The organism is Caballeronia sp. BCC1704 (genome assembly GCF_902833455.1).
In the GTDB taxonomy this organism is placed as follows: domain Bacteria; phylum Pseudomonadota; class Gammaproteobacteria; order Burkholderiales; family Burkholderiaceae; genus Caballeronia.
On the sequence record NZ_CADFFT010000002.1, the window covers coordinates 341,476 to 802,848 of the forward strand.

At 63.0% G+C, this 461,373-nt stretch carries 397 protein-coding genes, 1 tRNA gene, 10 pseudogenes and 4 riboswitches (2 of these 412 cut by a window edge); of the genes and pseudogenes, 215 read left to right on the forward strand and 193 right to left on the reverse strand.

Features of this window, described 5'->3' with window-relative positions; genetic code table 11:
* Positions 1 to 291: 291 nt before the first annotated feature.
* From glgB to HWX53_RS11340, 5 genes are all read right to left on the reverse strand, one after another.
* Positions 292 to 2,520: a 1,4-alpha-glucan branching protein GlgB gene (gene glgB / locus HWX53_RS11320; protein ID WP_175940940.1), complete on the reverse strand. Its 2,229-nt coding sequence runs from the start codon at positions 2,518 to 2,520 to the stop codon at positions 292 to 294.
* Positions 2,513 to 5,905: a maltose alpha-D-glucosyltransferase gene (gene treS / locus HWX53_RS11325; RefSeq protein WP_241269961.1), complete on the reverse strand. Its 3,393-nt coding sequence runs from the start codon at positions 5,903 to 5,905 to the stop codon at positions 2,513 to 2,515. The genes glgB and treS overlap by 8 nt, the downstream gene beginning before the upstream one ends.
* Before the next feature lie 92 nt (positions 5,906 to 5,997).
* A complete protein-coding gene (locus tag HWX53_RS11330) occupies positions 5,998 to 9,396 on the reverse strand; it encodes a maltotransferase domain-containing protein (protein ID WP_175940941.1) in 3,399 nt (1,132 codons plus the stop codon).
* 383 nt (positions 9,397 to 9,779) lie between these two features.
* Positions 9,780 to 11,429: a glycogen synthase GlgA gene (gene glgA / locus HWX53_RS11335; RefSeq protein ID WP_175940942.1), complete on the reverse strand. Its 1,650-nt coding sequence runs from the start codon at positions 11,427 to 11,429 to the stop codon at positions 9,780 to 9,782.
* Between the two features lie 402 nt (positions 11,430 to 11,831).
* Positions 11,832 to 12,485, reverse strand: a complete 654-nt coding sequence (locus tag HWX53_RS11340) for a DUF1345 domain-containing protein (RefSeq protein WP_175940943.1) — start codon at positions 12,483 to 12,485, stop codon at positions 11,832 to 11,834.
* A 75-nt stretch (positions 12,486 to 12,560) separates the two neighbouring features.
* Here HWX53_RS11340 and HWX53_RS11345 point away from each other — a divergent pair, with 75 nt between their 5' ends.
* The 5 genes from HWX53_RS11345 to HWX53_RS11365 all read left to right on the forward strand — a co-directional run bounded on the left by HWX53_RS11345 (position 12,561) and on the right by HWX53_RS11365 (position 19,327).
* Complete coding sequence (locus HWX53_RS11345) at positions 12,561 to 13,058, forward strand: sugar dehydrogenase complex small subunit (protein ID WP_175940944.1); 498 nt, start codon at positions 12,561 to 12,563, stop codon at positions 13,056 to 13,058.
* Positions 13,059 to 13,110: 52 nt separating this feature from the next.
* Positions 13,111 to 14,706 (forward strand): GMC family oxidoreductase, encoded by a 1,596-nt coding sequence (locus HWX53_RS11350; protein ID WP_175940945.1) that lies wholly within the window; start codon positions 13,111 to 13,113, stop codon positions 14,704 to 14,706.
* Positions 14,703 to 16,679, forward strand: coding sequence for a c-type cytochrome (locus tag HWX53_RS27600; RefSeq protein WP_244140076.1), 1,977 nt, complete (start codon positions 14,703 to 14,705; stop codon positions 16,677 to 16,679). Before HWX53_RS11350 ends, HWX53_RS27600 begins: the two co-directional genes overlap by 4 nt.
* 158 nt (positions 16,680 to 16,837) lie before the next feature.
* The gene (locus HWX53_RS11360) at positions 16,838 to 17,575 is read left to right on the forward strand and encodes a metallophosphoesterase (RefSeq protein ID WP_175940946.1); all 738 of its coding nucleotides are present in this window, start codon (positions 16,838 to 16,840) and stop codon (positions 17,573 to 17,575) included.
* A 402-nt stretch (positions 17,576 to 17,977) separates the two neighbouring features.
* Positions 17,978 to 19,327, forward strand: coding sequence for a DNA topoisomerase IB (locus HWX53_RS11365; protein WP_244140077.1), 1,350 nt, complete (start codon positions 17,978 to 17,980; stop codon positions 19,325 to 19,327).
* Positions 19,328 to 19,334: 7 nt separating this feature from the next.
* On the opposite strand, the gene HWX53_RS11370 is transcribed toward HWX53_RS11365, so the two are convergent.
* From HWX53_RS11370 to HWX53_RS11380, 3 genes are all read right to left on the reverse strand, one after another.
* Positions 19,335 to 20,060 (reverse strand): RES family NAD+ phosphorylase, encoded by a 726-nt coding sequence (locus HWX53_RS11370; protein WP_175940947.1) that lies wholly within the window; start codon positions 20,058 to 20,060, stop codon positions 19,335 to 19,337.
* Positions 20,057 to 20,494, reverse strand: coding sequence for an MbcA/ParS/Xre antitoxin family protein (locus tag HWX53_RS11375; RefSeq protein WP_175940948.1), 438 nt, complete (start codon positions 20,492 to 20,494; stop codon positions 20,057 to 20,059). Before HWX53_RS11375 ends, HWX53_RS11370 begins: the two co-directional genes overlap by 4 nt.
* Before the next feature lie 92 nt (positions 20,495 to 20,586).
* Positions 20,587 to 20,856, reverse strand: coding sequence for a DUF2866 domain-containing protein (locus HWX53_RS11380; protein ID WP_175940949.1), 270 nt, complete (start codon positions 20,854 to 20,856; stop codon positions 20,587 to 20,589).
* A gap of 264 nt (positions 20,857 to 21,120) precedes the next feature.
* Between HWX53_RS11380 and HWX53_RS11385 the strand changes: the two genes are divergently transcribed.
* Together HWX53_RS11385 and HWX53_RS11390 are read left to right on the forward strand one after the other, a co-directional pair.
* Positions 21,121 to 21,351 carry a hypothetical protein gene (locus HWX53_RS11385; protein WP_175940950.1) on the forward strand — a complete coding sequence of 77 codons (231 nt, stop codon included), beginning with the start codon at positions 21,121 to 21,123 and terminating at the stop codon, positions 21,349 to 21,351.
* Positions 21,352 to 21,387: 36 nt separating this feature from the next.
* Positions 21,388 to 21,702 (forward strand): hypothetical protein, encoded by a 315-nt coding sequence (locus HWX53_RS11390; protein ID WP_244140078.1) that lies wholly within the window; start codon positions 21,388 to 21,390, stop codon positions 21,700 to 21,702.
* Positions 21,703 to 21,792: 90 nt separating this feature from the next.
* Here the strand turns inward: HWX53_RS11390 and HWX53_RS11395 are convergent, their stop codons facing one another.
* Positions 21,793 to 21,951, reverse strand: a complete 159-nt coding sequence (locus tag HWX53_RS11395; protein ID WP_040050372.1) for a DUF3309 family protein — start codon at positions 21,949 to 21,951, stop codon at positions 21,793 to 21,795.
* A 281-nt stretch (positions 21,952 to 22,232) separates the two neighbouring features.
* Positions 22,233 to 23,816: an inorganic phosphate transporter gene (locus HWX53_RS11400; RefSeq protein ID WP_175940952.1), complete on the reverse strand. Its 1,584-nt coding sequence runs from the start codon at positions 23,814 to 23,816 to the stop codon at positions 22,233 to 22,235.
* Between the two features lie 226 nt (positions 23,817 to 24,042).
* Between HWX53_RS11400 and HWX53_RS11405 the strand changes: the two genes are divergently transcribed.
* Positions 24,043 to 24,867, forward strand: coding sequence for a TOBE domain-containing protein (locus HWX53_RS11405; protein ID WP_175940953.1), 825 nt, complete (start codon positions 24,043 to 24,045; stop codon positions 24,865 to 24,867).
* Positions 24,868 to 24,883: 16 nt separating this feature from the next.
* Here HWX53_RS11405 and HWX53_RS11410 read toward each other — a convergent pair whose 3' ends face one another.
* Complete coding sequence (locus HWX53_RS11410; protein WP_175940954.1) at positions 24,884 to 25,573, reverse strand: phosphatase PAP2 family protein; 690 nt, start codon at positions 25,571 to 25,573, stop codon at positions 24,884 to 24,886.
* Between the two features lie 286 nt (positions 25,574 to 25,859).
* Between HWX53_RS11410 and HWX53_RS11415 the strand changes: the two genes are divergently transcribed.
* Together HWX53_RS11415 and HWX53_RS11420 are read left to right on the forward strand one after the other, a co-directional pair.
* Positions 25,860 to 27,020 carry a PHB depolymerase family esterase gene (locus HWX53_RS11415; RefSeq protein ID WP_175940955.1) on the forward strand — a complete coding sequence of 387 codons (1,161 nt, stop codon included), beginning with the start codon at positions 25,860 to 25,862 and terminating at the stop codon, positions 27,018 to 27,020.
* 136 nt (positions 27,021 to 27,156) lie between these two features.
* The gene (locus HWX53_RS11420) at positions 27,157 to 27,330 is read left to right on the forward strand and encodes a DUF3563 family protein (protein ID WP_175940956.1); all 174 of its coding nucleotides are present in this window, start codon (positions 27,157 to 27,159) and stop codon (positions 27,328 to 27,330) included.
* A 91-nt stretch (positions 27,331 to 27,421) separates the two neighbouring features.
* Here the strand turns inward: HWX53_RS11420 and HWX53_RS11425 are convergent, their stop codons facing one another.
* From HWX53_RS11425 to HWX53_RS11435, 3 genes are all read right to left on the reverse strand, one after another.
* Positions 27,422 to 28,243, reverse strand: coding sequence for a BPSS1780 family membrane protein (locus HWX53_RS11425; protein WP_175940957.1), 822 nt, complete (start codon positions 28,241 to 28,243; stop codon positions 27,422 to 27,424).
* A gap of 14 nt (positions 28,244 to 28,257) precedes the next feature.
* Positions 28,258 to 29,229, reverse strand: a complete 972-nt coding sequence (locus HWX53_RS11430; RefSeq protein ID WP_175940958.1) for a homoserine kinase — start codon at positions 29,227 to 29,229, stop codon at positions 28,258 to 28,260.
* A 91-nt stretch (positions 29,230 to 29,320) separates the two neighbouring features.
* Entirely contained in the window at positions 29,321 to 29,731 is a 411-nt protein-coding gene (locus tag HWX53_RS11435; protein WP_175940959.1) for a hypothetical protein, read from the reverse strand.
* A 177-nt stretch (positions 29,732 to 29,908) separates the two neighbouring features.
* On the opposite strand from HWX53_RS11435, the gene HWX53_RS11440 reads away from it, so the two are divergent.
* Complete coding sequence (locus tag HWX53_RS11440; RefSeq protein WP_175940960.1) at positions 29,909 to 31,435, forward strand: AMP nucleosidase; 1,527 nt, start codon at positions 29,909 to 29,911, stop codon at positions 31,433 to 31,435.
* Positions 31,436 to 31,457: 22 nt separating this feature from the next.
* On the opposite strand, the gene HWX53_RS11445 is transcribed toward HWX53_RS11440, so the two are convergent.
* Together HWX53_RS11445 and HWX53_RS11450 are read right to left on the reverse strand one after the other, a co-directional pair.
* Positions 31,458 to 32,525, reverse strand: coding sequence for a hypothetical protein (locus HWX53_RS11445; RefSeq protein WP_175940961.1), 1,068 nt, complete (start codon positions 32,523 to 32,525; stop codon positions 31,458 to 31,460).
* Between the two features lie 155 nt (positions 32,526 to 32,680).
* Complete coding sequence (locus tag HWX53_RS11450) at positions 32,681 to 33,430, reverse strand: TIGR00730 family Rossman fold protein (RefSeq protein ID WP_175940962.1); 750 nt, start codon at positions 33,428 to 33,430, stop codon at positions 32,681 to 32,683.
* A gap of 1 nt (position 33,431) precedes the next feature.
* On the opposite strand from HWX53_RS11450, the gene polA reads away from it, so the two are divergent.
* The 3 genes from polA (at position 33,432) to HWX53_RS11465 (ending at position 38,797) form a co-directional block, all read left to right on the forward strand.
* Positions 33,432 to 36,170, forward strand: a complete 2,739-nt coding sequence (gene polA, locus HWX53_RS11455) for a DNA polymerase I (protein ID WP_175942350.1) — start codon at positions 33,432 to 33,434, stop codon at positions 36,168 to 36,170.
* Between the two features lie 152 nt (positions 36,171 to 36,322).
* The gene (locus HWX53_RS11460; protein WP_175940963.1) at positions 36,323 to 37,702 is read left to right on the forward strand and encodes an NAD(P)/FAD-dependent oxidoreductase; all 1,380 of its coding nucleotides are present in this window, start codon (positions 36,323 to 36,325) and stop codon (positions 37,700 to 37,702) included.
* A 219-nt stretch (positions 37,703 to 37,921) separates the two neighbouring features.
* On the forward strand, positions 37,922 to 38,797 hold the full coding sequence (locus HWX53_RS11465) for a dienelactone hydrolase family protein (RefSeq protein WP_175940964.1): 876 nt from the start codon (positions 37,922 to 37,924) through the stop codon (positions 38,795 to 38,797).
* A 6-nt stretch (positions 38,798 to 38,803) separates the two neighbouring features.
* Here HWX53_RS11465 and HWX53_RS11470 read toward each other — a convergent pair whose 3' ends face one another.
* The gene (locus HWX53_RS11470; RefSeq protein WP_175940965.1) at positions 38,804 to 39,673 is read right to left on the reverse strand and encodes a sulfurtransferase; all 870 of its coding nucleotides are present in this window, start codon (positions 39,671 to 39,673) and stop codon (positions 38,804 to 38,806) included.
* 103 nt (positions 39,674 to 39,776) lie between these two features.
* Entirely contained in the window at positions 39,777 to 40,883 is a 1,107-nt protein-coding gene (locus HWX53_RS11475) for an aromatic ring-hydroxylating dioxygenase subunit alpha (protein WP_175940966.1), read from the reverse strand.
* 331 nt (positions 40,884 to 41,214) lie between these two features.
* Here HWX53_RS11475 and HWX53_RS11480 point away from each other — a divergent pair, with 331 nt between their 5' ends.
* The 4 genes from HWX53_RS11480 to folE2 all read left to right on the forward strand — a co-directional run bounded on the left by HWX53_RS11480 (position 41,215) and on the right by folE2 (position 45,363).
* Complete coding sequence (locus HWX53_RS11480) at positions 41,215 to 41,529, forward strand: exodeoxyribonuclease VII small subunit (RefSeq protein ID WP_175940967.1); 315 nt, start codon at positions 41,215 to 41,217, stop codon at positions 41,527 to 41,529.
* Entirely contained in the window at positions 41,526 to 42,413 is an 888-nt protein-coding gene (locus HWX53_RS11485; RefSeq protein ID WP_175940968.1) for a farnesyl diphosphate synthase, read from the forward strand. The genes HWX53_RS11480 and HWX53_RS11485 overlap by 4 nt, the downstream gene beginning before the upstream one ends.
* Positions 42,414 to 42,503: 90 nt before the next feature.
* The gene (gene dxs / locus HWX53_RS11490; protein ID WP_175940969.1) at positions 42,504 to 44,414 is read left to right on the forward strand and encodes a 1-deoxy-D-xylulose-5-phosphate synthase; all 1,911 of its coding nucleotides are present in this window, start codon (positions 42,504 to 42,506) and stop codon (positions 44,412 to 44,414) included.
* Positions 44,415 to 44,565: 151 nt separating this feature from the next.
* Complete coding sequence (folE2, locus tag HWX53_RS11495; RefSeq protein WP_175940970.1) at positions 44,566 to 45,363, forward strand: GTP cyclohydrolase FolE2; 798 nt, start codon at positions 44,566 to 44,568, stop codon at positions 45,361 to 45,363.
* Between the two features lie 51 nt (positions 45,364 to 45,414).
* Here folE2 and HWX53_RS11500 read toward each other — a convergent pair whose 3' ends face one another.
* Complete coding sequence (locus HWX53_RS11500; protein WP_175940971.1) at positions 45,415 to 46,311, reverse strand: LysR substrate-binding domain-containing protein; 897 nt, start codon at positions 46,309 to 46,311, stop codon at positions 45,415 to 45,417.
* Between the two features lie 105 nt (positions 46,312 to 46,416).
* On the opposite strand from HWX53_RS11500, the gene HWX53_RS11505 reads away from it, so the two are divergent.
* Positions 46,417 to 47,697 (forward strand): MFS transporter, encoded by a 1,281-nt coding sequence (locus HWX53_RS11505; protein WP_175940972.1) that lies wholly within the window; start codon positions 46,417 to 46,419, stop codon positions 47,695 to 47,697.
* Positions 47,694 to 48,320, forward strand: coding sequence for a glutathione S-transferase N-terminal domain-containing protein (locus HWX53_RS11510; protein WP_175940973.1), 627 nt, complete (start codon positions 47,694 to 47,696; stop codon positions 48,318 to 48,320). The genes HWX53_RS11505 and HWX53_RS11510 overlap by 4 nt, the downstream gene beginning before the upstream one ends.
* Before the next feature lie 4 nt (positions 48,321 to 48,324).
* Here the strand turns inward: HWX53_RS11510 and tsaD are convergent, their stop codons facing one another.
* The gene (tsaD, locus tag HWX53_RS11515; RefSeq protein ID WP_175942352.1) at positions 48,325 to 49,362 is read right to left on the reverse strand and encodes a tRNA (adenosine(37)-N6)-threonylcarbamoyltransferase complex transferase subunit TsaD; all 1,038 of its coding nucleotides are present in this window, start codon (positions 49,360 to 49,362) and stop codon (positions 48,325 to 48,327) included.
* A 93-nt stretch (positions 49,363 to 49,455) separates the two neighbouring features.
* Here tsaD and HWX53_RS11520 point away from each other — a divergent pair, with 93 nt between their 5' ends.
* The 5 genes from HWX53_RS11520 (at position 49,456) to HWX53_RS11540 (ending at position 55,953) form a co-directional block, all read left to right on the forward strand.
* On the forward strand, positions 49,456 to 50,682 hold the full coding sequence (locus HWX53_RS11520) for an NAD(P)/FAD-dependent oxidoreductase (protein WP_175940974.1): 1,227 nt from the start codon (positions 49,456 to 49,458) through the stop codon (positions 50,680 to 50,682).
* 253 nt (positions 50,683 to 50,935) lie between these two features.
* Positions 50,936 to 51,382 (forward strand): GatB/YqeY domain-containing protein, encoded by a 447-nt coding sequence (locus HWX53_RS11525; protein ID WP_175940975.1) that lies wholly within the window; start codon positions 50,936 to 50,938, stop codon positions 51,380 to 51,382.
* Positions 51,383 to 51,401: 19 nt separating this feature from the next.
* Positions 51,402 to 53,285 (forward strand): DNA primase, encoded by a 1,884-nt coding sequence (gene dnaG / locus HWX53_RS11530; RefSeq protein WP_175940976.1) that lies wholly within the window; start codon positions 51,402 to 51,404, stop codon positions 53,283 to 53,285.
* A 404-nt stretch (positions 53,286 to 53,689) separates the two neighbouring features.
* Positions 53,690 to 55,744: an RNA polymerase sigma factor RpoD gene (gene rpoD, locus HWX53_RS11535; RefSeq protein ID WP_175940977.1), complete on the forward strand. Its 2,055-nt coding sequence runs from the start codon at positions 53,690 to 53,692 to the stop codon at positions 55,742 to 55,744.
* 132 nt (positions 55,745 to 55,876) lie between these two features.
* Positions 55,877 to 55,953: transfer RNA gene (locus tag HWX53_RS11540), tRNA-Ile, on the forward strand.
* 722 nt (positions 55,954 to 56,675) lie between these two features.
* Here HWX53_RS11540 and HWX53_RS11545 read toward each other — a convergent pair.
* The 4 genes and pseudogenes from HWX53_RS11545 to HWX53_RS27605 form a co-directional block, all read right to left on the reverse strand.
* Positions 56,676 to 57,074, reverse strand: coding sequence for a hypothetical protein (locus HWX53_RS11545; protein WP_175940978.1), 399 nt, complete (start codon positions 57,072 to 57,074; stop codon positions 56,676 to 56,678).
* A 75-nt stretch (positions 57,075 to 57,149) separates the two neighbouring features.
* Complete coding sequence (locus HWX53_RS11550; protein ID WP_175940979.1) at positions 57,150 to 57,341, reverse strand: hypothetical protein; 192 nt, start codon at positions 57,339 to 57,341, stop codon at positions 57,150 to 57,152.
* A gap of 885 nt (positions 57,342 to 58,226) precedes the next feature.
* A complete protein-coding gene (locus HWX53_RS11555; protein WP_175940980.1) occupies positions 58,227 to 58,526 on the reverse strand; it encodes a helix-turn-helix domain-containing protein in 300 nt (99 codons plus the stop codon).
* 137 nt (positions 58,527 to 58,663) lie between these two features.
* Positions 58,664 to 59,126: pseudogene (locus tag HWX53_RS27605) on the reverse strand (nitroreductase family protein); the annotation flags it as partial.
* 528 nt (positions 59,127 to 59,654) lie between these two features.
* Here HWX53_RS27605 and HWX53_RS11560 point away from each other — a divergent pair.
* Together HWX53_RS11560 and HWX53_RS11565 are read left to right on the forward strand one after the other, a co-directional pair.
* Positions 59,655 to 59,999 (forward strand): hypothetical protein, encoded by a 345-nt coding sequence (locus HWX53_RS11560; protein WP_175940981.1) that lies wholly within the window; start codon positions 59,655 to 59,657, stop codon positions 59,997 to 59,999.
* A 140-nt stretch (positions 60,000 to 60,139) separates the two neighbouring features.
* Positions 60,140 to 60,589, forward strand: a complete 450-nt coding sequence (locus tag HWX53_RS11565; RefSeq protein ID WP_175940982.1) for a hypothetical protein — start codon at positions 60,140 to 60,142, stop codon at positions 60,587 to 60,589.
* Between the two features lie 885 nt (positions 60,590 to 61,474).
* Here HWX53_RS11565 and HWX53_RS11570 read toward each other — a convergent pair.
* Genes HWX53_RS11570 through HWX53_RS11580 form a run of 3 tightly spaced genes read right to left on the reverse strand, consistent with a single transcriptional unit; the run spans position 61,475 to position 66,522 of the window.
* Complete coding sequence (locus HWX53_RS11570; protein WP_241269964.1) at positions 61,475 to 62,776, reverse strand: TniQ family protein; 1,302 nt, start codon at positions 62,774 to 62,776, stop codon at positions 61,475 to 61,477.
* Between the two features lies 1 nt (position 62,777).
* A complete protein-coding gene (locus HWX53_RS11575) occupies positions 62,778 to 63,797 on the reverse strand; it encodes an AAA family ATPase (RefSeq protein WP_175942356.1) in 1,020 nt (339 codons plus the stop codon).
* A 10-nt stretch (positions 63,798 to 63,807) separates the two neighbouring features.
* Positions 63,808 to 66,522 carry a DDE-type integrase/transposase/recombinase gene (locus tag HWX53_RS11580; protein WP_175940983.1) on the reverse strand — a complete coding sequence of 905 codons (2,715 nt, stop codon included), beginning with the start codon at positions 66,520 to 66,522 and terminating at the stop codon, positions 63,808 to 63,810.
* 485 nt (positions 66,523 to 67,007) lie between these two features.
* Between HWX53_RS11580 and HWX53_RS11585 the strand changes: the two genes are divergently transcribed.
* Entirely contained in the window at positions 67,008 to 69,644 is a 2,637-nt protein-coding gene (locus tag HWX53_RS11585) for an AAA family ATPase (RefSeq protein ID WP_175940984.1), read from the forward strand.
* A 466-nt stretch (positions 69,645 to 70,110) separates the two neighbouring features.
* Here the strand turns inward: HWX53_RS11585 and HWX53_RS27610 are convergent.
* From HWX53_RS27610 to HWX53_RS11605, 4 genes and pseudogenes are all read right to left on the reverse strand, one after another.
* Positions 70,111 to 70,362, reverse strand: a pseudogene (locus HWX53_RS27610) (energy transducer TonB); the annotation flags it as partial.
* A 759-nt stretch (positions 70,363 to 71,121) separates the two neighbouring features.
* Positions 71,122 to 71,310, reverse strand: a pseudogene (locus HWX53_RS27615) (J domain-containing protein); the annotation flags it as partial.
* 391 nt (positions 71,311 to 71,701) lie between these two features.
* Complete coding sequence (locus tag HWX53_RS11600; RefSeq protein ID WP_175940985.1) at positions 71,702 to 72,055, reverse strand: hypothetical protein; 354 nt, start codon at positions 72,053 to 72,055, stop codon at positions 71,702 to 71,704.
* A 297-nt stretch (positions 72,056 to 72,352) separates the two neighbouring features.
* The gene (locus HWX53_RS11605; RefSeq protein WP_175940986.1) at positions 72,353 to 72,547 is read right to left on the reverse strand and encodes a hypothetical protein; all 195 of its coding nucleotides are present in this window, start codon (positions 72,545 to 72,547) and stop codon (positions 72,353 to 72,355) included.
* Between the two features lie 1,230 nt (positions 72,548 to 73,777).
* On the opposite strand from HWX53_RS11605, the gene HWX53_RS11610 reads away from it, so the two are divergent.
* Positions 73,778 to 74,449 carry a hypothetical protein gene (locus HWX53_RS11610; protein ID WP_241269965.1) on the forward strand — a complete coding sequence of 224 codons (672 nt, stop codon included), beginning with the start codon at positions 73,778 to 73,780 and terminating at the stop codon, positions 74,447 to 74,449.
* Between the two features lie 807 nt (positions 74,450 to 75,256).
* Here the strand turns inward: HWX53_RS11610 and HWX53_RS11615 are convergent.
* From HWX53_RS11615 to HWX53_RS11625, 3 genes are read right to left on the reverse strand one after another with little or no spacing between them, the layout of a single operon-like run.
* Positions 75,257 to 76,573 carry a TniQ family protein gene (locus HWX53_RS11615; RefSeq protein WP_175940987.1) on the reverse strand — a complete coding sequence of 439 codons (1,317 nt, stop codon included), beginning with the start codon at positions 76,571 to 76,573 and terminating at the stop codon, positions 75,257 to 75,259.
* Between the two features lie 37 nt (positions 76,574 to 76,610).
* A complete protein-coding gene (locus tag HWX53_RS11620) occupies positions 76,611 to 77,606 on the reverse strand; it encodes an AAA family ATPase (RefSeq protein WP_175940988.1) in 996 nt (331 codons plus the stop codon).
* 9 nt (positions 77,607 to 77,615) lie between these two features.
* Positions 77,616 to 80,327, reverse strand: a complete 2,712-nt coding sequence (locus HWX53_RS11625) for a Mu transposase C-terminal domain-containing protein (protein ID WP_175940989.1) — start codon at positions 80,325 to 80,327, stop codon at positions 77,616 to 77,618.
* A gap of 146 nt (positions 80,328 to 80,473) precedes the next feature.
* Between HWX53_RS11625 and HWX53_RS11630 the strand changes: the two genes are divergently transcribed.
* Positions 80,474 to 80,725 (forward strand): DUF6471 domain-containing protein, encoded by a 252-nt coding sequence (locus HWX53_RS11630; protein ID WP_175940990.1) that lies wholly within the window; start codon positions 80,474 to 80,476, stop codon positions 80,723 to 80,725.
* Between the two features lie 602 nt (positions 80,726 to 81,327).
* On the opposite strand, the gene HWX53_RS11635 is transcribed toward HWX53_RS11630, so the two are convergent.
* Positions 81,328 to 81,828, reverse strand: a complete 501-nt coding sequence (locus HWX53_RS11635) for an HAD domain-containing protein (RefSeq protein WP_175940991.1) — start codon at positions 81,826 to 81,828, stop codon at positions 81,328 to 81,330.
* A gap of 153 nt (positions 81,829 to 81,981) precedes the next feature.
* Here HWX53_RS11635 and HWX53_RS11640 point away from each other — a divergent pair, with 153 nt between their 5' ends.
* From HWX53_RS11640 to HWX53_RS27620, 5 genes are all read left to right on the forward strand, one after another.
* Complete coding sequence (locus HWX53_RS11640) at positions 81,982 to 82,527, forward strand: DUF6471 domain-containing protein (RefSeq protein ID WP_206469204.1); 546 nt, start codon at positions 81,982 to 81,984, stop codon at positions 82,525 to 82,527.
* Positions 82,528 to 83,358: 831 nt separating this feature from the next.
* The gene (locus tag HWX53_RS11645) at positions 83,359 to 83,694 is read left to right on the forward strand and encodes a hypothetical protein (protein WP_175940993.1); all 336 of its coding nucleotides are present in this window, start codon (positions 83,359 to 83,361) and stop codon (positions 83,692 to 83,694) included.
* Positions 83,681 to 83,905: a BPSL0761 family protein gene (locus tag HWX53_RS28030; protein ID WP_305870083.1), complete on the forward strand. Its 225-nt coding sequence runs from the start codon at positions 83,681 to 83,683 to the stop codon at positions 83,903 to 83,905. The genes HWX53_RS11645 and HWX53_RS28030 overlap by 14 nt, the downstream gene beginning before the upstream one ends.
* Before the next feature lie 240 nt (positions 83,906 to 84,145).
* Positions 84,146 to 84,787 carry a hypothetical protein gene (locus tag HWX53_RS11650; RefSeq protein ID WP_175940994.1) on the forward strand — a complete coding sequence of 214 codons (642 nt, stop codon included), beginning with the start codon at positions 84,146 to 84,148 and terminating at the stop codon, positions 84,785 to 84,787.
* Positions 84,788 to 84,824: 37 nt separating this feature from the next.
* Positions 84,825 to 85,211, forward strand: coding sequence for a hypothetical protein (locus HWX53_RS27620; RefSeq protein ID WP_241269966.1), 387 nt, complete (start codon positions 84,825 to 84,827; stop codon positions 85,209 to 85,211).
* 661 nt (positions 85,212 to 85,872) lie between these two features.
* On the opposite strand, the gene HWX53_RS11660 is transcribed toward HWX53_RS27620, so the two are convergent.
* Genes HWX53_RS11660 through HWX53_RS11670 form a run of 3 tightly spaced genes read right to left on the reverse strand, consistent with a single transcriptional unit; the run spans position 85,873 to position 89,295 of the window.
* Entirely contained in the window at positions 85,873 to 86,922 is a 1,050-nt protein-coding gene (locus HWX53_RS11660) for a DUF2278 family protein (RefSeq protein ID WP_175940995.1), read from the reverse strand.
* A gap of 33 nt (positions 86,923 to 86,955) precedes the next feature.
* On the reverse strand, positions 86,956 to 87,495 hold the full coding sequence (locus HWX53_RS11665; protein WP_241269967.1) for a histidine phosphatase family protein: 540 nt from the start codon (positions 87,493 to 87,495) through the stop codon (positions 86,956 to 86,958).
* Positions 87,496 to 87,543: 48 nt separating this feature from the next.
* Complete coding sequence (locus tag HWX53_RS11670; RefSeq protein ID WP_175940997.1) at positions 87,544 to 89,295, reverse strand: phospholipase D-like domain-containing protein; 1,752 nt, start codon at positions 89,293 to 89,295, stop codon at positions 87,544 to 87,546.
* Positions 89,296 to 90,054: 759 nt separating this feature from the next.
* On the opposite strand from HWX53_RS11670, the gene HWX53_RS11675 reads away from it, so the two are divergent.
* From HWX53_RS11675 to HWX53_RS11695, 5 genes and pseudogenes are all read left to right on the forward strand, one after another.
* Positions 90,055 to 91,473 (forward strand): CHASE2 domain-containing protein, encoded by a 1,419-nt coding sequence (locus tag HWX53_RS11675; protein WP_175940998.1) that lies wholly within the window; start codon positions 90,055 to 90,057, stop codon positions 91,471 to 91,473.
* Positions 91,470 to 91,988, forward strand: a complete 519-nt coding sequence (locus HWX53_RS11680) for a hypothetical protein (protein WP_175940999.1) — start codon at positions 91,470 to 91,472, stop codon at positions 91,986 to 91,988. The genes HWX53_RS11675 and HWX53_RS11680 overlap by 4 nt, the downstream gene beginning before the upstream one ends.
* Positions 91,989 to 92,244: 256 nt before the next feature.
* Positions 92,245 to 92,661, forward strand: a complete 417-nt coding sequence (locus tag HWX53_RS11685; RefSeq protein WP_208454784.1) for a transposase — start codon at positions 92,245 to 92,247, stop codon at positions 92,659 to 92,661.
* A complete protein-coding gene (gene tnpB / locus HWX53_RS11690; protein WP_241269968.1) occupies positions 92,658 to 93,029 on the forward strand; it encodes an IS66 family insertion sequence element accessory protein TnpB in 372 nt (123 codons plus the stop codon). The genes HWX53_RS11685 and tnpB (HWX53_RS11690) overlap by 4 nt, the downstream gene beginning before the upstream one ends.
* A 29-nt stretch (positions 93,030 to 93,058) precedes the next feature.
* A pseudogene (locus tag HWX53_RS11695) lies at positions 93,059 to 94,598 on the forward strand (IS66 family transposase).
* Between the two features lie 16 nt (positions 94,599 to 94,614).
* Here HWX53_RS11695 and HWX53_RS11700 read toward each other — a convergent pair.
* The gene (locus HWX53_RS11700) at positions 94,615 to 95,478 is read right to left on the reverse strand and encodes a hypothetical protein (RefSeq protein WP_175941000.1); all 864 of its coding nucleotides are present in this window, start codon (positions 95,476 to 95,478) and stop codon (positions 94,615 to 94,617) included.
* Between the two features lie 312 nt (positions 95,479 to 95,790).
* The gene (locus HWX53_RS11705) at positions 95,791 to 99,543 is read right to left on the reverse strand and encodes a CHAT domain-containing protein (protein ID WP_244140133.1); all 3,753 of its coding nucleotides are present in this window, start codon (positions 99,541 to 99,543) and stop codon (positions 95,791 to 95,793) included.
* A gap of 124 nt (positions 99,544 to 99,667) precedes the next feature.
* Here HWX53_RS11705 and HWX53_RS11710 point away from each other — a divergent pair, with 124 nt between their 5' ends.
* The 14 genes and pseudogenes from HWX53_RS11710 to HWX53_RS11770 all read left to right on the forward strand — a co-directional run.
* Complete coding sequence (locus HWX53_RS11710; protein ID WP_175941002.1) at positions 99,668 to 100,597, forward strand: hypothetical protein; 930 nt, start codon at positions 99,668 to 99,670, stop codon at positions 100,595 to 100,597.
* Positions 100,598 to 100,813: 216 nt separating this feature from the next.
* Positions 100,814 to 101,575: a hypothetical protein gene (locus tag HWX53_RS11715; protein WP_175941003.1), complete on the forward strand. Its 762-nt coding sequence runs from the start codon at positions 100,814 to 100,816 to the stop codon at positions 101,573 to 101,575.
* Between the two features lie 83 nt (positions 101,576 to 101,658).
* Positions 101,659 to 102,807 (forward strand): hypothetical protein, encoded by a 1,149-nt coding sequence (locus tag HWX53_RS11720; RefSeq protein WP_175941004.1) that lies wholly within the window; start codon positions 101,659 to 101,661, stop codon positions 102,805 to 102,807.
* Positions 102,808 to 103,283: 476 nt separating this feature from the next.
* The gene (locus tag HWX53_RS11725) at positions 103,284 to 103,976 is read left to right on the forward strand and encodes a hypothetical protein (protein WP_175941005.1); all 693 of its coding nucleotides are present in this window, start codon (positions 103,284 to 103,286) and stop codon (positions 103,974 to 103,976) included.
* 1 nt (position 103,977) lies between these two features.
* Entirely contained in the window at positions 103,978 to 105,480 is a 1,503-nt protein-coding gene (locus tag HWX53_RS11730) for a hypothetical protein (protein WP_175941006.1), read from the forward strand.
* Positions 105,481 to 105,527: 47 nt separating this feature from the next.
* Positions 105,528 to 106,976: an ATP-binding protein gene (locus HWX53_RS11735; RefSeq protein ID WP_244140079.1), complete on the forward strand. Its 1,449-nt coding sequence runs from the start codon at positions 105,528 to 105,530 to the stop codon at positions 106,974 to 106,976.
* A complete protein-coding gene (locus tag HWX53_RS27625) occupies positions 106,960 to 107,421 on the forward strand; it encodes a hypothetical protein (protein ID WP_244140080.1) in 462 nt (153 codons plus the stop codon). Before HWX53_RS11735 ends, HWX53_RS27625 begins: the two co-directional genes overlap by 17 nt.
* A gap of 175 nt (positions 107,422 to 107,596) precedes the next feature.
* The gene (locus tag HWX53_RS11740; RefSeq protein ID WP_175941007.1) at positions 107,597 to 108,508 is read left to right on the forward strand and encodes a hypothetical protein; all 912 of its coding nucleotides are present in this window, start codon (positions 107,597 to 107,599) and stop codon (positions 108,506 to 108,508) included.
* Between the two features lie 63 nt (positions 108,509 to 108,571).
* Positions 108,572 to 110,083, forward strand: a complete 1,512-nt coding sequence (locus HWX53_RS11745) for a hypothetical protein (RefSeq protein ID WP_175941008.1) — start codon at positions 108,572 to 108,574, stop codon at positions 110,081 to 110,083.
* The gene (locus HWX53_RS11750; protein ID WP_175941009.1) at positions 110,064 to 110,756 is read left to right on the forward strand and encodes a hypothetical protein; all 693 of its coding nucleotides are present in this window, start codon (positions 110,064 to 110,066) and stop codon (positions 110,754 to 110,756) included. Before HWX53_RS11745 ends, HWX53_RS11750 begins: the two co-directional genes overlap by 20 nt.
* Positions 110,757 to 111,151: 395 nt before the next feature.
* Positions 111,152 to 111,955 carry an H-NS family nucleoid-associated regulatory protein gene (locus tag HWX53_RS27900; RefSeq protein WP_175941010.1) on the forward strand — a complete coding sequence of 268 codons (804 nt, stop codon included), beginning with the start codon at positions 111,152 to 111,154 and terminating at the stop codon, positions 111,953 to 111,955.
* A gap of 1,310 nt (positions 111,956 to 113,265) precedes the next feature.
* Positions 113,266 to 113,739: a transposase gene (locus tag HWX53_RS11760; RefSeq protein ID WP_175941011.1), complete on the forward strand. Its 474-nt coding sequence runs from the start codon at positions 113,266 to 113,268 to the stop codon at positions 113,737 to 113,739.
* A gap of 78 nt (positions 113,740 to 113,817) precedes the next feature.
* Complete coding sequence (gene tnpB, locus HWX53_RS11765; protein ID WP_175941012.1) at positions 113,818 to 114,069, forward strand: IS66 family insertion sequence element accessory protein TnpB; 252 nt, start codon at positions 113,818 to 113,820, stop codon at positions 114,067 to 114,069.
* A 33-nt stretch (positions 114,070 to 114,102) separates the two neighbouring features.
* A pseudogene (locus HWX53_RS11770) lies at positions 114,103 to 114,561 on the forward strand (IS66 family transposase zinc-finger binding domain-containing protein); the annotation flags it as partial.
* 68 nt (positions 114,562 to 114,629) lie between these two features.
* Here the strand turns inward: HWX53_RS11770 and istB are convergent.
* The 12 genes and pseudogenes from istB to HWX53_RS11830 all read right to left on the reverse strand — a co-directional run bounded on the left by istB (position 114,630) and on the right by HWX53_RS11830 (position 133,333).
* Positions 114,630 to 115,379, reverse strand: coding sequence for an IS21-like element helper ATPase IstB (gene istB / locus HWX53_RS11775; protein ID WP_279612491.1), 750 nt, complete (start codon positions 115,377 to 115,379; stop codon positions 114,630 to 114,632).
* Positions 115,303 to 116,649 carry a hypothetical protein gene (locus HWX53_RS11780; RefSeq protein ID WP_175941013.1) on the reverse strand — a complete coding sequence of 449 codons (1,347 nt, stop codon included), beginning with the start codon at positions 116,647 to 116,649 and terminating at the stop codon, positions 115,303 to 115,305. Before HWX53_RS11780 ends, istB begins: the two co-directional genes overlap by 77 nt.
* Positions 116,646 to 122,951, reverse strand: coding sequence for an AAA domain-containing protein (locus tag HWX53_RS11785; RefSeq protein ID WP_175941014.1), 6,306 nt, complete (start codon positions 122,949 to 122,951; stop codon positions 116,646 to 116,648). Before HWX53_RS11785 ends, HWX53_RS11780 begins: the two co-directional genes overlap by 4 nt.
* A gap of 17 nt (positions 122,952 to 122,968) precedes the next feature.
* A complete protein-coding gene (locus HWX53_RS11790; RefSeq protein WP_175941015.1) occupies positions 122,969 to 123,613 on the reverse strand; it encodes a 4Fe-4S single cluster domain-containing protein in 645 nt (214 codons plus the stop codon).
* A gap of 3 nt (positions 123,614 to 123,616) precedes the next feature.
* Positions 123,617 to 125,440 carry an AAA family ATPase gene (locus HWX53_RS11795; RefSeq protein WP_175941016.1) on the reverse strand — a complete coding sequence of 608 codons (1,824 nt, stop codon included), beginning with the start codon at positions 125,438 to 125,440 and terminating at the stop codon, positions 123,617 to 123,619.
* Between the two features lie 182 nt (positions 125,441 to 125,622).
* Positions 125,623 to 127,344, reverse strand: coding sequence for a DUF4236 domain-containing protein (locus HWX53_RS11800; protein ID WP_175941017.1), 1,722 nt, complete (start codon positions 127,342 to 127,344; stop codon positions 125,623 to 125,625).
* A gap of 506 nt (positions 127,345 to 127,850) precedes the next feature.
* Positions 127,851 to 128,009 carry a hypothetical protein gene (locus HWX53_RS11805; RefSeq protein WP_175941018.1) on the reverse strand — a complete coding sequence of 53 codons (159 nt, stop codon included), beginning with the start codon at positions 128,007 to 128,009 and terminating at the stop codon, positions 127,851 to 127,853.
* Positions 128,010 to 128,575: 566 nt separating this feature from the next.
* Positions 128,576 to 129,058 carry a hypothetical protein gene (locus HWX53_RS27645; protein ID WP_244140081.1) on the reverse strand — a complete coding sequence of 161 codons (483 nt, stop codon included), beginning with the start codon at positions 129,056 to 129,058 and terminating at the stop codon, positions 128,576 to 128,578.
* Positions 129,059 to 129,283: 225 nt separating this feature from the next.
* Positions 129,284 to 129,970, reverse strand: coding sequence for a HEPN/Toprim-associated domain-containing protein (locus HWX53_RS11815; protein ID WP_175941019.1), 687 nt, complete (start codon positions 129,968 to 129,970; stop codon positions 129,284 to 129,286).
* A gap of 125 nt (positions 129,971 to 130,095) precedes the next feature.
* The gene (locus HWX53_RS11820) at positions 130,096 to 130,674 is read right to left on the reverse strand and encodes a HEPN/Toprim-associated domain-containing protein (RefSeq protein WP_175941020.1); all 579 of its coding nucleotides are present in this window, start codon (positions 130,672 to 130,674) and stop codon (positions 130,096 to 130,098) included.
* 1,284 nt (positions 130,675 to 131,958) lie between these two features.
* Positions 131,959 to 132,836 (reverse strand): annotated as a pseudogene (locus HWX53_RS11825) (FAD-binding protein); the annotation flags it as partial.
* Positions 132,833 to 133,333 carry a GntR family transcriptional regulator gene (locus tag HWX53_RS11830; RefSeq protein WP_175941021.1) on the reverse strand — a complete coding sequence of 167 codons (501 nt, stop codon included), beginning with the start codon at positions 133,331 to 133,333 and terminating at the stop codon, positions 132,833 to 132,835. The gene HWX53_RS11830 and the pseudogene HWX53_RS11825, both read right to left, overlap by 4 nt.
* Positions 133,334 to 133,832: 499 nt before the next feature.
* On the opposite strand from HWX53_RS11830, the gene HWX53_RS11835 reads away from it, so the two are divergent.
* The 4 genes from HWX53_RS11835 (at position 133,833) to HWX53_RS11850 (ending at position 138,898) form a co-directional block, all read left to right on the forward strand.
* Entirely contained in the window at positions 133,833 to 135,647 is a 1,815-nt protein-coding gene (locus HWX53_RS11835; RefSeq protein WP_175941022.1) for a hypothetical protein, read from the forward strand.
* 981 nt (positions 135,648 to 136,628) lie between these two features.
* Positions 136,629 to 137,369, forward strand: a complete 741-nt coding sequence (locus tag HWX53_RS11840) for a glycine zipper domain-containing protein (RefSeq protein WP_175941023.1) — start codon at positions 136,629 to 136,631, stop codon at positions 137,367 to 137,369.
* A 1-nt stretch (position 137,370) separates the two neighbouring features.
* Complete coding sequence (locus HWX53_RS11845; RefSeq protein ID WP_175941024.1) at positions 137,371 to 137,868, forward strand: hypothetical protein; 498 nt, start codon at positions 137,371 to 137,373, stop codon at positions 137,866 to 137,868.
* 22 nt (positions 137,869 to 137,890) lie between these two features.
* Entirely contained in the window at positions 137,891 to 138,898 is a 1,008-nt protein-coding gene (locus HWX53_RS11850; RefSeq protein ID WP_175941025.1) for a Calx-beta domain-containing protein, read from the forward strand.
* Here HWX53_RS11850 and HWX53_RS11855 read toward each other — a convergent pair.
* The 6 genes from HWX53_RS11855 to HWX53_RS11880 form a co-directional block, all read right to left on the reverse strand.
* Positions 138,887 to 141,016: a hypothetical protein gene (locus tag HWX53_RS11855; protein WP_175941026.1), complete on the reverse strand. Its 2,130-nt coding sequence runs from the start codon at positions 141,014 to 141,016 to the stop codon at positions 138,887 to 138,889. The genes HWX53_RS11850 and HWX53_RS11855 overlap by 12 nt on opposite strands.
* 53 nt (positions 141,017 to 141,069) lie before the next feature.
* Entirely contained in the window at positions 141,070 to 143,343 is a 2,274-nt protein-coding gene (locus tag HWX53_RS11860) for a hypothetical protein (RefSeq protein WP_175941027.1), read from the reverse strand.
* 176 nt (positions 143,344 to 143,519) lie between these two features.
* A complete protein-coding gene (locus tag HWX53_RS11865; RefSeq protein WP_175941028.1) occupies positions 143,520 to 143,921 on the reverse strand; it encodes a hypothetical protein in 402 nt (133 codons plus the stop codon).
* Between the two features lie 636 nt (positions 143,922 to 144,557).
* Positions 144,558 to 145,832, reverse strand: coding sequence for a Shedu immune nuclease family protein (locus HWX53_RS11870; RefSeq protein WP_175941029.1), 1,275 nt, complete (start codon positions 145,830 to 145,832; stop codon positions 144,558 to 144,560).
* 487 nt (positions 145,833 to 146,319) lie between these two features.
* Complete coding sequence (locus HWX53_RS11875) at positions 146,320 to 146,769, reverse strand: hypothetical protein (protein WP_175941030.1); 450 nt, start codon at positions 146,767 to 146,769, stop codon at positions 146,320 to 146,322.
* 52 nt (positions 146,770 to 146,821) lie between these two features.
* Positions 146,822 to 147,736: a hypothetical protein gene (locus tag HWX53_RS11880; protein WP_175941031.1), complete on the reverse strand. Its 915-nt coding sequence runs from the start codon at positions 147,734 to 147,736 to the stop codon at positions 146,822 to 146,824.
* A 1,387-nt stretch (positions 147,737 to 149,123) separates the two neighbouring features.
* Between HWX53_RS11880 and HWX53_RS11885 the strand changes: the two genes are divergently transcribed.
* Together HWX53_RS11885 and HWX53_RS11890 are read left to right on the forward strand one after the other, a co-directional pair.
* Positions 149,124 to 149,705, forward strand: a complete 582-nt coding sequence (locus HWX53_RS11885) for an Asp/Glu racemase (RefSeq protein WP_244140134.1) — start codon at positions 149,124 to 149,126, stop codon at positions 149,703 to 149,705.
* Positions 149,706 to 149,788: 83 nt separating this feature from the next.
* Positions 149,789 to 150,742, forward strand: a complete 954-nt coding sequence (locus HWX53_RS11890; protein WP_279612498.1) for a porin — start codon at positions 149,789 to 149,791, stop codon at positions 150,740 to 150,742.
* Between the two features lie 522 nt (positions 150,743 to 151,264).
* Here the strand turns inward: HWX53_RS11890 and HWX53_RS11895 are convergent.
* Positions 151,265 to 152,281: a lipopolysaccharide biosynthesis protein gene (locus HWX53_RS11895; RefSeq protein ID WP_244140083.1), complete on the reverse strand. Its 1,017-nt coding sequence runs from the start codon at positions 152,279 to 152,281 to the stop codon at positions 151,265 to 151,267.
* Between the two features lie 822 nt (positions 152,282 to 153,103).
* Between HWX53_RS11895 and HWX53_RS11900 the strand changes: the two genes are divergently transcribed.
* On the forward strand, positions 153,104 to 153,463 hold the full coding sequence (locus HWX53_RS11900; RefSeq protein WP_175941033.1) for an H-NS histone family protein: 360 nt from the start codon (positions 153,104 to 153,106) through the stop codon (positions 153,461 to 153,463).
* A gap of 57 nt (positions 153,464 to 153,520) precedes the next feature.
* Here the strand turns inward: HWX53_RS11900 and HWX53_RS11905 are convergent, their stop codons facing one another.
* Positions 153,521 to 153,907: an RcnB family protein gene (locus HWX53_RS11905; RefSeq protein ID WP_175941034.1), complete on the reverse strand. Its 387-nt coding sequence runs from the start codon at positions 153,905 to 153,907 to the stop codon at positions 153,521 to 153,523.
* Between the two features lie 308 nt (positions 153,908 to 154,215).
* Between HWX53_RS11905 and HWX53_RS11910 the strand changes: the two genes are divergently transcribed.
* Positions 154,216 to 155,667 carry an aldehyde dehydrogenase family protein gene (locus HWX53_RS11910; RefSeq protein ID WP_175941035.1) on the forward strand — a complete coding sequence of 484 codons (1,452 nt, stop codon included), beginning with the start codon at positions 154,216 to 154,218 and terminating at the stop codon, positions 155,665 to 155,667.
* 98 nt (positions 155,668 to 155,765) lie between these two features.
* On the opposite strand, the gene HWX53_RS11915 is transcribed toward HWX53_RS11910, so the two are convergent.
* Both HWX53_RS11915 and HWX53_RS11920 read right to left on the reverse strand, forming a co-directional pair.
* Positions 155,766 to 156,110, reverse strand: a complete 345-nt coding sequence (locus HWX53_RS11915; RefSeq protein ID WP_175941036.1) for a hypothetical protein — start codon at positions 156,108 to 156,110, stop codon at positions 155,766 to 155,768.
* Positions 156,111 to 156,208: 98 nt separating this feature from the next.
* Positions 156,209 to 157,153 carry a LysR family transcriptional regulator gene (locus HWX53_RS11920; protein WP_175942370.1) on the reverse strand — a complete coding sequence of 315 codons (945 nt, stop codon included), beginning with the start codon at positions 157,151 to 157,153 and terminating at the stop codon, positions 156,209 to 156,211.
* Positions 157,154 to 157,555: 402 nt separating this feature from the next.
* Between HWX53_RS11920 and oxlT the strand changes: the two genes are divergently transcribed.
* The 5 genes from oxlT to HWX53_RS11945 all read left to right on the forward strand — a co-directional run bounded on the left by oxlT (position 157,556) and on the right by HWX53_RS11945 (position 162,103).
* Positions 157,556 to 158,908, forward strand: coding sequence for an oxalate/formate MFS antiporter (gene oxlT, locus HWX53_RS11925; RefSeq protein WP_175941037.1), 1,353 nt, complete (start codon positions 157,556 to 157,558; stop codon positions 158,906 to 158,908).
* A gap of 22 nt (positions 158,909 to 158,930) precedes the next feature.
* Positions 158,931 to 159,875 (forward strand): LysR family transcriptional regulator, encoded by a 945-nt coding sequence (locus HWX53_RS11930; protein WP_175941038.1) that lies wholly within the window; start codon positions 158,931 to 158,933, stop codon positions 159,873 to 159,875.
* A gap of 157 nt (positions 159,876 to 160,032) precedes the next feature.
* Positions 160,033 to 161,046 carry a 2-dehydropantoate 2-reductase gene (locus tag HWX53_RS11935; protein ID WP_175941039.1) on the forward strand — a complete coding sequence of 338 codons (1,014 nt, stop codon included), beginning with the start codon at positions 160,033 to 160,035 and terminating at the stop codon, positions 161,044 to 161,046.
* A gap of 114 nt (positions 161,047 to 161,160) precedes the next feature.
* Positions 161,161 to 161,382, forward strand: a complete 222-nt coding sequence (locus tag HWX53_RS11940) for a hypothetical protein (protein ID WP_175941040.1) — start codon at positions 161,161 to 161,163, stop codon at positions 161,380 to 161,382.
* Positions 161,372 to 162,103 carry a GntR family transcriptional regulator gene (locus tag HWX53_RS11945; RefSeq protein WP_175941041.1) on the forward strand — a complete coding sequence of 244 codons (732 nt, stop codon included), beginning with the start codon at positions 161,372 to 161,374 and terminating at the stop codon, positions 162,101 to 162,103. The genes HWX53_RS11940 and HWX53_RS11945 overlap by 11 nt, the downstream gene beginning before the upstream one ends.
* 80 nt (positions 162,104 to 162,183) lie before the next feature.
* Here the strand turns inward: HWX53_RS11945 and sucD are convergent, their stop codons facing one another.
* Both sucD and sucC read right to left on the reverse strand, forming a co-directional pair.
* Complete coding sequence (gene sucD / locus HWX53_RS11950; protein ID WP_175941042.1) at positions 162,184 to 163,056, reverse strand: succinate--CoA ligase subunit alpha; 873 nt, start codon at positions 163,054 to 163,056, stop codon at positions 162,184 to 162,186.
* Between the two features lie 12 nt (positions 163,057 to 163,068).
* Entirely contained in the window at positions 163,069 to 164,259 is a 1,191-nt protein-coding gene (sucC, locus tag HWX53_RS11955) for an ADP-forming succinate--CoA ligase subunit beta (protein ID WP_175941043.1), read from the reverse strand.
* Positions 164,260 to 164,594: 335 nt separating this feature from the next.
* Between sucC and HWX53_RS11960 the strand changes: the two genes are divergently transcribed.
* The 4 genes from HWX53_RS11960 to HWX53_RS11975 all read left to right on the forward strand — a co-directional run bounded on the left by HWX53_RS11960 (position 164,595) and on the right by HWX53_RS11975 (position 170,788).
* Positions 164,595 to 166,361, forward strand: coding sequence for a thiamine pyrophosphate-binding protein (locus HWX53_RS11960; RefSeq protein ID WP_175941044.1), 1,767 nt, complete (start codon positions 164,595 to 164,597; stop codon positions 166,359 to 166,361).
* A 31-nt stretch (positions 166,362 to 166,392) separates the two neighbouring features.
* Complete coding sequence (gene frc / locus HWX53_RS11965; protein ID WP_175941045.1) at positions 166,393 to 167,649, forward strand: formyl-CoA transferase; 1,257 nt, start codon at positions 166,393 to 166,395, stop codon at positions 167,647 to 167,649.
* A 90-nt stretch (positions 167,650 to 167,739) separates the two neighbouring features.
* A complete protein-coding gene (locus HWX53_RS11970) occupies positions 167,740 to 169,947 on the forward strand; it encodes an acetate--CoA ligase family protein (RefSeq protein WP_244140084.1) in 2,208 nt (735 codons plus the stop codon).
* A 61-nt stretch (positions 169,948 to 170,008) separates the two neighbouring features.
* On the forward strand, positions 170,009 to 170,788 hold the full coding sequence (locus HWX53_RS11975) for a fumarylacetoacetate hydrolase family protein (protein WP_175941046.1): 780 nt from the start codon (positions 170,009 to 170,011) through the stop codon (positions 170,786 to 170,788).
* Between the two features lie 102 nt (positions 170,789 to 170,890).
* Here the strand turns inward: HWX53_RS11975 and HWX53_RS11980 are convergent, their stop codons facing one another.
* From HWX53_RS11980 to HWX53_RS11990, 3 genes are all read right to left on the reverse strand, one after another.
* The gene (locus tag HWX53_RS11980) at positions 170,891 to 171,145 is read right to left on the reverse strand and encodes a CsbD family protein (RefSeq protein ID WP_175941047.1); all 255 of its coding nucleotides are present in this window, start codon (positions 171,143 to 171,145) and stop codon (positions 170,891 to 170,893) included.
* Positions 171,146 to 171,263: 118 nt separating this feature from the next.
* Positions 171,264 to 171,620: a response regulator gene (locus HWX53_RS11985; protein ID WP_175941048.1), complete on the reverse strand. Its 357-nt coding sequence runs from the start codon at positions 171,618 to 171,620 to the stop codon at positions 171,264 to 171,266.
* Entirely contained in the window at positions 171,617 to 173,128 is a 1,512-nt protein-coding gene (locus HWX53_RS11990) for an ATPase domain-containing protein (protein WP_175941049.1), read from the reverse strand. The genes HWX53_RS11985 and HWX53_RS11990 overlap by 4 nt, the downstream gene beginning before the upstream one ends.
* A 357-nt stretch (positions 173,129 to 173,485) precedes the next feature.
* Between HWX53_RS11990 and HWX53_RS11995 the strand changes: the two genes are divergently transcribed.
* The 3 genes from HWX53_RS11995 (at position 173,486) to HWX53_RS12005 (ending at position 175,386) form a co-directional block, all read left to right on the forward strand.
* A complete protein-coding gene (locus HWX53_RS11995) occupies positions 173,486 to 173,764 on the forward strand; it encodes a hypothetical protein (RefSeq protein WP_175941050.1) in 279 nt (92 codons plus the stop codon).
* Positions 173,765 to 173,850: 86 nt separating this feature from the next.
* Positions 173,851 to 174,492: a DUF2968 domain-containing protein gene (locus tag HWX53_RS12000; RefSeq protein ID WP_175941051.1), complete on the forward strand. Its 642-nt coding sequence runs from the start codon at positions 173,851 to 173,853 to the stop codon at positions 174,490 to 174,492.
* Between the two features lie 354 nt (positions 174,493 to 174,846).
* Positions 174,847 to 175,386, forward strand: coding sequence for an OmpA family protein (locus HWX53_RS12005; protein ID WP_175941052.1), 540 nt, complete (start codon positions 174,847 to 174,849; stop codon positions 175,384 to 175,386).
* A 74-nt stretch (positions 175,387 to 175,460) separates the two neighbouring features.
* Here the strand turns inward: HWX53_RS12005 and HWX53_RS12010 are convergent, their stop codons facing one another.
* Genes HWX53_RS12010 through HWX53_RS12020 form a run of 3 tightly spaced genes read right to left on the reverse strand, consistent with a single transcriptional unit; the run spans position 175,461 to position 177,019 of the window.
* Positions 175,461 to 175,979, reverse strand: coding sequence for a methylated-DNA--[protein]-cysteine S-methyltransferase (locus HWX53_RS12010; protein WP_175941053.1), 519 nt, complete (start codon positions 175,977 to 175,979; stop codon positions 175,461 to 175,463).
* A gap of 28 nt (positions 175,980 to 176,007) precedes the next feature.
* On the reverse strand, positions 176,008 to 176,268 hold the full coding sequence (locus tag HWX53_RS12015) for a hypothetical protein (protein WP_175941054.1): 261 nt from the start codon (positions 176,266 to 176,268) through the stop codon (positions 176,008 to 176,010).
* Entirely contained in the window at positions 176,261 to 177,019 is a 759-nt protein-coding gene (locus HWX53_RS12020; protein ID WP_175941055.1) for a DNA/RNA non-specific endonuclease, read from the reverse strand. The genes HWX53_RS12015 and HWX53_RS12020 overlap by 8 nt, the downstream gene beginning before the upstream one ends.
* Positions 177,020 to 177,226: 207 nt before the next feature.
* Between HWX53_RS12020 and HWX53_RS12025 the strand changes: the two genes are divergently transcribed.
* The gene (locus tag HWX53_RS12025; RefSeq protein ID WP_241269971.1) at positions 177,227 to 178,204 is read left to right on the forward strand and encodes an alpha/beta hydrolase; all 978 of its coding nucleotides are present in this window, start codon (positions 177,227 to 177,229) and stop codon (positions 178,202 to 178,204) included.
* A gap of 4 nt (positions 178,205 to 178,208) precedes the next feature.
* On the opposite strand, the gene HWX53_RS12030 is transcribed toward HWX53_RS12025, so the two are convergent.
* Positions 178,209 to 179,567, reverse strand: coding sequence for an MATE family efflux transporter (locus tag HWX53_RS12030; RefSeq protein ID WP_241269972.1), 1,359 nt, complete (start codon positions 179,565 to 179,567; stop codon positions 178,209 to 178,211).
* A gap of 115 nt (positions 179,568 to 179,682) precedes the next feature.
* On the opposite strand from HWX53_RS12030, the gene HWX53_RS12035 reads away from it, so the two are divergent.
* The gene (locus HWX53_RS12035) at positions 179,683 to 180,000 is read left to right on the forward strand and encodes a YnfA family protein (RefSeq protein ID WP_175941057.1); all 318 of its coding nucleotides are present in this window, start codon (positions 179,683 to 179,685) and stop codon (positions 179,998 to 180,000) included.
* A 57-nt stretch (positions 180,001 to 180,057) separates the two neighbouring features.
* Here the strand turns inward: HWX53_RS12035 and HWX53_RS12040 are convergent, their stop codons facing one another.
* On the reverse strand, positions 180,058 to 181,080 hold the full coding sequence (locus tag HWX53_RS12040) for a DUF2891 domain-containing protein (protein WP_175941058.1): 1,023 nt from the start codon (positions 181,078 to 181,080) through the stop codon (positions 180,058 to 180,060).
* Between the two features lie 309 nt (positions 181,081 to 181,389).
* Here HWX53_RS12040 and HWX53_RS12045 point away from each other — a divergent pair, with 309 nt between their 5' ends.
* Complete coding sequence (locus HWX53_RS12045; protein WP_175941059.1) at positions 181,390 to 182,685, forward strand: MFS family transporter; 1,296 nt, start codon at positions 181,390 to 181,392, stop codon at positions 182,683 to 182,685.
* A 240-nt stretch (positions 182,686 to 182,925) separates the two neighbouring features.
* A complete protein-coding gene (locus HWX53_RS12050) occupies positions 182,926 to 183,600 on the forward strand; it encodes a hypothetical protein (protein WP_175941060.1) in 675 nt (224 codons plus the stop codon).
* Position 183,601: 1 nt separating this feature from the next.
* Here the strand turns inward: HWX53_RS12050 and HWX53_RS12055 are convergent, their stop codons facing one another.
* Positions 183,602 to 183,763: a hypothetical protein gene (locus HWX53_RS12055; protein WP_175941061.1), complete on the reverse strand. Its 162-nt coding sequence runs from the start codon at positions 183,761 to 183,763 to the stop codon at positions 183,602 to 183,604.
* A gap of 49 nt (positions 183,764 to 183,812) precedes the next feature.
* Entirely contained in the window at positions 183,813 to 184,835 is a 1,023-nt protein-coding gene (locus tag HWX53_RS12060) for an AraC family transcriptional regulator (protein WP_244140085.1), read from the reverse strand.
* Between the two features lie 145 nt (positions 184,836 to 184,980).
* On the opposite strand from HWX53_RS12060, the gene HWX53_RS12065 reads away from it, so the two are divergent.
* From HWX53_RS12065 to HWX53_RS12075, 3 genes are all read left to right on the forward strand, one after another.
* Positions 184,981 to 186,114, forward strand: a complete 1,134-nt coding sequence (locus HWX53_RS12065) for an acyl-CoA dehydrogenase family protein (protein ID WP_175942376.1) — start codon at positions 184,981 to 184,983, stop codon at positions 186,112 to 186,114.
* A 28-nt stretch (positions 186,115 to 186,142) separates the two neighbouring features.
* Positions 186,143 to 187,858 (forward strand): AMP-binding protein, encoded by a 1,716-nt coding sequence (locus HWX53_RS12070; protein ID WP_175941063.1) that lies wholly within the window; start codon positions 186,143 to 186,145, stop codon positions 187,856 to 187,858.
* Positions 187,859 to 187,995: 137 nt separating this feature from the next.
* Positions 187,996 to 188,703: a hypothetical protein gene (locus HWX53_RS12075; RefSeq protein WP_175941064.1), complete on the forward strand. Its 708-nt coding sequence runs from the start codon at positions 187,996 to 187,998 to the stop codon at positions 188,701 to 188,703.
* A gap of 73 nt (positions 188,704 to 188,776) precedes the next feature.
* Here HWX53_RS12075 and HWX53_RS12080 read toward each other — a convergent pair whose 3' ends face one another.
* The 3 genes from HWX53_RS12080 to HWX53_RS12090 form a co-directional block, all read right to left on the reverse strand.
* Positions 188,777 to 189,337, reverse strand: a complete 561-nt coding sequence (locus HWX53_RS12080; RefSeq protein ID WP_241269974.1) for a DUF6572 domain-containing protein — start codon at positions 189,335 to 189,337, stop codon at positions 188,777 to 188,779.
* 184 nt (positions 189,338 to 189,521) lie between these two features.
* Complete coding sequence (gene ydiK / locus HWX53_RS12085; protein ID WP_175941065.1) at positions 189,522 to 190,694, reverse strand: AI-2E family transporter YdiK; 1,173 nt, start codon at positions 190,692 to 190,694, stop codon at positions 189,522 to 189,524.
* 146 nt (positions 190,695 to 190,840) lie between these two features.
* Positions 190,841 to 191,692 carry a 3-hydroxybutyryl-CoA dehydrogenase gene (locus HWX53_RS12090; RefSeq protein WP_175941066.1) on the reverse strand — a complete coding sequence of 284 codons (852 nt, stop codon included), beginning with the start codon at positions 191,690 to 191,692 and terminating at the stop codon, positions 190,841 to 190,843.
* Between the two features lie 384 nt (positions 191,693 to 192,076).
* Here HWX53_RS12090 and HWX53_RS12095 point away from each other — a divergent pair.
* Positions 192,077 to 193,155 (forward strand): annotated as a pseudogene (locus tag HWX53_RS12095) (DUF2827 domain-containing protein).
* A complete protein-coding gene (locus HWX53_RS12100) occupies positions 193,152 to 194,306 on the forward strand; it encodes a DUF2827 domain-containing protein (RefSeq protein ID WP_175941067.1) in 1,155 nt (384 codons plus the stop codon). Before HWX53_RS12095 ends, HWX53_RS12100 begins: the two are co-directional and overlap by 4 nt.
* A 16-nt stretch (positions 194,307 to 194,322) precedes the next feature.
* Here HWX53_RS12100 and HWX53_RS12105 read toward each other — a convergent pair whose 3' ends face one another.
* A complete protein-coding gene (locus HWX53_RS12105) occupies positions 194,323 to 194,802 on the reverse strand; it encodes a 2,4'-dihydroxyacetophenone dioxygenase family protein (protein WP_175941068.1) in 480 nt (159 codons plus the stop codon).
* A 118-nt stretch (positions 194,803 to 194,920) separates the two neighbouring features.
* On the opposite strand from HWX53_RS12105, the gene HWX53_RS12110 reads away from it, so the two are divergent.
* The 3 genes from HWX53_RS12110 to msrB are packed head-to-tail and all read left to right on the forward strand — an operon-like array spanning position 194,921 to position 197,157.
* Positions 194,921 to 195,847 (forward strand): ABC transporter ATP-binding protein, encoded by a 927-nt coding sequence (locus HWX53_RS12110; RefSeq protein WP_175941069.1) that lies wholly within the window; start codon positions 194,921 to 194,923, stop codon positions 195,845 to 195,847.
* Positions 195,844 to 196,605 carry an ABC transporter permease gene (locus HWX53_RS12115; protein WP_175941070.1) on the forward strand — a complete coding sequence of 254 codons (762 nt, stop codon included), beginning with the start codon at positions 195,844 to 195,846 and terminating at the stop codon, positions 196,603 to 196,605. Before HWX53_RS12110 ends, HWX53_RS12115 begins: the two co-directional genes overlap by 4 nt.
* A gap of 45 nt (positions 196,606 to 196,650) precedes the next feature.
* Complete coding sequence (gene msrB, locus HWX53_RS12120) at positions 196,651 to 197,157, forward strand: peptide-methionine (R)-S-oxide reductase MsrB (RefSeq protein WP_175941071.1); 507 nt, start codon at positions 196,651 to 196,653, stop codon at positions 197,155 to 197,157.
* 292 nt (positions 197,158 to 197,449) lie between these two features.
* On the opposite strand, the gene HWX53_RS12125 is transcribed toward msrB, so the two are convergent.
* Positions 197,450 to 198,610, reverse strand: a complete 1,161-nt coding sequence (locus HWX53_RS12125) for a metallophosphoesterase (protein ID WP_175941072.1) — start codon at positions 198,608 to 198,610, stop codon at positions 197,450 to 197,452.
* A gap of 65 nt (positions 198,611 to 198,675) precedes the next feature.
* On the opposite strand from HWX53_RS12125, the gene HWX53_RS12130 reads away from it, so the two are divergent.
* The 3 genes from HWX53_RS12130 to HWX53_RS12140 all read left to right on the forward strand — a co-directional run bounded on the left by HWX53_RS12130 (position 198,676) and on the right by HWX53_RS12140 (position 201,094).
* On the forward strand, positions 198,676 to 198,891 hold the full coding sequence (locus HWX53_RS12130; protein WP_175941073.1) for a hypothetical protein: 216 nt from the start codon (positions 198,676 to 198,678) through the stop codon (positions 198,889 to 198,891).
* Between the two features lie 25 nt (positions 198,892 to 198,916).
* Positions 198,917 to 199,552, forward strand: coding sequence for a hypothetical protein (locus tag HWX53_RS12135; protein ID WP_241269975.1), 636 nt, complete (start codon positions 198,917 to 198,919; stop codon positions 199,550 to 199,552).
* A gap of 342 nt (positions 199,553 to 199,894) precedes the next feature.
* Complete coding sequence (locus HWX53_RS12140) at positions 199,895 to 201,094, forward strand: M20 aminoacylase family protein (RefSeq protein ID WP_175941074.1); 1,200 nt, start codon at positions 199,895 to 199,897, stop codon at positions 201,092 to 201,094.
* 20 nt (positions 201,095 to 201,114) lie between these two features.
* Here the strand turns inward: HWX53_RS12140 and HWX53_RS12145 are convergent, their stop codons facing one another.
* The 9 genes from HWX53_RS12145 to HWX53_RS12185 all read right to left on the reverse strand — a co-directional run bounded on the left by HWX53_RS12145 (position 201,115) and on the right by HWX53_RS12185 (position 210,615).
* Entirely contained in the window at positions 201,115 to 202,656 is a 1,542-nt protein-coding gene (locus tag HWX53_RS12145) for a methyl-accepting chemotaxis protein (protein ID WP_175942381.1), read from the reverse strand.
* Positions 202,657 to 202,804: 148 nt separating this feature from the next.
* Positions 202,805 to 202,966: a hypothetical protein gene (locus HWX53_RS12150; RefSeq protein ID WP_175941075.1), complete on the reverse strand. Its 162-nt coding sequence runs from the start codon at positions 202,964 to 202,966 to the stop codon at positions 202,805 to 202,807.
* Between the two features lie 19 nt (positions 202,967 to 202,985).
* On the reverse strand, positions 202,986 to 203,585 hold the full coding sequence (locus HWX53_RS12155) for a glycosyltransferase family 9 protein (RefSeq protein ID WP_175941076.1): 600 nt from the start codon (positions 203,583 to 203,585) through the stop codon (positions 202,986 to 202,988).
* A 163-nt stretch (positions 203,586 to 203,748) separates the two neighbouring features.
* A complete protein-coding gene (locus HWX53_RS12160; protein WP_175941077.1) occupies positions 203,749 to 204,243 on the reverse strand; it encodes a hypothetical protein in 495 nt (164 codons plus the stop codon).
* 117 nt (positions 204,244 to 204,360) lie between these two features.
* Positions 204,361 to 205,869 carry a UdgX family uracil-DNA binding protein gene (locus HWX53_RS12165; protein ID WP_175941078.1) on the reverse strand — a complete coding sequence of 503 codons (1,509 nt, stop codon included), beginning with the start codon at positions 205,867 to 205,869 and terminating at the stop codon, positions 204,361 to 204,363.
* 127 nt (positions 205,870 to 205,996) lie between these two features.
* Positions 205,997 to 206,584 carry a nucleotidyltransferase family protein gene (locus tag HWX53_RS12170; RefSeq protein WP_175941079.1) on the reverse strand — a complete coding sequence of 196 codons (588 nt, stop codon included), beginning with the start codon at positions 206,582 to 206,584 and terminating at the stop codon, positions 205,997 to 205,999.
* A 99-nt stretch (positions 206,585 to 206,683) separates the two neighbouring features.
* Positions 206,684 to 208,903 carry a xanthine dehydrogenase family protein molybdopterin-binding subunit gene (locus tag HWX53_RS12175; RefSeq protein ID WP_175941080.1) on the reverse strand — a complete coding sequence of 740 codons (2,220 nt, stop codon included), beginning with the start codon at positions 208,901 to 208,903 and terminating at the stop codon, positions 206,684 to 206,686.
* Complete coding sequence (locus HWX53_RS12180; RefSeq protein ID WP_175941081.1) at positions 208,900 to 209,901, reverse strand: xanthine dehydrogenase family protein subunit M; 1,002 nt, start codon at positions 209,899 to 209,901, stop codon at positions 208,900 to 208,902. Before HWX53_RS12180 ends, HWX53_RS12175 begins: the two co-directional genes overlap by 4 nt.
* A gap of 9 nt (positions 209,902 to 209,910) precedes the next feature.
* A complete protein-coding gene (locus tag HWX53_RS12185; protein ID WP_175941082.1) occupies positions 209,911 to 210,615 on the reverse strand; it encodes a 2Fe-2S iron-sulfur cluster-binding protein in 705 nt (234 codons plus the stop codon).
* 404 nt (positions 210,616 to 211,019) lie between these two features.
* Between HWX53_RS12185 and HWX53_RS12190 the strand changes: the two genes are divergently transcribed.
* Entirely contained in the window at positions 211,020 to 213,062 is a 2,043-nt protein-coding gene (locus HWX53_RS12190) for a tetratricopeptide repeat protein (protein WP_244140086.1), read from the forward strand.
* Here HWX53_RS12190 and HWX53_RS12195 read toward each other — a convergent pair.
* Positions 213,043 to 214,374: a GNAT family N-acetyltransferase gene (locus HWX53_RS12195; RefSeq protein ID WP_175941083.1), complete on the reverse strand. Its 1,332-nt coding sequence runs from the start codon at positions 214,372 to 214,374 to the stop codon at positions 213,043 to 213,045. The two genes, HWX53_RS12190 and HWX53_RS12195, sit on opposite strands and share 20 nt — an antisense overlap.
* Positions 214,375 to 214,486: 112 nt before the next feature.
* Here HWX53_RS12195 and HWX53_RS12200 point away from each other — a divergent pair, with 112 nt between their 5' ends.
* From HWX53_RS12200 to HWX53_RS12235, 7 genes are all read left to right on the forward strand, one after another.
* On the forward strand, positions 214,487 to 214,885 hold the full coding sequence (locus tag HWX53_RS12200) for a GFA family protein (RefSeq protein WP_175941084.1): 399 nt from the start codon (positions 214,487 to 214,489) through the stop codon (positions 214,883 to 214,885).
* Between the two features lie 40 nt (positions 214,886 to 214,925).
* Positions 214,926 to 215,840 carry a DUF72 domain-containing protein gene (locus tag HWX53_RS12205; protein ID WP_244140087.1) on the forward strand — a complete coding sequence of 305 codons (915 nt, stop codon included), beginning with the start codon at positions 214,926 to 214,928 and terminating at the stop codon, positions 215,838 to 215,840.
* Between the two features lie 256 nt (positions 215,841 to 216,096).
* The gene (locus tag HWX53_RS12210; protein WP_175941086.1) at positions 216,097 to 217,698 is read left to right on the forward strand and encodes a S53 family peptidase; all 1,602 of its coding nucleotides are present in this window, start codon (positions 216,097 to 216,099) and stop codon (positions 217,696 to 217,698) included.
* Between the two features lie 48 nt (positions 217,699 to 217,746).
* Positions 217,747 to 219,504, forward strand: coding sequence for a peptidase S1 (locus HWX53_RS12215; protein WP_244140088.1), 1,758 nt, complete (start codon positions 217,747 to 217,749; stop codon positions 219,502 to 219,504).
* A 127-nt stretch (positions 219,505 to 219,631) separates the two neighbouring features.
* Entirely contained in the window at positions 219,632 to 223,015 is a 3,384-nt protein-coding gene (locus HWX53_RS12220; RefSeq protein WP_244140089.1) for a transporter substrate-binding domain-containing protein, read from the forward strand.
* 121 nt (positions 223,016 to 223,136) lie between these two features.
* A complete protein-coding gene (locus tag HWX53_RS12225; RefSeq protein ID WP_244140090.1) occupies positions 223,137 to 223,664 on the forward strand; it encodes a hypothetical protein in 528 nt (175 codons plus the stop codon).
* Positions 223,665 to 224,709: 1,045 nt separating this feature from the next.
* Positions 224,710 to 225,993: a L,D-transpeptidase gene (locus tag HWX53_RS12235; protein WP_244140135.1), complete on the forward strand. Its 1,284-nt coding sequence runs from the start codon at positions 224,710 to 224,712 to the stop codon at positions 225,991 to 225,993.
* Between the two features lie 12 nt (positions 225,994 to 226,005).
* Here the strand turns inward: HWX53_RS12235 and HWX53_RS12240 are convergent, their stop codons facing one another.
* Positions 226,006 to 226,893 (reverse strand): DMT family transporter, encoded by an 888-nt coding sequence (locus tag HWX53_RS12240; RefSeq protein WP_175941089.1) that lies wholly within the window; start codon positions 226,891 to 226,893, stop codon positions 226,006 to 226,008.
* Positions 226,894 to 227,068: 175 nt separating this feature from the next.
* On the opposite strand from HWX53_RS12240, the gene phnS reads away from it, so the two are divergent.
* The 5 genes from phnS (at position 227,069) to HWX53_RS12265 (ending at position 233,619) form a co-directional block, all read left to right on the forward strand.
* Entirely contained in the window at positions 227,069 to 228,157 is a 1,089-nt protein-coding gene (gene phnS, locus HWX53_RS12245) for a 2-aminoethylphosphonate ABC transporter substrate-binding protein (RefSeq protein WP_175941090.1), read from the forward strand.
* Complete coding sequence (gene phnT, locus HWX53_RS12250; protein ID WP_244140091.1) at positions 228,154 to 229,230, forward strand: 2-aminoethylphosphonate ABC transport system ATP-binding subunit PhnT; 1,077 nt, start codon at positions 228,154 to 228,156, stop codon at positions 229,228 to 229,230. The genes phnS and phnT overlap by 4 nt, the downstream gene beginning before the upstream one ends.
* Complete coding sequence (gene phnU, locus HWX53_RS12255; RefSeq protein WP_175941091.1) at positions 229,208 to 230,119, forward strand: 2-aminoethylphosphonate ABC transporter permease subunit; 912 nt, start codon at positions 229,208 to 229,210, stop codon at positions 230,117 to 230,119. The genes phnT and phnU overlap by 23 nt, the downstream gene beginning before the upstream one ends.
* A 43-nt stretch (positions 230,120 to 230,162) precedes the next feature.
* The gene (gene phnV, locus HWX53_RS12260) at positions 230,163 to 230,942 is read left to right on the forward strand and encodes a 2-aminoethylphosphonate ABC transport system, membrane component PhnV (RefSeq protein WP_244140136.1); all 780 of its coding nucleotides are present in this window, start codon (positions 230,163 to 230,165) and stop codon (positions 230,940 to 230,942) included.
* A 223-nt stretch (positions 230,943 to 231,165) separates the two neighbouring features.
* Positions 231,166 to 233,619, forward strand: a complete 2,454-nt coding sequence (locus HWX53_RS12265; RefSeq protein ID WP_175941093.1) for a glycogen/starch/alpha-glucan phosphorylase — start codon at positions 231,166 to 231,168, stop codon at positions 233,617 to 233,619.
* A 42-nt stretch (positions 233,620 to 233,661) separates the two neighbouring features.
* Here the strand turns inward: HWX53_RS12265 and HWX53_RS12270 are convergent, their stop codons facing one another.
* Positions 233,662 to 234,054, reverse strand: a complete 393-nt coding sequence (locus HWX53_RS12270; protein WP_175941095.1) for a DUF6232 family protein — start codon at positions 234,052 to 234,054, stop codon at positions 233,662 to 233,664.
* 445 nt (positions 234,055 to 234,499) lie between these two features.
* Here HWX53_RS12270 and HWX53_RS12275 point away from each other — a divergent pair, with 445 nt between their 5' ends.
* Positions 234,500 to 234,964 (forward strand): glycine zipper family protein, encoded by a 465-nt coding sequence (locus HWX53_RS12275; protein ID WP_244140137.1) that lies wholly within the window; start codon positions 234,500 to 234,502, stop codon positions 234,962 to 234,964.
* Between the two features lie 53 nt (positions 234,965 to 235,017).
* Here the strand turns inward: HWX53_RS12275 and HWX53_RS12280 are convergent, their stop codons facing one another.
* From HWX53_RS12280 to HWX53_RS12305, 6 genes are read right to left on the reverse strand one after another with little or no spacing between them, the layout of a single operon-like run.
* On the reverse strand, positions 235,018 to 235,614 hold the full coding sequence (locus tag HWX53_RS12280; protein WP_175941100.1) for a PqiC family protein: 597 nt from the start codon (positions 235,612 to 235,614) through the stop codon (positions 235,018 to 235,020).
* Positions 235,614 to 237,215, reverse strand: a complete 1,602-nt coding sequence (locus tag HWX53_RS12285) for an MlaD family protein (RefSeq protein WP_175941102.1) — start codon at positions 237,213 to 237,215, stop codon at positions 235,614 to 235,616. Before HWX53_RS12285 ends, HWX53_RS12280 begins: the two co-directional genes overlap by 1 nt.
* Complete coding sequence (locus tag HWX53_RS12290) at positions 237,212 to 238,507, reverse strand: paraquat-inducible protein A (protein ID WP_175941104.1); 1,296 nt, start codon at positions 238,505 to 238,507, stop codon at positions 237,212 to 237,214. The genes HWX53_RS12285 and HWX53_RS12290 overlap by 4 nt, the downstream gene beginning before the upstream one ends.
* Positions 238,504 to 239,979, reverse strand: a complete 1,476-nt coding sequence (locus HWX53_RS12295; protein ID WP_175941106.1) for an efflux transporter outer membrane subunit — start codon at positions 239,977 to 239,979, stop codon at positions 238,504 to 238,506. The genes HWX53_RS12290 and HWX53_RS12295 overlap by 4 nt, the downstream gene beginning before the upstream one ends.
* 1 nt (position 239,980) lies before the next feature.
* The gene (locus HWX53_RS12300; RefSeq protein WP_175941108.1) at positions 239,981 to 243,199 is read right to left on the reverse strand and encodes a multidrug efflux RND transporter permease subunit; all 3,219 of its coding nucleotides are present in this window, start codon (positions 243,197 to 243,199) and stop codon (positions 239,981 to 239,983) included.
* Between the two features lie 53 nt (positions 243,200 to 243,252).
* Positions 243,253 to 244,536 (reverse strand): efflux RND transporter periplasmic adaptor subunit, encoded by a 1,284-nt coding sequence (locus tag HWX53_RS12305; protein WP_175941110.1) that lies wholly within the window; start codon positions 244,534 to 244,536, stop codon positions 243,253 to 243,255.
* Between the two features lie 603 nt (positions 244,537 to 245,139).
* Here HWX53_RS12305 and HWX53_RS12310 point away from each other — a divergent pair.
* From HWX53_RS12310 to HWX53_RS12325, 4 genes are all read left to right on the forward strand, one after another.
* Positions 245,140 to 245,433, forward strand: coding sequence for a metalloregulator ArsR/SmtB family transcription factor (locus tag HWX53_RS12310; RefSeq protein ID WP_175941112.1), 294 nt, complete (start codon positions 245,140 to 245,142; stop codon positions 245,431 to 245,433).
* A 61-nt stretch (positions 245,434 to 245,494) separates the two neighbouring features.
* Complete coding sequence (locus tag HWX53_RS12315) at positions 245,495 to 246,556, forward strand: alkene reductase (RefSeq protein ID WP_175941115.1); 1,062 nt, start codon at positions 245,495 to 245,497, stop codon at positions 246,554 to 246,556.
* A 349-nt stretch (positions 246,557 to 246,905) separates the two neighbouring features.
* The gene (gene aspT, locus HWX53_RS12320; RefSeq protein ID WP_175941117.1) at positions 246,906 to 248,597 is read left to right on the forward strand and encodes an aspartate-alanine antiporter; all 1,692 of its coding nucleotides are present in this window, start codon (positions 246,906 to 246,908) and stop codon (positions 248,595 to 248,597) included.
* 65 nt (positions 248,598 to 248,662) lie between these two features.
* Positions 248,663 to 250,303 carry a bifunctional aspartate transaminase/aspartate 4-decarboxylase gene (locus HWX53_RS12325; RefSeq protein WP_175941119.1) on the forward strand — a complete coding sequence of 547 codons (1,641 nt, stop codon included), beginning with the start codon at positions 248,663 to 248,665 and terminating at the stop codon, positions 250,301 to 250,303.
* Positions 250,304 to 250,358: 55 nt separating this feature from the next.
* Here HWX53_RS12325 and HWX53_RS12330 read toward each other — a convergent pair whose 3' ends face one another.
* A complete protein-coding gene (locus HWX53_RS12330) occupies positions 250,359 to 251,552 on the reverse strand; it encodes a porin (protein WP_175941121.1) in 1,194 nt (397 codons plus the stop codon).
* 267 nt (positions 251,553 to 251,819) lie between these two features.
* On the opposite strand from HWX53_RS12330, the gene HWX53_RS12335 reads away from it, so the two are divergent.
* Positions 251,820 to 252,188, forward strand: coding sequence for a nuclear transport factor 2 family protein (locus HWX53_RS12335; protein ID WP_175941123.1), 369 nt, complete (start codon positions 251,820 to 251,822; stop codon positions 252,186 to 252,188).
* Between the two features lie 14 nt (positions 252,189 to 252,202).
* On the opposite strand, the gene HWX53_RS12340 is transcribed toward HWX53_RS12335, so the two are convergent.
* Positions 252,203 to 253,318 carry a succinylglutamate desuccinylase/aspartoacylase family protein gene (locus HWX53_RS12340; protein WP_175941125.1) on the reverse strand — a complete coding sequence of 372 codons (1,116 nt, stop codon included), beginning with the start codon at positions 253,316 to 253,318 and terminating at the stop codon, positions 252,203 to 252,205.
* Positions 253,319 to 253,558: 240 nt separating this feature from the next.
* Entirely contained in the window at positions 253,559 to 254,350 is a 792-nt protein-coding gene (locus tag HWX53_RS12345) for an ABC transporter substrate-binding protein (RefSeq protein ID WP_175941127.1), read from the reverse strand.
* A gap of 422 nt (positions 254,351 to 254,772) precedes the next feature.
* Here HWX53_RS12345 and HWX53_RS12350 point away from each other — a divergent pair, with 422 nt between their 5' ends.
* Together HWX53_RS12350 and HWX53_RS12355 are read left to right on the forward strand one after the other, a co-directional pair.
* Complete coding sequence (locus HWX53_RS12350; protein ID WP_244140138.1) at positions 254,773 to 256,146, forward strand: MFS transporter; 1,374 nt, start codon at positions 254,773 to 254,775, stop codon at positions 256,144 to 256,146.
* Between the two features lie 87 nt (positions 256,147 to 256,233).
* Positions 256,234 to 257,127, forward strand: coding sequence for a ferritin-like domain-containing protein (locus HWX53_RS12355; RefSeq protein WP_175941131.1), 894 nt, complete (start codon positions 256,234 to 256,236; stop codon positions 257,125 to 257,127).
* Here HWX53_RS12355 and HWX53_RS12360 read toward each other — a convergent pair.
* Complete coding sequence (locus tag HWX53_RS12360; RefSeq protein WP_175941134.1) at positions 257,120 to 257,860, reverse strand: TetR/AcrR family transcriptional regulator; 741 nt, start codon at positions 257,858 to 257,860, stop codon at positions 257,120 to 257,122. The two genes, HWX53_RS12355 and HWX53_RS12360, sit on opposite strands and share 8 nt — an antisense overlap.
* 163 nt (positions 257,861 to 258,023) lie before the next feature.
* Between HWX53_RS12360 and HWX53_RS12365 the strand changes: the two genes are divergently transcribed.
* Genes HWX53_RS12365 through HWX53_RS12375 form a run of 3 tightly spaced genes read left to right on the forward strand, consistent with a single transcriptional unit; the run spans position 258,024 to position 262,834 of the window.
* Positions 258,024 to 259,205, forward strand: coding sequence for an isovaleryl-CoA dehydrogenase (locus HWX53_RS12365; RefSeq protein ID WP_175941136.1), 1,182 nt, complete (start codon positions 258,024 to 258,026; stop codon positions 259,203 to 259,205).
* 11 nt (positions 259,206 to 259,216) lie between these two features.
* A complete protein-coding gene (locus HWX53_RS12370) occupies positions 259,217 to 260,824 on the forward strand; it encodes a carboxyl transferase domain-containing protein (RefSeq protein WP_175941138.1) in 1,608 nt (535 codons plus the stop codon).
* Positions 260,825 to 260,839: 15 nt separating this feature from the next.
* Entirely contained in the window at positions 260,840 to 262,834 is a 1,995-nt protein-coding gene (locus tag HWX53_RS12375) for an acetyl/propionyl/methylcrotonyl-CoA carboxylase subunit alpha (RefSeq protein ID WP_175941140.1), read from the forward strand.
* Here HWX53_RS12375 and HWX53_RS12380 read toward each other — a convergent pair.
* Complete coding sequence (locus HWX53_RS12380; RefSeq protein WP_175941142.1) at positions 262,831 to 263,355, reverse strand: OmpA family protein; 525 nt, start codon at positions 263,353 to 263,355, stop codon at positions 262,831 to 262,833. The genes HWX53_RS12375 and HWX53_RS12380 overlap by 4 nt on opposite strands.
* Positions 263,356 to 263,525: 170 nt before the next feature.
* Between HWX53_RS12380 and HWX53_RS12385 the strand changes: the two genes are divergently transcribed.
* Entirely contained in the window at positions 263,526 to 264,617 is a 1,092-nt protein-coding gene (locus tag HWX53_RS12385) for an AI-2E family transporter (protein WP_175941144.1), read from the forward strand.
* A gap of 13 nt (positions 264,618 to 264,630) precedes the next feature.
* Here HWX53_RS12385 and HWX53_RS12390 read toward each other — a convergent pair whose 3' ends face one another.
* From HWX53_RS12390 to pcaH, 3 genes are all read right to left on the reverse strand, one after another.
* Positions 264,631 to 264,939 (reverse strand): DUF2288 domain-containing protein, encoded by a 309-nt coding sequence (locus HWX53_RS12390; RefSeq protein ID WP_175941146.1) that lies wholly within the window; start codon positions 264,937 to 264,939, stop codon positions 264,631 to 264,633.
* An 87-nt stretch (positions 264,940 to 265,026) separates the two neighbouring features.
* Positions 265,027 to 265,617 carry a protocatechuate 3,4-dioxygenase subunit alpha gene (pcaG, locus tag HWX53_RS12395; RefSeq protein ID WP_175941148.1) on the reverse strand — a complete coding sequence of 197 codons (591 nt, stop codon included), beginning with the start codon at positions 265,615 to 265,617 and terminating at the stop codon, positions 265,027 to 265,029.
* Between the two features lie 2 nt (positions 265,618 to 265,619).
* Complete coding sequence (pcaH, locus tag HWX53_RS12400; protein WP_175941150.1) at positions 265,620 to 266,321, reverse strand: protocatechuate 3,4-dioxygenase subunit beta; 702 nt, start codon at positions 266,319 to 266,321, stop codon at positions 265,620 to 265,622.
* A 112-nt stretch (positions 266,322 to 266,433) separates the two neighbouring features.
* On the opposite strand from pcaH, the gene pcaQ reads away from it, so the two are divergent.
* Together pcaQ and HWX53_RS12410 are read left to right on the forward strand one after the other, a co-directional pair.
* Complete coding sequence (gene pcaQ / locus HWX53_RS12405; RefSeq protein ID WP_175941152.1) at positions 266,434 to 267,372, forward strand: pca operon transcription factor PcaQ; 939 nt, start codon at positions 266,434 to 266,436, stop codon at positions 267,370 to 267,372.
* A 190-nt stretch (positions 267,373 to 267,562) separates the two neighbouring features.
* The gene (locus HWX53_RS12410) at positions 267,563 to 267,931 is read left to right on the forward strand and encodes a response regulator (RefSeq protein WP_175941154.1); all 369 of its coding nucleotides are present in this window, start codon (positions 267,563 to 267,565) and stop codon (positions 267,929 to 267,931) included.
* Here the strand turns inward: HWX53_RS12410 and HWX53_RS12415 are convergent.
* Positions 267,928 to 268,641, reverse strand: coding sequence for a lysophospholipid acyltransferase family protein (locus HWX53_RS12415; RefSeq protein ID WP_175941156.1), 714 nt, complete (start codon positions 268,639 to 268,641; stop codon positions 267,928 to 267,930). The genes HWX53_RS12410 and HWX53_RS12415 overlap by 4 nt on opposite strands.
* 137 nt (positions 268,642 to 268,778) lie before the next feature.
* Between HWX53_RS12415 and pip the strand changes: the two genes are divergently transcribed.
* Positions 268,779 to 269,750: a prolyl aminopeptidase gene (pip, locus tag HWX53_RS12420; RefSeq protein ID WP_175941158.1), complete on the forward strand. Its 972-nt coding sequence runs from the start codon at positions 268,779 to 268,781 to the stop codon at positions 269,748 to 269,750.
* Between the two features lie 477 nt (positions 269,751 to 270,227).
* Here the strand turns inward: pip and HWX53_RS12425 are convergent, their stop codons facing one another.
* Positions 270,228 to 271,466, reverse strand: a complete 1,239-nt coding sequence (locus HWX53_RS12425) for an EAL domain-containing protein (protein WP_175941160.1) — start codon at positions 271,464 to 271,466, stop codon at positions 270,228 to 270,230.
* A 302-nt stretch (positions 271,467 to 271,768) separates the two neighbouring features.
* Between HWX53_RS12425 and HWX53_RS12430 the strand changes: the two genes are divergently transcribed.
* From HWX53_RS12430 to HWX53_RS12440, 3 genes are all read left to right on the forward strand, one after another.
* A complete protein-coding gene (locus HWX53_RS12430; RefSeq protein WP_159834340.1) occupies positions 271,769 to 272,191 on the forward strand; it encodes a hypothetical protein in 423 nt (140 codons plus the stop codon).
* Positions 272,192 to 272,665: 474 nt separating this feature from the next.
* Positions 272,666 to 273,451 (forward strand): hypothetical protein, encoded by a 786-nt coding sequence (locus HWX53_RS12435; RefSeq protein ID WP_175941162.1) that lies wholly within the window; start codon positions 272,666 to 272,668, stop codon positions 273,449 to 273,451.
* Positions 273,452 to 273,618: 167 nt separating this feature from the next.
* On the forward strand, positions 273,619 to 276,588 hold the full coding sequence (locus HWX53_RS12440; protein WP_175941164.1) for an EAL domain-containing protein: 2,970 nt from the start codon (positions 273,619 to 273,621) through the stop codon (positions 276,586 to 276,588).
* Positions 276,589 to 276,621: 33 nt separating this feature from the next.
* Here HWX53_RS12440 and HWX53_RS12445 read toward each other — a convergent pair whose 3' ends face one another.
* Positions 276,622 to 276,831 (reverse strand): hypothetical protein, encoded by a 210-nt coding sequence (locus HWX53_RS12445; RefSeq protein ID WP_175941166.1) that lies wholly within the window; start codon positions 276,829 to 276,831, stop codon positions 276,622 to 276,624.
* Between the two features lie 230 nt (positions 276,832 to 277,061).
* Here HWX53_RS12445 and hutU point away from each other — a divergent pair, with 230 nt between their 5' ends.
* Both hutU and hutI read left to right on the forward strand, forming a co-directional pair.
* Entirely contained in the window at positions 277,062 to 278,735 is a 1,674-nt protein-coding gene (hutU, locus tag HWX53_RS12450; protein WP_175941168.1) for a urocanate hydratase, read from the forward strand.
* Entirely contained in the window at positions 278,732 to 279,952 is a 1,221-nt protein-coding gene (hutI, locus tag HWX53_RS12455; protein WP_175941170.1) for an imidazolonepropionase, read from the forward strand. Before hutU ends, hutI begins: the two co-directional genes overlap by 4 nt.
* A 60-nt stretch (positions 279,953 to 280,012) precedes the next feature.
* Here hutI and HWX53_RS12460 read toward each other — a convergent pair whose 3' ends face one another.
* Complete coding sequence (locus HWX53_RS12460) at positions 280,013 to 280,267, reverse strand: GlsB/YeaQ/YmgE family stress response membrane protein (RefSeq protein WP_175941172.1); 255 nt, start codon at positions 280,265 to 280,267, stop codon at positions 280,013 to 280,015.
* Between the two features lie 215 nt (positions 280,268 to 280,482).
* Here HWX53_RS12460 and HWX53_RS12465 point away from each other — a divergent pair, with 215 nt between their 5' ends.
* A complete protein-coding gene (locus tag HWX53_RS12465) occupies positions 280,483 to 280,971 on the forward strand; it encodes a hypothetical protein (protein WP_175941174.1) in 489 nt (162 codons plus the stop codon).
* A 78-nt stretch (positions 280,972 to 281,049) separates the two neighbouring features.
* On the opposite strand, the gene HWX53_RS12470 is transcribed toward HWX53_RS12465, so the two are convergent.
* Together HWX53_RS12470 and HWX53_RS12475 are read right to left on the reverse strand one after the other, a co-directional pair.
* Positions 281,050 to 282,879: an OmpA family protein gene (locus HWX53_RS12470; protein ID WP_175941176.1), complete on the reverse strand. Its 1,830-nt coding sequence runs from the start codon at positions 282,877 to 282,879 to the stop codon at positions 281,050 to 281,052.
* 162 nt (positions 282,880 to 283,041) lie between these two features.
* On the reverse strand, positions 283,042 to 283,278 hold the full coding sequence (locus HWX53_RS12475) for a hypothetical protein (protein WP_175941178.1): 237 nt from the start codon (positions 283,276 to 283,278) through the stop codon (positions 283,042 to 283,044).
* Between the two features lie 160 nt (positions 283,279 to 283,438).
* On the opposite strand from HWX53_RS12475, the gene HWX53_RS12480 reads away from it, so the two are divergent.
* Complete coding sequence (locus HWX53_RS12480; RefSeq protein ID WP_175941180.1) at positions 283,439 to 283,735, forward strand: YciI-like protein; 297 nt, start codon at positions 283,439 to 283,441, stop codon at positions 283,733 to 283,735.
* A gap of 16 nt (positions 283,736 to 283,751) precedes the next feature.
* On the opposite strand, the gene HWX53_RS12485 is transcribed toward HWX53_RS12480, so the two are convergent.
* A complete protein-coding gene (locus HWX53_RS12485) occupies positions 283,752 to 284,720 on the reverse strand; it encodes a LysR family transcriptional regulator (RefSeq protein WP_175941182.1) in 969 nt (322 codons plus the stop codon).
* Positions 284,721 to 284,875: 155 nt separating this feature from the next.
* The gene (locus tag HWX53_RS12490) at positions 284,876 to 286,141 is read right to left on the reverse strand and encodes a mechanosensitive ion channel domain-containing protein (RefSeq protein ID WP_175941185.1); all 1,266 of its coding nucleotides are present in this window, start codon (positions 286,139 to 286,141) and stop codon (positions 284,876 to 284,878) included.
* Positions 286,142 to 286,316: 175 nt separating this feature from the next.
* On the opposite strand from HWX53_RS12490, the gene HWX53_RS12495 reads away from it, so the two are divergent.
* The 18 genes from HWX53_RS12495 to HWX53_RS12580 all read left to right on the forward strand — a co-directional run bounded on the left by HWX53_RS12495 (position 286,317) and on the right by HWX53_RS12580 (position 303,455).
* On the forward strand, positions 286,317 to 287,321 hold the full coding sequence (locus HWX53_RS12495; protein WP_175941187.1) for a MurR/RpiR family transcriptional regulator: 1,005 nt from the start codon (positions 286,317 to 286,319) through the stop codon (positions 287,319 to 287,321).
* Positions 287,318 to 288,295, forward strand: coding sequence for an isoaspartyl peptidase/L-asparaginase (locus tag HWX53_RS12500; protein WP_175941188.1), 978 nt, complete (start codon positions 287,318 to 287,320; stop codon positions 288,293 to 288,295). The genes HWX53_RS12495 and HWX53_RS12500 overlap by 4 nt, the downstream gene beginning before the upstream one ends.
* Positions 288,292 to 290,193: a dipeptide ABC transporter ATP-binding protein gene (locus tag HWX53_RS12505; protein ID WP_175941190.1), complete on the forward strand. Its 1,902-nt coding sequence runs from the start codon at positions 288,292 to 288,294 to the stop codon at positions 290,191 to 290,193. The genes HWX53_RS12500 and HWX53_RS12505 overlap by 4 nt, the downstream gene beginning before the upstream one ends.
* A 62-nt stretch (positions 290,194 to 290,255) precedes the next feature.
* On the forward strand, positions 290,256 to 291,821 hold the full coding sequence (gene gsiB, locus HWX53_RS12510; protein ID WP_175941192.1) for a glutathione ABC transporter substrate-binding protein GsiB: 1,566 nt from the start codon (positions 290,256 to 290,258) through the stop codon (positions 291,819 to 291,821).
* A gap of 9 nt (positions 291,822 to 291,830) precedes the next feature.
* Positions 291,831 to 292,751 carry a glutathione ABC transporter permease GsiC gene (gene gsiC, locus HWX53_RS12515; RefSeq protein WP_175941194.1) on the forward strand — a complete coding sequence of 307 codons (921 nt, stop codon included), beginning with the start codon at positions 291,831 to 291,833 and terminating at the stop codon, positions 292,749 to 292,751.
* Between the two features lie 7 nt (positions 292,752 to 292,758).
* Positions 292,759 to 293,649, forward strand: coding sequence for a glutathione ABC transporter permease GsiD (gene gsiD, locus HWX53_RS12520; RefSeq protein ID WP_175941196.1), 891 nt, complete (start codon positions 292,759 to 292,761; stop codon positions 293,647 to 293,649).
* Positions 293,646 to 294,668, forward strand: a complete 1,023-nt coding sequence (locus HWX53_RS12525; RefSeq protein WP_175941198.1) for a P1 family peptidase — start codon at positions 293,646 to 293,648, stop codon at positions 294,666 to 294,668. Before gsiD ends, HWX53_RS12525 begins: the two co-directional genes overlap by 4 nt.
* The gene (locus HWX53_RS12530; protein ID WP_175941200.1) at positions 294,665 to 295,489 is read left to right on the forward strand and encodes a M55 family metallopeptidase; all 825 of its coding nucleotides are present in this window, start codon (positions 294,665 to 294,667) and stop codon (positions 295,487 to 295,489) included. The genes HWX53_RS12525 and HWX53_RS12530 overlap by 4 nt, the downstream gene beginning before the upstream one ends.
* 72 nt (positions 295,490 to 295,561) lie before the next feature.
* Positions 295,562 to 295,780, forward strand: coding sequence for a hypothetical protein (locus HWX53_RS12535; RefSeq protein WP_241269981.1), 219 nt, complete (start codon positions 295,562 to 295,564; stop codon positions 295,778 to 295,780).
* 43 nt (positions 295,781 to 295,823) lie between these two features.
* On the forward strand, positions 295,824 to 296,201 hold the full coding sequence (gene crcB, locus HWX53_RS12540) for a fluoride efflux transporter CrcB (protein WP_175941203.1): 378 nt from the start codon (positions 295,824 to 295,826) through the stop codon (positions 296,199 to 296,201).
* A gap of 134 nt (positions 296,202 to 296,335) precedes the next feature.
* Positions 296,336 to 296,809, forward strand: a complete 474-nt coding sequence (locus tag HWX53_RS12545; RefSeq protein ID WP_175941206.1) for a GNAT family N-acetyltransferase — start codon at positions 296,336 to 296,338, stop codon at positions 296,807 to 296,809.
* A 132-nt stretch (positions 296,810 to 296,941) separates the two neighbouring features.
* Positions 296,942 to 298,489 carry a histidine ammonia-lyase gene (gene hutH / locus HWX53_RS12550; protein ID WP_175941208.1) on the forward strand — a complete coding sequence of 516 codons (1,548 nt, stop codon included), beginning with the start codon at positions 296,942 to 296,944 and terminating at the stop codon, positions 298,487 to 298,489.
* Complete coding sequence (hutC, locus tag HWX53_RS12555) at positions 298,486 to 299,181, forward strand: histidine utilization repressor (RefSeq protein WP_175941210.1); 696 nt, start codon at positions 298,486 to 298,488, stop codon at positions 299,179 to 299,181. The genes hutH and hutC overlap by 4 nt, the downstream gene beginning before the upstream one ends.
* A gap of 4 nt (positions 299,182 to 299,185) precedes the next feature.
* Positions 299,186 to 299,758, forward strand: a complete 573-nt coding sequence (locus HWX53_RS12560; protein ID WP_175942390.1) for a HutD family protein — start codon at positions 299,186 to 299,188, stop codon at positions 299,756 to 299,758.
* Positions 299,755 to 301,134 carry a formimidoylglutamate deiminase gene (locus HWX53_RS12565; RefSeq protein ID WP_175941212.1) on the forward strand — a complete coding sequence of 460 codons (1,380 nt, stop codon included), beginning with the start codon at positions 299,755 to 299,757 and terminating at the stop codon, positions 301,132 to 301,134. Before HWX53_RS12560 ends, HWX53_RS12565 begins: the two co-directional genes overlap by 4 nt.
* A 24-nt stretch (positions 301,135 to 301,158) precedes the next feature.
* Positions 301,159 to 301,971: an N-formylglutamate deformylase gene (gene hutG / locus HWX53_RS12570; RefSeq protein WP_175941214.1), complete on the forward strand. Its 813-nt coding sequence runs from the start codon at positions 301,159 to 301,161 to the stop codon at positions 301,969 to 301,971.
* A 194-nt stretch (positions 301,972 to 302,165) separates the two neighbouring features.
* Positions 302,166 to 302,483: a DUF4148 domain-containing protein gene (locus tag HWX53_RS12575; protein ID WP_175942392.1), complete on the forward strand. Its 318-nt coding sequence runs from the start codon at positions 302,166 to 302,168 to the stop codon at positions 302,481 to 302,483.
* Positions 302,484 to 302,684: 201 nt separating this feature from the next.
* On the forward strand, positions 302,685 to 303,455 hold the full coding sequence (locus HWX53_RS12580) for a CDP-diacylglycerol diphosphatase (RefSeq protein WP_175941216.1): 771 nt from the start codon (positions 302,685 to 302,687) through the stop codon (positions 303,453 to 303,455).
* A gap of 199 nt (positions 303,456 to 303,654) precedes the next feature.
* Here HWX53_RS12580 and HWX53_RS12585 read toward each other — a convergent pair whose 3' ends face one another.
* Positions 303,655 to 304,074: a secondary thiamine-phosphate synthase enzyme YjbQ gene (locus HWX53_RS12585; RefSeq protein WP_175941218.1), complete on the reverse strand. Its 420-nt coding sequence runs from the start codon at positions 304,072 to 304,074 to the stop codon at positions 303,655 to 303,657.
* A gap of 100 nt (positions 304,075 to 304,174) precedes the next feature.
* On the opposite strand from HWX53_RS12585, the gene HWX53_RS12590 reads away from it, so the two are divergent.
* The 3 genes from HWX53_RS12590 to HWX53_RS12600 are packed head-to-tail and all read left to right on the forward strand — an operon-like array spanning position 304,175 to position 306,857.
* A complete protein-coding gene (locus tag HWX53_RS12590) occupies positions 304,175 to 304,705 on the forward strand; it encodes a BON domain-containing protein (RefSeq protein ID WP_244140092.1) in 531 nt (176 codons plus the stop codon).
* A complete protein-coding gene (locus HWX53_RS12595) occupies positions 304,702 to 306,072 on the forward strand; it encodes a nodulation protein NfeD (protein ID WP_175941220.1) in 1,371 nt (456 codons plus the stop codon). Before HWX53_RS12590 ends, HWX53_RS12595 begins: the two co-directional genes overlap by 4 nt.
* 14 nt (positions 306,073 to 306,086) lie before the next feature.
* Positions 306,087 to 306,857, forward strand: coding sequence for a slipin family protein (locus HWX53_RS12600; protein WP_175941221.1), 771 nt, complete (start codon positions 306,087 to 306,089; stop codon positions 306,855 to 306,857).
* On the opposite strand, the gene HWX53_RS12605 is transcribed toward HWX53_RS12600, so the two are convergent.
* Together HWX53_RS12605 and HWX53_RS12610 are read right to left on the reverse strand one after the other, a co-directional pair.
* Positions 306,854 to 307,390 (reverse strand): carboxymuconolactone decarboxylase family protein, encoded by a 537-nt coding sequence (locus HWX53_RS12605; protein WP_175941223.1) that lies wholly within the window; start codon positions 307,388 to 307,390, stop codon positions 306,854 to 306,856. The genes HWX53_RS12600 and HWX53_RS12605 overlap by 4 nt on opposite strands.
* 114 nt (positions 307,391 to 307,504) lie before the next feature.
* Positions 307,505 to 308,833: an aspartate aminotransferase family protein gene (locus HWX53_RS12610; protein WP_175941225.1), complete on the reverse strand. Its 1,329-nt coding sequence runs from the start codon at positions 308,831 to 308,833 to the stop codon at positions 307,505 to 307,507.
* A 151-nt stretch (positions 308,834 to 308,984) separates the two neighbouring features.
* On the opposite strand from HWX53_RS12610, the gene HWX53_RS12615 reads away from it, so the two are divergent.
* Positions 308,985 to 310,391, forward strand: a complete 1,407-nt coding sequence (locus tag HWX53_RS12615) for a PLP-dependent aminotransferase family protein (RefSeq protein ID WP_175941227.1) — start codon at positions 308,985 to 308,987, stop codon at positions 310,389 to 310,391.
* Positions 310,392 to 310,394: 3 nt separating this feature from the next.
* On the opposite strand, the gene HWX53_RS12620 is transcribed toward HWX53_RS12615, so the two are convergent.
* From HWX53_RS12620 to HWX53_RS12635, 4 genes are all read right to left on the reverse strand, one after another.
* Positions 310,395 to 310,703 carry a hypothetical protein gene (locus tag HWX53_RS12620; RefSeq protein WP_175941229.1) on the reverse strand — a complete coding sequence of 103 codons (309 nt, stop codon included), beginning with the start codon at positions 310,701 to 310,703 and terminating at the stop codon, positions 310,395 to 310,397.
* Between the two features lie 200 nt (positions 310,704 to 310,903).
* Positions 310,904 to 311,683 carry an ABC transporter substrate-binding protein gene (locus tag HWX53_RS12625; protein WP_175941232.1) on the reverse strand — a complete coding sequence of 260 codons (780 nt, stop codon included), beginning with the start codon at positions 311,681 to 311,683 and terminating at the stop codon, positions 310,904 to 310,906.
* A gap of 141 nt (positions 311,684 to 311,824) precedes the next feature.
* On the reverse strand, positions 311,825 to 312,229 hold the full coding sequence (locus tag HWX53_RS12630; protein ID WP_175941234.1) for an Hsp20/alpha crystallin family protein: 405 nt from the start codon (positions 312,227 to 312,229) through the stop codon (positions 311,825 to 311,827).
* A 21-nt stretch (positions 312,230 to 312,250) separates the two neighbouring features.
* The gene (locus HWX53_RS12635; RefSeq protein WP_175941236.1) at positions 312,251 to 312,685 is read right to left on the reverse strand and encodes an Hsp20/alpha crystallin family protein; all 435 of its coding nucleotides are present in this window, start codon (positions 312,683 to 312,685) and stop codon (positions 312,251 to 312,253) included.
* A 275-nt stretch (positions 312,686 to 312,960) separates the two neighbouring features.
* On the opposite strand from HWX53_RS12635, the gene HWX53_RS12640 reads away from it, so the two are divergent.
* Genes HWX53_RS12640 through HWX53_RS12650 form a run of 3 tightly spaced genes read left to right on the forward strand, consistent with a single transcriptional unit; the run spans position 312,961 to position 315,557 of the window.
* Entirely contained in the window at positions 312,961 to 313,944 is a 984-nt protein-coding gene (locus HWX53_RS12640; RefSeq protein ID WP_175942394.1) for a 2-dehydropantoate 2-reductase, read from the forward strand.
* A gap of 19 nt (positions 313,945 to 313,963) precedes the next feature.
* Entirely contained in the window at positions 313,964 to 314,329 is a 366-nt protein-coding gene (locus HWX53_RS12645) for a nucleotide pyrophosphohydrolase (RefSeq protein WP_159834379.1), read from the forward strand.
* Between the two features lie 55 nt (positions 314,330 to 314,384).
* Positions 314,385 to 315,557, forward strand: a complete 1,173-nt coding sequence (locus HWX53_RS12650) for an acyl-CoA dehydrogenase family protein (RefSeq protein WP_175941238.1) — start codon at positions 314,385 to 314,387, stop codon at positions 315,555 to 315,557.
* Between the two features lie 46 nt (positions 315,558 to 315,603).
* On the opposite strand, the gene HWX53_RS12655 is transcribed toward HWX53_RS12650, so the two are convergent.
* Entirely contained in the window at positions 315,604 to 315,849 is a 246-nt protein-coding gene (locus tag HWX53_RS12655; RefSeq protein ID WP_175941240.1) for a DUF4148 domain-containing protein, read from the reverse strand.
* 356 nt (positions 315,850 to 316,205) lie between these two features.
* Here HWX53_RS12655 and HWX53_RS12660 point away from each other — a divergent pair, with 356 nt between their 5' ends.
* Positions 316,206 to 316,445 (forward strand): hypothetical protein, encoded by a 240-nt coding sequence (locus tag HWX53_RS12660; RefSeq protein ID WP_175941241.1) that lies wholly within the window; start codon positions 316,206 to 316,208, stop codon positions 316,443 to 316,445.
* Between the two features lie 110 nt (positions 316,446 to 316,555).
* Here the strand turns inward: HWX53_RS12660 and HWX53_RS12665 are convergent, their stop codons facing one another.
* Positions 316,556 to 316,765: a DUF1059 domain-containing protein gene (locus HWX53_RS12665; RefSeq protein WP_175941243.1), complete on the reverse strand. Its 210-nt coding sequence runs from the start codon at positions 316,763 to 316,765 to the stop codon at positions 316,556 to 316,558.
* Between the two features lie 185 nt (positions 316,766 to 316,950).
* Between HWX53_RS12665 and HWX53_RS12670 the strand changes: the two genes are divergently transcribed.
* From HWX53_RS12670 to HWX53_RS12680, 3 genes are all read left to right on the forward strand, one after another.
* Positions 316,951 to 317,301, forward strand: coding sequence for a DUF3293 domain-containing protein (locus HWX53_RS12670; RefSeq protein WP_244140093.1), 351 nt, complete (start codon positions 316,951 to 316,953; stop codon positions 317,299 to 317,301).
* 1,123 nt (positions 317,302 to 318,424) lie between these two features.
* A complete protein-coding gene (locus HWX53_RS12675; RefSeq protein ID WP_175941245.1) occupies positions 318,425 to 319,192 on the forward strand; it encodes a filamentous hemagglutinin N-terminal domain-containing protein in 768 nt (255 codons plus the stop codon).
* Between the two features lie 282 nt (positions 319,193 to 319,474).
* Positions 319,475 to 321,250: an S-layer family protein gene (locus tag HWX53_RS12680; RefSeq protein ID WP_347879155.1), complete on the forward strand. Its 1,776-nt coding sequence runs from the start codon at positions 319,475 to 319,477 to the stop codon at positions 321,248 to 321,250.
* Between the two features lie 986 nt (positions 321,251 to 322,236).
* On the opposite strand, the gene HWX53_RS12685 is transcribed toward HWX53_RS12680, so the two are convergent.
* Positions 322,237 to 322,734, reverse strand: a complete 498-nt coding sequence (locus HWX53_RS12685) for a hypothetical protein (protein WP_175941247.1) — start codon at positions 322,732 to 322,734, stop codon at positions 322,237 to 322,239.
* Positions 322,735 to 323,107: 373 nt separating this feature from the next.
* The gene (locus tag HWX53_RS12690; RefSeq protein ID WP_175941249.1) at positions 323,108 to 323,536 is read right to left on the reverse strand and encodes a hypothetical protein; all 429 of its coding nucleotides are present in this window, start codon (positions 323,534 to 323,536) and stop codon (positions 323,108 to 323,110) included.
* Between HWX53_RS12690 and HWX53_RS12695 the strand changes: the two genes are divergently transcribed.
* From HWX53_RS12695 to HWX53_RS12705, 3 genes and pseudogenes are all read left to right on the forward strand, one after another.
* Positions 323,504 to 324,052 (forward strand): hypothetical protein, encoded by a 549-nt coding sequence (locus tag HWX53_RS12695; RefSeq protein ID WP_175941251.1) that lies wholly within the window; start codon positions 323,504 to 323,506, stop codon positions 324,050 to 324,052. The two genes, HWX53_RS12690 and HWX53_RS12695, sit on opposite strands and share 33 nt — an antisense overlap.
* 234 nt (positions 324,053 to 324,286) lie before the next feature.
* Positions 324,287 to 324,958: pseudogene (locus HWX53_RS12700) on the forward strand (ShlB/FhaC/HecB family hemolysin secretion/activation protein); the annotation flags it as partial.
* 717 nt (positions 324,959 to 325,675) lie between these two features.
* Positions 325,676 to 326,356, forward strand: coding sequence for a 4'-phosphopantetheinyl transferase superfamily protein (locus tag HWX53_RS12705; RefSeq protein ID WP_175941254.1), 681 nt, complete (start codon positions 325,676 to 325,678; stop codon positions 326,354 to 326,356).
* A gap of 3 nt (positions 326,357 to 326,359) precedes the next feature.
* On the opposite strand, the gene HWX53_RS12710 is transcribed toward HWX53_RS12705, so the two are convergent.
* On the reverse strand, positions 326,360 to 326,866 hold the full coding sequence (locus HWX53_RS12710; protein ID WP_175941256.1) for a M48 family metallopeptidase: 507 nt from the start codon (positions 326,864 to 326,866) through the stop codon (positions 326,360 to 326,362).
* Positions 326,867 to 327,096: 230 nt separating this feature from the next.
* Between HWX53_RS12710 and HWX53_RS12715 the strand changes: the two genes are divergently transcribed.
* Together HWX53_RS12715 and HWX53_RS12720 are read left to right on the forward strand one after the other, a co-directional pair.
* Complete coding sequence (locus tag HWX53_RS12715; RefSeq protein ID WP_175941258.1) at positions 327,097 to 327,603, forward strand: metal-dependent hydrolase; 507 nt, start codon at positions 327,097 to 327,099, stop codon at positions 327,601 to 327,603.
* Between the two features lie 54 nt (positions 327,604 to 327,657).
* Complete coding sequence (locus HWX53_RS12720) at positions 327,658 to 328,146, forward strand: LEA type 2 family protein (protein ID WP_244140139.1); 489 nt, start codon at positions 327,658 to 327,660, stop codon at positions 328,144 to 328,146.
* Between the two features lie 68 nt (positions 328,147 to 328,214).
* Here HWX53_RS12720 and HWX53_RS12725 read toward each other — a convergent pair whose 3' ends face one another.
* Positions 328,215 to 328,745 (reverse strand): hypothetical protein, encoded by a 531-nt coding sequence (locus HWX53_RS12725; protein ID WP_175941261.1) that lies wholly within the window; start codon positions 328,743 to 328,745, stop codon positions 328,215 to 328,217.
* 214 nt (positions 328,746 to 328,959) lie between these two features.
* Here HWX53_RS12725 and HWX53_RS12730 point away from each other — a divergent pair, with 214 nt between their 5' ends.
* On the forward strand, positions 328,960 to 330,345 hold the full coding sequence (locus HWX53_RS12730; protein ID WP_175941263.1) for an FAD-binding oxidoreductase: 1,386 nt from the start codon (positions 328,960 to 328,962) through the stop codon (positions 330,343 to 330,345).
* Between the two features lie 37 nt (positions 330,346 to 330,382).
* Here HWX53_RS12730 and HWX53_RS12735 read toward each other — a convergent pair whose 3' ends face one another.
* The 3 genes from HWX53_RS12735 to HWX53_RS12745 form a co-directional block, all read right to left on the reverse strand.
* Positions 330,383 to 330,769, reverse strand: coding sequence for a host attachment protein (locus HWX53_RS12735; RefSeq protein ID WP_347879156.1), 387 nt, complete (start codon positions 330,767 to 330,769; stop codon positions 330,383 to 330,385).
* A gap of 400 nt (positions 330,770 to 331,169) precedes the next feature.
* Positions 331,170 to 331,856, reverse strand: a complete 687-nt coding sequence (locus HWX53_RS12740) for a Fe2+-dependent dioxygenase (RefSeq protein ID WP_175941273.1) — start codon at positions 331,854 to 331,856, stop codon at positions 331,170 to 331,172.
* A 70-nt stretch (positions 331,857 to 331,926) separates the two neighbouring features.
* Complete coding sequence (locus HWX53_RS12745; RefSeq protein WP_175941276.1) at positions 331,927 to 334,191, reverse strand: TonB-dependent siderophore receptor; 2,265 nt, start codon at positions 334,189 to 334,191, stop codon at positions 331,927 to 331,929.
* 394 nt (positions 334,192 to 334,585) lie between these two features.
* On the opposite strand from HWX53_RS12745, the gene HWX53_RS12750 reads away from it, so the two are divergent.
* Both HWX53_RS12750 and HWX53_RS12755 read left to right on the forward strand, forming a co-directional pair.
* Positions 334,586 to 335,788, forward strand: coding sequence for an ammonium transporter (locus tag HWX53_RS12750; RefSeq protein WP_175941278.1), 1,203 nt, complete (start codon positions 334,586 to 334,588; stop codon positions 335,786 to 335,788).
* Between the two features lie 320 nt (positions 335,789 to 336,108).
* Positions 336,109 to 338,307, forward strand: coding sequence for a hybrid sensor histidine kinase/response regulator (locus HWX53_RS12755; protein ID WP_175941281.1), 2,199 nt, complete (start codon positions 336,109 to 336,111; stop codon positions 338,305 to 338,307).
* 7 nt (positions 338,308 to 338,314) lie between these two features.
* Here the strand turns inward: HWX53_RS12755 and HWX53_RS12760 are convergent, their stop codons facing one another.
* The 5 genes from HWX53_RS12760 to HWX53_RS12780 all read right to left on the reverse strand — a co-directional run bounded on the left by HWX53_RS12760 (position 338,315) and on the right by HWX53_RS12780 (position 341,423).
* A complete protein-coding gene (locus HWX53_RS12760) occupies positions 338,315 to 338,815 on the reverse strand; it encodes a hypothetical protein (RefSeq protein ID WP_175941284.1) in 501 nt (166 codons plus the stop codon).
* A 1-nt stretch (position 338,816) separates the two neighbouring features.
* Positions 338,817 to 340,094, reverse strand: a complete 1,278-nt coding sequence (locus tag HWX53_RS12765; protein WP_175942398.1) for a sorbosone dehydrogenase family protein — start codon at positions 340,092 to 340,094, stop codon at positions 338,817 to 338,819.
* A 51-nt stretch (positions 340,095 to 340,145) separates the two neighbouring features.
* Positions 340,146 to 340,313, reverse strand: a complete 168-nt coding sequence (locus tag HWX53_RS12770; RefSeq protein ID WP_175941287.1) for a hypothetical protein — start codon at positions 340,311 to 340,313, stop codon at positions 340,146 to 340,148.
* A 77-nt stretch (positions 340,314 to 340,390) separates the two neighbouring features.
* Entirely contained in the window at positions 340,391 to 340,792 is a 402-nt protein-coding gene (locus HWX53_RS12775) for a DUF3175 domain-containing protein (RefSeq protein WP_175941290.1), read from the reverse strand.
* Positions 340,793 to 340,805: 13 nt separating this feature from the next.
* Positions 340,806 to 341,423, reverse strand: coding sequence for a UdgX family uracil-DNA binding protein (locus HWX53_RS12780; protein WP_175941292.1), 618 nt, complete (start codon positions 341,421 to 341,423; stop codon positions 340,806 to 340,808).
* A 165-nt stretch (positions 341,424 to 341,588) separates the two neighbouring features.
* On the opposite strand from HWX53_RS12780, the gene HWX53_RS12785 reads away from it, so the two are divergent.
* The gene (locus tag HWX53_RS12785; RefSeq protein ID WP_175941294.1) at positions 341,589 to 341,909 is read left to right on the forward strand and encodes a hypothetical protein; all 321 of its coding nucleotides are present in this window, start codon (positions 341,589 to 341,591) and stop codon (positions 341,907 to 341,909) included.
* An 86-nt stretch (positions 341,910 to 341,995) separates the two neighbouring features.
* On the opposite strand, the gene pqqA is transcribed toward HWX53_RS12785, so the two are convergent.
* The 3 genes from pqqA to HWX53_RS12800 form a co-directional block, all read right to left on the reverse strand.
* Entirely contained in the window at positions 341,996 to 342,070 is a 75-nt protein-coding gene (pqqA, locus tag HWX53_RS27905; protein WP_008353049.1) for a pyrroloquinoline quinone precursor peptide PqqA, read from the reverse strand.
* Between the two features lie 167 nt (positions 342,071 to 342,237).
* Positions 342,238 to 342,438 (reverse strand): hypothetical protein, encoded by a 201-nt coding sequence (locus HWX53_RS12795; protein ID WP_175941296.1) that lies wholly within the window; start codon positions 342,436 to 342,438, stop codon positions 342,238 to 342,240.
* 21 nt (positions 342,439 to 342,459) lie between these two features.
* Positions 342,460 to 342,693 (reverse strand): DUF2795 domain-containing protein, encoded by a 234-nt coding sequence (locus HWX53_RS12800; protein WP_175941298.1) that lies wholly within the window; start codon positions 342,691 to 342,693, stop codon positions 342,460 to 342,462.
* A 124-nt stretch (positions 342,694 to 342,817) separates the two neighbouring features.
* Between HWX53_RS12800 and HWX53_RS12805 the strand changes: the two genes are divergently transcribed.
* On the forward strand, positions 342,818 to 343,054 hold the full coding sequence (locus tag HWX53_RS12805) for a hypothetical protein (protein ID WP_175941300.1): 237 nt from the start codon (positions 342,818 to 342,820) through the stop codon (positions 343,052 to 343,054).
* Positions 343,055 to 343,067: 13 nt separating this feature from the next.
* Here HWX53_RS12805 and HWX53_RS12810 read toward each other — a convergent pair whose 3' ends face one another.
* Positions 343,068 to 345,953 (reverse strand): EAL domain-containing protein, encoded by a 2,886-nt coding sequence (locus HWX53_RS12810; RefSeq protein WP_175941302.1) that lies wholly within the window; start codon positions 345,951 to 345,953, stop codon positions 343,068 to 343,070.
* Positions 345,954 to 346,089: 136 nt separating this feature from the next.
* On the reverse strand, positions 346,090 to 347,088 hold the full coding sequence (locus tag HWX53_RS12815; protein WP_175941304.1) for a helix-turn-helix domain-containing protein: 999 nt from the start codon (positions 347,086 to 347,088) through the stop codon (positions 346,090 to 346,092).
* Positions 347,089 to 347,180: 92 nt separating this feature from the next.
* On the opposite strand from HWX53_RS12815, the gene HWX53_RS12820 reads away from it, so the two are divergent.
* A complete protein-coding gene (locus HWX53_RS12820; protein WP_175941306.1) occupies positions 347,181 to 347,870 on the forward strand; it encodes a DJ-1/PfpI family protein in 690 nt (229 codons plus the stop codon).
* A 3-nt stretch (positions 347,871 to 347,873) separates the two neighbouring features.
* Here HWX53_RS12820 and HWX53_RS12825 read toward each other — a convergent pair whose 3' ends face one another.
* Positions 347,874 to 348,302: a GNAT family N-acetyltransferase gene (locus tag HWX53_RS12825; protein ID WP_175941307.1), complete on the reverse strand. Its 429-nt coding sequence runs from the start codon at positions 348,300 to 348,302 to the stop codon at positions 347,874 to 347,876.
* A 1-nt stretch (position 348,303) separates the two neighbouring features.
* Complete coding sequence (locus tag HWX53_RS12830) at positions 348,304 to 349,041, reverse strand: ABC transporter substrate-binding protein (RefSeq protein WP_175941309.1); 738 nt, start codon at positions 349,039 to 349,041, stop codon at positions 348,304 to 348,306.
* A 74-nt stretch (positions 349,042 to 349,115) separates the two neighbouring features.
* Here HWX53_RS12830 and HWX53_RS12835 point away from each other — a divergent pair, with 74 nt between their 5' ends.
* Positions 349,116 to 349,613 carry a cupin domain-containing protein gene (locus HWX53_RS12835; RefSeq protein ID WP_175941311.1) on the forward strand — a complete coding sequence of 166 codons (498 nt, stop codon included), beginning with the start codon at positions 349,116 to 349,118 and terminating at the stop codon, positions 349,611 to 349,613.
* On the opposite strand, the gene mobB is transcribed toward HWX53_RS12835, so the two are convergent.
* A complete protein-coding gene (gene mobB / locus HWX53_RS12840; RefSeq protein ID WP_175941313.1) occupies positions 349,610 to 350,134 on the reverse strand; it encodes a molybdopterin-guanine dinucleotide biosynthesis protein B in 525 nt (174 codons plus the stop codon). The genes HWX53_RS12835 and mobB overlap by 4 nt on opposite strands.
* Positions 350,135 to 350,311: 177 nt before the next feature.
* Here mobB and HWX53_RS12845 point away from each other — a divergent pair, with 177 nt between their 5' ends.
* The 10 genes and pseudogenes from HWX53_RS12845 to HWX53_RS12890 all read left to right on the forward strand — a co-directional run.
* Positions 350,312 to 352,837, forward strand: a complete 2,526-nt coding sequence (locus tag HWX53_RS12845; protein WP_175941315.1) for an adenosylcobalamin-dependent ribonucleoside-diphosphate reductase — start codon at positions 350,312 to 350,314, stop codon at positions 352,835 to 352,837.
* A 432-nt stretch (positions 352,838 to 353,269) separates the two neighbouring features.
* Positions 353,270 to 353,815 (forward strand): fimbrial protein, encoded by a 546-nt coding sequence (locus tag HWX53_RS12850; RefSeq protein WP_175941317.1) that lies wholly within the window; start codon positions 353,270 to 353,272, stop codon positions 353,813 to 353,815.
* Positions 353,816 to 353,943: 128 nt separating this feature from the next.
* Positions 353,944 to 354,687, forward strand: coding sequence for a fimbria/pilus periplasmic chaperone (locus tag HWX53_RS12855; protein WP_175941320.1), 744 nt, complete (start codon positions 353,944 to 353,946; stop codon positions 354,685 to 354,687).
* 140 nt (positions 354,688 to 354,827) lie between these two features.
* Positions 354,828 to 357,419 carry a fimbria/pilus outer membrane usher protein gene (locus HWX53_RS12860; protein ID WP_175941322.1) on the forward strand — a complete coding sequence of 864 codons (2,592 nt, stop codon included), beginning with the start codon at positions 354,828 to 354,830 and terminating at the stop codon, positions 357,417 to 357,419.
* Positions 357,420 to 357,453: 34 nt separating this feature from the next.
* On the forward strand, positions 357,454 to 358,536 hold the full coding sequence (locus HWX53_RS12865; protein WP_175941325.1) for a fimbrial protein: 1,083 nt from the start codon (positions 357,454 to 357,456) through the stop codon (positions 358,534 to 358,536).
* Between the two features lie 77 nt (positions 358,537 to 358,613).
* Positions 358,614 to 359,132 carry a fimbrial protein gene (locus tag HWX53_RS12870; protein ID WP_175941327.1) on the forward strand — a complete coding sequence of 173 codons (519 nt, stop codon included), beginning with the start codon at positions 358,614 to 358,616 and terminating at the stop codon, positions 359,130 to 359,132.
* A 1,014-nt stretch (positions 359,133 to 360,146) separates the two neighbouring features.
* A complete protein-coding gene (locus HWX53_RS12875; RefSeq protein ID WP_244140094.1) occupies positions 360,147 to 360,998 on the forward strand; it encodes a hypothetical protein in 852 nt (283 codons plus the stop codon).
* 41 nt (positions 360,999 to 361,039) lie between these two features.
* A complete protein-coding gene (locus HWX53_RS12880) occupies positions 361,040 to 362,269 on the forward strand; it encodes an HlyD family efflux transporter periplasmic adaptor subunit (protein ID WP_175941330.1) in 1,230 nt (409 codons plus the stop codon).
* Position 362,270: 1 nt separating this feature from the next.
* Positions 362,271 to 364,391: a peptidase domain-containing ABC transporter gene (locus tag HWX53_RS12885; RefSeq protein ID WP_175941332.1), complete on the forward strand. Its 2,121-nt coding sequence runs from the start codon at positions 362,271 to 362,273 to the stop codon at positions 364,389 to 364,391.
* Positions 364,384 to 365,655 (forward strand): annotated as a pseudogene (locus tag HWX53_RS12890) (TolC family outer membrane protein); the annotation flags it as partial. The gene HWX53_RS12885 and the pseudogene HWX53_RS12890, both read left to right, overlap by 8 nt.
* Before the next feature lie 70 nt (positions 365,656 to 365,725).
* On the opposite strand, the gene HWX53_RS12895 reads toward HWX53_RS12890, so the two are convergent.
* Positions 365,726 to 366,310, reverse strand: coding sequence for a TetR/AcrR family transcriptional regulator (locus tag HWX53_RS12895; protein WP_175941334.1), 585 nt, complete (start codon positions 366,308 to 366,310; stop codon positions 365,726 to 365,728).
* 93 nt (positions 366,311 to 366,403) lie between these two features.
* Between HWX53_RS12895 and HWX53_RS12900 the strand changes: the two genes are divergently transcribed.
* Complete coding sequence (locus tag HWX53_RS12900; RefSeq protein ID WP_175941336.1) at positions 366,404 to 366,871, forward strand: nuclear transport factor 2 family protein; 468 nt, start codon at positions 366,404 to 366,406, stop codon at positions 366,869 to 366,871.
* A 21-nt stretch (positions 366,872 to 366,892) separates the two neighbouring features.
* Here the strand turns inward: HWX53_RS12900 and HWX53_RS12905 are convergent, their stop codons facing one another.
* Positions 366,893 to 367,915, reverse strand: a complete 1,023-nt coding sequence (locus HWX53_RS12905; RefSeq protein WP_175941338.1) for a transporter — start codon at positions 367,913 to 367,915, stop codon at positions 366,893 to 366,895.
* A 233-nt stretch (positions 367,916 to 368,148) separates the two neighbouring features.
* On the opposite strand from HWX53_RS12905, the gene HWX53_RS12910 reads away from it, so the two are divergent.
* The 3 genes from HWX53_RS12910 to HWX53_RS12920 all read left to right on the forward strand — a co-directional run bounded on the left by HWX53_RS12910 (position 368,149) and on the right by HWX53_RS12920 (position 369,561).
* Positions 368,149 to 368,496 (forward strand): hypothetical protein, encoded by a 348-nt coding sequence (locus tag HWX53_RS12910; RefSeq protein ID WP_175941340.1) that lies wholly within the window; start codon positions 368,149 to 368,151, stop codon positions 368,494 to 368,496.
* Between the two features lie 62 nt (positions 368,497 to 368,558).
* Entirely contained in the window at positions 368,559 to 368,990 is a 432-nt protein-coding gene (locus HWX53_RS12915) for a response regulator (protein WP_175941343.1), read from the forward strand.
* Positions 368,991 to 369,285: 295 nt separating this feature from the next.
* On the forward strand, positions 369,286 to 369,561 hold the full coding sequence (locus tag HWX53_RS12920; protein WP_175941345.1) for a hypothetical protein: 276 nt from the start codon (positions 369,286 to 369,288) through the stop codon (positions 369,559 to 369,561).
* 122 nt (positions 369,562 to 369,683) lie between these two features.
* On the opposite strand, the gene HWX53_RS12925 is transcribed toward HWX53_RS12920, so the two are convergent.
* Positions 369,684 to 370,640 (reverse strand): chemotaxis protein, encoded by a 957-nt coding sequence (locus HWX53_RS12925; RefSeq protein WP_175941347.1) that lies wholly within the window; start codon positions 370,638 to 370,640, stop codon positions 369,684 to 369,686.
* 314 nt (positions 370,641 to 370,954) lie between these two features.
* On the opposite strand from HWX53_RS12925, the gene HWX53_RS12930 reads away from it, so the two are divergent.
* From HWX53_RS12930 to HWX53_RS12950, 5 genes are all read left to right on the forward strand, one after another.
* Complete coding sequence (locus HWX53_RS12930; protein ID WP_175941349.1) at positions 370,955 to 371,395, forward strand: CBS domain-containing protein; 441 nt, start codon at positions 370,955 to 370,957, stop codon at positions 371,393 to 371,395.
* A 117-nt stretch (positions 371,396 to 371,512) separates the two neighbouring features.
* Positions 371,513 to 372,520 (forward strand): diacylglycerol kinase family protein, encoded by a 1,008-nt coding sequence (locus HWX53_RS12935; RefSeq protein ID WP_175941351.1) that lies wholly within the window; start codon positions 371,513 to 371,515, stop codon positions 372,518 to 372,520.
* Positions 372,517 to 373,359, forward strand: a complete 843-nt coding sequence (locus HWX53_RS12940) for a metallophosphoesterase family protein (protein WP_175941353.1) — start codon at positions 372,517 to 372,519, stop codon at positions 373,357 to 373,359. Before HWX53_RS12935 ends, HWX53_RS12940 begins: the two co-directional genes overlap by 4 nt.
* A gap of 38 nt (positions 373,360 to 373,397) precedes the next feature.
* Positions 373,398 to 373,787 (forward strand): MAPEG family protein, encoded by a 390-nt coding sequence (locus tag HWX53_RS12945; RefSeq protein WP_175941355.1) that lies wholly within the window; start codon positions 373,398 to 373,400, stop codon positions 373,785 to 373,787.
* 12 nt (positions 373,788 to 373,799) lie between these two features.
* Positions 373,800 to 374,477 carry an alpha/beta hydrolase gene (locus tag HWX53_RS12950; RefSeq protein WP_175941356.1) on the forward strand — a complete coding sequence of 226 codons (678 nt, stop codon included), beginning with the start codon at positions 373,800 to 373,802 and terminating at the stop codon, positions 374,475 to 374,477.
* On the opposite strand, the gene HWX53_RS12955 is transcribed toward HWX53_RS12950, so the two are convergent.
* The 8 genes from HWX53_RS12955 to cobA form a co-directional block, all read right to left on the reverse strand.
* Positions 374,464 to 376,473 carry a hybrid sensor histidine kinase/response regulator gene (locus tag HWX53_RS12955; RefSeq protein ID WP_175941358.1) on the reverse strand — a complete coding sequence of 670 codons (2,010 nt, stop codon included), beginning with the start codon at positions 376,471 to 376,473 and terminating at the stop codon, positions 374,464 to 374,466. The two genes, HWX53_RS12950 and HWX53_RS12955, sit on opposite strands and share 14 nt — an antisense overlap.
* Before the next feature lie 243 nt (positions 376,474 to 376,716).
* Entirely contained in the window at positions 376,717 to 376,875 is a 159-nt protein-coding gene (locus HWX53_RS12960) for a hypothetical protein (protein ID WP_175941360.1), read from the reverse strand.
* Positions 376,876 to 377,014: 139 nt separating this feature from the next.
* Positions 377,015 to 379,834 carry an Hsp70 family protein gene (locus HWX53_RS12965; protein WP_175941362.1) on the reverse strand — a complete coding sequence of 940 codons (2,820 nt, stop codon included), beginning with the start codon at positions 379,832 to 379,834 and terminating at the stop codon, positions 377,015 to 377,017.
* Positions 379,835 to 381,730: an Hsp70 family protein gene (locus HWX53_RS12970; RefSeq protein ID WP_175941364.1), complete on the reverse strand. Its 1,896-nt coding sequence runs from the start codon at positions 381,728 to 381,730 to the stop codon at positions 379,835 to 379,837.
* On the reverse strand, positions 381,727 to 382,320 hold the full coding sequence (locus HWX53_RS12975) for a DUF2760 domain-containing protein (RefSeq protein ID WP_175941365.1): 594 nt from the start codon (positions 382,318 to 382,320) through the stop codon (positions 381,727 to 381,729). The genes HWX53_RS12970 and HWX53_RS12975 overlap by 4 nt, the downstream gene beginning before the upstream one ends.
* An 802-nt stretch (positions 382,321 to 383,122) precedes the next feature.
* The gene (locus tag HWX53_RS12980; RefSeq protein ID WP_175941367.1) at positions 383,123 to 384,250 is read right to left on the reverse strand and encodes a CmpA/NrtA family ABC transporter substrate-binding protein; all 1,128 of its coding nucleotides are present in this window, start codon (positions 384,248 to 384,250) and stop codon (positions 383,123 to 383,125) included.
* A 20-nt stretch (positions 384,251 to 384,270) separates the two neighbouring features.
* Complete coding sequence (locus tag HWX53_RS12985) at positions 384,271 to 384,846, reverse strand: ANTAR domain-containing protein (protein ID WP_175941369.1); 576 nt, start codon at positions 384,844 to 384,846, stop codon at positions 384,271 to 384,273.
* A gap of 106 nt (positions 384,847 to 384,952) precedes the next feature.
* Complete coding sequence (gene cobA / locus HWX53_RS12990) at positions 384,953 to 385,738, reverse strand: uroporphyrinogen-III C-methyltransferase (RefSeq protein WP_175941371.1); 786 nt, start codon at positions 385,736 to 385,738, stop codon at positions 384,953 to 384,955.
* A gap of 572 nt (positions 385,739 to 386,310) precedes the next feature.
* Here cobA and HWX53_RS12995 point away from each other — a divergent pair.
* The 5 genes from HWX53_RS12995 to HWX53_RS13015 are packed head-to-tail and all read left to right on the forward strand — an operon-like array spanning position 386,311 to position 394,555.
* Positions 386,311 to 387,636 carry an MFS transporter gene (locus tag HWX53_RS12995; protein ID WP_175941373.1) on the forward strand — a complete coding sequence of 442 codons (1,326 nt, stop codon included), beginning with the start codon at positions 386,311 to 386,313 and terminating at the stop codon, positions 387,634 to 387,636.
* A gap of 15 nt (positions 387,637 to 387,651) precedes the next feature.
* Positions 387,652 to 390,192, forward strand: a complete 2,541-nt coding sequence (gene nirB / locus HWX53_RS13000) for a nitrite reductase large subunit NirB (protein WP_175941375.1) — start codon at positions 387,652 to 387,654, stop codon at positions 390,190 to 390,192.
* A gap of 15 nt (positions 390,193 to 390,207) precedes the next feature.
* A complete protein-coding gene (nirD, locus tag HWX53_RS13005) occupies positions 390,208 to 390,552 on the forward strand; it encodes a nitrite reductase small subunit NirD (protein WP_175941377.1) in 345 nt (114 codons plus the stop codon).
* Positions 390,549 to 391,811, forward strand: coding sequence for an FAD-dependent oxidoreductase (locus HWX53_RS13010; protein ID WP_175941379.1), 1,263 nt, complete (start codon positions 390,549 to 390,551; stop codon positions 391,809 to 391,811). Before nirD ends, HWX53_RS13010 begins: the two co-directional genes overlap by 4 nt.
* Positions 391,812 to 391,816: 5 nt before the next feature.
* Positions 391,817 to 394,555, forward strand: coding sequence for a nitrate reductase (locus tag HWX53_RS13015; RefSeq protein WP_175942400.1), 2,739 nt, complete (start codon positions 391,817 to 391,819; stop codon positions 394,553 to 394,555).
* Between the two features lie 14 nt (positions 394,556 to 394,569).
* Here the strand turns inward: HWX53_RS13015 and HWX53_RS13020 are convergent, their stop codons facing one another.
* From HWX53_RS13020 to HWX53_RS13050, 7 genes are all read right to left on the reverse strand, one after another.
* On the reverse strand, positions 394,570 to 396,111 hold the full coding sequence (locus tag HWX53_RS13020) for a heavy metal sensor histidine kinase (protein ID WP_175941381.1): 1,542 nt from the start codon (positions 396,109 to 396,111) through the stop codon (positions 394,570 to 394,572).
* Positions 396,108 to 396,821 carry a heavy metal response regulator transcription factor gene (locus tag HWX53_RS13025; protein WP_175941383.1) on the reverse strand — a complete coding sequence of 238 codons (714 nt, stop codon included), beginning with the start codon at positions 396,819 to 396,821 and terminating at the stop codon, positions 396,108 to 396,110. The genes HWX53_RS13020 and HWX53_RS13025 overlap by 4 nt, the downstream gene beginning before the upstream one ends.
* A gap of 47 nt (positions 396,822 to 396,868) precedes the next feature.
* Positions 396,869 to 398,320: an efflux transporter outer membrane subunit gene (locus tag HWX53_RS13030; protein WP_175941385.1), complete on the reverse strand. Its 1,452-nt coding sequence runs from the start codon at positions 398,318 to 398,320 to the stop codon at positions 396,869 to 396,871.
* On the reverse strand, positions 398,317 to 399,591 hold the full coding sequence (locus tag HWX53_RS13035) for an efflux RND transporter periplasmic adaptor subunit (RefSeq protein WP_244140095.1): 1,275 nt from the start codon (positions 399,589 to 399,591) through the stop codon (positions 398,317 to 398,319). The genes HWX53_RS13030 and HWX53_RS13035 overlap by 4 nt, the downstream gene beginning before the upstream one ends.
* Positions 399,592 to 399,615: 24 nt before the next feature.
* Positions 399,616 to 402,792 (reverse strand): efflux RND transporter permease subunit, encoded by a 3,177-nt coding sequence (locus HWX53_RS13040; RefSeq protein WP_175941387.1) that lies wholly within the window; start codon positions 402,790 to 402,792, stop codon positions 399,616 to 399,618.
* A gap of 229 nt (positions 402,793 to 403,021) precedes the next feature.
* A complete protein-coding gene (locus tag HWX53_RS13045) occupies positions 403,022 to 403,285 on the reverse strand; it encodes a DUF4148 domain-containing protein (RefSeq protein WP_175941389.1) in 264 nt (87 codons plus the stop codon).
* A gap of 164 nt (positions 403,286 to 403,449) precedes the next feature.
* Positions 403,450 to 403,728, reverse strand: a complete 279-nt coding sequence (locus tag HWX53_RS13050; protein WP_175941391.1) for a DUF4148 domain-containing protein — start codon at positions 403,726 to 403,728, stop codon at positions 403,450 to 403,452.
* A gap of 269 nt (positions 403,729 to 403,997) precedes the next feature.
* On the opposite strand from HWX53_RS13050, the gene HWX53_RS13055 reads away from it, so the two are divergent.
* The gene (locus tag HWX53_RS13055) at positions 403,998 to 405,329 is read left to right on the forward strand and encodes an Nramp family divalent metal transporter (protein ID WP_175942402.1); all 1,332 of its coding nucleotides are present in this window, start codon (positions 403,998 to 404,000) and stop codon (positions 405,327 to 405,329) included.
* 29 nt (positions 405,330 to 405,358) lie between these two features.
* Here HWX53_RS13055 and motB read toward each other — a convergent pair whose 3' ends face one another.
* Positions 405,359 to 406,342, reverse strand: coding sequence for a flagellar motor protein MotB (motB, locus tag HWX53_RS13060; protein ID WP_175941393.1), 984 nt, complete (start codon positions 406,340 to 406,342; stop codon positions 405,359 to 405,361).
* 33 nt (positions 406,343 to 406,375) lie between these two features.
* On the reverse strand, positions 406,376 to 407,245 hold the full coding sequence (motA, locus tag HWX53_RS13065) for a flagellar motor stator protein MotA (RefSeq protein ID WP_175941395.1): 870 nt from the start codon (positions 407,243 to 407,245) through the stop codon (positions 406,376 to 406,378).
* Positions 407,246 to 407,480: 235 nt separating this feature from the next.
* Here motA and HWX53_RS13070 point away from each other — a divergent pair, with 235 nt between their 5' ends.
* On the forward strand, positions 407,481 to 408,317 hold the full coding sequence (locus HWX53_RS13070; protein WP_175941397.1) for a helix-turn-helix transcriptional regulator: 837 nt from the start codon (positions 407,481 to 407,483) through the stop codon (positions 408,315 to 408,317).
* Between the two features lie 122 nt (positions 408,318 to 408,439).
* The gene (locus HWX53_RS13075; protein WP_175941399.1) at positions 408,440 to 408,712 is read left to right on the forward strand and encodes a hypothetical protein; all 273 of its coding nucleotides are present in this window, start codon (positions 408,440 to 408,442) and stop codon (positions 408,710 to 408,712) included.
* A gap of 77 nt (positions 408,713 to 408,789) precedes the next feature.
* Here the strand turns inward: HWX53_RS13075 and HWX53_RS13080 are convergent, their stop codons facing one another.
* From HWX53_RS13080 to HWX53_RS13090, 3 genes are all read right to left on the reverse strand, one after another.
* Complete coding sequence (locus HWX53_RS13080; protein ID WP_175941401.1) at positions 408,790 to 408,957, reverse strand: hypothetical protein; 168 nt, start codon at positions 408,955 to 408,957, stop codon at positions 408,790 to 408,792.
* 65 nt (positions 408,958 to 409,022) lie between these two features.
* Positions 409,023 to 410,459, reverse strand: coding sequence for an MFS transporter (locus HWX53_RS13085; RefSeq protein ID WP_175941403.1), 1,437 nt, complete (start codon positions 410,457 to 410,459; stop codon positions 409,023 to 409,025).
* A 107-nt stretch (positions 410,460 to 410,566) separates the two neighbouring features.
* Positions 410,567 to 411,859 (reverse strand): MFS transporter, encoded by a 1,293-nt coding sequence (locus HWX53_RS13090; RefSeq protein ID WP_175941405.1) that lies wholly within the window; start codon positions 411,857 to 411,859, stop codon positions 410,567 to 410,569.
* Between the two features lie 489 nt (positions 411,860 to 412,348).
* Here HWX53_RS13090 and HWX53_RS13095 point away from each other — a divergent pair, with 489 nt between their 5' ends.
* Positions 412,349 to 413,092, forward strand: a complete 744-nt coding sequence (locus tag HWX53_RS13095; RefSeq protein WP_175941407.1) for a response regulator transcription factor — start codon at positions 412,349 to 412,351, stop codon at positions 413,090 to 413,092.
* Positions 413,093 to 413,664: 572 nt separating this feature from the next.
* Here HWX53_RS13095 and HWX53_RS13100 read toward each other — a convergent pair.
* The 7 genes from HWX53_RS13100 to HWX53_RS13125 all read right to left on the reverse strand — a co-directional run bounded on the left by HWX53_RS13100 (position 413,665) and on the right by HWX53_RS13125 (position 418,199).
* The gene (locus HWX53_RS13100; RefSeq protein ID WP_175942404.1) at positions 413,665 to 414,048 is read right to left on the reverse strand and encodes a DUF2628 domain-containing protein; all 384 of its coding nucleotides are present in this window, start codon (positions 414,046 to 414,048) and stop codon (positions 413,665 to 413,667) included.
* A gap of 3 nt (positions 414,049 to 414,051) precedes the next feature.
* On the reverse strand, positions 414,052 to 414,234 hold the full coding sequence (locus tag HWX53_RS13105; protein ID WP_175941409.1) for a hypothetical protein: 183 nt from the start codon (positions 414,232 to 414,234) through the stop codon (positions 414,052 to 414,054).
* Between the two features lie 104 nt (positions 414,235 to 414,338).
* Entirely contained in the window at positions 414,339 to 414,473 is a 135-nt protein-coding gene (locus HWX53_RS27910; RefSeq protein WP_279612492.1) for a hypothetical protein, read from the reverse strand.
* Positions 414,470 to 414,883, reverse strand: a complete 414-nt coding sequence (locus tag HWX53_RS13110; protein ID WP_347879157.1) for a DUF333 domain-containing protein — start codon at positions 414,881 to 414,883, stop codon at positions 414,470 to 414,472. Before HWX53_RS13110 ends, HWX53_RS27910 begins: the two co-directional genes overlap by 4 nt.
* A gap of 122 nt (positions 414,884 to 415,005) precedes the next feature.
* On the reverse strand, positions 415,006 to 416,040 hold the full coding sequence (locus tag HWX53_RS13115) for a trypsin-like peptidase domain-containing protein (protein ID WP_175941411.1): 1,035 nt from the start codon (positions 416,038 to 416,040) through the stop codon (positions 415,006 to 415,008).
* A gap of 67 nt (positions 416,041 to 416,107) precedes the next feature.
* Positions 416,108 to 417,004: a DUF4922 domain-containing protein gene (locus HWX53_RS13120; protein ID WP_175941413.1), complete on the reverse strand. Its 897-nt coding sequence runs from the start codon at positions 417,002 to 417,004 to the stop codon at positions 416,108 to 416,110.
* A 664-nt stretch (positions 417,005 to 417,668) separates the two neighbouring features.
* On the reverse strand, positions 417,669 to 418,199 hold the full coding sequence (locus HWX53_RS13125; protein WP_175941415.1) for an Lrp/AsnC family transcriptional regulator: 531 nt from the start codon (positions 418,197 to 418,199) through the stop codon (positions 417,669 to 417,671).
* A gap of 138 nt (positions 418,200 to 418,337) precedes the next feature.
* On the opposite strand from HWX53_RS13125, the gene mdeB reads away from it, so the two are divergent.
* Entirely contained in the window at positions 418,338 to 421,052 is a 2,715-nt protein-coding gene (gene mdeB, locus HWX53_RS13130; protein ID WP_175941417.1) for an alpha-ketoglutarate dehydrogenase, read from the forward strand.
* On the opposite strand, the gene HWX53_RS13135 is transcribed toward mdeB, so the two are convergent.
* Positions 421,049 to 421,696: a phosphoribosyltransferase gene (locus HWX53_RS13135; protein ID WP_175941419.1), complete on the reverse strand. Its 648-nt coding sequence runs from the start codon at positions 421,694 to 421,696 to the stop codon at positions 421,049 to 421,051. The two genes, mdeB and HWX53_RS13135, sit on opposite strands and share 4 nt — an antisense overlap.
* Before the next feature lie 253 nt (positions 421,697 to 421,949).
* On the reverse strand, positions 421,950 to 422,147 hold the full coding sequence (locus HWX53_RS13140; RefSeq protein ID WP_159833576.1) for a hypothetical protein: 198 nt from the start codon (positions 422,145 to 422,147) through the stop codon (positions 421,950 to 421,952).
* A gap of 436 nt (positions 422,148 to 422,583) precedes the next feature.
* On the opposite strand from HWX53_RS13140, the gene HWX53_RS13145 reads away from it, so the two are divergent.
* Positions 422,584 to 423,198, forward strand: coding sequence for an NAD(P)-dependent oxidoreductase (locus HWX53_RS13145; RefSeq protein ID WP_175941421.1), 615 nt, complete (start codon positions 422,584 to 422,586; stop codon positions 423,196 to 423,198).
* A 56-nt stretch (positions 423,199 to 423,254) separates the two neighbouring features.
* Here the strand turns inward: HWX53_RS13145 and HWX53_RS13150 are convergent, their stop codons facing one another.
* From HWX53_RS13150 to HWX53_RS13165, 4 genes and pseudogenes are all read right to left on the reverse strand, one after another.
* Positions 423,255 to 423,719: a DUF3331 domain-containing protein gene (locus HWX53_RS13150; RefSeq protein WP_175941423.1), complete on the reverse strand. Its 465-nt coding sequence runs from the start codon at positions 423,717 to 423,719 to the stop codon at positions 423,255 to 423,257.
* A 1,382-nt stretch (positions 423,720 to 425,101) separates the two neighbouring features.
* Positions 425,102 to 425,248, reverse strand: coding sequence for a hypothetical protein (locus HWX53_RS13155; RefSeq protein WP_175941425.1), 147 nt, complete (start codon positions 425,246 to 425,248; stop codon positions 425,102 to 425,104).
* A gap of 40 nt (positions 425,249 to 425,288) precedes the next feature.
* Entirely contained in the window at positions 425,289 to 425,627 is a 339-nt protein-coding gene (locus HWX53_RS13160) for a DUF4148 domain-containing protein (protein WP_175941427.1), read from the reverse strand.
* Positions 425,628 to 425,982: 355 nt separating this feature from the next.
* Positions 425,983 to 426,891, reverse strand: a pseudogene (locus tag HWX53_RS13165) (LysR family transcriptional regulator); the annotation flags it as partial.
* Positions 426,892 to 427,107: 216 nt separating this feature from the next.
* Between HWX53_RS13165 and HWX53_RS13170 the strand changes: the two are divergent.
* The 5 genes from HWX53_RS13170 (at position 427,108) to HWX53_RS13190 (ending at position 434,291) form a co-directional block, all read left to right on the forward strand.
* A complete protein-coding gene (locus HWX53_RS13170) occupies positions 427,108 to 427,926 on the forward strand; it encodes an alpha/beta hydrolase (protein WP_175941431.1) in 819 nt (272 codons plus the stop codon).
* A gap of 55 nt (positions 427,927 to 427,981) precedes the next feature.
* Positions 427,982 to 429,178 carry an efflux RND transporter periplasmic adaptor subunit gene (locus tag HWX53_RS13175; protein WP_175941433.1) on the forward strand — a complete coding sequence of 399 codons (1,197 nt, stop codon included), beginning with the start codon at positions 427,982 to 427,984 and terminating at the stop codon, positions 429,176 to 429,178.
* Between the two features lie 31 nt (positions 429,179 to 429,209).
* Positions 429,210 to 432,410, forward strand: a complete 3,201-nt coding sequence (locus HWX53_RS13180) for an efflux RND transporter permease subunit (protein WP_175941435.1) — start codon at positions 429,210 to 429,212, stop codon at positions 432,408 to 432,410.
* 8 nt (positions 432,411 to 432,418) lie between these two features.
* Positions 432,419 to 433,924 (forward strand): efflux transporter outer membrane subunit, encoded by a 1,506-nt coding sequence (locus tag HWX53_RS13185; RefSeq protein WP_279612493.1) that lies wholly within the window; start codon positions 432,419 to 432,421, stop codon positions 433,922 to 433,924.
* A 145-nt stretch (positions 433,925 to 434,069) separates the two neighbouring features.
* Complete coding sequence (locus tag HWX53_RS13190; RefSeq protein WP_175941439.1) at positions 434,070 to 434,291, forward strand: hypothetical protein; 222 nt, start codon at positions 434,070 to 434,072, stop codon at positions 434,289 to 434,291.
* Between the two features lie 6 nt (positions 434,292 to 434,297).
* On the opposite strand, the gene ppk2 is transcribed toward HWX53_RS13190, so the two are convergent.
* Complete coding sequence (gene ppk2, locus HWX53_RS13195) at positions 434,298 to 435,194, reverse strand: polyphosphate kinase 2 (protein ID WP_175941441.1); 897 nt, start codon at positions 435,192 to 435,194, stop codon at positions 434,298 to 434,300.
* Positions 435,195 to 435,427: 233 nt separating this feature from the next.
* Here ppk2 and lhpI point away from each other — a divergent pair, with 233 nt between their 5' ends.
* Both lhpI and HWX53_RS13205 read left to right on the forward strand, forming a co-directional pair.
* Entirely contained in the window at positions 435,428 to 436,369 is a 942-nt protein-coding gene (lhpI, locus tag HWX53_RS13200) for a bifunctional Delta(1)-pyrroline-2-carboxylate/Delta(1)-piperideine-2-carboxylate reductase (RefSeq protein WP_175941443.1), read from the forward strand.
* Positions 436,370 to 436,451: 82 nt separating this feature from the next.
* Positions 436,452 to 436,772 carry a hypothetical protein gene (locus HWX53_RS13205; protein WP_244140097.1) on the forward strand — a complete coding sequence of 107 codons (321 nt, stop codon included), beginning with the start codon at positions 436,452 to 436,454 and terminating at the stop codon, positions 436,770 to 436,772.
* A gap of 73 nt (positions 436,773 to 436,845) precedes the next feature.
* Here the strand turns inward: HWX53_RS13205 and HWX53_RS13210 are convergent, their stop codons facing one another.
* The 3 genes from HWX53_RS13210 to HWX53_RS13220 form a co-directional block, all read right to left on the reverse strand.
* On the reverse strand, positions 436,846 to 437,160 hold the full coding sequence (locus HWX53_RS13210; RefSeq protein ID WP_175941445.1) for an antibiotic biosynthesis monooxygenase: 315 nt from the start codon (positions 437,158 to 437,160) through the stop codon (positions 436,846 to 436,848).
* A gap of 39 nt (positions 437,161 to 437,199) precedes the next feature.
* Positions 437,200 to 437,571 carry a DUF1428 domain-containing protein gene (locus HWX53_RS13215; RefSeq protein WP_175941447.1) on the reverse strand — a complete coding sequence of 124 codons (372 nt, stop codon included), beginning with the start codon at positions 437,569 to 437,571 and terminating at the stop codon, positions 437,200 to 437,202.
* Between the two features lie 72 nt (positions 437,572 to 437,643).
* On the reverse strand, positions 437,644 to 438,210 hold the full coding sequence (locus tag HWX53_RS13220; RefSeq protein ID WP_244140098.1) for a histidine phosphatase family protein: 567 nt from the start codon (positions 438,208 to 438,210) through the stop codon (positions 437,644 to 437,646).
* Between the two features lie 36 nt (positions 438,211 to 438,246).
* Positions 438,247 to 438,370: riboswitch (cobalamin riboswitch) on the forward strand.
* 30 nt (positions 438,371 to 438,400) lie between these two features.
* On the opposite strand from HWX53_RS13220, the gene HWX53_RS13225 reads away from it, so the two are divergent.
* Both HWX53_RS13225 and HWX53_RS13230 read left to right on the forward strand, forming a co-directional pair.
* On the forward strand, positions 438,401 to 438,637 hold the full coding sequence (locus HWX53_RS13225; RefSeq protein WP_175941449.1) for a CbtB-domain containing protein: 237 nt from the start codon (positions 438,401 to 438,403) through the stop codon (positions 438,635 to 438,637).
* A gap of 9 nt (positions 438,638 to 438,646) precedes the next feature.
* Positions 438,647 to 439,411: a CbtA family protein gene (locus HWX53_RS13230; RefSeq protein ID WP_175941452.1), complete on the forward strand. Its 765-nt coding sequence runs from the start codon at positions 438,647 to 438,649 to the stop codon at positions 439,409 to 439,411.
* Here HWX53_RS13230 and HWX53_RS13235 read toward each other — a convergent pair.
* From HWX53_RS13235 to HWX53_RS13250, 4 genes are read right to left on the reverse strand one after another with little or no spacing between them, the layout of a single operon-like run.
* The gene (locus tag HWX53_RS13235; RefSeq protein WP_175941454.1) at positions 439,408 to 439,638 is read right to left on the reverse strand and encodes a DUF1289 domain-containing protein; all 231 of its coding nucleotides are present in this window, start codon (positions 439,636 to 439,638) and stop codon (positions 439,408 to 439,410) included. The two genes, HWX53_RS13230 and HWX53_RS13235, sit on opposite strands and share 4 nt — an antisense overlap.
* Positions 439,635 to 440,933, reverse strand: a complete 1,299-nt coding sequence (locus HWX53_RS13240) for a cobyrinate a,c-diamide synthase (protein WP_175941455.1) — start codon at positions 440,931 to 440,933, stop codon at positions 439,635 to 439,637. The genes HWX53_RS13235 and HWX53_RS13240 overlap by 4 nt, the downstream gene beginning before the upstream one ends.
* A gap of 4 nt (positions 440,934 to 440,937) precedes the next feature.
* Positions 440,938 to 441,540, reverse strand: a complete 603-nt coding sequence (cobO, locus tag HWX53_RS13245) for a cob(I)yrinic acid a,c-diamide adenosyltransferase (protein WP_175941457.1) — start codon at positions 441,538 to 441,540, stop codon at positions 440,938 to 440,940.
* Between the two features lie 8 nt (positions 441,541 to 441,548).
* Entirely contained in the window at positions 441,549 to 441,908 is a 360-nt protein-coding gene (locus HWX53_RS13250; protein WP_244140099.1) for a cobalamin biosynthesis protein, read from the reverse strand.
* Between the two features lie 84 nt (positions 441,909 to 441,992).
* Positions 441,993 to 442,241: riboswitch (cobalamin riboswitch) on the reverse strand.
* Between the two features lie 55 nt (positions 442,242 to 442,296).
* Positions 442,297 to 442,548: riboswitch (cobalamin riboswitch) on the forward strand.
* A gap of 125 nt (positions 442,549 to 442,673) precedes the next feature.
* Between HWX53_RS13250 and cobW the strand changes: the two genes are divergently transcribed.
* From cobW to HWX53_RS13270, 4 genes are all read left to right on the forward strand, one after another.
* Positions 442,674 to 443,753: a cobalamin biosynthesis protein CobW gene (gene cobW, locus HWX53_RS13255; protein WP_175941460.1), complete on the forward strand. Its 1,080-nt coding sequence runs from the start codon at positions 442,674 to 442,676 to the stop codon at positions 443,751 to 443,753.
* Positions 443,754 to 443,757: 4 nt separating this feature from the next.
* Positions 443,758 to 447,531 (forward strand): cobaltochelatase subunit CobN, encoded by a 3,774-nt coding sequence (cobN, locus tag HWX53_RS13260; protein ID WP_175941461.1) that lies wholly within the window; start codon positions 443,758 to 443,760, stop codon positions 447,529 to 447,531.
* On the forward strand, positions 447,528 to 448,529 hold the full coding sequence (locus tag HWX53_RS13265) for an ATP-binding protein (protein WP_175941463.1): 1,002 nt from the start codon (positions 447,528 to 447,530) through the stop codon (positions 448,527 to 448,529). The genes cobN and HWX53_RS13265 overlap by 4 nt, the downstream gene beginning before the upstream one ends.
* Positions 448,530 to 448,642: 113 nt before the next feature.
* The gene (locus tag HWX53_RS13270; RefSeq protein ID WP_175941465.1) at positions 448,643 to 449,212 is read left to right on the forward strand and encodes a VWA domain-containing protein; all 570 of its coding nucleotides are present in this window, start codon (positions 448,643 to 448,645) and stop codon (positions 449,210 to 449,212) included.
* On the opposite strand, the gene cobJ is transcribed toward HWX53_RS13270, so the two are convergent.
* The 4 genes from cobJ to cobG are packed head-to-tail and all read right to left on the reverse strand — an operon-like array spanning position 449,191 to position 453,389.
* Entirely contained in the window at positions 449,191 to 450,834 is a 1,644-nt protein-coding gene (cobJ, locus tag HWX53_RS13275) for a precorrin-3B C(17)-methyltransferase (protein WP_175941467.1), read from the reverse strand. The two genes, HWX53_RS13270 and cobJ, sit on opposite strands and share 22 nt — an antisense overlap.
* Complete coding sequence (locus HWX53_RS13280) at positions 450,831 to 451,559, reverse strand: precorrin-2 C(20)-methyltransferase (protein ID WP_175941469.1); 729 nt, start codon at positions 451,557 to 451,559, stop codon at positions 450,831 to 450,833. The genes cobJ and HWX53_RS13280 overlap by 4 nt, the downstream gene beginning before the upstream one ends.
* Positions 451,556 to 452,182, reverse strand: a complete 627-nt coding sequence (locus HWX53_RS13285) for a precorrin-8X methylmutase (protein ID WP_175941471.1) — start codon at positions 452,180 to 452,182, stop codon at positions 451,556 to 451,558. Before HWX53_RS13285 ends, HWX53_RS13280 begins: the two co-directional genes overlap by 4 nt.
* Positions 452,175 to 453,389, reverse strand: coding sequence for a precorrin-3B synthase (gene cobG / locus HWX53_RS13290; RefSeq protein ID WP_175941472.1), 1,215 nt, complete (start codon positions 453,387 to 453,389; stop codon positions 452,175 to 452,177). Before cobG ends, HWX53_RS13285 begins: the two co-directional genes overlap by 8 nt.
* A gap of 141 nt (positions 453,390 to 453,530) precedes the next feature.
* Positions 453,531 to 453,719: riboswitch (cobalamin riboswitch) on the reverse strand.
* Positions 453,720 to 453,803: 84 nt separating this feature from the next.
* Here cobG and cbiE point away from each other — a divergent pair.
* From cbiE to HWX53_RS13315, 5 genes are read left to right on the forward strand one after another with little or no spacing between them, the layout of a single operon-like run.
* Positions 453,804 to 455,012: a precorrin-6y C5,15-methyltransferase (decarboxylating) subunit CbiE gene (gene cbiE / locus HWX53_RS13295; protein WP_175941474.1), complete on the forward strand. Its 1,209-nt coding sequence runs from the start codon at positions 453,804 to 453,806 to the stop codon at positions 455,010 to 455,012.
* Between the two features lie 18 nt (positions 455,013 to 455,030).
* Positions 455,031 to 456,128, forward strand: coding sequence for a cobalt-precorrin-5B (C(1))-methyltransferase (locus HWX53_RS13300; RefSeq protein WP_175941476.1), 1,098 nt, complete (start codon positions 455,031 to 455,033; stop codon positions 456,126 to 456,128).
* The gene (locus tag HWX53_RS13305; RefSeq protein WP_175941479.1) at positions 456,125 to 456,853 is read left to right on the forward strand and encodes a cobalt-precorrin-6A reductase; all 729 of its coding nucleotides are present in this window, start codon (positions 456,125 to 456,127) and stop codon (positions 456,851 to 456,853) included. Before HWX53_RS13300 ends, HWX53_RS13305 begins: the two co-directional genes overlap by 4 nt.
* A 1-nt stretch (position 456,854) precedes the next feature.
* Positions 456,855 to 457,580, forward strand: coding sequence for a precorrin-4 C(11)-methyltransferase (gene cobM / locus HWX53_RS13310; RefSeq protein ID WP_175941492.1), 726 nt, complete (start codon positions 456,855 to 456,857; stop codon positions 457,578 to 457,580).
* Between the two features lie 6 nt (positions 457,581 to 457,586).
* On the forward strand, positions 457,587 to 457,991 hold the full coding sequence (locus HWX53_RS13315; RefSeq protein WP_175941495.1) for a DUF4186 domain-containing protein: 405 nt from the start codon (positions 457,587 to 457,589) through the stop codon (positions 457,989 to 457,991).
* A 3-nt stretch (positions 457,992 to 457,994) separates the two neighbouring features.
* On the opposite strand, the gene HWX53_RS13320 is transcribed toward HWX53_RS13315, so the two are convergent.
* Positions 457,995 to 458,762, reverse strand: a complete 768-nt coding sequence (locus HWX53_RS13320) for a TerC family protein (protein ID WP_175941497.1) — start codon at positions 458,760 to 458,762, stop codon at positions 457,995 to 457,997.
* A 283-nt stretch (positions 458,763 to 459,045) separates the two neighbouring features.
* Between HWX53_RS13320 and HWX53_RS13325 the strand changes: the two genes are divergently transcribed.
* Positions 459,046 to 460,194, forward strand: a complete 1,149-nt coding sequence (locus HWX53_RS13325; RefSeq protein WP_175941499.1) for an OpgC domain-containing protein — start codon at positions 459,046 to 459,048, stop codon at positions 460,192 to 460,194.
* A gap of 143 nt (positions 460,195 to 460,337) precedes the next feature.
* Entirely contained in the window at positions 460,338 to 460,511 is a 174-nt protein-coding gene (locus tag HWX53_RS13330) for a DUF1328 domain-containing protein (RefSeq protein ID WP_159833772.1), read from the forward strand.
* Positions 460,512 to 460,547: 36 nt separating this feature from the next.
* Here HWX53_RS13330 and eutC read toward each other — a convergent pair whose 3' ends face one another.
* Positions 460,548 to 461,373, reverse strand: partial view of an ethanolamine ammonia-lyase subunit EutC gene (gene eutC / locus HWX53_RS13335; protein WP_279612494.1) — the 3' portion only. The gene runs 74 nt beyond the window's last position; the window shows 826 of its 900 coding nt (coding positions 75-900); the start codon falls outside the window, past its right edge; its stop codon occupies positions 460,548 to 460,550.
* Positions 461,348 to 461,373, reverse strand: partial view of an ethanolamine ammonia-lyase subunit EutB gene (locus tag HWX53_RS13340; RefSeq protein ID WP_175941504.1) — the 3' end only. It continues 1,363 nt past the right edge of the window; the window shows 26 of its 1,389 coding nt (coding positions 1,364-1,389); its start codon lies beyond the right edge, outside the window; it ends in the stop codon at positions 461,348 to 461,350. Before HWX53_RS13340 ends, eutC begins: the two co-directional genes overlap by 100 nt.

The following is a 461,373-nucleotide window of genomic DNA, read 5'->3' on the forward strand; positions in this document are numbered from 1 at the left end:
GCCAAGGGGCTCGGAGGACGTGGTGCTCAGCTGGCGCGGAAGGTGATTCAACGCTGTATCCAGCTGAGTGCCACGGTCTCTCTGCGAAGTGACTACCTTTTCAGTGCTGCGGGCCCAGAAAAAAGCTGCTTTCTTTGGTTACTTTCTTTGCATGGGACCAGAGTACGGCGCTAAAGCGCCTACTCTGGTCGACAGCCAAGAAAGTGACCCCCGCCCCGGGGAGGGGCAACGCCAATAGACCGACGCGAAAACAAGTTCCCCGAAAAAGCGCAGCAGGCAAAAGCAAAAGTTCTAATCAGCCCGCAAAACGATAGCAGCCAAAGGAGGCAAAGTCAGTGCAGCAGACTGCGGCTTCCCATGACTAGGATGGTCATCGGCATGAATAACGCCCCCATTCCCCGTATTGGACCCGCCATAAATGGCCGCATCCGAATTAAGGATCTCACTCCAGCGCCCGCCGCGCGGCAACCCTACGCGATACCCATGCCGCGGCACCGGCGTCATGTTGCATATGACCACGAGTTCGCGCCCCTCGGCATCCGTGCGCCGAAACGCAAAGACGCTATTGCCATTGTCATCGCCGACAATCCACTCGAAGCCGCGCGGATCGCTATCGAGCTTATGCAGCGCAGGCTCATGCGCATAGAGCATGTTCAGATCGCGCACGAGCTTTTGCAGGCCGCCGTGCATCGCGTCATCGAGCAAATGCCAGTGCGGCGACTGGTCGTGATTGAACTCCGCGACCTGGCCGAACTCTCCGCCCATGAAGAGCAGCTTCTTGCCCGGATGCGTCCACATAAAGCTCAAATACGCGCGCAGATTCGCGAACTTCTGCCAACGGTCGCCCGGCATCTTGCCGATGAGCGATCCCTTGCCATGCACCACTTCATCGTGCGATAGCGGCAGCACGAAGCGCTCGGAATACGCGTACACCATGCCGAACGTGAACAGGTGATGGTGATACTGCCGGTACACCGGATCTTCCTGCATGTAGTGCAGCGTGTCGTGCATCCAGCCCATGTTCCACTTGAAGTCGAAACCGAGTCCGCCGCTATCGACGCTCGCCGTCACGCCCGGCCACGCCGTCGATTCTTCCGCAATCGTGATCGCGCCCGGAATGTGCCGCACTTCCTGATTCAGCCGCTTCAGAAACGCAATCGATTCGAGATTCTCGCGGCCGCCATAGATGTTCGGCACCCACTCGCCCGCTTTGCGCGAATAGTCGCGATACAGCATCGATGCAACCGCATCGACACGCAGTCCATCGACGTGATAACGCTTCAGCCACGCGAGCCCCGATGCGATCAGGAACGCGCTCACCTCGTTGCGGCCGAGGTTGTAGATCATCGTGTTCCAGTCCTGGTGATACCCCTCGCGCGGATCGGCATGCTCGTAAAGCGGCGTGCCGTCGAACTGAATGAGACCATGCGCGTCGTTCGGAAAATGCGCCGGCACCCAGTCGATAATCACGCCGAGCCCCGCCTCATGCGCACGGTTCACGAACTCCGCGAACTGCTCCGGCGTGCCAAAGCGCGCGGACGGTGCGAACTGGCCGAGCGGCTGATAGCCCCACGATCCGCCGAACGGATGCTCCGCGACCGGCATGAACTCGATATGCGTGAAGCCCATGCCTTTCGCGTACGGAATGAGGCGCTCGGCGAGTTCGTGCCAGTTCATGCCGCGATTGCCTTCTTCCGGCACGCGCAGCCACGATTCCGCATGCGCTTCGTAAATCGCGATCGGCGCCTGTGGCGTCTGCTTGCCGGCGCGCGAGTTCATCCATTCGGCGTCGGTCCATGCGTAATGGTCGATGGCATCCGCATCCGCCACCACCGATGCCGTCGAAGGCGGCTTCTCGCTTTGCATCGCGCACGGATCGGCCTTCAGCGGCAGCGTGTAGCCCTCGCGCGCGACGATCTCGTACTTGTAGCGCGTGCCCGCGCCGATGCCCGGAATGAACAACTCCCACACGCCCGCGTTATGACGCAGACGCATCGGATGGCGGCGTCCGTCCCACGTATTGAAGTCGCCGACCACCGACACGCGCCGCGCATTCGGCGCCCACACCGCGAAGCGCACGCCCGCCACGCCGCCATGCGTGATCGGCCGCGAGCCGAGACATTCGAGCACCGCGTACGGATCGGCTTGCGACAGGCGATGCAGCCATTCATCGGATAGCACGGGGCCGAACGAATAGGGATCGTGTGTCTCCTGCGGCGTGCCGTGCCAGTCGATCAGAAGCCGGTAAGCCGTGGGCCGCTCGATAAATCCCGCGAAAAGACCCGCATCGTGAATGCGCGTGAGCGTCCCGAGCGGCTCGCCGCTGCCCGCATCGAGCACGCTCACGCCGGCCGCGTTCGGCAGAAACACGCGCACGACATAGCCGTGCTCGGTCTGATGCAGGCCGAGCATCGAGAACGGATCGGGATGCCGCGCCTCGACGAGCGCATCGATGTCGAGCGGATTCAGGCCGTGGGCCGGATTCCTCGTATCCGCGCCCGGATCGCTACGGTTATTCATGGTGAGTTCCATCCGGATTGTCCTTGGTTACATCGAACACGGGCCGCGTGCCGGGCGCGGGCGGCTCGCCCGTGTCGCCGAGCAGGCGGCTCGCGAGCGACGCGAGGCCCCGCAGCGGAAGACCGATCCACGTCGGCCGGTTCGCCGCTTCATAGCGGATTTCGTAAGCGGCCTTCTCGATCAGGAAGAGATCGAGCAGCGCAGGCAACACGCTCTCGCCCGCAATCGGTTCGGGCGACGACGCAATTGCTTCGCGGTATTGCCGCATGAAGCTCTCTTCCGCGACGGCGCGCATGCGTTCGAACAGCGCGCGCTTGCGGTCGGCCGTTTGCGCGGGCGCGGCTTCGGTGGTCGGCTGCGCGGCGGCGCTCGCATACGACAGCGAACGCAAGAGACCGGCCACGTCGCGCAGCGGGCTCGTCTTCTTGCGACGCTCTTCGAGCGTGCGCGCGGGCTCGCCTTCGAAGTCGATGAGATAGGCGTCGCCCTGCGCCATCAACACCTGACCGAGGTGGAAGTCGCCGTGGATGCGAATGCACAACGCATCGGCGTCGGACGTCACCAGCTGCTTTACCGCTTCAATGAGCTTCTCGCGGCGGTCCAGCAGGCTTTGCGCGAGGAAGCGGTCGTGCTCGTTGAAGCCGCCGATCTTCTGCGCGAGGATATCGAGCGCGCTGGTGAGCAGTTGCAGCGTGCCGTCGATCCAGCCTTGCACGTCTTCGGCCGTCGCGCGACGCGGCGAGAACGCTTCGTCGTCGGTCGGCGTGGCGAGCGCGACGTGCAATTCACCCAGCCGCTTGCCGATGATCCCGATGATGTTGCCGTAGCCTTCGAAGCCGTTCAATTGAGCGCTGTGATCCGGCTTGCTCTCTTCGGTATCGACCGTGACGGCAAGCTCGTCGACCACGCGGCGCAGATAGTCGAGCGCGTAGTTCCACGCATCGCCTTGATTGTCGACGAAGCCTTGCAGAATCACGAGCGTATGCGGCACGCCTTGCGGATCGACGCGTACCACTTCGCCATACAGCGGGCCGGTGTTCGCATAGCCGAGCTTCGTCAGATAGCGGCTCATCTCCGCTTCCGGATGAATGCCGCCGACCACGCGCCGCACCAGCTTCAGCACGATCTTGTCGCCGATCACGAGCGAACTGTTGCTCTGTTCCGCCGCGAGCCAGCGAATTTCGGGCGGCGACGCGGGGTTCATGTCGAGCGTAGCGAAGCGTTCGGTCGGCAAGAAGCGGATCTCGCTCTTCTGCACGGTCGGCACCACGGCGCGCTGCGCGAGCTTCTGCAAGATGCCGTAGGTGAATTGCGGCACCGCGAACGCATCCGTGATGTGCCCGATCGTGCGGCCGCGCCGCACGCGCGCGAGCGCAAGCTGCATGTAGAGCGGCGACGTCGTTTCCGTGCCCCATGCAATGGAAAGCGGCAACACATAGCGTTCGGTGTGATCGCCGACGTCGGCTTCGATTTCGGTGAACGCGAAGCCCGCGCCTTCTATCGTCGTGAGCGCGGCGAGGCGCACCGCATGCAGCTGCTGATCTTTCGATGCAAACCAGCGGCGCTTGCTGAGATAGCTCGGCAGCACTTCCGATTCGAGCAGACGCACGTTCTCGGGCGTCGGTCCCGTTTGCCCTGCGCGAATCACCATGGTGACGAACTCCGGTAACTGCTCCGACGGTGCCTGCGACCATGCGGGGCGCATGTTGCCGGGGCAAAGCTGGAACCACAAGAAGCCGTAAGGCGGGAAGGTCAGCAGATAGGTGAGCTGACCGATGGCGGGGAAGGGCTGATCCGCCGTCATTTCGAGCGGCACGGAGCCCGCGAATTCCGACAAATCGAGCTCCACCGCTTGCGGCGCGCGCGAAAGATTCGCGACGCAGAGAATAGGCGGCTCGCCCTTCAGTTCACGCAGATACGCGAGAATCTTGCGGTTGCTCGGCTTCAGGAAGCGAATGGTGCCGCGTCCGAACGCATGCTTCGAGCGGCGCACCGCGAGCATCTTGCGCGTCCAGTTCAAAAGCGAATGCGGGTCGCGGCTTTGCGCTTCGACGTTGATCGCGTCGTAGCCGTAGAGCGAGCCCATCACCGGCGGCAGCACGAGTTGTTCGGGATCGGCGCGCGAAAAGCCGCCGTTGCGATCCGACGACCATTGCATCGGCGTGCGCACGCCGTCGCGGTCGCCCAGGTGAATGTTGTCGCCCATGCCGAGCTCGTCGCCGTAATAGATGACGGGCGTGCCCGGCATCGAAAAGAGCAGCGAATTGATGAGCTCGATACGGCGGCGGTCGCGCTCCATCAGCGGCGCGAGACGCCGGCGAATGCCGAGATTCAGGCGCGCGCGGCGGTCGCTCGCGTACGTGTTCCACAAGTAATCGCGCTCGGAATCCGTGACCATTTCCAGCGTGAGTTCGTCGTGGTTGCGCAAGAAGATCGCCCACTGATTCGTTTCGGCGAGGTCCGGCGTCTGCCGCATGATGTCGGTGATCGGGAAGCGGTCTTCGCTTGCAATCGACATGTAGATGCGCGGCATCAGCGGGAAGTGGAACGCCATGTGGCATTCGTCTTCGTCGCCGAAATACTCCTTCACGTCTTCCGGCCACTGGTTCGCTTCGGCGAGCAGCATGCGGTTCGGATACTCGGCGTCAATGGTCGCGCGAATCTGCTTCAGGATGGCGTGCGTCTCGGGCAGATTCTCGTTGTTGGTGCCTTCGCGCTCGACGAGATACGGCACCGCGTCCAGCCGCAGACCGTCGATGCCCATGTCGAGCCAGAAGCGCATGATTTGCAGCACTTCCTTCATCACGGCCGGATTGTCGAAGTTCAAATCCGGCTGGTGCGAATAGAAGCGGTGCCAGTAGTACTGACCCGCGACGGGATCATGCGTCCAGTTCGAAGGCTCGGTGTCGATGAAGATGATGCGCGTCTCTTCGTACTTCTTGTCGGTATCGGACCACACGTAGTAGTTGCGGTGATTCGATCCCGGCTTCGCGCGGCGCGCGCGCTGAAACCACGGATGCTGGTCCGACGTGTGATTGATGACCAGTTCCGTGATGACGCGAATGCCGCGCGCGTGCGCTTCCTGAATGAAGCGTTTGACATCGGCGATGGTGCCGTAATCCGGATGCACGTTCCGATAATCGGCGATGTCGTAACCGTCGTCACGGCGCGGCGAGGGATAGAACGGCAGCAGCCAGATGGCGTCGACGCCGAGCTCCGCGATGTAATCCAGCTTCGCGAGCAGGCCCGGGAAGTCGCCGATGCCGTCGTTGTTCGCATCGAAGAACGACTTGATGTGCACCTGATAGATGATCGCGTCCTTGTACCACAGCGGATCGTCGCTGAGAGTCGACGACTTCTTGCTGCGCTTCACCCTTGTATCCACGGTTTGCTCCAGTACTCTTGTAGGCGCTTCTCGCGCTGTTATCGGTTCGCTGTCGTCGCTGACGTTCGCTGCTCGTTCGTACCGTGTCGCAATTAACGTTCTCCGTCGGGCGAAGGCTTAGGCAGACCCCACGTCGGCGAGATGCGCCAGATCGCGAAAGGCAGCGAATGCGGGTTGAGCCGCACATGCTGACGCCGGCCGCGCCACTCGAAACGCTCGCCCGTCATCTGATCCTCGACCGCGATGGCGTCCCATGCCTTCACGCCCCAGCGTTCCAGCGTCTGCCACGGCAGTTCGATATCCGCGCCTTGCTCGTTGAACGGATCGAGATTGATCGCGACGAGCACGACGTTGTCGCGCGATGCATTGGCTTTCTCGAAGAACAGGATGTGATCGTTATGCGCGGGCAGGAAATTCACGCCGAGATGCGTCTGCAACGCGGGATTCGCGCGTCGAATGCGATTGAGCGCCGTCACTTCGCCGACGATATTGCCGGGCCGGTTCCAGTCCCACGCCTTCAACTGATACTTCTCGGAATCGAGATACTCCTCGCTATTCGGCAGCGCGGCGGACTCGCACAATTCAAAGCCGCTGTACACGCCCCACAGCCCGGAAAGCGTCGCGGCGAGCGCGGCGCGAATCACGAAGCCGGGACGCCCCGAGCTTTGCAGGAAGCGCGGGTTGATGTCCGGCGTGTTGACGAAGAAGTTGGGCCGGAAGTAATCCTTCGCGTCCGTCTGCGTCAGGTCGTGCATGTATTCGAGGAAATCGCGCTTGGTCTCGCGCCACGTGAAGTACGTGTACGACTGCGAGAAGCCGAGCTTCGCAAGCCGGTTCATCACGCGCGGCCGCGTGAACGCTTCGGCAAGGAAGATCACATCCGGATGACGCGCGCGCACGTCGCCGATGACCCATTCCCAGAACGGGAACGGCTTCGTATGCGGATTATCGACGCGAAAGATACGCACGCCCGCCGCGATCCAGTGCAGAAACACGTCGCGCAAGGCGATCCACAAATCGGGCTTCGCGTCCTGCGCGTAGAAGTCCGGATTCACGATGTCCTGATACTTCTTCGGCGGGTTCTCGGCATAACGCAACGTGCCGTCGGGCCGCCACGCGAACCATGTCGGATGCTCTTTGAGCCACGGATGATCCGGCGAGCACTGCACGGCGAAGTCCAGCGCGATTTCCAGCCCGTGCTCATGCGCGGCTTCGAGCATGCGCTTGAAGTCGTCGAAGTTGCCGAGCTCCGGATGCACCGCATCGTGGCCGCCTTCCTTTGCGCCGATCGCATACGGGCTGCCCACGTCGCCCGGCTCGGCCGTCAGCGAATTGTTCTTGCCCTTGCGATTGGCCATGCCGATAGGATGGATCGGCGGGAAATACAGCACGTCGAAGCCCATCTCGCGAATGCGCGGCATCTTGCCGATCACGTCGATGAACGTGCCGTGACGGTTCTCGTCGTCGCTCATCGAGCGCGGGAAGATCTCGTACCAGCTTGCGAAGCGCGCAGCCGCGCGTTCCGAGTCGATGCGATACACGACCGGATCGCGCGACAGGAACGGCCGGTGCCGCGCCGCCGCGACCGCCTTCGCCGTCGCGGCCGACAGCACCAGTTCGAGCTTGCGCTCGGACTCGGCCTTCGTGAATTCCTTGACGATGGTTTCGAGCGGCGCGCTGTCGGAGCTCTCGACGGTCTTCACTTCCGCGAGGATCAGCGCGAACAGGTGCTTGGCTTCTTCGAGTTCGAGTTCGACCGTTTGCCCGGCCTTCAGCTTCTTCTGCATGTGATCGACGAGCGACGCGAAGTCGTCGCGCCACGCCATCACCACGAATTCGTGACGTCCCACGCGTTCGAGCGGAATGCGCGCCGTCCACAAGTCGTTGCCGAGCGGAAGCACGAGCGACATCGGCGTTTCGTGCCACTCGGTTTCGTCGGCGGCGCGCCATTGCACCGCTGCCGCGATCTTGTCGTGGCCTTCCGCGAAAATCGCAGCCTGAATCTCGACCGCTTCGCCGACGATGCGTTTGGCCGGAAAGCGCCCGTGATCGACCGAAGGCGTGACGCTTTCGATCGACACGCGCGGCGCGGCGATCGCTTCATTCACGGACTTCTTGTCGGCGGTCTTCGCGCCACGCTTCACTTGCGGCTGCGCAAGCAGAATGAACGGCTCGGCTTCCGCGCGGAAGAGGCGCACTTCGCCGGCTTTCAGCGACAACGCCGCGAGGCGCTCCGCCGGGGCGCTCGCGTCGCCGAGCGGCGCGAAGCGCGTGTGGTTGCCGGGCACGCCTTCCAGCAGATGCCGCGTGTCCACCTGCACCGGCGCGACGAGATCGGGATTGACGAGCACGAGCACCGCCGAGTCGCTGTCGCGCAAGTCGCCACCGGCGGCGCGAATCAGCGCGGCGTAGGGCGTGCCGGCGCCTGTCAGAGACCGCAGTTCGCCGACATCGGAAAGCGTTGCGGTGTCGCGCTGCAATCCGTTCGCGCGCTTGATCTGCTCGCACAGGTCGATGCGCGCCTCGCTCTTCGCGCGCTGATACTCGGCTGCGACGCCGTACTGCTGCGACATCGGCAAGCCGACGCCGAATTCGAAGCCCATCGGCACGAGGATGCCCGTGCCGAGCGCGGTGGCGGTGTAGAGCGCGCGGCAATACGCGCGTTCGACGAGCGCGGTATCGCTCGTATCGCTCAGGTCCGCGATCAGGCGCGTGCCGAACGGCTCCTCGGGGAACGAGATCGGCGGCGCGATGCGCGAGAGCGCCGCGTGCTCGTCCACGAGCCAGGCGCCCTTGAAGTCCCACCAGCGCGTCGAGGCGAAGACGGCATCGAACTCGGCATCGGCGAGGGCGCGCAAATCATCGCGCGATACGCCGACGGTCCACGCGAGCCAGCGCGTCTGCGGATGCTTTTCCCGCACCGCGGCCCCGAGCCGCCGCCACACGTGCGCCGGCACCGCGTGCGGCGAGTCGAAGCGAAAGCCGCCGATGCCCGCGTCCGCGATCACGCTCAACTCGCGCGCCCACCACTGCGTCAGTTGATGCGCGGCTTCGCCATCGGCGAAATTGGCGTAGGCCACGTCGCGCTGTTGCGGCGGACGGCGCGGATCGAGCCGCGCATCCGCGCTCTCGAACGGCTGGAACCAGTGCTTGTTGTCCTGATACAGACCGCCTTCCGCGCTCACGCGATTGATCACGATATCGACGAGCAGCGTCAGGCCATGCGTTTTCGCGGCGTCGGCGAGCTGGCGCAGGCCGTCCGCGGCGCTCGTGTCGCATTCGAAGACAGGGTGCAGGCGATGATGATCGGCGACGGCCTCGCGATGCCCGTTGCTGCCGGGCACGAACGGAGAGCCGATCAGGACATGGTCGAAACCGAGCGCCGCCGCGTGTTCGAACTGGGCAGGCCAGTTGGACAGCGGGCCGACGAGCAGGGGATCGATGAAATAAATACGGGGTGCGTACGCATGATGAGCTTGATGGTTTTCCATCGTTCGTCTTTTCCAGAGTCGTCCTGCGGTGGCGGGGATGCGGGCAACCAATCGCGATCACGCTCACGGGTCAAACTGGCTGAAGAGCCGGTCCGCACGTTACGCCGCATGGCGCGCATCGCGCGTCGCGAACCGTGGGACACCGCCGCGCCGTCGAGCGGCGCAAGTCCCGGTCGCGTCTCGTGTGCACCATGCATCGAGCGCAGCTGCCGCCTGGTCGCGCTCGCCGGTGGGCGCCACGGTCCCAAAAGGGATGTCCTGCGGGCATTGCACGGGCTTGGGAGCACGTTACGTGCCGCGCCCGGCGCAACAGCGACGCATTGGCTGCATCGCTGCTGTGCGCTCAGGCGGGCGGGCGCGCGCGGCATGGGCTCACGCGGTGGTCAGGCGGTCTTCGCGACGAGCGGCTTGCCGCTCTCGTGCGTGCGGTGGCCGAGCGCGTGCGCGTCGCTTTCGGCGGCGCGGCGCGGACGGAGGGCGGTGCGGCTCGGGCGCAGGCCGGTGAGATCGCTGTAAAGCGCGACCATCTTCGCGACGGTTTCGCCCCAGCCGAAATCGCTGGACATCGCGTTGCGCTGCATCGCGCGCCAGACCGGCGGGCGCATGTAGGCGTCGATGGCGCGGCTCGCGGCGGCGATCACGTCGTCGGGTGTCTCGCCGTCGAAGAGAAAGCCCGTGGGCGCGGGCGTCGTGTCGTGCGCGTCATGCATCGCGATGGGCGCGTCATGCGTGCCGTCGCGGACATAGAGGGTCTCGCGCGAGGCCAGTTCGGCGTGGTGCCCGGCATCGACGATGGTATCGGCAAGCCCGCCCACGCGCGAGGCCACGGGCAGCGTGCCGTAGCGCATGGCGTACATCTGCGTGAGGCCGCACGGCTCGAAGCGGCTGCCGTGCAGAAGAATGTCGGCGCCCGCGTGCAGCGCGTGCGCGCGGCGCTCGTCATAGCCGATATGGACGCCGACGCGATCCGGCCATTGCTGCGCGAGCTGCCGGAAACCGCGCTCGATGTACGCCTCGCCCTGGCCGATCACGGCCAGTTGCAGACGCGGATGCTTCTCCAAGAGGCGCGGCAAGGCGTCGATCACGACGTCGGCGAGCTTCTGGCCGGTCATGCGGCTGCCGATCGCCATGAGCGGCGCGAACGGATCGGCCGGCAGCCCGAACATGCGCTGAAGACGGCGCTTGCACGCGTGCTTGCCGCGCATGTCGTCGAAGGAATAGGCGCGCTCGATCAGCGGGTCCGTAGCCGGATTCCACACTTCTTCGTCGATGCCGTTCACCACGCCCGAGAGCTTGTCCGCGCAGCTTTGCAGCACGCCTTCCATCAGGTGCCCGAAGCGCGGCGTCAGGATCTCGCGCGCATAGGTTTCGCTGACGGTCGTCACGCGGTCGCTATGGACGATGCCGGCTTTCATGAGACTCAGCGCGCCATAGAATTCGATGCTTTCCGGATTGCTGAACGCATGGACCAGCCATTTCGCCGGCACGCCGAGCGATGCGCCCAGCGACAGCGCGTAGTTGCCCTGGAACGCGAGGTTATGGATCGTGTAGACGCTTTTCGCCTGCACGCCCGCGTCTTTCATCAGAAGCGGCGTGAGGCCGGTATGCCAGTCGTGCGCATGAACGATGTCGGGCTTCTTCACGCCGCGCACGCCCTGCGCGATGCGCACGGCGGCGGCCGAAAGCGTCGCGAAACGCACGGCGTTGTCCGGATAGTCGCGGCCCTGCGCATCCTGATAGAGCCCGGTGCGCGCATAGAGTGCATCGCAGCGCAGCAAAAGAACCGGGACGCCGGTGTCCGGCATGCGGGCGCGCAAGAGCGCGGCGTCGCCGCCCGGCAGGCCGCGCAAGGTGCAGAGCTTGCTCACGCCTTCGGCCTGCGCGAGCGCTTTCGGGTAGGCGGGAAGAAGGATGGTCGCATCGACGCCTGCTGCGCGCAGGGCGGCGGCGTAGGCGCTGACCATATCGCCGAGGCCGCCCGTCTTGGCGAGCGGAACGGCCTCGGAGGCGACCAGCAGTACGTTCAAAGGCAAAATGGGCTCCTGTGCGGGCAGACGCGGACGATGACCATGCGCCTCGTTCACGTGCATCGACGTGCGTATTCGAGTGACGAGGAAAAGGCCGGGCCGCGCGATCCTGGTGCTGATTGGGGTTTATTCTTAGTGCTGGCGCAGTGCAGCAATCTACGTGCCACTGCGCTCTGCGGTATGTGCGGTTGACCACGATCATTTCGGACTGATGCTCGACGAGGGTCTGCTCGCGCGCACGCGAAAACCCGAAACGCGCGAAGCGGTCGCGCATGTAAAACTGACAGCCGCGCGCGCCGCGTTTTTACATGACGCGTTTCATCGGGCGCTTGCAGGAGAGATTAAGGACGACGTGTGACAGGCGCGTTGCGCGCCGCGTCGGAGAAGGAGCGGAGACGAAGCTCGGCGTCAGCCGCCGACGAGGCTCGCGGCAATGTTCACGGACAACCCGAGCACCGCGAGATTGAAGAAGAACGAGAGGACGGATTGCGCGAGCGCGGTGCGTCGCGCGCTCGTCGAGCAGAGCACGACGTCGGAAGTCTGAGAGGCGACCGCGATGGTGAACGAGAAGTAGAGAAAATCCCAATAGTCGGGTTTCAGATGCCGATCGGGAAACTTAAGCGCCGCATCGCCTCGCGGCGAACGATAGTAATGCCGGGCGTAGTGCAGCGTGAACATCGTGGGAATGAGGAACCAGGCGCCGAGCATCGTCGCGCCGGTCAGCAGATAGTTGGGAAACGCGCGAAAGCCGAGGCTCTTCGCTGCGGCGAGTTCGACGACGATCGCCACGAGTCTCGCGATGGCCGCGAGGCTCACGATCACGAGCACGGCGGCGGCGTTCTCGTCTTCGCGTTCGGCGAGCGCCTGCACGTTGCTCTGGCGCGCGGTGCCCATCTGTAGCCAGATCAGCGCGAGATAGAGCCAGACAGCCGAGTCCCAGCCGATCAGCGCGCGGGCAGCCGGCCGCACGTGCGCCGGAACCAAAGCCGCGATGACGAAACCAACCAGCAGGCCGATCATGGCTCGCGGACGAGTGCGCAAAACGGACGGGATAAGGTTCATCGCGTGGCAACGGCTCGGTTCGCTCGACGCCAGCGATTATCACTGACGCGCCTTACATAGACATGAGGACGACCGATGGCTGAACGTAAGCGCGTGTCCTTCGCGATGCGTCGAGGCGTGCTGGCGGGCGCGGGGGCGTCCGCTACGTTGGCGTTCGCGCCGTCGCGCGCGGCGCCCGCGGTCGCCGAAGACTTCGACACGTTCATCGCGGTGTCTATGAAGCTGACCGGCCGCACCGCCTTCGATCCGCTCGTCGCCGCGCGCGTTCACGCGGCTCTCCTTCGCGCGGATGCGAATTTCGCCGACACGATGAAGCGGCTCGATCACTGGTTATCGACGCACGGCGGCACGCCGAGCGACGTCGTGACCGCCGCGCTGCGGGCGACGCAGCCCGATCTCGCGAAGGCCGTCGGCAGCGTGGTGCGCGCGTGGTATCTGGGCGTCGTCGGCGAGGGCGAGCAGGCGGAGGTCGTTGCGTTCGAACGCGCACTGATGTTCGATCCCGTCCGCGACATGCTCACGGTTCCTTCGTACTGCCGCGGCGCGCCCGCCGACTGGGCGAAAAAGCCGTAGCCAACATCCGACTCCCCAACCACAACGACAACGACGAACAAAGGCGAAGCGCATGGCGGGATCGACAGCGGCGGACGTGGTCATCGTCGGGTCGGGGGTGGCGGGCAGTCTCGTCGCGTACCGGCTGGCGAAGGCGGGCGCGTCGGTGATCCTGCTCGAAGCGGGGCCGCGTCTCGCGCGCTGGCAGATCGTCGAGAACTTCCGGCGCGCGCCCGAGAAGCGCGATCTGTGTGCGCCGTATCCGCTCGTTCGCCACGCGCCGCGCCCCGATCCGGCGAATCCGGGCAGCTATCTCGTGAATCGCGGGGAGAAGGCGTACGAGCCGCAGTTTCTCCGGCTCGTCGGCGGCACGACGTGGCATTGGGCAGGCGCGGCGTGGCGTCTGTTGCCGGCGGACTTTCGGCTGCGCACGCTGCATGGCGTCGGCCGTGACTGGCCGTTTCCTTATGAAACGCTGGAACCGTGGTACGGACAGGCCGAACGCGAGTTGGGCGTCGCGGGGCCGGACGTCGATCTCGGCTCGCCGCGCTCGACGCCGTATCCGATGCCGCCGTTGCCGCTCTCGTATTTGGATCAGCGGTTCGCGCAGGTGCTCGCGGCGCAGTCGATGCGCGCGGTGCCCGAGCCGATGGCGCGCAACAGCCGCGCGTACGACGCCAGGCCGCCGTGCTGCGGCGCGAACAGTTGCATGCCCGTGTGCCCGATCGGCGCGCTTTATCACGGCGGCACGCATGCCGACAAGGCCGAACGCGCCGGCGCGACGCTGATTGCGCAGGCGGTCGCGTATCGCATCGAAGCGAACGACAAAGGCGAGATCATCGCCATTCACTACAAAGACCCGAACGGCGCGAGCACGCGTGTGACCGGCAGGCGCTTCGTGATCGCGGCGAACGGCATCGAAACGCCGAAGCTATTGCTGATGTCGGCGTCGGCGCGCTTTCCGAAGGGCATCGCGAATGCGTCGGATCAGGTCGGACGCAATCTCATGGACCATCCGGGCGTGGCCGTCAGCTTCCTTGCGAACGAGGCGCTCTGGCCGGGGCGCGGGCCGGTGGAAATGAGTTCGGTCGTCGATTTCCGCGACGGCCCGTTTCGCGCGCAGCAGGCGGCGAAGAAGCTGCATCTGTCGAATGCGTCGCCGACGCTCGTCGTCACGTCGAAATTGATCGAAGCCGGGCTGACCGGCGGCGAGCTCGACCGGCAAATCCGCGAGCAGTCCGCGCGACGGCTGACGCTCGGCAGCTTCCACGAACAACTGGCGTCGCCGGACAACCGCGTGACGCTGTCCGCGCAGAAAGACGCGCTCGGTTTGCCGCGCCCGGAAATTCGCTACGCGATCGACGATTACGTGCGCCGCAGCGCCGCCGATACGCGGGCGGTCTTCGAGCGCATTGCCGGATGGTTCGGCGGCGAGCAGATCGAGCACGACGACGGTCTCGAGCCGAGCAGCCACATCATGGGCACGGCGATCATGGGCCGCGACGCGAGCGATTCCGTCGTCGATGCCGATTGCCGCGCGCACGATCACCCGAATCTCTTCGTCGCGGGGAGCGCCGTGATGCCGGCGGGCGGCTCGGTCAACTGCACGCTGACGATCGCGGCGCTCGCGCTGCGGCTCGCGGGCGTCATCGAAGCGTCGCTCCGATGACGCGGCGGCGTTCGCTCGTCGTGACCGCGATGCTTGCCCTTGCGGTTGCGTTCGGCCATCTCTCGGCGCAATCGCAACACGGCGAGACCGCCGCGCCCGCGCGGGCCGAGAGCGTTACGCGCGGCGAATATCTGGTGCGCGCGGGCGGCTGCATGGCGTGCCACACGGCGGACCCGGCGCGGCCGTTCGCCGGCGGCCGCGCGATGCAAACGCGCTTCGGCACGTTCTTCACGCCGAACATCACGAGCGACCGCGCGACCGGCATCGGCGCGTGGACCGACGCGCAGTTCGTCCGCGCGATGCGCGAGGGCATCGGCAGGAACGGCGAGCATCTTTATCCCGCGTTTCCGTACACGGCGTACACGCGGCTTTCCGACGCCGACGTGCTCGCCATGCGCGCCTATCTCGCGACGGTGCCGCCCGTGCGCTGCACGCCGCCGCCGCACGCGCTGCGGTTTCCGTTCGGCTGGCGCTGGCTGATGGCCGCGTGGAACGCGTTCAACTTCACGCCGGGCCGGTTCGTGCCGGACCCGGGCAAGCGCGCGGAGTGGAATCGCGGCGCGTATCTCGTCGAAGCCCTCGCGCATTGCGGACAGTGCCACACGCCGCGCAACGTGCTGGGCGGGTTGAAGGAGAGCGAGCGGCTCGGCGGCGCGTCGGTGGCGGGGTGGCGCGCGGGCAATCTGACGCCTGATCGGGTGGCGGGCATCGGCGCATGGCGCGACGACGAGTTGCTGCGCTATCTCGCGAGCGGCGCGGCGCCGGGGCGCGCGTACGCGATCGGGCCGATGGCGGAAGTCGTCGCTAACAGCACAGAGTTTTTGACCGACGAGGATCGTCGGGCGATGGTGGCTTATCTTCGCTCGATGCCGGTTGTCGCTGGGCAGAGCGGCACGCGTTCGCGATGGAGCTTCGGCGCGGCGGGGCAGGCTGATATCACAACGCTGGATGCGGTGGGCGCGTTCGAGCGCGATGGGGCGAGAGGGCGGGCTGCGGCGATGGAAAACAAAAGTGACAACGCGAGCACCGGGAAAGCGCCGGGCACCGCGACGGATTCTGGCCGGGACAGCGCGAGCACCGCGAAGACCCCGGCCGCCGCGACTGAAATTGCTAGCGCCGGCGCGAGCACAGGGAAAACGCCGGCCGCCGCGGCTGAGAATGGTCGCGACAGCGCAAGCACCGCGAGAACGCCGGGTACCGCGACGGAACTTGGCCGCGACAGCGCGAGCATTGCAAAAGCGCCGGCCACCTCGACTGAGATCGCCCGCGACAGCGCGAGCAATGCCAGGACGCCGACTACCGCGACCAGTTCCATCCGCGACAGCGCGAGCACCGCGAGAACGCCGGTCACCGCGAGCGGATCTGGACGCGACAGCGCGAGCGCCGCGAAAACCCTAGCTACCGCGACGGAACTTGGCCGCGACAGCGCGAGCACCGAAGAAGCGCCAGCCACCGCAACGGAACTTGGCCGCGACAGCGCGAGCACCGCGAAATCGCCAGCCACAGAGACGAAAGTCGGCCACGACAGCGCAAGCACCGCGAGGACGCCGACCGCCTCGACGGATTCCACCCACGCCAGCGCGGACGCCCAAAAGAGCCCGCAACACGCCACGAAAGCCGACCCTGGCGCAGCCAACGCCACCCATCCCAAAGGTGCCCGCCTCTACGCGGCCGCCTGCGCAAGTTGCCACGACGTCTCGGGCGAAGTCGCGGGCGGCGCGTTCCCGTCGCTCGTCCACGACGCTGTGACTGCCGCGTTCGGCTCGATGGACACGAGCAACCTCGTCCTCGTGATCCTGCACGGCGTGAACCGGGAGACCCGCGATGGCCCCGCGCTGATGCCTGCGTTCGGCGCGTCCTTCTCCGACAAGGACATCGCGGCGCTCGCCAACTATGTGACCCACCAGTTCGGCGACCCTCGCGCGACGACGCAGGTTGAAGATGTCGCGCGGCTGCGCTCGATCGCGCAATAATAGGGCTCGCTCAGTTCGCTTTCTGCCCGAAGTCAACGACTAGCAACGAACCAGCATCGAACCGGCTTGCGAAACGCCGCCCCGCCGACGCTACGAAATCCGCAGCGAAAGCGACCCAACACGCACACGTTCCATTGACCCGGCGCTAAGATCGACGCATGAATGATCCGACCTATTCCGCCGTCTGCAGGCATCCCGCCAACGATATCGGCCGCGACTTCGTCGTCGGCGATCTGCATGGCTGCGTCGATGCGCTGCGCTATCTTCTGAGCGAGATCGGCTTCGACGGCTCGCGGGACCGCCTCTTTTCGGTCGGCGATCTGGTCGACCGCGGCACGGATTCGCTCGCGGCCGTCGAGCTGATCGACAAGCCGTGGTTCTATCCGGTGCTCGGCAATCACGAGGATTCGCTGATCGCGGTGGCGGCGGGCCAGATGCGTCGTCAGTCGTGGTACGCCATCGGCGGCGCGTGGGCCGAGACGCTTCCCGACGTGCAACTCGCCGCGCTCGCCACTCGGCTCTCGACGCTGCCGCTCGTGCGTGTCGTGGGCGAGGGCGCGCGGCGCTTCAACGTGCTGCACGCGGAATTCTTCGGCAGCGACGCCGATCTAGACGTGGGCGTATTCTCGGAAGACACGCGCAGCCAGATGCTGTGGGGTCGCAGCCTCGCGCTCGGCAACGCGGACCCGTCGCGCCAGCGCGGGCTTTCGCCGACGTACTGCGGCCACACGCCGATGCGCGCGGTGCGGCAAATCGGCTCGCAGATCTATGTCGATACCGGCGCGTTCGCCGCCGAAGGACGACTGACCATAGTGGAAGTGGGCAGCGACGAAATCTGGTCGGTGAAGGAACGCTGGGCGGCGTCGGAAGGGGCGCGTGAACTCGCGTTGCCTTGAGCGTCGCGCTCGGAAGATAGCGCGGCACGAGCATTTCGATACCGGCGCGTTCGCGGCGCAAGGACGGCTGACCATAGTGAGGTCGGCGGCGACTAGATCTGGTCGGTCAAGTAACGCTGGGCGGCGTCCGAATGCGCGCGCGAACTCGCGTTGCCTTGAGCGTCGCACTCCGAGAATAGCGCGCGGCACGGCCGTTTCGACACCGGCGCGTTCGCGGCGCAAGGACGGCTGACGATCGTGGAAGTCGGCAGCGTCGACATCTGGTCGATCAAGGAGCGCTGGGCGGCGTCCGAAGGGGCGCGTGAACTCGCGTTGCCTTGAGCGTCGCGCTCGGAAGATAGCGCGGCACGAGCGTTGCTCGGAATCTCGCCACGAACCAAAAGCAACGAGTCGAGGCACGCAGTGGCGAGGATCGGACGCAACGCTGGACAAAACGCCGCACGCAGCGGCGGCAACGGGGCCGCGGACGAACCGCGCAGCGCGCAGAACGTTCTTGCGCAGTCGCTCGCGGAAGAGCTTCCGCCCGGCCTGCGTTACGTGGACGATTCCCGGCGCGGCTACACGCGCGAATGGATCGACGGCGCGTTCGTCTACTTCAACACGCAAGGCAAGCGCATCGAGGATGAAGCCGAAATCCGGCGCATCAACGCGCTCGCCATTCCACCCGCTTACGTCGATGTCTGGATCTGCCCGGACTCGCGCGGCCATTTGCAGGCGACAGGCCGCGATGCGCGCGGCCGCAAGCAGTATCGCTATCACCCGCAATGGCGCGAAACGCGCGACGCCAACAAGTACGAACGCATGCTCGCGTTCGGCGCGGTGCTGCCGAAGCTGCGCGCCCGCGTGTCGCGCGATCTCGCACTCGACGGCATGCCCCGCGACAAGGTGCTCGCCACGGTCGTCCGCTTGCTCGATACGACGCTCATTCGCATCGGCAGCGAGGAATATGCGCGCGAAAACCGCTCTTACGGACTGACGACGCTGAGAAAGCGCCATCTGAAGGTGTCGTCGGGCACGCTGCGCTTCAAGTTTCGCGGCAAGAGCGGCATCGAGCACGACGTTGCCGTGAGCGATGCGCGCGTTGCCCGCATCGTCAAGCGCTGCATGGATTTGCCGGGGCAAGACCTCTTCCAGTATCTCGATGCCGATGGCGAGCGGCACTCGGTCAGTTCGTCCGACATCAACGATTATCTGCGCGAGATCACCGGCGCCGATTTCACCGCGAAGGATTACCGCACGTGGGCGGGCAGCGTGTTCGCGCTGGCGGCGCTGCGCAAGCTGCAATGGGAGACGGTGACGGAAGCGCGCAAGCATGTGGTCGGCACGATCAAGGAAGTGTCGCAACTGCTCCGCAATACGCCGGCGGTGTGCCGCAAGTGCTATGTGCATCCGGCTGTGATCGAGGCGTTCGAGGCGGGCGAACTCGCCGAGGCGCTGCCCGCGTCGCGGCGGCACGGGCTCAAGACGGACGAGGCCGCGCTCGTCATCTTTCTGGAGAAGGACGCGAAGCGCCGCGCCCGCGAGGCGGCCCGCGCGAACCGCAAGGGCGCAGCAGCGAGCGACGCGCGGCTCACAGGGCTGCTCGCGGAGTCGAGCAAGAAGGCGCGCGCAGGCGCGCTGAAGGGCAGCGCGAAGGGCGCGGCGGCGCAGGCGCTTCAGACGGTCGCGCGCAAGACGTCGCCGAAAGCCGCGCGGCCCGCGACGAAGAAGCTGTCGCGCACGCGCAGTTCGACGGCCGTCGCGATCAACTAGCCCGAAGCTAGCCCACCTGGTTCAGTTCGAACACGCAATCGATTGCGTGACCGTTCCAGTTGTATTCGAGATACGCGGCGTGATGACAGTCGCGCAAGAGCGTCGTGCGCAGCGCGGCGAGACATTCGCCTTGCGGATCGCGCACTGACGGATAGACGATGCCCGGCGCGCCCGCTGCCCGCACCGCCCGGCCGAGCGCCATGCCGGGCGCGTAATCGTCCGGCGCGAGGATCTGCGGATTCAGCCCCGCCTGCGCTATGCGATCGCCCCTCACATCCACGACTTCGCCGCGCGCCGTCACGCGGTAGAGCCGCATCTGCTGACGCAGCGGCGCTTCCTTCGTCGCGCCGAGAAAGAGGCCGGCGTGATAGCGCGTCTCCGCAATTGCGGTCTGCCGGTCGCGGGCGCAATAGAACACGCCGTAGCTGCCGTCCGAGAAACGGCTGCCGTTCGGGTTCAGATGCGTGAAGGCCGCCATGATCGGGCCGCAGCCGGGCCCGAAACAACGTTCTTCCGGCGGCACGAGATCCAGTTCGCCGACTTCGGTGCGCAGGCGGTCGTTGGTCATGGCTTCGAGCGCGTAAAGCGCGTCGAAATCTTGCGGCGATGCCACCCGGTCGAAGAGATTCACGGCGGGAAAGCGAGTCGGAATCACGCGATACGCCGGCGACCAGTCCAGCTCGGCGTGTGGCCAGCGGTCCCGCCAGTTCGATACAGCCTGAGTGCCCGTCACGCCCAGCCGCCTCGCATTGCGTCGAGATATTGCCGGACGGCGACCAGATCGCTGACATTGCCCGCGAGCATGCGTTCGAGCGCCGGCCGCCCGCCGAATGAGGGCGCGGTGTTCGGACGCTTGACCCAGGTGTCGGCGGCCTGCGGATCGGGCAAGAGGATTTGCAGCGCCTTGTAGATGCCGAGAATCAGCGACAGGCGTTCGAGCGTGTCGCGCCCGACGCGCGCGGCTTGCGGCGCATTCTTCCACTTGAAGAAGGTCGACCGCCCCGGTTTGCCGAGCAGGACGATTTGTTCGTCGGCTGAGAGTGACCACGCTTCCGCGATCTTGAAAAAGGCGCGCAGGCCGGCAGCGGACAGGTCGCCGAGATCCGGCGCGGGACGCGGCGCCGGTTGGCCGGCCGCCGACGATGCGGCGCGTGCGGCATGAGGCATGTCGTTAAGTCTCCAAAGGAACCTTTAACGCATGTTAGTCCATCTATGGATTTATACAAGATAAATCTAGCTTCGACGCGCCGTTCGTGCGGTCAGTCATCGTCGTCGGCGGGACCGTAGCAACGGCCCGGCGTGTGAGATTGAAGCGCATCCGCGATATCGGACGGCGTGCAATCGGCCCGCAACACGCGCCGCTGCACGCGCGGATCGCTCTTCAGCGTCCATTCGACGGTGCGGTACGGCTCGCCCCAGGGCGGCTCGATGGGCGCGGACAGGCGGCAGCGGCTCAACTTGAGCGCCGTATGGCGGCGCATGGCGCGGGCGAGGTTGGCGAAAGGGCGCGCGGCGGGGTTGGCGGACATGGCACATTCCTCACGTGGATGCCCGGCTGTGGGCGGCCGGGCGTGATCGCGCATCGAGTGTGTGCGCCGACAATTAAGCCCGGCTTAATCCGGATCCGCCGCGTGTGATATGCGGCAAAACGCCGCTCCTCGCGCGTTCTGCAATGCGCTGCTTCTCCGGTCAATAGTCCCTTCGGCATTTTCGCCACGCGGTGCATCGCCTGTTTGCCGGCCCGTCGCATTACTGTATATTCGTACAGCTTGTCTGCAACAAGGAGCTTGCCGATGATCTCCCGCAATGATTCGCTCGAAGCTGCCGCGCTCGAACGCTTCATGCGCGCAAGCCGCGCCGTGGACGCCGCCTTCGACGCCACGCGAGGCGAGCCGCAGTTTGAAGAGGGCACGCAGTCCGTCGCGCGGTCGCTCGCGCGCCTCGACGCCGCGCTACGCGAACTGGAAACCTCCGAACGCACGCTCGACGCAATCCTGGCGCGCAGCGCGCGTCGGGGTCACTGAGGTGCATCTAATACTCAACCGATGGAGCGCAACGAATTGAAACTCGCATTCCTGACGATGGCTTTCGTGCTCGGAACGTCGCCGGTCGTGGCGGCGCAGCGGTACACGGAAGTCTGGAATCCGCCGGAAGCGAAGTCGCAATCGGCTAAGAGCAAGGCGAAGACGCACGCCGCATCGCGGACGGTCGCGAAGAAGAAGGCCCGAAGCGTGGCGGCGGTCAAGCAGATCGCCGACAAAGCTGCCATCGAGGCACCGACGGTCGCGCCGCGCGCGAAGGCTGCGTCGCCCCGACAGACGGAGCCTGTCATTCCCCGCAAGATCGAGCCGAACGGCCAGGTCATGCAGGTTTGAACCACACTGCATCAAACGAAGAAGGGCGCTCGGTCGAGCGCCCTTCTTTTTTGCAGCGAGGCGGCGGACGCTTGCGGCGCCCGCCCGATGTCATATGCGGCCCATCAACAACAGAACGATCACGACGATCAACACGACGCCGAGAATTCCGCTGGGTCCGTAGCCCCAGCTTCGGCTGTGCGGCCAGGACGGAATGGCGCCGATCAACAGCAGAATCAGGATGATGAGCAGGATGGTTCCGATCGTCATTTGACTTCTCCTTATAAAAGACCGCGCGACCATCCGGCTCGACGTGCACCTCCCAACCCGCTACACGTCTTAGCGCAGCGGCATCCAAGCCGCTGGCCGTCCGGCGTTGCGATCGACAAGGAGCAAAAAGCAAGGCCCGTGCCGACGTCGGCGCGGGCGCGGCAGCAAGGCGCCGCACGCGTACGCAAGGCTGCGTGCGACGATGCCGATTGTCAAAATGAAAGACGGGGTATCGGCGCGCGCAAAATTTTCAAAGCGAAACGCGCGCGCCCGGCCGTGCGTCAGAACAGTCCGCGGAATGCCCAGAAGAGCGCGCCGGCTAGCGCGATCGAAACGGGCAGCGTGAGCAGCCAAGCGAGCGCCAAACTGCGGACGGTTCGCCATTGCAGGCCGGAGCCGTTGGCGGCCATCGTGCCCGCGACGCCGGACGACAGCACATGCGTCGTGCTGACGGGCAGGCCGTAGACGTCGGCGGCGCCGATGGTCAGCATCGCGACGAGTTCCGCCGACGCGCCTTGCCCATACGTCAGGTGCGTCTTGCCGATGCGTTCGCCCACCGTCACGACGATGCGCTTCCAGCCGACCATCGTCCCGAGCCCGAGCGCCACGGCGACCGCTACTTTCACCCACGTCGGAATGAACTTCGTCGCGTGATCGAGTTGATGCTTGTAGTTGTCGAGCACGGCGACGTCGGCAGGCGCGAACGCGGGCGACTTCTGCTTCTCCATCACGCGCAGGGCTTCGGACGCGATGTACATCTCGTTTCGCACGTTGCGGACGTTGCCTTGCGGCACGGAGGCGATCGTCTCGCTGGGGCGGATCTGCGATTCGATCGAACCGATCAGTGCCTTCAACGAGGCGATGGTGTCCGGCGCGAGCGTCTTCGTCTGCACGAACTTCTCGACCTGCGCGCGCGCGTCCGGCGCCGCAGACGCGCCGCCGCTGTATCGCTGGAGCGTTTCGGTCGCGCTGCGGCTCACCGCGAGGAACGTCTGCGTCTCGGCAGGCGTGACGGCCTTGTTGAGCGCGTAGGCCGTGGGCACCGTGCCGATAAGGATCAGCATGATGAGGCCCATGCCTTTCTGGCCGTCGTTGGAGCCGTGGGCGAACGACACGCCGGTACACGTCAGGATCAGCAGGCAGCGAATCCAGAACGGCGGCGGCGTGTTCTTCTTCGGCTCCTGATAGAGCTCCGGCACGCGCACGACGAGCTTCAGCACGTACAGCAGAAAGCCTGCGAGCACGAAACCGACGAGCGGCGAGAACAGCAGCGACTTTCCGACCGACACCGCCTGGCTCCAGTCGACGCCCGATGTGCCGTTGCTTCCGTGCAGCATCTGACTCATGAGGCCGACGCCGATGACCGAGCCGATCAGCGTGTGCGAACTCGACGACGGCAGCCCGAGCGCCCACGTGCCGAGATTCCAGATGATCGCCGCGATCAGCAGCGCGAAGACCATCGCAAACCCTTGCGAACTGCCGACGCCGATGATCAGTTCCACCGGCAGCAACTGAAGGATGCCGAACGCCACAGCGCCGCTCGAAATCAGCACGCCGATGAAGTTCCACGCGCCGGACCACACGACGGCCAGATTCGGCGTCAACGAGTGCGTGTAGATGACGGTCGCGACGGCGTTGGCCGTATCGTGGAATCCGTTCACGAACTCGAAGCCGAGCGCGATGACGAGCGCGATGCCGAGCAGAAGGTAGGGAAACACCGACGATTCGCGCACCGGCGCGAGATCCTCGAACAGGTGCAGGATGCAATACACGACGCCCGCTCCGATGGCGAGCAAGAACAACAGAAACGCGAAGCGTTGCCCTGGCGTGCGGCCTTGCGTTTGCGGAAAGACAACCTGGTTCATGGCGCGTCCTTGAGGCGAGGAACTCCGGCAATGTCGAAGCAATAGGCCGGCGAGGGGAAAAGGTCATGTTTCATGGCGCGTGTGTCGTTTTCATGACTCTCGGAACAATTCCTATTTCCTCTGACGTGTCGCTTCGGGAACGTCTATGGGCACCCGCTCGCGCGCCAAGGGCGTCGATATAATTCGGCGGCACGTTTCGCGCATTCCGTCACTCGAGAGGCGACCGATGACCGAGGAAACACCGCCCGCCGTCCCCGAACCGCTCGAGTTCGGCGGCTCGGTCTGGGTGAAAAGCGGTGGCGAAACGCTCGGCGGCGCGGCGCGCATCGCGCTGCTGGCCGCGATTCGCGATACCGGATCGATCACGTCGGCCGCGAAACGCGTCGGCATGAGCTACAAGGCGGCGTGGGACGCCGTGGATACGATGAACAACCTCGCGGGCGAGCCGCTCGTGGCCAGCGCGACCGGCGGCCGGGGCGGCGGCGGAACGAGGCTGACTGCGTCGGCGCTGCGGCTCATCGACACCTATCACGCGGTCGAGCGCGAGCATCGCAAGTTTCTTGAACACGTGGGCGAGGCCATCGAAGGCTTCGACCGCGATTGGCGGCTTATCGGGAGATTGGGGATGAGAACGAGTGCGCGGAACCAGCTGGCCGGCAAGATCACGAAAATCACGCGCGGCGCGGTGAATGACGAAGTGGAACTCGGCTTACCGGGCGGTCAGACCATCGTCGCGGTCGTCACGCATGAGAGCACGGAGGCGCTCGGCCTTCAGCAAGGCAGCGACGCGTTCGCGCTCATCAAGGCGTCGTGGGTGATGCTGATGGTAGACGCGCCCGCGAAGCTGTCGGCGCGCAACCAGCTGCGTGGGACCATTGCCAGCGTGACGCGCGGCGCGGTCAACGCCGAAGTGACGCTCGCGCTCGACGAGTCGACGACCGTCACTGCGATCATCACGAATCAGAGCGCGGAGGCGCTTGGGCTGGCCGAGGGCCAGAAGGCTGTCGCCGTCGTCAAGGCGTCGAGCGTCATCATCGGCGTGAACGACTGACGCGTTTTCCGTTGCATCACGCGGCAACGGGCTCGCGCGGCGCGTACAGTTCGGCGCGCCGGTCGGGCACGCGATAGATCTTCGCCTTCCAGCGCGCCCGAACGTACGGGCGCTCGTGGCCCGATAATCCGAGCGCAATCTCGGTGATCCAGTGCTGCGTCGGCACCGGCACGCCATGCAGCGCGACGACGACCGCGCCGAGGCTTGCCACGACGGGCGTGGGCGAGAGCTTCCCGGCTTCCGCTTTCCACGCGATGCTCACGAAAGCGATTGCCACCGCGGCGCCGAGCGCGCAGCCCGCGACGACTTCCGATACCGAATGCGCGTTGACCACCACGCGCGACCCGCCGATAAGCGCGCCCAGCAGCAGACCGACGCCAACGCCGCCCGCGCGCAACGGGCCGCGCGCCGGCAGCAGCGCGACGAAGAGCGCCACGGGGAGCACCGCGGTTGCCATGTAAGCGTGGCCGCTAATGCCCGTGAAGTCGATATTGCGCACGCCGATTCCCCAGCCGATGAACGCGATCTTGCTCAGCGCGACGCATGCGCTGCCCGCGCCGAGCAGCGCGAGCCATTCCAGCGTGTACTTCCAGCGATAACCCAGCGCGAGCCACGCGGCAGCGGCGAGCCCGACCGGCAGCATGACGCCGACGCTGCCGAGGGCGGTGATGCTCAACCAGAGCGAAACGGGAATTTCGACGTTCATCAGGAGCAATAGGAATAGCAGTTGCTGCGTTGCGGCAGCGGTTACGCCGGTAAGCGGGTTGGAGCAGCAGTATACCGGTTGGGAGGAAGACGAAATTTTGGCCGTCACTTAGCCAACAAATTCGCCCAATTCTCTTCAACTTCTTTCTTCTGCCGTCAAGGCCGCACATTACGACGATGCACCGAGGCGTGCGAATGAGCGCATCATCCTGATTAGTGGTATTGTGCACTGCAACACGACGCGTCAAGCGCGCGTATTTGAAACACGCTTTAGGAGAACCAGCCGAATGTCGAAGAGCCTTACCAAACTATGGTTGCGTGGCTTGAGACGCCTGGTCGCGGTTCAAGTCGAAGGCATCCGCCCGCCCAAGTCGCGCCCCGCAGCGAAGCCCGCGCGTTCGAAAACCGTACGATCGAAGCTCAAGTCGGGTGCCGCCGCGAAGGCCGCGGCTTTCGCGCCCGCTGCCCGTCGCCCCGAAACGCGCGAATCCCGCGTGCGGCCGCGTGCGTCCGCATGGGCGCGCGGCAAGTGGGATCGCTCGTATCATTCCGCCCCGCCGACCGCCGGCCGGTTCGTCAACCACCTTTCCTACGCGTTGTACGTGCCGCCGAGAACCGGCCTCGGCCGCATGCCCGTCGTGGTGATGCTCCACGGCTGCAAGCAAAGCGCCGACGACTTCGCGCAAGGCACGCGCATGAATCTCCTCGCGGACAAATACGGCTTCGCGGTGCTGTACCCGGAGCAGTCGAAGCATGACCATCCGCATCGCTGCTGGCGCTGGTACGACGATTCCGACAGCGGCGGCGGCGGTGAGGCAGCGTCGATCGTATCGCTCATTCGCGCGACGGTCGCCGAGCACGATTTCGATCCCGAACGCGTCTACCTCGCGGGCATGTCGGCGGGCGCGGGACTCGCGGCGCTGCTCGCAGTCCGCTATCCGGATTTGTTCGCGGCGGTCGGGCTGCATTCGGGCGTCGTTTTCGGCGAGGCGAACTCGGCGATCGGCGCGATGGACGTCATGCGTCGCGCAAGCCGCACCGACCCGGTGACGGTGATCGACGCGGCGCTCGACGTGCGCGACTATCCGGGCATGCCGGCAGTCATCATCCACGGCGAACTGGATTCGGTGGTGTCTGCCGAGAACGCCGAGCAACTGACGCAGCAGTTCCTTCGGCTGAACGGCTTCATCGACGCAGCGGGCAAGCCGCGCGCCGGCGAAGTGCGGGAGGAAACGCATGCCGACGGCGTCGTGCGCGACTTTTTCAAGAACGGGCGGCGCGTCGTGAAGACGTCGATCGTGCGCGGGCTCGGCCATGCGTGGGCGGGCGGCGACGACACCGTGGCCTTCCATTCGTCCAAGGGGCCGGATTCATCCGCTGTGTTGTGGGAGTTCTTCAAGCATCAGCGCCGTTCCAGCGAGGCCGCGCGGGCGGCGTTCGTCGCCTGAACGCGGCGGCTTCGTTTCAGGTGTTGCAATTTCGTCTTTAGTATCAGCGTTCTAGCGGTAAATGCTGGCGCTGGCTCAGGGATTACCCTATAATCACGCTTATAGGTAGTTACCCCAGTATCCAGCGAGGCCAATCATGTTCCTGCTTTCCCGTATTTTCCTGTTCCTGACCAAGACCGCTGAAGAGCGTGACCGCGAGCGTGATGACGCGTACCTCGCTGAAGCCACCGACATCTACGATCTCGAATATCGCATGAAGAAGTTGGACCAGCGTGCCGCAGCACGTCATCCGTCGTGGATGGCGAACTGAGTCGTCCCTCGGCGCGAGCTTGAGTCGATGTGAAAAAGCCGGCATTCAGCCGGCTTTTTTGTTGCCTTTTCGCCGCATTCGCGCGCCGCCTTCAGCGTCCCGAGGCGCCGGACGTGTTCGGCAGGTCGGGCGCGTCAGGCGTCTGCACGCCGAAGCAGCCGCGATACGTCGCGTAGAACGAGCAGTACAGCGCGGTGGTCACGAGAATCGACGCCGGCATCAGCACCGCGAACGCCATCTCCTGTCCGACGCCCAGCGCCTGCATCAGCGCGGTCAGGCCGAAGGAAATAGCGAGCGCCACCGCGATCCATAGGACGCCGTACAGGATGAACGCGCCGCGATTGCGCCAGCAGGAAACGAGGCTGAAGAAGAGCGCCTTCGCGGTCGGAACCTCGTGCCATGCAATCAGAATCGGCGAGAACCAGAAAAGCATGGCGACCGGCAGATAACACGCCATGGCCACCAGCACGGCCAGCGGACTGAAGCCGGCCGCGACGGTCTCCGGGTCGCCAGACGGCGCGTTGCCCATCATCAGATTGAGGAGCGCGCCGCCATCCACCAGGGCGGAGATGCCGAAAATGCCCGCCATCGCGACGACATACAACGCGCCCAGCACCAGCAAGCGGCGCGCGACCACGCCTCCGTACGAGCGAAATCCGTCGACGAGGATGGTCGGCCAGACGGGCTTGCCCGCGATGGTGTTCCGGCACGCGGCCATGAAACCCACGGCGACGCCAGGAATGAACAAGAGCGGCAGCAACGGACCGACGAGCGGCACGCGCGAAATCAGCGTCATCACGAACAAATAGGCGAAGAACACCGTGAGGAACGCAAACGGGTTGCGGCGGAAGAGCCAGATGCCCTGGCGAAACCACACGTAGCCGGTTTTGGCGGGAACTTCGATGAGTCGCATGAGGAGTCGCTGAATTACCGTTGGGCGGAAGAGGACGCGGCTTGGACGCGCTCGCGCAGAATGCGCTCGAAATGGCCGGGATCGTGCGCCTTCAGCATCTGCGCTTCGCGCGGACGATGAAAGTCATAGAGCCGCGACACCCAGAAACGCATGGCGCCCGCGCGGAGCATGTCGTTCCAGTGGCGTTCCTCGGCCGGCGTGAAAGGGCGCACGGTTTGATAGGCGCGCAAAAGCGCATCGACGCGGGCCGCATCGAGCGCGCCGGTCGTCAGGTCGACGCACCAGTCGTTCACGGTCACGGCCACGTCGAACAGCCACTTGTCGACGCCCGCGAAATAGAAATCGAAGAAGCCGCCGAGCCGCGCGTGCTCGCGGCCATGCGCGAACAGCACGTTGTCGCGAAAGAGGTCGCAATGGCACGGGCCGGCGGGCAGCGCCGCGTAATCGGCCGAGGCGAAAAAGGCGGTCTGATGCGCGAGTTCGGATTCGATCAGTTCGCGCTGGCTGTCGCTCAGGAAATCGATGATGGCCGGCACATTCTCCTGCCACCACGGCAGGCTGCGCAGATTCGGCTGATGCCGCGGGAAGTCGCGTCCCGCGAGATGCATGCGCGCGAGCATGTTGCCGACCTCGATGCAATGCGCGGGCGTCGGCGCCAGTTCGGGCGCGCCTTCGAGCTTGGTGACGATGGCGGCCGGCTTGCCGCGCAGCATGCCGAAGAGCGAGCCGTCGGAGCGCGGCATCGGATCGGGAACCGGCACGCGATGCGAGGCGAGATGGCGCATCAGATCCAGATAGAACGGAAGCTGCGTGGCCGTCAGATTCTCGAAGATCGTCAGCACGTATTCGCCGTGCGTGGTCGTGAGGAAGAAGTTGCTGTTTTCGATGCCCGATTGGATGCCGCGAAATTCGACGACATCGCCGAGATCGTAATGTTGCAGCCAGTCGCCGAGCTCGGCGTCAGTGACGGGAGTGAATACGGCCATGCAGGAAACGTCGGTCTGGTTGATTGGCCCGCGCGGGGCCGAATGACGAAGCCCGCTCACGGAGAGCGGGCTCGAAGCTATCTTACTTGACTCAATAACGCAGATTCACGGACGGCAGGCGCGTGCTCGCGCGGCCGTTGTCGCGCACTTGCGGCGACGTATCCGCAGGCGCGCTCATCTGATAATGCGTGCCGAAATTCGAGTGGACGTTGATCTCGACAGGCTTGCCCTTGTCGCGGTACTCGGTGATCTCGGTTCCGTTCGGGCTCAGTTCGTGAAAGCTTGGCGTGCGCGGCGGCGAAATCTCGACCTTGGAGCTGACATTGGCGGGCGGCCGGTTGATGGCCTTCAGATCCGGAAGGCCCGCGGCTTCTTCCGCCGACATGGTGTGCTGAGCCGGTTGCGCCGCCGGCGGGTTCGCGTCGGATATCGGCTGCGCGAAGGCGCCAACGCTTGCGGCGGCGAGGACTGCCGCCGTCGAGACAGAAAGAAGCGGCTTCATGATAATTCTCCAGGGATGGCCGGATTCTAACAAACCCTATCGAAGCGTAACGGCCCGCGTTGCTTCGCGCGTGTCCGGCTTATCGGAAGGCGCGCGGTAGGGGCTTCATGGTCCGCGCTTTCTTCCGTGTTAATGTCGATTCATCGACAGGGCATTGAAGCACACGCACACAAAATCATGACAAACGACCGCACTCAAACCACGCAAGGCACGCCGGCCAACGATTTCCCGACCGAATCCTTCGATGACCCGGTCGCCGCCGTCACGCGCCTTTCCGCCATTTACGAAGCGAACACCGCATTTCTGCGCGACGCCTTCGCGCGATACCGGCGCAACGAGCAATTCACGCATCGGGTGCGCGCGTGCTATCCGTTCGTGCGAGTGCGAACGGAGCTGAACACGCACATCGACTCGCGCCGCTCGTACGGCTTCGTCGCGGGGCCGGGCATCTTCGAGACGACGCTCACGCGGCCCGATCTCTTCGGCGACTACTACCGCGAGCAGTTGCGCCTGCTCACGAAGAATCATCACGTGGGCATCGAAGTGGGCGTGTCGGCGCAGCCCATTCCGATTCACTTCGCGTTTGCGGAAGGCATTCACCTCGAAGGCGATCTCGACCGCGACCGCCTGCTCGCGATGCGCAACGCGTTCGATACGCCGGATCTCGCGTTGCTCGACGACCGCATCGTCAACGGCACGTACGAGCCGGGACCGGGCGAGCCGCATCCGCTTGCGCTGTTCACGGCGGCGCGCGTGGATTTTTCGCTGCATCGGCTGCGCCATTACACGGCGACGTCGCCGACGCATTTTCAGAACTACGTGCTCTACACGAACTATCAGTTTTACATCGACGAGTTCGTGAAGCTCGGCCGCACGCTGATGTCGCGCGCCGACGACGAAGAGACGCGCGCGTATCGCAGCGAATATTCGTCGTTCGTCGAGCCGGGCGATGTCATCACGTACAACGCGAATCTCGGCGAGCAGCCCGACGAAGGCACCGCGCTGGCGCGTTTGCCGCAGATGCCCGCCTATCACCTGAAGCGCGCGGCCGGCAGCGGCATCACGATGGTCAATATCGGCGTGGGGCCGTCGAACGCCAAGACGATTACGGATCACATCGCGGTGCTGCGTCCGCATGCGTGGGTCATGCTCGGCCATTGCGCGGGCCTGCGCAACACGCAGCGTCTCGGCGACTATGTGCTCGCGCATGGCTATGTGCGCGAAGATCACGTGCTCGATGCCGATCTGCCGCTCTGGGTGCCCGTGCCGGCGCTCGCGGAAGTGCAGGTCGCGCTCGAAAAAGCGGTGGCGCAGGTGACGCAACTGGAAGGTGTCGAGCTCAAGCGCGTCATGCGAACGGGGACGGTCGCGAGTGTCGATAACCGCAATTGGGAGCTGCGCGATCATCGCGAGCCGGTGCAGCGCTTGTCGCAAAGCCGCGCGATTGCGCTCGATATGGAAAGCGCGACCATCGCCGCGAACGGATTCCGCTTTCGCGTGCCGTACGGGACGTTGCTATGTGTATCGGACAAGCCGCTGCACGGTGAACTGAAGCTGCCGGGGATGGCGGACCAGTTCTATCGCGCGCAGGTGGATCAGCACTTGCAGATCGGCGTGAAAGCGATGGAACTGTTGCGGATGAACGGCTTGTCGAGGCTGCACTCTCGCAAGTTGCGGAGTTTCGCGGAGGTGGCGTTTCAGTAATATAGGGCGCTCATCGGGGACGTTATCGAGCGTTGACGTTCCCCGTTTCCGCCACTTTGATGAGGATGTCTCGCTCGTAGGCGTACCACGCGGCGAGGCATGGCTTGTCCAAGCATCGTTGCTGCCGGTAGTTCCACTGCTTTCGAAGTCGTTCGGTAAGCGCAGCCTGATCGGTGACAATGCTTCGGACCTGCTGGACCAACTGTGCAAGAAGTAAGTCAGCGCTAGCTAACTCCGCGTCGTGGCAGACCAAATACTCCGGCGTCGAAAGAGCTTTCTTGCAGTCGAAGCTCGTTTGATAGGTGCGTGTATCAAGAAACGGAGCTTGACGCATTAATTCCTCCTCGTAGCGCTTTTCTTCGAGGAACGGAACTCCGCGTGCTGCCGCCGCATTCTTTGAAAGCTTGAACGATTCAATGACGTTTACGACTGTTTGCACGTCGCGCTTGCGATTTGCATCGGCTAGAACGTCAGCGATCGTCGACGCTCCTTCATTCCATTGCAGATAGGTCTTCCAGTCGGGATCATGGGCGATTTGATCAAGGTCAGGTTCTTGTTGCGTTAGATCGGCTACGAACTGCTGCTGAGGATCAGGCATGGCCTTGACAGGGGAGGTGTCGTCCTGCGACTTTCCTGGACCTTCCGTTGCCGTCTCGTCCGTACGACTTGGTGGCGAGTCGGTTCTCGGGACGGATGACTGCGCGGGGCTGGCAATCGGCGATATTTGTTGCGGCGTGCCGGGAAATGCGCTGCTCAATTGAACCACGGCTACGACGGCGAGAGCGACCGCGCCGAGCCCTGCGCTTGCCCACAGCACGGTCATGCGCCACAGAGAGAATCGGTCTGCTTTTCTACGTGTTGAGAAGGCCCAGACTGTGCACACGATGGGAGAGAACCTGATAATCCCTGTCGCCGCTCCGACCGCTACTGCCGTCGGCTCTCCTACATCGCCAGCTAAGACCGAGGCGACGAGGCGAGAGTTTAGGTGATGCGCGATTGCTTCCCACGCAAAAGCCCAAACTCCGGCTCCCACGAATGCGCAAATCCATAGGGCGGCGTTGAAAAGCTTGCTGTGTTTGATACTTGCCATGCTTCGCTCCGACTACAAGTGCCGGGGCAAAGCTTACATTCTGCAGAACTAATAATCGTGAAAATTGGTCAAGGGCCTGAGCCTCGACAAGCCGGAGAGGCGGACTGAAGCGCGCGGAGACACTGATTCAAAGCCTCCGCGCCCAACCTTCAGCCTTACAAATAAAACATCCGATCCTCGTCCGACTTACCCTCAGCCGGTTCTTCCACCTTCTCTTCGCGGTCTTCATAGAACCGCAGCACGGCATCGAGCACCTGATCCGGCTCGTCGATGACTTGCATCAGATCGAGGTCCTTCTCGCTAATCACGCCATTGGTCAACAGCGTTTTCTTGAACCAGTCGAGCAGCCCCGCCCAGAACTCCGCGCCGACCAGCACGATAGGCACATGACGCGACTTCTTCGTCTGGATGAGCGTGAGCACTTCGGCAAGTTCGTCGAGCGTGCCGAAGCCGCCCGGCATCACCACGACCGCATCCGAATTCTTCACGAACGTTACCTTGCGCGTGAAGAAGTGACGGAAGCGCAGCGAGATGTCCTGCCACTGATTGCCCGACTGTTCATGCGGCAATTCGATGTTCAACCCCACCGACGGCGACTTGCCCGCGTGCGCGCCCTTGTTGGCCGCTTCCATGATGCCCGGACCGCCGCCCGAAATGACGGCGAAGCCTGCATCCGAGAACTTTTGCGCGATTTCGATGGTGCGCTGATAGTACGGCGACTCCGGTTTCAGACGGGCCGAACCATAGATGCTGATGGCAGGGCGGATCTCCGAGAGGTACTCGGTCGCCTCGATAAACTCTGCCATAATCGTGAACATCTGCCACGACGCGCGGGCCTTCTTGGCTGTCGCGCGCTCTTGATCTGCGAGTGATCGCAGACTCGGAATCACTTTTCTCTTGTTCATAATGCCTGAAGAACTCAGTCTTGAAGGTAAGACCCTGCTATTGGTCGACGGTTCTAGCTACTTGTACCGGGCTTACCATGCGATGCCTGACCTGCGTGGTCCCGACGGCGGTCCCACCGGCGCACTGTATGGGATGGTGAACATGCTGCGGCGCCTTCGCCGCGAAATCAATGCAGAGTATAGCGCGTGCATCTTCGACGCCAAGGGTAAGACCTTCCGCGACGACTGGTACGCCGATTACAAAGCCAACCGTCCTTCGATGCCCGAAGACCTCAGCAAGCAGATCGAGCCCATCCATGTCGCCGTGCGCGCGCTCGGCTGGCCGCTCGTGATGATCGAAGGCGTCGAGGCCGATGACGTCATCGGCACGCTCGCCGTGCAGGCCGAAAAGCGCGGCATGAAGGTAATCGTGTCGACGGGCGACAAGGATCTGGCTCAGCTCGTGACGGATCATGTCACCCTCATCAATACGATGACCAACGAAACGCTCGATCGCGCAGGCGTCGTGAACAAGTTCGGCGTGCCTCCGGAGCGCATCGTCGACTATCTGTCGCTCATCGGCGATACGGTCGACAACGTGCCGGGCGTCGAAAAGTGCGGACCCAAGACCGCGCTCAAATGGCTTACCGCATACGAAACGCTCGATGGCATCGTCGCACACGCGAGCGAGATCAAAGGTGCGGTAGGAGACAATCTGCGCAAGGCTCTGGACTTCCTGCCGATGGCGAGAAAGCTCGTCACCGTGCACACGGAATGCGACCTCACTTCGCAGATCGACTCTATCGAAGAGACGCTGCAAACACGCCCTGAATCGCGCGACGAGTTGCGCGACGTGTTCCTGCGTCATGGCTTCAAGACCTGGCTGCGCGAAATCGAAATCGCGGATGCCGTCGAAGGCCCGACCGATACCCCACCCGCCGAAGTCACGGAGATCGTCCATCACTACGAGACCGTGCAGACGTGGGAGCAGTTCGATGCATGGCTCGCGCGCATCCAGGCCGCCGAGATCACCTCGTTCGATACGGAAACCACGTCGCTCGATCCGATGGTCGCGCAGATCGTCGGCCTGTCCGTGGCCGTCGAGCCGGGACATGCCGCGTACATTCCGGTCGCGCATCGCGGACCTGACGCGCCCGTGCAGTTGCCGCGCGATGAAGTGCTCGCGAAGCTCAAGCCCTGGCTCGAGGATGCATCGAAGAAGAAGGTCGGCCAGCATCTGAAGTACGACGAGCAAGTGCTGGCCAATCACGGCATCGAACTGAACGGCGTCGAGCACGATACGCTGCTGCAATCCTACGTGCTGGAGTCGCATCGTCCGCACGACATGGATAACCTCGCGCTGCGGCATCTGGGCGTGAAGACCATCAAGTACGAAGACGTGGCGGGCAAGGGCGCGGCGCAGATCGGCTTCGATGAAGTGGCGCTCGAGAAGGCCGCCGAATATGCAGCCGAAGACGCCGACGTGACGTTGCGCCTGCATCAGACGCTTTATCCGCAGGTCGCGGAAGAAGAAGGACTGCTGCGCGTGTATCGCGATATCGAAATGCCGACCGCGCGCGTGTTGCGCAAGATGGAGCGCAACGGAGTGCTGATCGACCGCGAGAAACTCGACGCGCAAAGCAACGAGATCGCGAAGCGCCTGATCGAATTACAGGCCGAAGCCTACGAGCATGCGGGCGGCGAATTCAATCTCGGATCGCCGAAGCAGATCGGCCAGATTTTCTTCGAGAAGCTGCAATTGCCCGTCGTGAAGAAGACGCCGAGCGGCGCGCCTTCCACGGACGAAGAAGTGCTGCAAAAGCTCGCAGAAGACTATCCGCTGCCGAAGGTGCTGCTCGAACATCGCGCGCTGTCCAAGCTCAAGTCGACGTACACGGACAAGCTGCCGCGCATGGTCAATCCGGCTACGGGCCGCGTGCACACGAACTACGCGCAGGCCGTCGCGGTGACGGGGCGCTTGTCGTCGAATGAACCGAATCTGCAAAACATCCCGGTGCGAACCGGCGAAGGCCGGCGCATTCGCGAGGCGTTCATCGCGCCGCCGGGCAGCAAGATCGTGTCGGCCGATTATTCGCAGATCGAACTTCGCATCATGGCGCACATTTCCGGCGATGCCTCGCTCATGCGCGCGTTCACGGCAGGCGAGGACGTGCACCGCGCGACGGCATCCGAAGTGTTCAGCGTGACGCCGCTCGAAGTGGACAACGACCAGCGGCGCATCGCGAAGGTCATCAACTTCGGCCTGATCTACGGCATGAGTTCGTTCGGTCTGGCGTCGAATCTCGGCATCACGCGCGACGCGGCGAAGCTCTATATCGACCGCTATTTCGCGCGCTATCCCGGCGTCGCCGCGTACATGGAAACCACGCGCGTGACGGCGAAGATGAACGGCTTCGTCGAAACCGTGTTCGGGCGGCGCCTGTGGCTGCCCGAGATCAATGGCGGCAGCGGTCCGCGCCGTCAGGCGGCCGAGCGTGCCGCGATCAACGCGCCGATGCAGGGCACCGCCGCCGACCTCATCAAGATGTCGATGATCGCGGTACAGGACTGGATCGAACAAGCGGGCATGCGCACGAAGATGATCATGCAGGTCCACGACGAACTCGTGCTCGAAGTGCCCGAGGAAGAACTGCCGGACGTGCGCAAGCGCCTGCCCGAACTAATGTGCGGCGTCGCCGAACTTAAAGTGCCGCTCGTCGCGGAAGTGGGCGTCGGCAACAACTGGGAAGAAGCACACTGAGGGCGACTGAGGGCGCGCTGAGCGGCCGGCATCGAGCATATGTCGTTCATGCGACGGCGGCGCTTGTGAATGCCGCGTCGCATCACGCACAATGAGGCAACGAGGCGAGCGGACAGCGCCGTGCAATCCATCAGGCAAAGGGAGAGCTCTTCATGCATCGCTTCATTATCGTCGGCGGCGGGGCGGGCGGTCTCGAACTCGCGACGCGTCTCGGTGACCGCTTCGGTTCGGGCGAAGGCAAGGCCGACGCGAAAACGGACGCCAAAGCGCCGCGCGCGCAGATCACGCTCGTGGACCGCAATCCTACGCACATCTGGAAGCCGTTGTTGCACGAAGTCGCGGCGGGCAGCATGGACCCGTTCACGCAGGAACTCGAATACGCGGCGCAGGCGCTGTGGCACGGCTTCGAGTTCCAGCAGGGCGAGATGATCGGCCTGAACCGCGCGGCAAAGCGCATCACAATAGGCGCGCTGCGTGACGACGAAGCCGGTGAACTGTTGCCCCAGCGCGAACTGGAATACGACACGCTCGTGATCGCGATCGGCAGCACGACGCATTTCTTCGGCGTCGAGGGCGCGCAGCAGTATTCGATCGCGCTCGATACGGTCGGTCAGGCGGAGCTTTTTCGCAAACGGCTGATCGCCGCGTGCATGCGCGCCGAGCACGTCGTGCCCGAACTGGCCGTCGAAGGGCCGGCGCAGGAGCCGGTCGTCGTCGAAGCCGCGCCGCGCATTCAGATCGCGATTGTCGGCGCGGGCGCGACGGGCGTCGAACTGTCGGCGGAACTGCGCAACACCGCGCAAGTGCTGTCGGCGTACGGCTTGCACAAGCTCGATCCGAAGAACGACATCGGCATCGTCCTGATCGAAGCGGGGCCGCGCATTCTGCCGGCGTTGCAGGAGCGCGTGTCGACCGCCACGGCGGAACTGCTCACGAAGCTGGGCGTGAAGCTGATGACGGGCGAGACCGTCGCGCAGGTCTCGCGCGACTCGATCCGCACGGCGAGCGGCAAGATCATTCGCGCGGACCTGACGGTGTGGGCGGCCGGCATCAAGGCGCCCGCGGTGCTGTCGCAACTCGACGGCCTGCCGACCAATCGCCTCGGCCAGTTGATCGTGCGCCGCACGCTGCAAACCGAAATCGACGACAACGTATTCGCGCTCGGCGATTGCGCGGCCTGTCCGTGGCCCGGCAACGAGCGCAACGTGCCGCCGCGCGCGCAGGCGGCGCATCAGCAGGCGAGCTTTCTGTTCAAGGCGTTCGCGCGGCGCATGGACGGCAAGCCGCTGCCCGAATACACCTATCGCGATTTCGGCTCGCTCGTCTCGCTCGGACATTACAGCGCGGTCGGCAATCTGATGGGCGGGCTGATCGGCGGAAACATGCTGATCGAAGGGCTCTTCGCGCGCTTCATGTACATGTCGCTATACCGGCTCCATGTGGCTGCGCTGCATGGCTACGCGCGCATGGTGCTCGATACCTTCGCGCACTGGCTGCGCCGGTCCACCGCGCCGCGCGTGAAGCTGCACTGACGGCTTAAGCGCTTGCGGAACAAAGCTGTTTAGAATGGGCGGCGCGCGCGGTGTCGTGCGCGCCCGGGCGATGCGGCTTGCCGCCCGAACAGTCGTGTAGCGCCGCGCTGCGACGTTCCAGCGCGGTTTCCGGTTCAGTGCCATCGGTGCGGCTGTGGCTCGACACGCGAGCGAGCCGCATCGGCGGCGCGTTGGCGGCGCTTGCCGCAGGAGCTTCGTATGCTGAGTCCCGAAGTCGACAGCCTCATCCCGCGCGTTCCGTTCGATCGACGCACTTTCATCAAGGCCGCTTTCGGCACCGGCTTCGCGGCTGCGGTGCTGCCGGTCTCCGCGCAGACCATCCATACCGATGCCGACGGTCTCGAAGCCGGCGCGATCGGCGTGCGCGGCGCGGACGGCACGCTGATTCCGGCGTATCGCGCGCAGCCGCTCGGCAAGACGCATCTGCCGGTCATCATCGTGATCCACGAGATTTTCGGCGTGCACGAGCATATCGCCGATGTCTGCCGCCGCTTCGCCAAGCTGGGCTATCTGGCCATCGCGCCGGATCTTTATACGCGGCAAGGCGATGCGTCGGTGTATCCGTCGATTCAGCAACTCAACGATCAGATCGTCTCCAAGGTGCCGGATTCGCAGGTGCTCTCCGATATCGACGAGACAGTCAAATGGGCCGGCGAGCACGGCGGCGATCTCAAGCGGCTCGGCATCACCGGCTTCTGCTGGGGCGGGCGCATCACGTGGCTGTACGCGGAGCACAATCCGCGCGTGAAGGCGGCGGTCGCGTGGTACGGGCGCCTCGCCGGCAACAAGACGGCGAACTCACCGAGCAATGCGATCGACAACGCTGGCGAACTGAAGGTGCCCGTGCTCGGCCTATATGGACGGCAGGATCCGAGCATTCCGCAGGACACCATCGAGCAGATGAAACAGGCCATCGCGAACGGCCCGCCGAGCGCGCGCGGCTCGCAGTTCGTGGTCTACGACGACGCGCCGCACGCGTTTTTCGCGGATTATCGCCCGAGCTACCGCAAGGCCGACGCCGAAGACGGCTGGAAGCGCGCGCTCGCGTGGTTCCACGAGCACGGCGTCAAGTAAGACGGATCAGGCCTTCGCGCCGGTCGCGACGGGGCGGCCCGGATCGGCGCTCCATTCGCTCCATGAGCCCGGATAGAGCGCGGCGCCGTGCAGCCCGGCGATTTCCATTGCGAGCGCGTTATGGCACGCCGTCACGCCGGATCCGCATTGCAGCACCACGCGATCCGCGGGCGTCTCGCCGATGAGCGAGGCGAACGTTTCGCGCAGTTCGTGTGCCGTCTTGAAGCGGCCTTCCTGCGTCAGGTTGTTCTTGAAGAAGTGGTTCAGCGCGCCGGGAATGTGGCCGCCGACCGGATCGATCGTTTCGTTCTCGCCGCGATAACGGTCGGCGGCGCGCGCATCGATCAGCAGATGATCGCGCGTGCCGATACTGCGTTCGATCGCTCGCGCATCCACGGTCACTTGCAGCGGCTGGCCAGCCTTGAACGTGCCCTGCGCTTTCGGCGGCACGGCCGTGTCGAGCGGCTTGCCCGCAGCCTCCCACGCTTGCAGGCCGCCATCCAGCAACGCGACCGAATCATGCCCGAGCCAGCGCAGCAGCCACCACAGACGCGCGGCGTACATGCCGCCTTGCGCGTCGTAAGCGACGACTTGCTGGCCTTCGTTCAAGCCGAAGCTCGCGAGCTTCTCGACGAGCGCTGCGCGCTCCGGCAACGGATGCCGGCCGTTCGTGCCGGTTTTCGCGCCGGACAGGTCGCGGTCGAGATGCAGGTAATGCGCGCCGGGAATGTGGCCGGCGGCGTAGGCCGTTTCTCCGGCTTCCGGCGCGGCCAAATCGAAGCGGCAGTCGAAGACGAGCACGCTGCCGGGCGCGTCGGCGAGCCATTGGGCGAGATTGGCCGCTGAAATGAGCGTGGTGTAGTGAGTGTGCGGCATGGCGGCTCCTGATAGCTTCGGCACGGACTTCGAAGTGGATGAACGCCTAGTGTAAACAAGAAAACGGGCCCGAAAGCCCGTCTCTTGCGATGATGCGCTGCGCTCAAATGCTGCCGAGCTGATGCCGCAGGAACTCGTGGAAGTGCTGCATGCCCGATTCCATCGGACTTTGATACGGCCCGACCTGATTCTCGCCGCGCGACATGAGCGCGCGACGGCCCGCGTCCATGCGCTCGCCGATTTCATCGTCCTCGCGCGCCGTTTCCATGTACGCGGCGCGCTCGGCCTCGATGAACTCGCGCTCGAACAGCGCGATCTCCTCGGGGTAATAGAACTCGACGATGTTCGTCGTCTTCTGCGTGCCGCGCGGAATGAGCCACGACACGACGAGCACGTGCGGATACCACTCGATCATGAGACCGGGGTAGTACACCATCCAGATGGCGCCGAACTCCGGCGGCGCGCCGTTGCGAAAGCGCAGGACCTGGTCGTGCCACTTGCGATACGTCGGGCTGCCGGGCTTTTCCAGATTCTTGTGGACGCCCACCGTCTGCACGCTGTACCAGTCGCCGAATTCCCATTCGAGGTTGTCGCACGACACGAAACTGCCGAGACCCGGATGGAAAGGCGCGACGTGGTAGTCCTCCAGATAGACCTCGATGAAGGTCTTCCAGTTGTAGTTGCACTCGTGCACTTCGACGTGATCGAACATGAAGCCCGAGAAATCGAAGTGACGCGCCGTGCCGAGTTTGGCGAGATCGGCCGCGACGTTGCGGCCCTCGGCCTCGAAGAGCAGGCCTTGCCAGTTCTGTAGCGGCGTGGCGCCGAGATTGAGGCACGGTTTGTCGGCGAAATGCGGCGCGCCGAGCAACTGGCCGCTCAGATCATAGGTCCAGCGATGCAGCGGACAGACGATGTTCTCCGCGCTGCCGCGCCCGTTTAGCATGATGGCCTGACGGTGACGGCACACGTTGGACAGCAGTTCGATGTTGTTCTGCTGATTGCGGACGAGCACGCGCCCTTCGCCTTCGCCGGGAAGCGCGAAATAGTTCCCCGCTTCGGGGACCATGAGTTCGTGCCCGATATAGCGTGGACCTTGCTTGAAAAGTACGTCGATTTCGCGCGTAAGAAGCGCTTCGTCAAAGTAAGCCGTGACTGGCAGTTGACTATGAACAGCCTTCAACTGCAATGCATTGCTCAGATTGGACATTCCCACTCCCGATGAAGACGTGAAAGCAGTGAACAACCCAACCATCGAAGATTCGATTTAGGGAGCCCGCGATTATACCGAAATCCGCCTCGCCGGGGCGCATAAGGTCTTGATTTGGGTATAAATTGTCGCGAGAGTTCCTACAAATGCGCATTTAGCTGATTTTGCGCAAGAGTCGTTCCGCGCGCATGTCGTCCGCATGCCGCGCGGCGTGGCATCGCCGTGCGCGGGGGTCGCCGTCGCGTCGCGCGCACGGGATGCGGGTCGAAAAATCGGCTTTTGCCGTAGAATGTGCGACTTGGTTCCAATTTTCACCGCACATCCACGATTCATGGCGAAGACCGCAGAAGACGCAACAAGCGAAGAAGCGCGCGCCGATGCGCCGGGCGCGGACAGCTCGCCGCTTCCGCAGAATTACGAAGCGGCGCTGGCCGAACTCGAATCGCTCGTCGCGCGCATGGAAGAGGGCGCGTTGAGCCTCGAAGAATCGCTTGCCGCCTACCGCCGAGGCGCGGCGCTTGTCGGCTTTTGCCAACAACAGCTCGAAAAAGTCGAGCAGCAGGTTCGCGTGCTCGACGGCGAGACGCTCAAGCCGCTGCCCGGCGACGCAGAACGCGCGACGAACGACAACGGGGACGATCTATGACCTTCGAACAATGGATGCGCGCCACGCTCGACCGCGTCGAAACCGCGCTCGAGCACTATCTTCCCGGCACGGACGTCGCGCCGGCGCGTCTGCATGAAGCCATGCGCTATGCCGTGCTCGGCGGCGGCAAGCGCGTTCGTCCGCTTCTGGTTCACGCGGCCGGCGAACTGACGGGCGCGAGCGCGCAGGCCGTCGAAGCCGCGAGCGCCGCGCTGGAGATGATCCACGTCTATTCGCTCGTGCACGACGACATGCCCGCGATGGACGACGACGCGCTGCGTCGCGGCAAACCCACGGTACACATTCAATATGACGAAGCGACGGCGCTGCTCGTCGGCGACGCGCTTCAGTCTCAGGCGTTCATCGCACTGACGGCCGAAGGCAATGGTCTGTCGGACCGCCAGCAGGCCGCGCTCGTGCGCGAACTGGCGGTCGCGAGCGGCTCCGTCGGCATGGCGGGCGGGCAAGCCATCGACCTCGAAAGCGTCGGGCGCAAGCTGTCGCGGCCCGAACTCGAAACCATGCATCGCAAGAAGACGGGCGCGTTGCTGCGCGCGTCAGTGCGCATGGGCGCGCTTGCAGGCGACGAGCCGGGCGCGGACGTGCTTGCCGCGCTCGATCAATACGCCGCCGCGGTCGGGCTCGCGTTTCAGGTCGTCGACGACATTCTCGACGTCACGGCCGATTCCGCGACGCTCGGCAAGACCGCCGGCAAAGACGCGCAGCATGACAAGCCGACTTACGTGTCGATCATCGGACTCGACGCGTCGCGCGAACTCGCGGCGCAGCTCGGCCGCGACGCGGACGCCGCTATCCAGCCGTTCGGCGCTCGGGCGCAGCGCCTCGCCGAACTCGCCGACCTGGTCGTGAACCGGGCGCATTAATTGTTGAACGCGTGACGAAGCCCACGGCGCGAAACGTAGAAGTCACTCGCGCTGAACGAATCACGCCAGTTTTCCTAAAATGGGACGACGATGTACGACTTGCTGAAAACCATCGACGATCCGGCCGATTTGCGTGCCCTCGATCGACGCCAACTGCAGCCGCTTGCCGACGAACTGCGGGCCTACGTGCTCGACAGCGTGTCGCAGACGGGTGGCCATCTGTCGTCCAACCTCGGCACGGTCGAGCTGACGATCGCGCTGCATTACGTGTTCGATACGCCGAACGACCGTATCGTCTGGGACGTCGGCCATCAGACGTATCCTCACAAGATTCTGACCGGACGCCGCGACCGGATGCCGACGCTGCGTCAGCTCAACGGCATTTCGGGCTTTCCGCGCCGAAGCGAATCCGAGTACGACACGTTCGGCACGGCGCATTCGAGCACGTCGATTTCGGCGGCGCTCGGCATGGCCATCGCGAACAAACTGCAGGGCGACAACCGCTATTCCATCGCCGTGATCGGCGACGGCGCGATGACCGCGGGCATGGCGTTCGAGGCGATGAACAACGCGGGCGTCGCCGACGACCTGCCGCTGCTCGTCATCCTCAACGACAACGACATGTCGATCTCGCCGCCTGTCGGCGCGCTGAATCGCCATCTGGCGCGTCTGATGTCGGGCCGCTTCTATGCCGCCGCCCGCGCGGGCGTGGAGCGCGTGCTGCGCGCCGCGCCACCGGTGCTCGACCTCGCCCGCAAGCTCGAAGAGCACGCGAAAGGCATGATCGTGCCGGCCACGCTCTTCGAAGAGTTCGGCTTCAACTACATCGGCCCGATCGACGGCCATGATCTCGATTCGCTCATCCCGACGCTGCAAAACATCAAGGAACTGCGCGGCCCGCAATTCCTGCACGTCGTCACGAAGAAAGGCCAGGGCTACAAGCTCGCGGAAGCCGATCCCGTTCTGTATCACGGCCCGGGCAAGTTCAATCCGGCCGAAGGCATCAAGCCCTCGACCGCGCCGTCGAAGAAGACCTACACGCAGGTCTTCGGCGAATGGCTCTGCGACGCCGCCGCGCAGGATTCGCGCGTGGTCGGCATCACGCCGGCCATGCGCGAAGGCTCGGGCATGGTCGAGTTCGAAAAGCGTTTCCCGGACCGTTACTTCGACGTCGGCATCGCGGAGCAGCACGCCGTCACGTTCGCGGGCGGTCTGGCCGCGGACGGCATGAAGCCGGTCGTCGCCATTTACTCGACGTTCCTGCAGCGCGCGTACGACCAGTTGATCCACGACGTCGCGTTGCAGAATCTGCCGGTGGTTTTTGCGATTGACCGCGCGGGTCTGGTCGGCGCCGACGGCGCGACGCACGCGGGCAATTACGATCTCGCATTCCTCCGCTGCATCCCGAACATGACGGTGATGGCCGCATCAGACGAAAACGAATGCCGCCAGATGCTCTACACGGCGCTCCAGCAGTCGAACCCGACGGCCGTGCGCTATCCGCGCGGCGCGGGCACGGGCGTCGCCACCGTCAAGCAGATGACCGCGATTCCGCTCGGCAAGGGCGAAATCCGCCGTCAGTCGTCGCAGAAAATGGGTTCGGGCAAGCGCATCGCGATTCTCGCGTTCGGCACGATGGTCGCGCCGTCGCTGGCCGCCGCCGAGGAACTGGACGCCACCGTGGCGAACATGCGTTTCGTGAAGCCCGTCGACGCCGACCTGCTGCGCGAACTGGCTGCAACGCACGACGCCCTTGTGACCGTCGAGGAAGGCACGATCATGGGCGGCGCGGGTTCCGCGTGCGTCGAGGCGCTTCTGGCAAGCGGCGTCGTGAAGCCGGTGCTGCAACTGGGCCTGCCGGACGTGTTCATCGACCACGGCGATCCGGCCAAGCTGCTCGCGAGCGTCGGGCTGGATGCGGCCGGCATTGCGCATTCCATCCGCGAGCGTTTCCTGTCCGCGGTCGAAGCGGCGGACAAGCTGACCAAGCGCGTCGCCTGACGCGGAATTGGCCACGGGCGCTCGGGGCGCGCCGTTCATCGGCAATGGCCGCAGTGTGTTTGCATACGGCGCGGGCTTCGTCCCGCGCCGTATGCGTTTCACCGTTAAGCGCCACGCGCGTGAAGCGTCGGCGCAGATAGGACATAACAACATGAATCAGATGAATCCCGCCTTCGTGATGCCGGACGTCCAAAGCACGCCGGATACGCGTCAGATCGCGATTCAGCGCGTGGGCGTGAAAGGCGTGCGGCATCCGTTGTCCGTGCGCACGGAAAGCGGCGTGCAGCCGAGCGTCGGCGTATGGAATCTCGACGTGCATTTGCCGGCCGAACAGAAAGGCACGCACATGTCGCGCTTCGTCGCGCTGCTGGAAGAACACCGCGAGCCGCTCGATCAGGCTGCGCTCTGCGCCATGCTGGCGTCGATGCTCGCGAAACTCGAAGCGCATTCGGGCCGTATCGAAGTGACGCTGCCGTACTTCGTGATGAAAACCGCGCCGGTGTCCGGCGTGCAGAGCCTGCTCGATTACGAGGCGACGTTTATCGCCGAGAAGCGCGACGGCCAGACGCGTCTGACGCTCAAAGTGCTCGTGCCGGTCACGAGCCTGTGCCCGTGCTCGAAGAAGATCTCGCAGTACGGCGCGCACAATCAGCGGTCGCACGTGACGATCACCGCGGAACTGGCGGGCGAGGTCGCGGTGGAAGAGCTGGTGCGCATCGCCGAAGAAGAGGCGTCGTGCGAACTGTGGGGACTGCTCAAGCGCCCCGACGAGAAGTTCGTGACCGAGCGCGCGTATGAGAATCCCAAGTTCGTCGAAGACCTCGTGCGCGATATCGCGACGCGGCTGAACGCGGACGAGCGCATCGTCGCCTACGTGCTCGAAGCAGAGAACTTCGAGTCGATCCACAATCACAGCGCGTATGCGGTGATCGAGCGCGACAAACGCTAATGGCGTGACGTGATCGAGTTGAGCGAAAGCCGGTCCGGGCGCCCGGCTTTTTCATGCGAACACCATTTGCGTCGACGCATGCGTCTCGCGCACCGAATCCACGACGAGCGAGGCCAGCCGTGCGATCGGCGGCGAGGCGCTTCCCGGCGCGCGATGCAGCGCGAGCGTGATGGCGGGCAGCGTCGGCAGGGCGTGTTCGGCCTCGTCGAGCGTGCGCACGGTGGCGGGCAGCCCGTAGCACGTGCGCACGGTCAAGCCGAGCCCTGCAGCGGCAGCGGCCCAAAGACCGGAAAGGCTCGGACTCGTGAAGGCGACGCGCCATTTGATGCCCGCGCGATCCAGCGCCGACGTCGCCGCGCTGTGAAAGAGGCAGGGACGATCGAACGCGATGAGCGGCAGCGGCTCGTTGCGGTCGTTTTGCCACGGAACGGTGGACGAGCCGATCCAGCGCATCGACGGCGACGCGAGCGGCTGCATCTGCGCCGCGCCCGTCGTGCCCCACACGAGCGCAAGGTCGAGCTGACCGGCGTCAATGCGCTCCAGCAGTTCGGTATTGCGCGCGACGCGTGCCTCGATCCGCACTTTCGGATGCGCCCGCGCAAAGCGGCCGAGCACGTCCGGCAACACGACTTCGCCGAAATCTTCCTGTAGACCGAGCCGAATCCAGCCTTCCAGATCAACGCCGCGCACCGCGACGGCCGCTTCGTCGTTCAGTTCGACGAGGCGTCGCGCGTACGCGAGCATCACTTCGCCCGCGTCCGTCAGCGCGAGCCCGCGCCCGGATTTACGAAAGAGCGTGATGCCGGCCTGTTCTTCGAGCTTGCGAATCTGCGCGCTGATCGCAGATGTCGAGCGTCCGACGCGATCCGCCGCCTTCGCGAAGCTGCCGAGATCCATGCCCGCGACAAAGCTGCGCAGCACGGCGAGATCGAACGTAACGTGACTCATCCCAACCATCCTGTTTTTCCGAACGAAGCATCCCGAACTTTGTGATTTTCAGGACGATGCTAAGCGGTCAGACTGTTCGGGGTCAAATAAAAAGCGAGGACAGCGATGGCAACCCTTCTGGCCGTAGATGCACGCGCGTTGAGCGCTGCGCATCGATGGAAAGTGCTCGGCGTCGGCGTGGCGGCGAACGCGAGCTTCTCGGCTGCGGCGACGGGCATTCCGACCACAGCGGTATGGCTGCGCAGCGGCTATCAGCTCGACAATGGCGGCTTGGGACTGGTGCTCGGCGCGCTGGGATTGGGCGTCGCGGTCTCCGAATTGCCGTGGGGCGTGCTCACGGATCGCTGGGGCGACCGGCCCGTTCTGCTGACCGGTCTTTTCGCAACGGCCGCAACGCTGCTCGCCATGAGCCTTCTCGCGACGCCGCCCGCGGCCACGCTCGGCTTCCTCGTCTTTGCGATGTGCCTGCTTGGCCTGCTCGGCGGCAGCGTCAACGGATCGAGCGGGCGCGCCGTCATGTCGTGGTTCGCGGAAAACGAGCGCGGCCTCGCGATGAGCATCCGCCAGACGGCCGTCCCGCTGGGCGGCGGAATCGGCGCGGCGCTGCTGCCGTGGCTCGCCTCGACGCATGGCTTCACAGCGGTCTTCGGCGCGCTCGCCGCGATGTGCGCGGTTTCGGGTGCGTTTGCGTGGCGCTGGCTGCGCGAGCCGCCGGTTGCCTCGCATCGCGCAGCCGAGCCTTCCTCCGCTATTGCCGATGCAGCCGATCGTGGCCCGCTTCGACGCCCGTGCATCTGGCGGATGGTGACGGGCATCGGCGTGCTGTGCGTGCCGCAGTTTGCGGTTCTGACCTTCGCGACCGTGTTTCTGCACGATGCGGGCGGCTTCGGCGTCACGGCGATCAGCGCGACGATGGGCGCCATCCAGCTCGGCGCAATGGTCATGCGCGTCGCGAGCGGCCGACACACGGACCGGCACGGTAATCGGCGCGCGTATCTGCGTGCTTCGACGCTCGTGGCGTCGGCATCGTTCATCGCGCTGGCTGCGGCCACGGCGCTCGGCGTCGAGCGCACGCCGGCGCTGCTCGCCGCGATGCTCGTTCTCGCTGGCGTGTGCGTGTCTGCATGGCACGGCGTCGCGTACACGGAACTCGCCACGCTCGCCGGCATCGCGCACGCGGGAACGGCGCTCGGCATGGCGAACACCGCGGTCTACGTTGGGTTCTTTCTGACGCCGCTCGCCATTGCGCATGTGTTGTCGTTCGGCTCGTGGACGACCGTCTGGCTCGCGGCCGGCCTGTCTGCGCTCTTCGCGCTGCCGTTGTTCCCCGGCGCACCCGGCCGTAGAATGCTTTCCCGGCAATCGCAACGAGGAAGCGCATCTTGATCCTGATCGGCCAATACGATTCTCCGTACGTGCGGCGCGTCGCCATCGCGCTGACGCTGTACGACATGGCGTTCGAGCATCGCCCGTGGTCCGTGTTCGGCGATGCCGACAAGATCGCGCCGTTCAACCCGCTGATTCGCGTGCCGACGCTCGTGCTCGATTCGGGCGACGTGCTGATCGAAAGCGCGATGATTCTCGATTATCTCGACGAACAAGCGGGCCCCGGGCGCGCGCTGATCGCATCAGCGGGCGCAGCGCGGCGCGAGGCGCTGAAGGTGTGCGCGCTCGCAACGGGCCTTGCCGACAAAGCCGTCGCGCTCGTCTACGAGCGTGTGCTGCACAAGGAGAAATCGCAGGCGTGGGTGGATCGCTGCACGGGGCAGGTCGAGCGCGTGCTGAACGTGCTCGAAGCCGACCGCGCCGCGCGCCCGACGCCTTACTGGTTCGGCGATTCGATCGGTCATGCGGACATCGCGGTGGCGTGCGCGCTGGGCTTCGCGCGCGAAGCGCATCCGCAGGTTTTCGCGCAAACGCGCTGGCCGTCGCTGATCGGTCACGCGGACCGCTGCGAGACGCTGCCGGTGTTCGCCGCCATCGTGCAGCCGTTCAATCCGCCGAAATAGGCAGTCAGGCCCGCGCGAGGGCGGTGAGATCCCAGCGCGGTTTTACCGTGAACGCGTACTCGCGCACGGCCTGCTCCGGCCAGCGCGCGAGCCTGAGCGCGCCCGCCAGCGCGATCATCGCGCCGTTGTCGGTGCAGAGCGACAAGTCCGGATAGTGAACGTCGAAGCGCCGCTTCTTCGCCGCCGCCGACAGCGCCTCGCGCAACTGCCGGTTCGCGCCTACGCCGCCCGCCACGACGAGCCGCTTGAGGCCGGTCTTCTTCAGCGCCGCCAGCGATTTCGCGACGAGGACATCGACGGCGGCATCGACGAAACCGCGCGCCAGGTCCGCCTTCGCCTGCTCGCAGACATTGCCGCCGGATGCGTCGAGCTTGCGGCTGTGCGTCAGCACGGCGGTTTTCAGGCCGCTGAAGCTGAAGTCGAGATCGCCGGAATGCAGCATCGGGCGCGGCAGCGCGACGGCGCCCGGCGTGCCGAATTCGGCCAGGCGCGAGACTTCCGGCCCGCCCGGATAGCCGAGCCCCAGCAGCTTCGCGGTCTTGTCGAACGCTTCGCCAGCGGCATCGTCCAGCGTTTCGCCGAGCGTCTCGTACACGCCCACGTCCGTCACGCGCATCAGTTGCGTATGGCCGCCCGACACCAGCAGCGCGACGAACGGAAACGGCGGCGGCGAATCGACCAAAAGCGGCGAGAGCAGATGCCCTTCCAGATGGTGAATGCCGACCGTCGGTTTGTCCCACGCCATCGCGAGCGCGTTGGCGATGCTCGCGCCGACCAGCAGCGCGCCCGCGAGCCCCGGCCCTTGCGTGAAGGCGATTGCGTCGATGCTTTCGCGCTCGACGCGCGCCTCGGTCATCACCTGTTCGAGGAGCGGCAGCGCCCGGCGAATGTGATCGCGCGACGCGAGTTCCGGCACGACGCCGCCGTACTCGCGATGCATGGCGATCTGCGAGTGAAGGGCGTGGGAGAGCAGCCCGCGCTCGGTGTCGTAGAGCGCGAGGCCGGTTTCGTCGCAGGAACTTTCGATGCCGAGAACGAGCATGGGCGTGACATCCATTGGGTGCATCAAAGCGAACCGAAAAGTATAGCAGCGGCCCGCACGGCGCGTCTCCCGGCGGCAGTTACAATGCGCGGCATGGAATCCTTCGATATCGCCGTCATCGGCGCGGGCGCGGCCGGCATGATGTGCGCGGCCGTCGCGGCTCAGACGGGCCGGCGCGTCGTGCTCATCGACCACGCCGAGCGTCTCGCCGAGAAAATCCGCATCTCCGGCGGTGGGCGCTGCAACTTCACGAACGTCAACGCGCAGCCGGCCAATTTCCTGTCCGCGAATCCGCATTTCTGCCGTTCGGCGCTCGCCCGCTACACGCCGCGCGACTTTCTGGCGCTGCTAAAGAAGCATCGCGTGAAGTGGCACGAGAAGCACAAGGGCCAGCTTTTCTGCGACGACTCCAGCGAGACGATCATCGACGTCTTGCGCAGCGAGTGCGACGCGGGCGGCGTCGCGTGGCGGCGTCCGGTGAGCGTGCACGCGATCCGTCACGACGGCGCGCGCTTCGCGCTCGATACGACCGCCGGCGCGATCGGCGCGGCTGCGCTCGTGATCGCGACGGGCGGGCTGTCGATTCCGAAGATCGGTGCGACGGACTTCGGCTACCGCATCGCGAAGCAGTTCGGCCACAAGCTCGTCGATACGCGGCCCGCGCTCGTGCCGCTCACGTTCACCTCCGCCGACTGGGCGCCGTTCGCCGCGCTGTCCGGTCTCTCGCTGCCGGTGCGCATCAGCACGGGAAGCGGCAAGACGCGCGGCGAGTTCGACGAAGACTTGCTGCTCACGCATCGCGGGCTGTCGGGTCCGGGCGTGCTGCAAATTTCGAGCTACTGGAATCCGTCCGAGCCGATTCGCGTCGATCTGCTGCCCGAACTCGACGCCACCGAAACGCTTCTGGAAGCGAAAGCCGGATCGCGCAAGCAGATCGGCAACTTTCTCGCCGAATACGTGCCGGCGCGGCTCGCGCACGCGTGGCTCGACGCGCAGCGCGTGCCGGTCGATGCGCGCCTCGCCGATCTCCCCGACCGCACGCTTAAAGGCATCGGCGCGTCGCTGTCCGCCTGGACGCTCACGCCGAGCGGCACCGAGGGCTACCGCAAGGCGGAAGTCACGCGCGGCGGCGTCGATACGCGCGAGCTTTCGTCCGCCACGATGATGAGCGAACGCGTGCCTGGCCTGTTCTTCGTCGGCGAGGCGGTGGACGTCACCGGCTGGCTCGGCGGCTACAACTTCCAGTGGGCGTGGGCGTCCGGCGTGGCGGCGGGAAAGGCGGCGTCGGAGTACGCGCACGGCGCCGCGAAGGTCGCCTGAGCCGTCCTCGCGGCAGGTGTTTCACCGGTCTCGAATCGCAGACCCGTTTGCTATACTCGGACGGTCATCGAAGGAGTTCGCGCGCCTTTTGCCGCGCTTCTTCGCTCTGGCTGACGCGACCCGCGGCGCGCATCGCTGCAAGCTCCAGAAGGCCCGCTTACAGTCCCGCTTGAGGAACGTCCCCAAGCGGGCTTTTGCTTTCGCAGCGCAGGAAGTCAGCCGAAATTCTTTTTGCAATTGCACCGGGTGAAAGATGAGCCTCAAGGACCAGATCAACGACGACATGAAGGCGGCCATGCGCGCGCGCGAAACCGAGCGCCTCGGCACCATTCGCCTGCTGCTCGCAGCCATCAAGCAGCGCGAAGTCGATGATCGCGTGACCCTCGACGACGCGGGCGTGACCGCCGTCATCGATAAAATGATCAAGCAGCGCAAGGACTCGGTGAGCCAGTTCCAGGCCGCGGGCCGCGACGATCTCGTCGCGAAGGAAAACGCCGAGCTCGCCGTGCTCGCCGCGTACATGCCCGAGCAGCTTTCCGCCGATGCCATCGCCGCCGAAGTGCAGGCCGCCGTCGCCGCGACGGGCGCGGCCGGTCCGCAGGACATGGGCAAGGTGATGGGCGTGCTCAAGCCGAAGCTCGCGGGCAAGGCAGACATGACCGCCGTTTCCGCGCAGGTGAAAGCGGCGCTCGCGAAGTAACCGACACCGATCGCCTCCGGTGATTCCTCACGCATTTCTGCAAGATTTGCTCAACCGCGTCGATATCGTCGACGTGGTGGGCCGCTACGTCCAGTTGAAGAAGGGCGGCGCGAACTTCATGGGCCTGTGCCCGTTTCACAACGAGAAGAGCCCGTCATTCACAGTCAGTCCGACGAAGCAGTTCTATCATTGCTTCGGCTGTGGCGCGCACGGCACGGCCATCGGCTTTCTGATGGAGCACACGGGACTCACGTTCCCCGAAGCCGTCAAGGATCTCGCGCAAGGGGCGGGATTGACGGTGCCGCAGGAGCCGTCGAATTCGTTCCGTGGCGGCGGTTACGGCAGCGAAAGCGCGCCGAGCAAGGCGGTGAGCGTCGCGCTCACGGAAGTCATGCAGACCGCCTGCGATTTCTACAGGAAGCAGTTGCGCGCTGCGCCGGACGCCATCGCGTATCTGAAGAAGCGCGGGCTGACCGGCGAGATCGCGGCGCGCTTCGGCCTCGGCTACGCGCCGGACGGCTGGCAGAACCTGGAAGCCGCGTTCCCCGATTACCGCAACGACAATCTCGTCGAAGCGGGTCTCGTGATCGTCAGCGAGAAGACCGACGCGCAAGGCCAGCCGCGCCGCTACGACCGCTTTCGCGAGCGCGTGATGTTCCCCATCCGCAACGTGAAGGGCAATGTCATCGGCTTCGGCGGGCGCGTGCTGGACGGCGGCGAGCCGAAGTATTTGAATTCCCCCGAAACGCCGCTATTTAGCAAAGGCAGCGAGCTTTACGGCCTGTTCGAAGCGCGTCTCGCGATTCGGGAATTGGGCTACGCGCTCGTCGTCGAAGGGTATATGGATGTCGTCGCGCTCGCGCAGCTCGGCTTTGCGAACGCGGTCGCCACGTTGGGCACGGCCTGCACGCCCGTCCATGTGCAGAAGCTCTTCCGCCAGACCGACACCGTGGTGTTCAGCTTCGACGGCGATTCGGCCGGCCGACGCGCCGCACGTCGCGCGCTCGAAGCGGCGCTGCCGCACGCGGCGGACAACCGGACCATCAAGTTTCTCTTTCTGCCGAAAGAGCATGATCCGGACAGCTACGTGCGCGAGTTCGGCACGGACGGCTTCGGCGAGCAGGTCGACCGTGCCATGCCGTTGTCGCAGTTCCTGCTGAACGAAGTGCTGAACGACAAGGAGCTGGAGCAGCCCGAAGGCCGCGCGAAGGCGCTCTTCGACGCCAAACCGCTCCTGCAGGCGCTTCCGGCCAACGCGCTGCGGGTGCAGATCCTGCATATGCTGGCAGACCGGCTCGCGACGCCGTTCACGGAAATTGCGGCGCTTTGCGATATCGATTCCCGGGCGGCGGCCGTCGCCCGCGCGTCAGTGCCGAAAAGCGAGCGGCGTCGCGTGACGGGCCAGGAACAGCGGGCGCTGCGCAATCTGGTGATGTATCCGGGCATCGCGGCATCGCTCGATGAAGAGAGCGAACGCACGCTCGTGACCATGACCGAACACGGCGAGCTTTTCAGCGAAGTGCTCGGCCACGTGCGCGAACTGGGCGGTGCGGCGGAATTTCAGATGTTGTCGGACGTTTTGAGAAATGCAGCAAATGCGCCGACCTACGAGGATATCTTCCAGGAAATTCTCGCCTATGATGAAAACGTCCGGGATTTGCTGCTACGCGACCCGTCCGACGAAGACGCCGCGCAACGCGTCGACGAGCAGAAGCGCTTGTTGACCGAAGAGTTGCTCGCGACCGTCGTCAAGCTGCGGCACGACAGCTATCGCGCGCGGCTCGATCAACTGGCGCGGCAGGCGAGCCTCTCGGCGGAAGAAGTCGCGGAGTTCTCGGATCTGTCGGCGAAAGTCGCGCAGATCAAGGCGGGACGGGCCGCAAGCCCGGATCGCGAAAAGTGAACTGCTATAATAAAAAGTTGAAAATTCGTTGCTTTTTTTCAACGATTTGTACGATTTCGCTGGCTTAGGCAGTCTGAGCGGCGAGACGTACGGAAGGTTTGAGGGAATTTGCGAGAGTTGCAAGGGCGCTGGCTGAATCGGCTGTCGCGGCGCGCGAAAGCGGCGTTTGCCTCGAGCGGGGCGCGACACACAAAACAGGCGGATAAGCACGCCGACGAACAGACGGGCGCAAGGGAAGCGGCTGCTATTGCGGGTAGGAGCGATTCGCGTTCGAGCGCATCGCTCGGACCGCGGTAGCGCCCCGGGCAGGGCACGCAGCCAGGCAGGTCGAGGCACGTGCGCATTGGGTATTCACGGTTCCATCGGTTGCCGTCCGGCAGCCGCGAGTCGAGACTAGAGCCTGTATGGCGAACTCCATGACGAAAAAGCTGAACGATGTACCCGTCGAAGACGACGCACCGCAAACTGCAGAGCCGGCCGCCGCACCCGCGGCGAAGGTCGAAAAGGCCAAGGCACGCGACCGCCGCGCCAAGGAGAAGGCGCTTCTGAAAGACGCGTTCGCGTCGAGCGCGCCCGGCACGGTCGAAGAGCTGGAAGAGCGCCGTTCGAAACTGCGCGCGCTCATCAAGCTCGGCAAGGAGCGCGGGTTCCTCACGTACGCCGAAATCAACGATCACCTTCCGGACAACTTCACCGAAACGGAGGCGATCGAAGGCATCATCAGCACGTTCAACGACATGGGCGTGGCGGTGTACGAACAGGCGCCCGACGCCGAGACGCTGCTTCTGAACGACAACGCGCCGAACGCCTCGGCCGACGACGAAGTCGAGGAAGAAGCCGAAGTCGCGCTCTCCACGGTCGATTCCGAGTTCGGCCGCACGACCGACCCCGTGCGCATGTACATGCGCGAGATGGGCACGGTCGAGCTGCTGACGCGCGAAGGCGAAATCGAGATCGCGAAGCGCATCGAGGACGGCCTCAAGCACATGGTCATGGCGATTTCCGCCTGCCCGACGACCATCGCCGACATTCTCGCGATGGCCGAGCGCGTGCAGAACGAGGAAACGCGCGTCGACGAACTTGTCGATGGCCTCATCGATCCGAACGCGGAAGACACCGACGGCTTCTCCGAACAGGAAGCCGAGGCGATCGAGTCCGAGGACGAGGAAACCGACGAGGAAAGCGACGAAGAAGAGGACGACGATGACGGCGCCGCGCAGGCGAGCGCGAACGCCGCCCAACTGGAAGCGCTGAAGCGCCAGTCGCTCGAAAAGTTCTCGCTGATCAGCGAGTGGTTCGACAAGATGCGCCGCGCTTACGAGAAGGAAGGCTACAAGTCGAAGGCGTACCTGAAGGCGCAGGAAGCGATTCAGACCGAACTCATGTCGATCCGCTTCACGGCGCGCACCGTCGAGCGCCTGTGTGACACGCTGCGCGCCCAGGTCGATGAAGTCCGCCAGGTCGAGCGTCAGATCCTGCATACGGTCGTCGACAAGTGCGGCATGCCGCGCGCCGAGTTCATCGCCCGCTTCCCGGGCAATGAGACGGACCTCGACTGGGCCGACAAGGTGGTCGCGGAAGGGCACGATTACAGCGCGGTCCTGGAGCGCAATATCCCGGCGATCCGCGAACAGCAGCAGCGTCTGCTGGACTTGCAGGCGCGCGTGGTCTTGCCGCTGAAGGACCTGAAGGAAACCAATCGCCAGATGGCGGCGGGCGAACTGAAGGCGCGTCAGGCGAAGCGCGAAATGACTGAGGCCAACCTGCGTCTCGTGATTTCGATTGCGAAGAAATACACGAACCGCGGACTGCAATTCCTCGATCTGATTCAGGAAGGCAATATCGGCCTGATGAAGGCGGTGGACAAGTTCGAATATCGTCGTGGATACAAGTTTTCGACTTACGCGACGTGGTGGATTCGCCAGGCCATTACGCGGTCGATTGCGGATCAGGCGCGCACCATTCGTATTCCGGTTCACATGATCGAGACGATCAACAAGATGAACCGTATCTCGCGGCAGATTTTGCAGGAGACCGGTCTGGAACCGGATCCGGCAACGCTTGCCGAGAAGATGGAAATGCCCGAGGACAAGATCCGCAAGATCATGAAGATCGCGAAGGAGCCGATCTCCATGGAAACGCCGATCGGCGACGACGACGACTCGCATCTCGGCGATTTCATCGAAGATACGAACACGGTGGCGCCTTCGGACGCGGCGCTGCATGCGAGCATGCGGGACGTGGTGAAGGACGTGCTCGACTCGCTGACGCCGCGTGAGGCGAAGGTGCTGCGCATGCGCTTCGGTATCGAGATGAGCACGGATCACACGCTAGAGGAAGTGGGCAAGCAGTTCGACGTGACGCGTGAGCGCATTCGCCAGATCGAGGCGAAGGCGCTGCGCAAACTGCGTCACCCGAGCCGCTCGGACAAGCTGAAGTCGTTCCTCGAGGGCAATTGATGCGCGTCTCGGGCTTGTATTGAGAGGCGTTGTAAGGCAAACTCGCAGACCTTCGAGAGTCGCCTTTGGCATCGTTCTGAAGCATCAGAAAGCGCCGCACGGCGCTTTCTTTTTGCCCTCGGTTTTCGAGAGGGGCCGGAAGCTTAACTGGTATAAGCTGTCGACTCATAATCGACCGACAGTGGGTTCGAGTCCCACCCGGCCCACCAATGCTTACTTCAAAATATCAGAGGGTTATGTGCCGTTAGGCATAAAATGGCCACTTGGACACGTTATGCTTTATTGTCCGTTGGGCCAAGTTATGCTTTATTGGCAGTCTCGCACAGCCCGCGTACGTCACAGGGCTGCCTGATCGTCCAGCGTAACGCCCCCACGTCCCCTCACGCGGTGGTGGAGCGGTCTTGCCGCCTCAAGTAGCCGAAGTTGTGTGCGGCGCGCGCCCTCCGACGCAAGGTCACCCCGGCGCGACACTCGTGAATTGACGCCTGACTCGGCGGTCTGCCGGCCGAAAAACCAAACACGGCTCGCCCGATCCGGCGCAGCGATCGTCGGCAGGACGTCTCTAGAAGCCTCCAACTCCTGCGGCGCCCTTGGGCATGCGGCACCGCCTCCCAAACCGCCTATGGTCGTGTTGACGCGCCATGTACGTGATTTGGACTGCACCGACGATGTGCGCCAATATCCGGAAGCTGAACCGGAATGCGAGCAAGATGTGCCGATGAGATGCCGAACAGCCTGTAGTTTTCGACGTTCTTATTCTCAACTCCACAGCAATTTCGCGAAGTCGCCTGCGCACACGGAAACAAGTCAAGGTCGGCGAAAAGCTTTTTCGACGATGCTCGATCCTCGACGAGCAAAGCCTCAAGCCCACAGAAGCGCGGCGCCCGGGCCCATCCTTAGTCGCCAGTGCCAACCTCTCTGCCAGCGCGTTTTAAATCAAATGGTCGTCGGCCCAATCAGTCGGACCGGTTTCTTTCGAAGCGTTGAGGAGCTGTTGAGGGAGGCGTTCTTCTTCGTTATCGAAAACGAGAAGGTCTTTAGCAGCCCCTTTCCACGAATTACGGAACTCGTATGGCACGCATTCCGTTTCTCCAACGAAACACAGAGCGCCTTGAGTGCCCTCTCCGATAAATGTTTCGGCATAACAATATTCGTCATAGAACGCATCGTCAGCGTAGCGACGCGCACGCTCATCCCAGTCCTTGAAATCGTTTTGCAATTTTCTGGCGACTTCTGACCCGAAAGGAACGGCGCGCAACCCGAATCGCAGCAGTTCGAAGAACGCGGGCGCCGTGTTCGGTGTCGCCATCCCTTGGTCGTGATCGACCATCTCGGCCAATTTCATAAGGAACGACAAATAGCCGTTTTCCGCGCAATTTACTTTGAAGTAAAACGCCTGTTCCCATTAATAGACTGCGCCGATTTCGAGCCCTGCGCTCAGTTGCGGATAGTCGGCTAGTCCTTCGAAACGGATGAGTTCTTCGCGTCGTTTACCGGATTGCGGGTCGAACAATGCTGCAACCGGTGTTCCCGCATCGGCGCGCTTCTTTAGCCCGCAATAGGTGACGTAATATCCAAAAACAAACTGGTCTGTCATGCCGCACTCCAAAAAGCGTTATTGATTGGTTGGAGATTTGGCGCTCACTGGTGATTTGTGAGCGTCGAATCAGATCTGTTGAGCGTGGCCGGTTGCAACAGCCAATCAATATCGGGACTTTACCACAAAAAGCTCTTTTGTTTCAACGAGTTGGTCAAGTTTTGACAATCACGAAATTTACCCACTAGACAAAGGTAGTTTTTTTGATATTCAGCTCTCAAGGCGTACGGGTTCTTTCAAAGAGGTCGGGCTTTTTCGCGCGTCCCATCCGCGAATACCGACGCTTCTGGCGACCGTCGGAGGCAGCCAGCGGCGGAAAAGCACCGAACGATAACTCGCCGAATTCGATCGGCGCCCTCTTTTGGCAAACAGCGCCTGAAAGACTCCTGTCTCAGGGGAACTCGCGATTTGTTCGCTGCACGAGCATGCTGGCCACGCTCATACGGGCAGCTTTTGCTGGCTCGGCGGCGCTAGAAAGGCAGCCAATTCGCCCGCCTAGAGTTTTGCCCTCGATTCGAAATTGCGGGCGTATTCACTACTCGTTTCGAATCTCGACATGTGAACGCCGGAGCTGTCGTGACTGAGCCTCTTCCGTGATTCATACGGATAGTTGCTCAGCGTTCGCAAACCGCTGCATCTCAACATCCATGCGAAGTGGCAGCGTGATTCTCCGGCAGTCCACCGACGCAGCCAAAAAGAAACTTGCCATCGCTGGCGGACAAAAAGAGGGCGGGCGCGATCCAAGCGCCCGGGGGAAGTTTCCTCTGCCCAACGGCTCGCGAAAAGCGTCGCGGTGAAACGCTGAATTTTGCGACGGACGACAATTCTCGCGTCTTGCCCCGTGCGTCGCAGTCCACCTTATTCTTCGTCGCCTGCCGAAGTTTGCTACGCCCTCATCGCCGCCTGATGGTCGGCTTGATACCCCAGCACCGATGCCTTCACCACGAAGAGGTTGCTCCCCGTTTTGTGGTGAAGCTTGAGTTTTCCCTGTTCCGCCAACTTCACGACTTGCGACCGGGAAACGAATAACAGCCTCGCCGATTCGGCAATGGACATGAAATCGTCGGCGCCTTCCAAACGCTTATGAGCGAGTGCCATGGTGTCAGCCTCGGCTGGCGTCGGAATCTTCGAGTTCGTTAACGTCGTGACCTGCCAGTGATGGGTGTCTGACTGAGTGTAGGCCATCGGCAGCGCTTCAACCCAGCTATAGGTCTCCACCCTGAGGCGCTCAGCCGCTATCGGGGATTCGGCCCGACCTCTTCGGCTTGATGAACTGCAGTTGGCCACCTGTTTTCGAAGACGCACTCGTCGATGGATCGGCGCTAGGCCCAGCGCTCTTTTTCGAGCATCGGCGCGTCGTAACCGCGTTCGACGAGTCCCAACTGGAGGATTGCAACGGGCTTGGCGCCAGCGGGCATCTCCAACGGCGCGGCGACCTCATGCGGATCGAGCAGCGAAACCCATCCTATTTTGAGATCTTCAGCCCGTGCGGCAAGTCACATGTTTTGGATCGCGCATGCCACCGAAGCAATATCCATTCGGGAAGCGGGCGCCGCGCGAACACATAATTCTCGGGCTCGTCCGTTAGCGCAGATGACGAGCACTTCCGCGCATTCGCGTCGGCCCTCGCCCCCTTGAGTTTCATGAATGACTGCCGGCGCTCGCCGAGAGCGTCGGCGGTCGGCAATCCCTCGCGCTCGACCGAGTCGTGCAACCTGCCGCGAATCTTCGGGCAGGTGTACGCACGATCCGCCATGGCTGCATGAAACCAACGCTTGGCGCATGCAGACACCTTCTAGCTACGAGCGGCACCGAAACGCGATCTTTAGAGGTATTTTTCTAACTCGAAAATCTCCTCCCGTTTTCTGCGCGTTTTTCTCCCCTCCGGTTTGCCAGCGCTTCAGCTCCGCTTCGAACGTCTTTTCACTCTCTCTTGCCCGCTTTAAAATGTGCTCATTGGCGGTGAACAAACATCACGAGTGAGCCGGGCGGCTCTCAGACTATCTGGAGCTTGCCGGTCACTCTATGCTTTTTCAGCATGCGCATTTCGGCGCGGTTACTAGTTACGCAGAAGGAAGTTGTTGTGCTCTGAATAAATTTGATCTCTTCGCACCCGCCAGCTGTCAGTGCTTGTTGGTGCATTTTCGACTTGAGCGTCGATAACTCAAACTATTCGGAGCATAACGATGAGTTTTCCAGCGTATTTTGTTGCTTGGCCGGCAATAGAGAAGGTTATCTCGAATTGTGCGAACAGCTCGTTGGGCTTGTGACCAAAGGCAGAACATCGAAAGGCGGCCCTTATCGGATGGTCGATTGGTCAATGCGCTTTCAGAGCTCGTGTACGACAAGGGTAAATATCCGGGCACCGAGGGTCGAGGGCCTTTCTGGGAGTTGCTTCGCTACGGTCTTCAAGGGATGACATTTGGCCCTGTCGCCTGCCGAAAGCTCGCCTTCGATTTTGAAACCTGGGAATCAGATGCTTGGGCGTTGGGTGATTTTGAATTCTACCGAATGTATCGTCATGTTCAGCGGTGCTTCAATCTCCCCGACGGAGCTTGCATGGTCACATATCCTGAACCTTGGTCGGAAGACGGCAAAACGTTCACGGAACCCAAGCTCGGAATCGAAACGCTCAACTTGTTGAAACAAATCAGGTGACGGTTGACAGTCAGTCCGTGTATTCGGATGACGACCGCGTTTGTGCGGATGGCATTAATGAGACGGAATCCGCCTATCCGGCCGCCGACATCTAAGTCGGATTGGAAAGCCAGAATGGCTATCAATATGGAATAAAAGAAATGATTAACATTGAAAGTGAACTCGTCGCAGTTGGTAAATTAGTCCCGCTGCAGCATTTCAAGCCCAGGCCTAAACAGACCATCGGCCTACCAAAAGAAACGCCGGTATTAACCTGCCATGTAGGGCCGTCAGAAGCGTATTGTTTTTCGAGAAAACCCGGCGACGCGAGCTTTGGCTTCGGGCATTTCGACACGGACGACGGTCCGTTAATGAGCATCCGATTCCAGCTTGACGACTTACAGGTCTATTGGGTGGCTCAATTGACCGACCCAGAAGTCTGGGCGGCAATTGACGTGTGGAAGCGGGCGGGACGCGTTCCGATTCTGTTTAATGTGCAGGAAGCAAAACGTCGTCACGAGATGGTGTGCGTTATCGATTTGCCACGGGACATGTCTCGTCACGATGTTCACCGCCTTCGCCCTGACAATGCTCCCACTGAGCGTACATGACAGAGCATGGTTTTACTTGCCGGGAGCGGGATGCTGCAGCTAGAGGCTACGAGCGACCTCCAGGGCATCTCATTGCGCCATGTGCTCGCCAACGTACTGCTCACCAAGCGATTGGAAGCGATCGCCCCAAGAGGTGATTGGCATAGCCGGCACTAACGACGGCAGCTATTCCGAGCGAGTCCGTCGGAAACCGCGCCCCATTCGCAGATGTGGGCCCGAAGCTACGGTCTCAGTTGACAACCTCTCTCATGGCATTGGCCTTGAGGCGCTCTTGACTGTCATACTAGCTGTAGCGTCGAATTTCGTGAACAGCGGCGCCAAATCGTATATCTGCCACCGGGAAAAGTCGCAAGCTCTCATTCTGAAAAAGAACGGAACCGGAATGAATCTGCCGTCAGTGAAAGATCTAGGCTCACTGCGGAGTACGATGGATGCACTCGTCGACGTTTCTCCCCGACTCGTGGTTCTGTACGGCTGGAACCTAGCCGGGCCGACGATTATTGATCGTCTATCTGTTACCAACGAGACGGTCCTTTCGACGGTACCCGATATAGTCGCGCTAGCAGCAAACTTGCTTGACATAGAGGAAGATGCGCTGCGGAGGTTAAACGAATTGCGAGAATTTCGGAACTTGGTCGCACACTCGCCAGGCTTGTCCGCGGCAGAAAATGGCCCGTCTCCCGGAGGTGGCCAAGGGGATCTATCCATTGTTGGTGCAGTTAAGGCCGAAGCTTAGTCAAAAGGCGGAGGAAGCTCCCCGGTCGATCTAATGTGGAGAGCGACAGTCCATCTTCTGAAAGAGCCTTCGGTGATAGCTGAAGCACTAACGTGTCGGCCATAAGTGAACGCAGCATTCGCTGCGTTCGGTCTTCGCCTTTGAGGTTTTCAGGATTGCTTCATCTTTTGCATCTCCCGAAGCACGGTAAAGACGTGTACCCCGACTAAATCTTCTTTGGGCACATGCGCGAGTACTTCACGAAGGTTCACCGCCTTCCCTTTAGCAGTAATCTCGGGGTAGGCGCGGGCGATGACCTCGGTAGACCTTCTCTGGCTTTCCTCGCTAAGAAGCTTCCTGTGTTGATTCCATTGCATAGCCAGTGCACGCGCTTCGTCGTTGGCGTGGATGTACAGCAGGCGCACGTCAATATCAAGGCCTCGCGCAGCTTCTCTCACACTGACGACAGTGGACGATTCACTCAATGCGGCCAGTTGCGCCCGTATTATGGGCCAATCTCGAACTTTGCGAGCCGGTCGCCTCTTCGACTCCGGAAAAACCACATCCGAATCATAAATTTCGGCGAACGAGGGTTCCCAATCGGTAAGGTCGCCGGCCACCAGCTTCGGAAGGGTCAATCCACTTCGTGAGGCGATGCGCAAAAGAGCCGGCAGTCCAGGGGTGCCTCCCTGCGCGAGCCAGTGGTGCACAGTGTTTTTCGGAAGACCAATGCGTCGAGCGAATCTCGCGCTCTTTCCTTCATCCAAACATTGCACTAACTCGCGGATGCCGTTGAGCATGGCTTCCAATGACGGCCTTGCAGCAAAGTCATGCTCAATTGCGAGCATGGCGCCGAATTGACCCGAAATCCAGACTTCTTCGTGCGTGGCTGGTTCCGAAGCACCGACCCCAAGGAAGCCTCCACATGAAGTACACCACCCTGGTACGACAAAGACGGATTTGTGCCGTGCGTTTGCGCTTCCGCAATCGGGGCACACCTGCACGAGCCGCGTTTTGTGCTTGGTACACGCGCTTACAGCGCCGACGTCCCACGACAGCCGGAAGTACGGTGTCGCGTCTGCTGCACGGTCATCGGCTAGGCAATATGGGCACCACTGTTCAGAGGCCGAACGGGCACTTCGTTCCGCGATGACACTGCGCCATGGCAAAAGTGTCAGAGAATGCAAATTGTCGACGCTGGTCAACTTCGACAGTGCGCGCGCCCAGTCATGTGCTGTGTCGGACATTCCGCTCAGACTGGTTGCGTTCCATCTCCAACCCGCCGGAAGGCTCCACTGCATGGCCCTTTCAACAGTGCGCCCTAGGTCTGCCGCTGAAATGCAGTGCGACATAGCCAGCCGGCAAAAATAGCTGACCAGGCTTTCGACATCCGGCGTTCCGACGCCGATCGGAGCGACTGGGTTAAGCGCAGAGCGCGTTAACGACAGCGCTTCGATAATGTTTGGCACCATGTCATACCGCCGAACGTTGAATTCTTGGCATGATTCGGGTGAAACTTGGCCCGATGGCGCTCTCGCCGTCAATAATTTCCTCAAGAATTCGCTTGCGCTGTGCCTCGGTGAGGAGCGCGCGTTCCAACGAATCGACCGACCATGAACCGACGGCTTCCGCTAGTTTGCCTGCGCGGATAAGCACGCTGCTCAACGTCCCAACGCATCGCAACGTGTTCCCAAGCAAGCCTTTCGAGTGTTGAGTGAGCTGCCCTCCCCAAAGGTTGGGCAGCGTTTTCTCGAACGCCAGAACGCAACGCTCGAACGCCTTCACGTCTTCGGGCCGGTCTTCACGATAGCGCTCGAAATGAAGAACGTGCGTACGTCGAGCGAGCTGCGCCGAAAGTGACACCAACTGATAGAGGTCGTAGGCCCCGACGAGGACCATCTGGGTGCCGCATTGGTTTGCCAACGACTTCAGCGTGTCGAGCTGAATCTCGAGCCTATGCTTGCCTCGGGTCTGGCGAATGATATGTGCCGCCTCATCGATGACGAGGAACTGTACCTGGCGTTCACGCAACCCTCGCTCAACGGCAGTCCGAAGCGCAGCCAGGCTGTTACCAGTAGAGCCACGCGGCCGCACGACCCTTCCGGTGTGCTCGTCGACGCCATACAGCTTCTTGGGCGCGTCAAGGTCGTCGCCGAGCTGTGTGAGAATGCGCCTGTAGAACAGTTTCCAGGAAAAGTCATTCTCGCCTGACGACGGCGCTTCGACATACACCGCCGGGATGACGCCACCATTCGCTTTCATATGTGAACGACCTCGTTCAAGTGCGGATTCAACCATGTGCCTCGATAGCGTCGTCTTGCCAGCGCCTGTCGGTCCACAAACAAGCAGGATGCTGTCCTGGCTGCTGGGGTATATGAGCGTATGGAGCTCGCTCATGACTTCGGTTACTCGTGTGTGTTTAATGCGCTTGCTCGAGAGCGCTTTTGCCAGGTCGATTCCGATCGGCGGAACGGTTTCGTTAGTTTGTGACATGTTGATGGCGTTAAAAATCTTCAAAATCAAAGTCGTCAGCCTCGATGGTGTCTTGGGACGGCGACAACGGTTGGCTAGCGGGCTGTTCCCGTTGACTGGGCGTGGCAGTTCCTTTCGGCCCTTCGGCGGTCTTCGGCGCTCCCGGCTTAAGACCAACCTTCTGATGCGCAATGACAGGCTCAACGCTCGCTAAATCAAGGTCGGTGTACAGGAGCTTGTTTTCGGACTGACGCTCGAATTCAGTCGCGAGAGCTCCGTCTGGCGTGAACACCTGCATGAAGTCGCGAAGCCGCTGTTTGTCGCGCTCGCCGTCCGAGAGCGATCCGTGCCGGCTGTTGAACTCTTCCGTGATTGCGCGCTTCTCGACTTCGGTCAGCATTGCGAGGCCATGCAGGTTGTTGCAAATCGCCCGGACCCACGTCTCTTTGACCCGCACGTAGACGGACGAGGCGTCCCACGGGTCGTATCGAACGTGTACGCTCTCGCCATCGAGCTGTGCGGAATCAAACACCTCGTTCCAATAGAGTCGCTGGTCTACTTTGACGCCTCGTTGACGGTGGACCTGACGCGTGCCCGTGCGGTCAACTGGCGGACACGTTGCAATCAGGAAGTCGCGATTAAACTGAATGTGAGTCTGCGGACGTCTGCCGTTCTCTCGCATGCCACGTACGAAGGCCTCGCGCGGTGACTCTTGTAGCGCCGGGTGAATATTTTGGTCGTAGTACTCCCATGCCCAGTGCTGAATGCCTTGGTATAGGGCGCCGATGGTCCACTCCGCGAGTTTCTGAGGCAGGTGGGAGCCGGTCACCATACGGACGTTTTTCGTCGCTTTCGTATTGCCAGCCAGGTTGTGGATGTATTCGGTGTTCAAGCGACCAAACATGCGCTCCAGCACTGCACCATGTCTTGGCTGCCCGGCCGGTCGAAAGCGCAGGTGAGTGCCCATTGCGCGAAGGAACGATTCGAATGCAGCCGACAAGAAATCACTGCCATTGTCGACAACGATGAATTCCGGAAGGCGATTAAACCGCCGCACCATGTCCCGGACCGTCATCATCACGGAGGTGTAGGAAGGCGAATCGAAAGTAAGATAAATCGCCACGATGCGTCGCGACCAAGCATCTACGGCAAGCGATAGCCACGGGCGGCCAAGCGCCTTCCCGGTCCGGCTCGAGATGACCTCAATGTCGAGCAACGTGTGGTCGATGTGCACATACTGGAACGGCCGGCTACCATGCGCGGGCGAGTCGTGATGCAGGACATCGACGAATGTGCTCCCCTGATACGCAATTCGTTTCCCATATCGTGTGCGGACGTCTCTGTTGGTTTCGCGGGCTTTGATCCGCGCAATCAGCGTGGGATATGAAGGTGGCACCTCGCCCGCCTCAGAGAACGCGACCAGCAACATGCGGTGGCAAGTCTTGTAGTTGATGGCCTTGCTGTTGAGCCATTGCTCGTCGATGACGCCGTCCATCAGTTCCATCTGTCGCGGACTCAATCGCGAAGTGCGGTTTCCCCTTGCACCTGTATTCGGCACGAGCGCAAGAACCTCGTTGGCGCCATTGGCGAGAGCAATTTCTTGGCGCGCCTTCCAGCGGCGAAGCGTGCGTCCAGAAACGTTGGCGGGCTCGGATTCGGCCTCCAACTGCGCTTGCCGGCGAAGGGCGGCCTCAAAATCCTCCTTCGAAAATCGGCTCAGGTCTTGGCTGGCTTGCTGGTCTTGCTGCGGGGACTTCAGTTGGCCTTTTTCGTGCGCGCTCTCCAGCCAATCACGCGTCAACGTTATGGTCGAGCCATCCTGTCCGTTGCAGACGACTGAGTCGCCAGCGACCATAACGATGGTGAGCTCGTTGCCTTCGAACACGAACTTGGCGCCGTTGGCGATGTTGAACGCGAAACGGTCGACACCTGGCAAGCTGCCCGAACGCGTGTCGGCAAGCATGAAGTCGCGCAATGCTTCGTCGCGGTAGAGGCGAAAGCTGCGCTTGTCGCTCAGCGATTGACCGTCGAGGTCGGTCGTCACGCGGTTCGCCGCGATCGCTCGATTCAGCATGTCGGCATCGAATTCGTGCGGGGGTCCGAGCAGCTCCATGAAGGTGAGGGAGCCATGCATTTGCAGCACGTCGTGGAGTCTCTCGCGAACGTCGTCCGGGCATGGTTCGGCAAGGTGCAGGTAGTCGGCCAGGTAGAGGAGGTTGTCTACGCGCCGGCGCGGAATCGATGCATCGCTGACTACGCGATAGCGAATGCCGAGGTCGGCGAGGTGCTTCTCGACTTGCGGCGCATACCATTCGCCGTCGCTGCCCTTCGAGTAGCGCCACGGATATTTTTCAGCGAGTCGAGCGAGCTTAGCCTCGGAAACCCAGTCTTCAAGAGTGAAGCCGTCCTCACTGATGGTGAGGAAATGCGGGATGTGAAGGATATTGCGGATTTCGCCGGTCGAGTCGTCGACGAGCTTGAGCTTCAGCTCGCACGGTGCCGTGTAGTACTCAAGCACGTTGGCTGAGTGTTCCTTCGTCACTGCCGCAGGAAACTCGATATGGCGGGTTTCGGTGCGAATATCACGGCCCATTTTCTTGCTGGCCAGGATAGAGACCACGCTGCCCGGTAGCGGGTTGACGGGGCGCACGGGCGCTTGAGCGCGAGCATCGAGAATGAGTTGCCGGCCTTTGTCGGGCGTGCCTAGTTTGTCGAAGAGTTCAGTGAGTCGAAGCTTGTCTAGCATTTACGTCGTCGAGAGTGAAGTGGCTATATAGACGTGTAAGTTCGGCGGCGGTGCATGACGTGCGAATAGGTCGCATACGACTGAAATTAGTGCGTTCGGCCGTTTCATCGGAACTCGCTTGGGATGAGGGAAGGTGAGGACGCACGACGATCGCGCTTTCGCCGGGGAAAGGTCCGGAAGGAAGTTACGAGCGTCGAGCCGCGGAGCGGTCACTTTTGGCATGCGACGTTATGCGCGCTCGCGGCCAGCCTGCATCGATCCGGGCCACCACACAGGATTGGCAAAGCGCCATCTCGCGCTAGAATGTGTCGGCTCCAAGAGTGTCGAACGCCGCAAGTCCCGCATCGCCATACCTTGGAGGATCCGGAACTCCCAATGTGCGCACTGGACAGGCGGCGTCACGTGTTCAGTCAGAGGAGGTGAGGGACCTCTCGGAGTTGAGAGAAATCAAGCTCCGCAAATAAACAAAAAGACGGAATGCGCTGATGCAAATAATTAATAAGATTGCGGCGTGGGCTGCCGAACAGCCGGCGTGGATTGACGACGCGGTGCGTCGGTTGATGGCTGGCAAGTTGACCGATAAGGATCTGCATGAGCTAGCTGCCCTGGCAAAGGCGGAGCACGGGTTGGCCGACCCGAATCACCCGGTTCCCAAGCGACTCGACCCGGAGGTAATGCCTGTCGCTGGGAACGACGGCAGAGACGTGAGCCTGAAGGCATTGCGGTCGCCGCAGCACTTGAATGCGATCGACCCCGGCCAAGCGCTGACGTTCGAAGCGGCCGGTTTGACCGTCGTTTATGGTTACAACGGTTCAGGTAAGTCAGGCTATGCGCGGGCTTTAAAGATGGCCTGCCGGGCGCGCAATGTCGAAAACATACTTCCCGATGTGTACGCCGCATCGAAAGGTCCCGCATCTTCGGGCGCTGTCTTCGATTGGAATGAAGGGCAAACCGCCCAGTCACAAGCGTGGATCGTCGGGACGGTTCCACCGGCACCCCTCTCGCAAATCTCTGTCTTCGACGCACACTGCGCTCGCGTATTCGTGGATAGCCAAGCAAAGGTTCTCTTTGTTCCAGATGGGATGGAGGTCATCCATGGACTGTCCGACGCGCTGGGTGCCATCCAGCGGCTGATAGAAATTGACAGGAAGAGCAACGTCTTCGACCACTCTCAGCTTGCCTCGCTGGCCGGAACAACCGTCGTCGGTCGAGCTCACGCGCAGCTTGGCCGAAAAAGCGATGTGGAAGCACTGAAGAAGCTCGCTGTGCTGTCGGATGAAGAGGAGGCCGAGCGACAGGTGCTCTCCAAGCTTCTGAAAGAAGCTGATCCGGTGAAACTCGCGGCCGCCATCCGTCGCACCGCGACGCGGCTTGGAAGTCTTCGCAATGAGCTCGCAGCGCTTGAGGCGCCATTGTCGGACAAGGCTACTGGTCATTTGGCCGATGCCTTTGTCGTCATGGTTGCGATGGAAGCTGCGTCGAAACTGGCGGCAGAGGCGCTTGAGGCCGATGGAGCGACGGTTGCTGGGACTGGCACCGAGCCTTGGGAGATCTTGATGCGCAGCGCTATCAAGTACGCGACGGAAGTCGCTTATCCTGGGCATGCGTTTCCGGGGCCCGAGCACGACGCCCACTGCGTTCTCTGTCAGCAGCCGCTTACCGAAGAAGCAAACGGTAGGCTGAAGTCCTTTTTTCAATTTTTGCAGGCCGACGCGCAGAAGAAGGCCATCGAGGCACGAGAGGTCTCAAAGAGGCTTTACTTGGCCATCAAGGCGCTCAATTTTGGCGCTTTCCCGGCGGACCCGGCGCTCTTCGAAGAGCTTCAGGAAAATCATCCGGCACTGGAGACCGCCATCCGCGAGTATGTGGCAGCGCTGACGCGTCGTCAGGCGAGCGTCGCAGCCATGACGCCGAACCGCAAGTTGGATCCCCTCCAAGCGTTGCCTGCGTCACCTTTCGCAATGCTGGACGAATTGATCAGCAAACAACTTCGAGAAGCTGCTCGACTCGAGAAAGCGCTGACGCCGCAAGAACGCGAACTGAAGACCAAGCTGCTTGCCGACTTCGACGCCAGGGCCAAGCTTGCGGAAATGTTGCCGAAGGTTCTTGAGGCCATAGATTGGCACAAGCGCGACAATTCGTTCGGCGAGGCCATTAAGGGATGCAGTACGCGGACGGTCACTAGCAAGATCAGCGAGTTGTATGAAGCGCACGTCACCGAAGAGCTGCGGAAAGCTTTTGCTCAGGAGCTCGCGGACCTTGGTCTCAGCAGGCTGGACGTTGCCTTGGAGATGACCGGGCAGAAGGGCGCTCGCATGCAACAGCTGAAGCTCCGAACTTCGTCCCAGTACGCCCGTGCGAAGGCGTCAGACATCCTAAGCGAGGGCGAGCAGCGGGTCATCGCCATGGCGCTGTTCTTGGCGGAGGTCGGCATTGAGCCCGGCCGGTCGGGGTTGATTTTCGATGACCCGGTATCATCCCTTGACCATATGCGTCGCGAGAGAATCGCTAAGCGCCTGGTTCTTGAGGCGAAGCGGCGCCAAATCATCGTGTTCACGCACGACCTGGCCTTTCCGTGGGCGCTGAAGGATTTCGCTGAAGACAATGGAGTTAGCGTAGCAGATCGACACATCTACGCTGCGGGCCCCAGGAAGGGCATCTGCCAAGACGGCTTGCCCTTCGAGGGAAAGAAGTTGACCGCGCGGGTTAACGACCTTCTTGAGCAAGCAAAGCGCGCGAGGAAGGTGCTGGAGGAAGAGCACAACAACGAGCTTTACAACGACATCGTGCGTAATTGCTACAGGCGAATGCGGGACACATGGGAACTGCTCATCGAGGAGCACCTTTTTGCAGGCACCGTGAAGCGATTCAGACGCGCCGTTGAAACCTCCAAGCTGCGGTATGTATCTGTTGGCGACGCGGAAGCCAGCGCAGTGTTCAATGGGATGACTCGGTGCTCTAACTTCACCCATGAAGGAGGAGCCGAGGCACCGCCGGCGCTCCCTGACCCCGATGAGTTCCTTTCTGACATCGAGGCGCTCGCGGCTGCTTTGAAGATGATCGATGAGAATAAGAAGGAAACCGAGAAGCGCCGGCTCGAAGCAGGACTGGCAACGCAGTAGCCAGGCTTGGGGAGGCCGTTCCCAAAATCGGCCGTCGGCTCCAGCGGCCGCGAGGAGCGTCGACGGTGCAGGAGCTATTGAACGAAATCTGTCAAACGCGACGAGGCCCAGCTGACTACGCTCCCGCGCTTCTAACACAGGTAGTTTGCATTGGGCCGCCCGACGAACAATAACCGCGCCAGTTCTCAATCATCGTCGAGTCAAACGAAATCTGCTCTTCGTTGGTTTCCGGCCAATAGCTCGCTATGAAGCCGCATTGCTGGCTGAGAAACATGATCACAGGTCGGTATTCGCTAGGCCTGTGCGGTGTCTGCTGGAGCAAGATCGCATCCGAACATGAAGCTTTAATTGCGGCCAGATTCCTTCTAGCCGACTCGTATGCACTGTCTGCGTCGGGATGCTGCGCCTTTATCGCGTGGACCCAGGCGATAGCCTTTTCGCGACCGGACTGACGCGCTGGGCTGTCGCCGTTCGGGCTTAACGTTATCGTGAACGAAGCAGGAGCTTCTCCCGAAACGTCAAGCGGCATCGGGTCCGACCTCTCGACGGCACGAAGCGCAGCGTCATCCCATTGCGGATTCCCGCTCGAGCGCGAAACAATCGCGGACAAAAGGGTGCCCGTCTTCCCGAGACGGACCGCGATTACTGTCTCTAGTCCGCTGGTATCGCCGGCCCAAATGATGTTCGGCCGAACTCGGCGCTTCGCTCTTTCTGCATAAAAGCTCGAGGGAGCCGCCTGGGTCGAGTCTGGAATCGGTTGTGCCGTGCCGATAAATCCGCTCTGACCGGAAGTTGTCGCATTTGCATTGACGATTGGCGGCTCCGAAGCGGTTGCCGACTCTACAGGTTGGTTCATTATTGCAACAAGGCGATCGCGCTGTTCGGTGTACCAGGTCACAAGACACGACTTGTTAAAGCAATTGGCGTTTCTCCAGTTCCATGCCTTTCGAGCGGCGTCTGCAAAGCCCTTCTTGTCGGGTGTAGTTGCCTTTGCCTGGGCGAAAACCGTTGCAAGGTCCAGATCCAGAGACGCAAGTTCGGCGTCGCTGCAAATCAGTTTCTCGGACGTTGAATGGGCTTTCTTGCAGTCGAAGCTGGTGATGACCTTCGGCTCTTCGGGGACAGGTGTAGCAGGGAGCGCAACGGGCGCCTTAGAGGATAAATCGCTGCCCCCGCTGTTTGCATATCGCGCCGGCGCTGCGGTTTCGCTGTTGCTCGAACTGTGCGACGCGCCCACCACCATGCGGATGAAGACAGCAACCAAAATGCCGACGATCCAAAACCAACCGGTGCGCTTCTTGGCACCGGTAGTCGAAGCTGAGCTCGGAGGGACTTCCGCAGCCGTCGGATGGGGCGTCGATGAATGTGCTTGTTCGTGCTTCTCACTCTCGGGCGGCTCAGCGTCGTGTTGCTGCTCTTCGCCGGAAGCCCGACGGACGGGTTCGTCCGCATCGATGAGGCTTGCGTCATATCGCTGGCGCCTGTCAGCGTCGCCCAAGACCTCATACGCCTCATTCAGAATCTTCATGATCCGCGTGGCGTCCGGACTGCTGTTCTTGTCCGGATGGTACCGCTGGCTCAACGCTTTATAAGCTGCTCGGATGACCTCGGGCGGCGCGTTGCGGGATACCTTTAAATTGTCGTAGTGAGTGTGCGGTCGAGACATACGCGCGGATCATTTCGAATTTTGTCTCTGGATTACGGCACGGTTTGCTAGAAATTTAGCGCGGCATGGGGAGAAGCGTCGGCCGGAAGGTCATTCGAATGCGTGGCCTACCGCACTGCCGGCGAGAAATTGCGCCGACCGTAGAGGTCACCGACGAGCATACCTGCCGCTGACATCGGCGCCTTTTGCAACATCGGGGACACGCCTCCACCTGCTTATGCCGTTCCAGAACGTTGTCTCTGATTGCGAAGAATCGGTCATATACGACCGAAATTGATGGCAGAATGAAACTTTGACAAGACCTGCGACCGGACGGGAAGCGGACGCGGGACTGTGCCGCCCGGTCCATCCTTCCTCGGCTTGAAAGGACTTGGTTTGCCATCCATTTCGATCAACGGCGTGTCGGCGCCTGCAGCAGATCGAGCGCACTCATTGCGTCCGGGACAGATTCCACTTCGAGGAAGCGCCCGCCCGCGGCGGTGAGTGGGACTTCTGTGTTATCGCAGTAGATGACGTCGCCGCTAGCCAGGAGCGCCAGGAGGTCCTCGACTGAAACCGAGCGGACGCCCACCTTCATCTCGAACGCCTCTTCGTCTTCTCGAGCTTGCTTTTGTGCATCCGATTCCTTCGAGAACAAGTCAAACGATGTGGCTTCGTAACCACCTGAATTGACGCACCGAATTTCGATAGGTTGTCCATCCGAGTCCACGTCACCAAACAGCGCAATCTGGCTGGTTCGTTTCACGTGCTCATGTTCGACACCACGGCCAATGGTCCGAAACCCGTTTGACCCGCGCTTCGTTAGATGTGGTGAGAGCGCAATCTCTGTCGTTGCGAGGTCGTCCAAGCGGGCGAGCGGATATAGGGCCTGCCAACGAAGACGTCGCATCCGCCGTTCTGAAACTCAGTTCGCTCCAGTCTGCGGTGCTGCCCCATTCCCTTCGGCCGGCGTGCTTGATGTATCGCTCATTCAATGAGAAGAGACCGGCTGAGCCGCGCCCTCGACTCGGGAAACGGTATTGTTACAAATCAGTTTGGAATCTCACTTTTGAAAAGGAACGATCGAATAACGGGCTTTTTCAGCGCCCGTGATTTCGAAGAACATTTCAGCGCGAATGTCGCATTGTTTTAATGGCGGCCCGATGTTATACATGTCAACAGTCACGCGTCGGCCGAGCACAAGCCGCCCGACGTTAGCCGCCTCTTCCGACTGAAGAGCTTCGGCGGTGACCTCCAAGCGTGGACGGGTTGTGACCGGTGGCGCGCTGGAGAAATTCCGCACCACGGGGATGGGGCCTGAAAAAGCGGACACGCTGGCGAAGCTAGAGGCGTGGAACCCGAGACAGTCTGGCGGAGTCGGTCATTTGAGCACCGATGGAAGGGCACCTGCGCTAACGTCAGGGGCCTCCGGCATTGCCTTTCTACTCTAAAAACACATATGCTCACTGAGGAATTTCTCCAGTGAGCGGTGTTGTCATTTCTCAGTAGAGAAATTCTCACAGAAGGATCTGCTCGGTCTTAAAGGCGATGCTTGCGTAAGCATCACTGTGTCTTTTCGCGTTGCGCGATCTAGGGCCGCTGCGCGGCTGGCAGCCAGGGCGTGCGGGGGCGGGCGCGAGATTGTCTGTCGGCCGTTGGAGGCGCGATGTTTTAGCAGCGAAGGGCGTTTCATCGCGATCCACTCAGCGCTCTCTCGAGGTTCTCTCTGAAAGGATTCTGTTTTCGGTAGCGGGGTGTAGGCCGCTGCGCGGCGGGCAGCCAGGGAGGAGGGTGACAGGGCTCGACGATCGCGAGACGCGCCCAGGCTCCGTTCCTGGCCCGCGCCTGTCTCGTCGTTCTCTCGCGAAAGAGCTTTCGCAAGCTGATGGATTTCGAAGCTCGACCGTTCCTCTTGGCTGCCGGCACATGCGCGACTCCGCCTGACGGCCGGTTCGCCGTATTCGCTCACCGCGAAAGCAATCGATACTGCGGAAGGCTACGGTGTCAAGGTGTCGCGCGCAAGGATGTCGGGTCCCGAGTGGCAGACTGCGATAGCGATTTTCATCGCGAACACGGTGCACGCCTCGCGAGAACTGGAGCGCTGAAAGAAGCCGTATAGCTGGCGAGATCCTCATCGCATCTAGAAGTTGAAAAAAATCTGCCGGACCTGGCCGGCGCAGATAGCGCAGCCAAACTCTTGCTACCAATCCCGCGCCACGATATAATCATCATACGTTTTGACTGCGCTTGCTCTTCGAGGGAATTGAGCTAGCGCGGGATTCCGAGGGCGAGTGTTGTCCCGGTGCTGAAGCAGCCGCTGCAATGGCGCTGTTTCTTTGGATCTTCGTGCCGCGCGGCGTGGATAGTTGCGCCTGCACGGGCCTGAAGCAAGTTTGCTTCAGGATGTCCCTCCGTACGCGTTGCGGAGAAGCATCGGGGCTACGGCATCTGCGCCGTAGCAGAACTCATCGGAATCAAAGGAACACCTATGTTGGACGCTGTCTTTTCTCTCAATGCCGACCCGTTCATTGCTGTCGGCAACCTTACCAAGCTCGAGCAATTCCGCGGATTCGCCACGTCGAAACTCGCAGCGGGTCTGCCCGCAGATTTCCCTATGCTTTCCTGCCCAATCGCGGACGAGGATGCACCTTTCATTCCGGCTGGCGTTATTCGGTATCGCATGAATTTCGGAGCCGCTATCGGAGTAGGTTCGCCTCTGATGACCATGCGACTGCAAATCAACGGTGCCCAAATCTACTGGCTGGCCGACCCGACGGACCCGGAGGTCTGCGCCGCATTCGCGAGGTGGAAGCGCGCCGGCCGGGTGCCGATATCGCTCAATTTCGACAAAGGAAACGAGCGCGAGTGCACGTTCTGCGTGCCGGAAATATCGAAGCGCCTGTCTGGCATGGAAGACCTCCGGGAGTACGCTGGGCAGCCGTTGACTGAGTACGTCTGGAAAAGCATGGTGACGCTATCTGCCAGCGGGAAGCTGCAGCGGCAGGCTACCTCCGACCTTCCCAACGTTCCGCTAGAACGCGTGCTCGTCAACCTTCTGGTGGCGGAGCGCCTGGCGCCTTTCGTGAGAGGGCGGCTGCACGACGTGAAACCGAAAAACGGGATTTTATCCTTCGGACTAGGAAATATGGCTTCAGCGTAGCTGGCTCGAACTCACGATGCGCGGCTAAAGATCGCCGCGCCATTACTCTCTCCTTCGAACACTCTTCGGAATAAGGAATATGCAAGCTCACATCTCTATCAATACCGCACACTGGCCCGTCGGTATTGGCGGCATCGTAGACTTGCGGTCACTCCCTGTACGCCCGAAACAAACCCATCGGAATGCGCGCCGACACTCCGGTACTGACGTGTTCGGTCGCGCCCGCAGATGCTGGTTGGCTGTCGAAGAGCAGTGGCCGGGCCTGTTTCGGCTTTGGGTACATTCCGCGCGCAGATGGCCTGCTGATGACCATCCGCGCGCAGATTGGCGGGCTGCAAATCTACTGCGTCGCAGAGATGGCCGACCCCGGAAGTATGGGCCGCCATCGACAAGTGGAAGAAGGTGCGACGCGTTCCTGTTTTGCACGAGACGCATGAAGGTGAGCGAACCGACCACGCTTTCGGTGCGTTCGACTTTCCTGTGGGAACGTTGCACAACGAGGCGCATCGGCATCAGCCTGACCCGGAGCCGACGGCTCAAGGGCTCCAGAGCATAGTATCCTTCTTGGGAAGCGGAGCTTTACAACTGTGGGCAGGAGCGGACATCGCTGGTGTTCCCTTGCAGCAGGTACTGACAAACGTGATTATCGCGGAGCGGTTCACGCCGTTTGCAGAAGCGTCGCCGGTTCCCGGTGTAAGGACTCGCCGCAAATGAATGGGAGGTGCGCGTCTTCAGAGCCGCGCGCGTTCTTGGCTGTCAGTCGCTCTCCCCGAATATGGCAGTTCGCAGACTATGCGACAGAGATTTTCATGGCAATGTTGCGGACTTCGACTCCTCGATTTTCCGTGTCCCCTCCTGGATCATCGCGAACACTCCACGAACACCGCCAAGAACCTCGCGAGGAACGAGCTGCTGCAGCTCGCGTAGATTCGGTGCTCTCCCTGTCGCGAGAATGTCCTCGACTGCCGCTTCGATCGCTTTCCCAGCTTCAAGTCGGTGTACCTCGCTACGGCCGCGCTGTTGTGCTGTCCACTTTGCCGCGATGACGCCCGCCTTCGCATTGTCGATACGGTAGAGTTGTCGCCGATGCACCTCCAGTTGCCGCGCCGCCTCTCTCACGCTGATAGGAATATCTGATTGACGCACTTTGTCCATCTGCTCCTTGATGCCGGCGCCGTCGCGCTGGCGCGGCGATGCGCGCTTCCTGTAGTCGGGGAACAGTTCTGCCAACGAAGGAGTTTCACGCAAGCACGGAACCTCGCCATCAACACATCCAGTCAGCAGCGCCAGGAGCGACACGCCCGTCTGCGATGCGATACGCAAGTGAGCCGCAAGTGTGGGGACGCCTTGCTTGAACCAGTAATGCACGGTTGACTTGTTCGAGCCGATACGCCGCGCGAACCTTGCGCTCATCCCGTCGTCGAGTTGGTCGACAAGCTTCCGAACTCGCTCCATCATGGCGCCGCGATCCGGTGCCGAGATTATCGAAGCCTGCGCGGCCAGAAGCTGCCCGACCTGCGCAGCTTTCCACGTCTCGGCAGCAGACGCTGATGCATGCGCCTCTTGAACTCTGCCGAGAGGTGCTCCGCAGTAGCAGCACCATCCAGGAACAACGCATGCAGCGTTGTTCCTCGCCCCGGTACGGCCGCAGTCTGAGCAGGCATCCGGGAGTCGGGTGCCATGCTTTGCGCAAACATCGATGTCGCCGACATCCCACGCGAGTCGGAAATAGGGCATTCCTCCTTGAACCAAGTCCTCTTCGAAGCACGCGGCGCACCATCGAGTCGTCGCCGGCGGCTTGCTGCTTTGTGCGATCACGTTGCGCCAAGGACGGAGCGTCAACAAGTCGAGACGCTCGACGCTCGTCATCGCCGACAACGCGCACGCATATCGTTCCGCGACATCCCCCATGCCGCTGAGGTTCACATCCTTCCAGAAGTTTTTTGGCGGAGCCGACCAACCGCACGACTTCGAAATTCTGTGCAACAAGTCTGTTGAAGATACGCAATGTGCCACTGCGAGGCGGCAGAAGTAGCTCGTGAGGCTCTCCACATCCGCGGTTCCGACGCCGATGGGCGGGAATGCATAAAGCGCCGAGCGTGGAGGGCAATTGTCGTCTTCCATCAGGTCGTCCGTGGCAAACTGGCCGTCTCAGATGCGGTCATGCAGCGATCAGGTTGGGGCCGATTCCCGATTCACCATCAAGAATCTCCTCGAGGATGCGATTGTGTTGAGCCTGGGACAAAAGTGCGCGCTGTAGAGAGGCGGTTGTCCACATATTCGTGATAGTCGCGAATCGGGCCGCACGGACGAGTACGCCGCTGAGGGTGCCTATGCACCCCAAGGTGTTCTCATGAAGCGCTTTCGAATATTTTGTGAGCTTTCCGCCCCACAGTTCGGGAAGCGTTTTCTCAAATCCGGAGACGCAACGCTCGAACGCCTGGACGTCCTCAGGCCGATCTTGCCGGTAGCGTTCGAAATGAACCACGTGAGTTCTGCGCGCGAGCTGCCCCGAGAGGGAAACCAAGTGATGCAGGTCATAGGAGCCGATGAGCACCATTTGCGTTCCACACAGGTTCGCCAGCGATTTCAACGTGTCGAGTTGAATCTCAAGTCTATTGCGGCCGCGAGTCTGCCGAATGATGTGTGCGGCTTCGTCGATAACTAGGAACCGCACCTGTCGCGCGCGAAGGCCGCGCTCGACTGCTGTACGCAGAGCCGCGAGCGTTGTTGCCCGGTTGGCGGCGCGAGGCTTGTTCATTCGGCCGGTTTCCGGGTCGACTCCATAAGCCAGCTTCGGAGACTCCGTATCGTCGTCAAGCTGCGAAAGGATCCGCTGATAGAAGAGACGCCAGGAGAAGTTGTTTTCCCCAGACGAGGGCGCCTCTGTGAAGAGCGCGGGAATGATCCCACGTTGTCTTTCGAGTTGACCGTGCGCTTGTTTAAGAGCATTGTTGACGATGTGCTTGGCGAGTGTCGTCTTGCCGGCGCCGCTGGGGCCGCACACCAGCAAGATACTGTCCTGGCTGCCCTCATAGATCAGTGTGTCGAGTTCAGTCATCACCTCGGTCACGCGCGTGTGTCTGATACGCTTCGCAGCCAACACTTCAATCTGTGAATCGACGTGCGACTTCTCGTTGCCATGTCCGGCGTTCATTTGAGCCTCCTATAAGTCGGCGAAGTGATCAAGGTCCGCAAGCACAGCACCACCGACGTCCAGCTCCCGAGCCAGCGGTGCGCCATCAGAGGAGCAATATTCAGATGCCAGTCTGCGCGCAGCGGGCGGCTCGCCTACCAGCACGCTGCGATGAGGGGCTGCGATGGGTTCGATGTTCGCCATATGCAGTCCGGTGTACAGGTCCTTGTTCTCCGACTGCCGCTCGAGCTCCAATGCGAGTGCTCCTTCTGGCTTGAACACCCGAAGGAACTCCCGCAGGCGCTGGGCATGTTGCTCGTCGTCAGCAGGCGCTGTGAGATGGCTGTTGTATTCGGCAGTCAGAGCACGTTTGTCCACTTCAGTCAGTTGACCAAGCCCGTAGAGGCTTCTACTGATGGCTCGAACCCATCCGTCTTTTAGCAGGACGTAGACAGATGACTTGTCCCACGGATCGTTGCGCGTTGCCAGCGACTCGCCAGCGACCTTTGGCAACTTGAAGGATGGATTCCAATAGAATCGATTGTCGACTTTCACGCCGCGCTGAGAGTTCACTGTACGGACGCCGGAGCGGTCGACGGGCGGACAGGTCGCGATCAGGAAATCCCGATTAAACACGATGTGCCGTTGAGGGCGGTGTCCGTTCTCTCGTAGGCCACGGCGAAACGCATCTCGCGGTGATTCGCCCAACGCGGGATGTGTCTGCTGGTCGTAATAATCGAAGGCCCAGTGCTGCAGCCCAAGATATAGACAGCGCAAAGTCCACTCGGCGAGCTTCTTTGGCAGATGTGAGCCTGTCACCATCCGTATGTTCTTTGTCGCCTTCGTGTTGCCCGCGAGGTTGTGAATGTATTCGGTGTTGAGCCGACCGAACATGCGCTCGAGTACCGCACCATGTCGCGGTTCTCCTTTTGGACGGAAGCGCAAATGCGTGCGCATCACACGAAGGAACGTTTGGAATGCCAGTGTCATGAAGTCGCGACCGTTGTCGACAATGAAAAATTCCGGAAGGCGATTGCACCGGCGCACCAAGTCCCGAATGACCATCATGACCGAGCGATATGAAGGCGGATCGAAAGTGAGATAGAAGGCGAGCACTCGCCTTGACCAAGCGTCAACTGCCAGCGTTAACCAAGGACGCCCCAACGGCTTGCCGGTACGACTCGAGATGAGCTCGATGTCGACCTCGGTATGATCTATATGGACGTATTGGAAGGGGCGACTGCCGTGGACAGGAGTGTCGTAGTAGAGGACATCGACGAAAAGAGCTTCCTGGTACGCAATGCGTTTTCCATGGCGAGTTCGTACGTCGCGATTCGTCTTGCGCGCTTTGATCCGTGCAATCAAGGTCGGGTATGAAGGAGCCTTCTCGCCCGTGCCATCGAAGGCGATGACCATGTGGTGGTAGCACACCGTGTAGTTGATGGCGTCGCTGGTGCGCCACTCGGTGTCGATGACCTCGTCCATGCGGGTGAACTGCGTTTCGGTGAGCCTCGGCGTCCGATTACCTTTCGCCGCGTTGTTGGGTACCAGCGCAAGCGCAGCATTATCACCGTTAGCCAGAGCAACGAGTCGTCGAGCCAACCAACGTCTAAGTGTCCGCGACGATACGTGTCCGTCGGTATTCATCGAGTCGAGGATCGTCTGTCTGCGAAGGGCGGTTTCCAGTTCCGCCTGCGAGTATCGACTAACGTCCGTACCTGATGTTGTTCCCTCGGTAGGGACTGCTGTGATTTGATTCTTTTCGTGCGCAAGTTCAATCCAATCACGCGTGAGCTCGACGTTCGTGCCATCCTGCCGACTGCACACGATCGATTCCTCTCCGACGAGGGCCATCGTCAGCTCCTGGCCATCAAACAGGAACCGGGAACCCGCGGCGATTTCGAGCGAGAAGGACTCCGCTCTGGGCAGCCACCGGAGGCCGCTATTCGCGATGAGCAGGTCGCGTAGCGCTGCGTCACGGTAGAGAAAGAACGCTCGCTTGTCTGCGAGTGGCTTCAGGTCGAGAGCTGTCGCGACGAGGTTCTCAGCGATGGCCTGATTGAGGAAGTCGGCGGAGAAACCGTATGGAGCCTCGAGCAACTCGAAGAAGGATAGGGCGCCTTGTTCAGCTAAGGCGGCGTTGAGCCGATCGACGCTCTCCGGAGAAAGCGGTTTCGCTCCCGGCAGGAAATAGTCGGCTAAGTCAAGGAGATTCTCGATGCGTCGACGTGGAATGCACTCTTCGCTAAAGACTCGGTACCGCACACCCAACTCGGCAAGCTGCTTCTCAATCTGCGGGGAGCACCATTGGCCGTCGCTCGCACGAACGTAACGGTAAGGGTATTTCTCCGCAAGACGCAGCAGCTTCGCTTCGGATTTCCACTCCTCGAGCGTGAAGCCGTCGCTGCGAATGGTGAGATAATCCGGGACGTGCTGGATCTTTTTGATTGCGCCGGTGGATTCGTCTACGAGATTGAGCTTGAGCTCGCATGGCTGCGCATAGTATTCCAGGACGTCTTTTGCGTGTTCCTTGGTCACGGCAACCGCAAACTCGATATGTCGGCTTTCGGTCCGGATGTCGCGCGCCATCTTCTCACTCGCGAGAACGGTGATGACGTTCCCACCTCGAGAGCTCACGTCGCGAACCGGTGCGTGCAACCGCGCGTGCGCGACGAGCTTCTGGCCGGCAGGCGGCGTGCCGAGGCGTTCAAAAAGCTCAGCAAGTTGAGATTTGCTCAGCATGGCGTGTGGCGGGAACGCAATCAGGATGAGATCGTGTAGGGAGGCGCGTTGTCGATGTGACCCGAGCGGCGCGCATACGATGAAATGCTATATAGCGCAAGTGCAGACAGCGAGCGTGAAGGATCAAACGAACCAAGAAGCAAGCAATGAGCAAACGACCGAATGCGGTTCCGGAAACGGATAATGTCTACGAGGAGTGGGAGGAGGAGGCGAGGGAGCTCATCGTGTCGAAGATGAACGAACTCAAACTCAGCTTTAAGGAGTTGGCGCTTCGGCTTGAGCGCCTCGGAGTCGTTGAGTCTGCGGGTCAGCTTAACCGCAAGATCAATCGCAAACGGTTCTCCGCGGCCTTCATGCTCGCATGCCTCGACGCGATGGAGGAGGAAACCTCCAGCTAGCAAAATGGATCGCTCCGTTGCACCGGTCGCTGCCGGTGCAGTGTTGGCGTTGATCTTCTCTCTCTCGGTCGACATCGCCGCCTCCGCCATCACGGCTACTCCGGTTCCGTGCGAGAAAATGGTTCGCGTTGCCACTGCATCAACAGGCGACGGAGGTGGAGCGTATGGGTCGGAACTCGCGTAGCCAGGGTGGCACGGAACAATGCGGCGGCTTGCGGGTAGCGCTGCTGCGCCGGCTTTTGTGCGTCACGTCTCGTCGCTTTGAGGTACCCCTTGAAGGTGGGACGTCGAAGGTTCGAAACGACATCTTCCAGCATATCCACGTCGAGGTCGCGTCGGCTAACACGCGATCTGAGCATCCAGAATTCCAAGGCGGGCCAGACCGTCCCGGCCCATTCTTCGCGAAGTTCTCTCTTTGAGGTTTTCATTTTCCAGGTTCCAACTGAGGTTTGCTTGGGGGCCGGTGAGTTCATCTGCGCAGCGCGTTTTACGGAGCGGATTGACGCGAGGGTTACACGCTTTAACCCGTCGCGTCGAAGGCCGGAAGTGGCACCTTTGCGTTCGAGCGTGGTCGAACGCACGATGAAAGGTAGCACTGCGACCTAATCTAAGCTCTGCGAGTCAACGAACCGACGCAAAGTGGCGACAAACTCGGCTGGACACTTGATGTCCGACTCGCTCACACAGATAGATCGATGTAGTAGCTCGGTAGGAATTGCACTTCGCGAGGCATCGACGATGATGATCTGAGTGGGCTTGCGTCTCGCCACGTCCTCACGTAGCAATTCGGCTCTTGCGCGGTACTCGACTGGACGACTGTGCAGCCGATTGCCGCTGATTGTTGCGCCAATCGCTTTTTGTGCTATACCAGCCGGTAGGAGGCGAAGGAGTCGTCGGAAACCGTAGTCGACCACCAGCCAACTGTTGAGGACGATCGCGAGCTTCGTCTCGTGCGCGACGATGGTGGACACTGGTTCGAGTAGTGATAAGGGCTCCGGGCGAGGTAGTGTGCGCGCAGTGCACTCGCCGGTATGGCTGCGTGCGTGGGTGCGAAGCAGAACTCCTTCGACACCGAGGTAGAGGATCGAGATCGGGTAGTCCATGGCGGCCATGCTCGTATGCCGCGAGTTGTCTGCAGGCGCTGGGGACCTCCTTTGTTGGATTGCGGCGGGGAGGGAGTCCTCTCGAGCAGTTTTTCTTTGTGTTGAGAGGCGGCATGGGTATTCATTGGTGAATTCAAGCACATGGCGGCGAAAATGCAAGGGGAAGAAGGGCAGACCGTCGACTCAGCCTGGGCTCATCTCGCGTCCAGAGCGGTTCGGGCCGCGTTGGTGCATAGGGGTGTGAATTATGAAGACCTCGCACGCCGGCTTGTCGAGGGCGGGGTTCAGGAGTCGGCACGTTCGATCGAAGGTAAGGTGCATCGAGGTACTTTTCGCTTCACCTTCTTTCTCCAGGTGCTCCGCGCGGCGGGGTCTGCGCTTCCGGGCACATGGTTGTGTCCGAAACAGAATAATGAGTCTTGGGAGGCACGTGCGACACGGGTCTTCAGGGCAGACCTCTCAGCTCAGCCTTGGCTGGACACGGACATGTTGAGTAGTCGGCTTGAGGAGGTCGGCGTACATGTTGACGCGGAATCGCTCGAGAGCCAGATAGAGGACGGGACGTTCAGCGCGGCGTTGTATTTCCAAAGCGCGACGGTCTGCCGCTTTGACGCCCTGTGGCTCTATTTGGACATCGCCGCCGTCAACGAAGTCGCGGCAAACAGAACGTTGCGCGAACAACGATCTGCGGATGACTAAGATTTCCTTGGATTTCTCGCACAATGGCCTAGAGGCGCGCGTGAGAATACCCACGCGGGACAAGATCGGCCTGAGGGCTGACTTCCAGTCTTGCCGCCGTCAACTGTCCGATTTGCGACGCCGGCCACCCCGGCACGAGTTCCGCCGGCGCGTACACCACCAGCCGGTTCGGGCAACGCGCCGCCTCGCACTCTAGCCAGCCGCGCATCACTGCGACCTCCTTTGCCGCCGCATTCCATACAATCCGGGCTGCTCATCGCCGGCAGTCAACATGGTCCACACTGGGCTCGCGATTGATCTCATCGAGGCCACCCGAGACTCGAAGTATGGATCCGACGATCTTGGCTGGGCGGACCTACCGCGAGGCTTGTTGGATCAGGCGACGCGCCGACGTACCAGCCTGCGGAGGACTGCATCGCGAGACCTGTACCACCGAAGAACTTCTGTGACGGTGCGCGGAAGGTCCTCTCGGCGTGTTTGCTCTTTCGCTGAGAGGGCTACATGGGTTTTCACTTAAATAGAGCAGTTCATTACCGTCTGCCACTCGGGAGACTTTGGCTCTAGTTCGACATCGCAGTTGTCAACGAACTTGCTCTGAACATGAGGTTGTGTCAGCAACCATCATCGGCAGACGGCGCGCTCTCCTTGCTTTTCTCGCCTACGAAGATCTATACTTTGAGGCACACACCGCATAAAGTTTCCCATGCGGTCGGCCGAGCCAACAAGTCAAATTCGAACCGTCTCGCCGCGACATTCGCCGCCCGGTATCTCGGGCAGTCGGCACTAAAGCTGAGCACGTGCTCGGTGCCGGCCCTCCTGTCGAGGGCAATCATGCCAATCTGGACTGTTCGCCCTATATCGAGCGAGCCGTGTATTCGCCTGCTCGAATGGCGAATCTTCCAAATTTTTCCGCAACATACTCGTCACTTTGTTGGTTTGAACGCGAGCGGTCGAACGGGGCGTGTCAGTTCGGCCATCGAGACTTTTGATTCTGAAGCGTCGCAAGGATCAACCCGGTCCGGGCGAGTCTACACGCTGGTCGGCGAGAGTGGGTATGCCGATGACGCGCAGTATGTCTGGGAGCGCTGGTGTAGGGCAAACGGCGTCGAGGAATGCATCGACGTGACGGACAAGATGGAATCGTGGGGCGAACATGAGCACCGCTGAGCAGAGGACGCGTGCCGTTGTGGGCGCGCGCGACCTGCTGGTAACTCTCGCGGATGGGCGCGGCCCGTATTGCGCGGACCTGGTGCGAACGTTAGCCATGACGCTGCTCAGACACTACCCGAGCGAAGCCGACATCGATGTATCCGCGATCGCGCTACCGAGTCTGTGGGCGGAACCGGCGAAGATTGCTAGCCGCAGGGAGCATCGATGAGTGAGGGCAGCCAGGGGTGGCGCTGTGGGCTGCGAAGACGCGAGGGTTGGTTTGCGGACCATCTGCCGAGCGATCGCCGAAGTAGGTTTGCTCATTGCTCAGGGCATAGCGTCCGATCGCTGGTCCTTGGCTGCGGTTCTGGCTGGGTGTCGTACCTCGATTCGTGTGTGGAGGCGTCAACCACACGGCTGCTCGAAGCTTTGGGAGGGGCATTACCGGTGCGAACGGTAAGGAGTGACGATGCAACGGTCTGCACGCGCGCGAAAGAGAAACCGAGCGCTCGACGACGCTCGGCTGCAGCTCGCATTTCGCCGCGCCGCCGTGGCGATGATTCTATTTGACCCGATAGCAGCCGAAGCGCTTTTGGACCTTCCGGATGCTGAACTCGGGCGACGCTTCAAAATCTCTCTCGCGCGAACCATCGGTCGGGCTACGGCGCTGAACTTGGACCTTCGTGCGATCCGCGAGGAAGGCGAGCAACTACGCGGTCGCGCCAAGCGTAGATCGCAACGCCGGATGTCGCGGGAGGCGGCCCTTGTAGCTGAGGGCAAGTTGTTGCGCGCGGAAATCGTCTGTCAGGCTTTGAGTATCTCAGAGAAGAGGCTGAGGAAAGACGTCGCCCGACGTCGTATCTTCGACGTCGATGTTGAGGGCACGCAGTACTATCCCGCGTTCTTTCTGGCAAACGAACTGAACCGCAAGCATCTCGCGAAGATCGTGCGGCGACTGGGTGGCTTGGACGGATGGAGCAAGTGGGGCTTCTTCACGGAGCCGAACGGGTCGCTTGCCGATTTCACGCCGCTCCAGGCACTGACGCGTGGTGAAGTGACGCAGGTGTTGAGGATCGCCGCAGCCCTCGTAGGACGGTCCCAGAAGCTTTAGAAGGGTAACGTACTGGGTACGCGGAAAGCGTGAAACCATGAGAGAGCTTTGGGCGTTCGCTTTGAGGTATCCAGCGCTGCTGATCGTCCCCGCGATTGGATTCGTTCTCAGCTTGGTGGTATTGCGCATCAAAACGAGGTACGTGAACGAAGGTGTCTTGTTTGGGCGCTCCCGCGGATCGCCGCCGGAAGGTCAAGGCTCGGATACCGTCGAAGAGGAGGATACGCGTGCTGAAAATCATATCGACCTGACGGTCGCGCTTCGAAAAATCCACGAATTGGCGTTGGCGGACGGGGACTTGAGATATGCCTACTGGCACGAGATTGGGCAGCTCTTGCAGAGGGCGAATCGCATGCAGGCGGAAATCGATTCGCTGAGCGAGGAGTTGGAACGGTGCCGCGCGATGCTTTCACGAGCGAAGTGAGTAAGCTGCCAGGCGTTGGCAGGTGCGCGGCGGAAAACTGAGGGTGACGTCGACAGCTCGGCGATCGGCTGTGGGCGGCGTCGGTGACGGATGTACGCTCGACTGCAATCCCTGGTTGCCCGTGTATGTAATAACCCAAATCGCGTCTGTCGATTTAGGGCAACACGTGGTGCACGTTTGGCATTCCGGGGACGTAAGTCCGCACCGGGGTTATCCACAGAATTTGTTGATAACGCTGGGGACAACGGGGCGAAGAACCGTCGCCAGGCCAAGTGCGGTCGGTAGGACCCACATGCACCTTGCGCTGTCAGCGTCCGCCGTCCCAAGCCTCTTGGTCCTCGATTGTCCTTGGCACCGCCGCGAGTGCGATGCTTATCACGAGCAGGCTGAAGATAATCGACCGAATCCCGCGTCATAGCCCGTCCATAAGATCGATTCCAGCGGACGAATGGACCTAGAATTTGTCGCCGTTGGCGTAAAAGCTGAACTATCGCTCCAAGCGGCGACCGCTTCACAGCTTCGTCTATGAGAACTTCCACCACGACCAACGCTGCCCGCAGCGACGTCGAGAGACGCTGCGGGCTAGCCTTCGCTGGTAACGAGAGCAGCAGGGCCGCGGCGCAAGGTCTCTCCGATATGCAAATGCCTCGAAGACGAGGCCTCAATCGGCAAAGCACGTGCTCCATCCTGCCGCAGGGCCGCCGGAATATGCGACTTCGTCCACCCTAAGACCGCGATCGTCGAGTAGGGAGAGAATACCGCCAGCGTCGGTAATGAGGTCATCTGTCAGAACGACTGCGAGTGGCTGGCCCGGTTCAATAGTTGTAGCGGGAAGGGGGAACGAGCTTGTCGGTGTCGTGACTGACCAGCCGGAAACATCCAACGGTTTGGAGGACATGTTTGCGACGACCAGCTTTCCTGTGCCATCCGCAAGCCGATTGAGCGAAGTGAGCTCAGCCTTAGGCGGGGGCGCCGGCATAGGATTGCCGAGACCGCCGCCAGCGAAATCGTAACGCGGCGCCTCGAACCCGGTGCTCGCATCTACCTGCTGCCCGTGCGAATCTGTCTGCCACGACTGAGTCTGGAAAGCAAGGAAGATTGCCGTGACACGATCGGTGTTCGTGCTCAAGAGGAAAATTGCGCCGTCGTGCCACGGTCCATTTTCATGGAGTCGCTCGTCGATGTCGGGCGGATCGCCTTGTGCCATGTGCGTGTTGTCGATACCAAATCGTGGCGTCTCACCGAAGACAGCATCGGTCTGGTGTGGCGAGGTGCGAAACTGGCTTCCGAATATGACAATATCGTCGTTTTGTTCGCGCGCGAGAGTAAGCAACCCCGAAAGACGGTGGACCAGATCGTCACCGCCCTGACTCTGACTCGGCAGCACCCGCATCTTGCGTGGATCGAACAAGTTTCCCTTGATATAGTCCAGCGCACCGGCGTCGTAGCTGGTGGTCTGGTCTTGAAGGCCTGGCTCCAGCTCGCGAATACGGTTGAGCACTGGATTTCGGTAATCTTCGTCGATGAAAAAGTCGAGATACGTTTCAGCAACGGGAGAACCGGGTGCGTCCTTGGACGACTGCACGTTGACCGTTGCGAAAAACGAGTCCGGGCCTGCGTCGACGAGCATCCACAGATGAGGGTTACCCGACGGTGTTGGCTTGAAGCGATCAATCTTTCCCTTCAGGTAACTATAAGCGATATGTCCCATTTCAAAGCTCCGTTGTGAGCCGCGACGTTTTGGTCAGCTGAAGTGCGTTGGCAGGTCTCCCGCCAGCAGAAGCTGCGGTACCTGAGTGAGACGCCAGGTCTCGCCGGTCCGATCGAAAACCCAGACCATGTCGAATCGATTGTCTGGCCAGTCCGGCACCGGCTCCTCCCTCGAGAGGAGCGATCGTGCGATTGACGGGATGCGCTTGTGCTCCCATGCGATAAGCACCGGACCATCCGTCGCTGTGACCTTCTGGACCAAGCTCTCAATATCGTCTTTTCCGACCGAGTCGTCGATGGAAATAGACGGGTCGAGATGCTGGGCAAGCGGTTCGATGGTCTCGTAGGGGCGCTTGCTATCGTCGTCTGACGCAGCATCGTAGAAGGCCGCGAAGAGATGTTCCGGGCGCGCGAGAGGCGCTTGTGGCTCGCCTCCGTCGCCCGGCGCGAAGAACTGGACGAGTGCGCCGGCGCGCTGCCAGCCCTGCGGCGTCAGTGATTTGTTGTCGTGCTGCCCGTTCGCGTCAACGCCGGCCGTCACATGGTTCGGCTTCTCCGCGTGGCGGATGATCATTATCTTCTCAGTCATTTTGCGTAGCCTCGATGGATTAGCGCGCCAAGGTTACCGGTTAAAAAGCAGTCGTTCTGTCTGCCGTATGTTGCCGTCTTCGTAGTAGGGCGCGTACCACTTGTCCTTGTCCTGTTTCAGGGAGAGTGGCTTCGGTGCCGCGCCGTCCGACTCCTCCCGTTTTAGCGCTGCTGCGAACGCATAGTGGTCGACAAGGCGCAGACCTTCGATCGCAAAAACCGTCGCAATGGCTCGGTCGTATATCGCGAACAGATTGTCACCATTGAGTTGTTCGCCGCCATCGGCGAGATTGGACGATCCACCGAATACCACGGGCTTAGTGCCGTTGAAATCCACAACAACGAACTTGTGATGAACTACGTGCGCTGCTGCACCGTGCACTTCGAGTTCGGTGTTGAACGGTGGGGGGAACTTTTCTGGGTTTTCCTTTGAATACACCAGTTCGCCCGCAAGTGTTCTGGGGCTGTACACCGTCGTCCCGTTGATTGTGTTGTCGCTTTCATCAACATCGTCAGAGATGCCATAAGAAAACACCTTGGGGTTTTCGTGGATCTTTCGTAAAGCTTCCAAAACGTTACCCTTCCCGCTCAATTCCATCACTGCAAAGATCACTGAGCTTTCGGCGTGGCTCACGGCATCGAGGAGAGTATTGAGTGAAAAGGTTGGCTCCTTGTGAGGAGCGAACGATAGCTTCAAAGCCGGCAAACCGACTTCTGCGACGTCGTACTCATGCTGCGAAATGTCGTCTTGCTCGAACGCCGGCCGGTGCAAATCTGCGTCGAAGGCAGCTTGGAACGCCGTACCGTATTTTTCTGCGACAGCTTCGTTGTCGAAGACGACGACATGATTAGCGTTGACGTAAAGGCCGGTGATCGAGAAGTTAGTCGATCCCGTTAGAACGCGCACGGCTTTTCGGCTCTCATCTCGTTTGATCAATACCTTGTTATGTTGGAACCGACCAAAATGTCCTCGTTTGAAGTTGCCTTCTTGTTCCGCAGCCGCGGCGCTCTTGATAGCAGCGTATGCCTGGCCAGCTGACGTATCGTCTCCGTGCTGTTTAGGATCGTTGTCTGAAAGGAGACGCAGCCGTCCCGCCTTTGCCATTAATTCAAGAGCCGTGATGAGGTCGGGCTCGTTCAAGTCATAGACCATTGCATCCAGCGTACAGGTCGTATCGGCGTGGCAGTCGTTCAGGAAATCGATGATCGCCTGGCGGCCGTGACCGCCAAGCCAGGTCCACTCTTCCTTGAACGGCGTCGTCAAAAAATTCCAGCCGCCTTCGTTTTTCTTCGGTTGGAAAGGTGCGTTGTGAAATTTATCGGCGTATGCCTGTGACGAAAGATATCCTCGGGTGAACGCGATTTCGATTTGGCCATCCTTGAAGGGGCCAACGTCAATTTCGAGGTCGACGCGCTGGTCGTCTATGAGATCGGTGGTTCCTTCGTCCTTGAAGCGCTTCACTACAACTTCGTAGCGGAACCTTCCGGAAGACCCGTCAGGTGGAAAATCGACCCACCAGAATTTCTGAAACGGTGCCTTGTCGGACGAAAAAAACTTTCCTTCCTTCGAAAGGTGCGGGTCTGGGTATGCCCCTTCGAAGTTCAGACGGTTTCCGAGCCAGGTCCAATTAACGGTTGATGCGGGCGTTCTTCGAATTGCGAACCCAGCTAGCTGATCGGTAAGATGGTCGGCAAGACTGAACGCCAGCAAGACACACCGGTCGCCCATATAAGCCTTAACCGTCAATCCTTGAGCGGACGCTGCTGCATTGAAAACTTGTGTCATCACGCCTCCTTCTTGGTTGGTCACAACTGCGGATGCGCTGCGGAGATGCCCGCTAACCGCTGTCAGCTTGCCTTGCTTTCTTGCGCGGGCATGCGACGACGATCGCGAGATAGCAGAAAGAATAGTGCGTGGAAGAATCGGCGAAGGTGACGTTTTAGTGTCAGAGCGCTATGGAATAGCTTTCAGGCCGTTGCCAAGACAGGATCAGGGCATAAACTTGTAACGGCATCTCAGTTAGCGCGCATAACTCCGAGGCTGCCGACTTGTCGCTTGGGCAAGCGCCCATTCGCCTGCGGACGCGCTTCGTTGCCTTGGTCGTATCTCGCGTAAATGACGGTTCTCTGGATGCACTAAAAAGCACGGCGAGCGGGACTTCTCGCGTTGTGGGCACATATATTTTCGTTTTGCAGATCCGCAGCCACGTGCAGCGCATACAGGCGCCGTGGAACCGCACGCCGACAAGATGCGCTCCGTTGTTTGCCCGAAGTGCGGCAGACATGCTTCCAACGCCGTGTCCGACGAACGGGATATTCGCGCTGCGCGTCGAACGAACGATCGAATGGTGATGGGAAGTAAAGGAAACCCTTCTTTACCCTCTGAGGCCGGACCTAGTCGCAATCAAATTCTATTTTTCATATGGTTCGGCAACTTGTCTCGCGTAGCGCCGCCTTCTATATTGGGTAGGACCCGGATAATTCGCGCGTAACACCTGGCGGTCGCGCCACCGTTATGTCGCCCCGCAACCGGGAAGGAGACAGCATGCCACAATATGTAGGCAAGCTATTGCATTACATGAAACGCATTGCGAGACCTCTTCTTTCAATCGTAATAATTTTTGTCTTCCTCTTTGCTCTTCAACATTGGATCGAATCTACGACGTTCGGACAACGCATTGGTGCCATCACTTTCGCTTCGCTTCAAGACTTGCTTCCCAACTTTGTGCCCGGCGAACGCTTACCTGTCGTAGTGGTTGATATCTGGCCTATCAAGGGTGGGAAAGACATTGGCAGCACCACCGACCGAAAGGCGCTGAGAGAGTTAATTGGTGCTATTGCAGCGGCTCATCCCCGGGCAATCGGAGTCGACATAGATTTTTCACCAAACACCGACGGTCCGGCAGACGATCAAGACCAAGGTTTCTTCGACTACTGCAAATCATTTGGAGAGAAAAACCCACCTGTTCCGATCTATCTCGGGGTTTACCGCGCTCGCGACGATGGTAAAGACGCCTGGCTAGGAGGGCAGATCAATGCACCACTGGCTGCAGACGTCCAGATTAAGATCGGATCGGACGCAGATAACGATATTGAATCTTCAAGGGACGGTATAACCAATCGCATGGCGACGTGGTACCTTCCTCGCGACAAGCCTAAACTGACTCCGCTGCCCACAATGAGCTTCGCTTTGGCGAACTCCTATATGCTCGCGTCGAGCAACAAATCGTGGCCTGCGCCGCCTCTGCTGCTCGGCGTAATCCCGATCGAGGCCGTTCTAGAGCACACTTCACTCAAGCCGAATGATGTCAAGGAAAACGATCGAGGCTATCTGCTCAATTTCAGTAAGATCCGGCAGTTGCATCACGAGACGCTGCTAACAACAAGTGCTCAGTCGGCGACGGAGTTTGCTCCCTACTTGACTGGGAAGGTTGTAATCTTGGGAGATGCAGCCCATGCACAGGATCATTTCACTCCGCCCGTAGGTCCCAGCAGTCCTGGAGTTTATGCGCACGCTCTCGGCGCATACACATTATTGGCCGAACCCGTCTACGAGTTGAAGCCACTTGCTCGTGTCGCGCTCGACTTCATTTTCACGATACCTCTTTTCTGGATGGTTTTAAGACGCGCAGGGAAACGCTCCGGCCCAACAGAGAACGCTCATGGAGTAGACGGAGGCGAATATAGGATGTCGCTACTGTGTGCAGTGAGCGTGTCAGTTCTGGGCATCATATTGATGAAGACGCTGCACATTATGTGGCTAGATTTTATGCTTGTTGCGCTGGCCCAGCTTCTGCATCCGCACGTCCAGCTGTGGATCGACGATCGTCACCGAAGAAGGACTGCTTATAGTCCAACGCCAAGCGAAATCGATATGTTGAAAAAACTGCGGACCGGAGCGCCGGATCCGAATTCCTGCCCTTTGTGCGGTTCGAAGGTTTCAGCAAGGGAGAACGCGCCATGACACCCGGAACTCGCGTTGCAACGCTTTTGTTGGTTCTGTCGTCAGCAGCTTCATTCGCGCAGGACGAGGTGGCGGATCCTGTGGCGAACGTTTCTATCCTTAGCGGACATTGCTGGGTTCGGAAACACGAGGAGGTACTTAAGGAACCGGCAGGTAAGGGGAGGGAACTACATCAAAATGATCCTGTGATGTCCGATGACGACATCAGGTGCGACGGAAATGGTCGAGCCAATATTAAATTCAATCGCGGAGATGGCGTGCGAGAGTTTTCCTCGAACTGGAAGACGGTTGGTAACGTCTCGGGAGCGCCGCATTACACGCCCGGCAGCGTTCCCGCCAGCCGTCTTGGCGAAAACCACAAACCGGAGCAGCAACAACGGGTGGCTACCTACGAGCCCTCCGGATCTAGTGCAGATATGGGAAACAAGTACACAGGTCATCAGGCGACCATGTCCAAGGCAGCGCAGGCAAAGACGCATAAGAAGGCCGCCGCCGGCGAGGCGTCGCCGTATTGAGCACGCGCAGCGGACACTACGAGAAAACGAGACTGTTCACGAGGGGACTCACCGCCGTCGACTATCAGCGGTTACGGCGAGCGTCTTCATCGGTCTTCTAGACCGCTATCCGGAGTCGGAGTGGTACGCTTTCCGTGCGACTACGGATTAGCGCGAGTTGCAGGGCGCACATCGATTGAGGATATGTTGCCAGCCATTTCGGAGTAAGCGCGTCTTCATTACCGTGTAGATTTCGTCGTTGAGTTTGGCTACTTTGGTGCCCACCAAGATGAATGGTGGACGCAACAGTGGACAGCTCTCCTCAATCCAAACGGCCGAAGCGCCCCAATTTTTCTGTCAGTTCAAGCGGCAGATCGTCGAGGCGACGCTCGAGCCGGGTGCGTCGGCCGCGCTCATCGCTCGCGAGCACGACATCAACGCCAATCTGCTGTTCAAATGGCGTCGTCATTATCTTGCCGGCGATTTCGGCATGCCCGACGTCACGCTGCCAGAGGCGCCTGTGCTCAACTGGCTACCAGTGGCAGTGACTGAGTCTTCACCGGAAGTACCGGCGTGCCCATCGCCGGACAGCGCGAGCATGTACGAGGTCGAATGTGGTGACGTCCGTCTACGCCTGAGCGCGGACACGCCCATCGCAACCCTGATCAAGATTATGCGGGGCCTTGCCCGATGAGCCTGCTGATGCTGCCGTCCGCCGTTGGCCTGCCGTCCGGGTCCCGCGTTTGGCTGGCCGCGGGAGTCACCGACATGCGGGCCGGGTTCAACAGTCTCGCCGCCAAGGTGCAGACCGTGCTCGAACGGGATCCGTTCTGCGGGCACATCTTCGTGTTTCGCGGCAAACGCGGCGACCTGCTCAAAGTGCTGTGGTGGAGCGGCGATGGCATGTGCCTGCTGATGAAGCGACTCGAGAAGGGGCGCTTCGTATGGCCGCAGGCCGACGGTGGCGTTATTTGCCTGAGCCCGGCGCAACTGTCGATGCTGCTGGAAGGCATCGACTGGCGGCAACCGACGAGAACGGCACGACCGACCTCGGCGTTGTAAACGTCGTTGCGGGCGCGTAAACTGCCTGCATGACGCGCGCGAGCCCACTTCCCGACGATGTCGAAACGCTGAAGGCCATGCTGCTCAGCCAGGAAGCGACGCTGCGCGAGCGCGACGCACAAGTGCTCAAACTGCAGGAAACTGTCGACTCGCAACAAGCTGCGTTGGCTTCACGCATCGCCGAAGTCGAACACCTCAAGCTGCTCATTGCCAAGCTGCGCCGCATGCAGTTCGGCCGCAAGTCGGAGAAACTGGACCATCAGATCGAGCAACTCGAACTGCGCCTCGAAGAACTTGAGGCCGACGAAGGCGCGACGCCGGTCGAAATCCAGAGGACGCCGCGCGCGGCCGTGGAACAAGCGCCGCGCAAGCCACTGCCTGAACATCTGCCGCGCGAGCTCCGGACGCACTTGCCCGAATCTGCCGGGAAGTGCTCCGAGTGCGGTGGCGAGATGAAGCTGCTGGGCGAAGATGTTGCCGAACAACTCGAGTACGTACCGGCAAGCTTCCGGGTTATCCGTCATGTGCGCCCGAAGTTTGCGTGCGTGTGTTGCGACAACATCTCACAGGCCCCCGCACCCAGTCGTCCTATCGAACGCGGTCTCGCCGGCCCAGGGCTGCTGGCACACGTGCTGGTCTCGAAGTTCGCAGACCATGTGCCGCTTTACCGGCAGTCGGTGATGTACGCGCGAGAAGGCGTCGAGCTTGATCGCTCGCTGCTTGCGAAGTGGGTCGGTCACGCTGCGACGCTGCTGCAGCCGCTCGTTGAAACGCTGCGTCGACACGTGATGTCGGCGACGAAACTCCACGCCGACGACACGCCGGTTCCAGTGCTGGCACCGGGTAACGGCAAGACGAAGACCGGTCGCTTGTGGGTGTACGTGCGCGATGATCGTACATCGGCCGATATGACGCCGCCCGCGGTGTGGTTCGCCTATACGCCAGATCGCAAGGGTATCCATCCGCGACAGCATCTCAAGTCATTCGACGGCACGCTGCAAGCCGATGCATACGGCGGCTACCAGGCCATCTACGAAACCGGGCGCGTCACAGAGGCGGCCTGTTGGGCGCACGCTCGACGTCGGTTCTATGAACTGCACGCAGCCCGCCCGAATGCGTTGAACACCGAGGCGCTTGCGCGTATCGGCGCACTATACAGGATTGAGGAAACGTTGTGAGCCACGCGTGGAATTGATCGAGTAGCGGTCGCGCATGCTCCTGGCGATGCGCACGGCGCTGGTCGGGCGGCTTGCCCCTGATGCGCTGAACCGGTGGGAAGCGCTCACACGCTATTGCGATGACGGCCAGCTCGAAATCGATAACCTGCCAGTCGAGCGCGCGCTACGCGGGGTGGCCATCGGTCGACGCAACTATCTGTTCGCTGGAGCAGACTCCGGCGGCGAACGTGCCGCCGCGATCTACAGCCTCATTGGCACCGCAAAACTCAACGGCATCGATCCAGAGGCGTATCTGCGCTTCGTGCTCGCGCGCATCGCGGGGCATGCGATCAACCGCATCGATGAACTCACACCGTGGGTCGTCGCCGATCAGATCCGCACCGCGCTCTAAAGATCTCAGTCTCCAGTCAAGACGTCGCTGGGGTCACGCTTACATTTCGGATTCGCACAGCTTCGCCGAGAATGTCGAGGTACTCTTTGTGGTCCACGCGTTCGTCCGGCGGAAGGGTGCCATTGGCGTGCCGCTCAAGCGCATCTTCCCGTTGCCTCACACTGTTAGCCATTGAAGTGATGCGGCTGTACGCCTCGCACGCGTACGCAAAGGTCTCGCGCTTGGCGTAGTCGATTCTCAAGAGAAACTCCGTCCGACGGTTTTCCTCCAGCCCGACGGTGGATCGCTTGCAATTATGAAAGACGTGCGCTGCCTCATGGACGACGAAATCGGCGAATGGGTCCGCGTCGTCGAAATATAAGGTCGAGATAAAGCAGGTGGTTTCCTCGCTGAGGCCAACGATGTGGCAGGCGTCCTGCGCGAAAGCGGGTGCGCCGACGCTTGTCAAATATAGATTGGCCAGGTTCCACGCTGTGGATGGCCAAGTTTGCTTCATGAGGACGAAGGAGATGTTCTGCGGCGTGAGGAAGACGACGCCACGAGCGAGGGCTTCTACGACGACGGAGCGTTCATGGGCGGGAAAAAGTCCGTTGAACATCGGCGAAAGCTTGTCACGAGCCCAGCCGTTCAGATTTATGGGCACGCTCACCTGGCTGCCAAGTCCCCGCGCCCGCCGCAGCGTCTCCTCCACGAGCGCTGTTCGCAAGCGTTGCATCGCCTGTTGTGCGACTTCCGCGAAGTTGTCGCCCGGCCAGCCTGTCAAGTTGCTGTCGTACTCGCCACTATCGAGATAGCGCTGCACTTCACCTTCAAGCCAATGCTCACTGCCGATTGCCGCGCGCTCGAGGTTTTGTTGTGCAGGGGCCAATGAAGCTGTCATATCTGAACCCGTTGATTTGCGAGGCTGAAGTAGAAGATACCGCGGAATCTGGGGACTTCAATTTGCGTCCTCGCATCGATCGGACGGCGTTGTAGACGCTTGTCTCCGCCTGTCTCAACGAACTTGCTACTTCGCAAAGGAGCCGCAACGAAGTGCGGCGTGGTTGAGTCGGCGCAAAAAGACCATCCGGGTCCACCGATGCACTGCTTGCTCGGGGTCCTGGTACAAACGACAAACGCTAGCAACGGACCTGTAGACCGAGAGTACGCGCGTGAACCGTCGCTCGCCACAGGTTGAGTGTCATGCCGGCATTCAATCGTATCGAATGAACGGGTTGCCGTACATGTTCATGGCGAGGGATTGCGCGAAGCGCCCAGGGAAAATCCGCTCCACGTTCTGGTTTGCTAGCATGTTCGCCTCGGCCAAATTGCATCCCCCTTTCCACGCATCGAGGAACGACGGCAGCCAGTGGTAAGTGACACGAGCATCTAGGGGCCAAGGCGATGCGATGACAGCTGAGCATCCCGCGTCGAAGAGTTGCTTTGCCATTCCTGCGGTGGTTTCTCCGACTGGATCCTTGTCGAGCCTTCCGCCGCTGCAGACGAACAGAACGACGACATCGACGTTTCGAAGGACTCTTGCGAGGGACCGGGCCGTCACGCTCAGTTCACCCTCGTCGCTGATGCGAGCAAAGTAGCTCTTTCCTCCGGGAGCGATCCCTCCGTGCGCTGTAATGATGGCAAGTTTTGCATCGACAAAATCGGGCAGCGCGCTTTCTGTGTTAAGCACGATGCCGTGGTCAGAAAGAGTTTCTTCAAGCCGGCTGGACACCATCGCGAGGGTAGCGCCGCGATCTTCACTGCCGGAGATCCATGCGTGCTTGGCACGTCCCTTCGTTGACGGTTTCGCCAGCGCCGAACGTAGCCAAGACAGCGACGGAACCGACGCTAAAGCGTGGGTTAATCCGGCGAACTCCTGGTCTATACGCCAAAGGTTGAGTGGGAGGCCCTGAAGCGTTGTACTGCCGATGACAAGCGTAGGTGACGATGGCAATGGTGAGAATTTAAGAGTTTCGGTGCTCAGATAGAAGACGTTGGCATGCGCGTTATCATCAGCGTAGCCATAAGGATATTGCTTTGCCCAAGCCGATAACGCCTTTCCCGAGAATGTTGCAAGGCCCTCTTTCTGGGCGGCGAAATCCATTTTGCCAGCGCAGTCGACTCGAACGAGTTCGCCGGATTCGTTCAGGCCCGCCATCACTACGCTCGCCCCCCGTGACAATACATCCGAGATGACCTTGCTAGCAGACGCTACGTCTTCTACGACGGCGACCGGCGAGGAATTCGATCGCCAGCCCGGAGAGGCAATGGCCCGGTCCGCAAGAAGTTCGATCGCGAACGCTACCTCGTCCGGGCGAGTCAGAACTTCGGCACTCTTCAAGAAACGAGCGGCGATCGTTGAAGAAATTCGGGCGTCGTATGCTGTATCCGCAGCATATCGGGCCCTCTCTGAAGCTCGATGCACTGCGAGCAAATCTACAAGCGTGGGCGTTTTTGCAGAAACCGCGGCAGTCACAGCATCTAGCGCTGAGTCGTCACGCAAAAGGCTTGAGTAGACTTCGCGCGTTGCTTCCGCGACAGGTAGTTCGTGACCATCAGCGAAGTTGATAAGCTGAGCAAGGAGGCTGGCGATAGGCGCGCGGCTGTCATTTCGCAAGAGTGCGAGAGAGGCGACCGACGTCGCCTCCGTAAGCAGCGTTTCAATCGCTGCAGCCATCGAATTTTGCGTACGCGAGGCCTTCTTTGTTTCAACTGTAAGGCCGAGGTACCGGTGCTGCAATGCCATCTCGTCCGATTTGCCGAGATCCTGCAACAGTTCGGCGGCAAAACGATGCGTCACCGTCGCCTGTTCGAAGAGCGCCAGATCTCGGAAAACGCGGGTCAGCATGTTCGCTTCCTGCCACGCATCCTGTGTATCGACAGGACAGTCGATGAGAAATGCGCAGTTAATGGCGATAAGACACGCCAGGGTATCTCCGCCGGCCTTATAGACGTCGGCATTGAGAGCCCACGCCAGACGCAGGCGTTGAGGATGGTCGCCGGCAAGAATTAATGTCTGGCGACAAAGATCGCGAGCCTCTTGAGCCCGACCGCCTTTCATGAAAATCCCAGCAGCGGCGTAAAGAAGACGAAGGTCCTGGAGGGAGTCCTTCGCGTAAGGCGCGATGGCAAGCCCTAAGCCGAGCCAATTTCTTACTGCAGTAACGTCAAGTTCGTCCTTGAGGCGCCCTTCATAGTACCCAATCAGATCAGTGAAATTCGCAAGCAACGTCCTTGGGTCGGCGGGAACAAGCTCTTTAGGCAAACAAGCGTGTCCGAGCACGGTTGGCCCGTTGTCGGTCAGCCACTGAAAACCTGCTTCAAATGCTGGCGTCATCGCATGCACCTTGTCGAGTGGGGCGCCATGCTCTGGGTCGTTTCCGGTAAGAACAACCGGTCGGTCCAAGTTCCGGCTGACGAGATAAATCATCGTTACTTCGCCGTATCGTCCGCTGCCCTCAACAGATACAAAGTGTCGGACGCGACTATAGACGAAGTTGTCTTCCGGCCGACCCGCAAGATACTGGAGGATAAACGTCAGAGGCGTGACGAGTCTCTCCGGGTCAATAACGAATTCGTCGTTTCCCGGGCCCCGGGCAATCGCGATCTGCTCTATGGCGTCGAGCGTCATGAGTACGGTGCGCCTGTCCGCCTCGCGACCACTGAGAACCAACTCAACGATTTCGAGCGCATGTATGACCAATCCGCGAGAGAGCGCATCCCGAACTAGCCCGTCTTGAGCGAGCGTAGACCACTTCGGCCGACGTGAAACTATGCGTCGATTTATCTCCGGATAGTTCGGTATTTCTGAACTAGGGAGCTCGCTGGCCAGGAAGTGATAAGCCTCAGCTTCGCCGTTTGCTTCCGATAGTTGCTGCGCTTCGATGGCGGCAGCGGCATAGTCTCGCTTGTCGGTGGCGGCACGTAAGCGGTTGCGGATGTTGAGTTCGCTGGAAGGAAACCGACTCTGCAACTTTGTGGCGATAGCGGAACCGAGAGAAACGTCGTTGAGGCGCCACGCGACTTGAAGCCCAACTTCGAGAGCTTCCTTGGAACGCATCCGATCCCGGGCGTGTGAGAGCAGATCCCGAGCGAGCAACAGCGAACCGCTGTCAGCGGCAATTTGTGACAACTGAACCGTTATATCCGGTTCAGCAGTGTCGAAGTTTCCCATATCCTCAATCTGCTGCACGGCCAGTGCGGTAATACCTTTGTTCAGAAAGAGCTGAGCCTTGAGGACGGTACGTTCTTGTGCCTCAAGCTCCATTAACTGGTCGATGGAGCGTGACACCTTTCCAAGAAGGCCAGCTTCATCCCATTCGTGCCAATCCGACGCCATATCGTCGATCGTGCGACTAGCGCTTGTTCTGCCGACCGTCGAGCATACGGTTGCCCCTGTTGCGTTCAACAATTGCATCAGCGACGGCCGCCGCGGCTCAGCATGCTCGATGTCGACCACAAGCCTGAGCTTACGCTCGACTGAGACCTTTATCAGCATCTCAGCAAGATGGGCAAGATGAGGGACCCAATTGTCCTCGGCGAGGCGCAAGAACGAGCTCGCCGGGTAAGCGATTTTGCCCGTTTCAGTAAATCGGACGTGACCAACGCCGACAACGACTGCCACACTGGCCTCAGGAAGCTGTGACACTTCATGCAAAAGCGATTCAGCGAGCAAATCAGGCGCAGTGACGCGTCTGATCGAATCGCCCAGAACCGTTTCGCCGGCAAGTTGCGCAATGTCTTTGCGAGAGCTAATGTGAAGGTCAGAATCTGCAAAAATTATAGTCGCCGGTCGCGAGATGTGGTCGCCGTCCGACGACTGACTCTGCAAGAGACAGGACACGTACCCATCGACGCGAAGATCAGCGGGGATCTTCGGAGCGAATAATAGGGCGACGGTGCCGACCTCAGAATGTTGTTCGTTGAGTATGGTCGCAACGACGTCTGCAAAATCAGTAGCGTTCATAGTGTTCAATCAAGATCTGCTTTTTTGCCGCCGAGGGTTAGTCCATATCTCAGCTGGCATCTCAAAGCCTCGAAGCCGCCGCACCGTCGGACGGGTTCGCGGAGCTTTCTGCAATCCAGACGACATGAGAGCGCTTCTTATGGAGTTTGCGGTTGCGACGCACTTCACGGTGCGCGGAAATCGTGTCAGGTGGCCGGAACTTGAGCCGAACGAGCCCGAGCTGAAAGATGCTACCTTCGACTTTTTGATTGAGGACCTCGGCGACAATGGGTTGGAGGTTGAGTGCAAGTCGGTGTCTCATGACAAGGGCCGATCGATTCATCGCACAACGGCGTTCTCGCTATACGAGGTGTTGAGGAGGGAGCTCAATGCGTTCGCTTATAGCCTGAAGACCGGACTCGTGGTCGTTGTGACTGTACCAGGTTCGGTCCCAGGATCACCTTCCGAGCAGGATGCACTCGCGAAGCGAGTGCACCGCCAACTAGTACTTGGGCAGTCTGAGACGTTCGACGATGGATTGCGGATCAGCATAACTGATTGTGAGGTGCAACGACTTGGAGATGTCGAGCTGCGGACAGATAGCGAAGACGCTCGTGCAATCGTCGACGACATAACTGGTACGCGGAACCGGAGCGTATTGGTTATGGGAAGACACGGCGTCGGTGCGTTGTTGCTCATCCTTCAGAACTCCAAAGACGATGGGCTACTCAGCGCAGTTTTCGATACGGCGAAGAAAGCGGCGCGAAGTCAACTTTCGGGAGCGCGACCAGCGCTTATCTTATTGGGTTTCGAGGGCGTCGAGGCTGAACAGCTAGCGTGCCTAGCGCAACAAGATGAAGATCCCACGCAAGCACCGAGTGCTGCGCGATTGGCCGTCAGTCAGTTCCTATCTGGGGATGGCCGGGAACACGTTGTGGGCGTCGGTCTTCTCAGCCGTAACCGCTTGCGAGCTCGAGGCTCTGGCTGCTTCGACAGTGGCGGAGCGACCTACTACTTTGAGAACGAGAGCAGTCCCCTCTGGCTGCCGGTGTTCAAGGGTTTGTTTCGGGCATAAGCTTCGCGTCAGCCTGGCGGAGCGCACCTGATTTATACGGGGGTGCGGTCGATGAACTCTCCCAAGATTAAAGTTCTTTCAGCGTTTGCCGTAAACGAGCGTGCTCACCATCCATCTGGGTTTCGGGCCCCACAAGAAGGCCGAACCAGATCTGGCGCGCGGATGGGACATGCGTCTCACCAAAGAACTTGCCACCAGGAAAAGGGAGCTCAGCCGATGACCACAATCGAACGTCGCTCTATCAGTGACGCGGACATATCGGAAGTGCATGAAATTGTAGTGGAGCTCACCACTCGAACGCGGCCCGCGGGAAATCGAACGCCGATGGAGCTATGGTTCGACGAGGCTGCCACGGCATTACGAGACCACTCGATCGCAATGTTAAGTGCGCTGTTTTGCTTGGTGTTTCTGAGCTGGGCGTTCGAGAAAGAATCTTTGCCAGATGCCTTTTTGGTGGTGAGCGCGTTCGTTGGATTGATACTGCTTACTGCATCGTTCATTGGGATCGGCGGCGCTGTCCCGTTTATCAACCGTCTGCGCAAGGCCCCGTATTCGCCTCTGCTTTGGTCGGTTGAAGCTTGTTCTCGCATCGATCTACCGCTTTTGCACCGGCTCCTCTGCTGCAATCGGGACGCCATAGCTTATATGCTGGTGCAATTCAGCCACGAGCGTAGCTCATTCGAAAAGCGCGGTGCGATGCTCGCCGGGGCGCTCGACAAGATTGGGCTATTTCCGGCAATCGCGGCTTTCGTCGGAGTCGCAACATCGCTGTGGTCGCACTCGGAAACATTCGTTCGTGTGCTCGTTTTCGTAGTTCCGGCTTTCTATTTCATTAACTTTTTGAATTGGATGCTCTTGCAAGAAATGGATCGGACAATCGCGATCCTAAAGTATAGCCTTGACATTCTCGAAGCGGATCACGAGGGATTGTCGTTAGCCGAAACAAGCGTGCTAACGGACATTGGAATCGCAGCGTGACACAGACCGTGCAGAAACCATCGTCGGAGAGTCTTTCGCTTCGCGCAGTCAGCTTATCGTCAACACCCCAACTCGCAACTTAAATGGATCAGAAAAGCTTTCTTGAGCATTTTGGTGTCAGCCAAGATGAGATAGACTCTATGAAGAAGCGCGCAAGGATTGAGACATTTAATAAGAAAGCACTTCTCGCTCGCTTGTCGACAGCTCGGCGGACCCCAGACGCGGGCGCCTATATTTCAGAGCAGCTGTGGGCCTGTCACCGCGTTCTTTCCGCCGCTGGCGTTCACAACCTGATGTATCTAACTAGAGATCTCGTAGAACGGGGAGTCGCTCGTCTCTGCTGGGAGGAGCTGCTGGATCGGAGGTTCGGCGATCCAATGAATGTGCAAAATCGTGCGGTGTGGCTTTTGTTCCACGTCTGTTTGCAAGCTCAACGAGACTTTGCGCTCGATGTCTGCACCGCTCGATCCCGTGAGGATCTGCTAACAGGGCGTTTTTTAGAGGGGATTAAGGGCGCATGTGCTGTTTGGGCAGAATCGTCATCTTCTTATCTCCGGAGGGTAGAGAACGTCCTGGAAGTTTGCAGCCTCGATCTGACGGTTGGCGGGGCCGAGCAGGAAACCGGCGGAGACTTCGCTTTGATCTTGGACATCAAGGGCATTCCTTCTTGCGCGGAAGACTTCGAGCATAGTGTTGTGACGCTGACAGAAGGCGGCCCACGAGGTGACCTTTTTGTTCCTCTGATATTTCAGGCAAAGCGTTATACCGGTTCTACTGCAGACATCGCGAGAATAAATAGTACCCAAGGTTATCAATTCAATAAACTGCGGCAGAGAGATTGTGCTTCTGCCTATATTTTTTATGAAAACGGAGACAACGGCATTGACTATCCTGCACTTCCGATGGTCAAACCCGCTCATAAGTGCTTACCTGTGGAGTCACACCGTAAGACTGGCGTATTTGAAGGGAGTGTCGACTTTGCGACATACATTCTTCGCGCCGCGAACGGATTCGATGATATGCCGGCTGCGCAGACCCGCGAAGATGCGTTGAACATGATTCTCGCCAACGCATCGCCTGAAGGACTTACCAAACTCGTCGTACTCGGAAATACCGCGGGGCTCAAAAGGACATACGAGGAGGCGTTAGCCGCGCTTCGTGAAGAGATTGAGAGTGGATTATCGAAGGATCCGACGCAGCACGAACGACCAAGGACGAATAGACCGCGTTGATTCGCACGCCAGGAGTAAATGAAAAGTTTGTAGAGGAAAGCTATCTTCAGACGTACCGTTCCAAATCGAACGTATAGTCGGGCTAGCAGCTGATCCTGCTCATTATTCTGTTTTCGCTACAACGGTGAGGTAAGAAAGTCGACGGGGGTCGGGGGATGATGGACCGAGCTGGTGGGACGCGGTGCATCGCTCGAGACATTTTTCTCTGCCCAGCAAGGCGAATTGGGAGGAAATACCGATTTATGCGTCGATTCGTAACAGAATCGTCGAACGATTGGCGCGATAGCATCTCTGGGCGAAAATCTCCGTAAGCTGGTGTGGGTTTGCGCCCACGCCGAGAACGACTGCACGGATTCGAAGAAATGGCATTGTCGCCGCCCTTAGGCCCGCCAGATTGCGAGAGCAGACATTCGCGGTTGTACCGGTCCCTGTCGCCTCTGCGCACGACGGAGTCTGACCTATATTGGGTGCATTCAATGGCGCCTAGCGTCTTCCGGGATGCCGCGGAATGCGGCTACGTCATCCCGTCTCACTGTCCCTTATTTAACTGCGATCTAACATATCTGTTCTACGGCCGGCCAGCTTATCGCTTTGGCTACGACGGTTCGATGCGCGCTGGTCAATGGGCACCGTGCGTCTTCGTCTTTCATCCTACAATTGAGCTTCGCGGCGTCCAGATGTACCCGTTCGATACCGGTGCGTTTTTACGTGGAAGATTCGAACAATGGATACCGCGCCAATACAGCCTCGCAGATTTCGAGTTGCCAATATCCTGCGGGGCGCCTGGCCATTTCATTCAGGCTTTTTACGGTTCGAACGTTGACTATTGGGTCGGCGACGGACGTGTGGCAGCTTCGTATCGCGGTTGCGAACTCGAGCGCGCCGTCCTCGCCGACATGATTTCTGATCGCGCGGGGAACCGCGCAGACAACAGGCGCCAGGCAATCGAAATGGCGTTAGCGGAAAAAATTCCGATCGACCGCGAGCATGTCGCGGCGCTTGTGGTTCCCGATCGTTTGAAAGACGCGCCTTTTGTTTTGCCCTATCAACTTGAGAAGAACATTCCCGTTTTTACCTACAGGCTGTATGAAACCGCAACGGTAATCGAGCATCAAGTGCATATCGAGGAAACCGTACGGCGTGTGCATCAACTGAATGGGGCGATTTGAAATGGATGCCATATTCAAGCCGCACGGTTTTACACTAATCGATCCTACTCTTCCGGGGTTCGCCCGGAGCGTTTTTGCGTCTACTCGCGATGGTCGACTTTTCATACAGGAAGTTGGAAGAGACGAAACTGTCCGGTTTGTGAACGTCGAATTTGAAGATGCGGAGATTTCAAAGTTTGACGACGCCGCAATTGGAAAGTTGACTCAAATACGGCGGATGGGAAGAGCTGTCCATGACTGGTATTCGACGCCACTCTATGTATTTTCATGGGGAGACGGAAAGATTACGGCAGGGTGCAAAGATGAGGTAGCGATAGGTCTGCTCGAAAGACTTCATGACTTGATTCAGTGGCCGCATATCTATGCATCTGCTGCGGACTTCATCTATTCCTCAAAAGCAACACTAGGCGGAGCGATCCATACTTATCGCCGCAATGATGGCGACCTTCTGTTTTTTGCGGACCAGAAGGTAGCTTCTTTGCAGATGCGAACAAATAAGATCCTCACAACGGTTCTGCCAAGTCGTGTCGTACCGCTTAATCACGACGCTGAGGCGAGGCGGTTATATCAGCGATTCAAAGAAAGACTCGACGCTAATGTGATGACACTTGCCGCTCTTTATTTGGAGACGGGGCGAAGTGAGCAAGTAATCAAGCTTATTGAGTTGAAGTCGGAAGGATCTGATCCAACACCTCCACCATGGGCGAGAGTCATAGATGAGGTTGTCGGCAGACTTCGATTTGCGGACAATGAAATTGCAAAAAGAAAGTACCGAGTAGCGACTTCAGTGTATGCAAGCGTGCGTGCGAAATATATATCTCAAATTGATGACGAAATTGTTCGGAAGCTTGCGGAGTTCTCCATCTCAAAGAGGTGCGATCTGCTGAGAACGAGTCGTGATGTATTGCGTCTTCGGGAGTGGCAGTTGCTTGACTGTCTGTTGCAAGAGCTTGGCTGCCTTGCCGGTAGTCCAAACGAGTGGATTGGATACGCTGGACGATCTCTGCTACTACTCGCCAGTCTGTTCTTGTCTGAGAAAGAGACTGGGCGAGCGCGAGATGTCTTGGCAATTGTCGCAGAGCTGGCGACTTTGGCGGCGGAGCGGAAACTGTCAATAGACTATGACCTTGCGTTGGAGTTTCTTTTAAGTCAGGCGTCCCTTGAGGTATGCGCAGGCGACCCCGATCGTGCAGAAGAGTGCTACCTGCAAGCGATCTCGCGTCTGCGAAGGGATGACGAGAACGCCAACACCATGGTGTCCTTGGCTTCAGTGCTGGCGACGTTGTCCAACTTGTACCTTGGGCAGGAACGTCTAATTGCGGCGGAAGCAACTGCGATTGAAGCAGTGGCCATGGGAAGAATCTTGACGCTCGGCGGAATCCCAAAAAGCAGAGAAAGCTTGTTTACCGCTCAAGGTGTCCTCGAGAGATTGTACGTTGGAGCCAGTCGGGACTTAGAGCTCTCTCTCCTGCGCAAGACACTGGATGCTTCGACACGGAGTTGATTGCTGTATACGACACATGAGTCGCTCGACGACTTCCCACAGGCGCCATGCGCCTGTGGGTTGCGCCGTGGCATCGGATCACTAAAGTGTTCCGTTGCGCTGCCGTTAACGACTACGGAGGGGCAGAAAAGCCAGTCGTGACAGGTGAGAATGATGCATCGCAACGAGACCGGATCCCTTTTTGGAAGATGAAAAACAACAAAGCTCGTTTTCGCGTTAATTCCCGGCTGGCACACATTCTCAGCCAAGAGTACACCTCGAGTGAGAAGGCTCTCAAAGAGCTTGTGGACAACGCTTGGGACGCCGACGCAGAGCGTGTAACCATATCATTGCCAGAGCCGATGAGCGATGCGCCGATTGTCATCTCGGACGATGGAAGCGGCATGACCACAGCGGAGCTGAATAACCACTACCTCTCGATCGCGTCGGATCGCCGCGCAAGAAGTGGCGAGCGTACCGCCCGTAAGCAGCGGTTGGTCAAAGGGCGCAAGGGGATCGGCAAGTTCGCGGGACTGATGACAGCCTCGGTGATGACGCTTGAAACCTGCGCACGAGGGACAAGGACGAGCTTCACTCTGCGACTTCAGGATTTGTTAAGTGCTGACGACCTTGACCTGTTGGACCTAGAGCTCGTTACTGCTGTCTGCGACTCGACCGCACACGGGACGACGATTACTCTCAGCGACCTTGACCAGCAGTTGGCGTTTCCTAGTCCTCAGGGACTGAGGCAACTACTGTTGCAAGACTATGGTCGCGAAACTGATTTTGGCATCATTGTTGACGGGAAACCGCTTGGCGTTGACGACGTTGTCGGGACATTCAAGGACAGTACGTTTTCCGTACCGAATGTGGGGGAAGTCAAGCTTCGGTTCGCGATCGCAGAGAAAAAGTCGGTGTCACGTCTGCCTGGAATCGTGATACGTGTCGACGGAAAGGTTGTTGGGAAACCGTCTTTCTTCGGATTGGAGGAACGCGACGATTTCCCCCCGAAGCTTTTGAAGCGTCTCTACGGTGAGATAGATGCGGATGGACTTCGAGATCATGTCACCGCTGGTTGGGACAGCCTTATTGAGAATAGCGAGCTTCTGGAGCAGGTAAGAGAAGTCGTTGCGCCACTTGTTCTTCAGGCGTTCAAGGAAACGCACGGCAAGGAGCTACAGCTCGCTCATGCTCGGCTGAAGCGTGAAATCAAAGAACGGCTAGCTGCGCTTCCAGAAAACCGACGGGAATATGCCGAAACTGCAATCAGGAAGGTGCTCGACAAATTCTACGGCGAACCGCCGGAGAAAGTGGAGCCTTTCATCCATGTTCTGCTGGAGGCAATCGAGCGATCAGACTACGGTTCCGTGGTCAGGCACTTGGCGGAAGCGCGACGTAGAGATGTAGTCGCACTTGCCGAGGCGCTGGACGAGTTTGGTCTCGCCGACATGGCTTATCTCGTTGAGCAGGCGGGAGCACGTCGAGAATTTTTAGACAATCTTGAAGCGCATCGCTAAGGATGCGAGCACCATCGAAGCGCAGATGCACAGAGCCGTCGAGCGGAATCTTTGGATATTTGGCCCCGAGTATTCTATCTTCAGCTCGAACCAGACACTGCAGCGCCAGGTGGAGGACATGCTTGGCAAGAAGTTTACGGGAACACGTTCAAAAAAACGGCCTGACCTGCTGCTCAATGAGAATCTTAGTGGAGAGTGCTTGCTCATCGAGTTCAAACGACCATCGCACGCGTTAAATCGCGGCGACTACGAGCAAGCTACTCATTATAGACACGACTTGACGAAGCACATGGGCAAGAGGATTAAAGTGTTGTTGGTCGGTGGAGACCGTTCTTCCGACTACCCGACGAACAATACAGAGCCGGACGTTGTGGCGCATACTTTCCTGGACGTCATTGCAACAGCGAGACGTCAACTGGATTGGCAACTCCGACAGCAACGCTGACGCCTGGTGAGCCTCGTTTCTGAAGCAGAGTGAAGGTGCCGATGACCAGCACAAGGGTCAGCTTACTCCCACTTTTTGTATAGCGCGGAGGCTACCATCCCAATCAAAACGCTTTGCCCGCGCGTCAGCCGCGGCGAATTTTTCTTAATTACTATCGCTCCGCGCTTAACCATACATGTCTCGTTTGGGAATCGACCGTGCAACCGGGCAAATCTTCGAGGGAAAGGATCATCCGCGCTACCTCGCCGTACCTACGCCAGTCGTGTCGCAATGCAAGCTCATAGAAACCCCCTCTGATCTGTCCCAGCTACCGCTTGGGCTCGACAGTCATCCCTTCGGTTGGGTGTTTCGCGAGGAATCCTTCGACCCTGTGTCACGTGTAAGAAGGGGGCGGCTATATCAGAAGCTCGGGAACTCCGGCTGGGAACAAATGCTGGTTGATGCCAGCACGTTCGCTATTTCCGACTATTCGAGCAAACGGAACGATGGCCGCTTGTATAAGGAACTGTGCGTCTATGCTCAATGCTCCGAGCTTTTGGGGAGACCCGACAGAGGTGAGGGGCTGCGTTTGGCGATAGGTGTGGCCGGGTCGTTTTCAACCTGGCAGATACTGCAAACGGAGTCCACGGTCAGCCAGGATGTGCTAGTCACGCTTCGAGCAGAGTCGGCACTTGGCATAATGCCGTCGCTGCACGAGGCGCGGATTCACACCGAGAGCCTCCCCGCGGTAAAACGGGCCTACCAGCGCGTGCTAAACGCGGCGTATCGAGAATTGCCAACGTCAGTAGTAGACCAGTGTCGCAACCTCTGCGTCGTGTTGATCTCGAGATGGCTTTATCAACTGTCGGGAGATGCTTCGTTACTCGGGGAAGATCTAGCTCGATGCATCGGCGCGATTCAGCGTCACTTCGGCCAGGGCAGTCACGTCTTGCTACGTTCCGCGCTCGAGGTTGTGAACATGTTGCATCCGCGCGGCAAGGAGAACGAGCGGCATCGGCGTAACCTCCGCGAAGTCACTGAGGATGATGCGAACCTCGCGGTCCACGCAACCGGCTTCGTGCTCCGCGAAATTGACTGGGCGCTTTGAGCCGTTTGTCGACTCCGACCAGACCTCCATATGTTCGAAAGATATAAACCCGTCCGAGATTTGATGCGCTGCTACAGCATTGATGAATCGCTGGTCATTATCTGGCAGTTGTCGCGGCACGTTGTGGCCGGTGGCCCGGCGCCGTCGATCGATGGGGCGCCCGGAAAGGACCTAAGGAAGATTATTTTTCCCCATCAGCTTAGCCTTGTTTGTCGTGAGGTACTGCTGCACGGAACCATCGGGCGGGGAACACGGACGCTGTCCAACTGGCATGACCTAGAGAAAGCCTTCGGGGCAGTTCAGGCGTACTTGGAATACACGTCAGCAACCACGGAAGGCAACTTCCAGCTAGAACTGCATCGCATCGGGCAGCAGCAGTTGTCCTTACAGCGAAGACCTTCGCTGGGAAGGTTCATGCGATATGTCGCCTTGTACGAGAGCAAGGACGTCGCTGCCGTCCTTGAGCGCGCGATTGGCATCTCGGCGAGAGACTATACGTTTCTTGGCTTCATGACGTACACGCAGTTCGCCAAATCGCCGCGCTTCGTTACGAGTGTCGACCTGGAGAAGGCTGGCATTGACCATGAGACGAGAGATCGATTCTTCGAGCGTATGACCGGCTCTCTCTCGGCGACACGCGCCCAACTTCGAAAAAGCCAGCGGTTCGACCATACGTGGGCATACACGTTTGACACGCTTGACGACAGGCCGCTCGTCAATCTCGACCCGTTGTACCCCGAGAGGACCTATTGCCCGATGCCCGAGAGGATGCTGACCCGATTCACGGAAGGGACGTTCTATCTCTTGTTTCAGCAAAAGGGATTTGATGCGGCATTTGGCAAAGCGTTTGAAGAATATACAGCGGACGTTCTCCGAAGGACTTGCATGCCGTCGCGGGTGACAGTGCACGAAGAGATGCCCTTCATGGTTCGGGGGAATGTGCACCACGGTGTCGATTTCGTGCTGTCGGACATACATGCGAACGTTTTCGTTGAGTGTAAGACGAAGCGACTGGATCTGCGAGGCCGCATCGCATCTTCGGCTGAGGATCTCGACGCTCAGTTGACAATTCTCGCGGAAGCGATTGCTCAAAATTATCGGAATATAGTCCTTGCGTTGGATGGGAAATCGCATTGGGTCCGCAATTCCTTGCCGTGTGCGAATCTTGTAGTGACTTTGGAAGACTGGCTTCTGGTAAGCCCTGACGCGCACGATACGCTGGTAAGCAAGGTTCAGGCGATTCTCACGAGCAGGGGGTGCAATGCGGCTCTTCTGCGGCGGATTCCATTTGCTATTCTCTGCGCTGAAAAATTTGAAGTGTTTTGCTGTGCGATAGCCAAGCACGGTATCAAGGCTGTCGTGGACCCCTTGTTCGAAGAGTACCGAGGTCCTTGGACGCTTTCTGCACACCTTGAAACCGACTTTCGGGATGTTGCAGAATCGGCCAGCTCATTGTTTGCGGACGCCTTCGCGGAGTATGGGCGAAACATGGTGACGCCGGTAGTGAATTGGAAAGAAAATATATCAAAAGTGCTACCATTAAATATAAAAAACTATGTCAGAGAAGATGCCTAGGTTTCTGGTTGAATGTGCAAACGACCACGTTGAGCAGGTCAGGACTGCGCTCAAACGAGCTGTCGAGTACTGCATCGCAGAAAAGATATGGACAATCGCGGTGATTGTGCCGGCACTTCAGCATGTAGACTCCTCGACGGTCGGCAAGGTTTTAGGGGGTGAGAATGTCAAGGCAATGTCGCAAGGCAAAGTGCTCAAGGTTTCGGACTCTCAGGAGGTTTCGATGGCACTCACGCCTGCGGCCAAGGCGGCTAACGCGGATACTGGTTCCCTCTTACTCGCAGTACATCTTGACGAGTCTGATATTGGGAAGGTAGATGATCATTCTCGAGCTTCAGCGATTGTCTACTGCCCATGGACCGAAGACGCGGGGAGACTGTGGCTCAGGACCTGGCAACCCACATTCTGGGGAACCCAGACGTGGAAGGTGCCTCCGCTGGGACTCAGTCCTGCAGTTGAGGCTGCGCTGAAAAGTATCCATACGGTCGTGAACGTGTCGAGCGGTCTGACGCACACATCTGACAAGGCATTTGCTGCGAGCCGATTCAAGGCGCTCGGGAAGCAGGGTGAACTCTTCGAGCTGGATGATCTCCGCATCTGGGCCCTTCGTCATGGTTGGAAGCAAAGCGGTGCGAAAGCATTAGTCAAGGTCGCCGCCAAGTATGCAAACTGACCGTCGACCTGACTTGATCTGTTGGCAACTTCCCGGCCCGTTGATTGTTCGAAATGAGGGCGCGGCCTTCGGGCATGAGGTGTGATGGGATAAGGAAGCGCCGACCCACGGTCGAGCCGCTTGGAGCCTCCTTCGACGGCGCAGTTGATCGAGAAAGGGTTGTGGCGTTGTCGCAAGTGCGATGTAAGTGTTTGCTGCGTCTTTCAGGTCACCCCTACGATTTCATGCTCTGATTTCTCAGTTCCTTGTCAAATGACGGGGCAGTCTAATGGTTGGTGCAATCACATGAATTCCTCGATTAAATCGAGCGCGGTCCCACAAACGCTCCTAAACGACTGACATTTCGCAGAATGGTGTGGCATAGTGCGACCATCGCATACATAAGGAGGGGTGCTATGGCAACGCTGAGCGAAATTCAGGCAAAGATACAAAAGCTACAGGAGCAGGCAGCGGAAATTGCCAAGAAGCAATCGTCCAAGGTGCTCGCAGAGATTCGAAGTCTGATGGACAAACATGGCGTGACGATTGCCCATATTGAAAGCTATGGCAAATCGGGTCGAGGTCAGAAGGCGCCGTCTTCGCAGTTGTCTGCGAAACACGCAGGAGCTGAGAAATATCGCGATCCAAAAACCGGGGCGACGTGGACTGGTCACGGCCGCGCGCCAGCGTGGATTGCGAACGCCAAGAACCGGAATCGCTTCTTGATCGATGCTGATACGACCACTCCGCCGGTCGCCGCATCGAAGCAACCGAAAGCTGGGAACTATGTGCGCGGACCGCAGGCTCCGAAGTATCGCGACCCCGAAAGTGGGGCGACCTGGAGTGGCCGTGGTAAAGCTCCAGCATGGTTAGCCAGCGCCAAAGACCGAACAAAATTTCTTATCGACAAGCTTACTGAGGCGCCTGAGGTGTCCGACGCCGCTCCGGGGAAGAAGACCGCCGCTAAGAAAGGAGCTTCGTACAAGGCCGGGGCGAAGAAGGCGGTGACAAAGAAGGTTGCCAGTAAAAAGGTAGCGACGAAGAAGCCGGCCGCAAAGAAAGCAGCCTCGAAGACGGCCACCGTGAAGAAGGTGGCAGTGAAGAAGAGTGCAGTTGCTGGCAAGAAGGTGCCGGCGAAGAAAGCGCCGACGACTGCAGAGGTCACGCCGTCGACTGCTGAGCAGGGAAGCGCTGAGGCGAATTCGACGGCGACGGCTTGAGCCGCACTTCGGAGTCGTCTGTGGCTGAACAGGGAGTGGCCGCCCTGATCATAGATATGGATCGCACGACGGTTCAGGCCGATCCAGCATCACGGCCGGTCCCGACCCAAGAGCCAGCGGATTTAGGAAATACCCATCTTTGCAGTGAACAGCAATCCATGCGATTCCCGAGCGTCTTGCTGACTGCGTGAGTCTCGTCTGTGCACGCGGCGAACGGCTCCGAAGCGATTCTAACGGGAATTCGTATTGGTACAAAATTCTTTGCCAGAAGTGTTTTAAAAAAACACTCATCGAATAAAGGAAGATTTCGTTGGAATGAAATCGCAGGGCGAATTTTGGCTCGATCTTCGATTGGCGATTAAGCAATTTTGGTGTTATACATCGATAGTCACGCGTCGGCCGAGCACCGAGCCGCCCGACGTTAATGCCGCTTCTTCCGACTGAAGAGCTTCGGCGGTGACCTCCAGCATGGACGGGTGCGACCGGTGGCGCGCTGGGGAAATCGGACTACCACGGGGGTAGGTTGAAATAGTCCGGGCGGTGGCGAATAGAGAGCCGCGACCTCAAAGTCTGTCGGAGCCATTTCAGAACGAGATGGTGGAAGGGGAACCTGCGGTGTCTGGCAGGGGCCCCGGCTATTCCTAGCTACCCTAAAGGAAGATATGCTCACTAAGGATCCGCTTCCGTGAGCGTGTGCTTCTATTCTCGATTGAGCTTGTTTCTTTTAACGTGTGCGCAATCTCAAGAGCATATGCTTGCGTAAGGATATGCTTCCCCCTGGTTGCGTGCATCATCAAAGGCCGCTGCGCGGCTGGCAGCCAGGAGAGGATGCTTGCAGCGAGCGTCCATCTCCCGTTGGCGGCAAGCGCATGCATTTGGTGACGGGGCGCGTGTGCCTCATCACCGGTCTGCTCCGAGGGCCAGTGTCGTGCATGTTTCGCCTGGGGGCACTGCGTAGCTGGCGGCCAACGAGCGGATGTCTGCGTCGCGCATGCAACTCGCGTTGCCGACTGGCATCCCGGGGAATGGCGCCGCGGTGTACGCTGTCATCGGTGCTCTCGCGTGATCTGCTGTGCGGAGTGTGATTCGGTCCTCTCGCTGCTGGCCCGGCGCTCAACTTCGCGTCGATGCCAGCCTCGTGCTCGATCGCTCTCTCGTGGCGGCATGCGCCGTCGGTGCGCTCTTGGCAATACGAGTGAGAGTTTTCCGCTACCGTAGTTCAAGGGTAAGCGCGCAGAAATGGACGTCTGGAACTGTTTGATCTGAGCGCGCAGGCTATGTCCACTGTTTCGAATCAGTGGACACCTTTCATGACAGAAGAGCACTCAGAAACGACCGGGTTGAAGGTCGTCAACGTTGGTCGGGACGGCAAGCGCAGATATGATCGGCAAACCAAACAGAAGTTGGTGGAAGCGTGTCTTGAGCCGGGCGCTTCGGTCGCCGGACTCGCACTCAAGCATGGAGTCAACGCCAACTTGCTACGCAAGTGGATCAAGCTGCATCAGCAGCGACTGGCTGGCACGTCCCTAAAGCCGGCGCCGACTGGCACCGCTTTCGTTCCGGTAGTCGAAGTCGATAGTCACGAAGCGGTGGTTGCGCCCGCATCCACGAAGGCACACCGCCACACCCCCGCAGCAAGGACGTCATCGCCCACTTCGGCGCGGTTGATGGTGCAGATGCCCAACGGCGTCACACTCCGGTTTGAATGCACCAACAATGACGCGCCGTTGCTATCGGCCATGATCGAGACGCTTGGACGGTGCGATGTTCCGCCTGGACGATGAACTGAAAGTCTATGTGCATCGTGACGCCGTGGACTTCCGCAAGAGCATCAACGGTCTCGCAGCCATCGTCGAGCGTCAATGAAGCTCGATCCATTCGCGCGTGCGGTTTATGTGTTCAGCAATCAGCGGCGCGACCGCATCAAGATGCTGCTGTGGGACCGTAACGGCTTCTGGCTTCTCATGAAACGCCTCGAGCAGGACCGCTTCGTATGGCCGCGCAAGGAAGCGGTGCTCATGCTGCGAACAGAGCAACTTCACTGGCTACTGGACGGCATCGACATCGAAGCGATGCGCGCGCATCCGAGGCGTTATTATCAGCGCGTGACCTGAAACGAGAACCGGCATCGCTGGTCTAATTCAGCGATGCCGCCATCATCCTCTTCTTCTACCGACGAACTGCAGGCGCTGCGCGCAGAACTCGCTGCCATGAAGGGCGAGTTGCGTGTGGTGACAGTCGAACGCGATTTGTTGCGCGAGAGACTTAAGGCCTATCAGCGGCAGTTGTTTGCTTCCAGGAGCGAAGTGCGCGGTGCTGAGCAACGCGACCTCTTCCTGAACGAAGCAGAAGCCCTCGCAACGGGATGCGAGCCGGCGCAACAGGCCGAAACTGAACAGAGCGTCGAAGTCGGCGCGCATGAACGCAGGAAGCGTGGGCGCAAACCGTTAGACCCGATGCTGCCTCGCGAGGTCGTGCGCCATGAGTTGCCCGAATCAGAACGCGTCTGCGCACACGATGGCCACGCACTGGTCGAGATCGGCGCCGAGATCAGCGAGCAACTCGATATCGTGCCGCAGCAGGTTCGCGTTGTTGCCTTTCGCCGTAAAGGGGCCGGGTGTTTTCGGCGTAATGGCGCCAGCGAAGGGCGCCTGATTCGGGGCTCGAACGGGGATCAAGAATCCTTGTTTTTACCTCCTTTCGCAAGTGCTGATTTGTTGGTCTCGGGCATCGGGCGTGGAACACGGTAGCTCTCGCCGTCGAGCACGACGCGGTATGCCGCGTGTCGCAAGCGATCAAGCGTTGCAGCGCCGAGCATTTTGTTTGTCGCGAACGCATCACCCCATTCCGTAAAATCAAGATTGCTGGTTAGCACGGTGGATGTACGTTCGTACCGTTCGGCGATCAGATCGTGGAAGTCTTCATCTTCGGGCGTGCGCATGGGTTTCAGCCCGAAATCGTCAATGATGAGTAGCGGTACCTTGGCAAGCGCCTGGAAGCGCCGGTCGTAGGAGCCGACGGCTTGCGCATTGCGTAGCGCGCCGAGAAGCCGGGTCTGGGTCATGAACAGGACATCGTGACCTTGCCGGGCGGCGGAGTGGCCCAGTGCCTGCGCCAGATGGCTTTTGCCCGTTCCACACGGACCGGCGATTAGCACGCTGACCTTCTCATCGATGAAGCGGCAGGTCGCCAGATCATGGACGACGGCGCGATTAAGGTTGCGCAGCCGGTCGAAGTCGAAACCTTCCAGTGTCTTCTGGCCACGTATGTCGCATGGCAGTGCGCAAGGGACGCCGTCTAATGCGCGCTTACGTTCAAGGTCGAGCAGCCAGTTTGCTTCTGTCCGATTAGCGTAGCGAGTGTTGCTTTTCGACTGATACGGTCTCGGTTCCCGAGTCTCCGATGACTTTGAGTGGGATCTCACCTACACCCATTGCGCGCTCAATGAGCAAACTATCGCCTTCGGCAACGAGGAACTCTTGGAGTCGGCCAAAATCCCCGCACCAAAGCATTTCGACGTCTTTGTCGCGGGCGACATCGCGATTTGCGGATAGCGCTACAGCGCGAACTTGTAGTCGGCTCGACTTTGCTTGTCCACCGACTTCCACACCGTAACCAGGCAAGGCTGGGTTCTTAAGGACGACGCGGCCATCGCGCGCCCACGCGGTCTCCATGCCGTCGTTGACCTCGTACCCGAGACGCGCCAAGCCCGCTAGAATTGCGTCGCGGCGTGCGTGCGCCGCTTGGCGTTGCTGCTCTTGCGCAACGAGGTTCTTGCATTGCTCGGCAAGCTGCGTAATCGCCTGCAATGATGTTGCGGGGCCGCACTGCTGAACACGGGCAAGCAGAGTTGTGGCTTCGGTGGACGCGTTTGCGCCGATCTCAGCCGCGAGCTCTTGCAGTTCTTCGATCGCTGAACGATGTGCACGAGACGTATCCACAGCGCTAGAGAGGTCGAGTATCAGACTATCGAGCAAGAGGTTACGACGCTGTTCGTTTGCCTCGGTCTCGATCGAGCGCAATTTGGCCGCAAATTTTGCGACATCAGCGTCTTCAAGGAACACTTGCGCTTCGGCAACCTGGCGGTCGACACGGTCGTAAAGAAGGTTGTTCGAGCGCGAAAGTTTCGTCGCTTTCCACTCGCCAAAGTCTTGAGCCGTATCGTCGCCCAACAGGCTACTCGCCAGCTTTTGCTGCGCCTCGCTGATAGTCTGCGATGACTCCGGTACGAGAAGGCTGAATCCCTGAGCGAGCAGCGTATCCGCGTTTGCGACATCCTCGCCCGATGCGATGAGGTCGAGCTTTGAAGCGAGTTCCTGCGGCACCACGATGCCTTTGGACTTGAGCGCGCCCATGAGGGTCGTCGCGCTATCGCGTCCCTGCCTTCTACGCTTTGCCGCCTGTTCCGCTTTCTCGATCGCAGCACGTTGCCGCCGTGTGACGTCTGCCTTCAGGAACGCGATTTCGTCTGGAACCTTCTTCTGCAGTTCCATGAAAGCATCCTTGGCAATCAATGCACCGAGTGCCTTTCGACGCTCGTGAGTAGCTACAATCTCCTCAGCCGAAAGCTCTTTAATACGCTGCCCTGATGCTGTCCATGCGGCAATCACCTCATCGAGCCGGTGAAGATGTGCTTCGCAGATAGCAAGAACCTCCTCGCGCGTGACGATTCGAACTACTTTCGGCCCACTCATGCTGCTACCTCCGTTTTCAGGGCGGCGTCAATCGCGGCCTTCAGACGAGCTTTTTCTGCCGCTGGATCGTGATACCACGCTTGCGATGAAACGCGGTGCAGTGTTGGTATGGCCCGCCGCAGAACGGACGGTCGCCAGATTTCACGTGCCCGAGCTCTTTGGAGCAGGTGGTGGCGCGGGGCGTCACATTCAATGCCGATGGCGTACAAGCCGGTTTCCAGGTCAGCGATCGCGAAGTCAAGGCCAAAGGCGTCGCCTTCCTGAGCGATAACGGGCGACAGTCCAAGCCCACGCAGATACTCGAGGACATCCGTTGCAAAGCCGTCGGTATCGCCGCTTTCCTGCAATTTCAAATGAGCGCGTTCGCTGCTCATCCGGGCAAGAAGCGCCCGGCCGGTCGGCAGTTCCCCATTGGACATTGCACGCGCATACTCCAGATAGCCTTGAAGGTAATCGCGCGGGATGGCCGGCTTGCGCTTGGTGTTGAGCATGTCGGAGATATCCCGGATGGGCATCGATGTGACAAGCACGACCTTCTGTCGAGCCCGAGTCACAGCGACGTTCAGGCGACGTTCACCGCCTTTTTGTCCAAGCACGCCGAAGAATCGCTTAAACGCGCCTTGACTGTTGCGGCCAAACGTAGTGGAAAAGACAATGACATCACGCTCATCGCCCTGGACGTTTTCTACGTTCTTGACGAACACGCCCATGTCTTCGCCACCGTCGGAGCGATCGCTCTCTTCGCGGTAGGCATTTCGGAACTCCTCGTCCTCTTCGGCACGTATCTCCAGTCGTTCCTGGATGAGGCTGGCCTGCTTAAGATTGAACGTAACGACACCGACTGAGGGACGTTGATCGTAAGGCAGCTTCCAGAGTGCCGCGAGGTACTCGACCACGCGATCCGCCTCGTCGGAATTCGTCTGCCGTTCATAGATACCGTTCACCGCAATCAATTCCAGCGGCTTGACTTCCCGGATCGTCGCTTCAGGATGCCGGACCGGCACGCTGAGCTCGTTGTCGTAGAACGCCGCGTTCGAGTAACCAATCAATTCACGATAGGCAGAGCGATAGTGAATCTGCAACGTGGTAACGGGCAGGGAACTGCGTGCCAGTTGGAGCAGGTCGGGGCAGTCCTTAATCTCCCGTCGGTTCCAGGTGTCTTCGAAGAGTTCGCGTTCTTCCTCGGTAGCGTCCTCATCAGGCTGCTCGCCGTCGTAAATCTCGGTCTCGTCGTTGTCCGTGCGCCCCGAGAAGAACTTGGCTGGCGGCATCTGCTTTTCGTCACCGCTCACCACGGAGACACCGCCCCGGAAGAGCGTCGGGATGGCGTACTCGACCGGCATCTGTGATGCCTCATCGTAGACCACTGAGTCGAACAGATTCGACTTAAGCGGCAATACGCGGCTAGCCACGTCAGGATTCATCATCCAGACCGGGCGCAATGCCATCAGGCCAAGACCGGCACCAAGTTCAATAAACTCCCGCAGGCGACGGGACCGTCGGCCGCTCAGTCGGGTGACGGCCTCCCAGTCACGCACCGATCCAAGCTTGCTGCGGTCAATCCCGTTGCGAAGCACCTCGCGATTGAGGCGACGCATTTCTTCGTCGGCGCCCGCCAAGCCTTCAACCTTTACAGCCGTCTCAGTCTGGTCGAGAAGCAGTTCTGGGTTCTCTTGCTCGAAGCGACGCTTCCAGCCTAGGCGTGCCTCGCGGTTGATGAGGCGCCGCACCTCCCAATCAAGATCTTCGGACGGAACACTCGCGAGAGCCGCCTCGTGGGTTCGCATCACTGCGAACACCTCAAGAGCTTGCGCATTGACGTGCTTTGAACGCGTGCGGAACTGCTGATATGCGGCCAGCGTCGCGAGCGCGTCATTGATACGGTTTAGGGGCGCCTGGTAGCTCACGTTCTCTGAAATCGCGCGGCGACAGGCATCAGCCAGTTCTGGCGAGACCCATTCCTCGAGTCCACTCAGCGCGTTAAAGCCGTGCTGGCGGGCGTTGTAACGAACGAAGGCTGTTTCAAAGCCGTCGAGCAGCTGTTTCACGGGAGCCTGGTCGCCCGTCATCACCGCCGAATCGAATTCGTCTCCACGCGGGGCAATCGAAATATGCTGGGCGAGCTCGCGCACCTCTTCGAGCTGGCGCAGGCGGGTACGGCATTCTTCGGTGAGTGTCGGCCCGCATGCCGGTTCTACCGTGTCCAGGTGCAACGAGCGGCTGGTGGCGTTCAACGCCTCGCGTTTCGGACGCCATTGCTGCTCAAGGCGTGCGGCGGCCAGAAGCACACGAAGCGCATCGTCAGTCGTTGGAGCACCACAGCTCGCAAGGTACTTTTTAAGCCCGCCCCGTCTGATGTAAGTTGCGGGGTTGAGTCGACTGAAAAACGTCGGCACTCTGGTTGCCAGTGCCGCCCGTGCTTCGATGTCGTTGAGCTCTGCATTGGCCAACTGCGCGAGCGCCGGCGATAGCGTCTTGTCGAAGGCGGCACCATCGATTGCCAGCAACTCCTCATGGAGTTGTTTCAGCGCGGCGTAGTGCTCATGGCCAGGTGCGTCGGCCTTGTCGGCCGGTCGGAACAAGGGCAACCATTGGGCGAGACGCTTGCGCTGCGTTTCGTCGAGGCTCACGAGGCGGCCTGCGTTCGCATCGAGCCAGGCTCGATACGGTGCGGGGTCGTCGACATCGAAGCGAGCCGGATGGGCGGCGAGGGTGTCGACACGTAACTGCTCGGCCTCGCGGAAGCTCGCGAATATGGCGTTGAATTCCTCGATTGTTGCAGGATCGGTCGCAAACGATTTCAACTGGGCAAGCGCGCTGCCTTCGAACTTGGCCGGGAGCCAATAACGCGCGAGCGGGGCGCACTGCTCCTCGAGCGTCGTCAGCGCTGAAATGTCCAGTCCGGCGAGCTTTGCTCGAAGCTGCGGCACGCTAACAGGCGCGGAGCCGGCCTCAAGCTGAATCAACTCCCCGAGTAGGGCGCGATAGCTCAGACCTGTCGAGTCGTCTACGCGATGGAGCGCTTGATGTTGTCGGTCGAGTTCGCCTTCCAGCGTTTCGATTCTCGCTGCCATGCGCTCGCGTTGACGCACCCAGGTATTGTCAAATGACGAACCCCGAATGATGGCGTCAAGCTGCTCTCGGACAGCTCTGATCGTCGGTTCCCGGTCCTTGTTCACGTCATTGACCATGACTATGCGGTCGCCGAGCCCTTCCGCAACAAGCCGCTTATGTACCACCTCCAGTGCAGCGTGCTTCTGGCACACGATCAGAAGGCTCTTACCGCGTCCAATCGCGTCCGCAACCATGTTGACAATGGTTTGGCTCTTCCCGGTTCCGGGAGGGCCTTCGACGAGCAGACCTGGGCCTTGCCGGGCCTGCATGACTGCAGATTCCTGCGACGGGTCGCTGGCGACGGTCAGAAAGCGCTCGATTTCGATGGCTGACGCTTCGGGCGCCTCGTAGGCCGACTTGTCTTTGAGACGGAGCATCGATTCGAGCGCGGTCCCGGAGGGCGACAAGACCTTCAACTGGCGTAGGTCTTCACCGATGGCCTGGCCCGCGAAGTCCACGTGGAAGAGGACGCCGGCACACGCAATCCGCAGTTCGCCCACCGGCACGTCGGCCGTGGGAGAAGGCAGGGCGCCGAGTTGGCGGCGATCTGGACTTGCCAGCAATCCGAAGGCGTCGACCACATCGGCAACCTTGAGCGCGGACCGTCCGAGCACGTCGTCTGCTGCGGCCCGCCATGCCTTGACCGAGTCCCGCCCGAGCAACCCTTCGAGCGCCGGGTTCAGCCGCACTTCCTCTCGCTCTCCGTCGAATGCCAGTGCAACCTGACCGCGAGCGCCAAGCTCCATGAGCAGCTTGACCGGCCAGAGCAAAACGGGAGCAATGCGCGGGCGTGAGCTGCTCCGACCATCCTTGTAGTGCAGGAACGGGAAACCGAGGTAGAGGCCGTCAATGCCGGTATCCCGCTTGTAGAGAGATGTTTGTCTGTACAGCGTATTCAGCCGATTCTCCAGCGTCGCATTGGCGCCCAAAACAGCAGGGTCTACCGAGACCGACTGCGCATTGCGCTGTAGCAGGTGCTCCAGCAGCGCGGCGCTCGAGTAACGCTCGCCGTTCAACTCGTGGACATCAACCCGGCCGGTCGTCTTGCCGATGGTCATTCGCACCAAGGGGCCGCGCAACACAGTGGTCGCGACTTTCTTTTCGAAGAACTCCAGGATTTGTGAGACGTACTGCTGCTTTTGGGGCTCCAGCCACTGCTCCGCAGGCACCGAGAGCAGGACAAGCACCTCGTGCAACGGCAAGCGGCGCTCAAGGCGGAAATGTTCAGCCCACTCGTCAATAGACTGATTGCCCGTCCGAGCGAAACCCGCGATCCGGTCGTCAACCTTCCGGAAGAGCTCCGTGCGGGAGAGCGCAAGCTCAGCCCGAGCCGCCTCCCGGTCGAACGCAAGAACTTGTTCCCGCTCAGCAACATCAGCGGCCTGGTTGAGAATCTCTTCGACCGACCGAAACTGCGAGATCTTTGCGCTCAAAAGAACGATGAGGTCTTCTTCGCTGACAATTCTGCGTTCCGAGAGCGACAAGAGGCCCGAATGAGTGGAGTCAGGCAGAAGGAGCCGTCGCTCTTCCCATTGCGCCGCTAGTTGAGCCCGCGAAGTGGAGAGCACCGCGATGCGCGCCATGTCTTCATCGAGCTCGATGGCGTGGTTGTGTGCTCGCGTGCGGACTTCCTCGGCCCGGCGCCGAAGGCGCGAGAGCCACGTCTCTGTGTGCAGCCGCTCAAGGAACGAGGGCACCGCGCCCGTCACGAGGTCATAGCCTTCGAGCGGGTTTCGAAGTAGCCATCCGGGCGTGACGATGTCGCCACGCAGGATAAGTGGCATTTCCGGGTTCAGAAGCTTGAGTGCGATCATCAGACGGCAGTCGTCGTCAACGCCGTCAAGTTGCGCAGCCTGACGCAGGCCGGCGAGCTCCTTAGACGGAACGCCAGCTTCTTCCGCCCAGGTGACGATTACGCCACGATTCAGGTGATCGCGGGCTTCGTCCCAGTTCTCGCGTTCCGCAGCCGCGAGTGCAAACACGGTGGGCTTGTGATACTGCCGTGAGCCGAGTGAGATGCTTGCGCCTTCAGCCGTATCAGCCTCGGAAGTCGTCGCAGATGGCGCGTCGACTTGCTTGCCTTCGAGCCAGGCCTTGACCTGCGCCCACTGCCATCGCTGATGGCGATCGCGTGCAAGCAAACCGCGTAGGAGAAGGTGAAGAGCGGGGTCGAGGTCGTCTGGTAACGTGACCCCGTTCGCCAGGACGTGAATCAGAAACGCGCGTGGGTTGATACCCTCGAAGCATTTACCCTCTGTCAGCTGCTCGAGCAGGATCATGCCGAGGCTCCACCAGTCGGACGCAGCAGCAACGCCGCCGGCGATGGCTTCGGGCGCCATGTAGCGAGTCGTCTCGAGCGGCGAGACGATGTCGAGGTCGAATTCCGACAACCGTGCCGACCCGAATCCGCTGATCACAAGATCGAGCGGCTCCCGACTGCGCACAAGCAACGTGCCCGGCCGCATGTCGCGATGCCGCAGACCAGCCTCGGAGAAAGAGTTGAGCGCCTGTCCGAGTTCGTCCACGACATGGCGAATTGTCGCCATGTCCCGCATCGCGATACCCACGTCGGCAAGCGTGCCGCCGCTGAGCTCTTCGGCGACTTCATAAGCCCGCGTATTCCAACGACCGGTCGCGATGATTTCAGGGACGTGCTCGCGCGGAAGGCGACGGACGACGTCGTATACTGATGGGTCTGGCTCCGCACCGTCGCGGTAGAGCGTCAGCACCGCCTGTCGGTTGGTATCGCAGTGCTGCACTACATAGCGCTCTCGCACGCCGTCGGTATTGGAAATTTGCCTGAGGAGCCGCCATCCCTCGATTTGCGTCTCGGTCGTCTCGGGCAACGGCGTTGTTTCGTCTCCGACATCGCGCTCGGCTTCGTCTGCGTCCCGGTCATCTGTGGCCGTCGCGGGGGCGGCCCCGCATTCAAGGCACATCAGGTCACCCTCATTCATTGGGTGCCCGTTTGTGCACAGAAGTTGCGGCCTGACCTGCGCCGGGCGGTCAGCTTCGTTGTTGTCGTTGTTTGCGTGTTCAGCTGTGACGACCTCCTGCGGTCGCCAACCCGGCGCTCGAATCGGCAGGCTGGACAAGTCCCAGTTGCACTTGGCCTCGGCGACGGTGCCTGCGCAGAACCATTCCTCTACAGACCGCTCGGTCTTGCAGTTCGGGCAAAAACGCATCATTGCTGATATTTCCTGTCTTATTTGTTTCGCGCTTTATCGGCGCTGATTTGGACTCGGTGGCCCTGATCCGTCAATAGGTCTCTCAAACGCCGAAAATCGTTCCGGTTCGGTATCCCCGCGAACCAGACGCTGCCGTCCTCGTCGAACATGACATCCAGTGACTTATCGCTCTCGCGTAGGTCGCGTTCATACTGCGAAAACATCTCCCGACCGAGCGCCGTGAGCAAATGCAAGCGCTGGTTATCGCTACCTCGCAGCGGTCGCGTATGCGAAGCATCGATTTCAAATGGGTCGGTGATGAGCGCGTCAATCCAACCTTCGGTCTGCGCAAGAACGCCTGCGAGGGATTCAATCGGATAACCGCTGTAGACGAGAATATCGCCGGAAGACATCTCGCGAAGCGCGCGAACAAGCGTTACGAGGGCATCCGGCTGGTCAAATGGCTCTCCACCCGAGATGGTGAAGCCGTCCGCGTGCGGCAGCCATGCGCGAACCTGCTCGAGCACGCGTTCGAGTGTGGTGTCTCCGCCTGTGGCTGACCAGGTATCAGCCGAGATGCATCCGGGGCAGCGAATACTGCAGCCTTGAAACCAAATACCGATACGTTGCCCCGGACCCAAAGACGTAACGGGAAAGTGCAAGCGCGACAGTTGGATGTTCATGGCCTAAAGCTTTTGTAACTGCAACTCGCCACTTGCGATACCTGTAATCAGGAACCGGTCGCCTGTCTGTGCATCCTGGTCGAACAGGCCTCGCGCGAGCGGATTGATAAGGTGAGCCTCAATCTGGTTCCGGATTCCGCGGCCACCGTTCGATAGGTCGCCAAGGCACCGCTGCTGAAGTGCCACTTTGGAAGGCTCATCGAGTTCGACTGGCATTCCTTGTGAGGCAATGTCCTCGAGCACAACCCGGACCATCTGGTCGAAAATCTCTTGCGCGACGTCCTCCCGGATGAAGTCGAAAACGATGATGTTCTCGCCAATCCGGTTAAGAATTTCGGGTCGGTTAAGCACCAGCTTGAAGTGCCGCTCGATTTCTCCGAGCACCTTTTCCTCCATCTCCGCAAAGGAATCGCTGGGAAGCACATTAGGCACGCGTTGGCCTAATTCGTCCTCGCGGTAGATACCAAGGTTGGAGGTGAAGATGATCAATGCCTCGGAGAAATACACCCTGTCACCACGACCGGACGTGAGTACGCCGTCATCGAGGATCTGAAGGAACTTGTCGAGTATCCGCGGGTGCGCCTTCTCGATTTCATCGAAAAGCACGACGCTAAACGGCCGCTCCCGAATCGCGTTCGTCAGTTCGCCGCCAACGTCATAACCGACGTACCCGGGCGGTGCGCCGATGAGTCGCTGGTCGGAATGCTCCGAACTGAATTCGGACATGTCAAAGCGAATATAGGCACTCTCGTCGCCAAACAGAAGGCCGGTGAGTGTTTTCGCGAGCTCGGTCTTGCCCACACCTGTCGGCCCAGCGAGAAACGCGACGCCGCGCGGCCGGTTGCCCTTGCGCTGCGAACCGACGCCGGTCATTGCGCGCTTGACAAGGTCAAGCATATGCGTCACCGCGTGAGCTTGGCCCTTCACACGCTTGCGTATAACCGGTTCGGCATTGCGTATCTTGTCGCGCCCGATCAGAAGCCAAGGGTCTTCCGTCACGCCGACCTTGTAGCGCCTCACGGCATCAGAGATTTTCTCGATGGAGACGGTTTCGACGCGGGCGAGGGTTGCGATCGCATTCATATCTGCAAGCAAAAGGCCCTCGCTTCCATCGACAAAAGCCGACTCGGCTTCCTCGAAGGTTGTCGGCGAAGCTTCCTGCGAGCCCGGCACACCGCGCAGAAGTGCCCTCGAAAGCGCGCGTCGGGCGGCACTGTCGGGTTTGGATACCGGGATATGTCGGATTCGAGGGTTGCCGATAAGCAGCCAGTCAGGCAAGTCGCCCTCCTTGTCGACGACCCAGATCACGGTGTTGAAAAAGGGACGTCGTTGTTCGCCGGCTGGACGAGCGCTGACCGTGTGCGCAAGCACAAGCGCCCGTGTGAAGAGGCTATGTTCTGCTGCGCTCAAAGACTCCGTTCGAACAGCGACTCGCGAGGCGAAGTCCACGACCAGCGCTAGCGGCGGGCCGGGTAGGGCGGTCAGGCGCTCAAGACAGGCTGCCAGCGCATCGATCCCACCAGGTGCTGCACCGTCGACTGGCGTCAGCCCGAGGCGTCGCAGAGTCTCATCTCCCTGCTCGACAGGAGGCACGCGGCCTTCCGAAACAGTAAAACCGGACAGAGGGTTCCAAACAACCAAATGGCTGTAACCCGTCTCCCTGAGATTGTCGGTCAGCGTGCTCACGAGAGACTGCGCCGTTACCACCCCGGGTGCGACCTCACAGGCCTGGAGGTCGCGAACGTTTCCGGACAAAACGAATTGGCTCTTTAGCGGCAGAAAGCGCAGCAAATCCCTTAACCAGCGGGGCTTCACATAGACGGACATGGCTTCGTGAAATGCTCGGAAATTGGCTAGAGCGCTATCATATCCGGTGCCCTCGGATATGCGTATTTCATGACGTCGGCGGTTTTCAATGCATCTCGATGTATGCGCGAATGTACCGGAGGTGAGGCCGACCGGGGGCGGGCAAAACGGTGGAGCAGAGTGTGCACTCGCGATTGGCCGGCTCACGGCCCGACCGCCCCAGTCGTCGCTATCTCGTTGAGCGCAATCTTCTGGTCGGCGTACCAGCGAGCGACGCATTCACGGTCGTGGCAGGTCTTCTCACGGTACATCCATTGTGCGCGGGTGCGCTCACGGAAAGCCGGCTGGTCCGTCGCGGCAGCCTTGGCTTTTACGTAGATCCCAGCCAGTTCGACGTCGGCGGCGGCAAGCTCCGCATCGCCGCAAATTAGATGCTCGGCGTCCGAATGCGCCTTGGAGCAGTCGAAGCTTGCTGCGAAGGATGGGGCAGCGTGTGAGGTTGCCATTGCTGCCGACGATGGCGCCCCCGGAATAATCGAATCCGCGAGTTGCTGCTGCTCCCAAGCGGCCAGCGGGGTCTGCCCGATGGTCAGCTGCTTCCAACGGTACGTTGTGAAAACCGGAGAGCTTCCTGGCGTCTCCATCATTATGAGTACGCCTTTGCCCGTGCTCTCGTTGATAGCGAACGCTACCTTCTCAGAGTTGCACTGGTGAGCCTTGCAACCTTCGCCTACGAGGAAGCCGTCTTTCGACTCGACGCCCGCCTGGTTCACAACTGTCAAGCGGTCGCCGATTTTTTTCCAGTCGGCGCGCGATACGCCCTGGAACGCGGCCCTGAACCGGCGATCGTTCACGAGATCGTACGGATATTTGCCGATCATCCACGAAAGGCCTGCGGTCTTCTCTTCCGCGACAGGTGCAGGGGAAGGCGCAGTGGCGGTATCTGCACTGCGGGAACCGTCTGATGCGACGGTGTCGGCCACGGCCCGAATTGGGTGCGAAAAGTGCATAACGACAGCGCACACCGTTGCGACGAGCGTCACCGCGGCAAAACCGATCGCCTTTGGACGAACAATGTCGCGGCCGATATGTAGCGAGGGTCGGGGTGTGACTTCGGCGGTAAACAATGAGTCGAAGTGATGGTCCGCGGCTTCGACGTTGGCCAACGTCGCGTTGCGCTGGCGAAGATATTTCGACGCGTTGATATAGCCGTACAATAGGGCCAGAGCGGTCAGGCCTAAGCCAGCCTCGGCACTGACCGCGTAGGTGATGAATGCGCCAACCAATCCGATGACGAGCGGGCTTACCAGAGAGGGCATCGACGGGAAGCTGCGTACTGCACTCAGCAGGGCTGACGCAGCCTGACTCAGCTCTGCTCGCTGGCCTTGATGCTCGGAGCACTGTTTCTCGATCTCATACACCGCCCGCATCGCCTTCTCCTTCTCAGCGAGGGAGATTGAGCCGATATTGACGGCGAGTCGGATGGCGTTTGTCGTGGTTTCGAACTCGCGTGATAGCGATTGAAGGAATTCTTGGTGGTCCTCCAGCGTCACTGCCTCGCTCAAGTCCTCGGCGCGCACGTAGACGCCGTGGGAGAAAAAGTAGTTGACCAGTGCGCCTGCGGTACGTCCCTGAACCTTCTGCACGAGGTCCTGAGTTGCCTGCTCGCGCTTTGACAGCTGCGCCGAGCCGTCGGCATCGAGATTTCGGCTCCCCGTTACGACCGAGCTGACAGGGCGAGACGTCCGCGCTCCTTTTAGGTTCTGCGTGAACCGTATTCCCGTGCCGGGGATGCTCGCCGTAACACGGCCTCGCGTGTTGTAGGTGAATCCCTTCCAGCCGATTGAGGTACTGACTCCGCTCTTGCTGAGATTGATGCGGATTCCCGGTGCGACCTTGATACTCTTTCGAAAGCCCCAGCCCATTATTTTTTTTGCTCCTCAAGTCCTGCGGCGTCGCGCTGTTAGTGATCGCGAGTTTGTGCAAGAATTTGGCCCAATTTTTTCGTTCTTTGCGGGTGTGATAGTACAAGAAAAGCCGGTCGGGAGACCAGCGTGTCGCGTTCAAAATGGCCGAGCAGCAGACGGTGTGGCGACAATGCGGAGCCGCAAGCTCTAAAAGAGCGCGATGCAGAGACTCTAGCAACATGGAGCGATGAGGCCGATTTTTCCCTGGTTGCCCGGACGGCAGTTTCCATTGCCGCGCGGGAGTCCGAACTGCGGAGCTACACAGGTGGCTGACGTTCGGAAGGTCTCGGGGGAAGGCTGGCCAGAGCGGACGACGCACCCAACAACGCCGGAGCCAGCAAAGAAATCGCCAAAGATGGCCGCGACTGACAAGACCGCCGCGAAGGAAGCCGCCCCCAGCTTGAGTTCGCCACGCCGTCACAGGTGCCGGCTCAACTGCTCCGTGCCGCCTGAGAGCGTTTTCCCTATTGCCACACCGCGCCGACAAAGATCACGATAGCTGTGCCGCACGCGACATGCAGGGACGCCTCGGACACGCCGGGCGCAACCGCTGGCAACAGATAGATCGCGAATCCGAACGCGCCCGTAAGCAGCGTCGTGAACGCTTGCACGCGGCCGATCATGCTGGTGTCGACGACGGTGAGCAGACAACCGTTCTTTATTGCGCCTCAGTCCTTCTGTGGCCCGTTGTTCGCGTGAACCGCGCCGTCTTGCTTCGTCCATGTCGTCGCCTGTCTCAGGCCCAAGATTGTACTGGCATCCTGCGCCAGTGATGTCGGGCGGCGCGTGGGCCTAGCACCAAACGACGGCAGCGCCGGTTGGTCCTTGCTCGACGCTGCAGGGCAAAACCGGGAGCGAGGTCGCGCGAACAAGAATTGTAAAAGCGGTGCCCAAGTCCGAGCCGAAGCATGGGATCGAAATGTCAGTCGCCTGTCTCCGATGCCGAATGCGTGATCCAGCGGCGCCAGTCAGTTCAGAACTCGCCACCGTCGGGTTGTCGCTATGCAGCGTCCCGGGTTGTAGCAAACGCATTTTTGAGCTGGCGCTAAAGATATCGCTGTCACGCAACAGAAATGTGGAGACGTAGGGCAGCCAGGCCATGTGACACGCTTGGATAACGTCGCTCACTTCGCTGACCTGGGCTCAGCCGGTGTGAGCAAATTTTGCTCATCCATGCTCACGCGTTTCTTCAACCGGCATTTTCTCGCTCAGCCAACACCCGGTTGCGCCAGGTCCGGGCGACCCTAGTTCCGATTCTTTCATACTCCAATCCCAGCGCGGCTTGCTCAAGGCAACGCACGACGTCAAGTGCAGCCTCGCCACAGGTATTGCCATCGCGACGCGCAAATATCAGCTCAGTCTCGAGGCCCCTTTTTCGAAGTTCCGCGAAAATCCATTCCGAGGCCGCTTCTCTGTCTTTCGGACGGGCCTGTGGCGGCAGAGCCATCAGCATCTCGGCGTTTGCTTCGTCCAGCGCGTGGAAATGCAAAATCTCTCGAACTTTGCGCAATACATCATCAGCGCTCCAGTCCGGTTCCTGCACGGCAGAACGCCAATTGGGAAAACGCTCTGAGATGGCTTCAACGAGCGCCGTCATGTCGAAGTCGCGCCAAACCCTTGGAAGCGGGCCGTACGCATATTCGATGGCGAGGTTCAGATTGCCTGCGTTCACGTCGACATCGCGGAGGCCTCAGTCGGTCATGAAATCTATGATGGTTCTGGCAACCTTGTTGTGAGTGTTCGCTTCAGCTTGTTGGTTGGGTTTTTTGATGCTCATGGTGTTGCGTCCGTTGTGAGAGTACCAGGCGACTTCGCTGGCGACGTCGTCAATTCTTGATGTCTCGAAGACCAATGTTCGATTGAGCACGAGCGCGACTTTAGATCGCGCACGCTGCGTTCAGTATTCGTCTCTACGGCCTAGCATGTCGTCGAACGTGATGTCGCCTCGATGCAAGATGAACGACGTTACATCCAGCTCGCATACGGCATTTCCGGCAGTGACCTCCAGCAACGCAACTGCCATGTTGTCGAACGAACTGCATGGAAATCCCAGGAGACCATGTGCCGGTTGAAGCTCCTCGAACTTGGGTTTGTCCGGTCCGGTGATGATGTCTGCGAGCGGATTACCTGTTGGCGTGAAACCGTCGGCTGCACGCCGAGCCGGGGTCACCCCAGCTTTCACCGCCTCTGCCAACGCATCAAGCCAATCATCGAGCGTGCCCGAGAAGGCGCGACTGTAAGCATCGGCGGACTCGCCGGTGAAGTGCAAGGAACCCGGGTCCGACATGAAGACAAACCTTTCGTAGTAGTCCCAAAACTCCTTGTCTAACGATGCGCGGCTGAACCCGGCGCGCCCGAGCCGTTGGCGCAGAGTATCCGTGGTGGTGGAGTATACGAATTGCATCTCGACCACGTCGGCATCCGACTTGTCGGTGGACATGATATGGGGGAGCGGATTGCGCTGGTCCCTTCGCCGGCACCGAATGATTCGGTCTTCGGGCCGGAAGCGCCAGCGGTTGTAGCTGTTGACAGTGCTTGCAATCGGATAGCCACCGATAGTGGCGTGTACGACGCATTCTTCCATAGTGTTTTCCATTATTCGGTTGTCGAATGAGTGCTTCGTCCCGAAGCACGCACTCGTGATCCACTCATTCGACGTGGGGATACATGTCCGATGCTCACCCACGATTCGCTGAAACGCCGGTTGTGTTAGATGTCTTCTTGGTCGTCGAAAATGACTTCGTTTTGCCGAGGCTTCTTCCGCAACCGCATGTCGTCGAACGACGAGTCGCCCTGATATTCAACGAACATAGAGACCTCTTGCTCGCACAATGCGTCGCCGTTTGTGACCTCCAGCAGCGCCACCGCCATGTTGTCGAGTGAGGCGCAAGGAAAACCGGATAGATTGTGGCGGGGCCAAAATTTGTCACTGGTGGGGTGGTCCCGACCAGTAATGATGTCCACAAGGAGGTCGCTGGGCGTCGTGACGTTCCTTGTGACATAAGTCACGCCGTCTTTGACGGCCTTCGCGAGAGCCACAAGCCAGTCGTCCAGCGTGGCAGCTTGATACGCTTCAGCACGAGCAAATGCTCTCCCCGAGTCGGGATAAGTGCTGAAGAACATATTTCCTGACTCCCCAGAATGCGCTCGATGGTGCGTCAGGTACTCCTGCTCCAACGTCGTGCGAGTGAACCCCGCGCGCCCCAGGCGCCGGCGCAGGTCGTCAGCGGTCACCGGATATGCGAAGTCCAGCTCGAGCCGTTGGGCGTCGAGTTCGGTCTCTGGCAAGCCTTGATGAGGGGATTGCGCTGGTCTTTCCTGCGAGACCGGATGATTCGGTCCTCGGGCCTGAAGCGCTCCACACAGTGTAGGAGCGGCGCATGGTCCGCAGCGGATAGCCGCCAATCGTAATGTCCGAACTGCATGTCATGCGTTTAGCCTCTGAAAATGAAGAATGCGACGATCGAACACATGTGACGTCCCGTGAGGTGGCATCACTCTGCGCGTACATCCTCGAGCCTCGACACCCGGCCTTGACCTGGATGCGGCGCAGGAGCGCAGCGACCGTACCGTTCAGCATGCCGGCGTCCTCAATGCGTCCCAGAATCGCACGCGCGTCGGCCGAGAAAATGCGGTTGCCGCAGCACCGGTAGCGAAGTCGTGGCTCACGAAATGGCAGACCTGCGAGCGGCAGCACGAGATCCCCGGTGTGTAGGGAAGACATGCGGCGGTAGCGGATGCCGAGACCGCGTCGACCATCCCTGCTATGCTTCGGCAGAATTCCCCCGAGAGCCAGGGGCTTTTTCGGACGCCTTCGCCTGCCAGCACGTGCCTACGCCGCCCCGGGGAGCGCGCTCAAGACTTCAACCGTTACGTCGTCTGAACGGTTGCCAGGTCGCAGATCCCGCGCTGTTTGTGCGTCGCACGGCCTCGCTTGCCTAGCCGCGCGACGCGCTCCGATCAGAACTTGTGACGGATCCCCAGGCTGACCACAGCCTGGATTAGCGCTACTCAAGTTATAGCCAAAATCGCCACGCGATGCGACGGCCGGCATCAGAACGCCAGAACTGTTGCGCTGTGTGCCGCTCGCGTGCTGCCATCCGCCAACGAGATAGACGTCTGTGCGCTTCGAAAGGCTGTAGTCACCGGCAAGTGAGACCTGGTTGTACGATGCACTGCCATTGCCATTGCCATTGCCATTGCCATTGCCATTGCCATTGCCATTGCCATTGCCATTGCCATTGCCATTGCCATTGCCATTGCCATTGCCATTGGCGTGCGTATAAATTTAGCCGAGCCCAGCTACTGCTGCGGGGGTTAGCTGGTAGTTCAGGAAGCCGGCGCCGACGTCGAACATCTCCGTTAAACCAAATGTCGAGTGTGCGTCGGGTTTGTATTGCGCATTGCTATAAGGCAGCCCCCACGTGACCGGGCCGGTGACATATTGCGCTGCTATCGAGGCGATATCGACCGACGCCGCTGTCTGATAGGCAAATTCTGGATGCCACCGTCGAACGTACCGTCTGCTGTCTCACTCCAGGCGCTGCGCAATGCCCTTGTAGTCGGCGAAGGATTGCCGCTCTGCAGTTCCTGGTAGAAGTCCCACATCATTTGCCCGCTCCAGTAGTCGCACTCGATGAACCGTTCGCCCTTGCCGTTCGCGGTGAATTCACCCAGTGGTCCGGTGACGTAAGCGCAGGCCGGGCCGTTATAGTCCTTAATGAGCGGATTGATTTGGAAGCACTCTAGGTTCGCGAGCGCGGCGCCTGCGTGGTATGCCAAGGCGTAGCCATCGCCCGCATTCGTCAGGTTCTCGTAGGTGCCCATCAGGTAGCCGGACGAGGGCAGGCCGAGACGCCCGGCGGCGCCACAGCACAGGATCACTGCCTTCGCGCGCACCACGTAAAACTACACTGTGCGGCAGTCGATGCCCAACACGCCGCTTGCGCGGCCATGCTCATCGGTCATAATTCGCGTGGCGACGATACGGTTCGTGATGTTGACACGCGCGCGTTTAAGCTGGCGATAGAGGATCTTCTTTACGTCGTGCCCCTCGGGCATCGGCAGCACGTAAGCGCCCTTGTGATGGACCTTCTTGACCGCATAGTCGCCGTTGCCGTCCTTCTCGAACTTCACGCCCCAGCGATCGAGTTCTTCGATTATAGTGAAGCTGTGGCGCGCATAGGCGCACACCGCCTCCTGGTCCACAATGCCATCGTTGGCGACGGTGATTTCTCGCGTCTACTGCTCCGGCGTCGCATGTCCAGGAATGATGGCGTTGTTCAGGCCATCCATGCCATCGAAATTGCGCCGCTGCGCTTGACGTTGGCTTTTTCGAGCAGCAACACCTTGAGCGCCGGATTTTGCTCTTTCGCCTTGATTGCGGCCATCGGTCCGGCTGTGCCGCCGCCGACTACCACGATGTCGTATTCGAGCACTTCTGTATTCATTGGTTATTCCTTCCCCGCGCACGGGTTTTCTGACTGTCTACGCGCTGCCGGTACTGAAACGCGTCCCCGCGGAAATACAGAAATTCAAAGTCGACCGGATTGCCGGATGCATCGTGCGGCAGGCGTTCGATTCTCAGCACAGGGCTGCCATCTTCGACGCGCAGGGCCCCAGCAATATCCTCGTCCGCGAGAGTCGCTTCGATCGAAACATCGGCATGACCAAGCGGCACATTCTGGAACGCCTTAGGCTTCGACACGAAGGTCCCGTTGCCACGCAGTCGGAACAGAAGTCCCTCTTTTTGCAGATCGCCCAGCGCCTGCCAGACGGTGATGCGACTGACGCCGAGCATTGCGCAAAGCTCGTGTTCGGAAGGCATGTGGCTGTGCGGCGCATAGGTGCCATCTAGAATGCGCTCGCGCAGCGTGTCCTTGATCTGGCGTAAAGCGGCTGCGGGCAATTGCCACCAAGTTTGTTCGTGACATGGCTCGCTTGTCATAACAAGATCGAACGGCAGTCTAGATTCCCGGGCGACCCGGCAGACCAACGATTTCTTATATTGATAGCTTGGAACGTCGACCCTGGAAGGACGAGGCGGCCGCAGAAGGCGACACTACGCGCTGGCAAGTGATGCGAGAACAATGTCGACTGCGAAGTTCGCTTCAGCATGTGGGGCTACGTTCCCGGTCTCGCGGCGGTTATCGTGAGTAAGGAGGTCTTAATGACGCGAAGCCACGGCGTAGGCTGCGTCTGAGCGCTTCTGACCGGTAATACAGCATTACTCCGCGTCAGTAACATTCCTCGAATCTTTGCTCTTGCATCGCAACGGAAGGTCGGTTGCGCATCGGTCGTTGACTTTTCAAGTCAAGAGGCAGAGTCTTACCAGTGTCGAAATCTCGACTTTTCCGTCCTTGCTTCGGCTCGCACGGAACAGTCCGGGATGAGACACCTCTCATCGAAGGGTCGTGCCCCCATCTTTCGAACAAGGGAGTCACTCAATGAGTACAGTTCCGAAACCAAGCAGGACATTGGCCTTGAAGGTCGCGAACACGGGTTTTATGCTCGACCGATTAGGGATGGACTGCGATGATTTGCAATTCCTCCGAGAATTGACGAAAAATTCGATCGAGGCGATTCAACGATTGCCCGACAAGATGGGAGAGATCGTGTGGGACGTCGACTGGCTAGAGCACGAATATCTCGGCGTGTATCGCTTGTCGATTACTGATACTGGTGCCGGGATGGACGGCGACGAGATGGTCAAGTATATCAACCAGTTGTCTTCCTCCAGTGGCATCCAATCGCATGTTACTAACTACGGCGTTGGCGCGAAAATCTCCGCAGCGACACGCAATCCTGCGGGGCTTCAATATGTGTCGTGGAAAAACGGCGTAGGTTACATGATCCATCTTTGGAAGGATCCGAAAACAGGTGAGTATGGTCTGAAACAGATGGTCCGGCCGGACTGCACATTCGGTCATTGGGCTTATTTAAGCGATGAAGTAAAGCCTAGTCAGATCGGCAAACATGGCACGAAAGTCGTACTGATGGGGCGGTCAGAAGAACAGAACACAATGGAAGCGCCCGCGGGTGCGCCGAGCCCGTCGAGATGGGTCACGCGCTATCTCAATACCCGGTTCTACGACATCCCGGACCGCATCACAATCAAAGCGCGCGAGGGGTGGACCTTTGACCGCAGCGACAAAGATCGCAATGTGCTGCGCACCATCACCGGTCAGAAGCGCTACCTGGATGGACACGCTACTTGTAAGGGGTCGCTTACGCTGCAGAATGCAGTGGCGCACTGGTGGATACTGAAGCAAGAATCCGCTCTAACTCAGAACTCGGGCTTCATTGCGTCCAGCGGACACACCGCCGCTCTATGGCAGGACGAGTTGTATGAGAGCACTTCAGGGCGGTCCAGTACAGCAATGCTTCAGGGGTTTGGCGTTGTGTTCGGCTATAACCGCGTCGTCATCTATGTTCAGCCGGTCGGCGACGAGATCACTACCAACACCGCCCGAACGCACCTTTTGATTGCAGGTCGAGCCTGTCCGTGGGCAGACTGGCAAGACGAATTTCGCGCGGCCATGCCGAAAGAGATCGTTGCGCTGATGGAAGACGTCGCGTCGAGCTCCGAGAAGACCGACCATTCGGACTCGATTCGGGATCGTTTGAAGCAGGTGGAAGACCTGTTCAACCTGAGCCGCTACAGGCCGACGGAGAGCGGCTCGGTGCTGGTTGACGGCGAGATCACCGCTTTATCGGCGGGGCCGGTCAATGGGTCGGCCAAACAGAGCGAAAAGACGGCCAATACGACGGGGAGGGTATTGGGGAAGGTCCCTTCGGCATATGCACTTTTCCTTTCCGACAAAGGCGTTCCTGGTCAGCCGGCGAAGCCAGACATCTTCCCTCGAATTCGCTGGATCAGCCGCGCTGAGGGAACGAGAGATCAGGGAGACCTTGAGGATCGTGCTGCGAAGTATCTTCGTAAGGACAATCTCATCCTTGTGAATTCGGACTTTCGCATCTTCAGGGATATGGTTACGCGATGGTCTGCGCAGTTTTCTTCGACGCCGGGTGCGAGCGGAACCGTTAATGAAGTCGTCCGGGAATGGTTCGAACAGTCGTTGGTCGAGGTGGTTCTTAGCGCGAATGCACTGCGTGGGTCACAGCACTGGACCGACGACAAGATCGACGAGCTCCTGTCTGAAGAGGGTCTGACTGCCGCAGTCCTGCCGCGGTATCACATTGATTTCAGCATCAAGAGAAGCTTGGGCACCAAATTGGGCGCGATCAAGAAAAGCGCTTAACCGAGGGATGAGTGCGGCCGGCTCGGAACGCTGCCGTGCCGGTCAGTTGGGTGGCGATCGACGACCTCGCGCGTTCAATCAACCGTATCTCCCTCGCGGAGTTCGAAAAGCTCCGCGTCTGCCCCGAAGGCCATTCGCTGCAGTCCCCGCTTGCCGCGGCGCTTGAGCCCCTTAGCGACTGACCGCTTGGTATGATCTCTAGCCGGTTCCATGCATGGCCGACTGCACGAGCCTCGTCCGCGGCTTCGGCTTCCGACTTGACGGGCGAACAGCGCGCACCGCACCGATTGCCGTAGGTTTTGGGACAGATATCAGGGCTCGAGTTTTCGCCGGTGTCATCGGAGCTAGGAGGCATGTCCGCAAGCAGTCCAACGTCGAAGGCGCGATGCCGACACTCCCGACAAGTATGCGCGGCTCGAGAGCAATGGCATTTGGTAGAAGGCGCCAGGTGATCGGCAAACCGATCCCGGGTGCGTCTGTCGCTAGCTGCCTCCAGGTTGTTATCCAGAACCGACATGTCCAGCGCCGGATGGTGGATGGTGTTCGTCAACAATCAGACGTGCCATTGTGAAATCAATCATCAAGCAATGGATTGCATGAACAAGTGAGATCGCACACCGTTCACGCGGATGAATTAGATGTCGCTGGCGTCATCGCAGCGCCGGCAAATTTAGGAACACGGTTTCACTGCTCGGCTCGTATCCCAACCGGTGTGAGTGTCCAGCACCTACGATTCGCGTACGCCTCGCCATTGCGCGGGAGGCTGGATCGAAATTGAGCACACGCTGCGTCCGCCTATCCCTGTATCCGCCGCCACGGTTTTACCGATTACCGAATCGGCAAGCGTTCGCACACCTCTATTTCGATTGAACTCTCGCCAGAACCCGTTATTCTCTTATTGGATTTGGCGCTCCTGTAGCATTATCGTTATGCATCAGCGCTTTCATTGACGCATATCTTCTCTCGGGGGAAGCAAGCGCAATGCCATCACGATACTCGACAACAGCGCGCCCTGTTTCGGCTGCCGGCAATGATGTCCGTAGGGGAGCGCCGGCAAAGCGTACGCCAAGCTCCGCCTTCCTCCTGTCCGGCATCGCCGTGCTCTGTCTCGCGTTCACAGGCGGATGCGCCAGTGACGCAGACACAACGCGCGCCGAGGGCGCGGGGGCCGGCGCTGTTATAGGCGGTGCGATTGGCGCGCTGATCGGCCACGGAAAGGCCGGCGGGATCGTCGCTGGCGCGGCGGCGGGCGGCCTCGCGGGCGGACTCTACGGCAATCACGTCGCCAACCAGAAGCAGGCCTATGCGACGCGTGAGGATCAGTTGCAGGCATCGATCGCGCATGCACAGCAGGTCGCCAGTCAAGCCCGCGCCTACAACCAGCAACTGCAGGCACAGATCGCGGCGCTGGAGCAGACGAGGCAGCAACTCCGACGGCAGGTTGTCAGCGCCGACACGCGGCAGCAGGCCATGCTCGACGAGCGGCGCAAGACCGCGGCCATGATCGCGAGAACGAACGCTGAGTTGACCAACGTTCGGCAGGAGATTGCGACGCAGCAAACCGTCCTGCGGACGGCATCGACCGACGCGGCGGGCAATTCGCAGCAGTCGCCGGAAATCCAGAAGGTCTCGAGCAACATTGGTGAGTTGCAGAAGCAGGCGCTCGCATTGGAGCAGGCGCAGACACAACTCCAGATGATCGATCAGCGAAGATCCTACTGACATGGCAAATCTACCGCGAATCCTGACGGCGCTGACGCTGCTGGCACTGGTATCGGCGTGCGAGACTACCGGCGATCCCCGCCAGGGCGGCCTTTTCGGCTGGAGCGCCACTCAGGCCGACGAGCGTCAGCGCGCACTCGAGCAGCAAGCGGCCCAAGCGCAGAAAGAGGCGCGCCGCGAGCAGGCAAAAGTGCAGCAGTCGTCGGCGAAGGAGGGGGACTTGCAGGCGCAGGTCGACTCGCTGCATAACCAGTTGAAAGCGCGTCTTGCGGAAAACACCCGGCTCTCCAGGCAACTCACCGATCTGACGCGCAACAAGAAGTTGGCGACGAGTGACCTTGAGCGCGTACGTCGCGAACTGAGCCAGAACCAGCAGGTGCGCCAGGCGGCCATGGTCTCGGATACCGCTCCCGCCGGCGCCATGAAAAACGCCAACAACCTGATTAACGAACAGAACAAGCGTCTGGGCGAGGAAGTGATGTTCCTGCTTCAGCCGTGACCGTGCATCGCGGAGACGATCGATGACACCTGGACTGCGCCGGCGATGGTACTGCTCGAACGTCGTGGGCTGCGCGCGGGCAAGATCCGACGAGCCGTTTTGGGAGCGCGATCTCAAGCAGGGCGTCATTTGCAGCCAGTGCGGACAGTCACTGGTCGAAGGCAAACCCATCGACGTACGCGCTCGCCGGATTGCCGTTGGCGCGGCCGTCGCAGTGACCGCGGTGCTCGTCGTGTGGGCTCTGAAGGCGATCTTCTTTCCGACGCCGCTTCAGTATGTCGATTTCGCGCAGCACGAGACCCGCGTCCAGCAGAACGGCATCACGCTGACATTGCCAGTGGTCCGTTCGCGCGACGTGAATCGTCGCGAGACGGTGCGGTTCAGCACGGTGGACGGGACAGCAAAAGCCGGCGTGAATTACGAAGCCGCGCAGGGCGAGCTCGTTTTCGAGCCGGGCGAGACGAGCCGCGACGTGCGCATCACGGTGCTGCCTGGAAGCGGCCGCCTCAAGAGCGATCTCTATTTCAACCTCATACTGGTCAACGTCGCCAACAAGCCGCACCAGGTGGTGATCATCGAAGAGCCGAAGATCATTGACACGCTTGCTGCCCAGGCTGAGCGCGTTGTGCGCGCGGCCTCGGTCGTCGCCAAGGACATCGCGGACGCTGTGGTAAGGGAGCATGTCGTCACGCGATTGCTTTCCGCGTCGAGAGCCGATCCGGCAGCTTTCGAGCGCTACCAGAACGCATTGCAGGTCATTCAGGGCAATCTCAGACGATCCCGCGAATGCTACGAGCAGTCCTTTCGCGACATGCGCGGCATTCAGCCGCGCGCGGTCATGGAGGCCATGGACCGTGTCTCCGACAACCAGAACCGCAACGGCTTCGTTCAGCAGGCCCGTGCCACGGCCATCATGAAACGTCAGTTCGACGAGTACCTCTCGGACGGCAACATGGACATGGATCGCTGGGCCAACGAGCTGAGCAGCGTCGTACCGGTGGCGCGTTCGGGCGGTGCGTCAGCCCTTTGATTTGCGCCTCCCTTCGCCAGGCAGGAGCATTTTGTCTCGCCCCCCGCTTTGCGCTCCGGGCAATTTCCCGGAGCGTAATGTCTCGCGCGGCGAAATAGCGAGATCGGTCGCGCCCCCGCCCTTTGTGCCTCGGGCGCGCTTGTCCTCGTCATAGATTTCATCGACCTTGTTGGACAGGACTTCCGGAACGATCTCGTTGTTTCTGACCGCTTCCTCGTGAGCGAGCATTTCCGCGTCATGGGCGCGTTGAAGCCGGTCCATCTTCAGCTCTTCTATTTTCCTGCGACGCTCGAGCAGGGCCTGCGCATCGGTTTGCTCGAGCCCGAGTTCGACTTCCTGCTCGGTATCCAGGAGCGTTGCTGTACGCGTTTCCGTCGCTGTGTCATGCCTCGTCAAGGCGCGCAGCGAGATCGCCAGACCGAACTCGCTGCCAATGGCCTCGCTGGCGCTCGCCTGCATGGCTTGCGAGATTTCGCCGCTCCGGCGCACGGTTTTCCATTGCCGTGCGAGCGAGGACACCTTCGAAAACTGCTCGGTCAGCACCATGACGACACGATCGCGTATATCGTCCAGTTCGAACGCGATCGCAAGCGACTGCCGCTCGGCGGAGGAAAGCGCCCCGCCCGACGAGCAGGGCAGCTTGAGTTCCTTCGCCCGGTTCCTGACGCGCTCATCCGACCAGTTCGAGTCGCTCCGAAAACCGTAGTCGCGTTTCTCAAATTCACTCCAGCGTCCCTCAAGCATGCCGGTGATCTCGATCCTTCCCTCGACGTCGATCTTGTCCTGCCGACCATCGTCCGCTTGCGCGGAAATCGTCGCCACGAACGGAAAGGGCGGTTCGCTGCATAGCGCCCGAAAGCGAGCGGATTCATCCGTGGGCGCCTGAATGATTTTGATGACATCCGTTTCCAGGCCATAGTGCGCGAGCCCCTCGGCGATGACACGCTCGAGCCGAGGCACGACGGTTTCGTCAAAGCCCAGATTGAACTCCTGCCGCCCGATCTTCTGGATTTCGTCCTGGCAAATCTGCCGAACGCGTTGCGCGATTACCAGATCGAGCTTCTGCTTGTCGTCGGGATCGATCAGACGGTGAAGCAGGTCGAGGTTGCTGGCCTTGACGCTGAGCGCAACTTCGATCTGTACATAGCCGACCGAGTCTTTGGGCCGGGATTTCAACGTCTCCGCAGCGATGTCGATCCGGATGCCGCGCAATAGCTCGAGCGCGGCGATGTCGGGAAAGCTCTGGAACATGTGCACGCGAAATCCCAGGCGCCGCGCATCGGCGGTGATGTCCGCGAGCATGCTCTTTTCGATGGAATTCTCTACTCCGGAAAACGATTTGACGACATCGTGATACTTCACCGCGAAAAGATTGCGCCGGACCGCCTCCGCGATCGAATGCCGAATCGCGTTACGGATCGCCGATTCGCTTTCCAGCGCTGCCTTCTTGTAGGTCTGGTAGTTGTCGAACTGCAAAAGCGCTTTCGTTTCGACCGTGCGCGCCTTCGTGCTGTCCGCGAGGATGAATTCGTCGCTGGACTCCACGGTAATTTGCATGGGCGGAACATGCTTCAACACGAAGCCAATGCGAAAGACGGCGCAACCCAAGGCATGCCTGACATCCTCAGACACCTCCTTGTTCAGGTCCATCGACTCTCCGATGCCGACCGCGGAGTCGCGAAAATTCGCGAGCAGGTTCGCATTCATGCCTGCGCTCGAGGACATGCGTGCGAGTGACTTGTGCAGCGCCTCCTCGATCAGATTGAAGAGTGACTGGCCCGTTGCCACCGTGTTGGAAAGCGCTCCGACGAGCAGGCATGCCTGCATCGGTTCCGTCACGTGTATGGCAAACGTCGACGTGAACTCGAGTGCGATCGCACTTGCCCCTTCCGACCAAACGAACTCCCATGACTTGACAACCAACGGCGAAGGCAGCCTTTTCACGTAGTACTGCGGGACCTCCCTCCTCGCGAAAATTCGCTTAAGGAGACCGTCTTCATGAATGACACACCGGTCCTTGTCTTCCACGTCCACGCGGTAGCCCGGACCGTGAGCCGCTTCGGAAAAGTTCTCAGGATCGATCTTGCGAACCAGCTGATCGAGTTCATTGAGGTTCATTCAAAGGTCTCCGTCATGCTTGCGCTCGGACGCGGGTGCGGGGCAAAACATCGTCAGCTCGCTAATTTCAGCGCTGCCAGAAGGTGCTGCATGGCATGCAGGCGCACCGTGGCGGCGGCGATCGCGCGCCAGTCCTGAATCGCATGTGCCGACTGACGCTCGCTGCGGGCGGTTTCTAGCATAAATCGGCAACGCCCGAGCAAATGGACCCGCAAATCTCGATGCCGGGGCGCCTTGAGCGGTGCAACGAATTCCTGAAGCTTGCGCGCGGGTTGCGCGCCGTCGTCACCTTCCGCGGTTGCTGTCAGAACCATCGCGACCGCGCGGTACGGTTCAACGGCGTAATCCAGCGCGAAGGGCGACGTGGGCCGGGCCCGCGCTCGGGGCGGCACGATGTAGAGCCGCATCGACGAGCCGGCGTGCTCCGCGGCGACGTCGGCAAGCACAATGCCGCTCGATGCCAACGTCTCGCCCAACAAGGGTTCAATCACCGGGTCGAGCAATGGCCCGGGCGTGGTGGCGTCGAGCGCCGGTGCCACGACGTCGAGGCAACACCTCAGCATGTGCATGTACGCCGTGGCGCGCCGTGCCGGTTGCGAGCCGAACAGATAGTTGCACGCGTGGGCATGTTGCGTCGGGATGCGCGCGTCTCTGTGCATGCTTGCGAGCGCGGCGCGCGCACAGGCGAGCCAGTAGCCCGAGTCGACACCGAATGCCTGGCGCAAACGCTCCTCGAAGATGGCAATCGAGGGAATGGTTACCGGATTCGCTTGAATATTCGCCCCCGCCACGCTCAGGAATTGAACGCGATAGTCCGGGCCCGCCATGCAATCGCACATGGCATCGGCCGCGCGAACCGGCGTAGCGAGTGTCATCGCTATGATGAAGTCGAAGAAGTCCTGGAGCGTGTTCCGCACTTCCTGATACGCGATCTCCAGATTCAACTGCTGGACGACGCTATTCAGGTTGTCCTGCAAGTCTTCGTGCACGGCAGCGGGATAGCCTGCTTCCAGAAGATGCCATTCCCACACTGCTTCGGCCTGTTGTGCGGACGCCGATATCCGTGAGAGCGTGTCGGCCACTAGCAGTTCGAGGTCGGAACGTTGCACCAAATACCTAAGCAAACTGACGTACTTGCGCGGCGAATAGACGGCCGGCCCGTTTCGAACCGCGGTCGTGTAAAGCTGCTCGAGCCACTCGACGCTCAAGGGGCGCAAATGCTTCACGTGCAATTCGAGCACATACCGCTGATAAGCGATCCAGAAGCGCTCGCTGGCCGCGTCGAGTAGGTAGCGGCGGGTGAGGGTCTCGAAATGCCGCACCAGTTGTTGCTGACCGCGGGTCAAGAGGAATTCGGAGCAGCGGGCTTTTTGCGCGGGGTCGCGAAAAAAATAGCCGGGAAGCGTGGCGGACTCCCGGTCGACCGACTCTTCAGGATCAATGCCGAACGCGAGTCCGCACTCCTCGATCAGCCGGTCACGCTCCCCGCGCCGCCACCGGGCGAGCGTTGTCGTTTCCGGTTCCTTCGATTCCTTTGGTTCCTTCTCCTTGTTCGTTTCAGACAGATCGGCGGGCGGCAGCATTGCGTCGACGACGTCGCGGAATTCCAGCGTCCCGAGTCCGGGAAACAGTATTGCGGTCAGGAGGATGACTGATTCCGCCGGGTCATCCATCCGCGCGGCGATTTCGCCATCGTCGTGATGGCCCGTCGCCTGATTCCTCGTGCGCGTATTCCACACGTGATAGTGCATCGCTTTGCTTGCGCCTCTTGGCGGCCGCGACGACGGGCTGACGTAGTAACCGACAATCAGAAAATAGCACTCGATGTCGCGCGCCACGTCCATCAGATGATCGACCAGGCTGTCCCCGATGCATTCGGTCGCGGGGTCCCGTCCTCTGTCGACGAGCAACACCGCGTTGCGGCACTGATCGTGCCACGTCTTCTGATTGTCGAAGTCTACGAGACGGACGGCGTTGTCGCCGCATAGTTCGAATAATTTCAGCTTCCCATGCAAGCCCGAGCGACGTTCCTGCATGTACTCGAAGATCGAAAGGCCCGCCGCGCGCGGCTCCGGATCGTCCGGCGCGGATCCACGGATAACAATAAAGCGGCTTTCTTCGAGGAGGGCAGAGTACTTTTCTACTTCGTCGACAACTGCCCGTTCGAATCGGGGCAGTTCCAGCAATTCGTGCAGCATATCCTTGAGCGTGGGCTCGCTCGAACCGTAGTGATTGTTCGTCGTGCTTCGGTCATAGACGTTTGTGTCGCCTTGAGTGAACGCCGAGCCTTTATATTCGGAATTTTCCAGATTGATCGTTGCATCCACACCAGCGCCTCTGCGGCCGGGATCAGACGGTTTCGCCGATGATGTGGACGAGGAGCTGGAAGGATTGTTCGCCGTCGCAGCGGGCCCTGATGCTTTTGGGGTCGGCTCTGCCATGTGGGTCGACTCGATTCCAGAAGTTCGCCTGTCCCTCTCTAGGTCCTGGTTGCATACGGCAGCTATCCGTTCGAGCCTTCGACACGAACATTCGTGCAGCCCTCTGTATAGACTGAACCAATGCTTTTCGAGTCCTTCAGATGAATTTCTACGCTCCGCTGATTGACATTAGCGGCCTTCGACGACTCTTCGAGTTTTCTGGCTGCTTGCGCGATCTCGTTATCTTTCTCGAGATTAAGTCTCTCAAGCGTCCTGAAAGCCTGCGAAGACGAAATTGTCGTCGGCGTCAGCGACTCGACTTCCTCGACCACCGACACCACTTCGCTTTTTGCACCAAAACGCTCTGCGATTTTTTCCTTAAGTGTGTCATAGGCCGATGCCACGGTTTTCTTGGCGGATTCTTTGATCGCCTCGTTGGCAAATGTCGCTAGAGCGGAGGAGATCGCTGCGGTCACAAGATCCATGGCCTTTTTCCTTAAACGAATCATCAGAAGATTCTCGAAATCGGCAGAGCCGCTCCCGGCCGTGAATCAAAGCATAGCCAACAATCTGCAAAAGTACAGACGACCGCCTCGCAGCCGTAAAGATGCATCACCTAATGCCGTCGCCGCGGATCAAAGATCTTGCGACGGTGCAGGCGAAGGCGATCAAGGGCCCGACCGCGTCACAGAGGGCGAGTGCGCTTAAAAGTCAGGCTGATGAGATCTAAGAGAATCAACGGTACTCGATTTGTAAGGCGGCGTCAAAGAACTGCACTTCCAAATGACGCCGGTTCAGCTTATCTAACGAAGGACGACACGTTTGCGCTTGAGTACGGCGCATCAGCGATAGTCGACCGTTCGCGTGTCGGGCGGTGCGCCCTGCTGCGGACTGTTCGCAGTTCATTCTTGAACCTTTGCATCCGCCATGACACTTCGCGTCGGAAGGAACTGCTATTGACTTTCGCTACGGCCAACGCAGATCCTCAGGCTTTGAGTTTCTCCGTGGTTCGTCGAAATGCCAGACCTGTTTGCATTCGCCGCCAGAAGAGACCCTCCAATCTGTTGACGCTTCAGACAGGACAAACAGGTCACCTTCCGCTTATGACGCGCGCGGCTACGTTAGACGCCTGCGCTTCCGGCAACGGAACTCGAGCCTCCTAGCTGGTCGCGAACGTGTCGCAGTTTCGCGAGCATTTCGTCGAAAGTTAATACTTCCACATCTTTGCAGGCGTTACGAAAAACATCAAAGCTTCGTTGTTGGTTTTCCTCGGTCGGAAGGCGCCCAGCTATGATAATGCACGAGATGGCGTCTGGACTAGCATTGCGCAAGTTGCTGGTGCTCTGGTGAGCTAGCCAGTTCGTCCGTATCGCACTCTGTTGATACAAGACCTGTATGACCGCGCCGCTCAATTCTTTCGATGGCGCAAAGACCGTCATGTTCCGGTAGGGCGTAGTCGATACCAACTGCGTCGCGGGTTTTTTGATCTCAACGATCGCCAACCCTCGTCCTGTGCGTCGAAATAGGAAATCTCCAATCTGTGCTCCGGAGCCTGTGAGCGAAGCTACTTGCGCATGAAACTGTGTGGCTACCAGTTGCACGGGGCGCGCGAACACCATCTCGAGGATGAACTGATGTGCCTCAAAGAAGGCCTGCCAGCGCGATTCGGGCAGATCTTCATTGAGTAGTCGGTCAAACTTCTCGATCATTTCTGAGAGGGTGACCTTTTCAATCTCTGCTCGAAGCTGCATGAGCACAGCCGGACTTTCGGCCGCGAGAGACGGCAGGCTGTCGCGTACGCGGGCGACAGCAGCCGCATCTGCTTGCCGTCGAAGCCTAGTTGCCTGGCGAGAGAACGCTCCGCTCGCGCTGCGTGGAGCAGAATCAGCCGGAAGATAGCCGATGCGGCCAAAGTGCGCCGGATCCAGCTTGACGAGGAGATGGTTGAAGACAAAGCTCGACTTCTCGCGGCTTATTCCCTCTCGTTTGCGTCGGTCTATTCTATTCATAGCTCTTCTGAGAGAATCCATATCATCTTCAGAAACGAATACTTCGCTCTCGGCAAGGCGTGAACTTCCGTCGCTCACGACAATCATCGCTTGGATATTTGGCAATCGTCCTATAGTGCGGACCACATGCTCGAGCTCCTTCGCGAAGCCGAGCCCTTCCTCCGGCCGCTTAAATATCCCCCACGGGAGTCGCGACGTAATTTCTTCGATCGCTTCGTCAGCAGTGGACGGAATTTCATGACCGTCGCCGTCTCGGTATTCTACGTAGCGCAAGGGATGATGCTTCGGCGTCAAGTAACGCTGTGCGTGCGGATTTGAAAAGGCGGGATACATGCGCACGTAGCCGGCCGTCAGCGTTGCAACTAGCGGCCACTTCTCTGTCGCCATTGAGGCCCACTTCGTAGGATCCACTTGAGAGTGAGTGAACGCCTCCATGAACAAAAGGCCTTCCGGTCCATCTTCAGCTAACGCTATAGAGTACTTGAATCTCGGCGCCAGAATTTGATGTGACTCAAGTAGATCTAGAAGGTCGAGTTGTGAGTCAGGTGGTAGCGTCATGAACAGTAAAAAAGCTTGAAAAGGTATCAATCTTCGAAGGCATCTCGAATGATCCGCGGTTCGCTCAGGCTATAACACTGACCGAATCCATAGCGAAGCGACAAGAGCGCTCCGATATGTCATTGGTTTTCGTGCCGCTGAACAAACGTGCACGGCATTCCTTCACGTGATCTGCAGCAGGCGGTGGTCGTCCAAGGCCGGTGTGCATGCTTTAATACAACCAGCGCCTGTGGAAGCAGTGTTCTGGTCCGGTTCGCTTCTTATGGAAGCTCCGTCAACATGGCCACGTCATCGTTGCTCGGGATTACTCTGCGCGTTACTTTAGTTTCAGCACATCGTCGAGCGCCGCGTCAGCATTTGCTTCGGGATCGTCGTGCCCGTAGATTTCGTCGATCGTCAGCCGCTCTTCTTCCTCGTCGATACCATCACCGGTTTCGTTTGCGTCGTCTTCGTTCAAGTCACTCTCTAAGGTCAATTGCGATCCGCAGGCGTTTCGTGCCGAAGCAATCATGGCCGTGGCAACAACGCGCGCAGAAGATTCCGCATCGCGACGTATGGCCTCAATTTCCATTTTTCCATGAGCGGCAGCCATGTTCAGCTTATGCCAAGCGCCGACCTCTGATGGGGTCGCCTTTACTCCATGCCTAGCGAGGCTTCCGACCGTCAGTTCGTTCGCTGTCTGCGTCGAATATGCCTCCCGAAGCTTTGCATATTCGGAAAATTGACGCACGACGTTGGAAGTGCCCTTCAAGTTGTCCTTTAACATAGCTACTCCGATTCGTGGGTAAGAGGGGAAGGTTTTTTGAAGGAGGCAACGATTACGACGACAGCAATGCGTACTGCGCAGGAAAGAAAACTCGCATCACACACTTGAGGAAGCGCTCTCGCTGAAGCCCGAAATAGTCTGCCAGCGAGAACGCCAAATCTAAAGGTAGCCTAAAGAGCCCGCTCTCCAGATCAGCCATCGCTGAAGCGTCCACCGGTGGCTCCGCATCGGCACCGTCCGCCGTGAGCTTCGCTCTAACAGCCTTTACGAACTGAGCGAATTCCGCAGGCGTCTTTACGTTCTCTACATCGATGTCGCGCACTGATGGCTTTGTCGGGACAAATCCGCGTCTGCCCGTGAGCCACCGGCGTGCCGACGCAGGGTCGAATTCAACTAGACTTCCGACCTTTTTGAACACGATGTCGCCCGCCGCCATCGCATTCCGAACCGTCCGAGCGTCAACTCCACCAAGGGCCACCAACGCCTCGACCGTGATGTGACCGAAAGGGCGCTGGAGCTCAACGCGGGCTTCCGAAAGAAAAACTAGTTCATTGAACAGCTTCGTTTTATCTGGATAGACTGCATTGAACAGTGCAGTAATCCTGCGGGCAAACTTATTGATTTCGTAGATGCTTACTCCCGTCTCATCGGGAATGCCCTTCACTCCGAAGTCATACACCGCCTTAATGCATTTCCACGCGTCCATCCTTGATAGTTGCTGCTGGACTTGCTGTTTCGTGTCCATATCGAGCCCCGCACCGAGGCGGGCCGGACGGAGATCTGGTAAGGGGAAGCCCAGGAGATGTTTGTCCAGTTGGGTCGCGCCGAAGATGCTATCTAACGTTTTCAGCAGATGCACAAGCAAGTCGCTAAACAGCCACTGCAATTGCTGCTCGTCAATTGACCGCGCATTCAGCTCCCATCGCCCAGTCGGAGATGCTTCAGTGTCAGCCGAAAGGTGACTCATGACGTTTTCCCAGTAAAGATCATGAAGCTATTATGCGCGTGACTTCACAGCTTGTCCAGCGATTTGTGAAGTTTTCTCGGAAGAAATCATTTTGCTCGGCTCGCACGATTCGGCACGGGGATGCAACGGTGTGTGCTGCATTGGCTGTCCTTTCGGGGTAGGGTCGTTTGGCTCCGGGGCGCGCGAGCCTTCTACCGAGATGATTCGATGGGCACTCGAGGCGGTCGCGCGAATTCGCCCCGACCCCCTATGGGGTCCCTTTAAGCGGATCTGGCCGCATACTTTCGGCACGTACAGACCAGTCGCAGGAATCGACGACCCTCGCTCCTTCGGCGTGTTTCGGGCGCGGCTGCAGTCCGACGCCGACTGCTTGGACTACCTTGGGTGGCTGCGCTGGCCGTCCGCTTTTGTCTGTCCGTAATGCGCCCACGCCTGCGGATGGCGGCTGAAAGACGGGCGATTCACGTGCGCGGACTGTGACGATGCAACATCCGTGATGGCGGGGACTATCTTCGACCGAACCCGTACGCCACTTACAGTATGGTTCGCCGGGAACTTCGCCAGCGGCAAGGACGGAATTTCGGCACTAAGTCCGAAGCGGACTTTGCAGAATGGCTCGTGCCAGGCGGCTTGGGCCATGCTGCATCGATTGCGATCCGCGTTGGTTCGTCCCGGTCGGGAACTGCTGCGGGGCAAGGTCGAGGTGGATGGAAACATACATCGGTGGTCCTGAGCGGAGGTTGACCGCAGGGCGCGCCCGAGGCAAGAAGGTACTGACGTGTGTCGCAGTCGAGATTTTCCAGCCCAAGAAGCGAGTGTCGATCGCAAGCGCGATATGGGCACCGGGCGGTGAAAAAGTGCTTGTGGTGCAGGCAGATGTTCGATTAGACAGCTTTTGCTTTAATTCCGTTCGATAGGCCAATTTATGCTTTACGCCGAAGTCTTAGAGGGCCACGAGAGCCCACTGAACGGACAGCTTATGCTTTAATTCGCGGAAGCCTTTTCCCTAACGGCACAGGTTAGTGGGATTTTGGTCCCTGACGGTTGCCTTCAGGGACACTCTGAGGGCAATTCGGGGACGCTGGTGGGTTGCGTGGCCCACTGGGCCTACCACGAGACCCGATGACCACAACGACGGTCTGCTGCTGCACGCGTCGTTCCTTCCTCATCGAGTCATTGCACGCTCTGAGCGGCAGGCGCATGGTTTGACACGTTTGCACACTTCAGCGCGCGTGTGGTGGGCACGCTTTCATCTAGTCCATGCCTGTCCATCTAATGAACGGAGATTCAGCATTGCCTTCCTTTGTTTCCAAGAAGGCGTCGTAGTCGCGGCCTGGAATCGGTGTGAAAGTGACATTGGGTGGTGAGCAAGACCGGTGGACGTTGCCTGCATCACCACGGATGTTCATCGACAGAACCACAGGCTGCACGCGTCGATGTCATCGGCTATGCGTGTCTTGTCGCGATCATGAGCATGGGGCGCGGATATCACCGCACGTCGGAGGCCAAGCTGCTTCGTCAAACCATCGATAACGACGCGCCGTCGCCGGTCGTGACAAGTGCAGGCGCCTTGATCGACGGTATCAAGACGTTGGGCGCGAAGAGGGTGTCGATTCTCACGCCCTACATGAAGCCGCTGACAGCGCTCGTCGTCGACTACCTCGAAGACGCAGGCATACAAGTGGTTGACAGCATCTCGCTCGAAATCCCCGACAACCTGAAAGTAGGACTTCTGGACCCGCGAGCCCCGATCGAGATAACCCGGAATCTCAATCTCAAGGGAGTCGATGCCGTCGTGGCGTCCGCCTGCGTTCAAATGCCGTCTTTGGCTTCCATTCAGCCAATTGAGGACCGGATTGGTTTGCCGGTGCTCTCGTCTTCGGTGGCGACCGCATTCGCCATGCTGAAGCGGCTTGGTCTGGAAACGTCCGTGCCCGGCTTCGGCTCGCTCTTGTCTGGCCAATATTGAAGCAGAAGCGTTGATCGTGTTGGTGTGCGGGACCAATCTTGGTAATTAGGAATACGTAGGAGGAGAAGATCAACAAGACAATCATAACAACGGTCGCGGCATTGACGTGCGGCATCTCGTGGGCTCAAACATCGGTGAGCTTGTACGGACTAGTCGACGCTGGCGTCACCTACACCAATCGCATCGATACGCCGACGCAGAAGGGCGGCCTCGTGCAATTCACGTCAGGTTCCTCGCAAGGGAGCCGATGGGGATTGAAAGGATCCGAAGATCTGGGAGCGGGATTCGAGGCGATCTTTACGCTGGAGAACGGGTTTGACGTCGGAACCGGTGCTCTCGGTCAAGGCCGACTCGAGTTCGGGCGACAGGCGTTCGTTGGTGTGTCGAGCAACTGGGGAGCGCTCACGTTGGGCCGCCAGTACGACTTCATCGGCGACATTTTCCCGGCATTTGCTGTCGCTTCTAACACGCCGGCAGGGCTTCTAGCGTGGAGCCTTCCTGCCTACGCGGCGGGCGGATATACGCTCGACAATCGCGTATGGGGCGACCAGGTGAATAATGCGGTGAAGTATCAGTCGCCGTCGATCGCGGGCTTTTCGTTCGGCGGTATGGTCGGATTTGGGAATGTCGCCGGATCAATGGGCACCAATAGTTCGAACAACTTTGTCATCAGCTATGACAATGGACCGCTGAGCGCGGCCCTTGCCTACATGTCTATTCACAATGCGGCGCCTGCTTCGAATTCAGGGGAATTCGCGGTAGGCGCAGCATACATGGTCGGCAAAGCGCGCTTGTTCGGCATGGTGTCCGACGTGCACCTCAGCAGCGGAAGCCGGCCGCGCGCGACGACCTATGAGGCCGGGCTGGCGTATCAGGTATTTCCGGCGCTCTCACTTGCTGGCGGCGCACACTATCAGCATCGCAACAACGGGGTCGGCAGCGCCAACCAATTGACCTTGAGCGGCGACTACCTTCTCTCGAAGCGCACGGACGTCTATTGGGTATCGCCGCGCGCATTCGACTTACAGGTCCATTGAGTAATCGACACGAAAATGTCTTCGGCTGAAGTGCGCTAAATAGCTATGCATGGATGCGCCTTTTTTCCCGGTATAGGCGCACTTTGTCCGGGGCAAATCGTCATCGCTATACCGTAGAAGAGTATGTTAGATCTTCATTGGGAGCCGCCAAGAACTGGCAGTTGAAGCGAAGAGAGCGGCGCGCGCGAGTGCTGGAAAACGCCCTGGTAACGAGTGGCGAGAAGAAGCTGGCTTCAGGGTCCGCAACGAACTGCTGGCGACCGTTGAAGCCAAAAGAAACTAGAGCCGGCCATCAAGACAAAAACAGCAACACGACCACGGCCCCGTGCGCTCGACAGCCCAAATGCGACCCGCACGGTCCGAAGTCTATGCGGGCCCCCAACAATCCGCGCGATCGTTCGGATGAGCAGACAGAATGCCCCTGATCGAACCATAATCGCGGCGTCGTGGCCCCTTCCGCTCATAGCTCATGAAGACACCAACGACGCCCCGCCACCCGACGCTATCTATTACCGAACAGAATCACCGCGGATGATTACGCACAAAGTCCCGAAAAGACGAATAAGCGGGCTTCTGCGTATGCCCGTCGCCCCGGATCATTCCGTACGCGCCTTCCGCATCGTCGTACAGTTCGTAGGCCTGAATCGACTGGATGTTGTACTTCGACGCGACATTTACATACTGGGACATCATGTCGCCGCCAGTGAGATACGTCGCGATCTGCAAGAGCGATCCCAGGCTCGGGCGCACGCCGAATTCGTTGATCCAGATCGGCTTGCCCATCTGATGCAGCACCGCCAGCACATCGTGGCAGCCCGTACCGCCGCAAGCGTTCGTGATGTCGCCTTCGTTCGAGTACCAGTGCCATGCCGTGATGTCCCAGCTCACGGTCGGATGGCCCCACGAGCCGTCAGGCTGCGAACCGTCGGCAAGCATCTGATAGAACGCATAGTGCAGCCACGTCCCGCCAAGAACGATCTTTCCGTCCGTATCCTCCGATCGGACGCCCGCGATCAGGCCGCGAATGATGCCTCGCGCAATCTGATACTGGTGGTTGTTGTAGTGTTGCCAGTAGACGCCGTCGACGTTTCCGTTGAGCGTCTTCGCCTCCAGTTCGTTGCCCACTTCGTAATACTTGTAGTGGTACGCACTCGCCGTTTGTTTGCCGAGCCTGTAGCCCGCGTTATACGCATCGTCCTCATTGCTATAGCCAAGGCCCAGCAACATGACGGGATAGACGGTCACGCCGCCCTGCGCCATGGTCTGTGCAATGCCCGCGAGCTTATTCGCCGAGGCCTGGTTATAGACCTCGTTCCGGTAGATCGTCGCGCCGAGATCGTGGAGTTGGGCAAGCTGCGTCTGAGGGCTGGAGATGTCGTATGCGCCGCCGCTGTTGTTATGGCCGTTCATGCCATAGAAGATCGAGCCGTTCGTGCTCGCGCTTTTCACCGTCGCTGCGAGCGTGCTGCTCTTGGCGGTGGCTGCGTCGACGGCGCTTCCGCTATCACCGCCGCAGGCTGCAAGCAACAGGCTCGTCATGATCGCGCTGACTGCCGCGCCGCGCTTAAGCGACGTGAAAGGCCGGGTAACGAATGAGCAAGGTCGAGTCGAATTCTTCATGGTGTTTAGTCGTACTAAATGGCGTGCCGTGTCGTGTGCGATGAAAGTGTGCCTTCATCGTCTTGGATGGCTCGGACGGAAAGGGAAGCAGGCCGCGCGGAAAGCATCGCGGCGCACGTCAACCCACGAAAGGATGAAACCGATGGTTGAAACGCATTGCCGGCCAATAGACCAATAGACCAATAGCAGGGCAATCGAGGGCGACCCGAAGATCGCCGATGCGTTCGTTCAAGCGCGACTCATCGCGCATTTGATGCGGATACGCGGCGCAGCATGCACGCAGCGCAGTCGATCCACGCTGTCTCCAATCCGCCGCATCAACGATGAGCAGTCAGATTTACCCGTTTCGTGCGAAGCGATGCAGCAGACAGGCAAGCGTTGCCGGGAACCGAGGCAGCGGCGAAAGATTACTTCGTTCTCGCTTCGATGTAAACCTTCAGCGCGGATTATTGCCTCTCCATCATGTGGGATTCGGCTCGAAAATACGGACTACATAATAACATTCGATGCGTACACACAACGGCGCATGCATTGAGAAACAAGACGCTCACCGCGCTCCAACATACTTCGCATGACGAAGTATCTATAACAATATGACGATTCGTGACCGCCAAGAAAAAAATGCCCATAGGAAGCGATCGGCGCCGACTGCTCGCGCCGAGTCCGATCATGTTAGCCTCTCGTTTTTGTCGCGGCGGCGGGGCATCGGCCGCTGTCCATATCCAATCGCACATCACGAACATGACGTACAGAAGTCCGCAAGTCGCCGAGTTGATGGCGCAAAGGGAGTCGCTGGAGAAAGAACTGGCCGAAGCACGGCGCAAAGAAGAACGCCTCGCGCTGATCGAGATCGTCCAGAAGATGCGTCAATACGGCATCACGTTGAACGAACTGATGGGCCGTAAGCCCGGCACGCAGCACGCGGCGCCGGACGTGGCCATCAAGTATCGCGATCCAGAAAGCGGTGCGACGTGGAGCGGGCGCGGTCGCGCGCCGCAATGGATCGCGGGCAAGGATCGAGAGGCGTTTCTGGTGGACGGATCCGCGAGCCTGTCGTCGCGGCAGGACTCGCAGGCGTCGCTTTTCGCAGACGAAGACTGAAGCGCGCAGTTGGCTGAAGGCTCTGCGTAAGCCGATTCTGCGCGCTCGCGCGTCGTATTACCGCGCCAACACGACTTGGGCGATCAGCCCCGTCGCTGCCGCGACGAGCACATAGTCCGCGCCGACGCCGACCCACTGGTATCCGCGCGGCGGCTGACGCAGGCCGTGGCCGCGCCAATCGTCGACCACATACTGGTGGTCGCGATATTCGCTCGAAAGGCGATCGCCCTTGTGCCAGTCCGGATGCCCGCGGTCGCGATCGGCATGCTCCGGCGGGCGGGGCGCGTCGTGGCTGTCGCGTGCGTCGTGGCCGTGCATCATCGGCGCGTGGTCGGCGCCAGGGCCGTGATTCTCATCCGGGCCATGCCATTGCTGCGCGAAACTCGCGCCCGCAGAAAGTCCGAGACCGGCCGACAGCAGCGCAACGATGATTCGTTTTTTCATGGAACGTTTCTCCTCATAGAGTAATGATTGATCGCCTGCCAGGGCTTTTTGCCCTTTGTGCGCGAACAGGCGGTCACTCTACGTGGCAAGGCGGCGCGATGGCGTGAGATTGTGTAAGCAACGCTTACTTCGCATTACGCGCATTACGCGCATTACCCGCGTCCGGCGGCGAACTCGAACGAGTCTTGGCGTCGCGATGTCATATCCGCCCATACATGACGCTGAATGAGAACAATAAAAATGTTTTTCTATCGTCGAGCGGCTTTCTGGCTCACCATGAAACGATTTAATAAAGCATGGAGCGAGACATGGAAAGCAAAGCGGATCTGAAGCGCTATGAGTTATTGATAGGCGGCGAATTCATCGCGCCGAGCGGCGGCGAATATTCGACCAATCTCGATCCCGCGACCGAAGAGCCCATCGCGTATGTCGCGCAGGGCACGTCGGCCGATGTAAACCGCGCCGTGCAGGCGGCGCGCGCCGCGTTGAAACCCTGGAACGCCATTCGCGCCGCCGAGCGCGGCCGCATCCTGATGCGGCTTGCCGAACTGCTCCGCGAGAATCAGGAAGAGCTCGCCGCGCTCGAAAGCCTCGATGCGGGCAAGCCCATTGCCGGCGTCCAGCGCCAGGACGTGCCCGCCGCCATCGATACGCTCGCGTACTACGCCGGCTGGTGCGACAAGATCAACGGTCAGGTCGTGCCGGCTCGGCCCGACGCACTGACCTACACGGTGCGCGAGCCGGTCGGCGTGGTCGGCGCCATCGTCCCGTGGAATTTCCCGCTGATGATCGGCATGTGGAAGATCGCGCCGGCGCTCGCCTGCGGTTGCACGCTGATCGTGAAGCCCGCCGAAATCACGCCGCTCTCCGCGCTGATGGTCGGCCGCCTCGCGCTCGAAGCGGGCGTGCCGCCGGGCGTGCTGAACATCGTCACGGGCAAGGGCTCGGTGGTCGGAGATTCGATGGTCGCGCATCCGGGCATCGACAAGATCACCTTCACGGGTTCGCCTTCGGTCGGGCGGGGGATTCTGCAAGGCGCGGCGGGAAACTTCAAGCGGGTGACGCTGGAGTTGGGCGGCAAGTCGGCCAACATCATATTCGCCGATGCGAACGTCGACAGTGCGGTGCGCGCCGCGGCATCGGGCATCTTCTTCAACGCGGGACAAGTATGCTCGGCGGGCTCGCGCGTGCTGGTGCAGCGCGCCGCCTATGACGACGTGGTCGAGCGCCTTTCGCAGCGCGCGCAAACCATCAAACTCGGCGATCCGTCGAAGCGCGAGACGAACATGGGACCGCTCATCTCCGCCAAGCAGATGAAGACCGTGCTGGATTACGTCGATATCGGCAAAGGCGAGGGCGCGTCGCTGGTGACGGGCGGGCGGCGCTCGGGCGAGCGCGGCTACTTCGTCGAGCCGACGGTGTTCGCGAACGTCGAGCACGAAATGCGCATCTCGCAGGAAGAGATCTTCGGTCCGGTGGCGAGCGTCATTCCTTTCGACGACGAAGCGGACGCGCTGCGCATCGCCAATGGCACCGCCTACAGTCTTGCCGCCGGCGTGTGGAGCGCGGACATCGGGCGGGTGCATCGCATGGCGGCAGAACTCAAGGCGGGCACTGTCTGGGTCAATACCTACGGCTATACGGACGTGCGGCTGCCGTGGGGCGGTTCGGGCGATTCGGGCTTCGGCCGCGAGCATGGCGACGTGGCTATCGAGAACTTCACGGAGCCGAAGGCGGTGTGGGTATCGCTGACGCCCTGAGCGACCGATGAGCGCCGCGCGTCGAACACGCGCGGTGCCTCTCGAACAAAGCGCAAAAGGCGGCCGAAGCCGCCCTGAGTTCATCGCCGAAGAAAGACTTAAACGCGCGCCTGCGCGCCTTCCTGGTCGCGCGCCCGCCAAAGCCGAGCGCGCTGCGTGCTGTCTTCGTACTGAACGGTGTTCTGCCGGCACGCCTCGATCGTCATGTTCTTGCGCTCGACGATCGCCTGGCAGAGAAACTCCGCGCTATACGCCTTGAGCAAATGCGGACACTGCGTTCCGATGTACTGCGCGATCTTTCCGTAGTCGCTGTCCGCCGATGCCAGCGAGCGATACATGTCCGCGTCCCAGCGGAACATCAGGTCGAGTTCTTCGAAAGCGGTATTGAACGCGCAGACTTGCGCCTGAACTTCGCGGTCGTCGTTGTGCATGGCTTGGCTCATGATCGTCTCCTCAGTGGCCGCAGGGCATAACACGCAGGATAGAAAAAGCCATTCATACAGGACAGTCAAAGTTTCTTCGGCTATCCATTTAGCTTCGGTTATGAATCGGGTTTACCCGTCTTTGCAACGATATGCGTGATCGCTTCGATCTGCGCGGCGCCTTCGTCTATCAGGAATTGCTTGAACGCGAGCGCCACCGGCGGCAAGCGCTTGTTGTTGCGATGCACGACAAACCAGTTGAGCATCACCGGAAAGCCTTCTATATCCAGCACGGCCAGTTTGCCGACCTGCAATTCCATGCTGATGGTATGCGCGGATAAAAAACTCAGTCCCATTCCGGCGATCACGGCCTGCTTAATGGTCTCCGTGCTCGTGATCTCCATCGCGACATTCAAATTCGTGAGCCTGCCGGCGAAGCCTTCTTCCATTGAATTCCACGTATCGGAGCCACGCTCGCGCACGATGAAAGGTTCATCGGCAAGCGACTCCAGCGGGATATCGCTTTGCCCGACGAGCGGATGGTCCGGCGGCGCGACGATCACATAAGGATGCGGCGCAAACGACACATTGACCGTATCCATATCGCGCGGCGGACGCACCATGACGGCGAGATCCGTCAAATTGTCGGACAGTTGATGCAGCAGTTCCTCGCGGTTATGCACGGCGAGATTGAGCCGGACATCCGTATTACGTTTAGTGAATTCGGCCAGCAGACGAGGAAAGAAGTAATCGCCCGCGCTGATCACGGCGACGTTGAGCGTACCTCCGGAAATACCCTTGAGACGCGCCATTGCGTCGTCGGCTTCGCGAAATTGCTCGAGGATCGCCCTGCTGTAATGGAGCATTTCGTTCCCGGCCGGAGTGAGATAGATTTTCTTGCCGAGCTGTTCGAAAAGAGGCAGGCCGGCGTGCTCTTCCAGCTGCTTGACCTGCGTGGACACGGCCGGCTGCGTGAGATAGAGCTCTTCCGCGGCCCGCGAAAAACTCAGGCGTCGCGCGACCGTTTCGAAGATTTTGAGTTGGCGCAGAGTGGCATTTCGCAGCACGGCAGGCCCTCATCCATTCACGATAGCTAACTTATACAATAATTTTTTTTAACTTTCCTTAATCATTTTTGTCCCCCACGATGCTTTCACGTGCCCCGCAGTTGTAAGCCAGTTTTCAGCCGACGCAAGAGCGCCGCAGAGCACGCAGCATCGAGCCCGACAGGGCTGCATCGACCATCCGGACTTCTTGGGAATCGCTCGAAATGATTCTTCGATCGCCTGACGCGGATGTTGGCCCCAAGCGCGAACCCATCGCCCTTCTGGACACGCGACGCCACGCCCGCGCCGCCTGGCCGGAGCACCTTCCCTGACCGACCGCAACGCCCGCCGGCCCCGCGCCGGTGATCTCGCTGTACACCAAGCGCCGCACGAGCGCAGAGACAGATATCGGAGACAGACATGGCAAGCGCAGACACGGTGGTGTCCGGGCAGTCGCACGGGCGTCACCACAACCGTTGGATTCAGCTGGCGATCGGCATTCTATGCATGGGCCTCGTCGCCAACCTCCAGTACGCCTGGACCCTTTTCGTCGTGCCGATGGATGCCAAGCACCATTGGGGTCAAGCGGCCATTCAGACGGCGTTCACCATCTTCATCGTCACGGAAACCTGGCTCGTGCCGGTCGAAGGCTGGCTCGTCGACAAGTTCGGGCCGCGTCCGGTCGTGATCGGCGGATCGGTGTGCGCGGCCATCGGCTGGGTGATCGACGCGCACGCGACGAGCCTCGTCCACCTCTACATCGCGGCGGTCATCGCGGGCATCGGCGCGGGATGCGTGTATGGCACGTGCGTCGGCACGGCGCTGAAGTGGTTCCCGGACAAGCGCGGTCTCGCGGCGGGTCTGACGGCGGCGGGCTTCGGCGCCGGCGCGGCGGTCACGGTCATCCCGATCTCGAACATGATCCAGTCCTCGGGCTACGAGCACGCGTTCATGTTCTTCGGCATCTTCCAGGGCGTGTGCATCTTCCTGCTCGCGCTGATGCTCGTGCGTCCGAAGCCTCCGGTGCACGTCGCGCCGGCCAAGCGGATCGTGTCCACCAAAATCGACTACACGACCGGACAGATGGTGCGCTCGCCGCTCTTCTGGGTGCTCTACCTGATGTTCGTGTTCGTCGCGGCGGGCGGCGTGATCGCCACCGCGCAGTTCGGGCCGATCGCGAAGGAATACGGCTTCGCCAAGATGCCGGTGAACCTGTTCGGCATCACGCTGCCGCTGCTCGCGATGACGCTTTCCATCGACAACCTCTGCAACGGCTTCACGCGTCCGCTGTGCGGCTTCATCTCGGACAAGATCGGCCGGGAGAACACGATGTTCATCATCTTCCTGGGCGAGGGCGTGGCGCTGCTCGGGCTGATGCAGTTCGGTCATCATCCGTATCTCTTCATGCTATTCGCCGCGATGACGTTCCTCTGCTGGGGCGAAATCTTCTCGATCTTCCCGGCCACGTGCGCGGACACCTTCGGCAGCAAGTACGCCGCCGCCAACGCGGGCACGCTGTACACGGCGAAGGGCACGGCCTCGATGCTGGTGCCGCTCGCGTCGGTGCTCGCGTCGATCGGATCGTGGAATGCGGTGTTCATCACGGCCGCGACGACGTCGATTTGCGCGGGACTGTGCGCGAAATTCGTGCTCGCGCCGATGAGAAAGCGCTGGATCGAGAACACGGTTGCCGCCACCTCGGGCGATTCGTCGATCAACGCGTCGTTTCAGGCGGGCTGGCCCGAAGCGCCGGGCAAGACGTCGGTTCAATAACGAACGCAAAGGAACGCAGCGCATGCGCGAACGCCCGGCCGCTCCCGCGCATGCGCTTTCGGTGTCACTGCATCAGTTGCGGCTTTTCGTGACGCTCGCGCGATATCGCAGCTTCACTCGCGCCGGCGACGAATTCGGCATTACACAATCGGCGGTGAGCCGCAGCATTCGAGAACTCGAAGACGAAATCGCGCTGCGGCTTTTCGACCGGACCACGCGCCAGGTCACGCTCACCGACACCGGACGCAAGCTGCTGGCGCGCATTGCTCCGCTCGTCGAGGAACTGGAAGCGACGCTGCGGCCGCGCGCCGACAGTCAAGGGCAGGGCATTGTCCACGTGGCGAGCAGTTGCGGCCTGACGGCGAGCGTGCTTCCCGCGCTGCTCGCGTCGTGCAAGGAGCGGCTGCCGGATGTATCGATCACCGTGATCGACCGGCCGCAGAGCGCCGTGCTGCAACTGGTGCGCTCGGGCGAGGCGGAAATCGGCGTCGTCATTGCGCCGGACAATCTCGACGAACTCGCATTCGAACCGCTCTTCGCCGATAGTTTCGCAGCGGTGGTCGGCGCGTCGCATCGGCTGGCGGACGCCGCGCGTCTGGAGTGGACGCAGTTGCGCGGCACGCCGCTTCTTCTACTCGACGACGACACCGGCAGCCTCGCCGCCGTCGAAGCCGCGCTCGCTCGCCACGCGGTGGCGGGCGCCGTGCGGCAGCGGCTGACGCAGCCGGTGGCGGTGGCGCGCATGGCGGAAGCCGGTCTCGGCGTCGGCGTTTTGCCGATGCACGCTCGTCTGTCTTGCGACAGCGCCCGCACGCGCTTCATTCCCCTCGCGCCCGACGCCGCGCGCGCGGTGATGATCGTGCGTCGCCGTGGCCGCGCGCTGCGCGAGGGCGCGGCGCACGTCTGGTCACACTTCATCGCATCCTCGACGCATACTCTCAACACGTCCCAGGTCATCGAGGCCTGAGCGACGCGTCCGTTCATCCCGACGACACCGCAAGGCCGCCGCCGCATGCGGGTTTTCGCTCGTCTGCCGTCGCACGAATCGCCTTGTCCTGCGTGAACGTGGAATGTAGTATCTTGTATATCAGAAGCCTGCAAGACTACGACTCTAGGAGACGAGCATGAAGATCTGCGTGTATGGCGCCGGAGCCATCGGCGGTTACATGGGCGCGCAACTCGCGCGGGCCGGAGCGGACGTCAGCTTCGTGGCGCGCGGGCCGCACCTCGCGGCGATGCAGGCGAACGGCGTGCGGCTTCGAATCGATGGGGAAGAGCACACGGTGAAAGTGCGCTGCACGAATAACCCCGCTGAACTCGGGCCGCAGGACTACGTGATCATCGCGTTGAAGGCGCATTCGGTGCCCGGCGTGGTCGACCTGGTGCCGCCGCTGCTCGGCCCGGACACGGCCATCGTCACAGCGGTCAACGGCTTGCCCTATTGGTACTTCTATCAGCACGGCGGCGCGCTCGCCGGCACGACGCTGCAAAGCATCGATCCGGGCGGCAGGCAATGGAGCGTCTTCGGGCCGGAGCGTGCCATCGGCTGCGTGCTGCTGCCTGCGGCGGAAATCGTGGAGCCGGGCGTCATCGAGCATCACTACGGCAAGAAGTTTCCCATCGGCGAGCCGAGCGGGGAGACCACGCCGCGCCTTCAGGCACTGCACGACATCATGGCCGCCGCCGACATGGAAGCGCCGATGCGCGACAACATCCGCGATGAGATCTGGCTGAAGCTCTGGGGCAACCTCTGCTTCAATCCGATCAGCGCGCTCACGCACGCGACGCTCGATGTCCTCACGAGCGACCCCGGCACGCGCGCGCTCTCGAAGGCGATGATGCTGGAAGCAAAGGCGATCGGCGACAAGATCGGCGTCAACTTTCGGGTGGACGTGGAGCGGCGCATCAACGGCGCTGGGGCGGTCGGCGCGCACAAAACGTCGATGCTGATGGACTGCGAAGCCGGCCGGCCGATGGAAATCGATCCGCTCATCACGGTCGTGCAGGAAATCGGCCGCCTGGTGCACGTCGAAACGCCGATGATCGATGCGGTCCTCGCATTGATCAAGCTGCGCGAAGCGGTGAATCAGGGAACCGCGCGGGCGCCAGCGCCGCCGCAAACGCAAAAAGCGGCCTAAACTGGATCGAAGGACGCCAGCGTTGTTTCTGATATACAAGATGCAAAATATGTTGCGTCCTGCTGCGACGCAACATATACTAGAGGCTCTTGAGTGATTTGACCGGAGCCTGAAATGAGCATCGCCTTGTTGGTAGTCGTTGGAGTCGCGCTGGTTGCCGTGGGTGTGGGCGTTACGTTTATGATTGCGTCGGCGGTGCCGCAGGACATGCTGCAGCGCGCACAGGAACACGGTCGCTTCGCCGGACTCGCGGCGGACGACCAGAACGGCGGATCGGGCAAGCGCGTCGTCGCGGACCGTCCGCAAATGGGAAACCAAGCCATCAATGCCATCTGATACTCAATCCGTAGACAGGCCGGAAGTTCGCCCGAACGGGCTGACGCTTTCGCTGGAGCCGATCAACGCCACGGTTTCGCTGCGCGATCAGGCGTACGCGAAACTGCGGCAGGCCATCGCGGAAGCGGACATCTACCGTTCGCGGGAAGAAATCCGTCTGGACGAAAAAGAGCTGACGGAAGCGTTGGGCGTCTCGCGAACGCCTATCCGCGAGGCCATGACGCTGCTGGAGCAGGAAGGCTTTCTGCGCACGGTGCCGCGCCGCGGGGTGTATATCCTGCGCAAGACCAAGCGCGAGATCGTCGAGATGATCCACATGTGGGCGGCGCTCGAAAGCATGGCGGCGCGCCTTGCCACGCAGCGCGCGACGGACGAGGAAATCGCCCAGCTTCGCCACATGTTCGACAATTTCCGCGACAGTACGCCGGCCGAGCATATCGACGAGTATTCGGAAGCGAATATCGCGTTCCACCAGGCCATCGTGCGGCTGTCGAAGTCGCAGATCATCTTCGACACGATCAAGAACATCTTCGTGCACGTGCGCGCCATCCGGAAGATGACGATCTCGCAGAGCGACCGCGCGTCGCGCTCGATCGTCGATCACATGCGCATTATCGAGGCGCTGGAGAAGCGCGACACCGAGCTCGTCGAGCGGCTCGTGAGACAGCATTCGCTGGATCTCGCGGCGTTCGTCGAGGCGAATTGCGATTTCCTGGATTGAGTTTCGAGCAGCGCGAGCAGTAAAGCAGAAGGCCGCACGGCAATCGCCGCGCGGCCTTTTTCATGCGCCCGCAAGACGCGCTAGCGCATCGCCCGCAGCATCGTTTCGCCGAGCGCGGCCGGCGAATCGGCGACGTGGATGCCCGCCGATTTCATCGCATCGATCTTCGCGCTCGCCGTGCCCGATCCGCCCGAGATGATCGCGCCCGCGTGGCCCATGCGGCGTCCCGGCGGCGCGGTCGTGCCGGCGATAAAGCCGACGACCGGCTTTTTCGTCTTCGCGTCCTTCAGGAATTGCGCCGCTTCTTCCTCCGCCGATCCGCCAATCTCGCCAATCATGATGATGCCTTCGGTCGCGTCATCGGCGAGGAACAGCGACAGGCAGTCGATGAAGTTCGTCCCGTTCACCGGATCGCCGCCAATGCCGATGCACGTCGTCTGGCCGAGTCCGGCCGCGGTCGTCTGCGCGACCGCTTCGTAGGTCAGCGTGCCCGAGCGCGACACCACGCCGATCTTCCCCGGCTGATGAATGTGTCCCGGCATGATGCCGATCTTGCACGCGCCCGGCGTGATGACGCCCGGACAGTTCGGCCCGACGAGCCGGCTCGCCGAGCCCGCGAGCGCGCGCTTCACGCGCAGCATGTCGAGCACCGGGATGCCTTCGGTGATGCAGACGATCAGCGGCACTTCGGAGTCGATGGCTTCGAGAATCGCATCGGCGGCGAAGGGCGGCGGCACGTAGATCACGGACGCGTCGGCGCCCGTTTTCGCGACCGCATCGGCCACCGTGTCAAAGACCGGCAGGTCGAGGTGCGTCGTGCCGCCCTTGCCGGGCGTGACGCCGCCGACCATTCGCGTGCCGTAAGCAATCGCCTGCTCGGAGTGAAAGGTGCCTTGCGCGCCGGTGAAGCCCTGGCAGATCACCTTCGTGTTCTTGTCGATCAAGACGCTCATGGGGGCTCCCTCTCAGTGATGGACGGCGCTGACGATCTTGTCGGCGGCATCGGCGAGGTTTTCGGCGGAGATGATGGTGAGACCGGACGTGCGCAGAATGTCGCGGCCTGCATCGACGTTCGTGCCGGCCAGACGGACGACGAGGGGCACGCGCAGGTCGACTTCGCGCGCCGCCGCGACGACGCCTTGCGCGATCACGTCGCAGCGCATGATGCCGCCGAAGATGTTGACGAGGATGCCTCGCACCTTCGGATCGCGCAGAATCAGCTTGAAGGCGGTCGCGACGCGTTCCTGCGTCGCGCCGCCGCCCACGTCCAGAAAGTTCGCCGGCTCGCCGCCGTACAGCTTGATGATGTCCATGGTGGCCATCGCCAGGCCCGCGCCGTTCACCATGCAGCCGATGCTGCCGTCCAGCTTAACGTAGTTGAGCCCGTGCTTCGCGGCTTCGATTTCGGCGGGGTCTTCTTCGTCTTCGTCGCGCAGGGCTTCGACGTCCGGATGGCGATACAGCGCGTTGTCGTCGAAATTGAGCTTCGCGTCGAGCGCCATGACGTCGCCGGAACCGGTCACGACAAGCGGATTGACCTCGACCACGGAAGCATCCAGATCGACGAAGGCCTGATACAGCGCGGCGATGAACTTCGACGCCGCTTTCACCTGATTGCCAGTGAGCCCCAGCCCGAACGCGACCTGCCGCGTATGAAAAGGCTGGAGGCCGGTCGCGGGATCGATCGCGACCTTGAGGATCTTCTCGGGCGTGCGATGCGCGACTTCCTCGATTTCCATGCCGCCTTCGGTCGACGCCATGATCGTGATGCGCGAGCTCGCCCGGTCGACCAGCATGCCGAGATACAGCTCGCGCGCGATGTCGCAGCCTTCCTCGATATAGAGGCGCTTTACTTCCTTGCCGACCGGTCCGGTCTGCTTCGTCACGAGCACGGACGACAGCATCTTTTCAGCGTTCTCGCGCACGTCTTCCACTGACTTCACCACGCGCACGCCGCCTTTGCCATCGGGATCGTTGGCAAACCGGCCCGCGCCACGTCCCCCCGCATGAATCTGCGACTTGACGACCCAGACCGGGCCGCCGAGCGCGTTCGCGGCATCGGCGGCCTCCTGCGCCGTGAAGGCGACGCGGCCTTGCGGCACCGCGACGCCGTACTTTCGCAGCAGCGCCTTCGCTTGGTATTCGTGAATGTTCATTGCGTCTCCTGTTTCGTCCGGCGCGTGCTGACAGCGAGCGCTCCGGTCGTTGTCGTGGATGCGCGTGACGAATGCAGCGGTCCGCGCTGATATGAGATATATCACATATCACTATCACGCGGATATCAGGGCGTCGTTGTGCCTCGCAGCAAGAATAAAGCGAAAAGCAGATGCAGCAGCAGGAAGCGCCGGTCATGCACTGCATCACAGGGTTTGTTCCAATCAGAACATCGTTGACTAATACTGTGTGTGGAATATTGTATATCACAGCAACAGGACAACAGCGCGAGGTCCTGAGCGAAAGAACATCACCCCATTCGAGGAGGAGACAACACATGTCCGAAGTCGTCAGCAGCCGTCCGGAAGTCGCTCCAGCCACCACCACCGCCGATGACACGCTCAAGCAAAAGACGCGCGGCGCAGGCGTCGTCTCGGGCGGCCATCTCGTTGCGCGCGCCCTCAAAAACGAGGGCGTCGATACCATCTTCACGCTGTGCGGCGGCCACATCATCGATATCTACGACGGCTGCGTCGATGAAGGCATCCGCATCATCGACGTGCGCCACGAGCAGGTCGCCGCTCACGCCGCCGACGGCTACGCGCGTCAGACGGGCAAGCTCGGCTGCGTCGTGACGACGGCCGGCCCCGGCTGCACGAACGCGGTCACGGGCGTCGCCACGGCGTTTCGCTCGGAAAGCCCGATGATCCATATCGGCGGGCAGGGCGCGCTCACGCAGCACAAAATGGGCTCGCTGCAGGACCTCCCGCACGTCGACATGATGTCGCCCATCACCAAGTTCGCGGCGACCGTGCCGAGCACCGAGCGCGTCGCCGACATGGTGTCGATGGCCGCGCGCGAAGCCTTCAACGGCGCGCCCGGCCCGGCGTATCTGGAAATCCCGCGGGACGTGCTGGACCGTGAAATCGACGTCAGCAAGGCCGTGATTCCGCAGCCCGGACGCTATCGCGCGTCGACGAAATCGGTCGGTGATCCGAAGGACATCGAGAAGCTCGCCGATCTGCTCGTGAACTCGGAGCGCCCGGCGATTCTGTACGGCCAGCAAGTCTGGACGGCGCGCGGCCAGGAAGAAGCTATCGCGCTGCTGCGCGGCCTCGACATTCCCGGCTACTTCAACGGCGCAAGCCGCGGCCTGCTGCCGCCGGGCGATCCGCATCACTTCGACCGCACGCGCTCGCAGGCTTTCGCGAAGGCGGATCTGATCGTGATCGTCGGCACGCCGTTCGATTTCCGCATGGGTTACGGCAAGCGCATCAGCAAGGAACTGAAGCTGGTGCAGATCGACATGGATTACCGCACGGTCGGCAAGAATCGCGATATCGACCTCGGGCTCGTCGGCGATCCGGGCGCGATTCTCGGCGCGGTGCTGCAAGCCGCGAGCGGCCGGCTGAAGAACGACAAGCGCCAGTCGCGCCAGGCGTGGATGCGCGAACTCGCGGCGGCGGAAGAAACGGCGACCGCCAAGCTCATGCCGCTCTTCACGTCCGACGCAAGCCCGATTCATCCGTATCGCGTCGCGCACGAGATCAATCAGTTCCTCTCCGACGACACCATTTATATCGGGGATGGCGGCGACGTCGTGACGATCTCGGCGCAAGCCGTGCGTCCGCGCCGCCCGGGCCAGTGGATGGACCCGGGCGCGCTCGGCTCGCTCGGCGTCGGCACGGGCTTCGCCATCGCGGCGGGGCTCGCGAATCCGGAGAAGGAAGTGCTCTGCTACTACGGCGACGGTGCGTTCTCCATGACCTCGTTCGACATGGAAACGGCCAATCGCTTCGGCGTGCCGTATATCGCGGTCATCGGCAACAACTCGGCGATGAACCAGATTCGCTACGGCCAACTCGCGAAATACGGCGAGGAGCGCGGCAACGTCGGCAATCTGCTCTCGGACGTGCCGTATGGCCGCTTCGCCGAAATGCTCGGCGGCTACGGCGAGGAAGTGTACGAAGCGTCGAAGATCGCCGGCGCGTTGCAGCGGGCGCGCGAGTCGATCGCGAAGACCGGCAAGAGCGCGGTCATCAATATTTGGGTCGATCCTACGGTTTACGCGCCTGGCACGATGGCCCAGACGATGTACAAATAAAGAACGCGATCGAAGACACAGGGAGACAGCCATGAACACCTCGGGCAAGGCACTGGATGGCGTACGCATCCTCGATTTCACGCACGTTCAATCGGGTCCGACCTGCACGCAGTTGCTGGCGTGGTTCGGCGCGGACGTCATCAAGGTGGAGCGCGCCGGCGCAGGCGACATCACGCGGGAGCAACTGCGCGATATCCCCGATGCCGACAGCCTCTACTTCACGATGCTCAACCACAACAAGCGGTCGATCACCATCGACACGAAGAATCCCGAGGGCAAGAAAGTTCTCGAAACGCTCGTCAAGAAGTGCGACGTGCTCGTCGAGAACTTCGCGCCGGGCGCGCTCGACCGCATGGGCTTCACGTGGGAGCGCATCCAGGAGTTGAATCCGGCGATGATCGTGGCGTCCGTCAAGGGCTTCGGGCCGGGGCCGTACGAAGACTGCAAGGTGTACGAGAACGTCGCGCAGTGCGCGGGCGGCGCGGCATCGACCACGGGTTTCGACGACGGCCCGCCGACCGTCACCGGCGCGCAGATCGGCGATTCCGGCACGGGGCTGCATCTCGCGCTCGGCATCGTGACGGCGCTGTATCAGCGCAACCGCACGGGGCGCGGGCAGAAAGTGCTCGCGGCCATGCAGGACGGCGTGCTCAACCTGTGCCGCGTGAAATTGCGCGACCAGCAGCGGCTGGAACGCACAGGCGTCATGAAGGAGTACCCGCAGTATCCGAACGGCAAGTTCGGCGACGCGGTGCCGCGCGCGGGCAATGCGTCGGGCGGCGGCCAGCCGGGCTGGATCCTGAAGTGCAAGGGCTGGGAAACCGATCCGAACGCGTACATCTACTTCATCACGCAGGCGCCGGTGTGGGGCGAGATCTGCAAGGTCATCGGCAAGGAAGAGTGGATCGAGCATCCGGATTACAAGACGCCGAACGCTCGCCTGCCGCGTCTGAAAGAAATCTTCGCGGAAATCGAACGCTGGACCATGTCGAAAACCAAGTTCCAGGCCATGGAGATCCTGAACAAACACGACATTCCCTGCGGCCCGATTCTCTCGATGAAGGAAATCGCCGAAGAACCGTCGCTGAGAAAGACCGGCACGGTCGTGGAAGTGGACCATCCGGTGCGCGGCAAATACCTGACGGTCGGCAACCCGATCAAGCTCTCGGACAGCCCGACGGAAGTCGTGCGCTCGCCGCTGCTCGGCGAGCATACCGATGAAGTCATGGCCGAGCTCGGCTACACGCCCGACCAGATCGCCACGCTGAAGAGCCTCGGCGCGATCTGAGCCTTCACTCCCGATGCGCCCTTCGCGCGCTGCCCGCAACGGGCGGCGCGCGGTCCAGACTCGTCCTCGAATACACGGAGACACGCCAACATGAACAGCACGGTCGTCCAGGAACGCAGCGAAACAGTCCAATCTTCCACGCCGGCATCGAACATCGTGCCGTTGCACGCGGCCGACGCCAAGCGCCGCGTCGCGGAAATCTTCGAGCGTGTGAAGGCCGAGGGGCGCGCGTCGCTGACCGCGCCGGAAGGCAAGCTCGTCTGCGACGCCTACGGTATCTCGGTGCCGCAGGAAGGCGTCGCGACCAGCGCCGACGACGCGGCCAAGCTCGCGTCCTTCATCGGCTTTCCGGTGGTGCTGAAGATCGTCTCGCCGGAGATTCTGCACAAGACGGAGGCGGGCGGCGTGCTCGTCGGCGTGAAGAGCGAAGCGGACGTAAAGGCGGGCTTCGCGACCATCATCGAAAACGCGAAGAAGTACGACGCGAACGCGACCATCGTCGGCGTGCAGGTTCAGCAGATGGTCGGCGCGGGCCAGGAAGTCATCATCGGCGCGGTCACGGACCCGTCGTTCGGCAAGCTGATCGCGTTCGGGCTCGGCGGCGTGCTCGTCGAAGTGCTGAAGGACGTGACGTTCCGCCTGGCGCCCGTCACGCGCGAAGAAGCCGCGTCGATGCTCGACGGCATTCAGGCCGCCGATGTCCTGCGCGGCGTGCGCGGTTCGGAGGCCGTGAATCGCGAGGCGCTCGTGACGCTGATCGAGCGCGTGTCGCGCCTCGTCGACGACTTCCCGCAAATCTCCGAAATGGACCTGAACCCGGTCTTCGCGAGCCCGAACGGCGCGGTGGCGGCGGACGTGCGCATCGTGATGGACTTCGAGCCGGCCGAGCCGCGTTACCGCCCGACGCAGGAGCAGATCGTCAGGCAGATGAACCGCATCATGAAGCCGGATGCGGTCGCGGTGATCGGCGCGTCGAACGAGGACGGCAAGATCGGCAACTCCGTCATGAAGAACCTGATCAACGGCGGCTACCAGGGGACCATCTACCCGATCCACCCGAAGGCCGACGAGATCATGGGCCGCAAGGCGTACAAGAGCGTGAAAGACGTGCCGGGCGTGATCGACGTGGCCGTGTTCGCGATTCCCGCTAAGTTCGTCGCGCAGGCGCTGGTGGAGGTGGGCGAGAAGCAGATTCCCGGCGCGGTGCTGATTCCGTCCGGATTCGCCGAAACAGGCAATCAGGAGGGACAGGAAGAACTCGTGCGCATCGCGCGTCAGTACGATATCCGCATGATGGGCCCGAACATCTACGGCTTCTACTACACGCCGAAGAACCTGTGCGCGACGTTCTGCACGCCGTATGACGTGAAGGGCAAGGCGGCGCTCTCGTCGCAATCGGGCGGCATCGGCATGGCGATCATCGGCTTTTCGCGGTCGGCGAAGATGGGCGTGTCGGCCATCGTCGGCCTCGGCAACAAGAGCGATATCGATGAAGACGATCTGCTCACGTTCTTCGAGCAGGACGACAACACGGAAATCATCGCCCAGCACTGCGAAGATTTGAAAGACGGCCGCGCCTTCGCCGAAGCCGCGCGGCGCGTGTCGAAGAAGAAGCCGGTCGTCGTGCTGAAGGCGGGCAGAACGAGCCTCGGGGCGCGCGCGGCGAGTTCGCACACGGGCGCGCTCGCGGGCAACGACAAGATCTACGAGGACGTGTTCGCGCAATGCGGCGTGATCCGCGCGCGGTCGCTGCGCGATCTGCTCGAATTCGCGCGCGGTATTCCGAAGCTGCCGACGCCGAAGGGCGAGAACACGGTCATCATCACGGGCGCGGGCGGCTCGGGCGTGCTGCTCTCGGACGCCTGCGTGGACAACGGCCTCTCGCTGATGACTATGCCCGACGATCTCGACGCCGCGTTCCGCAAGTTCATTCCGCCGTTCGGCGCGGCGGGCAATCCGGTCGATATCACGGGCGGCGAGCCGCCGACCACGTACAAGAACACGATCAAGCTCGGGCTGGAAGACGACCGCATCCATTCGATCATTCTCGGCTACTGGCACACGATCATCACGCCGCCGATGGTCTTCGCCAAGCTCGTGATCGAGGTGAAGGAGGAGATGAAGGCGCGCGGCATCGAAAAGCCGATCGTCGCGTCGCTAGCCGGCGACGTGCAGGTGGAGGAGGCCGCCGAGTATCTGTACGAACACGGCGTGCCGGCCTACGCGTATTCGACCGAGTTGCCCGTCGCGGTGCTCGGCGCGAAATACAAGTGGGCGCGCGGCGCGGGCCTGATCTGAGCCGATTCGATCCGAGGGAACGGCGCGGGCCGCGGCTCGCGCCAATTAGAAAGGGACTCCCGTGACCACCTGGATACGTTTTCGCGATGCCGACGGGCATATCGGCTTCGGCACGCTCGACGAGCGCTCGGGCCGCGTCGTGCAGCACGACGGCGCGCTGTTCGACGAGCCGCGCCCGACCGACATCTCCTTTCCCGTGGACGACCTCACGCTGCTCGCGCCCTGCGAGCCGAGCAAGGTCATCGCGCTCTGGAACAACTACTACGCGCTCTCGCAGAAGCTCGACAAGGCGCCGCCGCAGCATCCGCTCTTTCTGATCAAGCCGCCGATGTCGGTGATCGGGCCGAACGAGTCGATTCGCCGGCCGAAGAATTATCACGGCAAGATTGCCTACGAGGGCGAGCTAGGTATCGTGATCGGCAAGGCGGTGTCGTGCGCGTCGGTGGAAGAGGCCGAGGATGCGATTTTCGGTTTTACCTGCGTGAACGACGTCACCGCCATCGAACTGCTTCAGGAAGATCCCAACTTCGCGCAGTGGTGCCGCTCGAAGGGCTTCGACACGTTCACGTGCCTTGGGCCGGGAATCGTCAGCGGTTTCGACTGGCGCAACGCGAATGTGGTGACCACGGTGGAAGGCGTCGAGCGCCAGAACTACCCGCTCGACGACATGATTTTCTCGCCCGCCGAGCAGGTCAGCCTGATTTCACACGACATGTCGCTCGCGCCCGGCGACGTGATCGCGTGCGGAACGTCCATCGGCGTCGGGTCGATCAAGGACGGCGCGCGCGTCGATGTGTCGATCGCGGGGATCGGCACGTTGTCGAATGTGCTCGCCGCGTAAAGCATAAGACCGCCACAAACGACAAAGCCGGCGCGCGAGACGCCGGCTTTGTCGCTCAAACGCGTGCGCGCCGCCGTGACAGGCAGCGCGTCGCCCTTTCCTTTACCGATCGCGATTCCACAACGCGCCCAGCAGGAACCCGACGGCCGCGGCGATCAGAACGCCGTTGATCGGCTGATCCGAGACGGCACTGCGAACGTTGTCGAGCGTCTGCCCGTACGTCTGCTGCAGCGAGCCGAGCGCCTGACGCGCCTTGCCCTCGACCTGCGTGCCCGAATCGCCCGTCAGCGCGCCGACCGCGTCTTGCACCTTGCCGACCACGTTTTGAGCCGTGCCTTCCACTTGATCTTGCACCATGGTGCCTCCCATTCTCGTTGAAGCGGTTTGCGTTGGTATTGCCCCGTTACTGCTTCGATTCAACCGGCAGCGCCGGAACGGACGATAGAGCATGCTTCGTGCCCACCGCGCCGCTGAGTCATCTGCGATTCACCAGATCCGCCACCAGCACGAGCAAATCGTCGATGGAAAGCGGCTTTCTGCGAAACCGCGCGTCGGGATGATCGAGTTCCGGCGCGTTCGCGGCGGCGCTCATCAGAATGACCGGCACCTTGCTGAGCGTATTGCTTGCCGCGAGGCTGTGGATCAGCTCGACGCCGTCCATGTGCGGCATCATCCAGTCGGTGATGATGACGTCCGGCGCGTTCATGTTAGCGGCATCGAGCGCTGTGCGCCCGTTGGAGGCCGTCGTCACCTCGTAGCCTTCCATTTCCAGCACGAGCCGCCAGGTGGTCAGAATGTCGAATTCGTCGTCGACGACAAGGATTTTTTTCATGTGCGCGGGCCGGGATCCGTCACGGACAGCGCAGGCGAGAGCGACGGATGCCCGGACAGGATGCCTGTCGGCCCGATGAAGCTCTCCGTGATATGCAGGCCGCGCGCATCGATGGTCAGGCGGCGAATGCCGGAATCGTGCGCGCTTTCACGCTGCTTGACGACGGACACCATGCGGTAGAGCGCGGAATTCGCCTCGACGTAGCGCATGAGGACGATGTTTTCGGTCATCGCCGACGCGCGCATGGTGCTGGGCGGCGCGGATTCGCCGTAGAGCGGCAATTCCTCCGTGACGATCGTCGTGACGCCGGCGTCGCGCAGGCGCAGCGTGAGCGCGTTCAGAAAGAGTCCGAAACGCTCCGCGCGGTTGGCCGACTGCTGGAAGCCGTCGATGCCGTCCACCACGAGCCGCGAAGCATCCGTGCGCGCGACAACGGCCATCAGTTGCGCGGCGAGTTCGTCGATGGACAGTTCGACCGCCGAATGCCATTCGATCGTGAGCCGCCCGTCGTTCACCGCGTCGGTCAGATCGATATTCACCGACCGAGCCTTCGCGATCAGCCGGTCCGGCGATTCGTACAGGCCGAAATAAACGCAACGCTCGCCCCGTTCGACGCCCGCCTGCAGAAACTTGAGCCCGAGCAGCGTCTTGCCGACGCCCGACGGCCCGACGAGCGTCGTCGTCGAGCCGCGCGCCACGCCGCCGCCCATCATGCGGTCGAACTCGGGGAAACCGAACGCCAGCTTGGAGTCGTAGTGGCGCGGCGCGTTCTGATTCGCGCGCGAAGCCTCCAGACGCGGATACGCGATGAGGCCGCTATTCGAGATGCTGAAGAAATGCTTGCCGAGCAGATGATCGCGGGCGCGCAGCTTATGCACCTCTATCTCGCGGGCGCGGCGCATGCCCGTGCTGAAGCGGTTCAGTTCGATCAGTCCGTCGACGAGCGTGTGCTCCGGATGCGGCTCGTTGCCCGAGAGCGGCGCGAGAATCAGCGTGGTGCAACGTGCCGCGCTCACGAACGCCGAAAGCTCGTGGATGAACTGCGAGAGTTCCAGCTCCGTCGAGCTAAACTCGCGCGCGCTGCGAAAGCCGTCGATCACCATGAAGCGCGGGCGGCTCGACTTGATCGTGGACGCGATCAGCGCGAGAAAGCCGGAAAGGCCGTCGCGCATGAGTTCGTGGTAGCCGCTCACAAAGAGCATGCGGCCGGAAATGGCGTTCGCGTCGTAGAAGGACAGGGCGCGCAAATGCGAGAGCAGCTTGGTGTGCGATTCCGCGATGAGCGTGATGTACAGCACCTTGTCGCCCTGCGCGACGCGATGAAAGCCGATTTGCGACGAGAGAATCGTTTTGCCCGCGCCCGCCATGCCTTCGATCATGTAGAGCCCGCCACCGACAAAGCCGCCGCCGAGTATTTCGTCCAGGCCCGGGACGCCGGTGGTAACGTTGTCGTCGTTCGCGGCGCGCTCGGGTGAAGGTTCGGAGGGGAGATTGTCGTCTTGGCTCATGAAATTTTCGTTTTTACCCGGCGGCCGGCTCGTAAGAACGCGAATTATGGCTGACTATCGGCAACGTGTCGCCGTTTGAATCGCTCGCATTCCTGCGCGGGCCTTGAGCGGGAGGCTCAGTGAAGCGTCCGCGCCGCTGCCGCGAGCGGTCTCGCCAGGGCGTTGGCGTTTCGGCCCTTGCATAATCCGAGCCTATGTCGCTCGGCTGCCGATTTGTCGCGGACAACGGCAGTTTGAGAACCGTCTCATGGGCGGCGGACTTCGTCGCTGGTCAAATACGCTCCTCGATGTCGTGGAGCCGCGCGTTCTCCGGCTCCGCTTCCCGGCGCGTCGCGCCAGCCTCTGCTTTCTCTCGCCATGAACCGTTCGCACTCGGTCTGGAGCGCCGTCGCGCTCGCCGCTTGTTTGACTTCTTATCTGATTTCCTTGGCTACACCTTCGCGAGCCGCCGAGCCGTTGCCCGACGCGCATATTCTTTCCGCCGCGCCGTTTGCGTTCAGCTCGGATCGCGGCATTTTCTCGCGGATGCCCGCCTCACCGACGGACTCGCGCATATTTTCTCCGCTCCAAACGCCGGTTGGCCGCGATGCGGTGGAATTATCGGAAGGGCGATTGAAGCATCGGAAATTCGCTTAACGCCGGTTCAAAACCGGCTCGCATTAATCGCGGCGTCTCGTCATAATCCGGGCTAATCTCAATGTCGATGGCCCGGGAATATTGCAATGAAACGCATGGCTGTTTCGAAAGTGGCGCTGATCGCGGGCTTCTGCGCGCTGTCGATGAGCGTTTGCGCTGCGCCCGGCGAAGTGCAATCCGCCCGCGCGCCCGATACGCCGGGCAATGCGTCATCCTCGAACGGCGACGTCGCGGAATTAGAAGCGTTGGCCCGCGACGGCAAGATCATCATCTTGCGAAAAACCGTGAACGGCAGTTATGGCGCGAGCCTTGCGTATTATCGCGAGCAAATGACGTATTACGCGGCGTTGTTTCAACTCGACAAATTCTGGCGCGTATTGAAGACGCAAAACGAGGCGCGCGCCGAATCGGCATATTCGGATTTCGCCAAATCATCGGTGACGCTGGCCGATGCGGAGATTCGCCGCATCAAGCTCGAAGCGGAAACGGCCTACGCCCAGCGGCAGATCGCCGCGCAACAGGAACGGGCCAATCGCTTGCAGGCTGATCTCGATGTCGCACACGCGCAGCAGAGCGAAGTGGCGAGTCATCAGCAAGCGGAGCAGGACGCCATTCGCCAATTGCGCACCGAGCAGGCGGCGGCGCAGGCGCAGCTTCGCGCGCTGCAATTGCGCGTGCAAGAGTTGCAGAAGCAGGCCGACGGCGATCTTCCCGCAACGGGAAAATAAGCGCCTCAATCGCGGCATCGGAAAAGTTCGAGAAATTGGGATTTATCTCTGCGGGAGAGGCAAAACGCGTTGCTAGAATCGCAACGCTTCAAAACGCCCGCTTCCATCCAAGCCGGGAAAAATCAGGCGTCATGCCGTATTGCGCGGCGTGCCTGAATCCAGATCTCGCGTTTTCCAATCGAATTAAAGATGCTTAGAAAAACCGTTGCCGCCGTTATCGCTGCCGCCGCTGTGCTCGCCGGTTGCTCCACAACATCCGGGCCCACGTTCAATGTCAATGAAATCCAGACATCGAGCGGGCAGAAGGCGTTCCGCTCCGAATGCTACGGCGTATTCCAAAACGGAAGTGCGTGCATGCAAGCCGCGCAGAAAATCTGCGGGAATCAGCCTGTGAATGTGCTGCAAAACGTCGAAGGCACGAATGCGCCGGGCAATGCGGGCGAAGTCGTCTTCACATGCGGCATGCCGCAGCAAGCACCGGTTGCGCAGACGCCCGTTCAGCAAGCCGAACCGCAGCCTGTGGTCGCCGCGACGCCGGTTATCGCGCCGGTGCGCAAGCTCACGCTCGACGAGAAGACCAACTTCGCGTTCGATAGCGCGCAACTCACGCCGAAAGCCCGCGCCATTCTCGACAAGCTCATCGCCGATGGCCGCGGCGTGACGTTCGCGTCGGTCGTGGTGCAGGGTTATACGGATTCCATCGGCTCGCCGTCGTACAACGTCGCATTGTCCCAGCGCCGCGCGCGCGCCGTGCTCGAATACCTCAAGACCCACGGCCTGCAAGCGCAGGACTTCGCGACGAAGGCTTACGGCGAGTCGCATCCGATCGCATCGAACGCGACGAGCGTCGGCCGCGCCGAGAATCGTCGCGTGGAAGTCGTGCTGACGCAATAACGCGCTTAGGCGTCGTAGTCAGAAAAAAGCTCGCGGACCGCACGGTCCGCGAGCTTTTTTCGTCGTCGCGACGCTCAGAAGAGGGCGAGTTGCGCGCGTCCGCGGCCGCCTTCGAGCGTCAGGAGCGATCGTTTCCGGTCTACGCCGCCGGCATAGCCCGTCAACTCGCCGTCGCCGCCGATCACGCGATGACACGGCACGATGATCGCCACCGGATTGCGCCCGTTCGCGCCGCCCACGGCCCGAGATGCGCCGGGCGGCAAGCCGAGCCGCCGCGCGAGATCGCCGTAAGTCCACGCATCGCCGAAAGGAATCTGACGCAAAAGGTCCCAGACCTGCTGCTGAAACGGCGTGCCGCGCAGCCTGACCGGCACTGAAAACGTCAGCCGCTCCCCGGCAAAATATTGGGCGATCTCATCGCATGCGGCTTCGATCACGCGCGGCGCGGGCCGGCCGTCGTGGACAATTGCGTGCGGCGGCAGCCCGGCGGGGAAGTGCTTTTGCCCGACGAAAAAGAGGCCGGTCAGACACGCGTCCTCGGCGCGATACAGGATCGGGCCGAGCGGACTCGGGCGGACGTGGCATTCGATCACGCTGCGCTCGCGAGACGCGCCGTTGCCGTCAGATGAACGGATTGTCGGCCGTGCCGGTGGGAGCGGGCGGCTCGTCCGGCAGTTTTGCCGGCAGATGCGCGTCCTTCGCGAGCGACTCGACGATTGCGCCGAGCGCGTCGTGCAGCGCCTTCGCGGCGGCGAGGCCGGCCTGGTCCCGCGCAATCGTCAGATCGCCGCTGATCGTCACGCGCGTCTTGCCGTTGACGATGTTTATGGCGTCGCCCGCGATGTTCAGGGCGTCGGTATCGTTGGCAAAGGGCTTAAACACCTCTCAATCCTCCAATTCGTTTGTCCTTGAGCGCGTCCGGAATGCCGGGAAACGCGAGACCGCTCATGGCTTCGAGTTCGCGCACGGTCTTCATCGTATAGGTATTCGTCGGCGTGTTCTCGACGACCACCGCGAACGCAATCTGGCGCTGCGGCAAATACACGACCTTGTACAACTGCGTCGGCACGAACACGCGCGACTCGCCGATCGTTTGCAACTGCCGGCCCGAGAACAGCGGCCCGGTGACGACGTACGCCTCGCCCGATTCCTCCGTGAGCCGGCGCACCGCCTGCTCGATGCGCGACCAGATGCGCCGGTTGTTCGACGGGTCCTGCGGCACGATGTTCGCGAGCGAGAACGATTCGGCCATGCCCTGCTTGCTCGCGCGGTCGCCCGCCGGGCTCATGTGGCCGCGGTCGTAACCGCTGCGCTTGTAGTCGTCGAGTTGCGCGCTGTCGCCGCGCGGCAGCCGCTTGTCGACGAAAAAGCGATTGGTGCGCGTGTTGTCCTTCGCCTCATCGACGCTCTGCGCCGTGAGATGTTCCGCCGACCACAGCGGCCCGTGCGTGACGCCCGAGTGCAGGAGCGCGAAATCCGAGTAGCAGATTTCCTGCGTGGACGCGCGCATCTTCGCGTTCGTCACGACGGGTTCGCGCCCGGACGGGCTGAACTGCGGGCAGTCGTTCGCGACCGCGCTGATGCACGCGGCGCCGAGAAGCGCGGCGACGAGTGCCTTGAACCTTGCTTGCATGCTTTGAAAATCCCGACTGATTGCGATGCCCTGAAACGCCCCCGGCTGCGCTCGATTCGACGCGCGGCCAGCGAGGGCGGCACAGTATAAGGGCTTGCCGCGCGCTAGAATCGCTCGGGCCATTCATCTCGATAAAAACAGCCCATGAAATCGATGCCTCTCTTCGCGCGGTCTTTGCTGCTTGCTTTCGCTTGCTGTGTTTCGTCGATGACTGCAGCGCCCGCATCCGCCGATGAACCCGCGTACGGTCCCGAGTTGCAGGGCTTCGACTATCCGTATCCGGTCGCCCGCTTTGCGTTTACGTCGCAGCGGCAGGTGCTGCGCATGGCGTATATGGACGTGCATCCGGCGCACCCCAACGGACGCACTGCGGTGCTGCTGCACGGCAAGAACTTCTGCGCGGCGACGTGGAAACAGACCATCGAAACGTTGTCCGATGCGGGCTATCGCGTGATTGCGCCGGATCAGATCGGCTTTTGCAAGTCGACGAAGCCCGAGCGGTATCAGTACAGCTTCCAGCAACTGGCGCGCAACACGCACGCGCTGCTCGGCGCGCTCGGCGTGAATCGCGCGACGCTGATTGCGCATTCGACGGGCGGCATGATCGCCGTTCGGTACGCGCTCATGTATCCGCAGGAGACCGAGCAACTCGCGCTCGTCAATCCGATCGGGCTGGAGGACTGGAAGGCGAAGGGCGTGCCGTCCATTTCCATCGACGACTGGTATGCGCGCGAGCTCAAGACGAGCGCCGAGGGCATTCGCAATTACGAGAAAAACACGTATTACGCGGGTCAGTGGCGCGACGACTACGAGCCGTGGGTGCAGATGCTCGCGGGCATGTATCGCGGGCCGGGGAAGGATATCGTCGCGTGGAATTCGGCGCTGCTGTACGACATGATTTATACGCAACCCGTCGTCTACGAATTCGACCACATCAAGACGCCGACGCTGCTCCTGATCGGCGACAAAGACACGACGGCCATCGGCAAGGACTTCGCGCCGCCCGAGATTCGCCCGACGCTCGGGCGTTATCCCGAATTGGCGAAACTGGCGAAGGAGCGGATTCCGAACGCAACGCTCGTCGAGTTTCCGGACGCCGGGCACGCGCCGCAGATGCAGGAGCCGGCGGTGTTTCATAAGGCGCTACTCGATGGCCTCGCGGCGCTGCATCCGAAAGCCGAATGACGCTTCAGCGCGAATCGCCCGCGCACGACGCCCGCTCGATCGACGGCAGCTGAACCAGCAGCGTGACGCCTCGCGCGACCATGAAAACGGTGAGCGCGAGCCATAGCCCGTGATTGCCGAGCGCCCCCGTGAAGAGCCAAGCAGCGAGCAGAAAGATCGCGGCCGATGCGGCCATCGCGCGCATCAGTTCCCGCGTGCCGGTCGCGCCGATGAACACGCCGTCGAGCTGAAAGCCGGCGACGGACACGAGCGGCAGTATCGCCGCCCACGGCAGGAAGCGCAGCGCCGCCGCGCGCACGGCGGCCTGATCCGTCAGCCGTCCGATGATCCATTCGCCGCCCAACCAATAGACGACGGAAAAGCCCGCCGCGCCGATGGCAGACCACAACATCGTCACCTTGACGGCCTGACGGAACGCGTGACGGTCGCGTGCACCGGCGGCCGCGCCGACCAGCGCTTCGGCGGCGTGCGCGAAGCCGTCGAGCCCGAATGCCATGAACGTTTGGAAATTCAGCAGAAGCGCGTTCGCGGCCAGAATCGTGTCGCCCTGACGCGCGCCGACGTGCGCGAACCAGCCGAACGCGCCGAGCAGACACAGCGTGCGCACGAAAATATCGCGATTGAGGGCAACGAGGCGCCTGATCGCGCGTGCATCGATCAAACTGTGGAACGCGAGTGGCGGCAAGCCTCGTTCGCGCAGACGCCAGAGAATCGCGAGGCCGAACGCGAAGCCGCAGAAGTCTGCGAAGGCGGTTGCCGCGCCGATGCCCGCGATGCCCCAGCCGAACCGATACACGAAGAGCAGCACCGCGACGATGTTCACCGCGTTGATGAACACCTGCGTCGCGAGCGCGAGCCGCACGCGCTGGCAGCCCAGCAGATAGCCGAGCACCGCGTAGTTGCCGAGCGCGAACGGCGCGGCCCAGATGCGCGCATGGCAATACGCGCTCGCCGTCTGTTGCACGGCGGCGCTGCCGCCGAGCGCGGCGAGCGCGTAGCGGATGATCGGCGCTTGCAGCGCGAGCACGGCCACGCCGATCGCGACCGCCAGCATCAGCGCGCGCAGCACGTGCGCGCGCAGCGCGGCGGCATCGCGCGCGCCGAACGCCTGCGCCACGAGCCCGGTCGTGCCCATGCGCAGGAAACCGAAGCCCCAGAACACGAAGCTGAAGACGAGCCCGCCCAGCGCCACGCCGCCCAGATACTGCGGACCGTCGAGATGGCCGGCGACGGCGGTATCGACCGCGCCGAGAATCGGCTGCGTCAGATTCGCGAGGACGATGGGAAAGGCGAGCGTCAGGACGCGGCGATGCCAGTGCGTGGGCAGGGCGGCGCGTTGCGAGGAATCGTCGGGAGCGGTCAAATCGGGTTCGAAGGGCGTCGGTGGGAAACGCGACATTGTCGTCAGCGCGCGGCGACGGCGCAACGGTCGCGCACGCAGCCGATAATGGGAATCCAGTCAGCGCCTTCGCCCTTCGATGAGAACATTCCTGCTGTATGTCGCGACCGCCGTAGCCGAAATCGCGGGCTGCTATTTCCCGTATCGATGGCTCAAAGGCGGCGGCTCGCCGTGGCTGATCGTGCCCGGCGCGCTGTCGCTCGCGCTTTTCGCGTGGCTCTTGACCTTGCACGATGCCGCCGCCGGACGCGTCTACGCGGCGTATGGCGGCGTCTATATCGGCGTGGCGATTGCGTGGCTGTGGGCGGTCGAGCGCATCCGGCCGAGCGCGTGGGATGTGGCAGGCGCGGCGATCGCGCTCGTCGGCATGTGCCTGATCGCGTTTCAGCCGCGTTGACGCGTCACGTTCGCATTACGCATAACGCATAACGCATTACGCATTACGCATAACGCATCACGCTTCGAGCGCGAGCAGCGCGAAGGTCGCGAGCCAGTGCTCGCCCATGTAATCCCCCGCGACGTGTTCGATGCCGGACGCGAGATGCTCGGCGGCGCTCGCCTCGAGCACGGCGACGCGCGCATCGCCGGGCGGCAGCGCCCGCGCGATCGTGCGCTGGCACCACGCGCGGCTCAAATTCAGGCCGTCGAGGTGCGCGAGCTTGCCGTCGCTGCGGTCCGTGACGGTGGCGGGCACGAAGAGCGTCGCCGGTTCCCGGTCGGCGAGACGCGGCAGGAAGGCATCGAGCCAGCCGGCGAAGCGTGCGTCGGGCAGAACGTGGCGCATGAGCACCGCTTCCATCAGCGAAGGCGACAGAAACTCGTCGCCCGCCGGCTCCCACGCCTGACACCCCGCGTCGTTCTCGAACCACCGCCTCGCGGTTTCCACGAGCAGCCCTTCGAACGACGCATTGCCAACCGTGCGCGCGTAGCCGAGCGAGAGCGTCATCGCGAACGCCATGTTGAAATGCGTGCCCACGCGCAGCGGATACGTCGACTTCGGCAGGAACTCCGTGAAACGATCGACGAACGCATCCGCGAGCGGTTGCAGCGTGCGCGCCCAGCGCGCGCCGTCGTCCGATTGCATCGCGTGCAACTGGCCCGCGAGCGCCAGCAGCCACGCCCAGCCGTACGGCCGCTCGAAACCACGCGACGCGGGGCGCTGCAGATAAGCGGCTTCGGCGGCGACATTCGCCTCGGTGAAATGCTCGTCGATGACCGCGCGAATGCGCCCGGCTTCGGCCAGGCCGGGAAAGCGATCGAAGAGGCGCGCGATCAGCCAGTAACCGTGCACGCACGAATGCCAGTCGAAGCTGCCATAGAAGATCGGATGCAGCGCGCGCGGGCTTTGCGCGTCGGCATCGCTCGCCAAGACGTGATCGAGCTTGTTGGGGTACTCGCGCGTCAAATGGCCGAGCGCCACTTGCGCGAATTTCGACGCGAGCGCGGCGTCGAGCGTGACCGGTTTCTGCTTGTCCATGCAAACCTCGCGTTTCCGTTATCCGATGCGGCCTGAACCGAGACTTTATCGATAAATGCTTGATAAAGTCTCGCATTGGGGAAATCACCTAGCCGTGTGCGAGAAGAACGCCGCTCGTCCGCCGCCCGCCGTGCCTACACTCGTTGCAAGCTGCAAGAAAGGGCTTCGCGCCGATCCCACGACACGCGCTTTCGCGCGCCGACGCGCCGACGCGTCGTTTAAACTTGCGCCCGAACGCCGAAAGAGCGTTCGGTCCCGGACCTAAGCGCCGGACTTGCCATCCGACAGAGACAAAAGAGTTCAGCACACATGACCGATCTTCCCCAATACACCGCAGAGGACACCCGGCGACGCGTTTTCGCCATCGTCGGCGCATCGTCGGGCAATCTCGTCGAATGGTTCGACTTTTATATCTATTCGTTCCTTGCGCTGTACTTCTCGGCCGCGTTCTTCCCCGGAAGCAATCCGACCGTGCAATTGCTCAACACGGCGGGCGTGTTCGCGGCGGGCTTTCTGATGCGACCGATCGGCGGCTGGCTGTTCGGCCGCATCGCCGACAAGCACGGCCGCCGCAACGCAATGATGATCTCCGTGCTGATGATGTGCGGCGGCTCGCTCGTCATCACCTTTCTGCCGACTTACGCGAGCATCGGCGCATGGGCGCCGCTCCTGCTTCTGATCGCGCGGCTGTTTCAGGGCTTGTCGGTGGGCGGCGAATACGGCACCAGCGCCACGTATATGAGCGAAGTGGCGCTGCGCGGCCGGCGCGGATTCTTCGCGTCCTTCCAGTACGTCACGCTGATCGGCGGGCAGCTCGCCGCGCTGCTCGTGCTCGTCATCCTCCAGTTTTTTCTGTCGACGGAAGAACTGAAGGCGTGGGGCTGGCGCATTCCGTTTTTCGTCGGCGCGTGCGCGGCGCTCGTGTCGCTGTATCTGCGCCGATCGCTCAATGAAACCACGACCGCCGAAATCCGCGAGCGCAAGGAAGCCGGCACGCTCGCCGGGCTGATGCAGCACAAGGGCGCCTTCATGACCGTGGTCGGCTTCACGGCGGGCGGCTCGCTCATCTTCTACACGTTCACCACGTACATGCAGAAGTATCTGGTCAATACGGCGGGCATGCACGCGAAGACCGCGAGCAACGTGATGACGGTCGCGCTCCTCGTCTATATGCTGTTGCAACCGGTGTTCGGCGCGCTGTCGGACCGCATCGGCCGCCGCCAGTCGATGCTGTGGTTCGGCGCGCTCGCCACGCTGTGCACCGTGCCGCTGCTGCACGCGCTGCGCGACGTGACGAGCCCGGTCATGGCGTTCGTGCTCGTCGTCGCGGCGCTCGCCATCGTGAGCTTCTATACGTCGATCAGCGGTCTCATCAAGGCCGAGATGTTTCCGCCGGAAGTGCGCGCGCTGGGCGTAGGGCTTTCGTATGCGGTGGCAAACGCGGTGTTCGGCGGATCGGCGGAATACGTCGCGCTCAAGTTCAAGACGGAGGGCATGGAGTCCGGCTTTTACTGGTATGTGACGGTGATGTGCGCTATCTCGCTCCTGGTCTCGTGGAGAATGATGGACCCGAGCAAGGAAGGCTACCTGCGCAACGAACCGTAAGCTTTCTGCCGCGTCCGGACCGGCGCGGCATTCTCAATCCGGCGCGCCCGGCGCGGATATCGAAGTCCGCCCGGCTTGCCGATGTCGGTAGTATGGTGTTTTATGCGGTATGTATCGGTAGACGACGCGCCGGGCCCGGCGCGCGGTGGCAATTGGAAACAGGATAAGCATGCGCGCGGCCGGATCGCGCGCTACAGCGAGGCGCGGCGTGCTGCGTCCCGGTCTGCAGGGAGCCTGTCCATGGAAGATTTCGACGAAACGTTGTTTGTCGTCTGGCGATCGAACCTGAACGTTCTGGTCGGTTCGCCGGGCGGCGCGGCGCGTCTGGCGCGCATGATGAACTTCTCGCCGTCATTCATGAAGCTCATCGTCGCGGGTCAACGGGACTTCAACGAGGAGTTCGTGCGCGGCATCGAACTCGTGTCCGGCCTGCCGCCGCACTGGATGGACGAGCGCCGCAGCGCCGCCGACGTGCCCGCCGAAGTCAAGCGCGCGCTCGACGAAGAGAGGCCCTTCGCCGTCTTTCGCGGCACGGCGCACCCCGCGCCGAAGCGGTCCGTGCTGCGCGGCCCGGAGCCGCTTCTCTCGCAGACGGAAGCTACGCGGCGCGTCGCCGATCTCGCGATGCAACAGGCGGAAGTCAACCGGCGCGATCTGCTTTTCAGGAAGAATCGCGAACTGCTGTCACAGGATTTGCGCCGGCTGGAGCGCCAGCTCGGACTGTTGCAAGTGGAACCGATGCTGCCGCGAGCCGACGAACTCATCGCCTCGGACCGCATGAGCGAAGCGGCAAAGGCCGATCTGTCCGGACGGCTCGAACAGATCGACAAGCACGTGAAGCTGTTGCATCAACACGTCGAGAAACTGGTCGCGCTGCTTTCGACGCCGGACGAGCCGGGTCCGAACGACAGCTGATTTACTTCTTCCCTCGCTTGTCTTCGGCTTGCGATTCCGGCTCAGGATGCACCGCGATCGGATCGCTGGCCGGGAATGTCTCTTCGAGGGCTTCGTCGAGCAAGTCCTCCTCGTTCGCCGGGTTCTGCTCTTTCGTCGCTTCGGTCTGGCGTGGCTGGGTCATGGCGCGCTCCGCGATGTGAATCGGACGTCTCAATATAGCAGTCGCGCCATCAGCGCGCCCACCGGTAGTCCGCCGGGCGCACGCCTGTCCATTTGCGAAACGCGCGCCGGAACGCGCTCGGTTCCGAGAAGCCGAGCGCGGCGGCGATCTCCGGAATGGTCTCGTTCGTGTCCGCGAGACGCGAGATGGCGAGGTCGCGGCGCAGCGCATCCTTGATCGCCTGAAGCGTCAGCCCTTCCTGTTTCAGACGCCGCCGCAGCGTGGCTTCGGCCATATTCAGCGACACCGCCATGCAATCGGCATCCGGCCAGTCGGCTGGCGCAGTCTCGCGCAGGCGCTTGCGGATGCGCGCCGCGAGCGACTCGGGATTGCGATACTTCACGATGAAGTTCGCGGGCGCATCGCGCAAAAACGTCTTCAGTGTCGATGTCGTCTGCACGACGGCAAGCGCCGCGCACTCGGGCGCGAGATCGACATAGCTTTGCGGCTGATCGAAGCGCATCGCGTCGCAGAACATCAGGCGGTACTCGTCGCTGTCGTCCGGCTCGGCGCAGCGAAGGTTCGCGGCAAGCACCGGAATACGCCGCCCGACGAGCCAGCACAGCAAGCCATACACGAGGATGAAGCCCGTCGCGTACGCGAACATCGTCTTCGGCGCGTGCGCGTCGCGCAGCACGATCCGCACGCGTTTGTCGTCGATGTGCGGCTCGAACGTCAACTCGTCGAGCACGAGCCGCATGAAGGTTGCGATGCGTCCGAGCGCCTGCGCGCCGTCGCGCGCGCCGAGCGCCGCCTGCGACATCAGCACGAAGCTGCCGCGCCGCATCGGGTGCGGGTCCTGGCCGAAGAATTCGTCGTCGAGCGCGTCGGCTATCGCGTGCCACAGCCGGCCGTACTGCGCGGGCGAAACGCGCGCGCGCGGCGAATCGAGCATCGCCGGCGGAATGCCCGCGCGCTCTAGCAGCGTCGCGCGCGCCATGCCGCGCGCTTCGGCGCACCGCAGCGCCGCGTCGACGAGACTGACGGCGATCGAATCGCGCTCGAATTCTCTTCTGCGGATTGGGGTTGTCACTAGGTGGCGAAAGCGTTCAGTTAGCGTGATCGTTCTGGTCATCGGCCGGGCGCGGACGATTGCCTAGACTGGCGAAGCGCCCGCCGGGTACCGGCGAGCCAGTGTATCCGAACGACTGACGAGGCCATTTGCGAGTTCAACCATGATCGACAGTTTTCTCACCGAAGAGCAGCGCATGATCCGCGATGCGGCGCGCCAGTTTTCGGCTGAAGTGCTCGCGCCGAACGCGGGCCAGTGGGACAAAGACGGCGCGATTCCCGACGCCGTCGTGCGCCAGTTGGGCGAACTCGGCCTGCTCGGCATGATCGTGCCGGCGGAACTCGGCGGCACTTACAGCGACTACACCGCCTACGCGCTCGCGATGGAGGAAATCGCCGCTGGCTGCGCGTCGTGCGCGACGATGATGAGCGTGCACAACTCCGTCGGCTGCGGGCCGATTCTCGCGTACGGCACCGACGCGCAGAAGGCCGAATGGCTGCCGAAGCTCGCGAGCGGCGAAGTGATCGGCGCGTTCTGCCTGACCGAGCCGCAAGCCGGCTCCGAGGCGAACAACCTGCGCGTGCGTGCGGTCGAGCGCGACGGGCAGTGGATCATCTCGGGCAGCAAGCAGTTCGTGACGAACGGTCGGCGCGCGGGCGTGGCCATCGTGTTTGCCGTCACGGACCCGGAAGCGGGCAAGCGCGGCATTTCGGCGTTCATCGTGCCGAAGAACACGCCGGGCTTCAATGTCGGCCCGCCCGAGCACAAGCTCGGCATCCGCGCATCGGACACCTGTCCGATCACCTTCGACGACTGCGCGATTCCCGCCGCGAATCTGCTCGGCGCGCGCGGCGAGGGGCTCAAGATCGCGCTGTCGAATCTGGAAGGCGGGCGCATCGGGATTGCGGCGCAGGCGCTCGGCATCGCGCGCGCGGCCTTCGACGCAGCGCGCGCCTACTCGCGCGATCGCGTGCAGTTCGGCAAGCCGATCCGCGAGCATCAGTCGGTCGCGAACATGCTCGCCGACATGCAGACGCAGATCAACGCCGCGCGGCTTCTGGTGCTGCACGCGGCGCGCATGCGCACGGAGGGCGTGCCGTGTCTGTCGGAGGCGTCGCAGGCGAAGCTGTTCGCATCCGAGATGGCCGAGCGCGTGTGCTCGGACGCGATCCAGATTCACGGCGGCTACGGCTATCTTCAGGACTACCCGGTGGAGCGGCATTATCGCGATGCCCGCATCACGCAGATTTACGAAGGCACGAGCGAAGTCCAGCGCATGGTGATTGCGCGCAATGTCTAGCGGCATATAAAAGGAGACAGGAGACGCCATGAATCGAGCCCGGCCGTTTATCGAAGCGAGAGACTTTCTGCTGCGTCACCGTACCGACTACGACACCGCGTACCGCGAGTTCAAATGGCCCGTGCTCGACCGCTTCAACTGGGCGATCGATTATTTCGATCCGATGGCGCGCGGCAACGACGCGCCTGCGCTTCGCATCGTGGATGAAAGCGGCGATGAAACGCGCCTCAGCTTCGCGGAGATGAGCGAGCGGTCGGCGCGCGTCGCGAATCACCTGCGCGCAATCGGCGTGAAGCGCGGCGAGCGCATTCTGCTGATGCTGCCCAATCGCGTCGAGTTGTGGGAAACGATGCTCGCCGCGATGAAGCTCGGCGCAATCGTGTTGCCCGCGACGACGCAGCTTGCGAGCGGCGATCTGCGCGATCGCATCGCGCTCGGGCGCGTGGATCACGTCATCGTGGATGCGAGCGAGACGCACAAGTTCGACGGCATCGACTTGCGCGGACTGCGGATGTCCGTCGGCGGCGCGCGCGACGGCTGGCTCGGTTACGACGCGGGGTACGACGCATCGCCCGATTTTCACGCGGACGCCGAAACCAAGGCGAGCGATCCGTATCTGTTGTACTTCACATCGGGCACCACGTCGAAGCCGAAGCTCGTCGCGCATACGCACGAAAGCTATCCGGTCGGCCACCTTTCGACGATGTACTGGATCGGCCTGCAACCCGGCGACGTGCACTGGAACATCAGCTCGCCCGGCTGGGCGAAGCACGCGTGGAGCTGCTTCTTCGCGCCGTGGAATGCGCAGGCGTGCGTGTTCATCTACAACTTCAGCCGCTTCGACGCCGCGCGCACGCTGAACGTGCTCGTGACGCACGACGTCACCACGCTTTGCGCGCCGCCGACCGTGTGGCGCATGCTCGTGCAGGAACCGCTGGCGTCGTACAAGGTGAAGCTGCGCGAGATCGTCGGGGCGGGCGAGCCGTTGAATCCCGAGGTCGTCGAGCGCGTGCAGGCAGCGTGGGGCGTGCCGATCCGCGATGGCTACGGGCAGACGGAAACCACCGCGCAGATCGCCAACTCGCCGGGCCAGCGGCTCGTGCCCGGGTCGATGGGACGTCCGCTGCCGGGGTATCGCGTGGTGCTGCTCGATCCGGAAGGCAATCGCGCCGACGAAGGCGAGATTGCGCTTTCGCTCGATCCGCCGCCGCTCGGTCTGATGACCGGTTACGCGGACAACCCCGCCGCCACCGAGAACGCGATGCGCGGCGGCTTCTATCGCACGTCGGACGTCGCGGCGTGCGGCGCGGACGGCTATTTCACCTATGTCGGCCGCGCCGACGACGTGTTCAAGTCTTCCGATTACCGTCTGAGCCCGTTCGAACTGGAGAGCGTGCTGATCGAACACGAAGCGATTGCCGAGGCCGCCGTCGTGCCGAGTCCCGATCCGCTGCGGCTTTCGGTGCCGAAAGCGTTCGTCACGCTGCGACACGGCTTCACGATGGGCCCGGACCTCGCGCGCAGCGTCTTCGCGTTCTCGCGCGAGCGGCTGGCGCCGTACAAGCGCATCCGGCGCATCGAATTCGCCGAATTGCCGAAGACGATCTCCGGCAAAATCCGGCGCGTCGATTTGCGGCGACAGGAAGCGGCCCGCGCGCAGGACGGCGCGCGCGGCGCATTCGAATTCTGGGAGGACGATTTCCCCGAACTGCGGCAGTCGGGCGTGGCCGATACCGCGAAATGATCGGGCGGGGCGTTGCATCGTCGGTCGGAGGAATTGGCAAGCAAATGTAACGCGGAGCAGCGCGCCGCGAACCGTCGGGAAGGCCGCTGGTCGAAACGGCTCATTCACGTCGGAACATTTGAAGGAGGAACCCGATCATGTCGAATCGGTCGCTACGGATCGCGCTTTTTGCAACGGCTCTCGCAGGCGCGCTCGCGACGCCGGCCGCGTCTTACGCACAAATCAATCTCCAGCAATTCGGCTTCGGCAACAAGTCGGAGTCGTCGGCGCAGGGCGGCGATAGCGCGGCGCAGCCGTCCGCGCTCGGCTCGCTCGTGCAGAACTATCTCGGCGCGAACCAGCAAGTGTTGAGCGGGCAGTCGAGTCTCGCATCGGCGATGGGCATGTCGAGCGTCGCGAGTCAGGCGCAGTCGGCGGCGGGCATGTTGTCGAGCGCGACGAACGGCGGCGCGCCGAGCACCAGCATGTTGTCGCAACTCGGCGGCACGCAGCAGAGCGTCTCGCAATCGCTGATGCAGGCGTTTGCGAACAAGTCGGCAACGCCGCCGACCGCTGCGAGCAAGCAGACGTTCACGGACGGACTGGCGTCGTTGGGGCAGGGCGTGAAGCAGTATGCGGGTCTTCAGTCGGACCTGGGCGCGGTGAAGGACACGATGAATGTGTCGTCGCTACTGCAGGCGGGATCGAACCCGGCGACGGCGCAGGCGGCCAGTTACATCGCGCAGTCGGCGCCGGGGCAACTGCAATCGCTCGTGCAAACGTTGACGCAGGCGGTGCAGTACGCCAAGACGAACGGCATCTCGGTGCCGTCCATTGCGAGTTCCGCGCTCGGCATGGGCAAGTAAGCGGCGGTATCGCGAACGAAAAAAGGCGAGGCACGGGGCCTCGCCTTTTCGTTTCGTTAGCTCTTTTCAACGACTACATCGAAGCCGAACGCCGCAGCGACAAGCGGGTGAGAATCGGGAGCGTATGCGCGCGACGCTGCTGCGATACCAGCGGCGGCAAAAAAGCGATTTCGGCGCTCTCCGCCAGATGCATGCGCGGCTCCGGGTCGAGGACTTCCAGCGCAGGCGGCTCGACGAGTTCTTCGACTTCTTCGGCCACCACGACTTGCGCCGGTTCCTCGGCTTTGAGCCCGAGCGAACGGCGCACATCGACGCCACGCGTGCGGACGGCGAAGCCCGCGCTGCGAATAAGGCTCTCGCGCGTTCTCCAGAACGCGGCGGCGGACGGGGGCATGGCGTGCATCGAAACGTATTCGATCACGATTTCATAACCCCGGACTTTCGGATAATTCAGTAGTAATTTACCCGACCGGATATATCGGGTGTAGCGGTCGATTTTCTTCGTCAGTAAATCCTGATGCAGTTCTTCGTCTTGCCAGTCGAGTTCGTCGAAAAGGCCAACATATACCTGCTTGAACAGAATATTGATTCCGATGTAATCGATGGCGTCCACGTCGCGCAAAGACATGGTCATTCCCCTACGCCCTTCAGCGGGCAAGTATCAAAGACCCGCATTGTAACGGATGTGTGCCGTCGATTCCGCGCGAAACGCCGTGTGCTGTAAGGCGCAACAGCGTTTTTAGTCACACTCCTAAGACACATTTGGAATTAATCCGATACTTCTGTCTGATTCTGTAAAAAGACATGTTTTGAGATAATCACGGGCGCGGCCGCGACGCGTCCGGCAAACCCTTTTCCGGCGCGGCGCGGGCGATATCTTCGTTGGCGATTGCGTCGACTTGAGGCATGGACGGCTGTTCGTTAATCCACGCATTCAAAATGGTGGACGTCACCGCAAGAATAACGGGCCCGATGAATAATCCGACTATTCCGAATGCGAACATGCCGCCCAGTACGCCGGACAGAATGAGCAGCATCGACAGATTGACGCCGCGCTGAATCAGCAGCGGACGCAGGAAGTTGTCGAGCATCGCGATCATGAGCGACCACACCAGTAACAAAGCCGCCGCGACGTGCGAGCCGTGCCAGAAAAGCCATGCGACGCCGCCGAGCAGCGGCAGAAGCGGGCCGATTTGCGCGAGACAGAGCATGAGCATGACCGCCGTGATCACGCCGGCGGCCGGCACCCCGGCGATCCACAGACCGATTCCGCCGAGCGCCGACTGCGTGACCGCCGTCACCACAATGCCGAGTGCCACCGCCCGCACGGCGAGCCCCGCGAGCTTGACGGCCTCGGCGCCGCGCTGCGCCGCGACGCGCGTCGCGAAGCGCACCACGAAGCTGCCCGCCGCCTCGCCGCGCGTGTACAGAATCCCGGCGATGATGATGGTGATGACCATGTGCATGACGAACACGCCGACGACCGCCGCGTGCGAGAGCATCCAGCGCGCCGCGATGGTCACGTAAGGCTCGAGCTTCGCGAGCATGCCGCCGGGGCCGGCGTCGGAAAGCGATTGCCATTCGGTCGAGACGCGCTGCCCGACGAGCGGAACGTCGTGGACCCAGGCGGGCGGCGGCGGCAGCGCGTACGTCGGCAGGCTCTTGATCGCGGACATGATCTCGCCGCCATGCAGCGCGAGCGTGCTGATCGCCTGATAGAGCGGCAGCACGATCACGATCAGCAGCCCGAGCAGCATGACCGTGGTCGCAATCCAGCGGCGATTGCCGCAGCGACGCTGCACCGCGAGCATCAGCGGCCACGTGGCGACGACGATCGTGGTCGCCCAGATGAGACCCGGCAGAAACGGACGCAGAATGAAAAGGCTGCCGGCCGCGAGCGCCGAAAGAATAGCGATCACGAGCAGAATGCGGGCGATGTCGACCGGCTGTCGCGGATTCAGGTTCGGCTGCCCGTTGGGAGAGATTTGCATGATGCGTAGGTGTCGGGACGATTCGAGAGCGCGGGATTGGCGCATCCGCTAAGGAATAAGCCAAAGCGGTGGCGCAAGCAAGCGCCTTGCAGCGGAAGACCGCGATCATACGGTATCCGATGCATGGCGCGCCGCCGCCCGAACGCTCAATCGTAGCGGTACACGCCGCGCTTGGTCTTGCGTCCGAGGTGCCCTGCGGCGACGAGTTCGCGCAGCAACGGGCACGCGCGGTATTTGGAATCGCCGAAGTCTTTCAGGAAGACGTCCATCACGGAGAGGCACACGTCGAGGCCGATCAGATCCGCGAGCGCGAGCGGGCCGATCGGGTGATTCGCGCCGAGTTTCATGCCCGTGTCGATCTCCTCGGCCGTTGCCACGCCTTCGTACAGCACGAAAAACGCCTCGTTGATCATCGGCACGAGCACGCGATTGACGACGAAGCCGGGCGAATTACGCACGCCGATCGGCGACTTGTCGAGCTTCTCGGTGAGTTCGCGCACGGCGGCCACCGTTTCGTCGCTCGTCTGCACGCCGCGGATCACTTCCACGAGTTGCAACAGCGGCACCGGATTAAAGAAGTGCATGCCGATGAAGCGCTCCGGATGCGCGAGCGTCGCGGCGAGCGCGGTAATCGAAATGGACGACGTGTTCGATGCGATGATCGCGTCCGGGCGCGCCGCCGCCTCGATTTGTCCGAGAATGCGATGCTTGAGCTCGACGTTCTCGGTCGCTGCTTCGATCACGATGTCCGCTTTAGAAAGCCGCGCATAGTCCGTGGACGTCTCGATGCGCGCGATGGCCGCGTCGCGCGTGGCGGCGTCGAGCTTGTCCTTCGCGACGAGGCGTTCGAGGCTCGCGGTCAGCGTGGCGACGCCCTTGGCGAGCGCCGCGTCGGTGACGTCGATCATCACGACGTCGAAGCCCGCGACGGCCGCGACCTGCGCGATGCCGTTGCCCATCGTTCCTGCCCCGACGATACCGACGGTCTGAATGTTCATCCTGCATTTCTCCTGTTCGTGATGCGTTGGGATAGTTGATTCGTGCGCCCACGCTGATTCTAAACAGCAGCGTCGAGCCACGCCTTGACCATGCGATATTTCCTAATCTTTGACCTACACTCAGTTCATCAAACGACGGCCGCGGAGCAGTTGATAGAATGCGCGGCCCTTGATTCGCCCCGTCGCGTCGCTTCGATTTTTTCCGCGTTTCGGTCATTGTCCTGAATCAACTTTCGAAGCCGCGCCGGTCTTGCGCAACGGCGCTGTGTCGTGCTTGCCTCGCCGGACGTCCGGCAGCGTCTTTTCGGAGTCTTGAAAGTGGTGTCAATGAGAATCGGCATTTCGATGGCGAGTTACGAAGGACAAAGCATTTGGTCCAACGGGATGGGCCAGAACATCGTCTTTCTCGCGGAACTGTTTCAGCGTCTGCCGTTCGTTTCGTCCGTCGTCCTGATCGATGTCGGCGCGCTGTCGGCCATGCCGCAGGACGTCGACGTGGCCGGCAAGAAGCTGCGCGTGATCGGCACTCGCGAGGCCACCGATGCCGTCGATGTTGTGATCGAGCTGGCGGCGCGCTCGATGTCGGCTGGCTCGACCTGATGCGCGCGCGCGGGCGCAAGGTCGTGTTTTATGTGGTGGGTCAGCCGTATCTCGGACTCGTCGAACCCGCCGTGTTCGAGAAGCCGAGCCACATGTCGCGCCCCGACCGCTGCGACGAAGTCTGGCTGCTGTCGAAGGACGCGCCGTCCGCGCCGATCATGCGCACGGTGCATCGCTGCGACGTGTTCGAGGTGCCCTATATCTGGCATCCGCAGTTCTTGCAGGCGCGCATCGCGCATGTCGCGCAACACGGCTACGACTACGGTTACCGCACGCGGGCGGAGGCGGGCGCGCAGGGGCTGCGCGTCGGAATCCTCGAACCGAACATCTCGGTGCAGAAAGCCTCGGCCATTCCCATGCTGATCTGCGAAGAGGCGTATCGCGCCGAGAGCGGTAGTGTCGCGTCCATGATCGCGCTCAACACCGTCCACATGAAGGAACACCCGACGCTTCTGCACATGGCGAATTCGCTCGACCTCGTGCGGGATCATCGCGCGCTTTTCGAGGGCCGGCACGATGTCGTGAGCTTCATGGCGATGCACGGCGACGCGATCGTGTCGCATCAATGGGCCAACGACCAGAATTATCTTTACCTCGATGCGCTGTACGGCGGCTATCCGCTGATCCACAACTCGCCGTGGCTTGCAGACGCGGGCTACTACTATCCCGACTTCGACGTTCAGGAAGGCGCGCGTCAGTTGTTGCGCGCGCTGCGCGAGCACGACGCCGCGCTCGACGAATACCGGGCGCGCGCGAATCGCGTGATCGACGCCGTGAATCCGTTCAATCCGGCCAATCTCGACGCTTACGCGCATCGTCTGATGCATCTTTGGAACCGACCGAACCGGAGCGCCGCGCGATGAGCTCCATCAACACCGCCAGCAAAAAAACGCCGCGCCGCCTGCGCGTAGGCGTGTCCGTGTATGTCCGCGCAGGCGGACAGTCCATGTTCGAGAGCGGCATCGCGCAGAACGCGCTGTTCCTCATTCAACTGCTGGCACGCTCGCCGCGCGTGGACGCGGTGTACATCGTCGCGAGCGGGGACGGCACGCGCGAGGACGCGAAACGCTTCATGGCCGATGCGCCCGCGCCGATCATCGAGCCGGAATCGGCGCTCGGTCGTCTCGATGTCATGATCGAGCTGCACGCGCAGCTTCAGCGCGACTGGGTGCTCAGGTTTCGCGAGCGCGGCGGGAAGATCGTGTCGATGCGCGTCGGCAATGACTACGTGCTCGATATCGAGCGCATGATCTTCTCGTTGCCGCCAGCGGGACTCGTGCCGCAAGTGCCCTACGATGCCGTGTGGACGCTGCCCGAGTACGAGAAGTCGTGCAAACCGTACTTTCAGGCGCTCGGCCGCGCGCCGGTCACCATCGTGCCGCACATCTGGAGCCCGATGCTTCTCGAACAGGACGCGCGCAATCTGCCCGATGGCCTCGCGTTCGGTTATCAGCCGGGCAAGCGGCGCTGGCGCATCGGCATCTTCGAACCGAATGTCTCGATGGTGAAGACGAGCTACGTGCCGCTGCTCAGTTGCGAGTGCGCACATCGCGCCGATCCGAACGTAATCGACGCCGTGCGCGTCTACGGCACCGCGAAGCTGAAAGAGCAGCCGACGTTCGTCGAGTTCGCGCGCAGTCTCGACGTGGTCAGGCATAACCTCGCTTCATTCGAAGCGCGCTTTCCGTTTGCGCAGATCGTGCCGCGTGAAGTCGATGCGGTGGTCAGTCATCACTGGGAGAACGCGCAGAATTATCTGTATTACGAGGCGCTTCACGGCGGCTATCCGCTGATTCACAACTCGCATCTCATCGGGGCGTGCGGCTACCGCTATCACGGTTTCGACTGCGAAGACGGCGGCCGCGCGTTGCGCACGGCGTTCGAGCAACACGACGCGAATCTCGATGCTTACCGCGCGACCGCGCAGGCGTTTCTGCGGACGCTCGACCCGCTGCACGAAGCCAACGTGCGCGCCTATTCGGACGCGCTCGACGCGCTCTTCGCGAAGCCTTGATGCAACGGCCCGCGCGCTAGCCGAACGCCGTCAAATCTTTCGGCGTCAGGCCATGCGCGCGGCAATAGCCCACGTATCGATCCCAGCCGCTGCGCCAGTTCTCCGTGGCGAGCGCGCGCCCGTTCTCGTCGACGAACACGAGTTCGCCGTGAATGATGTTCAGCGTGATGATGTCCGGCGCGCCCGGCTGCGGCGCGACGGCTTCCGGCGTGTGACTCGATCCGGCGGTTTCATACACGATGCTGCCTGTCTCGGCGACCCAGTCGTGCTCGCGATACTTCCAGCGTCCTTGCACCGTATAGACGATGACCGTGCCGGTATGCCGGTGGCGCGGCATCTCGCCTTTGGCCGGCGCTTTCAATAGCGCGATGGTCTCGCCGCGAATCGCGTCCAGCTTGAAGTACTTCACCATCACATGCTCGCTGTAGGGCGTGAACGGCACCCACGGCACGTCCGCGTCGTTGAGGCAGGCGGTCTCAATCTGTTCGAAAAACATGTCGGCTCCCTGGCTTTGGCGGACACATTGTAGGCATCGCCCGGCGCGCCGAACATCGGCCATTCGGACGACCCCTTGGTTCATGCCGAATCGCGCGGTATCTGCTATCGTCCACGCCATGCCGAACATCATCACTATTTCCAATCTCTCCAAGACCTACGCGTCGGGATTTTCTGCGCTCAAGGACGTGAACCTGGAGATCCGGCGCGGCGAAATTTTTGCGCTGCTCGGTCCGAACGGGGCAGGCAAGACGACGCTCATCTCCACCGTCTGCGGCATTGTGAGAGCGAGCCAGGGGCAGGTCACCGTCGCGGGTCACGATATCGTCACCGACTACCGCGCCGCCCGCGCGATGATCGGGCTCGTGCCGCAAGAACTCACGACCGACGCGTTCGAGACCGTGTGGGCCACCGTATCGTTCAGCCGAGGACTGTTCGGGCGCGCGCCGAATCCCGCGCACATCGAGCGTGTCTTGAAGTCACTGTCGCTGTGGAGCAAGAAGGACAACAAGATCATGACGCTCTCCGGCGGCATGAAACGGCGCGTGCTGATTGCCAAGGCGCTCTCGCACGAGCCGGACATTCTCTTTCTCGACGAGCCGACAGCCGGCGTGGACGTCGAACTGCGCCGCGATATGTGGAATCTCGTGCGGGCGCTGAAGGAGAAGGGCGTCACCATCATTCTGACGACGCATTACATCGAGGAAGCGGAGGAGATGGCCGACCGCATCGGCGTCATCAATCGCGGCGAGATCGTGCTCGTCGAAGAAAAAGCCGAACTGATGCGCAAGCTCGGGCAGAAGAATCTCACGCTGCAACTGGAGCAACCGCTCGCCGCCGTTCCCGCGCCGCTCGCGCCGTACGGTCTCACGCTGTCGGCGAGCGGCACGGAACTCACTTATACGTATGACGCGCACGACGAGCCGGGGCGCATTATCGCGCTCTTGCGCCATGTCGACGAAGCCGGCGTGCGCTTCAGGGATCTGCAAACGACGCAAAGCTCGCTGGAAGATATCTTCGTGAGCCTCGTCAGGGACGCCAAATGAATCTACACGCAGTTCGTGCAATCTACCGCTTCGAGATGGCGCGCGCCGGACGAACGTTGATGCAAAGCATCGTGTCGCCGGTCATCTCCACATCGCTTTACTTCGTCGTGTTCGGCGCTGCCATCGGCACTCGCATTCCGGAAGTGGACGGCATCAGCTACGGCGCGTTCATCGTGCCGGGGCTCGTCATGTTGTCGCTGCTCACGCAGAGCATCGCGAATGCGTCGTTCGGCATCTACTTTCCGCGCTTTACCGGCACCATCTACGAACTGCTGTCCGCGCCGGTGTCGTATATGGAGCTGGTCATCAGCTACGTCGGCGCGGCGGCCACGAAGTCGATCATTCTCGGCCTCATCATTCTTGCCACGGCTCGGCTTTTCGTGCCGCTGCGCATCGATCATCCAATATGGATGATTTTGTTCCTGTTGCTGACCTCGGTGACTTTCAGCCTGCTCGGTTTCATCATCGGAATATGGGCCGACGGCTTCGAGAAACTACAGATCATTCCACTTCTGATCGTGACGCCGCTCACGTTTCTCGGCGGCAGCTTCTATTCGATCAATATCCTTCCGCCGTTCTGGAAGACGGTCGCGCTGTTCAATCCCGTCGTCTATCTCATCAGCGGATTCCGCTGGAGCTTCTATGGCCTCGCGGACGTGCAAGTCGGCACAAGCCTTGCGATGACGCTCGTGTTCCTGGCAATCTTCATCGCCATCGTCGCGTGGATCTTCAAGACCGGGTATCGACTGAAGGCGTAGCAAAGAGCGGCGCCACGCGACGGGAAAGGAGGAGGCGTTCATTCGATGAAAATCATCAGACGCACGAAACGAAATTTCCTTGGCGCGATGGCCGCGACGCTGGCGGGCGGCATTGCGCCGTGGCGGCAGGGGATGGCCGCCACGCGGGCCAGCGGCATTCCTGAGTTCGAGGTCGAGCACAGCCGCACGCACTGGCGCCGGCGCTTGTCCGCGCGGCAGTATCGCGTGTTGCGGCGTGGGGCGACCGAGCCGCCGTTTTCGAGTCCGCTTCTCGAAGAAAGCCGCAGGGGAACGTTCGCGTGCGCGGGCTGCGGATTGCCGCTCTTTTCGTCTGAGACGAAATTCGAAAGCGGAACCGGCTGGCCGAGCTTCTGGGTGCCGCTGGACGGCGCGGTGGCGACGCATGCGAGCACCGCGTCGATACCGTTGCCGAACGAAGTGCATTGCCGGCGTTGCGGCGGTCACCTGGGCCATGTGTTCGACGACGGCCCGAATCCAACAGGCTTGCGCTATTGCATCAACGGCGCGGCGCTCGTCTTTCAGGCGACGTGAGATGTTGTCGGCGGCAATCGCGAGGCGTGTCTTGTTGTGCCTATGCGTTGCTTCGCCACCCGGGGCAAAAAAAGTTCGCACTCCCTGACAATCGACAAGAGCCGCCGCGCGCCGGTCGGCATATTAAGAAATATCGAGTGGCCGATGATCCGGCACTTCTTTACGTTGTCGCTACTTCGTCGGCAGGGATCCCGCTCGCCGACGGAGGGCGTCCGTTCGTTCCCGTGTCCGGACGTCGCGCTTTCCCTGAGCGCCGGACGCGCGACATCGACGCGCGTCCACTTCCTCCCATCTACGCGGTCGCGGGCACCAGCCGCACGCGCGTGATCTCGGACGGCGCGCCGAGCCGTTTCGGCGGGCCCCAGTATCCCGTCCCGCGACTCGTATAGACCCAGAGCCCGTTGAACTTCACGAGTCCAGCGACGAACGGTTGCTGGAGGCGCACGAAGAAGTTCCACGGCAGGAACTGGCCGCCGTGCGTGTGTCCCGAAAGCTGCAACGTGAAGCCCGCTTCCGCCGCCGCCGGCGCGGTACGCGGCTGGTGCGCGAGCAAGACGCGCACGAGCGCATCGGCCGGTGCGCCGTCGAGTGCCTTCGCCGGATCGCTGCGGTGCGCCGGGTCGAAGCTGCCCGCGCTGTAATCGGTGACGCCCGCGATTACGGCCTGCGCGCCATCATGATCCACCACCACATGCTGATTCAGCAGCACCTTCAGCCCGAGCCGACGAAACTCCGCGATCCACTTGTCCGCGCCCGAGTAATACTCGTGGTTGCCCGTCACGAGAAATGCGCCGTGCCGCGCGCTCAAGCCGGCGAGCGGGCGCGTGTGATCCGCGAGATGCGCCACGGCGCCGTCGACGACATCGCCCGTCACCGCGATAACGTCCGGCGCGAGGCCGTTCACCGCTGCGACGATGCGCTCCACGTAAGGCCGCTTGATCGTCGGGCCGACGTGGATGTCGCTGATCTGCACGATGGTGAAGCCGTCGAGCGCGGCGGGCAGATTGGCGATCGGCACGTCGACGGTGACGATCGGCGCGCGCTTGCGGGCGTTGTAGAAGCCGATCGCGGATAGCAGGATGGCCAGAATCGGCACGGCGAGCGCGCTCTCGGCGACGAGCGAGGGCGAACCGATGGGCGCGCCGCGCAACCAGTCGGCGAGATGAACGCACAAGAGCAGGACATCGCGTGCGAACGTCAACAACAGCAGCGACGAGAAGAAGCCCATCGCGGTGAGGCCGCACCACGCGAGACGGTCGGAAAGCGGCTGCGCCTCGATGTTGCGCGCCATCATCCCGAGCGGAATCAGAATCAGCGACGCGACAAGCCACGCAGCCGCGAGCACCTTGACCGGCATGCCGACGGGCGCTGCCGGAATGAGCCGCCAGCCGACATAGACGTGAAACAGAACACCGACACCGATGAACCGGATGAAGAATGCGGAACGTCGCATAGCGCCCCTGTCGGGCCGGGTCGGCGCTCGTTGCGCTGCGCTCCGCCCCATGAAAGAAGGTTGGTGTGGATTCACAAGACGCGACGCAGACGGTCGCCATCAGGCAGCCGATTCTACCGGTTCGCCGGGAAATCCGCCTTGAGGGGTCGAAGTCGGTGCAGATGATCGTCGAATCGACGATGTTTGACATTCGATTAGACGATTCTTTGGTGCCGCCGCAACGCATAGAGCGATTCGATTTCAGCCGCCCGAGCAACGTGATATTGAATGGCAGGCACTGAACCCTTCGGCAAGGAGCCTACGCACATGAAGACGAAACGGCGCGTGTTTCCATTTCTCGCGACGATGGCCTCGGCCTCGTTCGCAATCATCGTCGCAACGCCCGGCGCGGTATTCGCGCAAGCCGACGACGCGTTGAGCAAGGAGGCGCAGGAAGTCATCGCTTCTGCGCAGCCGGTCCACATTCAGGCGACGATCACCGGCATCGATCCCGCAAGCCGCATGGTGACGGTTCACGGTCCGCGTGGCGATGCTTCGTTCATCGTCAGCAAGGAGGTGACGAATTTCGACCAGCTCCACGTCGGCGACAAGGTGGACGTGCTCTATAAGAACGCTCTTCTCGTGACGGCCGAGAAAGTGAACGGACGGGGCAAGGGCGTGCGCACGCGCGTCGACACGCAGTCGATCGCGCCCGCGTCCGGGCCGGGCGGCGCGAGCGGTTTTGAGTCGTCGAGGCGGGTGGAGATTCTCGCGACCGTCGAACATATCGATAACAAACGGCACACGATTACGCTGCGCGGCCCGTGGCGCACGGAGACGCTGGACATCTCGCCGGCGCTCGAAGAGCAGAAGCTGAGAAAGGGCGATACGGTTCACGCCGTGTTCGTATCGGCGGCGGCGGTGAAGGTGACGCCTGCCAGCGCGACCAGCGCCGGGCAGTAGACGCAGCGGCGCGAAGCGCCAGACTTCTACGCGAAGCGCGTTCCGGCGTGGATGCGACCGTGCCGTGTCTCAGCATTTCCGCCACGCGGCAGACGCTCGTGCGGCCTCATATCCGCATCGCGCGGAATTGCGGCTTCGATTCCAAACGTTTCGCCAGCCTCTGAGAAAGCCAGTCCGCGCCGCCCACGCGCAGCCACCGTGCAAAAAACGCACAGCGCGTCACGCGGAACTGGCAAGCATCGGCCGACTGGAGGAAGATGTGCGCCTTTCTGCTTTCGCGGCTGCGCGGCTTCAGCACTTTGCGGCGCGCCGCAAGACTCATCTTTAGCAAGGGCTTCTTCCATGACGACCGTTTCGTCCGACCACCGCTACACCGAAATCGCCGATCTCGCCGACGACGCGCTCTCGCTGCGCGAGATTCGCCACGACATCCACCGGCATCCGGAGTTGTCGTACGAAGAGACGCGCACCGCCGCGCTCGTCGCCGCGAAGCTGGAAGAGTGGGGCTGGCAGGTGACGCGCGGCGTCGGCGGCACGGGCGTCGTCGGCACGCTGAAGGCGGGCGACGGGACCAAGAGCATCGGCCTGCGCGCGGACATGGACGCGCTGCCGATTCTCGAACAGTCCGGCAAACCGTACGCGAGCGAAACGCCCGGCAAAATGCACGCGTGCGGTCACGACGGCCACACGACCATGCTGCTCGGCGCGGCGCGCCATCTGGCGCGCACTCGGCGCTTTAACGGCACGGTGCACCTATATTTTCAGCCGGCGGAAGAGCACGGCGTGCCGAGCGGCGCGCAAAAGATGATCGAGGAGGGTCTCTTCGACCGCTTCCATTGCGACGCCGTGTTCGGCGTGCACAACCATCCGGGCGCGCAGCCCGGCACCTTCCTGTTCCGCAAGGGGCCGTTCATGGCGGCGGGCGATCAGGTGTCGATCGTGATCGAAGGCGTCGGCGGTCATGCGGCGCGGCCGCATCTGTCGGTCGATCCGGTGGTCGTCGCGGCGAGCATCGTGATGGCGCTTCAGACGATCGTCGCGCGCAACGTCGACCCGGCGCAGCCCGCCGTCGTGACCGTCGGCTCCATGCATGCGGGGACGGTCAATAACGTCATTCCGAACCGCGCGACGCTCGAACTGTCGGTGCGCTCGTTCAGCCCGGAAGTGCGCGCGCTGCTCAAGCGCCGCATTCAGGAACTGGTCGAGTCGCAGGCGGCGAGCTACGGCGCAAAAGCGACGGTGAAGTATCTCGAAGGCTATCCGGTCGTCGTCAATTCGGACGCGCAGACCGAGTTCGCGACGCAAGTGGCGCGTGAACTGGTCGGCGAGGAAAACGTCGTCGCGCACGCGGATCTGCTAATGGGCAGCGAGGATTTCGCATTCATGTTGCAGGAGCGGCCGGGCACGTTCCTGCGCATCGGCAACGGTGCGGGCGAGGACGGCTGCATGGTCCACAACCCGCATTACGACTTCAACGACAAGAATCTGCCGGTCGGCGCGGCGTACTGGGCGCGGCTCGTCGAGCGGTTTCTGGAAGCGTGAGCCGCCCGGCTGTGTGAAAGCTACGCGGGCAGCTTGAAACTGCCGATCGCCTCGCGCAGCACATCCACCTGATCCTTCAGCGAATGCGCGGCGGCCGCGGCTTGCTCGACGAGCGCCGCGTTCTGCTGCGTCACCTGGTCCATTTCGACGACCGCGCGATTCACCTGTTCGATGCCCGCGCTCTGCTCGCGCGAGGCATCGCTGATTTCGTCGAGAATCTCGTTCACGCGGCGCACCGACTGCACGATCTCGCCCATCGTCGCGCCCGCGTTCGAAACGAGCGACGCGCCTTGCTGCACCGTCTGCGTCGACGTCTCAATCAGCGCCTTGATTTCCTTGGCCGCCGTTGCAGAGCGTTGCGCGAGGCTGCGCACTTCCGCCGCGACCACCGCGAAGCCGCGGCCCTGTTCGCCCGCGCGCGCCGCTTCCACCGCGGCGTTCAGCGCCAGAATGTTCGTCTGGAACGCGATGCCGTCGATCACGCCGATGATGTCGCCGATCTGCTGCGAACTCGCGGTGATGCGTGTCATCGTGTCGATGACTTCGTTGACCACGCCGCTGCCGCGCGTCGCCACGTCGGCCGCCTGCCCCGCGAGCTGCGCCGCCTGAGCTGCGCTTTGCGCGTTGTTCTTCACGTTGGCGGTCATTTCGTCCATGCTCGACGCCGTCTGCACGAGCGCGGCCGCCTGTTCTTCGGTGCGCTGCGAAAGGTCGGTGTTGCCCGCGGCGATTTCGGAGGCGCCCACGTTGATATTCTCGGTCCCGTTGCGCACGCGCGAAACGGTCTCGACGAGTCCGCGCTGCATCGTCGAAAGGGCGTGGAGCAGGCTCGTCGTGTCGTCCGGATGCACGGTCACGGCGGTCGTCAGGTCGCCCTCCGCCATGCGGTGCGCGGCGCCCACTGCCAATTCCAGTTCGCCGCCGAGATTGCGCTTGATGCTGCGCACGACGACGAGCATCGCCACCGTCGCCGCCGCGCCGAGGAGCACCGTGACGAGCAGCCAGCGCAGCGCGCTCGCATAGAACGCGCTTTGCACGTCGTCCATGTACATGCCGGTCACGATGTACCAGTCCCACGGCGCAAACCGTTGCGAATACGAGAGCTTGGCGACCGGCTTGTCGTTGCCCGGCTTCGACCAGAGATAGTTGACGAAGCCGCCGCCCGGCTGGTCGCCTGCCTTGACGATATCGACAAAGAGCCGCGTGCCCGCCGGATCGGTGTAATTCGACATGTCCTGGCCGATCATCGCGGGCTTGATCGGATGCATGACCATGGTCGGGTGCGAGTCGTTGATCGACAGATAGCCGTCCTTGCCGTAACGGATCGCGGCGACAACCGACAGCGCCTGTTTCTTGGCTTCGTCGTCGGTCAGGGTCTTGTTGGCGGCGAGCGCGGCGTAGTGGGAAACGATCGCATGCGCCTCGCCGACGAGCGACTTCAGCTGCTCCTTGCGGTCGTCGATCATCGACGCGCGGTTCTGCCACGCGCCGATCACGCCGATGGCGATCAGCCCGATCCACAGCACGGCGATCAGCGAGCCGAGCTTCTTGTTCAACGTCATTTTGTTCATAGGTGCGCCCGCGATGTCTTCGTTGGATTAACGTGTCTTCCACGAAGCGACGGCGCACGCCGCCGCTCGTCTGCTTTACGGCAGGCGATGCGGCGGTTGAAGGGCGGGGATACCCGTAAAGCGAGGCTCGCGCGGCGGCTCAGAAGCGCCGGATCGGGTCCTTGTCGGGCGGCGCGTCGGGATGCTGCGGCTCTTCCGGGCGATGCCCCGGCGAGGGCGGCGTGAGCGGATCGGCTTCCGGATCACGGTTCGGGTCCGCAATCGGGTCCGGAACCGGACTGGTCTGCAAGTCGAATTTCATGATGGTCCCCGAAAGAAGGTCACGAGGCATCGTACACGGCTGGCATGTGCAGCGTGAACGGACGGCCCGGATGCGCGTGCTCGACATCGGATAGTTCGGCGCGCGCGCGTCGCGTGATCGTATCGCTGCCGACGGCGCGCGGCTGCTCGGCGAGCACGATATGCGGCGTGCCGAGCGCGCGCGCGACCGCGACGGGCGAGGGCGCGGCGGCGTCGTCGGAGAGGAGAAGCTGTGCATCCGCGATCAGGCGCGGCAGCGTGCGCGGCCCGACCGCGCCCGCCAGAAAGAGTGCCGCCGTCTGCATCGCGCCGAGCACGCCGGCGGTCCGCTCGGGATCGGGCGCGTCGCCGACAATCGCGATCTGCCAGCCATCGGCGGCGAGCTGATCGGCGACATCGGCGTATTGCTCGGCGCTCCACGCGGGCGTGGACAGGTGACTGCCCGGATGAATCAGCACCAGCCGCTCGCGTTCGATGCCGTGAAACGCGACGAGTTCGTCGTATTCCGCGTCCGACATGTCGCCCGACGGCGCGCGCGGTCCGGCGCTCGGCGCATCGGGAACGAGCGCGAGATCCGGTGAGAGCACGTCGGTCAGTTCGGAAAAGGGATGGGCTCGCATTCTGACTCCTGCAAAGGGCGTGGCCGCGTAAGCGGACTGCGGGAGTAGTTCCAGCACGTCGCATGCCCAGCTGACCGTGCGGTAAGGCGCAAAGCCAAAGTAAAACCGCCGCTTCGCGTTAAGCGAGAGCGGCGGTTTTCGTTGCCGGAGGATGCCAGAAGGCTCAAGTCTCGGTAGGACCGTCCTCGGCAGGCAAGGTTTGCGGCGTGAAGGCGTCGGCGCGGCGGCGGATGCCGTCGATTTCGCCGGTGACGAAGGTGCGGTTATCGGCGGCGAGCGCCTGCTGATACGACGCGCCTTCCGGCACGCGATGCAGGAGCGCGCGCAATTCGCCCTGCGTCGTCTGCTCGACGGGCTCGTAATCGTAGAGGCCGAGCATGAGTTCGGCGCGCTCGTGAAGCAGGAACAGGCACGAGGCGAACGCCGCGACGGCCAGCACTTCCTGCACGCCGAAGCGGATCTCGCGCGGCAGCGGCGAAAACGGCAGCCACGCGACGAGCGCCGCGCCGACGACCGCCAGCGCGATGGTCGCATTCAGCAGCCAGCCGGCGCGGGCGACGATGCGCTCGCGTTCGGTGCTCAACTGGCGCGCCGACTTCGGTACGAGCGCGGTCACGGAAAGTTGCTGCTGCAAGGCGTCGAGCGGAAGAGCGGCCATGAAAGTGTCTGGAAGAAAGCGCCCAAGCGGCGCGACACCGGTATAACGCATTGCTTACACGACCGTTGACGATGCTTTCGTCTTGTTGCGCTCTGTTTCCGGTTGTTGCAATTGACGTCAGCGCGTCGGGTCCTTGACCGGCGTGCGCACGGTGGCGGTGCCGTCGGCGATTTGCTGCGCGAACACGAGCGCTTCGACAATGGTTCCGAACACTTCCGCGCGGATTTTGTCGTCGGTCAGGCGCAGCAGATACGACGGATGATAGGTCGGCACGACAATGCGCCCCTTGTGCTCGATCGTTTTGCCGAGATACTCGGAAAGCGCCGTGCGATGCCCGGTCAGCGCCTTGAGCGCCGTGGCCCCGAGCGCGACGACCACCTTCGGCCCGATGCGCGTCAGTTCTTCGTCGAGCCAGTGACGGCAGGCTTCGCGCTCGCGTTGCGACGGCGTGACATGCAGCCGCTCGTTGTTCTGCCCGTGCGCGTCCCACTTGAAATGCTTCACCGCGTTGGTCAGATAAAGCGACTCGCGTTCGAGCTGCGCCTCGCGGATGGCCTCGTCGAGCAGTTTCCCCGCCGGACCGACGAACGGCTTGCCCTCGCGGTCTTCGTGATCGCCCGGCTGCTCGCCGACCAGCATGACGCGCGCACCCGCCGGACCCGCGCCCGGCACGGCCTGCGTCGCGTTGCGCCAGAGCGAGCAGCGTTTGCACGCGTCAAGCGAGGGCGGCTCCTTCAGCGACGTGCCGTTGAGCGGCTCCAGATCCGTATTCAGCGCGACTTCCATGTCCGCCGGCACGTTGCACGGATGGCGGTCGCGCCGCGTGTAAGGATCGGCGCGGGCGATCAGCGCGGGATCGGCGCGCTTGTTGTCCGAGTTCTTCCAGTAGCGCACCGGCATGTGCGACGCCATTTCGGCGGCATTTTCCTGCGCCGGCGTGAAGGTGCTCTCGTAATACGCGAGCCACAATGCCTCGATGGCGTCGCCGCTCACGGCCTCGCCGCTCATGGCGTCCGGCCCCACGCCGAAGTCCATGGGCTTTTCCTCCGGCTCGCTCGTGCGGTCCACGCGCAGCAGGGCGCCGTCCCAGAACGCCGCGCCGTGCGGCGTGGCGATCATCCACGTGGCGCTGCCCATGCGCGTGGCGAAATACATGGCGGCGTGCTCCAGCAGGTCGTGCACCGGCTCGCACCAGCTGATGAACTCCGGCGGCCCGAGCGACGAATCCCGGTGCCTGAAGCGCAGCGTCTTGCGCATTCTGGTTTCTTCCGCCTCCACGATTTCGATCATTCGAAGGAGCCGCTGCCCGTCCTCGTCTTCGGGCGATGCCACCGCGCGATCGCCCTGCGTCCAGCGCCACAGCACCTTGTACAGAAACGGCCAGCGGTCCGGCGCGCGGTAACACGCCGCCGTTTCCAGCATGGCGAGAAATTCGCGGGCGATTTTCACGGGCTTCGGCGCATTCGGGTTCGCCGGGCCGCACGGCGAACCGACGGTGCCGAACACGGTGGCCGATGCGCTCGATTCCCGCCACAGCACGTCTTCCGGCGGCACGCCCTCCATGACGAGCGAGCGCGCGACGGTGCGCCATGCAGCGAACGACGGATCAAGAGTGACGCTTTTCATCGGAAACCGGAACCAGAAAAAGCCGAAAAGTACTGTATATCCATACAGTAATTCTAGCGATGGCTCCGGCCGGTAGGCAACCTTTTTAAGATGGTCGTGCCCTTTTGACGCTGCGGACCGCGTGCAGCTAGCCTTGCGGCAAATCGCCCGGCTGATCGACGTCGCGCAACACGTTCGGGTCGTCGACTCCCACCAGAAGCGGCGCCGCTGTCGCGAAGATGGCGCGCGCTCCGGCGTCGCCATCGAGCGCGGCGAGCGTCGCGCGGTGGGCCAGCCCGAAGCCGACCGGATGCCCGCGCTGCCCGCGATACATCGGCGCGACGAGCGCCGCACCTGCATCCAGCGGCCGCGCGACGGCTTCGATGCTCGAGGGCTCAATCCACGGCATGTCGCCGAGCGCGACGATCCATCCTTCCGCTTCGGACGTCGCGCGCACCGCGGCGGCGAGCGTCGCGCCCATGCCGCGCGCGGCGTCCGCGCTGAAGATCACGTCGCAGCCGGCTTCGTTCAGCACGTCCGCGAGCTTTTCGGCGCCCGGCCGCACGACCGCGATCACGTCCGAGGCGACCGAAAGCAGCCGCCGCGCGGACTGGAACACGACCGGCGTGCCGCCGGGCAACGTCGCGAGGAGCTTGTTTTGCAGGCCGGAAGGATCGAAGCGGGTGCCGAGGCCCGCCGCCAGCAGGATGCCGGTCGCAGTGGACGAGTAGGTCATCGCGCGGCTCGAAGGACAAGGAAAGCCGATTGTGCAGTGCGACGAGAGGCGGGGCAAGCGCGAAGAAATGCCGCGCCTGACCCCGCCGTGATGCGCCGTTCAGGCGGTGCGTGGCATCACTTTGTCGAGCGTGATCGGCAGATCCCGCACGCGCACGCCGGTCGCGTGATACACCGCATTGCCGATCGCCCCGGCCACGCCCGTGATACCGATCTCGCCGATTCCCCGCACGCCCAGCGGATTGATAAACGGGTCCGGCTTGCCGACGAACGCGATGTCGATCTGCCCGATATCCGCGTTCACCGGCACGTGGTACTCCGCGAGATTGGCGTTGGTGTAGCGGCCATAGCGCGGATCGAGATCGCTCTTTTCCATCAGCGCCGAGCCGACGCCCCACACGATGCCGCCCATCAACTGGCTATGCGCGGTCTTTTCGTTGAGCAGATTGCCGACGTCGTACACGCCGACGATGCGCGGCACGCGAATCGTGCCCAACTCCGCATCGACGTGCACTTCCGCGAACACCGCGCCGAACGAGTGGAACGCGTACTCCTTCTTCTCGTCGCCGGGCTTCGTCGTCGCGATGGCTTCGATCGGCTTGCCGCCGTTGCGCGCGATCACGGCCGCCGCCGGATCGCGCTTGTCCGGGTTCGATCGGCTCACGACCCAGCCGTTGCTCACGGTCACGTCGTCGCGCGACAGTCCCGCGACGGGCGAGCCGCGGTCGGCGATCGCCATCGCGATGAGCTGATCGCGCGCCTGTCTGGAGGCCGCCTGCACCGCCGGCGACACGCTCGCGACCGACTGCGAGCCGCCCGAGCCGGGCGCCTTCGGCAGCGACGAATCGCCGAGCGCGAAGTTAACGTAGGCGGGCGGAAAGCCGAGCGCGTCCGCCGCCACTTGCGTCATCACGGTGTACGTGCCGGTGCCGAGATCCTGCGTGCCGGCGGCGACCATCGCGGTGCCGTCGGGCAGAATGCGCGCGATCGCAGACGATTCGCTGCGATTGGCCGGATACGTCGCCGTCGCCACGCCCCAGCCGATGAGCGTATTGCCCTCGCGCATCGACCGCGGCGCGGCGCGGCGCTTCGACCAGCCGAACTTCTGCGCGCCTTCCTGATAGCACTCCATCAGCGCCTTGCTGGACCACGGCTTCTTTTCCTGCGGCTCCATGTTCGCGTAGTTCTTGATGCGCAGCGCTAGCGGGTCCATCGCGAGCTGGTACGCCATTTCGTCCATCGCCGTTTCCAGCGCGAACGACCCGCTCATTTCGCCCGGCGCGCGCATGAAGGTCGGCGTGCCGACATCCAGCTTCACGAGCTTGTGCGACGTGGAAAGATTCGGCACCGCGTACGACATGCGCGTGACGATCGCCGAGCTTTCGGTCCAGTCCTCGAATGTCGATGTCGTCGATACGACGTCGTGGCGCATGCCGGTCATCGTGCCGTCCTCGCGCGCGCTGACCGCGATGCGCTGCTCGGTGAACGGCCGGTTGCCGACCATGCCGAACATCTGCGTGCGATCGAGCACGAGCTTGACCGGCCGCCCCGTGTGCTTCGCGGCCATCGCCGCCAGCACAACATGCGACCACACGGAGCCCTTGCAGCCGAAGCCGCCGCCGACGAACGGGCAGATCACGCGCACGTCGTCCTCCGGAATGCCGAAGAACTTCGCCACCGAACTGCGCGCGCCGGAGACGCCTTGCGTCGTGTCGTAGAGCGTGAGCTTCGGGCCGTCCCAGCGCGCGAGCGTCGCGTGCGGCTCCATCGGATTGTGATGCTCGATAGGCGTCGTGTAGACCGTGTTCAGCCGCGTCGGACCCTGACGCAGGCCGGCGTCCACGTCGCCACGCTGCGTCGTGATCGCGCGGCCCATCATCTTTTGCGGCTGATACGCCGTGGGCCTCGCGCGGTCGAAATCCGCGTTCGGCGTGGCGGCGTCATAGCGAATATCGACGAAACGCGCCGCGCCCTGCGCATGTTCGAGCGTATCCGCGACGACGACGGCCACCGGCTCGTTGCTGTAACGCACGTCGTTGGTTTGCAGGAGCGACAGGCCGCGAATCGCGGGCGGCTGCGCGTCGGGCTTGCCGCTGTGCGGCAGCCGCATCGCGTTGCGGTACGTCATCACGAAGAGCACGCCGGGCATGGACTGCGCGCGGCTCGCGTCGATCGACGCGATGCGGCCTTTCGCCACCGTGCTCGTGATGAGCACCGCGTGCGCGAGCTTGGCCTCGCTGTTGTCGCCGCAATAGCGCGCCTGGCCCGTGACCTTCAGCACGCCGTCCGTGCGATCCATCGGTTGACCGATGACACTCATGCGACACCTCCTGCGACGTTTCCTGCCTGTTGAACGGCGCGTACGATCGCCCGCTGCGCGAGCGTCACCTTGAACGCGTTATCGCGTCGCGGTTGCGCGCCCTGTACGGCGAGCGCGGCGGCGCTTTGCAGCGTGGCGGCGTCGAGCGTCTTGCCGACGAGCGCCGCCTCGGTCGCGCTCGCACGCCACGGTTTATGCGCGACGCCGCCGAGCGCGATGCGCGCGGTCCTGACCGTGTTGCCGTCCATCTGCAACGCGGCCGCCACTGAGACGAGCGCGAACGCGTAGCTCGCCCGATCGCGGATCTTCAGATACTTCGAGTGGTCGGCGAAGAGCGGCGGCGGCAGATCGACGGCGGTGATGAGCTCGCCCGGTTTTAGCGTCGTATCGAGGTCGGGCCGGTCGCCCGGCAGCCGATGAAACTCCGCGAACGGAATGACGCGCTCGCCGTTCGGGCCGGTCACGCGCACGACGGCATCGAGCGCGGCGAGCGCCACGCTCATGTCCGACGGATTCGTCGCGATGCACTGATTGCTCGCGCCGAGAATCGCGTGAATGCGCGTGTTGCCGTCGAGCGCGGCGCATCCGCTGCCCGGCGCGCGCTTGTTGCACTGGGGAAAGCCGGTGTCGTAGAAGTAATAGCAGCGCGTGCGCTGCATCAGATTGCCGCCGACGGTCGCCATGTTGCGCAGTTGCGCCGACGCGCCCGCGAGCAGCGCCTGCGAGAGCAGCGGATATCGCTCGCGCACCCACGTGTGATTGGCGGCGTCGCTGTTGCGCACGAGCGCGCCGATGCGCAAGCCGCCGTCCGGCAGCGGCGTCACGCCGCCGAGGCCGTCGATATGCGTGATATCGACGAGCCGCGCCGGGCGCGCGACGCCGTTCTTCATGAGATCGAGCAGGTTCGTGCCGCCGCCGATGAACACCGTGCCCGGCTGGCCGCCCGCCTGCACCGCCGAGCCGATGTCGGCGGCGCGCTGATAGGAGATCGCGTCCATGTCGTCTCCTTAACTGCGCGTCGAAGCGACGGTCTTCACCGCCGCGACGATGTTCGGGTACGCGCCGCAGCGGCAGATGTTGCCGCTCATGCGCTCGCGGATTTCGTCGTCCGAGAGTTGCGGCGGGCGAAAGCGCACGTCGGCGGTGGCGGCGCTCGCGTCGCCGTTGCGGTATTCGTCGATCAGCGCCGTCGCCGAGCACAGCTGACCCGGCGTGCAGTAGCCGCACTGGAAGGCGTCCTTTTCGATGAACGCCTGTTGCAGCGGGCTCAGGCTGTCGGGGGCGGGCGCGAGGCCCTCGACGGTCGTCACGCTTTCGCCCTCGTGCATGACGGCGAGCGTGAGACACGAATTGATGCGCCTGCCGCCGACGATGACCGTGCACGCGCCGCACTGGCCGCGGTCGCAGCCTTTCTTCGTGCCGGTGAGGCCCGCGTATTCACGCAACGCATCGAGTAGCGTGGTGCGCGCTTCGACCTGCAATTCGTACGGATGACCGTTGATGGTCAGCTTGACCGGCATGACCGGCGCGGCGGACGGCGGCATCGGCGTGGCTGCCTGCGCGTCCGCTTGCTGCGATCCGGCTTGCTGCGCCTGCGCAAGCGGCGTCGCAGTCACGGCCGCTGCCGCCGCGGCCGATTGAAGAAAGCGCCTGCGCGACGGCTTTTGCGCCGCGTCGTCGACGGGAGGTGAAGCTTTATTGACTGGAGACATGGCGAAAGAAGGCTCCTCGCTCGTTCGGAAGGGCGTCGTCCGGCTCGGGTCTTCGTGGGCTGATTGCTCGCGGCCGACGCGACTTTCGGCCGATGAGCGCCGGTGCCCGGGTCCGCGCGGCGCAAGGTGTCTGCGAGCCGAAGCGCAGTCGACTGTAAGGCGACCGAACGTTCGGCAATTCGCGACCGCATGGTTATGCAAGTCGGGTGCCACGGCTTGTCGCGCGGGCGTTCTGTCGTGGATTGGTCCGAGCGCCGCGCGTAAATCCTGCATCGGCGAGTAAATCCGCGTTCGCCTCGCGCTTGCCATCGTTTCGGTATTTGTCAGGAACGAGGCCGCACTTTGTGACGTTTTCTCGGCTGCGCACGTCGCACAATCGCGTGAAGTCCGCTCCGAATTCGTCCATGACAGCCGACGCCGATCGCTATCACGCCGCCTTTTCCCACTATTCGAACGCCCGCTTCGACGACGCGCTCGCGCTGCTCGCGTCGATGCTTGCGCGCTGTCCCGCGACGAGCGAAGTGCTGAACCTCGCGGCGATGTGCGCGTTCCGTGCCGATCGTCACGAACTGGCCGATGCTTATTGGCAACGCGCGATGGAGGAGCACCCGAACGACGCGGGTTCGTACAGCAACTTCGCGAGCGCGCTGACGGCGCGCGGCCGCCTGAGCGACGCGCAGGCGCTCTATCGCCGGGCGATCGAACTGCGGCCGGATTTCGTCGAAGCGCATTACAACCTCGCGAACGTGTCGCAGAAGCTCGGCCATAACGACGAAGCCGAAGCGTCCTTCCGAGAGGCGCTGCGCCTGAAACCGGATTTTGCGGAAGCGCATCTGAACCTGGCGGCGCTGCTCGCGCACGCGCGCCGCCTGCCCGAAGCGGAGGCGGCGTATCGGCAGGCGCTGGCCGCGCGGCCCGGCTACGCGGAAGCGCACAACAACCTCGGCAATCTGCTGAAAGACGCCGGCCGGTTCGATGAAGCCGTGGCGCACCTTCGGCAGGCCGTCGCCGCTCGTCCGGACTGGGCGGACGCGCATTTCAATCTCGGCAACGCGCACAGCGCGCAGGGATCGCTCGGCGATGCCCGCAGCGCCTACCGGAACGCCCTCGCGCTGCGTCCGGATTTCGCCGGCGCGCTGAACAACCTCGGCGGCGTGCTGGACGCGCTCGGCAGCCTGAAGGATGCCGAAGCGGCGTATCGGCGGGTGCTTGCCATCGAGCCGGATTCGGCGGACGCGCACTGCAATCTGGCGAACGTGATTTACCGCGATGTCGCGCTCGGCCGTCGCGAGCGGCTGGCGGAAGCCGAAGCGTCGTATCGCCGGGCGCTGGCGCTTCGGCCGGGCTTTGGCGCCGCGTTGATCAATCTCGGCAATCTGCTGCGCGAGGACAACGCGCGTTCGGCGGAGGCGCAGGCCGTGTTCCGCGAGGCGCTGCGCGTCGATCCCGAATCGGCCGATGCCCGGCTCAATCTCGCGACGACGCTCCTGCGTGCGGGAGACTTCGAGCAAGGTTGGACATGCTTCGAAGCCCGCTACGACGCGCGTCTCTCGCAGCGTTCGGTTCTTCCGCCGCAGGTGCCGTATCCGCAATGGCGCGGCGAACCGCTCGCGGGCAAGTCGCTGCTCGTGGTCACGGAGCAGGGCTTCGGCGACAGCATCCAGTTCATTCGCTATCTGCCGATGCTGAAGGCGCAAGGCGCGGCAAAGCTGACGGTCGTGTGCCCCCCGGCGCTCGCGGCGCTGCTCGAATCCGCCGATGGCGTCGTGCAATGCGTAACCCCCGATGCGCTCGCCGCGCTGCCGCGGCACGACTACTGGTGCTTTCTGATGAGCCTGCCCGCGCTCGCCGGCACGACGCTGGACACGATTCCCCGCGCGACGCCTTATCTGCACGCGAGCGCATCGCGCATCGAGTATTGGAAGCGCCGCTTGCCGGATATGCCGAAGATCGGCATCGCATGGTCGGGCGAGCCCCGCCCGTGGATGCCGGACTCGTTCGGCGCGCTCAGCCGCCGCTGGCTCGACGCGCGTCTGTGCGAGCCGCTTTTCGCCACGCCCGGCGTGACGTTCGTGAGCCTGCAAAAAGGGCCGACCGCGCGCGCCCAGCTTGCCGCGCTGCCCGGCCGGCTGCGCCCGCTCGAGCTGATGCACGACGTCGCCGATTTCGCCGATACGGCCGCGATCATCGCGTCACTGGACCTCGTGATTTCCGTCGATACGGCGGTCGCGCATCTGGCCGGCGCGCTCGGCAAGCCGGTGTGGATACTCCTGTGCGCGAACGCCTGCTGGCGCTGGCTCGAGGACCGCGACGACTCGCCGTGGTACCCAACCGCGCGGCTTTTCCGCCAGCGCGCGCCGGGTCAGTGGATCGAGGTGATCGAGCGCGTCGTCGATGCGTTGACCGGGTGGCGGCGCCCGGAAGGCGTCACGCCTCGCTCTCCATGATCCGGTCGATCCAGCGCGCGTTCTCGCCCGCCGATCCGATGCCCGCGTGCTTGGCCATCGGCACGAAGAAATGCGTGGCGATCGGCAGCTTCGACGTTTCGAGCCAGCTCGTCAGATGCGCTTCCAGCCGCCGCGCGGGCGCCCGCAGTTCCTCGCGCAGCACCGGCGGCAGCTTCTCGAAGTGGCGCATGTCCGTTTGATACGGCTCGGGCGCGACGCACAGCGCGTTCGGGCGGCCCTCGACATCGGCGGGAAGGCGCTCCAGCGCCTGATGCAACAGCGCGACCCCGAGCCCTTCGCCACGCCACGGCTTACGCACTTCCCACTTGCTGATGTAGATCACGCGGTGCGTGCTGTAGATTTCGCAGAGCCGCTCGTGCCCGAGCGCTTCCGTCGATGCCAGCGCGAGCGAGAGCATTTCGCCCGAATAGGTGTCGAGCGTGTAGACGAGGTCGGCGCTCTTCGTGAGCGGCGGCACCTTCACGAGCTTCAGTTCGACCGCGGCCGCGACGATATCGCTGCCCGCTTCGTGAAAGACGGCGAACGCGGTGCCGAGCCGCTCGTCGTCGACTTGCGGATACTCGTGGCGATACGTCATCGTGAAGAGCAGCGGGCCGATTTTCTCGCGATACGCGAGCGGGCGGTCCACGTCGTAGTCGTCGGTGCCTTGCAGGCCGTACGGGTCGTAGTCCCGCTTTTCGCGGCGCTCGCCGCTTTCCAGCGATGACGCGAGCGCGGCGAGCGGCCGGCGCGATTCCGGCACGAGATCTTCCGGCAGCCCTTCCCACGAAAGGCGCAGGAATTCGCGTCCGCCACGGTAATGCGCCTCGAACAGCGACGCCACCGGCTGGCTCGCGACCGGATCGAGGATGCGCTGGGCGCATTCGAGCGCGCGGTCGAGCAACTGATCGGCTTCGGCGGGATCGGGCGCGAGCGGCGGTTCGTCGGCTTGCGGCGTGGCGGGCAATCCTTGCGCGACGCGCGCCTTGTGCGCCAGTTCGAGCCACTCGTCCGCGGCGCGCTCGGCGATGAAGCCCGCCGCGATCCGGTAGCCCGTCAGCACGACCGACTGTCCGGTATCGCCGAGCGGGAACACGTACTCGTCCGACATCGCTTCATCCACGGTGACGGAGACGAAGGTCTCGCGCGGCAGCGGCGCGTTGGCCGCCGCGTCGAAACGGGCGTGGGACAGGACATGCGCGGCGAGGTCGGACGCGGCGGGACCGAATTCCGAACCCGGCCCGGGAAGCAGCTTCAGAAGAGGTAAGGCGATAGAGGTGCCGGTGGTGCCGATGGTGCCCGAGGTGCTCATGAGTGCCGTCTCCGATCGTGAACGGCTATCGTAACAAACCGTGCCACTTCACGAGAGCGGGCGCAGGACGTGCTTCTCGCTCGACACTTCGACCCGGTGGTGGAGAAACGCCATGAACAGCGAGATTCACGAAGGCGGTTGCGCGTGCGGCGCGTTTCGCTTTCGCGCGAAGGGCACGCCGCGGCGCGTCGCGCTGTGTCACTGCATGACCTGCCGGCGCGTGCACGGCTCGGCGTTCGGTGCGTACGCGATCTTTCCCCGCGATCAGGTGGAAATGAGCGGCGCGCTCAAAACGTGGGAAAGCTCGGAAGACGGGCGGCGTCATTTTTGTCCGGTGTGCGGATCGGTGGCGTATATGGAATTCGTGAGCCGCCCGGAAGTGGATCTGCCGCTCGGCGCATTCGATGAAACCGGCCTCTTCGAGCCGACCTACGAGCTCTGGTGCGTGCACCGCGAGCCGTGGCTGCCGAGCGGCGCGCGCCCGGAATATGCCGAGGAACGGACGGCATGATCGCGCGCCGCCGCTGCTTGCGTCCCAAAAGGTGAGCGCCATGCCGGGACGGGAGGGACACATTCGCATCGGCATTTCGGGCTGGCGTTATGCCGGCTGGCGCGGCGTGTTCTATCCGAAGAAGCTCGCGCAGGCGCGCGAACTCGAATTCGCGTCGCGCGCGGTGCAGACGGTCGAAATCAACGGATCGCATTATTCGCTGCAAAGCTTATCGAGCTGGCGCGCCTGGCACGAGGCCACGCCAGACGGCTTCATTTTCAGCGTGAAAGGGCCGCGCTATCTGACCCACATGCTGCGCTTTCGCGATGAAACGGCGATTCCCGCCATCGCCAATTTCTTCGCTTCGGGCGTGCTCGCGCTCGACGAGAAACTCGGGCCTTTCCTGTGGCAGTTTCCGCCGAACTTCAGTTTCAAGCCCGAATCGTTCGAACGGTTTCTCGAACTCTTGCCGAAGGACACGCAAGCCGCCGCCGCGCTCGCCCAGCAGCACGACACGCGCGTGAAAGAGCCGTGGTTCGAGGCGCGGCGCAAGCGGGCGCTGCGCCATGCCATCGAAATCCGCCATCCGAGCTTCTGCACCGATGCCTTCGTGCGGCTTCTGCGTAAGTACGGGGCGGCGCTGGTCGTATCGGACTCCGTGGCGGACTGGCCGTATGCCGAAGACCTCACGTCCGACTTCATGTATCTGCGGCTGCACGGCACGGAAACGCTCTACGGCGGCGCCTATTCCGACGACGCGCTCGACGGCTGGACGCGGCGCATCCAGCGATGGGCGGCGGGCGGGCAGGTCGAGGACGCGCGGCTCATTTCGACGGCGGCGGCGCGCCGCCGCGCATCGCGCGACGTGTACTGCTACTTCGACAACGACCAGAAAGTGCAAGCGCCTTTCGATGCCCGCCGCCTGATGGAACGTCTCGGCGTGAAACCGGAAAGCGGCGGCCGAAGCGAACTGTAAGCCGGCCGCATCGAGCTATTTCGTGTCCGAATCGAACGGGACACGGATTGTCCCGCCGGAACTGCATTCTTCACTCAACGGTCCGACCCACTGCATCGATTGCATTCGCGTCAGGAAAATAAGACGATAAGCGGCGGGCTTCGCGCGAAAGAAAAAGCGTTGAAAAAGCGATGAGCGAGGCATGCGCGCCGGATGCGCGACAAGCGGCAGGATCGAGAACCTTTGACCTTCAAAGCCTACGAGGAGCATCGATACCATGGCGAAGCAACCGGTTAGCGGCAGCGACAAAACCCATCCCGAGGGCGCGAAGTGCGTCGGCGCGTGCGACCTCGGCGAGCAGATCGAAGTCATCGTCATGCTGCGGCGCAAGGACGAAGCGGGCTTTCGCCAGATGATGGCGCGCATCGACGCGGGCGATGCCCCCGCGCAGTCCGTCACGCGAGACGAATTCGACAAGCGCTTCGGCGCATCCCAGGACGATGTCGAAAAAATCAAGAAGTTTGCCGCAGAGAACGGCCTGACCGTCGTGCGCGCCGAGCCGAGCACGCGCAGCGTCGTGCTCAAGGGCAGCATCGAGCAGTTCCAGAAGGCGTTCGACGTGAAGCTCGAACGCTTCCAGCATCACAACATCGGCGAGTATCGCGGGCGCAGCGGCCCGGTGAACGTGCCGGACGATATCCACGACGCCGTCACCGCCGTGCTCGGCCTCGACAGCCGGCCGCAGGCGCGCCCGCATTTCCGCTTCCGTCCGCCGTTCAAGCCGGCGCGCGGCGTCACGCCGGCATCGTTTTCGCCCGTCGATCTCGCCGCTCTCTACGACTTCCCCGAAGGCGACGGCGCGGGCCAGTGCATTGCGATCATCGAACTCGGCGGCGGCTATCGCGACACGGATCTGTCCGCGTACTTCTCGAAGCTCGGCGTGAAGTCGCCGAAAGTCGTGTCGGTGAGCGTCGACAACGCGAAGAACGCGCCGACCGGCAATCCGAACGGGCCGGACGGCGAAGTGACGCTCGATATCGAGATCGCGGGAGCCATCGCGCCCGGCGCGCGCATCGCGGTGTACTTCGCGCCGAACAGCGACGCCGGTTTCGTCGATGCCGTCAACCGCGCGATCCACGACAACACGAACAAGCCGTCCGTCGTGTCGATCAGCTGGGGCGGGCCGGAGGCCAACTGGACTTCGCAATCCATCAACGCGTTCAACGACGTGCTGCAAAGCGCCGCCGCGCTCGGCGTGACAGTGTGCGCGGCCGCGGGCGACAGCGGATCGTCGGACGGCGTGGGCGACGGCTCGAATCACGTCGATTTCCCGGCGTCCAGCCCGTATGTGCTCGGCTGCGGCGGCACGAGCCTCGCGGCGTCGGCGCAGTCCATCACGCATGAAGTGGTGTGGAACGACGGCGATCAGGGCGGCTCGGGCGGCGGCGGCGTCAGCGCGGTCTTTGCGCTGCCCGCGTGGCAGAAGGGCCTGGGCGTCGCGCACACGGGCGGCAAGCACACGCCGCTTTCGAAGCGCGGCGTGCCCGACGTGGCCGGCGACGCATCGCCACAAACCGGCTACGAGGTCGTGATCGACGGCGAGGAAACCGTCGTCGGCGGCACGAGCGCCGTCGCGCCGCTGTGGGCCGCGCTGATCGCGCGGATCAACGCCATCAACGGCGCGCCGAGCGGCTTCGTCAATCCGAAGCTGTACAAGGCGAAGACCGCGTTTCGCGATATCACGCAGGGCAACAACGGCAGCTTTGCGGCATCGGCGGGATGGGATGCATGCACGGGTCTAGGCAGCCCGGACGGCGGAAAAATCGCGGCCGCGCTCACGCCCGCGAGCGGTCAGGCACAGCAGTCGAGCAAGAGTTGAGGGACAACAGTGAACAACAACCACGACGACGATTCTGGAGCGACCACGATGAACTCCGATCCACTGACAACGAAGACGATTCACGGCCACGCCGGCACGGGCGTCGCGCCCGATGCGGGCGCCATCGCGCCCCGGCCGGACGAGGCGAGCGAGCCTGCCGCCGGCGAACGGGCGGCGAAAACACCCGCCAGGAGCACAGGCAAGAAAGACCAGCCGTATTTCGATCCGGTCGCCTACGGCAACGGCCCCGACGATTCGGTCGAAGCCACCGAAGCCGACGAGAACGCCGCGATCACGCATCACACGGCGACCATCGGCGGCGAGAAGATCGCGTACACGGCGACTGTCGGCCATCTGGTGACCGTGGACCCGAGCAGCTCGAAGCCGGACGCGAAGATGTTCTACGTCGCGTTCACGAAGGACGGCGCGAAGGAGGAAGAGCGCCCGCTTACGTTCTTCTACAACGGCGGGCCGGGCTCGTCGTCGGTGTTCGTGCTGCTCGGTTCGTTCGCGCCGCGCCGCATCAAGACGGCCATGCCGAGTTTTACGCCGCCCGCGCCGTACGAAATGGAGGACAACCCGGACAGCCTGCTCGACAAGAGCGACCTGATCTTCATCAACCCGGTCGGCACCGGCTATTCGGCGGCGATCGCGCCGAACAAGAACCGCGATTTCTGGGGCGTCGATCAGGACGCGAATTCGATCAAGCAGTTCATCAAGCGTTATCTGACGAAAAACAACCGCTGGAATTCGCCGAAGTTTCTGTTCGGCGAATCGTACGGCACGGCGCGCAGTTGCGTGCTCGCGTACCGGCTGCACGAAGACGGCGTCGATCTGAACGGCATCACGCTGCAATCGTCGATTCTCGACTACCGGCAGGCGGGCAATCCGGTGGGCGCGCTGCCGACCGCCGCCGCCGATGCGTGGTACCACAAGAAACTCGGCGTGCATCCGACGCCGACGAACCTGCTGAACTTCATGGAGGAAGTCGCGGAATTCGCGCGCACGGATTATCTCAACGCGCTGCGCAAGTTCCCGCAGACGGACGACGAAGTGGTCGAAAAGCTCGCGGAATACACGGGTATCGACAAGGTGACGCTGCTCGCGTGGAGCCTCGACATCGCCGCCTACGACAGCCGGGGCAACTCGCTGTTCCTGACGACGCTGCTCAAGTCGAAAGGCGAGTCGCTCGGCTCCTACGATGGCCGCGTGACGGCGGTATCGACGGGTATCGCGGGCAAGATCGATCCGAACAGCGGCGGCAACGACCCGACGATGACGGCGGTGAGCGGCGTGTACACGGCGATGTGGAACAGTTATCTGAACGAACAGTTGAAGTTCACGTCCACGTCGTCGTTCACGGACCTCAACGATCAGGCGTTCATCAACTGGGACTTCAAGCACACCGATCCGACCGGCGAGGAAAAGGGCGTCGATGCGAAGGGCAACGTCGTGCTGTACACGGCGGGCGATCTGGCTGCGGTCATGGCGCTGAACGTGGATCTGAAGGTGCTGGCCGCAAACGGCATGTACGACTTCGTGACGCCGTTCTACCAGACCATTCTCGATCTTCAGCAGATGCCGCTCATCGACAAGACCGTGCGGCAGAACCTTTCGGCGACGTTCTATCCGTCGGGACACATGGTCTATCTCGACGGCGGTTCACGCACGCAGCTGAAGGCGGATCTCGCGAAGATGTACAGCGAAGCGACGTCGAACCATGCGGCGATGAGCCGGATCATCGCGCTGCAGAAGGTCACGGCGGACAAGGCGGGCAAGGCGCTTTCGCCGGAGAACGCGCAGTAAGACGGCGCGTGCCGTTTCGGGTATCGCAACGGCACGCGCGAACGTGTCAAAGGCGCGTCGGCTGTCCGATTGGCGCGTCCTGCGCTTTCTGACACACTAGCTGCACCGCTCGGATTGGGGGTGCAGCGTGTCTCATTCTTCGAGGCCGCAACGCGCGTTGCGCTTTCTGCTCGCTGTCGCATGCCTCCTCGCGGCGCTGACGGCGGGCGCTTCCCATGCCGCCGCGCGGCTCGTGATCGGCGCGGTGCCGGGCATGGTTCCTCCGCTCGATGTCGCCGCAAGCCCGGACGTGGACGCAGACGCCGCGCCGCGCGGCGTCTCCGTCGAGTTCGCGCAGGCGGTGGCCGAATCGCTCGGCATGACGCCGCAATGGCGGCGCTATCCGAATCGCGGCGCGCTCATCGAGGCGCTCTCGCGCGGCGAAATCGACATGGCCACCGGCGCGACCGGCGGCGATCCCGGCGGCCCGCTGCTGCTCTCGCGGCCTTACTTGCCCATCAAGACGGTGATCGTCGAGCCGCTTGCAAAGCACGTCATCACACATCGCATGGCGTACGTGGAGACGCAGACATCGCCCGCGCGGCTTGCGGCCGCGTATCCGTCGACGACGCCCGCAGCTTACCCCGACACCGTTTCGGCATTGCTCGCGGTTTCCCTCGGTCAGGCCGATGCATTCGCCGGCGACGTGACCGCCGCCGCGTACTGCATCGGACACCTCGATTTGCCCGGTCTCGCGGTCACGGGCTTCGCGCCCTTCGACGAGGGCGGCTACAGCTTCGCGTTCGCAGCCGGCCGGCCGGACGCACAGGCGCTGGCGCAGCGGGTCGATGCCGCGCTGGCGCGCCTGCCGCCGCGCTTTATGATCGTGGCCCGCGCTCGTTGGGAAGTCGCGATGACCGCAGTATCGGCAGAGGGGACGCTTGTACTTACGCCCGAGCAGAAGGCGTGGATCGCGGCGCATCCGGTCGTCTATTACTCGATGCTCTCTCACGCGCCGCCGCTCATGTTCCGCGACGCGCGCGGTCAGCCCGCCGGTCTCGCGCCGGACCTGCTCGCGGCCGTCTCGCGCATGACAGGGCTGCGCTTCGAGGCACGCCAGCGCCGCGATATCGCGCGGATCGAACGCGACGTGAAGACCGGCGAATCCGCATTCCTGCCGATCAGCGTGCCGCGCGATCCCGACGATCCGGACTTCGTCGCGTCCGTGCCGTTCGGGGAAGGGCTCGTCGCTATCGTCACGCGGTCGGGCGCGCCGCCGCTCGCCGATGCCGCCGCGCTCGCCGGCAAGCGCGTCGCGCTGCCGTCCGGATACCCGGCGGGGCCGTCGTTGCGCGAACAAGCGCCGGCGGCGCGCATCGTCGATGCCAGTCCGGGCGACGGCCAGCTCGCCGCCGTCGCGAACGGCAAGGCCGACGCGACCGTCCTCGACACGAAGCTCGCCAATTACGCGATCGGCAATCCGTATCGCGGCAGGCTCGCGATCACCGGCGTGTTGTCGTCGAAACCGTCGCCGCACGTGTTTCTCGTCGCGCGCAATCAGCCGGTGTTGCTCGACATTCTGAATCGCGCGATCGCGGCATTGCCGCCGCACGAACTCGAAGCCATTCGCGCGCGCTGGCAACTTACTGCGCATCCCGAAACATTGTGGGAGCAAAGGCGTCCGCGCGTGGAACTGGGCGCGGCGCTCGGCGGGGCGCTCTTGCTCGTGCTGGCGGCGTGGGCCGTGTCGCTGCGCGCGCAGATCGTGCGACGCATCGCCGCCGAGAACGCGATGCGGGCCGCCAAGGAGGAAGCCGAGACCGCGAACCGCGCGAAGTCCACCTTCCTCGCGACGATGAGCCACGAAATCCGCACGCCGATGAATGCGGTGCTCGGCCTCATCGAACTGGAACTTCGCGCGCCCGGCAACCGCGAGGCAACCGAGCGGTCGCTGCGCACGGCGCATCACGCGGCGCGCGATCTGCTCGGCATGATCGACGATCTGCTCGACGTCGCGAAGATCGAAGCCGAGCGGCTCGTGCTGGCGCCGTCGCCGGTCGAGCTGTTTGCGTGGATCGCGAGCGTCGCGGCCATCTACGAGCCGGCGGCGCGGGCGAAGGGCATCGCGCTCGTCGTCGAGCGGCACGGCGAGCGCGACGGCCCGGCGTGGATCGTGGCGGACGCGCAGCGGCTGCGGCAGATCGTCGGCAACCTGCTGTCCAACGCAATCAAGTTCACCGATGCCGGCGCGGTCACGCTGGCCTGCGATGTCGCGCCGCCGCGCGACGGCAAGCGCGCGGTCACGTTGGTCGTGTCGGACACGGGCGTCGGCATTGCGCCGGAACGGCAGGCGTCGCTCTTCACGCCGTTCGTGCAGGCCCACGACGGCGGCGCGCGGCGCTTCGGCGGCACGGGCCTTGGACTCACCATCTGCAAGCGGCTCGTGTCGATGATGGGCGGCAGCATCGCGTTCGCCAGCACGCCCGGACAGGGCACGCGCTTCACGGTGCGCGCCGCGTTTCCCGAAGCGCTGGAGACGGTGCAGCCACAGTCTTCCGAAGCGCGCGGTCCGGCGCCCGAGGCCGCGCGCGCGCTCAGAGGCTTGCGCGTGCTCGTCGTGGACGATCATCCGGCAAATCGCATGGTGCTCGACGGACAAATCCGGCTGCTCGGCGGCTCGACCGAACTCGCGGTCGACGGCCGCAGCGCGTTCGCGTGCTGGCGCGACCATCCGGGCGCGTTCGACGTGATTCTCACCGACTGCTCGATGCCCGAGATGAGCGGCGAGGAACTTGCCGAAGCCATCCGCGCCGACGAGGCGACGCACGCGTCCGGCGCACGCGCGACGCCGATTGTCGGACTGACGGCGAATGCGCAGCCCGAAGCGGCCCGGCGGGCGGTGGCAGCGGGCATGACGATGTGCCTCGTGAAGCCGATCGGGCTGGATGCGCTGCGCGATGCGCTGGCGGCGGCGGCCGGGAAGCAGGCGACGGCGGTCGCGGGGAGCGCGGCCGAGCGGGAAGCTGGATTTGGGCAAACAGGACATATCGCTGAAAGCGAGCGAGGCGGGGTCAGGCCGACCGCGCCCCTGATGTTAGAGCCCACACAAGCCACGACAACGCAGCCGACGCGCCCGCAACCGACCCGCGATGCCGCAGGCAACACCGACACCACGCCGCCTTTCGATTCCGCCACGCTCGCCACCTTCGGCGATCAGGCCGCGACGCTGCTCGAAACGCTCCGATCGGCCAACGCGCAGGATCTCGAAGAGGCTCATGCGGCGCGAAACGCGTGCGACCATGAACGCCTGCGCGAGATCGCGCATCGGATGAAGGGCGCGGCGGCGGTCATCGGCGCGGCGCGGTTCAAAGAGACGTGCGTCGCGCTTCAGCGGGACTGCGACCGCGCTATCGACGAAGATCGCAACGGCGAGGACGATGCCTCCATCGATGCATCGTTCGCCGCCTTCGAGCGTGCCGCCCTGACGCTCGATGCCGCCCTCGACGCCGCCGTCGCGCGGCCTTCGGTGTGACGATGCGCTTGCGCGCCGCTTCGCAATCGTATGTTGGCGCTCGTGTGTTCTAATTGAGCCTCCGTTCATCTCGAATTAGCGGCCATGCGTTGGCCGCACGATCAGCTTGCGCGAACGAGGCATGAATCGAAGGGATACATATGCAATCCGTCGTCGTTCGCGCTGCATGGTGCGGGCGGCGGCCTTCGTGCTTCTCGCGCTCATCGCCACGTCCGCGATGTTGAGCACCGATGCGGCGCGCGCGCAGCAGCCGAACTGGCTCGACCCGCACGTCACGCAGGCCACCATCGTCGATACCATCTGCGTGCCCGGTTATGTCGATCGCGTGTTGCCGTCCTTCGAGACGCAGATGCGCCAGAAGGAACGGCTCTTAAAGCAGCGAAGCATCGACGCTTCGTTCGCGTCGGAATACGCGCTGGATCACCGGATACCGGTTCTGCTCGGCGGCTCGCCGAATTCGCCCGCCAATCTGGATGTGCGCCGCTGGGAAGGGCGCGACGGCCAACGTCGCAAGGAGCGGCTCGCCGTTTATCTCAAGCGTTGCGTGTGTACCGGCGATATGACACTCAAGGCCGCGCAGTCGGCTATGGCGGGGGATTGGGCGAATCTCTTTCCGAATCTTTCTAGTATGTCGTGTCAGGGGTTTTGACGAGGTAGGAAGAGCGCGGGGCGCGGACTGGGAAACGAAACGCGCAGAGCGCGGAACGCGGAACGCATGACGCAGGACGCAGGACGCTGGACGCTGGAGGCCGAAGCGCCAAACGTCGACTGCCGCCTTCCGACTGCCGACTGCCGACTGCGACTGCGACTGCGACTGCCGACTGCCGACTGCCGACTGCCGACTGCCGACTGCCGAACGCGAAAGGAGCACGCCAAACGCCAAACGCTGAACGCCAAACGCTGAACGCCAAACGCCCAACGCCCAACGCCAAACGCCCAACGCCAAACGCCCAACGCCCAACGCCCAACGCCCAACGCCCAACGCCGAACGCTGAACGCTGAACGCTGAACGCTGAACGCAAAACGCAAAACGCAAATCGCAAAACGCAAATCGCAAAACGCAAATCGCAAATCGCAAAATGCAAAATGCAAAAGGCAAAAGGCAAAAGGCAAAAGGCAAAAGGCAAAAGGCAAAAGGCAAAAGGCAAAATGCGAAATGCAAAATGCGGCGTGCCAATGCAATGCAAAACGCTGAATGCAAGACCGCGCACGCGGGCACCACCCGCCACTCATTTAATGGCGAGCGCGACGCGCATGGCCAGTTGCTAGCCGACAACCACGAACCACGAACCGCGAACCGCGAACCGCGAACCGCGAACCGCGAACCGCGAACCGCGAGCGGTCCGCGCGCCGCGCGCCGCGCGCCGAGAACCGAGAACCGCGAGCCGGTAGCCGTGCACTGCGAGCCGTGCATTGCCGCACTTGCACTCCGCCATCGCGCATTTCTCCAATCGCGCAGCTACCGCCGGAACAGACCTTGCTCCTTCGATGGGACGAACTAAACATCACAGCGAAGCCGGTGCCATCCCAAACACCGGCTTTTTTGTCGATGCGCGTTCGTGCAGTGGACGGTCCGGCAAACCGTCCGTGGTCGAGACTCAAGCGGATCATTTATGCGGCACGAAGGAAACAACGAGACGCCAATGGGCGCACGAATCATCGGGGTCGCGGCACTGATCGCACTATTCGCCTGCATGCCGCAAGCTCGCGCGGAAAGCGCGTCGTCGGGGTCGGTTGTGCAAGGGCGGGTCGCGCCTGCGCCAGTACCGCCCGCGCCGCCTTTTCTGCGTGGCGCCAGTGCGCCACAGGCAGCGAGCGCGCCGCCTCGCGCGTTGCCCGCGATGCCGGTCCCAATGACACCGCAAGGAGCATCGGCGGCGTTAGCCCGATCGAGTGCATCGGCAGCAAGCGGGGCATCAGCCGAACGCGGAGCATCGGCAGCAAGCTGGGCATCGTCAGCAAACAAGGCATCAATGGCACGCAAAGCATCGGCTGAAAGCGGACCGTCAGCGATTAGCGGTGCATCGGCAGCAAGCGGGGCATCAGCGGCAAGCGAAGCATCCGCAGCAAGCGAAGCCTCCGCTGCCTCCGCAGCATCATCAGCCGAAGCCGCCTCCGCCGCCGAAGCCGCATCCGAAGCCGCCGCGCCCGAAGTCCCGCTTCCGCCCGAGCCGCCCGAGCCGAACGTCGCGCAGCGCACCGGCCTTCCGGCGACGGGCGCGTACGCGATGCGTCAGACGTTCGCGAGAGAAGTCGATCGCCGCCTGAACGTGCCGCTCGCCGCACAGCAGGCCTATGCACGCCTCCTGCAAAACGCGCTCGACGAACACGGCCACGGCGATCTCGCGAAGGAGTTCGTCGTGCTCGTCGATCGCAGTGAGAACGTACAGGCGCTCTTCGTCTACTTTCGCGCGAAGCCGGGCGATGCCTGGTCGATGATCGGCGCATCGCCCGTATCGACCGGACGGCCCGGCACATACGACCACTTTCTGACGCCGCTCGGCGTGTTCCAGCACGTCCCCGGCAACATGGACTTCCGCGCCGAAGGCACGCAGAACGAATACAAAATTCGCGGCTACGGCGCGCGAGACATGCGCATCTACGACTTCGGCTGGGCCGATGGCGAACGCGGCTGGGGCAAAGGCGGCGTCTCGCCGATGCGCTTCCAGATGCACGCCACCGATCCGGAAAAGCTCGAGCCGCTACTTGGCATGCAGCATTCAAAAGGCTGCGTGCGCATTCCGTCGACGCTCAACACGTTTTTCGATCACCACGGCATCCTCGATGCGCAGTACGAAGCGCGCGCGGCCGAAGGGGAATCCATGTGGGTGTTGAGGTCCACGCGGCAGACGACGCCGTGGGCGGGGCATTACCTCGTCGTCGTCGATAGCGGCGCGAAGGCGCGGCCCGCGTGGGCGCCCGGACCGGGCAAGGCGGCGCGGGCACGTACGCCGGTGGGCGCGAATTCCGTCGACTGAACGCGGCGAACGCTACTTCGACCGCGCGAGCACCACGCCCGCCAACGCGACGGCGAACCCTGCCAATTGCAGCGCGCCGAGCGTCTCGCCGAACGCGAGATAGCTCATCAGCGCGGCGAGCGGCGGCGCGAGAAAGAGCAGGGCCGTCGCGCGCGACGCGTCGCCACGCCGGACCATCCACACGAGCAGCGTCGTCGCGACGCCCGAGAGCATCAGCACGCCCCACGCGATGCACGCCCACGTCGTCATCGTCGGAATGAAGCGGTGTTCGCCGAGCGCCAGCGCAAGCACCGCCGCGACGATGGCCGCGCCGGCGTTCTGCAAGGCGCTCGCGCTGCGGATATCGGCGCTCGCGAGCGATGTCTTCTGATACAGCGTGCCCGCGGTGATCGCGAAAACAGAGACCACCGCGACCGTCACGACGAGCCATTGCGGAGCGTGCGCAGCGTTCGCGGCATGCGCCGCCGGCGCGCCGCTCTGCGCGAGCTTCGGCGCGAGCACGAGCGCGACGCCCGCGAGACCGACGAGCAGCCCGCTCCACGATCGCGCCGAAAGCCGCTCGCCGAACACACGCGCCGCGATGGCCGCCGTGAGAAGCGGCTGAAGCGCGCCCAGCAACGCCATCACGCCGACGCCCAGACCTTGCGCCACCGCCCAGTAGCCCGCGCCGAGATACACGCCTTGCAGCAGCGCGCCCGCGAAGAGATGCCGCGCGGCATCGCGTGCATTCGGCCATGCCACGCGGGCAGCGAGCGCCAGCACGACGAACAGCAGCGCCGTGCCGCAAAAGCGCGCGAGCAGATACAGATTCGGGTCGACGTAAGGCGTGATCGCCCGCGCGACGATAAAGCCCGTCGACCATAGAAACACGAATACGGGCGCGATGAGCAAGGAGAGCATGAGCGAGTGTGGCAGACCAAAAAGGCAGCAGTATCGACGCAATCGCGCGTGCCGTCTTGTTCAACCGTGCACTGCCCAAGGCGCACATGACAGCGCCGCGCAGTCACGCCGATGTCACAGAGCTCTGCAATGCTTCGGCTCTACCGTCCTCTGTCATCCAGCCACGAGACTCTACATGACCCGCGATTCATCCCTCGCGCGCCGGCTGCTGCCCGGCGCGTGCGCATCGATTGCACTGGCTGCACTGGCTTCTTTCGCGGCGAAGCCCGCGCTGGCCGCCGACGCGGTCGTCCTGTACACCGCCGACGGCCTCGAAAATCTCTATAAGGACGTGCTGCCCGCCTTCGAAAAGAAAGAAGGCGTGAAGATCAATATCGTGACGGCGGGAAGCGGCGAAGTGGTAAACCGAGCGACCGTCGAGAAGGACTCGCCGAAGGCCGATGTCCTTGTCACGCTGCCGCCGTTCATCCAGCAGGCCGCGCAAAGCGGGCTTTTGCAAAACTATCAGAGCGTGAACTACAAAAACGTGCCGGCCATCGCGAAGGCGCCGGATGGCGCGTGGGCCACGTTCGTGAACAACTACTTCTCGTTCGCGATCAACCCGGAAGTCACGAAGACCGCGCCGAAGACGTTCGCGGACCTTCTGCATCCGAACTACGCGGGCAAGGTGGCGTATTCGAATCCGGCCACCGCCGGCGACGGCATGGCGGTCATCATCCTCACGTCCGCGCTGATGGGCGAGGACAAGGCGTTCGACTACCTGAAGTCGCTCGAACAAAGCGCCAAGTTCCACACGAAGGGCACGGGTTATCTCGACGTGCTGCTCTCGCGTAACGAAATCGCGTTTGCGAACGGCGACCTGCAAATGGATCTCGACGATGCCGCGAACGGCGGTTTGTCGATCAAGCCGCTCTTCCTCTCGCATGCCGCCGGCGAAGCGCCGACCACGTTCCAGCTTCCGTACGCCATCGGTCTCATCAAGGGCGGGCCGAATCAGGCGGAAGGCAAGAAGCTGATCGATTATCTGATGTCCGCCGACGTGCAGGCGAAAGTGCCGGACATCTACGGCATTCCGGCGCGCACCGACGTGCCGCTCGCGGGCAAGAACGGCGACACGGTCAAGCAGGCCATCTCCGGCGTCAAGCTGATTCCGGTGGACTGGAATCAAGTGATGCAGAAGAAGGCCGGCTGGACCGACCGATGGAAGAACGAAGTCATCGGCAATTCGGGCAAGCAGACCGAAGTCGTGAAGCCGAAGTCGTGAGCACGATTGCACTGTCAGCGGCCGCGCGCGAGGAACGCTCGCTCGCCGCGACGTCCGGCGTGCGCATCGAGCGCCTGACCGTGCGCTTCGGCGCGCGCACGGTGCTGGACGACCTCACGCTCAACATCGAGCGCGGCGAGTTCCTGACCGTGCTCGGCCGAAGCGGCTGCGGCAAGACCACGCTGTTGCGCTTCATCGCGGGATTCGTCAACGCGGACGCGCTCGCGGGCACGCTCAGCATCGCCGGGCGCGATCTGACGCACGTGGCCGCGCATCGCCGCAATCTCGGCCTGCTGTTTCAGAACTACGCGCTGTTCCCGCATTTGTCCGTATTCGATAACGTCGCCTTCGGGTTGCGCGCGCGCAAGCTGAAAGCGGCGGAGATCGCGCGGCGCGTCGCCGATGCGCTCAAGCTCGTGCAACTCGCCGATGCTGGGCACGTGATGCCCGCGCAGCTTTCCGGCGGCATGCAGCAGCGCGTGGCGCTGGCGCGCGCGCTCGTCATCGAGCCTGACGTGCTCTTGCTCGACGAACCGCTCTCCGCGCTCGACGCGAATCTGCGCGCGTCCGTGCGCAGCGAACTGAAGGCGCTGCACGAGCGTCTGCCGAATCTGACTATCGTCTGCGTGACGCACGATCAGGACGACGCCCTCGTGCTGTCCGATCGCACGCTTCTGATGCGCGATGGCCGCATCGCGCAACTCGGCTCGCCGCGCGAACTGTACGACGCGCCCAACGACGGCTTCGTCGCGCGCTATCTCGGCGCGGCGAATCTGCTGCCGCCGCGCGTGGTGTATCCGGTCGGCGATGCGCGTCACGACGAGCGCGAGCGTCTTGCATGCATCCGTGCCGAGCGCTTCGCGATTGCGCCGCTCGGCGAAGGCCCGCTGCACGGCACGATTGCATCGGTGGACTGGTACGGCGCGGCGCTGTCCATTGCCGTCGCGCTCGATGCGCTGCCCGGCGAGCCCGTGCTCGTCACCATGCAGCGTGGCCACGCGCGCATGCCCGAAAAGGGCTCGCGCGTTTCTCTTCGCTTCGAGGCTGACGATGTCGTCCTTGTTCGTCCCTGACAGCGTCGCGCAAACGGCAGCGAACGCGAGCGACTTCGCGGCGCATCGCGCGGCGGCGCAGCGTCGCGAAAGGCGCGCGCAGTGGCAGTTGCTTTTCATCCTTGTGTTCGTGCTCGGCCCGCTCGTCGTGTATCCGCTCGCGCGCCTCGTGTGGCTGAGCGCAACGGGTCCGCACGGCCTCACCTTCGATGCGTACACCGCGTTCTTCGGCAACCCGGAGACGCGCGGCGTGATCGGCACGACGTTCGGCGTTCTCTTCGCGAGCGCGTCGATTGCGTCGCTGCTGGGCGTCGCGCTGGCTTCGATGCTGTTCTTCCGGCCGTTTCCCGGCGCGAAGCTGCTCACGCGCTTTCTCGAACTCTTCGTGGCGTTTCCGTCGTTTCTCGTCGCGTTCACGCTGATTTTTCTGTACGGATCGCAGGGCGCGGTGAGCATCGGACTGCAGCGCATGTTCTCGCTGGAAGCGCCGCCGATCGATTTCCTGTTCGGCATCGGCGGCGTGATTCTGGCGGAAGTCGTGTTCTATGCGCCGTTCGTTGTGCGTCCGACGCTCGCTTCCTACGCCACGCTCGACATGCGTCTCGTCGAAGCCGCGAAAAGCCTCGGCGCCGATGGCTGGATGGTCGCGACGAAAGTGGTGCTGCCGGTCGCGTGGCCGGGCATCGCGGCGGGGACCATTCTGTGCTTCCTGCTGACGTTGAACGAATTCGGCATTCTGCTCGTGCTTGGCAGCGCGCATCTGATTACTCTGCCCATTGCGATCTATAGCGCCGCCACCGTCGATCTCGACCTGCGCGCGGCGGCGGCGGGCTCGGTCGTCATGCTCTTGATGTCGCTGTCGCTCTACGCGCTCTACCGTCGCGTCGATGCGCGCACGAAGGGGCGCTGACATGCAGCTTTCGGCATCCTACAAACCGGTCTCGCTGTTGCGCATGATGACGACGTGTGTTGTCGCGCTCGTCTGCTTCTGGCTCTTCGTGCTGCCGGTGATCGTAGTGGCGCTGTCGAGCGTGGCGTCGCACTGGTCGGGCACGATTCTTCCTGACGGCTTCAGCGCGCGCTGGTTCGCGCGGCTAGGCGCCAGCGAATTCGACGCGCTCACGACGAGCCTGACGACCGGCTTCGCCGTCGCCGTGCTCGGCACCGCACTCGGCTTGTGGCTTGCGCTCGCGCTCGAAGGGCGCGACCGTCGCGGGCTCGGCGCGCTCGGCGCGCTCGTTGATGCGGTGGCGATGGCCGGCAGCGGCGTGCCGAGCGTCGTGCTGGGACTCGCGGTGCTGATCGCGTATCACAAGCGGCCGGTCGATTTGTCCGGGTCGGCGGCTATCGTCATTCTCGTGCAGCTCGCGCTCGTGCTGCCGTTCTGCTACCGCTGCGCCGCCGCCGCGCTGCGCCCGGAACTGACCACGTTGCGCGAAGCCGCCGCGAGTCTCGGCGCGCCGCCGCGCATGGTGTTCTCGCGCGTGGTGCTGCCGCAACTGCTGCCCGCCGTGCGCGCGAGTCTGGCGCTCGGCTTCGCGCTGTCGCTCGGCGAACTCGGCGCGACGCTCACCGTGTATCCGCCGGGCTTCGCGACCGTGCCTATCGTCGTGGTCGGGCAGGTCAATCGCGGCTACTATCTGCCCGCGTCGGCGCTTTCTTTCATTCTGCTGGCCGTTTCGCTGGCCGCGCTCTTCGTGATCGCGGGCCGCGCGCCGCGTCGTCAAGGCTAAATCGTTCGGCATCCGAAATAAAATTTACCGGGTTTTTACGCCACAAAGGCTGGAACCTTCGCGCCGCTCGTCATACCAAAAAAAATAAAACTGGCGTAACCTGCCTTTTTCGGGCGACCGCGTCCGCGCGTCTGTGCGCGAAATCAGTCGGTCATGCGAAATCCGGCCGAACTCGCGGCGCCCGTCGCTGTCGTTGCATAAGTTGAAAACACCGGAGGTTTCGATGACATCCGTCGACCTGGAATTCGACCAGCTCAATAGCACCGTCGAGGCGCTGCGGCGCTCCATCTCGAACCGCCTGATGTACGGCGTAGGCAAGGACGCGGCGACCGCGCAGCCGCGCGACTGGCTGCATGCGGCGGAACTCGCCGTGCGCGACCGGCTCGTCGCCCGCTGGATGCGCACGACGCGCCAGCAATACGAGCAGGACGTGAAGCGCGTCTATTACCTGTCGATGGAGTTTCTCATCGGCCGCACCTTCACCAACGCGCTGCTCGCGCTCGGCATTCACGACGAAGTGCGCGACGCGCTCGCGAGTCTCGGCGTCGATCTGGCCACGCTGGAGGATCTCGAACCCGACGCGGCGCTCGGCAACGGCGGTCTCGGGCGGCTTGCGGCCTGCTTTCTGGATTCCATGGCGACGGTCGGCGTGCCGGGCTTCGGCTACGGCATCCGCTACGAATACGGCATGTTCCGGCAGACGATCGTGGACGGCAATCAGGTCGAAATGCCCGATTACTGGCTGCGCGCGGGCAATCCGTGGGAATTTCCGCGGCCGGAAGTGGTGTACACCGTGCATTTCGGCGGGCGGACGGTGCAGCATGACGACCGCATCGACTGGATCGACACCGAGCACGTCAACGCGATGGCCTACGACACGGTGATTCCCGGCTTCGCGACGACGGCGACGAACACGCTGCGCCTCTGGTCCGCGCGCGCGACCGACGAATTCGATCTCTCCGCGTTCAATCAGGGCGACTACCGCCGCGCGGTGGAAGCGAAGAACACGTCCGAGCACGTGTCGCGTCTTCTGTATCCCGACGATTCGACGCAGGCCGGCCGCGAATTGCGTCTGCGCCAGGAATATTTCTTCGTGTCCGCGACGATGCAGGACCTGATTCGCCGCTATCAGCGCACGCACACGCATTTCGGCCGGCTCGCGGAGAAGGTCGCCGTGCACCTGAACGACACGCATCCGGTGCTGGCCATTCCCGAACTGATGCGCCTGCTCGTCGATACGCATCGCGTGCCGTGGGACAAGGCGTGGAAGCTGGTGCAGCAGATGTTCTCGTACACGAATCACACGTTGATGCCCGAAGCGCTCGAAACATGGGACGTGGAGATGCTCGCGCGCCTGTTGCCGCGGCATCTGGAGATCATCTTCGAGATCAACGCGCAGTTCCTGAAACAGGTCACGGAGAAGTTCGGGCGCGATGTCGAACTGATCCGCCGTATCTCGCTCGTCGATGAATTCGGCCAGCGCCGCGTGCGCATGGCGCATCTCGCCATCGTCGCGAGCCAGAAGGTGAACGGCGTTTCGAAGCTGCATTCGCAACTGATGGTGCAGAACATCTTCTCCGACTTCGCGCGCATGTACCCGGACCGCTTCACGAACGTGACGAACGGCATCACGCCGCGACGCTGGCTCGCGCAGGCGAGTCCGTCGCTGTCGTCGCTGATCGACAAGCGCATCGGGCCGCGCTGGCGCACGGACCTCTTCGAGCTCGGACGCCTGCGCGAATGGCGCGACGATCCCGAGTTCCGCAAGGCCTTTCACGACGCGAAGTTCGCCAACAAACTGCGTCTCGTGGAACGCGCGCGGCGCGAAGCCAACGCGATCATCAATCCCGAGGCGCTGTTCGACTTGCAGGTGAAGCGCATCCACGAATACAAGCGGCAGTTGCTCAACATTCTGTATGTGATCGTGCGCTACAACCGCATTCGCGAGAATCCGGAACGCGACTGGACGCCGCGCGTGGTGATGTTCGCGGGCAAGGCGGCGTCGGCGTACAAGATGGCGAAGAACATCATCAAGCTCATCAACGAGGTCGCGCGCAAGATCAATGCGGACCCGCTCGTCGGCGACCGGCTGAAGGTGGGCTTCATTCCGAACTACGGCGTGAGCGTCGCGGAACTCATCATTCCGGCAGCGGATCTTTCACAGCAAATTTCGATGGCGGGCACCGAAGCGTCCGGCACCGGCAACATGAAGCTCGCGCTCAATGGCGCGCTGACCATCGGCACGCTGGACGGCGCGAACATTGAAATATGCGAAGCGGTCGGGCGCGAGAACATCTTCATCTTCGGCAATACGACCGACGAAATCGAATCGCTGCGCGCGGCGGGGTATCGGCCGCGTCTGATCTATGAAGAGAATCCGGAACTGAAGCTCGCGCTCGACCAGATTCGTCTCGGGCATTTTTCGCCGGACGAGCCGCATCGCTTCTACGACATCTTCCACACGCTCGTGGACTGGGGCGATCATTACATGGTGCTCGCCGACTTCGAAAGCTTCGACAAGACGCAGACCGAGGTCGATCTCAAGTTCCGCGACAAGGACGCGTGGACGCGAAGCGCCATAGAAAACGTCGCCGGAATGGGTATTTTCTCTTCGGACCGCACGATTGCCGAGTACGCGCGCGAAATCTGGCACGTGGAGCCGTTGAGCTTCGATTGACCGGCGGTAAAAGCTGGCCGCGAGCGGGCGGCCAGCGGAAAGTCACGCCTGCGGCCGCGCCGCGTGCTTCGCCACGGCCTCGCCCACGAGCGCCGCCACGCGGTCCGCGAATGCCTGATCCTTGGTGATCAGTAGCTCGCGTTCGCCATCGGGCGTCGAGACCATCAGCTGATAGATCACGTCCTGCGTGATCCACGACAGATAGCCGACCACGACGATCATCACGCCGAGCACGAGCGCCGCGCCCGTGCCGGTTGCCACGCCGGCGCCGAGCACCGCCAGCCCGATTAGCGCGATGATGATCGGCAGCGGCTTCTTGCGCTCGATCTTCACGACCTGCGCCGCGCGCAATTCGCGCAGCGGAATCATCTGTCCGGAAGCGGAAAGGCCGGCGCGCGAGAGCGTCACGCCGCGTTCGTTGAAGGGTGTATCCATAAGCGGTTCGATTCAGTATTGACGGCAAGAGACCGGGCAGATTACCAGAGGTCGCGCTCTAGCGAAGAAGTCGCGAACGAGAGCGATTGTAAGTGGCCGCCCGACTCCGGCTGTCGAAATCTGTCAGCCAGCGAGCTTCTTTTCGAAAGTATCCTTTGGAGCGTTTCGCCGGCATAATCATTTCGGATACCGAAACATAGTGCGCATGTTGTTGGCACTTCGTTCATGCCGCATCCGTTCGAGCCGCGATGCGCAAACATCGCTGGACTGAGCGGCGCAAAGCGCCTTTAATGATCGTGTATCCGCGCGACGAGCGGGTACGTGTGCCCGTTCGCGCATGACGTACCGACATGCGGTCCGTGCGATTGTCGAGCGCGTGATGGACTGCATCGCATGCGCCGGGCTCGAACGTGGTCGACGAGGACAAGGAGTGACCATGAATGCAATGAGAGGGCGCGCGGTCGGTGCCGTCGTGATCGCCGCGCTGGCGCAGAACGTCGCGGCGCAAAGCAAGCCGATCGCTTATCCGTCGAAAGGGCAGAGCCCGCAGCAACAGCAGAGCGACGACGGCGCGTGCTATAGCTGGGCCAAGAGCAATACCGGCATCGATCCCGCGACGGCGTCCACCGCGCCGCCGCCGCCTTCCGGTCCAGCAGTGGGCGGCGGCGAGCGCGTGGGCGGCGCGGCGCGGGGCGCAGCGGGCGGCGCGGTGATCGGCGCCATCGCGGGCGATGCAGGCAAGGGCGCGGCCATCGGCGCGGCAGCCGGCACGATGGCGGGCGGCGCGAGAGCCCGGCAGAACCGGCGCGCGCAGCAGGCGAACGCGCAGGCGCAAAGCCAGGGCGCAATGGACACTTACTACCGCGCGTGGGCCGCCTGCATGCAGGGGCGCGGCTATTCGATCCACTAGCGCCGAGACGGTTCGACGCATCCAAGCGCAGCCGGGTTCGTGGGCATCGCGCCTTACGGGCCCGCGCTGCGGCCGATTCCCGCTGCGATGTCGCGGCTCACGCTCGCGAGCGCGCGGCTATGCGCGGCGACGAGCGCATCGAAGTCGGTTCCCGTCACCGGTTCGCGCACGACCGAGCGGCCGCTTTGCGCCGTATCGCCGCCGACACTGCGCACGGTCCAGTGCGCATCGATCATGACGGTTTCGCCGGGAACGGATTCGAACTGCTGGATATCGACGCGCACGCGCCACGCCTGCGAGTCCGCCACCGCGCGCGACGCCACCGCCACGCGGTCCGAGCCGAGCAACAGCGTGAGATCCCCGGCGATGGCGTCGGCGATGCTGCTTTTGAGCGGCGCGCCCCAGCGCGCGTATTCGTTGAGCGTGACCTGGTTGGCCGAATCGCGCGTGACGATCTGCGGACGATCGACCAGTTCGGGCACCGTCACCGGGCCGACGATCAGCGGCCGGCCGGGCGCGAAACGGGTCGTCGCGGTAAGCGACGGTTCCGCGCTCAGCCGGTAGAAGCTCGCGCGCGGCGACGCGCAGCCCGCGCAGATCGCGGCGGACAAAGCAACGGACAAAACGACAGACACGATAGCGGCGCGCATCACTTCTTGTCCTCCGGCTTGCCGCGCAGCAGCGCTTCGGGATGCTCCTGCAGATAGTCCGCGAGACTGCGGAACGACGCCGCGGTGCGCGTCAGTTCGCGAACCGCTTCGGCCGTGTCCTGCTGCAGGCCGGAATCGGGCATCAGCGTCGAATGCGCGGCATCGAGCGCGGCGCGGGCGGCCGCGAGCGTCGTCGCGGCTTGCGGGACGATCTGCGTGTTCAGGTTGCTCATCAGCTGGCTCGTGTTGTCGAGCGTCTGCTTCGCGCTCGCCGTGAGTTCCTCGATCGGCAACTTGTCGATGCGCGTCATGATGCGGTTGACCGAATCCTGCAACGACGCGAGACCGCTCGGCGTGGTGGGCAGAAGCGGCGGCGTGCGGTTCCAGTCGATGCTCGCCTTCTTCGCACTCGGGAAGAAGTCGAGCGCCACGTATAGTTGTCCGGTGAGCAGACTGCCCGTTCGCAACTGTCCGCGTAAGCCGCGAGCGACCAGCAGTTCCGCGAGCGCGCGCGGATCGTTCACCATCCGGCCGCCCTTCGCGCCGTTGGCGAAACGGGAGGTGAATCGCTCCTGATAGAGCTTCACTTCGACGGGGATGCTGATCTGCCGCGTCGCCGGATCGAAGCTCGTGTAGATGGCCGATACCTCGCCGATCGTGATGCCCCGGAAATCCACGGGCGCGCCGACGGCGAGCCCGCGCACCGAGCCGTGAAAGTCGAACGCGTAGGTCTCGACGATGCGCTCCTGTACGCGCAGCGCGTCGGCGCGCGTCGGAAAAAGCGCGAACGTCGTGTTCGCGGGCGCCTCGGCCCAGTCGAGCGATGCTGCGGGCGTCTCGAACGCGAGGCCGCCGATCACCATCGAAACCAGAGACTGCGTGTTGAGCTTGAGCCCGTCGGTGCTGAGCGTGAGGTCGATGCCGCTTGCCTGCCAGAAGCGCGAATCCGCGTTCACGTAGCGGTCGTACGGCGCGTTCACGAACACGTGAAGGGTGACGCCGCTGCCGTCCTGATCCAGTTCGAACGATGTCACCTGGCCCACTTGCAGGCGACGGAAGTAGATCGGCGCGCCGACATCGATCGAGCCGAGATCGGCCGCTTTGAGGATGAATTGCCGCCCCGGAACGTCGTTCGAGAAGACGGGCGGCGTTTCGAGGCCCACGTAGTCGCGCCGCTCGCGCTTCGTGCGGCCGATGTCCATGCCGATATACGCGCCCGACAGCAGCGTGCTGATGCCCGAAACCGAGCCGCCCGCCACGCGCGGCCGCACGACCCAGAAGCGCGTGTCGTCGACGAGCATCTTGCTGGCATCGCGCGTCAGCTCCGCCGTGGCGACGACGCGCGAATAGTCCTTCGAAAGCGCCACCGACTTGACCAGCCCGATCTCCACGTCCTTGAACCTGATCTTCGTCTTGCCCGCTTCGAGCCCTTCGCCGGTTCGGAAGCTGATGGTGACGGTCGGCCCTTGTGCGAGCACGGCCTGTGCCGCGAGCCAGATGCCGATCGCCACAGCGATGGCCGGCACGATCCACACCCACGGAATGCGGAAGCGGCGTCTGGGCACGACCTCGGCGTCGGGCGTCTCGTCCGGCGTGCTCATCGTGCCTCCTTGCGCGGCGTCGCGGTGTCCCAGATGAGGCGCGGATCGAACGACATGGCGGCGAGCATGGTCAGCACGACGACCGCGCCGAACGCAATCGACGCGGGACCGGCCTCGATGGTCGCCACCGCGCTGAACTGCACGAGCGCGACGAGCACCGCGATCACGTAGATATCCAGCATCGACCAGCGGCCCACCAATTCGACAATCCGGTAGATACGGGCGCGCTGTGCGTTGCGCTGGGTCATGCGCAGGTTGGCGCTCGCGGCGAGATAGCCGATGGCGAGGATCTTGAGCATCGGCACCGCGATGCTCGCGATGAATACGATGATCGCGAGCGGCCACGATCCCGACTGCCACAGATAGGCGACGCCGCTCAGAATCGTGTCCTTCTGCGCGCCGAAGAGCGAGCTCGTGTTCATCACCGGCAGCGTGTTGGCGGGGATGTAGAGGATGGCCGCCGCGCTCAGGTAAGCCCATGTGCGCGAGAGGCTGGCAGGCTTGCGCAGATGCACCCGCGCGCCGCAGCGCGGACAGCACAAGTGCCCGTGACGGCGCGCCCCGCGCGTGCACAGGCCGCAGTCGTGGCAGATGAAGATGCCGTTCGCGGCGGCAGTCTCGCCCCGCAGCGGCGTGTCGGGCGGCATGCCGGGCGGCGCGCCTTCGATGCGCGCCCACATGGCCCGCTCGTCGAATGCCGACGATGCCGCGACGAGCAGCAGCATCAACGCCGCGAGCGACCACAGCGCCGGACCCGTCACCACCGACGCGATGTGCGCGAGCTTCACGACCGCGACGAGGAGGCCGAGCATCAGCACTTCGGTCATGCCCCATTCGCGCGCGACGCGCAGCAGGCGAAACACGGCATACGCGCGCCACGGCCTGCGATTCAGGTGCAGCGGCAGCAGCAGCCAGACCATGCCGAGCGCCTGCAAGCCGGGCATGAGAACCGTCGTGAAGAAGACGAGCCCGGCGAGCGGCCACATGCCGTCGCGATACAGCACGCGCGCCGCGCCCATGAGCGTGGTCTGCACGAGCGAGCCGCTGACGGAAAGGCCCACGATCGGAAACGCGTTCGAGATGATCCACAGCACGCACGCCGTGAGCGCATAGGCGAGCGCGCGGTCGAATCCCTTTCGACGACGCCGGTAGAGCACGGCGCCGCATCGGCAGCAGGTCAGCGCGCCGCCGGGCGGCACCGGATTTTCCCGCTGAATGAGATCGCATTCGTGGCACGCGATCAGCGGACGAGCGCCGCGCGAGGCGGCCGACGCGGATGGCAGCGTGCTCATTGCAGCGCCTGAGCTGTCCCGGCGGGAGCGTTCGTGCCCGCGCTCGCCTGTCCGGTCATCTTGTCCGCCTCGACGACCCAGCCGCCGCCCATCACCTTGTACAGCGTGACGAAAGACGAGAGCGCGGCCGCCTGCGTCTGCGTCTGCGCGAGTTGCGCGTCGAAGAGACTGCGCTCGGCATCGAGCACTTCGATGTAGCTCGTATAGCCGCCCTCGTAGCGCGCCCGCGCAAGCCGCGCATAGGTGGCGAGCGCGGCGACCTGCCGGCCTTGCACTTCGAGCTGCGTGTGCAGTTTCTCGGAGGCGATGAGCGCGTCGTCGACTTCCTGAAAGGCGACCTGTATGGCTTTCTGATACGACAGCAGCGCAGCCCGCTGTTGCGCTTCGGCCGTCTGCACCTGACCGGAGATGTTGCCCGCCGTGAAGATGGGCTGCGTCACTGCGCCCGCGAACGACCACACGCGCGACGGCCCGGTGAAGAGCGACGAGAACTGGCCGCTCGCCGTGCCTAACAAGCCGGTGATGGAGATCTGCGGGAAATACAGCGCCCGCGCCGCGCCGATGAGCGCATTCGCCGCGACCAGGTCCTGCTCGGCTTGCAGCAGGTCGGGCCGGCGCTCGAGCAGATCGGAAGGCAGTCCCGCCGGAATCACGGGCGTAGCGAGCGCGCCGAGTTCGCGGCCGCGCACGATCGGCCGCGGGTTGTCGCCAAGAAGTATGGAGAGCGCGTCTTCCTGCTGCGCGATTTGCGTTTCCAGTTGCGGAATCGTGGCGAGCGAGGCTTCGTACTCCGACTGACTTTGCGCCAGTTCCAGTTGCGATACCTCGCCGCCTTCGAAGCGCAGCGTGAACACATGGACCGACTCCGCGCGGCTTTCGGTGGTCGCCTTCGCGATGGCAAGCTGCTGATCGAGGCTGCGCAGGTTCAGATACGACGACGCGACCGACGCCACGAGCGACAAGATCGTCGCGCGGCGGGCTTCCTCGCTCGACAGCAGGTTCGCGCGCGCCGCTTCCGTCAGCCTGCGGACGCGGCCGAAGACGTCGATCTCCCACGCCGCCGACACCGAAAGCTCGAAGCTGTTATAGACCGGTCCGACGCCCGGCAGCGTAGGCTGCGGTCCCGCCTGCGAGATGCGCTGCCGTCCCGCCGTCGCGCCTGCCGAGATCTGCGGGAAGAGCGCCGAGCGCGTCGTGACGAATTGGCCCATGAACTGTTCGACGCGCGCCGCCGCGATCTTCACGTCCTTGTTGTTCGCGAGCGCGGTGGCAATGAGGTCGTCGAGAACGGGGTCCTGAAACTGCTTCCACCATTCGGTGTTCGCGGTATCGGCGACCTCGGTGGCGGCGAAGCGAAACGTCGCGGGCGTCGGCACGGGCTCGCGCGAATAGTTCGGCCCGAGCAGGCAGCCGTTCAGCGACACGACGCCGACGATACCTGCGAGCGAAAGAAGGAGCCGGGCGCGCCGCATGTCAGTTCCCCTCGTTGGGAGCGGAAGGCCGCGCGTCGGCGCCGCCGCCCGATGCGCCGTGAGCCTGCGTAGCGTCGGAAGCGGGCGGGGCGTGTCCGCTTTTCTTGCTCGAACGCGAGGACATCGTTTCGAGCACGTAGAAGAACATCGGAATGAAGAACACGGCGATGACCGTCGCGCCGAGCATCCCGCCGATCACGCCGGTGCCGATGGAATGCCGGCTGTTCGCCGATGCGCCCGTCGCGATGGCGAGCGGCACGCAGCCGAGAATGAATGCGAGCGATGTCATGACGATCGGCCGCAGACGTTCTTCGGCGGCGGTCATCGTGGCATCGAACACGGATTTGCCCGACTCGCGGTTGATCACGGCGAACTCGAAGATGAGAATCGCGTTCTTGGCGGCCAGCGCGACCAGCATCGTGAGGCCGATCTGGAAATACACGTCGTTGTTGAGCCCGCGCAGCAGAATGGCGAGCAGCGCGCCGAAGATGGCGAACGGCACGGCCATCAACACGCCGAACGGCAGGCTCCACTTCTCGTACTGGGCGGCGAGGATCAGGAACACCATCACGAGCCCGAATATGAAAACGAGTGCCGACGAACTGCCCGACTGTTTCGCTTCGAACGCCTCGCCGCTCCACGCAATGCCGTAATCGGACGGCAATCCCGCTGCCACTTCTTCGAGCGCCTGAATGACCTGCCCGGACGCATAGCCGGGCGCGGCGTTCGCCGTGATCTTGACTGCCGGGAAGTTGTTGAAGCGCGTGATGAGATCAGGCCCGGTGACATAGCGCGTGTTGACCACCGACTTGAGCGGCACCATGCTGCCGCTCTTGCTCTTCACGAAGATCTGCGTGAGATCGTCGGGCCGTAGCCGATACGAAGGCTCGGCCTGCAGGATCACTTGCCAGAGGCGGCTCGAGCGGTTGAATTGCGACACGTAGAGCGAGCCGAACATCGTCTGCATCGCGCTATACACGTCTTCGACGGGCACGCCGAGCGTCTCGGCCTTGTCGCGATCCACGTCGGCGAGCAACTGCTGCGAAGCCGCGTTGAAGGTGGACGTCACGCCGGTCAGTTCGGGCCGACGCTTGGCCTTCGCCACGAAGTCGTCGACGATCGCCGCGAACTGCGAGATGGGTGCATCGCCCTTGCTCTGAACCCACATTTCGGTGCCGCCCGTGGTGCCGAGGCCCGGTATGGACGGAGGATTGAGCGGCACCACGATGCCTTCCCTGATCTCCGAGAGCGACTTGTAAGCGTTGACCAGCACGGACCGCGCGTTTTGGGTGCGGATGTTCGCGGACTTGTATCGCTCCTCGAAGCTCTTGAAGCCCACGAAGAACGTGGAAGCGTTGTTCTTGTTCTGACTGTCGAGAAGACTGAAGCCGTCGACCGTCGTGATGCTGCCGACGGCCGGCTGCTTCATGAAATACTCGGTGACGCGGTCCGACACTTGTCCGGTTCTGTCGAGCGACGCCGCGTCCGGCATGATGACCGCGCCGAGCAGATAGCCCTGGTCCTCCGGCGGCAGGAACGCGGTGGGAATGTCGCGCATCATCACCACAGCCAGCGCGATCAATCCGGCAAAGAGCAGCAACGCGATCACGAAGCGTTTGATAACGAGCCGCACGACGCTCGTATAGCCCGCCGTCATGCGCGCGAACTGGCGGTCGAACCAGCGGAAGAAGCCTTTCTTCTCGTGATGCCCCGGCTTGAGCAGCAGCGAGGCGAGGGCAGGCGACAAGGTCAGCGCGACGATGCCCGAGATGATGACCGATATCGCGATGGTAATGGCGAACTGCTTGTACATCTGCCCTGTGATGCCGCCGAGAAACGCCACCGGCACGAACACGGCGCACAGCACGAGTACGATGGCGACCACCGGCCCGGCCACTTCGTCCATCGCGAGCTTCGCGGCCGCCTTTGGATCGAGCTTGTGCACCGTCATGTTGCGCTCGACGTTTTCGATTACGACGATCGCATCGTCCACGACAATGCCGATGGCCAGCACCATGCCGAAGAGGGTCAGCATGTTGATCGAAAACCCGAGCGCCGACATGCCCATGAACGTGCCGACGATGGACACCGGCACTGCGAGCACCGGAATCAGCGTGGCCCGCAGGCTTTGCAGGAACACGAACACGACGATCACCACGAGCACGACCGCTTCGAAGAACGTGTGCACGACATCGGAGATGGAGGCCCGCGTGAACTCGGTCGTATCCATCGCGATCTGGTAGTCGATGCCTTCCGGGAACGACTTCTTCATTTCGGCCAGACGCGCGCGCACTTGCTTCGACACGTCGAGCGCGTTCGCGCCCGGCTGCTGATAGACCGCGAGCACGGTCGCGGACTTGCCCTGAAAGCGGCTGCGAATGGAATAGTCTTTCTGGCCGAGCTCCGCGCGACCGACGTCCTTCAGACGGACGATAGCGGCGCCGCCCGACTCCGCGCGGATGATGATGTTCTCGAACTGCGACGGCTCCGTGAGCCGCCCCGACGTCGTCACCGCGAACGACTGCTCGACGGGCGCGCCCGTCGGCGATTGCCCGAGACGTCCCACCGCGAACTGCTGGTTCTGATTGGCGACGGCCGTCTGCACATCGGCGGCCGTGACGCCGAGTTGCGCCATGCGGTCGGGTTTGAGCCAGATGCGCATGGCGTAATCGGGCGTGCCGAAAATGCTCGCCTGATTCGCGCCGGGAATGCGCTTGAGCGCATCCAGCACGTAGACGTTCGCGTAGTTGGCGATATACGTGGCGTCGTAACGCTCGTCGGGCGAATAGATGGCAATCACCATCATGAACGCCTGCGACTTCTTCTGCACCTGCACGCCTTGCGCCGTGACCGACTGCGGCAGTTGCGGCAACGCGAGATTGACGCGGTTCTGCACGTCCACTTGCGCCAGCTCCGGGTTCGTGCCGATCTCGAAGTACGCGTTGATGGTCAGGTTGCCCGTCGAGGAACTCGACGAGCTCATGTAGATCATCCGGTCGGCGCCATTGACCTGCTGCTCGATCGGCGCGGCCACGTTGTTCGCGACGACATCGGCGCTCGCGCCCGGATAGGTCGCGGAAATGGTGATTTGCGGCGGCGTGATGTCCGGATACTGCGCGGTCGGCAGCGCGAGCATCGCGAGCGCGCCGCCCAGCGTGATGACGATGGAAATGACCGAGGCAAAAATCGGGCGGTCAATGCAGAAATGTGAGATGTTCATTGGCCTCTTCCGCGCGACGTGCTTCCGATGCTTCCGATAGTCGACTTATCACATCACTTCTCGGTGCCGCCGCCTTCGCTTTTCGTTTGGGTCAGGGACGCCTGCGCGCCGGGAGCGGACGTCGCGGCTGGCGCGGTTGCCGGTGCCGCGCCCGGCGTCGGCGCGCTTACCACGCGCACTTGAGAATCGGCTCCGACGCGCACCGCGCCGTCCACGATCACGCGCTCGCCTGCCTTCAGTCCGCTCGTCACGAACCAGTCGTCGCCATGCCATTCGCCGACTTCGACCACGCGCTGACGCGGCTTGGATTGATCATCGAGCACCCAGACGAAATGACTCTTCGCGCCCTGCAGAATCGCGCGCTGCGGCACCAGAATCGCGTTGGGGCGGACGGCGCCCGCCACGCGCGCTTTGACGAACTGGCCAGGACGCAACGTGCCGCGCGGATTCGCGAACACCGCGCGCACGAGGAACGTGCCCGTCTCCGTGCTGAACGCCGGATTCGTGAAGTCGATGTGGCCGGTCTGCGGGTAGACAGATCCGTCTGCCTGAATGACGGTCACGTCGAACTTGTTTCCGGGCGGAAAGTGGAGTTCGTTCTTGCTGATCTCTTCGCGCCATCTCAGCAACTCGTTCTCCGAGATGCTGAAGTTCACCCACATCGGGTCTAACTGATAGATGTAGGTGAGCAAGCCCGATTGCGTCGGCGTGACGTAGCTGCCTTCCTGCACGCGCGCAAAACTCGACAAGCCCTTGAGCGGCGAACGGATCGTCGTATAGCTCAGGTTCAGTTGCGCGGTCTGCACTTCGCCCTGCGCGGCGATGACGGCGGCCTCGGCCTGCTTTTCATTACCGGTGGCGTCGTCGAGATCCTTCTTGCTCAACGCGTTCATCGCGGCGAGAGGCACCACGCGCGCGAGGTTCTGCTTGGTCACGTAAAGCCGCGCCTGCTGCTGCGCGAGCGCGCCCTTGGCCGTTTGCAACGCGGCCTCGAAGGGACGCTTGTCCATGAGGAACATCACCTGTCCGGCTTCCACCAGCGCGCCTTCGGTGTACATGCGCTTCTCGAGGAAGCCGTCGACGCGTGCGCGTATTTCCACTTCGCGCGAACTCTGTGTTTGCGCGGTGAACTCGAAGTCGACTGGCGTGGACTTCGACGTGACAGTGACGACGGTGACATCGACGGCCGGCCGCGGCGCTTCGGGAGGCGGCTTGTTGCACGCGGCGAGCGCGAGCAGCACGATCGAGGCAGAGCCACGCAAGCGCAGTGCGAGCATCCGGCGCGGCAGTTCGTGGAACCGCTTGCAGTCGAGCATCTGTTTGCACATGAACGCCATGAGCGCCTCCCCCCTGGGATGGCCGATAGTCGGGAGCGAACGCGCTGACGCGTGCTCGCCACGGCATGCTCGCGCGATGCAATTGGCGACTGCGTGCTAAACGACGGCGTGCCGCAAAAGCCGTGGCTTTCCGAGCGACGTCATCGATACAACCGAACGGCCAAGCGACGTCAATGAGCGCGAGCCTGATACTTGTGATGTGTTAGCGGACTCCGATCGTAACGGTGCAAAGCGCCCGAAAGGTCGGCTCTCCACCGTCAGGCGTGACGTGTCGATGAGTCCAGTAATAAACGAAGACGATCCAAAACGCTATAAAAAGTTTGGTGACATCGCCGGAGGACCTCGGCGCGCGTCATGCTAAACGCAGATGAATCACCGCAGTTAGCGAATGTAGGGATTGCTTATTATCTTTCCTCACCGCCGTGTCCCTTTTTGAAACGATGGTCGTGACTGTGTACTCGTGTGCTCTATTTCCCGCTTTGGACGCGACTGACGCGCGTACTTGCATATCGGAAAATAACGATATATAATTCGCCTCAAGACGATTCGAAACGTGCGTGCTCACTGCCGCATGTGTCGGCCGTCAGACGCACGAGCAACGAAATGGACATCGACGCAATTCATAAGGCCCTCGCCAACCCCCTTCGCCGCGAGATTCTCGAATGGCTGAAGGAGCCGGAGCGACATTTCCCTGATCAGGAACTGCCGCTGTCGCATGGCGTCTGCGCGGGTCAGATCGATGGGCGCTGCGGCATGTCGCAGTCCACCGTTTCCGCGCACCTTGCCACTTTGCATAAAGCCGGGCTCGTCACCACCAAGCGCGTAGGGCAGTGGGTGTTCTTCAAGCGCGACGAAGCGGTCATTCAGGCGTTTCGCGATTCCATCGAGAATCTTTGAGCGTCCGGATGCGCTTCGAGGTGACAGCATCATTTCAATTAACTTAGGATTTCTTATCGTTATGCCGACTCTTTTCGATCCGCTTCAGGTAGGCGCAATCACGCTCAAGAACCGCATCATCATGGCGCCGCTCACGCGCCAGCGCGCAGGCGTCGAACGCGTGCCGAACGCAATGATGGCGCAGTACTACGCCGATCGCGCATCGGCCGGTCTCATTCTCAGCGAAGCGACCTCCGTCACGCCACAGGGCGTCGGTTATGCCGATACGCCGGGCATCTGGTCGGACGAGCAAGTCGAAGGCTGGAAGCTCGTGACGCGCGCCGTGCACGAAGCAGGCGGCAAAATCTTCCTGCAACTGTGGCACGTGGGCCGTATTTCGGACCCCATCTTCCTGAACGGCGAACTGCCGGTTGCGCCGAGCGCGATCGCAGCGAGCGGACACGTGAGTCTCGTGCGTCCGCAGCGTCCGTACGTCACGCCGCGCGCGCTGGAACTGGATGAAATCGCGGGCGTGGTCGCGGCTTATCGCAAGGGCGCGGAGAACGCGAAGCGCGCGGGCTTCGACGGCGTGGAAGTGCACGGCGCGAACGGTTATCTGCTCGACCAGTTCCTGCAGGACAGCACCAACAAGCGCACCGACGAGTACGGCGGCCCGATCGAAAACCGCGCGCGCCTGATGCTCGAAGTGGTCGACGAGTGCATCGCCGTGTGGGGCGCGGATCGCGTGGGCGTGCATCTCGCGCCGCGCGCCGATTCGCATACCATGGGCGACAGCGACCGTGCAGCCACCTTCGGCTACGTGGCGCGTGAGCTCGGCAAGCGCAAGATCGCGTTCATCGCGGCGCGCGAGGCAGAAGGTCCGGACAGCCTCGGACCGCAACTGAAGAAGGCATTCGGCGGCGTGTATATCGCCAACGAAGGCTTCACCAAGCAAAGCGCGGAAGCCATCATCGAACGTGGCGATGCCGACGCCGTGGCGTGGGGCAAGCCGTTCATCGCGAACGCGGACCTCGTGCGCCGCTTCGAGATTGACGCGCCGCTGAACCAGCCGGATACCACGACGTTCTACGCGCCGGGTCCGAAGGGCTACACGGATTACCCGTTGCTGGAGACGGCGGAATAAGCAACGCACGCTTCGAGCATGTTTCGAGAACAGCGGCTTCGGCCGCTGTTTTTTTTTCGCCCAAACATCGGTTACATGCGCTGCCATGCACAGTGCAACGATCTGATCGCTTCAAACGCACTGCGAAATTATCGCTTTCGCTCACAACCGCACCGCGAAAATAGTGTATTGGTGCGTTTGACTCTCTGCCGGCCGTTCTCAACCACGCGCACCCGCGCCGGAACGACACCAACCAGGTGCATGCCGCGATTCGTTTCATGAACGATTAAAGACACCGCTCATTCCTTACGTTTCTCCCGTGCCCGTCGGGCATCTAACGGTCGCGGGTTCGTCCCGCAAAGGAGCGCATATGTCGTGGCTTACGCAAACGCTGCGCAGTTACCCGGAGATTGCCATCTTTCTCTCGCTAGGCGTCGGGTACTGGGTCGGCGGAAAGTCGTTCAAAGGATTCAGCCTCGGTGCGGTGACCGCGACGCTGCTCGCCGCCATCGCCATCGGGCAACTCGGCATCACCATTTCGTCGAATGTAAAGGCCGTCTTCTTTCTGATGTTTCTGTTCGCGGTCGGCTATGGCGTCGGCCCGCAATTCGTGCGCGGCATCGCAAAAGACGGCTTGCCGCAGGCGCTTTTCTCCGTCATCCAGTGCGTGCTCTGTCTCGCGGCGCCGTATGCAGCGGCGAAGATCGCGGGCTACGACGTCGGATCGGCGGCCGGGCTCTTCGCGGGATCGCAGACCATCTCGGCGTCGATGGGCCTCGCCACCGACGCGATCAATCGCCTGGGCCTGCCCGCCACCGAGACCAAGGCATTGCTCGACGCAATGCCGACCGCGTACGCCGTCACCTACATCTACGGCACCATCGGCTCGGCGATCATTCTCGCGATGCTCGGGCCGAAGCTGCTCAACATCGATCTCGTCGCCGCGTGCAAAGAGTACGAGCAACAGCTCGGCGGAACGGCCGAACTCGGCGGGCCGGGCAGCGGATGGCACCAGTTCTCGCTGCGCGCGTATCGCGTCGCCGATCAGGGCCGCGCAGCCGGCATGAGCGTGAGCCAGCTCGAGGCGCTGAGGCCCGCCGGCGCGCGTCTTTTCATCGAACGCATTCGGCGCGAGGGCAAGATTCAGGAAGCGAAGCTCGACGATGTGCTTCAGCCAGGCGATATCGTCGCGGTCGTCGGGCGGCGCGAGCATCTCATCGATCTCATCGGCGGCACCGCGACCGAGGTCGATGACGCCGAACTGCTCGCGGTGCCGGTTGAAGGCGTCGACGTCTATATCACCAGCAAGCACGTCGAAGGGCGCACGCTCGCCGAACTCGGGCAAACGCCGGGCGCGCGCGGCGTGTTCATCCGGCGCATCAAGCGTGGCGCGACGGAGACGCTGATTCCCGTGCTGCCGAGCACCAAGCTGTATCGCGGCGACACCGTGACGCTCGTGGGACGCACGCAGGATACGACTGCGGTGGCGAACGCAGTAGGCGTCATCGACCGCCCGAGCGACATGGCGGACATGGCGTTCGTGGGTCTCGCCATCACGCTCGGCGCGCTCATCGGCGCCATAGTCATCCGCTTTGGCGCGGTGCCGATCACGTTGTCGACGGCGGGCGGCGCGCTGATTGCGGGCATCGTGTTCGGCTGGCTGCGCGCGATTCATCCGACGTTCGGCCGCATTCCGTCGCCGACCATCTGGTTCATGAATTCAGTAGGACTGAATGTATTCATCGCGGTGGTCGGCATATCGGCGGGGCCTGGCTTCGTCGCGGGCCTGCAAAAGCTCGGCGTGAGCCTGTTTTTGTGGGGTATTTTCGCGTCGTCGGTGCCGCTCATCATCGGCATGTATATCGCGAAGTACGTCTTCAAGTTCCATCCCGCGATTCTGCTCGGCATCTGCGCGGGCGCGCGCACGACGACAGCCGCGCTCGGCATGATCTGCGATGCGGCCAAGAGCCAGGTGCCGGGCTTGGGCTACACGGTCACGTATGCGGTCGGCAATACGCTGCTCACCATCTGGGGGATGGTCATGGTGATGCTGATGACGTGAACGCGGACGCTGCGTGTCTCATCGTTTTTTCCTGTACCTGATTGCTCTTTTACTGGGGGTGTTGGATGTCAAAGTCCTCGAAGTCCGGTTCCGACGATCGTGCAGCGATGGCCTCGCTCAGCCCGTTCGAACTCAAGGACGAACTCATCAAGGCAGCGGGCGGCGGCGTGGTGGAGCGTCCCGCGAACGTCGCGATGCTCAACGCGGGCCGCGGCAATCCGAATTTCCTCGCGACCATTCCGCGCCACGGCTTCTGGCAACTCGGTCTCTTCGCGATGCGCGAATCGGAGCGTTCCTTCGCGTACATGCCCGAAGGCATCGGCGGTTTTCCGAAGCACGAAGGTCTCGAAGAACGCTTCGAAATCTTCGCGCGGGAGAACAAGGGCACGCCGGGCATCGCATTCTTGACGGGCGCGGTGTCGTATGTGCGAGATCAGCTCGGCCTGAACGCAGGCGACTTCCTCTATGAGATGTGCGAAGGCATTCTCGCTTCGAACTATCCGGTTCCGGACCGCATGCTCAAGTTGTCGGAGGTCATCGTCGGGCAATATCTGCGGCGCGAGATGATCGGCAAGCATCCGTTCGTCGGCGACTTCGACATCTTCGCGGTCGAAGGCGGCACCGCCGCGATGACGTACATCTTCAACACGATGCGCGAAAACTTCCTCATCAAGCAAGGGGACACCATTGCGCTCGGCATGCCCATTTTCACGCCGTATATCGAGATTCCGAAGCTCAACGACTACAAGCTCGAAGTCGTGAATCTTAACGCGGACGTCGCGCAAGGCTGGCAGTATTCGAAAGAAGAACTGGACAAGCTGCGCGATCCGAAGATCAAGGCGTTCTTCCTCGTCAATCCGAGCAATCCGCCTTCCGTGAAGATGGACGACGAGAGCCTGCGGTATATCGCGGAGATCGTGAAGGAACGGCCTGATCTGATTCTTCTGACCGACGACGTGTACGGCACCTTCGCCGACGACTTCGTGTCGCTCTTCGCGCTCTGTCCGAAGAATACGATTCTTGTGTACTCCTATTCGAAGTACTTCGGCGCGACGGGCTGGCGGCTCGGGACCATCGCCACGCATCGCGAGAACATCTTCGATGAACAACTCGCCGCGCTGCCGAAAGAGCAGAAGGCGATCTTGCACGAGCGTTACGAATCCATCACGACGGAGCCGGACAAGCTCAAGTTCATCGACCGGCTGGTGGCCGATAGCCGCACGGTCGCGCTAAATCACACGGCCGGCCTCTCGACGCCGCAACAAGTGCAGATGGTGCTGTTCTCGCTCTTCTCGCTGATGGACACGCCCGACGCGTACAAGAACGCGCTCAAGCGGCTCATTCGCAATCGCAAGCAGGCGCTCTATCGCGAGATCGGTATTCCGCTGGAAGACGACGACAAGAATCTCGTCGATTACTACACCATTCTGGATATGGAATACCTCGGCGAGCGCATGTATGGCCGCGACTATGTCGACTGGGTCATGAAGAACACGAAGCCGACAGAGCTGCTCTTCAGGCTCGCGCAGGAAGCGCGCGTCGTGCTGTTGCCGGGGCGCGGCTTCGGCACGCAGCATCCTTCGGGACGCGTGTCGCTCGCCAATCTCAACGAAAGCGACTACATGCAGATTGGCCGCGCGATTCGCAAGATGCTCGATGAGCACGTCGCGCAATATCAGGCGCAGAACGGCAAGAAAGGCAAGTAGAAGACAATCGGGCCGCGCAAGGCGGCCCGATTGTCCAAGCCATCTGGCGCGACGCTTAGAACTTGTGGCGCATGGCGATGCGGAACGCCAGTTGATTGTTCTCGCCCGCGCCCGACGTGCCGAAGTAGCTCGACGACGACGAACCGATCGACGCCTGATTCTCCACGCCGTTATTCGAACCCGAAGCCTTCTGATAGATGGCGAGCAGATACACGTCGGTGCGCTTGCTCAGCGCATAGTCGAAGCTCGCGTCGATCTGATGCCAGTGGCCCTTCAGATTGTCGTACAGATCCATGTAGGTGTAGCCGAGACCCGCGGTCATCGTCGGCGTGATGGCGTACTTGCCGCCGATATCGAACGCGTTGATGCGCGAGCTCGATCCGACGATCGGCTCGAAGCGCGTGTTCGTCCACAGGCCGAAGACGGTCGCCGCGCCGAACGCGTAAGTCGCGCCGACGCCGAACGAGCGCAGGTCCTTCGCGTTGTTGGTCGTGCCCGTGGTGTTGATGTTGGCGATCGTCGAGCTGAATGCGGGCGTGGCAGCCGTCGGATAGTGAATGTCCGTGTACGCCGCGCCGATGCCGAGCGGACCGGCCTTGTAGTTCAGGCCGAAGCTGTAGGCGCGCGAGGAGCCCTGCGTGGTCGTGGTGCCGACCGTCGTGTTGGGCGTGCCCGCGAACGCGCCGGCCGTGTTCGAGAAGCCGTACAACGCGCCGAACGTGAAGCCGTAGAAGTTCGCGCTCGAGAACTTGACCGCGTTGTTGATCCGGCTCGACGTCAACTGGTCGAAGTCGTTCATGTGGTACGCGTAGTTGCCGGCGACGGTCTGGCCGCCGATGGAATACGCGGAGCCGAGATAGTCGGTGCTGAAGCTGTATTGACGACCGAACGTCAGCGAGCCGACGTCGTTCTTCGAGATACCCACATAAGCCTGACGGCCGAATTCCGCGCCGCCCTGACCGAGCGTGCCCGTCCCGCTGTTGAAGCCGTTCTCCAACGTGAAGATCGCCTTGAGACCGCCGCCCAGGTCTTCGGCGCCACGCATGCCCCAACGGCTGGCCTGAGCCACGCCGTCGTCGTACTTCACGAGCGACTTGCCGGCGCGCGTCGTGCTGGTCGAGCTGTTGTTCACATAGCTGATGCCGGCGTCGATGATGCCGTACAGCGTCACGCTGCTCTGCGCATGAGCGGCCGTGGCGAGGGTGGCGAAAGCGGCGAGGGCGGCAGTAGCCAAAAGATTCTTCTTCAAAACATGCTCCGTGAGTTGGTTCGCGGTGTGTGGTCGCGCTGCGAGGGCAGCGCCTGTCGGCGGCGGGTCGCGCTCTGTCTGGCGCGTGGCGGCGACGGGCGCAAATGTAGCGATGACTGAAGAAAGAAATGTGACAGGGTTTACCTCGACCTCGCGTGTCTCGCCCGTGCAACGGGGCTGGCGCATCGCGCTCAGGTGTGCCAACGCGCGCACGCGTGACTGCGTGGCCGCGCTATGCTGGCGGTTCATCACCGCGAGCGCATGGACATGGACGAACAGGGAATCCGCGAACTGGAGGAACGGCTGAGACAGGCGATGATCGCGTCAGACGTGAAAGCGCTCGATGCGCTTCTCGCCGACGATCTGAGCTTCGTCGACGCAACCGGCAAGGTCTGGACGAAGGCCGACGACCTGAACGGGCATCGCTATGGCATGCAGCGCATCGACACGCTGAGCATCGAGGAGCAAAGCATCCGCGTGTACGGCGCGTTCGCGATCACGGTGACGCGCGTGGCGATATCCGGCACGTTCGGCGGCGCCCCGTTCACGGGCAGCCTGCGCTATACGCGGACGTGGGGCGAGACCGCAGGCGCCTGGCGCGTGGTCGCGGCGCAATGCGGTCTCATGGCTTTCTAGAAACTAGGAAACGCTCAGGCCGACAGCAGCGAGCCCGTGCGATACGCCTTCGCGCCCGCGATGCGCGCGACTTCCAGACCCGCCGTCGCGAAGCGCGTAATGTGCCGCGCGTACATGACGCCCGACGTGCTGCACTTGACCGTGGTCACCGTGTCGGTGAGCGGATCGACGATATCGGCGATGGCTTCGCCCGCGTCGATGAACGCGCCCACTTGCGCGCGAAACACGAGCACGCCCGACACGGGCGCGACGATCGGCTCCGCGCCTGCGAGCGGCGTCGCGGGGAACGCGAGCGCGGGCAGCGGCGCTTGCGGCGCATCGATCACGCCGCGGTGAATCAGGTAGTTGACGATTGCCTGCGCGTCCTTGTCCGCGAGTTCGTGCGACACGTCATGCTGGCTGCGCAATTCCACCGTCACGGAAATGCCGCCGTTCGGAATCGGGAAGCGATCGCCGTAACGCGCGCGCAGATCCGACCAGCAGAAGCTGTGAATCTCGTCGAACGGATTGCCGACCGAATTCAGCGCGAGCAGCGATGCCTTCGAGTCCAGATAACGCGCGAGCGGTTCCACTTCTTCCCAGATGTCCGGGTTCGTGTACAGATGCAGCGCGGCGTCCAGATCGCAGTGCAGGTCGAGCACCACGTCCGCGTCGTAGGACAGCTTTTGCAGCGCCAGGCGTTGCGATTCGAGCTCGGTGCGCGGCGTCTGTTCGTCGAGCGCCTCTTTCATCGCGGCGCGCACGGCGAGGCGGTTCGCATCCGCGTCGTCGGTCAGGCGCGCTTCCATGCGCGGCGCGATCAGCGCGGCGAGATCGTGGAAATTGCGGTTGAAGTTGTGACCGCTGTTGGTATCGAACCGGCCGAGCAGATTGCCGTGCAGGAATTGATTGAGGCCGATGGGATTCGGCACCGGCACGATCACCACTTCGCCGCGCAGCTTGCCGGCGGCTTCGAAAGCGGCGAGCTGGCGGCGCAGCTTCCACGCGACCAGCATGCCCGGGAGTTCGTCCGCGTGCAGCGACGACTGAATGTAGATCTTCTGTCCGTCACCCGGACCGTAATGGAAACTGGCGATGCTGCGTGAGGTGCCGAGCGTCGGCGAGATGAGCTGGTGAGTTCTGGTCTGCATAGTGTTCGCGCGCACGCGAGTGCGCGAGGTCTTGCCTCGATGGTTGCTGGACGGGCTGAGGCGCTCCGATGCGGGGCGAGTGGGGCGCCGCGGTGTCTCCGTCCGCCGGCGCCGCCTCAGACGTTCGATCTTAGCCGAAATCGGCGCGGCGGGCGGCCGGCTTGTCGGCACGGGCCGAACGGCGCGCAATGAAAAACGGGCTCCGCGGAGCCCGTTCGTCTGTTGGCTGCTTCCGGAGAATTAGCCGCCGTACACGTCGAAGTCGAAGTACTTCTTCTCGATCTTCTTGTACGTGCCGTCCTTGATGATGTCGGCGATCGCCTTGTCGATCTTCGTCTTCAGGTCGGTGTCTTCCTTGCGCAGACCGATACCGGCGCCATTGCCGAGAATCTTCTCGTCGACGATATCCTTGCCCGCGAAGTCGAAGCCCGCGCCGCGCGGCGTCTTCAGGAAGCCGATGTCGGCCTGCACCGCGTCTTGCAGCGCGGCGTCCAGACGGCCCGAGGTCAGGTCGGCGTAGACCTGGTCCTGGTTTTGGTACGGCGTGACGGTCACGCCCTTCGGCGCCCAATACGTCTTGGCGTAGGTTTCCTGAATCGTGCCCTGCTCGACGCCGACGTTCTTGCCCTTCAGGCTCTCAGCCGTCGGCAGGATGCCGCTGCCTTTCTTCGCGACGAGGCGCGTCGGCGTATTGAAGAGCTTGCTGGAGAAAGCGATCTGCTCGGCGCGTTGCGGCGTCATGGACATCGACGAGAGCACGCCGTCGAACTTCTTCGCCTTCAGCGCGGGGATCATGCCGTCGAAATCGTTCTCCACCCACACGCACTTGGCCTTCAGGCGCGCGCAGATTTCATTGCCGAGATCGATGTCGAAACCGACCAGCTTGCCATCCGAACCTTTGGATTCGAACGGGGGATAGCTTGCGTCGACGCCGAAGCGGATCGTCGAATAGTCCTTGGCATGGGCCGTGACGGCGGTGAACGACGTGACGGCGAGAAGGGACATCGACAAGGCGGCAAGCAGTTTCTTCACTGTTTTAACTCCAGAAGGTGGTCAGTTCGGCCCGGAAGGTCTCGTTCCGGTGCCGTCCGGCGAGGCGGGCGGTCGCCTGAAACAGGCCGGAAGGCGCGCATTCCGCGGATCGTGTCCGTGCAGAATCGGCAGAAGGTTACCAAGCCAAAATAGTTCGGAACCTAGTGAAACCCCGAATAGAGCTTTTCCTCCTTTCGGCATCCGCTTTCGAGCGCGCCGGCCGTCCCCGAACCCGCCGCGCCGCGAGGATGATCCATCCGGTTAAGATGCGGCCTTTGCTTTGCGCGCCTCGGAGTCGAACTCCGCGCATTGCCAGATAAAAGCCCGACATGAATCAGGAGACGATACCGATGCCCACTTCACCCGCGGCGACTTCTAGCCGCGCATCCGCCGATGCCGCGCCGCCCGCGCTGTCCGCCGGCATGATCTCCGCGCGCCTCGACCGGCTGCCCGCCACGCGCACGGTATGGACGCTCGTCGTGCTGCTGAGTCTCGGCTTCTTCTTCGAGCTTTACGACTTGCTGTATTCGGGCTATGTCGCGCCGGGCCTCGTGCGAAGCGGCATTCTGACGCCGACCACGAACGGCTTCTTCGGCATGACGGGCGTGGCGAGCTTCATCGCGTCGCTGTTCGCGGGGCTGTTTATCGGCACGGTCGCGTGCGGCTGGCTCGCCGACCGCTTCGGGCGTCGCGCGGTGTTCACGTATTCGCTGCTGTGGTACACGGCAGCCAACGTCGTGATGGCGTTTCAGGAGACCGCGACGGGCCTCAATTTCTGGCGCTTCATGGCGGGCGTGGGCATCGGCGTGGAACTCGTGACCATCGGCACGTATATCTCCGAACTCGCGCCGAAGCACATTCGCGGCCGCGCGTTCGCGTGCGAGCAGGCGGTGGGCTTCATGGCGGTGCCGGTGGTCGCGTTTCTCGCGTATTTGCTCGTGCCGCGCGCGCCGTTGCACATCGACGGCTGGCGGTGGGTCGTCGTGATCGGCGCGCATGGCGCGCTTTTCGTCTGGTGGATTCGCCGCCGCTTGCCCGAAAGCCCGCGCTGGCTCGCGCAGAAGGGGCGGCTGGACGAAGCCGACCGCGTGATGTCCGCGCTCGAAGCGCAGGTGCAACGCGAATACGGCAAGCCGCTGCCGCCGCCCGCCGAGCCGGAGCCGGTTCTGGACGCCGAGCGCGCGAAGGGCGGCTCGTTCGCCCGCATGTGGCGCCCGCCCTACGGCAAGCGCGCGACGATGATGATCATCTTCAACGTGTTTCAGACCGTCGGCTTCTACGGCTTCGCGAACTGGGTGCCGACGCTGCTCATCAAGCAGGGCATCACGGTGACGTCGAGCCTGATGTATTCGAGCATCATCGCGATCGCCGCGCCCATCGGCCCGATGATCGGCCTCGCGATTGCCGACAAGATCGAGCGCAAGACGGCCATCGTTGCGATGGCGGCGGCCAATATCGTCTGCGGGCTGCTATTCAGTCAGTCGTCGAATGCCGCGTTTCTGATTGCGATGGGCGTCGGACTCACGCTGTCCTCGAACATCATGTCGTACAGCTTTCACGCCTATCAGGCCGAGCTTTTTCCGACGAGCATCCGGGCGCGCGCGGTCGGCTTCGTCTATTCGTGGAGCCGATTCTCCGCGATCTTCACGTCGTTCATCATCGCGGGCGTGCTGAAGGGTTTCGGCACGACGGGCGTGTTCGTGTTCATCGCGGGCGCCATGCTGATCGTGATGGCGGCGATCGGGCTGATGGGGCCGAGAACGCGCGACATGGCGCTCGAGAAGATCTCGCATTGAGAGGCAACGGCGTGCCGATTGCTGCGTGTGGGCGTTCTGTATGCCAGAATCCGCAGAACGTTCCTTGTAGAAGCCAACAATTCGAATATGTCCGACACGCTCACCCCAGTCGAAGCAGATCATGCGATGCGCAACTGGATCTATCGATCCGAAGGCCGGATTCGGATCGGTTCCGAGCTGCACAAGCGCATGTTCTGCGAGATGCTGCTGACGACGCACAATCCTTATAAGCCTGCCGTCATCGAGTGGCCGAAGCTGGACCCGGCGGCGCTCAGGCGCGTCACGTCGCTGCCGATCTGGGATATCGCGGTGCAGACGGAAGGGCGCGCGTCGATTCGCGTGGCGACGTATGCGGCGAGCGTGTCCGACCCGCTGCTCAACGAAGCGCTGCGCATGAACGGCGGCGAAGAGGCGCGGCACAAGCTCGTGTTGTCGAAGCTGGTTGAGGCGTACGGCATCGAACTCGCGCCCGAGCCGCCGTATCCCGCGCCCGACGACGCCCTGCGCGCGTGGATGCTCACGGGCTACAGCGAGTGCATCGACAGTTTCTTCGCGTTCGGTCTCTTCGAGGCGGCGCGCCAGTCGGGCTATTTTCCGGAGGCACTCGTCGAGACGTTCGAGCCGGTGATACAGGAGGAGGCGCGGCACATCCTGTTCTTCGCGAACTGGGTGGCGTGGTATCGGCGCAGCTTGCCGTGGTATCGCAAGCCCGGCTTCCTGCTGAAGACCGCGGGCGTGTGGCTTACGCTGATCCGCGATCGCATTTCGCTCGCGCGCGGTTTCGACAAGAGCGGCGCGGCGCAGGACGCGAATTTCCCGGCGAATGTCGGGGATTCGGTGGCCGGGAACGTGTCGGTGGGCGCGTTGATCGATCTGTGTCTCGTCGAGAACGAGCGCCGCATGGCGGGCTACGACGCGCGCTTGCTGCGGCCGACCACCGTGCCGATGCTCGCGCGGCTGGCGCGGCGGTTCGTCAAGTAGCCGAGCTCGCTCCGGGTACTTTGGCCCGCTCCTCATACCGCCGCGACGCATCCTCCACGTCCTGCCTGAACCGTGCCAGCGCCGCGAGCTGCGCATCCGGCGGTTGCAGCGCGGCCCACAACACGTCCACCAGTTCATCCGCCGTCGTTTCGATCTGAGCCTGACTCAGGCGGCGCTTCGCCAGCGTCGCGTCCCACAGCACATGCTCCATCGGCCCGAAGACGAGCGAGCGCAACAGACGCAGCGACACGTCCGCGCGTATGTGCCCGAGCGCTTGCCCGCGCGCGAGCACGTCCATCAACGGCGCGGTGTAGCGGCGCTGCAATTCAGTAAGCGTATCCGACAGATCGTGCTGTTTCGTGCGGCCTTCCGACAGCACCAGCGAACATAAGCCGGTGCCGTTGACGAGCATCAGCCGCAAATGCGTCCGCACGATGAACGCGAACTGTTGCCGGATCGAGCCCTCGCGCGGCAGCCCGCTCTCGAACGCGTCGATGATCTCGTCGTACCAGTCCGCGATCACGCGCGCGCACAGCGCCCGCTTGCCGCTGAAGTAGCTGAAGACGGTCGCCTCCGAAATGCCCGCGCGCTGCGCGATTTCCGCCGTGGTTGCCGCGTCGTAGCCTTTTTCGGCGAAGACATCGCGGCCTGCTTGCAGGATGTCGCGCACGCGTTGCTGCGATTTGACGCCGGCAGGCGTGCGGCGGCCGGTTCCGGTGGATTGCGTGGACATGATCGTGCCGAAGAGTGTCGGGAACAAATGTGAGCGTAGCTCAAAACCCTATTGACGGCTACCCGATTTGAGCGTGAAATAAGCCACCATTCGGCTTGATGCCCGTTGTGAGCGAAACTCAAATTTGGGCATGCCAACCCTACTGCATATCGAGGAGACACCCATGAGCACCGTGCCGGGCCTGAACTTCGCGCTGGGCGAAGACATCGACATGTTGCGCGACACGCTCGTCAACTTCGCAGCGAAGGAGATTGCGCCGCGCGCCGCGGAAATCGACCGTACCGACCAGTTCCCGATGGACCTGTGGAAGAAGTTCGGCGATCTGGGCGTGCTCGGCATGACGGTCTCCGAAGAATACGGCGGCGCGAACATGGGCTACACCGCGCACATGGTCGCGATGGAGGAGATCTCGCGCGCGTCGGCGTCGGTGGGGCTGTCGTACGGCGCGCATTCGAATCTGTGCGTGAACCAGATTCATCGCAACGGCACGGAAGCGCAGAAGCGCAAATATCTGCCGAAGCTCGTATCCGGCGAGCATGTGGGCGCGCTGGCGATGAGCGAGCCGAACGCCGGGTCGGATGTGGTCAGCATGAAGCTGCGCGCCGACGAAAAGGGCGATCACTATGTGCTGAACGGCACGAAGATGTGGATCACCAACGGCCCGGACTGCGACACGCTCGTCGTGTATGCGAAGACGGACATCGAAGCGGGCGCGAGAGGCATTACGGCGTTCATCGTCGAGAAGGGCATGAAGGGCTTCTCCGTCGCGCAGAAGCTGGACAAGCTCGGCATGCGCGGCTCGCATACGGGCGAGCTCGTGTTTGAAAATGTCGAAGTGCCGAAAGAAAACATCCTCGGCGCGTTGAACGGCGGCGTGAAGGTGCTGATGAGCGGTCTCGACTATGAACGCGCCGTGCTCGCGGGCGGTCCGACCGGCATCATGCTCGCGTGCATGGATGCGGTGGTGCCGTATATCCACGATCGCAAGCAATTCGGGCAGGCCATCGGCGAATTTCAGCTGATTCAGGGCAAGGTCGCGGACCTTTATACGACGCTGCAAGCGTGCCGTGCGTATCTGTATGCGGTGGGCCGCCAGCTCGATACGCTCGGCTCCGGCCACGTGCGCGACGTGCGTAAGGACTGCGCAGGCGTCATTCTTTATACCGCCGAGAAAGCGACGTGGATGGCCGGCGAAGCAATCCAGATTCTCGGCGGCAACGGCTATATCAACGAATATCCGGTCGGGCGTCTCTGGCGCGATGCCAAGCTCTATGAAATCGGCGCGGGCACGAGCGAGATCCGCCGCATGCTGATCGGGCGCGAACTGTTCGCAGAGACGGCATAAGGGCGCGCGTCATGACCATCATCGAATCGAAGCTGAATCCGCGCAGCGAGGAATTTCGCACCAACGCGGCCGCGCTCGAAGCACTCGTCGCGGACCTGAAAGAGAAGGTCGCGAAGATCGCGGAAGGCGGCGGTCAGGCGGCGCGCGACCGTCATCTGTCGCGCAACAAGCTGCTGCCGCGCGATCGCATCGCGCAGTTGCTCGATCCCGGCACGCCGTTTCTCGAACTCTCGCCGCTCGCGGCGTACGGCATGTACAACGACGAAGCGCCGGGCGCGGGCATCATCACCGGTATCGGGCGCATTGCGGGGCAGGAGTGCGTGATCGTCTGCAACGACGCGACCGTGAAAGGCGGCACGTACTATCCGGTCACGGTGAAAAAGCATCTGCGCGCGCAGGAAATCGCGGAGCAGAATCGCTTGCCGTGCGTGTATCTCGTCGATTCGGGCGGCGCGAACCTGCCGAATCAGGACGACGTCTTCCCCGATCGCGATCACTTCGGCCGCATCTTCTATAACCAGGCGAACATGTCGGCGCAGGGCATCGCGCAGATCGCGGTCGTCATGGGATCGTGCACGGCGGGCGGCGCGTATGTGCCCGCGATGAGCGATGAATCGATCATCGTGAAAGATCAGGGCACGATCTTCCTGGGCGGTCCGCCGCTTGTCAAAGCAGCAACGGGCGAGGAAGTCAGCGCGGAAGACCTGGGCGGCGGCGATGTTCACACGCGGCTCTCGGGCGTCGTCGATCATCTGGCGCAGAACGACGCGCACGCGCTCGGCATCGCGCGCAGCATCGTCGGCAATCTCAATCGCGTGAAAGCGCCGACGCTCGCGCTCAAGGAACCGCTGCCGCCGCGTTATGAGCCGGAGAGCGTGTACGGCGTGATTCCGGTCGATACGCGTAAGCCCTTCGATGTGCGCGAAGTGATCGCGCGCATCGTCGACGATTCCGCATTCGATGAATTCAAAGCGCGTTACGGGACCACGCTCGTTTGCGGCTTCGCGCATATCTGGGGGCATCCGGTCGGTATCGTCGCGAACAACGGCATTCTATTCAGCGAATCCGCGTTGAAGGGCGCGCACTTTATCGAACTATGCTGCCAGCGCAAGATTCCGCTCGTCTTCTTGCAGAACATCACGGGCTTCATGGTCGGGCGCAAGTACGAGAACGAAGGCATCGCGCGTAACGGCGCGAAGATGGTCACGGCGGTGGCAACGGCAAAGGTGCCGAAGTTCACGGTCATCATCGGCGGCTCGTTCGGCGCGGGCAATTACGGCATGTGCGGCCGCGCGTATTCGCCGCGTTTCCTGTGGATGTGGCCGAACGCGCGCATCTCGGTGATGGGCGGCGAGCAGGCCGCGTCGGTGCTGGCGACCGTGCGGCGCGACGGCATCGAGAAGAAGGGCGGCACGTGGTCGAAGGAAGACGAGGAAGCGTTCAAGGCGCCGATTCGCGAGCAGTACGAGGTGCAAGGCCATCCGTACTATGCGAGCGCGCGTTTGTGGGACGACGGCGTGATCGATCCGGCGCAAACCCGCGACGTGCTCGGCCTCGGACTCGCGGCGACGATGAACGCGCCTATCGAAGACACGCGCTTCGGCGTGTTCCGCATGTAACCGGATGTGATGCCCATGTTCAACAAGATACTGATTGCGAACCGCGGCGAAATTGCATGCCGCGTGGCGGCGACGGCCAGGCGCCTGAATGTGGCGAGCGTCGCCGTGTATTCGGATGCGGACGCGAAAGCCAAGCACGTCGATGTCTGCGATGAAGCGGTGCGCGTCGGCGGATCGGCTGCGTCGGAGAGCTATTTGCGCATCGAGCGCATTGTCGAAGCCGCGAAAGCGACCGGCGCGCAGGCCGTTCATCCCGGCTACGGCTTTCTTTCGGAGAACGAAGAATTTGCCAATGCCTGCGAACAGGCGGGCATCGTGTTCATCGGACCGCCTGTGGAAGCGATTCGCGCGATGGGTTCGAAAGCCGCGGCGAAGGCGCTGATGCAATCGGCATCGGTGCCGCTCGTGCCCGGCTATCACGGCGACGATCAGGACGCGGCGCTGCTGCAACGCGAAGCGGACCGCATCGGTTATCCGGTGCTGCTGAAGGCGAGCGCGGGCGGCGGCGGCAAAGGCATGCGCGTGGTGGAGCGCAGCGAAGACTTCATGCAGGCGCTCGCGTCGTGCAAGCGCGAGGCGGCGTCGAGCTTCGGCAACGATCGCGTGCTGATCGAGAAGTATCTGCTGCGCCCGCGACACGTCGAAGTGCAGGTCTTCGCGGACACGCACGGCAACGCGGTGTATCTGTTCGATCGCGATTGCTCGGTGCAGCGGCGTCATCAAAAGGTGCTGGAAGAAGCGCCCGCGCCCGGCCTCTCCGATGAAACGCGCCGCGCGATGGGCGAAGCCGCCGTTGCCGCTGCGCGCGCCGTGAATTACGTCGGCGCGGGCACGGTCGAGTTCATCATGACGCAGGACGGCCAGTTTTATTTCATGGAGATGAACACGCGGCTGCAAGTCGAGCATCCGGTGACGGAAATGGTGACGGGGCTCGATCTCGTCGAATGGCAATTGCGCGTGGCGGCGGGCGAGCCGCTGCCGCTGAAGCAGGACGAGTTGCGCGTGAACGGTCACGCAATCGAAGCGCGCATCTACGCCGAGAATCCGTCGCGCGGCTTCTTGCCGTCGACGGGCACGCTCAAGCATCTGGCGCTGCCGGAAGCGGTCGAATTCACGCTCGATGGCAACGTGCGCATCGACAGCGGCGTGCGCGAAGGCGACGCCATCACGCCGTTCTACGACCCGATGATCGCGAAGCTGATCGTGCATGGCCGCGACCGCCGCGATGCGCTCGCTCGCATGGCGCGCGCGCTCGCGCAGTGCGAGATCGTCGGATTGCAGACGAACGTCGAGTTCCTGCAACGGATCGTGAAGAGCGAGCCGTTCTCGCAAGGCGAACTGGATACGGGTCTCATCGAGCGTCATCGCGATGCGCTCTTTGCGCCGTCGCCGGTATCGCGCGGCAAGGCGCTCGCGCTTGCGTGCGCCGCGTTGCTCACGCGCGAGGGCGGCGAAGCGCACGGCCATTCGCCGTGGGACGCGCTTTCGCACTGGCGCATGGCGGGAGGCTACAGTCAGGACCTGAACTGGCGCGCGGTCGACACGGACGAGGCGCTGAAGGTCGTCTTCACGAAAGATCGTGAAAAGCGCCTGCAATGGGACGAGAAAACCGCGCGCTTCGACTGGTCGCATCGCGGAGAAACGTCGTTCACGGTTCAACTCGACGATGCGCTCATCAAAGGTCACGTCTTCACGGACGGCGACACGTTCCACGTCTTCTACGAAGGCGCGGCGTTCGCGTTCGAATGGCAGAACCTGATGGCGCACGCAGGCGATGCCGAGCACGAAGGGCGTCTGACCGCGCCGATGCCGGGCAAGGTGATTGCCGTGTTGGTGGAAGCGGGCGCGTCGGTGGAGAAAGGCGCGCCGCTGATCGTCATGGAAGCGATGAAGATGGAGCACACCATCGTCGCGCCGACGGCGGGCAAGATCGGAGAGATTCTCTTCGATGTCGGCGATCAGGTCGCCGACGGCTCGCAACTGCTTGTGCTGGAAGCGCAGCCGGCCTAGCGCTTCTTCTTCGGCGGGCGGCCGAGCAGCGTTTCTTCGCTCTCCGCCCGCACGAGTATCTCGACGCGCCGGTTCATCGCGCGGCCTTGCGGCGTGTCGTTGCTGGCGATGGGCCGCAGATACGCCATGCCTTTGGTCGTGAGGCGCTCGGCCGGCACGCCCCGCGCGATCAACGCGCGCGCGACCGCTTCAGCGCGCGCCTGCGAAAGCGTCTTGTTATAGGCGAGCGTGCCGTCGTTATCCGTGTGGCCTTCGATCAGCACGGGCCGCATGCTGCGCTTGAGCACCGTTGCCGCGCGGTCCAGCGCCGGCAGACTGCCGCGGCGAATCTCCGCTTCGTCGGTATCGAAAAGCGCGACTTCGGGAAGCCGCATCTCCACGCCGCCGTTCACCTGCTGCATCGAGATGCCGTACTGCGCATTCAGACGCTCTTCCGTCGAGCGGTCCAGCTTGGTCCCGCAGCCCGTCAACAACGCGAGCGACGCGCATGCTGCTACCGCCAGTAAGCCTTTGCCGACCATTCCGAGTTTCCTGCGTTAATGCCCGAGCCGCGATTATAGGGACGACTGAGCACAGTTTTGTAAAGAACGTTGCATCAATCGTTGCTGCGAAGTGGAACGAATCGTGCGGCTACAATGCACCCGGCTCTATCGCTTTCGCTTGTCGTCGATTCCCTCAGAGGCTCCCTTTCATGGCGATTTCATCGCGCACCGAGACCACGCCCAACGCGGCGGAAGCGGCCGAGCGCACGCGCAGGATGCAGCGCGCGGCATCGGCGGTGCTCTATACCGTTCTCGTGCTGGTTGCGGCTTATACCGCGCGCACCTTCATTCCCGCAGTCGTCTGGGCCGTCGTGATCGCCATTGCGTTGTGGCCGGCGTTCGGCTGGCTGGAGCGGCGTCCGATCTTCCGGCAGCGTCAAACGCTGCTCGCAGTGCTCCTGACCCTCGCGGTCGGCTTGCTCTTCGTGGTGCCGTTCGCCGTCGTTGCGGCGCAGACCGCGGACGAAGCGCACGACATGCTGCAATGGTTCCATGAGATTCTGCGCACCGGCATTCCGATGCCCGCATTTATAGAGCGACTGCCGACCGGCGGGCAGCAGATCGCGCACTGGTGGCAGGCCAATCTTGCGACGCCGCTCGAATCGTCGCCGGCCGTCAAGAACCTGCACAGCGCGACGTTCGTGGCGATGACGCGGCATTTCGGCAGCCGCGTCGTGCATGGCCTCGTGATCTTCGGCTTCATGCTGATGACGCTCTTCTTCATCTTTCAGGCGGGCGCGAAGCTCGGCAGGCAACTGATCGCGGGCTCGCGGCGCGCGCTCGGCGCGGACGGCGCGGCGCTGTTGCAGCGCATGGCCGATTCGGTGCGCAGCACGGTCGTCGGACTGGTCGTCGTGGGATTGGGTGAGGGCGCGTTGCTCGGCATTGCCTACGCCGTGACGGGCGTGCCGCACGCGACGCTACTCGGCATGCTGACTGCGGTCGCCGCGATGCTGCCGTTCTGCGCGCCGATCGTCTTTCTCGGCTCCGCGCTGTGGCTGCTGGCCCAAGGCTCGATGATCGCGGCGGCGGGCGTGGCGATCTTCGGGCTCGTCGTGGTGTTCGTCTCGGAGCACTTCGTGCGGCCGGTGCTGATCGGCGGTTCGACGCGCCTGCCGTTTCTGCTCGTGCTGTTCGGCATTCTGGGCGGCGCGGAGACGTTCGGGCTGCTCGGGCTCTTCATCGGTCCGGCGCTGATGACGATTCTCGTCGTGCTGTGGACCGACTGGGTTCGCGCCTGACGCGTGCGTTCGGTCAGTCGCCGCGTTCCTGCACGCACACCCACGGCGACACGACCACGGCCCACAACTCGGGATCGCGCGCCGCAAGATCGGCGGCCGTTTCGACCTGCACGCGCTCGACGAGCCCCGCCGAAAGCCATTGCGTGACCTGCTGCGTGTCGTCGCTGGCGACGGCTTCGGCCACGCTGACGAGATCGAGATCGCGCTTCACCCAGATCAGCACGCCCTTCGCGAAGAAGCGTTCGAGTTCCGACCAGCCGATCTGCGCGGTTTCGGCGAGGAGCTTCACATAGAGCGGGCTGGGATTGGCGGCGTCGGTCATGGCGGGAATGCGATAAAAACGAAAGGCGTCCGACACTATAGCGCAGTGCCGGACGCCTTCTTTGCCGCGTTGCGCGACGAGCAGCGATTACAGATCGAAGAACACCGTCTCGTTCGGTCCGCGCAGATAGATGTCGAAGCGGTAGATGGTCGAGGACGTGCCCGGCTCGCGCTTCGCGATGAGCGTGTGGCGGCGCTCGGCCGGCACGCTTTGCAGCACGGTGTCCTTGGCGTTCGCTTCGGTTTCGTCGTCGAAATAGATGCGCGTGTACGAATGCAGCAGCATGCCGCGCATCAACAGGATCACGTCGAGGTGCGGCGCGGAATCGTCGTCGGTCGCGCCGGGCTTCACCGTATCGACGATAAAGCGCAACTTCGGGTCCGTGCCCGTGCCGACGCGCGCGAAGCCGCGAAAGCCCGACGCGCGCGCTTCTTCCACGCTCTGCACGTAGCGGCCGTTCGCATCGGCCTGCGCGACTTCGATCAGCGCGTCGCCGATCGGCTTGCCTTCCGCGTCGAACACGTTGCCGACCACGGCGATGTGCTCGCCCGGCACTTCGCGGTCCGCCGCCGAAGCGGTGAACAGGCTCTTGAGGTCGAAGTTGTACTGCTCCGGCACGAGGCCGTACGCGAAATACGGTCCGACGGTCTGGGAGGGCGTTTGCTTGAGGGTCGTCATGATCACTCCGTCGGGGTCTCGTCCGGGCCGCGCAGCACGATGTCGAATTCGTAGCCGAGCGCGTAGTTTTCTTGCGTCGTGTCGATGGAGAAGCGCGAAACCAGCCGATGCCGCGCATGCTCCGGAATGCCCTGGAAAATCGGATCGAGTTCGAGCAGCGGATCGCCGGGGAAGTACATCTGGGTGACGAGGCGCGAGCCGAAGTATTCGCCGAAGAGCGAGAAGTGAATGTGATTCGGCCGCCATGCGTTCGGATGGTTGCCCCACGGATACGCGCCCGGCTTGATGGTCATGAAGCGGTAGCGGCCCTGATCGTCGGTCAGGCAGCGGCCCGCGCCGAGGAAGTTCGGGTCGAGCGGGGCGTCATGCTGATCCGCCTTGTGCACGTAGCGCCCGGCGGCATTCGCCTGCCACACTTCGACGAGCGTGTTGCGCACGGGGCGACCGCCTTCGTCGAGCACGCGGCCAGTCACGATGATGCGCTCGCCGAGCGGCGCGCCGTTCTTCGCCGCATTGCGGGTGAGGTCGTTGTCGTACATGCCGAGATCGTCCGCGCCGTACACGGGCACGCGGCGGTTGCGCAGGTTCTCCTTGAGCGGGATGAGCGGCAGCGAAGGACTGCGCGACACCGACGACCGGTAGCCCGGCGACAGGTAGGGCGGATGCGATTCCCAGTCGCGCGGCGTGAGAATGGGGGACGTCATGTCACTGTCTCCTGATGTTGTGACGTGAATAGGATATTTCTGGCGACTACTTTAACGAACACGCCGAGTTATGGAAAATGACGTTTTATGCGGCGAACCATAACGGCTCTTCATGGATACGGACTTCACCAACACGCGCGTCAAGTTCCGACACTTGCAGTGCTTCCTGGCCGTGACGCAACTCGGCAGCGTGCAGCGCGCGGCCGATAGCCTGTCGATCACGCAGCCGGCCGTGTCGAAAACGATCGGCGAACTCGAATCCATTCTAGGCGTGCGGCTCTTCGAACGCGGACGGCGCGGCGCGGTGCCCACGCGCGAGGGGCGGCTCTTCGCGCCGCACGCGAGCGCGTGCGTCGCAACGCTGCGCGAGGGCGTCGACATGCTGCTGCGGGAGCGCGGGGACGTGCCGGGCGCCGTGTCGATCGGCGCGCTGCCGACGGTCGCGAACGTACTGCTGCCGCCCGCGTTCGCGGCCTTCCGGCAGCAATGGCCGGCGGTCTCGCTGAGCGTGCAGACGGATTCCAACGCGCCGCTGCTCGACCGTCTGAAGGCCGGCGAAGTCGATCTGGTGGTCGGGCGGCTGTCGGAACCGGAGGCCATGCACGGGCTGTCGTTCGAGCAGATTTATCGCGAGCCGCTCGCGGTGGCGGTGCGGCGCGATCATCCGCTCGCGTTCGAAACGCCGCTCACGCCGGCGCTGCTCACGCGCTTCGCCATTGTCGTGCCGCCGTTCGGCACGCTCATCCGGCAGTCCGCCGAGAGCATGCTGACCGCGTTCGGCGCGCATGCGCTCACGGCGCTCGTCGAAACGCTGTCGGTTTCGCTCGGACGCTCGCTCGCGCTTCATAACGACGCGGTGTGGTTCGTGCCTGCCGGCGCGGTCGAGCACGACATCGCGCTCGGGCTGCTCGTCGCGTTGCCGATGCCGTTCGCCGGCACCGACGAGCCCATCGGGCTCATTCGCCGCAACGACGCCGCGCGCACGGCGGTGGAGGAATCGCTCGTGGATGCCATCCGCGAGGCGGGACGCTCGCGCGCAGCGAGCAAATGACCGACGCCCGCGCGCGGCCCGCTGTTTGCTCAGGCAGCATTTACCGCGCAAATTTCGCGGGAACAAAATACTATGACGAAAGGGCGGACATGGCGTGCTCGCGGCATCGAAAGCAAACGTTCACGGTCAACCACCCGCTGCCGCTCGGCCCTCGTTCCCGCCTCCAACCCGTGCCCGCACCGTTCGCACCATGAAGACCGTACTTCTCGTCGACGACGACCCCAACACCATCGAAGCCTGGACTCTTTGCATGCAGGGCGAGGATTGCACTGTTCTCAGCGCGTTCGACGGCAACCGGGCGTTATCGATCCTCGGCGAGCAGGCGGTGGACATCGTCGTGTCGGACTGGATGATGCCGGGCTTAGGCGGCGCGCTGCTTTGCCAGACGATGAAAAACGACGCGTCGCTCGCGCACATTCCGTTTCTGATGATCTCGGGGCATCCAAACCCGCCGGCGTTCGTCAGCTACGACGGCTATCTGCGCAAGCCGGTGGATACGGAAACGCTGCTCTCGGCGGTGAATCGGCTGTGCGCCGCGAAGAAACGCCCGCTCTACTAACGCAGTTCGGCGAGCGCCTCGTCCATCTGGTGCTGCGCGAGCCGGTTCAACTCCTGCGGAATCTCGCAATCCAGCGGCAGCGGCGGCGTGACGATCACGCGAATGTGCCCGCCGCGGTCCGGCCAGCCTTTGGCGGGCCACACCTTCCCGGCGTCGTGCACGACCGGCACCACGGGCACTTTCGTCGCGCAGGCGAGCCGCACGCCGCCCGAGGCGAGCTTGAGCGGCGCATCATGGGCAACGCGCGTGCCTTCCGGAAAAATGACGACGGCATCGCCCTTTTTCAGCCGCGCCGCGCATTCCCGCGTGACCGCCTGATGCGCCTGCCGGATCGAGCCGCGATCGAGGCTCACCATGTCGAGTCCGCGCAAGACCCAGCCGAAGAACGGAATCTTCATCAGTTCCCGTTTGAAGACGAAGCTGATGCGGCGCGGAAAGAGCGCCATGAACGCGAGCGTCTCCCACGTCGATTCGTGCCGGCTCAGGATGATGAACGGTCCTTCCGGTAGATGCTCCAGCCCTTCCACCGAGCAGGTCACGCCGGCGATGACGCGCATCATCGCGACCATGGCGCGGCACCAGAGCTTCGCGAGCCAGTAGCGCCCGTTTCGGCCGACGAACGGGAAGAGCGGCAGGATCAGGATCGACCAGAGCGTGCCGCTGCCGAGCAGATAGGTAGCGAATAGCCACTTGACGAGAGTGCGGCGCATCGGGCGTGGGAAGCTATCGGATTGAAGGAAGGCGATAAGGGCAGAAGCATAGCGTATCGCTCTTTCGGGAGCTTTCATGCGCGGCTCGCGTCCGAATGCAACAATGGTCGCCGTTCAACACTTTCGGGAAAGACGCGATGGATGCAGTGCCGGTGAATTTCGACGAGGGCATGCTCGACGTCGGCGACGGACATTCGATCTACTGGCGCGCGCAGGGCCCGCGCGATGCGCCCGCGCTGCTCGTCGTGCACGGCGGCCCCGGCGGCGCGATGAACGTGAAGTGGGCGGAAGTGCTCGGCGCTCACGCGTGGCGCGTCGTGTTCTTCGACCAGCGCGGCTGTGGCAAGTCGACGCCTTTCGGCAAGCTCGAACACAACGGCCTCGACGCGCTCGTCGGCGACATGGAAAAGCTGCGCGTCGCGCTCGGCATCGAGCGATGGGCGCTTTTCGGCGGTTCGTGGGGCACGACGCTCGGACTCGCGTACGGCGTCGCGCATCCGGAACGTTGTACGGGCTTCCTGCTGCGCGGCGTGTTCCTCGCGCGCCAGGAGGATATTGACTGGTTCCTGTGGGACGTGCGTCGCGTGTTTCCGGACGCGCACCGCGCGTTTCTCGACGCGATCGAAGCCGCCTGCGGCCAGCGCCCGGCGAACGCGCAGGAGATTCTGACGCTGACGGAGGCGCCGCTCGCGCGCTTCGACGAGGCGGGCGCCCGGCTCGCGCGAGCGTGGACGCTGTATGAGACGACGCTATCGGTCGTCAACAAGCCGGCCACGGAACCCGCCGACGAGGACAAGCGGCCGAGCGCCGAGGCCAACGCCGCTGCGGTCTCGATGGCGCTGCTCGAGCGTCATTACATGGCGGAGGAATTGCCGCCGACGCCGCTGTTGCCGCGCGTCGCGCGCATCGCGCATCTGCCGTGCCGAATCGTTCACGGGCGCTTCGACATGGTTTGTCCGGCGGATCAGGCGGTGGCGCTCGCGGCGCAGTGGCCGGGCGCGGAACTGGCCGTCGTGAGCGGCGCGGGGCACTGGACGTTCGAGCCGGGCAACGTGGCGGCGCTGCGGGCGGGCGCGGCGGCGCTTGCGGAGGCGGTTCGAGGTGTGTGAGGGGGCGGGCGTCTGCGACGATTGCGCGGCTGTCATCACCGGCCCGTGAACGCGCGCAGGCGAGTAAGCGAAGCAGCGGCGTGCGCTCGCCGGCCGAGGGTACTCTTGTGGCGAAGTCCCGCTCGCCGCAAACGTCGACGCGGCCTGTAATCAGCGCAGGCGACTGATCGAAGCAGCGACGTGCGCGCGGTGTCGGTGAGTGGTCGCCAGGTCGAGAGTTGCGCTTGCGACGATGGCGAGCGCGGCCCGTCATCCGCCCGCAAGCGTGGCTGGGCGAGCAATCGACGCGGGGGCGTCCGCGCGGCTTCGCCAGCGCTAGTCAGTCGAGGGTGACTCTTCTGACGATGGCGGGAGAGGCCCGTCACCTGCCTGCCGGCGTGTGCGGACGAGCGATCGGGCAGCGGCGTGCGCGCGATTTCGGCGAGCGCTGGCCAGCCGAGCGTCGCGCTTACGACGATCGCGAGCCCGGACGAGCCATCAAGGCAACGGCGTGCGCGCCGCTTCCGCGAGCCGACGCCAGTCCAGATCGACGCCCGCGACGATGGTCCGCTCGCCGCGCCGCGTCGCGATAGCGAGCGTCACGCACAGCGACGTGCCCGTCACGGAGAGATACGGCGCCGACGTAATGACCTGCTGCGGTTGCGCGCAGGCATCGACGAAATACGAGCGATTGTCCCAGCGGCCGCGCGACGGATCCGAAATCGGCGCAAAACGCTCGCTGCGCCGCTTCGCGCAGACGCCGGGCAGCGCGGGCATGAACTCGCGGCCGGCTTCGTCGAGAAAGAAACAGCTCACGGTGCTCGGCAGCGCCAGAATCTCGGCGCACGCCGACTCGCCGCTCGCGCCACCCGCGAGGCGTCGCGCCGCCTGCGCGAGCCCGGCGCGATACGGCATCAGCAACAGGTCGCGCGTCAGGCGCTCGGTGCGGCGTGTCTGCGCGAGCGTGTCGAATGCCTCTTCGATCAACGCGGTGGCCGCGCCGCCCGGCATCAGCCCTTCGCTGGGCTTGCCGAGGAGATAGCCCTGCACGAAATCGACGTTGGCACGCGCGGCGAGCAGCAGATCCTCGCGCGTCTCGATGCCTTCCGCCACCACGAACATGCCCGACTGATGCAGCAGATCGACGAGCTTCGGCAGCACCCAGTCGCTCAGATGTGCGCGCTTCTGCGCGTTTTGCACGCGGATGAGACTGCGATCGAGCTTGACGATGTCCGGGCGCATCGTCAGCAGCCGGTCGACGTTAGAGTGCCCCGCGCCGAAGTCATCGACGGCGACGAGAAAGCCTTCCGCGCGAAACGCCCGCGTCGCGCCGGCAATGCGTTCGACGTCGATGCCGCCCGACTCCAGCACTTCGATAACCAGCTGCTCGGGCGCGAGGCCGGCATCGCGCGTGCGCTGCGCGAATTCGCGCGCATAGCCCGCATCGGTGAAGGTCGCCGGGTTCATGTTGACGAAGAGCCACTGGGCGCTCGGCAAGAAGCCGGCGGCGCTGCGCAGATGCGTGAGATGGCTCAGGCGGTCCAGCTCGACGACCTTGCCCGACACGATCGCGCGGCCGAAGAGATCGAACGGACCGATCAGCGGTTCATCGTCGCTCGTGTCTTTCTTGCCCCGCAGTAGCGCCTCATAGCCGATTTCGCGTTGATGCGAAAGGCTGAAGATGGGCTGGACGTGCGTCGAGAGCGTGATGCCGTCGACGACTTCGGCGCGCCGCATCAGTCTTCCACCCGTTCGCGCGAGGCGCGGCAGGCGCGCGCCGGCCAACGGTCGTCAGGCAGAGCAGACGAGGGCGCGCACGGGTCGGCGGACAGAGCGGAGAACGGCAGCACGGCGGCGATACGAAACTTCGAATGGGATGCCCACGTTATCGGCGTGCCCGACACGAACTTGAGCGCGCCGCCGGATTTGCCGGTGCACGTCCCGCGACCTATCTTTGATGATGCGGTGATACGATCGCGCTGCAACTACCTGGCGCGCGGCTCGTCGAACGCTGCATTCGAACTTCAAGAGAGACATCGATGGCGCAACAGAAAACCAATCCGAAACTCGAGCAGGCGCTGACGCGCGGCGATCTGGCGATCCGTCAGGCCAACTCGGGCCGCGCCACCGCGGTGCTGCGCGCGCTCGGCAAGATGATCGTCGAGGCATCGGCGACCATCGGCGTCGAGGCGCACGTCGTCATCCACGATGGCGACAAGATCTACGATCCCGCCGACGGCGTCTGGCCGCAGCAATTGCTCGTCTCGCTCGACGGCCCCGTCGAAGAGAACGATCCGGACGAAATCCGCACCGTCACGCTGCTCGCCGACACGCCGGGCACGGTGTTCCGGTGCGAATGGCAGCGGGCAGACGGCAATCTCGGGCGACAGGAAGGCCGGCCGCTCGCGATGGTCGCTTTCATTACAGACGTCGATATTCCCTGGCTCGACGAAGAAGACTAAAGCGGGCTCTGCCTGCACGGCAAACGCGGATAGCGGCTGCGGCTGCATCCGCGTTTTTCTTTTGACGGCGCTTGCCAGTGGCAAATACGACACGCAAACGTTTCCGTCAGTGGTTTTCTATTTTGCAGGCGCTTAAGAGTCATGTCTTATTTCTGCATTGACAGCTATTCTTCGAATTGCCTCTCGCGCGGGGTTTTGTCTCTGGCTTGCCCTCGTTTCGGTTCACCATTTTCGTGCACGATTATTCCCGTACGGCAGATGCTTATTCGATCGTCGAAGCCTACCGGTTGATAATTCGTTTTAGAAGTTTTCCTCCACCGACGTTGCCCGAAAGTTGCTCCTGAACAGCGGCAAGCGCGCACCCCGTTATTTGACTTCGTGAGAGGCTCGACACGCCGCATTGAGGGTCCTACCTACCATCAGCCCTCATGACGCGGCACATCCTAATCGCCGAGAAAAAATGGGGTTTAACAAATGGAACGTCTGGATCTTGCCAATCACGCCGCCGTCAACCAAGCGAATCAATTCGACAGCGCACTTCGCCCGACGCTTACGGTCGTGCCCTCGCTTCAGAAAACCGAGCGCATGCCGTTTACTATTCGTATCGTCCGCGACGATGACGGGCTGCAAAAAGCCGTAAGCATCCGACGTTCTGCGTATGGGCGGCATTTGCCGGAATTCGCCGAGAAAATGGCGGTTGAGCGTTCAGACCGCGATCCCGGCACGGCTGTGCTGCTCGCGGAGTCGAAACTCGACGGCGCGCCGCTCGGCACCATGCGCATTCAAACCAATGCGTATGGCCCGCTCGCAGTCGAGCAGTCGATCACGTTGCCGGATCATCTCGCGACGAGCCGCCTCGCCGAAGCGACGCGGCTCGGAGTCGCGGGCGGCATGGTCGGCCGTGTCGTGAAAGTGGCGCTGTGCAAGGCGTTGTGGATGTTCTGCGAATTGCACGACATCGACTGGATGGTGATTACCGCGCGCGCGCCGCTCGACCGTGAATACGAGGCAATGTTGTTCAGAGATGTTTTCGGTGCGAATGAATATCTGCCGATGTCGCATGTCGGTGGGTTACCGCACCGAGTCTTGGCGAAAGAAGTGGCTGTCGCGCGGCAGCGTTGGGAAGAAGCGCGTCATCCATTGTTCAACTATATGGTGAACACGCATCATCCGGACATCGATCTGCAATCTGTCGATTTATCTTTTGATTGGGAAACGGTAGGATGCCCGGAGGCGCCGTTGATGGCTTATGGCCGTTAATGGCACCGCCGTTTTTTCAGGGATGCACCAACGAAGGTAAAAAGTAATTAACCGGACCCCGGCGCGGTCCGGTTGGCCAAAAAGGCAGCGGTGACGGCGTGCCGTCCCGCTGTTCGCCAATACCGGCGCGACGGGGCGCTGGCGGCGTGAACGGGGGTTGTCCAGGTATGGCGTCGGTTATTCCAGCTTCCTTATCGAGATTCAAACGAAGCGGCTCGTGGATCGACGACGCGCTGTACGCCGTCGCCGTCTACGCGGTGCCGTTTCTCATTGCGATCGGCACCATCGCCACGCTTTATTTTCTGCCGCGCCAGTACGAATCGCGCGGCGCCATTGCGCTGCCACTGCGCGTCGTGGCGGACGAAGGCGAGCAGTTGCGACCCGCCGAGGCGCTCGCTGCGCTGAGCGCCGCCGCGCCCGTTCAACGTTACAGCACCCATCTTTCCGAAAAGCCCGTCTGGTTCATGTTCACTGCGCCGCCAATGGGCGGCGAGTTGACGACCACGGTGGAATTGCCTTCGCGTCATGCGCAAACGCTTGCCTGCTGGGACGCAGCGACCTTGCTCCCGCTCGGCCGAGCCGACCGCGATTCAGCGAGCGGGTCGATGCATCCGGTGAAGGCCGGCTTCTTCATTCAGGCGGGGCGCCTCACGCAACCCGAGACGATCCTTTGCCGCGGCACGTACTCCGGTCCGGCCCAGATCAACGCGCTCGCGTGGAACTGGCAGGGCCTGCGCAGTTCCGCGCTCGACTTTCAGGAAAGCTCCGGTCTCATCGCGGGCGGCCTTCTGACGCTCGCCGTCTTCGTTTTCGTCACGGCGCTCATCAACCGCGAGTGGACGTACGTCATCTTCGCGGTATGGCTCGTCGGCAATCTCCGTCTGTGCGCGAACGCGATGGGCTGGGACATGCAGTGGCTCGGCCGCGTGCTGCCGTCGGAATTCATGATGCCGCTGCGGCAGATCACCTTCGCCGCCTACTATCTGCTCACCGCCGCGCTCTTTGCGCAGTTGTTCCGTCGCGAGCTACGCGTGGTCGGTTATCGGTGGCTGCTGCGGGTCATTCAGTACGTGGGCATCGTGCTGCTCGTCGCGGCGCTGGCGTTGCCTTATTCGCTGTTCATCCCGACGCTGTGGGTCATCGCGGGATTCGGCATCTGCGTGCTGGTCTTCTTCCTCGTGCGCCTCGTGTGGATGGCGCGTTCGCGGACCGTGCTGTGGTACGTGGCGTCGCTTGCCATCGTGCTGTTCGCGACCTTCTCGGAGGTGCTCGGGGCCGCGTTCGGCGTGAAGCTACTCCTGAGCGGCGTCAACACGGTCATGGCCGCGCTGTCGTCGAGCATGATGGCCGCGTTCGCCATTGCCGAGCAGATGCGCGCCGAGCGCGACGTCCGCCGGCAGGCGCAGATGGAATTGCGCAATACCTATGAAGTCACGCCCATCGGGCTCTTCACGCTCGACGAGAAAGGTCACTTCGTCCGCACGAATCCCGCGTTGCGCGCCATGCTCGACTTGCAAAAGGGCGAGTACAAGCAGCGGCACTGGCACGACTATTTCGAGCCGGGCGCGTGGGGCGCGTTGCAGGCGCTTGCGTCGAAGGGCAGCGACGGCGAACTGGAAATGAGCGGTTCGGTGGAACGCGGCACCGGCGAGCGCCGCTACTTGCTGAAGGCCATACGCTCGAACGGCTGGATAGAAGGTTCACTGCAGGACACGACCGAACGTTCGAAAGCCGTCGAGCGCCTGCGCTTTCTCGCCGAGCACGATCCGCTCACCGGCTCGCTGAACCGTCGCGGCGTCGAGAAAGCGATCGCTGCGCAGAACGAGGAATCGCTGCCGTGGGCGCTCGCGTATGTCGATCTCGACCGCTTCAAGCTCGTCAACGACCTCTTCGGACACCGAAGCGGCGACGAAGTCTTGCGGCAAGTCGCCGCGCGCACGCGGGCGCATTTTGCGCGCAGCTATCCGGTCGGACGCATCGGCGGCGACGAGTTCGTCTGCGTGATGAACGACACGTCGATCGAAGACGCCATCGCGCAATGCCGCGAGCTCATCTCCATTCTGAGCGACGCGCCGTATCAGGTCGGCAATCGCGCGTTTCAGGTGAAGGCGTCGATCGGGCTCGTGGAATGTTCGCAGGGCGTGCGCGTGCAGGACGCGCTTTCGCACGCTGACCGCGCGTGCCGCGAAGCCAAGAAGGTCGCGCACACGCATCTGGTCACGTATCGCAAGGGCGCGGCGGCGTTCGAGGAGCGCGCGGAAGAACTGAAGCTCGTCGAAACGCTGGGGCGCAATCGGCTGCCGCCCGGCCTTTTCCTCGTGATGCAGCCGATCATGTCGCTGCGCGCGCCGAACGAGTCGCTGAACTTCGAAGTGCTGCTGCGCATGCGCGCGCCCGACGGGACCACGCTGCCGGCGGGCAAGGTCATCGTGGCGGCGGAGGAATCGGGCAATATCGCGGCGATCGACCGCTGGGTGATTTCCACGCTGCTCGAATGGATCGAGACGCACCGCCATGAATTGACGAACACGCAGTTCATCTGCGTGAACCTGTCCGGCGGCTCGCTCAACGACGAGCAGTTCATGGAGGACATCTTCGCGCTCTTCGCGCGGCATCAGTCGGTCGTCCAGTATCTGTGCCTCGAGATTACCGAGAGCGTCGCGCTGCACGACCTCGAAAACACCCAGCGTTTCATTGCACGCGTTCACGAAATGGGCGGCAAGATCGCGCTCGACGATTTCGGCGCGGGTTATACGTCGTTCAAATACCTGAAGTCCCTTTCGGCGGATGCGCTCAAAATCGACGGCGAATTCGTGCGTTCGATGTGCGAGCATCCGGCGGATATTGCGATCGTCGAGGCGATCGTCGCGCTGGCGCGCAATCTCGGCATGCGCAGCGTGGCGGAGTGGGTCGAGGATATCGATACGCTGCGCGCGTTGCAGGAAATCGGCGTCGATTACGTGCAGGGCTTTCTGGTCGCGCGGCCGCAGGACAGTTCGGCCATTCTCGCGGCACGCTCGGCGGCGAGCTTCGTCAAGGACCCGGAGGTCGTCAGCTTCGTGCAGTGTCTGTCGGAACCGGCGCAGGCCATTGCCATCGACTTCGAGCGGCGCACGCGCGCCGCGAGCACGCACTGATATTGTTAAGCGGCGCGTTTTTGGCGGCCGGGCTCAGGCCGCCTTCATCTCACTCAGAATCTTTTCCGCCGCAATGGGAATGCGCGTGTCGTCCCATTGCGCGAGCCATTGCAGTTCTTTTCGCGTGAAATAGCCGGCGTGATTTCGGAGCGCATATTGGAGCGCATCGACAACGTGATCGCGGATGATTTGCGGCGCATTATCGTCCGTGACGACTGCGTGAAATGCTTCGAGTGTGCTCATGTCGCGTTTGTCTCGTTCGGGCATTAATGAAAGCCATTAAACATAACCGGCCAAAATACGCGGACGAAATAGTCGGCGCGGCTCCCCGGCGTGCGCATAGCGGGCGGTTCCTGTCTAGACAAGACAACGAGAGAAACACTACGTCATGGCCGGGAAATCCCTAATACAACGCGAGTTGTATATACAAGAACATGCGGTGAACCACTCAATGCCCGTGCGCAGGAGCCACCGTGACGTCTTCCTCCCGTTTCCGCGATACCCAGATCCGCGCCCCGCGCGGTAGCCAGCTCAACGCCAAAAGCTGGCTGACCGAAGCGCCGCTGCGCATGTTGATGAACAATCTGGACCCGGAGGTCGCCGAGAATCCGAACGAACTTGTGGTCTATGGCGGCATCGGGCGGGCGGCGCGCGACTGGGCCTGCTACGACAAAATCGTCGAGACGCTCAAGCGCCTCGAATCCGATGAAACGCTGCTGATCCAGTCGGGCAAGCCGGTCGGCGTCTTTCGCACGCATAAGAACGCGCCGCGCGTGCTCATCGCCAATTCGAATCTCGTGCCGCATTGGGCTAACTGGGAGCACTTCAACGCGCTCGACGCGAAAGGGCTCGCCATGTACGGTCAGATGACGGCGGGAAGCTGGATCTATATCGGCAGCCAGGGCATCGTGCAAGGCACGTACGAGACGTTCGTCGAAGCGGGACGGCAGCATTACGGCGGCAACCTCAAAGGCCGCTGGGTGCTCACGGCGGGACTCGGCGGCATGGGCGGCGCGCAGCCGCTCGCCGCGACGCTTGCGGGCGCGTGCTCGCTGAATATCGAATGCCAGCAGAGCCGCATCGACTTCCGTCTGAAAACGCGCTATGTCGATGAGCAAGCCAGCGATCTCGACGATGCGCTCGCGCGAATCGGCCGCTATACGTCGGAGGGCCGCGCGGTGTCGGTCGCGTTGTGCGCGAATGCCGCCGACGTGCTGCCCGAGCTCGTGCGGCGCGGCGTGCGGCCGGACCTCGTCACGGATCAGACGAGCGCGCACGATCCGCTGAACGGCTATCTGCCGCGAGGCTGGACGTGGACGCAGTACCGCGACCGCGCGCAGAGCGATCCGGCGGCGACCGTGAAGGCCGCGAAGCAGTCGATGGCCGAGCACGTGCGCGCGATGCTCGCGTTCCGTGAACAGGGCGTGCCGACGTTCGACTACGGCAACAACATCCGCCAGATGGCGAAGGAAGAAGGCGTCGAGAACGCATTCGACTTTCCCGGCTTCGTGCCCGCATATATCCGGCCGCTGTTTTGCCGCGGCGTCGGGCCGTTCCGCTGGGCCGCGCTCTCGGGCGATCCCGAGGACATCTACAAGACGGACGCCAAGGTGAAAGAGCTGATCGCCGACGACGCGCATCTGCATCGCTGGCTCGACATGGCGCGCGAGCGCATCCGCTTTCAGGGCCTGCCGGCGCGCATTTGCTGGGTCGGGCTCGGCCAGCGCGCGAAGCTCGGCCTTGCGTTCAACGAAATGGTGCGTAACGGCGAACTGTCGGCCCCGGTGGTGATCGGGCGGGATCATCTGGATTCGGGGTCGGTCGCGAGTCCGAATCGCGAAACGGAAGCGATGAAGGACGGCTCCGACGCGGTCTCCGACTGGCCGCTGCTCAATGCGCTGCTGAACACGGCTAGCGGCGCGACGTGGGTGTCGATTCACCACGGCGGCGGCGTCGGCATGGGCTTTTCGCAGCACGCGGGCGTCGTGATCGTGTGCGACGGCAGCCGCGAAGCCGACGAGCGCATCGCGCGGGTGCTGCACAACGATCCGGCGACCGGCGTCATGCGCCACGCGGACGCGGGCTATGACATCGCGATCGAATGCGCGCGCGAGAAGAATCTCGATCTGCCGATGATTTCGCGATGAGCACGCTCTGGCATCACTGTCACGCGGCAACGATGACAGGCGGCAAGTATTCGACCATCGAGGACGCGGCGATTTTGACGGACGGCGGGCGCATCGAGTGGATCGGGCCGCTTGCCGATGCGCCGCGCGATAGCGGCTGCGAGCGAGTCGACCTCGGCGGCGCGTGGGTGACGCCCGGGCTGATCGATTGCCATACGCACCTCGTCTTCGGCGGCGAGCGAAGCGGCGAGTTCGAGGCGCGTCTCGAAGGCGCGACGTACGCGGAAATCGCGGCGCGCGGCGGCGGCATCGCGAGCACGGTTCGCGCGACGCGCGAAGCAAGCGAAGACGCGTTGTTCGACGCGGCCCGCTCTCGCGCGCTGGCTCTGATGCGCGACGGCGTGACGACCATCGAAGTGAAATCCGGCTACGGCCTCGACCTCGCGAACGAACGCAAGATGCTGCGCGTCGCGCGGCGTCTCGCGAGCGCGCTGCCGCTCACGGTGCGCGCGACATGCCTCGCGGCGCATGCGCTGCCGCCCGAGTACACGGGCCGCGCGGACGACTACATCGCCTACGTCTGTGAAACGATGCTGCCGGCGCTTGTCGATGAAAAGCTCGTCGATGCCGTCGATGCCTTTTGCGAGCATCTCGCGTTTTCGCCGCAGCAAGTCGAGCGCGTGTTCCGGACGGCGCGCGACCTCGGCGTGCCGGTCAAGCTGCACGCGGAGCAGTTGTCGTCGCTGCGCGGCGCGACGCTGGCGGCGCGCTACGAGGCGCTGTCGGCGGACCATCTGGAATACATGACGGAGGACGACGCTATCGCGATGGCGCACGCCGGGACCGTCGCCGTGCTGCTGCCGGGCGCGTTTTACATGCTGCGCGAAACGCAAGTCCCGCCCGTCGACGCGCTACGCCGGCACGGCGTGCCGATCGCGCTGGCGAGTGATTTGAATCCGGGCACATCGCCCGCGCTGTCGCTGCGCATGATGCTGAACATGGGCTGCACGCTATTTCGTCTGACGCCGGAGGAAGCGCTCGCGGGCGTCACGATTCACGCGGCGCGCGCACTTGGCCTGAAGGAAACGCACGGCTCGCTGGAGGCGGGAAAGGCGGCCGATTTCGTGGCTTGGCGCATCAATCGGCCTGCGGAACTCGCGTACTGGCTCGGCGGCGCGCTGCCGAATCGGGTGGTTCGAAAAGGCGAGGAGATCGCCTCGGATACGCTCGCCGCATAAGACGACGCCCCGACACTTGCGAGACTTGCGACGGGGCGCCGCTTTCGGCGCATTGCGTGGTTAAGCGCGACGTCCGCGCACCATCCCATAGATGACGAGCAGAATGATCGCGCCGATGACCGAGGCGATCCACCCCGCAGGCTGTCCCGGCTGATACCAGCCGAGCGCCCGGCCTACGTATCCCGCGATCAGCGATCCGGCAATGCCGAGCACGATGGTCATGATCCAGCCCATGCTGTCGTCGCCCGGCTTGATGGCGCGGGCGATCAGACCGACGACCAGTCCAACGATCAAGGTACCGATGAATGCAAGCATGCGGTTGCTCCTTCACGTGATTGCTGCGTGTTAGCAGATAGGTTCCGGGCGTCGCCCGGTGCTTCAACGTAGCACGGCCGGTCGCGTTTGAGTATGGCCGCGCCGGCCGTGGACGGCATAGACCGTTCGGCTAATGCGGGTAGCACGCGGGATGCCACGCAATCTAGCAGGTAGAATTCGTTGCATTGCTTCACGCACAGACACCGCACTGCACGATGACCGACTCCGCACTCCCTTCCACCGACGAGCCGCTCCACGAAGACCGCCTCTGGCGCGACGACGGCTGGACCGCCCGCGTAATCAAGAACGAAGATGACGACGGCTGGGCCGTCGAGATGATTCAGGCGGGCGAGGCGGAACCGGCGCTCGTCGGTCCGTGGACGATGGGCCGCGACAAGAAGAACCCCAAGCCGCTGGACGCCGCCGCGTTTCGCACGCTCGTGAAGACGGCCTCCGAGGTGCTGCGCCGCCATGAGCAACAGCGCCACGCGATGCTGCACAAGAACGTCACCATCGACGTGCGCGGCGAGGAGATCACGGTCACGCTGGATATCGTTCCCGATGACGACGACCCGTACGCCGACCTGAAAGCCATCGATGCGTTCGGCGCGCAACTGGCGCACGTGCGCGTCTCGCCGGCGTTCAAGCTAAATAAGGCGAGCGCGGAGCGGTGGGCCGAGAACGACTTCGCCAAGCCGAATTAAGCGGCTCGCGCTTGCCGCGAAAAAAATGCCGTCACGCGAACGTGACGGCATTCTTCTTTGCGCTGGAGCGGGCAACGGTTACTTGACGACGAACTCGATTCGACGGTTCGCGAAGCGTCCGCTGGCGGTCGCGTTGTCGGCGACAGGGTTGGCATCGCCGTAGCCCGTTGCCGTGAGCGACTGCGGCGGCACGCCGCTCTTCACGAGGAACGCGCGAACGGCCTGCGCACGTTCTTTCGACATTTCCAGCTTCGCGGGCGGGGCGCCTACGCCGTCCGAATAGCCAGCGATGTCGAGGTTGACCATCGAACCTTTCGCCGCGCAGTTCTTGAGCAGCTGCGCCGTTTCGCCGAGCGTCGCGGCCGCGCCTTCCGGCACCGTGGCGCTCGAACGGCCGAAGTTGACCACCTGCAGGTCGAGCACAGCCGTGAGTTTCGGGCCGGAGCAGGCGTCGTCGGTGGCCAGCAGCGTCTTCATCGCGCTGCGAAACGACTGGGTGGCGCGCGCCACCGCGCCGTCCACGTCGAACGAACTGACCTGGAACATGCCGCCGAGCGAGTTCTTCAGGCGTTCCGTCCAGCCGAGCTTGGCGTCCGCCGCGGCGCCGCTCAACTCAACCTTGGAACCGACGACCTTCGCCTCCGCGCCCGGCACCGCCATCAACGGCGTCAAATCCTTGAGCCGCCCAAGCCACGGGGCCGCAGGCGTACCCGGCGCCACCGAGACTTCCGCGCTGTAGCCTTGTCCGAAGCGATGCTCGAGCGCCGCAATGAGTTGCTGCTTCTCAGCGTCCGTGCCGACCGTCGCCTGAATGGAAGGGACGCCCGCTTCGCTGACGGAAAACACCATCTGCGCGTCCTTCGCCGCCGCCACCGGCGTGCTGGCTGCTGCTTCGCTCGCCGGGGCGGAACTGGCGGTGGCGGCCGAGACGGAAGCGGGAATGGCGGTCGACGCCGCGTCGATCGGGGCCGTGGCTTGCGAAGCGGGCTGCGCGACGGTCGCAACGGGCGTCGTTGCGGCGTTCGAGCTGAGATCGACGCTGGGGTTGTGCGTGAAGCCGCGGTAATACACGAGCGCGAGAATCGCGGCGAGCACCGCGAAAAGCAGCCATACGGCCTTGTTGGAGCGCTTCGGCGCCGGCTTGCGCACGGGGGCGCGCAGCGGCGCGGACATCGTCGGCGCCGGTGCTGCGGGAGGCGCGGGCGGAGGCGGCGGAGCGATGACCGGCGGCGTGTTCCGCGCCAGCGAAGGCGCAGGCGAAGCATAGCTCGCGGAGCCTGCTGTCGGCACGGGGAGTTCGTCGGCGATGTCGAGCGTCGAACCGACTGCGTCGAGCCGCGCGCCGATGCTGCTCACGAAGCCATCCACGTTGCCCAGGCCGATTGCGCTCGCCGCGTTATGCGTGAGCGAGGCGCGCATTTCGCCGATCTGGTCGCGCAGCAAGCCCGGCAACTGCGCCAAGTTCGCCTGCGAGAGCAGGAAGTGATGCTTGAGAATGCCGAACATAATGGCCGACAACATGCCCGCGAGCGCGGACGTGGCCTGCACGGGCACGCCGGTTTCGGCCGATACCGCGTCGGTCAGCGCGTCGATGCGCTGACCCGTGGCGCGCGAAGCGAGCAGATGGCCCGACGCCTCCAGATGCTTGAGGCCGGCGGTCGTCGTGATGACGTTTCGCAACTGCTCGGCCACGAAGGCGTTCGCCTCGGGCGACATGATGACGGAATACACGGCACGCGCGCCGTCGGCGAGCGCCGACCGGTCCATCACCGAGGCCACCAGCCCCGGCGCGGTGCGCGCGGCCAGTTGCTGCACGATCTGCGCAGGAATGCCGAACTTCTGCGATAACTGTTCCGCAATCTCGCTGGAGATCGCGGTGTTGACCGCTTGAACCAGATTGATACTCATCGACTGCCTATCCTTTTACTATGACGCCGAGCGCGGGCGCAATGACGTGCGCATTCTATATGTGCAGGTATCCTGAAAAGATTACGGGATATTTCTTTACATATGTGCCGCACGCACGCCACTCCATTAAAGAAGGCGCTTGCAACGCTTGACAGTTCGTTTTCAGCGCGAATGCGCGGACGAATCCGAAAAGATGCGCGCGAGACGCGTTTTCACGACCGCGAACCATGACGGTTTAGCGGCGGGCGCTTCGAGATTACGCGCAGCGACGGCGAGCAGCGACAAGACGGATTGGGCGTGGATGAATCTGCGATACGATGCGTCGAGCGGCGAGGTCCACGCGCAAGAGCGGCAATCGTGCTTCGCGCAGGTGTTGCAGGGAGGTTGATCGCGATACATGGGAGGGTCCTGATTCGAGTACCCGCGCATGATGTGCCATCTTGTAACGATTGACGATCAGACGGTTCTGATTGAATCTCAAATGTGCCCGCAAATGGGGCAAAAAGGCATCGGATAGCCGTTCGGGCTATGACACGACTTCAAGCAAGGAGGCATGCACATGCACTATCTGCTGATTTACCACCTTTGCGCGGACTATCTGGACCGCCGCGCGCAATTTCGGGATGCGCATCTGAAGCTGGCGTGGGAAGCCGTCGAACGCGGGGAGATCGTGCTGGCGGGCGCGCTGGACGCGCCGGCGGATCGCGCGATGCTGCTGTTTCAGGGTGACTCGCCCGACGCCGCCGAAGCCTTCGCGCGCAACGATCCGTATGTGACGAACAAACTGGTCGAGCGCTGGGAAGTGCGCAAATGGAACACGGTGGTGGGCGAGGACGCGGCCACGCCCGTTCGCTAGACCCGAGACGGCGGGCTCAGGCGTCCGCCGTTTCCTCGGGCCGACGCCGCGCCGCGCGATACAGGCTCGTGAGCGTGTCGTCCATCTGTTGCGAGCGCTCGAACAGTTCCGCGAGCCAGTCGACGAAAGCGGAAACGCGCGGCGTCGCCTGCCTGCTTTTCAGGAACGCGACCGACACCTTGAGCGGCGGCGATTTCCATTGCGGCAGCACTTCCCGCAGTTGGCCAGAGCGCAGATACGGCTGCGCCGCGATGGAAAGCGGCTGGATCAGGCCGAGCCCTTCGAGCCCGCACGCGAGGTACGCGTGCTCGTCGGCGACCTGCACGAAGCCGCGCATGCTCACGGTGTGCGGCTTGCCGTCCACGTCAAATTCGAAATCCGCGGGGCGGCCGCTTTTTTCCGGCACGCAGTTCACCGCGACGTGCTGCGCGAGTTCGTCGAGGCTCGCGGGCGTGCCGTGCTTCTCCAGATAGGCGGGGCTCGCGCACGTCACCTGTTCGAGCATGCCGAGCCGCCGCGCGATCAATCCCGAATCGGGCAATTCGCCCAGTTGAATGCTGCAATCGACGCCTTCTCCCACGAGATCCACGTTGCGCATGCTGATGCCGATCGACAGTTCGATCTGCGGATAACGCGCGTGAAACTCCGGCAGCGCGGGGACGACGATCGACGTCGCGACCGTATCCGGCATCTCGACGCGCAGCCGTCCGCGCAGCCGTTCTTCGCCCGCGCCGAAGCCGGATTCGAGTTCGTCGATGTCGGCGAGAATCTGCGCGCAGCGTTCGTAGTACGCGGCGCCGTCGACGGTCAGGTTCAGGCGCCGCGTCGTGCGTGCGAGCAGTTGCACGCCGACGAGCGCTTCGAGTTGTTGCACGGTCGTCGAGACGCTTGCACGCGGCATGCCGAGCGATTCGGCGGCGCGCGTGAAGCTGTTCGTATCGACGACACGCGTAAAGACACGCATGGCATGGACGCGATCGATCACGGTGAATTTTCCTTGTTCGCGATGGATGGCGATGCGCGCCCGGGGCAAGCGAGGGGGCATCGGCGAATGGTCACATCGTAAGGACCGGCGCGCGATGCGTGAATACACAAAACTGGACGATTCTTGCCTGATTCTTCCGGCAGACGTGCGAGGCGTCAGAGCGTCGGCATTTCGCCGCGCAGACGTCCCGCGACGCCCGCGAAGTCGGTGCCCGAAGGCGCCTGATACAGCCGCAGGCCCATCTCCGGCAGGATCGCGAGCAGATGATCGAACACGTCGCCCTGAATGCGCTCGTATTGCGCCCACGCGGTCGTCGCGGTGAAACAATAGACCTCCACCGGGATGCCTTGCGATTCCGGCTCCATCATGCGAACCATGATGGTCATGTCCTGCCGTATCTCCGGATGATGCTGCAAGTACGCAAGCCCGTACTCGCGAAACGTGCCGATGTTCGTGAGCCGCCGCCGGTTCGCAGGTTCCGCCGCGAGTTCGCCGAGATTGCGGTTCGCCTGTTCGACTTCCGTCTGTTTTTGCAGCAGATAATCGTGCAGCAGGCGAAAGCGCATCATGCGTTGCGTCTCCTCATCGGTGAGAAAGCGCACGCATTGCGCGTCGATCCGCATGGTCCGCTTGATGCGCCGCCCGCCCGATTCGAACATGTGCCGATAGTTGCGATAGCTCTCCGAAAAGAGCTTGTACGTGGGTACGGTCGTGATCGTGTTGTCCCAGTTCTGGACCTTCACCGTATGCAGCGCGATGTCTTTCACCGCGCCGTCGGCCAGCGCTTGCGGCATCTCGATCCAGTCGCCGATGCGCAGCATGTCGTTCGACGTGAGCTGCGTGCTCGCCACGAGCGATAGCAGCGTGTCCTTGAAGACGAGCAGCAGCACGGCGGAGAGCGCGCCGAGCCCGGAGAGCATCCAGAGCGGCGAACGGTCGATGAGAATGGACAGCACCAGCACGAAGCAGATCAGCCCGAGCGCGAGTTTGCCGATCTGAATGTAGCCCTTGATCGAGCGCGTCTGCGCTTCCTTGCTCGCGGCGTAGACGTCCTGCCACGCCGAGAGCGCGCTGCCCATCGCGAGGAACACGCACACCCATGCCGCGCCGTGCGCGACGCGCGCCACGGCCGTCGCCCAGTGTCCGATATGCGGGACTTCGCCGATGCCGAGCGCGACGACCGCGAATGGCGCCGCATACCAGAGGCGGTGATACGCGCGATGCCGGATGAACGCCTGATCCCACGCCGCATGCCCGGCCAGTACGAGCAGCCGATGCGCGATCCGCAGCAGCACGCGCGCGATGACCCATTGCGCGAACTCGGCGATGACGAACAAGGCGGCAAGCCCGAGGAGCAGTTGTGCCCAGGGCTGAGTCGGAAGATGCCGGGAAAGCGTGTCGGGAAGCCAGTCGAGATTCATGCGTGGATCATGGCGAAGGAAGTGATGCGTCCCGTATTGTGCATGAACGCGCACGGCTCGTTGAACGCACAGTCCGCTTATCGAAAACCCCAGTCCGATGAAAATGAATTTTTTTTGGCGGCGGATTTGGGTAAACATACTTTCACCACGACTTTCGAGCAGCCTGCCGCCGCGTATGTCCCGCCGCCCACCGGTCGTTTCGCCCGCGAGTGCCGACGAACTGATTTCGACGCGTATCGCCGTCGCCATGCCGATGCTCACGCCGATTCATCAGCGCATGGGCGCGTTCGTGCTGGCGAACCTGTTCCGCTCGGCGACCATGCGCATCGACGAACTGGCGGACGCCGTCGGCGCCTCGATAGCGACGGCGAACCGCTTCGCGCGGGCGCTCGGTTTCTCGGGCTATCCCGCGTTCCGCGAGGCGCTCGTGCGCGGCTTCGAGGCGACCATCGCGCCGGTCGAGCGTCTGCGCTCGTCGCTCGAATCGCCGGCGAGCGGCGCCGAAGTCTTCGAATCGTCGCTCGCGCAGGCAGCGGCCAACGTGCGTCTCGCGCAAACATCAGTCGATGCCGCGAAGGCCGAAGCGCTCGTCGAAGCCGTCCTGAGCGCGCAACGCGTGTTCGTGCTCGGCTACGGCGCGAGCGCGTTTCTCGCGGGTCTCATGGAACACGGCCTCACGCCGTACTGCGCGAACGTGCAGTCGCTCGCGTTGCACGGCGGGCCGTCGCATGCGGCGCGGCGGCTCTTCACCGCATCGCGCGACGACGTGCTCGTCGCCATCGCATTTCCGCGCTATGTCGATGACACCATCGCGCTCGCGCGGCAAGCGCGGCAGCGGGGCGTGCGCGTCGTGGCGCTCACGGACAGCGGCGCGTCGCCGCTCGCGTGCATCGCGGATCTCGTACTGACGATCCGCGCCGAGCGCCGCCTTGCCGCCAATTGCGATACGGCGGTGCTCGCCGTCATCGAAGCACTGTGCGACGCAGTCGCGCATCGCGCGAAACGCTCGGTGGAAGCGGCATCGGGCCTCACCGAATTCGTGCTGCCGTGGCTCGCCGCGCCGCCGATGTTGAACGGGGCTGCGACCGTGCCGTCAGTCACGCAATCGGCTACGTCCGCGCGAGCGCCGCGTCGCGCATCCGCCAAACGACCCACTCACACGGAGCCGCGCGAAACATGAGCGCCATTCCAATCATCGCCATTCACGGCGGCGCGGGCACGATCCTGCGCTCGGCCATGAGCACCGACGCCGAAACGCGCTACCACGCGGCGCTCGGCGACATTCTGCGCGCGGGACAGCGCGCGCTCGCCGACGGCGGCAGCGCGCTCGATGCCGTGACCGAAGCGGTGCGCCTGCTCGAAGACTGTCCGCTCTTCAACGCGGGCCACGGCGCGGTGTTCACCGCAGCGGGCACGCACGAACTGGACGCGTCGATCATGGACGGCGCGACGCTCGACGCCGGCGCGATCAGTTGCGTCACTCGCGTGAAAAACCCCGTGCTTGCTGCGCGCCGCGTGCTCGACGTGAGCGAACACGTGATGTTCACGGGTGCGGGCGCCGAGGCGTTCGCGCAAGCGCAAGGGCTGCAGTTCGTCGATCCATCGTACTTTCATACCGATGCGCGCTTTCAGCAATGGCTCGACGCGCGCGGCAAGTCCGGCACGCTTCTGGATCACGATGCCGCCACACGAGCCGCACAGCGAAGCGGCGAGGACGACCCCATCGATCCGAAGAAGAAGTTCGGCACGGTCGGCGCAGTGGCGCTCGATGCACGCGGCCATCTCGCGGCGGCCACGTCCACGGGCGGCATGACCAACAAGCAGGCGGGCCGCGTCGGCGATGCTCCGTTGATCGGCGCGGGCTGCTATGCGAACGACGCGACGTGCGCGGTATCGACGACCGGCACCGGCGAGATGTTCATCCGCATGCTCGCGGCCTACGACGTCTCCGCGCAGATGGAATATCGCGGGCTGACGCTCGAGGCCGCAGCGGAGGACGTTGTGATGACAAAGCTGCCGAGTATCGACGGACGCGGCGGTCTTATCGCCGTCGATGCGCGCGGCAACGTCACGCTGCCGTTCAACACGGAAGGCATGTATCGCGGGTTCGCGCGAGTCGGCGAACAGGCGGTCACGGCCATTTACCGCTCATGAGCGCGACGCCGACACTGCCGGACTCGCGCGTCATCGACGTGCGCGATCTGTCCGTCACATTCCGCTCGCGATCGCGGACCGTGGAAGCCGTGCGCAAGATCACGTTCAACGTGGATCGCGGCGAGACACTCGCGATCGTCGGTGAATCGGGATCGGGCAAATCCGTGACGTCGCTTGGATTGATGCGGCTGGTCGAGCATGGCGGCGGCTCCATTGCATCGGGCAGCATCGCGTTCCGGCGACGCAATGGACAGGTGCTCGACCTCGCGCGCGCGTCGTCGGCCACGATGCGCGGCGTGCGCGGCGCGGATATCGCGATGATCTTTCAGGAGCCGATGACATCGCTCAACCCGGTGTTCACGGTGGGCGACCAGATTGCCGAGGCCATCGCACTGCATCAGAACAAGAGCCGTGCGGAGGCGCGCGCCGAAGCGTTGCGGCTGCTCGATCTCGTGCGCATCCCCGAAGCGCGCCGCGTATTCGCGCGTTATCCGCATCAGTTGTCGGGCGGCATGCGCCAGCGCGTGATGATCGCCATGGCGCTTTCCTGCAAGCCCGCGCTCTTGATCGCCGACGAACCGACCACCGCGCTCGACGTGACCATTCAGGCGCAGATTCTGCAACTCGTGCGCGGCTTGCAGGACGAGATGAACATGGCGGTGATCTTCATCACGCACGACATGGGGGTGGTCGCGGAAGTGGCGGACCGTGTGCTGGTGATGTATCGCGGCGAGAAAGTGGAAGAGGGCCGATCCGACGAACTGTTTCGGAGCCCGAAGCATGCATACACGAAGGCATTGCTCGCTGCGGTGCCGACGCTCGGCGCAATGCGCGGCACCGACCGTCCCGCCAAGTTCCCGATTCTCGAAGTCGCTCCGGCAGACGTGGCCCCCGATGACGCGAGCGCGCTGCGGCCATCGGCGGCAGTGGAGCACGAAGTGCAGCCCGCCGTCGATGAAAGCAGTCAGCCGATTCTGCGCGTGCGCGATCTCGTCACGCGCTTTCCTGTAAGAGGCGGCATTTTCGGGCGCATGACGGCGGCGGTGCATGCCGTCGAACGCGTGAGCTTCGATTTGCGCCGCGGCGAAACGCTTGCGCTCGTCGGCGAATCGGGCTGCGGAAAATCGACGACCGGGCGCTCGCTGTTGCGCTTAGTGGAAAGCCAGAGCGGTTCGATCGAATTCGATGGACGCGACATCAGCGCGCTCCAAGGCCCCGAACTGCAAGCGCTGCGGCGTAACATCCAGTTCATTTTTCAGGACCCGTTCGCATCGCTGAACCCGCGTCTCACGGTCGGCTTTTCGGTGATGGAGCCGCTGCTCGTGCATGGCGTGGCGAGCGGCAAGGAAGCGCAAGCGCGCGTTGACTGGCTGCTCGACAGAGTAGGCTTGCCGCCCGAAGCGGCGCAGCGTTATCCGCACGAGTTTTCAGGCGGCCAGCGCCAGCGCATCGCCATTGCTCGCGCGCTTGCGCTGAACCCGAAGGTCGTGATCGCCGATGAATCCGTCTCCGCGCTCGACGTCTCCGTGCGCGCGCAGATCGTGAATCTGATGCTCGATTTGCAGCGCGAACTCGGCGTCGCCTACCTGTTCATTTCGCACGACATGGCCGTGGTGGAGCGCGTGAGCCATCGCGTCGCGGTGATGTATCTGGGGCAGATCGTCGAGATCGGGCCGCGCGCCGCGGTATTCGAAGCGCCGCGTCATCCGTACACGAGGAAGTTGATGAGCGCGGTGCCCGTGGCTGATCCTGCGCGCCGTCACGCGAAACGCATGCTGGCCGCCGACGAAATCCCGAGTCCCATTCGCAAGCTCGGGGACGAGCCGGTGGTCGCGAAGCTCGTCGCGGTCGGGCCCGGCCATTACGTCGCCGAGCATCATGTCGGCGGCGCTTATTGAGCGATGAGTCGATATCGCAGCACATCGTTGTGAACCATAACGTCAAGCCAAGGAGCCTCACGATGCCGTCCTCTCGTCCTTCACCGTTGCGCGCGTTCATATCCGCCGGTGCGTTCACCGCGTTCGCAGCATTCGCCGCGCTCGGCCCTGTGTCCGCGCACGCGCAAAGCACTGCTGTCATGGCGGTCGCCTCGACCTTCACGACGCTCGATCCGTACGATGCGAACGACACGCTTTCGCAGGCGGTCGCCAAATCGTTTTATCAAGGGCTCTTCGGCTTCGACAAGGACATGAAGATTCAGCCCGTGCTCGCGACGAGCTACGAGGCGAGTCCCGACGCGAAGGTGTACACCATTCATCTGCGCCAGGCCGTGAAGTTCCATGACGGCACCGACTTCAATGCAGAAGCCGTGAAGGCCGTCTTCGACCGCGTGACCGATCCTGCGAACAAGCTCAAGCGTTATAACCTGTTCAACAAGATCGACAAGACCGAAGTGGTCGATCCGTACACGGTGAAGGTCACGCTCAAGATTCCGTTTTCGGCGTTCATCAACGTGCTCGCGCATCCGTCCGCGGTCATGATCTCGCCGACCGCCATCAAGAAGTACGGCAAGGAGATCGCGTTTCATCCGGTGGGCACGGGGCCCTTCGAGTTCGTCGAGTGGAAACAGACCGACGACCTGAAGGTGAAGAAGTTCGCGGGCTACTGGAAGAAGGGCTATCCGAAGATCGACATGATCGACTGGAAGCCGGTCGTCGATAACAATACGCGCGCCGCGCTCATGCAAACGGGCGAAGCGGACTTCGCGTTCCAGGTGCCGTTCGAGCAGGCGGCCACGCTGAAGTCGAGCACGAAGGTGGACTTGGTCGCCGCGCCTTCCATCATCCAGCGCTACATCAGCATGAACATGCAGCAGAAGCCCTTCGACAATCCAAAGGTCCGCGAGGCGCTCAATTACGCGATCAACAAGGAAGCGCTGGTCAAGGTCGCGTTCGCGGGCTATGCAGTGCCGGCCGAAGGCGTCGTGCCACCGGGCGTCGACTACGCGACCAAAACTGGCCCGTGGAAATACGATCCCGCGAAGGCGCGTGAACTGTTGAAGGAAGCGGGCTATCCGAACGGTTTCGAAACGACGCTGTGGTCAGGCTATAACCACACGACCGCGCAGAAGATCATCCAGTTCGTGCAGCAGCAGCTCGCGCAGGTGGGCGTCAAAGCGTCGGTGGAGGCGCTCGAAGCGGGGCAGCGCGTGCAGCGTGTCGACAGCGCGCCCGATCCCGCGACGGCTCCGGTGCGCATGTACTACATCGGCTGGTCCTCGTCGACGGGCGAAGCGGACTGGGCCATCTCGCCGCTGCTTTCGAGCGCATCGTTCCCGCCGAAGCTCGCGAATACCGCGTACTACAAGAACGAAAATGTCGATGCCGACTTGCAGAAGGCGCTCGCCACCACCGACCGCAACGAAAAAGCCGCGCTCTATGCCGATGCGCAAAAGCGCATCTGGGCCGACGCGCCGTGGATCTTCCTCGTGACGGAGAAGGTCGTGTACGCGCGCAGCAAGCGTCTTTCCGGCGCGTATGTGATGCCGGACGGCTCGTTCAATTTCGACGAGATCGCCATCAAGTAAAGACCCGCGATGCTTAACTTCCTTGCCAAACGCCTGCTCGGGCTGCTGCCGACGCTTTTTATCGTCGCGGTGCTGGTGTTCATGTTCGTGCATCTGTTGCCGGGCGATCCCGCGCGGCTCGCAGCCGGAGCCGAAGCGGACGAAGCGACGGTTGCGCTCGTTCGCGCGGACCTCGGCCTCGACAAGCCGCTGCCGCAGCAGCTCGCGAGCTTCTTCGGCAAGGTCGCGCATTTCGACTTCGGCAAATCGACGCGCAGCAAGCGCCCCGTGAGCACCGAAATCGCGGAGCGTTTCATGCCGACGCTGTGGCTCACGCTCGCCAGCATGGCGTGGGCCGTGGTGTTCGGCATGAGCATCGGCATCGTGTCGGCGGTATGGCGCAACCGGTGGCCCGACCGGCTCGGCATGACGCTCGCCGTGTCCGGCATCTCGTTTCCTGCGTTCGCGCTCGGCATGCTGCTGATGGAGATTTTCTCGGTGAAGCTCGGCTGGCTGCCTATCGTCGGCGACGGCACCTGGCAAAGCTACGTGCTGCCATCGCTCACGCTCGGCGCGGCGGTGGCAGCGGTGATGGCGCGCTTCACGCGTGCTTCCTTCGTCGAAGTACTCGGCGAAGACTTCGTGCGCACGGCGCGCGCGAAGGGCGTGCACGAGCCGATCGTCATCGTGAAGCACTGCCTGCGCAACGCGATGATTCCCGTCGTCACCATGATGGGTCTGCAGTTCGGCTTCCTGCTCGGCGGTTCCATCGTGGTCGAGAAGGTGTTCAACTGGCCGGGGCTCGGACGCCTGCTCGTCGATGCCGTCGAGATGCGCGACTATCCGGTGATTCAGGCGGAAGTGCTGTTGTTCTCGCTGGAATTCATCGTCATCAATCTGGTGGTGGACGTGCTGTACGCGGTCATCAACCCGACTATCCGCTTCAAGTGAGGACGGCATGAGCGTAACCGTGCAAGCCGCACACGACACGCAGCAAAACGTCCGCACGCCGTGGACCGAGTTCTGGCGCAAGTTCAGGCAGCAGCATGTCGCGACGATCGCGGCGGTGTTCGTGGTGCTGCTGATCGTCATCGCGATCATCGCGCCGTATATCGCGCCTTATGATCCGGAGAACTACTTCGATTACGACGCGCTCAACGCGGGTCCATCGGCTACGCACTGGTTCGGCGTCGATTCGCTGGGGCGCGATATTCTCAGCCGCATACTCGTCGGCAGCCGCATTTCGCTGACGGCCGGGTTGCTGTCGGTGGTGATCGGCGCGGTGATCGGCACGTTTTTCGGCCTGCTCGCGGGCTATTACGAGGGATGGTGGGACCGCATCGTGATGCGCATCTCCGATGTGCTGTTCGCGTTTCCCGGCATTTTGCTCGCGATCGGCGTCGTCGCGATTCTCGGCAACGGCATGGTGAACGTGGTCTGCGCGGTCGCCATCTTCAGCATTCCCGCGTTTGCCCGGCTCGTGCGCGGCAACACGCTCGCGCTCAAGCACCTGACGTATATCGAGGCGGCGCGCAGCATTGGCGCGTCGGACTGGACGATCATCGTGCGACATATTCTGCCGGGCACGATTTCGTCGGTGGTCGTGTACTTCACGATGCGCATCGGCACGTCGATCATCACGGCGGCGAGCCTCTCGTTTCTCGGACTCGGCGCGCAGCCGCCGACGCCGGAGTGGGGCGCCATGCTCAACGAAGCGCGCGCCGACATGGCGATGGCGCCGCACGTCGCCATCTTCCCGAGCCTCGCGATCTTCCTCACGGTGCTCGCGTTCAATCTGCTCGGCGACGGTTTGCGCGACGCGCTCGATCCGAAGCTGGACCGGCCGTGAAAGCACCGCATATCGGCACATTGCGGGCGGGCGCACGCGCAACGATAGCGGATGTCGCGGGCGTCACGGTGGGGCACTGCACGCTCGATGCCGGCGACGTGCAGACCGGCGTGACCGTCGTGCTTCCGCACAGCGGCGACCTGTATCGCGAGAAAGTGCCTGCCGCCGCGTGCGTGATCAATGGCTTCGGCAAGAGCGTCGGCCTCGTGCAAGTGGATGAACTCGGCGTGCTCGAAACGCCGATTGCATTGACGAATACGTTCGGCGTCGGTGCCGTTGCAGCGGCGCAGATTCGTTCGGCGTGCGAATCAAATCGGGACATAGGGCGTGAGTGGCCGAGCGTCAATCCGCTCGTCTTCGAGTGCAACGACGGCTATCTGAACGACTTGCAGGCGTTCGCCGTCGAAGAGGCGCATTACCGCGAAGCGCTCGCCGAATGCGAGAAGGACTTCGCGCGCGGTGCGGTCGGCGCGGGGCGCGGCATGTCGTGCTTCGAACTCAAAGGCGGCATCGGGTCGGCGTCGCGGATCGTCGCTAGCGGCGGGAACGCATATGTTGTCGGCGCGCTCGTGCTCGCCAACTTCGGGCGGTTGCCCCAGCTCACGATAGCGGGCGAGCCCGTCGGCCTCGCGTTGCACGCGGCCGCGCAAGGGCAGATGACGCCGGAGCAAGGCAGCATCATCATGCTGCTCGCGACCGATGCGCCTTTGGACTCGCGACAATTGCGACGCATGGCGATGCGCGCGGCCGCCGGCCTGGCGCGCACGGGCTCGGTCTATGGCCACGGAAGCGGCGACATTGCGCTCGCGTTCTCGACGGCGTACACCGTGCCGCACGACGCCGCATACGTCACGCTGCCGCCTCTGCTTTCCGACGCGCGGCTCGATCCGCTGTTTCAGGCGGCTGCCGACAGCATCGAACAAGCCATTCTCGATGCGCTTTTCAGCGCGGAGACCGTGACCGGCCGCGACGGACATCGGCGGCTATCTCTCACGGACGCATTGAAACCGACGCCATGAAAGTGCTGATCTCGACGGACATCGAAGGTATCGCGGGTGTGTTTCATCCCGAGCAAACGCGGCCCGGCAACGTGGAGTACGAGCAGGCGCGACGCTGGATGACGCATGAGGCGAACGCGGCGGCCCAAGGCGCATTCGAAGGCGGCGCGTCCGAAGTATGGGTGAACGATTCGCACGGCGGCTTTCGCAATCTCTTGCCCGAAGCGTTCGATTCACGGGTGCGGCTCGTACTCGGCAAGCCACGCACGCTAGGCATGATGGCGGGCCTCGAAGCATCGCCCGATCTAGTGTTCATGGTCGGCTATCACGCGCGCGCACAAAGCCGCGGCATTCTCGCGCACACGATCAACAGCACGGCGTTCGCGCGCGTGAAGGTCGACGGCGAAGAGGCCGGCGAGGCGGCGCTGTACGGCCGGCTCGCAGAAGAACGCGGCGCGCGCGTGGCGCTGCTCACAGGCGATGACGTCTTCGGCGCCGAGACCTTGCCCTTGTTCGAAGGCGCGCGCTTCGTCTGCGTGAAATCAGCGCATGGCTATTCCAGCGGCGTGACGCAAACGCCCGCAGCGGCATGCGAAGCGATCCGGCGCGCGGCGCAAGAGGTCGTCGAAGGCAATGCACACGAGCGCTTTGGCGCGCGCCACGAAGCTTCGACACGGCACTGCGAACTCCGCGTTCAGACGAGCGCGCTCGCCGATCTCTTCTGCCAGTGGCCGTTGCTCGAACGCATCGACGCGGTCACGCTCGCCTTCGACGCGCCCAGCGCCGAGCATGTCGTTCGCACGCTCAATTGCCTTTCGGCAATGTCATTCATGTTACGGTGAAGCCCGGAAGTATCGTTAGAATGGAGCCCTTGAGCAGGCACGCTCCATCCAATGCCCGGCAGGCGAAGTGTCATGCATGACGTCAGGCTCGCACACAACGACGACACCGCGCTGGATCCGGCCGATCCGATGCTTGTCATGCGCGGATCGCTGTTCATCGACGGTCACGAAGCCGGATGCTGGGAAGCGCGGCGCGACGGCACGTGGACGGCGCATCTGCGGCACGGCCAAGGATGGATCGTCGAGCCGAGCCGCGCCGCGCTGATCGAACGGCTGGCTCGCGGAGCATGATGTCGGCACGCCCGCATTTTCATCAAGATTACTGAACAACTACATGTACCTGTCGATCATCGCGGTGGGACTCGGCGGCGGCCTCGGCTCGCTGCTGCGCTGGGCGCTCGGCCTGCGCCTGAACGCCGTCTTTCCGAACCTGCCGCTCGGCACGTTCGCGGCCAATGTCATCGCGGGCTACATCATCGGCGTGGCGGTTGCGTTCTTCGCGCGTGTTCCGGATCTCTCTGTCGAGTGGCGGCTTTTCGTCATCACCGGGTTGATGGGCGGCCTGTCCACGTTTTCGACGTTCTCGGCGGAAGTCGTCGCGCATCTTCAGCAGGGGCGGCTCGGCTGGGCGCTGGCGGAGATCGCCATCCACGTCGGGGCATCGCTCGTGATGACTGCGCTCGGCATCGCAACGGTGGCCGTCGCGAGCTGATCGGCGACACCTTCGCGACACCTTTTGGCTTTTATCCCGCGCCCGTTTCCTACAATCCCTCCCGCGTTCAGACGCCCGACACTTCGCCGCGCTTTCAGCGGCTCGATTTTTATTGCAATACAGAAGGTGAAGACATGCCCGAGTTCCCGCTTATCGAAATCAGACCGTACCGGGCGAGTGATCTCGACGGCGTGATCGACCTGTTTCTCCGCGCGGTGCGCGAGACTGCATCGGCGGATTACAACCAGAAGCAGATCGACGTCTGGGCGCAGGCCGATCCCGACGAATGGGCGCTCGCCCGCGCGAGCCGCCCGACGTGGGTCGCGTTCAGCGGCGGCCAGCTTGCCGGATTCGCCGATCTGGAGCGAAACGGCCTGATCGACATGATGTTCGTCCACCCGGAGCACCAGCGCAAAGGCGTGGCGACCGCGCTGCTCGCGCGCATCGAAGCCGAGGCGGACGAGGCGGGCATGCAGGTGCTGCACACCTACGCGAGCGCGACAGGCCGGCCGTTCTTCGAATATTGCGGTTTCACGATGCTGCTGGCACGCGCGGTGGTCGTGCGCGGACAGCGGTTCGTGCAGTTCGTGATGGAGAAAGTGCTGTGAGCATCGCGCGTTCTGTATAGACAAGCGTCGCCTATATCCGCTATTTGGGCTAAGGGGAATCCCGCAAAGCCTCTTGTTTCGCCGTTTATGCCCGTTTAGACTGGCGTCTGACTTGTATAGACAGGATGAAACATGATTACGCTGACGCCCGGAAAACTCACGCTGCCGCAACTGCGCCGAATCGCGCGCGGCTCCGATTCCTTGCGGCTCGATCCCGCGAGCTTCGACGCCGTCGACGCCAGCGCGCGCGCGGTCGCGGCCATCGCCGCGAAGGGCGATCCGGCGTATGGCATCAACACGGGCTTCGGGCGGCTCGCAAACACGCATATTCCCGCTGACCAGCTGGAGCTTTTGCAGCGCAATCTCGTGCTGTCGCACGCGGTGGGCGTCGGCGATCCGATGTCGCGGCCGGTCGTGCGGCTGCTCATGGCGCTCAAGCTGTCGAGCCTCGGGCGCGGCCATTCGGGCATCCGCCGCGAAGTGATCGAGGCGCTTATCACGCTGTTTAACGCGGACGTCTTGCCGATCATCCCGGTCAAGGGCTCGGTCGGCGCATCCGGCGATCTCTCGCCGCTCGCGCATATGTCGACGGTGCTGCTCGGCATAGGCGAAGTCACCATTCGCGGCGAACGCGCCAGCGCGCTCGACGGTCTCGCGGTCGCAGGGCTGAAGCCGCTGACGCTGCAGGCCAAGGAAGGGCTCGCGCTGCTGAACGGCACGCAGGCATCCGCGGCGCTCGCGCTGTATCACCTGTTCGCCATCGAGGACCTGTTCCGCACCGGACTCGTGGCAGGCGCGCTGTCGGTGGATGCCGCCGCGGGCTCGGTCGTGCCGTTCGATGCGCGCATCCATGAGTTGCGCGGGCATCGCGGGCAGATCGACGCGGCGGCGGCGTATCGCGCGCTGCTCGCCGGCTCGGGCATCAATCTGTCGCACGCGGACTGCGAGAAGGTGCAGGACCCGTACAGCCTGCGCTGCCAGCCGCAAGTGATGGGCGCGTGCCTCGACCAGATGCGCCACGCCGCCGACGTGCTGCTGATCGAAGCGAACGCGGTCTCCGATAATCCGCTGATCTTCCCCGATACCGGCGAAGTGCTGTCTGGCGGCAATTTCCACGCTGAACCGGTTGCTTTCGCCGCCGATAATCTCGCGCTCGCCGCCGCTGAAATCGGCGCGCTGGCCGAGCGGCGCATCGCGCTCTTGATCGACGCCACGCTTTCGGGCCTGCCGCCGTTCCTCGTGCGCGACGGCGGCGTCAATTCCGGCTTCATGATCGCCCACGTGACGGCGGCGGCGCTCGCCTCCGAGAACAAGACGCTGGCGCATCCCGCTTCGGTCGATTCGTTGCCCACGTCGGCGAATCAGGAAGATCACGTTTCCATGGCCACGTTCGCCGCCCGCAAGCTCGGCGATATCGCGAGCAACACGGCCAACATTCTCGCCATCGAACTGCTGGCGGCGGCGCAGGGCGTCGATCTGCGCGCGCCGCACAAGACGAGCGCGCCGCTCATCGAAGTGATGAACACGCTGCGCGCGCACGTGCCGCATTACGACCTGGACCGCTACTTCGCGCCGGATATCGCGGCCATCGCGAAGCTCGTCGAGCAGGGCGCGATCGCGCGGCATAGCCCGTTCGCGTTTGCTTCGGAAGCCGCGGAAAACGCGGAAGCGAGCGCATGAACACGCCCGCGTATCAGGAGATCAAGGACTACATCCTGCAGCGCATTCACATCGGCGAGTGGCGCGAGGGCGATCAGGTGCCGTCCGAGAACGAGCTGGCGCGCGAGTTCAAGGTCGCGCGCATGACCGTGAACCGGGCGCTGCGCGAACTGACGGCCGAACAGGTCCTGACGCGCGTGCAGGGCGCGGGAACCTTCGTCGCGCAGCCGAAGTACGCGTCGACGCTCGTCGAGATTCGCAGCATCTCGGACGAAATCGCTGCGCGCGGTCATGCGTATCGCGCGCAGGTGCTGCATCTGGGCGCATCCATCGTCGACGAGGCGCTCGCCGGCGAGATGCAGCTCGCGCTCGGCAGTCCGGTGTTTCATTCGCGCGTGCTGCACTTCGAGAACGACGAGCCGGTGCAGCTCGAAGAGCGTTACGTGAACCCGGCGCTCGCGCCGGAGTACGCGCGGCAGGATTTCACGACGATCACGCCGAACCAGTACCTGATGATCGCCGCGCCGCTGCAACGCGTGGAGTACCGGATCGAGGCTTCCGTGCCGTCGCCCGAAATTCGCGCGGCGCTCGCGATGGGCGAGCACGAGCCTTGTCTCTTGCTGCATCGGCGCACCTGGTCGCGGGATGCCGTCGCGTCGGTCGCGAATCTGTGGCATCCCGGCGACCGTTATCAATTCACCGGGCACTTCTGACGTGATGATCGTTCCTGCGGCTTCGCTCATCGCCGTGCCGTGGAAGAACGGCGGCGGCATCACGCGCGAGATCGCGGCGGGTCCGCCGGGCGCGTCGCTCGATGCGTTCGCGTGGCGGCTGTCGATTGCCGATGTGTCGTCGGACGGCGCGTTTTCGGCGTTTCCCGGCGTGGATCGCGCGCTCGTGCTGCTCGACGGCGCGGGCATGCTGCTCGCCGAAGCGGGCGGCCGCGAGCATCGGCTCGACGAACCGCTCGCGATGGCGCGCTTCGCGGGCGAAACGCCGATTCACGCGAGTCTTATAGACGGGCCGACGCGCGACTTCAACATGATGGTGCGACGCGACCGGGCGCGCATGTCGGTGAGCGTCCGACGCGCCGGGCGTCATGAACTGGCGCAGGAGCACCAATTAACGTTCGTCTACTGCGCGAGCGGCAGCCTGAGCATCGCGTCTGCCGATGGAACGCGCGCGATCCTTCATCCGGGCGATACCGCGCGCATCGAGCGCACTTGCATTGTCGAAGCCACAGGCGATGCCGCGTGGCTCTGCATCGGCATCGAGGAGATACGAGCTTGAACCTCTATTTCGCGGACCACGCGCGCTTGCCCGAAGGCTGGCGGCGCGACGTGCTAATCGAGTGGAACGACGACGGCGCGCTCACGCGCGTCGAGCCGGACAGCGCGGCTCCCGCAGGCGTCGAGCGGGCGAAAGGGCCGGTGCTGCCCGGCATGCCGAATCTGCATTCGCACGCGTTCCAGCGCGCGATGGCCGGGCTCACCGAACATCGCGCGAGCGCCGCCGATACGTTCTGGAGCTGGCGCGACCTGATGTACCGCTTCGCCGCGAAGATCGAGCCGCCCGCGCTCGCGGACTTCGCGCATTGGCTGTACATCGAAATGCTGAAGGCCGGTTACACGTCGGTCTGCGAATTCCACTACGTGCATCACGCGCAGGACGGCTCGCCGTATGCGAACCGCGCGGAACTGGCGGAGCGCGTGGTGGATGCGGCAGAGCGCGCGGGCATCGGCATCACCATGCTGCCGGTGCTCTATCAGTACAGCGGCTTCGGCCAGGCCGCGCCACGCGACGATCAGCGCCGTTTTCTGCATACGCCCGAGAGCCTGCTCGACATGCTCGACGCGCTCGCGCGCGCCCGGCCGGAGAAGGGCGCGCGGCGTTACGGCGTCGCGCCGCATTCGCTGCGTGCGGTCTCGGGCGAGTCGCTCGCGGCGCTGCTCGAAGGCTTCGACGCCCGGTTCGACCACGCTCCGGTGCACATTCATATCGCCGAGCAGCTTGCCGAAGTCGATGCGTGCGTCGCCGCGACGGGTCAGCGGCCGGTGCAGTGGCTGCTCGATCGCTTCGACGTGGACGCGCGCTGGTGCCTCGTTCACGCGACGCATATGGACGCGAGCGAATGCAACCGGCTTGCCGCGAGCCGCGCCGTCGCCGGACTTTGCCTGACGACGGAGGCGAATCTCGGCGACGGCTTCTTCGCGGCGCGCGACTATCTGGATGCGGGCGGGCGCTTCGGCATCGGCTCGGATAGTCACGTGGGCGTCGACTGGCGCTCGGAGTTGCGGCTGCTCGAATATGGCCAGCGTTTGCTGCGTCGCGAGCGCAACGTGCTGGCATCGGCACGCGACACGCGGCCCGCCGACCGTCTCTTCGATGCCGCCCTCGACGGCGGCGCGAGCGCGACCGGGCGGCGCGTCGGTGCGCTCGCGGCGGGCATGCGCGCGGACTGGATCGTGCTGGATGAAGCGCATCCCGGCATCGGCGGCCTTCCCTGCGACGCGTGGCTGTCCAGCGCGGTCTTCTGCGAGCATGGACAGACGCCGGTGCGCGACGTGATCGTCGGCGGTCGCAAGGTCGTCACCGACCGCCGCCACGCCGACGAAGAACAGGCACTCGCGCGTTATCGCGCGGCGCTCGGCGGACTGCTCGCGTAACGTTCAACTCCCGGAGCCGCAGACATGGATACCGTTCACGATTGCTCCATCTACACGCTGGAACGCGGCACCGCGCCGCTTTTGATTTCGATCCCGCATCGAGGCACGCGCATTCCGGAGGCGCTCGTCGAAGAAATGACGCCGGTGGCGCGGCGCGTCGACGATTGCGACTGGCATCTGGAGCGGCTGTATGCGTTCGCGCGCGACTTGGGCGCGTCGATTCTGCTGCCGGAATATGCGCGCTACGTGATCGACCTGAACCGCCCGCCGGACGACGCGAATCTGTACCCCGGTCGCGACACGACGGGTCTTTGCCCCGTCGATACGTTCGACAAAGAGCCGCTTTACCGCCCGGGACACGCGCCGTCGCGCGAGCAGATCGAGGCGCGTCGCGCGCTGTACTGGCAGCCGTATCACGACGCGCTCGCCGGAGAGCTCGCCGCGCTGCGCGAAGCGCACGGGCGCGTGCTGCTGTGGGAAGCGCATTCCATCCGTTCGGTCGTGCCGCGTTTCTTCGAGGGCCGCTTGCCCGACTTCAACTTCGGCACGGCAGACGGCGCGTCGGCGGCGCCGGGACTCGCGGAGCGGCTGGCAGAGGTCGTATCGCGTGACGGGCGATATACGAGCGTCGCCAATGGGCGTTTCAAGGGCGGCTACATCACGCGGCGCTACGGCGAGCCGGCGCGCGGCATCCACGCGGTGCAACTGGAACTGACGCAGGTGACCTACATGCAGGAAACGTCGCCCTATGCCTACGACGACACCCGCGCCAGCGCCGTCCAGCCGCTGCTGCGCGAATTGATGACCGTGGCGCTCGAACACGTGACGGCGCGTTGACTGCGGCGTTCGTCATCTGCCCGGATCAATACCCGGATTATTGCTCGTTGAACAAATATCTTTCATGAGAATCGGGGTTTCCCCTAGGTCGATGACCTCCTAAACTTCTCTCCAAGCGAAAGGAAATCAGAAAACGCTTAAAAAGCTCTCCGGTTTTCAATCGATCTCACAACAAGATATTGGAGGTCATCATGATCAAGTCATTCGTTCCGGCACTCGTCATCGCTTCGGCTCTGGCCGCTCCGACTTTCGCCTTCGCGCAAAACAACGCGCCCGTGACGCGCGCTGAAGTTCGCGCAGAACTCGCTCAGTTGGAGAAGGCTGGGTACAACCCGTCGCAAGACCGCGTGAACTATCCGCAAAATCTGCAAGCCGCTCAGGCGCGCGTGAACGCGGAGCAAGGCGCGGTTGCAACGACGTCGTATGGCGCGTCGACCGCTGGTAACGCCCAGTCGGGCGCGCGTGCAGCCGTCACGATGTCGGATCGCAACTCGGTCTACTTCGGCCACTAAGCCGGAGTCTGTGATCCCGCAGCGGATAGCGCGCGGCGGGTAGGAGGAGCAGGGCAAACGTAGTGAAGAAAGCGCCGGCCGCGTTATCGCAGCCGGCGCTTTTTGCTGTGCAGTCGGCACGCGCGAGGCCGCCGCAGCGAGGTTTCATGCGCCTGAAAGCATAATCCGGCACGCTAAGGTCTTCGTCCCGGATCATTGCCGATGCACATCCTCACGAAGTGTTTGCTCGCCAGCGCCGCCGTCGCACTCGGCCTCGCGTGTTCGCCCGCGCGCGCGGGCAATCCCGATGCGCTCTGGCAAATCGTCCATGACCGCTGCGTGCCCGCCGCCGATGGCGCGCGCATCGGGCAGCCTTGCGCCGAGGTGAACGTCGCAGGCGGCTATGCGGTGCTGAAGGACATCGTCGGCGTCGCGCAATATCTGCTGATTCCGACCGCACGCGTGAGCGGCATCGAAAGTCCGGCGCTCCTGGAACCGGACACGCCGAACTACTGGCGCGATGCATGGAACGCGCGCCATTACGTCGACGACGCGCTGCGCCGCGGCTTGCCGCGCGACGAGATGTCGCTCGCGGTCAATTCGGCGAGCGGACGCACGCAGAACCAGCTGCATATTCATATCGACTGCCTCGCGGACGACGTGGCAGAGGCGCTGCGCGAAGCGGGCCCGGGCATCGGCACGCAGTGGACGCCGCTGCCCGTACGCCTTCGCGGACACAGGTATCGCGCGTTGCGCATCGACGACGCGGACTTGTCGCGTACCGATCCGTTCAGGCTGCTGGCCGCCACCGTCGCGCAGGAAGGCGGTTCCATGGGCGATCAGACGTTGCTGCTCGTGGGCGCCGAGCGCAGCGACGGCGCGCCCGCGTTCTTTCTGCTCAACGATCACGTCGGTCCGGGCGATTTCGCGTCGTCGGAAGAATTGCAGGATCACACTTGCGCGCTGGCCGGACGCGTCATCGTCAAGCCGTGACCACACCCGCCCAGCAATCGAAGCGCTGAAACAACGCGTCGTTCCGTCCGATCGACGCCAGCGATGGTATCGAACGGCGCAAACAGTGCCATGCGCGCGGCTGCGTTGTCCGTCTGACGGAAGACGACGAGCCGCGAATCGCGGTTCATGTCGGTGGCGATGTCGTTCGCGCCGGGCGGCCGCCGCGCGCCAGAGCCGGTCACTCGCCGATCAGATGCAACACGAGTTCACGGTGATGCGGCGCGGCCCGATGCTCGAACACATAGATGCCCTGCCACGTGCCGAGCACCATGCGGCCGGCTTCGACCGGAATCGAAAGCTGCACGGTGGTGAGCGCGGTGCGCAGGTGCGCGGGCATGTCGTCGGGGCCTTCGGCGTCGTGGATATAGCGGCCGGGCGCTTCCGGCGCGACCGATTCGAAATACCGTTCGAGGTCCGCGCGCACGTCCGGGTCCGCGTTCTCCTGAATCAGCAGCGACGCCGACGTATGACGGCAGAACACCGTCAGCAGGCCCGTGCGGATATCCTGCAAGTCGATCCAGCGGTCGATGTCGCGCGTGACTTCGTGCAGGCCGCGCGAGCCGGTTGCGAGCGTCAGATGGTGGAGTGCCTGTTTCATGTCGTTTTCGATCCGAGGGAAAGTGCCTGTTCAGTGTAACGGCTGGCTCGCGCGATGATGGTCTATGCTTGGCGCGTGCCGTTCACACGATCGGACGATCATGCGCAAACCGAAGACCACCGCGCTGCTCGGAGTACTGCTGGCATTGCACGCGCTAGCCGTCCGCGCCGACGAGACGCGCGCCAATCGCGGCAACGACCCGTTTCTGCACATATCGAACGCCGTTCCCGATTGCCCCGCGCCGCGCGGCCCGTTCGAGACGGACGCCGAATGGCTCGACGAAGCGCACTATCGCATCGAGCGCGGCAACAGTTGCTGGATCGCGGGCCGCTGCCGTCTGCCGAACAGTTACGACTACGACCGCGAGATCGCCGAAAGCGTCACGCGCCGTCTGGACGCGCTGAACGCATCGCTTCAATGGCGCGACAAGACGAGTCTGTGGCTCACGCTGCAGCGCCGCTTCGTCTACGTGGACGGCTGCGTGTCGCCGGATTTCGACCGCACGCGATTCGTGGAGGGCTTGAGGGAGACGGCGGACGTCGAGAAGATCATCGACCGCACGACGGTTCTATCGCCTAAGCTGAAAGCGAGACCCTGCGCGACGCCGGCCTCGGCCGGCGATTGCCGATGATGAGAACGATACCCGCTGACCGGCTCCTGCCGTTCGTCCGACGCCTCTTGTTAGTGCTGGCGTTAGCCGTGTTCCCGCTTCACGCCGAAGCAGCCGCGCCCGTCGTCGTGATTCCGCTGACCGGCGCGGTTGGGCCGGCGAGCGCGGATTTCGTCGTGCGATCGCTCGCCCGGGCCGCAGACGAGCGCGCGCAACTCGCCGTCCTCCGGATCGACACGCCCGGCGGCCTCGACCTTTCCATGCGCGCCATCATTCAGGCGATTCTCGCTTCGCCCGTGCCGGTCGCGGCGTACATCGCGCCGAGCGGCGCGCGGGCGGCGAGCGCGGGCACGTATATCGTGTATGCCGCGCATATCGCCGCGATGGCGCCCGGCACGAATCTCGGCGCGGCCACGCCGATCCAGCTCGGCGCCGGTGGAGCGGAGCGCGCGGCGTCGGGCGCGGCGGAGGGGGCATCGACCGAAACGCGCAAGCAGGTTCACGACGCCGCCGCGTATATCCGCGGCCTCGCGCAACTGCGCGGGCGCAACGCCCAGTGGGCCGAACGCGCGGTGCGCGAGGCCGTCGCGCTCTCGGCCAACGAGGCGCTCGCGCAGAAGGTGATCGACCTCACCGCGACCGACATTCCCGATCTGCTCGCCAAACTCGACGGCCGCCGCGTGCCCACGGCGCAGGGCGAGCGCGTGCTGGCGACGCGCGAGGCGAGCGTCGTCGCGTTCCAGCCAGACTGGCGCAACCGCTTTCTCGCGGCGATCACGGACCCGAGCGTCGCGCTCATACTGATGATGATCGGCATGTACGGCCTCTTCTTCGAGTTCGCGAATCCGGGCTACGTGCTGCCGGGCGTCGCGGGTGCGATTTGCCTGCTCGTCGGCCTGTTCGCGCTGCAATTGCTGCCGGTGAGCTACGTGGGCCTCGGCTTGTTGATGCTGGGCATCGGCTGTCTTGTCGCGGAGGCGTTCTTGCCGACGTTCGGCACGCTCGGCATCGGCGGCATCGTCGCGTTCGCCATCGGCGCGCTGATGCTCGTGGATACCGACGTGCCCGGCTTCGGCGTTCCGCCCGGACTCGTCGCCGCGCTCGCGCTGTTCTCGGCGGTCTTCGTGTTCGCGGTGTCGGGGCTCGCGTTGAAGGCGCGCAGGCGGCCCGTCGTCGGCGGCGGCGAGGCCATGCTCGGCAGCATCGGCGTGATGCTGGAGGGCGGCGAGGGCGTCGGCTGGGCGCGCGTGCAGGGCGAACGCTGGCGCGTGCAGCCGGCATCGCCCGCTGCGTTGCCGGAACAGGGCGCGCGCGTGCGCGTGACCGCGCGCGACGGACTCACGCTGACCGTCGAGCCGTTCGACGAATCACATCACAATGCAGCTTGAACGAGGCTAAAAACATGGGGCTGACTTTCGGTTTCGGCGGCATCGTCCTCGCGCTCGTCATTTTTCTGCTGGCGTCGGCGGTGCGCATTTTTCGCGAGTACGAGCGCGGCGTCGTGTTCATGCTCGGGCGCTTCTGGAAGGTGAAAGGGCCGGGGCTCGTGCTCATCATTCCGGTCGTGCAGCAGGTCGTGCGCATGGACCTGCGCACCGTGGTCTTCGACGTGCCGCCGCAGGACGTCATCACGCGCGACAACGTCTCGGTGAAGGTGAACGCGGTCGTCTACTTTCGCGTGGTCGATCCGGAGAAGGCCGTGATTCAGGTCGCGCGCTATTTCGACGCGACGAGCCAGCTCTCGCAGACGACGCTGCGCGCGATTCTAGGCAAGCACGAGCTCGATGAACTGCTGTCCGAGCGCGAGCGTCTGAACAGCGACATCCAGCGCGTGCTCGACGCGCAGACCGACGTGTGGGGCATCAAGGTGTCGAACGTCGAGATCAAGGACGTCGATATCAACGAGACGATGATTCGCGCGATCGCTCGCCAGGCCGAAGCCGAGCGCGAGCGTCGCGCGAAGATCATTCATGCGGAAGGCGAACTGCAGGCATCGGAGAAGCTGTTGCAGGCCGCGCAGATGCTCGCCCAGGCACCGCAGGCGATGCAACTGCGCTATCTGCAAACGCTGACGACGATCGCCGGCGACAAGAATTCGACGATCGTGTTTCCGGTTCCGGTCGATCTGGTCAGCGCGGTGATCGACCGGTTCGCGAAGTCCTCGAACCCTTAGACGAGCGCGGGAAAGTCGAGCGTCGTGTCGTTCACGCGGTTGACGAGGTTCGTGAAGTTGATGACGCTCATCGCGAACAGCGCGTCGATGACTTGCGCCTCGCTATAGCCTGCTTCCCGCACATCGGCGAGCACGCGGGCGTCCACCGTGCCGCGCGAATCCGCCACGTGCCGCACGAAGCGCACGAGGGCATCGCGCTTCGCATTGCCGGTCGCGTCGCCTGCGCGAATCTGCTGCGTTTCGTCTTGCGTGAGTCCGACCATCTTGCCGACGACCGTATGCGCAGCGGCACAGTAATCGCAACCCGCCAGTTCGCTGACGGCGAGCTTGATGGCTTCGGCATCGGCCTTGTCGAGACTGCTCTTCGCGAGCACGGCATCGTTCGATAACGCCGCGCCGAGCGCCGCCGGGCTATGCGTGCCGATGGTCGCATACGCGTTCGGCACGCGGCCCGCGGCCTTCTTGATGGCGCTGAAGAGTTCCGCGGTCTTGCCGGTGGCTTCGTTGACGTTGACTTGAGAAAGACGTGACATGGTGTGCTCCGGTTCGTTGGTGAGCCATCTGAATGGCGTGAGTCAACTGTAGGCCGGAGCAGCGTTGCCGTGAATGCGCGCGCGTCTCAAGGAAACGCGCGATCGTCTCATCTTCTATTGCACCGTCGCGAGCACTTCTCTTACCGTCGTGAAGATGCGCTCGATCTGATCGTCTTCGATGATGAGCGGCGGCGAGAACGCGAGCGTATCGCCGGTATAGCGCACGAGCACGCCTGCCTCGAAGCACTTGACGAACGCTTCGTAGGCGCGCGCGCCGGGCGCGCCGTCGCGCGGTTCGAGTTCGATGCCCGCGACGAGCCCGAGATTGCGAATGTCCTTGACGTGCGGCGCGTCGCGCAGCGCATGCGCCGCGCTTTCGAACGCCAGAGACTTGGATGCCGCGCGGTCGAACAGCTTGTCGCGCACATAGAGGTCGAGCGTCGCGATGGCCGCGGCAGTCGCGGCCGGATGCGCCGAGTACGTGTAGCCGTGAAAAAGTTCGATGGCGTTCGCCGCGCCCGCATCGATGATCGTGTCATGCACCTTGCGCTGCGCCGCGACCGCGCCCATCGGAATGGAGGCGTTGTTGATCGCCTTGGCCATCGTGATGAGGTCGGGCGTCACGCCGAAGAATTCGCTGGCCGTCGCCTTGCCGAGACGCCCGAAGCCGGTGATGACCTCATCGAAAATCAGCAGAATGCCGTGTTTCGTGCAGATTTCGCGCAGCTTCTGCAAGTAGCCCTGCGGCGGAATCAGCACGCCGGTGGAGCCCGCGACCGGCTCGACGATGACGGCCGCGATCGTCGACGCATCGTGCAGCGCGACGATGCGCTCCAGTTCGTCCGCGAGATGCGCGCCCCACGCCGGCTGGCCTTTGGAAAACGCGTTGTGCGCGAGATCGTGTGTATGCGGCAGATGATCGACCGAGGGCAGCAGCGCGCCCGAGAACGTCTTGCGGTTCGGCGCGATGCCGCCCACCGAAATGCCGCCGAAGCCCACGCCGTGATAGCCGCGCTCGCGCCCGATCAGCCGCGTGCGCTGGCCTTCGCCGCGCGCGCGATGGTAGGCGATGGCGATCTTGAGCGCCGTGTCGACCGACTCCGAACCCGAGTTCGTGAAGAAGATCCGGTCGAGGCCGTCGGGCATGAGTTCGGCCACTTTCGTCGCGGCTTCGAACGCGAGCGGGTGCGCCATCTGGAACGTCGGCGCGAAATCCAGCGTGCCGAGCGCCTTCTGCACCGCCTCGACGATTTCCTCGCGGCAATGACCCGCGTTCACGCACCACAGCCCCGCGCAGGCGTCGAGCACCTCGCGGCCATCCGTCGACCGGTAGTACATGCCTTTGGCGCTTTCCAGAAGCCGCGGCGCGGCCTTGAACTGGCGATTCGCGGTGAAGGGCATCCAGAAAGACGACAGGTCGTCGATGACGGGGCGGGCGTTCATGGCTAGGTCTCTCCTCGAAAGAACGGTCACTGTATGTCGACGCAATTTTGCGCGGCATAGACAGTTGCTTCACCGCGCTGCCAACTGTGCTGGCAAAATGGGGCGAACTGTGCTGGCAGACCTTGGCTGATTACCTTGGCCGATTGAACCGATGATCGAACTCAACCTGGAGCGCGGCTCGCGGCAGGCGCCGACGCTCGTCGAGCAACTCGTGCGCGCATTTTCATCTGCCATCGAGTCGGACACCTTGCGCGCGGGCGCGCTGTTGCCTTCGGTGCGGCGTCTTGCCGAAAGCGAGCGCCTGAGCACGTTCACCGTGACCGAAGCGTACGGCAGGCTCGTGTCGATGGGCCTCGTCACCGCGCGGCGCGGCTCGGGGTATCGCGTGGCCGTGCGCGGGCGGCGCGCGCCGACGCGCTCGGTCGAATGGCAGCCGCCGAGCCTCACCGCGACATGGCTGCTTTCCGATGTCTTCGCGGACCATTCCGTGCCGATCAAATCCGGCTGCGGCTGGCTGCCGAACGAATGGGTCAACGAAAGCGGGCTGCACCACGCGTTGCGCGCGGTGAGCCGCGTGCCGGCCGCGCGCATCGCGGATTACGGGCATCCGTATGGCTTCGCGCCCCTGCGCGAGCGCATTGCCGAGCAACTGGACCGTCACGGCTTGCCGGTCGATGCCGCATCCAACGTGCTCTTGACGAGCGGCGCGACGCAGGCGCTCGATCTGATCGTGCGCACGTTGCTGCGTCCGGGCGATGCCGTCGTCGTCGAAGACCCCGGCTACTGCAATCTGCTGCAGATTCTCAGGCTCGCCGGCCTGAACGTGCATGGCGTGCCGCGCACCGTCGCGGGTATCGACACCGACGTGTTCGAGCGCATCGTGACGGAGCATCGTCCGAAGGCCGTCTTTCTCAACACGACGCTGCAGAATCCGACCGGCGCGACATTCAACATGGCGTCGGCGTTCCGATTGATGCAAATCGCCGAACGGCATGGCCTGTGGGTCGTGGAAGACGACGTGAACCGCGAGCTCGCGCCGCCCGGCGCGCCGTTGCTCGCGGCGCTGGAAGGATTGAGCCGCGTCGTGTATGTCGGCGGCTTCGCCAAGACGATTACGCCGTCGCTGCGCTGCGGCTATGTCGTCGCCGAACGCGACGTGCTGCGCGAACTGGCGCGCACGAAGATGGCGGTGGGACTCACGTCGTCGGAGGCGACGGAGCGCATCGTCGAGAAGGTGCTGACGGAAGGGCGCTATGCGCGGCACGTCGAATTCGTGATCGACAAGCTGAAGGACGCGCATGCGACCGTCGAGCAGCGCATGGATGCGCTCGGCGCGACACTGTTCCGCCGTCCGCGTGCGGGTCTTTTCGTATGGGCTGAGTTGCCGATCGATCCATCGCATGCGAGCGATGTCGCGACGCGCGCGCTCGAACACGGCATCTGGCTCGCGCCGGGTTCGTATTTCCGGCCCGGCGATGCACCGAGCGCGTGCTTTCGCTTCAACGTGCCGTATTCGCTCGACGACGCGCTGTGGACTTTTCTCGGCAAGTCGCTTTAGCGGCTACAGAGCGGCGCGCGGACTCGCGCTCACACGATGCAGATGCGTGCGCGGCCGCGCGGCGCTCTTGCGTCCACGCGACGCCGCGAGGTGCGCCTGCAAGCGCTCGCACACATCTTTTCTGCGCACCGGATTGAGCGGATCGCACAGACGAATGGTGAGCGTGGCGGCTCGTGCGTGCAGCGGCACCAGCGTGTCGGGCTCCGGCGCTTCCCAGAGCACGACGGTATGCGTGCCGTCCGATACTTGCACGATCTGAAAGTGCTCGAGATCAACCTTGCCGAGCTCGTGAGGTTCGATCGAATGATGCATGTTGCCCCCGAAAACAGTCTCCCTGTGCATTGCCGGGCATGCAAACACTATGCCGATGCTCCGATCACGCAGCTTTCCCGCATGCCAGCGGGGCGACGTGTAATTTTCAGCATGACGTGCGTGAAAAAAAGCCATCGGCGCGCCGACGCATGTGTTGGCGCGAGCCCTACAGCGCGCTCGCGCCGTCTTCTTTCTTATGCTTATTCGCCGTAGATATCGAAGTCGAAGTACTTCTGCTCGATGCGTTTGTACGTGCCGTCCTTGATCATCGCAGCAATTGCGCCGTCGAGCTTCTCTTTCAGGTCGGTGTCTTCCTTGCGAAGACCTATCGCGGTGCCGGGACCGAAGATCGCGCTGTCCTCGAGAGCCGGGCCGGCGAAAGCGAACGGCTTGCCGCGCGGCGTGTCGAGAAAGCCGCGTTCGGCCTGCACCGCGTTTTGCAGCGATGCGTCGAGACGTCCGGCAAGCAGGTCGGCATAGACCTGATCCTGATCTGCATACGATACGACCGTCACGCCTTTGGCGCCCCAATGCGCCTTCGCATAGCTCTCCTGCATCGAGCCTTGTTCGACGCCGACCGATTTGCCCGCGAGCGATTCCGCCGTCGGCTGAATCTTCGAGTCGCGCTTCGCGACGAGTCGCGTGGGCACATGGAAGAGCTTGCTGGAGAACGCGATCTGCTTGACGCGCGCCGGCGTCATCGACATGGTGGACAGCACGCCGTCGAATTTGCGCGCCTTGAGGCCGGGAATCATGCCGTCGAAGGCGTTCTCGACCCATACGCACTTTGCGTCGAGACGGCGGCACAGTTCGTTGCCGACATCGATATCGAAGCCGACGAGCTGGCCGTCCGGTGCTTTGGATTCGAAGGGCGGATAGCTGGCATCGACGCCGAACCGGATCGTGGACCAGTCTTTCGCATGGGCGCCGATAGACACGGCCAGCATGGAACTCAACAACACCGTCAACAGCGTCTTCACGTTCGTCTCTTCCTAGCGATAAGTTTGAATAGTTCTCGGACTGCCGCTGAAGATTATAGAGGCGTTAAGCAGGCGCTAAAAAAATGGCCGCGAAATTCGCGGCCATTCGGCTAAGGCATTGCGTTGCTGCTGGCGGTTCTCTTAGCTCGCGCGCACTTCGATGCGCCGCGGACGCGCTTCTTCACGGCGCGGAATCGTGAGCTTCAGCACGCCGTTCGTCAGGTTAGCGTCGATCTTCGTGGTGTCGAAGTCGTCGCTGACGGTGAAGGCGCGGGCGAAGCGCGGCGCGCGCACTTCAGCGTGATGCACGCGCAAGCCGGCTTGCGCGGTGACCACCGCTTCGGCTTCGATATACAGCCGCGCGTCATGCACTTTCACGTCCAGCTTTTCGCGCGGCACGCCGGGCAGGTCGGCCCACAGCGTGATGCCGTGGCTGTCTTCGACGATATCGACCGCGGGCGTGATGCTCGCGCGGCGCGCGTTGTCTTCGTTCTTGCGCGTCACGTCGCCGTCGTTGCGCTGCGCCAGTTGAGTGGTGTCGTTCATCATAAGCTCCCGAATGCTGAATTACTGAATGGTGATGGCGCGGGGCTTGGACGCTTCGCGCTTGCCGACGGTGATGGACAGCGTGCCGTTTTCATAGCGCGCCTGCACCTTGTCGATGTCCGCGTTCTGCGGCAGTTCGATCACGCGGCGGAAGCTGCCGGTAAAGCGCTCTTTCGCATAAGTGCGCGCGCCTTCGGTCAGCGTTTCTGCCTTGCGCTCGCCGCTGATCGTGAGCGTGCCTTTGTCCACGGTCACATCGAGCGATGCGGGATCCACGCCCGGCGCGAACGCGACGATCTCGACCGCCTCGTCCGTGCTGCCGATATTCAATTGCGGAAAGACATCCGCGCGGCTGGTCCGGATGCTCGATGGCAGGTTGCCGAACAGCGTCGACATTTGCCGCTGCATGCGATCCAGCTCCGCGAACACGTCGCCGCCAAAGTAGAAGTCACTCATGATCCAGTCTCCGAAAATGCGGCCGCATGAAGGCCGGCACAGTGCGTTGATCCTCGTGGGCAGGGCGTTCGAGCGTCGCTGCCCTCGGATCGAAAAATAGGTGCGGAGACGCTCATTTCAATAAGCCGGAATGCATTTTCAAGCGCTTTTTTATCCGTTCGGCGACTCTTGATATGCGTTTTGCGACTCATAGATTGGACCGTTTGAGCGTTAGCCGCTAACGAATTCAATCCGCTCTTACAATGGGCGATCCAACCAGTGGCGGGGACGACAAGATGAAGGTGTGCTTTTACGGCGCGGGCGCAATCGGCGGATGGATGGGCGTGCGGCTCGCGCAGGCAGGCTGCGATGTCAGCGTGGTCGCGCGCGGCGCGACGCTGGATGCGCTCACCACGCGCGGCCTGCAACTCGTGGAGAAGGACGCGACGCATACGGCGCAGGTTCGCGCGAGCGCCGCGCCCGAGGCACTGGGGGAACAAGACCTCGTGGTGGTCGCCGTCAAAGCGCCGGCAATGGCATCCGTGGCCGCGCACATCGCGCCGTTACTTGGTGCGCGGACCACGGTGCTCACTGCGATGAACGGCGTGCCGTGGTGGTTCTGCGAGGGCTTAGGCGATGCGTTCGCCGGCAAGCGACTCGCCTCGGTCGACCCGCACGGCACGATCGCCGCCGCGATACCGAGCGCGCAGACGGTCGGCTCCGTCGTTCACGCGAGTTGTTTCGTGGAAGCGCCGGGCGTGATCCGGCATCATCAGGGCAACGGGCTGATTCTGGGCGAGGCGACCGGCAAGCCGAGCGCGCGCGTCGATTCGCTCGTATCGCTCTTTGCGCGGGCGGGCTTCGACGCGTCCGCATCGCCGCAGATTCAGCGCGACGTGTGGTTCAAGCTGTGGGGCAACATGACGATGAACCCGATCAGCGCGATCACCGGCGCGACCACGGACCGCATTCTCGGCGACGATCTCGTGCGCGGCTTCGTCACGCGCATCATGCTGGAGGCGAAGGAGATCGGCGCGCGCTTCGGCATTCCCATCGAACAGGAGCCAGCGGACCGGCATGCCGTCACGGCAAAACTGGGCGCGATGAAGACTTCGATGCTGCAGGACGTCGAAGCGGGCAAGGCCGTCGAACTGGATGCGCTCGTCGCGTCGGTGCGCGAACTCGGCGCGCTGACGGAGGTGCCGACGCCATTCACCGACGCGCTGCTCGGCCTCGCGCGCCTGCACGCCCGCACGCTGGGCCTCTATCCGGCGCAATGAGCAGCGAGTCGAGGACCTGATGAAAGAATCCCCGAGTGAACTCGTCGCCATGCGCGACATGCTGCGCGAGTTCGTGCACGAACGCGACTGGCGCCGCTTTCATGCGCCGAAGAATCTCGCGGCGGCGCTGAGCGTGGAGGCGAGCGAGTTGCTGGAGCCGTTCACGTGGCTTCAGACCGGCGACAAGGCCGAGCTCGACGACGCGAAGCTCCGCGCCATTCGTCATGAGATGGCTGACGTGCTCGCTTATCTCGTGATGCTGGCCGACGCGCTCGATGTGGATCTGCATCAGGCGTTGCTGGAGAAGATGGCGCTGAATCGCGCGAAGTATCCGGCGCACAAGGTGCGCGGCGACGCGCGCAAATACAGCGAATACGATGAATGACGAGAGTGGCGCACACGATTAAGCTCGCATGATCCACTAACGACCGAGGATGCCGATGGATTTTTCGCTTTCGCCGGAGTTGACCGAATTGCAGGCGCGGGTGCGCGCGTTCATCGCCGATGAAATCGTGCCGATGGAGCGCGATCCGCGCTGCACGCCGCACGGGCCGAACGAAGCGTTACGCGCCGAACTGATCGCGAAGGGCCGCAAGGCGGGCTTGCTGTCGAGCCATATCTCGCCGGAGTTCGGCGGGCTCGGGCTCGGCCATGTCGCGAAGGCGATTCTGTTCGAGGAGGCGGGCTATTCGCCGCTCGGCCCTGTCGCGCTGAATATCGCCGCGCCCGACGAGGGCAACATGCATCTGCTCGAAGCCATCGCGACGCCGGAGCAAAAGGAACGCTGGCTGCGTCCGCTCGCGGCGGGCGAGATCCGCTCGTGCTTCTGCATGACCGAGCCGTCGCCCGGTGCGGGCGCGGACCCGGCGATGCTCCAGACCACCGCCACGCGCGACGGCGACGAGTACGTGATTCACGGCCGCAAGTGGTTCATCACGGGCGCCGAGGGCGCGGCAGTCGCGATCATCATGGCGAAGTTCGCGGACGGCCCGGCGACGATGTTTCTCGCGGACATGTCGAGTCCCGGCATCGTCATCGAACGGGCGATGGATTCGCTCGACACGTGCTTTCCCGGCGGCCACGGCGTCGTGCGCTTCGACGGGCTGCGCGTGCCGGCGTCGAACGTGCTCGGCGAACCGGGCGAAGGCTTTCGTTATGCGCAGGTGCGTTTGTCGCCCGCGCGTCTCACGCACTGCATGCGCTGGCTCGGCGCGGCCCGCCGCGCGCATGACGTCGCGAGCGATTATGCGCGGCAACGTCAGGCTTTCGGCAAGGCGCTAGGCGAGCACGAAGGCGTCGGCTTCATGCTGGCGGACAACGAGATGGACCTGCACGTCACGCGGCTCGCCATCTGGCATTGCGCGTGGGTGCTGGATCAGGGCGTGCTCGGCAAGCACGAATCGAGCATCGCGAAGGTCGTGTCGTCGGAGGCGCTGTGGCGCGTCGTCGATCGATGCGTGCAAGTGCTGGGCGGGCAGGGCGTCACGCACGAGACGGTGGTCGCGCGAATCTTCGCGGACATGCGCGCGTTTCGGATCTACGACGGCCCCTCCGAAGTGCATCGCTGGAGCATCGCGCGGCGCATCTTGCGCGGGCCGAAGCCGGCTGCTTGAGGCGGCTGCTCGAGCCGGCCGTGTGAGCGCGATCACGCGCGCCGCTTTAGTGCGTCATCGGCGGCGCGTCGGCTCGTCGCTGCGCCACGATGCGGCCCGCGCGCATGGCATTGTCCGGATAGTTGATCCAGTCGTTCGGATCGTAGCCCGCAGCGATCCACGCGTGTAGTTCATAACGAACCTGAGCGCGTGTCTTGGGCGCGGACGAATTGTCGGCGAGCGGCTGCGCGAATGCAGACGCGGCCCAGCACGCAGCGAGCGCGCCGAGCATGATTCGGGAAGTAGCTTTCATGAGTCCCTCTTACGCCGCTGATGACGGCTTACTCATTCTAGGACACAACGCCGAATGTCACCGGCGCGCGCTCAACGTGACAGTCCGATGACTTTTGCAATGAACGGACCGCTTCGATTCGCCTTTCGTTCAGCGACGCGGTGTCTCGCAAAGCGCACGACTGGGGAAAGCCCGTGTTGCAATGCAGCATGTCATTGAGTATGCTGTCTTAAGCGGGCAATGAAGCCCCTCGTTTAGTCATAGTGCCCCGGCCGATTGGGCGTACGGGCAACGCAAAAAGAAGCGCCCGACATCAAGGGCGTTCGTCTAGGCAAGGCAGCACGCCTTACGGACGTCAACTTGAAGGAGCCGCATGTATGGACTTGACCGGATCATCGAAGCCGACGCTGCATATCTTCCACCAGGAAGGCGGGTGGCATTGGGGCATCACCGTCGAGCGCGCGGCAGGCGGCGGCATGAAGGTGGTCGCATATAGCGACGAAGGCTTCGATTCCGAGGAAGAGGCCCGCGAGGACGGCGAACACGTGCTGCGCTCGGAAGACTGGCGTTCGCGTCAACGATTCAGCCGCAGCGAGCGGCGCACCGGCTGTTCTTGAAATCGCGGCGCGTCGCTGCCTTCTTCCTCTTCTTCCATCAAACGACAAGGCCCCACCGCCTAGCGTTCTAGGAAACGCTAGCTTGTGGCGGCAATCAACTGCCCCGCGTCTTATGCGGACGGCCTTTCGAGCGGCGGCGTGCCCTCGTGAAAGAACTTCCTGAGTTCCGTTCTCAGCTCCGGCGAATCTTCATGCTGATGCATGCTCACCGCATGTTGCACGGCGGCTTGCATCAATTCGTCTTCGGAGTCGGCGGCGAGTGCGATCGTGCAGTTGCTGTCGCTCGAGCACTCGCGGCAATCGATGTACATGCGTGTCATGGCGTCCTCCTGGCTTGAAGGCGCTGACTTCAGTATAGGCCGTCGTTTTGGCTGCGATGGCGATTTGCGCGCGCCTGCGCAGTCGCGTAACGTTCATGCTCATGAACGGTCTCTCGATTCCCGACGCAACGCTTGCAGCGTACCGCGCTGCCATCTACCGGATACGCGGCGAGCCGCCCATCGATATGACGATCGACGCGAAGAACGCGTCCGTCGCCGCGCTGCTGGGCCGTCACGGTGTTGCCAGCGCAGTGTTCGTGACCGCGTTCAATCCATTCGGCTGCGAACTGAGCGCCGAGCAGAACGCCGCTAGGCAGCGGGCGCTCGAGGCGCACATCGCGCAAGCAGGGTGGATGGCGTTATCCGGCGAAGGCTTGGATCCGAAGAATGTCTGGAGCGCGGAGGCGAGTTTGTTCGTGCTCGGCGCGACTGAGTCCTATGCCGATAGTCTCATGCTCGCGTATGAGCAAAACGCCGTCGTGGTCGTGCTGGGTGATGGGTTGCCGCGACTGCGGCTGCATCCGCGATATAGGTGACCGAGTAGAGCGCTTTGATGCCGCTCCACCGATGCGGGGTAAGGGCGTCGTGTGTCGTGCGACGTCCGCCGTTGGGGCGGGGAATGAACGGCCTCTTGCCCGTGCTCTCGCAAATGCGCGCGCTCGCTGATGCCGCGCGGGTCGCTCCCTCTTCACGCGATATTCGCGACCGAACTCAATATCTGCTGCTTTCGGAAGGCGCGGCGTTGCCGCCTGCGGATGGCAGGGCTTCTGGTTGGGACCAGGGCCGACGACCGACGGGCTCGTCGCTCGGCTGTGCTTCGTCCAACGCCGACTGGAATGATGCACTCACTGGGCCAAGCGTAGTACCTAATCTGCCGAAGCCGACGAACGCTGCGCACAGCGGATTCGCTCACCAACGCGCGAGGCGAATGGCAGCTATGCGGGCGCGGCGGGCATGCGCTTCATGGCAAGACGACGTGGGCCGGGGCAACCGACAGCCGCGGCTTGCTTGCGACATCTCAACAGCGATTCTGGCAAGGGACGCGGTGGCAGGATTCGAGGCTGCGCCACTATCAAAGCATGAATGCGCCGCACGACAGTTCGCTTTTCGTCGGTACTGCGAATTATTTTGCCGTCGCGATGACGAGCGATGGGACCGACGCGATGGCGGACTGCGCACCAGAGGTTGCATCGGCGGCACGGCGATTGAACGTGCGCTGCTACCAGCAAGGGCTTAACTGCGAGGTCGCCCTGACGACCCCGGGCAGAGCGCGAACCGCGTCTTGGAGCGCTTGTGTCGAGCGCGTTAAGCGGACCAGCACAACCGCGTACTGACCAAGGTCGCGCGTTGGCGGCCTGCACCTCCGTTTGTGTCGATCACGCGCTCAGCGTTATAGGCGTGCATGGCGACCGCCTCTAGCCTCCCGAACGCGCAGTTGCACCAACGCAGCATCACCCGTTGTTCTCACGCAACTGAGCAAGAGTGCAGCGACAAATCCCACCTTCACGCCTGCGAAAGATCTCACGTGATCGAACGGTAGCAGCGCGCTCGAATTCGGATTACTCCCATATTCCCCAATGCTAATCGCGGAAACACTCACGGGCTGTTCGCGGGTCCCCTTAGCGTCTCCCGCACCGTAAGAAAGCGAAGCATCGAATAATGAATAACGGGATTTACAAGCTGGTCTTTAGCCGCGTGCGGCACATGATGGTGGCGGTCGCGGATTTTGCGACGGGACAAGGCGCGCAGGGCAGCAGCGCAACGCAGCGCGCATCGGTCGCATCGTCTTTTAACGTCGGTTCTAGCCTTCCCATCCGTGCCGTGGCGTTTGCCGCGATGTTGCTGCTCGGTACTGCTATGTCGGTATCGCACGCGCAGATCGTTGCAGCGCCGGGGTCTGGTGCCCAGGTGATTCAGACGCAGAACGGACTCCAGCAAGTCAACATCGCCAAGCCGTCTGCTGCCGGTGTTTCCCTCAACAATTACTCGCAATTCGACGTGCCGGGAAAGGGCGCGATTCTCAATAACTCGCCGACCATCGTTCAAACGCAGCAGGCCGGTTACATCAACGGGAACCCGAATCTGTCGCCGGGGCAGTCCGCGGGCATCATCGTCAACCAGGTGCTGAGCAATTCGCCGTCGCAACTTAACGGCTATCTGGAAGTGGCTGGGCAGCGTGCGGAAGTCGTCGTCGCTAATCCGAATGGCCTGGTGGTGAATGGTGGCGGCTTCATCAACACCTCGCGCGCGATTCTCACGACGGGTACGCCCAACTTCGGCGCGAATGGCAGTCTCGCGGGCTTTACCGTCACCGGTGGCAATATCACGGTGCAGGGCGCGGGGCTGAACGCGACGAACGTCGATCAGGTCGACTTGCTGTCCCGTGCGATTCAGGTGGCCTGCTCGTCAATCGCGCGAACACGGTGACGAACGATCAATCGACGATCGAAGCGCAAGGCAATCTCGAAGTCGCGGCGAACACGCTGAACAATACGCGCCCGGCGCCGACGGTGCAGACGGTGACGACGGATGTCGAGACGCTCTTCCAGACGAAGCGCGCGAAGTACATGCCCTGCGGCACGGGCGGCCCCGATAGCCACACGTCCTGCACGCAAGAAGTCTGGAACGACTACTACAGCAACCGGCAACGGCGCGACCGTCAACGCACCGCAGTCTGTCGCGGGGCCGACCGGCTCGTTAAACATCCCGTTGCCGACCAACGGGCTGTATCACTACAACACGTCGCCGAACGCGGCCTACCTGATCGCCACCGATCCGCGCCTGACGAGCTACACGAGCTTCATCTCCAGCGACTACATGCTCAAGGCGCTGAACCTTGATCCGCAGAACATCGAGAAGCGTCTGGGCGATGGCCTCTACGAAGAGCAACTCGTGCGCAATCAGATCACGCAACTGACCGGTCGCGTGTATCTCGAAGGCTATACGAACAACGAGGACGAGTATCGCGCGTTGATGAACAACGGCGTGAACTTCGCGCAGCAGTTCAATCTCAGGCCCGGCATGGCGCTCTCGGCTGCGCAGATGGATGCGCTCACGAGGGACATCGTGTGGCTGGTCGATCAGACGGTGACTTTGCCCGATGGCAGCGTGCAGCATGTGCTCGCGCCCGTGGTCTACATGGCGCAGGCGCATGCGAACGATCTTCAGCCGACCGGCGCACTCATCAGCGCCGACGATGTGGAGATTCACGCGACCGGCAGCGTTACGAACAGCGGCGTGATCAAGGGCGGCACGCAGACGGTCATCACCGGCACGGACATTCTGAATCGTGGCGGTAGTATCGGTAGCAATGGCACGACGGTCATTTCCGCGACGAACGACGTCATCAACGCCTCGGGCCGCATCTCGGGCAACCGCGTGGCGGTGCTGGCGGGCAACGACATCGTCAATACGACACTCACCGATGCGGTCGGCGTGAGCTCGGCGGCGGGCAGCAGCAAGGTGAATCAGACGCTGGTCGGCGCGCAAGGCACGATCGCCTCGACGGGCGACATGGTGGTCGCGGCCGGTCACGATCTGACGGTGCACGGCGCGAATATCAGCGCAGGCGGTAACGCGCAGATCACGGCCGGGCATGACATCGTGGTCGATGCGGTGCAGTCGACGACATCGCAATCGACGACGTATCGCGCGGATCGTTACGCGAACCGCGAGAGCACGGTGAACGAGACCAGCGGCATCAGCGCGGGCGACAGTCTCGCGATGCAGTCGGGCAACGACGCCACGTTCAAGGGCGCGCAGGTGAGCGCGGGCAAGGACATGGCGGTCGTCGCTGGCGGCAATCTGACGGCGACAAGCGTGACCGATAGCGCGAAGGTCGACGACGTCTATCACAGCAAGAAGCGCAGTCAAGAGAGTCACGACTACGACGAGCAAGCGGTTGGCACGAGCTTCTCGGCGGGTGGCAATGCGACGCTCGCGGCGGTGAGCGCGGACAAGAGTAAGGGCAACGTGACGCTCACCGGCTCGACGCTTACCACTGAGACAGGCGCGGCGAACATCGTCGCAACGGGCGATGTCACGCTCAACGAAGCGCGCGAGGAGCACGACAGCTACAGCTACGTGCACGCCGAACGCGGTAGTTCGCTGCACAAGACCACGACCGATGACATGCAAAACACGCAGTCGAACATCGGCGTGGGCAGCACCGTGTCGGGTGATTCGGTCAACATCAATGCGGGCCATGACGTGAGCGTCAAGGGCTCGACGGTCGCGGGCACGAACGATGTCAGTCTCGCAGCGTCCCATGACTTGACGATCACGACGTCGGAGGACACCAACAGCTCGCACGAATTTCACGAGAAGAAGACCACGGGCTTCGGCACGGCGGGCATCGGCATCTCGTACGGCACCGTCGATACCAAGGACAGCGTCACGTTGCCCTTGCTCTTGTCCGTGCTAACAGCCGCCAGCGTCGCATTGCCGCCCGCCGAGAAGCTGGTGCCAACCGCTTGCTCGTCGTAATCGTGGCTTTCCTGGCTGCGCTTCTTGCTGTGATAGACGTCGTCGACCTTCGCGCTATCGGTGACGCTCGTGGCCATCAGATTGCCGCCCGCGACGACCGTCATGTCCTTGCCCGCGCTCACCGACGCGCCCTTGAGCAGGACCTGCAGCCTTCTACTGAACGTCATCTAGACTTACTTCCACGAGAGAACAATTACGGCTTGCCCCATTCTAGGATCTATAGAAGACGTAACGTCGCCCCAAGTAAAGTCGTATGTCCGGTTCTGCGAATCCTGCCTGTGTGGGGAGCCCCATAACGCTCGCAACGCAGCGTCGTTCTGCGCTTGGACGTCTACCGCAGATACGCCACCGTCCGGGTGCAGGGAGAACCGCACCTGCCTCAACTGTTCGTGATGGAAGTACAAAGCAATGCTTGCTGGCCTTCCCAAAAGCGTAAGGGGCGAGAGCGCAAGGGCTCGCCACCCTGTGCCCATATCAATGTTGTGCACCACTGCTACGTTGGCAGAAAGTACGGGGCCCACCGGCATGTTTTGCTCAAGCCAGAGCCCGTTTGATAGGGTAATACTTCCGTCATGAATATCTATTACTTGGTTCATGAGTCTACTTTTTGAGCGGAATCGAGAACATGCGAGCTAACGACTCTTTGTAGCTAGGTATGAATAGCTGAGGTGCACCGCCGGGGCCGTGCTGCGAATTGGCAAGCGTTGCGGCGCTGTAAGCTGCCGTTGTATTCGAGTTCACGCTGTAGACGGTAACACCGCTGCGATACGGTGGATAAGATGGATTGGTTAAGTTCGGCTGTGTTTGCAAAGCTTGATAGTAGCTTTGCGCGCTCCCATCAGTCCCATTGAATCCGCTAAGCGTTGTGTAGTAAGCCGATTGTCCCGGCGCGGCTCCAATTACGAAGGTACCGCGCGAAAGTGTGACATCCGTGTACTGATCAACCGTCCTTCCGGGTGTTTCACGGTCTTAACTGTATATGACGCTTAGGCGTTGGGCGCATCAAGAAAGTCATGCGGGAACAGTTCGTCGGGCGGCAATCCGACCGTTGAAATCACCTTGCCCTGCTCTGTGTCCGAGTCTCCGAATACTCTCCAGGCACCAGACGCGGGAATCATGAAATAGGCGTCCGTAAATGTTGGAGCGAATGCCTGGCTTAGGTTTCCACCGGGCGTTTCATACAGAGCAGTCGTGTACTCCTCCTCAGTCATCCCAGTCGATAACGACACTGCCGGGAACTTCCCGCATGCACGATAGAATGAATCGTCGGCCGCCTTCTCGACGTCGACGAAATAAATAGTATCGTCTGAGCTGCGTTTTGCCAGTTCGACGATATATGGCCAAAAACCTCTGACATTGAACTCGATCCAGTCGATAGAGCGGATCGACAAACCGGACGCTCCGGAAGCCTCCGAAATATCGGCGAACGATTTCACCTGTTCGAGCAGGCGGTTGAAGAGCGCTGAGTCAGTGACATAACCCATGAAATTCTCCTCTACTTAAGTCGAAGCTTGCTCACGGTCTTGCCGTCAACTCGATAGTCAACCGACGGACCGCCTGTCGACGTCGCGTTATTGCGGACAGTGTACTGGACGTTGCCATTGCTATACACAGTCACATCCTTGGGACCGCCTTTCGGATCGGCAGTGAACCCATTCATAAGCAGACTCTGTTCGAATTCCTCGCGCGTTAGACCAATCGCAGCATTTGGAGTGCTCATCCCTTTTGTGATGCTTGTCCAATCCGTCGCCATGCCTGCCGCTGGCAACGGCCCGCCACCCGCAGTGTAAGTGTCTGGCTGCGCATCTCCTGACATTGGACCGCCTGCGGTAGGCAGAATGTTCAGGTGCGTGTCAGTCACATCATTTCCCGCAACGTTCTCATGGCCCGGTCTTTCGTCCGCCTTAAGTCGGTGGTTCTGATGGTGCCGTCGACGTTGGTCGTGAGCGTGTTGTAGTAGAGCGTCGTGGGCGTGCCGTTGATGTTCACCACCACCGAGCGATCGACCGCGTTCGGCCCGCTCGTGCTCGACACGATGTCGGAGGCGCTGAACGTATCGTTGCGCGGCTTGCTGTAATAGTCGTCCCAGACTTCCTGCGTGCAGGACGTGTGGCTGTCCGGGCCGCCCGTGCCGCACGGCATGTACTTCGCGCGCTTGGTCTGGTGCAGCGAGTCGACATCCGTCGTCACTGTTTCTACTGTGGGCGCGGGCCGCGTGTTGTTCAGCGTGTTTGCAGCGACTTCGAGATTGCCTTGCGCTTCGATCGTCGACTGATCGTTCGTCACCGTATTCGCACGATTGACGAGCGGGCCGTTCGAATCGCGCGTGGCGTCGCCGCCGATGGCGATATCGCCCAAGCTGAAGACGTTCGCGCCGTTTCTCGTATAGCCGATGGCCTGGACAGCGAGAGCGCACGCGCGGCGCTGCATGCGATCGTGGGATGCGCGGGTGCGGCGGCGGCCAGTGGCAACTGCGGAGCCGGCGCGATGGGCGCGGCGGCCAGCAGTGTGATCGGCAGCTTGCTTGGACCGACGAAAGATATGTCGGCAGACGATCGGCTGGCGCGTGAGAATCTGGTGAACAGCCTGGTGGCTGGTGTGGCCGCAGGCATGGGGGCGAGCGGGGCGGAGACTGCGACGGCGGCGGGTGCGGCGCAGATCGAGGTGCAGAATAATCAGGTGGCGCTGCCGCTGCCGCCGATGTTCACGCCGGGCGATGCGAAGGCACCGTTCAAAATACCCGGGCTGGAATGGCTGACGGGCAATAAGGGCGATGGCGTGATCGCTGATCCGGCGGTGTAGCTTGATCCAAACGCGGGCGTGCATGCGTCGCCCATCCCGGAGCAGTTGGCCAACGATACAATCTTTACGCCAATCGTCGATACGGTGAATGGCTGGATCGATTCCGTCAAGACGATGCTCGGTGCAGACGGAGCACAGTTCCCTAGCAAAACTATTTGGAAAGGAGACGGCAAAGAGCGAATTGACGTGGAAAATCCGAACCCTGGCCAACGTCCTGGACAGATTCATTATCAGGATACGGAGATCGTGCTCCAGCATCGCAACAACACATTCTTCGAAACGGGGCTGACCGATCGCCATTACTTCGGCGGGGCGCAATTCGACGGCACGCTCGCGTATCGGCAAGGCATTAACGATTTCGGCGCAACAGGGGATCCCTCGCAGCCGGCAGATGCCAACATTGCGCCGACGCCCGCAACGAAGCCAACAGGTCCGACCTACCTGTTTCACATGGCTGTGCTGGATGCGAACCTGTCCGTGCCATTCGCAATCGCATCTCAACCGCTTCGATACGTGACGACGTTCCACGGTCAATACACGAACGACACGCTGTTCTACCTCGACGATATAACCATCGGCAGTCGATACACCGTGCGCGGTTTCGATGGTGAGCAGATGCTGGCGGGCGAGAAGGGTTTCTATTGGCGCAACGAACTGCAAGCGCCGCTTGGCAAGAGCGGACAGACGCTATACGCGGGCATCGACTACGGCCACGTATTCGGACCGAACACGGCCTTTCTTGCAGGGACGCAACTCGTCGGCGCGGTGATCGGTATTCGAGGGGGCGTACCGTCGAAGTATGCCGGCTTCAGCTACGACCTGTTCGCCGGCACGCCGCTTTACAAGCCAGCCACGTTGAATACGTCACGCGTGACAGTCGGTTTCCAGATGACCGCTCAGTTCTAAGGTCACAGGGATGCGTCAGCCCTACCGTCGCTGCCGAAAGGCCACGAGCGCAGCCAACGGGCCGCTGGCCGGCCGCTACGCTTGGCGCTGCGCTCGGGCAACGCCGGGCGACGAAGCAGCGGCCGCCAGGCTCGAACGGCATGAGACGACTGCGCCGGAGCGGAAACTGCATCGAGCTTCCACGGGTGGCCCGGCGCCTGACCGCGACCGTACGAGAATCGCCTACTGACGCCGCGAGGCCGCGTCGAGCGACCTGGCTCACGTGACATGACTCGCGATCGCCGGGGCTATCGTCCCCGCTACCGGGTCACCATTGCGAACGCCATGCAATGACGGTCAGCGATTTGCAGCCTTGGCTGTCCGAATCCGCGAGCGCTGAATGGCGTTGGTGGCCCAGCGTGGTGCGGCGTGGGTAGGGCGCGTTAGCGAGACTGCTGGACGGCTATCGCTTACGATGCGCGCCCAGGCAAAAGCGGGAAACGCAAGGCCGAAAGCCTAGCGAACGAAGCATAGAGCCGCACCTATGGCGGAAGCGCTTGATACGATTCACGAGGCTCGCATCTAAAGCCGACGACGTATGAAGAATGCAAATCTCGCAATGACCGACAGAGTCGGCCATTTTGAGGGCTATTAGTGCATCCTTGGTTAACGCCGGCTTCCGCTGCCTTCTGCATCGTTCACTGGATCGCGCCCGTACATATTGCATACGTTGACCAAATGACCCCGCCATGCACACCGCTGTCGACCGAATCCCCCGCCGACGTCCGGGCGTGGCTCGTCGACATCGATCTGAGCGCGTCGTTGCGGGAAGCAGGCGACGGCGTCTTGCATCCCGACGAACTCGAACGCGCAGCCCGCTTCCTGCGACATGAAGACGCCGCCCGCTTCGCCACGATGCGCGCGGCGCTGCGCCGCCTGCTCGCCGCTCAACTGGGTGGCTCGCCCGCGAGTCTCGCGCTTGTCTCGGACGCGAACGGCCGCCCCACGCTCGCCATCCCCAACGCCCCCGATCTCAACATCGCCCATTCGGGCGCGCTTGGATTAATCGCGATGTCATTCGAGCGGCGCGTGGGTGTCGATATCGAAGAGGCGCGGCATTCATTCGACTGGCGCGAACTGCAAGCGACCGTTCTGCACGCTGCAGACCAGCGCGTCATCGACACCCTGCCGCAAGCCGATCAGCCCGACGCTTTCTTCGCATGCTGGACCGCCAAAGAGGCGGTGCTGAAGGCGCATGGCGTGGGCATCGGCAGCCAGGCGTTGGGGATGCACGGCTTTTCGGTCCTGCCGCGCGATGGCGCGCGCTATGCGTTGTCCAATGAAGCAGGCGCGTATCGCGCTGTATCGCTCGCCGTGCCTCGAGGCTATGCGGCCGCGCTGGCGTGGTCGGCCGAGTGAGCGTCAGACCGTGTGATTGCGCATCAGATCGCGATGCGTGAGATACAGACGCAGATCGAACTCGATCTGATGGTAGCCCGGCTGCATCAACTCGCACAGGCGATAAAACGCCTTGTTGTGGTCGCTCTCCTTGAGATGCGCGAGTTCGTGCACGACGATCATCCGCAGAAATTCGGGCGCCGTGTCCTTGAACAGCGACGCGATGCGAATCTCCTTCTTCGCCTTGAGCTTGCCGCCTTGCACGCGCGAGATGGCGGTATGCAGGCCGAGCGCGTGCCGGAGCACGTCGAGCTTGCTGTCATAGCAAACTTTGTCGATGGCCGGTGCTACGCGCAGAAATTCGTTCTTCAGATCGGCGCAGTACTGATACAGCGCGCGGTCCGACTGGATGGCATGCTTCGAGGGATAGCGTGCGTCGAGATACGGCCCGAGCTGCTGCTGGGCGATGAGTCGGCGCACCTTTTCCTGAAGCGTGCTCGGGTAGGCGCTCAGGTATTTCAGGTGTTGCATGACGGCTGACGAGGGTAGAGGGCCTTGGCGGGATACGTCGACGCGCGCCGGTAGTCGCGCAACGCTGCCATTAGTCATTTTAGTCATAGACGCGCGAGCTCGCCGCCGCGCCGTGCGAATGGTGTTCCAGCGCACGCAATTGCGTAAGTTTGTGTATCGCGCCGCACACTGAAGCATGCGCCGTGCGAATATGCGCGCTTTCTTAAGCAAGCGGTTCAAGGCAGGTTCACATGGCATCGAGCAAGGCCCATCATGCGACGGGATGGGCGGCGGGAATCATCGCGGCGGCGCTGGTCACGAAGGCGGCAGGCGTCGATTATCTCGCCTGCGCGCTCGCCGTTCTGGGCGGCGTGATCGGGGCGACCGCGCCGGACTGGCTCGAAGTGGCGTGGTGGACCCGCAAGCGCAAGCTGTGGATCACGCATCGCACGCTCACGCATTGGGGCGTGGGCTGGGCCGCGCTTCTGGCGTTGTCGTGGCATCTGCTCGCGAAGCACCCCGCCGTGCCGTTCGCATTCGGTTTCGCGTGCGGCGGCATCATGCATTTGCTGGCGGACTGGCCGAACCCGCTCGGCGTCCCCTGGATTGGTGGACGCCATTCGTTGAGATTGTGGACGAGCGGGCATTGCGACCTCATCGTCGTCGGCGCTGCGTGGATCGCGGCACTTTATGTCGCCGACGGTGTCTGGTTTCATCATGCGTATGGCCGCATGCTGCTCAACGCGTTGCGCGTCTGATCGCAATAGAATCCTGCCAGTTCTCACCACGCTACCGGACCTCGACCCATGCATATGAATCAAGCGCGAAACCGCATCTTTCTCGTCCTCTTCGTTTTGGTCACGCTCATGCTCGGCGGATGCGCGGGCTTCATGAACCGCGATGCGTTGCGCGTCAGCGTTGCAGGCATTGAGCCGCTCGAAGGGCAGGGGCTCGAGATGCGCTTCGCCGTCAAGCTGCGCGTGCAGAATCCAAACGATACGTCGATCGACTTCGACGGCGTCGCGCTCGATCTGGATGTGAACGGCCGCGCTTTCGCGAGCGGCGTGAGTCCGCAGCGCGGATCCGTGCCGCGTTTCGGCGAACTGGTCGTGTCCGTGCCGGTGACGGTGTCGGCGTGGTCGGTCGCGCGGCAAGCGTTGGGCTACGTGAGCGGCGACGAGGTGACCAAGGTGTCGTACGTCGCGCGTGGTCGTCTTGCGGGCGGGCCGTTCGGCGGCGCGCGCTTCTCCGACCAGGGCACGATCGATTTTCCGACCGGAAGCGGCGCTTTCGGCTATTAATCTGTCACTGCACATGCAACGAGCGCCCGAAGGCGCTCGTTTAATCAACGGCTCGTTAATGCACGCGCCTAGTGCGTGACGTGCAGGCCGTTTGCGTCGTCGTGGTGGAATTCGACGTGCGCGTTGCCCGGCGCTGCGTCGTGACGGGCGATCTCTTCCTCATGCTTGTGTTCTTCACGCGCCGCACGCGCATCGCGTTCGTTGCGGGCATCGCGCTCGCGTGCTTCGTCGACGCGCTCGCGGTGCTCCTTGCGCTCGAGTCGCAGATGGCGCTCGGCTTCGTGTGACTTGGCGAATGCACCCGCCGACAGGCAGGCGATGAGAGCAGCAGCAAACAGCTTTTTCATGTCGAACTTCCTTACTGTGAACATTGTGGACCGGATGATCCGCAATGCCCAAACAAACGCTCCCATTGGCCACGCGTTGACGCCTGTTGCTTTGGTGTAAGGACATTCAACAATGTTTCGCAGATCGGCGCTAAGTGACGGCGCCCGATGTAAGCAACGGATGTTTAACGGCGCATGAAGTAAGGCGTGCGAAGCAATGAAAGGAGTACTGCCTATCACAACGCGCGGTTTCGGAAACTTTGGCCGATGCATGCTAGATATCGTGCGCGAAATTGCGGCTCCTCGTCTTTACATTTCGTAATCGCAAGACTTTAATCAACGAGCGGACGAAGCCGTCCGTCATCGCAATCCGCTTCCTCTCCGATGCTTAGCGTCGGTGGCGCGCGAAGCAGAATTCTTGCGCTTTCACGTTCCAGATGGCAGGTCGGGCACGTCGCGGCGCGCTTCTCATGCAGCGAGGTCATCCATGATCAACTTCCCGGTCGACGCAATCGACACGCTCAAATCCGCCGTGCGCGGCAAAGTCATTTCGCCCGACGACTCCGACTACGACGAAGCACGCAAAGTATGGAACGCAACCATCGACAGGCGCCCGGCGCTCATCGTGCGTTGCGCGGGAACGGCCGACGTGATCGCAGCGCTCGGGTTCGCGCGCGAACACGGCGCGCTGCTTTCGATACGCGGCGGCGCGCACAATATCGCGGGCAGCGCGGTGAGCGACGATGCACTCATGATCGACCTGTCCGCGATGAAGTCCGTACGTATCGATCCGCAAGCGAAACGCGCCTATGTCGAGCCGGGCGCGCTGCTCTCCGACTTCGATCACGAAGCACAGGCCTTCGGTCTCGCGACGCCGCTCGGCATCAACTCGACGACGGGCGTGGCGGGCCTCACGTTAGGCGGCGGCTTCGGGTGGATCAGCCGCAAATATGGCGTGACGGTGGACAATCTCGTCGCCGCGGACATCGTGACGGCAGACGGCCAGTGGCGCCGCGTCAGCGCGGAATCCGAGCCAGACCTTTTCTGGGCGCTGCGCGGCGGCGGCGGCAACTTCGGCATCGTGACGATGTTCGAATTCCGCTTGCACGAAGTCGGGCCGCAGATTTATGGCGGGCTCGTCGTGTATCCGCTCGAACAGGCGGATCAGGTGTTGCCGAAATATCGCGCGTTCATCGCCGACGCGCCTGACGACCTGACGGTATGGGCGGTCCTGCGCCTGGCGCCCCCACTACCGTTCTTGCCGGCCGACGTGCATGGCAAGCCGGTCATTGCGCTTGCGTGCTGCTATATCGGTGACATCGGGCGCGGTCCCGAGGCGCTGCAGACCGTGCGTGAATTCGGCACGCCGTACGGCGAGCATCTCGGCCCGATGCCTTTTACCGCATGGCAGAAGGCGTTCGATCCATTGCTGACACCCGGCGCGCGCAATTATTGGAAGTCTCACAACTTCGCCGCGCTCGACGACGAGACGTTGCGCATTCTCACGGATGCCGTGAAGGCGTTGCCGTCGCCGCATTGCGAGATCTTCATCGGCGCGATGGCCGGCCAGACCAACCGCGTTCCCGCGAATGCGACCGCTTACGCGAATCGCGATTCGGTATTCACCATCAACATACACGGTCGCTGGACCGAAGCTGCGGACGACGACACCTGCACGCAATGGGCGCGCGACATGTTTACCGCGCTGACGCCGCATGCGCTGGGCAGCGTCTACGTGAATTTCCTGACGGGTGACGAGGGTGATCGCGTGAAAGCGGCCTATGGACCGAACTACGAGCGGCTCGCAGAAGTGAAGCGCCGTTACGATGCGGAGAACGTGTTCCGCAGTAATCAGAACATCCAGCCTGGCTAACTGTCGGCGCGCCGCGCGATTGAGCGGCGCGCGTCGTTCATCGACGTTCGACGTAGCGCTGCTCGCTCAGAGCGCTTTTGCCGTTGTCGTCATAAACGAGCATGCGCGTTTCGCTGCTCAAGCACGCTTGCAGCACGCCGAGGAATCTTGCGTCCACGGCAAGACGCAATCGATTGAAGCGATGCTGCTGCCTCGCGTGGTCAAGATACGAAGCAATGGATCGAGCGAATGTCTCGCGGTCTTTGTCGCTTGCCTCATTGCGCGACCGAGCGGTGTTCCTAATGTCCTCGACTTGCTGAAGATCGACTTTGAGTCCGCGCGTTTCGAAGATGCGGGCGCGATGCTCGTCGGCGGCAAGAACCCACGTAATGGCGGTCATGATGCTTCCTCCTGTTCGCCCGGCTTCGAGCGACGCTCGCGCCATTGTGCGCCGATTCGCGACGCTCAACAGCCCGACGTGCTGCGGCGTTGCAGCATGGCGCCGGGTTTGCGCGAAGCGTTCATGTAGTGCAAACGGCCGCTACAGCTAATAGGGAGGATGGCCGCCGCGCGCTTGTGCGTCGCGGTAATAGTCGCGCAGCATATCTTGATACAGAGGGCGCCTTGCCCCGATAGGACAAACGGGCGCGTTGGCGCCGGTTTCGTAGAAACCGCAATGACCGGCTTATCCCGGCAGTGCGTGAGCGTCGGAGGCGGACCGAGGCTTGCGAGCGCCGCCGAGCTTATTGATATTCACTGGCGCTTTCGTAGTCGCTTGGAATTGCGCGACTGTTCAAGATGCCGTTCCTTTGCTGCAATTGCCGCCAATGACTCCGCTCAGATTCTCACGTTTCGCTCCACATGCGCAGCAGGTTGTGATAACAGCCGACGAGCGAGCGTTTCGCGGCTTCATCGCCATTCGTCGCATTGAGACGCTGTATCGAGTTGTCGAGATCGAAAAGCAGCGCGCGTTGCGCATCGTCGCGTACGAGGCTTTGCGCCCAAAAGAAGCTGGACACGCGCGCGCCGCGCGTGACTGGACGCACTTGATGCAGGCTCGTTGCCGGATACACGATGGCATGGCCCGCGGGGAGCTTCACTTCCTGCACGCCGTACGTGTCTTCGATGACGAGTTCGCCACCGTCGTAATCTTCAGGGCGCGACAGAAAGAGCGTGATCGATACGTCCGTGCGAACGCGTGCGCCGTGGCCCGGCACGATGCGAATGGCGCCATCGACGTGACTGCCGAAATGCATGCCACCTTCATAGCGATTGAAAAGCGGCGGATACACGCGGTTGGGCAGCACCGCGCTGATGAAAAGCGGATGACGTTCGAGCGCACCGACGATCACATCGCCCATTTCGCGGGCGATGGCGGAGCCTTCGGCAATCTGTTGATTGCGTTTGACGGGCGCGCCTTGATAACCTGCGGTGGCGCGGCCGTCGACCCATGAGTCGGTGTCGGCTTCGAGGCGCGAGCGCATGGCGGCGGCGTCTTCGGCGCTCAAGACGCCCGGTATCGAAAGAATCATTGCGTGGGCTCGGTGTGAGTCACTGCGCGCGCCAACGTGCAAGTGACGCGCGCTTATGGTCAAAGGTGCATCAGCGGAAGCGGTAATTCAACGTCGCGAGGAACGTGCGGCCAAGGCCCGGCACCGCGCGCCCGCCGTCGGACGGAATCAGGGCGTCGTAGTACTTCTTGTCGGTCAAGTTCAGCACGTTCAACTGGATATCGTAGCGTTTCTGATGATACGCGGCCATTGCATCCCATCGCGTATAGCCGCCGACCTGCACGAGGTTGTTGTTGGCCGCATAGCGCGATGACACATACGATGGACCGCCGCCAAATTCCCAGTTCGGCGTGACGTTATACGTGGACCACAGCGTGAGCATGTGATGCGGCGTGTTGGCGAGCGTGTGGCCGGTGGTGCCGTCGAGCGCCTTCTGTACGGTGCCGTCCATGTACGTATAGCCGCCGAACACCTGCCACTTGTTCGTGATGTGGCCCGCGACGCCGAGTTGATAGCCGCGCACGCGCACATCGCCATCGAGCGTGTATTCGCCGGTGGAGACCTGCGTGCGCGCGTTGGTTTTCTCGATGTTGAAGAGCGACTGCGTCACCGAAAGCCCGCCGTTCAGCAAGTCCCACTTCGAGCCGATCTCATACGAACGGTTCTTCTCGGGCGGCGTGTTCTGCTGGTTGTTGGTAAGCGTAAGCGCTTCGAGCGACGGATTGAACGACGTGCCATACGACACGTAATACGACTGCCATTCGGTCGGTTGCCACACAATGCCGGTGCGCACGCTCGTGAAGTAGTTCGTCTGCGTGGCATAGCGCGGTGCGTTGATCGAGTTATGGATCGATGCTTCATAGCGGTCCCAACGCACGCCCCCAATCCACTTCCAATGCTCGCCGATCGAGATAGTGTCGTTGAGATAGAGCCCGATGCCGTTCGCGCTGGATTCCGCGAGATTGGTGGCGACCTCGCGATAATTCGACGGGCGCGTCGTATAAGTCGGATCGACGAGCGGCACGATAGCGAGCGTATTGGACGACAGGCCCGGCGTGGTGGCAGTGAACGTCTGGTTGCTATAGGTCTCGTGGCTCAGATCGACGCCGACGAGCATGTCGTGCTTGAGAAAGCCCGTCGCGAACTTGCCTTCAAAGTCGGTCGTGTTGTACACCGAGTGGTCGTTGATATTGCGGTCCTTGCCTTGAAGGCGCACGTAAAGCGAAGAGAGGGGCAGCGTCGTGTAGTTTCCGTTGGTCAACGCAGTGGACGTGTTGAGCGGTCCGGTCAGCACGGCGGCCGCGTTCGTCGCGCGCGCTTCGGTGCTGTAGTGACTGAATTGCGTCTGATTGCGCAGCGTGAAGACATCGTTGAAGCGGTGCTCCACGCGTGCGTTAAGCGTTTGCACGTCCTGAATCGTGCGGTCATCGGTGAAGCCATAGAACGTCTTCGTATCGACCGGTGCCGGATGCCCGTTGAGCGGCGGAATGCCGTAGTCGGGCTGATCGCGGTTGTGCTGAATGAGGGCGGATAGGGTCACTTGCGTCGGCGTGCCGATGCCGAACTTCACTTCCGGCGCGACGCCGTAATCCTTGCTCTTCATCTGGTCGCGAGTCGAGCCCAGATCCTGACCGAACGCGTTGATGCGAAACGCGGAAGTCTCGGTCATCGGCTGATTGATGTCGACGGTCGTGCGGTAGCGGTCGTGCGTGCCCGCCTGCACGGAAACATCGGCGCGCGGCTTCAGCTCCGGCTGCTTGCTCACCTGATTGATGACGCCGCCTGTCGAGCCGCGCCCAAAATAAAGGGACGACGGCCCATACAGCACGTCGATGGATTCGAGGTTGAACGTATCGCGATAGTACTGGCCGCGGTCGCGAAAGCCGTCGAGATAGATATCGGTGCGCGCGGTGAAGCCGCGCAAGTTGATGTTATTGCCGATCTGGCCGCCTTCCGCTGCGCCGAGCGTGACGCCCGGTACGTTGCGCAGCGCGTCCGAGAAAGAGCTAACCGCCTGCGACTGCAGAACCGCTTTCGGCACGACGACGACTGCCTGCGGGATGTCGCGCAATGCGGCGGGCACTTTTGCGCCGACGCTCGATACTTCGGGCTGGAAGTCGCGCGACGTGTCGCTTTGTCCCGTCACCTTGACGGCGGGCAGAGCGGCGGTTTCAGGCGCCGCCGTGGCGGAATCCGCGTTCGCGCTTGCGGCGCCGTTGGTGCTATCTGCGGAGCCGCTCTGAACGGAGGCGGCGGCTCGCGTGCTTTCTGTTGCCGTTTGCGCGTAGAGCGGCGCGGCCATCGGCATGGCAGCCATACTCACCAAGGCCGCGGCGAGCGGCGTTTTCCTCAGCATATCGTTCCCCGATATTTTGTTAATGAATTCGGAACGACGACGGACCGGCTGTCCGTTCGTCCTGCTTCACCTGCATCCGCGCGTCAGCGGTGCTAAATGAGAATCAGTATCATTACACAATGTGACAAGTTTTTGTAAGTACCTGATCGGTTTACAGGCTCAAGCCAGCGATGCCGCTTTGCATCTTGCATGCACCATCGAGTGCGCTGAATGCACATTCGATGCGCATCAAGAGGCCATTTGCACCAAGATGAGACGAAAGCGCTGCACGTGCAGATTGCGGACTGCACTGTGTATAAGCGGCCGCACAGCTTTCGCACACGGAGCTGCACACAAAATGCGCAGATGGCCCGGATATTGCACATGTCGCCGTTTTTTTAAAACGTCCGCCGACATGCAGGCACTTCAATCCGGTACCGACACGCTGTTCCTATTGCTGGGCGCCGCCATGGTCCTTGCCATGCACGCAGGTTTTGCGTTCCTCGAACTCGGAACGGTCAGGCGCGAGAATCAGGTGAACGCGCTCGTGAAGATCCTCGTGGACTTCGCCGTGTCCACGCTCGCGTACTTCTTCATCGGCTACAACATTGCGTATGGCGTGCAGTTCATGCACGGAGCCGACGTCCTCGCGCAGCACAACGGTTACGCGCTCGTGCGCTTCTTCTTCCTCTTGACGTTCGCGGCGGCGGTGCCGGCGATCGTGTCGGGAGGCATCGCCGAGCGTTCGAAGTTCAACCCGCAGCTATTCGCGACCTGCGTGATCGTCGGGTTCATTTATCCGCTGCTCGAAGGCATCGCGTGGAACGAACGGTTCGGCGTTCAGTCGTGGCTCACGCAGGCTTTCGGTGCGCCGTTTCACGACTTCGCCGGTTCCGTCGTCGTGCACGCGTTCGGCGGCTGGGTCGCGTTGCCGGCAGTGCTGCTGCTCGGGCCGCGCCACGGTCGTTATCACAAGGATGGACGCATCGCCGCGCACCCGCCGTCGAGCATTCCCTTTCTCGCGCTCGGTGCGTGGGTTCTGGCGGTCGGCTGGTTCGGCTTCAATGTGATGAGCGCGCAGACGGTCGACAAAATTAGCGGTCTGGTCGCGGTGAATTCACTGATGGCGATGGTCGGCGGCACGCTCGCCGCGTGGGTCGCGGGGCGCAACGATCCGGGCTTTGCCTACAACGGTCCGCTGGCCGGACTGGTCGCGGTATGCGCCGGGTCCGACGTGATGCATCCGCTCGGCGCGTTGATCGTCGGAGCGGTGGCGGGCGTGCTGTTCGTGCAGATGTTCACGTGTGTGCAGAACCGCTGGCGAATCGACGACGTGCTCGGCGTCTGGCCGCTGCATGGTCTCTGCGGCGCGTGGGGCGGCATCGCGGCGGGCGTCTTCGGGCAGAAGACGTTCGGCGGCATCGGCGGCGTGTCGATGTGGTCGCAATGCATCGGCACCATCGGCGCGGTCTTGCTCGCGCTCGCGGGCGGCGCTGCCGTCTACGGCGTCATCAAGATGACGGTGGGACTGCGCCTCGACCGCGAGGACGAGTTCAACGGCGCGGACCTGGCCATCCATCGCATCTCGTCGACGCCGGATCGAGAAATGGCCGGCTGAGGTCGCAGTTCGCCCTCCGGCCGTCAGCGCCGGATTGCATGCAAGATGCGCCGCATTGGCATTTTGCATGCCGCCGCCGCCCGGATCAGCAACTTGCCGCGAGCCGGCGCAAAACGGGGGAAAAGGCCCGGGCATGCGCTTCGCTGAAAGCGACCGCTCCGACATGACCGGCGCCGAACCGGCAAAGCGACGCGTGCTTTGCCTGATTGACGCAGAACCTCCGATTGACGAGAATCGCGGCCCGGTCACGGTCGGCTTGCTATGCCGATGAGTGCGCGCCGGTTACGATATACCGGCCGATCCCCAACAAGGCCGAGAGCTTGAATCCTACAGAGACCGGGTCCTTCGATTTGCCGCTTCCGTCGCGCAACTTCTCGTTGACGCGACGCGTGCTGCTGCTCGTCCTGGCCGCGTCTGTCGCCGTTCCGCTTGCCTGTCTCGCTATCTACGGCTATTACGACTACCAGCGCCGGTTCGCCGAGGCCGGCGACCTGACCGAGCGGCTCGCGCGCGTCGCGAACGAACACGCGCTCAAAGTGCTGGACCTGAATCAGCAACTGGAGACACGCGTCGTCGACATGCTGGGCGACAGTGGCGACGCGGACGTCAAGTTGCGCGAAGAAGCCTTGCATCGCGCGCTCGACGACATGAGCGGCACGCTCGCGCAGGTCGCGGCCATTTCGGTCTTCGGCGCGAACGGCGCGCTGCTTGTGAACAGCCGCCGGTATCCTGCGCCGGACGTGTCGATTGCCGAGCGCGACGACTTCCTTTCGGCCCGCGCGTTCGCGCCCGTCACCTACTTCTCATTGCCGTTGCGCGGCAAGGTCGCGCAATCGGACGTGTTCACGACGACCATGGGGCGCATCAGCCACAACGGGCAGTTTCTCGGCGTCGTGTCGATTGCGCTGAATCGCGATTATTTCGTCGACTTCTATCGCGAGATCGCAGCGGGCGACTCAGCGCTCGTAATCGGTCTTTATCGGCGCGATGGCGGCATTCTCGTGCGCTATCCGCCGAGCCCCGCGTCGTCGCAAGCCGCGAACAACACGCCCTTCACCGACGCGTTTCGCAACAACGAGCTCTTCGGACGCGTGCGCATGACATCGACCATCGATCACGTCGAGCGCGTGCTTGCGTACCGGCGTGTCGGCGAATTTCCGCTCTATGTGGCGACCGGTTATGCGACGTCGGTCGTGCGCGCGCGCTGGCGGCAGAACCTCGCGCTCGTCGCAGCGATCGCGGCGTTGCCATGCATGGCCGTATGGCTTCTCATCGCGTTCTCCATTCGCCGGCTCGATGCGGAGCGCGTCGCGTGGGAACGCTGGCAGGCGGAAGTCGCGACGAGGCTGTCCGTCGAAGCATCGACGCGGCAGTTGCGGCGCATGGGCGCGCTCGGCAATCTGGTGGCGAACGTCGCGCACGATTTCAATAACCTGCTGATGGTCGTGTCGGCGAATATGGCCCTTGCACGGCGCAAGCATTTCAACGATGTCGAGAGCGAAGTGCTCGCGGTCGAACGCGCAACCGCCGGCGCGGAGTCGCTTGCGCGGCGGCTGATGAGCGTCGCGCGCAAGCATCCGCTGAAGCAGGAAGTCATCGATCCCGCCGCGTGGATCAGAAGCATGCTTGAAATCGTGAAGCGCGCGGTGCATCCGTCGGTCTCGCTGACGGTCGAGTTCTCAGCGGACGTGTGGCCCATCATGGCCGATGCCGTGGAACTCGAACTGGCGCTCGTCAACATCGTCGCGAACGCGAGCGAGGCGATGCCGCATGGCGGGCGCATCGTCATTCGCTGTCAAAACGCGCGGCTGCGTGGCGCGGAAACGGATCTGCCCGATGGCGAATACGTGCTCATTTCCGTGACGGACAACGGCGAAGGCATGAGCGAAGCCGTGTTGCGCCGCGCGTTCGAACCGCTCTTCACGACCAAGGTACGCGGCGCGGGCACGGGTCTTGGACTCTCGCAAGTGCTGGCCGCGTGCGAGCAGGCGGGCGGCAGCGCGCGCATCACGAGCGTGCCGGGCGCCGGCACCACGGTTCGGCTTTATCTGCCGAGGCATCACGGACCGGTAACGGCGGCTGCGGCTAAACCCGTCGAGATGGAGAAGGAGAAGCCGCCGGCCAAACCGCAGCAAGTGGCGGACGACGACCATCCGTTCCGAGGCATGTCGGTGCTGCTCGTGGAAGACAACACCGACGTCGCGGCGGGCGTCATGGCGGTGCTCGAAGTCTTCGGATGCACCGTGCATCACGAGGAAAGCGCGGATGCGGCGTTCGCGCTCATGGGCGAGGGCTACAGCTTCGATCTGGTGCTGTCAGACGTGCAGATGCCCGGCAGGATGAACGGCATCGACCTCGCGGAGCAGATCACGAAGCGGCTGCCTTCGCAAAAGCTCGTGCTGATGACGGGCTATGCGGACGAGATCGAACGCGCGAAGCATCTGGGCGTGCCGATTCTCGCGAAGCCGTTCGACATGGACGACTTGCGCGATCTCATCATGGACGGGGTGCCGCACTGAGTGAACGTTACTTATGCTTCGGCATGGGGCGCGCGCCGACGAGAGGATTGAACGACCGGCGCTTCTCTGTCGACGCTTCCTCGTCGGCCGATGCTTTCGCGCGGCGCGCATTCGTGCGCTTGCCGCCGAGCTGATCGAGCAGGTCTTCGTCGTCAGTGGCTTCTTCGTCTGCTTCCGCGTCGTCTTGCGCGGGCGCGGCGGTCGCTTGTCCGGCGCCTGCAAGATGCTCCATGACGGAGACGAAGTCCTTTTGCGCGGACTTAAGGGCGCGGCCCGGCATCATGATGAGCACGACCGCTTCCTGCACGGTGTGATCGTCGACGGTATGCAGCGTGCCAGCTTCGTTCCAGTCGATGCCGCTCCCGGCATACGCCGCGATCACATGTTGCAGCACCGCAGGCGAGAGCACGCCGGCATCGTATAAGCCGACGATCTGCCGTTCGGCAAGCGCAAAGAGACTCGTCTTCGGGGCAGCGCTTGCCTTCGATGCGGATTTGCGGGCGGCCATGTTATTTCGCTGCGGGCGCGACCCGCCATACCGTATTGCCTACATCGTCTGCGACCAGCAGGCCGCCTGTGTGGTCCACGGCCACGCCGACAGGACGACCAAGCGCATGCCCGTCTGCCGAAAGAAAACCGGTCAGGATATCTTCGGGCGGACCGGAAGGCTTGCCATCCTGGAACGGAACGAAGATGACCTTATAACCGCTTCTCGGCTTGCGATTCCACGACCCGTGCTGACCGATGAAGGCGCCGTTCCAGTAGTGCTGCGGGAAGGCTTTTGCGTCGTAGAACGCGAGACCGAGCGAGGCCGTATGCGCGCCGAGCGCATAGTCAGGCACGGTGGCCGATTCGACCAGATCCGCGCGTTGCGGCTTCACGCGATCATCGACATGCTGGCCGTAATAGCTATAGGGCCAGCCATAGAACGCACCGTCCTTCACTGCGGTCATGTAGTCGGGAACAAGTTCGTTGCCGAGTTCATCGCGCTCATTCACGGCGGTCCATAACGCGCCGGTTTGCGGCTGCCACGACATTCCGTTCGGATTGCGAAGCCCCGTTGCATAGAGACGAGTCTGTCTACTCGCGATATCTACTTCCATGATGGCCGCGCGCCCGTTCTCCGCCTCGATGCCGTTCTCCGCCGCGTTGCTGTTCGAGCCGACCGTCACGTACAGCCGCTTGCCGTCCGGACTCGCGATGATGTTCTTGGTCCAGTGATGGTTGATCGGTCCCGCGGGCAGGTCGATAAATTTCTCGCCCGTCGATTCGATCGTCGTTTCGCCTGTCCGATACTTGAAGCGCAGCACGGCATCGGTATCGGCGACATAAAGATCATCTCCGACCAGCGCCATGCCGAAGGGCGAATGAAGATGATCGATGAATACGCTCCGTGTTTCCGCGACGCCGTCGCCGTCGGCATCGCGCAACAACACGATGCGATCGGGACTCGCCATGCCCGCGCCCGCGCGCTTCATCACCTTCTTCATGACGGCGCCCTTGATGCCCGAGTTCGTATCGTGCTCGGCGGGGGCGTTGCTCTCGGCCACGAGCACGTCGCCGTTGGGCAGCGTGATGATCCAGCGCGGATGATCGAGCCCGGACGCGAAAGCGGTCACGTCGAAGCCCGCAGGCGATATCGGCTTCTGGCCTTGCGCCCACTGCTTCGCGGGCGCGATGTTCACCGTCGGCAACAACGCGCGGCGCGGCGCGGGAAGCGCGGGATCGGGCCCGAAGTCGGTCGGGTAGTCATCCGCGAGCGCGATGCTGCACGAGACGGCCAGCATCGCGACGAGCGTCACGCGTAGGCACTTGCGCGCGTCGGAGAGCGCCATCCATCAGCCTCCGCCGATGCCCTGCACGATCTTTCCCGTGCCGTCGCACGTGGGACAATCGCCGCCGTCTTGCTTGCCTGTGCCGTTGCAGTCGGGACAGATGTCTTCGCCGGTGCCCGGCGCGCCGGGCTCTGCTTCATCGCCCGGACTGAGAGGAGGTTCTTGCGCCATGACTGTCTCCTAGGTTGTATGCCTTAGCAAGAAGCAAAGAGTATTCCGCGGTGACGTGGCAAGCGGCGCGTTCGTCTTCAGGGCTTGCGTCCGAATGCTTCGCGCAAGTGCCGCTTCGCTTGCTCGAGCGTATTGCGCCGCGTCTTCGGCAAGTTGCGGCCGGCGCGATTGATATAGAAGTTGAGCATCGACATGGCCGACTGGAACGGCGTGCCCTTGCGCCGTTTGCTCTCGGTCGACGAGCGTTTGAGCGACTGCGCGATTTCTTCGGCGTTGCCGTTCTTAAAGATGTCGCGCTGAATATCCATCGCGTCGCTCGTTTCCATCACATGATGCGACCAGCGGTGCGTCGAATTGTCGGACTGCGCTTTCTTGCTTCCGGATTTCTTGTGATCGCTCGCGAGCGTATGGCGCTGCCGTGTGGTGCTGCGCTTGCCCGCGCTAGCTCCGGTCTTCTTAGTCTTGCTTGCCGTCGCCATGACGGTTCCTCCATTAACGTTTATGTTTCATCAGCCGATGCGCTTCCCGCAGCGCATCGACGATAGCCTGATAAGCGGCATGGCGCGTCTCCGGGTCGGGCGCGCGCAATACATACGACGGGTGATACGTGGCGACGACCACGCGCCCCTCGTGCTCGATAGGGTGGCCCATCGACGCTTGCAGCTTGGCCTTCGAATCGCGCAGCACTGACTTCAGCGCGGTCGCGCCCAGCGCGACGATCACCTTCGGGTCGATGTCGGTCGTTTCGCGGTCCATCCAGTAGTGGCACGCGTCGATTTCGCGCTGAGCCGGTGTCTTGTGCATGCGGCGCTTGCCGCGCGGTTCCCATTTGAAGTGCTTGACGGCATTCGTCACAAAGACTTCCTTGCGCTCGACGCCGGCTTCTTCGAGCGCGCGGTCCAGCATCGCGCCAGCCGGACCGACGAAGGGCTTGCCTTGCAAATCTTCCTGATCGCCCGGTTGTTCGCCGACAATCATCAGCGGCGCGTGGCGCGGACCGGCGCCCGGAACCGCTTGCGTCGCGTCCTTGTACAACGCGCAACGATGACACGCGTCGAGCGTGTCCGGTGTTTGATCGGGCTCTACGCCGGGCTGCGGGGTCGTGGCCATGAGGACCTTACGCGAAGGCGCGGGGTAACGAGGCCGTAGACGGAATCATGGGCATGTGTTTTCCGAGACTTTTGAAGCGACTAGCAATTGCCGAACCTTCGTCCGCAAAGCTGTGGGAATGCCCGTTGCTGATTTCCTGAGTACCTGAGCAAAAGGAGGCCAGCGATGAGCAACAACGATCGTATCGAAGGACCGGGCAGCACCGACAAGCCGCTCGGCGATGCAGGCAGCGGAGCCACCGGCGGCGGTTCGTTCGGCAATCTTCCGGGACCGGGCGCGGCGACGGGCGGCGATCCGCATCAGGGCGTGCGTCAGCCGAATGCGGGCGAAGTGGAACCGGAGAATCGCCGTCTGGACCAGCAGCCGCATCAGACAGCGGAAGTGCCGCTCGGCTCGGGCAATCGTCCGGAGCCGGCGGGACGAGGCGGACAGGTCAGCGACGTCGCGGCATCGCCGGGACAGGACGTGCCGCCGCGCGGAAACTGATTCACGACGTATAAGCGCAAAAACACAAGCGCAAATGCAAAGCGGCCGCTTATCGCGGCCGCTTTGCTTTCATGCGGATGTGCCGATCAACGCGTGGCAATGTACATCGTGATTTCAAAGCCAAAGCGCATATCGGTGAAGCTAGGGGTTTCCCACTTCATAGAGCCTCCTTGTGCATTGAGCGGCCGACGGATGCCGAGCCGTTGCGCGGTTGTTTTCCTGAGCGCGTGCAGCGCGGCGCTCAAATCGACGCTCTTTCATCCTAGCGCGACTTCGCCGCCTGCATCATTGGAAATTGCCTCGGCATTCATTTAATTTATTTATGGCGTCAAAGCGGCCGGGGTCGGCTTCCAGAATCGTCAGGGTTCGTACTGACTTTGTCAGGGTCGGTCGCTTCGTCGCGCTCCATCATTTCGCCCGGACGCGGGATAACCCTATCTACATCCTCCGGCCGGATATTGTTCAGCTCGTTGCCGCCGGGCGCGTGCGATTTGTCGTGTGTATCGGGTGCTTTTGGGGTTTCAGCCATTGGGTTGCCTCGTACGATGATTCATTCGGCGCGCGCCGCTTCGCGCAGCACGGCGGAGTCACTGTCGTAATTGCGATCGGCGATTTTCCTGAGCACGGCCAGCACTTCGCCGTCTGCGCCGTTGCTTTTCGCCAGCGCCATCAGCTTTTCCTTGTGCATCGGATATTCCGCGCCCTTGAGCGCGCGCGCGATGGCGTCCGGCCCCGGCTCGTCCAGATGCCGTTGGTCTTGCGACTGCGCGGGATGTTGTGACATAGCGCCTCCTTTCCAGTTGATCTGCAACGTCGAAAGGGCAGCAACGCGCATACCCGTGCGGGCTTGTCCCGGGCGCGACTGATGCTACGCAACCCATAGCAAACGTCAGAAGGAGGACACGCGCATGACTATTTCCGCGGAGCGACTCTCCGATACCGAGATTAAGGTCGAAGAGACCATCTATACGTTCGATGGCAAAGACAGGGCAGACGCGTTCCAGCAATGCCTGGGGAGCGACACGCTCGATACCTGCACGCGCCACCACGCGCCTGTCTCCACGCGCGCCGCGACGACGACGGGCGGACCCGCCGAAGGCGAGCCGGGCAGCATCATTTCGCCGTCGCTCGGCGGCATGCCCTGATCGCCGTTCGCGATCAGAGCAGCGAGTGCGTCGTCGAACGCGGCGCGAGCGATTCGCGCGTCAGGGCTTCGAGCGGCAATGGCTTGTCGAAGAAATAGCCTTGCGCCTGCGCGGCGCCCATGTCGCGCAGGACCGCGAGGGTCGCCGCATCTTCGACGCCCTCAGCCACGAGCGTCAGGTCGAGCGATTCGGCCATGCGCACGATCGCCCGCACGATAGCGCGGCTGCGCGGACTGCGCGTCAGTTCGAGAATGAAGGACTTGTCGATCTTCAGGCCGCTGAACTGATACTGATGCACGTAACTGAGCGACGAAAAGCCCGAGCCGAAATCGTCGAGTACGACGGACATGCCGTTGTCCGCCAGCCGCTGCATGGTGCGCCGCGCGAGATCCGGTTCGGCGACGAGCGCGCCTTCGGTCAGTTCGAGGCACACGCGCGACGGCGACACGCGATAGCGCCGCAATAGCGCGAGCACGTCGTCGGCGAACTCGGGACGCGTCATGCTATAGCTGGAACAGTTGACGTGAACCGGCGGCCAGTGCGCGAAACGCTCGTTCGAGAGAATGGCCGCGACGCGTTCGAGCATGTAGAGATCGAGTCGGCCGATAAGCCGCAGCCCTTCCACCGCAGGTAGAAACTCCCCCGGCGCCACGATGCGCCCATCCGCCTGCCGCCAGCGAATCAGCGCTTCGAGCGCGACCACTTCACCGCTTTTCACATCGACGATCGGCTGGAAGTAGGGCAGCAATTCATCGTCGCGTTTCATTGCATTGCGCAACGCGCCTTCGCGCTCGACCTGATCGGACACTTGCCGGCGCAATTCCTGATTGAACACGACGAAGCTGTCGCGTCCCGCGTTTTTCACGCGATACATCGCGGTATCGGCGTCGCGCAAGAGATCGGCGGGCTCGGTATGAAACTGACTGTCCGCGCTGACGATGCCGATACTGCACGACGAAAACACCACATGCTCTTCGATATGAAACGGTAGATCGAAGGCCGCCAGAATGCGTTTCGCGATGGAGACGGCATCCTGAATGACCGCGTTCGGCGAAAGAATGGCGAACTCGTCGCCGCCGAGACGCGCGAGCAGATCCGACGCGCGCACGCAGGCGCCGAGGCGCGCGGCGGCCTGGACGAGCAGCATGTCGCCGAAATGATGACCGAGACTGTCGTTCACGACCTTGAAGCGGTCGAGGTCGATGAACATCACGGAAAGATCGTGGCCGCGCGCCTGATAGTCGTTCCACGCGCCCTTAAGCCGCTGCATCAGATGGCTTCGGTTGGGTAAGCCCGTGAGCGAGTCATGCGAATTCTCATAGACGAGGCGCGCATTCACTTCGTCGAGTTCGCGCGTGCGCGCCTGCACGCGCGCTTCGAGTTCGAGATTTGCGGCGTGCAAGGCTTCGGCGTCGCGACGGCGCGAGAGAGCCGTGTCGATATGGCGCGATACGAAGGTCAGCAGTTCCTGATCGCGCAGCGAGTAACGCACGAGCGGCGAATAGCTTTGCACGGCCAGCACGCCGCGCACGACATCGCCGTCGAAAAGCGGAATGCCGAGCCACGAGCGCAGCCGCACCGAATCGCTGTCCGCCTCGAACGCGCCTTCGCTGATGAGCCGCACCGCTTCCTGATGATCGATCAGCCGCGGGCGACGCTCGCGGATCACGTATTCCGTCAACCCGCGCCGGCCGCGTCGCGGATCGGGGCGTTCGTGCACGATCTCGTCGACGTAATACGGGAACGACACCTCGTCGGTTTCCGTCTCGTACAGCGCGATATAGAAGTTGCGCGCATAGAGCAGTTCGCCGACGATGCCGTGCAGACTGCGAAAGAACTCCATCGTGTCGCCCGGCCGGCTCGAGAGTTCCGCGATCTGATAGAGCGCCGCCTGCAGATGCTCGGAGCGCTCGCGCTCCGCAATGCCGTGGCGCAGCGCGGCGTTCAGCTGCGACAGTTCGGAGGTGCGGCGCGCGACTTTTTCTTCGAGATCCGCGCGATGCAGAATGCGGTCGAGCGCCATCGCGACATGCCGTGCCACCACGAGAAAGAGCGCGCGGTCCTCCGCCGTATAGATGCGCGACACGTCGTAGACCTGCATCGCGAGCATGCCGAACACTTCGTCGGACGCGTTCTTCAGCGGCGCGCCCATCCAGAACTCGGGGCGGTCGCCGAGGCAGTAGAAGCGGCCCTCGCGCTCGGCCGCCGTGATGTCCGCCGTCGTCACGAAGAGCGGCTTGCCGCTCGTCAGCACGCGGCCTGTCATCGAGAGATGATCGGGGTCGAGGATATCGAAGTTGTCCGCTTCGACGACGTCCTTGTCGATCACGTCCACGTAATACGGGTACGTGATCTTGCCGGTCTTGCGGTCGTACAGCGCGAGATAGAAGTTTTCCGCGTCGATCAGCGTGCCGAGGCGCTCGTGCACGCAGCGCAGAAACCCGGCGCGGTCAGGCACCGAACTCGCGAGATAAGCGATTTCGTACAGCACGCGCTGCGTGAGCTGCGCGCGCGCGAGGGCGTCCGACTGCACGCGTTCGCCCAGACGCCGCGCAAGCTCGGCGAGATGCGCGTCGTCGCGTTGCGCGAGCGGCGCGAGCAGCCAGCCGAGCACGCCTTCGCCGCGGCCGGTCGGCCAGCGGTGCCAGCCGTGCGCGGCGCACAGGCCCTCCAGGCGCTCCTCGGGGATGCTGCGCGGCCACACGAGCGGGGCATCGCCACGCCGCGCCAGATGCAATTGCTCCCCCGCGCGATACCACGCCCACGCCTGCCCGCAGCCCGTCGCGGCGGCGTCGCGCAGCAAGGCCTCAATCGGGTCGGCATCGGACACGTCGGTTCCGGGCGCGCCGGGCGTGCTGGGCGTGGAAAGGGGCGCGTTGTACACGGAAAACACACTCATCGGCGCTCCAGGCCATTCGGATTTCGTTGACTGCCGAGACGGCGGTCCGCTCTTTTTCGAGCATTCGCTCTTACCGGGCTAACGGCAGCCAGCATACAGGCTTGAGCTTCACCGAGAAAAATCGTGCGAAAGCGCGTCAGCCAGCGGACGCGCCGCTTCCCGCGAAGCGCTCGCGGTAGGCCTGCGGCGACACGCCGAGCGAGCGCAGAAAGCCCCGCCGCATGGTTTCCTCGGTGCCGAAGCCGCAGCGCGCCGCCACGCGCTTGACGGGCAGCGCGGTATCCCCCAGAAGACGCCGCGCGGCTTCCAGCCGCATGCGTTCGATGGACCGCGCGGGCGTCACGCCGGTTTGCGCGCGGTAATGGCGCACGAAGCTGCGTTCGCTCATGCCGACGCGCGCGGCGAGCGTCGCCACGGAAAGATCCGCCGCCAGATTCTCGGCGATCCACGCGTGCAGCTCGCCGAAGCGGTCACCCGCTTTCTGCAGCGACAGCGCGGCGCTGAACTGCGCCTGCCCGCCCGGACGCTTCAGGAACACGACGAGATGACGCGCGACTTCGAGCGCAAGCGCGCGCCCGAGATCCTCTTCGACGAGCGCCAGCGCGAGATCGATGCCCGCCGTCACGCCGGCCGACGTCCATACAGCGCCGTCGCGAATGAAGATGGGATCGGATTCCACGCGCACGGCCGGAAAGCGCGCGGCAAGCTCGTCGCAGCGGGTCCAGTGCGTGACGGCGCGGCGCTCGTTCAGCAGGCCCGCCGCCGCGAGCAGAAACGCGCCCGTGCACACGGACGCGGTGCGCCGTGCGTGCCTCGCGCGTTCGCGCAGCCAGTCGACGAGCGCCGTGTCGCGCACCGCGCCATGCACGCCCCAGCCGCCCGCGACGACCAGCGTGTCGCACGGCGCGTCGGCGGCTGGCAGCGGATGGCCGACGAGGCCGAGGCCCGCCGAAGCCGTCGCCGCCGCGCCGGGCATGACCACGCGCGCGCGGTACGGCCGCGGCATGCCCGCCGCCACGGCCAGTTCGTTCGCCGACGCGAACACTTGCAGCGGCCCGGCGACATCGAGCAGTTGCACGTCGCGAAAGGCGAGAACGTCGACGTCGCGCGGCGTCGGATCGGAAGGGCGGCTCATGGTGGCGGAAAACGTGGGCTGGCTGTCGATTTCGCCATAGCGTAGCCGGGTAGCATGGGTTCGTCCACTTACCATCGACCAAGGAGAAAGCGATGACCTTGCACATCGGCCTGTTGCTGTTTCCGGGCGTGCAGCAACTCGACATGACCGGCCCCTACGACGTCTTCGCGCACATGCCCGGCGCCGAGGTTCACCTGATCTGGAAGACGCGCGAGCCGGTGCGATCGACGGCGGGCATGGTGCTCACGCCGGACACCACGTTCGCCGACTGCCCCGCGCTCGACGTGTTGTGCGTGCCCGGCGGCGGGGGCGTCGGCGCGCTGATGGAGGACGACGAGACGCTCGCGCTCCTGCGCCGGCAAGCGGCGGGCGCGCGGTATGTGACTTCCGTTTGCACCGGCGCGCTCGTGCTCGGCGCGGCCGGGTTGCTGCGCGGCAGGCGCGCGACGACGCATTGGGCGTATCACGCGCTGCTCGCCGAACTCGGCGCGATACCGGTGCGCGGGCGCGTGGTGCGCGACGGCAACGTGCTGACGGGCGGCGGCATTACGGCGGGCATCGACTTCGCGTTGACGCTCGCGGCGGAACTCATCGGCGAGCAGGGCGCGCAGGCGATCCAGCTCGCGATGGAATACGCGCCCGCGCCACCCTTCGATGCGGGCGATCCTGACCGCGCGAGCCCTGATGTGGTCGAGATGGTGCGACAGCACGAGGCTGCGTCGCTGGCGGCGCGGCGTGACATCACGCAGCGCGTCGCGCAACGGCTTAATGCAAGCGCATGAGCACTAGAAGCGCTTCTGCATGAAGTAGCGCGACCGTTCGCCGTGAAAGCCCGGCAACTCGCCGAACGTCTGATAGCCGCAGCGCGCGTAAAGATCGCGCGCCTGCGGATTGAGCGTATCCAGCCACGCGGCGGCGCAGCCGCGCTTTTTCGCTTCTGCTTCCGCCGCTTCGAGGGCCCGCGTGGCGAGGCCGCGGCCGCGCGCGTCCTCGCGTATCCAGAGCCATTTGACGAAGAGCCAGTTCCACGCGGTGAAGCCCGCGAGTCCGCCGACGCACGCGTCGTCCACGTAGACCGACACGGCGAGATCGCGATGACCGCTCGGTCCGAGCTGCGCCGCATTGAACGCGGCGAGCCCACCCGCGACTTCCTCTTCGAACGATTCGTCGATCCAGTCGGTGACGGACACGCTTACGTCGCTCATGTCGCTCATGTCAGACGCTCGCGGCCGGCGCGACCGATGCGCCTTTGATTCCATGCCGTGCGAGTGCTTCGCCGACGAAACCCGAACGCTTCACGTCTTCGACGAATTCGCGCAACATGTCGGCGGCTGCTTCGCCGCGCGATTTCGGCAGCCCCATCGCCTGCTGAATCACCATGAAGCGTTCGTTCAAGAGACGCAGGCCGGGCGTGCGCGCGGCATCGGCTTCGAGTTGCTGCTTGACGCCCGCAGCCACTTCGAGCCCGTCGCGCAGAAAGGTCTCGACGACCGCTTGCGACGAAGCCGCGCGAACGATCTGCGCATGCCTGATCTCGCGCGTGAGAAAGAGGTCGTACGCGCTGCCCTTGCCGACCACGATGCGATTCTCCGCGCGGTCCACTTCGTCGTTGTGCGTCAACGGCGAGTCGTTGCGCACGAGGTAGAAGCCTTCGATCAACACGTAAGGCGCAGTGAAGGCGATGCCCGCGCCGCGCGAGGGATCGATCGCGAAGAAGCCGATGTCGGCCGCTTCATTCGTGACGGTCTCCACCGATTTCGCCGCGGTGTCGAAAGCCGCGAACGCGACGTCCACGCCGAGCCGAGACGCCAGTTCCCGCGCGAGATCGACCGATACGCCGCCGGGCTCGCCTTCCCTATCGCGGTGCGCGAGAATGGGATTGCCCAGATTGAGGGATGCGCGCAGCACGCCTGTCGGCGCGATGGCTTGCAGCAAGGTCGAAGAAAGAGTCATGGCTTCGTGCGCCTCATGTTGCATGAGCATGCAGAATACGCGAACCGTGACCACGCTTGCAAAAGGATACTGCCATGCCCGCACCGCTCGATGCCAAAGCCCTCATCACGCGCCTCGGCTTGCAGCCGCATCCCGAAGGCGGTTATTTTCGTGAGACGTATCGTGCAGAGCAGCGCGTGACGCGCGACGGCGCGAGCGAAACGCGTTCGGCATCGACGGCAATCTACTATCTGCTATGCGAAGGCGCGCATTCGGCGTGGCATCGCATACGCTCGGACGAAGTCTGGCACTTCCATGCGGGCGATCCGCTCCTCGTGCATGTGCTCGATGCGCACGGCGCGCTCGCCACGCACCGGCTCGGCGATATGACGCAGCATGCCGACACGGTGTTTCAGGCGGTCGTCCAAGCGGGCAACTGGTTCGCCGCGGAATGCAGCATCGCGTCGGGCGCGTCGCTCGTCGGGTGCACGGTTGCGCCGGGCTTCGAATTCAGCGAGTTCGAGCTGGCCCGTTGCGATGAACTCGCGGCGCTCTATCCGCAGCATCGCGAGTTGATCGAACGGCTCGCTTAGCGAGGCGGCGCAATGCCGAGCGTCGCGCAGACGAACGCGCCGACGCCCTCTATGTCGTCGAGGGCGAGCACGGGCAAGGCCGATTCAATCGCGGCGGCGTCGTCCGTTGCGATCGCGAGAATCTCCACATCGGTCAGATAGAGCGGGTCCTTACCCGTCGACGGCCGCACGACTTCGAGCCGTGGCATGGCTTCGCGCGCGAAGCCCTCCACGATCACGAAGTCGGCGTGCGAAAGGCGCGCGGCAAGCGCCGCGAGCGGCGGCTCAGGTTCATCGCTGAGTTCGTGCAAGATCGCATAGCGATACGGCGACGCGATCAGCACTTCGCTCGCGCCGGCGCGACGAAAGCGCGCACTGTCCTTGCCCGGCGGCTCTAACTCGATGGAATGATGACTATGCTTGATGACGTTGACCGTGAGTCCTTGCGCGCGAAACCACGGTAGCAGCGCTTCGATCAACGTGGTCTTGCCTTGGCCGGAGCGCCCGGTAATGCCGAAAAGCGGCGGGTGCGACGAATTCATGCGATGGTTGTGTCGTTGTCGTCATCGAACGGGTTTGGCAAGTGTAGCGGCTCCGTGGCGAGCCGGGCCGAATCGCGCTATCGTCAGGCATCGTGCTTGCATCGACCGCGCTGCATTGCGTAACGCGCGAGGCACGTGCAACGTGCAAAGCATCAGCGCACTTCACAGGATCAGGACATGGCCGAAGACAATCTCAGCACCGCTCTCGCTCCGCAGCAGTTTTCCATCGACGTCATGCTCGAAAAGTACGCCAAGGGCGACGAGACGCGCGTCGACGATATCTATCGACGCGTCGCGCGCGGCGTCGCGCTCGCGGAACCGCCCGAAGCGCGCGCGAAGATCGAAGCCGAGTTCGTCGACAACTTCAAGCGCGGCGCACTGGGCGCGGGCCGCATCATGAGCGCGGCGGGCGCGGGCATCGATGCCACGCTCATCAACTGCTTCGTGCAGCCGGTCGGCGATGCGATACAAGGTGTCGATGACAACGGCCTTCCCGGCATCTACGTCGCGCTGTTGCAAGCCGCCGAGACCATGCGGCGAGGCGGCGGCGTGGGGTATAACTTTTCGGCAATCCGTCCGCGCGGCGCGCGCGTGCATTCGACAGGATCCGCCGCGTCGGGGCCGTGCAGTTACATGGACGTGTTCGATGCCTCGTGCCGCACCGTGGAAAGCGCGGGCTCTCGTCGCGGCGCGCAGATGGGCATTCTCGACTGCACGCATCCGGACCTGCTCGAATTCATCGCGGCGAAGCACACGAAAGGGCGATGGAACAACTTCAATGTATCGGTCGCGGTGACGGACGAATTCATGCAGGCCGTCGCCGATGATTCCGTCTGGCAGCTCGTGCACAAGGCGGAGCCGTCGCCGGCGCAACGCGCATCGGCCGATATCCGGCAGCGTGAAGATGGCCTGTGGGTGTATCGCGAAGTGCGGGCGCGCGAGGTGTGGGAAACGATCATGCGTTCTACTTACGATGTCGCGGAGCCAGGCGTTGTCTTCATTTCGCGCATGAACGACGACAACAACCTGCGTTCGCTCGAAGCCATTCGCGCGACGAATCCGTGCGGCGAGCAGCCGCTTCCCGCGTATGGCTGCTGCAACCTCGGGCCGCTCAATCTCACGCGCTTCGTGTCCGATCCGTTCGCGCAGATGCGTGGCGGCGCGTCGGGCTTCGATTGGGACGGCCTCGCGCAGACGACGCGCACGCAAGTCCGCTTTCTCGACGACGTGCTCGACGTGACGCTCTGGCCGCTGCCGGAACAGGCGCGCGAAGCGCAGGCGAAGCGGCGCATCGGCGTGGGCTTCACGGGGCTCGGCGATACGCTCGTCATGCTCGGCTTGCGCTACGACTCGCAGGAAGGACGCGACTTCGCGGCGCGCGTGGCCCGCACCATGCGCGACGAGGCGTATCGCGCATCCGTGCAACTGGCGCGCGAGCGCGGCGCTTTTCCGCTTTTCGACGCGCGGCGCTATCTGGAACAAGGCACGTTCGCATCGCGCCTGCCGGAAGACATCACGAGCGCGATTCGCGCGCACGGCATTCGCAATAGCCATCTGCTTTCCATCGCGCCGACGGGCACGGTCAGTCTCGCGTTCGCGGATAACGCGTCGAACGGCATCGAGCCCGCGTTCTCGTGGACATATCAACGCACCAAGCGCATGGCGGACGGCTCGCGGCAGAGCTTCGCGGTCGAAGACCATGCGTACCGCCTCTATCGCGAGATGGGCGGCGACGTGAACGCGTTGCCCGATTACTTCGTGAGCGCGCTCGACATGTCCGCGCACGATCACCTCGAAATGATGGCGGCGGTGCAGCCTTTCGTGGATACGTCCATCTCGAAGACGGTGAACGTGCCGGCCGACTATCCGTTCGACAAGTTCCAGGACCTCTACTTCGAAGCATGGCGGCGCGGGCTCAAAGGTCTTGCCACCTATCGCCCGAACGATACGCTGGGCGCGGTGCTTTCGGTGACGCCGCAAGAGACGCCGAGCGATTCTCCCGATCCCGAACTCGACCTCGATCCGCTGCGCATCGCGATCGATCATCGGCCGCGCGGCGAATTGCCCGCGATCATCGAAAAGGTCGAATATCTGACGCAAGCGGGAAAGAAGTCGCTGTATCTCGCGGTGTCGTTCATCGAAGTGACGGGGCGCATCGCGGGCGAGGACGTGACCATCGAACGTCCGATTGAATTCTTTATACCGACAGGGCAGAGCGACGAATCGCAGCAGTGGATCACGGCGACGATGCGTTCGCTCTCGCTCGCCGCGCGTGGCGGTTTCGCGGCGCGCACGTTGCAGGACATGCGCAAGGTGTCGTGGGATCGCGGACAAGTGCGGCTCGGCGATGTCGAGCGGCTCGACGGTCATCGCAGTCCACGTTGGCACGACTCCGAAGTCGCGGCGCTGGCTTACGCGATTCAGCAGATTCTGTATCGACGCGGCTTTTTGGATGCAGAAGGCAACCAGGTTTCTTCGCGCGTGCTCGCGCGCAAGCGCAGCGAGGCGGCGGCGCCTCTGCGCACGTTGCAGCTTGAAGACGAACAGGACGCGCACGACGACGTGACTGAGGCGCCCGTCGATCCGCATGGACTCGCGCAGATGCACGGACGCAAATGCGCGACGTGCGGCGCGAACGCGGTGATTCGCAAGGATGGGTGTGATTTCTGCACCGCTTGCGGGGAGATTGGTGCGTGTGGTTGAAGCGGCGATTCACTTGAATTAAAAATTCAAAGCGCCGTTCGCGCGCCGATAGCCCTTTCCACGTTTCAATGAGGTCAGCGACGAGTCCTCCCGACTCGCGCTGACCGCTCTTCTTGTTCCTTCGAGCGCAACGCGGCTCTCGCGCAAGCAAATTGCGGTAGATCTCGCGCCCAGGCAATTAATAAAGATTGCTTAGTAATTAAGAATTCTCGGGATGTCCTTTCGACGCCGAATGAATGAGAATTCGGCCCGGTGCTTTCAACTGGATGGGATAGAACTATTCCGAGGGCCGCACCCGTCCTGCTGCTCATGTAGTGGCGGCCGTGGGCGAATGCACCTGCCCGGCCTCAAGGTGAGGGTCCGCTGCTGCTCTGTTTCAAGCAGCGCCGCTCTAAGTTTGGGGCCGATTTCTTAATGCATGGAGTTTTCAAAATGAAGAAGTCCGTAACCTCGGCTTTCATCGCTGGCGTGTTGAGCCTGGCTGCCGGCGGCGCGTTCGCGTCCGATGGAACCATCACGTTCAACGGCGCCCTCACGGCCGCCACCTGCACGATCAACGGCAACGGCACGTCGTCGAAGAACTTCACGGTCACGCTGCCGACCGTTTCCACCTCGACGCTGACCGCGGTCGGCCAGACGGCTGGCACCACCTCGTACAGCATCGCGCTGAGCGCATGCTCGCCGGTCACGAGCACGAGCAAGGCATCGGTGTTCTATGAAGCAGGCACCACGGTCGATCCGGCTGATGGCCGTCTGCTCGTCGCTGCCGGCGGCGCGGGCAACGTCAAGCTCGAACTGCTGAACCAGGACGGATCGCAGATCAAGGCGGGCTACTCGAGCGATCTTCAGAACTCGAAGCCGGCGTCCATCGCGTCGGGCGCGGCCACGCTGTTCTACGACGTGCGCTATTACGCCACCGGCGCCACGTCGGCGGGCGCGGCGAACTCGTCGGTCGTGTACAGCATCAACTATCAGTAAGTTACCAATAAGCGGTTTCGTGACACCGGATCATTCGCTTCGCACATTCGCGAATGGTCCGGTGCAAGGGCGGGCGCGAGCCCGCCTCTCCTTGATATCGTGCTTCGCTTGGGCGCTTCTTCGTCACTATGAAATTGTTTAGCCGACTCGCATCCATCGCGGTGCTCCTCGCCGCGATTCAGGGCTTCGCCCCGCAGGCCCGTGCTTCGGTGGTCATCGCCGGTACCCGCGTGGTGTACAACCAGAGCGATTCAGAGGTCACCGTCAAGCTGACCAACAACGGGAAGCTGCCCGGTCTCACGAAGGTCTGGATCGACAAGGGCGATGCCAACGCCAAGCCGGATACGATCGACGTGCCGTTCACCATCACGCCGCCGATGATGCGTATCGATCCGGGCAAGTCGCAGACGCTGCGCATCATGTCGACGGGCGAGGCGCTTCCCAGCGACGCCGAAACCGTCCTCTATCTGAACGTGCTGGAGGTGCCACCCAAGCCGACGGGCGATGAAGCCAGCGCCAATCAGCTGCAACTCGCATTCCGCACGCGCATCAAGTTCTTCTACCGCCCTACGGGGCTGAAAGGGCAGGCGAGCGACGCGCCCGAAGCAATCGTGTGGCATCTGAAGCGCGAAGGCGGCAAGAACACGCTGGTGGCCGATAACCCCACGCAGTATCACGTATCGTTCGACCGCATCGACCTCACGGATGGCGTGCATACGGCGCAATTCACCGACGGCGGCATGGTCGGACCGGGCGAAAGCCGCGCGTTCCCGCTCAAGGGCGAGCTTCCCGCAGCTGGCGCGAAGGTGCGCTATACCGCGATCAACGACTATGGCGGCCCGCAGGCAGGCGACGCCACGCTCGCTCCCTGACCGGCGCGTCGCGACCGTCACGAGCCGGCTGCCCGACGCCCGCGCGCCATTGCGCGCCGCAATGACCTGTGAGATGCACTAGCGCGCATGCCCTTGCCGCATGCCGGGGATCGCTGTGCCCGTATATTTCGGATAACTGAATGAAAACGCACTACTGCAGCGCCCACCTGTCCGGCGCGCGTTTAAGACCTGTCACGCTGTTCACGCTTCAGGCTTTGGCCGCAATGGGCGTGAGCGGCCACGCGTGGGCGGACGCTTCGGCGCAGCCCGCAGCTGTCGAATTCAACGAGCAGTTCCTCGATTCCGGCGGCGGCCAGAAGCTCGACATCTCACGCTTCAATCACGGGCAGCCGGTCCTGCCGGGCACGTATCGCGCCGATACTTACGTCAACAACGTATGGCGCGGCAAGTTCAGCGTCGATGTGCGCGACTCCACGGAGCATCCCGGAGTCGTGCAACCGTGCGTGACGGCGGATCTGCTCGAACGCTTCGGTGTCGATCTGCGCAAGCTCTCGCCCGAAGCCGCCGCGAAGCTGGAAGCGGCCGGCAATGCGTGCCTGACGCTGCCCGAGGTCATCCCGGGCGCGATCGCCACGTTCGACGGCGGCGAGCAGCGTCTCGATGTAAGCGTCCCTCAAATCGCGATGAACAGCAGGGCGCGCGGCTATGTCGATCCGAAGTATTGGGACGATGGCGTCAACGCGGGCACGTTTCAGTACAACGCGAACGTGTATCACAGCTCCGCCGGCGGCTTCGACAACAACTCGGCCTACCTCGGTTTGATCGGCGGCATCAACGTCGGTCCGTGGCGCTTCCGCTATCAGGGCAACGTTACGCACAACAGCATCGGCGGCTCACATTATCAAAGCGTGCAGGCCTATGCGCAGCGTGCGTTCAAGGACATCAAGAGCCAGTTCACGGTTGGCGACACGTTCACGGACGGCGCGCTGTTCGACAGCTTCGGCTTGCGCGGCGCCACGCTCGGCACCGACGACCGCATGTTCCCGGAGTCGCAGCGCGGCTACGCGCCGGTGGTGCATGGCATCGCCAATAGCAATGCCCGCGTGCAGGTCCGGCAGAACGGCAACATCATCTACGAGACGACGGTCGCGCCGGGCGCGTTCGAGATCGACGACCTGTATCCAACGGGCTATGGTGGCAATCTCGATGTGATCGTCACCGAGGCCGACGGCACTCAGCACATCTCGACGGTTCCGTACGCGGCGGCGGTGAATGCGCTGCGGCCGGGCGTCACGCGTTACAGCGCGAGCATCGGCGAGTATCGCGATCCCAACATCGATATTCATCCGTTCGTCTCGCAGTTCACGCTGCAGCGGGGCATCAGCAATCTGGTGACGCTGTACGGCGGCGTGAGCGCTGCGGATATGTATTTCTCGACGATGATCGGCACCGCGCTCAATACGAGCGTCGGCGCGTTCGGTCTCGACGTGACGCAGGCAAGCGCGAGCTTCAAGGGCTACGGCACCCGCAACGGGGCGAGCGTGCGACTCAGCTATTCGCGCCTGTTCGAGCCGACGAATACGAATATCGCCATCGCCGCGTATCGCTATTCGACGAGCGGCTTCTTCTCGCTGCCCGACGCGGTGATGATGCGTCAGTTGAACGCCGAGCATCAACTCGGTCTCATGACCGCGCTGCAGGAGTCGCGCGTGCAGTTCACGCTGAACCAGAGCATCGGCGAGGGCGCGCAGTACGGCTCGCTCTATGCGATGGGTTCGTTTCAAACGTACTGGAACCGCTCCAGTCACGACACGCAGCTGCAAATCGGCTACACCAATAGCTGGAAGCGCATGACCTACGGCGCGTCGTTTGTGCGGCAGTTCCAGGTGAACACGAACCGGTGGGACAACCGCATCATGCTGAACATGTCCATCCCGCTCGGATTCGGGGCGCACGCGCCGCAATCGACGACCAACATCCAGCACGACACCAGCGACCGCAGCTCGACCATTCAGCAATCGGTCACGGGCACGCTCGGCGTCGACAACGCATTCAGCTACGGCATCAACGCGAACATCAACGACGGCGGCAGTCACGCCAGCAGTTCTGTCAGCGCGGGCGGCAACGTCGGTTACGTCGCGCCGTTTGCGATGCTTACCGCGAACGCGAGCACGGGCCGCAACTTCTCGCAGGTCGGCGCGGGCATGTCGGGCGGCGTGGTGGCATGGCGCGACGGCGTCGCGTTCACGCCGAACATGGGCGATACGGTCGCGGTCGTCGAAGCAAGCGATGCAGCGGGAGCACGCCTCGCCAACGGCGCGGGCTTGCGCGTGGACCGGTGGGGACACGCTGTCGTCTCCGGCATGCAGCCGTATTCGAACAACGACATCGAACTGGACCCGAAGGGCTTGCCGATCAACATCGCGCTGAAGTCGACCGTGCAGCGCACGGCACCGACTGCGGGCGCCGTGGTGCGCCTCAAGTTCGAGACGGAGAACATGGGCAAGCCGGCGGTCATGCGCGTCTCGCAGGCGGATGGCCAGCCGTTGCCGTTCGGCTCCGAAGTGTTCGACGCCGAGAATCGCAGCGTCGGCACGGTGGCGCAGGGCAGCCGCATCATCGCGACCGGGCTGAAGGCCGACGCCGGCACGCTGAACGTGAAGTGGGGCGAAGCACCCGAGCAGCGTTGCGCGGTGCGCTATCAGTTGCCCGCGGTGACGGATGCCTCGAAGCCCAACTCCATCAGCATATCGGACGCTGTCTGTCAGTGAGCGCCGTTCACATTCATTGAATCAGGAAATCAAAATGAAATTCATGGATCGGCTTGCAGCCGGACTGCTGCGGTGTGTGTTGTGCTGGATTGCTGCACTGGTGTTCGTGCCGTCGTCCGCATGGGCGACGGCGAACTGCACGGTCAACTACAGTTCGTTCACGTTGACGCTGCCGCCGTCGGTGGCCGTGGCGCGTGATTTGCCGAATGGATCGATTCTGACGGCATGGTCGCTTTCCGCCTCGAAGAACGACTATTGGACCTGCATCGTCACCGGGCAGGTCTATACGGGAACCGACTTCGAAACGGCGGGCATCACGACCGGCGGACCAACGGTGTACACGGCCAACTACCAGGGCGTCGATTTCGAGGTGTATCCGACGAACGTGCCGGGCGTGGGCATCGCAATGGGCGGCTATGTCATTCCGAACAGCCTGCCCGCCGGGCCGCGCACGTTCTCGAAGCTCGGCCGTCAGTGGAATACGAATGGCACGATCTACAACGGCGGACAGTTGATCGTCGCGCTGGTGAAGATCGGCGACATCACGCCGGGCACCGCAACAGGCATGGTCGCGCAGGCGTTCTCGTGGCAGACGCTGACGCCTCCGCCCGCGGGGAACGTGCCGTCGGCCGGGGTCATCAACTTCTATATCACGCCCGTGGTGATCACCGTGCTGACGTGCCAGACGCCTGATGTCACGGTGCCCATGGGCATTCAGGGACCGGCGGACCTGTCCAACATCGGGCCTGCGCCGAACAAGGTGTCGTCGTTCAATCTGAGTCTGAATAACTGCCCGGGCGGAACGGCGGTGAGCGGAACATTGGCTGGGCAGATTCACAGCATCCAGTACAGGATCGATCCATCGAACGGACTCGTGTCCGGCTACAGCAACGTCGCCGCGTTGAGCGGGTCGCCGAGCGCGGCGGGCGTCGGCATTCAGCTCTACGACAACACGGGCGCGGTGTTTCCCTACGGCACATATGTGACGCTGAACGGGTTCGACAGCACGAACGGCGGCAACTACACGATACCGATGCAAGCGCGTTATTACCGCACGGGGGCGCTCGGTGCCGGGCCAGCCAACGCGACCATGACGATGACCGTGCTGTACCAGTGATCCGTTCGGCGGCGGCATGGGCGCGTGTCCCTATCGCCGTCGAGCGGCCAGCAACAGAGATCAAGGAGAAGCAGAACATGAAGAAACTGAAAATCGGGCTCCTGGCGCTCGGGCTCACGAGCGCTGCGTCGGCGTTCGCGGCCGACGCCACGCTGACCTTCACCGGCACCATCATCCTGCCGACCTGTACTGTCGATTCGAATTCCGTCAATCAGACCATTGCGCTCGGCACCGCGAGGACGACGGACTTCGCCGCCGTGGGCAACACGAAGAACCCGACGGCCTTCAACATTACGCTGAACAACTGCGCCCCCAACACGAACGTGGCGATGACGGTCAACGGAACGTCGGATACGGTGCAAAGCGTGCTGAAGAACACAGGCACGGCCGCGCAAGTCGGCGTGCAATTGTTGAAAGCCGTCAACGCCGGCGATACGACCGGCTCGCCGGTCACCCTCAATTCGTCACTCACCATAGGAACCGTCAATGCGACCAACACCCTGACGATTCCGATGGTGGCTCAGTTCTATCGCCTCGGTACGATGACAGGCGGCACCGTGTCAGCCGCAGCCACCGTCAACTTCGCTTATAACTGATCGGCAGGATTGCAGAATATCCGCGCGAGACCCTATAGTATTACGCCGGGTCCGCGCGGAGAATCGGGCCGCGTGGCGCACCAACGGCGTCATCGTCCCTTGTTTGTTGGAACTTAGAGAAACTGAAATGCAAAGAATTGACCGAAACGCCCTGACTTACAGTGATGCGGCAGGCGGCGCCGCCAAGGCATCGAGCAGCTCGTCGTCTTCCACCAACGTCAAGATTTCGATTGCAGGAGCGTCGAGCGGAGGCGGGGGCGGCGGGGGCGGGGGCGCGAACAACAATTCGAATGACAAAGGCACGGTCACGGTTGGAGTCAGCATGCACTGATCAGGCGTTTCGTTAAGTGCAGGCCATCCATCATTAAGGATGGCCTTTTTTATTGCAGCTAGGTGACGCGTGTTTGCTGCCATTCAACAGCAATAATGAACACGTGTCTGAGAGCTGACATCAATCGCGAGGCAGTTAGCTTACGAATCGTTTAATAGATTGCCATTCCGAATAGAATTATCGACGGGGACTGCCTTTTGTCGCTGCTTTCAGAGTTTTCGTGGTTTACCGGCATGCGGGAACTATCTAAGATCAAGCGTTCAGGATTATTAAACGTTTCCTGACGAAGCCCAGAAGTAGGAAGGGCCGGTAATTGGGCGGACTGACATTAGTTCGCACCACGTAAATTCAGCAATTGACAGGAGGAATGAAATGCAAAAGATCGAACGCAATGCACTGGCTCAAGCATCGCTGGCTGGCGGCTGCCACAAGGCAAGCAGCCGCTCGTCGTCGAACACGACGGTGGTTGTTTACATCCAGGGTAAGTAACACGCTTCGCTTCGCATAGTCGGCTTCCTCCTCGCCTGGCGGTTTCCGCGGGGATAGCCAGAGGGCGGGGCCGCGGACCCGCCCCCCGCCGTATCTGATATGAGTTCGTCATGCCTGCCCTGCGCCCCGCGTTGAAAAAATGGCTCGCCGTGCGGAAGCATCGCATGCGCCGTTGTGTCGTCGGTCGAATTCCAATGCGTTCCGTCGAAGTGCTTGCGCAATTGTCGTGGAGCGTGCGTAGCGTATTCGACGCCACTTGCCGAGCGAATGGCCGCATTCGCGCCGAAATGGGAAGCCCGGTGCTTCGGCTGCCCCAATGCCGCGCGAAGCGGGCGTGCTTCGGCGCGCAGGTGGAGAAACTCATTGATCAGCGCATCTATTTCGGTCGCGATATTCGCAAGCGCGAAGCGTGGGCGGATCTCGATGCCATTGCCGCTATTCTGGTGACTGCCGTTGAGAGACTCAAACGCGAAGCGCCTGACAGGCCAGTATTCATTTCGCCGTTCCACTTCGTATCGCAATACGCAAACATTTATATCGTCGAGCGCATGGCGTCGCTGCTCGGCCTCCAATCCATGTCCGTCGTTTCAGGCGTGCCGCGTAATCAATACGGCGACGACCATGCGCTGATTCCCGGCATCAAGGTGCTTTACACCTATGGCGACGCGAACCGCAACGGGCTCGGCGTGCGCGTGGCGCGCTCGCTCAAGCGCGACGGCGTGGCGGTGCTCTTTAGCGACGTGCCGCCGTTCACCATGCACCGTTATCCGATGGAGACGGTGGAAGTCACCATGTTCGGCAAGAGCGCCCGCATACACAATGGCGTGTTTCGCATGGGTGAGACGTTCGGCGCGGTGCTGTTGCCGTTCTATCTTCGCTTCGCGCGTGGGCGCTTCGAAGCGCGTCTGTTCGATTCTCTTCCGCTCGACGCGCCGGAATCGCCGCAGCGTCTCGCCGGCTATATCGAAACGGCCTTGAGCGACAACTACGAGCAGTGGCTCCCGGCTGGCCATCCCGCCATGTACGCATTCGCGCCCTCGCGATAAACGCTGCACGCGAACCGGCATCGTATTACACGCAACCATTCATGCAACCGACCGATATTCCCGAATTCAAAGATGTCCCGTGGCGCTGGATAGCGTACGCCACCTCGATCTTCACCATCGTGGCGGTTGCCTTCGGTTTCGTGCATGAGATCGAGTTGAAGCAGGACGTGACCGGCGAGGTCGTCTCCGCAACCGAGGTCAAGGTTCAGGGACTGGCGGGGCTCGTGTCGGCGATCTATGCGCGGCCATCGGAGCATGTCGATCCGGGCACGCCGCTGTTCCGTCTTCAGCGCGACTTTTCGCTGACCACGGACGGCCTGCGTCGGCAAGTCTTCGACGAAAAGATGCGCGACGACCAGATCCGCTCGATCGACGAGCAGTACAGCGAGCGCCGCGTTCAGTTGAATGCGCAGCGCGAGACGGCGCGGCTGAGCGAAGCCAGCAAGCGCGCGGAACTCGGCTCGCTGGATGCCCAGATCACGCAAAACACCCAGCTCGTCGGCGAATTCGAGCAACGGCTCGCGCGCCTCAGTTCAGTCTCCGAGTACGTGACGGCGGACAAGCTCGAACAGGCTCGCGCCGATGTGCATCAGGGCAAGGTGACGGTTGCGCAGAGCATCGCGCGCAGACAGCAACTGGCGGGCGAGCTGGGCGCGTCGACCAGCAGCCAGACCGATCTGGAAGCGCAGTTGCGCGAACTCGATGCACGCCATGCACGCGACGTGCAGGACGTCCGCGCGCGTTTCGAGCGCGAGCGCCAGGACTCGACGGTGTCGGCACCGAAGGGGGGCGTTGTCACGTTTTCCAGTCTGGTGGCGGGCCGCATGCTCGCGACCGGCGATGTCGCGATGGTGATTTCCACCCAAGAGAGCGGCCCGCTGCGCGTGGCGTTGAGCATCCCTTCGCGCCGGCGCGGCTTCGTGCGCGAAGGCCAGATCGTGCGCCTCAAGTTCGATGCGTTTCCTTATGCCAAGTTCGGGACGTACGAGGCGCGCATCGATTCCATTTCCGGCACCACGGTGCTGCCCGCGAGCCCGGTCGCGCCGCCTGGCACGCCCGGCGCGCCGGACCCGTCCGAAGAGACGCAAACCACGAAGGAGTCCGACGGCGACTATCTGGCCTGGGCGACGCTGCGCGGCAATACCTTCGATTTCGACGGGCAGCACTTCAAGATTCTTCCGGGCATGCGCGCGACGGCCAGCATCGTCGTCGAGCGCCGGACGATCGCCGAGTGGGTGCTGGCGCCGCTGTTCAGAATGCTGAGAGGTTGATGTGCGCGTTATCTATCAAAACGAAGTCGCCGAGTGCGGTTATGCGTGTCTGGCGATGGTGCTGTCCCATCTCGGCCGCGCGACCGAAGTGCGCGAGCTGTCTGCGTACAAGCCGATCTCGGCCAATGGCCTGTCGCTGATGGACCTGTACGATGTCGCCACCGACTTCGGGCTTGCGGTGCAGGCGTATCGTTTCGATGCGTCGGACCTTTCGGCGGTCAAGAAGGGCTCGATTCTGCATTTCGGCGGCGCTCACTTCGTCGTTTTCGAGAAAGCGGGGCACGGCTATGTCCGCGTGATCGATCCCGCTACCGGTCGTCGGCGCGTGTCGATGGACACGTTCCGCTCCGCCGTCTCGGGCTTCTTGCTCGAATTCGCGCCCACGCCGCAGATGCCGCGCATTCGCGCGAAATCCCGCGTGCCGGCGGCGCTCAAGCGCGTGCGCGCGCTCAGTCCGCAGATGAAGGCGCAGATCGGCAAGATCGTGTTCGTCGCGCTCGGCAGTCAGTTCGCCATTCTCGCCGCGCCGTACTTCGGCAACCTCGTGCTCGATTACGTGGTGGCGGCGGACAACCGCAATCTGCTGAACGTGCTCGTCGCGACCTTCGCCAGCATCTTTTTGCTGGGCGCGCTGAGCGAATTCGTTCAGAAGTACCTCACCGAGTTGCTCTACAACATCACGCAGATCAACTCGACCGAGGGCCTGCTCGGGCATTTGCTGCGCAATCCGATGCCGTGGTTCGAGAAGCGCCACGTCGGCGATGTCTTCGCGCGCGTGAAGGCGCAGGACGAGATCAGCGTGTTCACCACGCGCACCACGGTGTCGCTTTTCATCGACCTGACGGTCGGCGCGCTCGCGCTCGTGCTGATGCTGATACAGAGCCGTCAGCTGGCGGGCGTGGCATTGCTGATCTTCGCCGTCTACGTCGCGCTGGCGCTCAGCATGTTCGCCGCCATGCGCGACAACCATGCACTGGTGCTGGAAACGTCCGCGCGTTGCGACGACTCTTTGATCGAAACCATTCGCGCGGCCTCGCTGCTGAAGCTGGCGCAAGGCGAGACGCGGCGCACCGCCATCTACATGACCATCTACAAGGCGTATGCTGCGGCGCTTCTCAAAAGCAGCCGTCTCACGTGCACGCGCGACGGCTTGCTGAAGCTCGTGTCGTACGCCGATACCATCGTTATCACGTGGCTGGCCGCGCGGCTGATGCTCGGCGGAAAGGTGTCGGTCGGCGTGTTCTATTCGTTCCTGATTTACAAGTCGCTCATGTCCGAGCGGCTCGCGAGCGGGATCAACGCCACGTTCCAGTACTTTATGCTGAGCGTGCCGACGGCGCGCGTCGACGATATCGTGGAGAGCGAGAACGAACGTTACACGCCGCTCGCGGATACCCAGCGCGCCACCGAAGTACGGTCCTTCAACGATATCGAAGTGCGCGACGTGACGTTCAGCTACGGCATTTCCGACGAGCCGATTCTCAGGAACGCGAGCATCCATATTCGCCGAGGCGAGAAGATCGCGATCACCGGACCTTCTGGCAGCGGCAAGTCCACGCTGTTCAAGCTGCTTTCGGCGGCGGAACCGCTGCAGCACGGGCATATTGCGCTCAATGGCATTGCGTGGCCGAACCTGACGGTCGATGAAATCCGCCGCCATCAGGCGCATATGCGGCAGGGCGACATCATTCTGCACGGGTCCATTGCGGATAACGTAACGCTGTTCGCCGCCGAGACCGACGAAGACCGCATCCACGCGCTACTCGACGATGTCGGCCTCCTCGACGACATCATGCGTTTGCCGATGCGAACGCGCACCGTCATCAGCGACACCATCGCCAATATCTCGGCGGGTCAGCGGCAGCGGCTGCTGCTGGCGCGCGCGCTGTATCAGCAGCGCGAACTGCTGTTGCTCGACGAACCGACTTCGAATCTCGATCCTGCGTCGGTGCGGCGCATCGCGTCGCTGCTGCGCAATCTCGATCGCACGGTCGTCGTGATCACGCATGACATGTCGCTCGCTTCCGCGTTCGACACGCGTTATCGGTTCGCCGCGGGCGCACTGCTGCCGGAGAGCGATGCAGTGAGCACGGCCACGACAGACGAGATGCTCCATGCTTAAGCGACGCATATCGCTGGGCGCGCTGGCGTGCGCGCTCGTCTTTGCCGATGCCGCGCGGGCGGACGATCTCGTCGCGATCGTGCAACAGGCGCTCGATCACGACGCGGAACTCGGCCAGGCGCAGGCCGCGTATGAAGCCGCGAAGCAGGCGGTGCCCATCGCTCGGGCGGCGCTCTTGCCGCAGATCGCGGGCGGGTGGGGAAGGTCGTACAACCGCATCGACATGGACGGCTTTCCGCGTCAGAAGTACTGGCAGAACGGCTGGATGGTGACCATGACGCAGCCGCTCTTCGACTGGAGCAAGTGGACCGCTTACCGGCAGGCGGATTTCGTCGTCGCGCAGGGCGCGGTGGATTTTGCCGGCGCGCAGCAGGCGTCGATTCTGCGGGCCGTGCGCGCGTATTTCGATGAGCTGGCCGCCGAAGACGAAGTGAAACGGAGCACGGAGTACCTCGCCGCCATCGACGCGCAACTGGAGCAGGTGCGTCGAAAGCGCGCCGTGGGCGAGGTGACGCTCATCGACCAGCGCGAAGCTGACACCGCGCGCGAGCAGGCGCAATTGCAACAGGTGGATGCGCGCGAAGAACTCAGTGCGAAGCGCCGCGCGTTGCAGCAGGTGACCGGGCGGCCGTTCGCGGCGCTAGCCCCGTTGCCGGCGGGAACGGCCTTGCCGACGCTCGCGGGAGGCGAGGAAACGTGGGTCGAACAAGCTAAGGCTCGCGGCTACGAGGTGCAGTCCAGGCAACTCGGCTGGGAGATCGCCAAATTTGATTCGGCGAAGGCTCGGGCGGCGCATTATCCGGTCGTGAGCGTGACCGGCAGCTATACCCCTGCCGGCGCAGCGTCCGGTTATTCGCGCCCGACGACGACCACGACCGGCATGCTGCAAATCCAGATTCCGCTCTATTCCGGCGGCGAGATTCAGGCGCGCATGAAGCAGTCGCTAGCTCTCGAAGACAAGGCCAAAGAGGGCTACGAGCTTGCTTCGAATCAGGCAGAGGCTTCCGCCCGCGACAACTTTGCCAAATACGTGCGCGAACGCCAGCGGACGGATGCGCTCTGGCACCTCGTGGAAAGCGCCCGCGATACGCTTAATGCCACGGAAGTCGGTTTCAAGATCGGAAGCCGCACCGGCAACGACGTGCTGCGCGCCATCGACGCGCTGTACACCGCCCGCCGCGATCTGCTGCGTTCGCGTTATGCGGCGGTCGTGGCGTTCCTGCAGTTGAAGGCGGACGTCGCTACCTTGAGCACCGACGACATCGCGGACCTGAACGGCAAGCTCTGCTGCGCATTGCAAACGTCGAGCGCGGACGCGCGCTCGACGTCGCCCGTTACTCCGCGCTCGCTGCCGCGCGCTTCACCGCCCGGACCACGCGCGCGAGGGCTTTCAACGCATCGGCGGCGGCGTCGGCGAATTGCGCCGCGACGATCGCGCCATCCACGGCGAGCGCGAGCGCCTGCGCGTCTGCCTTCGCGGTGCGTGACGGCGGCATCAACGCGCGAATCGCGGCGGTCATTTCGCGCTTGTGCCGCCGCGCGATCTCGACAGCCTGCGGCAGCGTGCCGCCGACTTCGACCACCGAATTGATGAACGCGCAACCGCGATACGCCTCGCCGCCGAACCATTCCGCGAGCGTCGGTACGAGCGCCGAGAGCGTGCCGCCGTGACGCGAAAGGCCGTCGCGGAACCACGTCATCCAGTTGTCGTGACGGTATTCGAGAAACGCGACGATGAGGTCGTCCTTGCTCGCGAAGTATCGATAGAACGTTTTCTTCGCCACGCCCGATTCCGCGATCACCCGGTCTATTCCCGTCGCGCGGATGCCGTCGCGGTAGAAGAGGTCGTGCGCGGTGCGCAGAATGCGGGCATCCGGTGGAAGCTCGGTGGAGTCGGCAGGGGAGGCGATCATGTTCATGCAATCAATTGTAGACAGGTCTGTCTACCTGCGCTAGAGTGCGCTTCAGGTAGACAACTCTGTCTACCATGCTCAACGTCAACAGGACATGCCATGGAAACCAGACCGCCTCTCCCGCCGTTCGACGCTGAAACCGCCGCCCTGAAGGTTCGTCTCGCCGAAGACGGCTGGAACACGCGCGATCCCAAGCGCGTCGCGCTCGCGTACACCGAGGACACGCGCTGGCGCAACCGCGCGGAGTTCGTCAACGGACGCGCGGAAGTCGAGGCGTTTCTGCATCGCAAGTGGGTTCGCGAGCTCGATTATCGGCTCATCAAGGAGCTATGGGCGTTCACCGGAAACCGCATCGCCGTGCGCTTCGCATATGAATGGCATGACGATTCGGGCAACTGGCACCGCAGTTATGGCAACGAGAACTGGCAGTTCAACGAGGCCGGGCTCATGACGCATCGGCATGCGTCGATCAACGATCTGCCGATCAAAGAATCCGAGCGCAAGTATCACTGGCCGCTCGGGCGCCGCCCCGACGATCACCCGGGACTGAGCGATCTCGGGCTTTAGCCGAAGAGAGGCGAGCGACGCTCACATATCGCGTCGCCGGCGGAACGCCCACCATCCGGCGAGCACGGTGAAGCTCGCGACGATCGCCACGAGCAGCCAGAAGCCGTGATGGTTCTCGGCGAGCGGTATGCCGCCGACGTTCATGCCGAAGAAACCGGCCACGATATTGATCGGCAACGCGAGCACGGTCACGAGCGTCAGCGTGAAAAGCGTGCGGTTGCTCTGCTCGTCCATGCGCGTCGCGATTTCTTCCTGCAGCAGCTTGATGCGCTCGACGAGTCCGGCGAGGTCGTTGAGGACGAGCGAAAATTCCTCGGTCGCGTCGCGCAGGTCCTGGATGTCCTGCGCATGCAGCCAGCGCGGCGGGCGCGCGAGCAGCCGAAACACCGAGCCGGGTTCGGGCGCGAGGAGCCGTTGCAGCCTCACGAGCACGCGCCGCTGCGCGCCGAGATCGGAGCGGGTCGTGGACGCGTGCGTCGACAAAAAGCGATCTTCGATGCCGTCCACTTCCGCGCTCGTCCGCCGCACGATCTGCACGAGCAGATCCGCCTGATCGCGCAGCAGATGCGCGAGCAGTTCCGCTGGCGAGCGGAATACTTCGCCGCGCCGCACAGACTCGCGCAGCGAATCTATGGAACGCAGCGGCTTCATGCGCGCGGTGACGAGCAGCTTTTGCTGCGTGTACACCCAGAGCGTCGCGATTTCCGAGGGCGTCAGCTCGAAATTGAACATGACGTCGTTGATGACCGCGAACAGCGCGCCTTCCTGATGCTCGATGCGCGTGGAATGCGAACCCTCGTGCAGCGTGTCGAAGAACGCATCGGGCAAGCCGAGCCGGGTTTTGATCCATCGCTCGCATGCGCTGTTGGCGAGATCGAAGTGCAGCCAGAGGAACTCTTTGGCCGTGTCGTCGCGGCTGACCCAGTCGCTCGCCTGTTCCGAATCGATGGGCTCGCCCGGTTGATCGACGCGAAAGCGGAAGCCGCAGACGAGGCCGGTGAAGTCGGAACCGTAAAGCGATGTTTGAGGGATAGCGGGATTCATGCGGACGGTGGGTGCGGTCGGAGACTGGCGGTCTGCTTGGTCAGGCGCTAGTGTGCCACCGGTCGCGGCTCGCGACGCGCGTTTGGCGCGCGCTTCGTGACGCGAAACGATCGGCCCCATCGTGGCGATGATTGTAAGAATGATTGTCATATTGACGGCGTATCATCACCGCATACGCGACGATAGACGCCGGTCCCGGCGCGCGCCGACTGTCAAACTTGGGGAGAAGGGTTGTGGATGATGACCGTGACGATCTGGATGGCGCGACGCAAACCACCGCGGCGGGACTGATACGCCTCGCATCGGTGATATCGGGCCTGGCTCGCGACGGCGCGCTCGACACGCGGTTCGGCGCGAAGCTCTACAAGCGGCTCGACAAGGAAGCGCGGCGCGTGGCGGCGGGCGGCGAGCTGGCGTGCGAGGAGGCGGACCGCGATGCGCTCGTGGCCGCGCTCGGCGAGCTGGATCTGGCGCTTCGGCAGCGCGACGCCGCCTCGCTCGTTCAGGCGAATGCGCGGCTGCGCGAAAGCGAAGAGAACGCCGCGAAACGGCGCAAGGGCAAGCGCGAAGCCAGCGCCTGACCGGTCGTCCGGGCTGGCGCGATTCGTGCGGTACGGCGGTCAGATGAATACCTCGACTTGCCATGCCCGTGAATTTGCATTCGCCCCAATGCGCTCTCTGGACCAACCGCAGTATCGACGTCGATCTCCCGTGCTGGCGGATTCTCGTCGTCGATGACAACGCTTCCAGCGCCGAGGCGCTCGCCGCGGCGCTCACTGCCGACGGATTCGAGACGCGAGTCGCGCTGTCCGGCGTCGACGCGCTGCATGCGGTCGACGGCTGGGTGCCGCACATCGTCATCCTCGATATCAGCATGCCGGAGCACGACGGCTTTGCGACCGCGCGTGTCCTGCGGCGCATCGCTCGTACGCGCGACGCGGGGATCATCGCGTTTACCGCGCTCGGCGAGGAACTTGTGCGCACGAAAGGGCTGCATGCCGGCTTCGACGCGTACTGCCAGAAGGGCAATTCTCCCGCGACGCTCGTCCATCTGATGCAGCGTCTCGTCCACTGATAACGTCCCGAATCGGCCTTCGACAACGCCGATCGGCACGAGATTGTTCTGTCCCTAGCGAAAAGCGTAATCGACGCCCGTCTCGCGCCGCGCCTTACGCGCCGGGGCTTTCCAGCCTTTCGCACGCTCGTGCGGCCACCGATTGTTGGCGCTAGCTGAAAAGTGTATTGAAATATATCGGGATAAAAAAACGATAGTAGGGGTATACACTGCTTTCCATCGACGTAGCAGACAGTTTCTCGCAAGACCGCTGCGGCGCTTTCTGATTGAACGTCAACCGTCTTTGGAGATCACCATGAAACGCAATCTTCTCGCTACCCTTCTTATCGCCGCTTCCGCCACCCTCGCTGCGCCCGCTTTCGCAAGCGGCTACGGCCCGGCTCCTTTCTATCGCCCGGCTTCCGGCGCTCCGACGTCGCAACAAGGCCCGAGCGCCCAAGCGATCGCTGCTGAAGAGCACGCACACGGCGTCGATGCGAACGCCTACGGTGGTTCGCGTGACTCGCTGGCTCAGTCCGGCGCCCGCACGCAAGCAGCAAACAGCACCAACTCGGTCTTTTTCGGTCACTAATCGAACCAGTCTGGCCGGCTCATCCGCCGGCTCTCAAGGCTGAAGCGACCCATTCGGCGCCCGGCGCGGCAGACTCACAAGGTCTCTCCGCTCCGGGCGCCGATGTTTTTTGCGCCGCCGATTCACGCGTTGACGATCGCGCCGCGCATCACGCTGGCGAGTTCCGACGCCTCGAACTTCGAGACATACGCATTCGCGCCGACCTTGCGCACGTGCTGCTCGTTCGCCGATCCCGACAGCGACGAGTGAATCACCACCGGAATGTGCTGCAAGCCGCTGTCCGCCTTGATGCGGCGCGTGAGCGTGAAGCCGTCCATCTCGGGCATTTCGAGGTCGGTGAGCACGAGCGCGATTTCGTCCGAGACCTCGGTGCCGTGCTTCTGCGCCTTATGCAGCGCGGCTTCGAGCACATCCCACGCTTCCTGCCCCGTCTTCGTCATGACGAAGGGCACGCCCATCGCGGTCAGGCTCTGTTCGATCAGCGCCCGCGCGACGCCCGAATCATCCGCGGCCAGCACGCGCGCGCCCGGCTTCAGTTGCAGACGGCCGGTGCGCGCTTCCGTGATGTCCGATTCCTGGCCCGGCAGCACGTCCCGCACGATGCGCTCGACATCCAGCACCTGCGCGAGCCGCGATCCGTCGACGTTGCCGTCGAGGCGCGCGAAGCTCGTCACCGTGCGTCCGCTCGAATGCGACTCCGCCGACAACACCTGATTCCATTCGAGCCGCACGATATCGTCGACTTCCTCGACCGCGAAGCCCTGCGTCGTGCGCGCAAATTCGGTCACGAGCAGAATCTTGGGGCCGTTCTTCGGGCGGCAGCCGGTGATGCGCGCGAGGTCGATCACCGGAATGATCTGCCCGCGAATGTCGGCGACGCCGAGAATCTCCTCGCTGGAACCGGCGACGGCGGTGATCGTCGGCATCGCGAGGATCTCGCGCACCTTGAACACGTTGATGCCGTAAAGCTCGCGCTGCTCCGAGTCCGGCGCCTCGCCCAGCTTGAAGAGAAGCAACTCGAACATGTTGCTGCCCGCGAGCCGCACGCGCTGCTCGATATCCTGTTGTGAATTGCTCACTGCTTCTCCTGTGGTGTGGGCGCTTGCGCCGCGTAGTCCTGGCGGAAGACGGAATTTCCGCGCGATGCCTGATTAGCGGCACGAATCGGCGAAACTGAAGGCAGGGAAAGCACAGGTGCGGTGCGGCTTGTCTCCCGCTGCGTGTCGCGCTGTGTCCTATACTCTTCGCGAATGGTCGGGTTAATGCCGATGAATGCATCGGACGGAAGCCTTACGCTCATACAGCGCAGCAACGTGTTCCGGATACAACGCAGCGCGCCCGATCATCCACCACGCGGACGGTGAACGGCGCGCAAGTCAGACGGAGGCGGTCGATGGCAACAGTCGCAAAGGTTCTGAGCTCGAAACCCGAACAGACGGTCTATACGATCGCGGACACGGCGCCGGTCTTCGACGCGATCAAGCTGATGGCGGACAAGCACATCGGCGCGGTGATCGTCACGCGCGGCGACGAAATCGTCGGCATCATGACCGAGCGCGACTATGCGCGCAAAGTCGTGCTCATGGACCGCTCCTCGAAAGACACGCCGGTGCGCGACATCATGACTTCGCACGTGCGCTACGTGCGGCCCGACCAGACCACCGACGACTGCATGGCGCTCATGACCGACAAGCGCATGCGCCACTTGCCGGTGATCGACAACGGCAAGCTCGTCGGCATGATCTCCATCGGCGATCTGGTCAAGAACATCATCTCCGAGCAGCAGTTCACCATACAGCAACTCGAGTACTACATTCGGGGCGAGCACACGTAAGCGTCTGCCAGGGCGCGCTCCCGTTGTAAGGCTTTCGTTATAATCGGCACGCTCGCCGGCCGCTTCGATGCGTCTCGGCGCACGCAATCATGCGACGAACCGCAAGGAGCGCAGCCGATGACCGTGTCCGCACCTTTGGCCGATGCGTCGGCCGCCGCCCGCGCGCTCGCGCCCGACGCGCCGTTTTTCATCGTGATGAACGCCGGTTCCGGGCGCAGGCAGGCGGACGAAACACGCGCGGCTTTGGCCCGCGAATTCGGCGCGGCGGGGCGGCGCTTCGATCTGCGCGTGGTCGACAAGCCCCGGCGCCTCGCCGCCGCCGCGCGCGAAGCCGCCGAAGAGGCCCGCGCGCAACGCGGCGTGCTCGTCGGCGCAGGCGGCGACGGCACGCTCTGCACGGTTGCCGAAGCGGCGCTGAAAGCGGACGTGCCGTTCGGCGTGCTGCCGCGCGGCACCTTCAACTACTTCAGCCGCGATCACGGCATTCCCGCCGATCTTGACGCATCCACGAAACTGCTGCTCGACGCGCGCGCCTATCCGGTCCAGGTCGGGTACGTGAACGACCGCATGTTCATCGTCAACGCGAGTCTCGGGCTGTATCCGAAGCTGCTCGAAGACCGCGAAGCCTACAAGCGGCAATTCGGCCGCAGCCGGCTCGTCGCGCTGTGGTCGGCACTTTTCACGCTGTTGCGGCGGCATCGTCATTTGAGGCTGCATATCGAGCAAGAGGGACGCACGCGCGAAGTGCGCTCGTCGACGCTCTTCGTCGGCAACAACCGGCTCCAGCTCGAACAGATCGGCATGGCCGAGGCCCGCGCGGTGGAACAGGGCTTGCTCGTCGCGATTGCGCCGCGGCCTATCGGGCGGCTCGCGCATCTGCTGCTGTCGCTGCGTGGCGCGGCGGGTCGTCTCGCCGATTCGGATCACGTCGAGAGCTTCACGTTCGACAAGATCACGGTGACGCGGCCGTCGCGTGGCATGCGGTCGACGGGCAGACGCCGCGTGAAAGCGGCGACCGACGGCGAAATCGCGTGGCTCGACATGCCGCTCGAATTCCGCGTCTCGGAACGGCCGTTGCTGTTGCTCAAGCCCGAGCCCGACGTGGCCGAAGCCAATCGCTCATGACCGTATTGCTGCATATTTCCGATCCGCATTTCGGCACCGAGCGGCCCAAAGTCGTCGCGGCGCTGCTGCGTCTTGCCGAGGCGGTGCCGCCCGATGTCGTCATCCTGTCGGGCGATATCACGCAGCGGGCGCGCCGCTATCAGTTCGACGAGGCGCGCGCATTCATGAATACGTTCGGCGCGACGCCCGCCGTGATCGTGCCGGGCAATCACGATATTCCGCTCTACGATGTGTTCACGCGGCTCGTGCGCCCGTACGCGAACCATCAACGCGCGTTCGGCGCGGAACTGGAGCCGTCGTTCGAATCGCTTGATGTACTCGTGCTCGGCGTCAACACGACGCGGCCGTATCGCCACAAGGACGGCGAAGTGTCGATGCCGCAGATCCGGCGCGTCGCGGCGCGCCTGGAGACGGCGAGCGCGGCGCAGTTGCGCGTCGTGGTCACGCATCAGCCGGTGGCGGTCTCGCGCGCGAGCGACGAGACGAACCTGCTGCACGGGCGCGAGCGCGCGGTGCCGCGCTGGGCGCGCGCGGGCGCCGACCTGATTCTCGGCGGACACATTCACCTGCCGTACGTGCTGCCGCTGCACGATACTTTCGCCGACCTGCCGCGCCGCATGTGGGCGGTGCAGGCGGGCACGGCGCTGTCGTCGCGCACGCGGGCGACCGTCGGCAATTCCGTGAACGTGATCCGCTACGCGTGCAACGCGACCGGACGGCGCGCGCGCGTGGAACGCTGGGATTACGCGGAGCCGAGCGGCCGCTTCGAACAGCTCGCGTGTCATGATCTCGCGCTCGACAGTGCGTCGCAGGCTGCGGCGCTGACATCGGCCGAATGAAGCGCGCCTGAGACAATAGACGGCCGACAGGAGACGCCATGAGTTTCGAACTGACGATGCTGGCCTGGACGCTCGTGCTCGCGCTCGTGCAAGTGCTGTTGCCGGCGCTCTTGCGCAACCGCGAGACCGGCATCCGATACAACACCGGCCCGCGCGACGGCCCCGCGCCGCCGCCCGGCAAGCTCACCGCGCGTCTGATGCGCGCGCAGTCGAATCTCTTCGAGACGCTGCCGGTCTTCGCGGTGGCCGTGCTGATCGTCCACGTGACCGGGCGCGAGAACCCGCTCACGCATTACGGCGCGCTGACCTACTTCGTCGCGCGGGTGATCTACGTGCCGCTGTACGCCGCGGGCGTGCCGTTCCTGCGCTCCCTCGCGTGGCTGGTTTCCGTGGTCGGCATCATTCAGATCCTCGTTCCCATTATTTAGAGAGAAGTGCTCATGAGCGATTCACCGTCGGCGGTAGAAATCGAAACCGCGCCGAATCCCGAATTCGCCGTCATTCTGATGCACGGCCTCGGCGCCGACGCGAACGACTTCGTGCCGCTCGTGCCCGAGCTGCGCCTCGCGGATGCGCCCGCCGTGCGCTTCGTCTTCCCGAACGCGCCGGAGATTCCGGTCACGGCGAATAACGGCTACGTGATGCGCGCGTGGTACGACATTCTGTCGTTCGAGGGCATCAACCGGAAGGTGGACGAAGCGGGCATCGAGGCGTCGGTGGAGCGCGTGCGCGCGTTGATCGCCGGGCAGAACGCGCGCGGCATTCCGACCGAGCGCATCTTCATCGCGGGATTTTCGCAGGGCGGCGCGATGACGTATCACGCCGGTCTCACGCATCCGGAAAAGCTCGCGGGCCTGATCGTGCTGTCGGGCTATATCCCGTCGCCAGATCTGATCGATGCCTCGATCAGCGAAGCCAATCGCGCCGTGCCGGTGTTCGCCGCACACGGCAGCTTCGACGACGTGCTCGACGTGCGGCTCGGCGAGGAAGCGTGTGAGTTCGCGCGCGGCCACGGTTGCGCCGTGGACTGGCACGCGTACCCGATGGCGCACACCGTCTGCATGGAAGAAGTCGAAGCGCTGCGGGCGTGGTTCGCAGCGCGGCTCACCGGCCGCTGAACGCGTTCGCCTCGATCATCGACACCATGCCGCGACGCAGTTCGGCCGGGCTCACGGGCTTGCTCAACACGTCGTGGTGGCAGGCGAGCGGCACGATGGTCGCCGCCGGCTCGCCCGTCACGACGAGGCAAGGGCACGCGCGCCCGAGCTGGCGCGCGCCGAGCATCGCGACTTCGCGCGCGGTTTTCGCATCGCCCAAGCGGTAGTCGGTGATGATGAGATCGGGGAAGCGTTCGATGGTCGCGAGCATCGCTTCGTATTCTTCGAACGTCGCGGCCGAGTCGTAGAGCACGCCCCATTGCGAGAGCAGCGCCTCGGTGGAGGCGCGCACGAGGCCGTCGTCCTCCACGAGCAGCACATAGCGCCCGTCCAGTTGCGCCGCTTCCGCGGCTTCGGAGCGCGCCGGCGCGCGCGCGGACGGCTGATCGGGCGACGGCCCGCACAGCGGGATATCCACCGAGAAGCGCGAGCCGCGTCCTTCGGCGGACTTCAGTTCGATGCGGTGTTCGTCGAGCATCGAAATCACCGCATTCACGATCGACAGGCCGAGCCCCAGCCCCTTGTCGCGGTCCTGCTCCGGGTTATCGACCTGAAAGAACGGCTGAAAAATGGCGTCGAAGTAATCGGCCGGTATGCCGATGCCGTTGTCGAGCACGTCGATACGCGCGCGCGTCGGCGAGCGCACCACGCCGACGATTACCGTCGGCTTCGCGCGCTTCGCGGTATCCGCGTACTTGATGCCGTTCGACACCAGATTCGCTACCGCGCGGCCGAGCCAGTGCGCGTCGCTGCGCACGCACACGACATCGTCTTTCGGCAGGCGCAGGCGCAAGTCCACGCCACGGCTCTTGGCGAACGGGCGCAGCTGCTCGGCGGCTTCCTCGACGATCTCGCGGACATCGAAGACGTGATAGCGCGGCACGACGCGCCCCGATTCGAGCCGCGACAAGTCCAGCACGGCGTTCAAGAGGCGCGCGAGAATCACCGACGAGCGCCCGCATTCGTTGATGAGCCGCTCCGCCTGATCGAATTCCTCGTTGCGAATGGCTTCGGCGGCCGCTTGCAGGAAGAGATTGAGCGCGTGCATCGGCTGCCGCAGGTCGTGCGTCGCGGCGGCGAGGAAGTTGGATTTCTCGCGGCTCGCCGTCTGCGCGGCGATCATCTGCTGTTCGCGCAGCGCGAGCAGCGCGTTGGTCTTCGTCTCCTGATCCTTCTTCGCGATTTCCAGTTCGCGATTCTTGCGTTCCAGCGAGCCGTTCGCGCCGCGCAGTTCGTCGTTGAGCGACGCCAGCGCGCGCTCGGCGAGATACCGTTCCCGCGACACGCGCTCGGCGTGCGCACAGACGCCGTGCCCGACCACCACGACGTTGAACATATAGAAGAGCCCCGCGAAGAAATCCTCCGCGTTGAGCAGTCCGACCGTGATCTGCATGAAGACGACGGAGGCCATCGTGATGACGCCGACCATTAGCGCGGCGCGCGAGCGCAGATAGAAAAAGCTGAACTGGAAAAAAAGCGCGAGGTACAGGCCGATGAAGTACTGCGTGTAGTTGTACGGCGCGGGCGTGATCGCCACCATCGTCAGGATGAGGCAGAGCAGGCCGTAGATGCCGGTGAGGATGACGCGGTGCGCGGTCGCGTGCGAGCGAAACGACGGCCGCAGCACCAGAAAGCCGACGCAGATCAGGAGCGCGACGCCGGCGAAGCGCAGCGTCAGAATGTCGGCGAGCCGCACGTTGAGCGCCTTGTTGCCGCGCACGAAGCTGAAGTCCCACCACAAAAAGCACGTCCAGATGACGAGCGCGAGCAGCGCCGACGCGCGCCGGAACGCGCAGAACCGCTGGCTGTGGTCTTCGAGGAACTGCGCTTCGAGCGCGGCATCGGCGAACGGCGCCGGAATCGACAGGTTGCGCACGAGACTCGCGCCGGCTTCGCGGGCGGCAGCGGTCAGGATTCCTTCGGCGCGCACGGAGGCGGCGCGTGGCGGGACGGCCATCGTCGGATTCTCGAAAGAGCGGTGCAAGGGAGGTTAACTACTTTAGATGAACGCTGCCATGTGGCAACGCCTTTTTTGCGGGCCGAGCCGCTGCGGGCGGCAAAAACTGCGGTCTCGGGGATGGAGATACATTTTCGGGAGCGCAGAAAGCCGAACGGCGAGCGGACTCAGTGCTTGCCGCTCGCCGTTTCGAAGGACAGCCGTGACCGATCCCCGCGCTCGAGCGCGGTACCAGCCGATCACTTACGACTTCGGTTTTGCTTTCGTGGTGCGCTTGCCGACGCTCATTTCCTTCGCGCTCGCGGTCTTCGCGGTGTTCGCTTTGGTGCCGGCGGTTTTCTTGCGGCTCGACATTTCCGTGTCGGCGGGATGGCTCGCTTGAGCCTTACGCGGGGATGGCATGGTGGACCTCCTTCAGTGAGTGTCGAAGCGACACACTGATAACCTTAGGACGCGTGCAGCCGCTATTCAAGCGATCACGAGTCCGAGCGCGAAAACGCTTCTGAGAGCGAAGCAATTACTTGCGCGGCGTGCGGGCGCTTCAGCCGATCAGCTTGAGCCCGGCCGGCAAGGTCTCGCCGAACACGCGGCCTTCGTCGGCGCGATCGAGCGCGACGGTCTCGCTCACCATCGCGATCCACGATTGCGCGGCGCCCTGCGTCGTGAGCCGTTCGATGACGGCGGAGCGCACGTCGTCCGCGATGTCGCGCGAGCGGTCGCCCGTCATGCGCGCGATCTGCACCGCCGCGAACGCCGCAGGCTCGACCTTCTTCCAGTCGAGCGCCAGGATCGCATTGAGCCAGCGCGCCGCGACGTCGGGCGGCACGATGCCATGCGCGCTGCCATAGAACGGCTGTCGCGCGCCGATGCGCCCGACCGCCCACCAGCTTTGCAGATTCTCCGAAGGCTTTTTCAGGCGCGTGAGCAGCCACTCGCCGACCTCGACCTTGCGCTCGACCGGCACGCGTTCGAGCGATGCCGCGAGCCGCACCATGTCCTCGTAGCCCGCGCGCGCCGCGCCCGCCGCGCGGCGATAGCGGCTCGTGCCGGGCGGCTGGAGCACGAAAGCCATGTCGTCGAGCAGACGCAGTTGCGCGGCTTCGTCGAGCCCGCCCGCCGCGCGCCGCCAGAGCGTCCACCATTCCGACCAGATCTGGTTCTCGTTGACGTACTGGATGCCCTGATCGAAGAGCGTCCACAGTTGCTCGACGCGCCATTCGTCGAGCGGATGCCCGAAGCCGGGACGCATCGCATAGCCCGCGAGGTTGAGCCATAGGCGTTCGTGGTCGGCGCTGCGCCGACGCTTCTTCGCGCGGTCCCAGAGCGCGCCGAACAATTCGCGCAGAAGCGCGATGTCCCATGTGTCGCGCGGGCCGAGCGCCTGTTCGAGCTGCGCGCGCAGCCGTTTCACTTCCTTCGGGGCGACGTCCTGCGCGCGCGTGCCGAAGGTGCGGTCGATCAGTTCGATGGCTTTCGGCAGCGCCGGATGCGTCTCGCCGACGGCGGCATCGCCCTTCGGCTCTTCGCGGCGCAGCTGGAATTCGAGCAGCCAGCGTTGCGCGGGATCGTTGGTGGCGATGCAGTGCATTTCCAGCGTGCCGACTTCCGTGAGCGATGTCGTGAGCTGCACCGGCGTCTCGCTCGGCTTGCCGGCGCTCGCGTGGCCGCGCGGATCGACGACCGTCGCGATCGGCGGCAGGCGCACGAAGTCGCCGCCTGTGGCGCTCACATCGGCTATTTCGCCTGCGCGGTACGCGGTATCCGCCACCGACGAGACGAGGTGAAAGCGCACCGGCGCGCCGAGGCGCAGCGCGAAGGTGCGATCGGCGAGATGGATGGCCTGGCCTTCTTCGGTGCCGCGCGGCAGCACGCAGACGCCGCGCGACGCGTCGCCGTCTTCGTCGAGCAGCAGAAAGTAGCTGCGCGCCGAGCCCCCGCCGATCTTCGGCGCATGGCCCGCGCGCGCGAGAGCGTAGGCGACCGCGCCGCGCGCGACGGCCACGTCGGGGTCGTCATTGGCGAGCACGTGCACCGGCTCGCCGCGCCAGTGGCCGAGCGTATCGGCGACGCGTCGCGCGAGCGGCGCCGCGCGAAAGACGCCGCCGTTCAGCAGCAGCGTGTCGGGAACGGGAAGGGCGTCATCGGCTTTCGAAGCTTCGCGCAACGCTTCGCGCGAAGGCGTCGCATGTTGCGCGAGGAACGCCGCGACGTGGCGCGTGATCGCTGGATCGCTCGCATAAGGCAGCCCGAATTCCACGATGCCGGCACGCGTGCGCCCCGGCCGCTCGTTCTCGGACACGAGCGGAAAGAAGCCCTCGACGATGATCCGTTCGATCTCTTCGCGCGTCACCTCCGCCGAGCGCGCGCCGCCGATCAGCTTCGATCCCGCGCCGAGCAGCGTGATCGACGCCGACGCCGGCGCGTTCTCGCCGAGCAACTGTTCCTTGGCGGCGCGGCACCGCTCGACGAGTTGCGACAGCCGCGCCGCCGACAGCCGCCCGTCGCCGCCCGCGAGCTGCTTCTCGACGAGATGCGCGAGCGCGAGGTCCATGTTGTCGCCGCCGAGCATCAGGTGATTGCCGACGCCGATGCGTGTGAGACGCGGCTCTTTGCCGTCGCCGGCTTCGACCTGAATGAGCGTGAGATCGGTCGTGCCGCCGCCGACGTCGCAGATCAACACGAGGCGCGTCTTCGCGAGTTCGTCGCCGAGCGTTTCGCGGTGGTGAAAGAGCCAGTCGTAGAACGCGGCCTGCGGTTCCTCGAGAAGCCGCAGCGCGTGAAGGCCGGCCATGCGCGCTGCTTCGACGGTGAGGGCGCGCGCGCCTTCATCGAAGGAAGCGGGCACCGTGAGCACGATGTCCTGCGCTTCGAGCGGCGCGTCGGGGAACTGCTGGTTCCACGCGGCGCGCACGTGCGCAAGATAGCTCGCGCTCGCGGCGACGGGCGAAACCTTCGCGACATCGTCGCTCGCGCCCCACGGCAGGATCGGCGCGACGCGATCCACCGATGCATGCGAGAGCCAGCTTTTCGCGCTCGACACGAGCCGCCCCGGCACCTGCGCGCCGAGATGGCGAGCGAGGCGGCCGACGACCGCGGGCGGCTCGGTCGCACAAGCCGGCGCCCACGGCAATTGCACGTCGCCCGGCGCGAGCTCGCCCGGCGCGGGGTGATACCGCAGCGACGGCAGCAACGGCTGCGCGGCGACTTCGCCGGGACCGACGAGCTGCTCGACGGGAAACACGCGGATATCGTTCGAGCCGGCCTCGGCATAGGCGACGACGGTATTGCTCGTCCCCAGGTCGATGCCGACGCGATACCGCGCGCCCGACGCCGCCGACGGCTTTTTCTTGCGCGCCGACACTTACAGGCCCGCGCCGTGATCCGCGCCGTGATTCGCGTTCGCGCTGCCGCGCACGTCGAACTCGACCTTCCAGCGTTCCTGCGACCCGCGCGGGACCGCTTCGAGTTCCAGCGTGCCGGCTTCCGTCACGCGCGCGTGCAGCTTGACCGGCACCACTTCGCCGGGCGTGCGGCCTTCGGACGGCAGCGATGCTTCGATCTCTTCCAGTTCCTGCAATTCGTCCGGCTGCCAGTAATCGAGCAGCGTGCCGACCTGATCCTGCCTGCGCACCGACGAGCCGAAGAAGCGGAAATGCACCGGCTCGCCGACGACGAGCCCGAACTCCTGCGCGGGCAACGCCGCGTCGGTGCCTTCCTCCATGCCGAACGGCGCGACGCACAGCGCCGACACGGGCGGCTCCAGTCCGGGCACGGCCGGCATCGCCGATTCGACCGCCACGTAATACGCCCGCGCCGTGCCGCCGCGAATGCGCACGCCCTTGCCACGCCGCACGTAGCCGTAATAGGCCGCGCCCCGTGCCACCGCGAGATCGAGGTCCGCGCCTTCGAGCAGCCGCGCGGGCGGCGCATTCTCGGCGGCGAGCCACGCGTTGAGCGTCGTCATCACGCGTTCGACCAGCAAGTGCGACTTGAACACGCCGCCGTTGAACAGCACGGCGGTGGGATGCAGGAGCGTCGCGCCGGGCGGCACGTCGCGCTCAATGCCCTCGACTTCGGCGAGCGCGTTCACTTGCCGGCCGAGGAACGCGGCCAGATGGCGCGTGACGGCCGCATCCTGCGCATACGGCAGCCCGAGTTGCGTCAGGCCGACGCGAGCGCGCGCCACCGGGCGGGCGGACGCGTCCACTTGCGGGAAGAAGCCTTCGAGCAGAATCTGCGTGAGCTCGGCGCGCGTGAGTTCGGTGCGCAGCGATCCGCCGATCAGCTTGGAGCCGCGACTCGGCACGACGAGCGGCACGTTGTCGGTATTCGGATCCGAGAGCAGCGTTTCCTTGGCCGAGCGGCACGCGTAGGTCAGCGCGCGCAACTGCCACGGATCGGGCTGCGTGCCTTGAGTGGCGAGCTTGCGAGCGACGACGTGCGCGAGCGCCAGGTCCATGTTGTCGCCGCCGAGCAGAATGTGCTCGCCGACCGCCACGCGATGCAGTTCGAGATTGCCTTCGCGCTCGACCACCGCGATCAGCGACAAGTCGGTCGTGCCGCCGCCGACATCGACGACGAGAATCACGTCGCCCACTTTCACCTGCTTGCGCCAGCCGCCGCCCGACTTCTGAATCCAGCTATAGAGCGCCGCCTGCGGTTCTTCGAGCAGCGTCATGCGCGCATAGCCCGCGGCGGCCGCTGCTTCGGCCGTGAGCTCGCGGGCGGCGGGATCGAACGAGGCAGGGATCGTCACGGTGACGTCCTGCTGATCGAACGGCGCGTCCGGATGCGCGTGGTTCCAGGCCTCGCGCAAATGCGTCAGATAGCGCACCGAGCTTTCCAGCGGCGACACGCGCTCGACTTCCTCGGGCGCGTCGGCGGGCAGGATCGCGGCGCGCCGGTCCACGCCGGGGTGGCACAGCCAGCTTTTCGCGCTCGACACGAGCCGAATGGGCGTGCCCGCGCCGCGGCTGCGCGCCAGTTCACCGACGATGAAGGGCCGCTCCTGCGTCCACGGCAGCGTGAGGTCGCCGGGCGCGAGTTCGTTCGGATGCGGCAAGTAGAGGAACGACGGCAGCAGATCGCGCTCCTCGGCGGCGCCGGGCGCGGTCAACTGGGCGATGGACAGCACGCCCTGCGCGGTCTTCTCGCCGTCGCTCGCGGACAAATCCACGTACGACAGCGCGCAATGCGTCGTGCCGAGATCGACGCCGATCGAATAGCGCGGCGTGTTTTGCTGGTCGAAGTCGCTCATAGCTCCACCTCCGCCGGGGCGACGATGCTGGCGTCATGCGTCTGCGCGAGCTTCGGCAGGCGCGTTTCCTCGACCTTCCATCCGCGATGGCTGATGCTGCCGTTGAACGGCGGCTTGCCGACGACGTTGCCCGTGAGACGCACGGCGCTTGCATCGAAGCCGTCCGGCAGCGTGATGCGGCTGCCTTCCGCTTCGCTGCGCACCGGCTTGATGGTGAAGTGCTCGCGCAGCACGGCGCGGCAGCCGTCGTGCACGAGGCGCGCGGCCGCGCCGATATCGGCGTCGCTGTAATTGGCGATGTCTTCCTCGACGAAATCGATGAAGCGGGCGTCGCGCTGGAGCAGGCCCAGCAACTGGAGCGCGGCGACCGGGCTCGCTTCCTTCAGCGGCGAGGGCGCGGGCGCGGCCGGGGCAACGGGCGCTGCGGCGGGAGCGGGCGTCTTGATGGGCGCCTCGGGTGTTTGGGGCGCTTCGCCCGCTTCGCGCAGACGCTGCACGCGGCCGGCGAACGCGCTGTTGCCGAGGATGCCGAAAAACGCGCCGAAGGCGATGGACAGCCGGCCGAAAAAGGACGGATTCATGTCGGTCATGGATGATGCTCCTGTAGGCCGCGTTCGAGGACGACCTCATCCTCGGGCGGCGCGGGTGGCCGAGTTCGGTGGCTGACCGGCCGCAAAGGGCCGGTTGCCGTGGGATGCTGCGTCGGCGCGACATGCATCGCGCGCCGGTGAGACGAGCGCAGGAAACGCCGGGGCGTTCGTGCCTCATCCCGTTATTGTCCATGAAGTTGCGGATCACGCGGGAAAACATCCTCGCGGGCGGGTTCGGGCTGGCCGCTCGTCGGGGGCGCCGCGCGTGGGGGCGGCGCTCATTCTCGGGATTTGTGGGGGTAAGTCAAGGTGGGGTGTGCGTTTGCGCGTTGGCGCGGGGGCGCATGGCTGAAGCGTCGGGCTTTCACGGTCGGGCGCCTAGTCGGGGCAAGTCCGGGGCTGGGCGCGGGTGCGAGATTGAGTTCGAGGGCAAAGTCCACGCGCAAGCTCAGGACCTAACCCGAGCCGCGAGCCCAGCCCCGAGCGGTGGCGCGGAGCCTCGGCTCGCAAGCCGCCACGCGCAGACCGCAACGCGTGAGCCAAAGCCGCAAGGCACAAGCCGATGCGGCCGCGCGAAGCGTCCACGAAGCTTATTGAGCGAAGCGCAATCGCTGGCGGGCGTGGCATTACACAAGCAGCGCGGACACGACACCATCTAAACGGCGATGCCATCACGGCACCGGCGAGTGATCATCGAGCCGAACGAGGCGGGGCGCAGCCGAAGGACGCACGCCGATCGCCCATCGGGGTCCATTCACCGATTCTTGTGGAATGCGCCATCTTCGGTGTGGTCCGCGCCGCTTCAGGCTCTCACATCAAACCCGGCGACATACGCCACCGCATCGCTGCCATCCCATACGCGGCCATCGCAGAGGGTAGCGGTCTGGCGTTCCGCAGGAATCGGCACGCCCGAAGCGTCCGCTGCCTCGACATAAAGAGCCGTCTGATTCACAGCCGCGGCCACGGCGGCGTCATCGCTCTCGCCGCCGAGCATGCCCCATCGACGGTACTGCGTGATGAACCACAAGCCTTCGGACGCGCGCGGATAGTTCACCGCGCCTTCATCGAAGAAGCGCACGGGCGCGATGCCGCGGGGCGAGCCGAGCCGTGCTTCGATCAGTTCGCGCGGCACGCTCAGCAAATCCGACGAAGCGAGCGCTCGCGCGATCTCCGCGCGGTGCTCGGGCCGGTCAACCCACGCGCACGCATCGAGCATCGTGCGCACCAGCGCGCGCGCGGTATTCGGATACAGCGCGACAAAATCGCGCCGGCAGGCGAGCACCTTTTCCGGATGATCCGGCCACATCTCGCTCGTATGGACGACCGTGCGTCCCGCGCCGCGCGCTTCGGCCACGCCGTGCCACGGCTCGCCCGCGCAGAAGCCGTCGAGCGTGCCTTCGGCGAGCGCCTCGGCCATGCGCGGCGGCGGAATCACCACGCTGCGCACGTCGCGCAGCGGATGCACGCCATTCGCCGCGAGCCAGTAGTAGAGCCACATCGCATGCGTGCCGGTCGGGAACGTCTGCGCGATGACCGGCACGCGACCGAGCGACGCCAGCGCGTCCTTCACGCTGGCTCCTTCGCGGATCGCGTCGGCAATCGGATTCGAGAGCGTGATCGCCTGTCCGTTCCGATTGAGCACCATGAGCACGGCCATGTCGGCCTGCGGCCCGCCGATGCCGAGCTGCACGCCATACACGAGCCCGTACAGCGCGTGCGCCGCGTCGAGTTCGCCCGACAGAAGTTTGTCTCGCACGACGGCCCACGACGGCTGCCGGCACAACTCGATCTCGATGCCGTGGCGCTGTCCCATCTCGCGCAGCGCGGCGGCGGCGAGCGGCGCGGCGTCGCTGAGCGCGACGAAGCCGAGCCGCAGATGGGTGCGTTCGGGCGCGTGCGTGGCAGATGAAGCGGATTTGGGCGAATTCATGACTTGATAGGGAGTACTGTCTAACCGAGCAGATCGGCCACGGAAAGAAGCTGGCGGGCGATTTCCGCGACTTTTACGCCCTGATCCATCGCGCGTTTGCGCAGCGTGGCGTAAGCGTCGTTTTCCGACATGCCGCGCCGTTCCATCAGCAGACGCTTCGCGCGGTCGATGAGCTTGCGTTGCGCGAGTTCGTTCTCGACTTGTTCCAGCCGCAGCCGCAGCCGCGCCTCGTGAGCGAAGCGCGCGAGCGCGACCTCGATGATCGGCGCGAGCCGCTCGGGCGCGAGGCCCTCCACCGAATAGGCGGTCACGCCCGCGCCGACGGCCGCGCGGATGAACTGCTGGTCCGCGTCGTTGCTGAACATCAGCACGGGGCGCGGGGCGGCCTGATTCATCACCGCGAGTTGTTCGAGCGTATCGCGCGAAGGGGAGTCCGTGTCGATGATGACGACATCCGGCTTCTGGCTCTCGACGGCCGCATGCAGCTTGGCAGGCGCGGCGACCTCGGCGAGCATCTCATAGCCCATGCGGGCGAGCTGATCGCGAAGATCGCCGATGGGCTTGTCTGTGTCGGTGACGAGTAGGACGCGAAGCATCTGTTGAGCGGAAAGCGGTGTTCGAGGTATCGGTGGATTCGACTCTAACGCACGGCGCCACGAGCGAAAACCTGGCCGAATGGCATAGGCCGCATGACGGCGTCGCTCAGGCCGCGTGAGCGAAACCGTGCTCGCGGCGCGCCGCCGAATCAACCGCAAAGCCCACCGCTTCGCCGATCGCTCCGCCCACGAAGATCACAGCCGGGCTGCCGAGTCCGGCTGCGGCGGCATCGGTGGCAAGGCGATCGAGCGTGGTCACGAGCCGCTTCTCATGCGCCGAGCCCGCGTGCTGCACCACCGCTGCCGGCGTGCTGGCGGGCAGCGCGTCGAGCAGCGTCGCCGCGATACGCGCAATGCGGCTCATGCCCATGTAGATGGCGAGCGTCATGCCGGTGGCCGCGAGCGCGCGCCAGTCCGGCTCGCCGTGATCCTGCATGTGCGCCGTCACGAACGTCACGCCCTGGCAATGGTCGCGATGCGTGAGCGACACGCCGAGACTCGCCGCCGCCGCAAAGCCCGACGACACCCCGTTCACGATGTCCACCGCAATGCCCGCGCCGCGCAGCGCGGTCAGTTCCTCGCCTGCGCGACCGAACAAGAGCGCGTCGCCGCCCTTCACGCGCACGACGTGCAGGCCCTTCTTCGCGTAACGCTGCATGAGGCGCTCGATGAACGCTTGCGGCGTGGACTTGCAGCCGCCGCGTTTTCCTACGCGAATCACGCGAGCGCGCGGCGCGAGCGTGACGATGTCCTGATTCGCGAGGTCGTCGAGCAGCAGGATGTCGGCTGCGGCGAGCACGTTGGCGGCGCGGATGGTCAAGAGATCGAGGTCGCCCGGGCCTGCGCTCAGCAGCGTGACTTTGCCTGGGTTCTTCGCGGGAGTGGTGCTCATATTCGGTCCTGTATCGCATGTTGCTGGAATCGGCGCGGCGAACGCGCAAAGCGTCCGCTCGTGTCGGGCACGAGGGACGCCGTTGTCCGTGGTTCGCAGTCGGTGCGTTCGATCCGTCAATACTCATGCGCCAACGGCGCCGTTGCCGTGGCCTTCGCTCCAATGCAATAAGCGGGCCATTTTCTCTGTGGATGCCATCGGCGACGAAGAAGCCCCGTGAACAGTGGAGATCAGCGTGCGCTAACCGGTTCGTACACCGCAGCCACGAATCCCCTTCGCACGCGATGAGTGCTGCGTCGCACCATCGCTGTGCCGGCGTGCATCCGAATGCGACGCGCGATGAATGCACGCATCGAGTGCGCGCTCGTTGCCGAGCCTTATGCAGCAAGCGAAAGCGGGCGATGCCACGCGCATGGCATAGCCCTTGCCTTTAGTCTCGCCATCGGATCAACGGCGATCCGTCCTGAACATAGCGCCCGGCTGATTGAAGCCAAGTGGGCACGGACAACGGCGTCCCCTGCATCTGGCCATCGGCCGGATGCGCGGGACGCCTTTCTTTTTTCGGAAAGACGATGGACAAAGCCACCCGGATCGATCTCTTCAGCTTGCGCACGGCGCCGATGCGCGCCTTCCATCTCACGTGGATGGCGTTCTTCGTGTGCTTCTTCGCGTGGTTCGCGTGCGCGCCGCTCATGCCGCTTATCAAGCGTGAGTACGGACTCAATGCGGACCAGATCGCCAACATCAACATCGCGGCGGTCGCGGTGACGATTCTCGTGCGGCTCGTGATCGGCCCGATGTGCGACCGCTTCGGCCCGCGCAAGGTGTATAGCGCGCTGTTGCTCGTCGGCGCGGTGCCGGTCATCGGCGCGGCGCTTTCCACGGGATACGACAGCTTCTTGTGGTGCCGGCTCGCGATCGGCGCTATCGGCGCGAGCTTCGTCATCACGCAGTACCACACGTCGGTGATGTTCGCGCCGAACGTCGTCGGCACGGCCAACGCGACGACCGCAGGCTGGGGCAACGCAGGCGCGGGCGCGGCGCAAGCCGTCGTGCCCTTGCTCGTTGCGGCGGCGATCGCATTGGGCGCAGGTGAAGCATCGGCATGGCGTATCGCGCTCATCGTGCCCGGCCTGGCGATGCCTGTGATGGCCTTCTTCTACTGGCGTTATACGCAGGACTGTCCGCAAGGCGACTTCGCGCAACTGCGTCGCGCGGGCATCGCCATCGACGGCGGCAAGAAGGGCGGCTGGCAGAGCTTTGTCACCGCCTGCGCGAACTATCGCGTATGGATGCTCTTCGTGACCTATGGCGCGAGCTTCGGCGTCGAGGTGTTCATCCACAACATCGCGGCGGTCTATTACGTCGATCACTTCGGGTTGTCGCTGGGTCAGGCGGGCATGGCAGCGGGCAGCTTCGGCTTGCTTGCGTTGTTCGCCCGCGCGCTCGGCGGCTGGCTCTCGGATAAGGCCGCCGCGCGGCGCGGTCTCGACATTCGCGCGACGCTGCTCTTCGTGCTGATCGCGGGCGAGGGCGTCGGTCTCTATGCGTTCGCGCATGCGGACAGCATCGCGCTTGCCGTCATCGCGATGATCGCGTTCGGTCTCTTCACGCACATGGCATGCGGTGCGACGTATGCGCTCGTGCCGTTCATCGACCGCAAGGCGCTCGGCGGCGTGGCCGGCGTGATCGGCGCGGGCGGCAATGCGGGCGCGGTAGCCGCGGGCTTTCTGATGAAAGGCGTCGGCAACGTGCAGCAGACGCTCTCGCTGCTCGGCGTGCTGGTCGCGGGCTCGGCGCTGTGCGCCATCGCCGTGCGCTTCTCTCCCGAACACAAGGCCCGCGAAGCCGCGCTGCGTGAAAGCGCGCTCGCAGTCAATAACGGCGTTGCTCACTGAGGAAAGGTCACTGTCATGAACATCATCGTTATCGGCCACGGCATGGTCGGCCACAAATTCCTCGAATGCCTCGCTGAAAGCGCCAATGAAGCACTGCATGTCACGGTGTTGTGCGAGGAACCGCGCGCAGCGTACGACCGCGTGCATCTGTCGGAGTTTTTCGCGGGCAAGTCGGCGGACGACCTCTCGCTCGTCGAAGCAGGCTTCTTCGAGCGTTCCGGTTACGCGCTGAAGCTGAATGCGAGAGCCGTCGCCATCGACCGCGCCGCGCGCACGGTCACGACATCGACCGGTGAAACGCTCGCCTACGACAAGCTCGTGCTGGCGACCGGATCGTATCCCTTCGTCCCGCCGGTAGAAGGTAAGGACCGCGAAGGATGTTTCGTCTATCGCACGATCGAAGACCTGCAAGCGATGCAGGCGTTCGGCGCGCGTTCGAAGACGGGCACGGTGGTGGGCGGCGGTTTGCTCGGGCTCGAAGCCGCGAAGGCGCTGCGCGACATGGGGCTGCAAACGCACGTCGTCGAATTCGCGCCGCGCCTGATGGCCGTGCAAGTGGACGAAGGCGGCGGCCGCGTGCTGCGCAGCAAGATCGAGGCGCTCGGCGTGACGGTGCATACGAACCGCAACACGCTTGCCATCGTCGACGGCGAAGGCGCGGTCAACCGCATGAACTTCGCGGACGGCGCGCATCTCGACACGGACATGATCGTGTTCTCCGCAGGCATTCGTCCGCGCGACGATATCGCGCGTTCCGCAGGCCTCGAAGTCGGCGCGCGCGGCGGCATCGTGATCGACGACGCATGCCGCACGAGCGACGAGCATATCTACGCGATCGGCGAATGCGCATCGTGGAACGGCCAGGTGTTCGGCCTCGTCGCGCCGGGCTACGACATGGCGCGCATCGTCGCGAAGCAGTTGCTGGGCGAAGAGGCGTCGTTCGTGGGCGCGGACATGAGCACGAAGCTCAAGCTGATGGGCGTGGATGTGGCGAGCATCGGCGATGCGCACGCGAAGACGCCCGGCAGCCGCTCTTATCAATTCAGCGATGAACGCAAGCAGGTCTACAAGAAGCTCGTCGTCTCCGAATGCGGCAAGTATCTGCTCGGCGGCGTGATGGTCGGCGATGCGACCGAATACGGCACGCTCTTGCAGTTGATGCTGAACAAGATGGAACTGCCCGAAGCGCCGGAATTCCTCATTCTTCCGCAAGCAGACGGCAAGGCCAAACCGGCGCTCGGCGTCGAGGCATTGCCGGACGCAGCGCAGATCTGCTCGTGCAACAACGTGAGCAAAGCCGAGATCTGCGCGGCGGTCTGCGCGGGCGCGACCAGCATCGGCGCATTGAAGAGCGCGTGCAAGGCGGGCGCATCGTGCGGCGGCTGCGTGCCGCTCGTCACGCAAGTGATGAAGTCGGAGATGAGTCGGCAGGGCCTGGCGGTGAACAATCACCTGTGCGAACACTTCGCTTATTCGCGGCAAGAGCTGTATCACATCGCGCGAGTCGAAGGACATCGCACGTTTGCGTCCCTGCTCGCGAAACACGGCAAGGGCCTTGGCTGCGATATCTGCAAACCCGTGGTCGCAAGCATTCTCGCTTCGTGCTGGAACGAATTCGTGCTCAAGAAAGAGCACGCCAGCTTGCAGGATTCGAACGACTACTACCTCGCCAACATTCAGCGCGATGGCACGTATTCCGTCGTGCCGCGCATGGCGGGCGGGGAAGTCACGCCCGATGGCCTGATCGCCGTCGGTCAGATCGCGAAGAAATACGGGCTCTACACGAAGATCACCGGCGGGCAGCGCGTGGATATGTTCGGCGCGCGCGTCGAGCAATTGCCGCTCATCTGGGAAGAACTCATTGCGGCCGGCTTCGAATCGGGACATGCGTACGGCAAGGCGCTGCGCACGGTCAAGTCGTGCGTCGGCTCGACGTGGTGCCGCTACGGAGTCGGCGATTCGGTCGGCCTCGCGGTGCAACTCGAAAATCGCTACAAGGGCTTGCGCACGCCGCACAAGATCAAGTTCGGCGTATCGGGCTGCACGCGCGAATGCGCCGAAGCGCAGGGAAAGGATATCGGCGTCATCGCGACCGAGAAAGGGTGGAACCTGTACGTCTGCGGCAACGGCGGCATGAAGCCGCGTCACGCGGAACTGCTCGCGTCCGATCTGGATCAGGCGACGCTCGTGCGTTACATCGATCGCTTCCTGATGTTCTACGTGCGCACCGCCGACCGCCTGCAGCGTACGAGCGTATGGCGCGACAACCTCGAAGGCGGTCTGGACTATCTGATCGATGTGGTCGTCAACGACAAGCTCGATATCGCCGATGAACTGGAAGCCGAGATGCAACTCGTCGTGGATACGTACGAAGACGAGTGGAAGAAGGCCGTCACCGACCCCGAAACGCGCAAGCGCTTCCGTCACTTCGTGAACAGCGACAAGGGCGATGAAACCGTGACCTTCGTGGAAGAGCGCGGCCAGATCCGGCCCGCGACGCCGGATGAACGCAAGACGAAGCGCATCGATATTCCCGTGGTTGTCGAAACCGTCTGAACTCAGGAGCACACCATGAACGACCGTATCGAACCGGACTGGACCGCCGTTTGCGAACTGGACGATATCGTGCCCGACACGGGCGTCTGCGCGCTCGTCAACGGCGCGCAGGTCGCCGTGTTTCACGTCGCGGCGGATTCGAACACGGTGTATGCCATCGATAACGTCGACCCGCACTCGCAGGCCGCCGTGCTCTCGCGCGGCATCGTCGGCAGTCTCGGCGAACGCATTGTCGTGGCGTCGCCGCTCTACAAACAGCACTTCGATCTGCGCACGGGCGAATGCCTCGAAGCGCCGGAGCGTTCGGTCAATGCGTATCGCGCGCGCGTCGCGGGCGGCAAAGTCTGGATCGCGGCATGAGAACCGAATATGCGGTTGCGGCTGCGGCAGGCGCGGCTCGCGCCGAGAGGCAAAAGCTCGTGGTGGTCGGCAACGGCATGGCCGGCATGCGCACCGTCGAAGAGTTGCTGAAGATCGCGCCCGAGCTGTACGACATCACCGTGTTCGGTGCCGAACCTCACGGCAACTACAACCGCATCATGCTTTCGCCGGTGCTCGCCGGTGAAAAGAGCATCGACGACATCGTCATCAACACGCGCGAATGGTACGACGCGAATGGCATCACGCTGCATGCGGGCGATGCGGTCGTCGAAATCGATCGTGCGCGCCGTATCGTACGCTCCGAGAAGGGACGCGAGGCCCGATACGACCGCTTGCTGATCGCGACCGGATCGACGCCGTTCGTGATTCCCGTGCCGGGGCGCGATCTTGAAGGCGTCATCGCGTTTCGAGACATTCAGGATGTCGAAACAATGCGCGAGGCCGCGCGTCATCATCGGCGTGCCGTTGTCATCGGTGGCGGACTGCTCGGACTCGAAGCGGCGAACGGGTTGCAGCGGCAGGGCATGTCCGTGACCGTCGTGCATGCGAGCGATAGCCTGATGGATCGGCAACTCGACGCGAGTGCGTCCGCGTTGCTCAAGCGTTCGCTCGAAGCAAAGGGCCTGTGCTTTGCGATGGCCGCGCAAACCACCGAGATCGTCGGCGAGGAACGCGTGCGTGCCGTGCGTTTTGCCGACGGCACGGAGATCGAGGCTGACCTCGTCGTGATGACCGCCGGCGTGCGCCCGAATATCGCGCTGGCGAAGGCTTCGGGTCTGCACTGCGATCGCGCGATCGTCGTGGACGATACGCTGCAAACGTTCGATCCGCGCGTGTATGCGGTCGGCGAATGCGTGCAGCATCGCTCGGCCACGTTCGGTCTGGTCGCGCCGATCTGGGATCAGGCGCGCGTGGCCGGCGCGCATCTCGCAGGCGCGGGGCATCGGCGTTACGTGCAGCGTGCGACCGCGACCAAGCTGAAAGTAACCGGCGTGGACCTGTATTCCGCAGGCGATCTCATCGGCGGGGAAGGCAGCGAAGATCTCGTGCTGCGCGACCCGCGCCGCGGCGTATACAAGCGACTCGTGCTGCAAGCGGGCCGCGTGATCGGCACGGTCCTGTATGGTGATGTGAAGGACGGCGGCTGGTACTTCGATCTGATTCAGAGCGGCGCGGATGTTTCGCGGTATCGCGACCGCTTGTTGTTCGGCAAGACACTTTGCGAAGGGGCTGCATGAGTAGCATGGACATCATTCCGATCACGCGCGCTGATCCTGTCGGCGTGCGCACCACATGCCCCTATTGCGGCGTGGGGTGCGGTGTCGTGGCCACGCCGCGCACGGCGACCGACGTTGCGATTGCAGGCGACGAAACGCATCCGTCGAACTTCGGCCGTCTGTGCGTGAAAGGCTCGGCGCTCGGCGATACGGTCGGCCTCGAAGGGCGGCTGCTGCATCCGAAGCTGCGCGACAAGGCAACGGGCGCACTCAGCGACGTGTCGTGGGACGATGCGATCGGCACGGTGGCGAGCGGCTTTGCGCGCATCATCGCCGAACACGGGGCCGATGCGGTTGCGTTCTATGTGTCGGGGCAACTGCTGACGGAGGACTATTACGTCGCGAACAAGCTCATGAAGGGCTATTTCGGCAGCGCGAACATCGATACGAATTCGCGGCTCTGCATGTCGTCTTCGGTGGCGGGGCACAAGCGCGCATTCGGCGAAGACCTGGTGCCGGTGAACTACGAAGACCTCGAACTCGCGGACCTGATCGTGCTCGTCGGATCGAACACGGCGTGGTGCCATCCGATCCTTTTTCAGCGCATGATGAAGGTGAAGGAAGCGCGGCCGGACGTGAAGATCGTGGTCATCGATCCGCGCTACACCGCGACGTGCGAGATGGCGGACCTGCATCTTCCATTGAAACCCGGCAGCGACGTTCGGCTGTTCAACGGACTGTTGGCGTTTCTCGCGGCGCATGGCGCAACGGATGCCGCGTTCGTCGACGCTCATACCGATGGCTACGACGCGGCGCTTTCGGCAGCGGGAGCCGCGGACATCGAACAAGTGGCGCGCGACTGCAAGGCGGATGCGCACGACCTGCTCGCGTTCTATCGACTCTTCACGCGCACCGAGCGTGTCGTCACGGTCTATTCGCAAGGCGTCAATCAATCGAGCGCGGGAACGGACAAGGTCAACAGCATCATCAACTGTCATCTGGCGACGGGGCGCATCGGCAAGCCGGGCATGGGACCTTTCTCGTTCACGGGCCAGCCCAATGCGATGGGCGGCCGCGAAGTCGGCGGCCTCGCCAACACCCTCGCCGCGCATCTCGAACTGGATAACGCGATGCACCGCGACACGGTGCAGACGTTCTGGTCTTCGCCACGCATGGCTGCGCGCGTGGGTCTGAAAGCCGTCGAACTGTTTGACGCCATCGAAACGGGCCGCGTGAAGGCAGTGTGGATCATGGGCACGAATCCGGTGGTGAGTCTGCCCGACGGCGATCGCGTCAAGCGGGCGCTCGACAAGTGCGAACTGGTCGTCGTATCGGACATCATCGAGAAGACGGACACCAATGCCTTCGCGCATGTGCTGTTGCCCGCGCTCGGATGGGGCGAGAAGGAAGGAACGGTGACCAACTCGGAACGGCGCATCTCGCGTCAACGCGCGTTTCTGCCCGCGCCGGGACAAGCGCGTGCCGACTGGCGCATCATCTGCGATGTCGCGCGGCGCATGGGCTTCGATGGTTTCGACTTCGACGCGCCGCACGAGATTTTCGATGAGCACGCGCGTCTTTCTTCGTATCGCAACGATGCGGAAAGCGGCGTGTATCGCGCATTCGATATCGGCGGACTGAGCGATCTGACGCGCGAGCACTACGACGCACTGGAGCCGGTGCAATGGCCGCTGCGTGCCATCAAAGCCGCCAGCAACACACGGTTGTTCGAAACGGGCCGGTTCAGTCATGCGGACGGCCGCGCGCGTTTCATCGCAACGCCGCCGCGCGCGCCCGTCAATGCGCCTGACAGCGAATATCCGTTCGTGCTCAATACCGGACGCGTGCGCGACCAGTGGCACACGATGACGCGTACGGGTCGTTCAGCAAAGCTCGCAGGACATATTAGCGAGTCGTTCCTCGACATGCATCCGCAAGACGCGCTCGCATGCGGCGTGCGTGAGGGCGAACTGGCGCGGATCACGAGCCGCTGGGGTTCGATGATCGCTCGCGTGCAACACAGCGGCGGCATGCAGCGCGGCAGCGTCTTCGTGCCGATTCACTGGAACGACCAAGTAGCATCGGATGCGCGCGTGGGCGCAGTAGTGAATCCCGTTGTCGATCCGGTGTCGGGCGAGCCCGAGTTCAAGCATACGCCCGTGGCCGTCGAGAAATTCCATGTGACGTGGCACGGTTTCTCGCTTTCCCGCAGCACGCCGGTGCTCGATTCGGTCACGCACTGGACGCGCGTTCATGGCGACCGTTTCATGCGTTATGAACTCGCAGGACGCAATCGCTTCGATGCGTCGCAGGGCGATCATCACGACTGGGCGCGTGCGTTTCTCGGCGTCGACGATCCGCACGCCGACTGGATCGAGTATGAAGACAAGAGCGCGGGCGTGTATCGCGCGGCGCATGTGGTGGACGATCGCATCGAGAGTTGCGTGTTCATCAGCGAGCGCCCGGACCTGCCGGCGCGCGCATGGCTCGCGAGTCTCTTCGACAAGGAGCGTCTGAGCGATGAAGACCGCGCGAGCCTTCTGCTCGGTCAGGCGATCGGCAAGGGCGAGGACACGGGACCGACGGTGTGCTCGTGCTTCGGCGTGGGCCGCAACACGATCTGCAACGCGATCCGCGAGAAAGGGCTGAAAACAGCGGCGCAGGTCACTGCATGCGTGAAGGCGGGCGGCAACTGCGGATCGTGTGTGCCGGAGTTGAAGAAGCTCATCGTGGAGACGGAGATGGCGCAACTGAGCGTCAGCTGACGCCTCGCCTCGGTCTATCCGGCGGGCCGCACGCCGATCTTGCCTTCGCGCGTTTGCGACGAATGCGGCGCGCCGTGCTTGGCGAGGGCATGCGCGGTGCCGCGCATCGGTAGCTCGTGCATCGGCCGGTCGTCGTTGCCGAAGCGCGCGATGGAGAACGCGAATGTATTGGTGCCTTTCTCGCTCGTCGCCGACACCGTGCCGCGATGCATCTCCGCGACGGCTTTCACGATGGCAAGCCCGAGCCCGTGATTCTCGCGGCTATTCGTTCGCGAACTCTCCGCGCGATAGAAGCGGTCGAACAGATGTTCCATGATGTGCGGCGCAATCGGCTCGCCGGGATTGGCGACGGCTATGCTCACGCGTGTCTGCTCGCGCTTGATCGAAACCGATATGGTCGCGCCCGGCGCGCAATGCTGAATCGCGTTCATCACGAGATTCGACAACGCGCGTCCGAATAGCGATGTGTTCACGAAAGCCCGCGCATCTCCGCTCGATACGGCGCGCACGTGCGCTTCTTCGAGCGGAATCTCCAGGAAGTCCAGCGTGCGTTGCACTTCGGCGGCAAGCGACACTTCCACGAGGCCCGTCGCGCGTTCGCCCTGATCGGCGCGCGCGAGGAACAGCATGTCGTTGATGATCGCGCGCACGCGTTCGAACTCCTCCAAATTCGACTGCAACGTATGACGCAGTTCTTCTATCGGACGGTCCCGCGTCAATGCCACTTCGGTTTGACCGATGAGAATGGTGACAGGCGTGCGCAATTCGTGCGCGACATCGGCATTGAATGCTTCGAGACGCCCGTATGCATGATCGAGCCGTTCGAGCGCGCCGTTGAACGACTTCGCGAGGTCTTCCAGTTCGAGCGGCAACGAACGCGTGTTGAGCCGTTGCGAGCGATTGTTCGGGCTGACGCTCTGGGCATCGCGCGTGAGCCGCGTGAGCGGCGCCAGGCCGAGCCGCGCCACGGAGTAACTCAGCAGCAATACAGCAACCGTCGCGAGCGCCGTCAGTGCGGCGAGCGCTACGCCGAAAACGCGCATGGTCCGCACGTTCGGCGAGCAATCCACCGCGACGAAAAGCTGTAGCGGCGGACGGTCGGCGTTGGGCGGGATCGTGAGCGTGGTCATCAGCATGTCGTACGCGCGGCCTTCGGGCTTGAAGCGCGCATAGCCGCCGAGCACGCGCTTGGTGACGTGGCCCGCAGGCGGCGTGCCGTAGCTGAAGCGCGCGTCGTTGCTCGTCACTGCGAAAAGCGTGGAGCCATCGCGCGGCGTGATATCCGCGAGCTTCTCCTTCGCGATCTTCCACTTGTCCGCGTTGGACACATGCGTGACGATGAGCCGCGCAATCTCGGCGCGGTTATCGAGCGAATCGCGCAAGTGCTGTTCGAGCTGCACGCGAAGCACGAGAAAAAGCCCCGAGCCCACGAGCGAGAACACGAACAGCGCGACGAGCGCGAACATGACCGCGAGCCGCCGCGCGATGGAGCGCTGCGAACGCGGCAGATTCGGTGCGTGCGGACCCTCGTGCGATGCTTCCCACGGAACGTTCATGATGGCCTCGCGTCTTCCCTCGTGTCACGTGCATCGCGCGGCTCGCGCACTTCGAGCACATAGCCCATGCCGCGCACCGTATGCAGCAGCTTCGTGCGAAACGGTCCGTCGAGTTTCGCGCGCAAGCGTTTGATCGCGGTCTCGACCACGTTCGTATGGCTTTCGAAATCCACTTCCCATACGAGTTCGGTGATCGCCGTCTTCGACAGGATATCGCCGTGACGACGCGCGAGCACGCTCAAAAGCTGAAACTCCTTCGCGGTCAGATCGAGGCGCACGCCGTCGCGGGTCGCGCGTCGTCCGATCAGATCGACGTAAAGATCTCCGACCGAAATCAGCGTGGATTCCTGCGCGCGCGTGCGCCGTGCGAGCGCATGCAGCCGCTCGACGAGTTCCAGAAAAGAGAACGGCTTCGTGAGGTAGTCGTCTGCGCCTTCGCGCAGTCCGCGCACGCGGTCATTGATGTGATCGCGCGCGGTGAGCATGATGACCGGCGTCGACTTCTGCATGCGCAGCGCCTTGAGCACGGCGAAGCCATCGCGCCGCGGCAGCATCACGTCGAGCACGATCACGTCGTAGTCGTATTCGACAGCGAGATGCGTGCCTTCTTCGCCATCCATCGCGACATCGACGACCCATCCCTGCTCGGTCAGGCCGGAACGCAGGTAATCGACCACCTTGTGTTCGTCTTCCACTATCAGGACTTTCATGCCTGCACCTGTGTGTTCAGTGTGTGCTTATTGTGTCGCGGCGGTATTTACTTGGCCCGCGCGTCGGCGACATCTTGCGTCTGCGCCGGCTCGCTCACGTCCCATCCGCCGCCCAATGCCTTCACGAGCGCGACCGATACCGTATGCTGCTGGCCGCGAATCTGCACGTCCTGCCGCTCGCTCGTAAGCAACTGCTGCTGCGCCGTGATGACATCGAGATAGGCGACGAGGCCGCCGGAATAGCGGTCATTCGCGAGCGAGAGCAGACGCTGCGCATCCATCACGGCGGCATGCGACTGTTTCGCTGCGCCATCCAGCACCGAGAGCCCGACGATGCCATCCTGTACTTGCTGGAAGGCGTTCAACACGGTCTGACGATAGTTCGCTTCGGTTGCGCGATACCCCTCGCTCGCGAATGCGACCGCCGCCGAGCGACGGCCGCCATCGAACACGACCTGGCTCGCCATCGTGCCGATGGTCCACAAGAGACTCGGCGCGGAGATCAGGCTCGTGAGCGCGGTGCTTTCCCAGCCGATGGAGCCGTGCAACGTGAGGCTCGGAAAGAACGCGGCCTTCGCGACGCCGATCTGCGCGTTGGCGGCGGCCATCGCGCGTTCCGCGGACGCGACATCGGGTCTGCGCTGCAGCACGTCGCTCGGCACGCCGAGCGGTATCGGCGGAATCGGGCCTTCATCGACTCTTGCGGCAATCGAGAATTGCGGCGCGGGCGTGCCGACCAGCGCGGCGATCGCATGCTCGTATTGCGCGCGCTGATTGAGCAGCAGTTGCGCTTGCACACGCGTCGAATCGAGCTGCGATTGCTGTTGCAACACATCGAGGCCGGATACGGCGCCGAGACTGTGCTGCGTGTTCACGTAGTCGAGCGCCTTCTCCTGCAACTGCACCGAGCGATTGAGCACGTCGATTTCCGCATCGAGTTCGCGCATCGAGAAGTAAGCGCTCGCGAGATCGGTAGTCAAGACGAGACGCGCGTTGGCGAGGTCATCGCGTGTCTGGTCTTCCGATGCCTGCGCGCTTTCCACTTCGCGGCGAATGCGGCCGAAGAGATCGAGGTCATAATCGACCGTGGGCGCGAGCTTGAGGTCGTTCTGCACGGTCGACATGCTCGGCGTGTTGTAGTTGTTCACCGGGCGATTGCGCGAGGTGCGCGTGCGTGCCGCCTGTGCGCCGAGGTCGATTTCGGGCAGCGCGAGCGATGATGTTTGCGCAAGTGTCGCGCGAGCCTGCTCGTAATGCGCGCTCGCGGCGGCGAGCGTCTGGTTCTGTGCGAGCGCCTGCGATTGGAGCCCGTCGAGAATGTCGTCATCGAACCCGCGCCACCAGTCGAGAGCAAGCGGCGCATGCGAAGGCTCGCCGACGCGCCAGTACGAGTCCGTCTTCCATGTCGGCGGCGTCTCTGCAAGCGGGCGCTGATAGTCGGGGCCGACCGTGCAGGCGGCGAGCATCGACAGCAACGCGATAGAGGCGATGCGTCTCATGATGCGGCCTTCTTGTCGCTCGCCTGCTGCTCGGGTTGCTGAGGTTGTTGCTGCTGCTCGTGCTGGTGGCCTTGTTGCGGCGCGATCACGACATGATCGCCGTCCGCCACCGAGTCGCTCGGGTTGATGATGATCTTGTCGTTCGCTTCGATGCCGCTCTCGATTTCCAGCGTCTGCCCGAGGTCCTGCGCGATCACGATCTTGTGGAGATGCACGTGTCCGCTCGAATCGACGACGGCCAGGCGCGGACCTTCGGAGCGAAACAGCAACGCATTGCCGGGAACGATCAGACGCGCGTGCGCGACGGACGGCACCGCGACCTGCACATACGCACCGGGGCGCAGACGTCCATCGGCATTGGGCAGCGTCACTTCGATTTGCAGCGAACGCGTGGGCACGTCGATCGCGCCGGAGATATGCGTGATCTTGCCGTGGAACTGTTGCCCGGGGAGCTCGGCTTGCGTGACGACCACCTGCTGCCCGACCGACACGTTCTGCGCGTAGGCCTGCGGCAGTTGCACATACACGCGCAACGGATCGGACTGCGCGAGCGCGAAGAGCGCGCGGCTTGCGCCACTGCCTGCATCGATGAGATCGCCGACATCGACATTGCGCTGCGTGACGACGCCAGCGAACGGCGCGACGATACGCTTGAACGATTCGAGCTGGCGCAGGCGCTTCACGTTCGCATCGGCAGCCGCGAGGTTCGCGACATCCTGGTTATAGGTGCTCTGGCGTTCATCCAGTTCCTGCTGGGAAACGGCATCGCGTTGGCGCAATTGCTTCCACCGTTCGAGCGATGTCTTCGCGAGCCCGAGGCTCGATGCGGTCTGGTCGCGTTGCGCGACGGCCTGCGCGAGTTCCTGATCGATCTCGGGCGTGTCGAGATCGGCGAGCAATTGTCCCTGCTTCACGCGCGCGCCGATATCGACGTACCAGTGCAGCAGATAACCGGTTGCGCGCGCGTAGATCGGCGACTCGACGAAGCCGCGCAACGTGCCCGGCAGCGTGGTCTCGCCGCTGCCGTCCGTCTGTGTCGGCGAAGCCACGTTGACGTATTGCTGCGCGTTCTGCTGCGTGCGCGTGGCGACCGAACGGTTATGCATGAGGTCGCTCACGACCGTCCGCGCGGCGCCTATCGCCAGCAGCGCGAGCACGATCACGATTGCAATCTTCGCGCGCTTCCATTCGAGATTGCGCGGCGGCAACGCCGGGCCTTCGTCGGGATCGCGCGCGGGAATGGCCAGCGATGCGTGGTTCTTTTCAGTCATGTTCGGCTTCGGGCGTGATGCGGTTCAATGTTGATCGTGATGCTGCGCTTCGTCTTTGCGCCGCGCGCGGCGTGCAAGCCGCGCGTGAATGCCGGCGAACACAAGCGGCACGAAGAAGAGCGTCGATACCGTTGCGAAGAGCAGGCCGCCGATGACCGCGCGGCCGAGCGGCGCGTTCTGCTCCGCGCCTTCGCCGAGGCCGAGCGCCATCGGAATCATGCCGATGATCATCGCGAAGGCGGTCATCAACACGGGGCGAATGCGGCTCGCGCCGGCTTCGAGCGCGGCCGTGAGCGGCGGCGCGCCGGCCGCGAGGCGTTGCCTTGCGAAGGACACCATCAGGATGCTGTTGGCGGTGGCGACGCCCATCGTCATGATTGCGCCGGTCAGCGCCGGAACGGACAGATGCGTGCCCGTGAGAAAGAGCATCCAGATGATGCCTGCAAGGGCGGCAGGCAGCGCGCTCACGATGATGAGCGGATCGATCCACGATTGAAAGTTCACGACGATCAGCAGATACACGAGCACGATCGCCATCGCGACGCCGACGCCCAGGCCGAAGAACGATGTGCGCATGGTCTCCACCTGTCCGCGCACGGCGATCTGGCTTCCGCGTGGCAGCGTGCCGCGCGCCTGATCGACGAGCTCGTTCACGCGACGCGCGACGCTGCCGAGATCGCGTCCTTCCACGCTCACGAAAATGTCGATGACAGGGCGGATGTTGTAGTGCGACACGACCGCGAACTGACTCTGCGGCGAGAGGCGCACGAGATTGCCGAGCAATTGCGTCGGCCCCGTGCCGGGCGCGGAGACGGGCGTGCGCATCAGTTCATCGACCGACGATATCTGATATTGCGGCGTCTGCACCGCCATGTTGTATTCGACGCCGTTGCGCGGATTGAACCAGAAGCCCGGCGACGTCTGCGAACTGCCCGACAGCGAAATGAGCACGTTCTGCGCGACATTGCTCGCAGACAGATTGAGCTGCTGCAAACGCGTACGGTCCATCACGAGATTGAGCGTGGGTTGGTCGAGCTTTTGCTGGATATGCGTATCCACGTTGCCGGGGATCATGCGTATCTGCTTCATCAGGTTACTGGCAACTTGGAAATTGCCTTGCTGGTTTTGCCCTTGAATCTGCACGTCGATGGCCGCGGGCAGACCGAAGTTCAGGATTTGCGTGACGATATCCGCTGGCTGAAAGAAGAATTCGACGCCGGGAAAAAGGCGCGGCAGCAGGGAACGCAACTGGTCGATGTAGGTTTGAGTCGGCGCATGATCGGGCTTGAGCGCGACCTGTATCTCGCCATCCAGCGTGCCGATCGTGCCCGCGTTGCTATACGACAAGTTGATGCCGCTGTACGGCAGGCCGAGGTTGTCGAGAATGGTGGCGAGTTCGTCTTGCGGCACGACCTTGCGCACGACTTTCTCCACTTCGTCCGCAAGACGCGCCGTTTCCTCGATGCGCGTTCCGGTCGGGGCGCGCATGTGCATGCGGATATCGCCGGCATCCACGCTCGGGAAGAAGTCTTCGCCGAGCACGAATACCAGTCCTGCCGACAACAGACAGAACCCCAGAAATAGCGAGCCGAACACGCGTCGCCGCACGAGCAGGCTGCTCAGAATGACGATGTAAGCAGCGCGCATGCGTTCGAAGCCATGATCGAACCGGCGATGCAGCCGCATGAAGAGATTCGGCCGGGCCTTCGCATCCGCTGCGTGCGCGCGGCCCATCAAAAGCATGGCGAGCGTCGGCACGAGCGTGCGCGAGAGGACATACGACGCGAGCATCGCGAAGACGACGGCTTCCGCGAGCGGCACGAACAGGTAGCGAGCGACGCCGGTCAGGAAGAACATCGGCACGAACACGATGCAGATGCATAGCGTGGAAACGAGCGCAGGCACGGCGATTTCGCCCGCGCCTTCGAGAATCGCTTCGTGCAGGCCCGTGCCCATGTGCAGATGACGCTCGATGTTCTCGATCGTCACGGTCGCGTCGTCGACCAGTATGCCGACAGCAAGCGCCAGGCCGCCGAGCGTCATGATGTTGATGGTTTGCCCGAGCGCATGCAATGCGAGCAGCGAAGAAAGAATCGACAACGGAATCGAGGCGGCGATGATGCACGTGCTGCGCCAGTTGCCGAGAAAGAGCAGGATCATCGCGGCGGTCAGCGCGGCGGCAATCAGCGCTTCGCGTACCACGCCTTCGACGGCGGCCTTGACGAAGACGGACTGGTCGAACAGCGCGGTGATCTTGATATCTTGCGGCAGCGCGGCGCGCGCTTGCGGCAACAGGCTATGCAACGTATTGACGATGGCGAGCGTCGACGCATTGCCGTTCTTCAGCACGGAGATGAGCACGCCGCGTCGCCCGTCCTGTCGCACGATGTTTGTCTGCGGCGAGGAACCGTCGCGTACGTGCGCCACTTCGCGCAAGTACGTCGTGGCGCCGTTCACCGTGCGTACCGGGATATCGTTCAGGCCCGCAACTGTCGTCGGCGAGCCGTTCATGTTGATCGTGTATTCCTTCGAGCCGATCTTCGCGGTTCCGGTCGGAAGAATCAGGTTTTGCGCGTTGACGGCGCTCACCACGTCTATCGGCGTGAGGCCCTTGGCGAGAAGCGCGCGGGTGTTGAGGTCCACCGAAATCAGGCGCGTCTTGCCGCCATACGGATACGGCACGGCCGCGCCCGGAATGGTCACCAGTTGCGGACGCAGAAAGTTGAGCGCGGTGTCGTTCAGTTCCTGCTCCGATTGCTTGGGACTCGACAGGCCGAGCTGGATCACCGGAATACTCGACGCCGAATAACTGATGACGAGGGGTGGCGTCGCGCCCGGCGGCATCTGCTTGAGCTGCGCCTGCTCGACGGCGACCGTCTGCGCAATCGCCGTCTGAATGTTCGCGGTGGGCTGCAGGAACAGCTTGATGATGGCGATGCCCGGAAGCGACTGCGACTCGATGTGCTCGATGTTATTGACCGTCGTCGTGAGACTGCGCTCGTTGACGGACGTGATGCGATTGGCGATGTCCTGCGAGGACAAGCCCGTGTACGTCCAGATAATGCTGACCACGGGAATGTCGATCTCGGGCAGCACGTCTACCGGCGTCGTCAAGAGGGCGAACGGCGTGGCCAGCACGATCATGATGGCCATGACGATGAACGTATAGGGGCGCTTCAGCGCAACGTTGACGATCCACATTGAGTCGTTAGAGAGTGCGGGAGAAGGGCGCCGGGGTCGTGCTTGTCAGCGCGCGGCGTTTCATGAAGAGGCGATCGCTTTGCGTTCAGTGCCGCTATGGTAGTGCGTGGGCACCAACGAGATAATGACGCGAAAATGGCGCTGCCGTCATATTCGATTCATTACGCGCGAACGTTCGGACGTTTTTGATAGCGGAGCAACCGCGCGAGGCGGTCGCTCCATGACGGCATCAGTTCACGTTGCCGTTGATGTCGTTGGATGACGTTTGCGGAGTCGCGGAGCGATACACGCTTGCGCTGGTATAGATGCCCTCGCGTCGGTCGAGGAAGCTGCCGGGATATCGTTGATCGTCGACGCCCGGAAAGTATCCGGCCCGCTCGGCTCGGATCAGGTCGTCGCGGACTTGCTGCCGCGTCAGACCGTTCGACTGCGCGGCGGCGGCAAGCGGCGAGAGTGCGAACACAACGATGGCAATGCGCGTGACTGGCTTCATGGCGAACTCCTCATGCAGATGATGGACGGACGCAATCCCGATGCGCGTCCACGGCAGAGTTGCCGTGGACCGGTCCATTGTAAGCACGAGCGTTAGCAAGAATTCGCCTGTTTGCGGCGGTTTTATCGAAGGCTGCGAAGCAATGATGTGAACGAATGCCCGGACTATTGCGGCATCTGCTGCGAAGGGGTGTTCAGCATCGCACCGCCCGAGGCCGACGTGCCGTCCGGCGATGCGCCATATGCCGTGCCTTCATGCACGCGCGCTTCGGCAGCCTGTATGTCGTTGGGGTAGAACGCCTCGCGTGCCGCCGGCCGATAGCCGGCCTGCTCCAGTTGCTGAAGGTCCTGCTTGACCTGATCGCGCGTGAGGCCTTGCTGGGCCATCGCGGCGACGGGCGAGGCGATGAGCGCGGCGGCGACGATACGCATGACGAGTTTCATGGCGAACTCCTGTTACGGGTGAAAAGCGATCGCGGCATGCGGTCGGGAATGAGGAGCGAAAGCAGAGAAGACCGCTTTCGACACGGCTGAATTCTATTCGTCGTACCGTGGCGAGATGCTGGCGAGCACATGGCGTTTTCGTCAGCGGCGCGCGGGTGTCGGCTGCCTGAAAGATGGCGCGGCCAGTGATAGACTCGCCTGCGCGCGAGGCCCGCCCATCCGGCGAAGCGCTCGACGCCTCGCCTTTTCATCCAACCGGATACGATCAATTGCCGTTCAAGCTGCCGACTACCGCTACCGCTCCGTTCTGCCCGTCCGAAGTCAAAGGCTCCGTCATCGTTGCGCCGGGCACGCCGCTCTGGAAGAAGCTGTTGCAATTCGCGGGGCCAGGGCTGCTGATCTCGATCGGCTACATGGACCCGGGCAATTGGGCAACCGACATCGAAGCAGGCTCGCGCTACGGCTATAGCCTGCTGTTCGTCGTCGTGTTGTCGAGCATCGCGGCGATGGTGCTGCAATGCCTGTCGATGCGCCTCGGCATCGTCACCGGTCGCGATCTCGCGCAGTTATCGCGCGAGCGCTACGCGAAGCCTGTCGCCAATGCGCAATGGATGCTCGCGGAGTTGTCGATTATCGCGTGCGATCTCGCCGAAGTGCTCGGCGGCGCGCTCGCGTTTCATCTGCTCTTCGGCTGTTCGCTGATGTGGGGCGTGATTCTCACGGCATTCGATACGCTGATCGTGCTGGGGCTGAAGGGCAAGAACTTCCGCGACCTCGAAGCGATCATGCTCGGGCTCATCGCGACCATCGGCGTGGGATACATCGTGGAGGTGGCGCTCGTCAAACCGCACTGGCCGTCCGTCGCGGCGGGACTCGTGCCGTCGTTCAACGTGCTGTCCGAGCGCGAGCCGCTTTATCTCGCCATCGGCATTCTGGGCGCGACCGTGATGCCGCATAACCTGTATCTGCATTCGTCCATCGTGCAGACACGCGTGGTCACTCGCGACCCGAAAGACCTTGCTTCATCGATCAGGCTTTCGCGGCTCGACACTATCGCGTCATTGATGCTTGCGCTCCTGATCAACGCCGCGATCCTGATTCTCGCGGCTTCCGCGTTTCATGCGACAGGTCACACGCAAGTGACCGAGATCGAGGACGCATACAAGCTGCTCGCGCCCATCGTCGGGAGCGGGCTTGCGGCGATTCTGTTCGCGGTGACGCTCTTCGCTTCGGGTCAAAGCTCCACCTTCACGGGGACCATTGCGGGGCAGGTCATCATGGAAGGCTTTCTGCGCCTGAAGATTCCGTGTTACCAGCGGCGCTTCATCACGCGGGCGCTCGCGCTCGTGCCTGCGCTGATCGGCGTCTATATGCTCGGCAACGGCGCGGTCGGCAAGCTGCTCGTCGCGAGCCAGGTCGTGTTGAGCCTGCAATTGCCGTTCGCGCTGTATCCGCTGATTCGCATGACGAGCGATCGCGCGCTCATGGGCAGCTTCGCGAACGCGTCGCATACGAAGGTTATCGCGTGGCTGCTTTTCGTCGTGATCAGCGCCGCGAACATCTGGCTCGTCGTGCAGACCGCGACGGAATGGTTCGCGTAAGCGCGAGGCTCACGCGAACCACTTACGGCTTACTTGACGACAGCGACCGGCGTATTCGATTTCGCCGCGACCGCAGCGGGAATCGCAGCGTCGGCGGGCAGTGCCTGATCAACCGTCGTGCGTCCGCCATCGCGGAAGAACGCGAGTTCAGCCGCCTTGTTCAGCACGAGGATGCTGATACGCCGGTTCGTCGGCTCGTCGATGACGTCCTTGTTGAGCGGCAGCGCGTCGGCGAGACCGCGCACTTGCAGCACCTTGCCTTCGTTCATGCCGCCCGCGACCAGCGCACGCCGCGCCGCGTTCGCGCGCTCGCTCGACAGTTCCCAGTTCGAATAGCCTTTCTGATTGCCGGAGTAGGGCACGGCATCCGTATGGCCTGCAATCGACACGCGATTGTCCACGTCGTTGAGCGATGCGCCGATGTTCGACAGAATCGTCGTCACATAGCTTTCGAGCTTCGAGCTGCCCGATGCGAACATCGGCCGCTTGAGTGAATCGACGATCTCGATGCGCAAGCCTTCGCTCGTGATCGCAATGCGGATCTGATCCTTGAACGCGCGCAATGCCGGCGTGTTCTCGATCAGCGCGGTCAGCTTTTGCTTCAACTGTTGCAGACGCTGCATGTCGTCGACAGCGACGGCCGCGCGCGCGACCGAAGGCGGCACGGGCTGCGTCTGGCTCTTGTTGGCTTCGCCGGGACGCGAGCTCGACAGATCCTTGCCGCCGCCGTTGACGACGCTCGTATGCGCGGAGGCGCCGCCTTCGTTGCCGAACAGCGCCGAGAGCGGCGTATTGAAGTATTGCTCGATGCCTTCCTTGTCGTACTTCGACGTCGAGCCGAGCAGCCACATCAAGAGGAAGAACGCCATCATTGCGGTCACGAAGTCCGCGTAGGCGATCTTCCACGCGCCGCCATGATGGCCGCCGTGGCCGCCGCCCTTCTTCTTGCGACGCACGACGACAGTGGGCGCGAGCACGGATTGCAACGGGTCGCGTGACGGTCTTTCAGCCATGAACGATACTCCTTGTGTCTACGCAGGCGCGGGTCAGGCCGACTTCGGCGACTTGGTGGCGCGCACGGCGTCGTCCAGTTCCTTGAAGCTCGGACGGTCCGCCGTGAAGAGCACCTTGCGGCCGAACTCGACAGCGACCGTCGGCGCGTAGCCGTTCATCGATGCGAGCAGCACGGACTTCACGCACTGGAACGGCTTGGCTTCTGCGGCGCCCTTCGCGTTGAGCAGGTCCGCGAGCGGGCCGATGAAGCCGTATGCGAGCAAGATGCCGAGGAACGTGCCGACCAGCGCGCCCGCGATCATCTCGCCGAGCACGGCGGGCGCGGCGCCCACCGAGCCCATCGTATGCACCACGCCCATCACCGCGGCGACGATGCCGAATGCCGGCAAGCCATCGGCCATCTTCTGAATGGCGTTCGCGGCCACCGCGCTTTCCGTGTGATGCGTCTCCAGTTCCTCGTCCATCAGGTCCTGCAATTCGAGCGCGTTCACGTTGCCCGCCGACATCATGCGCAGATAATCGACGATGAAGTCGAGCAGGTGATGATCCGCCATCACGTGTTCGTACTTCTGAAAGACCGGGCTGGACTCGGGCGCGTCGACGTCTGCTTCGAGCGCCATCATTCCTTCCTTGCGGGCCTTTTGCAGCAGTTCGTACAGCAACGCGATGAGCGAGAGGTATTTCTCTTTGGTGTACCCGCCGCCTTTGAATACCTTCGGCAGCGCCTGCAAGGTCTTCTTGAGCGTGGACGTGGGGTTCGATACGACGAAAGCCCCGATGGCCGCGCCGAAAATACACAGCAATTCGAAAGGCTGAACGAGGGCTGCCAGGTGACCGCCGACCCCCATGAAGCTCCCGATCACGGAGCCGATGACGACTACCCATCCGATAACGACAAACATGATTTCTCCGCAAATGTCCGGGCGTTGCGAGCCGTGCGCGCTCGTTAGCGAAACACGCACGGCTCGCAATGCATTGTCTGCATGATGCTGGGCTTTTTAACGGCGCAGTACACGCCGACATTTAGGGTGGCGCCCGCAAACATTTCGACGCGGCCTCGCCCAAGGTAAAACTTACGCGCGTGCTTTACGCGCAAGGTAATGGATTGCTGCCATGCGCTTCGTCTAACATCGGCGCATGGACACGACACTCACAGAAGCGAAGTCGCGCGCGCCGGGCATCACGCCTGCCACGGTCGGCATGTTGCTGCGCGAATGGCGTCAACGCAGGCGCATGAGTCAGCTCGAGCTTGCCTGTATAGCGGACGTTTCGACGCGCCACTTGAGCTTTATCGAATCCGGACGCTCCGTGCCGAGCCGCGATATGTTGATCCGGCTCGCCGAGCAACTCGACGTGCCTTTGCGCGAGCGCAACGCGCTCTTTCTCGCAGCGGGCTATGCGCCGCTGTACAAAGAGCGGCCACTCGCGGACCCGGATCTCGAACCCGCGCGGCGTGCCGTCGAGCTCGTGCTGAAGGGCCACGAGCCGTATCCCGCGCTCGCGGTGGATCGTCACTGGACGATGATCGCCGCCAACGCCGCACTGCAGCCGCTCGTCGCGTCGGCGGATGCGTCGTTGCTTGCGCCGCCGGTCAACGTGCTGCGCCTCGCGCTGCATCCGCGCGGGCTCGCGAGCGTCATCGAGAACTGGCACGAGTGGCGCGCGCATCTGCTCGCGCGGCTGCGTCGGCAGATCGAGGCGTCAGGCGACACGACGCTCGTTGCGCTGCTCGACGAACTCGAAGCGTATCCCGCGCCGCCGCACGCGGGACGCGCCGAACGCGGCGCAACCGATCTCGTCGTCGTGCCGCTGCGCTTGCGCACGGAGTTCGGCGTGCTGTCGCTCATCAGCACGACGACGGTGTTCGGCACGCCGGTCGATATCACGCTTTCCGAGCTCGCAATCGAAGCCTTTTTCCCCGCAGACGACGCCACCGCGCGCATACTCCATCGGGCGCACGGCGAGCGCCGCTGACGGGTGATGTGGAACCTGCTGCTGCCGCGCGAATCAATCAACAGGAGGGGAGCGGCGCGCGCTGCCATACGCGCGCGCCGGTGCCTGCGTCAGCTTTTGTCCAACCAACGCAGAAGGCAGCCATGATTCAGACATTCGAACACGTGATCGGCGGCGAGCGCATGCAGTTTTGCGCGAGCATCGCGGAAGGCGGCGGACCGCAGCGCGTCATCATTAGCCGGGCGGACTCGGCGGAATCGCTCGTCATCGTCCAGGCCGATGGCATCATCGGCACGATCAGGGCGGAAGTGGAAGCGCCGGATACGTTCGTCGCGGACGCAGTGCGCAAGGCGCAGCAGGAAGCCCTGATCGAACGGGCGCTGGAAACCGGCGAGGTTCAGACGACAAGCCTCTAGCGTGTTTCTATCCGACGATGCCCGCGCAGCCCGAAAGGGTGCGCGGGCATTCGTGTCATGCGGACATCAACGAGCCGCTACATGCGCGGCTCGCCGTTCTTCGGATCGGCCGGGACGAGCGGCATCGCGGAATCGGGACCGTCCGGCATGTCGGGATCGTCGGGATTCGGCGCCGCATCCGGATCGAGCAACTTGTCCGGATCCGGTTCGACGGTTTCTTCCGGGTTGTGTGGCTGGTTGGACATGATGCGGGTTCTCCTTGAAGTGACTTGAGCCGTTCGCAACCTGTGTTCCCGCCGATGCCCGCGCGCTATTTGACCGCGCGTCGCGGCCGGTTCGCGGCTTCATTGCCGTCCGCCGCCGTCCCGCCGCGCACGCCACGCGCGATGACTGCCGCGCACGCCAGCATCGCCACCGACGCAGCCGCCGACCAGCGCACCGCATCGACGATTTGCGCCGATGCCGCCGCGCCTCCCGCGTGGCCCGCCAACGCGCCGAACGCGGCCACGCCCATTGCGCCGGCAGCCTGCCGCGCGGTGTTCAGCACGGCCGAGGCCGTTCCCGCGCGTCGCTGGCCGACGGTGCCGAGGAGCGCCGTGGTCATCGCGGGAACGGCCACGCCCATGCCCGACGGAATCAGCAGAAACGGAAGCAGCAGAGCGACTGTCGGCGTGTGGGCATCGACGAATGCGAGCGACGCGAAACCCGCCGCGTCGAGCAATGCGCCGGCGATCATCGGGCCGCGCGAGCCGAAGCGCGCCACCACCGGACCGCTCGCGAGATTCGACAGCAGGAAGCCGCCCGTGAGCGGCAAAAACGCGAGGCCGGCCTGCAACGGCGTCTGGCCGAGCACGCGTTGCAAATACAGGCTCAGCACGAACACGCTTCCATAGTAGGTGAAGTTCACGGCGATGCCGAACAACACCGCGGCGCTGAACGTGCGCTCGCTAAAGAGCGCGAGCGGGAGCATCGGCGCGCGGCTTCTTCTTTCGACTGCGATGAACGCGGCCGTCGCCGTCACCGCGATAGCGAACGCGCCGGTCACGAGCGGATGCGACAGCCCGAGCGGCCGTGCTTCGATCACCGTGCCGACCAGCGCGGTGAGCGCGACGATGGCGAGCGCCTGGCCGCTCAGATCGATGCCGTCGCCGCGCCCGTGCGATGGCGTCTCGTCCACCCATGCGAGCGTCGCCGCGACGCCCGCCGCGCAGATCGGCAGATTGACCCAGAAGATGCTGCGCCAGCCGAACGCGGCGATCAGCGCTCCGCCGACAATCGGGCCTGCCGCGATAGAGACCGCGCCCGCCGCCGTCCACAAGCCGACCGCGCGCGCCCGCACGCGCCGATCGTGGCCGCACGCGGCGTTCAGCAGCGCGAGCGAATTCGGCAGCATCGCCGCCGCGCCGACGCCTTGGATCGCGCGGGCGGCGATCAACTGCGCGGCATCGCGCGAAAAGGCGCAGGCGAGCGAAGCGAACGCGAAGACCGCGAGGCCGCCGACGAACAGCCGCCGCGCGCCGAGCCGGTCGCCGAGCGAGCCGGCCAGAAGCATCAACGCGGCGAATCCGAGCGCGTAGGCGTCCACGGTCCATTGCAGGCTAGCGACGCTCGCGCCGAGATCGTGGGCGATGCTCGCGAGCGCGACGTTCACGATCGACACATCGAGCTGCGAGACGACGAAGCCGACGCTCGTCGCGGCCACGACGCACAACTGGCGGGAAGACAGGTTCGAGTTCATGCCGTTCATCGTAGGCGCGTGGCGCTCGGGATGTTTCGGCCTCGCCTGAAATGAAAATGGCGCAGCGCCGAGGCGTGCGCCATTGTCTTGCCGTCACAACGAAACGGCTCGCGGCTTCAGCGCGCTTCCTTGATGAAGAGCGCGGTCACGGCGCCGACCACGCACAGCGCGCCGACATAGAGCGCGGGCGCGGCCGGGCTCGATTTCATCATCAGCGAAACGACGATCGGCGTGAGTCCGCCGAACACGGCATACGCGACGTTGTACGAGAACGAGATGCCCGAGAAGCGCACGGCGGGCGGGAACGACTTGACCATCACGAACGGAATCGCGCCGATCACGCCGACAGTGAAGCCCGTGAGCGCGTACCACGGCAGCAGCGTCGAGGCATCGACCGCGACTTGCTGGAACAGCGCGTAGTACGAGCCCGCCAGCAGGAACGCGCCGACGAACAGCGTCTTGCCCGCGCCGATGCGGCCGGCAATCGCGCCCGCGAGCACGCACCCGACCGTGAGACACAGCGTCGCGGCGCAGTTCGCGATCAGCACCGTGGCCGGCGCAATGTGGAACTGCTTCTGGAGCAGCGTGGGCGTCATCAGGATCACGACGACGATGGCGGCCGAGAGCATCCATGTGAGCAGCATCGACACGATGACGGCGCGGCCGTGGTCGCGCAAAACGGCCTTCAGCGGAAGTTCAGCTGCGAGCGACTTGCGCTTCTGCAATTCGGCGAACACCGGCGTTTCATGCAGCCAGCGGCGCAGATAGACCGAGCAGAGCCCGAACAACCCGCCGAGCAGGAACGGCAGACGCCACGCGAAGCTCGCGACATCGGCAGGAGAGAAGGTCTTGTTGATGGCCGTCGCGATCAGCGAGCCGAGCAGAATCCCCGCGGTCAGGCCGGCCGTGAGCGTGCCGCACGCATAGCCGATATGACGGGTCGGCACGTGTTCCGAGACGAATACCCACGCGCCCGGCACTTCGCCGCCGACCGCCGCGCCCTGCATCACGCGAAAAACCAGCAGCAGAACGGGCGCCATCAGCCCGAGGGACGCGTATGTGGGCAAGAGGCCCATCAGGAGCGTCGGGACCGACATCAGCAGGACGGAAAGCGTGAACATGCGCTTGCGTCCGAGCAGATCGCCGAAATGCGCCATCACGATACCGCCGAGCGGCCGCGCCAGATACCCGGCGGCAAAGATGCCGAAAGTCTGCAATTGGCGCAGCCAGTCAGGAATGGACGCCGGGAAAAACAGCTGGCCGATGACCGGCGCGAAAAACACGAAGATGATGAAGTCGTAGAACTCGAGCGCGCCGCCGAGCGCGGCGAGCGCGAGCGTCTTGTAATCGCCGCGCGTAAGGGCGCGGCCGGCGGCGTGCGACGCGCCGTCGAAAGGTGTTGCCTGCATCGAATGAGAACCCGTAATGAGAAAAGCCACGCGTGCGGTCGAGCGACGCATGGGACGAGGCGATGCCCTGCGGGATGTCGGACGCGCCGGGTGAGCGCGAAACGGGAACGACTTGGGGCACGGTCTGAAACCGCGCCCGTCACCGCGCTGCGCATGCCGGCGGACAGCCGTGTCGCAGCTTGCACTTGCGCCGTCTCGGTAAGGCGGCGGAAGCGGGGACTTTCGGCTCGATGTAAGCCGAAGGCGGCATGTTACAGGATGTAAGTCGCCACTACACAAAAAATCACGTTTGAGTGTCGCGCGTTCGCGCCATGGGCGGCGCGCGGCGTTACATGCGTTGACATTTCGGACGAGTCCGATGGGAAAGGGTGGTCGCGCTGACCAGAATGCGTGCCTGTATTTGCCGTCTCTTTTTGTAACGAGACGCCCGGGGAAATGCCGCGAGAAGCGGCATCGGCCCATGTCCTCAGACTCATCAGGCTTGACTCTATGCGCGTCGCCGTTTTGCAAACCGACCCAAGTTACCGAAATCTCATCGCCGAAGTCGTCAAACGACTCGGACACACTGTCGTCACCTTCGGCGACGGCCTGCTGCTTTCCAAGGCGCTGTCGCGTTCGACCGTCGATCTGCTGATCCTCGACTGGAACTCGACGGGCCTTTGCGGTCTCGATCTGCTGAAATCCGTGCGCTCGAGCTTCGGCGAGCGCGTTCCCGTGATGTTCGCCACCGCCGACGGCGCCGAGCACAACGTGGTCTGCGCGCTGACGGCGGGCGCGGACGACTTCGTGGTGTATCCCATCCGTCCGGGCGAATTTGGCGCGCGCGTCGAAGCGTTGCTGCGCCGCGCGTATCCGACGACGTCCAGCGCGTGCCTGGAGATCGGGCCATATCGCTTCGACTCGCGCCAGCAGACCGTCACCGTGCGCGGCCGCCCGGTGCAATTAAGCGGCACGCAGTTCCGGCTGGCGCAGCTCTTCTTCTCGAATATCGGCCGCGTGTTGTCGCGCGATCACATTTTCGCGATGGTGTGGGGCCGGGAATTCCGCGAAACCACGCGCACCATCGATAGCCACGTGTCGCGTCTGCGTCTCGCGCTGGAAATTGAGCCGGTGAACCACTTTCGTCTGCAGCCGGTGTACAAGAGCGGCTATCGGCTGCTTCATCTCTACGACGACGGTGAAGACGCGGGCGACGATCGCGTGGAAGCGGAGCATGCGCGAATCGCTGCTTGAGGCGATTGAACGAAGCCGAATAAGAATGCCGTCGCGAGACGGCATTTTTGTTTTTAGGAGCCGGGTGCAGCGCTTTGGCTTGCGACGCTCGTCGCACGCAAGCGGCAAGCGCGGCGGGGACTTGCCCTCTCTGGCCGCGCGATGGATTCCGCAAATTATCAGCGTGGGAATTCGCCGGGCTGGCGGCCGCCGTGCGTCGGTCGCAGTGAGCTAGGCGCGGCATCGGCGGCGGCCGCGCGATATTGGCCAGCATAGCCACATCGCCCAGAGGAAAGATGCGCCCGCATAACTCGCGCTTTCCCAGCTCGCGCGGCGTCGGACTTGCGCAGACGCGACGCCTCCTGCGCAGCGGCAAGCTCTTTCTCAACGGCGGGCGGGCCGAAGTGTCCCATGCCGCCGCGCTGCGCCTCTCAGTCGCTTAACGCGAGACTTCGGGGACCATATGTGAGCCGGTGATTTCTCAGCCATTCGCGACTGCCCTAATGCGCGGGATTAGATAACCAAGCCGGGTGAATCGAATGCAGCCGTCCACTTGTTCAGACGTTGCATAGCAACCCAGTTCAGACACTGTCTCACGCGCAAATTACCGCCATGACCGTGAGCACAATAATCGCAATACCGAGAAGCCACGCGGCGACGGGATTCGTGCCTCCACGACGGACTAACTCAGCGTCGCGTATTTCGGCCGGTAAGGGAGAATCGCTTACCTTCTTGCGAATCTTCTCGGCGTGCGCCAAGTAAATGGAATTGCCGCAGAACCCCATTGCCACCGGCAATGCGTAGGAAAGCGCATGATTGATGCCCTCACTCAGCGAAGACGTCGCTACGGTACAAACCAGAGCGATTGCAATGTAGGCGGCGGCTTGCCAGTGCATGTTCCTGTACACGAGCCAGACCGGCCCTAAGAGGAACGCGGCGCCGTTCCACGTTCGCTTCGACGTGCGCGGGTTTTGAATTACTCATTTGCGACTGTAATACTCAATGTTCTTTCCGACGAACAGTGCCATGTCGCGATCAAGTTCAAATGATGCGGATCGTGCGTCGGTTCCTGGTACGGCTTGCTCATTGATTTGATTCATCGGCGCTTTTTTTGTATTAATCAAAAGCAAGCAGCTTCGCACGATCAGCGTAGCGGCGTCCATGTGTTCGCCTCGGTTTGATCAAATGTTTTGATTCATTAGGCGGGCTAAACGACGATAAAAATCAGATTTCGGGATCCCGTGGTTTGGTGTCCTGCGCCCGTCGATTAATGCAAAAGTGAAGCGAGCAGGCGTGCAAACGTCTCAAGCATTGTCGTCGGCACCGCATCGTTAAGGGAATTGCGGCGCAGGTCAGACGCGCGGGACAGGGCTGCGACATCGACCAGGAAGAAGGGGCTCATGATTCGTTACCTCGGTTGCGTTTCGGACAGGTCAAATTTTGAGATGGGGTGCTTTCCCTTGCCATCGGACGTATCTCAAAATTCCACCGGCGTTGCGCTACGGAGGAAACGCGCCCAGGTAGAACCGGTAATTTTTGGTCTGGCGAGCATTGGCCGCGGAGCAGCGCCCATTCCTCGCACGACTTGCCGCCTGGGAAGCGGCACATGCCGATCTGGCCGTCGCCGCTATCGACGATTTGCAGCGTCCCGCCTTGGCGGATGCAATTGGTGGAAGCAGGGTTGGCAAGTCGTACGTGCGAATCGGGCCGCGAGGCGGGCTGGTCTGCAACAACGTCAGTGGCGGAAGGGACGGGCGACATGCACGCTGCCAATAAAGTAGCAACGGCGAATGAGGTGGCGAGCTTGAACATGAACGAGCGACTTCGATCGGAAACCTGAGCGCCGCGACTATATCAAGCGCTCCCGGCGCCGTCGAACTTTCGCGCCGTGGGTTCCAGTTGAGCGGCGCGCGGCCGGCGCCGCCCGCCCACCCTCATCCCGTCTGCTCGACCGGCGTCACATCGACATCGATCATCTGCGTCCCGCGCAGCACCGCGACCTTCACCGCCCGCTCGATACGCGAGGCATCCAGCGCGCGCTGCAAGCCGTCGACGCTATCGACGCTCACGCCATCCACCGCGACGATACGGTCGCCCGTGCGCAGCCCGCCCAGCGCGGCCGGACTGCCCTTGACGACTTCCATCACGTGCACGGCGCTCGCCGACGTCAGCCCGAAGAAGCGTTGGACGCGCCGCGACACCGGCGCCGTCGTTCCCGCCACGCCGATATACGCGCGCCGCACGCGTCCGTACGCGAAGATCTGCATGATGACCCACTTGGCCGTATCGATGGCAGTCGCGAACGAAATGGCTTGCGCGCCCGAAATGATCGCCGTGTTCACGCCGATCACCTGTCCCGCCGAATTGATGAGCGGACCGCCCGAGTTGCCGGGATTGAGCGCGGCATCGGTCTGGATCACGTCGTAGATCATGCGGCCGGAGGTGGAGCGCAGCGACCGTCCGAGCGCCGAGACGACGCCTGTCGTCACCGTCTGAGCAAGGCCGAGCGGATTGCCCACCGCGATCGCGATCTGGCCGACGCGCAGATTGCCCGATTCCCCGAGTTCGACGTGCGGCAGCGGCTCAGGCGAGCCGATGCGCAGCACCGCGAGATCGCTGCCCGGATCGTCGCCGACGAGATCGGCGTGAAAGTGCGCGCCGTCGGCGAGCGTCACGGTAATGCGCGTCGCGCCGTGAACGACGTGGCTATTGGTTAGCAAATAACCGTCGGGCGTGAAAATGAAGCCCGAGCCGGTGCCGCCCGTCTGACGGCGCGCGCCACGGGCATCGGCCAGTTCGCGCTCGACCGAAATGAAAACGACGGCCTGCTGCACGCGCTCCAGCGCGCCGATCACGGTGCGCGAATACGCATCGAGCAGCGCGGTGTCGTCGAGCGGCTGCGGCTGGGACTGCGGAGCGTCTTGCGAGCCGCGCGCAAGATCGTCGATGAATTGTGGTCGGCTTCCCATGTCGGACTCCCGATATTGAGAGGCGACATGCGGGTCGCGCCGGCGCTTTTCAACCCCGCGCGGCGGCTCAGACGCGGCCGGCGGCGCGGACGAGCAGGCTCATCGGCCGCAGCGTTTCGACGATGCGGCGCTGGGCATCGTCCCGCACGAAAAGCGAGCCGGCGAAGCCGAGCGCGTTGATCGCGATGCCTTCGACATCGGCCACCGTGCGCGGCACCGCGAGCATCCAGCGGCGCGTGACGAGCAAGTTGTACGGCACGGCCTGATGCGTTGCCCCGGCGACATCCAGCGGTTCGACGCCGATTGCGTCCAGCAACCGTCGATACGTGTCGCGCGCGCGTTTTGGCGTGTTGTCGGACGGGGCGTCGAACCACGCCGCCGCGTGACCGAACGCGAGCCCCGGCACGCGAAAGATCGCGCCGTTCCGCGCGTTCTGGATCAACGGCTCGATGGGCGCCGCGAGACCGTCGAGCGGCAGCCGCACCATCTGCATGTGCTTATGCGGCTGGCTCGATCCGGCGACGGCGCCGCCGTTGTAGAAGCCGAGCCCGTCATACTGGTTCAGGCACGCGAGCAGGGCGGCGAAATCGTCGGTATCGAGCAGGGCTTCCTGTGGCTCGAACTGCGTGGTCACGATCAGCAGATGGTGCGCGAGGACATTGAACTTGTTCAACAACAGGAAATGCCGCTCGCCGATATCACCGACGCGCAGCGCGTCCTCGCATGGCGAGAACGGATCGCGCCACGCGCTTGCCGCATCGGTGGCAGACTTGGCCGCCAGCTTCGCGGCCTCTTCCTTGCGCGCCAGATTCGCCGTTTGCCGCACGAGGAAGCGCACGCCGCCTTCCTCGACGACGTGCTCTACCGTGTCGAACGGGCGCAGCGCGCCACACGCGAGCGCGCGCGCCGTCTGCTCGACGACTACTTGCCATGAAGGCGCTTCTGGCAGTGGATATGGGCTCATGTTTCTCGCGAGTTGTTGCCGGAATGTGCATTCTGCTGCCTTTGCGCATATTGCGTGCAGAAGCTGTTTGCGGGCGGCTGTTATATAGCATCTGCGCAGCAAAACAGCACAGAATTGTTCCGATAGTTCAGACTTTTCGGCGTTCATTTTGGCCGGTGACTTCGATAGACTTTCTCGCACTCAGTCGTTCGCAAACGCAGTTATCCGTTCGTTGTACTTGGCGAATAGACGTCATGACTGAGCGCGACGCTGGCCGGCGTATTACCCACATTCTATTGTTTTCAGCGAAAGGCACTCTCATGCAAAAGATCGACCGCGCAGCTCTGGTTCAGGCAAACATCGCTGGTGGCACCGCCAAGGCGTCGAGCACGTCTTCGTCCACCACCAACGTCTCCGTGACGATCACGGCTTAAGGCTGCGACCTCGGCGTTACAGCACTATCGCTTCAACCGTTATTCAAGAAGGTATGCACATGCAAAAGATCGAACGCGCTGCTCTGGCTCAAGCAAACATCGCTGGCGGTACCGCCAAGGCATCGAGCTCGTCGTCGACCAACACGACCGTCGATATCAACATCTCGGCGTAAGAGTGCCGCTCTCTTCGTGAGAGCGAACCCCGGTTGTTCGAAGGCTCCCTTTCATGGGAGCCTTTGTCATCGGACAAGTCACGCCCAGTCTTCCTCTGCGTTCTTTGGCTCCGGCAACGTCAGACCGGACGCTGGTAGCGGCAGCGCCGTTTTGTAGCGCACCTGCTTGAGTGCGAAGCTCGAGCGAATGTTCGACACGCCCGGCATCTTTGTGAGCCGCTCCAGGATGAAGCGCTCCAGCGCTGCCACGTCGGGCAGCACCACGCGCAGCAGATAGTCGGCATCCCCCGTCATCAGATAACACTCCATGACCTCCGGGCGCTCGCTGATCGCCTGCTCGAAGCGCGCCAGCGCGTCCTTGATCTGCTTCTCCAGACTCACCTGAATGAACACGTTGATGCTGAGTCCCAGCGCCTCTGGACTGAGCAGCGTGACGTGTTGCCTGAAAAGCCCGGCTTTCTCCAGCGCGCGCACGCGATTGAAGCACGGCGTCGGCGACAGATTGACGGCGCGGGCAAGCTCCGAATTCGTGATGCGCGCATTCTGTTGAAGCTCGTTGAGAATGCCGATGTCGATGCGGTCGAGCCGCTGCTTCGTCTGTGAGCTCATAGTTCAGATGTTCCTGTTTCGTGCCTTTTCGCAGAATAAGAACACTACCGCAAAGCGATCTCGCAGCCAAATGAGATGCACATTCTGCGCGCGACTGGTTATCCTCGACTGATACTAGCCTGCCAGCGGAGCCGCGCCATGACCGATTTGTCGAACGGAACCAGTCAGCTTCTTTCTCTTGCGCGGGGGCGTGAAGACGCGGACCCCGGCGAAACAGCCGAGTGGCTCGATGCGCTCGATGCGGTCGTTGCTCACGTCGGGAAGGAGCGCGCGCAGTATCTGTTCGACCGCCTCGCGGAGCATGCGCTGTCGGTCGGCGTCGAATCGGCGCGGGCCCGCGCGACGCCATACGCCAACACCATTCCTGTCGAACAGCAGCCGCCGTATCCGGGCAACTTCGAGATCGAAGAGAAACTCGCCGGCGTGCTGCGCTGGAACGCGCTGGCAATGGTCGTGCGCGCGAACCGCGCCTACGGCGAACTCGGCGGCCATATCGCGAGCTACGCGTCGGCCGCCGATCTCTTCGAAGTGGGCTTCAACCACTTCTTTCGCGCAGCGGGCAACGACCACGGCGGCGATCTCATCTACTTTCAGCCGCACTCGTCGCCGGGCGTGTATGCGCGGGCCTTCCTCGAAGGCTTCCTCGATGAAGCGCATTTGCAGCACTACAGGCGCGAGATCGGCGGGCCGGGGCTGTGCTCGTATCCGCATCCGTGGCTGATGCCTGATTTCTGGCAGTTTCCGACCGGCTCCATGGGCATCGGGCCGATCAACTCGATCTACCAAGCGCGCTTCATGCGCTATCTGCAAAACCGTGGCCTGAAGCAGACGGAAGGGCGCAAGGTCTGGGGCTTTTTCGGCGATGGCGAGATGGACGAGCCTGAGTCGATCGGCGCGCTGTCGCTGGCTTCGCGTGAACGGCTCGACAACCTCGTGTTCGTCATCAACTGCAATCTGCAGCGGCTGGATGGACCGGTGCGCAGCAACGGGCGCATTGTCGACGAACTCGAAGCGCAGTTCACCGGCGCGGGCTGGAACGTGATCAAGGTGCTGTGGGGATCGGACTGGGACGCGCTTTTCGCGCGCGACCGCACCGGCGCGCTGCTGCGCGCGTTCGCGCATACCGTCGACGGCCAGTTTCAGACCTTCTCCGCGAACGACGGCCGCTACAACCGCGAGCGCTTCTTCGGCCAGAACCCGGAACTGGCCGCGCTCGCTGCGCATTTGTCGGATGAAGACATCGACCGTTTGCGGCGCGGCGGCCACGACGTGCGCAAGCTGCATGCGGCGTACGCCAAAGCGCTCGCCCACAAGGGCCAGCCGACGGTGATCCTCGCGAAGACGATGAAAGGCTTCGGCATGGGAACGGTCGGGCAGGGCCGCATGACCACGCATCAGCAAAAGAAGCTGGACCTCGACCACCTGAAAGCGTTCCGTGACCGCTTTCGCTTGCCGCTTTCCGATGCCGACGTCGAGGCGCTTAAGTTCTACAAGCCCGCCGACGACGCCCCGGAAATGCGCTATCTGCACGAACGTCGCGCGGCGCTCGGCGGCTACCTGCCGCGGCGACGCGCGAAGGCGTCGGAATCGCTCGTGCCGCCCGCGCTCGGCACGTGGGCGCAATTCGCCCTCGACAGCGCCGGCAAGGAGATGTCGACGACGATGGCGTTCGTGCGCATGCTCGGCAGTCTGATGAAGGACGCGACGCTCGGCCCGCGCATCGTGCCCGTTGTGGCCGACGAGGCGCGCACCTTCGGCATGGCGAATCTGTTCCGGCAGGTGGGCATCTATTCGCCGCTCGGCCAGCTTTACGAGCCGGAAGACTTGGGCTCGATGCTCTACTACCGCGAGGACACGCGCGGGCAGATTCTCGAAGAGGGCATTTCCGAGGCCGGCGCGATTTCGTCGTGGATCGCGGCGGCGACGTCCTATAGCGTCCACGATCTGCCGATGCTGCCGTTCTACATCTACTACTCGATGTTCGGCTTTCAGCGCATCGGCGATCTGATTTTCGCGGCGGCGGATCAGCGTTCGCGCGGCTTTCTGATCGGCGCGACGTCCGGGCGAACGACGCTCGGCGGCGAGGGATTGCAGCATCAGGACGGCACGAGTCATCTGACGGCATCGACCATTCCGAACTGCCGCGCCTACGATCCCGCGTTTGCCTACGAAGTCGCGGCGATCGTCGACGAGGGCATGCAGGAGATGTTGACGCGTCAACGCGACGTGTTCTACTACCTCACCGTCACAAACGAGAACTACGCGCAACCCTCCGCGCCCGGCAAGACGCTCGATCCGGCCACGCGCGAAGGCATTCTGCGCGGCATCCACCGCATTTCCGGCGACGACGAGGCGAGTAGCGCTCAGGTGCAACTGCTCGGTTCGGGCGCGATTCTGAACGAGGCGATCGCTGCGCGCGCCATGCTCGAAGCCGACTGGAACATCGCGGCGGCCGTGTGGAGCGTGACGAGCTATGCGGAACTGCATCGCGATGGCGCGGCGTGCGAGCGCATGGACCGCCTCTCCGACGACGCGCCGACGCCCTATGTGACGCGCGCGCTGCAGGCATCGCGCGGGCCGGTGATCGCCGCGACCGACTACGTGCGCGCGGTGCCCGAGCTGATTCGCGCGTATGTGCCGCGCCGTTACGTGACGCTCGGCACCGACGGGTTCGGGCGCAGCGACACGCGGCAGTCGCTGCGCGCGTTCTTCGAGGTGGACCGCGTGGCCATCGTGTTAGCGGCGCTGAAAGCGCTGGCGGACGACGGCCTGATCGAGCGCGCGGTGCTGCGGCTCGCGCGGCAGAAGTACGGCGCGACGCATGCCGAACGCGACGCTCCGTGGACGCGCTAGGCGCTGAGTCCTAGAAGCGCGCGCACTTCGTCGTCGCTCGTCTGGTCGAAGTCGATGTAGAACTGCCCGACGCCCAGAAAGTGACGCGGCTGAAGCACGCAGACGCAAGAATCGACGACTTCGGCGAAGCGCGACGCCGCATCCAGCGGCGCGACCGGCAACGCCGCGATCAGGCGCGCGGGCGCGGCGCCGCCGTTGCGCAGCGACATCGCGGCCGCGCGCATGGTGGCGCCGGTGGCCATGCCGTCGTCCACGACGATCGCGACCTTGCCGGCGGTATCGAGCGGCGGACGCGATCCGCGATACATCGCCTCGCGCCGGGCCAGTTCGGCGCGCTCGCCCTCGATCACGGCGTCGAGTTGGGGCTTGCTGACGCCCGCATAGCCGACGATGCGGTCATCGAGATAGAAAGCATCGCCGGACGCGATAGCGCCCATCGCAAGCTCGGGCTGCGACGGCACGCCCAGCTTGCGCACGATGAGTGCGTCCAACGCAGCGCCAAGCGCGCTCGCCACTTCGAAGGCTACCGGCACGCCGCCGCGCGGGAGGCCGAGCACGATCACGTCGTCGCGGTTCGCGTAATCCGCGAGCAGCGTGGCGAGTTCGCGGCCGGCTTCGCGCCGGTCCTTGAAGAAGGAGTTCATGTGGCTTGGGTCTTGCCTGCGCGTGGGGCTGTCGTCCTGATCGACATCACGCCGAGGCGCGCGTGATGGGCGCACGGCGCGGGTCGCCGGGCGTTCGCGCGCATCCGCCAAGGGAGCTTTCCTACATCGTAGGCGATAAATCGTCTGTTACACATGTGAACGCGCGCACGCGCACGGCGGCGCGCCACGAACCGCCCCGGCGAAAAAAAAGCGCCCCGACTCGGGGGCGCTTTCGCATGAGGGATTTGAACGCTCAGAGATTCGCGCGCACTGCGTCCCTGAGAGCGTCCATCACGATACCGTAATTGAGCGGAATGTCCAGCGAGTCCGAGTAGCCCGTTTTCTCGGCTGACTCGGCGGGCGCAGCGCCGACCGGAATCGGCTCGTAGGCAGTCTCGCCTGCCGGATTGTTGCGTCCTTCGATGGCACTCTGCAATTGCGGATTCTTCACGATTAACTCCTTTCCGGTAAGGGAGCGGCGAGGACCTGCAAGATAAACCAGTGTCGTGACAAATTGACGACTTCGATTGAGCACGCATCCGAAACACACGCGTCCGGCGCGCCGGTATTCGCCGTAATGACGCAATGTCAAAGAGCGCGGGGGCTCTAGTGTAACGGCGGCGCGCCTCGGGCGAAGCGATTTTTTCTTATGACGCAGCCGGAGCGGTATCGGGTGCGGATGCGACAAAGCGGCGCGGAAATTGCATCCCCGCATCGGGCGCGTCGCTCGAGCGAGCGGCGTGCCGTACGATCGTTCTCGCCAAAGGCTGTTCGCGGAAAGGAATCCGAACCATCAGGACCGCTCACTCGACGTTCCTTATCGGCATCCGGCGCGAGAGGCGCGCGCGACGACCATGCGCGCGCGGTAAAACAAGGAGAAAAGAAACATGAGCAGGATCGCGATCATCGGCGCTACCGGCAATGTCGGAAGCCGGCTCACGCACGAAGCGTTGCGGCGCGGACACACCGTGACGGCGCTTGCCCGCGACACGTCGAAGCTGGAAACGCGCGAAGGTCTCGACGCGCGAGACGTGGATGCGCTCGATCTCGACGCGCTCGCCGATGCCATCGCCGGACACGACGCCGTCTTCAGCGCGACGCGTTTTTCGACCGTGCCCGAGAGCGCGATCGTGGGCGCGGTGAAGCGCGCGGGCGTGGAGCGGCTCTTGGTCGTGGGCGGGGCGGGCAGCCTGTATCTCGCGCCCGGCCAGCGCCTGCTCGACGCCCCGGGCTTTCCGGACGCCTACCGCGCGGAAGCGACAGCGGGCGCCGCGTTTCTCGACGCCCTGCGCCGCGACCGCGAACTGAACTGGACGTTCGTGTCGCCGTCGGCGGAGTTCGTGAGCGGCCCGCGCACGCAGCGGTTTCGCACGGGCGTCGACGAACTACTGGTCGATGCCAACGGCCGAAGCTGGATTTCCTTCGACGATTTCGCGATCGCGTTCCTCGACGAGTTCGAACGCGGGGCGCATATCAAGCAGCGGTTCACGGTCGGCTATTGACCGCAGGCGGCCGCACGGAGCGGCGCCGCCTGCGCCGCCCGCCCGCCCCCCATTCGTCAGCCGTGGGCGTCGGCTTCGACTTCCTCGGTCTTGGGCATCGCGGCGGCGAGAATCATCGCCGATGCGTTCTGGGGCTTCGGGTCGCGCTGCGACGGCCGATAAACCTGATCCCCGCGATGAATCGGCATGCCCGAGAGCGAGCACACGCCGTCGCCGGACGCGGTGGTGGCGCGCCAGCCCTGATAGCCGTAATGGCACGTTCCCGGGTCGGACCAATAAACGAGCGCGGTCGCGCTGCTCGGGCGCTCGATCACGCGCACGATGGCTTGCGGGAAAGGCAAGCGGTCATTCGACTCGCGCGGATGCGTGCGATTCCAGTCGCGGGTCAGGCGTTCGAGGAAGGCGCTTTCGGCGCGAGCCGTCTTCTGCGACGGCGCGGTCCGCCCCGACTCGACGGGGATGGTTTCAAGTTGGTGGACGGTCTGTGACCACGGGTCCGCTCTTTTCGAAAAAGCTGTCATGGCATTGTTCCAGGCTTTGACTCGACCTAGAACGTACGTCATTAAGCATATTCCGATAAATACGGGATAGGTGAAAACACTGTCCCGTTAGTGCGAATAATCCGAAGCGGCAGCGGACGACGTTCGCGAGCGGGCCGCCGGCTGGACTCCCGGGGCGCTGCGGAGCCTTATGCAGCGGGGCTTTGCGTTGGGCCTCGCCGTTGGCGGTGGGCCGGTCGGCACGGCGCTGTTTAGCCGCGTCAGGGAAACGAATCGGGCGTCTTGTCCGCATGCGCGATGGGGTTTCTTTCGCAAGAATAGCGCGGCGCCCCTTGCGGCGGCGGTGGAAAACGTGGCGCCTGTTTGCTCCGAGTGCACGGATCGCGTCTGAACGGCGCGAAGCAGAGCGACATCCGAAGGCGGACGGCCTTGACGCTAGCTCGTGGCCCCACGTCGATCCTTGCCGCCAGTGGCCGTGCGCCGGTCCATCAGCGCGGTCTCGGCCTGGTCAGGACCGCGCGCTGGAGCCAGTCCGTAAGCCGGTCGGAGGAAGTACTAGCGCGGAGACGGGCAGATAGCGAACGTTTGCGCGGGAGAGTTTCTTATCCGCTTGTGCAAGTCATAGTCGTGTCGAGGACTGCAGCGAGGAGATTGCGAATGCGCACATCGCGCCTGACCGCGGACGAAGAAGTCGAGCGCCTTAACGACGTCGGCAGGTGAATTCGCGGAGTTCGTGCACGCATGGCGAGCCCGATCGCTCAGGTTCAGGCTCAGGAAGCACAGCGGCTGCCAGCGCGCGAAGCGGACCGTCTGAGAAGAAACGGGCCGCGTGGCGCCGCGCGATCCAACGCCGATGCCCGCCCCGGAAGGCGGCGACCCGATCCACCACCACCGCCCTGGACTGGATACGCCCGCGCCAAAAGCGGTTAGCGCACGCGTAGAAACGCGCCAAGAACAAGTCAGCAACCGTCCGACGGTGAGCAGTTGTCGGGGCCTCGCCTCATTTGCGCCCACAGTCGCATAGCGGGCGCGATCTGCAGGCGATCCAGAGAGTCGCGCGTCAGGCGGAACAGCAGCGGTGAGCCGTCCACGTCCAGCCGCCGTAGGACCGCCGTGAACGTGGAAGAATGACGACGACTTCCCGAATCCGGTTGCAAAGGCGAACGGCCTAATCCATGCCGCAACGGTCGGCAGGGGCGGGAGTACCTTTGCTGCTGAATTGCCGAGACAACCGGCCACGTGTCCGCAGCAGCTTCCGTCACGCCGCTTGTTCGTCCAGCACCCCACGGCCGCGCGCTAAAGGGCGGATGCGCGGCCCCGCGGGTATTCCTAACGCGCAAATCGCGCCCACGGTCGAGAGACTCGCGGGCGCTATCGGCTCTGCATTACCGAGCTGACTTCGCTCATGAAAGCGCAGCATCTTCACCGCATTCTTTCGCGGCCTGCAACGCGTCGGTCGATGCCGGCTGCACGAACGGCCGCCACACGGGCGCAGTCGGCGCGAAGTCGTCGAGCATGGAGAATTGTTCGAGCGACGTGTTATCGAACATAATCGACCTCATTGCTATGTAGTTAGTCAGCCGAAGTAAATCACCGCGCGACGACATTGTTTCGCACCGGCGATCCATTCGCATACTCGACGATCCCGCGATTGCGCGCTTCCGCTTGAGCGGCGACCGCATCGCCCCACATGCTGCGCGACGGATAGCTATTGCGATTCAACGCCGGCAGCGAGCCGTCGGAGTAAGCCGCTGCAAGTTCGGCACGGACTTGCGCGCGCGTCTTCGGTGCTTCGCTCGTGCTCGACGTGGTCTGAGTCAGATACGTCCCCGCACGGCCAATGCCTTGTCCGCCTTCAGCGAAAGCCGTGCTCGAAATGACGGCAGAGATAGCGGCAAGCGAGACACTCGCGACGATAAAGCTTTTCATGTTGCGACTCCTTTCCATCCGTTCCATATGCATCGGGATACGGCGCACTGTTCACTTTGAGCGATGCGTCGTGGCAGGACGAAATGTAGTCGCGCGGTGTCGGCGGATAAATGCCCCATCCGCGAATAGATTTATCGACATCCGCGAATAATCGCTCGCGGCGTCGTCATTGAAGTAAGCGGGAAATGAGAGAAATGCTTTCCATCATGGCGATGGAAAGCATGTGAGCAACGAGAAGAACAGCGGTGTTTCGTTAAACGACGACGTCTGCCGTGCCTGCCACTTCGGGCGTGCCATGACGCACGATCATCGGCGATGCAGTGCTCGTCGGCAGGCAACGCTCTTCCGCATCCTTCTGTCCTTGCAGCAATGGGCAGCGCTCGAATAGCTCGGCAACCCAGTCCACGAACACGCGCACTTTCGGCGACAAGTGCCGGTTGTGCGGATAGACCGCGGAAATAGGCATCGGCAAGGGATTCCATTGCGGCAAGACTTCGACGAGTTCGCCCGAGCGCAAATAAGGCAGCGCCATGAAACGCGCGACCTGCACGATGCCGACGCCCTTCAGCCCGCAGCTGAGATACGCTTCGGCGTCGTTCACCGCGATCATGCCGCGCATCTTCACTTCGATGGTTTCACCGTCCACGACGAAATCCATATCCATGATGCGGCCCGTGCGACTCGAGAAATAATTGACCGCCGTGTGGTTCTGCAAATCGTCGAGCGTCTTGGGCGTGCCGTGACGCTCCAGATATTGCGGACTCGCCACCGTCACGCCCTGGAACACGCCGATGCGCCGCGCGACGAGACTCGAATCCTGCAGCGTGCCCACGCGAATCACGCAATCGACGCCTTCCTGAATGAGATCGACGGGCTTGTCGCCGAAGCCCATCATCAGTTCGATATCCGGATAGCGCGTGTGGAAATCGCATAGCTGAGGCATCACGATCAGACGCCCGATTGCGCCCGGCATGTCCACGCGCAGCTTGCCGTGCGGGCCTTTGCCGTTATTAGAGAACGTGCTTTCCGCTTCTTCGATATCCGCGAGGATGCGCACGCAGCGCTCGTAATAAGCCGCGCCGTCCGGCGTGAGATTGAGCCTGCGCGTCGTGCGCTGAAGCAGGCGCACGTTGAGAAACGCTTCGAGGTTTTGAATGATCGTCGTCACGGACGCGCGTGGCAGATTGAGCGTATCCGCTGCCCGCGAAAAGCTGTTCGTGTCGACGACGCGGGTAAAGACCTGCATTGCTTGTAGCCGATCCATGTTCTCGTACCTTCGATGCTGAGTGAGCGAGGAATTAAGCGGGTGGCTAAGAAATGAATTGCGCGGTCTAGCCACGATTGCCCCGATTGTTCGGGGCGACCGAATTGTGTTGCCGGATTATAGGCATTTATCTAAAAAGGCGTGGACTCCAGAATTCGCACCATCGCAACTCATGCGCGGACGCCTTGTACGCAAGGCCGTGCGAACGGAATAACCATGGCAACACTGCTGGATCAGGAGCAACGCCCGAGACTGTGCATCGAAGAGGTGCATATCGCAGGGCACGTCCAGCCAATCGTGCTGCGAAGCTATCGCCCGGCATCCGATGGCACTGTCTTGCCCATCGTGCTCTATTTTCATGGCGGTGGTTTTACACACGGCAATCTGGACGATGCCGACATCGCCGCTTCGACCATCGCACGCGATACGCCGGCGTGGGTCGTCTCCGTCGGCTATTCGCTCGCGCCGGCCTATCCGTTTCCCGCCGCGCCGGAAGACGGCTATCGCGCGGCGCAATGGGCCTTCGCGCATGCACGCGGCCAGCGCGCGGACCCGCAGCGCATGGGCGTCGCGGGCCACGATGCAGGCGGCAACCTCGCGACGTGCGTAGCTGCCATCGCTCGCGATCGCGGCGACATTCGCGTGTCGGCGCAGGCGCTGCTCGCGCCGCTGCTCGATCCGAGCATGACGCGCGTGGCCGACGAGCGCAAGGTTCTGTGCCCCGATCTCGAACTCAGCGAGTGCGCGCGGTGCTATCGCGCGTACTTGCCGAACCCGTCGCAACGTTTGCATCCGTACGCGGCGCCGCTCGAATCGCGGCGTCTCGCTGGCTTGCCTCCTGCATTGATCGCGAGCGCGGAGCATGACCTGCTGCATATCGAAGCCGAGAAATACGCGGCCGAACTCATTGCGGCGGGCGTGCCGACCGAAGTCACGCGCCACTGCAAGGCATCGCACCAGGCGCTCGCGGCGCACGCGGCGGCATTGAAGGATGTCGTCGCCTTCTTCAGGAAACGGCTCGCGCGCACCACATAAGCGCAAAGCCACGCACCACAACAATACGAACTCAACGCAACCGGAGCTTTCCATCATGATGTTCACTCGCAAACGCATCTACGCCGCGCTAGGCGCGACGCTGATCATCGCAGGCGCGGGCGGCTATACCGTCTGGCGCGGCCAGGGCGACGCGGCCATCAATCAGGCGCGCGCCGCGGCACACAGTCCGACCGCCACCGAAGTGGACGTGGCGACCGTCGTGTCGAAGACCATCACGGATTGGCAAAGCTATTCCGGCAGGCTCGAAGCGGTGAATCACGTGGACATTCGTCCACTCGTGCCCGGCACCATCGTCGCGGTTCATTTCAAGGACGGCGCGCTCGTGAAGAAGGGCGACCCGCTCTTTACCATCGATCCGCGTCCCTACGAAGCCGAAGTGGATCGCGCACAGGCGCAGCTCGCGGCGGCGCAGGCCCGTAACGGCTATACGTCGACGGACGCGGCGCGCGCCGAACGTCTGCTCGCCGACAACGCCATTGCGAAGCGCGACTACGACGAGAAGCAGAACGCCGCCCGCGAGGCCGTCGCGAATCTGAAGGCCGCGCAGGCCGCGCTCGAAGCCGCGAAGATCAACCTCGCGTACACGCATATCGTCGCGCCGGTGTCGGGCCGCGTCTCGCGCGCTGAACTGACGGTCGGGAACATCGTGTCGACGGGCGCGAACGCGCCGCTTCTGACGACGCTCGTCTCCGTTTCGCCGATCTACGCCTCGTTCGATGTGGACGAGCAGACGTACCTGCGCTATCTCGGACGCGATGCGGGCAGCACCGTGCCGGTCTCGTTGGGCCTGGCGAACGAGGACGGCTATTCGCGCGAAGGCGTCGTCGATTCGGTCGATAACCGGCTCGATACGACGTCCGGCACCATCCGCGTGCGCGCGCGCTTCAACAACCCGGATGGATCGCTCGTGCCGGGGCTCTACGCACGCATCAAGGTGGGCGGCGGCACGCCGCATCCGGCAGTGCTCGTCGACGACGCCGCCATCGGCACGGATCAGGACAAGAAGTACGTGATGGTCGTGGACAAGGACAGCCGCGTGCAATACCGCGAAGTCACGCTGGGGCAGACGCATGACGGCCTGCGCGTGATCGCTAAGGGCCTCGCTCCGGGCGAGCGCATCGTCGTGAACGGCTTGCAGCGCGTGCGTCCGAACGATGTCGTGAAGGTCAACGCCGTCGCCATGAACAACGCCGGCGATGCGCCCGCGGTGAAGACCGCATCGGCACAGTGATGCGCGTCATTCGTAACGAACAGAACCCGTCATGAACATATCCAAATTCTTCATCGACCGCCCGATCTTTGCGGGCGTGTTATCGGTGGTCGTGCTGCTGGCCGGCATCATCGCGATGTTCAGGCTGCCGATCTCCGAGTATCCGGAAGTCGTGCCGCCTTCGGTGGTCGTGCATGCGCAGTATCCGGGCGCGAATCCGAAGGTGATCGCGGAGACCGTCGCTTCGCCGCTCGAAGAGCAGATCAACGGCGTAGAGGACATGCTCTACATGCAGTCGCAGGCCAACAGCGACGGCAACCTGACGACCACGGTCACGTTCAAGCTCGGCACCGATCCGGACAAGAACACGCAGCTCGTGCAGAACCGCGTGAATCAGGCGTTGCCGCGTCTGCCGCAAGACGTGCAGCGGCTCGGCGTCACGACGATCAAGTCGTCGCCCACGCTCACGATGGTGGTCCACCTGAACTCGCCCAACGGCCGTTACGACATGACATATCTGCGCAATTACGCGCTGATCAACGTGAAGGACCGGCTTGAACGCATTGCCGGCGTCGGCGAAGTGCAACTGTGGGGCTCGGGCGATTACTCGATGCGTGTCTGGCTCGATCCGCAGAAGGTCGCGCAGCGCGGGCTGACGGCGACCGATGTCGTCAACGCCATTCGCGAGCAGAACGTGCAGGTCGCGGCCGGCGTGATCGGCGGTTCGCCCACGCTGCCTAACGTGCCGCTGCAACTGAACGTGAATGCGCGCGGACGCTTGCAGAACGAGTCGGAGTTCCGCGATATCGTGCTGAAGACCTCCCCCGATGGCGCGGTCACGCATCTGGGCGATGTCGCGCGTGTCGAACTGGCGGCGTCCGAATACGGCTTGCGCTCGTTGCTCGACAACAAGTCGGCCGTGGCTATCGCGATCAATCAGCAGCCTGGCGCGAACTCACTGCAAATCTCCGACGAAGTGCGCAAGACGATGAAGGAACTGCAGGCGGACATGCCCGCAGGCCTCGAATATCAGATCGTCTATGACCCGACGCAGTTCGTGCGTTCCAGTATCGAAGCCGTGATCCATACGCTCGCGGAAGCCATTGCGCTCGTCGTGCTCGTGGTGATCGTGTTCTTGCAGACGTGGCGTGCGTCGATCATTCCGCTGCTTGCCGTGCCGGTCTCGATCGTCGGTACGTTCTCGCTGTTGCTCGCATTCGGTTTCTCGATCAACGCGCTGTCGCTCTTCGGCATGGTGCTCGCCATCGGTATCGTCGTGGACGATGCGATCGTGGTGGTCGAGAACGTCGAGCGCAACATCGAAGCGGGCTTGTCCGCGCGAGAGGCGACGTATCAGGCCATGCGCGAAGTGAGCGGGCCGATCATCGCGATTGCGCTGACGCTGGTGGCCGTGTTCGTGCCGCTCGCGTTCATGTCCGGCTTGACCGGCCAGTTCTACAAGCAGTTCGCGATGACCATCGCCATCTCGACGGTCATCTCCGCGTTCAACTCGCTGACGCTCTCGCCTGCACTGGCCGCGCTGCTGCTCAAGGGTCACGACGAGCCGAAGGACTGGCTCACGCGCGGCATGGATCGCGTGTTCGGTGGCTTCTTCCGGCGCTTCAACGCGGTGTTTCATCGTGGCTCCGAGTCGTACAGCAAGGGCGTGAAGGGCGTCATCAACCGCAAGGCGATCATGATGGTGCTCTATGCGGTGCTGCTCGGCGGCGCGGTATTGATGGGCAAGATCGTCCCCGGCGGCTTCGTGCCCGCGCAGGACAAGGAGTATCTGATCAGCTTCGCGCAGTTGCCGAACGGCGCATCGCTCGACCGTACAGAAGGCGTGATCCGCGAAATGAGCGCCATCGCTCTGAAGCAGCCGGGCGTGGAAAGCGCGGTGGAGTTTCCGGGCTTGTCAGTGAATGGCTTCACCAATTCGTCGAGCGCGGGCATCGTGTTCGTCACGCTCAAGCCCTTCAAGGACCGTGTGCATGACAAGGCGCTTTCCGCGAACGCCATCGCAGGCGCGCTGAATCAGAAGTATGCGGGCATCAAGGGATCGTTCATCGCCGTGTTCCCGCCGCCGCCGGTGCTGGGCTTGGGTACGCTCGGCGGCTTCAAGATGCAACTCGAAGATCGCGGCGCGCTCGGCTATGCGGCGCTCGCCGATGCCACGCAGGCATTCATCAAGCGTGCATCGCAAACGCCGGAACTCGGGCCGACGTTCTCCAGCTATCAGATCAACGTGCCGCAGCTGAACGTCGATCTGGACCGCGTGAAGGCGAAGCAACTTGGTGTGTCCGTCACCGATGTCTTCGACACCATGCAGGTCTATCTCGGCTCGCTGTATGTGAACGACTTCAATCGCTTCGGCCGCGTGTATCAAGTGCGCGTGCAAGCGGATGCGCCGTTCCGCGCGAATCCGGAAGACATCGGCCTGCTGAAGACGCGCAATGCGAATGGCGACATGGTGCCTTTGTCGTCGCTCGTGAAAGTCTCGCCGACGTATGGCCCCGAAATGGTGGTGCGCTACAACGGCTATACCGCAGCGGACATCAACGGCGGTCCCGCGCCCGGCTATTCGTCGGGGCAGGCGCAGGCGGCGGCCGAACGCATCGCAGCGGAAGTGTTGCCGCGCGGGATCAAGTTCGAATGGACCGATCTCACGTATCAGCAGATCCTCGCGGGCAATGCGGCGCTGTGGGTCTTCCCGATCAGCGTGCTGCTCGTGTTCCTGGTGCTTGCCGCGCTGTATGAAAGCCTGACGCTGCCGCTCGCGGTCATCCTGATCGTGCCGATGAGTATCTTGTCCGCGCTGCTCGGCGTATGGCTCACCGACGGCGACAACAACATCTTCACGCAGATCGGCTTGATGGTGCTCGTGGGCTTGTCCGCGAAGAACGCGATTCTGATTGTCGAATTCGCACGCGAACTGGAAATGCAGGGGCGCTCCATCGTGCAGGCCGCAATCGAAGCCAGCCGCCTGCGTCTGCGTCCGATTCTGATGACGTCCATCGCGTTCATCATGGGCGTGGTGCCGCTCGTATTGTCGTCGGGCGCAGGCTCTGAGATGCGGCATGCAATGGGCGTCGCGGTGTTCTTCGGCATGTTGGGCGTGACGCTCTTCGGCCTGATGCTCACGCCGGTGTTCTACGTGATTCTGCGCAAGCTGAGCCGCACCGAACATGTGACGGACAAGCATGGCACGCATCCGCAGATGCGCGGTATCGGCGCTTCGTACGAGGCGCAATGAGGTCGATAATGAACAAGATGCCTATACAAAAATGGCTGGGTTTGCCCGCGCTGATGAGCGCGTTGCTGGTGGTCGCGGGATGTTCGCTCGCGCCCACGTATGAAAAGCCGGACGTGAACGCGCCGAGCGCCTATAAGGAAACGCCGACGCTCGCGCCTTCGGAAGCGGGCACCTGGAAGACCGCGCAGCCTTCGGAAGAGATGATGCGCGGCGAATGGTGGACGCTTTTCGACGATGCCACGCTCAACGATCTCGAACGTCAGGCGCAGGATGCGAATCAGAACCTGAAAGCCGCGGCGGCGCGCGTGAAGGAGGCGCGGGCGATTAATCAGACCGCGCGTGCCGGGCTCTTTCCGACGCTCGACGCAGGCTTCGGTCCGACGCGCGAGAAGTTCTCGCCCGCATCGCAGTTCCTGCCTCCGAACGCGAACGTTCCGGCGCAGACCTTGTGGCGCGCGCAGGCGAGCGTGTCGTACGAGGTGGATCTGTTCGGGCGCGTGTCCAATACCGTGCAGGCCGCCAACGCGGACACGCAGCAAAGCGAAGCGTTGTTCCGTTCCGTGCAACTCGCGTTGCAGGCGGATGTGGCGCAGAACTACTTCGAGCTGCGCGAGCGCGATGCCGAACTGGACGTGTACACGCGTACCGTGTCGCTGCGTGAAGAAGCGCTGAAGCTCGCGGAGCGACGGTTCGCCGAAGGCGATATCAGCGAGTTGGATGTGGCGCGCGCCAAGTCGGAACTCGCGACCGCGCGTTCGGATGCCATGACGGTGCAACGTCTGCGGGCCGCATCCGAGCATAGTCTCGCGGTGTTGCTCGGCAAGACGCCCGCCGAGTTTTCGATGGCCGCTAATCCGCTCAAGCCTGTCACCGTGCACGTGCCGCCCGGCTTGCCGTCTTCCTTGCTCGAACGTCGCCCGGACATCGCGGCAGCGGAGCGGTCGATGGCGGCGGCCAACGCGCGCATCGGCGTGGCGAAGGCGGCGTTCTTTCCGTCGCTGACGCTGACAGGCTCGGGCGGGTTCGAATCGGCCACGCTCGGCGATCTCTTCAATTGGTCGAGCCGCACGTTCTTGCTGGGACCATTCGCGGGCACCATGCTGAACTTGCCCATCTTCGACGGCGGACGTCGCAAGGGCAATCTCGCCAATGCGCGCGCCATCTACGAAGAGGACGTGGCGAATTATCGCCAGCAAGTGCTCGTGGCGTTTCGTGAAGTCGAGGACAACCTGTCGGACTTGCGCATTCTGGAGACGCAGACGGCGACGCAAGCGGATGCGGTGAATGCGTCGGTACGCGCCGCGCAACTGTCGCGCAGACAGTACACGGAAGGCGCGGTGAACTATCTCGACGTGATCGACGCGGACCGCACGGTGCTGCAATCGCAGCGCGCGGCGGTTCAGCTTGCGGGCGCGCAGGCGGTATCGACGGTCAATCTCGTTCGGGCTCTAGGCGGCGGCTGGGGCGATGCAATGCCCACGCCCGTGCCTGAACCGAGCCTCGCGCAGAAGTAATGCCAACGCACAAAGCCCCGCTCGAAGCGGGGCTTTTGTCATGAAGGCGATTGTTCGTCGCGAGGAACATATGTCTTCACCTGGCGCCCATTTATCCCGTGCGACGCGATCCCTAGAATCTCAATCATGGGAACGGGAGCGTGCAATGAGAGCTTTGATCGAAAGACAGCTATATCAACCGTCAGTGGTCCTGCCACTGCTTCTTCTAACGCGCCTGATGGTGTCGCTCGACTTCAATCTCGCGCAAGTCGCATTCGTGGTGCTGCTCAGAGGCTCGCAGCAGGTCTATCATTTCGTGCATCAGGCGGCGCTGCGTCAGCGCGGCGGCACGGCGGTGGAGCGCATCGCCTGCCGTCACTGCTGCTGAACTGACTCAATACACTTCGGGAACGTACATCGATTCCGGCACGGGCTGACGCAGATAATCGGGATTGAACACGCGCTCGGGCAGCGTGATCTGCGGGTGCTCGATCTCGTGATACGGCACCTGGCTCAACAGGTGATGAATGCAGTTGAGGCGCGCGCGCTTCTTGTCGACAGCCTGAACGACCCACCACGGCGCTTCGGGAATATGCGAGCGTTGCAGCATGACTTCCTTCGCCGCCGTGTACGCTTCCCAGCGACGGCGGCTCTCCAGATCCATCGGACTCAGCTTCCACTGCTTCAGCGGATCTTCGATTCGCGCCTGAAAGCGCACTTCCTGTTCGTCGTCGGTGATCGAGAACCAGTACTTGATGATCTGGATGCCGCTACGTACGAGCATCTTCTCGAACTCCGGCACCGAGCGAAAGAATTCCTCATACTCTTCGTCGGTGCAGAAGTGCATCACGCGCTCGACGCCCGCGCGGTTGTACCAGCTACGGTCGAACAACACGATCTCGCCGCCCGCGGGTAAGTGCGAGACGTATCGCTGAAAGTACCATTGCGTGCGCTCGCGATTATTCGGCGCGGGGAGAGCGGCGACGCGGCAGACACGCGGATTCAACCGCTGCGTGATGCGTTTGATCGCGCCGCCCTTGCCAGCGGCATCGCGCCCCTCGAAGATCACGACAAGCCGGTGGCCCGTATGAACCACCCAGTCCTGTAGCTTCACCAGCTCGCCCTGTAGCCGGAACAACTCGCGGAAATAGGTCTTGCGAAGCTGCCGCTCTTCATCCGAGAACGCCGCTTCGCCATCGAGGAAGCGATCGTCGATCTCCATCTCGAACTCTTCGTCGTAGCTGTCGATCAGGTCGGCGTGAAAGCGGCGCTGCTTGTCCGTCGTGGTCATTGAATGCTCCATGTGCGTGCTATGGCCTGCTTCTTGGGTGCAGTGCGCGGGCGGCGCTGAACGCCCGATGGTGACGTTCCCGCATGGCAGTCGTGTGACACCGCCTTCCGCGTCATTCGCGTCATTCATTGTATGAAGCCGCGCGCTTTATGACACGAGCCGCGCGGCCCTTAGAATGGTCGAGCGTTTGACGGCATCACGATGGCACAACCATTCCAGAGGCGAACCGCACGATGATCGACACACCTGGCGCAATTCCCTTTTTCGACGCGGCGCAAACCGCGCGCCTTCTGCCTTACGACCGCTTGGCCGATACGCTCGCCGCGACGATGCTCGATTATGCAGCCGGCCGCATCGAGAGTCCCGAGCGGATGGTGGTCCCGCTCGCGCACGGCGGGGTGATGCTCTCGATGCCCGCGACGGCCGCCGACATTGCCATGCACAAGCTAGTGAACGTGTGCCCGGGCAATGGCGCGCGCGGCCTGGCGACGATTCACGGTCAGGTCACCGCTTTCGACGCTACGACAGGCGTGCCCCAGTTCATGCTCGACGGTCCCACGGTCACCGGTCGCCGCACGGCTGCGGTTTCCATGCTGGCGATACGCGCGCTGGCGGCCGATATCCCGCGCGAAGTGCTCGTCATCGGCACCGGAAAGCAGGCGGTGTCGCATGTCGAAGCGCTCGCAAGCCTGTATCCGGAAGCGCGCATATCCATTCTCGGCTCGCGAGCGGAGCGTGCGAGTGCTTTCTGCGCGGACCATGCCGCGCTTTCGCCGAACCTGATCCCGCTCGAAGTTCCGGCGATACCGGACTCCATCGACGTGGTGATTACCGCGACCACCAGCAAGACGCCGGTGTACACGCTTGCGGCCAGCGCGGCGCGCCTCGTGGTAGGCGTGGGCGCTTTCACCGCCGATGCCGCCGAAATCGCGGCCTCGACCATTCATGCCAGCGCCTTGTTCGTCGACGATCTCGCAGGCGCGCGCCACGAAGCGGGCGATTTCATCCTCGCCGGAATCGACTGGAACGTAGTGCGGCCGCTCGCGACGGCGCTTGCATCGCATGAAAGACCCGACGTTGCGGTGGTTTTCAAGTCGGTCGGATGCGCGGCATGGGACCTCGCGGCCTGCCGCGTTGCGAGGGCAGTCTTGTCCGACCAGAGCCAAGCCGGGTGACAGGTGGAACAACCTTTGCTGTAAGTTTGCTCGATGACGATTGCGCAACGGCGCTCAAGCACTCCAGCGAATGAACAGATCAATGAACAGTCGAATCGACACCGACCGGGCGGCATGGCCGGCAGAATACCGAACCGCCCATAGCAACGACCTTGCGGTGGCGCGGGCGCCGGCGCCTTCTGTGCAAGGGCGCGCCGCGCCGCCCGCCGCTTATTTCATCTCCGTCCTCGAAATGGCGACCGGCGAGCAACTCGGCAACGAGGAACGCGTGCGCGCGGTGGCCATGCTGGAGACGGAATTTGGCGCGGGACGGCCGCGTACGCTAAAAGAGGCGGTGCGCATTTGCGCCGCCGCCATCGATTCCTCTACCTTGCAGCGGATGGCGCGCGGAGCTAAGGCCTGATTCGAAGCGCCGAAAGCGGTCATGGCAGACGCTCTTTAAGCACATTCTTTCATCAACGTGTAAAAGAAACGTGCTACTTGACGGTCTGAATGACTTCGAAGCCTTCGAATTCAGGGTGCCCGAGATAGAGTTGGCGCGTCTCGCCGCCTGCGTTGCGATGCGCGGCGCGAAAGGCGTCGGACCGCGTCCAGTCTTCGAACGCCGCCCGATTCGCCCAGATCGTGTGGCTCGAATAAAGGACATGATCGTCCTTGGCCGGGCCCTTCAGCAAATGAAATTCGACGAAGCCGGCGACGTCCTTGAGATGCGTGTCGCGGCTCGTCCATAGACGCTCGAAGTCGGCTTCGGCGCCAGGCACGATCTTGAAGCGATTCATGGCGATATACATGTCGATACTTTCCTTTGTGGTGATTGAACGAACGAAGGCTTAAGAGCGCGCCAGTTCGACTATCGTCGCGAAGCCTCCGAAGAACATGCGCTTCGCATCGAAAGGCGGCTCGCCGTGCTCCATCATCGCCTTCAGACGCGGGTCATTCATGACCTTTGCGTTGACTGCGTCGCGCTGCTCGCGCGATTCATAGAGTATCCACGAGAACGCAATCGTTTCACCTTCCTTCAATTGCACGCTCTGCGGAAATGAAGTGACTTTCCCGGGCTTCACGTCGTCGGCAATGCTCTCGACGAACTGCAGTGCGCCGTGCTCCAGCCAGATCTTGCCCGCCTCTTCGGCCATGACGCGATACGCGTCGATCTTGCCGATGGGGACAGGTACGACGAATCCATCCACATAGTGCGCCATGTGAGCCTCCTTGAGCGGTATCGACAGCGTCATGCCGTCAATTGCATTGGAGCTTGAGCCGCGCGACGAAGTTCAGGCCACGGTCCAGACGCCGCGCTGTCTGTCATAGTCGAGCGTTATGGACGACAGGGGCGCGAAGTCCATCGCAAAGATAGATTCGAGCGGGTCGCCTCGCACATGCGCCAGTGCGGCTTTGACGACGATGGCATGCGTGACGATCAAATAACGTCCGGTGCGGGCATCGTCGTGCACAAGAGTTGCCAGCGCGTTCGCAATGCGTTCGGACAGCATCGCAATACTCTCGCCGCCGTGCGGCCGCGCGTCGACATTCGTGAGCCATGCGCTCATGCCTTCAGGGTCCTTGTCGGCAATGGCGCGTATCGCATGCCCGCGCCAGCGGCCGTAGTCGATATCACTGAAGGCGTCGCTCGTTTCGACGCTGCTTGCTATCCATGCGGCCGTCGCGCGGGCAACGGGCGCGGGACTCGCGATCACGCGGCCGTCGAAGTGCGCGAAGCGCTGCGCAAGAGCCGCGCGGTTATCGTATGCAGGCGGCTCGTCGCCCGTCGGAAAGCGGGCGGTTTTCATCGCGTGCGTCGCGGCGTGGCAGAGGAACGTGACGTGCAATGAAGGAGGCAATGGGCGCATCGTTGCTTTACTTTGCCTGCAATCGTCATAGAATGGCAAGCTTGCAGTGCGAGGAAGCCGGTGCAAGCCCGGCACGGTCGCGCCACTGTAAGCGGCTTTCGTGAGAACGACAGTCCGCGAGTCAGACCCCGCTGCAAGCTCTTTCGTCTATTGGGACGCGCTTTTCCCTCGGAGAAAATCAATGAATGTCGCTCACGCGCCGGTCTATTCCGCCGCTTCCGTTTCGCCCGCCCTCGATGCGCCGGTGCCTTTTCCAGTACGTGAAGTCTTGCCTTGGGCCGTGTTCATCGGCCTGATCCTTTTGATCGCCATTTATTTCGTCGGCGCGGAGCAGGGCGCGACGTCCATCTTCTCCGGCATGGTCGTTCACGAATTCGTGCATGACGGCCGGCACTTGCTCGGCTTTCCCTGCCACTAAGGGCGCGTCATGATTCGCAGCTTGTTGATACGCGGCATGATCGCGGGTCTCGTCGCGGGCCTGCTCGGCTTCGGTTTTGCGAAGCTCGTCGGTGAGCCGTTCGTTGCACAGGCCATCGCGTTCGAAGGAGAACATGCGCATGGGCATGACCATCACGAAGCCACGACTCATTCACACGATCACGACGGCGACGAAGAGCTGGTGAGCCGGGAAACGCAGGCGGGTCTCGGCCTTTTCACCGGCGTGGCGGTATTCGGCGCTGCGCTCGGCGGCATTTTTTCGCTCGTCTTCGCGTTTGCTTATGGCCGGCTCGGCGCATTGCATGCGCGCGGCACATCGGCGTTGCTCGCGATATTCGGCTTCTTAAGCGTGGCCGTCGTGCCTTTCCTGAAGTATCCGCCGAACCCGCCTTCGGTTGGCAACGCGGCGACGATCGGTCCGCGCACCGCATTGTTCTTCGGCATGTTGGCCCTCTCCATCGCGGCAGCGGTGTTCGCCGTCGCGCTGCAAAAGCGGCTGCGCGTGCGGCGAGGCGAGTGGAACGCAACGATGATCGCAGGCGCTTTCTATATCGCGTCGATGCTGCTCGCGCAGTTCGCGCTGCCGCGTATCGAAGAAGTGCCGGCCGGCTTCTCGGCGTCGTTGCTCTGGAACTTTCGCGTCGCAGCCATCGGCATTCAGGTCATCATCTGGACGACGCTCGGGCTCGTGTTCGGCGCGCTCGCTGCCCGCGAACTCGAGCGGCCCGCATTGCGCAAAGTGGCGGCCGTCTAAGCGTTCTCTCGCGACAATGCCGCTTGCCTTGCGGGCAATTTATCCAATAGCGCGAGTTTCGCGGCATCGTCCATCGAACGGAACGACTTGATCTCTTCGCGGCTCCTGAAGCATCCCGCGCACAGACCGTGTGCGAGATCGATCTTGCATACGCCCGTGCAGGGCGAACCGACCGGCTCTTGCGACTTCGCGCGCGCAATGGTGAAGGCGAGGTCGATGATCGTCATAGCGATTCACCGCGAAAGAGCGCCGCGGCGACGGCCAGATTCGATGGCCAATACGCGTGCATATACGTGGCCGTGATCGGACCGTGACGAAAGAGGGCTTCGCCTTCGGCGCCTGTCGTTGCATGCTTCGAAAACAGATGCGGCTGCATGGGTGTATCGAGCATGGAGTAATGGAACGTGTGACCGGTAAGCGCGCCATGCGCGGTATCGAGCCTTTGCATTGCAAGACGCGCGAGACGGCGCTGCATGAAGGCGTTGCCGGGCAGAAGACCGAGCATCGCATGCTTCGTGCCTTCCACGTCCGTCAGTGTATCGAGCAGATACAGCATGCCGCCGCATTCAGCGACGACGGTACTTTCACGCGCCACATGCGCTTGAATAGCTGTCCGCGTGCGATGGTTCGCGGCAAGCGTGGCCGCATGCAGTTCCGGATAGCCGCCCGGAAGATAGAGCGCGTCGGCATCGGCGGGCACGGGTTCATCGGCGAGCGGGGAGAAGGTGCTCACGCGCGCGCCCATTGCGTGCAGCAAGTCGATATTGGCCGGATAGACGAATGAGAACGCGGCATCGCGCGCCACGGCGATATGCAAGCCTTCGAGCAAACGCGGCGGCGCTTCCTGCATCGCGTCCTCGAAGTGCACAGGCGGCGGTAGATCGGCAAGCGTGGTAGCGGCAATGGCATCGGCGGCGCGATCCAGACGCGCATCCAGTCCCGCAACTTCTTGCGCCTGCGTCAAGCCCAAGTGACGCTCGGGCAGCGCGATGTCCTCTGCATTCGAAAGATGCCCGCAATAGCGCAGTCCATCGGGGATGGCTTCGGCCAACATCTGCGCATGCCGCGCCGATGCAACGCGATTGGCGAGCACGCCATGGAACGGCACGTCCGCGCGATAACGCGCCAGTCCGAACGCCACCGCGCCGAACGTCTGCGCCATGCCATGCGCGCCGATCACCGCAAGCACCGGCACGTTGAATGCGGCCGCGAGATCGGCGCTGCTCGGCGTGCCGTCGAAGAGACCCATGACGCCTTCGATCAAGATGAGATCGGCCTCGCGCGCGGCCTGTGCGAGCAACGCGCGGCATGCGTCGAGACCGACCATCGACAGATGCAGCGAATAGACGGGCGATCCGCATGCGCGTTCGAGAATCATCGGATCCAGAAAATCGGGACCGGTCTTGAACACGCGCACGCGCAGGCCACGCCGCGCATGATGGCGCGCAAGCGCGGCCGTCACCGTGGTCTTGCCTTGATGCGACGCGCTCGCGCCGATGAAGAGTGCGGGGCAGGAGGGCATGAGTTCAGTACTCGACGCCACGTTGCGCCTTGACGCCCTGCTCGCGATACGGATGCTTCACAAGCCGCATTTCCGTGACGAGGTCCGCCAGTTCGACGAGCGCATCCGGCGCATGACGCCCCGTCACGACCACATGCAGCATCGCGGGACGCGCCTTCAACACATCGAGCACTTCGTCGAGCGGCAAGTACTCGTACTTCAGCACGGTGTTGAGCTCGTCGAGCACGACCATCTGATATTCGCCGCTCTCGATCATGCGCTGCGCTTCGTTCCAGCCTTTGCGCGCGGTCGCCATGTCGGCCTCGCGGTTTTGCGTGTTCCATGTATAGCCGTCGCCCATCGTCACGAAATCGCAGTTGGCAACCGCGCTCAGGAAATCGCGCTCTGACGTGTGCAGCGCGCCTTTGATGAACTGAACGACGCCGAGCTTCATGCCGTGCCCGAGCACGCGCACGGCCATGCCGAATGCCGCCGTCGTCTTGCCCTTGCCATTGCCTGTGTTGACGATCAGGAGACCCTTCTCGTGATCGGCGGCGGCCTGCTTCTTTTCGTGGCCTTCCTTGCGACGCTGCGTCATGCGCAGATGCGATTCCGTATCGGTTTTCATGGGCTCTTTCAGGCTTTCTTCGTTGCTATGGCGACGGTCACGTGACCGTCGATCATCTTCGGCATCACAAGCTCTCCGCCCTGGCTTGCGAGCAGCGCGCTAGGCTCGCACACGCCCTCGGCGGGCATGTGCGCGAGCTCGTCCGCGCGATAAAGGCGCAATGGCAGGGCATGACGCTCGCAGAAGACACGCAAGCCGGCTTCGTCGTGTTTGATGTCGATGCTCGCGATCACCGCGATGTGCTCTAACGTGAATTCCGCTGCTCGAAGCGCACGAAGCACGGCCGCTTCAATCGCATCGGCGCTTACGCCGCGTTTGCAGCCGATGCCGACGGCAAGATGGCGCAGGCTCACGCAAGGAAGCATCATCGAACGAATGGACGGAAATGCTTGCGCCGCCCATGCGTCCCTCGCGGATGGCGGCGTTCGGCGAAGGCATCGTGATGGCAGATGCGCTTCGTCCCCTGCGCTGGCCGGTATCCGGGCTTGCGGCCGTCATCGCGCAGCCTTCCCACCGTGAACGGGCAGTGGCCGTGTGCGCCATGCGCGATATCGTGCAAGCCGATACCGCCGGTCGCGTACCGTTGCGGGGACAGCACAGGTTGGCGAGCGCTTGCATGATCGTGAAGACGCCGCTTCCTGTTTCCCGTTTAACTGCGCGTTTCGTGTGAACGCGCGAGCACCAGTCGCGCGCCAACGATACCACATGCCCCCGCTTTTCGGCGGCGCTTTCCTTGACGCTCCTTCGTGAGGAGCCTAGACTTCACGCAGTTCTGGTGCCCGCGTGCGAGCTTCTTTCGCGCGCAGTTAAACGGGAAGCAGGAAGCGCATCGCTCCATCATGCGATCGGACGCGCGCCAACCTGCGCTGCCCCCGCAACGGTAAGCGACCGGCGGTATCGGCGAGTACGATATCGCGCGTTGCGCACACGGCCACTGTCGGTACACGGCAGGAAGGCTGCGCAACGAGGTCCCAAGCCCGGATACCGGCCAGACTTTCGCAGGGTTCACGCCGCGGGGATGCGGCATGGTCCATGATCCATCAGTCGTGCGCTTTTTCCCGCAGATCTCGCCGGCGATACCTTCCTCGCGCGACGCACGCACGACGCACGCACACACGAGCCACGGAGCGACGATGCAAACCCGCAAGATACCCGTCACGGTCGTGACCGGCTTTCTCGGCAGCGGCAAGACCACCTTGATGCGCCACATCATGTCGAATGCGCAGGGCTTGCGCCTTGCTGTCATCGTGAACGAATTCGGTGAGCTCGGCATAGACGGGGAAATCCTGAAGGGTTGCGGCATCGGTTGCGACGACGAAGCCGGGTCGTCGGAGCGCAATCTCTATGAACTCGCTAACGGGTGCCTGTGTTGCACAGTGCAGGAAGAGTTTTATCCGGTGATGGAGCAGTTGCTGGAACGCCGCGAGCGCATCGACCATGTGTTGATCGAGACGTCGGGCCTCGCGTTGCCCAAGCCGCTCGTGCAGGCGTTCAACTGGCCGTCGATCAAAAATGCCTTCACCGTGGATGCCGTCATCACGGTGGTCGATGGTCCTGCCGCCGCAAGCGGACAGTTCGCCGCGAACCCCGCAGCGGTCGATGCGCAACGCAAGGCCGACCCGAACCTCGATCACGAATCGCCGCTGCACGAGCTATTCGAAGATCAACTGTCCTCGGCTGATCTCGTGATCGTCAACAAGACCGACCTCATGGACGCCGACGCACTGCGCCGCGTGGAAGCGCTCGTGCGGCCCGAGATTCCGCCGCAAGTGAAGGTCGTGCCCGCGCAAATGGGCAAGCTCGATCTGCATGCGCTGCTCGGTCTGCAATCGGCGTCCGAGGACAGCATTCATCTTCGCCACGATCATCACGGTTCTGCCGACGACGAAGGCCACGTGGACCATCACCATGACGAATTTGATTCGGTCGTCGTCGAAGGACAAGTGGAATCGCGCGAACAGGCCATTGCGGCGTTGCAGGCGCTCGTGGAGAGTCACACGATCTATCGCGTGAAAGGGTTCGCCGCGCTGCCGGGCGCGGGCATGCGTCTCGTGGTGCAAGGCGTGGGCCGGCGCTTCGACAGCTATTTCGACCGGCGCTGGAACGAAGGCGAAGCCGCGAGCCGCTTCGTGCTGATCGGAGAAGACCTCGATCGTCAAACGCTGCAAACAGCGTTGAACGCGGCGCTGGCGAACGCGCTCGCGCAGGCCTGACGCGATGCATCTGTTACGCACGACGCCCGGAGGTTTCGTCGATGACGCGGCAGGCGTCATGCGTATCGAGCAGACGCGCGCACCGATCGTCGTGCTGAGTTCGGCCGATACCACGCTCGCACTGCTAGCAAGCGTGTTTCCGCGTCTGGAGCCGGGCTTTCCCGAAGTGCGGCTCGCGAATCAATCGTTTCTGCGCCAGCCCGCATCGGTCGACTTCTATGTCGACGATGTATTGCGTCATGCGCGCGTCGTCATCGTCGATCATCTCGGCGGTGAATCGTACTGGCGTTATGGCATCGAGCGAATCGTGGCGCTTGCCGAACGCGAGAAGCAGATGCTCGCCATGTTCTCGGGCGATCTCACCGAAGACCCGAACCTGATCAGCAAGAGCACCGCGGATGCCGCGTTCTGCCGCGAGTTGTCGCGCTATCTGCGCGAAGGCGGCGCGGGCAATGCCGAGGAATTTTTGCGCGCGATCGGTCATCGCGCATTCGGCTTCGGTCGCGCGCCGCAAGCGCCGCGTCCGCTGCCTGTCGTGGCCATCTATCATCCCGAGCGCGACATCGCCGCAATCGACGACTGGCGCGCGCGATGGACCGAAGGCGCGCCCGTCGTCGCGATCCTGTTTTATCGCGCGCATCTGCAAGCGGGCAACACCGCTGTATTCGATGCGCTCATCGAAGCGCTCGAAAAGGAAGGGCTGAATCCGCTGCCGATTGCGATCGCTTCCCTCAAGGAAAGCGTGAGCCGCGAAGTGATCGCGCGCTTGTGCATGGAGCATCGCGCATCGCTCGTATTGAACACGACTGCGTTTGCAGCAAGCGTGATCGGCGAAAGCGAAGACTTCGACATCGCGGGCGATGCGCCCGTCCTGCAAGTGATATTGAGCGGCGGCAATCGCGAAGACTGGGAAAAGGACAACCACGGCCTCAATTCGCGCGATGTAGCGATGCATGTCGCGCTGCCCGAGGTCGATGGCCGCATCATCACGCGCGCGGTCAGCTTCAAGGGACTCGCGTATCACTGTGCGCAGACGCAAGTGGACGTGGTCCGTTATCAGGCCGATGCCGAACGCGTGCGCTTCGTCGCCGAGTTGAGTCGCCGCTGGTGCAAGCTGCGGCATACGCCCAACCACGAGAAACGCATCGCGCTCGTGCTCGCCAACTATCCGGCGAGCGAAGGACGCATCGGAAACGGCGTGGGACTCGATACGCCGGCATCCGCGATCGGCATCCTGTCGATGCTCGCCCGCGAAGGCTATCGCGTGGGCGTATTGCCGGAGAGCGGCGACGCGCTCATTGCCGCATTGACGCAAGGCGTGACGAACGATCCCGTGGTTCGCGATATGCGACCCGCGTTGCAAAGCCTCTCGCTCGACGACTATCTCGACGCTTATCGCGCGTTGCCCGCCGATGCACGCGCCGCGCTCGAAAAGGCGTGGGGCGCGCCGGAAGACGATCCGACATTGAGGCGCGGCCGCTTCATGATCGCGGGCTATCGCTGCGGCGAAGTGTTCGTCGGCATTCAGCCCTCGCGGTCGCGGGAGCGCAACGACTATGCGAGCTATCACGATGCCGAACTCGTTCCGCCGCATTCCTATCTCGCGTTCTATTTCTGGCTGCGCATGCGCTTCAACGCGGACGCGCTCGTGCATGTCGGCAAGCACGGCAATCTGGAATGGCTGCCGGGCAAGAGCGTCGCGCTGTCGGCATCGTGTTGGCCTGATCTGATTCTCGGCCCGATGCCGCATCTTTATCCGTTCATCGTCAATGACCCGGGCGAGGGCAGTCAGGCCAAGCGGCGGGCACAAGCGGTCATCATCGATCATCTGATGCCGCCGCTTACGCGCGCCGAGAACTATGGTCCGCTGCAAGACCTCGAACGGCAAGTCGATGAGTACTACGAAGCATTGATGGTCGACGTTCGACGCGCGAAGCTGTTGCGCAAGTCCATACTGGCGAGCATCGTCGAGAACAAGCTGCACGAAGAACTCGGCCTCGATGCCCCGCGCGATACATCGGGCGAAGACGCGTTGCTCACGCGCGCCGATGCTTACCTGTGCGAGCTGAAAGAAGCGCAGATTCGCGATGGGCTCCATGTTTTCGGCGTGTCTCCGGAAGGCGTGCAGCGGCGCGATACGCTGCTTGCGCTCGGGCGTTTTCCGATCGGCGACGGTCAAGGCGCGAATGCAAGTATGATCACTGCGCTCGCACGCGACCTGCAATTAGGCGACGACTTCGATCCGCTCGATGCTGACTGGGCCGCGCCGTGGAATGGACCGCGTCCGCAGGCATTGCAGTCGATGAGCGATACGCCCTGGCGTCATCACGGCGACACGCGCGAGCGGCTGGAATGCCTCGCATTGCAGCTTATCGAGGGCAATGCGGCCGCACCTGGTCCGCATACGCAACGCGTGCTGGAACGCTTGCATGGCGATCTGCTCGCGCGGCTGGATGCATGCGGACCGCAAGAGTCGCTGCAACTGAAGCGCGGTCTCGAAGGCCGCTTCGTTCCGCCGGGGCCGAGCGGCTCGCCCTCGCGCGGCAGACCCGACGTGCTGCCGACAGGGCGTAACTTCTATTCGGTCGATACGCGAGCATTGCCGACGCAAGCGGCCTGGTCGCTCGGGCTCAAGTCGGCAAACATGCTCGTCGAGCGGCACGTGCAGGACCACGGCGATTATCCGCGTGCCATCGGTCTGTCGGTGTGGGGCACCGCCACCATGCGCACCGGCGGCGACGACATCGCGCAGGCGTTCGCGCTCATCGGCGTGCGGCCGAAATGGGCGGCGGGCAGCCATCGCGTCACCGACTTCGAGATTTTGCCGATCTCCATTTTCAACCGGCCGCGCATCGACGTGACGCTGCGTGTATCTGGCTTTTTCCGCGATGCATTCGCGAATCTCATGCATCTGTTCGATGCGGCCGTGCAGGCCATAACGGACCTCGAAGACGAGCCGGAAGACGTCAATCCGATTCGCGCCCGTATTCTGCGTGAGCGAGACGAGTTGATCGGACGCGGCATCGATGCCAAGGAAGCCCGGCTGCGTGCCGGCTGGCGCGTGTTCAGCACGAAGCCGGGCGCGTACGGCGCGGGCTTGCAAGAACTCATCGACTTGAAGCAGTGGGAAAGCGACGCCGACCTGTCTGCCGCTTATCAAAGCACGGGCGGCTATGCTTATTCGCAGGCCGGCGATGGTGTCGAAGCGCGTTCGACCTTCGGCGCGCGGCTCTCGACCCTCGATGTGGTGCTTCAGAACCAGGATAACCGCGAGCACGACTTGCTCGATTCGAACGACTATCACCAGTTTCAGGGCGGGATGATCGCGGCGGTGCGTTACTTGTCGGGCGTGCAGCCACAGGCGTACAACGCGGACCACAGCAACCCCGCCGCGCCGCGCATGCGCACGCTGAACGAAGAGATAGCGCGTGTCGTGCGCTCGCGCGTGGTCAACCCCAAGTGGATCGACGGCGTGAAGCGGCATGGCTACAAAGGCGCATCTGAACTCGCTGCGACGGTCGATTATCTCTTTGGTTACGATGCCACCGCGCGCGTCGTCTCCGATCATCAATATGCGCTCGTCACGGATGCCTACGTGAACGATGCCGATACGCGTGAATTCATCGCGCGACACAACCCGCATGCGCTCCAGTCGATCTGCGAGCGTCTGCTCGAAGCGATGCAGCGCGGGTTGTGGCAGGAACCCGGCGACTATCGGCAGTCCGTGACGCAGCATCTGCTCGATGTCGAGCAGCAACTCGAAGGCCGACAGACTTGAACGAAACCTCATTTTTTCCCGCGTTTCCATTCACCGCGCTGGTCGGGCAAGCGCCGTTGCAACAGGCGTTGCTGCTCGCGGCTGTCGATCCGTCATTGGGCGGCGTGCTCGTGAGCGGCCCGCGCGGCACGGCGAAGTCCACGGCGGCGCGCGCGCTCGCTGAACTCTTGCCGGAAGGAAAACTCGTCACCTTGCCGCTCGGCGCGAGCGAAGAGCAACTCATCGGCACGCTCGATATTCAAAGCGCGTTGCGCGATGGCGGCGTGAAGTTCTCGCCGGGCTTGCTCGCGAAAGCGCATCGCGGTGTCCTGTATGTCGACGAAGTGAACCTGCTGCCGAATCCTCTCGTCGATCAACTGCTCGACGTGGCGGCGAGCGGCGTGAATATCATCGAGCGCGACGGCATATCGCATCGGCATGACGCGCAGTTCGTGCTGATCGGCACCATGAATCCGGAAGAGGGAGAACTGCGCCCGCAATTGCTGGATCGCTTCGGGCTTGCCGTCGAACTTGCGAACTGCTTCGACGCCGACGTGCGCCAGCGGATCGTCAAGGCGAGACTCGCATTCGATTCGGACGCCGAAGCATTCCGCGTGCAGCACGCGGATAATCAGGCGGCGCTTGCCGAACGTATTGAAGCGGCGCGCGCGGCGCTCGACCAGTTCGATTTCGATGACGTCGTGCATGCGCATGTGAGCGAGCTGTGCATTGCGGCCAATGTCGACGGCCTACGAGCCGATCTCGTGATGCTGCGCGCGGCGCGTGCGCTCGCGGCGCTGGAAGGCGCGGAATACGTCGAAACGAAGCATGTCGATTGCGTGTCCGATGCGGTATTGCGGCATCGCCGGCGCGAGCCTGACGTGTCCTCTCGTGAATCACAGCGCCCGGAAGGCAGCGCGAATACCGCGCAAGGCGGCGACTGGGGTTACATGCCGCCGGAGCCCGTCGGCATCGCGAAGGTCAAGCAGGTCAGGCCGCTCGCCGCAAAAAAAGCCTGAGCCATCGAAGGCCCGACGCCGATGCGAACGCGCATCGTCTTCGATGGCAGGAGGCGCGTTCGCGTGGGCGAGAACATGGGCGTGAAGGGCTCGCTACTGCATCGGTCGACTGGATGGCGACGCTGCGCGCCAAGCGCAACGCACGCTTCGATGCCGGTCACTTGCGCTATCGACGCGGCCACGGCGAAGCATCCGCGCTGCATTGTTTCGTGCTCGATTGCTCCGGCTCGATGCTCGGCGGCGAACGCCTCGCGCGCGCGAAGGGCTTGCTGATCGCGCTGTTCGACCGTGCGTATCGCGAACGTGCGGAGGTCGCGCTGGTGTGCTTCGGCGGGGGACGCGCGGAAGTGCGTCGTCAGCCGGGCACGGCGCATTGGTTCAATGACCGCTGGATCGCGCCGATTGGTGGCGGAGGCGGCACGCCGCTCACGCTCGGGTTAGCGACGGCATCGACGGTACTTGCGCGGGCCGCGCGTCGCAAGCGGTCGCAACGCCGCTGGCTGTGGCTGTTGAGCGATGGACGCACCAACGAACGGCCCGCGGCGCCCGCGCTGGCGGACCGTATCGTCGTGGTGGATTTCGAGGAAGGACGCGTGCGGGTCGACGGGGCGCACGCGCTGGCGCTCGACTGGCGCGCGCAGCATATACCCGCCCAATCGCTTCAATACGAGCGAGGCGTATAGACCCATTCGCCGTTGCCGATCACGCGCGTCTTCGACGATCCGACGATCACCATCGTTCGCATATCGACGAGACCGCCGTGCAATTCGCCGAGCGTCACGACGCGCACCGTTTCCGCTGGACGTCCCACATCGCGGCCAAGCACGACGGGTGTAGCAGCGTCGCGATACTTCCGCACGATGTCGATTGCGCGATCGAACTGCCAGGGTCGCGCCTTCGATAGCGGGTTATAGAACGCCATCGCGAGATCCGCTTCGCTTGCATGCCGGATGCGATACTCGATCACGTCCCAGGGCTTGAGGTTGTCCGATAGCGACAGCACGCAGAAGTCATGGCCGAGCGGCGCGCCCGCGCGCGCGGCCGTTGCGAGCGACGCGGACACGCCCGGCACGATAGCGAGTTTCACGGCGGCCCATTCGGCATGCGTCGCGCGCCCCTCGTCGAGCGCTTCGAGCACGGCGGCAGCCATCGCGAAGACGCCGGGATCGCCCGACGATACGACCACGACCTTGCGCCCTTCGCTCGCGAGTTCGAACGCATGGCGTGCGCGCTGCAACTCCTCGCGGTTATCCGTCATGTGGATGCGCTGGTCTGCGCGAAACGGGCCGGCCATGCGTACGTACGTTTCATAGCCGAGAACGTCCTGCGCCGAAGCGAGCGCGGCTTGTGCGGCCGGCGTCATCAAGTCTGCGCTGCCGGGGCCGAGCCCGATGACCGTCAACGTGCCACGCGCGCGACCGATGGACTCCACGTCGAGAGGCGTGTGAGCCACGCTCAACGCGATTCCGTGGGCGCGAAGCGCGTCATTAGGCGGCTGTTCGCTGCTGAAGCGAAGGGGCACGTCGAGCGCGTTGGCGGCATCGCTGAGCGCATCGAACGTCATGCTTTCTGTCGGTGCGACCAGCGCGGCCAGCGCAAGCGGCGAGAGTCCGTGGTCGCGCAATGCATGATGAACGCGTTCAGCAATCGCATCATCCGGCGCTTCGATCCATGCGGCCACGCAACGCGGATGAATCATGAGACTGCTCTCGTCGTTCATCACATGCGGCGTGACGCGCACTGCAAGGCGCGCGTCCGCTGCGCGGGGCAAGTCGGCCTCATCGAGCCACGGTGCATGGCCTTCGATGCGCGTCGTTTCGCCCGCGAGCAGGTCGGACACGAAACGCTTGCCGCGCTCCATATCCGCCAGCGCGTAGCCATCGGGCGGCGCGAGCAGGCACATGCCGAAGCGCAGTTCGCCGCTCGTCGTGATCGCGGGCATGACATCGAGCGCCGCGCCGATCTCGCGCGCGAGCACATTCACGCCGCTCGTGCCACCGAGCAGCGGCACGACGGCGCTGCCATCCTGCGCGACCGCGAGCACCGGCGGCTCCGCGCATTTGTTCGTGAGACAAGGCGCCAGCGAGCGAATAACGATGCCCGCCGCGCACAGCGCGACGATAGGCGTGGCTGCCAGATAGAGCGCTCGCACGTGCGCGCCAAAATCGTCGTAGGCGATATCGGCATGAACGCGATTGGCGAGACCATGCACGAGCGACCCGGGATAACGCGCCTGAATACGGCGTGCGACAGGAAGCGCGCTTTCGCCGAGCACGACGATCGCAATCGATGACGCCGCGTTCATGCCTGCCATTTCTTCCCCGGCACGACAAGCAGCGAGAAATAGGGCGACGCCATCGGATCCACTTCATCGAGCGGCACGATCCGCTGATTCGCCATCGTCGCGCGCTCGACATAAAGCGCGCGCTTGTCCAACTCGAGATCGGTGAGCACGCGCCGCACTTTATCGAAGTTGCGGCCGAGCTTCATCACGACGGCAGCATCGGATGCTTCGAGCTTGCACTTCAACTCGTCTTCCGGCAGCACGCCGGACAGCACGCAGAGACTTTGATTGCGATAAACGAGCGGCACGCCGAGCACGGACACGCCGCCCAGCATCGAACAGACGCCGGGGACGACATGCGCATCGAAACGTCCGGCGAGACGGTCGTGCAGATACATGTACGAGCCGTAGAAGAAGGGATCGCCTTCGCAAATCACGGCGACATCGCGGCCCGCTTCGAGATGATCCGCAATGGCGAGCGCGGCTTCATCGTAGAACGCGCTGATGATCGTCTCGTAGCACAGCGGCGGTTCGAGCGCTTCGGTCGTTACCGGATACACGAGCGGCAGGCGCGTCTGCGCGTCGTCGAGATGTGCTTCGATGATGCCGAACGCGTTGCCCTTCTTGCCCTTCGCGACGAAATACGCGACCACCGGCGCGGACTTCAGAAGCCGCAGCGCTTTCACGGTGATGAGTTCGGGGTCGCCCGGACCGACGCCGAGGCCATACAGGCGTCCGCTCATCATTCGTTCTCCGAAGCAAGTGCGTTGACTGCAGCGGCGGCCATCGCGCTGCCGCCGCGTCGTCCGTTTAATGCGACGAAGGGCACGCCGCGGCTGTCGGCTACGAGCATCGCTTTCGATTCCGCCGCGCCGATAAAGCCGACCGGAAAGCCGAGAATGAGCGCGGGCTTCGGCGCGCCGGCATCGAGCATGTCGAGTAGATGAAAGAGCGCGGTGGGCGCGTTGCCTATGGCGACAACCGCGCCTTGCAGATGCGGCCGCCAGAGTTCGAGCGCAGCAGCAGACCGCGTGTTGCGCATCGCGCGGGCGCGCTCGGGCACGGATGGATCGCCGAGCGTGCAGATGATGCGGTTATGCGCCGGAAGACGCGCCTCGGTGATGCCGTGCGCGACCATGCGGGCATCGCAGAGTATCGGCGCGCCGGCTGCGAGGGCCGTGCGGCCCGCGTCGCCTGCGCCGGGAGAGAAGCGCAGATCGTCGACGATATCGACCATGCCGCACGCGTGAATCAGCCGCACGGCGAGCTTTTCGAGGTCGCGCGGAATGGCGCTCAAGTTTGCTTCGGCGCGGATCGTCGCGAAAGACTGGCGATAAATCTCGGCGCCGTCGCGGATATAGTCAAGCATCGGCATGGCTCCGGGCGAGCCACGCGGCCGCCTCTTCGATAGATACGTTGGGTGCGACGAGGCGCGCGTCGACATGCAAGTCATAGCGTCCAGGCGACACCGCAATCAATGTGTTCGCAACGGGATGCGCGGCGGCGCACGAGCGTTCGCAGCCGCTTAGATGCACATCGTCGTGCACAGGCAGCAGGGCGGCGAGGCGGTGCGCATCGGCTTTTGTATCAGCGCGACTCTTCGCGCAACCCGACGAACCGGCGCACGCGATGAGACGCGCGAGCGGATGATCCGCGCGCGTGACGAGGCCGAGCGCGTTCATGCGGTGGAGCACGTGTTCAGCATGTCGCGGCATGACGCCGGGTACGAGCACGCCTTGCCAGGGCGTCATCAAGAGCCGGCCTTGCGCGTGCGTCGAAGCAAGATCGGCGAGCGCGTCGAGCGTGGCGGCGTCGAGCCGTCCGAGTTGCGTCTGCGCGCCGACATACGCGTGCCCGCCGTCCGGCATCGGATGCGCGCCGAAGCGCAGCGCGTCGTTGACAGGCGCGCGACGCCAGGCAGTGTCGACGGGATCGAACGAAAGCATCGCGAGAAAGCGCGTCACGCCGATTCGCGCGAGCAGGTCACGCATGCGATGTTCGTCGTTCGAAGCGTGCGCGACGAACGCGCGCAGCACCGCGAGAACGAAGTCCACGACACGCTCTCGCGCGACGCTGCCGAGCGCGGGTGAGTCGTTCATACGATGCGGCATCGAGCCCGCGAAACCGAACGCGTAACGCCCGCCGTCGTCGAGCGCGGAAAGCCAGAGATCGTGCGGATGATCGAGCATCGCCAGCCGTTCGCCGCCGTCGAGTTGCAGCGCGAACTTCGGCGACAACGCGTGCAGCGCGGCATCGCCCTGCATTGCGGTGACGATGGCGGCGGCAAGGCCGCGCGTGGCGTCGCTCGCGAGCGGACTCAGCATCACGTTGCGCAAGTCGTCGCCGCCTTCCGCTTGCGGACCGAGCCCCGCGTTCAGCGCGATATCGACGAGTTCCGCGTGGGCATCGGCGCGAATGCCGCGCAGTTGCAGATTCGCGCGATTGGTCAGCTCGATGACGCCCGAGCCGCACCGTACGGCCGCGTGCGCGACGGCATGCGCCGCGTGCGCGTGGAGCTCGCCGCCGGCAAGGCGCAGGCGCGCGAGCCCGCCGTCGCGCGCCTGCACGATGCGCATGAGGCCGGGACAAGCCGATGGCCGCGGTGTCGGAAAAGAAGCGTTCAAAAGCGTGACCGGTGCGATTCTCGCTTCGGGCGATGCCACCGGTACACCCCGCCCGGACGGCGTCGCGCGAATAATGCGTGCAAAGCGTGTATAGCGTGGAAAGCGTGAGTCGGCAGGTCTCTTGGCTGGCAGGTCTGCGCCCGCGCCGGCCTTCCCGGTATAAACCAGTGGCAGTGGAGCGCGGACTCGCTGCGTACAATTGCGGGGGCAGCCACAGTTTCGCTGTGTTCCCTGTTAGGCCCGCGGGTTGAACCGTTGGGCACCGACGTACCGATGTATTATGCCCGCTTTTATCGACCATCAGAACGCTTCGTGCACGGCATCGTCGCATGAAGCGCGTCGCGAACCGCAAGGAGGGCACGCCCCATGTCGAGCTGGCTGACCGTGGTAGGCATCGGCGAGGACGGCTGGCAGGGCCTGAGCCGCGTGGCGCGACGCGCGCTTGTCGAGGCCGGCGCGGTCCACGGCGGCGAGCGTCATCTTGCGCTCTTGCCCGCGGGCATCGCCGCGCGCCGCGTGCCGTGGCCCAGCCCGTTTTCTCTCGATGCCGTGCTCGCCGAGCGCACGCGCGGCATGCCCGTATGCGTGCTCGCGAGCGGCGATCCCATGTTCTTCGGCGTCGGCGCGACGCTCGCTCGCGAGCTTTCCGTCGACGAGATGCGCGTGATTCCCGCGCCTTCGTCGCTGTCGCTCGCCGCTGCGCGTTTGCACTGGGCGTTGCAGGACGCGCGCTGCGTGTCGCTTGTCGGGCGGCCCGTTGCGTCGCTGCTTGCGCATGTGTTTCGCGGCGAGCGCCTGCTTGTCCTGAGCGCGGACGGCGCGACGCCCGCTGCGATCGCTTCGCTCTTGACGGCGCATGGATTCGGCCCGAGCCGCATGACCGTGTTCGAGCATCTCGGCGGCGCACACGAACGCCGCATCGACGAGCGCGCGGACGACTGGCGCGACCCGTTCGTGGCGTCGCTCAATCTCGTGGCCATCGAATGCCGCACGCATGCGGGTCATGCCGGTCCGCCGCTCACGCCCGGCCTGCCCGACGACGCGTATCGCCACGACGGCCAGTTGACCAAGCGCGATGTGCGCGCCGTCACGCTCGCGCGCCTTGCGCCGCAGCCGCGCGAACTGCTGTGGGATGTGGGCGCGGGCTGCGGGTCGATCGGCATCGAATGGATGCGCGCGCATGTGTCCTGCCGTGCCATCGCCATCGAAGCGAACGAGGGCCGGCAGCGTCTGATCGAACATAACCGCGATGCGCTCGGCGTCCCCGCGCTCCAGCTCGTCAAGGGCGAGGCGCCCGCCGCGCTCGCGGGCCTCCCCGCGCCCGACGTCGTGTTCATCGGCGGCGGCGTGACCGTGCCGGGCGTGCTCGATACGTGCTGGTCGCGGCTGCGTCAGGGCGGGCGGCTGATTGCGAACGCGGTCACGCTGCAAAGCGAAGCGGCGCTCGTCGACTGGCGCGCGCGGCATGGCGGTGAACTTGTGCGCATCGGCGTGGCGCATGCGGAGCCGCTTGGCGGCTTCGATACGTGGCGACAAGCGTTGCCCATCACGCTGCTCTGCGCGAGCAAGCCTTGACCGCATTCGACGCTCATCATGCGTGACGAGACATCGGAACAACCGGCGCCGCTCAGAAGCGGCTACACGACCGGAAGCTGCGCGACCGCGACGAGTCTCGCAGCCGCGCGTCTGTTGCTGACCGGGCAGATGAGCGATCGCGCGGAGATCGTGTTGCCGAAGGGCCAGCGCGTCACGATGAAGCTCGAATTCTGCCGCCTCGTCGACGGCATGCGCGATGCAGCGGAAGCGGGCGTCATCAAAGATGCAGGCGACGATCCGGACGTGACGCACGGCGCGCTCGTCTTTGCGCGCGTGCGTCTCTCGGCGGCTACGGGCGTGCGCTTCCACGCGGGACCGGGCGTGGGCACGGTGACGCGGGCGGGCCTGGCGCTCGCCATCGGCGAGCCGGCCATCAACCCCGTGCCGCGCAAGATGATGACCGAGCATCTCCTCGCGCTCGCGCCGCTCGCGGACTATGCGGGCGGCTTCGATGTGACGATAGGCGTCGAGCATGGCGAAGCGCTCGCGCAGAAGACGATGAACCCGCGGCTCGGCATCGTGGGCGGCTTATCGATACTCGGCACCACGGGCATCGTCCGGCCGTTTTCGTGTTCGGCGTATATCGCGTCGATTCATCAGGGCATCGACGTGGCCCGCGCGAACGGCGTGCGGCATATCGCGGCCTGCACCGGCAATCAGAGCGAAGACGCGATACGCGCGCGTTACGGCTTGCCGGATATCGCGTTGATCGAGATGGGCGACTTCGCGGGCGCGGTGCTCAAGCATCTGCGTCGCGCGCCCGTCGAGAAGCTCAGTCTGTGCGGCGGCTTCGGCAAACTCAGCAAACTCGCGGCGGGACACATGGACCTGCATAGCCGCAGTTCCAGCATCGACTTGCCGCTCTTGGCCTGCTGGGCTGCGGAGGCGGGCGCGAGCGCGGCGCTTCAGTCGGCCATCCGCGCGGCGAATACGAGTCAGGAAGCGCTGAAGCTGGCGCGCGCCGAAGGCATCGCGCTGGGCGACCTCGTCTGCGCACGCGCCCGCGACGTGGCGCTCGATACCGTGCCGAGCGGCGTGATCGTCGAGACGTTTGCAATCGACAGGCAAGGCGTGATCGTCGGGAGCGCCGCATGACGCGCGCGTTGCTGCTCGGCGGAACGGGCGACGCGCTCGCCATCGCGCGAAACTTGGGCGAGCCGCATGTCTACAGTCTCGCGGGACTCGCTCGCGTGCCGACGGATCTCGCCTGTGCCGTGCGCGTGGGCGGCTTCGGCGGCGTGGCGGGTCTCATTGATTATCTGCATGCTGAACGGATCACGCTCGTCATCGACGCGACGCATCCGTATGCCGCGCAAATGAGCCGCCATGCGCGCGAAGCCTGCACGCTGGCGAATGTGCCGCTCTGGGCCGTGCGCCGGGCCGCGTGGCAGCCGCAGCCCGGCGACGACTGGCGCGATGCGGCTGGCTGGCGCGGCATCGTCGAACGTATCGCGCCGTTTCGCCGGCCGCTGTTTACGCTCGGACGCGAGCCGCTCAAGCATCTCGACGAGATCCCCGCGTCGCAGCACTGGACCATTCGCTGTCTCGGTGCGCACGAAGGGACGGCGGGCGCCAGCATTCTCGATGCGCGCGGTCCGTTCGATATCGACGGCGAGCGCGCCTTGTTCGACGCGGCTCGGATCGATGTGGTCATCAGCAAGAACAGCGGCGGCAAGGCGACCGAGGCGAAGCTCGCGGTGGCGCGTGAACGGCACTTACCCGTGGTGATGCTCGCGCGGCCGCTGCTGCCCGAAGCAGACCGCGAATTCGACGACCCCGCGAGCGCGCTTCATGCGCTGCTCGCTCTCGACTCTCTCTGACATGACGGTCTATTTCATCGGCGCGGGCCCGGGCGATCCGGAACTCATCACCGTCAAAGGGCAAAGGCTGATTCGCGCGTGCCCAGTGATTCTGTATGCGGGATCGCTCGTGCCGGAAGGCGTGCTCGAAGGGCATCGGGCGCATCGCGTCGTGAATACGGCGGAACTCGATCTCGATGCCATCGTCGCATTGTTGCAGCAAGCGCATGCGAATGGCGAGGACGTCGCGCGCGTGCATTCGGGCGATCCGTCGCTGTACGGCGCGATTGGCGAGCAGATTCGTCGACTGGAAATGGTAGGGACTCCTTATGAAGTGGTGCCGGGCGTGACGGCAACGGCGGCATCGGCGGCGGCGCTGGGGCGCGAGCTAACGCTGCCCGGTATCTCGCAGACGGTGATCCTCACGCGCTATGCGGCGAAAACGTCGATGCCGCCCGGCGAATCGCTCGCGGACCTCGCGCGTCATCGCGCAACGCTCGCCATTCATCTCGGCGTGCGGCATATCGAGCGCATCGTCGCGGATCTGTTGCCGCATTACGGCGACGACTGTCCGGTTGCCGTGATCTTCCGCGCAAGCTGGCCGGACGAAGAACGCGTGCAGGGCACGCTCGTCGATATCGCGCAGAAAGTGCGCGCATCGGGCATGGAGCGCACGGCGCTGATTCTCGTGGGCCGCGTGCTCGACGCGCGCGATTTCGCCGATTCGACGCTCTACGCGAAGGACTGAGCGTCCATGCGCGATCTCGACGCCGTATTCGATGCGCTCGCGAAATCCGCGTTTCGCCGGCGATTCGCGCTCGGCGTGCGCGAAGGTCGCTATCTGCGCGAGCGCGGCATGGAAACGGTGGTCGCGCAAGCGCATGAATTGATCGCGAAACGGCTCGCGCCGCAGGCGCCGCTCAACGACGGCAAGCAGACGCCGTTTCGCGGGCATCCCGTGTTCATCGCGCAGCATGCGACGGCAACGTGCTGCCGGACCTGTCTCGCCAAATGGCACGGCATCGCGGCGGGAAAAGTGCTCGACGATGCGGAGCGCCGGCATGTGGTCGATGCCATCGAGCGATGGCTGCGCGCGCAGCCGATGCCGCCTGCCGCTGAGACAACCGAGGACAACCCGCAGCGCGAGTTGCCCTTCTGACGCTCAGTGCGGCTTCTGCTCGCGCGACACCGCAACGCGGCGCTTGCTGGTCGCGCGGCGCGCCAGCATGTTCAGTCCTTCGACGAGCGCGGAGAACGCCATCGCGGCGTAGATGTAGCCCTTCGGTACGTGGGTGCCAAAGCCTTCCGCGATCAGCGTCATGCCGATCACCAGCAAAAAGCCGAGCGCGAGCATCACGATGGTCGGATTGCGTTCGATGAAGCGCGAGAGCGGCCCTGCCGCAAACAGCATCACGGAAACCGCCGCGATGACCGCGACGAACATGATCGGAATGTGCTCCGTCATGCCGACCGCAGTCACGATGCTGTCGATGGAAAAGACGAGATCGAGCAGCAGAATCTGGCCGATGGCCGACAACGGCGTGAGCCGCGCGCCGGATGCGGGCCCGGCGTGGTCCTCGGCGTCGTGCGTGACGTGATGATGAATCTCGCTCGTGGCTTTCCACACGAGGAACACGCCGCCGGCAATCAGAATCAGATCGCGCCATGAGAAGCCGTGGCCGAACGCTTCGAAGATCGGCGCGGTGAGCCGCACGATCAGCGCGACGGTGCCGAGCAGGCCGAGCCGCATCACGAGCGCGAGCCCGATGCCGATGCGCTGCGTGCGCGCCCGGTGCTCGGCTGGCAGCTTGTTGGTGAGGATCGAAATGAAGATGAGGTTGTCGATGCCGAGCACGACTTCCATCACGACGAGCGTCGCGAGGGCCGCCCAGGCGGCGGGGTCGGTGAGAAGGGCGGCGATGTAGTCCATGCGATGCGTTATTCGTAGGAGGGAAGAGGCGTGATCTTAGCCGGTGCAGCCGTTATTATGAAAGCTATTTGAAACCTTCGTCGGCGCTTGGTTCCGCAGAACTTCGCTCCAACGGTAACTTTGCCGTCGAAATCCGACAAATAAGCGAACTAGGGCGGAAAAGTCCTCCTGTTCCGATGATGCGCCGCAACGAATGCGGGTAAACTCCAATGCTTCGATGCGGCCGCTGTCGAGCCGCTCTCCGTCCACCTACTGCACTCTGCAGCACACACGGTCACGCCGCATGTCCGGACAATCCAAACGCCTCGTCGAGCTCGACTTCTTCCGGGGGCTCGTACTCTTGATCATTGTCGTCGATCATATCGGCGGCAGCGTGCTGTCGCACTTCACGTTGCACGCGTTTGCGCTGAACGACGCCGCCGAGGTCTTCGTGTTTCTCGGCGGCTTCGCCACTGCGACCGCTTACGCGTCTCTCGCTCAGCGCGGGTCGGAGCGCGCTGCGGGGCTGCGTTTCGTGCGGCGGGCGTTCGAGATCTACCGCGCGTTTCTGATCACGGCCGCGCTGATGCTCGTCGCCACCTTCCTGCTGCGACCGTTCTATGGTCACGCGCCGAATCTCGTCCTGCACGACCTCGACACGCTGACGGCGGCACCGGTGACGTCGATTGCGCAGATTCTGACGTTCGAGCGCCAGCCGTATCTGGCCGCCGTCCTGCCGATGTACGCGTTGTTCGCGCTGGCGGTGCCGCTCGTGTTGCCGCTCGCGCGCACGAAGCCGTGGGTGCTGCTCGGCCTGAGTCTCGCGCTGTGGTCGTTCGCGCCCGGCATCGGCGAATATATGCCGTCCGTCGACGATAACCTCTGGGACTTCAATCCCGCCGCCTGGCAACTGATGTTCACGCTCGGCGTGCTCGCGCGCTGCCAGCCGGTCTATCAGCGCGTGGCGTCGCATCGCTTCGGCTGGACCATCAGCGCCGCCGCGCTCGCGGTGATCGTCGGCATGGCGTATTACAAGCTGCTCGTGCTGCCTCCTGTGCTCGACAGCGCGTTCAAGCGCGACCTGGCGGGCGCGCGCGTCGTCAATTTTCTCGCGATCGCGTGGATCGCCACGAACCTTGCGAGGTACGGCGTGGTGAAGGCCGTCGCCAGCCGTTTGCCGTGGATAGGGGCGGTAGGGCGCGACGGCATGGTGTCCTTCGTCGCGGGCGCGGTGATTTCGCTCGTGGTCGATTCGATTCTTTTCACCTTCACGGACGGGCTCGTGAACGTGCCGGCCGGTTTGGTCGGCGACGCGGTTGCCATCATGGCGCTGCTTTCCGTGCCGCGCTTGCGCCAGCCGGTGGCGAACTGGCTCGGCATGCGGACGCGCGTTCGTGCGGCGAGCGCGGCTGCGGTTGCCGCAGCGGAGAATCCGGTGCGCGGCGTGCGCTGAGTTTGACAAGAAGGCACCGCCGTTTGACGGTGCCTTTTTTGGACGCTGTTTTGCAACTAACGGTCTTACGCATCGACGCCCGTTAATCGGCGGGGCATGAGGCTTGCAAGGAGCCTGCTGTTCACAACAAAAAAGGCTCGTCCATGCTCAAGCTCGCTATTCTCTTCGCGGTCATCTCGGTCATCGCCGGCTTCTTCGGTTTCGGACGCGTTTCCTCAGGCGCGGCCGGTATCGCCAAGATCTGTTTCTTCATCTTCCTCGTGCTGTTCGTGATTTTCCTGGTCGTCGCGATTTCGGCGGGGTCGCTGGTGCTTTGACGGGGCGCGTTTGTACGCGAGCGCGACAAACCGCGCTCAGCGTTCGCCCTCAATCCGCCCTACGTCCGCAGGCAACGGCAGCGCACCGCTGCGGTCTTTCAATCCGACGCCCGTCAGCCCGAGCCGCCGCGCTTCGTTCAGCAGCCAGTGCAGCTTGAACGCGGCGGCATCGTAGCCGAGTCCTTCGGGGCGCACGTTCGAAATGCAGTTGCGCTCGGCGTCCATACGCCCGGCGCGTGGCTCATAGGTGACGTAAAGCCCCAGGCTGTCGGGTGAACTGAGGCCCGGCCGCTCGCCGATCATCACCACGCCGATCCGCGCCCGTAAAAGCTCACCGATGCTGTCGCCCAGCGCGACACGCGCCTGCGTCGCGATGACCACGGGGCCGATGTTCCAGCCGTCGAGCATGGCGCGCAGCCTGAACAACAGCGGCGCGACGTGGCGCTGGGCAGCGAACGCGGACAGGCCATCGGCGGCGACGAACACGATATCGGGCGCATCGCCGTGCTCGGCTTCGTATGCGGAGAGGCGCGCGGCGCTGGCGTCGTCGAGCATGCGGCCCATGTCAGGCCGACGCAGATAGTGATCGCGATCCGGCGCGGCGCTCGCCACTTCGAGCGTCGCAAAGCCGGCTGCCCGCAGCGCTTCGCCGAGCGATGCGGTGTCGAGCGGCTGATGCACCGCGTCGCGCGCCTGCGCGTGCGCCAGTTGAAAGGCGAGAAGCGGCGCTGTCGGCAGACTGTCGCCCGCGCGCCCGAGCGCGATCCGCGCGTTCGTGAACTGCCTGAGCGCGTCCCACGGGTCGGCGTCGACCGGGCTTGGCGTGGCGTCGTCGGTCATGAGTCGATCCAGTCGAGGAGCG

Coding starts and splice junctions, on each gene's coding strand:
- glgB (WP_175940940.1), bottom strand. CDS start 2,520: ATGAATAACCGTAGCGATCCGGGCGCGGATACGAGGAATCCGGCCCAC.
- HWX53_RS11330 (WP_175940941.1), bottom strand. CDS start 9,396: ATGGAAAACCATCAAGCTCATCATGCGTACGCACCCCGTATTTATTTC.
- HWX53_RS11340 (WP_175940943.1), bottom strand. CDS start 12,485: ATGAACCTTATCCCGTCCGTTTTGCGCACTCGTCCGCGAGCCATGATC.
- HWX53_RS11345 (WP_175940944.1), top strand. CDS start 12,561: ATGGCTGAACGTAAGCGCGTGTCCTTCGCGATGCGTCGAGGCGTGCTG.
- HWX53_RS11350 (WP_175940945.1), top strand. CDS start 13,111: ATGGCGGGATCGACAGCGGCGGACGTGGTCATCGTCGGGTCGGGGGTG.
- HWX53_RS27600 (WP_244140076.1), top strand. CDS start 14,703: ATGACGCGGCGGCGTTCGCTCGTCGTGACCGCGATGCTTGCCCTTGCG.
- HWX53_RS11360 (WP_175940946.1), top strand. CDS start 16,838: ATGAATGATCCGACCTATTCCGCCGTCTGCAGGCATCCCGCCAACGAT.
- HWX53_RS11375 (WP_175940948.1), bottom strand. CDS start 20,494: ATGCCTCATGCCGCACGCGCCGCATCGTCGGCGGCCGGCCAACCGGCG.
- HWX53_RS11380 (WP_175940949.1), bottom strand. CDS start 20,856: ATGTCCGCCAACCCCGCCGCGCGCCCTTTCGCCAACCTCGCCCGCGCC.
- HWX53_RS11385 (WP_175940950.1), top strand. CDS start 21,121: ATGATCTCCCGCAATGATTCGCTCGAAGCTGCCGCGCTCGAACGCTTC.
- HWX53_RS11395 (WP_040050372.1), bottom strand. CDS start 21,951: ATGACGATCGGAACCATCCTGCTCATCATCCTGATTCTGCTGTTGATC.
- HWX53_RS11400 (WP_175940952.1), bottom strand. CDS start 23,816: ATGAACCAGGTTGTCTTTCCGCAAACGCAAGGCCGCACGCCAGGGCAA.
- HWX53_RS11405 (WP_175940953.1), top strand. CDS start 24,043: ATGACCGAGGAAACACCGCCCGCCGTCCCCGAACCGCTCGAGTTCGGC.
- HWX53_RS11410 (WP_175940954.1), bottom strand. CDS start 25,573: ATGAACGTCGAAATTCCCGTTTCGCTCTGGTTGAGCATCACCGCCCTC.
- HWX53_RS11415 (WP_175940955.1), top strand. CDS start 25,860: ATGTCGAAGAGCCTTACCAAACTATGGTTGCGTGGCTTGAGACGCCTG.
- HWX53_RS11420 (WP_175940956.1), top strand. CDS start 27,157: ATGTTCCTGCTTTCCCGTATTTTCCTGTTCCTGACCAAGACCGCTGAA.
- HWX53_RS11425 (WP_175940957.1), bottom strand. CDS start 28,243: ATGCGACTCATCGAAGTTCCCGCCAAAACCGGCTACGTGTGGTTTCGC.
- HWX53_RS11430 (WP_175940958.1), bottom strand. CDS start 29,229: ATGGCCGTATTCACTCCCGTCACTGACGCCGAGCTCGGCGACTGGCTG.
- HWX53_RS11435 (WP_175940959.1), bottom strand. CDS start 29,731: ATGAAGCCGCTTCTTTCTGTCTCGACGGCGGCAGTCCTCGCCGCCGCA.
- HWX53_RS11440 (WP_175940960.1), top strand. CDS start 29,909: ATGACAAACGACCGCACTCAAACCACGCAAGGCACGCCGGCCAACGAT.
- HWX53_RS11445 (WP_175940961.1), bottom strand. CDS start 32,525: ATGGCAAGTATCAAACACAGCAAGCTTTTCAACGCCGCCCTATGGATT.
- HWX53_RS11450 (WP_175940962.1), bottom strand. CDS start 33,430: ATGAACAAGAGAAAAGTGATTCCGAGTCTGCGATCACTCGCAGATCAA.
- polA (WP_175942350.1), top strand. CDS start 33,432: ATGCCTGAAGAACTCAGTCTTGAAGGTAAGACCCTGCTATTGGTCGAC.
- HWX53_RS11460 (WP_175940963.1), top strand. CDS start 36,323: ATGCATCGCTTCATTATCGTCGGCGGCGGGGCGGGCGGTCTCGAACTC.
- HWX53_RS11465 (WP_175940964.1), top strand. CDS start 37,922: ATGCTGAGTCCCGAAGTCGACAGCCTCATCCCGCGCGTTCCGTTCGAT.
- HWX53_RS11470 (WP_175940965.1), bottom strand. CDS start 39,673: ATGCCGCACACTCACTACACCACGCTCATTTCAGCGGCCAATCTCGCC.
- HWX53_RS11475 (WP_175940966.1), bottom strand. CDS start 40,883: ATGTCCAATCTGAGCAATGCATTGCAGTTGAAGGCTGTTCATAGTCAA.
- HWX53_RS11480 (WP_175940967.1), top strand. CDS start 41,215: ATGGCGAAGACCGCAGAAGACGCAACAAGCGAAGAAGCGCGCGCCGAT.
- HWX53_RS11485 (WP_175940968.1), top strand. CDS start 41,526: ATGACCTTCGAACAATGGATGCGCGCCACGCTCGACCGCGTCGAAACC.
- dxs (WP_175940969.1), top strand. CDS start 42,504: ATGTACGACTTGCTGAAAACCATCGACGATCCGGCCGATTTGCGTGCC.
- folE2 (WP_175940970.1), top strand. CDS start 44,566: ATGAATCAGATGAATCCCGCCTTCGTGATGCCGGACGTCCAAAGCACG.
- HWX53_RS11500 (WP_175940971.1), bottom strand. CDS start 46,311: ATGAGTCACGTTACGTTCGATCTCGCCGTGCTGCGCAGCTTTGTCGCG.
- HWX53_RS11505 (WP_175940972.1), top strand. CDS start 46,417: ATGGCAACCCTTCTGGCCGTAGATGCACGCGCGTTGAGCGCTGCGCAT.
- tsaD (WP_175942352.1), bottom strand. CDS start 49,362: ATGCTCGTTCTCGGCATCGAAAGTTCCTGCGACGAAACCGGCCTCGCG.
- HWX53_RS11520 (WP_175940974.1), top strand. CDS start 49,456: ATGGAATCCTTCGATATCGCCGTCATCGGCGCGGGCGCGGCCGGCATG.
- HWX53_RS11525 (WP_175940975.1), top strand. CDS start 50,936: ATGAGCCTCAAGGACCAGATCAACGACGACATGAAGGCGGCCATGCGC.
- rpoD (WP_175940977.1), top strand. CDS start 53,690: ATGGCGAACTCCATGACGAAAAAGCTGAACGATGTACCCGTCGAAGAC.
- HWX53_RS11545 (WP_175940978.1), bottom strand. CDS start 57,074: ATGGTCGATCACGACCAAGGGATGGCGACACCGAACACGGCGCCCGCG.
- HWX53_RS11550 (WP_175940979.1), bottom strand. CDS start 57,341: ATGACAGACCAGTTTGTTTTTGGATATTACGTCACCTATTGCGGGCTA.
- HWX53_RS11555 (WP_175940980.1), bottom strand. CDS start 58,526: ATGGCCTACACTCAGTCAGACACCCATCACTGGCAGGTCACGACGTTA.
- HWX53_RS11565 (WP_175940982.1), top strand. CDS start 60,140: ATGATTAACATTGAAAGTGAACTCGTCGCAGTTGGTAAATTAGTCCCG.
- HWX53_RS11570 (WP_241269964.1), bottom strand. CDS start 62,776: ATGGTGCCAAACATTATCGAAGCGCTGTCGTTAACGCGCTCTGCGCTT.
- HWX53_RS11575 (WP_175942356.1), bottom strand. CDS start 63,797: ATGTCACAAACTAACGAAACCGTTCCGCCGATCGGAATCGACCTGGCA.
- HWX53_RS11580 (WP_175940983.1), bottom strand. CDS start 66,522: ATGCTAGACAAGCTTCGACTCACTGAACTCTTCGACAAACTAGGCACG.
- HWX53_RS11585 (WP_175940984.1), top strand. CDS start 67,008: ATGCAAATAATTAATAAGATTGCGGCGTGGGCTGCCGAACAGCCGGCG.
- HWX53_RS11610 (WP_241269965.1), top strand. CDS start 73,778: ATGTTGGACGCTGTCTTTTCTCTCAATGCCGACCCGTTCATTGCTGTC.
- HWX53_RS11615 (WP_175940987.1), bottom strand. CDS start 76,573: ATGGAAGACGACAATTGCCCTCCACGCTCGGCGCTTTATGCATTCCCG.
- HWX53_RS11620 (WP_175940988.1), bottom strand. CDS start 77,606: ATGAACGCCGGACATGGCAACGAGAAGTCGCACGTCGATTCACAGATT.
- HWX53_RS11625 (WP_175940989.1), bottom strand. CDS start 80,327: ATGCTGAGCAAATCTCAACTTGCTGAGCTTTTTGAACGCCTCGGCACG.
- HWX53_RS11630 (WP_175940990.1), top strand. CDS start 80,474: ATGAGCAAACGACCGAATGCGGTTCCGGAAACGGATAATGTCTACGAG.
- HWX53_RS11635 (WP_175940991.1), bottom strand. CDS start 81,828: ATGGACTACCCGATCTCGATCCTCTACCTCGGTGTCGAAGGAGTTCTG.
- HWX53_RS11640 (WP_206469204.1), top strand. CDS start 81,982: ATGCAAGGGGAAGAAGGGCAGACCGTCGACTCAGCCTGGGCTCATCTC.
- HWX53_RS11645 (WP_175940993.1), top strand. CDS start 83,359: ATGCCAATCTGGACTGTTCGCCCTATATCGAGCGAGCCGTGTATTCGC.
- HWX53_RS28030 (WP_305870083.1), top strand. CDS start 83,681: ATGAGCACCGCTGAGCAGAGGACGCGTGCCGTTGTGGGCGCGCGCGAC.
- HWX53_RS11650 (WP_175940994.1), top strand. CDS start 84,146: ATGCAACGGTCTGCACGCGCGCGAAAGAGAAACCGAGCGCTCGACGAC.
- HWX53_RS27620 (WP_241269966.1), top strand. CDS start 84,825: ATGAGAGAGCTTTGGGCGTTCGCTTTGAGGTATCCAGCGCTGCTGATC.
- HWX53_RS11660 (WP_175940995.1), bottom strand. CDS start 86,922: ATGGGACATATCGCTTATAGTTACCTGAAGGGAAAGATTGATCGCTTC.
- HWX53_RS11665 (WP_241269967.1), bottom strand. CDS start 87,495: ATGATCATCCGCCACGCGGAGAAGCCGAACCATGTGACGGCCGGCGTT.
- HWX53_RS11670 (WP_175940997.1), bottom strand. CDS start 89,295: ATGACACAAGTTTTCAATGCAGCAGCGTCCGCTCAAGGATTGACGGTT.
- HWX53_RS11675 (WP_175940998.1), top strand. CDS start 90,055: ATGCCACAATATGTAGGCAAGCTATTGCATTACATGAAACGCATTGCG.
- HWX53_RS11680 (WP_175940999.1), top strand. CDS start 91,470: ATGACACCCGGAACTCGCGTTGCAACGCTTTTGTTGGTTCTGTCGTCA.
- tnpB (WP_241269968.1), top strand. CDS start 92,658: ATGAGCCTGCTGATGCTGCCGTCCGCCGTTGGCCTGCCGTCCGGGTCC.
- HWX53_RS11700 (WP_175941000.1), bottom strand. CDS start 95,478: ATGACAGCTTCATTGGCCCCTGCACAACAAAACCTCGAGCGCGCGGCA.
- HWX53_RS11705 (WP_244140133.1), bottom strand. CDS start 99,543: ATGAACGCTACTGATTTTGCAGACGTCGTTGCGACCATACTCAACGAA.
- HWX53_RS11710 (WP_175941002.1), top strand. CDS start 99,668: ATGAGAGCGCTTCTTATGGAGTTTGCGGTTGCGACGCACTTCACGGTG.
- HWX53_RS11715 (WP_175941003.1), top strand. CDS start 100,814: ATGACCACAATCGAACGTCGCTCTATCAGTGACGCGGACATATCGGAA.
- HWX53_RS11720 (WP_175941004.1), top strand. CDS start 101,659: ATGGATCAGAAAAGCTTTCTTGAGCATTTTGGTGTCAGCCAAGATGAG.
- HWX53_RS11725 (WP_175941005.1), top strand. CDS start 103,284: ATGGCGCCTAGCGTCTTCCGGGATGCCGCGGAATGCGGCTACGTCATC.
- HWX53_RS11730 (WP_175941006.1), top strand. CDS start 103,978: ATGGATGCCATATTCAAGCCGCACGGTTTTACACTAATCGATCCTACT.
- HWX53_RS11735 (WP_244140079.1), top strand. CDS start 105,528: ATGCGCCTGTGGGTTGCGCCGTGGCATCGGATCACTAAAGTGTTCCGT.
- HWX53_RS11740 (WP_175941007.1), top strand. CDS start 107,597: ATGTCTCGTTTGGGAATCGACCGTGCAACCGGGCAAATCTTCGAGGGA.
- HWX53_RS11745 (WP_175941008.1), top strand. CDS start 108,572: ATGCGCTGCTACAGCATTGATGAATCGCTGGTCATTATCTGGCAGTTG.
- HWX53_RS11750 (WP_175941009.1), top strand. CDS start 110,064: ATGTCAGAGAAGATGCCTAGGTTTCTGGTTGAATGTGCAAACGACCAC.
- HWX53_RS27900 (WP_175941010.1), top strand. CDS start 111,152: ATGGCAACGCTGAGCGAAATTCAGGCAAAGATACAAAAGCTACAGGAG.
- HWX53_RS11760 (WP_175941011.1), top strand. CDS start 113,266: ATGACAGAAGAGCACTCAGAAACGACCGGGTTGAAGGTCGTCAACGTT.
- tnpB (WP_175941012.1), top strand. CDS start 113,818: ATGAAGCTCGATCCATTCGCGCGTGCGGTTTATGTGTTCAGCAATCAG.
- HWX53_RS11780 (WP_175941013.1), bottom strand. CDS start 116,649: ATGAGTGGGCCGAAAGTAGTTCGAATCGTCACGCGCGAGGAGGTTCTT.
- HWX53_RS11785 (WP_175941014.1), bottom strand. CDS start 122,951: ATGATGCGTTTTTGCCCGAACTGCAAGACCGAGCGGTCTGTAGAGGAA.
- HWX53_RS11790 (WP_175941015.1), bottom strand. CDS start 123,613: ATGAACATCCAACTGTCGCGCTTGCACTTTCCCGTTACGTCTTTGGGT.
- HWX53_RS11795 (WP_175941016.1), bottom strand. CDS start 125,440: ATGTCCGTCTATGTGAAGCCCCGCTGGTTAAGGGATTTGCTGCGCTTT.
- HWX53_RS11800 (WP_175941017.1), bottom strand. CDS start 127,344: ATGGGCTGGGGCTTTCGAAAGAGTATCAAGGTCGCACCGGGAATCCGC.
- HWX53_RS11805 (WP_175941018.1), bottom strand. CDS start 128,009: ATGATCGGCCGCGTGCAAGCGTTCACGACGCTGCTTACGGGCGCGTTC.
- HWX53_RS11815 (WP_175941019.1), bottom strand. CDS start 129,970: ATGGAAGAATGCGTCGTACACGCCACTATCGGTGGCTATCCGATTGCA.
- HWX53_RS11830 (WP_175941021.1), bottom strand. CDS start 133,333: ATGACAAGCGAGCCATGTCACGAACAAACTTGGTGGCAATTGCCCGCA.
- HWX53_RS11835 (WP_175941022.1), top strand. CDS start 133,833: ATGAGTACAGTTCCGAAACCAAGCAGGACATTGGCCTTGAAGGTCGCG.
- HWX53_RS11840 (WP_175941023.1), top strand. CDS start 136,629: ATGCCATCACGATACTCGACAACAGCGCGCCCTGTTTCGGCTGCCGGC.
- HWX53_RS11845 (WP_175941024.1), top strand. CDS start 137,371: ATGGCAAATCTACCGCGAATCCTGACGGCGCTGACGCTGCTGGCACTG.
- HWX53_RS11850 (WP_175941025.1), top strand. CDS start 137,891: ATGACACCTGGACTGCGCCGGCGATGGTACTGCTCGAACGTCGTGGGC.
- HWX53_RS11855 (WP_175941026.1), bottom strand. CDS start 141,016: ATGAACCTCAATGAACTCGATCAGCTGGTTCGCAAGATCGATCCTGAG.
- HWX53_RS11865 (WP_175941028.1), bottom strand. CDS start 143,921: ATGGATCTTGTGACCGCAGCGATCTCCTCCGCTCTAGCGACATTTGCC.
- HWX53_RS11870 (WP_175941029.1), bottom strand. CDS start 145,832: ATGGCGACAGAGAAGTGGCCGCTAGTTGCAACGCTGACGGCCGGCTAC.
- HWX53_RS11875 (WP_175941030.1), bottom strand. CDS start 146,769: ATGTTAAAGGACAACTTGAAGGGCACTTCCAACGTCGTGCGTCAATTT.
- HWX53_RS11880 (WP_175941031.1), bottom strand. CDS start 147,736: ATGAGTCACCTTTCGGCTGACACTGAAGCATCTCCGACTGGGCGATGG.
- HWX53_RS11895 (WP_244140083.1), bottom strand. CDS start 152,281: ATGACGAGCCTGTTGCTTGCAGCCTGCGGCGGTGATAGCGGAAGCGCC.
- HWX53_RS11900 (WP_175941033.1), top strand. CDS start 153,104: ATGACGTACAGAAGTCCGCAAGTCGCCGAGTTGATGGCGCAAAGGGAG.
- HWX53_RS11905 (WP_175941034.1), bottom strand. CDS start 153,907: ATGAAAAAACGAATCATCGTTGCGCTGCTGTCGGCCGGTCTCGGACTT.
- HWX53_RS11910 (WP_175941035.1), top strand. CDS start 154,216: ATGGAAAGCAAAGCGGATCTGAAGCGCTATGAGTTATTGATAGGCGGC.
- HWX53_RS11915 (WP_175941036.1), bottom strand. CDS start 156,110: ATGAGCCAAGCCATGCACAACGACGACCGCGAAGTTCAGGCGCAAGTC.
- oxlT (WP_175941037.1), top strand. CDS start 157,556: ATGGCAAGCGCAGACACGGTGGTGTCCGGGCAGTCGCACGGGCGTCAC.
- HWX53_RS11930 (WP_175941038.1), top strand. CDS start 158,931: ATGCGCGAACGCCCGGCCGCTCCCGCGCATGCGCTTTCGGTGTCACTG.
- HWX53_RS11935 (WP_175941039.1), top strand. CDS start 160,033: ATGAAGATCTGCGTGTATGGCGCCGGAGCCATCGGCGGTTACATGGGC.
- HWX53_RS11940 (WP_175941040.1), top strand. CDS start 161,161: ATGAGCATCGCCTTGTTGGTAGTCGTTGGAGTCGCGCTGGTTGCCGTG.
- HWX53_RS11945 (WP_175941041.1), top strand. CDS start 161,372: ATGCCATCTGATACTCAATCCGTAGACAGGCCGGAAGTTCGCCCGAAC.
- sucD (WP_175941042.1), bottom strand. CDS start 163,056: ATGAGCGTCTTGATCGACAAGAACACGAAGGTGATCTGCCAGGGCTTC.
- sucC (WP_175941043.1), bottom strand. CDS start 164,259: ATGAACATTCACGAATACCAAGCGAAGGCGCTGCTGCGAAAGTACGGC.
- HWX53_RS11960 (WP_175941044.1), top strand. CDS start 164,595: ATGTCCGAAGTCGTCAGCAGCCGTCCGGAAGTCGCTCCAGCCACCACC.
- frc (WP_175941045.1), top strand. CDS start 166,393: ATGAACACCTCGGGCAAGGCACTGGATGGCGTACGCATCCTCGATTTC.
- HWX53_RS11970 (WP_244140084.1), top strand. CDS start 167,740: ATGAACAGCACGGTCGTCCAGGAACGCAGCGAAACAGTCCAATCTTCC.
- HWX53_RS11980 (WP_175941047.1), bottom strand. CDS start 171,145: ATGGTGCAAGATCAAGTGGAAGGCACGGCTCAAAACGTGGTCGGCAAG.
- HWX53_RS11985 (WP_175941048.1), bottom strand. CDS start 171,620: ATGAAAAAAATCCTTGTCGTCGACGACGAATTCGACATTCTGACCACC.
- HWX53_RS11990 (WP_175941049.1), bottom strand. CDS start 173,128: ATGAGCCAAGACGACAATCTCCCCTCCGAACCTTCACCCGAGCGCGCC.
- HWX53_RS11995 (WP_175941050.1), top strand. CDS start 173,486: ATGAACCGTTCGCACTCGGTCTGGAGCGCCGTCGCGCTCGCCGCTTGT.
- HWX53_RS12000 (WP_175941051.1), top strand. CDS start 173,851: ATGAAACGCATGGCTGTTTCGAAAGTGGCGCTGATCGCGGGCTTCTGC.
- HWX53_RS12005 (WP_175941052.1), top strand. CDS start 174,847: ATGCAAGCCGCGCAGAAAATCTGCGGGAATCAGCCTGTGAATGTGCTG.
- HWX53_RS12020 (WP_175941055.1), bottom strand. CDS start 177,019: ATGCAAGCAAGGTTCAAGGCACTCGTCGCCGCGCTTCTCGGCGCCGCG.
- HWX53_RS12025 (WP_241269971.1), top strand. CDS start 177,227: ATGACTGCAGCGCCCGCATCCGCCGATGAACCCGCGTACGGTCCCGAG.
- HWX53_RS12035 (WP_175941057.1), top strand. CDS start 179,683: ATGAGAACATTCCTGCTGTATGTCGCGACCGCCGTAGCCGAAATCGCG.
- HWX53_RS12040 (WP_175941058.1), bottom strand. CDS start 181,080: ATGGACAAGCAGAAACCGGTCACGCTCGACGCCGCGCTCGCGTCGAAA.
- HWX53_RS12045 (WP_175941059.1), top strand. CDS start 181,390: ATGACCGATCTTCCCCAATACACCGCAGAGGACACCCGGCGACGCGTT.
- HWX53_RS12050 (WP_175941060.1), top strand. CDS start 182,926: ATGGAAGATTTCGACGAAACGTTGTTTGTCGTCTGGCGATCGAACCTG.
- HWX53_RS12055 (WP_175941061.1), bottom strand. CDS start 183,763: ATGACCCAGCCACGCCAGACCGAAGCGACGAAAGAGCAGAACCCGGCG.
- HWX53_RS12070 (WP_175941063.1), top strand. CDS start 186,143: ATGAATCGAGCCCGGCCGTTTATCGAAGCGAGAGACTTTCTGCTGCGT.
- HWX53_RS12075 (WP_175941064.1), top strand. CDS start 187,996: ATGTCGAATCGGTCGCTACGGATCGCGCTTTTTGCAACGGCTCTCGCA.
- HWX53_RS12080 (WP_241269974.1), bottom strand. CDS start 189,337: ATGACCATGTCTTTGCGCGACGTGGACGCCATCGATTACATCGGAATC.
- ydiK (WP_175941065.1), bottom strand. CDS start 190,694: ATGCAAATCTCTCCCAACGGGCAGCCGAACCTGAATCCGCGACAGCCG.
- HWX53_RS12090 (WP_175941066.1), bottom strand. CDS start 191,692: ATGAACATTCAGACCGTCGGTATCGTCGGGGCAGGAACGATGGGCAAC.
- HWX53_RS12100 (WP_175941067.1), top strand. CDS start 193,152: ATGAGCTCCATCAACACCGCCAGCAAAAAAACGCCGCGCCGCCTGCGC.
- HWX53_RS12105 (WP_175941068.1), bottom strand. CDS start 194,802: ATGTTTTTCGAACAGATTGAGACCGCCTGCCTCAACGACGCGGACGTG.
- HWX53_RS12110 (WP_175941069.1), top strand. CDS start 194,921: ATGCCGAACATCATCACTATTTCCAATCTCTCCAAGACCTACGCGTCG.
- HWX53_RS12115 (WP_175941070.1), top strand. CDS start 195,844: ATGAATCTACACGCAGTTCGTGCAATCTACCGCTTCGAGATGGCGCGC.
- msrB (WP_175941071.1), top strand. CDS start 196,651: ATGAAAATCATCAGACGCACGAAACGAAATTTCCTTGGCGCGATGGCC.
- HWX53_RS12125 (WP_175941072.1), bottom strand. CDS start 198,610: ATGCGACGTTCCGCATTCTTCATCCGGTTCATCGGTGTCGGTGTTCTG.
- HWX53_RS12135 (WP_241269975.1), top strand. CDS start 198,917: ATGAAGACGAAACGGCGCGTGTTTCCATTTCTCGCGACGATGGCCTCG.
- HWX53_RS12140 (WP_175941074.1), top strand. CDS start 199,895: ATGACGACCGTTTCGTCCGACCACCGCTACACCGAAATCGCCGATCTC.
- HWX53_RS12145 (WP_175942381.1), bottom strand. CDS start 202,656: ATGACGTTGAACAAGAAGCTCGGCTCGCTGATCGCCGTGCTGTGGATC.
- HWX53_RS12150 (WP_175941075.1), bottom strand. CDS start 202,966: ATGAAATTCGACTTGCAGACCAGTCCGGTTCCGGACCCGATTGCGGAC.
- HWX53_RS12155 (WP_175941076.1), bottom strand. CDS start 203,585: ATGCGAGCCCATCCCTTTTCCGAACTGACCGACGTGCTCTCACCGGAT.
- HWX53_RS12160 (WP_175941077.1), bottom strand. CDS start 204,243: ATGGCCGCTCTTCCGCTCGACGCCTTGCAGCAGCAACTTTCCGTGACC.
- HWX53_RS12165 (WP_175941078.1), bottom strand. CDS start 205,869: ATGAAAAGCGTCACTCTTGATCCGTCGTTCGCTGCATGGCGCACCGTC.
- HWX53_RS12170 (WP_175941079.1), bottom strand. CDS start 206,584: ATGACCTACTCGTCCACTGCGACCGGCATCCTGCTGGCGGCGGGCCTC.
- HWX53_RS12175 (WP_175941080.1), bottom strand. CDS start 208,903: ATGAGTGTCATCGGTCAACCGATGGATCGCACGGACGGCGTGCTGAAG.
- HWX53_RS12180 (WP_175941081.1), bottom strand. CDS start 209,901: ATGGACGCGATCTCCTATCAGCGCGCCGCCGACATCGGCTCGGCGGTG.
- HWX53_RS12185 (WP_175941082.1), bottom strand. CDS start 210,615: ATGTCTCCAGTCAATAAAGCTTCACCTCCCGTCGACGACGCGGCGCAA.
- HWX53_RS12190 (WP_244140086.1), top strand. CDS start 211,020: ATGACAGCCGACGCCGATCGCTATCACGCCGCCTTTTCCCACTATTCG.
- HWX53_RS12195 (WP_175941083.1), bottom strand. CDS start 214,374: ATGAGCACCTCGGGCACCATCGGCACCACCGGCACCTCTATCGCCTTA.
- HWX53_RS12200 (WP_175941084.1), top strand. CDS start 214,487: ATGAACAGCGAGATTCACGAAGGCGGTTGCGCGTGCGGCGCGTTTCGC.
- HWX53_RS12205 (WP_244140087.1), top strand. CDS start 214,926: ATGCCGGGACGGGAGGGACACATTCGCATCGGCATTTCGGGCTGGCGT.
- HWX53_RS12210 (WP_175941086.1), top strand. CDS start 216,097: ATGGCGAAGCAACCGGTTAGCGGCAGCGACAAAACCCATCCCGAGGGC.
- HWX53_RS12215 (WP_244140088.1), top strand. CDS start 217,747: ATGAACTCCGATCCACTGACAACGAAGACGATTCACGGCCACGCCGGC.
- HWX53_RS12225 (WP_244140090.1), top strand. CDS start 223,137: ATGAATCGAAGGGATACATATGCAATCCGTCGTCGTTCGCGCTGCATG.
- HWX53_RS12235 (WP_244140135.1), top strand. CDS start 224,710: ATGCCGCAAGCTCGCGCGGAAAGCGCGTCGTCGGGGTCGGTTGTGCAA.
- HWX53_RS12240 (WP_175941089.1), bottom strand. CDS start 226,893: ATGCTCTCCTTGCTCATCGCGCCCGTATTCGTGTTTCTATGGTCGACG.
- phnS (WP_175941090.1), top strand. CDS start 227,069: ATGACCCGCGATTCATCCCTCGCGCGCCGGCTGCTGCCCGGCGCGTGC.
- phnU (WP_175941091.1), top strand. CDS start 229,208: ATGTCGTCCTTGTTCGTCCCTGACAGCGTCGCGCAAACGGCAGCGAAC.
- phnV (WP_244140136.1), top strand. CDS start 230,163: ATGATGACGACGTGTGTTGTCGCGCTCGTCTGCTTCTGGCTCTTCGTG.
- HWX53_RS12265 (WP_175941093.1), top strand. CDS start 231,166: ATGACATCCGTCGACCTGGAATTCGACCAGCTCAATAGCACCGTCGAG.
- HWX53_RS12270 (WP_175941095.1), bottom strand. CDS start 234,054: ATGGATACACCCTTCAACGAACGCGGCGTGACGCTCTCGCGCGCCGGC.
- HWX53_RS12275 (WP_244140137.1), top strand. CDS start 234,500: ATGAGAGGGCGCGCGGTCGGTGCCGTCGTGATCGCCGCGCTGGCGCAG.
- HWX53_RS12280 (WP_175941100.1), bottom strand. CDS start 235,614: ATGCGCGCCGCTATCGTGTCTGTCGTTTTGTCCGTTGCTTTGTCCGCC.
- HWX53_RS12285 (WP_175941102.1), bottom strand. CDS start 237,215: ATGAGCACGCCGGACGAGACGCCCGACGCCGAGGTCGTGCCCAGACGC.
- HWX53_RS12290 (WP_175941104.1), bottom strand. CDS start 238,507: ATGAGCACGCTGCCATCCGCGTCGGCCGCCTCGCGCGGCGCTCGTCCG.
- HWX53_RS12295 (WP_175941106.1), bottom strand. CDS start 239,979: ATGCGGCGCGCCCGGCTCCTTCTTTCGCTCGCAGGTATCGTCGGCGTC.
- HWX53_RS12300 (WP_175941108.1), bottom strand. CDS start 243,199: ATGAACATCTCACATTTCTGCATTGACCGCCCGATTTTTGCCTCGGTC.
- HWX53_RS12305 (WP_175941110.1), bottom strand. CDS start 244,536: ATGGCGTTCATGTGCAAACAGATGCTCGACTGCAAGCGGTTCCACGAA.
- HWX53_RS12310 (WP_175941112.1), top strand. CDS start 245,140: ATGGACATCGACGCAATTCATAAGGCCCTCGCCAACCCCCTTCGCCGC.
- HWX53_RS12315 (WP_175941115.1), top strand. CDS start 245,495: ATGCCGACTCTTTTCGATCCGCTTCAGGTAGGCGCAATCACGCTCAAG.
- aspT (WP_175941117.1), top strand. CDS start 246,906: ATGTCGTGGCTTACGCAAACGCTGCGCAGTTACCCGGAGATTGCCATC.
- HWX53_RS12325 (WP_175941119.1), top strand. CDS start 248,663: ATGTCAAAGTCCTCGAAGTCCGGTTCCGACGATCGTGCAGCGATGGCC.
- HWX53_RS12335 (WP_175941123.1), top strand. CDS start 251,820: ATGGACGAACAGGGAATCCGCGAACTGGAGGAACGGCTGAGACAGGCG.
- HWX53_RS12340 (WP_175941125.1), bottom strand. CDS start 253,318: ATGCAGACCAGAACTCACCAGCTCATCTCGCCGACGCTCGGCACCTCA.
- HWX53_RS12350 (WP_244140138.1), top strand. CDS start 254,773: ATGATCTCCGCGCGCCTCGACCGGCTGCCCGCCACGCGCACGGTATGG.
- HWX53_RS12355 (WP_175941131.1), top strand. CDS start 256,234: ATGTCCGACACGCTCACCCCAGTCGAAGCAGATCATGCGATGCGCAAC.
- HWX53_RS12360 (WP_175941134.1), bottom strand. CDS start 257,860: ATGTCCACGCAATCCACCGGAACCGGCCGCCGCACGCCTGCCGGCGTC.
- HWX53_RS12365 (WP_175941136.1), top strand. CDS start 258,024: ATGAGCACCGTGCCGGGCCTGAACTTCGCGCTGGGCGAAGACATCGAC.
- HWX53_RS12370 (WP_175941138.1), top strand. CDS start 259,217: ATGACCATCATCGAATCGAAGCTGAATCCGCGCAGCGAGGAATTTCGC.
- HWX53_RS12375 (WP_175941140.1), top strand. CDS start 260,840: ATGTTCAACAAGATACTGATTGCGAACCGCGGCGAAATTGCATGCCGC.
- HWX53_RS12380 (WP_175941142.1), bottom strand. CDS start 263,355: ATGGTCGGCAAAGGCTTACTGGCGGTAGCAGCATGCGCGTCGCTCGCG.
- HWX53_RS12385 (WP_175941144.1), top strand. CDS start 263,526: ATGGCGATTTCATCGCGCACCGAGACCACGCCCAACGCGGCGGAAGCG.
- HWX53_RS12390 (WP_175941146.1), bottom strand. CDS start 264,939: ATGACCGACGCCGCCAATCCCAGCCCGCTCTATGTGAAGCTCCTCGCC.
- pcaG (WP_175941148.1), bottom strand. CDS start 265,617: ATGACGACCCTCAAGCAAACGCCCTCCCAGACCGTCGGACCGTATTTC.
- pcaH (WP_175941150.1), bottom strand. CDS start 266,321: ATGACGTCCCCCATTCTCACGCCGCGCGACTGGGAATCGCATCCGCCC.
- pcaQ (WP_175941152.1), top strand. CDS start 266,434: ATGGATACGGACTTCACCAACACGCGCGTCAAGTTCCGACACTTGCAG.
- HWX53_RS12410 (WP_175941154.1), top strand. CDS start 267,563: ATGAAGACCGTACTTCTCGTCGACGACGACCCCAACACCATCGAAGCC.
- HWX53_RS12415 (WP_175941156.1), bottom strand. CDS start 268,641: ATGCGCCGCACTCTCGTCAAGTGGCTATTCGCTACCTATCTGCTCGGC.
- pip (WP_175941158.1), top strand. CDS start 268,779: ATGGATGCAGTGCCGGTGAATTTCGACGAGGGCATGCTCGACGTCGGC.
- HWX53_RS12425 (WP_175941160.1), bottom strand. CDS start 271,466: ATGCGGCGCGCCGAAGTCGTCGACGGCATCACGCTCTCGACGCACGTC.
- HWX53_RS12430 (WP_159834340.1), top strand. CDS start 271,769: ATGGCGCAACAGAAAACCAATCCGAAACTCGAGCAGGCGCTGACGCGC.
- HWX53_RS12435 (WP_175941162.1), top strand. CDS start 272,666: ATGGAACGTCTGGATCTTGCCAATCACGCCGCCGTCAACCAAGCGAAT.
- HWX53_RS12440 (WP_175941164.1), top strand. CDS start 273,619: ATGGCGTCGGTTATTCCAGCTTCCTTATCGAGATTCAAACGAAGCGGC.
- HWX53_RS12445 (WP_175941166.1), bottom strand. CDS start 276,831: ATGAGCACACTCGAAGCATTTCACGCAGTCGTCACGGACGATAATGCG.
- hutI (WP_175941170.1), top strand. CDS start 278,732: ATGAGCACGCTCTGGCATCACTGTCACGCGGCAACGATGACAGGCGGC.
- HWX53_RS12460 (WP_175941172.1), bottom strand. CDS start 280,267: ATGCTTGCATTCATCGGTACCTTGATCGTTGGACTGGTCGTCGGTCTG.
- HWX53_RS12465 (WP_175941174.1), top strand. CDS start 280,483: ATGACCGACTCCGCACTCCCTTCCACCGACGAGCCGCTCCACGAAGAC.
- HWX53_RS12470 (WP_175941176.1), bottom strand. CDS start 282,879: ATGAGTATCAATCTGGTTCAAGCGGTCAACACCGCGATCTCCAGCGAG.
- HWX53_RS12475 (WP_175941178.1), bottom strand. CDS start 283,278: ATGTATCGCGATCAACCTCCCTGCAACACCTGCGCGAAGCACGATTGC.
- HWX53_RS12480 (WP_175941180.1), top strand. CDS start 283,439: ATGCACTATCTGCTGATTTACCACCTTTGCGCGGACTATCTGGACCGC.
- HWX53_RS12490 (WP_175941185.1), bottom strand. CDS start 286,141: ATGAATCTCGACTGGCTTCCCGACACGCTTTCCCGGCATCTTCCGACT.
- HWX53_RS12495 (WP_175941187.1), top strand. CDS start 286,317: ATGTCCCGCCGCCCACCGGTCGTTTCGCCCGCGAGTGCCGACGAACTG.
- HWX53_RS12500 (WP_175941188.1), top strand. CDS start 287,318: ATGAGCGCCATTCCAATCATCGCCATTCACGGCGGCGCGGGCACGATC.
- HWX53_RS12505 (WP_175941190.1), top strand. CDS start 288,292: ATGAGCGCGACGCCGACACTGCCGGACTCGCGCGTCATCGACGTGCGC.
- gsiB (WP_175941192.1), top strand. CDS start 290,256: ATGCCGTCCTCTCGTCCTTCACCGTTGCGCGCGTTCATATCCGCCGGT.
- gsiC (WP_175941194.1), top strand. CDS start 291,831: ATGCTTAACTTCCTTGCCAAACGCCTGCTCGGGCTGCTGCCGACGCTT.
- gsiD (WP_175941196.1), top strand. CDS start 292,759: ATGAGCGTAACCGTGCAAGCCGCACACGACACGCAGCAAAACGTCCGC.
- HWX53_RS12530 (WP_175941200.1), top strand. CDS start 294,665: ATGAAAGTGCTGATCTCGACGGACATCGAAGGTATCGCGGGTGTGTTT.
- HWX53_RS12535 (WP_241269981.1), top strand. CDS start 295,562: ATGCATGACGTCAGGCTCGCACACAACGACGACACCGCGCTGGATCCG.
- crcB (WP_175941203.1), top strand. CDS start 295,824: ATGTACCTGTCGATCATCGCGGTGGGACTCGGCGGCGGCCTCGGCTCG.
- HWX53_RS12545 (WP_175941206.1), top strand. CDS start 296,336: ATGCCCGAGTTCCCGCTTATCGAAATCAGACCGTACCGGGCGAGTGAT.
- hutH (WP_175941208.1), top strand. CDS start 296,942: ATGATTACGCTGACGCCCGGAAAACTCACGCTGCCGCAACTGCGCCGA.
- hutC (WP_175941210.1), top strand. CDS start 298,486: ATGAACACGCCCGCGTATCAGGAGATCAAGGACTACATCCTGCAGCGC.
- HWX53_RS12560 (WP_175942390.1), top strand. CDS start 299,186: ATGATCGTTCCTGCGGCTTCGCTCATCGCCGTGCCGTGGAAGAACGGC.
- hutG (WP_175941214.1), top strand. CDS start 301,159: ATGGATACCGTTCACGATTGCTCCATCTACACGCTGGAACGCGGCACC.
- HWX53_RS12580 (WP_175941216.1), top strand. CDS start 302,685: ATGCACATCCTCACGAAGTGTTTGCTCGCCAGCGCCGCCGTCGCACTC.
- HWX53_RS12585 (WP_175941218.1), bottom strand. CDS start 304,074: ATGAAACAGGCACTCCACCATCTGACGCTCGCAACCGGCTCGCGCGGC.
- HWX53_RS12590 (WP_244140092.1), top strand. CDS start 304,175: ATGCGCAAACCGAAGACCACCGCGCTGCTCGGAGTACTGCTGGCATTG.
- HWX53_RS12595 (WP_175941220.1), top strand. CDS start 304,702: ATGATGAGAACGATACCCGCTGACCGGCTCCTGCCGTTCGTCCGACGC.
- HWX53_RS12600 (WP_175941221.1), top strand. CDS start 306,087: ATGGGGCTGACTTTCGGTTTCGGCGGCATCGTCCTCGCGCTCGTCATT.
- HWX53_RS12605 (WP_175941223.1), bottom strand. CDS start 307,390: ATGTCACGTCTTTCTCAAGTCAACGTCAACGAAGCCACCGGCAAGACC.
- HWX53_RS12610 (WP_175941225.1), bottom strand. CDS start 308,833: ATGAACGCCCGCCCCGTCATCGACGACCTGTCGTCTTTCTGGATGCCC.
- HWX53_RS12615 (WP_175941227.1), top strand. CDS start 308,985: ATGATCGAACTCAACCTGGAGCGCGGCTCGCGGCAGGCGCCGACGCTC.
- HWX53_RS12620 (WP_175941229.1), bottom strand. CDS start 310,703: ATGCATCATTCGATCGAACCTCACGAGCTCGGCAAGGTTGATCTCGAG.
- HWX53_RS12630 (WP_175941234.1), bottom strand. CDS start 312,229: ATGAACGACACCACTCAACTGGCGCAGCGCAACGACGGCGACGTGACG.
- HWX53_RS12635 (WP_175941236.1), bottom strand. CDS start 312,685: ATGAGTGACTTCTACTTTGGCGGCGACGTGTTCGCGGAGCTGGATCGC.
- HWX53_RS12640 (WP_175942394.1), top strand. CDS start 312,961: ATGAAGGTGTGCTTTTACGGCGCGGGCGCAATCGGCGGATGGATGGGC.
- HWX53_RS12645 (WP_159834379.1), top strand. CDS start 313,964: ATGAAAGAATCCCCGAGTGAACTCGTCGCCATGCGCGACATGCTGCGC.
- HWX53_RS12650 (WP_175941238.1), top strand. CDS start 314,385: ATGGATTTTTCGCTTTCGCCGGAGTTGACCGAATTGCAGGCGCGGGTG.
- HWX53_RS12655 (WP_175941240.1), bottom strand. CDS start 315,849: ATGAAAGCTACTTCCCGAATCATGCTCGGCGCGCTCGCTGCGTGCTGG.
- HWX53_RS12660 (WP_175941241.1), top strand. CDS start 316,206: ATGGACTTGACCGGATCATCGAAGCCGACGCTGCATATCTTCCACCAG.
- HWX53_RS12665 (WP_175941243.1), bottom strand. CDS start 316,765: ATGACACGCATGTACATCGATTGCCGCGAGTGCTCGAGCGACAGCAAC.
- HWX53_RS12670 (WP_244140093.1), top strand. CDS start 316,951: ATGACGATCGACGCGAAGAACGCGTCCGTCGCCGCGCTGCTGGGCCGT.
- HWX53_RS12675 (WP_175941245.1), top strand. CDS start 318,425: ATGAATAACGGGATTTACAAGCTGGTCTTTAGCCGCGTGCGGCACATG.
- HWX53_RS12685 (WP_175941247.1), bottom strand. CDS start 322,734: ATGGGTTATGTCACTGACTCAGCGCTCTTCAACCGCCTGCTCGAACAG.
- HWX53_RS12705 (WP_175941254.1), top strand. CDS start 325,676: ATGACCCCGCCATGCACACCGCTGTCGACCGAATCCCCCGCCGACGTC.
- HWX53_RS12710 (WP_175941256.1), bottom strand. CDS start 326,866: ATGCAACACCTGAAATACCTGAGCGCCTACCCGAGCACGCTTCAGGAA.
- HWX53_RS12715 (WP_175941258.1), top strand. CDS start 327,097: ATGGCATCGAGCAAGGCCCATCATGCGACGGGATGGGCGGCGGGAATC.
- HWX53_RS12720 (WP_244140139.1), top strand. CDS start 327,658: ATGAATCAAGCGCGAAACCGCATCTTTCTCGTCCTCTTCGTTTTGGTC.
- HWX53_RS12725 (WP_175941261.1), bottom strand. CDS start 328,745: ATGCATCGGCCAAAGTTTCCGAAACCGCGCGTTGTGATAGGCAGTACT.
- HWX53_RS12730 (WP_175941263.1), top strand. CDS start 328,960: ATGATCAACTTCCCGGTCGACGCAATCGACACGCTCAAATCCGCCGTG.
- HWX53_RS12735 (WP_347879156.1), bottom strand. CDS start 330,769: ATGGCGCGAGCGTCGCTCGAAGCCGGGCGAACAGGAGGAAGCATCATG.
- HWX53_RS12740 (WP_175941273.1), bottom strand. CDS start 331,856: ATGATTCTTTCGATACCGGGCGTCTTGAGCGCCGAAGACGCCGCCGCC.
- HWX53_RS12745 (WP_175941276.1), bottom strand. CDS start 334,191: ATGCTGAGGAAAACGCCGCTCGCCGCGGCCTTGGTGAGTATGGCTGCC.
- HWX53_RS12750 (WP_175941278.1), top strand. CDS start 334,586: ATGCAGGCACTTCAATCCGGTACCGACACGCTGTTCCTATTGCTGGGC.
- HWX53_RS12760 (WP_175941284.1), bottom strand. CDS start 338,815: ATGGCCGCCCGCAAATCCGCATCGAAGGCAAGCGCTGCCCCGAAGACG.
- HWX53_RS12765 (WP_175942398.1), bottom strand. CDS start 340,094: ATGCTGGCCGTCTCGTGCAGCATCGCGCTCGCGGATGACTACCCGACC.
- HWX53_RS12770 (WP_175941287.1), bottom strand. CDS start 340,313: ATGGCGCAAGAACCTCCTCTCAGTCCGGGCGATGAAGCAGAGCCCGGC.
- HWX53_RS12775 (WP_175941290.1), bottom strand. CDS start 340,792: ATGGCGACGGCAAGCAAGACTAAGAAGACCGGAGCTAGCGCGGGCAAG.
- HWX53_RS12780 (WP_175941292.1), bottom strand. CDS start 341,423: ATGGCCACGACCCCGCAGCCCGGCGTAGAGCCCGATCAAACACCGGAC.
- HWX53_RS12785 (WP_175941294.1), top strand. CDS start 341,589: ATGAGCAACAACGATCGTATCGAAGGACCGGGCAGCACCGACAAGCCG.
- HWX53_RS12795 (WP_175941296.1), bottom strand. CDS start 342,438: ATGGCTGAAACCCCAAAAGCACCCGATACACACGACAAATCGCACGCG.
- HWX53_RS12800 (WP_175941298.1), bottom strand. CDS start 342,693: ATGTCACAACATCCCGCGCAGTCGCAAGACCAACGGCATCTGGACGAG.
- HWX53_RS12805 (WP_175941300.1), top strand. CDS start 342,818: ATGACTATTTCCGCGGAGCGACTCTCCGATACCGAGATTAAGGTCGAA.
- HWX53_RS12810 (WP_175941302.1), bottom strand. CDS start 345,953: ATGAGTGTGTTTTCCGTGTACAACGCGCCCCTTTCCACGCCCAGCACG.
- HWX53_RS12815 (WP_175941304.1), bottom strand. CDS start 347,088: ATGAGCCGCCCTTCCGATCCGACGCCGCGCGACGTCGACGTTCTCGCC.
- HWX53_RS12820 (WP_175941306.1), top strand. CDS start 347,181: ATGACCTTGCACATCGGCCTGTTGCTGTTTCCGGGCGTGCAGCAACTC.
- HWX53_RS12825 (WP_175941307.1), bottom strand. CDS start 348,302: ATGAGCGACATGAGCGACGTAAGCGTGTCCGTCACCGACTGGATCGAC.
- HWX53_RS12830 (WP_175941309.1), bottom strand. CDS start 349,041: ATGACTCTTTCTTCGACCTTGCTGCAAGCCATCGCGCCGACAGGCGTG.
- HWX53_RS12835 (WP_175941311.1), top strand. CDS start 349,116: ATGCCCGCACCGCTCGATGCCAAAGCCCTCATCACGCGCCTCGGCTTG.
- mobB (WP_175941313.1), bottom strand. CDS start 350,134: ATGAATTCGTCGCACCCGCCGCTTTTCGGCATTACCGGGCGCTCCGGC.
- HWX53_RS12845 (WP_175941315.1), top strand. CDS start 350,312: ATGGCCGAAGACAATCTCAGCACCGCTCTCGCTCCGCAGCAGTTTTCC.
- HWX53_RS12850 (WP_175941317.1), top strand. CDS start 353,270: ATGAAGAAGTCCGTAACCTCGGCTTTCATCGCTGGCGTGTTGAGCCTG.
- HWX53_RS12855 (WP_175941320.1), top strand. CDS start 353,944: ATGAAATTGTTTAGCCGACTCGCATCCATCGCGGTGCTCCTCGCCGCG.
- HWX53_RS12860 (WP_175941322.1), top strand. CDS start 354,828: ATGAAAACGCACTACTGCAGCGCCCACCTGTCCGGCGCGCGTTTAAGA.
- HWX53_RS12865 (WP_175941325.1), top strand. CDS start 357,454: ATGAAATTCATGGATCGGCTTGCAGCCGGACTGCTGCGGTGTGTGTTG.
- HWX53_RS12870 (WP_175941327.1), top strand. CDS start 358,614: ATGAAGAAACTGAAAATCGGGCTCCTGGCGCTCGGGCTCACGAGCGCT.
- HWX53_RS12875 (WP_244140094.1), top strand. CDS start 360,147: ATGCGTTCCGTCGAAGTGCTTGCGCAATTGTCGTGGAGCGTGCGTAGC.
- HWX53_RS12880 (WP_175941330.1), top strand. CDS start 361,040: ATGCAACCGACCGATATTCCCGAATTCAAAGATGTCCCGTGGCGCTGG.
- HWX53_RS12895 (WP_175941334.1), bottom strand. CDS start 366,310: ATGAACATGATCGCCTCCCCTGCCGACTCCACCGAGCTTCCACCGGAT.
- HWX53_RS12900 (WP_175941336.1), top strand. CDS start 366,404: ATGGAAACCAGACCGCCTCTCCCGCCGTTCGACGCTGAAACCGCCGCC.
- HWX53_RS12905 (WP_175941338.1), bottom strand. CDS start 367,915: ATGAATCCCGCTATCCCTCAAACATCGCTTTACGGTTCCGACTTCACC.
- HWX53_RS12915 (WP_175941343.1), top strand. CDS start 368,559: ATGCCCGTGAATTTGCATTCGCCCCAATGCGCTCTCTGGACCAACCGC.
- HWX53_RS12920 (WP_175941345.1), top strand. CDS start 369,286: ATGAAACGCAATCTTCTCGCTACCCTTCTTATCGCCGCTTCCGCCACC.
- HWX53_RS12930 (WP_175941349.1), top strand. CDS start 370,955: ATGGCAACAGTCGCAAAGGTTCTGAGCTCGAAACCCGAACAGACGGTC.
- HWX53_RS12935 (WP_175941351.1), top strand. CDS start 371,513: ATGACCGTGTCCGCACCTTTGGCCGATGCGTCGGCCGCCGCCCGCGCG.
- HWX53_RS12940 (WP_175941353.1), top strand. CDS start 372,517: ATGACCGTATTGCTGCATATTTCCGATCCGCATTTCGGCACCGAGCGG.
- HWX53_RS12945 (WP_175941355.1), top strand. CDS start 373,398: ATGAGTTTCGAACTGACGATGCTGGCCTGGACGCTCGTGCTCGCGCTC.
- HWX53_RS12950 (WP_175941356.1), top strand. CDS start 373,800: ATGAGCGATTCACCGTCGGCGGTAGAAATCGAAACCGCGCCGAATCCC.
- HWX53_RS12955 (WP_175941358.1), bottom strand. CDS start 376,473: ATGGCCGTCCCGCCACGCGCCGCCTCCGTGCGCGCCGAAGGAATCCTG.
- HWX53_RS12960 (WP_175941360.1), bottom strand. CDS start 376,875: ATGCCATCCCCGCGTAAGGCTCAAGCGAGCCATCCCGCCGACACGGAA.
- HWX53_RS12970 (WP_175941364.1), bottom strand. CDS start 381,730: ATGAGCGACTTCGACCAGCAAAACACGCCGCGCTATTCGATCGGCGTC.
- HWX53_RS12975 (WP_175941365.1), bottom strand. CDS start 382,320: ATGACCGACATGAATCCGTCCTTTTTCGGCCGGCTGTCCATCGCCTTC.
- HWX53_RS12980 (WP_175941367.1), bottom strand. CDS start 384,250: ATGAATTCGCCCAAATCCGCTTCATCTGCCACGCACGCGCCCGAACGC.
- HWX53_RS12985 (WP_175941369.1), bottom strand. CDS start 384,846: ATGCTTCGCGTCCTACTCGTCACCGACACAGACAAGCCCATCGGCGAT.
- cobA (WP_175941371.1), bottom strand. CDS start 385,738: ATGAGCACCACTCCCGCGAAGAACCCAGGCAAAGTCACGCTGCTGAGC.
- HWX53_RS12995 (WP_175941373.1), top strand. CDS start 386,311: ATGGACAAAGCCACCCGGATCGATCTCTTCAGCTTGCGCACGGCGCCG.
- nirB (WP_175941375.1), top strand. CDS start 387,652: ATGAACATCATCGTTATCGGCCACGGCATGGTCGGCCACAAATTCCTC.
- nirD (WP_175941377.1), top strand. CDS start 390,208: ATGAACGACCGTATCGAACCGGACTGGACCGCCGTTTGCGAACTGGAC.
- HWX53_RS13010 (WP_175941379.1), top strand. CDS start 390,549: ATGAGAACCGAATATGCGGTTGCGGCTGCGGCAGGCGCGGCTCGCGCC.
- HWX53_RS13015 (WP_175942400.1), top strand. CDS start 391,817: ATGGACATCATTCCGATCACGCGCGCTGATCCTGTCGGCGTGCGCACC.
- HWX53_RS13020 (WP_175941381.1), bottom strand. CDS start 396,111: ATGAACGTTCCGTGGGAAGCATCGCACGAGGGTCCGCACGCACCGAAT.
- HWX53_RS13025 (WP_175941383.1), bottom strand. CDS start 396,821: ATGAAAGTCCTGATAGTGGAAGACGAACACAAGGTGGTCGATTACCTG.
- HWX53_RS13030 (WP_175941385.1), bottom strand. CDS start 398,320: ATGAGACGCATCGCCTCTATCGCGTTGCTGTCGATGCTCGCCGCCTGC.
- HWX53_RS13035 (WP_244140095.1), bottom strand. CDS start 399,591: ATGACTGAAAAGAACCACGCATCGCTGGCCATTCCCGCGCGCGATCCC.
- HWX53_RS13040 (WP_175941387.1), bottom strand. CDS start 402,792: ATGTGGATCGTCAACGTTGCGCTGAAGCGCCCCTATACGTTCATCGTC.
- HWX53_RS13045 (WP_175941389.1), bottom strand. CDS start 403,285: ATGAAGCCAGTCACGCGCATTGCCATCGTTGTGTTCGCACTCTCGCCG.
- HWX53_RS13050 (WP_175941391.1), bottom strand. CDS start 403,728: ATGAAACTCGTCATGCGTATCGTCGCCGCCGCGCTCATCGCCTCGCCC.
- motB (WP_175941393.1), bottom strand. CDS start 406,342: ATGGCTGAAAGACCGTCACGCGACCCGTTGCAATCCGTGCTCGCGCCC.
- motA (WP_175941395.1), bottom strand. CDS start 407,245: ATGTTTGTCGTTATCGGATGGGTAGTCGTCATCGGCTCCGTGATCGGG.
- HWX53_RS13070 (WP_175941397.1), top strand. CDS start 407,481: ATGGACACGACACTCACAGAAGCGAAGTCGCGCGCGCCGGGCATCACG.
- HWX53_RS13075 (WP_175941399.1), top strand. CDS start 408,440: ATGATTCAGACATTCGAACACGTGATCGGCGGCGAGCGCATGCAGTTT.
- HWX53_RS13080 (WP_175941401.1), bottom strand. CDS start 408,957: ATGTCCAACCAGCCACACAACCCGGAAGAAACCGTCGAACCGGATCCG.
- HWX53_RS13085 (WP_175941403.1), bottom strand. CDS start 410,459: ATGAACGGCATGAACTCGAACCTGTCTTCCCGCCAGTTGTGCGTCGTG.
- HWX53_RS13090 (WP_175941405.1), bottom strand. CDS start 411,859: ATGCAGGCAACACCTTTCGACGGCGCGTCGCACGCCGCCGGCCGCGCC.
- HWX53_RS13095 (WP_175941407.1), top strand. CDS start 412,349: ATGCGCGTCGCCGTTTTGCAAACCGACCCAAGTTACCGAAATCTCATC.
- HWX53_RS13105 (WP_175941409.1), bottom strand. CDS start 414,234: ATGGACGCCGCTACGCTGATCGTGCGAAGCTGCTTGCTTTTGATTAAT.
- HWX53_RS27910 (WP_279612492.1), bottom strand. CDS start 414,473: ATGAGCCCCTTCTTCCTGGTCGATGTCGCAGCCCTGTCCCGCGCGTCT.
- HWX53_RS13110 (WP_347879157.1), bottom strand. CDS start 414,883: ATGTTCAAGCTCGCCACCTCATTCGCCGTTGCTACTTTATTGGCAGCG.
- HWX53_RS13115 (WP_175941411.1), bottom strand. CDS start 416,040: ATGGGAAGCCGACCACAATTCATCGACGATCTTGCGCGCGGCTCGCAA.
- HWX53_RS13120 (WP_175941413.1), bottom strand. CDS start 417,004: ATGAGCCCATATCCACTGCCAGAAGCGCCTTCATGGCAAGTAGTCGTC.
- HWX53_RS13125 (WP_175941415.1), bottom strand. CDS start 418,199: ATGAGCTCACAGACGAAGCAGCGGCTCGACCGCATCGACATCGGCATT.
- mdeB (WP_175941417.1), top strand. CDS start 418,338: ATGACCGATTTGTCGAACGGAACCAGTCAGCTTCTTTCTCTTGCGCGG.
- HWX53_RS13135 (WP_175941419.1), bottom strand. CDS start 421,696: ATGAACTCCTTCTTCAAGGACCGGCGCGAAGCCGGCCGCGAACTCGCC.
- HWX53_RS13145 (WP_175941421.1), top strand. CDS start 422,584: ATGAGCAGGATCGCGATCATCGGCGCTACCGGCAATGTCGGAAGCCGG.
- HWX53_RS13150 (WP_175941423.1), bottom strand. CDS start 423,719: ATGACAGCTTTTTCGAAAAGAGCGGACCCGTGGTCACAGACCGTCCAC.
- HWX53_RS13155 (WP_175941425.1), bottom strand. CDS start 425,248: ATGTTCGATAACACGTCGCTCGAACAATTCTCCATGCTCGACGACTTC.
- HWX53_RS13160 (WP_175941427.1), bottom strand. CDS start 425,627: ATGAAAAGCTTTATCGTCGCGAGTGTCTCGCTTGCCGCTATCTCTGCC.
- HWX53_RS13170 (WP_175941431.1), top strand. CDS start 427,108: ATGGCAACACTGCTGGATCAGGAGCAACGCCCGAGACTGTGCATCGAA.
- HWX53_RS13175 (WP_175941433.1), top strand. CDS start 427,982: ATGATGTTCACTCGCAAACGCATCTACGCCGCGCTAGGCGCGACGCTG.
- HWX53_RS13180 (WP_175941435.1), top strand. CDS start 429,210: ATGAACATATCCAAATTCTTCATCGACCGCCCGATCTTTGCGGGCGTG.
- HWX53_RS13185 (WP_279612493.1), top strand. CDS start 432,419: ATGAACAAGATGCCTATACAAAAATGGCTGGGTTTGCCCGCGCTGATG.
- HWX53_RS13190 (WP_175941439.1), top strand. CDS start 434,070: ATGAGAGCTTTGATCGAAAGACAGCTATATCAACCGTCAGTGGTCCTG.
- ppk2 (WP_175941441.1), bottom strand. CDS start 435,194: ATGACCACGACGGACAAGCAGCGCCGCTTTCACGCCGACCTGATCGAC.
- lhpI (WP_175941443.1), top strand. CDS start 435,428: ATGATCGACACACCTGGCGCAATTCCCTTTTTCGACGCGGCGCAAACC.
- HWX53_RS13205 (WP_244140097.1), top strand. CDS start 436,452: ATGAACAGTCGAATCGACACCGACCGGGCGGCATGGCCGGCAGAATAC.
- HWX53_RS13210 (WP_175941445.1), bottom strand. CDS start 437,160: ATGTATATCGCCATGAATCGCTTCAAGATCGTGCCTGGCGCCGAAGCC.
- HWX53_RS13215 (WP_175941447.1), bottom strand. CDS start 437,571: ATGGCGCACTATGTGGATGGATTCGTCGTACCTGTCCCCATCGGCAAG.
- HWX53_RS13225 (WP_175941449.1), top strand. CDS start 438,401: ATGAATGTCGCTCACGCGCCGGTCTATTCCGCCGCTTCCGTTTCGCCC.
- HWX53_RS13230 (WP_175941452.1), top strand. CDS start 438,647: ATGATTCGCAGCTTGTTGATACGCGGCATGATCGCGGGTCTCGTCGCG.
- HWX53_RS13235 (WP_175941454.1), bottom strand. CDS start 439,638: ATGACGATCATCGACCTCGCCTTCACCATTGCGCGCGCGAAGTCGCAA.
- HWX53_RS13240 (WP_175941455.1), bottom strand. CDS start 440,933: ATGCCCTCCTGCCCCGCACTCTTCATCGGCGCGAGCGCGTCGCATCAA.
- cobO (WP_175941457.1), bottom strand. CDS start 441,540: ATGAAAACCGATACGGAATCGCATCTGCGCATGACGCAGCGTCGCAAG.
- HWX53_RS13250 (WP_244140099.1), bottom strand. CDS start 441,908: ATGATGCTTCCTTGCGTGAGCCTGCGCCATCTTGCCGTCGGCATCGGC.
- cobW (WP_175941460.1), top strand. CDS start 442,674: ATGCAAACCCGCAAGATACCCGTCACGGTCGTGACCGGCTTTCTCGGC.
- cobN (WP_175941461.1), top strand. CDS start 443,758: ATGCATCTGTTACGCACGACGCCCGGAGGTTTCGTCGATGACGCGGCA.
- HWX53_RS13270 (WP_175941465.1), top strand. CDS start 448,643: ATGGCGACGCTGCGCGCCAAGCGCAACGCACGCTTCGATGCCGGTCAC.
- cobJ (WP_175941467.1), bottom strand. CDS start 450,834: ATGAACGCGGCGTCATCGATTGCGATCGTCGTGCTCGGCGAAAGCGCG.
- HWX53_RS13280 (WP_175941469.1), bottom strand. CDS start 451,559: ATGATGAGCGGACGCCTGTATGGCCTCGGCGTCGGTCCGGGCGACCCC.
- HWX53_RS13285 (WP_175941471.1), bottom strand. CDS start 452,182: ATGCTTGACTATATCCGCGACGGCGCCGAGATTTATCGCCAGTCTTTC.
- cobG (WP_175941472.1), bottom strand. CDS start 453,389: ATGCGCATCGTGCAGGCGCGCGACGGCGGGCTCGCGCGCCTGCGCCTT.
- cbiE (WP_175941474.1), top strand. CDS start 453,804: ATGTCGAGCTGGCTGACCGTGGTAGGCATCGGCGAGGACGGCTGGCAG.
- HWX53_RS13300 (WP_175941476.1), top strand. CDS start 455,031: ATGCGTGACGAGACATCGGAACAACCGGCGCCGCTCAGAAGCGGCTAC.
- HWX53_RS13305 (WP_175941479.1), top strand. CDS start 456,125: ATGACGCGCGCGTTGCTGCTCGGCGGAACGGGCGACGCGCTCGCCATC.
- cobM (WP_175941492.1), top strand. CDS start 456,855: ATGACGGTCTATTTCATCGGCGCGGGCCCGGGCGATCCGGAACTCATC.
- HWX53_RS13315 (WP_175941495.1), top strand. CDS start 457,587: ATGCGCGATCTCGACGCCGTATTCGATGCGCTCGCGAAATCCGCGTTT.
- HWX53_RS13320 (WP_175941497.1), bottom strand. CDS start 458,762: ATGGACTACATCGCCGCCCTTCTCACCGACCCCGCCGCCTGGGCGGCC.
- HWX53_RS13325 (WP_175941499.1), top strand. CDS start 459,046: ATGTCCGGACAATCCAAACGCCTCGTCGAGCTCGACTTCTTCCGGGGG.
- HWX53_RS13330 (WP_159833772.1), top strand. CDS start 460,338: ATGCTCAAGCTCGCTATTCTCTTCGCGGTCATCTCGGTCATCGCCGGC.